This window comes from Streptomyces sp. NBC_01260 (assembly GCF_036226405.1).
Classification (GTDB): Bacteria; Actinomycetota; Actinomycetes; order Streptomycetales; family Streptomycetaceae; genus Streptomyces; species Streptomyces laculatispora.
Map to the genome: position 1 here is coordinate 6,687,716 of NZ_CP108464.1, position 457,479 is coordinate 7,145,194.

At 71.2% G+C, this 457,479-nt stretch carries 412 protein-coding genes, 7 tRNA genes, 3 rRNA genes, 9 pseudogenes and 1 riboswitch (2 of these 432 only partly in view); of the genes and pseudogenes, 269 read left to right on the top strand and 162 right to left on the bottom strand.

Translation table 11 applies throughout. The annotated features are described in order from the left end of the window. The 3 genes from OG322_RS29800 to OG322_RS29810 form a co-directional block, all read left to right on the top strand. On the top strand, window positions 1-1,024 hold the 3' portion of the coding sequence (locus OG322_RS29800) for a glycoside hydrolase family 43 protein (RefSeq protein WP_124283777.1). 530 nt of this gene lie to the left of the window's left edge; the window shows 1,024 of its 1,554 coding nt (coding positions 531-1,554); its start codon lies off the left edge, out of view; its stop codon occupies window positions 1,022-1,024. A gap of 74 nt (window positions 1,025-1,098) precedes the next feature. Continuing rightward, a complete protein-coding gene (locus tag OG322_RS29805) occupies window positions 1,099-2,433 on the top strand; it encodes an ABC transporter substrate-binding protein (RefSeq protein WP_329307233.1) in 1,335 nt (444 codons plus the stop codon). Between the two features lie 115 nt (window positions 2,434-2,548). Next, entirely contained in the window at window positions 2,549-3,910 is a 1,362-nt protein-coding gene (locus OG322_RS29810; RefSeq protein WP_329307234.1) for a pectate lyase family protein, read from the top strand. Between the two features lie 57 nt (window positions 3,911-3,967). On the opposite strand, the gene OG322_RS29815 is transcribed toward OG322_RS29810, so the two are convergent. The 11 genes from OG322_RS29815 to OG322_RS29865 form a co-directional block, all read right to left on the bottom strand. Beyond that, a complete protein-coding gene (locus tag OG322_RS29815; protein WP_266412300.1) occupies window positions 3,968-5,200 on the bottom strand; it encodes a cytochrome P450 in 1,233 nt (410 codons plus the stop codon). Next, a complete protein-coding gene (locus tag OG322_RS29820; RefSeq protein WP_123469845.1) occupies window positions 5,197-6,600 on the bottom strand; it encodes an NAD(P)/FAD-dependent oxidoreductase in 1,404 nt (467 codons plus the stop codon). The genes OG322_RS29815 and OG322_RS29820 overlap by 4 nt, the downstream gene beginning before the upstream one ends. Continuing rightward, a complete protein-coding gene (locus OG322_RS29825) occupies window positions 6,590-6,799 on the bottom strand; it encodes a ferredoxin (RefSeq protein ID WP_123469173.1) in 210 nt (69 codons plus the stop codon). Before OG322_RS29825 ends, OG322_RS29820 begins: the two co-directional genes overlap by 11 nt. 187 nt (window positions 6,800-6,986) lie before the next feature. Further along, complete coding sequence (locus OG322_RS29830) at window positions 6,987-7,709, bottom strand: hypothetical protein (RefSeq protein ID WP_164494305.1); 723 nt, start codon at window positions 7,707-7,709, stop codon at window positions 6,987-6,989. Further along, the gene (locus tag OG322_RS29835; RefSeq protein WP_329307235.1) at window positions 7,709-8,287 is read right to left on the bottom strand and encodes a SigE family RNA polymerase sigma factor; all 579 of its coding nucleotides are present in this window, start codon (window positions 8,285-8,287) and stop codon (window positions 7,709-7,711) included. The genes OG322_RS29830 and OG322_RS29835 overlap by 1 nt, the downstream gene beginning before the upstream one ends. Window positions 8,288-8,523: 236 nt before the next feature. Further along, window positions 8,524-9,975 (bottom strand): peptidoglycan D,D-transpeptidase FtsI family protein, encoded by a 1,452-nt coding sequence (locus tag OG322_RS29840; protein ID WP_124283773.1) that lies wholly within the window; start codon window positions 9,973-9,975, stop codon window positions 8,524-8,526. 88 nt (window positions 9,976-10,063) lie between these two features. Continuing rightward, window positions 10,064-10,723 (bottom strand): response regulator transcription factor, encoded by a 660-nt coding sequence (locus OG322_RS29845; RefSeq protein ID WP_123469169.1) that lies wholly within the window; start codon window positions 10,721-10,723, stop codon window positions 10,064-10,066. Then, window positions 10,720-11,970 (bottom strand): sensor histidine kinase, encoded by a 1,251-nt coding sequence (locus OG322_RS29850; RefSeq protein ID WP_329307236.1) that lies wholly within the window; start codon window positions 11,968-11,970, stop codon window positions 10,720-10,722. Before OG322_RS29850 ends, OG322_RS29845 begins: the two co-directional genes overlap by 4 nt. Beyond that, window positions 11,967-12,977, bottom strand: a complete 1,011-nt coding sequence (locus OG322_RS29855) for a hypothetical protein (protein WP_123469166.1) — start codon at window positions 12,975-12,977, stop codon at window positions 11,967-11,969. The genes OG322_RS29850 and OG322_RS29855 overlap by 4 nt, the downstream gene beginning before the upstream one ends. Window positions 12,978-13,070: 93 nt before the next feature. Beyond that, window positions 13,071-13,544 carry a GNAT family N-acetyltransferase gene (locus OG322_RS29860; protein WP_123469164.1) on the bottom strand — a complete coding sequence of 158 codons (474 nt, stop codon included), beginning with the start codon at window positions 13,542-13,544 and terminating at the stop codon, window positions 13,071-13,073. A gap of 2 nt (window positions 13,545-13,546) precedes the next feature. Further along, window positions 13,547-14,317, bottom strand: a complete 771-nt coding sequence (locus OG322_RS29865; RefSeq protein WP_123469162.1) for an IclR family transcriptional regulator — start codon at window positions 14,315-14,317, stop codon at window positions 13,547-13,549. A 154-nt stretch (window positions 14,318-14,471) separates the two neighbouring features. Here OG322_RS29865 and OG322_RS29870 point away from each other — a divergent pair, with 154 nt between their 5' ends. The 9 genes from OG322_RS29870 to OG322_RS29910 all read left to right on the top strand — a co-directional run bounded on the left by OG322_RS29870 (window position 14,472) and on the right by OG322_RS29910 (window position 25,123). After that, complete coding sequence (locus OG322_RS29870; protein ID WP_123469160.1) at window positions 14,472-15,992, top strand: aldehyde dehydrogenase (NADP(+)); 1,521 nt, start codon at window positions 14,472-14,474, stop codon at window positions 15,990-15,992. Then, on the top strand, window positions 15,989-16,600 hold the full coding sequence (locus OG322_RS29875) for a DUF1349 domain-containing protein (RefSeq protein ID WP_123469158.1): 612 nt from the start codon (window positions 15,989-15,991) through the stop codon (window positions 16,598-16,600). Before OG322_RS29870 ends, OG322_RS29875 begins: the two co-directional genes overlap by 4 nt. A gap of 192 nt (window positions 16,601-16,792) precedes the next feature. After that, entirely contained in the window at window positions 16,793-17,350 is a 558-nt protein-coding gene (locus OG322_RS29880; RefSeq protein WP_123469156.1) for a flavoprotein, read from the top strand. Window positions 17,351-17,937: 587 nt separating this feature from the next. Further along, a complete protein-coding gene (locus tag OG322_RS29885; RefSeq protein WP_123469154.1) occupies window positions 17,938-18,909 on the top strand; it encodes a pectate lyase family protein in 972 nt (323 codons plus the stop codon). A gap of 134 nt (window positions 18,910-19,043) precedes the next feature. Then, window positions 19,044-19,535, top strand: a complete 492-nt coding sequence (locus tag OG322_RS29890) for a GNAT family N-acetyltransferase (RefSeq protein WP_123469837.1) — start codon at window positions 19,044-19,046, stop codon at window positions 19,533-19,535. A gap of 143 nt (window positions 19,536-19,678) precedes the next feature. After that, complete coding sequence (locus tag OG322_RS29895) at window positions 19,679-22,237, top strand: Tox-REase-5 domain-containing protein (protein WP_329307237.1); 2,559 nt, start codon at window positions 19,679-19,681, stop codon at window positions 22,235-22,237. Between the two features lie 163 nt (window positions 22,238-22,400). Then, window positions 22,401-23,120 carry a hypothetical protein gene (locus tag OG322_RS29900; RefSeq protein ID WP_329307238.1) on the top strand — a complete coding sequence of 240 codons (720 nt, stop codon included), beginning with the start codon at window positions 22,401-22,403 and terminating at the stop codon, window positions 23,118-23,120. Between the two features lie 129 nt (window positions 23,121-23,249). Continuing rightward, on the top strand, window positions 23,250-23,969 hold the full coding sequence (locus OG322_RS29905; protein ID WP_123469146.1) for a DsbA family oxidoreductase: 720 nt from the start codon (window positions 23,250-23,252) through the stop codon (window positions 23,967-23,969). A gap of 92 nt (window positions 23,970-24,061) precedes the next feature. Continuing rightward, window positions 24,062-25,123 carry an aminotransferase class V-fold PLP-dependent enzyme gene (locus OG322_RS29910; RefSeq protein WP_266412307.1) on the top strand — a complete coding sequence of 354 codons (1,062 nt, stop codon included), beginning with the start codon at window positions 24,062-24,064 and terminating at the stop codon, window positions 25,121-25,123. Between the two features lie 48 nt (window positions 25,124-25,171). Here OG322_RS29910 and OG322_RS29915 read toward each other — a convergent pair whose 3' ends face one another. Continuing rightward, window positions 25,172-25,657, bottom strand: coding sequence for a MarR family winged helix-turn-helix transcriptional regulator (locus OG322_RS29915; RefSeq protein WP_124283768.1), 486 nt, complete (start codon window positions 25,655-25,657; stop codon window positions 25,172-25,174). 157 nt (window positions 25,658-25,814) lie between these two features. On the opposite strand from OG322_RS29915, the gene OG322_RS29920 reads away from it, so the two are divergent. Then, on the top strand, window positions 25,815-26,885 hold the full coding sequence (locus OG322_RS29920) for an alkene reductase (RefSeq protein ID WP_329307239.1): 1,071 nt from the start codon (window positions 25,815-25,817) through the stop codon (window positions 26,883-26,885). 183 nt (window positions 26,886-27,068) lie between these two features. On the opposite strand, the gene OG322_RS29925 is transcribed toward OG322_RS29920, so the two are convergent. The 3 genes from OG322_RS29925 to OG322_RS29935 all read right to left on the bottom strand — a co-directional run bounded on the left by OG322_RS29925 (window position 27,069) and on the right by OG322_RS29935 (window position 29,284). Beyond that, a complete protein-coding gene (locus OG322_RS29925; protein ID WP_123469138.1) occupies window positions 27,069-28,094 on the bottom strand; it encodes a VOC family protein in 1,026 nt (341 codons plus the stop codon). A 141-nt stretch (window positions 28,095-28,235) separates the two neighbouring features. Then, window positions 28,236-28,445 (bottom strand): DUF397 domain-containing protein, encoded by a 210-nt coding sequence (locus tag OG322_RS29930; RefSeq protein WP_123469136.1) that lies wholly within the window; start codon window positions 28,443-28,445, stop codon window positions 28,236-28,238. Further along, window positions 28,442-29,284: a DUF5753 domain-containing protein gene (locus OG322_RS29935; protein ID WP_123469134.1), complete on the bottom strand. Its 843-nt coding sequence runs from the start codon at window positions 29,282-29,284 to the stop codon at window positions 28,442-28,444. The genes OG322_RS29930 and OG322_RS29935 overlap by 4 nt, the downstream gene beginning before the upstream one ends. Window positions 29,285-29,439: 155 nt before the next feature. On the opposite strand from OG322_RS29935, the gene OG322_RS29940 reads away from it, so the two are divergent. Continuing rightward, window positions 29,440-29,634 carry a hypothetical protein gene (locus tag OG322_RS29940; protein WP_241199923.1) on the top strand — a complete coding sequence of 65 codons (195 nt, stop codon included), beginning with the start codon at window positions 29,440-29,442 and terminating at the stop codon, window positions 29,632-29,634. A 161-nt stretch (window positions 29,635-29,795) separates the two neighbouring features. On the opposite strand, the gene OG322_RS29945 is transcribed toward OG322_RS29940, so the two are convergent. After that, window positions 29,796-30,080, bottom strand: coding sequence for a hypothetical protein (locus OG322_RS29945; RefSeq protein WP_185095667.1), 285 nt, complete (start codon window positions 30,078-30,080; stop codon window positions 29,796-29,798). Between OG322_RS29945 and OG322_RS29950 the strand changes: the two genes are divergently transcribed. Further along, a complete protein-coding gene (locus tag OG322_RS29950) occupies window positions 30,079-30,411 on the top strand; it encodes a hypothetical protein (protein ID WP_164494304.1) in 333 nt (110 codons plus the stop codon). The two genes, OG322_RS29945 and OG322_RS29950, sit on opposite strands and share 2 nt — an antisense overlap. Before the next feature lie 101 nt (window positions 30,412-30,512). Here OG322_RS29950 and thpD read toward each other — a convergent pair whose 3' ends face one another. The 5 genes from thpD to OG322_RS29975 form a co-directional block, all read right to left on the bottom strand. Further along, complete coding sequence (thpD, locus tag OG322_RS29955; RefSeq protein WP_123469130.1) at window positions 30,513-31,406, bottom strand: ectoine hydroxylase; 894 nt, start codon at window positions 31,404-31,406, stop codon at window positions 30,513-30,515. 6 nt (window positions 31,407-31,412) lie between these two features. Further along, window positions 31,413-31,811 carry an ectoine synthase gene (locus OG322_RS29960; protein WP_123469128.1) on the bottom strand — a complete coding sequence of 133 codons (399 nt, stop codon included), beginning with the start codon at window positions 31,809-31,811 and terminating at the stop codon, window positions 31,413-31,415. A gap of 65 nt (window positions 31,812-31,876) precedes the next feature. Next, window positions 31,877-33,139: a diaminobutyrate--2-oxoglutarate transaminase gene (gene ectB / locus OG322_RS29965; RefSeq protein WP_123469126.1), complete on the bottom strand. Its 1,263-nt coding sequence runs from the start codon at window positions 33,137-33,139 to the stop codon at window positions 31,877-31,879. An 86-nt stretch (window positions 33,140-33,225) separates the two neighbouring features. Then, window positions 33,226-33,756, bottom strand: coding sequence for a diaminobutyrate acetyltransferase (ectA, locus tag OG322_RS29970; RefSeq protein ID WP_398913296.1), 531 nt, complete (start codon window positions 33,754-33,756; stop codon window positions 33,226-33,228). A 318-nt stretch (window positions 33,757-34,074) separates the two neighbouring features. Further along, a complete protein-coding gene (locus OG322_RS29975) occupies window positions 34,075-35,181 on the bottom strand; it encodes a pyridoxal-phosphate-dependent aminotransferase family protein (RefSeq protein WP_123469833.1) in 1,107 nt (368 codons plus the stop codon). Window positions 35,182-35,296: 115 nt separating this feature from the next. On the opposite strand from OG322_RS29975, the gene OG322_RS29980 reads away from it, so the two are divergent. Next, window positions 35,297-36,397 (top strand): amidohydrolase family protein, encoded by a 1,101-nt coding sequence (locus tag OG322_RS29980; RefSeq protein ID WP_123469122.1) that lies wholly within the window; start codon window positions 35,297-35,299, stop codon window positions 36,395-36,397. Between the two features lie 334 nt (window positions 36,398-36,731). After that, a complete protein-coding gene (locus tag OG322_RS29985; RefSeq protein ID WP_329307240.1) occupies window positions 36,732-37,823 on the top strand; it encodes an SCO1860 family LAETG-anchored protein in 1,092 nt (363 codons plus the stop codon). A 133-nt stretch (window positions 37,824-37,956) separates the two neighbouring features. Here OG322_RS29985 and cobC read toward each other — a convergent pair. Continuing rightward, window positions 37,957-39,856, bottom strand: a pseudogene (gene cobC / locus OG322_RS41675) (Rv2231c family pyridoxal phosphate-dependent protein CobC); the annotation flags it as partial. A 122-nt stretch (window positions 39,857-39,978) separates the two neighbouring features. Here cobC and OG322_RS30005 point away from each other — a divergent pair. Then, window positions 39,979-40,701 carry a ZIP family metal transporter gene (locus OG322_RS30005; RefSeq protein ID WP_123469118.1) on the top strand — a complete coding sequence of 241 codons (723 nt, stop codon included), beginning with the start codon at window positions 39,979-39,981 and terminating at the stop codon, window positions 40,699-40,701. A gap of 58 nt (window positions 40,702-40,759) precedes the next feature. Here OG322_RS30005 and OG322_RS30010 read toward each other — a convergent pair whose 3' ends face one another. The 7 genes from OG322_RS30010 to OG322_RS30040 form a co-directional block, all read right to left on the bottom strand. After that, a complete protein-coding gene (locus OG322_RS30010; RefSeq protein WP_123469116.1) occupies window positions 40,760-42,127 on the bottom strand; it encodes a cobyrinate a,c-diamide synthase in 1,368 nt (455 codons plus the stop codon). Next, entirely contained in the window at window positions 42,121-42,720 is a 600-nt protein-coding gene (gene cobO, locus OG322_RS30015; protein ID WP_123469114.1) for a cob(I)yrinic acid a,c-diamide adenosyltransferase, read from the bottom strand. The genes OG322_RS30010 and cobO overlap by 7 nt, the downstream gene beginning before the upstream one ends. Further along, window positions 42,720-44,744 carry a putative cobaltochelatase gene (locus OG322_RS30020; protein WP_124283764.1) on the bottom strand — a complete coding sequence of 675 codons (2,025 nt, stop codon included), beginning with the start codon at window positions 44,742-44,744 and terminating at the stop codon, window positions 42,720-42,722. Before OG322_RS30020 ends, cobO begins: the two co-directional genes overlap by 1 nt. 94 nt (window positions 44,745-44,838) lie before the next feature. Beyond that, on the bottom strand, window positions 44,839-46,398 hold the full coding sequence (locus OG322_RS30025; RefSeq protein ID WP_124283763.1) for a cobyric acid synthase: 1,560 nt from the start codon (window positions 46,396-46,398) through the stop codon (window positions 44,839-44,841). Beyond that, window positions 46,395-47,408 carry a cobalamin biosynthesis protein gene (locus OG322_RS30030; RefSeq protein ID WP_329307241.1) on the bottom strand — a complete coding sequence of 338 codons (1,014 nt, stop codon included), beginning with the start codon at window positions 47,406-47,408 and terminating at the stop codon, window positions 46,395-46,397. Before OG322_RS30030 ends, OG322_RS30025 begins: the two co-directional genes overlap by 4 nt. Window positions 47,409-47,552: 144 nt before the next feature. After that, window positions 47,553-47,685: riboswitch (cobalamin riboswitch) on the bottom strand. A 172-nt stretch (window positions 47,686-47,857) separates the two neighbouring features. Next, complete coding sequence (locus tag OG322_RS30035; RefSeq protein ID WP_123469106.1) at window positions 47,858-48,091, bottom strand: hypothetical protein; 234 nt, start codon at window positions 48,089-48,091, stop codon at window positions 47,858-47,860. A gap of 173 nt (window positions 48,092-48,264) precedes the next feature. Then, window positions 48,265-49,548, bottom strand: a complete 1,284-nt coding sequence (locus OG322_RS30040) for an inorganic phosphate transporter (protein ID WP_123469104.1) — start codon at window positions 49,546-49,548, stop codon at window positions 48,265-48,267. 235 nt (window positions 49,549-49,783) lie between these two features. On the opposite strand from OG322_RS30040, the gene OG322_RS30045 reads away from it, so the two are divergent. The 6 genes from OG322_RS30045 to OG322_RS30070 all read left to right on the top strand — a co-directional run bounded on the left by OG322_RS30045 (window position 49,784) and on the right by OG322_RS30070 (window position 56,720). Then, the gene (locus OG322_RS30045) at window positions 49,784-50,491 is read left to right on the top strand and encodes a class II aldolase/adducin family protein (RefSeq protein ID WP_123469101.1); all 708 of its coding nucleotides are present in this window, start codon (window positions 49,784-49,786) and stop codon (window positions 50,489-50,491) included. 114 nt (window positions 50,492-50,605) lie between these two features. After that, window positions 50,606-51,733, top strand: a complete 1,128-nt coding sequence (locus OG322_RS30050) for an alpha/beta hydrolase (protein WP_123469099.1) — start codon at window positions 50,606-50,608, stop codon at window positions 51,731-51,733. A 185-nt stretch (window positions 51,734-51,918) separates the two neighbouring features. Further along, window positions 51,919-53,229, top strand: coding sequence for a hypothetical protein (locus OG322_RS30055; protein WP_123469829.1), 1,311 nt, complete (start codon window positions 51,919-51,921; stop codon window positions 53,227-53,229). Window positions 53,230-53,615: 386 nt separating this feature from the next. Beyond that, window positions 53,616-55,214, top strand: coding sequence for an ABC-F family ATP-binding cassette domain-containing protein (locus OG322_RS30060; RefSeq protein ID WP_329307242.1), 1,599 nt, complete (start codon window positions 53,616-53,618; stop codon window positions 55,212-55,214). Window positions 55,215-55,554: 340 nt separating this feature from the next. Continuing rightward, complete coding sequence (locus OG322_RS30065; protein ID WP_007263382.1) at window positions 55,555-55,776, top strand: helix-turn-helix domain-containing protein; 222 nt, start codon at window positions 55,555-55,557, stop codon at window positions 55,774-55,776. Between the two features lie 152 nt (window positions 55,777-55,928). Next, window positions 55,929-56,720, top strand: coding sequence for an enoyl-CoA hydratase/isomerase family protein (locus tag OG322_RS30070; RefSeq protein WP_124283760.1), 792 nt, complete (start codon window positions 55,929-55,931; stop codon window positions 56,718-56,720). Between the two features lie 88 nt (window positions 56,721-56,808). Here OG322_RS30070 and OG322_RS30075 read toward each other — a convergent pair whose 3' ends face one another. Next, window positions 56,809-57,543, bottom strand: coding sequence for a hypothetical protein (locus OG322_RS30075; RefSeq protein WP_124283759.1), 735 nt, complete (start codon window positions 57,541-57,543; stop codon window positions 56,809-56,811). Window positions 57,544-57,636: 93 nt separating this feature from the next. On the opposite strand from OG322_RS30075, the gene OG322_RS30080 reads away from it, so the two are divergent. From OG322_RS30080 to amaP, 5 genes are read left to right on the top strand one after another with little or no spacing between them, the layout of a single operon-like run. After that, window positions 57,637-58,113, top strand: a complete 477-nt coding sequence (locus OG322_RS30080) for an Asp23/Gls24 family envelope stress response protein (RefSeq protein WP_123469089.1) — start codon at window positions 57,637-57,639, stop codon at window positions 58,111-58,113. 32 nt (window positions 58,114-58,145) lie between these two features. Next, window positions 58,146-58,337 (top strand): hypothetical protein, encoded by a 192-nt coding sequence (locus OG322_RS30085; RefSeq protein WP_123469087.1) that lies wholly within the window; start codon window positions 58,146-58,148, stop codon window positions 58,335-58,337. After that, window positions 58,334-58,696, top strand: a complete 363-nt coding sequence (locus OG322_RS30090) for an Asp23/Gls24 family envelope stress response protein (protein WP_123469085.1) — start codon at window positions 58,334-58,336, stop codon at window positions 58,694-58,696. The genes OG322_RS30085 and OG322_RS30090 overlap by 4 nt, the downstream gene beginning before the upstream one ends. Next, window positions 58,693-59,379 carry a DUF6286 domain-containing protein gene (locus tag OG322_RS30095; RefSeq protein ID WP_123469082.1) on the top strand — a complete coding sequence of 229 codons (687 nt, stop codon included), beginning with the start codon at window positions 58,693-58,695 and terminating at the stop codon, window positions 59,377-59,379. Before OG322_RS30090 ends, OG322_RS30095 begins: the two co-directional genes overlap by 4 nt. Then, window positions 59,376-59,963, top strand: a complete 588-nt coding sequence (amaP, locus tag OG322_RS30100) for an alkaline shock response membrane anchor protein AmaP (RefSeq protein WP_123469080.1) — start codon at window positions 59,376-59,378, stop codon at window positions 59,961-59,963. The genes OG322_RS30095 and amaP overlap by 4 nt, the downstream gene beginning before the upstream one ends. Window positions 59,964-60,066: 103 nt before the next feature. Here the strand turns inward: amaP and OG322_RS30105 are convergent, their stop codons facing one another. From OG322_RS30105 to OG322_RS30130, 6 genes are all read right to left on the bottom strand, one after another. After that, window positions 60,067-60,822 carry an SDR family oxidoreductase gene (locus OG322_RS30105; RefSeq protein ID WP_123469078.1) on the bottom strand — a complete coding sequence of 252 codons (756 nt, stop codon included), beginning with the start codon at window positions 60,820-60,822 and terminating at the stop codon, window positions 60,067-60,069. A gap of 4 nt (window positions 60,823-60,826) precedes the next feature. Beyond that, the gene (locus tag OG322_RS30110; RefSeq protein WP_123469076.1) at window positions 60,827-62,638 is read right to left on the bottom strand and encodes a glycoside hydrolase family 15 protein; all 1,812 of its coding nucleotides are present in this window, start codon (window positions 62,636-62,638) and stop codon (window positions 60,827-60,829) included. 94 nt (window positions 62,639-62,732) lie between these two features. Beyond that, window positions 62,733-63,548 carry an SURF1 family cytochrome oxidase biogenesis protein gene (locus OG322_RS30115; RefSeq protein WP_123469074.1) on the bottom strand — a complete coding sequence of 272 codons (816 nt, stop codon included), beginning with the start codon at window positions 63,546-63,548 and terminating at the stop codon, window positions 62,733-62,735. A gap of 71 nt (window positions 63,549-63,619) precedes the next feature. Next, window positions 63,620-63,853 (bottom strand): hypothetical protein, encoded by a 234-nt coding sequence (locus tag OG322_RS30120; protein ID WP_078852816.1) that lies wholly within the window; start codon window positions 63,851-63,853, stop codon window positions 63,620-63,622. A gap of 81 nt (window positions 63,854-63,934) precedes the next feature. Further along, window positions 63,935-64,915 (bottom strand): DEDDh family exonuclease, encoded by a 981-nt coding sequence (locus OG322_RS30125; RefSeq protein ID WP_123469072.1) that lies wholly within the window; start codon window positions 64,913-64,915, stop codon window positions 63,935-63,937. 29 nt (window positions 64,916-64,944) lie between these two features. Further along, window positions 64,945-65,613: a TetR/AcrR family transcriptional regulator gene (locus tag OG322_RS30130; RefSeq protein ID WP_123469070.1), complete on the bottom strand. Its 669-nt coding sequence runs from the start codon at window positions 65,611-65,613 to the stop codon at window positions 64,945-64,947. A 125-nt stretch (window positions 65,614-65,738) separates the two neighbouring features. Here OG322_RS30130 and OG322_RS30135 point away from each other — a divergent pair, with 125 nt between their 5' ends. From OG322_RS30135 to OG322_RS30155, 5 genes are all read left to right on the top strand, one after another. Further along, window positions 65,739-66,539, top strand: a complete 801-nt coding sequence (locus OG322_RS30135; protein ID WP_123469068.1) for an acetoacetate decarboxylase family protein — start codon at window positions 65,739-65,741, stop codon at window positions 66,537-66,539. Beyond that, entirely contained in the window at window positions 66,536-67,420 is an 885-nt protein-coding gene (locus tag OG322_RS30140) for an SDR family NAD(P)-dependent oxidoreductase (protein WP_123469066.1), read from the top strand. The genes OG322_RS30135 and OG322_RS30140 overlap by 4 nt, the downstream gene beginning before the upstream one ends. Window positions 67,421-67,430: 10 nt before the next feature. Continuing rightward, window positions 67,431-68,708, top strand: a complete 1,278-nt coding sequence (locus tag OG322_RS30145) for an amidohydrolase family protein (protein WP_266412322.1) — start codon at window positions 67,431-67,433, stop codon at window positions 68,706-68,708. Continuing rightward, the gene (locus tag OG322_RS30150; RefSeq protein ID WP_306091272.1) at window positions 68,705-69,973 is read left to right on the top strand and encodes an amidohydrolase family protein; all 1,269 of its coding nucleotides are present in this window, start codon (window positions 68,705-68,707) and stop codon (window positions 69,971-69,973) included. The genes OG322_RS30145 and OG322_RS30150 overlap by 4 nt, the downstream gene beginning before the upstream one ends. Before the next feature lie 80 nt (window positions 69,974-70,053). Further along, entirely contained in the window at window positions 70,054-70,767 is a 714-nt protein-coding gene (locus OG322_RS30155) for a VIT1/CCC1 transporter family protein (protein ID WP_123469062.1), read from the top strand. 312 nt (window positions 70,768-71,079) lie between these two features. Here the strand turns inward: OG322_RS30155 and OG322_RS41680 are convergent. Then, window positions 71,080-71,175 (bottom strand): annotated as a pseudogene (locus OG322_RS41680) (hypothetical protein); the annotation flags it as partial. Between the two features lie 227 nt (window positions 71,176-71,402). Here OG322_RS41680 and OG322_RS30160 point away from each other — a divergent pair. From OG322_RS30160 to OG322_RS30170, 3 genes are read left to right on the top strand one after another with little or no spacing between them, the layout of a single operon-like run. Then, entirely contained in the window at window positions 71,403-72,284 is an 882-nt protein-coding gene (locus OG322_RS30160; RefSeq protein ID WP_123469060.1) for a sterol desaturase family protein, read from the top strand. Then, window positions 72,281-72,970, top strand: coding sequence for a lysoplasmalogenase (locus OG322_RS30165; protein WP_329307243.1), 690 nt, complete (start codon window positions 72,281-72,283; stop codon window positions 72,968-72,970). The genes OG322_RS30160 and OG322_RS30165 overlap by 4 nt, the downstream gene beginning before the upstream one ends. Before the next feature lie 21 nt (window positions 72,971-72,991). Beyond that, a complete protein-coding gene (locus OG322_RS30170) occupies window positions 72,992-74,035 on the top strand; it encodes a zinc-dependent alcohol dehydrogenase family protein (RefSeq protein ID WP_123469052.1) in 1,044 nt (347 codons plus the stop codon). Window positions 74,036-74,123: 88 nt separating this feature from the next. On the opposite strand, the gene OG322_RS30175 is transcribed toward OG322_RS30170, so the two are convergent. Next, the gene (locus tag OG322_RS30175; protein ID WP_123469050.1) at window positions 74,124-75,659 is read right to left on the bottom strand and encodes a S8 family peptidase; all 1,536 of its coding nucleotides are present in this window, start codon (window positions 75,657-75,659) and stop codon (window positions 74,124-74,126) included. A 287-nt stretch (window positions 75,660-75,946) separates the two neighbouring features. Here OG322_RS30175 and OG322_RS30180 point away from each other — a divergent pair, with 287 nt between their 5' ends. The 3 genes from OG322_RS30180 to moaA all read left to right on the top strand — a co-directional run bounded on the left by OG322_RS30180 (window position 75,947) and on the right by moaA (window position 79,122). Beyond that, window positions 75,947-76,312: a DUF485 domain-containing protein gene (locus OG322_RS30180; protein WP_123469048.1), complete on the top strand. Its 366-nt coding sequence runs from the start codon at window positions 75,947-75,949 to the stop codon at window positions 76,310-76,312. Then, window positions 76,309-77,946, top strand: coding sequence for a solute symporter family protein (locus tag OG322_RS30185; RefSeq protein ID WP_123469046.1), 1,638 nt, complete (start codon window positions 76,309-76,311; stop codon window positions 77,944-77,946). The genes OG322_RS30180 and OG322_RS30185 overlap by 4 nt, the downstream gene beginning before the upstream one ends. A 186-nt stretch (window positions 77,947-78,132) precedes the next feature. Further along, on the top strand, window positions 78,133-79,122 hold the full coding sequence (moaA, locus tag OG322_RS30190; protein WP_329307244.1) for a GTP 3',8-cyclase MoaA: 990 nt from the start codon (window positions 78,133-78,135) through the stop codon (window positions 79,120-79,122). 3 nt (window positions 79,123-79,125) lie between these two features. Here moaA and OG322_RS30195 read toward each other — a convergent pair whose 3' ends face one another. After that, window positions 79,126-79,377, bottom strand: coding sequence for a hypothetical protein (locus OG322_RS30195; RefSeq protein ID WP_123469043.1), 252 nt, complete (start codon window positions 79,375-79,377; stop codon window positions 79,126-79,128). Window positions 79,378-79,643: 266 nt separating this feature from the next. Continuing rightward, entirely contained in the window at window positions 79,644-80,018 is a 375-nt protein-coding gene (locus tag OG322_RS30200) for a DUF3099 domain-containing protein (protein WP_123469041.1), read from the bottom strand. 238 nt (window positions 80,019-80,256) lie between these two features. On the opposite strand from OG322_RS30200, the gene OG322_RS30205 reads away from it, so the two are divergent. Next, entirely contained in the window at window positions 80,257-80,535 is a 279-nt protein-coding gene (locus OG322_RS30205) for a GlsB/YeaQ/YmgE family stress response membrane protein (RefSeq protein WP_123469039.1), read from the top strand. A 111-nt stretch (window positions 80,536-80,646) separates the two neighbouring features. Here the strand turns inward: OG322_RS30205 and tyrS are convergent, their stop codons facing one another. From tyrS to OG322_RS30220, 3 genes are all read right to left on the bottom strand, one after another. After that, window positions 80,647-81,915: a tyrosine--tRNA ligase gene (gene tyrS / locus OG322_RS30210; RefSeq protein WP_123469037.1), complete on the bottom strand. Its 1,269-nt coding sequence runs from the start codon at window positions 81,913-81,915 to the stop codon at window positions 80,647-80,649. Window positions 81,916-81,975: 60 nt separating this feature from the next. Continuing rightward, window positions 81,976-83,370 carry a metallopeptidase TldD-related protein gene (locus OG322_RS30215; protein ID WP_123469035.1) on the bottom strand — a complete coding sequence of 465 codons (1,395 nt, stop codon included), beginning with the start codon at window positions 83,368-83,370 and terminating at the stop codon, window positions 81,976-81,978. A gap of 82 nt (window positions 83,371-83,452) precedes the next feature. Beyond that, window positions 83,453-84,976, bottom strand: a complete 1,524-nt coding sequence (locus OG322_RS30220; protein ID WP_123469033.1) for a TldD/PmbA family protein — start codon at window positions 84,974-84,976, stop codon at window positions 83,453-83,455. 267 nt (window positions 84,977-85,243) lie between these two features. Between OG322_RS30220 and fabG the strand changes: the two genes are divergently transcribed. The 3 genes from fabG to OG322_RS30235 all read left to right on the top strand — a co-directional run bounded on the left by fabG (window position 85,244) and on the right by OG322_RS30235 (window position 87,356). Beyond that, window positions 85,244-85,963, top strand: a complete 720-nt coding sequence (fabG, locus tag OG322_RS30225) for a 3-oxoacyl-[acyl-carrier-protein] reductase (protein WP_123469031.1) — start codon at window positions 85,244-85,246, stop codon at window positions 85,961-85,963. Between the two features lie 5 nt (window positions 85,964-85,968). Further along, window positions 85,969-86,736 carry an enoyl-ACP reductase FabI gene (gene fabI, locus OG322_RS30230; RefSeq protein ID WP_123469029.1) on the top strand — a complete coding sequence of 256 codons (768 nt, stop codon included), beginning with the start codon at window positions 85,969-85,971 and terminating at the stop codon, window positions 86,734-86,736. 233 nt (window positions 86,737-86,969) lie between these two features. Further along, window positions 86,970-87,356 carry a hypothetical protein gene (locus OG322_RS30235; protein WP_123469027.1) on the top strand — a complete coding sequence of 129 codons (387 nt, stop codon included), beginning with the start codon at window positions 86,970-86,972 and terminating at the stop codon, window positions 87,354-87,356. A gap of 60 nt (window positions 87,357-87,416) precedes the next feature. Here the strand turns inward: OG322_RS30235 and OG322_RS30240 are convergent, their stop codons facing one another. Beyond that, window positions 87,417-88,091, bottom strand: a complete 675-nt coding sequence (locus OG322_RS30240) for a FadR/GntR family transcriptional regulator (RefSeq protein WP_123469025.1) — start codon at window positions 88,089-88,091, stop codon at window positions 87,417-87,419. A 114-nt stretch (window positions 88,092-88,205) separates the two neighbouring features. Here OG322_RS30240 and OG322_RS30245 point away from each other — a divergent pair, with 114 nt between their 5' ends. The 4 genes from OG322_RS30245 to OG322_RS30260 all read left to right on the top strand — a co-directional run bounded on the left by OG322_RS30245 (window position 88,206) and on the right by OG322_RS30260 (window position 90,581). Then, complete coding sequence (locus tag OG322_RS30245) at window positions 88,206-89,492, top strand: CynX/NimT family MFS transporter (RefSeq protein WP_124283755.1); 1,287 nt, start codon at window positions 88,206-88,208, stop codon at window positions 89,490-89,492. A 26-nt stretch (window positions 89,493-89,518) separates the two neighbouring features. Beyond that, a complete protein-coding gene (locus OG322_RS30250) occupies window positions 89,519-89,629 on the top strand; it encodes an SGM_5486 family transporter-associated protein (protein ID WP_260147507.1) in 111 nt (36 codons plus the stop codon). Between the two features lie 152 nt (window positions 89,630-89,781). After that, a complete protein-coding gene (locus OG322_RS30255) occupies window positions 89,782-89,988 on the top strand; it encodes a hypothetical protein (protein WP_266412328.1) in 207 nt (68 codons plus the stop codon). Window positions 89,989-90,062: 74 nt separating this feature from the next. Continuing rightward, window positions 90,063-90,581: a SixA phosphatase family protein gene (locus tag OG322_RS30260; RefSeq protein WP_123469019.1), complete on the top strand. Its 519-nt coding sequence runs from the start codon at window positions 90,063-90,065 to the stop codon at window positions 90,579-90,581. Between the two features lie 69 nt (window positions 90,582-90,650). On the opposite strand, the gene serB is transcribed toward OG322_RS30260, so the two are convergent. Next, window positions 90,651-91,907 (bottom strand): phosphoserine phosphatase SerB, encoded by a 1,257-nt coding sequence (gene serB, locus OG322_RS30265; protein WP_123469018.1) that lies wholly within the window; start codon window positions 91,905-91,907, stop codon window positions 90,651-90,653. A 286-nt stretch (window positions 91,908-92,193) separates the two neighbouring features. Here serB and OG322_RS30270 point away from each other — a divergent pair, with 286 nt between their 5' ends. Next, the gene (locus tag OG322_RS30270; RefSeq protein WP_123469016.1) at window positions 92,194-94,767 is read left to right on the top strand and encodes an ABC transporter ATP-binding protein/permease; all 2,574 of its coding nucleotides are present in this window, start codon (window positions 92,194-92,196) and stop codon (window positions 94,765-94,767) included. A gap of 95 nt (window positions 94,768-94,862) precedes the next feature. Here the strand turns inward: OG322_RS30270 and OG322_RS30275 are convergent, their stop codons facing one another. Further along, entirely contained in the window at window positions 94,863-95,579 is a 717-nt protein-coding gene (locus tag OG322_RS30275) for a transglycosylase SLT domain-containing protein (protein WP_329307245.1), read from the bottom strand. Window positions 95,580-96,083: 504 nt separating this feature from the next. Here OG322_RS30275 and OG322_RS30280 point away from each other — a divergent pair. From OG322_RS30280 to OG322_RS30290, 3 genes are all read left to right on the top strand, one after another. After that, window positions 96,084-97,232: a GAF domain-containing sensor histidine kinase gene (locus tag OG322_RS30280; protein ID WP_123469013.1), complete on the top strand. Its 1,149-nt coding sequence runs from the start codon at window positions 96,084-96,086 to the stop codon at window positions 97,230-97,232. Next, window positions 97,225-97,869, top strand: coding sequence for a response regulator (locus tag OG322_RS30285; protein ID WP_123469011.1), 645 nt, complete (start codon window positions 97,225-97,227; stop codon window positions 97,867-97,869). The genes OG322_RS30280 and OG322_RS30285 overlap by 8 nt, the downstream gene beginning before the upstream one ends. Before the next feature lie 149 nt (window positions 97,870-98,018). After that, window positions 98,019-98,270, top strand: a complete 252-nt coding sequence (locus tag OG322_RS30290) for a chaplin (protein WP_123469009.1) — start codon at window positions 98,019-98,021, stop codon at window positions 98,268-98,270. A gap of 86 nt (window positions 98,271-98,356) precedes the next feature. On the opposite strand, the gene OG322_RS30295 is transcribed toward OG322_RS30290, so the two are convergent. Continuing rightward, entirely contained in the window at window positions 98,357-99,136 is a 780-nt protein-coding gene (locus tag OG322_RS30295; RefSeq protein ID WP_123469007.1) for a hypothetical protein, read from the bottom strand. A 190-nt stretch (window positions 99,137-99,326) separates the two neighbouring features. Here OG322_RS30295 and OG322_RS30300 point away from each other — a divergent pair, with 190 nt between their 5' ends. From OG322_RS30300 to OG322_RS30315, 4 genes are all read left to right on the top strand, one after another. Next, a complete protein-coding gene (locus OG322_RS30300) occupies window positions 99,327-100,124 on the top strand; it encodes an ABC transporter ATP-binding protein (protein WP_123469004.1) in 798 nt (265 codons plus the stop codon). A gap of 91 nt (window positions 100,125-100,215) precedes the next feature. Continuing rightward, on the top strand, window positions 100,216-100,647 hold the full coding sequence (locus tag OG322_RS30305; protein ID WP_123469002.1) for an NfeD family protein: 432 nt from the start codon (window positions 100,216-100,218) through the stop codon (window positions 100,645-100,647). 157 nt (window positions 100,648-100,804) lie between these two features. Continuing rightward, window positions 100,805-101,737 (top strand): SPFH domain-containing protein, encoded by a 933-nt coding sequence (locus OG322_RS30310; protein WP_123469000.1) that lies wholly within the window; start codon window positions 100,805-100,807, stop codon window positions 101,735-101,737. Window positions 101,738-101,799: 62 nt separating this feature from the next. Further along, a complete protein-coding gene (locus OG322_RS30315; protein WP_123468998.1) occupies window positions 101,800-102,567 on the top strand; it encodes a sulfite exporter TauE/SafE family protein in 768 nt (255 codons plus the stop codon). 61 nt (window positions 102,568-102,628) lie between these two features. Here OG322_RS30315 and OG322_RS30320 read toward each other — a convergent pair whose 3' ends face one another. From OG322_RS30320 to OG322_RS30330, 3 genes are all read right to left on the bottom strand, one after another. Next, window positions 102,629-103,135 carry an HNH endonuclease gene (locus OG322_RS30320; RefSeq protein WP_123468996.1) on the bottom strand — a complete coding sequence of 169 codons (507 nt, stop codon included), beginning with the start codon at window positions 103,133-103,135 and terminating at the stop codon, window positions 102,629-102,631. A 137-nt stretch (window positions 103,136-103,272) separates the two neighbouring features. Next, window positions 103,273-103,821: a YbhB/YbcL family Raf kinase inhibitor-like protein gene (locus tag OG322_RS30325; RefSeq protein ID WP_329307246.1), complete on the bottom strand. Its 549-nt coding sequence runs from the start codon at window positions 103,819-103,821 to the stop codon at window positions 103,273-103,275. A gap of 52 nt (window positions 103,822-103,873) precedes the next feature. Further along, on the bottom strand, window positions 103,874-104,656 hold the full coding sequence (locus tag OG322_RS30330; RefSeq protein ID WP_123468992.1) for a sporulation protein: 783 nt from the start codon (window positions 104,654-104,656) through the stop codon (window positions 103,874-103,876). A gap of 73 nt (window positions 104,657-104,729) precedes the next feature. On the opposite strand from OG322_RS30330, the gene OG322_RS30335 reads away from it, so the two are divergent. From OG322_RS30335 to rrf, 4 genes are all read left to right on the top strand, one after another. Next, the gene (locus OG322_RS30335) at window positions 104,730-105,371 is read left to right on the top strand and encodes a DNA-3-methyladenine glycosylase (RefSeq protein WP_123468990.1); all 642 of its coding nucleotides are present in this window, start codon (window positions 104,730-104,732) and stop codon (window positions 105,369-105,371) included. 586 nt (window positions 105,372-105,957) lie between these two features. Then, a 16S ribosomal RNA gene (locus OG322_RS30340) occupies window positions 105,958-107,483 on the top strand. A gap of 307 nt (window positions 107,484-107,790) precedes the next feature. After that, window positions 107,791-110,915 (top strand): 23S ribosomal RNA (locus OG322_RS30345). A 110-nt stretch (window positions 110,916-111,025) separates the two neighbouring features. After that, a 5S ribosomal RNA gene (rrf, locus tag OG322_RS30350) occupies window positions 111,026-111,142 on the top strand. Together the 16S, 23S and 5S rRNA genes form the textbook arrangement of a ribosomal RNA operon. 226 nt (window positions 111,143-111,368) lie before the next feature. On the opposite strand, the gene OG322_RS30355 is transcribed toward rrf, so the two are convergent. Beyond that, the gene (locus tag OG322_RS30355; RefSeq protein WP_329307247.1) at window positions 111,369-112,793 is read right to left on the bottom strand and encodes a hypothetical protein; all 1,425 of its coding nucleotides are present in this window, start codon (window positions 112,791-112,793) and stop codon (window positions 111,369-111,371) included. Window positions 112,794-112,823: 30 nt separating this feature from the next. Here OG322_RS30355 and OG322_RS30360 point away from each other — a divergent pair, with 30 nt between their 5' ends. After that, window positions 112,824-113,576 (top strand): tetratricopeptide repeat protein, encoded by a 753-nt coding sequence (locus OG322_RS30360; protein ID WP_123469825.1) that lies wholly within the window; start codon window positions 112,824-112,826, stop codon window positions 113,574-113,576. A gap of 83 nt (window positions 113,577-113,659) precedes the next feature. Here OG322_RS30360 and OG322_RS30365 read toward each other — a convergent pair whose 3' ends face one another. Further along, entirely contained in the window at window positions 113,660-114,937 is a 1,278-nt protein-coding gene (locus OG322_RS30365) for a DUF1015 family protein (RefSeq protein WP_123468988.1), read from the bottom strand. Window positions 114,938-115,009: 72 nt separating this feature from the next. On the opposite strand from OG322_RS30365, the gene OG322_RS30370 reads away from it, so the two are divergent. After that, a complete protein-coding gene (locus OG322_RS30370; RefSeq protein ID WP_123468986.1) occupies window positions 115,010-116,038 on the top strand; it encodes an HAD-IIA family hydrolase in 1,029 nt (342 codons plus the stop codon). 161 nt (window positions 116,039-116,199) lie between these two features. Here the strand turns inward: OG322_RS30370 and OG322_RS30375 are convergent, their stop codons facing one another. Further along, window positions 116,200-117,081: a sigma-70 family RNA polymerase sigma factor gene (locus OG322_RS30375; protein ID WP_124286457.1), complete on the bottom strand. Its 882-nt coding sequence runs from the start codon at window positions 117,079-117,081 to the stop codon at window positions 116,200-116,202. 73 nt (window positions 117,082-117,154) lie between these two features. Here OG322_RS30375 and OG322_RS30380 point away from each other — a divergent pair, with 73 nt between their 5' ends. From OG322_RS30380 to OG322_RS30395, 4 genes are all read left to right on the top strand, one after another. Further along, window positions 117,155-117,895, top strand: coding sequence for an FMN-dependent NADH-azoreductase (locus tag OG322_RS30380; RefSeq protein ID WP_329307248.1), 741 nt, complete (start codon window positions 117,155-117,157; stop codon window positions 117,893-117,895). A gap of 117 nt (window positions 117,896-118,012) precedes the next feature. Continuing rightward, window positions 118,013-118,972: a FecCD family ABC transporter permease gene (locus OG322_RS30385; protein ID WP_123468982.1), complete on the top strand. Its 960-nt coding sequence runs from the start codon at window positions 118,013-118,015 to the stop codon at window positions 118,970-118,972. A 107-nt stretch (window positions 118,973-119,079) separates the two neighbouring features. Further along, a complete protein-coding gene (locus OG322_RS30390; RefSeq protein ID WP_260147506.1) occupies window positions 119,080-120,069 on the top strand; it encodes a FecCD family ABC transporter permease in 990 nt (329 codons plus the stop codon). 98 nt (window positions 120,070-120,167) lie between these two features. Beyond that, window positions 120,168-120,998, top strand: a complete 831-nt coding sequence (locus OG322_RS30395) for an ABC transporter ATP-binding protein (RefSeq protein ID WP_123469821.1) — start codon at window positions 120,168-120,170, stop codon at window positions 120,996-120,998. Window positions 120,999-121,091: 93 nt separating this feature from the next. Here the strand turns inward: OG322_RS30395 and OG322_RS30400 are convergent, their stop codons facing one another. Beyond that, window positions 121,092-121,439 (bottom strand): SCP2 sterol-binding domain-containing protein, encoded by a 348-nt coding sequence (locus OG322_RS30400; RefSeq protein WP_123469819.1) that lies wholly within the window; start codon window positions 121,437-121,439, stop codon window positions 121,092-121,094. Between the two features lie 43 nt (window positions 121,440-121,482). Here OG322_RS30400 and OG322_RS30405 point away from each other — a divergent pair, with 43 nt between their 5' ends. The 5 genes from OG322_RS30405 to OG322_RS30425 all read left to right on the top strand — a co-directional run bounded on the left by OG322_RS30405 (window position 121,483) and on the right by OG322_RS30425 (window position 126,757). Then, complete coding sequence (locus OG322_RS30405; protein WP_260147411.1) at window positions 121,483-121,848, top strand: hypothetical protein; 366 nt, start codon at window positions 121,483-121,485, stop codon at window positions 121,846-121,848. A gap of 7 nt (window positions 121,849-121,855) precedes the next feature. Then, a complete protein-coding gene (locus tag OG322_RS30410; protein ID WP_123468980.1) occupies window positions 121,856-122,671 on the top strand; it encodes a TlyA family RNA methyltransferase in 816 nt (271 codons plus the stop codon). Next, a complete protein-coding gene (locus OG322_RS30415) occupies window positions 122,668-123,573 on the top strand; it encodes an NAD kinase (RefSeq protein ID WP_123468978.1) in 906 nt (301 codons plus the stop codon). Before OG322_RS30410 ends, OG322_RS30415 begins: the two co-directional genes overlap by 4 nt. A gap of 96 nt (window positions 123,574-123,669) precedes the next feature. Continuing rightward, window positions 123,670-125,415, top strand: a complete 1,746-nt coding sequence (gene recN / locus OG322_RS30420) for a DNA repair protein RecN (protein ID WP_185095662.1) — start codon at window positions 123,670-123,672, stop codon at window positions 125,413-125,415. 244 nt (window positions 125,416-125,659) lie between these two features. After that, window positions 125,660-126,757, top strand: coding sequence for a glycosyltransferase family 4 protein (locus OG322_RS30425; protein ID WP_123468974.1), 1,098 nt, complete (start codon window positions 125,660-125,662; stop codon window positions 126,755-126,757). Window positions 126,758-126,777: 20 nt separating this feature from the next. Here OG322_RS30425 and OG322_RS30430 read toward each other — a convergent pair whose 3' ends face one another. Next, the gene (locus OG322_RS30430; RefSeq protein WP_123468972.1) at window positions 126,778-128,403 is read right to left on the bottom strand and encodes a PucR family transcriptional regulator; all 1,626 of its coding nucleotides are present in this window, start codon (window positions 128,401-128,403) and stop codon (window positions 126,778-126,780) included. A gap of 292 nt (window positions 128,404-128,695) precedes the next feature. Between OG322_RS30430 and OG322_RS30435 the strand changes: the two genes are divergently transcribed. Beyond that, window positions 128,696-129,547: a sulfurtransferase gene (locus tag OG322_RS30435; protein ID WP_241200505.1), complete on the top strand. Its 852-nt coding sequence runs from the start codon at window positions 128,696-128,698 to the stop codon at window positions 129,545-129,547. A gap of 91 nt (window positions 129,548-129,638) precedes the next feature. On the opposite strand, the gene OG322_RS30440 is transcribed toward OG322_RS30435, so the two are convergent. After that, the gene (locus OG322_RS30440; protein ID WP_123469813.1) at window positions 129,639-131,441 is read right to left on the bottom strand and encodes a glycoside hydrolase family 15 protein; all 1,803 of its coding nucleotides are present in this window, start codon (window positions 131,439-131,441) and stop codon (window positions 129,639-129,641) included. Between the two features lie 408 nt (window positions 131,442-131,849). On the opposite strand from OG322_RS30440, the gene OG322_RS30445 reads away from it, so the two are divergent. From OG322_RS30445 to OG322_RS30510, 14 genes are all read left to right on the top strand, one after another. After that, window positions 131,850-133,523 carry a CTP synthase gene (locus tag OG322_RS30445; RefSeq protein WP_123468970.1) on the top strand — a complete coding sequence of 558 codons (1,674 nt, stop codon included), beginning with the start codon at window positions 131,850-131,852 and terminating at the stop codon, window positions 133,521-133,523. 88 nt (window positions 133,524-133,611) lie between these two features. After that, window positions 133,612-134,238 (top strand): NUDIX domain-containing protein, encoded by a 627-nt coding sequence (locus OG322_RS30450; protein ID WP_124286460.1) that lies wholly within the window; start codon window positions 133,612-133,614, stop codon window positions 134,236-134,238. Between the two features lie 206 nt (window positions 134,239-134,444). Then, window positions 134,445-136,508, top strand: coding sequence for a tetratricopeptide repeat protein (locus tag OG322_RS30455; RefSeq protein ID WP_329307250.1), 2,064 nt, complete (start codon window positions 134,445-134,447; stop codon window positions 136,506-136,508). Window positions 136,509-136,651: 143 nt separating this feature from the next. Beyond that, a complete protein-coding gene (ald, locus tag OG322_RS30460) occupies window positions 136,652-137,767 on the top strand; it encodes an alanine dehydrogenase (protein WP_123469811.1) in 1,116 nt (371 codons plus the stop codon). 401 nt (window positions 137,768-138,168) lie between these two features. Continuing rightward, entirely contained in the window at window positions 138,169-139,287 is a 1,119-nt protein-coding gene (locus OG322_RS30465; RefSeq protein WP_123468964.1) for a ParA family protein, read from the top strand. Continuing rightward, window positions 139,284-139,880, top strand: coding sequence for a hypothetical protein (locus tag OG322_RS30470; RefSeq protein ID WP_123468962.1), 597 nt, complete (start codon window positions 139,284-139,286; stop codon window positions 139,878-139,880). The genes OG322_RS30465 and OG322_RS30470 overlap by 4 nt, the downstream gene beginning before the upstream one ends. A gap of 77 nt (window positions 139,881-139,957) precedes the next feature. Beyond that, window positions 139,958-141,004, top strand: coding sequence for a segregation and condensation protein A (locus OG322_RS30475; protein ID WP_329307251.1), 1,047 nt, complete (start codon window positions 139,958-139,960; stop codon window positions 141,002-141,004). After that, window positions 141,001-141,648: an SMC-Scp complex subunit ScpB gene (scpB, locus tag OG322_RS30480; RefSeq protein WP_123468958.1), complete on the top strand. Its 648-nt coding sequence runs from the start codon at window positions 141,001-141,003 to the stop codon at window positions 141,646-141,648. The genes OG322_RS30475 and scpB overlap by 4 nt, the downstream gene beginning before the upstream one ends. Further along, a complete protein-coding gene (locus OG322_RS30485) occupies window positions 141,648-142,874 on the top strand; it encodes a pseudouridine synthase (protein ID WP_123468956.1) in 1,227 nt (408 codons plus the stop codon). Before scpB ends, OG322_RS30485 begins: the two co-directional genes overlap by 1 nt. Before the next feature lie 131 nt (window positions 142,875-143,005). Beyond that, on the top strand, window positions 143,006-143,659 hold the full coding sequence (gene pnuC / locus OG322_RS30490; protein WP_329307252.1) for a nicotinamide riboside transporter PnuC: 654 nt from the start codon (window positions 143,006-143,008) through the stop codon (window positions 143,657-143,659). Then, on the top strand, window positions 143,656-144,735 hold the full coding sequence (locus tag OG322_RS30495; protein ID WP_329307253.1) for an AAA family ATPase: 1,080 nt from the start codon (window positions 143,656-143,658) through the stop codon (window positions 144,733-144,735). Before pnuC ends, OG322_RS30495 begins: the two co-directional genes overlap by 4 nt. Beyond that, on the top strand, window positions 144,732-145,466 hold the full coding sequence (locus OG322_RS30500) for an NUDIX hydrolase (RefSeq protein WP_123468950.1): 735 nt from the start codon (window positions 144,732-144,734) through the stop codon (window positions 145,464-145,466). The genes OG322_RS30495 and OG322_RS30500 overlap by 4 nt, the downstream gene beginning before the upstream one ends. Then, window positions 145,463-146,485, top strand: coding sequence for an ADP-ribosylglycohydrolase family protein (locus OG322_RS30505; protein ID WP_123468948.1), 1,023 nt, complete (start codon window positions 145,463-145,465; stop codon window positions 146,483-146,485). The genes OG322_RS30500 and OG322_RS30505 overlap by 4 nt, the downstream gene beginning before the upstream one ends. 3 nt (window positions 146,486-146,488) lie before the next feature. After that, entirely contained in the window at window positions 146,489-147,277 is a 789-nt protein-coding gene (locus tag OG322_RS30510; RefSeq protein WP_329307254.1) for a nucleotidyltransferase domain-containing protein, read from the top strand. Here the strand turns inward: OG322_RS30510 and OG322_RS30515 are convergent. Next, window positions 147,266-147,988, bottom strand: coding sequence for a nucleotidyltransferase domain-containing protein (locus OG322_RS30515; protein ID WP_329307255.1), 723 nt, complete (start codon window positions 147,986-147,988; stop codon window positions 147,266-147,268). The two genes, OG322_RS30510 and OG322_RS30515, sit on opposite strands and share 12 nt — an antisense overlap. Before the next feature lie 162 nt (window positions 147,989-148,150). Here OG322_RS30515 and aroH point away from each other — a divergent pair, with 162 nt between their 5' ends. From aroH to der, 5 genes are all read left to right on the top strand, one after another. Then, window positions 148,151-148,513, top strand: coding sequence for a chorismate mutase (gene aroH / locus OG322_RS30520; protein ID WP_329307256.1), 363 nt, complete (start codon window positions 148,151-148,153; stop codon window positions 148,511-148,513). Beyond that, window positions 148,510-149,595 (top strand): prephenate dehydrogenase, encoded by a 1,086-nt coding sequence (locus tag OG322_RS30525; RefSeq protein WP_123468940.1) that lies wholly within the window; start codon window positions 148,510-148,512, stop codon window positions 149,593-149,595. The genes aroH and OG322_RS30525 overlap by 4 nt, the downstream gene beginning before the upstream one ends. Before the next feature lie 137 nt (window positions 149,596-149,732). After that, the gene (cmk, locus tag OG322_RS30530) at window positions 149,733-150,449 is read left to right on the top strand and encodes a (d)CMP kinase (protein WP_123468938.1); all 717 of its coding nucleotides are present in this window, start codon (window positions 149,733-149,735) and stop codon (window positions 150,447-150,449) included. Further along, a complete protein-coding gene (locus OG322_RS30535) occupies window positions 150,446-151,132 on the top strand; it encodes a lysophospholipid acyltransferase family protein (RefSeq protein ID WP_124286464.1) in 687 nt (228 codons plus the stop codon). The genes cmk and OG322_RS30535 overlap by 4 nt, the downstream gene beginning before the upstream one ends. A gap of 64 nt (window positions 151,133-151,196) precedes the next feature. Beyond that, the gene (der, locus tag OG322_RS30540) at window positions 151,197-152,666 is read left to right on the top strand and encodes a ribosome biogenesis GTPase Der (protein ID WP_123468935.1); all 1,470 of its coding nucleotides are present in this window, start codon (window positions 151,197-151,199) and stop codon (window positions 152,664-152,666) included. Between the two features lie 123 nt (window positions 152,667-152,789). Here der and OG322_RS30545 read toward each other — a convergent pair whose 3' ends face one another. Then, the gene (locus tag OG322_RS30545; protein ID WP_123468933.1) at window positions 152,790-153,134 is read right to left on the bottom strand and encodes a hypothetical protein; all 345 of its coding nucleotides are present in this window, start codon (window positions 153,132-153,134) and stop codon (window positions 152,790-152,792) included. Between the two features lie 394 nt (window positions 153,135-153,528). Next, on the bottom strand, window positions 153,529-154,311 hold the full coding sequence (locus OG322_RS30550) for a hypothetical protein (protein ID WP_123469809.1): 783 nt from the start codon (window positions 154,309-154,311) through the stop codon (window positions 153,529-153,531). A 659-nt stretch (window positions 154,312-154,970) separates the two neighbouring features. On the opposite strand from OG322_RS30550, the gene OG322_RS30555 reads away from it, so the two are divergent. Continuing rightward, window positions 154,971-155,186: an I78 family peptidase inhibitor gene (locus OG322_RS30555; RefSeq protein ID WP_123468931.1), complete on the top strand. Its 216-nt coding sequence runs from the start codon at window positions 154,971-154,973 to the stop codon at window positions 155,184-155,186. Between the two features lie 177 nt (window positions 155,187-155,363). Here OG322_RS30555 and OG322_RS30560 read toward each other — a convergent pair whose 3' ends face one another. Further along, window positions 155,364-156,404, bottom strand: a complete 1,041-nt coding sequence (locus tag OG322_RS30560) for a phosphatase PAP2 family protein (RefSeq protein ID WP_123468929.1) — start codon at window positions 156,402-156,404, stop codon at window positions 155,364-155,366. Between the two features lie 555 nt (window positions 156,405-156,959). Here OG322_RS30560 and OG322_RS30565 point away from each other — a divergent pair. Next, on the top strand, window positions 156,960-158,687 hold the full coding sequence (locus OG322_RS30565) for an MFS transporter (RefSeq protein WP_124286465.1): 1,728 nt from the start codon (window positions 156,960-156,962) through the stop codon (window positions 158,685-158,687). 96 nt (window positions 158,688-158,783) lie between these two features. Beyond that, a complete protein-coding gene (locus OG322_RS30570) occupies window positions 158,784-159,995 on the top strand; it encodes an acyl-CoA dehydrogenase family protein (RefSeq protein WP_123468925.1) in 1,212 nt (403 codons plus the stop codon). A 36-nt stretch (window positions 159,996-160,031) separates the two neighbouring features. Here the strand turns inward: OG322_RS30570 and OG322_RS30575 are convergent, their stop codons facing one another. Continuing rightward, complete coding sequence (locus tag OG322_RS30575; RefSeq protein WP_123468923.1) at window positions 160,032-160,475, bottom strand: cell division protein SepF; 444 nt, start codon at window positions 160,473-160,475, stop codon at window positions 160,032-160,034. 246 nt (window positions 160,476-160,721) lie between these two features. Between OG322_RS30575 and OG322_RS30580 the strand changes: the two genes are divergently transcribed. After that, a complete protein-coding gene (locus OG322_RS30580; RefSeq protein WP_329307257.1) occupies window positions 160,722-162,044 on the top strand; it encodes a DUF5685 family protein in 1,323 nt (440 codons plus the stop codon). A 7-nt stretch (window positions 162,045-162,051) separates the two neighbouring features. Here the strand turns inward: OG322_RS30580 and OG322_RS30585 are convergent, their stop codons facing one another. Then, the gene (locus OG322_RS30585; RefSeq protein WP_329307258.1) at window positions 162,052-162,993 is read right to left on the bottom strand and encodes an ABC transporter substrate-binding protein; all 942 of its coding nucleotides are present in this window, start codon (window positions 162,991-162,993) and stop codon (window positions 162,052-162,054) included. A 515-nt stretch (window positions 162,994-163,508) separates the two neighbouring features. Between OG322_RS30585 and OG322_RS30590 the strand changes: the two genes are divergently transcribed. The 8 genes from OG322_RS30590 (at window position 163,509) to OG322_RS30625 (ending at window position 172,220) form a co-directional block, all read left to right on the top strand. Beyond that, window positions 163,509-164,375 (top strand): amino acid ABC transporter permease, encoded by an 867-nt coding sequence (locus OG322_RS30590; protein WP_124286468.1) that lies wholly within the window; start codon window positions 163,509-163,511, stop codon window positions 164,373-164,375. Beyond that, a complete protein-coding gene (locus tag OG322_RS30595) occupies window positions 164,372-166,213 on the top strand; it encodes an FAD/NAD(P)-binding protein (RefSeq protein ID WP_123468917.1) in 1,842 nt (613 codons plus the stop codon). Before OG322_RS30590 ends, OG322_RS30595 begins: the two co-directional genes overlap by 4 nt. Before the next feature lie 109 nt (window positions 166,214-166,322). Then, window positions 166,323-167,075 carry an amino acid ABC transporter ATP-binding protein gene (locus OG322_RS30600; RefSeq protein ID WP_123469805.1) on the top strand — a complete coding sequence of 251 codons (753 nt, stop codon included), beginning with the start codon at window positions 166,323-166,325 and terminating at the stop codon, window positions 167,073-167,075. 60 nt (window positions 167,076-167,135) lie between these two features. Further along, complete coding sequence (locus tag OG322_RS30605; RefSeq protein ID WP_123468915.1) at window positions 167,136-168,215, top strand: LLM class flavin-dependent oxidoreductase; 1,080 nt, start codon at window positions 167,136-167,138, stop codon at window positions 168,213-168,215. After that, the gene (locus OG322_RS30610) at window positions 168,212-169,552 is read left to right on the top strand and encodes an NtaA/DmoA family FMN-dependent monooxygenase (RefSeq protein ID WP_329307259.1); all 1,341 of its coding nucleotides are present in this window, start codon (window positions 168,212-168,214) and stop codon (window positions 169,550-169,552) included. The genes OG322_RS30605 and OG322_RS30610 overlap by 4 nt, the downstream gene beginning before the upstream one ends. A gap of 4 nt (window positions 169,553-169,556) precedes the next feature. Continuing rightward, window positions 169,557-170,357 carry a DUF1684 domain-containing protein gene (locus tag OG322_RS30615; RefSeq protein ID WP_123468911.1) on the top strand — a complete coding sequence of 267 codons (801 nt, stop codon included), beginning with the start codon at window positions 169,557-169,559 and terminating at the stop codon, window positions 170,355-170,357. A 254-nt stretch (window positions 170,358-170,611) separates the two neighbouring features. Continuing rightward, window positions 170,612-171,511, top strand: coding sequence for a S1 family peptidase (locus OG322_RS30620; RefSeq protein ID WP_123468909.1), 900 nt, complete (start codon window positions 170,612-170,614; stop codon window positions 171,509-171,511). Window positions 171,512-171,740: 229 nt separating this feature from the next. Next, entirely contained in the window at window positions 171,741-172,220 is a 480-nt protein-coding gene (locus OG322_RS30625) for a hypothetical protein (RefSeq protein ID WP_185095661.1), read from the top strand. Window positions 172,221-172,246: 26 nt separating this feature from the next. Here OG322_RS30625 and OG322_RS30630 read toward each other — a convergent pair whose 3' ends face one another. Further along, the gene (locus OG322_RS30630) at window positions 172,247-173,143 is read right to left on the bottom strand and encodes a DUF4231 domain-containing protein (RefSeq protein WP_123469802.1); all 897 of its coding nucleotides are present in this window, start codon (window positions 173,141-173,143) and stop codon (window positions 172,247-172,249) included. A 256-nt stretch (window positions 173,144-173,399) separates the two neighbouring features. Here OG322_RS30630 and fxsA point away from each other — a divergent pair, with 256 nt between their 5' ends. The 4 genes from fxsA to fxsT all read left to right on the top strand — a co-directional run bounded on the left by fxsA (window position 173,400) and on the right by fxsT (window position 181,368). After that, complete coding sequence (gene fxsA / locus OG322_RS30635; RefSeq protein WP_221198180.1) at window positions 173,400-173,567, top strand: FxSxx-COOH cyclophane-containing RiPP peptide; 168 nt, start codon at window positions 173,400-173,402, stop codon at window positions 173,565-173,567. A 74-nt stretch (window positions 173,568-173,641) separates the two neighbouring features. Then, window positions 173,642-175,879 (top strand): radical SAM/SPASM protein FxsBH, inactivated beta-hydroxylase extension form, encoded by a 2,238-nt coding sequence (gene fxsBH, locus OG322_RS30640; RefSeq protein ID WP_329307260.1) that lies wholly within the window; start codon window positions 173,642-173,644, stop codon window positions 175,877-175,879. Between the two features lie 211 nt (window positions 175,880-176,090). Beyond that, complete coding sequence (fsxC, locus tag OG322_RS30645; RefSeq protein ID WP_398913472.1) at window positions 176,091-177,449, top strand: FxsC protein; 1,359 nt, start codon at window positions 176,091-176,093, stop codon at window positions 177,447-177,449. Continuing rightward, window positions 177,433-181,368: an FxSxx-COOH system tetratricopeptide repeat protein gene (fxsT, locus tag OG322_RS30650; RefSeq protein ID WP_123468903.1), complete on the top strand. Its 3,936-nt coding sequence runs from the start codon at window positions 177,433-177,435 to the stop codon at window positions 181,366-181,368. Before fsxC ends, fxsT begins: the two co-directional genes overlap by 17 nt. 47 nt (window positions 181,369-181,415) lie before the next feature. Here fxsT and OG322_RS30655 read toward each other — a convergent pair whose 3' ends face one another. Continuing rightward, window positions 181,416-182,291, bottom strand: a complete 876-nt coding sequence (locus OG322_RS30655) for an alpha/beta fold hydrolase (RefSeq protein ID WP_123468899.1) — start codon at window positions 182,289-182,291, stop codon at window positions 181,416-181,418. A gap of 417 nt (window positions 182,292-182,708) precedes the next feature. Here OG322_RS30655 and OG322_RS30660 point away from each other — a divergent pair, with 417 nt between their 5' ends. The 4 genes from OG322_RS30660 (at window position 182,709) to OG322_RS30675 (ending at window position 187,306) form a co-directional block, all read left to right on the top strand. After that, window positions 182,709-183,794 carry a S1 family peptidase gene (locus OG322_RS30660; protein WP_329307261.1) on the top strand — a complete coding sequence of 362 codons (1,086 nt, stop codon included), beginning with the start codon at window positions 182,709-182,711 and terminating at the stop codon, window positions 183,792-183,794. Window positions 183,795-184,125: 331 nt separating this feature from the next. After that, window positions 184,126-185,592, top strand: coding sequence for a Gfo/Idh/MocA family protein (locus OG322_RS30665; RefSeq protein ID WP_123468895.1), 1,467 nt, complete (start codon window positions 184,126-184,128; stop codon window positions 185,590-185,592). A 26-nt stretch (window positions 185,593-185,618) separates the two neighbouring features. Further along, entirely contained in the window at window positions 185,619-186,638 is a 1,020-nt protein-coding gene (locus tag OG322_RS30670; protein ID WP_329307262.1) for an NEW3 domain-containing protein, read from the top strand. 257 nt (window positions 186,639-186,895) lie between these two features. Then, window positions 186,896-187,306, top strand: coding sequence for an Ig-like domain-containing protein (locus OG322_RS30675; RefSeq protein WP_329307785.1), 411 nt, complete (start codon window positions 186,896-186,898; stop codon window positions 187,304-187,306). Here the strand turns inward: OG322_RS30675 and OG322_RS30680 are convergent. Next, window positions 187,269-188,318, bottom strand: coding sequence for a DUF3533 domain-containing protein (locus OG322_RS30680; RefSeq protein WP_123468889.1), 1,050 nt, complete (start codon window positions 188,316-188,318; stop codon window positions 187,269-187,271). The genes OG322_RS30675 and OG322_RS30680 overlap by 38 nt on opposite strands. Window positions 188,319-188,447: 129 nt before the next feature. On the opposite strand from OG322_RS30680, the gene OG322_RS30685 reads away from it, so the two are divergent. The 3 genes from OG322_RS30685 to OG322_RS30695 all read left to right on the top strand — a co-directional run bounded on the left by OG322_RS30685 (window position 188,448) and on the right by OG322_RS30695 (window position 194,070). Further along, on the top strand, window positions 188,448-191,978 hold the full coding sequence (locus OG322_RS30685; protein WP_266412345.1) for a DNA polymerase III subunit alpha: 3,531 nt from the start codon (window positions 188,448-188,450) through the stop codon (window positions 191,976-191,978). Beyond that, a complete protein-coding gene (locus OG322_RS30690) occupies window positions 191,975-192,988 on the top strand; it encodes a DNA polymerase Y family protein (RefSeq protein ID WP_329307263.1) in 1,014 nt (337 codons plus the stop codon). The genes OG322_RS30685 and OG322_RS30690 overlap by 4 nt, the downstream gene beginning before the upstream one ends. A 188-nt stretch (window positions 192,989-193,176) precedes the next feature. Next, complete coding sequence (locus tag OG322_RS30695) at window positions 193,177-194,070, top strand: esterase/lipase family protein (protein ID WP_329307264.1); 894 nt, start codon at window positions 193,177-193,179, stop codon at window positions 194,068-194,070. Window positions 194,071-194,134: 64 nt separating this feature from the next. Here the strand turns inward: OG322_RS30695 and OG322_RS30700 are convergent, their stop codons facing one another. Further along, complete coding sequence (locus tag OG322_RS30700; RefSeq protein ID WP_124286472.1) at window positions 194,135-195,175, bottom strand: lytic polysaccharide monooxygenase auxiliary activity family 9 protein; 1,041 nt, start codon at window positions 195,173-195,175, stop codon at window positions 194,135-194,137. 213 nt (window positions 195,176-195,388) lie between these two features. Here OG322_RS30700 and OG322_RS30705 point away from each other — a divergent pair, with 213 nt between their 5' ends. Beyond that, window positions 195,389-196,867, top strand: a complete 1,479-nt coding sequence (locus OG322_RS30705; RefSeq protein WP_329307265.1) for a trifunctional class I SAM-dependent methyltransferase/NUDIX hydrolase/VOC family protein — start codon at window positions 195,389-195,391, stop codon at window positions 196,865-196,867. A 60-nt stretch (window positions 196,868-196,927) separates the two neighbouring features. On the opposite strand, the gene OG322_RS30710 is transcribed toward OG322_RS30705, so the two are convergent. Together OG322_RS30710 and OG322_RS30715 are read right to left on the bottom strand one after the other, a co-directional pair. Then, entirely contained in the window at window positions 196,928-197,425 is a 498-nt protein-coding gene (locus OG322_RS30710) for a DUF402 domain-containing protein (protein ID WP_266412346.1), read from the bottom strand. Then, entirely contained in the window at window positions 197,406-198,326 is a 921-nt protein-coding gene (locus tag OG322_RS30715; protein WP_266412347.1) for a GNAT family N-acetyltransferase, read from the bottom strand. The genes OG322_RS30710 and OG322_RS30715 overlap by 20 nt, the downstream gene beginning before the upstream one ends. A 253-nt stretch (window positions 198,327-198,579) precedes the next feature. Here OG322_RS30715 and OG322_RS30720 point away from each other — a divergent pair, with 253 nt between their 5' ends. Next, complete coding sequence (locus tag OG322_RS30720; protein ID WP_123468875.1) at window positions 198,580-198,954, top strand: GntR family transcriptional regulator; 375 nt, start codon at window positions 198,580-198,582, stop codon at window positions 198,952-198,954. Between the two features lie 74 nt (window positions 198,955-199,028). On the opposite strand, the gene OG322_RS30725 is transcribed toward OG322_RS30720, so the two are convergent. Next, window positions 199,029-200,135 (bottom strand): DUF5925 domain-containing protein, encoded by a 1,107-nt coding sequence (locus tag OG322_RS30725; RefSeq protein WP_405701732.1) that lies wholly within the window; start codon window positions 200,133-200,135, stop codon window positions 199,029-199,031. 208 nt (window positions 200,136-200,343) lie between these two features. On the opposite strand from OG322_RS30725, the gene OG322_RS30730 reads away from it, so the two are divergent. From OG322_RS30730 to OG322_RS30740, 3 genes are all read left to right on the top strand, one after another. Next, on the top strand, window positions 200,344-201,153 hold the full coding sequence (locus tag OG322_RS30730; protein ID WP_124286476.1) for an SGNH/GDSL hydrolase family protein: 810 nt from the start codon (window positions 200,344-200,346) through the stop codon (window positions 201,151-201,153). A 280-nt stretch (window positions 201,154-201,433) separates the two neighbouring features. Then, window positions 201,434-201,697, top strand: a complete 264-nt coding sequence (locus OG322_RS30735) for a hypothetical protein (RefSeq protein WP_123468871.1) — start codon at window positions 201,434-201,436, stop codon at window positions 201,695-201,697. Between the two features lie 176 nt (window positions 201,698-201,873). Continuing rightward, a complete protein-coding gene (locus OG322_RS30740; RefSeq protein ID WP_242644331.1) occupies window positions 201,874-202,482 on the top strand; it encodes a TetR/AcrR family transcriptional regulator in 609 nt (202 codons plus the stop codon). A gap of 43 nt (window positions 202,483-202,525) precedes the next feature. Here OG322_RS30740 and OG322_RS30745 read toward each other — a convergent pair whose 3' ends face one another. Beyond that, window positions 202,526-203,362 (bottom strand): ABC transporter permease, encoded by an 837-nt coding sequence (locus OG322_RS30745; RefSeq protein WP_123468867.1) that lies wholly within the window; start codon window positions 203,360-203,362, stop codon window positions 202,526-202,528. Next, window positions 203,359-204,336 carry an ATP-binding cassette domain-containing protein gene (locus OG322_RS30750; RefSeq protein WP_123469785.1) on the bottom strand — a complete coding sequence of 326 codons (978 nt, stop codon included), beginning with the start codon at window positions 204,334-204,336 and terminating at the stop codon, window positions 203,359-203,361. The genes OG322_RS30745 and OG322_RS30750 overlap by 4 nt, the downstream gene beginning before the upstream one ends. Window positions 204,337-204,399: 63 nt before the next feature. Here OG322_RS30750 and OG322_RS30755 point away from each other — a divergent pair, with 63 nt between their 5' ends. Then, window positions 204,400-205,107: a TetR/AcrR family transcriptional regulator gene (locus OG322_RS30755; protein ID WP_123468865.1), complete on the top strand. Its 708-nt coding sequence runs from the start codon at window positions 204,400-204,402 to the stop codon at window positions 205,105-205,107. A gap of 126 nt (window positions 205,108-205,233) precedes the next feature. On the opposite strand, the gene OG322_RS30760 is transcribed toward OG322_RS30755, so the two are convergent. From OG322_RS30760 to OG322_RS30795, 6 genes are all read right to left on the bottom strand, one after another. After that, window positions 205,234-206,448 carry a cytochrome P450 gene (locus OG322_RS30760; RefSeq protein WP_329307266.1) on the bottom strand — a complete coding sequence of 405 codons (1,215 nt, stop codon included), beginning with the start codon at window positions 206,446-206,448 and terminating at the stop codon, window positions 205,234-205,236. Next, the gene (locus tag OG322_RS30765; protein ID WP_329307267.1) at window positions 206,448-207,719 is read right to left on the bottom strand and encodes an NAD(P)-binding domain-containing protein; all 1,272 of its coding nucleotides are present in this window, start codon (window positions 207,717-207,719) and stop codon (window positions 206,448-206,450) included. Before OG322_RS30765 ends, OG322_RS30760 begins: the two co-directional genes overlap by 1 nt. After that, window positions 207,716-208,927, bottom strand: coding sequence for an NAD(P)/FAD-dependent oxidoreductase (locus tag OG322_RS30770; RefSeq protein WP_405701748.1), 1,212 nt, complete (start codon window positions 208,925-208,927; stop codon window positions 207,716-207,718). The genes OG322_RS30765 and OG322_RS30770 overlap by 4 nt, the downstream gene beginning before the upstream one ends. Beyond that, window positions 208,924-209,118 carry a ferredoxin gene (locus tag OG322_RS30775; protein WP_123469781.1) on the bottom strand — a complete coding sequence of 65 codons (195 nt, stop codon included), beginning with the start codon at window positions 209,116-209,118 and terminating at the stop codon, window positions 208,924-208,926. The genes OG322_RS30770 and OG322_RS30775 overlap by 4 nt, the downstream gene beginning before the upstream one ends. Window positions 209,119-209,337: 219 nt before the next feature. Continuing rightward, window positions 209,338-210,060 (bottom strand): TetR/AcrR family transcriptional regulator, encoded by a 723-nt coding sequence (locus OG322_RS30780; RefSeq protein WP_124286585.1) that lies wholly within the window; start codon window positions 210,058-210,060, stop codon window positions 209,338-209,340. A 787-nt stretch (window positions 210,061-210,847) separates the two neighbouring features. Then, window positions 210,848-211,255: a DUF6193 family natural product biosynthesis protein gene (locus OG322_RS30795; RefSeq protein WP_241200510.1), complete on the bottom strand. Its 408-nt coding sequence runs from the start codon at window positions 211,253-211,255 to the stop codon at window positions 210,848-210,850. 202 nt (window positions 211,256-211,457) lie between these two features. Between OG322_RS30795 and OG322_RS30800 the strand changes: the two genes are divergently transcribed. Then, window positions 211,458-212,033: a molybdopterin-dependent oxidoreductase gene (locus OG322_RS30800; protein ID WP_329307268.1), complete on the top strand. Its 576-nt coding sequence runs from the start codon at window positions 211,458-211,460 to the stop codon at window positions 212,031-212,033. A gap of 39 nt (window positions 212,034-212,072) precedes the next feature. Here the strand turns inward: OG322_RS30800 and OG322_RS30805 are convergent. The 3 genes and pseudogenes from OG322_RS30805 to hmgA form a co-directional block, all read right to left on the bottom strand. Then, window positions 212,073-213,233, bottom strand: a pseudogene (locus OG322_RS30805) (type ISP restriction/modification enzyme). Window positions 213,234-213,348: 115 nt separating this feature from the next. Beyond that, entirely contained in the window at window positions 213,349-214,158 is an 810-nt protein-coding gene (locus OG322_RS30810) for a GntR family transcriptional regulator (protein ID WP_123468853.1), read from the bottom strand. A gap of 40 nt (window positions 214,159-214,198) precedes the next feature. Then, window positions 214,199-215,527 (bottom strand): homogentisate 1,2-dioxygenase, encoded by a 1,329-nt coding sequence (gene hmgA, locus OG322_RS30815; protein ID WP_329307269.1) that lies wholly within the window; start codon window positions 215,525-215,527, stop codon window positions 214,199-214,201. A 121-nt stretch (window positions 215,528-215,648) separates the two neighbouring features. On the opposite strand from hmgA, the gene OG322_RS30820 reads away from it, so the two are divergent. From OG322_RS30820 to OG322_RS30860, 9 genes are all read left to right on the top strand, one after another. Beyond that, window positions 215,649-217,832: a right-handed parallel beta-helix repeat-containing protein gene (locus tag OG322_RS30820; protein WP_329307270.1), complete on the top strand. Its 2,184-nt coding sequence runs from the start codon at window positions 215,649-215,651 to the stop codon at window positions 217,830-217,832. Continuing rightward, window positions 217,829-218,680 (top strand): cupredoxin domain-containing protein, encoded by an 852-nt coding sequence (locus OG322_RS30825; protein ID WP_123468847.1) that lies wholly within the window; start codon window positions 217,829-217,831, stop codon window positions 218,678-218,680. Before OG322_RS30820 ends, OG322_RS30825 begins: the two co-directional genes overlap by 4 nt. Window positions 218,681-218,715: 35 nt before the next feature. Next, on the top strand, window positions 218,716-219,999 hold the full coding sequence (locus OG322_RS30830) for a hypothetical protein (RefSeq protein ID WP_123469777.1): 1,284 nt from the start codon (window positions 218,716-218,718) through the stop codon (window positions 219,997-219,999). A 144-nt stretch (window positions 220,000-220,143) separates the two neighbouring features. Next, entirely contained in the window at window positions 220,144-220,764 is a 621-nt protein-coding gene (locus tag OG322_RS30835; RefSeq protein WP_329307271.1) for a TetR/AcrR family transcriptional regulator, read from the top strand. Between the two features lie 148 nt (window positions 220,765-220,912). After that, a complete protein-coding gene (locus OG322_RS30840; RefSeq protein ID WP_329307272.1) occupies window positions 220,913-223,165 on the top strand; it encodes a molybdopterin oxidoreductase family protein in 2,253 nt (750 codons plus the stop codon). Window positions 223,166-223,285: 120 nt separating this feature from the next. Further along, a complete protein-coding gene (locus tag OG322_RS30845; RefSeq protein WP_123468843.1) occupies window positions 223,286-224,746 on the top strand; it encodes a CitMHS family transporter in 1,461 nt (486 codons plus the stop codon). Window positions 224,747-224,961: 215 nt separating this feature from the next. Next, window positions 224,962-226,320 carry an ABC transporter ATP-binding protein gene (locus OG322_RS30850; RefSeq protein ID WP_329307273.1) on the top strand — a complete coding sequence of 453 codons (1,359 nt, stop codon included), beginning with the start codon at window positions 224,962-224,964 and terminating at the stop codon, window positions 226,318-226,320. 162 nt (window positions 226,321-226,482) lie between these two features. Continuing rightward, window positions 226,483-227,877: an aldehyde dehydrogenase family protein gene (locus OG322_RS30855; protein ID WP_123468839.1), complete on the top strand. Its 1,395-nt coding sequence runs from the start codon at window positions 226,483-226,485 to the stop codon at window positions 227,875-227,877. 64 nt (window positions 227,878-227,941) lie between these two features. Continuing rightward, window positions 227,942-229,021: a Zn-dependent alcohol dehydrogenase gene (locus OG322_RS30860; RefSeq protein ID WP_124286482.1), complete on the top strand. Its 1,080-nt coding sequence runs from the start codon at window positions 227,942-227,944 to the stop codon at window positions 229,019-229,021. Here the strand turns inward: OG322_RS30860 and ppk2 are convergent. From ppk2 to OG322_RS30880, 4 genes are read right to left on the bottom strand one after another with little or no spacing between them, the layout of a single operon-like run. Beyond that, window positions 229,018-229,983, bottom strand: coding sequence for a polyphosphate kinase 2 (gene ppk2 / locus OG322_RS30865; RefSeq protein WP_123468835.1), 966 nt, complete (start codon window positions 229,981-229,983; stop codon window positions 229,018-229,020). The genes OG322_RS30860 and ppk2 overlap by 4 nt on opposite strands. Next, window positions 229,949-230,920 (bottom strand): DMT family transporter, encoded by a 972-nt coding sequence (locus OG322_RS30870; RefSeq protein WP_123468833.1) that lies wholly within the window; start codon window positions 230,918-230,920, stop codon window positions 229,949-229,951. Before OG322_RS30870 ends, ppk2 begins: the two co-directional genes overlap by 35 nt. Window positions 230,921-230,953: 33 nt before the next feature. Then, window positions 230,954-231,661, bottom strand: a complete 708-nt coding sequence (locus OG322_RS30875; protein WP_123468831.1) for an ArsR/SmtB family transcription factor — start codon at window positions 231,659-231,661, stop codon at window positions 230,954-230,956. 15 nt (window positions 231,662-231,676) lie between these two features. Continuing rightward, a complete protein-coding gene (locus OG322_RS30880) occupies window positions 231,677-232,351 on the bottom strand; it encodes a TetR/AcrR family transcriptional regulator (protein WP_123468829.1) in 675 nt (224 codons plus the stop codon). A 63-nt stretch (window positions 232,352-232,414) separates the two neighbouring features. Here OG322_RS30880 and OG322_RS30885 point away from each other — a divergent pair, with 63 nt between their 5' ends. The 3 genes from OG322_RS30885 (at window position 232,415) to OG322_RS30895 (ending at window position 234,661) form a co-directional block, all read left to right on the top strand. Continuing rightward, window positions 232,415-233,566, top strand: coding sequence for an acyl-CoA dehydrogenase family protein (locus OG322_RS30885; RefSeq protein ID WP_123468827.1), 1,152 nt, complete (start codon window positions 232,415-232,417; stop codon window positions 233,564-233,566). 97 nt (window positions 233,567-233,663) lie between these two features. Next, window positions 233,664-233,954 (top strand): YiaA/YiaB family inner membrane protein, encoded by a 291-nt coding sequence (locus OG322_RS30890; RefSeq protein ID WP_123469773.1) that lies wholly within the window; start codon window positions 233,664-233,666, stop codon window positions 233,952-233,954. Between the two features lie 83 nt (window positions 233,955-234,037). Further along, a complete protein-coding gene (locus tag OG322_RS30895) occupies window positions 234,038-234,661 on the top strand; it encodes a TetR/AcrR family transcriptional regulator (protein ID WP_123468825.1) in 624 nt (207 codons plus the stop codon). 22 nt (window positions 234,662-234,683) lie between these two features. On the opposite strand, the gene OG322_RS30900 is transcribed toward OG322_RS30895, so the two are convergent. Next, entirely contained in the window at window positions 234,684-235,145 is a 462-nt protein-coding gene (locus OG322_RS30900; RefSeq protein ID WP_123468823.1) for a MaoC family dehydratase, read from the bottom strand. Window positions 235,146-235,266: 121 nt separating this feature from the next. On the opposite strand from OG322_RS30900, the gene soxR reads away from it, so the two are divergent. Continuing rightward, window positions 235,267-235,749: a redox-sensitive transcriptional activator SoxR gene (soxR, locus tag OG322_RS30905; RefSeq protein WP_329307274.1), complete on the top strand. Its 483-nt coding sequence runs from the start codon at window positions 235,267-235,269 to the stop codon at window positions 235,747-235,749. Window positions 235,750-235,826: 77 nt separating this feature from the next. Here the strand turns inward: soxR and OG322_RS30910 are convergent, their stop codons facing one another. Further along, on the bottom strand, window positions 235,827-236,438 hold the full coding sequence (locus OG322_RS30910; RefSeq protein WP_123468819.1) for a hypothetical protein: 612 nt from the start codon (window positions 236,436-236,438) through the stop codon (window positions 235,827-235,829). 230 nt (window positions 236,439-236,668) lie between these two features. On the opposite strand from OG322_RS30910, the gene OG322_RS30915 reads away from it, so the two are divergent. Then, on the top strand, window positions 236,669-239,509 hold the full coding sequence (locus tag OG322_RS30915) for a penicillin acylase family protein (protein WP_329307275.1): 2,841 nt from the start codon (window positions 236,669-236,671) through the stop codon (window positions 239,507-239,509). A gap of 77 nt (window positions 239,510-239,586) precedes the next feature. Here OG322_RS30915 and OG322_RS30920 read toward each other — a convergent pair whose 3' ends face one another. Further along, on the bottom strand, window positions 239,587-240,876 hold the full coding sequence (locus tag OG322_RS30920) for an exo-beta-N-acetylmuramidase NamZ family protein (RefSeq protein ID WP_123468815.1): 1,290 nt from the start codon (window positions 240,874-240,876) through the stop codon (window positions 239,587-239,589). A 184-nt stretch (window positions 240,877-241,060) separates the two neighbouring features. Between OG322_RS30920 and OG322_RS30925 the strand changes: the two genes are divergently transcribed. The 5 genes from OG322_RS30925 (at window position 241,061) to OG322_RS30945 (ending at window position 245,267) form a co-directional block, all read left to right on the top strand. Further along, the gene (locus tag OG322_RS30925) at window positions 241,061-241,825 is read left to right on the top strand and encodes an SDR family oxidoreductase (protein ID WP_123468814.1); all 765 of its coding nucleotides are present in this window, start codon (window positions 241,061-241,063) and stop codon (window positions 241,823-241,825) included. Continuing rightward, window positions 241,822-243,480 carry a class I adenylate-forming enzyme family protein gene (locus OG322_RS30930; protein WP_123468811.1) on the top strand — a complete coding sequence of 553 codons (1,659 nt, stop codon included), beginning with the start codon at window positions 241,822-241,824 and terminating at the stop codon, window positions 243,478-243,480. The genes OG322_RS30925 and OG322_RS30930 overlap by 4 nt, the downstream gene beginning before the upstream one ends. Window positions 243,481-243,518: 38 nt before the next feature. Further along, window positions 243,519-244,112 (top strand): TetR/AcrR family transcriptional regulator, encoded by a 594-nt coding sequence (locus OG322_RS30935; protein ID WP_123468809.1) that lies wholly within the window; start codon window positions 243,519-243,521, stop codon window positions 244,110-244,112. A gap of 15 nt (window positions 244,113-244,127) precedes the next feature. After that, on the top strand, window positions 244,128-244,706 hold the full coding sequence (locus OG322_RS30940; protein WP_124286484.1) for a GNAT family N-acetyltransferase: 579 nt from the start codon (window positions 244,128-244,130) through the stop codon (window positions 244,704-244,706). Between the two features lie 396 nt (window positions 244,707-245,102). Further along, window positions 245,103-245,267: a hypothetical protein gene (locus OG322_RS30945; protein ID WP_164494590.1), complete on the top strand. Its 165-nt coding sequence runs from the start codon at window positions 245,103-245,105 to the stop codon at window positions 245,265-245,267. Between the two features lie 48 nt (window positions 245,268-245,315). Here OG322_RS30945 and OG322_RS30950 read toward each other — a convergent pair whose 3' ends face one another. Further along, window positions 245,316-246,530 (bottom strand): acyl-CoA dehydrogenase family protein, encoded by a 1,215-nt coding sequence (locus tag OG322_RS30950; protein WP_123468805.1) that lies wholly within the window; start codon window positions 246,528-246,530, stop codon window positions 245,316-245,318. Between the two features lie 8 nt (window positions 246,531-246,538). Beyond that, window positions 246,539-247,567: a phosphotransferase family protein gene (locus tag OG322_RS30955; RefSeq protein WP_329307276.1), complete on the bottom strand. Its 1,029-nt coding sequence runs from the start codon at window positions 247,565-247,567 to the stop codon at window positions 246,539-246,541. Window positions 247,568-247,720: 153 nt separating this feature from the next. Between OG322_RS30955 and OG322_RS30960 the strand changes: the two genes are divergently transcribed. Both OG322_RS30960 and OG322_RS30965 read left to right on the top strand, forming a co-directional pair. Continuing rightward, window positions 247,721-249,010 carry a glucarate dehydratase family protein gene (locus OG322_RS30960; protein ID WP_329307277.1) on the top strand — a complete coding sequence of 430 codons (1,290 nt, stop codon included), beginning with the start codon at window positions 247,721-247,723 and terminating at the stop codon, window positions 249,008-249,010. 74 nt (window positions 249,011-249,084) lie between these two features. Next, window positions 249,085-250,020, top strand: coding sequence for an NADP-dependent oxidoreductase (locus OG322_RS30965; protein WP_123468801.1), 936 nt, complete (start codon window positions 249,085-249,087; stop codon window positions 250,018-250,020). A gap of 29 nt (window positions 250,021-250,049) precedes the next feature. Here the strand turns inward: OG322_RS30965 and OG322_RS30970 are convergent, their stop codons facing one another. From OG322_RS30970 to OG322_RS30995, 6 genes are all read right to left on the bottom strand, one after another. Beyond that, window positions 250,050-250,361 carry a DUF202 domain-containing protein gene (locus OG322_RS30970; RefSeq protein ID WP_124286486.1) on the bottom strand — a complete coding sequence of 104 codons (312 nt, stop codon included), beginning with the start codon at window positions 250,359-250,361 and terminating at the stop codon, window positions 250,050-250,052. Further along, window positions 250,358-250,753: a YidH family protein gene (locus tag OG322_RS30975; RefSeq protein ID WP_123468796.1), complete on the bottom strand. Its 396-nt coding sequence runs from the start codon at window positions 250,751-250,753 to the stop codon at window positions 250,358-250,360. Before OG322_RS30975 ends, OG322_RS30970 begins: the two co-directional genes overlap by 4 nt. 43 nt (window positions 250,754-250,796) lie before the next feature. Continuing rightward, on the bottom strand, window positions 250,797-251,309 hold the full coding sequence (locus OG322_RS30980; protein ID WP_123468794.1) for an NUDIX hydrolase: 513 nt from the start codon (window positions 251,307-251,309) through the stop codon (window positions 250,797-250,799). 33 nt (window positions 251,310-251,342) lie between these two features. Next, window positions 251,343-252,116 (bottom strand): glucose 1-dehydrogenase, encoded by a 774-nt coding sequence (locus tag OG322_RS30985; protein ID WP_123468792.1) that lies wholly within the window; start codon window positions 252,114-252,116, stop codon window positions 251,343-251,345. A 28-nt stretch (window positions 252,117-252,144) separates the two neighbouring features. Beyond that, window positions 252,145-252,774, bottom strand: coding sequence for a TetR/AcrR family transcriptional regulator (locus OG322_RS30990; protein WP_123468789.1), 630 nt, complete (start codon window positions 252,772-252,774; stop codon window positions 252,145-252,147). 113 nt (window positions 252,775-252,887) lie between these two features. Next, on the bottom strand, window positions 252,888-253,781 hold the full coding sequence (locus OG322_RS30995) for a DMT family transporter (RefSeq protein ID WP_123468787.1): 894 nt from the start codon (window positions 253,779-253,781) through the stop codon (window positions 252,888-252,890). A 218-nt stretch (window positions 253,782-253,999) separates the two neighbouring features. On the opposite strand from OG322_RS30995, the gene OG322_RS31000 reads away from it, so the two are divergent. Then, window positions 254,000-255,655: an FAD-binding dehydrogenase gene (locus tag OG322_RS31000; protein ID WP_329307278.1), complete on the top strand. Its 1,656-nt coding sequence runs from the start codon at window positions 254,000-254,002 to the stop codon at window positions 255,653-255,655. A gap of 101 nt (window positions 255,656-255,756) precedes the next feature. Next, a complete protein-coding gene (locus OG322_RS31005; protein WP_123468783.1) occupies window positions 255,757-256,995 on the top strand; it encodes an FUSC family protein in 1,239 nt (412 codons plus the stop codon). 64 nt (window positions 256,996-257,059) lie between these two features. Here the strand turns inward: OG322_RS31005 and OG322_RS31010 are convergent, their stop codons facing one another. Continuing rightward, the gene (locus OG322_RS31010) at window positions 257,060-257,491 is read right to left on the bottom strand and encodes an ASCH domain-containing protein (protein ID WP_123468781.1); all 432 of its coding nucleotides are present in this window, start codon (window positions 257,489-257,491) and stop codon (window positions 257,060-257,062) included. A gap of 144 nt (window positions 257,492-257,635) precedes the next feature. Between OG322_RS31010 and OG322_RS31015 the strand changes: the two genes are divergently transcribed. Together OG322_RS31015 and OG322_RS31020 are read left to right on the top strand one after the other, a co-directional pair. Then, window positions 257,636-258,400, top strand: coding sequence for a molybdopterin-dependent oxidoreductase (locus tag OG322_RS31015; protein ID WP_123468779.1), 765 nt, complete (start codon window positions 257,636-257,638; stop codon window positions 258,398-258,400). Further along, window positions 258,342-259,031 carry a cytochrome b/b6 domain-containing protein gene (locus OG322_RS31020; RefSeq protein ID WP_124286487.1) on the top strand — a complete coding sequence of 230 codons (690 nt, stop codon included), beginning with the start codon at window positions 258,342-258,344 and terminating at the stop codon, window positions 259,029-259,031. The genes OG322_RS31015 and OG322_RS31020 overlap by 59 nt, the downstream gene beginning before the upstream one ends. A 20-nt stretch (window positions 259,032-259,051) precedes the next feature. Here the strand turns inward: OG322_RS31020 and OG322_RS31025 are convergent, their stop codons facing one another. Continuing rightward, on the bottom strand, window positions 259,052-260,449 hold the full coding sequence (locus tag OG322_RS31025) for a GntP family permease (protein ID WP_123468775.1): 1,398 nt from the start codon (window positions 260,447-260,449) through the stop codon (window positions 259,052-259,054). Window positions 260,450-260,460: 11 nt separating this feature from the next. Next, window positions 260,461-260,970, bottom strand: a complete 510-nt coding sequence (locus OG322_RS31030) for a gluconokinase (protein WP_123468773.1) — start codon at window positions 260,968-260,970, stop codon at window positions 260,461-260,463. A 143-nt stretch (window positions 260,971-261,113) separates the two neighbouring features. On the opposite strand from OG322_RS31030, the gene OG322_RS31035 reads away from it, so the two are divergent. Continuing rightward, window positions 261,114-261,815: a FadR/GntR family transcriptional regulator gene (locus tag OG322_RS31035; RefSeq protein WP_329307279.1), complete on the top strand. Its 702-nt coding sequence runs from the start codon at window positions 261,114-261,116 to the stop codon at window positions 261,813-261,815. A gap of 63 nt (window positions 261,816-261,878) precedes the next feature. Here the strand turns inward: OG322_RS31035 and phsA are convergent, their stop codons facing one another. After that, entirely contained in the window at window positions 261,879-263,768 is a 1,890-nt protein-coding gene (gene phsA / locus OG322_RS31040) for an O-aminophenol oxidase PhsA (RefSeq protein WP_398913176.1), read from the bottom strand. A 264-nt stretch (window positions 263,769-264,032) separates the two neighbouring features. Between phsA and OG322_RS31045 the strand changes: the two genes are divergently transcribed. After that, the gene (locus tag OG322_RS31045; protein WP_123468768.1) at window positions 264,033-265,118 is read left to right on the top strand and encodes an S-(hydroxymethyl)mycothiol dehydrogenase; all 1,086 of its coding nucleotides are present in this window, start codon (window positions 264,033-264,035) and stop codon (window positions 265,116-265,118) included. Continuing rightward, window positions 265,118-265,747: an MBL fold metallo-hydrolase gene (locus OG322_RS31050; protein ID WP_123468766.1), complete on the top strand. Its 630-nt coding sequence runs from the start codon at window positions 265,118-265,120 to the stop codon at window positions 265,745-265,747. Before OG322_RS31045 ends, OG322_RS31050 begins: the two co-directional genes overlap by 1 nt. Window positions 265,748-265,756: 9 nt before the next feature. Here OG322_RS31050 and OG322_RS31055 read toward each other — a convergent pair whose 3' ends face one another. The 3 genes from OG322_RS31055 to OG322_RS31065 all read right to left on the bottom strand — a co-directional run bounded on the left by OG322_RS31055 (window position 265,757) and on the right by OG322_RS31065 (window position 269,384). Next, window positions 265,757-266,692, bottom strand: coding sequence for a pseudouridine synthase (locus OG322_RS31055; RefSeq protein ID WP_124286488.1), 936 nt, complete (start codon window positions 266,690-266,692; stop codon window positions 265,757-265,759). Between the two features lie 257 nt (window positions 266,693-266,949). Continuing rightward, window positions 266,950-268,320 carry a hypothetical protein gene (locus tag OG322_RS31060; RefSeq protein WP_206432509.1) on the bottom strand — a complete coding sequence of 457 codons (1,371 nt, stop codon included), beginning with the start codon at window positions 268,318-268,320 and terminating at the stop codon, window positions 266,950-266,952. After that, window positions 268,317-269,384, bottom strand: a complete 1,068-nt coding sequence (locus OG322_RS31065; RefSeq protein WP_329307280.1) for a hypothetical protein — start codon at window positions 269,382-269,384, stop codon at window positions 268,317-268,319. The genes OG322_RS31060 and OG322_RS31065 overlap by 4 nt, the downstream gene beginning before the upstream one ends. A 398-nt stretch (window positions 269,385-269,782) precedes the next feature. Between OG322_RS31065 and OG322_RS31070 the strand changes: the two are divergent. Further along, a pseudogene (locus OG322_RS31070) lies at window positions 269,783-270,280 on the top strand (carbohydrate esterase); the annotation flags it as partial. 59 nt (window positions 270,281-270,339) lie between these two features. Here OG322_RS31070 and OG322_RS31075 read toward each other — a convergent pair. Together OG322_RS31075 and OG322_RS31080 are read right to left on the bottom strand one after the other, a co-directional pair. Next, window positions 270,340-273,225: a glycoside hydrolase family 2 TIM barrel-domain containing protein gene (locus OG322_RS31075; protein WP_329307281.1), complete on the bottom strand. Its 2,886-nt coding sequence runs from the start codon at window positions 273,223-273,225 to the stop codon at window positions 270,340-270,342. A gap of 234 nt (window positions 273,226-273,459) precedes the next feature. Then, window positions 273,460-273,933: a GNAT family N-acetyltransferase gene (locus tag OG322_RS31080; RefSeq protein ID WP_123468754.1), complete on the bottom strand. Its 474-nt coding sequence runs from the start codon at window positions 273,931-273,933 to the stop codon at window positions 273,460-273,462. A gap of 315 nt (window positions 273,934-274,248) precedes the next feature. Between OG322_RS31080 and OG322_RS31085 the strand changes: the two genes are divergently transcribed. Continuing rightward, window positions 274,249-274,809, top strand: a complete 561-nt coding sequence (locus OG322_RS31085) for a hypothetical protein (RefSeq protein WP_124286492.1) — start codon at window positions 274,249-274,251, stop codon at window positions 274,807-274,809. A 561-nt stretch (window positions 274,810-275,370) separates the two neighbouring features. Here the strand turns inward: OG322_RS31085 and OG322_RS31090 are convergent. Then, a tRNA-Leu gene (locus tag OG322_RS31090) sits at window positions 275,371-275,458 on the bottom strand. A gap of 183 nt (window positions 275,459-275,641) precedes the next feature. Between OG322_RS31090 and OG322_RS31095 the strand changes: the two genes are divergently transcribed. From OG322_RS31095 to OG322_RS31105, 3 genes are all read left to right on the top strand, one after another. Then, on the top strand, window positions 275,642-276,976 hold the full coding sequence (locus tag OG322_RS31095; protein ID WP_123468750.1) for a M20/M25/M40 family metallo-hydrolase: 1,335 nt from the start codon (window positions 275,642-275,644) through the stop codon (window positions 276,974-276,976). Window positions 276,977-277,118: 142 nt separating this feature from the next. Further along, entirely contained in the window at window positions 277,119-277,352 is a 234-nt protein-coding gene (gene chpH / locus OG322_RS31100) for a chaplin ChpH (RefSeq protein ID WP_123468748.1), read from the top strand. Between the two features lie 138 nt (window positions 277,353-277,490). Further along, window positions 277,491-278,294, top strand: coding sequence for a chaplin (locus OG322_RS31105; RefSeq protein ID WP_123468746.1), 804 nt, complete (start codon window positions 277,491-277,493; stop codon window positions 278,292-278,294). A gap of 67 nt (window positions 278,295-278,361) precedes the next feature. On the opposite strand, the gene OG322_RS31110 is transcribed toward OG322_RS31105, so the two are convergent. Beyond that, the gene (locus OG322_RS31110) at window positions 278,362-278,550 is read right to left on the bottom strand and encodes a DUF5703 family protein (protein WP_123468744.1); all 189 of its coding nucleotides are present in this window, start codon (window positions 278,548-278,550) and stop codon (window positions 278,362-278,364) included. 47 nt (window positions 278,551-278,597) lie between these two features. Here OG322_RS31110 and OG322_RS31115 point away from each other — a divergent pair, with 47 nt between their 5' ends. Further along, window positions 278,598-279,257, top strand: a complete 660-nt coding sequence (locus tag OG322_RS31115; RefSeq protein ID WP_123468741.1) for a hypothetical protein — start codon at window positions 278,598-278,600, stop codon at window positions 279,255-279,257. A gap of 87 nt (window positions 279,258-279,344) precedes the next feature. On the opposite strand, the gene OG322_RS31120 is transcribed toward OG322_RS31115, so the two are convergent. Both OG322_RS31120 and OG322_RS31125 read right to left on the bottom strand, forming a co-directional pair. Next, window positions 279,345-281,693 (bottom strand): ATP-dependent DNA helicase, encoded by a 2,349-nt coding sequence (locus tag OG322_RS31120; RefSeq protein ID WP_329307282.1) that lies wholly within the window; start codon window positions 281,691-281,693, stop codon window positions 279,345-279,347. After that, the gene (locus OG322_RS31125; RefSeq protein WP_123468737.1) at window positions 281,690-282,673 is read right to left on the bottom strand and encodes an aldo/keto reductase; all 984 of its coding nucleotides are present in this window, start codon (window positions 282,671-282,673) and stop codon (window positions 281,690-281,692) included. The genes OG322_RS31120 and OG322_RS31125 overlap by 4 nt, the downstream gene beginning before the upstream one ends. A 140-nt stretch (window positions 282,674-282,813) precedes the next feature. On the opposite strand from OG322_RS31125, the gene OG322_RS31130 reads away from it, so the two are divergent. Both OG322_RS31130 and OG322_RS31135 read left to right on the top strand, forming a co-directional pair. Beyond that, window positions 282,814-283,863 (top strand): LLM class F420-dependent oxidoreductase, encoded by a 1,050-nt coding sequence (locus OG322_RS31130; RefSeq protein ID WP_329307283.1) that lies wholly within the window; start codon window positions 282,814-282,816, stop codon window positions 283,861-283,863. A 259-nt stretch (window positions 283,864-284,122) separates the two neighbouring features. Further along, window positions 284,123-284,911 (top strand): ferritin-like domain-containing protein, encoded by a 789-nt coding sequence (locus OG322_RS31135; protein WP_123468733.1) that lies wholly within the window; start codon window positions 284,123-284,125, stop codon window positions 284,909-284,911. Window positions 284,912-284,934: 23 nt separating this feature from the next. Here OG322_RS31135 and corA read toward each other — a convergent pair whose 3' ends face one another. Beyond that, entirely contained in the window at window positions 284,935-285,930 is a 996-nt protein-coding gene (gene corA / locus OG322_RS31140) for a magnesium/cobalt transporter CorA (RefSeq protein WP_123468731.1), read from the bottom strand. 59 nt (window positions 285,931-285,989) lie between these two features. Here corA and OG322_RS31145 point away from each other — a divergent pair, with 59 nt between their 5' ends. The 5 genes from OG322_RS31145 to OG322_RS31165 all read left to right on the top strand — a co-directional run bounded on the left by OG322_RS31145 (window position 285,990) and on the right by OG322_RS31165 (window position 292,749). Beyond that, window positions 285,990-286,700: a histidine phosphatase family protein gene (locus tag OG322_RS31145; protein ID WP_123468729.1), complete on the top strand. Its 711-nt coding sequence runs from the start codon at window positions 285,990-285,992 to the stop codon at window positions 286,698-286,700. Between the two features lie 105 nt (window positions 286,701-286,805). Continuing rightward, on the top strand, window positions 286,806-287,396 hold the full coding sequence (locus OG322_RS31150; protein ID WP_123468727.1) for a DUF3090 domain-containing protein: 591 nt from the start codon (window positions 286,806-286,808) through the stop codon (window positions 287,394-287,396). Beyond that, on the top strand, window positions 287,360-288,199 hold the full coding sequence (locus OG322_RS31155) for an SCO1664 family protein (RefSeq protein ID WP_124286495.1): 840 nt from the start codon (window positions 287,360-287,362) through the stop codon (window positions 288,197-288,199). Before OG322_RS31150 ends, OG322_RS31155 begins: the two co-directional genes overlap by 37 nt. A 166-nt stretch (window positions 288,200-288,365) precedes the next feature. Then, complete coding sequence (gene mshC, locus OG322_RS31160) at window positions 288,366-289,595, top strand: cysteine--1-D-myo-inosityl 2-amino-2-deoxy-alpha-D-glucopyranoside ligase (RefSeq protein WP_329307284.1); 1,230 nt, start codon at window positions 288,366-288,368, stop codon at window positions 289,593-289,595. A gap of 109 nt (window positions 289,596-289,704) precedes the next feature. Further along, window positions 289,705-292,749, top strand: a complete 3,045-nt coding sequence (locus OG322_RS31165) for an NPCBM/NEW2 domain-containing protein (protein WP_329307285.1) — start codon at window positions 289,705-289,707, stop codon at window positions 292,747-292,749. Between the two features lie 63 nt (window positions 292,750-292,812). Here the strand turns inward: OG322_RS31165 and OG322_RS31170 are convergent, their stop codons facing one another. Beyond that, a complete protein-coding gene (locus OG322_RS31170) occupies window positions 292,813-293,976 on the bottom strand; it encodes a PAC2 family protein (protein ID WP_123468719.1) in 1,164 nt (387 codons plus the stop codon). A 257-nt stretch (window positions 293,977-294,233) separates the two neighbouring features. On the opposite strand from OG322_RS31170, the gene OG322_RS31175 reads away from it, so the two are divergent. The 5 genes from OG322_RS31175 to OG322_RS31195 all read left to right on the top strand — a co-directional run bounded on the left by OG322_RS31175 (window position 294,234) and on the right by OG322_RS31195 (window position 300,208). Continuing rightward, on the top strand, window positions 294,234-295,571 hold the full coding sequence (locus OG322_RS31175) for an L-fuconate dehydratase (RefSeq protein WP_123468717.1): 1,338 nt from the start codon (window positions 294,234-294,236) through the stop codon (window positions 295,569-295,571). Next, window positions 295,568-296,347: an SDR family NAD(P)-dependent oxidoreductase gene (locus tag OG322_RS31180; protein WP_123468715.1), complete on the top strand. Its 780-nt coding sequence runs from the start codon at window positions 295,568-295,570 to the stop codon at window positions 296,345-296,347. Before OG322_RS31175 ends, OG322_RS31180 begins: the two co-directional genes overlap by 4 nt. Window positions 296,348-296,467: 120 nt before the next feature. Then, on the top strand, window positions 296,468-297,508 hold the full coding sequence (locus tag OG322_RS31185; protein WP_123468713.1) for a sugar ABC transporter substrate-binding protein: 1,041 nt from the start codon (window positions 296,468-296,470) through the stop codon (window positions 297,506-297,508). 133 nt (window positions 297,509-297,641) lie between these two features. Continuing rightward, window positions 297,642-299,162: a sugar ABC transporter ATP-binding protein gene (locus OG322_RS31190; RefSeq protein ID WP_329307286.1), complete on the top strand. Its 1,521-nt coding sequence runs from the start codon at window positions 297,642-297,644 to the stop codon at window positions 299,160-299,162. Then, window positions 299,159-300,208, top strand: a complete 1,050-nt coding sequence (locus OG322_RS31195) for an ABC transporter permease (RefSeq protein WP_123468709.1) — start codon at window positions 299,159-299,161, stop codon at window positions 300,206-300,208. The genes OG322_RS31190 and OG322_RS31195 overlap by 4 nt, the downstream gene beginning before the upstream one ends. A gap of 109 nt (window positions 300,209-300,317) precedes the next feature. On the opposite strand, the gene OG322_RS31200 is transcribed toward OG322_RS31195, so the two are convergent. From OG322_RS31200 to OG322_RS31220, 5 genes are all read right to left on the bottom strand, one after another. Next, window positions 300,318-300,989, bottom strand: coding sequence for a FadR/GntR family transcriptional regulator (locus tag OG322_RS31200; RefSeq protein ID WP_123468707.1), 672 nt, complete (start codon window positions 300,987-300,989; stop codon window positions 300,318-300,320). Window positions 300,990-301,197: 208 nt separating this feature from the next. Next, window positions 301,198-302,811, bottom strand: coding sequence for a glycerol-3-phosphate dehydrogenase/oxidase (locus tag OG322_RS31205; protein ID WP_123468705.1), 1,614 nt, complete (start codon window positions 302,809-302,811; stop codon window positions 301,198-301,200). 5 nt (window positions 302,812-302,816) lie between these two features. Continuing rightward, window positions 302,817-304,358: a glycerol kinase GlpK gene (glpK, locus tag OG322_RS31210; protein WP_123468703.1), complete on the bottom strand. Its 1,542-nt coding sequence runs from the start codon at window positions 304,356-304,358 to the stop codon at window positions 302,817-302,819. A gap of 55 nt (window positions 304,359-304,413) precedes the next feature. Further along, window positions 304,414-305,205 carry an MIP/aquaporin family protein gene (locus OG322_RS31215; protein ID WP_123468701.1) on the bottom strand — a complete coding sequence of 264 codons (792 nt, stop codon included), beginning with the start codon at window positions 305,203-305,205 and terminating at the stop codon, window positions 304,414-304,416. 239 nt (window positions 305,206-305,444) lie between these two features. After that, window positions 305,445-306,209: an IclR family transcriptional regulator gene (locus OG322_RS31220; protein WP_123468700.1), complete on the bottom strand. Its 765-nt coding sequence runs from the start codon at window positions 306,207-306,209 to the stop codon at window positions 305,445-305,447. 238 nt (window positions 306,210-306,447) lie between these two features. Between OG322_RS31220 and metH the strand changes: the two genes are divergently transcribed. From metH to OG322_RS31235, 3 genes are all read left to right on the top strand, one after another. Continuing rightward, a complete protein-coding gene (metH, locus tag OG322_RS31225; RefSeq protein ID WP_123468698.1) occupies window positions 306,448-309,960 on the top strand; it encodes a methionine synthase in 3,513 nt (1,170 codons plus the stop codon). Window positions 309,961-310,080: 120 nt separating this feature from the next. Beyond that, window positions 310,081-310,782, top strand: a complete 702-nt coding sequence (locus OG322_RS31230; protein WP_123468696.1) for an HAD family hydrolase — start codon at window positions 310,081-310,083, stop codon at window positions 310,780-310,782. A gap of 374 nt (window positions 310,783-311,156) precedes the next feature. Further along, window positions 311,157-312,758: an ABC transporter substrate-binding protein gene (locus OG322_RS31235; RefSeq protein WP_124286498.1), complete on the top strand. Its 1,602-nt coding sequence runs from the start codon at window positions 311,157-311,159 to the stop codon at window positions 312,756-312,758. Between the two features lie 74 nt (window positions 312,759-312,832). On the opposite strand, the gene OG322_RS31240 is transcribed toward OG322_RS31235, so the two are convergent. Both OG322_RS31240 and OG322_RS31245 read right to left on the bottom strand, forming a co-directional pair. Next, entirely contained in the window at window positions 312,833-313,504 is a 672-nt protein-coding gene (locus tag OG322_RS31240) for a response regulator (RefSeq protein WP_123468692.1), read from the bottom strand. Window positions 313,505-313,512: 8 nt separating this feature from the next. Next, the gene (locus OG322_RS31245; RefSeq protein ID WP_241200529.1) at window positions 313,513-314,358 is read right to left on the bottom strand and encodes a RecB family exonuclease; all 846 of its coding nucleotides are present in this window, start codon (window positions 314,356-314,358) and stop codon (window positions 313,513-313,515) included. Between the two features lie 171 nt (window positions 314,359-314,529). On the opposite strand from OG322_RS31245, the gene OG322_RS31250 reads away from it, so the two are divergent. From OG322_RS31250 to OG322_RS31260, 3 genes are all read left to right on the top strand, one after another. After that, window positions 314,530-315,780: a site-2 protease family protein gene (locus OG322_RS31250; RefSeq protein ID WP_123469767.1), complete on the top strand. Its 1,251-nt coding sequence runs from the start codon at window positions 314,530-314,532 to the stop codon at window positions 315,778-315,780. Between the two features lie 61 nt (window positions 315,781-315,841). After that, window positions 315,842-316,747, top strand: a complete 906-nt coding sequence (locus tag OG322_RS31255) for a tRNA (adenine-N1)-methyltransferase (protein ID WP_123468690.1) — start codon at window positions 315,842-315,844, stop codon at window positions 316,745-316,747. A gap of 230 nt (window positions 316,748-316,977) precedes the next feature. Beyond that, window positions 316,978-317,568, top strand: coding sequence for a hypothetical protein (locus OG322_RS31260; protein ID WP_123468688.1), 591 nt, complete (start codon window positions 316,978-316,980; stop codon window positions 317,566-317,568). Window positions 317,569-317,608: 40 nt separating this feature from the next. Here the strand turns inward: OG322_RS31260 and OG322_RS31265 are convergent, their stop codons facing one another. After that, on the bottom strand, window positions 317,609-317,920 hold the full coding sequence (locus OG322_RS31265; RefSeq protein ID WP_123468686.1) for a ferredoxin: 312 nt from the start codon (window positions 317,918-317,920) through the stop codon (window positions 317,609-317,611). A 241-nt stretch (window positions 317,921-318,161) separates the two neighbouring features. On the opposite strand from OG322_RS31265, the gene arc reads away from it, so the two are divergent. From arc to prcA, 6 genes and pseudogenes are all read left to right on the top strand, one after another. Then, a complete protein-coding gene (gene arc / locus OG322_RS31270) occupies window positions 318,162-319,928 on the top strand; it encodes a proteasome ATPase (protein ID WP_123468684.1) in 1,767 nt (588 codons plus the stop codon). Window positions 319,929-320,166: 238 nt separating this feature from the next. After that, on the top strand, window positions 320,167-321,678 hold the full coding sequence (dop, locus tag OG322_RS31275; RefSeq protein WP_185095655.1) for a depupylase/deamidase Dop: 1,512 nt from the start codon (window positions 320,167-320,169) through the stop codon (window positions 321,676-321,678). 120 nt (window positions 321,679-321,798) lie between these two features. Then, on the top strand, window positions 321,799-322,017 hold the full coding sequence (locus tag OG322_RS31280; RefSeq protein WP_123468680.1) for a ubiquitin-like protein Pup: 219 nt from the start codon (window positions 321,799-321,801) through the stop codon (window positions 322,015-322,017). 85 nt (window positions 322,018-322,102) lie between these two features. Beyond that, window positions 322,103-322,294, top strand: a pseudogene (locus OG322_RS31285) (endonuclease domain-containing protein); the annotation flags it as partial. Beyond that, a complete protein-coding gene (prcB, locus tag OG322_RS31290) occupies window positions 322,246-323,091 on the top strand; it encodes a proteasome subunit beta (RefSeq protein WP_123468678.1) in 846 nt (281 codons plus the stop codon). The pseudogene OG322_RS31285 and the gene prcB, both read left to right, overlap by 49 nt. A 59-nt stretch (window positions 323,092-323,150) precedes the next feature. Then, on the top strand, window positions 323,151-324,056 hold the full coding sequence (prcA, locus tag OG322_RS31295) for a proteasome subunit alpha (RefSeq protein WP_124286499.1): 906 nt from the start codon (window positions 323,151-323,153) through the stop codon (window positions 324,054-324,056). A 56-nt stretch (window positions 324,057-324,112) separates the two neighbouring features. Here prcA and OG322_RS31300 read toward each other — a convergent pair whose 3' ends face one another. Further along, complete coding sequence (locus OG322_RS31300) at window positions 324,113-325,150, bottom strand: LacI family DNA-binding transcriptional regulator (protein WP_185095654.1); 1,038 nt, start codon at window positions 325,148-325,150, stop codon at window positions 324,113-324,115. Between the two features lie 133 nt (window positions 325,151-325,283). On the opposite strand from OG322_RS31300, the gene OG322_RS31305 reads away from it, so the two are divergent. The 13 genes and pseudogenes from OG322_RS31305 to OG322_RS31365 all read left to right on the top strand — a co-directional run. Next, complete coding sequence (locus OG322_RS31305; RefSeq protein WP_123468672.1) at window positions 325,284-326,543, top strand: MFS transporter; 1,260 nt, start codon at window positions 325,284-325,286, stop codon at window positions 326,541-326,543. 9 nt (window positions 326,544-326,552) lie between these two features. Beyond that, on the top strand, window positions 326,553-327,914 hold the full coding sequence (pafA, locus tag OG322_RS31310; protein WP_123468669.1) for a Pup--protein ligase: 1,362 nt from the start codon (window positions 326,553-326,555) through the stop codon (window positions 327,912-327,914). A gap of 327 nt (window positions 327,915-328,241) precedes the next feature. Continuing rightward, window positions 328,242-329,204 carry an FKBP-type peptidyl-prolyl cis-trans isomerase gene (locus OG322_RS31315; RefSeq protein WP_123468667.1) on the top strand — a complete coding sequence of 321 codons (963 nt, stop codon included), beginning with the start codon at window positions 328,242-328,244 and terminating at the stop codon, window positions 329,202-329,204. Between the two features lie 44 nt (window positions 329,205-329,248). Next, the gene (locus OG322_RS31320) at window positions 329,249-329,620 is read left to right on the top strand and encodes an FKBP-type peptidyl-prolyl cis-trans isomerase (protein WP_123468665.1); all 372 of its coding nucleotides are present in this window, start codon (window positions 329,249-329,251) and stop codon (window positions 329,618-329,620) included. A 116-nt stretch (window positions 329,621-329,736) separates the two neighbouring features. Beyond that, the gene (locus OG322_RS31325) at window positions 329,737-330,690 is read left to right on the top strand and encodes a helix-turn-helix transcriptional regulator (protein WP_123468663.1); all 954 of its coding nucleotides are present in this window, start codon (window positions 329,737-329,739) and stop codon (window positions 330,688-330,690) included. Between the two features lie 13 nt (window positions 330,691-330,703). Further along, window positions 330,704-331,660 (top strand): helix-turn-helix transcriptional regulator, encoded by a 957-nt coding sequence (locus tag OG322_RS31330; protein ID WP_123468662.1) that lies wholly within the window; start codon window positions 330,704-330,706, stop codon window positions 331,658-331,660. Window positions 331,661-331,678: 18 nt separating this feature from the next. After that, complete coding sequence (locus OG322_RS31335) at window positions 331,679-331,957, top strand: hypothetical protein (protein ID WP_123468660.1); 279 nt, start codon at window positions 331,679-331,681, stop codon at window positions 331,955-331,957. Window positions 331,958-332,045: 88 nt separating this feature from the next. Further along, the gene (locus OG322_RS31340; protein WP_123468657.1) at window positions 332,046-332,243 is read left to right on the top strand and encodes a hypothetical protein; all 198 of its coding nucleotides are present in this window, start codon (window positions 332,046-332,048) and stop codon (window positions 332,241-332,243) included. Window positions 332,244-332,471: 228 nt separating this feature from the next. Then, window positions 332,472-332,768 (top strand): Sec-independent protein translocase subunit TatA, encoded by a 297-nt coding sequence (gene tatA, locus OG322_RS31345; protein WP_123469763.1) that lies wholly within the window; start codon window positions 332,472-332,474, stop codon window positions 332,766-332,768. A 47-nt stretch (window positions 332,769-332,815) separates the two neighbouring features. Continuing rightward, entirely contained in the window at window positions 332,816-333,781 is a 966-nt protein-coding gene (gene tatC, locus OG322_RS31350) for a twin-arginine translocase subunit TatC (RefSeq protein WP_124286500.1), read from the top strand. A gap of 18 nt (window positions 333,782-333,799) precedes the next feature. Further along, complete coding sequence (locus tag OG322_RS31355) at window positions 333,800-334,708, top strand: diacylglycerol kinase (protein ID WP_124286501.1); 909 nt, start codon at window positions 333,800-333,802, stop codon at window positions 334,706-334,708. Window positions 334,709-334,752: 44 nt separating this feature from the next. Continuing rightward, window positions 334,753-337,587, top strand: coding sequence for a DEAD/DEAH box helicase (locus OG322_RS31360; protein WP_123469761.1), 2,835 nt, complete (start codon window positions 334,753-334,755; stop codon window positions 337,585-337,587). Between the two features lie 48 nt (window positions 337,588-337,635). After that, window positions 337,636-337,836, top strand: a pseudogene (locus OG322_RS31365) (helix-turn-helix domain-containing protein); the annotation flags it as partial. Between the two features lie 313 nt (window positions 337,837-338,149). Here the strand turns inward: OG322_RS31365 and OG322_RS31370 are convergent. The 4 genes from OG322_RS31370 to OG322_RS31385 form a co-directional block, all read right to left on the bottom strand. Further along, window positions 338,150-338,593, bottom strand: coding sequence for an SPW repeat protein (locus OG322_RS31370; protein ID WP_185095653.1), 444 nt, complete (start codon window positions 338,591-338,593; stop codon window positions 338,150-338,152). A 123-nt stretch (window positions 338,594-338,716) separates the two neighbouring features. Beyond that, window positions 338,717-339,679, bottom strand: coding sequence for an ADP-ribosylglycohydrolase family protein (locus tag OG322_RS31375; RefSeq protein ID WP_329307287.1), 963 nt, complete (start codon window positions 339,677-339,679; stop codon window positions 338,717-338,719). 226 nt (window positions 339,680-339,905) lie between these two features. Next, window positions 339,906-340,550, bottom strand: a complete 645-nt coding sequence (locus tag OG322_RS31380) for a fasciclin domain-containing protein (RefSeq protein ID WP_329307288.1) — start codon at window positions 340,548-340,550, stop codon at window positions 339,906-339,908. A 119-nt stretch (window positions 340,551-340,669) separates the two neighbouring features. After that, the gene (locus OG322_RS31385) at window positions 340,670-342,238 is read right to left on the bottom strand and encodes a molybdopterin-dependent oxidoreductase (RefSeq protein ID WP_123469757.1); all 1,569 of its coding nucleotides are present in this window, start codon (window positions 342,236-342,238) and stop codon (window positions 340,670-340,672) included. A gap of 232 nt (window positions 342,239-342,470) precedes the next feature. Between OG322_RS31385 and OG322_RS31390 the strand changes: the two genes are divergently transcribed. Genes OG322_RS31390 through OG322_RS31410 form a run of 5 tightly spaced genes read left to right on the top strand, consistent with a single transcriptional unit; the run spans window position 342,471 to window position 347,947 of the window. Beyond that, the gene (locus OG322_RS31390) at window positions 342,471-343,745 is read left to right on the top strand and encodes an NAD(P)/FAD-dependent oxidoreductase (RefSeq protein WP_266412388.1); all 1,275 of its coding nucleotides are present in this window, start codon (window positions 342,471-342,473) and stop codon (window positions 343,743-343,745) included. Beyond that, window positions 343,739-344,464 carry a DUF1365 domain-containing protein gene (locus tag OG322_RS31395; protein ID WP_123469755.1) on the top strand — a complete coding sequence of 242 codons (726 nt, stop codon included), beginning with the start codon at window positions 343,739-343,741 and terminating at the stop codon, window positions 344,462-344,464. The genes OG322_RS31390 and OG322_RS31395 overlap by 7 nt, the downstream gene beginning before the upstream one ends. Before the next feature lie 44 nt (window positions 344,465-344,508). Further along, window positions 344,509-345,777, top strand: coding sequence for a class I SAM-dependent methyltransferase (locus tag OG322_RS31400; RefSeq protein ID WP_443066602.1), 1,269 nt, complete (start codon window positions 344,509-344,511; stop codon window positions 345,775-345,777). After that, entirely contained in the window at window positions 345,777-347,144 is a 1,368-nt protein-coding gene (locus OG322_RS31405; protein WP_123468639.1) for an SAM-dependent methyltransferase, read from the top strand. The genes OG322_RS31400 and OG322_RS31405 overlap by 1 nt, the downstream gene beginning before the upstream one ends. Next, on the top strand, window positions 347,141-347,947 hold the full coding sequence (locus tag OG322_RS31410; protein ID WP_123468636.1) for a DUF1295 domain-containing protein: 807 nt from the start codon (window positions 347,141-347,143) through the stop codon (window positions 347,945-347,947). Before OG322_RS31405 ends, OG322_RS31410 begins: the two co-directional genes overlap by 4 nt. Before the next feature lie 270 nt (window positions 347,948-348,217). Here OG322_RS31410 and OG322_RS31415 read toward each other — a convergent pair whose 3' ends face one another. Both OG322_RS31415 and OG322_RS31420 read right to left on the bottom strand, forming a co-directional pair. Next, window positions 348,218-348,997, bottom strand: a complete 780-nt coding sequence (locus OG322_RS31415) for an anti-sigma factor (RefSeq protein WP_123468629.1) — start codon at window positions 348,995-348,997, stop codon at window positions 348,218-348,220. Then, window positions 348,994-349,578: a sigma-70 family RNA polymerase sigma factor gene (locus OG322_RS31420; RefSeq protein ID WP_124286506.1), complete on the bottom strand. Its 585-nt coding sequence runs from the start codon at window positions 349,576-349,578 to the stop codon at window positions 348,994-348,996. Before OG322_RS31420 ends, OG322_RS31415 begins: the two co-directional genes overlap by 4 nt. A gap of 190 nt (window positions 349,579-349,768) precedes the next feature. Between OG322_RS31420 and OG322_RS31425 the strand changes: the two genes are divergently transcribed. Next, window positions 349,769-350,428 carry a PadR family transcriptional regulator gene (locus OG322_RS31425; RefSeq protein ID WP_124286507.1) on the top strand — a complete coding sequence of 220 codons (660 nt, stop codon included), beginning with the start codon at window positions 349,769-349,771 and terminating at the stop codon, window positions 350,426-350,428. A 143-nt stretch (window positions 350,429-350,571) separates the two neighbouring features. Here the strand turns inward: OG322_RS31425 and OG322_RS31430 are convergent, their stop codons facing one another. Together OG322_RS31430 and OG322_RS31435 are read right to left on the bottom strand one after the other, a co-directional pair. Beyond that, window positions 350,572-351,414 carry a siderophore-interacting protein gene (locus OG322_RS31430; RefSeq protein WP_123468621.1) on the bottom strand — a complete coding sequence of 281 codons (843 nt, stop codon included), beginning with the start codon at window positions 351,412-351,414 and terminating at the stop codon, window positions 350,572-350,574. Window positions 351,415-351,491: 77 nt separating this feature from the next. Next, entirely contained in the window at window positions 351,492-352,400 is a 909-nt protein-coding gene (locus OG322_RS31435) for a 5'-3' exonuclease (protein ID WP_123468619.1), read from the bottom strand. Between the two features lie 319 nt (window positions 352,401-352,719). Here OG322_RS31435 and OG322_RS31440 point away from each other — a divergent pair, with 319 nt between their 5' ends. The 4 genes from OG322_RS31440 (at window position 352,720) to OG322_RS31455 (ending at window position 357,922) form a co-directional block, all read left to right on the top strand. Beyond that, window positions 352,720-353,784 carry a quaternary amine ABC transporter ATP-binding protein gene (locus OG322_RS31440; RefSeq protein ID WP_123469751.1) on the top strand — a complete coding sequence of 355 codons (1,065 nt, stop codon included), beginning with the start codon at window positions 352,720-352,722 and terminating at the stop codon, window positions 353,782-353,784. Continuing rightward, window positions 353,777-356,413 (top strand): ABC transporter permease/substrate binding protein, encoded by a 2,637-nt coding sequence (locus OG322_RS31445; protein ID WP_266412397.1) that lies wholly within the window; start codon window positions 353,777-353,779, stop codon window positions 356,411-356,413. Before OG322_RS31440 ends, OG322_RS31445 begins: the two co-directional genes overlap by 8 nt. A 170-nt stretch (window positions 356,414-356,583) precedes the next feature. Continuing rightward, window positions 356,584-357,129 carry a helix-turn-helix transcriptional regulator gene (locus OG322_RS31450; protein WP_123468615.1) on the top strand — a complete coding sequence of 182 codons (546 nt, stop codon included), beginning with the start codon at window positions 356,584-356,586 and terminating at the stop codon, window positions 357,127-357,129. Between the two features lie 85 nt (window positions 357,130-357,214). Continuing rightward, the gene (locus OG322_RS31455; RefSeq protein WP_123468613.1) at window positions 357,215-357,922 is read left to right on the top strand and encodes a helical backbone metal receptor; all 708 of its coding nucleotides are present in this window, start codon (window positions 357,215-357,217) and stop codon (window positions 357,920-357,922) included. Here OG322_RS31455 and OG322_RS31460 read toward each other — a convergent pair. Beyond that, window positions 357,861-359,009: a TDT family transporter gene (locus OG322_RS31460; protein WP_123468611.1), complete on the bottom strand. Its 1,149-nt coding sequence runs from the start codon at window positions 359,007-359,009 to the stop codon at window positions 357,861-357,863. The genes OG322_RS31455 and OG322_RS31460 overlap by 62 nt on opposite strands. 70 nt (window positions 359,010-359,079) lie before the next feature. Here OG322_RS31460 and OG322_RS31465 point away from each other — a divergent pair, with 70 nt between their 5' ends. Both OG322_RS31465 and OG322_RS31470 read left to right on the top strand, forming a co-directional pair. Beyond that, a complete protein-coding gene (locus OG322_RS31465) occupies window positions 359,080-360,012 on the top strand; it encodes a LysR family transcriptional regulator (protein WP_124286511.1) in 933 nt (310 codons plus the stop codon). A gap of 64 nt (window positions 360,013-360,076) precedes the next feature. After that, window positions 360,077-361,033 carry an aminoglycoside phosphotransferase family protein gene (locus OG322_RS31470; RefSeq protein WP_124286512.1) on the top strand — a complete coding sequence of 319 codons (957 nt, stop codon included), beginning with the start codon at window positions 360,077-360,079 and terminating at the stop codon, window positions 361,031-361,033. Here OG322_RS31470 and OG322_RS31475 read toward each other — a convergent pair. Beyond that, window positions 361,001-361,720, bottom strand: a complete 720-nt coding sequence (locus OG322_RS31475; protein WP_123468605.1) for a gamma-glutamyl-gamma-aminobutyrate hydrolase family protein — start codon at window positions 361,718-361,720, stop codon at window positions 361,001-361,003. The two genes, OG322_RS31470 and OG322_RS31475, sit on opposite strands and share 33 nt — an antisense overlap. Before the next feature lie 109 nt (window positions 361,721-361,829). On the opposite strand from OG322_RS31475, the gene OG322_RS31480 reads away from it, so the two are divergent. The 4 genes and pseudogenes from OG322_RS31480 to OG322_RS41685 form a co-directional block, all read left to right on the top strand. Further along, on the top strand, window positions 361,830-363,197 hold the full coding sequence (locus OG322_RS31480) for a glutamine synthetase family protein (RefSeq protein ID WP_123468603.1): 1,368 nt from the start codon (window positions 361,830-361,832) through the stop codon (window positions 363,195-363,197). Window positions 363,198-363,205: 8 nt separating this feature from the next. Then, window positions 363,206-364,570, top strand: coding sequence for an aldehyde dehydrogenase family protein (locus tag OG322_RS31485; RefSeq protein WP_329307289.1), 1,365 nt, complete (start codon window positions 363,206-363,208; stop codon window positions 364,568-364,570). 6 nt (window positions 364,571-364,576) lie between these two features. Beyond that, window positions 364,577-365,365 (top strand): 3-oxoacyl-ACP reductase, encoded by a 789-nt coding sequence (locus OG322_RS31490; protein ID WP_123468598.1) that lies wholly within the window; start codon window positions 364,577-364,579, stop codon window positions 365,363-365,365. 40 nt (window positions 365,366-365,405) lie between these two features. Next, a pseudogene (locus OG322_RS41685) lies at window positions 365,406-365,477 on the top strand (hypothetical protein); the annotation flags it as partial. A 26-nt stretch (window positions 365,478-365,503) separates the two neighbouring features. Here the strand turns inward: OG322_RS41685 and OG322_RS41690 are convergent. After that, window positions 365,504-365,914: a hypothetical protein gene (locus OG322_RS41690; protein WP_443066605.1), complete on the bottom strand. Its 411-nt coding sequence runs from the start codon at window positions 365,912-365,914 to the stop codon at window positions 365,504-365,506. A gap of 123 nt (window positions 365,915-366,037) precedes the next feature. Here OG322_RS41690 and OG322_RS41695 point away from each other — a divergent pair, with 123 nt between their 5' ends. Continuing rightward, window positions 366,038-366,259 (top strand): hypothetical protein, encoded by a 222-nt coding sequence (locus OG322_RS41695; protein WP_398913119.1) that lies wholly within the window; start codon window positions 366,038-366,040, stop codon window positions 366,257-366,259. Window positions 366,260-366,277: 18 nt separating this feature from the next. Here the strand turns inward: OG322_RS41695 and OG322_RS31500 are convergent, their stop codons facing one another. Further along, window positions 366,278-367,480 (bottom strand): amino acid deaminase/aldolase, encoded by a 1,203-nt coding sequence (locus OG322_RS31500; RefSeq protein ID WP_329307290.1) that lies wholly within the window; start codon window positions 367,478-367,480, stop codon window positions 366,278-366,280. A gap of 471 nt (window positions 367,481-367,951) precedes the next feature. On the opposite strand from OG322_RS31500, the gene OG322_RS31505 reads away from it, so the two are divergent. The 3 genes from OG322_RS31505 (at window position 367,952) to OG322_RS31515 (ending at window position 370,933) form a co-directional block, all read left to right on the top strand. After that, entirely contained in the window at window positions 367,952-368,845 is an 894-nt protein-coding gene (locus OG322_RS31505) for a hypothetical protein (protein ID WP_398913464.1), read from the top strand. A 5-nt stretch (window positions 368,846-368,850) separates the two neighbouring features. Continuing rightward, a complete protein-coding gene (gene mycP, locus OG322_RS31510; protein ID WP_123468594.1) occupies window positions 368,851-370,056 on the top strand; it encodes a type VII secretion-associated serine protease mycosin in 1,206 nt (401 codons plus the stop codon). Window positions 370,057-370,156: 100 nt separating this feature from the next. Beyond that, on the top strand, window positions 370,157-370,933 hold the full coding sequence (locus OG322_RS31515; RefSeq protein ID WP_124286517.1) for an SseB family protein: 777 nt from the start codon (window positions 370,157-370,159) through the stop codon (window positions 370,931-370,933). Window positions 370,934-371,051: 118 nt separating this feature from the next. On the opposite strand, the gene OG322_RS31520 is transcribed toward OG322_RS31515, so the two are convergent. Further along, on the bottom strand, window positions 371,052-371,414 hold the full coding sequence (locus tag OG322_RS31520; RefSeq protein ID WP_123468590.1) for a DUF1844 domain-containing protein: 363 nt from the start codon (window positions 371,412-371,414) through the stop codon (window positions 371,052-371,054). A gap of 365 nt (window positions 371,415-371,779) precedes the next feature. On the opposite strand from OG322_RS31520, the gene infC reads away from it, so the two are divergent. From infC to OG322_RS31565, 9 genes are all read left to right on the top strand, one after another. Then, the gene (infC, locus tag OG322_RS31525; RefSeq protein WP_221198178.1) at window positions 371,780-372,490 is read left to right on the top strand and encodes a translation initiation factor IF-3; all 711 of its coding nucleotides are present in this window, start codon (window positions 371,780-371,782) and stop codon (window positions 372,488-372,490) included. A 121-nt stretch (window positions 372,491-372,611) separates the two neighbouring features. After that, window positions 372,612-372,806 carry a 50S ribosomal protein L35 gene (rpmI, locus tag OG322_RS31530; RefSeq protein WP_003970213.1) on the top strand — a complete coding sequence of 65 codons (195 nt, stop codon included), beginning with the start codon at window positions 372,612-372,614 and terminating at the stop codon, window positions 372,804-372,806. Window positions 372,807-372,913: 107 nt separating this feature from the next. Further along, window positions 372,914-373,297, top strand: coding sequence for a 50S ribosomal protein L20 (rplT, locus tag OG322_RS31535; protein WP_024494113.1), 384 nt, complete (start codon window positions 372,914-372,916; stop codon window positions 373,295-373,297). 141 nt (window positions 373,298-373,438) lie between these two features. Then, window positions 373,439-374,281 carry a TrmH family RNA methyltransferase gene (locus OG322_RS31540; RefSeq protein ID WP_306091491.1) on the top strand — a complete coding sequence of 281 codons (843 nt, stop codon included), beginning with the start codon at window positions 373,439-373,441 and terminating at the stop codon, window positions 374,279-374,281. 122 nt (window positions 374,282-374,403) lie between these two features. After that, a complete protein-coding gene (locus tag OG322_RS31545) occupies window positions 374,404-375,555 on the top strand; it encodes a sensor histidine kinase (protein WP_329307291.1) in 1,152 nt (383 codons plus the stop codon). Between the two features lie 146 nt (window positions 375,556-375,701). Next, window positions 375,702-376,829 (top strand): phenylalanine--tRNA ligase subunit alpha, encoded by a 1,128-nt coding sequence (gene pheS, locus OG322_RS31550; protein ID WP_123468582.1) that lies wholly within the window; start codon window positions 375,702-375,704, stop codon window positions 376,827-376,829. After that, window positions 376,829-379,378, top strand: a complete 2,550-nt coding sequence (pheT, locus tag OG322_RS31555; RefSeq protein ID WP_329307292.1) for a phenylalanine--tRNA ligase subunit beta — start codon at window positions 376,829-376,831, stop codon at window positions 379,376-379,378. Before pheS ends, pheT begins: the two co-directional genes overlap by 1 nt. A 439-nt stretch (window positions 379,379-379,817) precedes the next feature. Further along, window positions 379,818-381,158, top strand: a complete 1,341-nt coding sequence (locus tag OG322_RS31560) for a transcriptional regulator (protein WP_123468579.1) — start codon at window positions 379,818-379,820, stop codon at window positions 381,156-381,158. Window positions 381,159-381,209: 51 nt separating this feature from the next. Continuing rightward, on the top strand, window positions 381,210-381,740 hold the full coding sequence (locus OG322_RS31565) for an NUDIX domain-containing protein (protein WP_123468577.1): 531 nt from the start codon (window positions 381,210-381,212) through the stop codon (window positions 381,738-381,740). A gap of 56 nt (window positions 381,741-381,796) precedes the next feature. Here the strand turns inward: OG322_RS31565 and OG322_RS31570 are convergent, their stop codons facing one another. Beyond that, window positions 381,797-382,657 (bottom strand): 3-hydroxybutyryl-CoA dehydrogenase, encoded by an 861-nt coding sequence (locus OG322_RS31570; protein ID WP_123468575.1) that lies wholly within the window; start codon window positions 382,655-382,657, stop codon window positions 381,797-381,799. A 188-nt stretch (window positions 382,658-382,845) separates the two neighbouring features. On the opposite strand from OG322_RS31570, the gene OG322_RS31575 reads away from it, so the two are divergent. Next, window positions 382,846-384,123 (top strand): glycoside hydrolase family 10 protein, encoded by a 1,278-nt coding sequence (locus OG322_RS31575; protein WP_443066567.1) that lies wholly within the window; start codon window positions 382,846-382,848, stop codon window positions 384,121-384,123. A gap of 39 nt (window positions 384,124-384,162) precedes the next feature. Here OG322_RS31575 and OG322_RS31580 read toward each other — a convergent pair whose 3' ends face one another. Together OG322_RS31580 and OG322_RS31585 are read right to left on the bottom strand one after the other, a co-directional pair. Continuing rightward, complete coding sequence (locus OG322_RS31580; protein ID WP_123468571.1) at window positions 384,163-384,372, bottom strand: DUF1918 domain-containing protein; 210 nt, start codon at window positions 384,370-384,372, stop codon at window positions 384,163-384,165. A 107-nt stretch (window positions 384,373-384,479) separates the two neighbouring features. After that, window positions 384,480-385,469, bottom strand: coding sequence for a DMT family transporter (locus OG322_RS31585; RefSeq protein ID WP_329307294.1), 990 nt, complete (start codon window positions 385,467-385,469; stop codon window positions 384,480-384,482). On the opposite strand from OG322_RS31585, the gene OG322_RS31590 reads away from it, so the two are divergent. From OG322_RS31590 to OG322_RS31600, 3 genes are all read left to right on the top strand, one after another. Further along, complete coding sequence (locus tag OG322_RS31590) at window positions 385,468-386,937, top strand: aminotransferase-like domain-containing protein (RefSeq protein ID WP_329307295.1); 1,470 nt, start codon at window positions 385,468-385,470, stop codon at window positions 386,935-386,937. The two genes, OG322_RS31585 and OG322_RS31590, sit on opposite strands and share 2 nt — an antisense overlap. Then, on the top strand, window positions 386,934-387,365 hold the full coding sequence (locus OG322_RS31595) for a GNAT family N-acetyltransferase (protein WP_123468567.1): 432 nt from the start codon (window positions 386,934-386,936) through the stop codon (window positions 387,363-387,365). The genes OG322_RS31590 and OG322_RS31595 overlap by 4 nt, the downstream gene beginning before the upstream one ends. 61 nt (window positions 387,366-387,426) lie before the next feature. Beyond that, the gene (locus OG322_RS31600) at window positions 387,427-388,002 is read left to right on the top strand and encodes a histidine phosphatase family protein (protein WP_329307296.1); all 576 of its coding nucleotides are present in this window, start codon (window positions 387,427-387,429) and stop codon (window positions 388,000-388,002) included. A 148-nt stretch (window positions 388,003-388,150) separates the two neighbouring features. Here the strand turns inward: OG322_RS31600 and OG322_RS31605 are convergent, their stop codons facing one another. From OG322_RS31605 to OG322_RS31625, 5 genes are all read right to left on the bottom strand, one after another. Then, window positions 388,151-390,391 (bottom strand): MMPL family transporter, encoded by a 2,241-nt coding sequence (locus OG322_RS31605; protein ID WP_123468566.1) that lies wholly within the window; start codon window positions 390,389-390,391, stop codon window positions 388,151-388,153. A 221-nt stretch (window positions 390,392-390,612) separates the two neighbouring features. Further along, entirely contained in the window at window positions 390,613-391,356 is a 744-nt protein-coding gene (locus OG322_RS31610) for a Clp protease N-terminal domain-containing protein (protein WP_329307297.1), read from the bottom strand. 174 nt (window positions 391,357-391,530) lie between these two features. Then, window positions 391,531-392,028 carry a peptidylprolyl isomerase gene (locus OG322_RS31615; RefSeq protein WP_123468564.1) on the bottom strand — a complete coding sequence of 166 codons (498 nt, stop codon included), beginning with the start codon at window positions 392,026-392,028 and terminating at the stop codon, window positions 391,531-391,533. Window positions 392,029-392,175: 147 nt separating this feature from the next. Then, window positions 392,176-392,688 carry a DinB family protein gene (locus tag OG322_RS31620; RefSeq protein ID WP_123468561.1) on the bottom strand — a complete coding sequence of 171 codons (513 nt, stop codon included), beginning with the start codon at window positions 392,686-392,688 and terminating at the stop codon, window positions 392,176-392,178. Window positions 392,689-392,727: 39 nt separating this feature from the next. Next, window positions 392,728-393,528, bottom strand: a complete 801-nt coding sequence (locus tag OG322_RS31625) for a LysR family substrate-binding domain-containing protein (RefSeq protein ID WP_123468559.1) — start codon at window positions 393,526-393,528, stop codon at window positions 392,728-392,730. A gap of 58 nt (window positions 393,529-393,586) precedes the next feature. On the opposite strand from OG322_RS31625, the gene OG322_RS31630 reads away from it, so the two are divergent. Continuing rightward, complete coding sequence (locus tag OG322_RS31630) at window positions 393,587-393,991, top strand: DUF5997 family protein (protein ID WP_329307298.1); 405 nt, start codon at window positions 393,587-393,589, stop codon at window positions 393,989-393,991. A gap of 226 nt (window positions 393,992-394,217) precedes the next feature. Here the strand turns inward: OG322_RS31630 and gap are convergent, their stop codons facing one another. Continuing rightward, a complete protein-coding gene (gap, locus tag OG322_RS31635) occupies window positions 394,218-395,216 on the bottom strand; it encodes a type I glyceraldehyde-3-phosphate dehydrogenase (RefSeq protein ID WP_123468553.1) in 999 nt (332 codons plus the stop codon). A gap of 102 nt (window positions 395,217-395,318) precedes the next feature. After that, window positions 395,319-396,275, bottom strand: a complete 957-nt coding sequence (locus tag OG322_RS31640) for a GlxA family transcriptional regulator (RefSeq protein ID WP_123468551.1) — start codon at window positions 396,273-396,275, stop codon at window positions 395,319-395,321. 215 nt (window positions 396,276-396,490) lie between these two features. Between OG322_RS31640 and OG322_RS31645 the strand changes: the two genes are divergently transcribed. The 3 genes from OG322_RS31645 to OG322_RS31655 all read left to right on the top strand — a co-directional run bounded on the left by OG322_RS31645 (window position 396,491) and on the right by OG322_RS31655 (window position 399,361). Next, window positions 396,491-396,916 carry a VOC family protein gene (locus OG322_RS31645; RefSeq protein ID WP_123468549.1) on the top strand — a complete coding sequence of 142 codons (426 nt, stop codon included), beginning with the start codon at window positions 396,491-396,493 and terminating at the stop codon, window positions 396,914-396,916. A 492-nt stretch (window positions 396,917-397,408) separates the two neighbouring features. Beyond that, window positions 397,409-398,320, top strand: a complete 912-nt coding sequence (locus OG322_RS31650) for a GNAT family N-acetyltransferase (RefSeq protein WP_123468547.1) — start codon at window positions 397,409-397,411, stop codon at window positions 398,318-398,320. 120 nt (window positions 398,321-398,440) lie between these two features. Continuing rightward, the gene (locus OG322_RS31655; RefSeq protein WP_329307299.1) at window positions 398,441-399,361 is read left to right on the top strand and encodes a hypothetical protein; all 921 of its coding nucleotides are present in this window, start codon (window positions 398,441-398,443) and stop codon (window positions 399,359-399,361) included. 7 nt (window positions 399,362-399,368) lie between these two features. On the opposite strand, the gene OG322_RS31660 is transcribed toward OG322_RS31655, so the two are convergent. From OG322_RS31660 to OG322_RS31680, 5 genes are all read right to left on the bottom strand, one after another. Next, window positions 399,369-399,704, bottom strand: a complete 336-nt coding sequence (locus OG322_RS31660) for a hypothetical protein (RefSeq protein ID WP_443066568.1) — start codon at window positions 399,702-399,704, stop codon at window positions 399,369-399,371. 130 nt (window positions 399,705-399,834) lie between these two features. Beyond that, entirely contained in the window at window positions 399,835-400,839 is a 1,005-nt protein-coding gene (locus OG322_RS31665; RefSeq protein WP_123468543.1) for a HEAT repeat domain-containing protein, read from the bottom strand. A 6-nt stretch (window positions 400,840-400,845) separates the two neighbouring features. Beyond that, the gene (locus OG322_RS31670; protein ID WP_123468541.1) at window positions 400,846-401,514 is read right to left on the bottom strand and encodes a HEAT repeat domain-containing protein; all 669 of its coding nucleotides are present in this window, start codon (window positions 401,512-401,514) and stop codon (window positions 400,846-400,848) included. A gap of 182 nt (window positions 401,515-401,696) precedes the next feature. Next, complete coding sequence (locus tag OG322_RS31675) at window positions 401,697-402,518, bottom strand: SDR family NAD(P)-dependent oxidoreductase (protein ID WP_329307300.1); 822 nt, start codon at window positions 402,516-402,518, stop codon at window positions 401,697-401,699. Window positions 402,519-402,546: 28 nt separating this feature from the next. Then, window positions 402,547-402,960 carry a PPOX class F420-dependent oxidoreductase gene (locus tag OG322_RS31680; RefSeq protein ID WP_123468536.1) on the bottom strand — a complete coding sequence of 138 codons (414 nt, stop codon included), beginning with the start codon at window positions 402,958-402,960 and terminating at the stop codon, window positions 402,547-402,549. 148 nt (window positions 402,961-403,108) lie between these two features. Here OG322_RS31680 and OG322_RS31685 point away from each other — a divergent pair, with 148 nt between their 5' ends. From OG322_RS31685 to OG322_RS31710, 6 genes are all read left to right on the top strand, one after another. Next, the gene (locus OG322_RS31685; RefSeq protein WP_124286524.1) at window positions 403,109-403,648 is read left to right on the top strand and encodes a TetR/AcrR family transcriptional regulator; all 540 of its coding nucleotides are present in this window, start codon (window positions 403,109-403,111) and stop codon (window positions 403,646-403,648) included. A 323-nt stretch (window positions 403,649-403,971) separates the two neighbouring features. Beyond that, window positions 403,972-405,000 carry an N-acetyl-gamma-glutamyl-phosphate reductase gene (gene argC, locus OG322_RS31690; RefSeq protein WP_266412507.1) on the top strand — a complete coding sequence of 343 codons (1,029 nt, stop codon included), beginning with the start codon at window positions 403,972-403,974 and terminating at the stop codon, window positions 404,998-405,000. Further along, entirely contained in the window at window positions 404,997-406,151 is a 1,155-nt protein-coding gene (gene argJ, locus OG322_RS31695) for a bifunctional glutamate N-acetyltransferase/amino-acid acetyltransferase ArgJ (protein WP_123468530.1), read from the top strand. Before argC ends, argJ begins: the two co-directional genes overlap by 4 nt. Continuing rightward, the gene (gene argB / locus OG322_RS31700; RefSeq protein WP_123468528.1) at window positions 406,148-407,050 is read left to right on the top strand and encodes an acetylglutamate kinase; all 903 of its coding nucleotides are present in this window, start codon (window positions 406,148-406,150) and stop codon (window positions 407,048-407,050) included. The genes argJ and argB overlap by 4 nt, the downstream gene beginning before the upstream one ends. Next, window positions 407,047-408,237, top strand: a complete 1,191-nt coding sequence (locus OG322_RS31705; RefSeq protein ID WP_123468526.1) for an acetylornithine transaminase — start codon at window positions 407,047-407,049, stop codon at window positions 408,235-408,237. Before argB ends, OG322_RS31705 begins: the two co-directional genes overlap by 4 nt. A gap of 25 nt (window positions 408,238-408,262) precedes the next feature. Beyond that, complete coding sequence (locus tag OG322_RS31710) at window positions 408,263-408,799, top strand: arginine repressor (RefSeq protein WP_123468525.1); 537 nt, start codon at window positions 408,263-408,265, stop codon at window positions 408,797-408,799. A gap of 3 nt (window positions 408,800-408,802) precedes the next feature. Here OG322_RS31710 and OG322_RS31715 read toward each other — a convergent pair whose 3' ends face one another. Together OG322_RS31715 and OG322_RS31720 are read right to left on the bottom strand one after the other, a co-directional pair. Continuing rightward, entirely contained in the window at window positions 408,803-409,504 is a 702-nt protein-coding gene (locus OG322_RS31715; protein WP_123468522.1) for a L,D-transpeptidase family protein, read from the bottom strand. 64 nt (window positions 409,505-409,568) lie between these two features. Continuing rightward, window positions 409,569-410,162, bottom strand: a complete 594-nt coding sequence (locus tag OG322_RS31720; protein WP_123468520.1) for a pyridoxamine 5'-phosphate oxidase family protein — start codon at window positions 410,160-410,162, stop codon at window positions 409,569-409,571. A gap of 370 nt (window positions 410,163-410,532) precedes the next feature. Between OG322_RS31720 and OG322_RS31725 the strand changes: the two genes are divergently transcribed. The 4 genes from OG322_RS31725 to OG322_RS31740 all read left to right on the top strand — a co-directional run bounded on the left by OG322_RS31725 (window position 410,533) and on the right by OG322_RS31740 (window position 415,199). Further along, window positions 410,533-411,177 (top strand): dihydrofolate reductase family protein, encoded by a 645-nt coding sequence (locus OG322_RS31725; protein WP_123468518.1) that lies wholly within the window; start codon window positions 410,533-410,535, stop codon window positions 411,175-411,177. 191 nt (window positions 411,178-411,368) lie between these two features. Beyond that, the gene (locus OG322_RS31730; protein WP_123468516.1) at window positions 411,369-412,562 is read left to right on the top strand and encodes an argininosuccinate synthase; all 1,194 of its coding nucleotides are present in this window, start codon (window positions 411,369-411,371) and stop codon (window positions 412,560-412,562) included. 88 nt (window positions 412,563-412,650) lie between these two features. Beyond that, window positions 412,651-414,090: an argininosuccinate lyase gene (gene argH / locus OG322_RS31735; protein WP_329307301.1), complete on the top strand. Its 1,440-nt coding sequence runs from the start codon at window positions 412,651-412,653 to the stop codon at window positions 414,088-414,090. Between the two features lie 137 nt (window positions 414,091-414,227). After that, window positions 414,228-415,199 carry an aldo/keto reductase gene (locus tag OG322_RS31740; protein WP_123468512.1) on the top strand — a complete coding sequence of 324 codons (972 nt, stop codon included), beginning with the start codon at window positions 414,228-414,230 and terminating at the stop codon, window positions 415,197-415,199. A gap of 136 nt (window positions 415,200-415,335) precedes the next feature. Here OG322_RS31740 and helR read toward each other — a convergent pair whose 3' ends face one another. Beyond that, entirely contained in the window at window positions 415,336-417,483 is a 2,148-nt protein-coding gene (gene helR, locus OG322_RS31745; RefSeq protein ID WP_329307302.1) for an RNA polymerase recycling motor ATPase HelR, read from the bottom strand. An 892-nt stretch (window positions 417,484-418,375) separates the two neighbouring features. Between helR and OG322_RS31750 the strand changes: the two genes are divergently transcribed. Next, window positions 418,376-418,927 carry a TetR/AcrR family transcriptional regulator gene (locus OG322_RS31750; protein ID WP_124286529.1) on the top strand — a complete coding sequence of 184 codons (552 nt, stop codon included), beginning with the start codon at window positions 418,376-418,378 and terminating at the stop codon, window positions 418,925-418,927. Further along, entirely contained in the window at window positions 418,924-420,468 is a 1,545-nt protein-coding gene (locus tag OG322_RS31755) for an MFS transporter (RefSeq protein WP_123468504.1), read from the top strand. The genes OG322_RS31750 and OG322_RS31755 overlap by 4 nt, the downstream gene beginning before the upstream one ends. A 134-nt stretch (window positions 420,469-420,602) precedes the next feature. Here the strand turns inward: OG322_RS31755 and OG322_RS31760 are convergent, their stop codons facing one another. Beyond that, window positions 420,603-421,274 carry a lysophospholipid acyltransferase family protein gene (locus OG322_RS31760; RefSeq protein ID WP_123468502.1) on the bottom strand — a complete coding sequence of 224 codons (672 nt, stop codon included), beginning with the start codon at window positions 421,272-421,274 and terminating at the stop codon, window positions 420,603-420,605. Between the two features lie 232 nt (window positions 421,275-421,506). Between OG322_RS31760 and OG322_RS31765 the strand changes: the two genes are divergently transcribed. The 3 genes from OG322_RS31765 (at window position 421,507) to OG322_RS31775 (ending at window position 423,914) form a co-directional block, all read left to right on the top strand. Then, window positions 421,507-422,679: a glycerophosphodiester phosphodiesterase gene (locus tag OG322_RS31765; RefSeq protein WP_329307303.1), complete on the top strand. Its 1,173-nt coding sequence runs from the start codon at window positions 421,507-421,509 to the stop codon at window positions 422,677-422,679. A gap of 127 nt (window positions 422,680-422,806) precedes the next feature. Beyond that, complete coding sequence (locus OG322_RS31770; protein WP_266412516.1) at window positions 422,807-423,373, top strand: sigma-70 family RNA polymerase sigma factor; 567 nt, start codon at window positions 422,807-422,809, stop codon at window positions 423,371-423,373. Between the two features lie 37 nt (window positions 423,374-423,410). After that, entirely contained in the window at window positions 423,411-423,914 is a 504-nt protein-coding gene (locus OG322_RS31775) for a GNAT family N-acetyltransferase (protein ID WP_266413222.1), read from the top strand. 13 nt (window positions 423,915-423,927) lie between these two features. Here OG322_RS31775 and OG322_RS31780 read toward each other — a convergent pair whose 3' ends face one another. Both OG322_RS31780 and OG322_RS31785 read right to left on the bottom strand, forming a co-directional pair. After that, window positions 423,928-424,365 (bottom strand): hypothetical protein, encoded by a 438-nt coding sequence (locus OG322_RS31780; RefSeq protein WP_123468494.1) that lies wholly within the window; start codon window positions 424,363-424,365, stop codon window positions 423,928-423,930. Between the two features lie 2 nt (window positions 424,366-424,367). Beyond that, a complete protein-coding gene (locus OG322_RS31785) occupies window positions 424,368-424,727 on the bottom strand; it encodes a hypothetical protein (RefSeq protein ID WP_123468492.1) in 360 nt (119 codons plus the stop codon). A 628-nt stretch (window positions 424,728-425,355) separates the two neighbouring features. Here OG322_RS31785 and OG322_RS31790 point away from each other — a divergent pair. The 8 genes from OG322_RS31790 to OG322_RS31825 all read left to right on the top strand — a co-directional run bounded on the left by OG322_RS31790 (window position 425,356) and on the right by OG322_RS31825 (window position 436,437). Then, window positions 425,356-426,429: a methionine ABC transporter ATP-binding protein gene (locus OG322_RS31790; protein ID WP_329307304.1), complete on the top strand. Its 1,074-nt coding sequence runs from the start codon at window positions 425,356-425,358 to the stop codon at window positions 426,427-426,429. Then, on the top strand, window positions 426,426-427,097 hold the full coding sequence (locus tag OG322_RS31795) for a methionine ABC transporter permease (protein ID WP_123468488.1): 672 nt from the start codon (window positions 426,426-426,428) through the stop codon (window positions 427,095-427,097). The genes OG322_RS31790 and OG322_RS31795 overlap by 4 nt, the downstream gene beginning before the upstream one ends. 72 nt (window positions 427,098-427,169) lie before the next feature. Then, window positions 427,170-428,036, top strand: a complete 867-nt coding sequence (locus OG322_RS31800; protein WP_123468486.1) for a MetQ/NlpA family ABC transporter substrate-binding protein — start codon at window positions 427,170-427,172, stop codon at window positions 428,034-428,036. Window positions 428,037-428,137: 101 nt separating this feature from the next. Continuing rightward, window positions 428,138-428,815, top strand: coding sequence for a GNAT family N-acetyltransferase (locus OG322_RS31805; RefSeq protein ID WP_024488847.1), 678 nt, complete (start codon window positions 428,138-428,140; stop codon window positions 428,813-428,815). Window positions 428,816-428,920: 105 nt separating this feature from the next. Beyond that, a complete protein-coding gene (gene cbiE / locus OG322_RS31810) occupies window positions 428,921-430,159 on the top strand; it encodes a precorrin-6y C5,15-methyltransferase (decarboxylating) subunit CbiE (protein WP_266412521.1) in 1,239 nt (412 codons plus the stop codon). A gap of 333 nt (window positions 430,160-430,492) precedes the next feature. After that, on the top strand, window positions 430,493-433,966 hold the full coding sequence (cobT, locus tag OG322_RS31815; RefSeq protein ID WP_329307305.1) for a nicotinate-nucleotide--dimethylbenzimidazole phosphoribosyltransferase: 3,474 nt from the start codon (window positions 430,493-430,495) through the stop codon (window positions 433,964-433,966). A gap of 334 nt (window positions 433,967-434,300) precedes the next feature. Further along, complete coding sequence (gene cobA, locus OG322_RS31820) at window positions 434,301-435,554, top strand: uroporphyrinogen-III C-methyltransferase (RefSeq protein ID WP_329307306.1); 1,254 nt, start codon at window positions 434,301-434,303, stop codon at window positions 435,552-435,554. 64 nt (window positions 435,555-435,618) lie between these two features. Continuing rightward, entirely contained in the window at window positions 435,619-436,437 is an 819-nt protein-coding gene (locus tag OG322_RS31825) for a TrmH family RNA methyltransferase (RefSeq protein ID WP_123468478.1), read from the top strand. An 85-nt stretch (window positions 436,438-436,522) separates the two neighbouring features. Here OG322_RS31825 and OG322_RS31830 read toward each other — a convergent pair whose 3' ends face one another. Continuing rightward, on the bottom strand, window positions 436,523-437,812 hold the full coding sequence (locus OG322_RS31830; protein ID WP_123468476.1) for a serine/threonine protein kinase: 1,290 nt from the start codon (window positions 437,810-437,812) through the stop codon (window positions 436,523-436,525). A gap of 205 nt (window positions 437,813-438,017) precedes the next feature. Between OG322_RS31830 and OG322_RS31835 the strand changes: the two genes are divergently transcribed. From OG322_RS31835 to OG322_RS31850, 4 genes are all read left to right on the top strand, one after another. After that, a complete protein-coding gene (locus OG322_RS31835; RefSeq protein WP_123468474.1) occupies window positions 438,018-438,311 on the top strand; it encodes a hypothetical protein in 294 nt (97 codons plus the stop codon). A 186-nt stretch (window positions 438,312-438,497) separates the two neighbouring features. Further along, window positions 438,498-438,707, top strand: coding sequence for a hypothetical protein (locus OG322_RS31840; RefSeq protein WP_123468472.1), 210 nt, complete (start codon window positions 438,498-438,500; stop codon window positions 438,705-438,707). Between the two features lie 237 nt (window positions 438,708-438,944). Beyond that, the gene (locus tag OG322_RS31845) at window positions 438,945-440,027 is read left to right on the top strand and encodes a phosphotransferase (protein ID WP_443066569.1); all 1,083 of its coding nucleotides are present in this window, start codon (window positions 438,945-438,947) and stop codon (window positions 440,025-440,027) included. Window positions 440,028-440,095: 68 nt separating this feature from the next. Next, the gene (locus OG322_RS31850) at window positions 440,096-440,380 is read left to right on the top strand and encodes a TFIIB-type zinc ribbon-containing protein (RefSeq protein ID WP_123468470.1); all 285 of its coding nucleotides are present in this window, start codon (window positions 440,096-440,098) and stop codon (window positions 440,378-440,380) included. A gap of 106 nt (window positions 440,381-440,486) precedes the next feature. Here the strand turns inward: OG322_RS31850 and OG322_RS31855 are convergent. The 5 genes from OG322_RS31855 to OG322_RS31875 all read right to left on the bottom strand — a co-directional run bounded on the left by OG322_RS31855 (window position 440,487) and on the right by OG322_RS31875 (window position 440,930). After that, a tRNA-Val gene (locus OG322_RS31855) sits at window positions 440,487-440,558 on the bottom strand. A 23-nt stretch (window positions 440,559-440,581) separates the two neighbouring features. Further along, a tRNA-Val gene (locus tag OG322_RS31860) sits at window positions 440,582-440,653 on the bottom strand. A 19-nt stretch (window positions 440,654-440,672) separates the two neighbouring features. Next, a tRNA-Val gene (locus tag OG322_RS31865) sits at window positions 440,673-440,744 on the bottom strand. Between the two features lies 1 nt (window position 440,745). Next, window positions 440,746-440,819 (bottom strand) — tRNA-Cys (locus OG322_RS31870). A 38-nt stretch (window positions 440,820-440,857) separates the two neighbouring features. Beyond that, window positions 440,858-440,930 (bottom strand) — tRNA-Gly (locus OG322_RS31875). A gap of 163 nt (window positions 440,931-441,093) precedes the next feature. On the opposite strand from OG322_RS31875, the gene OG322_RS31880 reads away from it, so the two are divergent. The 3 genes from OG322_RS31880 (at window position 441,094) to OG322_RS31890 (ending at window position 443,882) form a co-directional block, all read left to right on the top strand. Beyond that, entirely contained in the window at window positions 441,094-442,131 is a 1,038-nt protein-coding gene (locus OG322_RS31880; protein WP_123468468.1) for a chorismate-binding protein, read from the top strand. After that, entirely contained in the window at window positions 442,128-442,949 is an 822-nt protein-coding gene (locus OG322_RS31885; protein WP_123468466.1) for an aminotransferase class IV, read from the top strand. Before OG322_RS31880 ends, OG322_RS31885 begins: the two co-directional genes overlap by 4 nt. Window positions 442,950-443,045: 96 nt before the next feature. After that, entirely contained in the window at window positions 443,046-443,882 is an 837-nt protein-coding gene (locus OG322_RS31890) for a GNAT family N-acetyltransferase (protein WP_329307307.1), read from the top strand. 184 nt (window positions 443,883-444,066) lie between these two features. Here OG322_RS31890 and OG322_RS31895 read toward each other — a convergent pair whose 3' ends face one another. Beyond that, window positions 444,067-444,582 (bottom strand): DsbA family protein, encoded by a 516-nt coding sequence (locus tag OG322_RS31895; protein WP_123468463.1) that lies wholly within the window; start codon window positions 444,580-444,582, stop codon window positions 444,067-444,069. A gap of 196 nt (window positions 444,583-444,778) precedes the next feature. Between OG322_RS31895 and OG322_RS31900 the strand changes: the two genes are divergently transcribed. The 3 genes from OG322_RS31900 to OG322_RS31910 all read left to right on the top strand — a co-directional run bounded on the left by OG322_RS31900 (window position 444,779) and on the right by OG322_RS31910 (window position 447,521). Then, complete coding sequence (locus OG322_RS31900) at window positions 444,779-445,240, top strand: hypothetical protein (RefSeq protein ID WP_123469743.1); 462 nt, start codon at window positions 444,779-444,781, stop codon at window positions 445,238-445,240. 230 nt (window positions 445,241-445,470) lie between these two features. Further along, window positions 445,471-446,487 (top strand): LacI family DNA-binding transcriptional regulator, encoded by a 1,017-nt coding sequence (locus OG322_RS31905; protein ID WP_266412525.1) that lies wholly within the window; start codon window positions 445,471-445,473, stop codon window positions 446,485-446,487. A 62-nt stretch (window positions 446,488-446,549) separates the two neighbouring features. After that, the gene (locus OG322_RS31910) at window positions 446,550-447,521 is read left to right on the top strand and encodes an acetylxylan esterase (RefSeq protein ID WP_123468459.1); all 972 of its coding nucleotides are present in this window, start codon (window positions 446,550-446,552) and stop codon (window positions 447,519-447,521) included. Between the two features lie 320 nt (window positions 447,522-447,841). Here the strand turns inward: OG322_RS31910 and OG322_RS31915 are convergent. Both OG322_RS31915 and OG322_RS31920 read right to left on the bottom strand, forming a co-directional pair. Then, window positions 447,842-448,414, bottom strand: a pseudogene (locus OG322_RS31915) (CGNR zinc finger domain-containing protein); the annotation flags it as partial. Window positions 448,415-448,748: 334 nt separating this feature from the next. Further along, window positions 448,749-449,162 (bottom strand): SsgA family sporulation/cell division regulator, encoded by a 414-nt coding sequence (locus OG322_RS31920; RefSeq protein WP_003959770.1) that lies wholly within the window; start codon window positions 449,160-449,162, stop codon window positions 448,749-448,751. Between the two features lie 190 nt (window positions 449,163-449,352). On the opposite strand from OG322_RS31920, the gene OG322_RS31925 reads away from it, so the two are divergent. From OG322_RS31925 to OG322_RS31955, 7 genes and pseudogenes are all read left to right on the top strand, one after another. After that, window positions 449,353-449,844: a TIGR02611 family protein gene (locus tag OG322_RS31925; protein ID WP_123469741.1), complete on the top strand. Its 492-nt coding sequence runs from the start codon at window positions 449,353-449,355 to the stop codon at window positions 449,842-449,844. A 54-nt stretch (window positions 449,845-449,898) separates the two neighbouring features. After that, a tRNA-Val gene (locus tag OG322_RS31930) sits at window positions 449,899-449,970 on the top strand. Window positions 449,971-450,618: 648 nt separating this feature from the next. Continuing rightward, window positions 450,619-451,320: a YciI family protein gene (locus OG322_RS31935; protein WP_123469738.1), complete on the top strand. Its 702-nt coding sequence runs from the start codon at window positions 450,619-450,621 to the stop codon at window positions 451,318-451,320. Next, complete coding sequence (locus tag OG322_RS31940; protein ID WP_329307308.1) at window positions 451,317-452,360, top strand: RNA polymerase sigma factor; 1,044 nt, start codon at window positions 451,317-451,319, stop codon at window positions 452,358-452,360. Before OG322_RS31935 ends, OG322_RS31940 begins: the two co-directional genes overlap by 4 nt. Beyond that, window positions 452,357-452,961: pseudogene (locus tag OG322_RS31945) on the top strand (sugar O-acetyltransferase). The gene OG322_RS31940 and the pseudogene OG322_RS31945 overlap by 4 nt, the downstream one beginning before the upstream one ends. A gap of 188 nt (window positions 452,962-453,149) precedes the next feature. After that, window positions 453,150-454,010, top strand: a complete 861-nt coding sequence (locus OG322_RS31950) for a DUF4132 domain-containing protein (RefSeq protein WP_123468451.1) — start codon at window positions 453,150-453,152, stop codon at window positions 454,008-454,010. Next, a protein-coding gene (locus OG322_RS31955) for a hypothetical protein (RefSeq protein WP_329307310.1) crosses the window boundary here: on the top strand, window positions 454,007-457,479 show its 5' portion. Its footprint extends 1,696 nt past the window's final position; the window shows 3,473 of its 5,169 coding nt (coding positions 1-3,473); it begins with the start codon at window positions 454,007-454,009; the stop codon falls past the right edge of the window. Before OG322_RS31950 ends, OG322_RS31955 begins: the two co-directional genes overlap by 4 nt.

Below are 457,479 nucleotides of genomic sequence, written 5' to 3' on the forward strand. Positions count from 1 at the left end.
ACTGCTCGACGAGGGCAAGACCCTGATCGACGCCGACACGATCCCCGGCTGGTTCACCCTGGAGGGCCCCAAGCTCTACCGGCACGACGGCGAGTTCTGGATCCTCGCCCCGGCCGGCGGGGTGACGACGGGCTGGCAGGGCGCCTTCCGCTCCCGCGACTTCTTCGGACCGTATGAGGAGCGCGTCGTCCTCGCCCAGGGCCGTACCGGGGTCAACGGGCCGCACCAGGGCGGCTGGGTCCGCACCGCGGCGGGCGAGGACTGGTTCCTGCACTTCCAGGAGCGCGGGGCGTACGGGCGGGTCGTCCACCTCCAGCCAATGCGCTGGGACGCCGAGGACGGGGGCTGGCCGGTCATCGGCGACGCGGGCGAACCCGTATCCGTGCACCGCAAGCCGGCCGCGCCCGGCCAGCCCGCCGAGGCCCCGGCGAGCGACGACCGCTTCCCCGGCGGCCGCTACGGCAGGCAGTGGCAGTGGACCGCCAACCCCCGCCCCGGCTGGACCGTCGAGCACGGCGGGGACGGGCTGCGGCTCAGCTGCGTACGGACCGCGTACGCGCACGATCTGCGGGCCCTGCCCAACGTGCTGGTCCAGCGGCTGCCCGCCGAGACGTTCACCGCCGAGGTGGAGGTCTCCCTCGGCAGCGAGGAGCCGGGCGCCAAAGCGGGACTCGCCGTGCTCGGGGACGCGTTCAGCTGGATCGGCCTGGAGCGGTCGCGGGGCGAGGGCGTACGGCTCGTGCACCGGTACGCGGAGACGGTCGCCGAGCACGAACGGGACGCCGAACACAGCAGGCCGGCCCCCGAGGGGCGGGCCCGGCTGCGGATCGAGGCCGGTCCCGGGGCCCGCTGCCGCTTCCACGCCGACACCGGGGACGGGACCGGGTTCAGGCCCTCGGGCCAGGTCTTCGCCGCGACGCCGTGGCGCTGGGTCGGCGCCCTGCTCGGACTGTTCGCCACCGCACCCACCGGGACGGGGCCGGCCGGGACGGCCTGCTTCACCGGATTCCGCACCACCGCCTGACCGTACGAAGCCCCCCACGCAGCAACCCGTCACACCGACCCGTCACACGGACAACCGACAGAGAAGAGCCGACCATGAAGATCTCCAAGACGCAGCGGGGGCGTGCCGCGGCAGCGGTGTCCATCGCGGCGGTACTCGCCCTGACCGCCACCGCCTGCGGTGACGACGGCAGCGAGAGCGGCACCGAGGGCAGCGGCAAGGGCGAAATCACCTTCTGGGACAACAACGGCGGTCCACGCACCGCCGTCTGGACCGAGATCATCAAGGATTTCGAGAAGGCGAACCCGGACATCAAGGTCACGTACGTGCCGATCCCGATCGCCGACGTGCAGTCCAAGTACGACACGGCCATCGCGGGCGGCGGACTGCCGGACGTGGGCGGCGTGGGCACGGCCTACCTCGCCAACATGGTCTCGCAGGAGGCACTCGACCCGCTCACCGACCGGATCAAGGGCTCCGCCCTGAAGGGCAAGCTCGTCGAGGGCATGGTCGAGAGCGTCAAGGACGCGGGCGGCCGGGGCGACGACATGTACACGGTGCCGACCTCCGCGAACAACGGCGCGATCTGGTACCGCACCGACCTGTTCAAGTCCGCGGGCCTCGAAGCACCCACCACCTGGGCCGACTTCTACAAGGCGGCCGGCAAGCTCACCGACAGCAAGAGGAACAGGTTCGGCTACACCATCCGCGGCGGCGCCGGTTCCATCGCCCAGGCCATGGACGCGGCGTACGGCCAGTCCGGCATCACGGAGTTCTGGAACGGCGACAGGACGACCCTCAACGACCCGAAGAACGTCGCCGCGCTGGAGAAGTACGCCGCGCTCTACAAGAAGTCGACGCCCGCCGCCGACGTCAACAACGACTTCACCAAGATGGTCGCCCAGTGGGACACCGGCACCATCGGGATGCTCAGCCACAACCTCGGCTCCTACCAGGACCACCTGAAGGCGCTGGGCAAGGAGAAGTTCGCCGGCATCCCCAACCCGATCGGCGACGGCGGCACCCGGGTCCAGGTCTCCAACCCGGTCGACGGCCTCGGCCTGTTCCGGTCGAGCAAGAACAAGACGGCCGCCTGGAAGTTCATCGAGTTCGCCGCCTCGCACGCGTCGAACAGCAAGTGGAACGAGTCCGCGGGCGCCATCCCGGCCAACACCGAGGCCGCCAAGGACCCGTGGATCAGCGCGGCCGAGCCGACCGAGCTCGCCGCGAAGGCCCTCACCGACGGCTCCACCAAGATCGTGCAGCTGCCGTACTACCTGCCCGACTGGAACAACATCAGCAAGGCGGACAACGAGCCGGAGTTCCAGAAGCTGCTGCTCGGCAAGGTCACGGCCAAGGCCTTCCTGGACAAGATCGCCGAAGAGCTGAACAAGGCCCAGGCGGAGTGGAAGGAGATCGGCAACGGCTGATCCGGCCGGGCCGGCACCCCGGTGACCGAGTGGATCACCTGGCCGCCGGCCTGACCGCTCCACAGCGCCACAGCACGAATCCGTCACCCACCGACTCACCCTCGAAGGATCCGCCATGCCCGCACGCATGTGTCATGCTCGCGCCATTGCTCTGGTGATGGGCGGCGCCTCACTGGCCCTCGCCGTGTCCGTGCCCGCCCAGGCCACCGGACACCACCGGGGCCCCGGCCACGGCCACCCCGCTCCCCGGCACAGCGGCATCGAGCGTGCCGCACTCGCCGGGGGCGACGGCTGGGCCGCCGCCGAGGGCTCCACCACCGGTGGCGCCAAGGCGACCCGCGACCACATCTACACCGTCTCCGACCGGGCCGAACTCATCGCCGCCTTCGCGGACGCGGGCGACGCGCCCAAGATCGTCCGGATCGACGGCACCATTCACGGCAACGCCGACGCGGCCGGCGACCCGATCGACTGCGAGGCCTACCGGACCGACGGCTACACCCTGGACAAGTACCTCGCCGCCTACGACCCGGCGACCTGGGGCACCACGGAAGTACCCAGCGGACCCCTGGAGGAGGCCCGACTCGCCTCCGCCGCGCTCCAGAAGGCCGCCGTCGAGGTCGGCGTCCCCTCCAACACCACCATCGTCGGTGTCGGCGACGATGCCACCGTGATCGGCGCCAGCCTTCAGGTGCGGAACGTCTCGAACGTCATCGTCCGCAACATCTCCTTCGAGGACACCTACGACTGCTTCCCGCAGTGGGACCCCACCGACACCGAGAAGGGTGCCTGGAACTCCGAGTACGACAATCTCGTCGTCACCGGCTCCAGCCACGTCTGGGTCGACCACAACACCTTCAGCGACGGCGACCGCCGCGACTCCGACCAGCCGCGCTACTACGGCCAGTTGTTCCAGCAGCACGACGGGCTCTTCGACATCGTGCGCGGCGCCGACCTCGTCACCGTCTCCTGGAACACCCTCAAGAACCACGACAAGACCATGCTCATCGGCAACAGCGACAGTGCGGCCACCGCCGCCGTCGACCGCGGCAAGCTCCGCGTCACCCTGCACCACAACCTCTTCCAGGACCTCAACGAGCGCGCGCCCCGGGTTCGCTTCGGCGCCGTCGACTCGTACAACAACCACTTCGTCGCGACCGCGGGCAGCGTCTACGGCTACAGCTACGGCGTGGGCATGGAGTCCCGGATCGTCGCCGAGCACAACGCCTTCACACTGGCCGCGCAGGTCGACCCGGCCACCGTCATCAAGAAGTGGAAGGACTCCCCGATCACCGCCGAGGACAACTACGTGAACGGCCGCAGGACCGACCTCATCGCCGTCCACAACGCGGGCGTCCCCGAGGAGCAGCTCACCCGGGGCGCCGGCTGGACCCCGGTCCTGCGCACCCGGATCGACAACCCGCACGCCGTCCCGGGCATCGTCGACCGGGGAGCCGGGGCGGGCCGCCTGCGCTGATCCGTACCGTGCCCTCCGCGGGCGTCGCTCCCCTGTCCGAACAGGGGAGCGAGGGGGTCAAGGGGCGGACGAGGTCCCTGGTCCCTGCGCGACCAGCAGGTGGCGGGGGCCGCGGAGGACCGGGCTGCGGCGGTACGGAGGAGGGTCCGCGGCCAGCTGGAGAGGACCGAGGCTGCGCAGGAGTTCGGTCAACGCGATCTGGGTCTCGACGCGGGCCAGCGGTGCGCCGTAGCAGTTGTGGACTCCACTGCCGAAACCGAGATGCTGGTTGTCCCGGCGGGTCGGATCGAAACGGTCGGGGTCGCTGAATCGCAGCGGATCGCGGTTCCCGGAGGCGAGGACGAGGATCAGGGTCGCGCCCTTGGGGATGGTGGTGCCCGCGATCTCGATGTCGGTGAGCGGGGTACGCCGCGGCAGCAGCTGGACGGGGGGCTCGTAGCGCAGGAGTTCCTCCACCGTCGCCGGCATCAGTTCGGGCTCGCGGCGCAGCCGTGCGAGCTCTTCGGGGTGGCGCAGGAGAGTGAGCATGCCGTTGGTGATGAGGTTGACGGTGGTCTCGTGCCCGGCGATGAGGAGCAGTACCGCTGTGGTCATCACCTCCGTCTCGGTGAGGGGCCCATCGGAGCCGGAGTCGTTGACCAGTGCGGAGAGCATGTCGTCACTGGGGTGACCGCGTCGGTTCCGGGCGAGTTCTCCGAAGTAGCCGGCCATTTGCCTGCGGGCTTCGAGGGCGGTCTGCCGCTTTTGGTGCCGGTCCTGGCCGGGTGTGAGGTCGAGGCTGGTGATGATGGTGGTGGTCCAGGCGTGCATGCGGGGAATGTCGTCGTGGGGCACGCCGAGGAGGCGGCAGATGACGGTGACGGGGAGCGGGTAGGCGAAATCCTCGACGAGATCGATGCGGTCCCTGCCGAGGAGTCCGGTGATGAGCTCACGGGCGATGGCGGTGATGTCGTCGCGCAGGGCGTCGATGCGGCCGGGTGTGTGGGGCGGGCCGAAGGGGCGCATCGCGAGGCGACGGAGCCGGTCGTGTTCCGGATCGTCGACGCCGATGAAGGCCGGCGGCAGGCTGTCGTCGCGGAACACTGATTCATCCGGGTCCGTGAGGTTGCGGGGGTCGGAGCTGACCCGCGGGTCGTGGAGCAGGGCGGTGATCTCGTCGTACGTGCCCACGAGGTAGCTGCCGTCGTGCTGCCGTGCGACCTTGCTCTCGCGCAGTTCGGCGTAGAGGGGGTAGGGGTCGGCGCGATGCTCGTAGGCGGTGATCCGGTCGAAGAGGGTGTCCGAGGTCATGGGTGCTCCTGGTCATGAGGGTGCTGGTCCACCGGGCCGCCCCGGTGGACGACGGCCAGGCGCAGGTCGGGCAGATGGCCGGTGAGGGCAACGGTGGGACCGTGCGAGAGCGCTGCGGGGTCCGGGACGTCGGAGGGGACGGGCACGGGGGCCGGCGGGCCGTCGGCCGCTCCGGGACGGGGCGGGAAGGGCGCGCCCGACTCGATCAGGTGCCGGTAGTGCTCCAGCCATTTCGCGCGGTTCACACTGACCGCCGCCGTGACGCGTCCCCGGTAGCCGTAGACCGCGACCAGCCGGCCCTCCTGCGGCGAGCCCTGCGCGATCATCACCTGGTCGGAGAAGGTCGGCACACCCACGGACTTGATGTTCAGGCCGAACTGGCTCGACCAGAACGCCGGCACGGTCAGGTGCGGACGTCTGTCCGGCCCCGCGCTGACCATGTTGTGGGCGGCCACCTCGGCCTGGGCGACCGCGTTGCCCCAGTGTTCGAGGGAGATCATCTGGTACTCGAAAAGAGGATGCGGGAAGCGAGCCACGTCACCCGCGACGAAGATGTCGTCGGTCACGATCCCGTACATGTCGAAGGCACGGCATCCCGCGTCACAGGCCACGCCCCGGGGACCGGCCGCGAGCCCCGACCCGGTCAGCCATTCCGTGTTGCGGACGGCGCCCAGGGCGACAACGGCGACATCGGCGTCGATCCGGCTGCCGTCGGACAGCTCCGCGCCCGTGAGACGGCCGTCGGTGCCACGGAGCTCGCTCACGGTCACCCCGCAGCGCAGGTCGACCCCGTGTGCGCGCTGCGCGTCGGCGGCGAGTGCGCCCAGCCTTCCCCCGAGCGCGCCGACGAGCGGTGCGGGCCCCCGCTCGACGACCGTGACCTCAAGGCCACGCTCCCGGCAGGCCGAGGCGATCTCCGACCCGGTGAATCCGGCGCCGATCACCAGGACCCGTCGGGGTCCGGCGTCCAGCCGATCGGCCAGCCGGCCGGCGTCGTCGACGGTGCGCAGCGTGAGGACCCCGTCCAGTGCGGCCTGCTCCGGGTGCGGCCAGGGACGTGCCCGGGTCCCGGTGGCGATCAGCAACCGGTCGTAGCGCAGCCGGTCGCCATCGGCGAGCAGCACGCGTTTCACGGAAGGATCGAGGCCGGTGGCCGACACCCCGAGTCGCCACCGCGCGTCCACCGCCCTGCGGCGCGGCAGACCGACGTCCTGTGCGCGAACCCGGCCGAGAAGCACCTGTTTGGACAGTGGCGGCCTGTCGTACGGGGGCCGGGGTTCGTCCCCGACGATGGTCAGCTCACCGGCGAACCCTTTCGCCCGCAGGGTCTCGGCCGCCCGCAGCCCGGCCAGCGACGCCCCGACGACGACGATCCGCCCGCCGCGCGGCTCACCGGTCATCGGCACTCGCGAGCTCACCGGGGAGGATGGCCTGAACCGGGCAGGCCGCCACTGCCCGCCGCACACGTTCCTGCTGTTCCGGGGGGACAGCAGGCAGATACATCAGCGTCTCCTCGCCATGGAGTTCGAAGACCTCCGGTGCCATGAACACACACTGCGCATACGCCTGGCAGCGGTTGAGGTCGACAACGATCTGCATCCCGGTCCACATCCTTGTGTCGTCTCCGTCCTACCGTCCCCGGCACGCCTACGCCGCCCGGGATGGGCCAGGGGAGGACTGCGGGACCTCCGTCCGGGTAACGGGGAAGCCTCCGGCGGGCCGGAATCCTGACAGCGGCGTCCGGTCCGAGGCGTGCGGCCACAGGCGTCCGCTCAGTGGCGTACGGTCAGTGGTCCGGGCCGAACCGGTCGCCCACCGAGGCCCGTTGGCCGGAGGCCCGGACCGCGTGCGCGCTCAGGTAGTCGCCCGACGCGTCCCGCTCGCCCTCCGCGTGGTTGTACTGCCCGGCGAAGGTGTGCGTACCGGCCGGTACGGTGCGCCCCGGCCTCAGGGCCCACCGGTAGACGAGGAAGCCGCCGTCCTCGGTCGCCGACACGGTGAAGTCCCGCTCGGGCAGCGAACGCCAGGAACCGGTGCTGGTCACCCCGCCGGTCAGCGCGATCCGCAGTTCGACGGTGAGCGAGGAGAGCGGCTCGTCCGTCCGCAGCGTCACATTGCTCTGCGCCCAGTACGCGTTGCTGTGCGGGTCGACGGCGCCGTCCGTCCACAGCGGGCCGTCCTCGGTGCGCAGCCCACCGCGGGCCGTGCCCCTGGTGGCGCCGGCGGACGGTGTCGCGGTGGAGGCCGGCGGGGCCGCCACCCGCTCCCCGCGCGGCCCGTCCCCGCCGGCGGAGGTGACGGCGACGGCGCCGACCGCCAGCACCCCGCAGACCGCCGCCGTCGCCCCGGCGACCCGCAGCCACGGCGTCGCGGCACGCGGCGGGCGCACGACACGCGCCGAGGGGCGGCCCCGGGCCATCCCGCGCTCGACCCGGGCGCGCATCCGCTCCCGGTCCGGGCGGTGCGCCTCGGCGGCGCCCCGCAGCCGCCGGGGCAACTCCTCGTCCATCACTGGCTTCCTCCGGTGCGCTGCGCCGCGACGGCCACGTGTACGTGCGCGGCGGGCGTATCGGGACCGAGCAGCCGCTGCAGTTCCGCGACGGCGCGCGAGGTCTGGCTCTTCACCGTACCCACCGAGATCCCGAGCACCAGCGAGGTGTCCCGCTCCGAGAGGTCGAAGGCGTGCCGCAGCACCACGCAGGCGCGCTTGCGGAACGGCAGCCTGCGCAGCGCCCCCTGGACGTCGACCACCGCCGACACGTCCGGATCGTCGACCGCGTATCCGTCCCCGCCGCCGCGCGGCGCCCAGAACAGCGCGATCCGGCGGCGTTCGCGCACCGCGCTGCGGATCCGGGTCCTGGCCAGGTTGGCGACCACCCCGCGCGCGTACGCCACCGGATGGTCGGCGTTCCTGACCCGGTCCCAGCGGTGCCAGAGCGCCAGCAGGGCATCGGCGGCCAGATCGTCGGCGGCGTCGGCCTCACCGGTCAGCAGGTGTGCGAGCCGGGCGAGTTCGGCGTAATGGGCCTCGAAGAACTCATGGAACTCGGCGGCAGCGGCATCGTCGGTGTCGATGGATGTGCCCACAGCTACCTCGTCCCTGCGCTCGAATGCCGGTGCGGGTGCCGGTCCCGGCTGTGTACGTTCCCGGACGCCGCCCACGGTGTGCGGGCGGGGCGAGAGCGTACCAGCGCACCCCGGAAGCGCTTCGACGCGGGTGCGTAACCAAGTAAGACGTAACACGGCGAAAACCTGAAGGGCCCGGGACGCGGCGAACGCCCCGGTACCCCGAACCGGGGTACCGGGGCGTCATGTTCCTCCGGTCACCGCTGGAGCGCGGCCTTCATCATCTTCTGGGCGATCGGGGCCGCGAGGCCGTTGCCGCTGACCTCCGACGCCGCCGAACCCGAGTCCTCCACGATCACGGCGACCGCGACCTCCTGGCCGCTGGACCTGTCCTTCGCGTACGAGGTGAACCAGGCGTACGGGGTGTTGCTGTTGCCCACGCCGTTCTCCGCCGTGCCCGTCTTGCCGCCCACCTCGGCGCCGTCGATCCGGGCGTTGGTGCCGGTGCCCTGCTCCACGACGGTCACCATCGCGCTGCGCAGCTGCTTGGCGGTGGACTCGGAGACGACGCGCTTCATGTCGCCGTCCGCGAAGTCCTCCAGCGTGCCGCCCTCGGAGTCCGTCACCTTGGAGACCATGTGCGGTGCGGCCAGCTCACCGCCGTTGGCGAGGGTCGCGGAGACCATCGCCATCTGGAGCGGGGTCGCGGTGACCTCGAACTGGCCGATGCCCGTCAGTGCCGTCTGCGCGTCGTCCATCTTGGCCGGGTAGACGCTCTTGTAGGCCCTGACCGGCACATCGAGGTCCTCCCTGTTGAAGCCGAACTTCTCGGCCATCGCCCGCACCTTGTCCTGGCCGAGATCGGCGGCGACCTTGCCGAAGACGTTGTTGCACGAGTACTGGAGCGCCACGCGCAGCGTCGCGTTCTCGCAGGGGGCGGAGGCGCTCTCGTTCTTCAGGGGGGTGCTGGTGCCGGGCAGCGTGTAGGGCATCGGACTCTTCGTGGCCTCGTCGACCGAGCTGTACAGCCCGTTCTCCAGCGCGGCGGACGCCACCACCAGCTTGAACGTCGAACCGGGCGCCAGCGGCTGCCGCAGTGCGCGGTTGACCAGTGGCTTGTCCGGGTCCGCGAGCAGCTTCTTCCAGGTGTCGCCGTCCGTCGTCCCGCTGATGTCGGACGGGTCGTAGGAGGGCGAGGAGACCATCCCCAGGATCTGCCCGCTCTTCGGGTCGATCGCCACGGCCGCGCCCTTGTCGTCACCGAGGGCGTCGTGCGCCGCCTTCTGCACGTCCGGATCGATCGTGGTCAGCACACTGCCCGGATCGGCCTTCTCGCCTGTCACCACGTTCAGGGGGTTCTTCAGCCGGTCGTCGGTGCCGTCCAGCACATGGCTGTAGATCCCTTCGAGCTGGGTCGAGCCGTAGGCCTGTGAGCTGTATCCGGTGACGGCGGCGTAGAGGCCGTCCTGCTTGTAGGTGCGCTTGTACGCGAGATCGCTTCCCTCCGTCCTCCTCGATCCGGTGACCGGCGAGCCGGCCACGATGATGTCCCCGAGCGGCTGCGCGTACTGCGCGATGGTGTTCCGCCGGTTGTGGTCGTTGTCTGCGAGCGCCCGTGCCTGGTACGCCTGCACCCAGGTCGCCCGCCCCAGCAGGGCGAGGACCAGCAGCAGGCAGAAGACCGAGGCGCGCCTTATGGTCTTGTTCATCCCGTAGGGGGACGTGCGGGGTGCGGCGCGGCGTTCCCGGGTGTGCCGCTTCTCACCCATTCCTCATCGTCGCCGCCGTGTCCCCGGCTCAGCCCGGGGTGATGAACCCCGACTCGTAGGCCGCGATGACCGCCTGGGTGCGGTCCCGGGCACCGGTCTTCGCGAGGACGCCCGCCACATGGGTCTTCGCCGTCGCCGGGCCCACCCGCAGCCGCGCGGCGATCTCCGCGTTGGTGAGCCCGGCCGCCATCAGCCGCAGGACGTCCGACTCCCGGTCGGTGAGCCGGGCCACCCAGGCGGGTGCGGCGGACGGCTGCCGCCTCCCGTACTCGGCCGCCAGGCCCCGTACCGCCGCGGGGAAGAGCAGCGAGTCGCTGCGGGCCACCAGCCGCACCGCCTGCACCAGTTCCTCGGCCGCGGCCCGCTTGAGGAGGAAGCCGGCGGCCCCGGCGCGCAGCGCCTCGTACACGTAGGAGTCGTGTTCGAAGGTGGTGACGACGATGATGCGGGGGGCCGGGTCGAGCGTGGCCAGGATCAGCTCGGTGGCTCGGATGCCGTCGGTCTCCGGCATCCGCACATCCATCAGCACCACGTCGGGGCGCAGTTCGCGCACCACGGAGACGGCCTCGGCGCCGGTCGAGGCCTCGCCGACGACCTCCAGTCCGCTCTCGGCGTCCAGGATGACCCGCAGGGCGGTACGGACCATGCGCTCGTCGTCGGCGACGACGACCCGGACCGACGTGCTCATGGCCGCCCCCTTCCGGGAGTGCGCAGGGGGAGGCAGGCGGTCAGCCGCCACCCGCCGTCGTGCGGTCCGGCCCCGGTCCGGCCGCCGAGCAGTACGGCGCGCTCGGCGATGCCGTGCAGCCCGTGGCCGCCACCGGGGCGCAGCGGGGGAGGCCGTTCGGGCAGCGGACTGTCCATGACGATCTCCAGTTCCTCCGTGTGCACCGTGATCCGCAACCGGACCGGCGCACCGTGCCCGCCGTGCCGCAGCGCGTTGCTCAGCCCCTCCTGCACGATCCGGTACGCCTCGCGCGCCACGGCCTTGGCCACCGCGCCCTGGTCGCCCTCGGCGGAGTACGAGACGGGCACCCCGCAACGCGCCAGCAGCCCGTCCAGCGCGTCGAGCCCCGGGCCCGCCGGACCGGCGGCGTCCTCGGCGCCCTGCCGCAGCAGCCCGAGCACCGAGTCGAGCTCGCCGACCGTGCGCCGCGTCGTCTCCTCGATCGCGGTCAGCGCCTCGCGGACGAACTCCGGGTCGCTGTCCAGCACCCTGCGGGCCGCGCCCGCCTGGAGGGTGACGGCGCTGAGCGCGTGGCCGACCGAGTCGTGCAGTTCCCGGGCCAGTTGGTTGCGTACCGCGAGAGCGGCCGCCCGGCGTTCGGCGGCGGCCAGCCGGTCGTCGGGGGTCGGCCCCAGCAGCACCGGCGCCCGGTTCGCCAGCAGCGCCCCGGCCGCCGCCGCACAGCCGGCCATCGCCGCCAGCATCGCGATCCCGGCGAGCGGTGCCAGGGCCAGGAGCCACGGTCGGTCCAGCGCCTGCGGCACGTCCAGCGCCGGGGAGTCGCGCACGGTCGAGAGGAACGGCAGCACGCTCACGCCCACCGCGAAGGGGGTCAGCGCCAGCGTCATGCCGCTGATGATGCCGCCGAGCGCCACGTGCAGGGTGTACCAGAGCGCCGCGCGGGCCCGCGCCTGCCGGGTCCTGGCCGGCCCGTCGGCGAGCGGCCGGTCCGGCGGCAGACCGCACAGGGCGCGGGCGGCGGCCACCGACAGCGGCCGGGCGAGCGGGAAGAGCGCGGTCACCGCGGCCATCGGCAGGGCGAAGCCGAAGGCGGTCAGCTGGTTGACTGGTGAGCTGAAGACATTGGCGTCCGCACTGTACGAGCCGACGATCACCGTGCCGACCAGGAAGTACGGCATCAACAGGGCGCCGCCGATGATCAGGTGCAGCCACCGCAGCCGGGCCCGCCGCCCGAGCAGCGGCGTCACGCCCGGAGGCCGGACGGCGGCCGCGTACCGGCCGCGCGCTCGGTCAGGAAGTACGCGCCCAGGGTCACCACCAGCGTTCCGACCAGCATCTGCACAGCGTAGGTCAGCACCAGGGCGGGGGTGGGCCGATGGGCCATGTCGTCGATGTTGCTCAGCGCGGCGAGGCCCATCCAGCCGCCCCAGCAGCCCACCGCGCCGGAGCCGCCCCAGGCCAGCGCGAGCGGCACCCGCAGCGGCAGCGCGGAGTTCCGGCGGAAGGCGAGGAGCACGACCCCGGCGACGGCGGCGGCGGCGAAGAGGACGTCGACCGCGTCGACGACGCGGGAGCCGCTGTTGCTCTCCGCGATCAGGGCCTCGTTGAGCCCGGCGGTCGATCCGGCGGCCCAGAGCAGATGCATGGTGCCGGGGATCAGGGCGACCAGCGAGGCGGCGACGGCGGCGGCCCTCAGAGCGGGGGCCGTGGGGCTGGCGGGCAGCTCGCGCAGCGTGCCCTGCCAGAGGTGGCCCCAGCGGTCCTTCGCGTACAGCGCGAAGAGGGTTCCCAGGGTCAGGCCCTGGATGATGAAGCCGGTGTAGACGACGGCGAAGACCCATTCGTCCAGGAAGGGCCGGGCGGAGCCGCCGCTGCCGGTGATCTCACCGCCCAGGGCCTGGACCAGCAGCTGAAGCGGATAGCCGGTCATGATCGGCAGCAGCAGACCGGTCGCCACCCACATCGGCAGAACGAGCGGCCAGGCGGGCACCCGCCGGCCCCAGGACTGGGTGAGCAGCAGGGCGATGACCACCACCGCGCTGTCCATCAGGACCGAGATGCCGTTGGCGACGATCATCGTGGTGCGGTGGTCGAGGAGCGAGCTGCCCTCGGGCATCCCGATGCGACTGCCCGAGATCCAGGCGGCCTTGAGCACGATGTAGGGCAGGCAGGAGATGATCGCGAGGGTGCGGAGCCAGCTGCGGAGCCGGCCGGTAACCGGTGCCGGGGCAGGCGCGAGCGGTGTCTGTGTCATGCGGCCCACGCTTCCGCGCGGCCCGCACGCGCACGTCATGCCGGGCGACGATCCGCCTCCGCCGAGCGGCGGAGCCCGGCCGGCGGCGCGGGCTCACCCGGGCAGGGTGAACAGCAGCTCGTCCGTTTCCTCGCCGCGGGCGTGCGCGTAGCCGTGGTCCTTGCCCGTCACGGTGAACCCGCACTTCTCCAGTACCCGCCGCGATCCCGTGTTGTCGGCCGCGGCACGCGCGTACAGCGGGCGCTCGGGTACGGAGCCGAGCAGCGCCCGCAGCGCCGCGGTGGCCAGTCCGCGGCCCCAGTGCGCCCGGTCGATCCAGTAGGTGACCTGGCGGCTGTCCGGCGGTCCGTAGACTCCGGCGTTGCCGACCACCGCACCGTCGGCGAGCACGGTACGCATCACGACCGACGCGTCGGCCAGGACGCGGCCCCAGTGGGCGTCGAACGCGTGCCGGTCGGTGGGGTCCTCGGCGGTGAAGGCGGCCGTGCGGACCGACTCCGGGTCGGCCATCCAGGCGAAGAACAGCGGCAGATCGCCGTCCCGCACCGGGCGCAGCGAGACATCCACGGTCAGAGCCTCCGGGTCGCGAGCGTCAGCCGGTCGCGGGCGTCGAACAGCGCGTCCTTGACCATCTGCTCGTGCGCGGGCGTGAGCCGGGCGACCGGCACCGAGCAGCTGACGGCGTCACGGGCCGGGGTACGGTACGGGATCGCGACACCGAAGCAGCGCAGCCCCAGGGTGTTCTCCTCGCGGTCCACCGCGTATCCCTGCTCGCGGATCAGGTGCAGCTCCTCGATGAGCTTCTCCCGGTCGGTCAGGGTGTGCTCGGTCAGCGCGGGCAGCGTCTCGGGCAGCATCTTGCGCACCTGCTCGTCACTGTGGGTGGCCAGCAGCGCCTTGCCGAGCGAGGTGGAGTGCGCGGGCAGCCTGCGGCCGACACGGGTGAAGGGGCGCAGATAGTGCTGGGACTGGCGGGTGGCGAGGTACACCACGTTCGTCCCGTCGAGACGGGCCAGGTGGATGGTCTCCGTGGTGTCGTCCGAGAGCCGGTCCAGGGTGGGGCGGGAAGCCGCCACCACCTCGTCGCCGTCGATGTACGAGGTGCCGACCAGCAGCGCCCGTACCCCGATCCCGTACCGCGTCCCGGTCGCGTCCGTCTCCACCCAGCCCAGCTCGACCAGGGTGCGCAGCAGCATGTAGAGGCTGGACTTGGGGTAGCCGACGGCCTCCTGCACCGCGGCGAGCGAGTGCATGCCCGGCCGTCCGGCGAAGTACTCCAGCAGCTCCACCGTCCGTACCGCGGACTTGACCTGTGCCCCACCAGACTCGGCAACCGACATCGCCCTACGCCCCTTCCAGCCCACTTACGAAACCTGCGACTTCTTGCCAACACCGAACGCCCGGAAATAGAGTCGCTTCATATTCACGATCAGGAACTCTGTTCAGAATACCGAACATCTTCTGATGTGTGGCAGTGGAGCGGAAGGAAACACGGTGGCAGCAGCACCAGTCTGGAGCGTCGACCCCCGCACCGGGAACCCGCGTGAGCAGGTTGCGGTGGAGGCTACGGCGGAGGAGGTCGACCGGGCGGTCCGGGCCGCCCACGCCGTACGGGCCTCGCTCGCCGACCGCACCGTGCGCGCCGCGTTCCTGCGCACAGCGGCCGATCTGCTCGCCGAGGCGGGCGAGCACGTCATCGAGGCCGCCGACGCCGAGACGGCGCTCGGCCCGGCCCGGCTCACCGGCGAACTCGCGCGCACGGCAGCCCAGTTGAGGGCCTTCGCGGAGGTCGTGGACGAGGGCGCGTTCCTCGACATCCACATCGACCACGAGGATGCCACCCGCACCCCGCCGTGGCCCGATCTGCGCCGCTACAAGATCCCGCTCGGCGTCGTCGCCGTCTACGCGGCCAGCAACTTCCCGCTCGCCTTCTCCGTCCCCGGCGGCGACACCGCCAGCGCCCTCGCGGCCGGCTGCCCCGTCGTCGTCAAGGCGCACCCCGACCACCCGGCGACCTCCGAACTCTGCGCCTCCGTGCTGCGCAGGGCCGCCGCCCAGGTCGGACTCCCCGAGGACGTCCTGATCCTGCTGCACGGTTTCGAGGCGGGCGTCGAACTGGTCCGCCACCCGCTCGTCAGCGCCGCCGGCTTCACCGGCTCGGTGCGCGGCGGACGCGCCCTCTTCGACGCGGCGGCGGCCCGGCCCGCCCCCATCCCGTTCCACGGTGAGCTCGGCTCCCTCAACCCCGTCGTCGTCACCGAGGCGGCCGCCGCCGAGCGCGGCGAGCAGATCGGTGCCGGTCTCGCGGGCTCGATGACCATGGGCGCCGGCCAGTTCTGCACCAAGCCCGGATTCGTCCTGGCCCCCGCGGGCGAGACCGGCGACCGGCTGCTGAAGTCGCTCACCGAGGCGGTCAGCGACACCGAGGCGGGCGTCCTGCTCGACCACCGGATGCGCGACGCCTTCCTCGCCGGAGTGCGCGAGCGCGCCGGACTCCCGGACGTGGAAGCCCCGGTCACCCCCGGAGCGGGCGGCGAACACACCGTCGCGGCCGGCTTCCTGACCGTACCGGCGGCACTGCTCACCACCGAGGGCCCGCACGACGCCCTCCTGGAGGAGTGCTTCGGCCCGGTCACCGTTGTGGCCCGCTACGCCTCCCAGGACGAGATCACCGCGGTCCTCTCCCGGCTGCCCGGCAACCTCACCGCCACCCTCCAGATCGCCACCGAGGAGGCCGACGGCAGCGCCGCCGCACTCCTCGCCGCGCTCACCCCGCTGGCCGGACGCGTCCTGGTCAACGGCTGGCCGACCGGCGTCGCCGTCGCCCCCGCCCAGCAGCACGGCGGCCCCTACCCGGCCTCCACCTCCACCTCCACCTCGGTCGGCGCCACCGCGATCGAGCGCTGGCTGCGCCCGGTCAGCTACCAGAGCACCCCCGAGGCGCTGCTCCCGCCGGAGCTCCGCGAGGACAACCCGCAGGGCCTGCCGCGCCGGGTGGACGGACGCCGCGCATGACCCTGCGAATTCCCGAACTCCCCTTCGGCCTCGAACCGTTCGGCCCCGCGGCCGGGTGGAGCTACCAGGACGGCACCCTGTCCGCCCGCGCGGGCGCCCGGCAGGACCGCTTCGTCCCGCCGGGCGGCGCCGCCCTCGACCCCGACAGCGACGCACCCCGGCTGCTGGGCGCCGCCCCGGAGGGCGACTTCCAGCTGATCGCCCGGGTCCGGGTCGGCTTCGCCGCCGCCTTCGACGCGGGGGTCCTCTACCTCCACGTCGGCGACCGCGAGTGGGCCAAGGTCTGCCTGGAGCTCTCCCCGGACCGCCCCACCATCTGCACCGTCGTCACCCGGGGCCACTCCGACGACGTCAACTCCTTTGTCGTGGACGGCGACAGCCACTGGCTGCGGCTGAGCCGTACCGGCAACGCCTTCGCCTGCCACGCCTCCGCCGACGGCGAGAAGTGGACCTTCGTCCGCGTCTTCGCCCTGGGCACCCCGGAGCAGGCGGCCGCCGCGTCCGTCGGCTTCCTGGTCCAGTCACCCACGGGGGACGGCTGCGAGGCCTCCTTCGACCGGATCGCGTTCCGCCCGACGGGCCTCGCCGACCTCCGCGACGGCAGCTGACCCAAGTCCCGCCGTGCGGGCTCGTCCGTGCCGCGTGGTGCTGTCCTGACGGACCTGCACCACGCGGCACGACCACAGGCGGCGGCGCACCCCCGAACGGCCGCCGTGCAGAGGGCAGGTGGCTTCCCCGCGCGACCGCCGTCGTACCCTGCCGGGAACCGCTTCACCTCAGCCGTCGACCGGGAGCCCCGCGTGAGCGATCAGCCTGGCCCGCAGACCAAGAAGCCCTTCCTGTACGTCGTCGTGTGCGCGGCCGGAATCGCCGGCGACGTTCACGAGCTGATCACGGCCGCCCAGCGGGCGAACTGGGACGTGGGCGTCGTCGCCACCCCGCAGGGCCTCGGCTTCATCGACGCGGCGGCGGTGGAGGCCCGGACCGGCTACCCGATCCGCTCGGCCTGGCGCGCACCCGGTGACCCGCGACCGCTCCCGCCCCCCGACGCGATCGCGGTGGCCCCGGCCACGTTCAACACCATCAACAAGTGGGCGGCCGGAATCTCCGACACCCTGGCCGTGGGCATCCTGTGCGAGGCGTACGGCCTGGGCATCCCCACCGCCGTCCTCCCGCACCTGAACTCGGCCCAGGCCGCGCACCCCGCGTACCGGCTGAGTCTGGACCGGCTGCGCGGAATGGGCGTCATGATCGGCTCGTACGAACCCCACTCACCGAAGGCCGGCGGCGGGGGCGGCCGCTTCCGCTGGGAGGAAGCGCTGGAACTGCTCACTCCGAGGCTGTCCGCGCAGGCCTGATCAGCAGCGCCGTGATGACGTGCCACCTGGTGCTACCGCGGTCGCTATGAGTCCTGGCCGAGTGGACCGAGACCGGCGTGCGGCTTCGCCGGCACGAGGTCCTGCTGGCGAGGCTCCGCCGAGCAGACGCGCTGGACTTCTCCCGGAGATCCCGGTGGTCACGCCGAGCAGGTGCCCCCGCCCGCGCCGCCGGAGCCGGCGTGCGACGGCGGTGACGCTGCTTGGCCCTCCCGTTCCACCACCTCCGGCCGGCTGTGCTCGTTGTCGCGGAGGCGGGACATCTGCGCGCCTTGCCCCGCAGTGGGTGTGCGTCCACCCGGTCGGCGAGCCGGCCCTCAAGATGCCGATGAACAGAGTCCGTATCGTCCCGGCGGACGCGCGCTCCGCGTCCTGCGAGGAGTCGAGCCGCTACCACGGACCGAACCAACTCCCCTTCGCAGTGAAGAAATTACGCCCCCGACCCGGCAACCCCCAGCTCCCCGGCGACGACAACAGAGGGACAGCGGCCGCCAAACGGACGCACCGAGACGCGTTCGAGCCGCTCAGTACAGCACCCTCCCCGCACGTCGTCGTACCGAAGGGACATCATGCGCACCCACCTCCGCACCCGTAGCCGCCGCCTCACGGCCCTCGCCGCCGGGACAGTCGCCGTCGTCGCCGTCGCCATGCTTCCGGGCTCCGCCGGGGCCGCCGAATCCTCCCCGGTGGGCTACGGGGCCGGCACGACCGGCGGCGGCAGCTCCTCCGCCGTGACCGTCACCAGCCTCGCCGCGTTCAAGACGGCCGTCACCGGCACCGCCGCCAAGACGGTCAAGGTCAGCGGGATCATCTCGCTGAGCGGCCAGGTCGACGTCGGCTCCAACACCACGGTGCTCGGCGTCGGTTCGTCCTCCGGGTTCACCGGTGGCGGGCTGCGGCTGAAGAACTCGACGAACATCGTGATCCGCAACCTCAACATCAGCAAGCCGGTGGCCCCCGCCGACGGGATCACCGTGCAGAAGTCCACCAAGGTGTGGATCGACCACAACACCTTCTCCGCCGACCGCGACCACGACAAGGACTACTACGACGGTCTGCTCGACATCACCCACGCCTCCGACCAGGTCACCGTCTCCTGGAACACCTTCAAGGACCACTACAAGGGCAGCCTGGTCGGCCACAGCGACAGCAACGCGAGCGAGGACACCGGCCATCTCCGTGTGACCTACCACCACAACTACTTCAACAACGTCAACTCCCGTATTCCCAGCCTCCGTTTCGGCACCGGTCACTTCTACGACAACTACGTCGTGGGCGCCTCGACGGCGGTGCACTCCCGGATGGGCGCGCAGATGCTGGTGGAGAACAACGTCTTCCGCAGCACCGGGGTCGCCATCACCACCATCCGTGACAGTGACAAGGACGGATACGTCGTGGAGCGCGGCAACGACCTCGGCGGCGCGGCCACCGAGATCTCGCAGGTGGGTACGTTCACCCAGGCGCCGTACTCGTACACCGCCGAACCGGCCTCGTCCGTCGTCTCCTCGGTGACCGGCGGGGCGGGAGCCGGCAAGATCTAGCCGATCACCGGCGGACCGGGCCCCCGCCCCACCGGGGCCCGGTCCGCCACCTCGGGCCGGGCGAGGTCGAGTTGAGCACGGCCGAGGGTGGACCCGGCCGCAACCTCCGGATGGCCCGGCGCGTCCTCTTCACCATGATCCGAACTGCTACGCCCGCCGATCTCGACGCGATAGTCCACCTGCACACCGAGGCACGCGCCACCTACTACCGAGGCCACCTCCCGGAGGAGGAGTACGCGGGCTCCGAGGAGGTCGGCCGCAGCCGGGACGGCTGGGCGCGCGCCATGGGCCGGGACGACGCCACCGTGCTCTGCGCCGAACGGGACGGCGTCCTCGCGGGAATCGCGGCCCACTCCGTACGCGACGGCGTCACGCACCTCACCCAGCTCCATGTGGCACCGGCCCACTGGCGCGAGGGCATCGGGACCGAGTTGCACGCCGCGTGCGTGGCGGCCTGGCAGCGGGACGGGGTGCTGGAAGCCCGCCTGGAGGTGTTCGTCCACAACACCCGCGCCCAGTCGTTCTACGTGGCCCGCGGCTGGGCCCCCGATCCGGTACACCCCCGCGCGGGCACCCATCTGGTGCTGCGCCTGGCGGTTCCGGCCGCCCCGTACCCGCCGCGCTGACCGGCTCCCGGGCGTCACTGAGCGCGGGCCCGGCGCCATTGGGACCGGAGCCGGGCCCGGGGGCCCATGACGGTGGGCCCCCGGGGGTCGTAGCCTGAGGAATCGTCATCCCGGGCACGGGCTGCGTAGTTGGGGGACTGGGCATGTCTGCGATTGGTGGCATATCCGCGTACGGAGGCGTCGGACCGGCACCCGGGTCCGGGCGGCGGGCACTGCCGCGCGCCATGGGCGCGGCCCGGTTGCTGCTGCACGTCCTCTTCGGTGCGACGCTGCTGGGCGCCGTCGGCCTGTTCGGCTCCGCGCTCGCCGCCGACGCGGTGGACGGTGTCGTCCTCGGGTTGCTGCTGTACGGGGCCGTTCCGGGCGTCGTGGGGTGGCTGCTGTCGCGGCGCGTGTGGACCGGCGGCAGGGGTGTGTGGGGCGGACTGGTCGCCGTACAGGTGTGGTTGATCCTCGGCGGCGCCGCCAATGCCGTCGACGGATCGGTGCACGGCTTCACGCAGGTGTTCCTGCCGGTGCTCATCCTGGTGTTCCTGACCCGGGCGGAGAGCCGTGCCTGGTTCCGCCTGCCGGAGCGGGAGCGGGAGAACGAGCCGGAGTTCTCCTTCGCCCACATGATCACGTGGCGTCGCGACCGGGGACAGTCCTCCCTGGAGTACCTGGGACTGGTCATGGTCGTCGTGGCCATCGTCGGTGCCCTGCTGCTGAGCGGTGTGGGCGGCCAGATCACGGGCCGCATCCAGGCCGCGATCTGCTCGCTCACGGGCACGTCCTGCCCGGTGACGGGCACCGGCAGCGACTCGGTGAACGCGGGTGACTCGGCCGGCGGCGCGGGTGCGGGCGGTGCGGATGCCGGTGGTGCGGACACGGGTGGCGCCGACCCGGGCGCCACGGTCGTCGGCGGCGCGGACGCGGGCGGCGCGTCCAGCGGCACCGGCGGGGCGACCGGCACGGGCGGGGCGAGTGGAACCGGCGGCACGGACGGCAGCAGCGGCGGTGCGAACGGCAAGACCACCGACGGCAGCACCACGACCGGCGGGGCGGGCGGCTCCTCCGACTCCGGCTCCTCCGACTCCGGCTCCTCCGGCGGCAGCGACTCGGGCGGCAGCGACCCCGGCGGCAGTGACCCCGGTGGTGGCGACTCGGGTGGTGGCGACTCGGGTGGTGGTGACTCGGGTGGTACGGCCGGTCCCGATGGGCCCGGCACGGACACCTATCCCGAGACCGCCGCCGAGCCCGAGGCCGAATACGACGACGTTTCCGCACCCGGTGAGGACGACTCGGGGGACTCCGGCGACGGCGGCGGGGAGAAGAAGGAGGACTGCGGCGGCTGGGGCTTCTTCGGCTGCGCCTGGGACCGCGGAACGCAGGTCGTCAAGGGCGTCGCCGTGGACGGTGTCTGGGGCGATGTGACGGGGGTCGTCGACCTCTTCAAGCCCTCGACGTGGTCCGGCATCGCCGGCTACGGCAAGCAGCTCGGCAGCCAGTGGATGGACGACACCAAGGACGCCGGGAACAAGTGGAGCAAGGGCGACTACTTCGGCTCGGCGTGGGACTACGGCAAGGCGTCGTTCAACACCGTGGTGAAGGTCGGCGACGACATGTTCGTCGGCGACGACGTGCGCGAACGGTGGAACAACGGGCAGAAGACCCGGGCCGTCACGGACGTCGTGTGGAACGTCGGGTCCCTCTTCATCCCCGGGTACGACGTCGCGAAGGTCGTCGGCAAGACCAGCAGGCTCGGCAAGATCGGGAAGATCGCCGCCGATGTGGCGGAGGCCGCCGAGGACGCGGGCAAGGCGTCGCGCAGGGCCCGCAAGGCCGCCGAGGCCGGAGATGTCAACGGCGCCCGCAAGGCGGCGAAGGAGGCCGACGACGCGGCGGACAAGGCCGAGGACTCGGCCCGCAAGACCGGCTGCACCATCGCGTTCGGCCCCCTGACCCGCTACGCGGGCTCCGGTGTCGCCGGGGCCGGGACCGGTGTGCTCGCCGCGGGCCCGCCGGACCGTGTGGTCCTTGCCGACAGCGGTTGCGACAAGGAGGCCGAGGCCAAGGCCAAGGAGGCCCGCGACCAGGAACGCGCGGCCTGGACGGACAAGAAGCGCGCCGAGGAGAAGGACCGCGCCGCCAAGGCGCTGGAGAAGAAGAAGCCGTGGCCGGACGCCAAGCGCAACGACACCTCCGACCCGCGCAACTACAACTCCCCGGACTGGGCCAAGGACCTGAAGGACCGGGAGCTCGGCTCCGCCGACGCCGGCGACGGGTACTGGGGGAGCCGCGACCGCAACCCCAAGCCCAACTGGAAGAACGAGTCCTGGCTGCGGTACCAGGAACAGATCACCGGCACCAAGCGCGGCAACGAGTACATCGTCGCCAACCCCAAGGAGGGCAAGCCGCCGGTGGAGTACGACGGCTGGGACTCCGGCCGGCAGACCTTCCTGGAGGCGAAGAACGGCTACAAGAGCTACCTGAAGAAGGGGGACAGCGGAACGCTCACCGACTCCGGCCGGGAGAAGTTCATCAAGGAGGCGACGGAGCAGGTCAGCGCCTCCGGCGGGCGTACGGTCGAATGGCACTTCTCCGACCCGGACGTCGCCAAGGCGGCCAGGAAGGCGTTCCGTGACAAGGGACTTCCGATCAAGGTCGTCTACAGCAAGCAGAACCCGGCCAAGAGCACCAGGAAGCCCGGGGCCTTCGACTGAGGGCCGGCCAGCGGTCCCGCGCGTACTGGGTGGGCGCGGGCGTCGCGGCTGTGGTCGCGCGCCCGCCAGGGATCACGGGACATCCCTTAGCCTGGGCGCGCGCCGGTCCGCACGTGCGGTTGCGGGCGGGACCTACGACGGCTCACAACGGTGGAGGCAGGACATGCGACGTGTGGTGCGGGGCTTCTGGGGACCCCGGAAGGAGTCGATCCCGGAGCTCGCGGGTCGCTGGAAGACCATGCTGGACGCGCTTCCCGCACTGCTCCCGGCGGCGGGTTCCGCCCCGGCGGGGCAGCCGTGGACCTGGACCGAGCACCACGGGTCCGGCCGTCCCACGCGACTGCGGCCCGATGAGGCGGAACTGGGAGCCGCGCTGCAGGCCGATCACGACTCCCCGCAGACCTCGGACGGGGCCGGCCTGAGCCTCACGAGCAGGGGCGGGCCGGGCTGGGAGATCGAAATCTCCGGACGGGGCGGCGGCGAATCGGAGTACGTGACCCAGGCGGTCGTGCTGACGGTGCTCTCGCCGGACGGCGCCGAGGTCCCGGAAGCCGCGCTTCTCGCACTGATCGCGGACGTCTGGCAGCCGGACATCGGCGATGTGACCGACGACGACCTGCTCGACGCCCTGGAGGACGACGCGGGCTACGACTACACGCTTTCCCAGCTGTGCGTCGGCCGGCTCGGCTACCTCTCCCCGGGGCGTGCGGCCCTGGTCCCCGACGGGGTGGGCGTGGCCCGTGAGGAACCGGCCGGAGAGGGCGTGCTCCTCGACATCGCACCGCCCGGGGACATCGAGGCCGTCGTGGACGCCTATGTGCGCCTCCGTGACGCCGGTGCGCTGGAACCGCTGCCCCGTCCGATGAACCGGACCTTCCTGTAGTCGGGCCTTCCGGTGCGGGGAGGAGAGACCTGGGGAATGACCAGGGCCCGGACAAGCGTTCCCCAGGGAGCGGAGGGTCCCTCCGTGCTGCGCGAGCGGCCGCCCGAGAGCCTGGAGAGAAGAAGAGTCATGCGCGTCGAGATCTGGAGCGACATCGCCTGCCCGTGGTGCTACATCGGCAAGGCCCGTTTCGAGAAGGGCCTGGCGGGGTTCGCCCACCGCGACGAGGTCGAGGTGGTGCACCGCTCCTTCGAGCTCGACCCGGGGCGTGCCAAGGGCGATACCGTGCAGGTCATCGACATGCTGGCGCAGAAGTACGGGCGTGCCCCCGAGGAGGCGCGGTCCATGGAGGCGAACGTCGCGGCCAACGCGCACGCCGAAGGGCTCGGCTACCGCGCCGAGGGGCGCGACCACGGCAGCACCTTCGACATCCACCGGCTGCTGCACCTGGCCAAGGCCCGCGGCCGTCAGGACGAGCTGCTGGACCTCGCCTACCGGGCGAACTTCGCCGAGGAGCGGTCCGTCTTCGACGGTGACGTACTGGTCGAGCTGGCCGTCGAGGCCGGTCTGGACGCCGACGAGGCGCGCGCGGTGCTCGCCGACCCGCAGGCGTACGCGGCCGAGGTGCGGGCCGACGAGCGGGAGGCGTCCGAGCTGGGTGCCAACGGAGTGCCGTTCTTCGTGCTGGACCGGCGGTACGGGATCTCCGGCGGCCAGCCCGCCGAGGTCTTCGCCCAGGCCCTGGAACAGGCGTGGCAGGACCGCCCGCTGACCGCGATCGGCGGGGACGCCGCGGCGTGTGACACCGATGGCGCGTGCGAGGTTCCGACGGCGGGCGGCAACGGCTGACCTCCGGTCGCCCGTACGCATAAGCGTTGCTTGGGGCTACCCCTTAACTATGCGTGATTGACTATGAGTTAAGGGGGCTTCAGGCTGGGCGCATGATGATCTCTTCGCTCAGCCGTGCGGTCGACGCCGAGTTCGCGCCGGAGACCGCTTATCTCAACACCTCGAGCTGCGGGCTGCTGCCCCGCCGGACCGTCGACGCGGTGAAGGCCCTCGCCGAGGAGAACGCCACGGGCCGCCGGGACGGTGCCGGTGACTTCGAGGCGGCGGACAGCGCCAGGGAGGGCTTCGCGCGCCTCGCCGGTGTGGGGGCCGGCCGGGTCGCGGTCGGCAGCTCGGTCGCTGTCCATGTCGGGCTGATCGCCTGCTCGCTCCCGGCCGGGGCCGAAGTGCTGGCGCCCGAGGGGGAGTTCAGCTCGGTCGTCACCCCGTTCGCGGTCCGCGAGGATCTGCGGATGCGGTACGTCCCGCTGGCGGAGCTGGCCGACTCGGTGCGCCCCGGGACCGCGCTCGTCGCCTTCTCCGCCGTGCAGTCGGCCGACGGCCGGCTCGCGGACCTGGGCGCGGTGCGGGCCGCGGCCGCCGCCCACGGGGCCCGTACGCTGCTGGACGCCACTCAGTCCGCGGGCTGGCTGCCGCTCGATGCCGGGGCGTACGACTACACGGTCGCGGGCGGCTACAAGTTCCTGCTCTGCCCGCGCGGCGCGTCGTTCCTCACCGTCACCGAGGAGGCGCAGCAGTCCCTGCGGCCGGTCTTCGCCGGGTGGGTCAGTGCCGAGGACCGGTGGGGCAGCACCTACGGGCCGGTCGCCGAGCTCGCGCCCGACGCCCGCCGCTACGACGAGCCGCCCGCGTTCCTCTCGTACCACGGTGCCGAGCACTCCCTCGCGCTGCTGAACGAGATCGGCATCGATGCCGTTCACGACCACGCCACCGGGCTGGCGGCCCGCTTCCGGGCCGGTCTGGCCGGGCTGGGGCGTGCGGCGGTGCCGGGGGAGACGGCCGTGGTCGCGGTGCCCGGACTCGGGGACCGGGCGGCGGAACTGGCGCGGGCCGGGGTGATGGTCTCCAACCGGGCCGGCAATCTACGGGCCGCCTTCCACCTGTACAACACCGAGGCCGACGTGGACCGCGCACTGGACGTTCTGTCCGGCTGACTCCCTGACTCCCTGACTCTCGCGGCTCTCCGGCGCCCGCGAGTGCGGTCAGCCGTTCTCCGGGCAGTCCGCCGCCTCCCGGCAGAGGTTCCCCTCGACCTTGGCCAGCAGCCGGGCCAGCTCCTCGCGCTCGCCCCTGTCCAGGCCCGCGAGGGTGTGCTCCTCCAGATTCGTCCAGGCCCGCTCCACGTCGGAGAGCAGGGCGCAGCTGGCCTCGGTGGCCTCGACCAGGACGGCCCGGCGGTCGGCCGGGTCGGGGCTGCGGCGGACGTGTCCGGACTGCTCCAGGCGCTGGAGCATCTTGGTGACCGTGGACGGATCGAGGTCGACGGCCTTGATCACCTCCGACTGGCGCACCGCGCCCGCGTCCCAGAGGTACATCATCAGGAATTCCTGGCCGGGGTAGAGGCCCGCGCTCTTGAGCAGCCTGCCCGCCGCGATCCGGTGGAGCCGCGCGAGGCGCGACACGGCATGGCTGACCGGGCCGCCCCGGGCGGCGCTCGGCAGCTCGGTACAGGCGGGGTCGGACGTCATCGCGGCTCCTCGGGATGGTGTGCGGCGGGCCCCCGCGGCGGTCGCGCCGTGGGTACCGGGGCTTCCCCGCGACTTTACCTTGGTCGGCCAAGTAATGCGCTACAGTGGCACGCATCGCAAATACTTGGCCGACCATGTAAATCTTTGGAGGCTCTCCATGACCACCGCGTTCGACCCGCTGGACCTGGCCGGCACACAGCTCGCCAACCGCATCGCCCTGGCACCGATGACCCGCAGCCGGGCGGGCGAGGGCGGTATACCGACGGAGCTGGCCGCCGAGTACTACGCCCAGCGCGCCTCGGCCGGGCTCGTCATCACCGAGGGCGTCCAGCCCTCGGCCGTCGGGCAGGGCTACCCCAGCACACCCGGGCTGCACAGCGACGGACAGGTCGCCGGCTGGCGCAGGGTCACCGACGCCGTGCACGACAAGGGCGGCACGATCTTCGCGCAGCTCCTGCACGCCGGCCGCATCGGCCACCCGGTCCTGCTGCCCGACGGGCTCACCCCGGTCGGCGCCTCCCCGGTCGCGGCGTCGGGGCAGGTCTTCACCCACGAGGGCCCGAAGGACTTCGTCATCCCGCGCGAGCTGACCGGCACCGAGATCCGGGCCACCATCGCCGACTTCGTGACCGCCGCGCGCAACGCGGTGGACGCCGGGTTCGACGGCGTGGAGCTGCACGGTGCCAACGGCTACCTGATCCACCAGTTCCTCGCGCCCAACTCCAATCTGCGCACCGACGCATGGGGCGGCTCCGTGGAGGGCCGCATCCGGTTCGCGGCCGAGACCGTGCGCGCCGTCGCCGCCGAGATCGGAGCCGCGCGCACCGCGATCCGGATCTCGCCCGGAAACCCGTTCAACGACATCGACGAGCCCGCGCCGCAGGCCACGTACCGGGCGCTGGTGCAGGCCGTCGAACCGCTCGGGCTCGCCTATCTGCACATCGTCGAGGGCAAGGCCGACGACCGCGCGCTGACCGGGGCGCTGAGCAAGGAGTTCAACGGCACGCTCGTCCTCAACCCGGCGAGCGAGGGCCCGACCGGACCCGAGGCGCTGGCCCTGATCGAGGAGGGCGTGGCGTCGGTCATCTCGTACGGGGCACTGTTCCTGGCCAACCCGGACCTGCCGGAGCGGCTGCGGGCCGGCGGCCCCTACAACGCCGCGGACCGGGCGACCTTCTACGGGGGCGACCACCGCGGCTACACGGACTACCCGGCGCTGGGCGCGTGAGACCCGGCGGGCCGGCCGCGGCGCCGCACCGGCGCGCCGCGGCCCGGTTCACCGGACGTCAGGCCGAGTCGCGGCGGACCAGTTCGGTGGCGGGCGGCACGCCCTGGCTGCGACGGGCTTGATGTGGCCGGGTGCCGTTGAGTTGATGGCGGCGGCGGCCGGCTTCTCCCACCGGCGGTCCGGCTACTGCCGCGGAGCCTCGTCCAGGGGCGCACCGTGCCACTTCCATGAGGTGACCCGCTCCCGGCCCGGCAGTTCGGCGCGACCGGTGGACCACAGCAGTACGGTCCACCGGTCGCTGTCGTCCGGGGCGCCGGGGAAGAGCCGGGCCAGCACCCGGTCGCACAGGTCCGCGGGCGGCGTCCAGTCGACGCCGAGGCCCGCCGCGAGGTCATGGGTGTGCACCAGGGTCTCCACGATGCCCATCGCGGCGAATCCCTCCGCGTCGGAGATCCCGTAGCTGTGGTGCGAGCGGACGTCCGGGGAGGTCGTCCTGACCATCGCCGCGAGCAGTGCCCCGCCGGCCTCCAGGGTCTGCAAAAGACCCGCCGTACCGGCCGCCGGGTCCGCGAAGATCGCGTTGGCCGGTCCGCCCTCGCGGCGTGCGGCCCAGTGGAACGGCACATGGCTGTCCAACGGCGGTGACTGCGGACCCAGTTGGGCCGCGTACCCGAAGAGGTCGTCGCTCAGGTGCTCCACGGTCTCCCAGCAGCTCCAGGTGAGCGTCCCCGCCGGGGTGTGCCAGCCCTGCGCCGGGGCCTCCTTGAGCGCGGCGACCGCCAGCCGCACCGCCGACGTCACGTCGTCCGCCGTGACCGGCAGCCGCGTCCCGGTCAGCAGCGCCCGCTCACGCGCACTGCACTCCACACAGAACTCGTTGCCCTCCGGATCGGCCAGCGTCGCCCAGCCCCGCCCGTTCGGCTTGCGGTGGTCGCCGACCAGGGTGGCGCCGAGGGCGAGCAGCCGCTCGACCTCCTCGTCCCGGGTGCGGTCGTCCGGCTGGATGTCGAAGTGGATGCGGTTCTTGGTGCTCTTCGGTTCGGGCACGGTGATGAACAGCAGCGCGGTACCGGGGGTCTCGACTAGGGCCTCGGGGTCACCGGGGAAATCGTCGTCGGCCAGGGAGGCGCCCAGCACCTCGGCCCAGAACGTGGCGAGCTTGTAGGCGTCGCCGCAGTCGACGGTGACGTGGTGTACGTGTGAAGTCATGGGCCTCACTGTCGCCCGTGGGCGCCGTCGGGTCCACTGAGATACGGCGGAGGGGCGGAAGGGGCGGTGCCTCAGCCGTGTCCCCGGGCGCGGCGGAGCCCCACCACGCGATGCATGACGGGGCTCCGCTGAACCGGTCGGTCAGACGGTGTCGAACCCTCCGGCCTTCACGCCCGCCACGAACGAGGCGAACGCGTTGGCGGGAACGGTCAGCACCGGGCCGCTCAGGTCCTTGGAGTCACGGACGGGGACCATGCCGCGCGAGGCGGCGACGTTGGCGGCAACCTCGACGCAGGCGCCGCCATTGTTGCTGTAGGAGGACTTGAACCAGCGGGGGGAATCGGTTGTCACGGTGTGCCCTTTCGTAACTGCTCGATCATGGCCACGGATGCCGCTTGCGAGAGCGCTCCAGCCTGCAACTGATGGTAGGCGGTCAACAGGGGCACCACGGAAGTGTTTTCCCGGTCGAGGTGGCCTTGCTGAGCGGACTCCGCGTACGACATGAGCTGGCGGTCCGAGAGCGTCAGGATGTACAGCGGCAGATCGAACGGGCGGTGCTCCGCCATGCTGAACGGGGCGATCTGGAGCACGGTGTTCGGCAGCTCGGCGAATTCCACCAGTCGTGCCAACTGCGCGTCCATGACCGCTGATCCACCTACGGGCCGACGGATGCAGCTCTCGTCAAGCACCACCAGGACAAGCGGCGGAGCGGACTTCCGTACGAGCGCTGCTTGCCGCTCCGCGACGAGGCTGGCCCGCTCGTGCGCCTGCTCGGAGGTGATCGCTCTCCGCCTGACGGCGCTCTCGGCAAGGACGGTCGCGTACTCCGGGGTCTGGAGCAGACCGGGCAGAACGCCTACCTCGTACAGCCGGATCTCCGCTGCCCTGCCCTCGTATCCCACGTACTCCGGGAAGCCTTCCAGCAGACTGCCGTGCCGGATGTCCCGCCACTCGCGCTCAAAGGAATCGGTTGTTCCTTCGAGCCCCAGTGCGGCATCAACACCGATCGAAAACCTGCGGGTTGGCGGTTTACGACCATTCTCTACGCCGGAGACGTGCCGTCCGGTGTATCCGATCCGTCCACCGAGGTCGTCCTGCTTCCAGTCGCGCGCCTCTCGTGCCCTGCGTAAGCGGGCACCGTACGCCGCTTCCGGCGACGCGTCCGGGTTCAACTCCTTGATGTTTACCAATGTGTTCTCCGTACCTGCCACGTTGAGTACGGGCCGACCGTAGGCCACGCTGGGCCGCCTTGGTAGTGGAACGGCTACGGAGAGGCACGATCGTGTGCGCAGTAAACGGTTCTTCGAACGGACGACCTCATCACGTTCCCGCTCCCGGCACGCTCATGGTGGACACCGCCCGTCAAGGCCGGGTGGGCGAGTTCCGAGGGGTCGCCGGCCCGTACTGGTCGCTGCGGCCGGTCTGCGGCGGCACCGAGTGGGAGGCCGAGCCCGAGCACGTTCGCCCGGCGGACGCCATAGAGCGGCTGCGGGCCGAGAACGCGCGGTGCAACGCGCGGAGCCGGGGTGAGGTGCTGTGAGAACCCTGACCGGCGCGCCCTACAGGGTGGAGGTCACCGCGACGGCCGGCTGGAGGGCGGTTTCGCTCGGCGGGGCGACCGCGGCGAACCGCCGGCTCGCGCTGCGGTGGCTTCGACGACAGGCGCATCGGCTCGCGGACGGGCCCGGCGTCCGCGAGCTCTCACCCCGCGGCATACGGGACGTCCGGCCGATCTGCTTTCGGAGCCCCGCCGTCCCGGACGGGCTCCGGGCGTGGGCACACGATCCGGACCAGCAGGAGCAGGCGATAGCGCGTCTGGAAGCCGGCGGACCCGACGTGCTCACCGTGCTCGACCCCGCCGTCGGCCTGCTGGTGACGCTCGCCGGATGGCCGCTCCGCCCACGCCGCGCCGCGGGCGGCCGGCCGCGCCGCAAGCACCCCGTCACCGTCTCGGCCGGGATCGTCCACCTCAACCGGAGAGCTCATGGTGATCCACTGCAACTCACCCGTCCGCCCACCCTGGTTCCGGACCGCACAGGCACACCGGCAAGCGGGGATCGAGGAACTCCCCGACCGGCTCATCTGCGAACTCGGCAAGGGGCGTACCGGTGAGCACGCCGACTGCCTGGACACCATGGGACGCGGCACCTTTGACGTATGGCTGCGCTGGAACGGTGACGACTTCACCTACGTCTGCGCCGCACCGTGCGAACAGGTGGACCCCACCATCGCCCCCCTGCTGCGACAGGCGTGCTGGTTGTTCACCGACCACGAGCCCGGACACTCCTGGGAGTTCGAGGATCTCCCGCACGACTAACGTCTCTGCCCGGTCCGGTGTCGCCCGGCCCGGTGTCCGGATACGACGCGGGGGGTGGGACGGCACCCCGTCCCACCCCCCCCGCACACCGCGGACCGGCCCTACTTCACCGGTGTGAAGTCCCGCGCCCCGATGAACTCCGGGCGGCGGACCGGGGCCGCGAAGGGCTCCTCGGCCTTGTTCTCCACGCTGTTGAACACGATGAAGACATTGCTGCGCGGGAACGGGGTGATGTTGTCCCCCGAGCCGTGCATGCAGTTGCAGTCGAACCAGGTCGCCGAACCGGCCCGGCCCGTGAAGAGCTTGATGCCGTGCCGGTCGGCCATCTTGGTCAGCGCCTCGTCGGACGGGGTACCCGCGTCCTGCATCTGGAGCGACTTCTTGTAGTTGTCCTTCGGCGTCTCGCCCGCACACCCGAGGAACGACTTGTGCGAGCCGGGCATGATCATCAGCCCGCCGTTGGTGTCGTGGTTCTCGGTCAGCGCGATCGAGACGGACACCGCCCGCATGTTCGGCAGACCGTCCTCGGCGTGCCAGGTCTCGAAGTCCGAGTGCCAGTAGAACCCCGAGGCGCCGAAGCCCGGCTTGACGTTGATCCGGGACTGGTGGACGTACACGTCCGAACCGAGGATCTGACGGGCCCGGCCCACCACGCGCTCGTCGCTGACCAGCCGCCCGAACACCTCGCTGAGCCGGTGGACCTCGAAGACCGATCGCACGTCCTGCGACTTCGGCTCGATGATCGAGCGCTCGTCGGCCCGGACCGCCGGATCGGCGATCAGCCGCTCCAGCTCGGCGTGGTAGCCGGCCACCTCGTCCGGCTCGATCAGCTGGTCGACGGTGAGGAAACCGTCGCGCTCGAACCCCTGGAGGTCCTTCGCGGTGACCGGACCCGGTGCGCCGGGCGCGGACCAGATGACCGGGTCCTGGCGGGGAGTGGTCATCTCGGCGGCGCCGCGCGATGGGTACAGGTCGGCACGTGCATCAGCGGTCATGGTGGTTCAGCCCTCCTCGGTCAGCAGCGGGTAGACGCCGTTCTCGTCGTGGTCCTCCCGTCCGGTGACGGGAGGATTGAAGACGCACACGCACCGGAAGTCCGTCTTGGGACGCAGTGTGTGGTGCTCGTGCCCGTTCAACAGGTACATCGTGCCGGGGGCGATCCAGTGCTTCTCACCGGTCTCGTCGTTGGTGAGCTCTGCTTCGCCCTCCGTGCAGAGCACGGCCTCGATGTGGTTCGCGTACCACATCGACGTCTCCGTACCCGCGTACAGCACGGTTTCGTGGAGCGAGAAGCCCACCTTCTCCTTGGCGAGCACGATGCGCTTGCTCTCCCAGGTGCCGGAGGCGGCCTTCACATGCCGGTCGGTGTTCTCGATGTCACTGAACGATCGGACAATCACGGTGGGTCGGTGCCTTTCTCTCTGCAGCGGTGTATCTCATCGGGCCCGCCCGGGGCGGCCCCGGGTCAGGCGGTCTCGCGGACGCAGCGGGCCAGCGTGCGCAGGCCCTCGTCCAGCTCCTCGGGGGTGATGGTCAGCGGCGGCAGCAGCTTGACGACCTCGCTCTGCGGACCCGAGGTCTCCAGCAGCAGCCCCAGCTCGAACGCGCGGGCGCAGACGGCCGACGCACGCTTGGGGTCGTTGAACTCCAGACCCCACACCAGTCCGCGGCCGCGGAACTGCGCGCTGTCGTGCTCGCCGCAGATCGCCAGCAGCGCGTGCTCGACCTGCTCGCCGCGGGCCAGCGTCTGCTTCTCCATCTGGCCGTCCGCCCAGTAGGCGTCGAGCGCGGCGGCGGCGGTGACGAACGCGGGGTTGTTGCCGCGGAAGGTGCCGTTGTGCTCGCCCGGCTCCCAGATGTCCAGCTCGGGCTTGAACAGGCAGAGCGACATGGGCATGCCGTAGCCGCTGATGGACTTCGACAGCGTCACGATGTCCGGCGTGATGCCGGCCTCCTCGAAGGAGAAGAAGCCGCCGGTACGGCCGCAGCCCATCTGGATGTCGTCGACGATCAGCAGCATGTCCTGACGCTCGCACAGCTCCTGGAGCGCACGGAGCCACTCGGCCCGCGCGACGTTGATGCCGCCCTCGCCCTGGACCGTCTCCACGATCACGGCGGCGGGCTTGTTGAGCCCGGAACCCTGGTCCTCCAGGAGCCGCTCGAACCAGAGGAAGTCGGGGACCTGGCCGTCGAAGTAGTTGTCGAACGGCATCGGAGTGCCGTGCACCAGCGGAATACCGGCGCCGGCCCGCTTGAAGGCGTTGCCGGTGACGGCCAGCGAGCCGAGCGACATGCCGTGGAAGGCGTTGGTGAACGAGACCACGGACTCGCGGCCCTTGACCTTGCGGGCCAGCTTCAGCGCCGACTCGACGGCGTTGGTGCCCGTCGGGCCGGGGAACATCACCTTGTACGGCAGGTCGCGCGGCCGCAGGATGACGTTCTGGAAGGTCTCCAGGAAGGCTCGTTTGGCGGTGGTAGCCATGTCGAGGCCGTGGGTGATGCCGTCGCGCTCGATGTAGTCGATCAGCGCGCGTTTCAGCACCGGGTTGTTGTGGCCGTAGTTGAGGGAGCCGGCTCCGGCGAAGAAGTCGAGGTACGAGTGGCCGTCCTCGTCCGTCAGCCGGGCGCCCTGCGCGCGGTCGAACACGGCGGGCCAGCCGCGGCAGTAGCTACGTACCTCGGACTCCAGGGTCTCGAAGACACTGAGGGCGGGCGGGGTGATGGTCACAGCGGGTCTCCTGCGTGAGGGGGGTGTGACGTGCGGCGGTGAAGGGGACTGCGACGGGCGCGGAGCCGGTCGGCGGAAGTGCGCGCTCAGGCGTGGAACGGGCCGATGCGGTAGAGCACTTCCGGCAGATGAGAGCCCTCCGGGAACAGGCCGCCGTCGAAGAGCACCTCTTGTTCCACGGCCACGTCGTGGCGCTGGGCGTAGGAGGTGAACAGGCGGTCCGATGCGGTGTTGTCCGGCGTGATGGTCGTCTCGACCCAGGCGAGGCCCTGTTCCGCGGCGACCCGTGAGGTCAGGGCGTCCAGCAGCTTCGCTGCCAGGCCGGTGCCGCGGTGGCCGTGGTCGACGGCCACCTGCCAGACGACGAGCGTCTCGGGGCGGTCTGGCCTGATGTACCCCGTCACGAAGGCGACCGGGCTGCCGGTCTCGTCGCGGGCGACCACGGAGGTCGCCGCGAAGTCACGGCACCACAGCAGGTAGCTGTACGAGGAGTTGAGGTCCAGGACCTGGGAGTCGCGGGCAATGCGCCAGATCGCGGCTCCGTCCTCCACTCGTGGGGTGTCGATGGTGATGAATTCGCTTCGGGCACGGGCAAAATCTGCTGGTGCGGCGGTCATGGGAATTGAATTTACCCAGCAAAACTCGAAATTGCATCGAGGAGAGGGGTTGGGTGAAGCATCCTTCTGTGCTATCACGCGGGTGCGCGCCCCGGCGCGAATCGGCTGCGTTTTCTTCCGAATTGACCCACATTTATCCGGCATAACGGGCTCGGTGTGGAGTCGGTCACAACGTGATAACTCTGTGGAGACGCAACCGAATTGAGCGAGATGGCCTCGGGGGAACTGGGGTGTTTAGCCTTCGAGGGAGCGGGAATAAGAATGCGGGGAGCTGCTCTCGGTGAGGCGGCTCCCCGCATTATTGGATTGCAACGGGATCTATTCGCTGGGCCAGGTTTGTGAAACCGCCTTGCGGGCAGCTTCGAAATTGACCTGCCGGCCCGCATCGGCCAGCGCCGCCCCCAGGGCCGCGAGCGAGGAGAGCACCGCGCCCCGCGTCGCGTCCATCCCGTAGTGATTGACCCGGATCATCTCCTTGGACAGCGCCCCGCCGCCCGCGATCAGCGGCAGCGACGGGTCCGTGGCGAGCGACCGCGCGACCAGGCCCGCGGCGTCCACGCCCTTGGGAGCGCGCAGCGTGGTCGCCACCGGTGCCGCGTCCTTCGCCTCGTGCACATACGGGGTCAGGCCGCCGCCCAGCGCGAGTGCGCCGGCCCGGGTGGCCGCGGCCGCCGCGGCGTGCCGGGCCATGAGCGTGTCCAGGCCCTCCGCCTCGATCCGCTCCACGCAGGCCTCCAGCGCCAGCATCTCCAGCTGGGCCGGTGCGTGCGGCAGCGCCTTGCGGCCGCCGTCGATCCAGCGCTCCTTCCAGTCCAGCAGCGAGAGGTAGGAGCGGCGCGGGGCCCGCGGGTTGGCGGCGAGCCGCTCCCAGGCGCGGGCGCTCACCGACACCGCGGAGACCCCGGCCGGACCGCCCATCGCCTTCTGCGCGCCGATCACGCACAGGTCGACACCCCACGCGTCGGGCAGCAGCGGCTCGGCGCCCACCGAGGCGACGGCGTCCAGCATGAACAGCGCCCCGTGCGCGCGCACGGCCTCGCCGATCTCCGCGACCGGGTTGGTGTTGCCGGTCGCCGCCTCCGCGTGGACCAGTGAGACGAAGTCGATCTCCGGGTGCGCGGCCAGCGCCTGCTCGACCTGGCCGGCGGTGACGGCCGTGTGGAAGGGCACGGCCAGGTCGATGACCTCGGCGCCGCAGTCACGCAGCCAGTTACCGAAGGTCTGCCCGTACGGCCCCGTCACCACGTTCAGTGCGGTCGAGCCGGGCCGGGCGCCGCCCCGGATACAGCCTTCGAGGGGGAGCAGTGCCTCGCCCTGCATGATGACGACGTCCTGCTCGGTGGCGAGGAGACCGGCCACCCGCCGCTCGACGGCCGCGAAATGCGCGGGGGTGAGCGGGGTGAGGTCGAGGAAGGGGTGCGTCACGGTGGTGCTCTCTTCGGGATCGGATCGGTGTGCGGCCGGCCTGCGGACCGGGGCTGCACCGAGGGTACCCAGCACCTCGCGGACGGCCTTGCGGGTGCCTCGTACAGTGCTGTCCATGAGTGATCACGAGGCGCCGCGGGTGCTGCATGTGAAGGGGCGGGTGCTCGTCGGCCCCGAAGAGGTCAGGGACGAGCTCTGGGCGGTCGACGGACGCGTCTCGTACGAACGGCCCGCCGGTGCGGACGGGGCGACGGTCCTCAGCGGGTGGGCGCTGCCGGGCCTGGTGGACGCCCACTGCCACGTCGGGCTCGACCACCACGGGGCCGTCGACACGGCGACCACGGAGAAGCAGGCCGTCGAGGACCGGGAGGCCGGTGCGCTGCTCCTGCGGGACGCGGGTTCGCCCGCCGACACCCGGTGGATCGACGACCGCGAGGACCTGCCGAAGATCATCAGGGCCGGCCGCCACATCGCCAGGACCCGGCGGTACACCAGGAACTACGCGTACGAGATCGAGCCGGACGAACTGGTGGCGTACGTGGCGCAGGAGGCGCGCCGCGGGGACGGCTGGGTGAAGCTGGTCGGCGACTGGATCGACCGGGAGGTGGGCGACCTGACCGCCTGCTGGCCGCGCGAGGCGGTCGCGGCGGCCATCGCCGAGGCGCACCGGCTGGGGGCCCGGGTCACCGCGCACTGCTTTGCCGAGGACTCGCTGCGCGATCTCGTCGAGGCCGGGATCGACTGTGTCGAGCACGCGACGGGGCTGACCGAGGAGACGATCCCGCTCTTCGCGGAGCGCGGGGTCGCGATCGTCCCGACGCTGGTCAACATCGCCACCTTCCCCTCGCTGGCGCGGGGCGGTGACGCCAAGTACCCGCGCTGGTCGGCCCATATGCGTCGGCTGCACGAGCGGCGTTACGACACGGTGGGCGCTGCCCATGACGCCGGTGTCCCCGTCTTCGTCGGCACCGACGCGGGCGGTGTGCTGGCCCACGGGCTGGTGGCCGACGAGGTCGCCGAACTGGTGAAGGCGGGCATCCCGGCCCTGGAGGCGCTGTCCGCGGCGACCTGGGACGCCCGCGCGTGGCTCGGCAGGCCGGGACTGGAGGAGGGCGCCCCCGCCGACCTGGTGGTGTACGACGAGGACCCGCGGGCGGACGTGCGCGTGCTGGCCGCGCCCCGCAGGGTCGTGCTGAACGGGCGCGTGATCGGCTGACGGGCGGGCCCCGGGCCCGGACCGGCCCGGGGTGCACCGTGTTGACCGGCAGTTACCGGGAGTCGGCCCGCTCGTTGGATCACTTCTGAGTACGCTCCGGCGCGGTCACCTTCGAGCCGCCCGCGCTCAGTTGAACGGGTGAACCCGAGGAACGCACGTGCCGAGATAATCGAATACAAGCACGGAAACCCCCCTTTGGGGTGAACTCACCGCAGGTATCTGCCAGTTCACCCTCTGTGCGTAAAGATTCACGGAGTCGAGGCCACCGGTGCCCGCGATGTCCCCCATTGGACGGCGCCGGTGGCTCCAAGTCTCTTGTGGGGGTTCCACCATCTTGAACAGCAACACCTTCCGCCTCGCCGCCCTGGCGGTCGCCGCCGCTCCCGTCGCACTGCTGGTCGCCGTCCCCGCGCAGGCCGCCACCGCGACCACCGCCACGACCACCGGCGGCGGGAAGGCGAGCGCGGTAGTGCTCCGTACCGCACTCGACGTCTCACTCCTGAACAAGACGATCGATGTGCCGCTCAAGACCACGCTCAACGAGGTGCACGCCCCGGCCACCGCGAAGGAGACCGCGCTCAGCGTGCGGCTCGACGGCGTGGACCACGGGCAGCCGTTCAACGTGCTGCGTGCCGATGTCGCCACGGCGAACGCGACCGTCGACAAGCGCCGTGCCGAGGGCTACACCAACATCGCGAAGGCCCGGCTCCACCTGCCCGGTCTGCCGCTGCTCTCGCTGATCGAGGTCGAGCAGATCACGTCCAAGGCGGTCTGCGAGGTGGGCCACAAGCCGGTCGCCGAGTCGAATGTGCTGGGGCATGTGAAGATCCTCGGCCAGCGCGTCACCCTCACCGCCGGAGGCACCACACAGGTCAAGGTGCCGGGCGTCGGTGAGGTGACGCTCGACCTGTCGAAGACGCACACCACCTCGCACACCGCGGCGGCTTCGGCACTTCAGCTCAAGGTCTCGGTGAACCCGCTCAAGCTGAACGTCGCGGATGTGCAGGGCGAGGTCACGCTCGCCGAGGCCACCTGCGAGACGCCGAGGGCGCCCAGGCCGGGCGGCTCCACCGGCGGCTCCTCCACCGGCGGCTCCTCGGACGGCGGTTCGTCGGACGGCGGCTCCAGTGACGGCGGCGCGTCCGACGGCGGCTCCGGCAACGGCGGTTCGACCGACGGCGGCGGCTCCAGCACCGGCGGCTCGGGCAGCTCCGGCAGCTCCGGCAACGGGGGCTCCACGGCCGGGGACTCCGGCGGCGGTGTGAAGACGCAGACCGGCACCGGCAACGCCCCCGCGGCCACCGACGCCGACCTCGCCGAGACGGGCTCCAGCTCCACCTCGCCGTACATCGCGGGTGGTGCGGCGCTGCTGCTGGCCGTCGGCGCCGGCGCGATGGTCGTGACCCGGCGGCGTGCGCGGAGCTGACGCGCGGGGGAGCGCGTCAGGGCCCGAGGGGGCGGCCGGGGGGCTGTAGCGGAAAAAAGGGGGCGGGGAGTGGTGTTCCGTGAGTGGAACGCCGCTCCCCGCCCCCGACGCGGCACCGGAGGGGGCGGGACCGTCACCGGCTGACGGCGGTCAGCGCCTGGAGCGCCTGGTCGAGCACCTGCAGAAAGCGGTTGGTCGTCGTACGGTCGCGCACCGCCAGCCGCAGCCAGTCGGTGCCGAGCCCCGGAAACGTATCGCCGCGCCGGGCCGCGAACCCCAGCATCCGCAGCCGCTCCCGTATCTCCGCAGCCCGCTCCAGCCGGATCAGGACGAACGAACCCTCGGCCGGCTCCACCACCTGGATCTCGGTGAACTCGCGCAGCCCCGCGACCAGATGGCACCGGTCCACCGCGATGCGCTCCGCCGCGGCCGCCGCCTCGGCCAGCGCCCTCGGCTCCATGCACGCCTCTGCGGCCGTCAGAGCCGGCGACGAGACCGGCCACAACGGCTGCGCCTGCGCCAGCCTGCCCACGGTCTCCGGCGCGGCCGTGACATAACCGATCCGCAGCCCGGCGAGCCCCCAGGTCTTGGTGAGGCTGCGCAGGACCACGAGCCCGGGGACGTCCGTACGGCCGCACAGCGCCTCGCGCTCACCGGGCACCGCGTCCATGAACGCCTCGTCGACCACCAGCGTCCGGCCGGGGCGCGCCAGTTGCTCCAGTACGGCCGCGGGGTGCAGTACGGACGTCGGGTTGGTCGGATTGCCGACCACCACCAGATCCGCGTCCGCCGGAACGGCGGCCGGATCCAGCCGGAAGCCGTCCTCGGCCCGCAGCAGCACCCGTCCCACCTCGTGCCCGGCCGCGCGCAGGGCCGCCTCCGGCTCGGTGAACTGCGGATGGACCACGACCGGCCGCCGGGCCGGCAGCGCGCGTGCGATCAGCACGAACGCCTCCGCCGCGCCCGCGGTCAGCAGGACCCGCTCGGGCGGCAGTCCGTGCCGTGCGGCGACCGCCGCGAGCGCCGGACGCCCGTCCGGGTAGGCGGAGAGCGCGCCCAGCGACGCGGCTATCCGCTCCTTCAGCCAGGCAGGTGGGGTGCCGGCCCGTACGTTGACGGCGAGATCGGTCAGATCCCGGCCCCGTCCCCGTACCTCCGCGTCACCGTGATGCCGCAGATCGTGCGGCCCCGCGCCGGTTGCGTCGGGGCTCTCAGTGGGAGTGTGCATGACCGCCATGGTGGGGGGTGGTGGTGATGGCCGTCGTCGTCAGGGTGGAAGTGCGGCTGCTGCGGCAGTCCCACCTTGTCCGCTGACGTACCCGGTCCGGCAGGACGCCGGTGAAGTGGAAGTACGGCAGAACGACTATGCGCCCCGCACCCGGCTTCACGCAACGGTCCGGCCCCGACAGCCTCGGGGGCGCGGACGGCGGGACGAAGGCCGTCCCCACCCCCGCGTACCCGCCCGCGTCGCCACTGCCGAGCGGATCGCGGGCACCGGGGCGGAGAGCGACGGCGGCGACGTGCCCGCGCGGAGCCCGGCGGGCCACCGCGCAGGTGGCCATCGCCGCGCGCCCCTCGGGCCGCGACTTCCGCTTCGGCACGAGCAGTTCGCCACCCGCGGCGAGCGCCGCGGCCTCCGCCACCGAGGGCGTGCCGACGGCGGCGAGCGGCGCGCCGGACGGATGCGGCACCTCGATCCGGGCCAGCTCCTCGGCCGGGTACGTCCGCAGCGGCACACCGAGCCGCGCGGCGGCGGCCACGATCCCCGGCTCCTCGGCCTTGGCGTCGACGGTCACCAACTCCGCGACACTCAAGGGCGAGAGCCCCGCCCCGGCCAGGGTGTCCCGGATCAGCCCGAGCACCTCGTCCTCGGGCACGCCTCTGGACGCGCCGACCCCGACGGCGAGCGAGGCGGGCCGCAGCACCGCGGGACAGCCGTCGTCAGGGCCCGCGTCCGGCGGCAGCGGCCCCGCCGCGTCCGTCGCCGCCGTCACGACCGGCTCCGCGCCCGGTACCTCACCGACCGCGCCGGCCGCGTCGACTGCTTCGTCCATGGAGCGGTCCTTTCGGGACGGGAGAACAACGGGACATGACGGTGGGCGTCCTGAGGCGTCCTGAGATGCGCGCACCGGGGTCGATCGGCTAGCAAGAGCCCATGGCGGTGTTCGTCGCGCTCGGCGCGTTCCTGATGACCCTGGCCGGCGGCTGGGTCGCCCAGCGCGTCACCGACCGCCGCCACCTGGTCCTCGGCTTCGCGGGCGGACTGATGCTCGGCGTGGTCGGCCTGGACCTGCTGCCGGAGGCGATCGAGGCCGCGGGCGGTCTCGTCTTCGGCGTACCGGCGGCCCTGCTGCTGTTCGTCGGCGGCTTCCTGGTCGCCCACCTGGTGGAGCGGCTGCTCGCGGTACGCCAGGCCGCACACGGCGCGGGCGAGGAACGGGTGCCCCAGGTAGGGCTGACCGCGGCGGCGGCGATGGTCGGCCACAGCCTGATGGACGGGGTGGCGCTCGGCGCGGCCTTCCAGGTCGGCGGCGGCATGGGCGCGGCCGTCGCCCTCGCCGTCATCACCCACGACTTCGCGGACGGCTTCAACACGTACACGATCACCAGCCTGTACGGGAACGCCCGCCGCAAGGCCCTCGCGATGCTCTACGCGGACGCGGCGGCGCCCGTCGTCGGCGCGGCGACGACGCTTCTGTTCACCCTTCCGGCGGAACTCCTCGGCTGCTATCTCGGCTTCTTCGGCGGAGCGCTGCTCTACCTCGCCGCCGCCGAGATCCTGCCCGAGGCGCACCACGACCACCCGGCCCGCTCCACCCTGCTCTGCACGATCGCCGGAGTGGGCTTCATCTGGCTGGTCGTGGGCCTCGCGGGCTGACTGCCTCACGGCTCGCCGCCCCCTGTGCCGGGCGGCGGGGCCGTGCCGTGACCGCGGTTCATCCCGCGCACCGCTCGACGAACCGGCGGGCCGTGCCGGGCGCCGAAGCCCAGTGCGTATGCAGATAACTCGCGTGCACGCCCAACTGCACGAACCCCTCCACGCGCCGCTCCGGCCGGTGCATGCCCCAGGCCGGCGTGTCCCCGGCGCCCGGCTCCAGCACGGTGCGGTGGAACTCGTGCCCGCGCATCCGCGTACCGGCCGCCGCGAGCGCACTGTCGGAGAGCGCCACGGCGTCCCGGTATCCGAGCGTCAGCCGCTGGGACATCCGCCCCTCGGCATCCAGCACCCCGCACATCGGCAGCCCGTCGAGCGACCGCGCCAGATACAGCAGCCCCGCGCACTCGGCGGCCACCGGTGCCCCGGACGCCGCCAGCTCCGCGACGGCCTTGCGCAACGGCTCGTTGGCGGACAGACCGGGCCCGTACACCTCGGGAAACCCGCCCCCGATGACCAGCCCCGAAGTCCCCTCGGGCAGCGCCTCGTCCCGCAGCGGATCGAACGGCACCACCTCGGCCCCGGCGGCGGCGAGCAGCTCACTGTGCTCGGCGTAGGAGAAGGTGAACGCGGCCCCGGACGCGACAGCGACCCGTACCCCTCCCGCTCCCGGAACAGGCCCGCCGCAGGCGGCCACGGCCTCCACCGCGTCCCACGCCTCACCGGCCACGGACGGCGCGGACCGCGCCAGAGCCATCAGGCCCTCCAGATCGCACCCCGCCATCACCTGCTCCCGCATCGCCGCGACAGCGGCCACCGCATCGCCCCGCCGCTCGGCCACCGGCACCAGCCCCAGGTGCCGCGACGGCACCGCCACCTGCTCGGCCCGCCGCAACACCCCCAGCACCGGCACCCCGGACTCCTCCAGGGCCTCGCGCAACAGCGCCTCGTGCCGGTCCGAACCGACCTTGTTCAGGATCACCCCGCCGATCCGCACCTGCGGGTCCCACGAGGCGAAACCGTGGACCAGCGCCGCCACCGACCGCGACTGCGACGACGCGTCCACGACCAGCACCACCGGCGCCCGCAGCAGCTTCGCGACATGCGCGGTGGACGCGAGCTCACCGAGTCCCGAGGCCCCGTCGTACAGCCCCATCACACCCTCGACGACCGCCAGGTCACAGCCCCGCGCACCGTGCGCGAACAGCGGAGCGATCAGCTCCGGCCCGCACATGTACGCGTCGAGGTTGCGCCCCGGCCGTCCGGTCGCCAGCGTGTGGTAGCCCGGGTCGATGTAGTCGGGCCCGACCTTGTGCCCGGACACGGCGAGCCCGCGCCCGGCGAAGGCGGCCATCAGACCCGTCGCGACGGTGGTCTTGCCGCTGCCGGACGACGGCGCGGCGACGACCAGGCGTGGAACCGTCACCACTCGATGCCCCTCTGGCCCTTCTGCCCGGCGTCCATCGGGTGCTTGACCTTCGACATGTCGGTCACCAGATCCGCCGCGTCCAGCAGCGCGGCAGGCGCGTTGCGCCCGGTGATCACCACATGCTGCGAACCGGGCCGGTCACGCAGCACCTCGACCACCTCGTCGGTGTCGACCCAGCCCCAGTGCATCGGGTAGGCGAACTCGTCGAGCACGTACAGCCGGTGCGTCTCGGCGGCGAGGTCACGCTTGACCTGTTCCCAGCCCTCGCGGGCCGCGGCCTCGTTGTCCAGCTGCTGGTCGCGCTGGACCCAGGACCAGCCCTCGCCCATCTTGTGCCAGACGACGGAGCCGCCCTCGCCGCTCGCGCCGAGTACCTTCAGCGCGTTCTCCTCGCCGACCTTCCACTTCGCCGACTTCACGAACTGGAAGACCCCGACCGGCCACCCCTGATTCCAGGCGCGCAGCGCCAGCCCGAAGGCCGCCGTCGACTTGCCCTTGCCGATGCCGGTGTGCACCATCAGCAGCGGCCGGTTGCGGCGCTGGCGGGTGGTGAGTCCGTCGTCCGGCACACTGACCGGCTGTCCCTGCGGCATTAAGCGGCCCTCCTGTTGTCGCCCTGAACGTCCTTGACCAGCCCGGCGATCGAGTCGGCCCGCAGCTCGTCGAGCGTGACGGCGGTGCCGCCGAGCTCCTGCGCGAGACTCACCGCGAGGCCGAGCCGCACCGGACCCGACTCGCAGTCCACGACCACGGACGCCGTGCCCTCCACCTCGTGCAACCGGGCCGCGCGCGTGGCCAGTGCCACCGGCTCCGGCCCCCCGGTCGCCCGCCCGTCGGTCACCACGAGCAGCAGCGGCCGCCGCGACGGATCGCGCAGCCGCTCCACCCGCAGTACGTCATGGGCCTTCAGCAGCCCGGCGGCCAGCGGGGTACGCCCACCGGTCGGCAGCGTCTCCAGCCGTGCGGCCGCCGCGTCCACCGACGAGGTCGGCGGCAGCACCACGGCCGCCTCCTTGCCCCGGAAGGTGATCAGACCGACCTTGTCCCGCCGCTGATAGGCATCCATCAGCAGGGAGAGGACCGCACCCTTCACGGCGGCCATCCGCTGCCGGGCCGCCATCGACCCCGACGCGTCCACGACGAACAGCACGAGATTCCCCTCGCGCCCCTCCCTCGTGGCCTGCCGCAGATCGTCCCGCCGCACCACCAGGCCCCGCCCGGACCGGCCCCGCGCCCGCTGGTGCGGGGCGGCGGCCTGCACGGTGGCGGCCAGGTGCAGCTTGGTGAGCGCGCCCTGCGGACGCCGCGCACCGGTCGTCCGCCCGTGCTCGGTACGCGCCCGGGAGCGCCGCCCCGCCGCGCCCTCGCCCAGGCCGGGCACGCTCAGCATCTTCGTCCGGAACGGCTCGCCGGCCCGCACGGGCTGCTGTTCGCCGCCCCCGGACGGCTGCCGCTGCCCCGGTTCCTGCTCGCTGCCCTGCTCGGGCACGGACGGCGCGGGCGTGTCGTCGGCGCCGCCCTCGGGCCGCGGCGGTGTGTCGGGCCCGTCGCCCTGCGGGGGCGGGCCGCCGCCACCGGGGCCGTCCGGGTCCGGATCTTCGTCCTCGCCGCTGTTCTGCTCCAGCGTGTCGTCGAGCTTGTCCTCGTCGAGCCCCGGCGCGTCGAAGGGATTGCGCCGGCGCCGATGGGGGAGCGCGAGCAGTGCGGCCTGCCGTACGTCCTCGGCCTGTACGTCGGTACGCCCCGCCCAGGCGGCCAGCGCCGTCGCGGTCCGGGCCATCACGATGTCGGCCCGCATCCCGTCGACCTCGAAGGCCGCACAGGTGGCCGCGATCTGCCGCAACGCCCCGTCGCCGAGTCGCACTTCGGGCAGCAGTGCCCGCGCATCGACGATCCGGGCCCGCAACGCGCCCTCCTCGTCGGCCCACTTCGAGGCGAAACCGGCCGGATCGTCGTCGTACGCGAGACGCCGGCGCACCACCTCCACCCGCAGGTCGGTCTCCCGGGACGCGGCGACCTCGACGGTCAGCCCGAAGCGGTCGAGCAACTGCGGCCGCAGCTCGCCCTCTTCGGGGTTCATCGTCCCCACGAGCAGGAAGCGGGCGGCATGGCGCACGGAGACGCCCTCGCGCTCCACGTACGAGGCGCCCATGGCGGCCGCGTCCAGCAGCAGGTCCACCAGATGGTCGTGGAGGAGGTTGACCTCGTCCACGTACAGAATCCCGCGATGCGCGTCGGCGAGCAGGCCCGGCTCGAAGGCCTTCACGCCCTCGGCGAGCGCCCGCTCGATGTCGAGCGCCCCGACGAGCCGGTCCTCGGAAGCGCCGACGGGCAGCTCGACCGTCCGCGCCGCCCGCGACACGCCGGACGCGGACTCGTGGGGGCCGTCGGGACACGCCGGATCGGGCGACACGGGGTCGCAGGAGAACCGGCATCCGGGGACGACGGACACCTGCGGCATGAGCGCGGCCAGTGCGCGCACGGCGGTGGACTTGGCGGTGCCCTTCTCGCCGCGCACCAGCACCCCGCCGACGGCCGGCGAGATGGCGTTGAGCAGCAGGCCGAGGCGGAGATCGTCCTGCCCGACGATGGCGGTGAAGGGATACGGCGTACTCACGAGGCCTCCTTGGTGGCGGCGGATTCCAGCGGTTGCGGCGGGCGTTGGAGCCCCTGCGGCGATGGAGCGGCGGGGGCCAGGGGGCGCGGTCCCCTCACCTTCGGGTTCCAGGTGCTTCAGGTGCCGCGGGTGCTCCGGGGGCGATGAAGGGAAGTCCCGTCGGCGCGCCCGACTCGATGAGACGCCACAGCGCATCGGTGTCCGCGTGTTCTTCGATCAGGTCGCCGAGGCGGTCGAGCTGCTCCTCGCGCAGCTCGGCGAAGCAGGTGTCGGGGGCGGGCACGAACCGGCGGCCGGAGGCCCGCGCGATCTCGGTCAGGAAGCGGCGGCGGAACGCGTCGCTCTCCAGCGAGCCGTGCCAGTGGGTGCCCCATACGGCGCCGGACCGGCAGCCGTCGAGGCGCTGCCCCAGCCCGTCGGTGAGGAACGGCTCGCCGCCCCGCACCTCGGCGACGCCGTGGTGGATCTCGTACCCCTCGACGGGGGCACCGAGCGCCTCGCCGACCGGCCGGGCGAGGGTCTTCTCACGGTCGAAGCGGATGCGTACGGGCAGCAGCCCGAGCGCGTCGACCTGCCCGGCGCGCGACTCCACCTCGTCCTCGATGTGTTCGCCCAGGATCTGGTAGCCGCCGCAGATGCCGAGGACCGGGCGGCCCTCGGCGGCGCGCCGCAGCAGCGCGTCGGCGAGCCCGCGCTCGCGCAGCCAGGCCAGCGCCTTCACGGTGCCGCGGGTGCCGGGCACGATGACGAGGTCGGCGTCGGACAGTTCCTCGGCGCGGTCCACGAACCGCACGACGACTCCCGGTTCGGCGGCCAGCGCGTCGACGTCGGTGAAGTTCGACATCAGGGGCACCGCGCACACGGCGACGCGCAGGACGTCCTCGCCGTGCGGCGGGGCGACGACCGACTCCCGTACGGTGCCGCGCAGCGAGACCCGCAGCCCGTCCTCCTCGTCGATGCCGAGGCCGTGGGCGAACGGCAGCACCCCGTACGTCGGCCGTCCGGTGAGATCGCGCAGCATGTCCAGGCCGGGTTCGAGCAGCGACACGTCCCCGCGGAACTTGTTGACCAGGTAGCCGGCGATCAGCGCCTGGTCCTCGGCGGCGAGCAGCGCCGTCGTACCGAAGAACGACGCGAAGACCCCGCCGCGGTCGATGTCTCCGACGACCATCACCGGGAAGCGGGCCGCCCGCGCGATGCCCATGTTCACGATGTCCGTGCGCCGCAGATTGATCTCGGCCGGACTGCCCGCGCCCTCGCAGATCACCGCGTCATACGTGCCCCGGAGCTGCTCCAGGCAGTCCACGACGGTGGACAGCAACTGCTCCTGTCTGCCGCCGTGGTAGCCGCGGGCGCTCATCTCGCCGACCGCGCGCCCCATCAGGACGACCTGGCTGGAGCGGTCGCTGCCGGGCTTGAGCAGCACCGGGTTCATCAGCGCGGTCGGCTCCACCCGCGCGGCCTGGGCCTGCATGGCCTGGGCCCGGCCTATCTCGGCGCCCCCGCGGGTGACGAAGGAGTTCAGGGACATGTTCTGCGCCTTGAAGGGCGCCACCTTCACGCCCCGGCGCACCAGCCAGCGGCAGATGCCCGCCGTGACGACGCTCTTGCCCGCGTCCGAGGTGGTCCCGGCGACCAGCAGTCCGCCGCTCATGTCGGTCTCCGTCCTGAGGTGCGCGCACCCGGGGCGTCCGGCCCCGCGCCGCGCGTCGAGGTGATCCGTCGTGCGGCCGCGGCGGCGACCGGCCGGGCCGCCACGCTCACGCCGAGGGCCAGCGCACCGATCCGGCGCGACAGCCGTACGGCGCGTTCGATGTCCTCGGTCTCCACCGCCCGGCCCGTCTCCCCGTTGAGCACGGGGCGGTGCTCGACGCGGCCGCCGTAGGCGAGGGTGCCGCCGAGCCGTACGCCGAGGGCGCCCGCGAAGGAGGCCTCCACGGGGCCCGCGTTGGGGCTCGGGTGCTTGGCGGCATCCGCCCGCCAGGCCCGCAGCGCTCCCCGGGGCCGGCCCCCGGCTGCTACCGCGAGCAGCGCCGTCAGCCGGGCGCCCGGCCAGCCCGCGAGGTCGTCGAGGCGGGCCGAGGCCCAGCCGTAGCGCAGGTAGCGGGGCGACTTGTGGCCGACCATGGCGTCGAGGGTGTTGGCGGCCCGGAAGCCGACGAGTCCGGGGACCCCGCCCAGCGCACCCCACACCAGGGCGCCGACCACGGCGTCCGAGGTGTTCTCGGCGACGGACTCCACCACGGCGCGGGCGATCTGCGGTCCGTCCAGGGACTGCGGGTCGCGGCCGCACAGATGGGGCAGCCGCTCACGGGCCAGGCCGAGGTCCCCCGCGGCGAGGGCGTCACCGATGGACCGGGCCTCGCGCCCCAGCGACGTACCGCCGACGACGGACCAGGTGGCGGCGGCGGTCAGGGCCACGGACGCGGCGGGACGGCGGCGCAGCGCGCGGGCGGCCAGCGCGGCACCCCCGGCAGCGCCTCCGGCGCAGACCAGGGTGTGCAGTGCGCCCCACCCGCGGTGGTCGCGCCACAGACGGCGTTCGACGCCTGCCGCGGCCCGCCCGAAGGCGGCGACCGGATGTCCCCGGCGGGGATCACCGAGCAGCAGATCGCCGATCAGACCGGCCGTGGCGCCGTACGCGAAAATGCGATCGGCACGCACGGTTCAGCCGGCCGTTGCGCCTCGAAGGGCCCTCGTGCGGGCAGTTGGTGGCAGGGGCGGCACGGATACGGACGCACGGCGGCCGGGCATGGCGATATGTCCTCACTCAGGGTCCGCGCCCTGGTTCGACGTGACCGGCGACGAGAGTCTCCTGGCTCCCGGATCCGCAGTTCCCCCGGTCTTCCAGTCCGCTTGGCGTGGACCGTGACTTCCGGTGGTGGGGGACTGCTCCCCGGTGACAGTGGCGGGACCGCGCCGGATTCGCACCGGCTTCCTCTGCTGTCGCCGTAATGGCTCCGGCAGTCCACCACGCTCCGCGAACGTCAGTCAACCTACCGTTGACCTGCGACGGTGCAGTGTGCTGAGACCCACATCGGGCCGGACGCACCCGAGGTGCGTCCGGCCCGATGAGCAGGAGCGGGAAGGGGCCTGCGGGGGCCCGGAGGCCGTCAGGCGACGATCATGTAGATCCCGTAGGCCACCGCCGCCGCGCACAGCCCGAAGCAGACGTACGCGCCCGCGCGGGCCAGCATCAGGGACCCGCCGGCCTGCCCGCCCTGCGCGGCCGGTTCCGGCTGCTTGGAGAGGCCGACGATGCCCAGGGTGAAGAGGCCCACCAGGGCGACGGTGGCGACGAGAGAGACACCGAAGACGGTGCCGAGGGCTGCCCAGTCGATGTTCATGGGGATGTGTCCTTAGAGCGTCCGGGAATCGGGGGGCGGGAGAAGGAGCGGGACCGGGGTGCGTGCGGCCGCAAGGCGCGGGAGGGAGGTCTGGCGGAGCCATATCGACCGACGGCAACGCGGGAGATCCGCGTGCCCCGTCCCGCGACGCCGCCCCCGGTTCCCGGACGCTCTCACACCGTGGCGGGTCGCGCCGGGTCGGCCACGGGTCCGGCGGGGGCCGGGATGGTGGTCTTGAGGTCCTGCTGCGCCTGGGCCGCGGTGGGCGGCGGGCTGACGGCCGCGATGGCCGTGGTGACGACGCCCGCGGGTTCGGCGTCGCCCGCGAGGGGAGCGCCGTCCTGGCCGCCGGGCGCGACATCGCCGTGGCCGACCGGCCGGCGGCGCGACAGGATCCAGATCGCTCCGGAGCCCGCGACCAGCAGCACGGCGACGAGCACGACACCCCAGGTGCCCTGCTTGGTGAGGAACTCCGCCCCCGCCCCGACCAGACCGGCGGCCGGCAGGGTCAGACCCCAGGCGACGAACATCCGGGTGGCGGTGGACCAGCGGACCACACCGCCCCGGCGGCCGAGGCCCGCGCCCATCACGGCGCCGGAGCAGGACTGGGTGGTGGAGAGGGAGAAGCCGAGGTGCGAGGAGGCCAGGATGACCGTGGCCGCACTGGTCTGGGCGGCGAAGCCCTGCGGCGGCTTGAGGTCGGTGAGGCCGCTGCCCATGGTGCGGATGATGCGCCAGCCGCCCAGGTAGGTGCCGAGCGCGATGGCCAGACCGGCGCTGACGATGACCCAGACCGGCGGGTTCGAACCGGGGGAGAGCACCCCGCCGGTGACCAGGGCCAGCGTGATGATGCCCATGGTCTTCTGCGCGTCGTTGGTGCCGTGCGCGAGGGAGACCAGCCCGGCGGAGGCGATCTGCCCGGCGCGGTAGCCCTTGGCGGTGGCCTTCTCCTGGGCGCCGTTACGGACCTTCCCGCCGATCCGGTACGTCAGCTTGGTGGCCAGCAGCGCGGCCAGACCGGCGACGACCGGGGCGGCGACCGCGGGGAGCAGCACCTTGGTGACGACCGTGCCGCCGTCGACCGACGACCAGCCCGCGGACATCACCGCGGCGCCGATCAGACCGCCGAAGAGGGCGTGGGAGGAGCTGGACGGGAGTCCGACCAGCCAGGTCAGCAGATTCCACAGGATGGCGCCGACGAGCGCCGCGAAGATGACCTCGGTTCTGAGGCCGTTCTCGTTGATGATCCCGCCGGAGATCGTCTTGGCGACCTCCACCGACAGGAACGCGCCGACGAGGTTGAGAACGGCGGACATCGCCACCGCTGTCTTGGGTTTGAGTGCGCCGGTCGAGATGGTCGTGGCCATCGCGTTGGCGGTGTCGTGGAAACCGTTCGTGAAATCGAACACTAGAGCTGTCACGATCACAATCGCGAGCAGCAGCGTGATGTGTTCCATTTACCCAGGCAATCGTTCGACGTCAGTGGCACGAGGAACGTAGGCAACCTGGGTGAACGGAAGATGAACTGGACAGGGCGTTGTGGTGACTCCAATCGGAGTGCCGTCGCTCCATTTGGCCGTGGTCCGACAGCCGGGGACGGCTACGGGGCGGTGTGGGCCCCGAATCCGACCCCGGACGATCTTCCGGAGCGAGCGGAAACATGGACCGCTCATCAGTGGAAAGGATCTTCGTATGAGCGATCAGTGGCGGGGCCCGGTCGAACGGACCGGGGGCGTCGAACAGGCAGGGGACATCGAGGAGGCCTGGGGCGCCGTCGTCGCCACCGCCCGCAGGACGGCGGCCGACGGCCTGGTCGTCGGGACCTCGGGCAATGTGTCGGCGCGGGTCGGCTCCACCGTCCTGGTCACCCCGAGCGGTGTTCCCTACGACCGGCTCCGCCCCGAGGACGCGGTCGGCGTCGATCTGGAGGGCAACCAGATCCTCGGCGAGCTGACCCCGACCAGCGAGCTTCCGCTCCATCTCGCGGTCTACCGGAACACGGCGGCCGCCGCCGTCGTGCACACCCACGCGGTGCACGCCACGGCCGTCTCCACGCTGGTCGCCGAGGTTCCGCCGGTCCATTACGCGGCCGCGCTGCTGGGCGGCCCCGTCCGCGTCGCCGCCTATGCCCGGTACGGCACCGACGAACTGGCCGCGAACATGCTGGCGGCCCTGCGGGACCGCACCGGCTGTCTGCTCGGCAACCACGGAACCGTCACCTACGGAGCCACCCTCGACGAGGCGTACGACCGCACCGCCCAGCTCGAATGGCTGTGCCGCCTCTGGCTCGCCGCGAGCGCGGTCCCCGGCCGTTCCCCGGCCCTGCTCACCCCGGACCAGCTGAGCGATGTCCGGGAGGCGCTGAAGGAGTACGGACAGCCGGGCCGAGGCCGTCCGTAGTCCCTCCCGAACTCCTTCGGACGGCGGGGCGGTGCCGGTCGGGGCGGGGGCCGTCCGGCACCGGACGGCCCCCGCCCGCTGGCCGAGTGCGGGGGCGCCCATGAGACTGAAGCCGTGCGCCCGGCTACAGCGACGGCAGCAGTCGTCACCTCCATCCTCGGCGCCGGTGCGGCAGCGGTCGCGGCCGGCCGGTACGCCAGCGACGTCGCCCTCGGGGCGCCGTCCGGACGTCCCTTCCCCGCCGACCGCAGACTCACCGTGCATGCGACGGCGGCGGGACAGGTCACCCTGACCCGGTCCTTCGCCGCGCTGCGGCCCGGCACCTACGGGCTGGTCGGTGACGGCGTCCACGCCGTCGTCGGCCCGGTGATCGACCAGGCCCACCAGGCCGCCGACACCGTGGTGCGCCGGCTGGAGCGCGTCAACCGCGGCACCCTGCGCCCCGGGGCCAAGGTCCGCATGACGCCCGAACTGCACAGCGGTGACCCCACCACGGCTCTGGGCCTCGCACACCGCGAGATCGAGATCACCGGCGAACTCGGCGCCCTGCCCGCATGGTTCGTGCCCGGCCCCCGCGACACCTGGGTCATCACCGCGCACGGCATCGGCACCACCCGGGAACACCCGCTGAACCTGATCGGCTTCCTGAACGGACAGCAGCTGCCGGTGCTCGATCTCGCCTACCGCGGCGACGCCGGAGCCCCGCGCTCCCCGGACGGCCTCAGCCACCTCGGCGAGTCCGAATGGCGCGACCTGGACGCGGCCATCCGCTTCGCCGTGCGCTACGGCGCCGAGAAGGTCGTGCTGCACGGCTGGTCCACCGGCGCCGCCATGGCCCTGCACGCCTGCGCCAACTCCGCGCTCCGGGACCGGATCTGCGGCCTCGTCCTCGACTCCCCGGTCATGGACTGGGCCACCACCCTGCGCGCCCTGGCCGCCGCCCGCGGGGTCCCGTCCGCCCTGTTGCCCCTCGCCGTCCGCGCCGCCCAGGGGCAGACCGGACTGCGGGGCGCCCGGCTCCTGGACACCTCGCTGCCCATGACCCTGCACGTCCCCACCCTGATCTTCCACGGGCCCGACGACACCCTGGCGCCCTGGCAGCCGTCCCGGTCGCTCGCCGCCCGCCGCCCCGACCTGGTCGCCCTGCACCCCGTGCCGCAGGCTCCGCATGCGGCGATGTGGAATGCCGACCCGGTCCGCTACGAAGAGGCGCTGCGACGCTTCCTCACGCCCCTGATGTGAGCTGTTGTGCCGCTTCGGCCGGTTGGTCCAGGACGGCGCGGACGCCCCGGGACACCGGCAATTCGGGTTCCGTTTGGGCTTTCGGGCTGTCAGAGGCAAGACTGCTCCCCGTGACGTCCCGTACCCCGCGCGACTCCAGGCTGCGACTTGTCCGCCCGCGACCCCTCGCCACCGCTCGCAAGGCCGTGATCACCCGGCGCACCAGGCCGGCGCCCCGCCCGCCCGAGGGCACCCCGCCCCGGGCGGAACTGGCCCGCCAGGCCAGGACGGCCCTCGCCGACGCCGTGCGGATCGCCCGCTGGGCGGCCGGCGGCTCCCGCCCCGGCACACCACCCCTGGCCACCACGGCCCTCGAACGGGCCTCTTCGGAGCTGGAGTTGTCCCCGGCCCAGGTGCGCTCCGGCTGGGACCGGGCCCGGCTCGCCGGCCTCGTCGAACTGCACGGCGACACCGCACGGCCCGGCTGGCGGCTGCGCGCCTGGGACCGCGACGACTCCGCCGTGCTCCGCGGCTGGGTGGCGCTCTTCGACGCCTGGTCACTCGTCCACCCCGCACCGCAGGACATCGAGTCCACCGCGGTCGCCGAGGCCGTCGAAGCCGTGCCCCAGGTGCTCTCCCTCCTCCAGCTCTCGGCGGGCCCGGTCACCGTGCCCGCCCTCCTCGACCTCCTGGGCCAGCGCGTCGCCGAACTCCACGAGGAGCGCTGCGAGGTGCCGTACGGGCCGCAGCCGCTGCCCGCCCCCGCCGAGGCGGCGCCCACCACCCACCCCGAGGCGCTGGTCGCCCTCCTGCTGGACTGGGCCCTGGAGGGGCTGGCCGCCGTCGGGGCGCTCACCCTCGGCTCCGGGCACGCCACCCTCACCCCGCTCGGCAACTGGGCGGTCTGGGTCAAGCTGGAACAGATCTGCGTCGCCGCCCAGAGCCCGGCCGGGAACATCGAGCAGTCCGCCGCCGACATGCTGCTGGGCTGCGCCCGGCTCACCCCTGGACCGGCCCGTGCCGAATACCGCGCCTGGCTGGCGGCCCGCCCCGTCGGCAGCGCCGTCGCCGAACTCCTCGGGGTGGCCCGGGGCGAGGACGCGCTGCTGCGTGGGCTCGCCTTCGAGGCGCTCCGCGTCGTCGGCGCACCCGCCGAGCCCGAGGTGCGCTCCGTCGTCGCCGACCCGTCGCTGCGCCCCTACGCGCTGCTCTGGCTCGCCGAGTACGAAGGGGCCGACCCCGAGGACGCCCAGGAGGTCCTCAGCCGCGAGGAGGCCACCTGGCTCTGGGTCGACACCGCGGCGGCCGTGGCCGACCACGGCGAGACCGGACTGCTGGTCCGCCACCTCGACTCGGCCGTGCAGGGCAGCGTCCCGGCCCTGCTCGACGAGGTACGGGCGGTCGGTCATCCGCGCACCGTCCAGGTCCTGGTGGCGCTGGCCGCCGCACACCCCGACCCCGCGCTCGCCAAAGCCGTCCGCAAGGCGGCGTTCCAGGTGCACACCGGCGGAGCCTGAGAACGGTCCGGCCGACCGGGGGAGACCCGAGGCCGGCCGGACCCGCAGAGGCAGTCGGCTGCCCTGACGGCCGTGCGTTGTCCAGGGCTCCGGGGTGACCCGGCCCTGGATCCGGTCGCCCCCGACCGACGCGGCTGCGCGCAGCCCTGCGCCGAGTATCGAATAGCTCACACCGCAATGCACCTTATTGCTCACGGAGCGGAGTCGCCCAGGAGCGCTGGGCGGTTTTCGGCAACCGTGCCGGGAGCAGGCGGAAAAGTGATTGGACACCGCCAGTAGACTGGTGCTCATGGCAACTCTCCTTGTGCGTATGCGTGAGTAGCGGCGTTCGAGTCGTGAATCGCTAGCCGTTCCTCCGCCGTCCATTCCGCCCTGGAGTTTTTCCCGTGATCACCGCCTCCGGCATCGAGCTGCGCGCCGGCGCCCGCATGCTTATCGAATCCGCCTCCTTCCGCATCGCCAAGGGCGACCGCATCGGCCTCGTCGGCCGCAACGGAGCGGGCAAGACCACCCTCACCAAGTGCCTCGCCGGCGAGGGCACCCCCGCTGCCGGCACCATCACCCGCTCCGGCGAGGTCGGCTACCTCCCGCAGGACCCGCGCACCGGCGACCTCGACGTGCTCGCCCGGGACCGCATCCTCTCCGCCCGCGGCCTCGACGAGATCCTCCGCAAGATGCGCGAGAACGAGGAGCGGATGGCGAACGGCAAGGGCGCCACCCGCGAGAAGGCGATGAAGAAGTACGAGCGCCTGGAGACGGAGTTCCTCACCAAGGGCGGATACGCCGCCGAGGCCGAGGCCGCCACCATCGCCGCGGCCCTCAGCCTCCCCGACCGGGTGCTCGCCCAGCCGCTCCACACGCTCTCCGGCGGTCAGCGCCGACGTGTCGAACTGGCCAGGATCCTCTTCTCGGACGCCGACACCCTGCTCCTCGACGAGCCCACCAACCACCTCGACGCCGACTCGATCGTCTGGCTGCGCGACTACCTCAAGGGCTACCGCGGCGGCTTCGTCGTGATCTCCCACGATGAAGAGCTCGTCGAGACCGTCGTCAACAAGGTCTTCTACCTCGACGCCAACCGGTCGCAGATCGACGTCTACAACATGGGCTGGAAGCTCTACCAGCAGCAGCGCGAGGCCGACGAGAGGCGCCGCAAGCGCGAGCGGCAGAACGCCGAGAAGAAGGCCGCGACGCTCAACGCCCAGGCCGACAAGATGCGCGCCAAGGCCACCAAGACCGTGGCCGCGCAGAACATGGCCAAGCGCGCCGACCGGCTGCTCTCCGGCCTGGATGCCGTACGGGTCTCCGACAAGGTCGCCAAGCTGCGCTTCCCGGACCCCTCGCCGTGCGGCAAGACCCCGCTGATGGCGGAGGGCCTCTCCAAGTCCTACGGATCCCTGGAGATCTTCACCGGCGTCGACCTGGCCATCGACAAGGGCTCCCGGGTCGTCATCCTCGGCCTCAACGGCGCCGGCAAGACCACCCTGCTCCGGCTCCTCGGGGGCGCGGAGAAGGCCGACACGGGCGACATCATCGAGGGCCACGGACTCAAGCTCGGCTACTACGCCCAGGAGCACGAGACCCTCGACCCGAACCGCACCGTCCTGGAGAACATGCGCTCCGCGGCGCCCGACCTCGACCTCGTCGCGGTCCGCAAGACGCTCGGCTCGTTCCTCTTCTCCGGGGACGACGTGGACAAGCCCGCCGGGGTGCTCTCCGGCGGTGAGAAGACCCGGCTCGCCCTGGCGACGCTGGTGGTCTCCTCCGCCAACGTGCTGCTGCTCGACGAGCCCACCAACAACCTCGACCCGGCCAGCCGCGAGGAGATCCTCGGCGCGCTGCGCACGTACAAGGGCGCCGTCGTCCTCGTCACGCACGACGAGGGCGCGGTCGAGGCGCTCCAGCCCGAGCGCATCATCCTGCTGCCCGACGGCGTCGAGGACCTGTGGGGTGCGGACTACCGGGACCTGGTCTCGCTGGCCTGACCCGTCCCGCCGCCCGCTGATCCACTCCCACTGGATCATTCGGCCTACGCGTGATCCCTCATCTGTGTGAGTACGTCTCGTACCTCGGCGCGGCGCCCGGCAGATAGCTGCCGGGCGCACCCATATGCGGGCGCAATCCCCTCGCGGCCCTGACCTGGACGTTCCTCCCGGGGAGTTCCCCCCGGGCCCGTCACAGCCCTGCGGAATGCGAGATTCCGATCAGTCCGGCGCACTCCCGGGGCGTGAATCCGGTTGCACGGACCTTGCCGAATGGGTGGCCAGGAAGCTCCGGAGGGGTGATCATGAGAGTCCAGAGCGCACTTCCCACGAGGAGGCACGGGTGGCCGAGACTCTGAAGAAGGGCAGCCGGGTAACCGGCGCCGCGCGCGACAAGCTCGCGGCAGACCTGAAGAAGAAGTACGACTCCGGTGCGAGCATCCGGGCGTTGGCCGAGGAAACCGGCCGCTCCTACGGATTCGTCCACCGGATGCTCAGCGAGTCCGGAGTGACGCTGCGAGGACGCGGCGGCGCGACACGAGGCAAGAAGGCCGCAGCGGCCTGACAGCCGTCGGCGGATCGGGACAGGTCGTACGACCTGCCCCGGGGCTCACCGGTTTCGGCGGTGGCCACCCGGTCGACCGTGCGGTCGATCGGGTGGTTACTGTTCAGTCACTTAGCTCCATGTGCTGACTGCACCCGAACCGGAGGCGCTCCATGACCTCGCTCGACTCCGTGCTCGACAAGGACGGCGTACGACTCACCGTCGATGACGCGATTGCCACGGTGACCCTCACCAATCCGGCCAAGCGCAACGCTCAGTCCCCCGCTCTGTGGCGGGCGTTGACAGAGGCCGGACGGGCCCTGCCCGGCAGTGTGCGGGTCGTCGTGCTGCGCGGCGAAGGCGTGTCCTTCTCCGCCGGTCTCGACCGCCAGGCGTTCACCCCCGAGGGCTTCGACGGCGAGCCGTCCTTCCTCGACATGGGGCGTGGCCCCGAGGCCGAGCTCGACGGGGTCATCGCCGAGTACCAGGAGGCGTTCACCTGGTGGCGTCGCAACGACATCGTGTCGATCGCGGCCGTCCAGGGACATGCCATCGGTGCGGGCTTCCAGCTCGCTCTCGCCTGCGATCTGCGGATCGTCGCCGAGGACGTGCAGTTCGCCATGCGCGAGACCAGCCTCGGTCTGGTGCCCGACCTCACCGGCACGCACCCCTTGGTGCACCTGGTGGGGTACGCACGCGCGCTCGAAATCTGCGCCACCGGCCGCTTCGTGCACGCCCCGGAGGCCGAGCGCACCGGACTGGCCAACCTCGTGGTGCCCGCCGAGGAGCTCGACGGAGCCGCCCGCGACCTGGCCGGCGCCCTGCTGGCCGCCCCGCGCGACGCCCTCGTCGAGACCAAGGCCCTGCTGAGCGGGGCCGTCTCCCGTACGTACGAGGAGCAGCGCACCGCCGAACGGGCCGCGCAGGGCCGCCGGCTGCGCGACCTGGCGGGCATGTCCGACTGATACGTCACCCGGCCGGGGGCACACCGCCCCGGCCGGCCGAACGCGGCGCGCCCCGCCGGCCCGCGTCCGGCCGCCCGAGGCGCCCGGTTCAGCCTTCCGAGGCCTCCGGCGCCCCCGGTGGCGCCGATTGCCCCGTCACCGCCGTGACCAGCACCGCGACCGGCGGATGCCCGTCCACCGCTTCCGTCACCGCGGCCCGCACCGAGCGTGCCACGTCGAGCGCGCGGTGGCCGCCGTCCGTCGCCAGCTCGACCCGTACGTGGTCCGCGCCCGTGTGCACCGCCGCGCCCAGCACCCGGGTCAGCGTCGCGACACCGGCCACCCCGGCGGCCGCCCGGCCCGCCGCGTCCCCGGGTTTCGCCGCCCGCACCTCGGCCGGCTCCGGCTCCGCCCGCTCCGGCGCGGTCTCCAGCAACTCCGTCACCTGGAGGTCCACCTCGGCGACCACCAGGCCGAGCCGCCGCGAGGCAGCCGCCAGCAGCGCCGAGCGCAGCGCCGCCGCGGCGACGGGCAGCGGCTGCTCGGCGGTCGCCGCCATGGTCGCCTCGATCCGCAGCGGGCCCGGCGGCAGCGCACTCGGGGGCGAGGGCACCTGCGGTTCGCAGGCCGTCCCCGGATCGGCCACCGCGATCCTCAGCTCACCGAGCACCGGCCCCGCGCCGGGACGGCGTACCGCCCGGCGCAGCACCGCGACCGCGGCCCGTTCCGAGATCCAGACCCCGTCCGCCGGACCACCCAGAGGGAGCAGCCGGCCCAGGCCGAGCCGTTGCCGAACCGCAGCCGTCCATCCGTCGGCCCTGTTCGGGCTGTCAGCCGTCGTCATCGCCCCAGCCTGCCGTATCCACGGCGCGAGACGGGGCAAGCGCACTTAATGTGGGCAATGAAGTCCAACTCTGCCCCGAAGGGAAGAACGGCGATGACCGAGACCCCACAGCGGAACCGGCCCGAGAACCCCGACAAGGACGCGAGCACGCCACTGACCAAGCGCGGCGGGGGAGACCCCGCCACCCGCGGCCGCACGACGATCGCCGACGGCGTGGTCGAGAAGATCGCCGGAATGGCGGCTCGCGACGTGGTCGGCGTGCACGCGATGGGCAGTGGCCTCTCCCGAACCTTCGGCGCGGTGCGCGACCGGGTGCCCGGCGGCGGCAAGTCCGTCACCCGGGGCGTGAAGGCCGAGGTCGGCGAGTCGCAGACCGCCCTCGACCTGGAGGTCGTCGTGGACTACGGCGTGTCGATCGCCGATGTCGCGCGTGACGTACGGGAGAACGTTGTCGCCGCGGTCGAGCGGATGACGGGTCTCGAAGTCGTCGAGGTCAACATCGCGGTGAGCGATGTGAAGCTGCCCGACGAGGACGATGACGACGAACAGCCCGAGCCACGTCTCCAGTAGTCCTCCCGTCCGAGGTAGTTGAGGAGCGCACGATGAGCATGGCTGTGGTCGGCATGGTGGCGGGCATGGCGCTCGGATTCGCCGGATATTTCGGCGGTTTCGGTGCCTTCCTGCTGGTGGCCGCGTTGGGGGCGGTCGGCTTCGTCGCCGGTCGCTTCTTCGACGGTGACCTGGAGCCCGGCGACTTCTTCCGGAGTCGCGATCGCGGCGACCGACGACGGTGACGGCCGTGTCGGGGGCGAGCGGCCGGGTCGCCGCCGCGGAGCGCGGGGAGACCCGGATCGCCGACCGGGTGGTCGCGAAGATCGCCGCGCAGGCGGCGAAGGAGGCCGTCGAAGAGCCGGCGAAGGACGGTGCGTCGCCGCGCGCCACGGTCACGGTGCACCGTGACACGGCCCGGGTGCGGGTGAGTCTGGAGCTCGGGTATCCCAGCGACATCGGCCGCCAGTGCGGTGCCGTGCGTCACCGGGTCGCGATGCGGGTAAAAGCGTTGGCGGGGATGGAGGTGCCGGAAGTGGCCGTACAGGTCGAACGCCTGCACCCCTCAGGAGCGAGTCTCGCGGCGCAGGGGAGGATCCGATGACCGAGCCCCAGAACCCGGAACACAGCACGCAGCGGCTGCCCACGGTCCAGCCGGTGGAGCACGGGGACGTGCTCGAACTCGACCAGTCGGCGTCGTCCGCGGCCTACGACCCGGTGCCCGCCAAGGAGCGGGGCGAGGGCGGCGGCGGCCGCTTCTGGTCCGCGCGCCGCGTTCCGGCCGGCATCCTCGCCCTGGTGGTCCTCGGCGGCGCCGGACTCCTCCTGTACGACGTGGCGGCGGTGCGGGCCGGCCATCCGGCGATGCAGTGGCGCCGCTCGCTGGCCGACGAGCTGGCCCGGCGGCCGCTGAACGACGTCTGGGTACTGACCGGTGCGGCGGTCGCGGCGGCGATCGGCCTGTGGCTGACCGTCCTCGCGCTCACGCCCGGACTCCGTGACCTGCTGCCGATGCGCCGCGACCACCCCGGTGTACGGGCCGCGCTGGACCGGACCGCGGCCGCGACGGTCCTGCGCGACCGGGCCGTCGAGGTGTCCGGTGTGCAGTCGGTCCGGGTCCGGATGAGACGGAGCAAGGTGAGGGTGCGGGCCGTCTCGCACTTCCGTGAACTCGACGACGTACGGGCCGATCTGGACACCGCACTCTCCATGGGCATCGGGGAGCTCGGACTGTCCAGGCCGCCGCGCCTGTCCGTCCATGTCCGCCGTCCGGCGAAGAAGGGGTGAGCGGCGTGCTCAGGACCGTCAACCGGGTGCTGCTGGGCCTCGCCGGGCTGGTGCTGGTCTGCGTGGGCGGCGGAGTGCTGGCCGCCGCGACCGGGCTCTCCGTACCGTCCTGGTGGCCCTGGTCCGGCAAGAACGACGTACTGCTCAGCGAGGCCGACCGGGACCGCTGGCGCTCGGACGGCTGGTGGTGGCCGACGGTGATCGCGGTCCTCGCCGTCCTCGTCGTGCTCGCCCTGTGGTGGCTGCTGGCCCAACTGCGCCGGGCCCGCCTCTCCGAGGTGCTGGTGGACAGCGGGGACGGCGAGGGTGCGCTGCTGCGCGGCCGAGCCCTGGAGGGCGTGCTCGCCGCGGAGGCGGGGTCCCTGGACGGGGTGGCCCGCGCCCAGGTCGTACTCACCGGGAAGCGCAGTACCCCGCAGGCCAGGGTCCGGCTGCTGATGGAGCCGCACGCGGCGCCCGACAAGGCGCTGGGCCGGCTGACCGACGAGGCGCTGGCCCATGCCAGGGACTCCGCGGGGCTGGCGCGGCTGCCCGCGGAGGTGCGGCTGAGGGCGGTCAAGCACCGCGCGGAGCGGGTGAGCTGACGGACGGTACGGATACGCGGGCGGACGGTACGGATACGCGGGCGGGCCGGAGTCATCCGCCCCGCCCGCGCGTCGTTCGTCCGGCCGTGCGGCGGTGGACGGTTCAGAAGCCGTGCCGGGAGCCGCCGTCGACCGGGACCATGATGCCGGTCAGATACGAGGCGGCGGGCGAGAGCAGGAAGGCCGCCGTCCGGCCGAACTCCTGCGGGGTGCCGTAGCGGCGCAGCGGGATGCGCGCCTCGTTGGCCGTGCGCGAGGCCTCCGCGTCGCCGGAGAGCGCGTCCAGTTCACGCACCCGGTCCGTGTCGATCCGGGCCGGCAGCACGCCCACCACCCGGATGCCCCGAGGGCCGAGCTCGTTGGCCAGTGACTTGGCGAACCCGGCCAGGCCGGGCCGCAGACCGTTGGAAATGGTCAGACCGGCGATCGGCTCGTGGACGGAGCCGGAGAGCACGAAGCCGATGACACCGCCCTCGCCGAGCGCCGCGGCGGCCGCACGGGCCAGACGCACCGCGCCCAGGAAGACCGAATCGAAGGCCGACTGCCACTGCTCGTCGGTGTTGTCCGCGACGAAGCCGGGCGCCGGACCGCCGACGCTGATGAGGATGCCGTCGAGCCGGCCGAACCCCTCCTGCGCGGCGTCCACCAGCCGCTGCGCCACGGAGGGGTCGGCGTTGTCCGCGGCGAGCCCGACGGCGTCCGGGCCCAGTTCGTCGGCGGCCGCCCGGACGCTCTTCTCGTCCCGGCCGGTGATGATCACCCTCGCGCCGTCGTCCACCAGCGCCCGTGCCGCGGCGTTGCCCAGTCCCCGGGTCGCGCCGGTGACGATGTACACACGGTCCTTCAGTCCAAGATCCATGGCCCTATCCTGCCGCCTCGCCCGCCGCGGTGTCCGCAGGGGCCTGTGCCTCGGCCAGCGCGACGGCCGTCCCCACCAGCCCGACGTGGCTGAAGGCCTGCGGGAAGTTGCCGAGCTGGCGCATGGCGGCGGTGTCGTACTCCTCGGCGAGCAGCCCCACGTCGTTGCGGAGCGCCAGCAGCCGCTCGAACAGTTCGGTGGCCTCCTCGGTGCGTCCGGTCATCCGCAACGCGTCCGCCAGCCAGAACGAGCAGGCCAGGAACGCGCCCTCACCGCCGGGCAGCCCGTCGATCGAGGTGCCGTCGGTGCTGTAGCGGCGCACCAGCCCGTCGCTTCCCAGCTCGGCGCGGACGGCGTCCACCGTCCCGATGAGCCGCGGGTCGTCCGGCGGCAGGAAGCCGGTCCTGGCGATCAGGAGTGTCGCGGCGTCCAGGTTCCGTGACCCGTACGACTGGGTGAAGGTGTTGCGCACCGGGTCGTACCCCTTCTCGCACACCTCCCGGTGCACGGCGTCCCGCATCGCCCGCCAGCGGTCGGCGTCGCCGGTCAGTGACGGGTTCTCCTCCAGGCTGCGCACGGCGCGGTCGGCCGCCACCCAGGCCATCACCTTGGAGTGCACGAAGTGGCGGCGCTGGCCGCGGATTTCCCACAGCCCCTCGTCCGGCTCGCGCCAGGTGGACTCCAGGAAGCCGAGCAGGCTGAGCTGGATGTTCCAGGCGTGCGGTTTGTCGCCCAGGCCCGCCTCATGGGCCAGCCGGAGCGAGTCGATGACCTCCCCGTACACATCGAGCTGACGCTGGCGGACCGCGGCGTTGCCGATCCGGACCGGGGCGGAGCTCTCGTAACCGCGCAGCCATGTCAGCTCCGACTCGGGCAGTCTGCGCTCGCCCGCGAGCCCGTACATGATCTGCAGATCGGCCGGGTCCCCGGCGACGGCGCGCAGCAGCCAGTCCCGCCAGGCGCCGGCCTCCTCCAGATAGCCGGCCGAGATCAGCGCGCCGAGGGTGAGCGTGGAGTCCCGTAGCCAGCAGAAGCGGTAGTCCCAGTTCCGTACGCCGCCGATCTCCTCCGGCAGCGAGGTGGTGGGGGCCGCCACGATGCCGCCGGTCGGACCGAAGGTGAGCGCCTTCAGGGTGATCAGTGAACGGATCACGGCCTCCCGGTAGGGCCCCTGGTACTTGCAGCGGGCGGACCACTCGGCCCAGTCGGACAGGGTGTTGTCCAGCGCCTCGAACGGATCGACGAGGTCGGGCCGGGGCGAGTGCGAGGGGTGCCAGGTCAGGACGAACGCCACCTGTTCCCCCGCGGAGACGCTGAACGAGGAGCAGGTGGAGAACTGCTGGCCCCAGGTCTTGACCGGCGGCTCGCTGCGCAGCCAGGCGGAGTCCGGCCCCGCGACCGCCACCCGGTGGCCCTGCGAGCGGCGCACCCAGGGCACGACCGAGCCGAAGTCGAAGCGCAGCCGGAGCACGGAGCTCATGTCGACGGTGCCGCTGACACCCTCGATGATCCGCATCACATCGGGTTCCTGGTCGCGCTGCGGCATGAAGTCGATGACCTTGACCGTGCCGGTGCGGGTCTCCCAGAACGTCTCCAGGACGAGGGAGTCACCCGCGTAGGCGCGCCGGGTGCAGGTGTCCGCGCCCGTCGGCGCGATGCGCCAGTGGCCGTTGTCCTCCTCACCGAGCAGGGCGGCGAAGCAGGCGCCCGAGTCGAAGCGGGGCAGGCAGAGCCAGTCGACAGAACCGTTCTTTCCGACCAGGGCGGCTGTCTGGAGATCGCCGATGAGGGCGTAGTCCTCGATGAGTGGGGTCACGTTCTGGCGTGTTCCCGAACATGGCCCCCGCTAAGCAGCCGTTGTCCGACGTGAGGCGGGAGTCACCCCGGCGGGGGACGTTGCCGACACGCCGTCAGGCCTTCGCGGGCTCGGGCTTCCCGGGCTCCGCCGCGGCGCCCCCCGCTTCGGCGGCCGCGGCCGCTGCCGTCACCAGGTCGCGCTTCTCCCGGCGGGCCAGCACCACATAGCCGACCGGAACACCGGCGGCGAACAGCCACCACTGCACGGCGTACGCCATGTGCGGGCCGATGGAGCTGTCGTCGGGGGCCTCGATCAGCTCGGGGGTGTCGCCGGACGGCACGGGCCCGGTCTGTTCCAGGTAGCCGCCGAGCACCGGCCGGGAGAGCAGCTTGGCCTGCTCGGCGCTGTTGATCAGCATCACCTGGCGGTCCGGCAGGTCCGAGAGGTCCTTGATACCGCTGCTGCCCGTCGTCTCGTCGGCCTTGAGCCGCCCGGTGACGGTCACTTCGCCCTTCGGTACGGCCGGCACGTCGGGGAAGGCGCGCTGGTCGTCGGCGGTGGGGATCCAGCCACGGTTGATCATGACCGTGCCGCCGCCCTTGAGGTCGAACGGGACCAGCACATGGAAGCCGATGCTGCCGTCGGTGGCAGTCCTGCGCCGCACCACGACCTCGTGCTTCTCGTCGTACGTCCCGGTGGCCTTCACCGCGCGCCAGTAGTCCGAGCGCGGAACGGTGTGGCCGGGCGAGGTGAGCGCGGCGACCGGAACCGGCTTCGCCTTGAGGTTGTGAGAGATCAGGGCGTTCTGCGCGACCTTGTGCTCATGCCGGTGCAGCTGCCAGAAGCCCAGCTCGATCATCGTGGGAATCATGACGAGGGCGAGGAGGGCGAGGATCAGCCACTGCCGTGTCAACAGGAAGCGGTACACCCCATGACGGTACAACTGCGTCATGGGGTGCATCGCGCAGGGGGTGGGGGAAGGGGGCCGGCGCCCGGTGCTCAGACTTTGTCGATGATGCCCACCTTCCCCTCCGCGCGGGCGCAGTGACCGCCGCAGAACCAGTGCCCGTCGACCTCGACGCCCTGGCCGATGACCTGGACCCGGCAGTGCTCACAGATCGGCGCCATCCGGTGAATGGCGCAGGAGAAGCAGTCGAAGACGTGCACCGCGCCCTGCGCGTGCACTTCGAAGGACATCCCGTAGTCGTTTCCGCATACCTCGCAACGTGCCATGCGCCACAGGGTGGGACGCGAGGGCGGCGGCGGGCGAGCGGTGGGCGGGCGAGTCGCCCCCGGTTCACTCCGATGACCGCGCTACCCCTTCGACGCCGCGGCCACGTCCCGCAGGAGATGGGTGAACGCGCTCTCCTCCAGGATCGGGGTGCCGAACGACTTGGCCTTCACCGTCTTGGACGTCGCCGCGTCCGGGTCGTTGGTGACGAGCAGACTGGTCAGCCGGGAGACGCTGGTCGCCACATGCAGCCCGGCCTCCACCGCCCGGTCCTCCAGCAGCTCGCGGTCGATCGAGGTGTCCCCGGAGAACGCCACCCGCATGCCCTGCATGAGAGGTTTGTCCTTCTCGTACCGCCCCGGATTCGGATACGGGCAGGCCGGACGCTTGCGCGAGGGGCGCCAGCTGGTCTGGCCGCCGTACGAGGCCTGGTGGCCGACCCGCGGGGTGACGGGGGAGTCCGACCACTCGGTCAGCGGCCGGCATTCCAGCAGTGGCAGCCGCAGCCCGCCGTCCGCCGCCGCGTGCAGACTCGGGCGGAACGCCTCGGCCAGCACCCGGGCATCGTCCAGCGCGTGGTGCGCGCGCTGCTGCACGACCCCGAAGTGCGCGGCCAGCGACTCCAGCTTGTGGTTGGGCAGCGGCAGCCGCAGCTCCTTGGAGAGCGCGATGGTGCACAGCCGCTGCTGGACCGGGGCGATCACCGAGGCCCGCGCGTACTCCCGGGCGAGCATCGACCAGTCGAAGGCGGCGTTGTGCGCGACCAGCACGCGGTCGGCGAGCCGCTCGGAGAGCTGGGCGGCGACCTCCGGGAAGAGCGGGGCGCCTTCGAGGACATCACTGGTCAGCCCGTGAATCCACACGGGGCCGGGGTCCCGCTCCGGGTTGACCAGGGTGTACCAGTGGTCCTCGACGTTTCCCTGTGCGTCCAGGCGGTAGACGGCGGCGGAGATGATCCGGTCGTCCCGTGCGAGTCCGGTGGTCTCCACGTCGACGACCGCGTACCCCTGCGGGTAGGCGGTCGGCCACGGTGCTGCGGTCTGGCGGTCGTCGAGCATGGTCACAGAGAATACGGGCCGCGACCGACAGTCCCCTATTCGGCCGTCACCCCCGGGCCCTGTCCGGGGGATCGGCGCTCCTGCGAGGAGCCTGCCAGCAGCCCGTCCACCAGCGCCCGTACGGAGGTGGCGAACAGCCGGTCCGGGTCGGCGGGCCGGGTCAGTGCCCGGGCCAGTGCCGGATCGCCGCCGGCCGTCGACTCGCTCCACAGATCGCCCTCGGCCGGTGACTGGACGGGGGAGCGTTCCCGGTTGCGCTCCACGAGCAGGAAGCCGACGGTGTGGAACTGCACCGAGCGGACCGCGGCCGCCGCCCGTGCGCCGCGGAGCCCGGCGGCGTGCACCTCGTGGACCAGCGCCTGTTGCGCCGGCAGGAACATCCGTTCCGTCAGTCCCCGTTCGTGGACCATCGCGATCAGGTGCGGGCGGGCGCGCAGTTCGCGGCGCAGCCCGCGGGCCACGGAGACGATCCGGGCGGCCGGGGCCCGGCCGGTGGGGCGCAGGGTGCCCATCTCCTGGACGGTGCGCTCGACGAGGGCGTCCAGCAGGGACTCGCGGTTGCCCACGTGCCAGTAGATCGAGGTGACGGCGGTGCCCAGTCCGGCAGCCAGCTTGCGCATGGTGAGGGCCTGCGGACCGTGCTGCCGCACCAGTGCGGCGGCGGTCGCGAGGACCTCCTCGCGGGTCAGCGCCGATCGAGCCACAGCTCCTCCAGTTTCCATAACTCCGTTACACGCATGCCTATTTACCCTTCATCGTCTCCGGTGTAACTGTGTTACAGAGCCCGGCGGAGAGCCGGGACACGGACGACCGAGAAGGGTGGCACCGCATGGCACGGGTACGGTACGGCGCGCGCACCGAGGCCGAGATCGCGGCATCCCGCGAGGCCCGCTCCAGGCTCCCCGACATCTGGTCCACCGGCGTCACCGCCGTCTGGGAGAGCGACCCCGACGCGGTGGCGGCCGTCCTCCCGCCGCCCCTGAAACCCTCCGGACGCCCGCTCGTCCGGGCCAGCGTCAGCAAGGTCGATCTGCCCGGCTATCCGCTCGGCGCGGGCTCCGTCGCCGTCGCCGCCGTCCATGACGGGCAGGAGGGCTGGTATCCGCTGGTCATGCCGATGACCCACGAACGGGCGCTGACCGGCGGCCGCGAGGTGTTCGGCGAACCGAAGAAGCTCGGCGAGGTGAGCGTCGAACGCGAGGGTCTCGTCGTCCGGGCCCGCCTGGCCCGCCACGGCATCGCCTTCGTCGAGATCCGCGGCGCGGTCGACGGACCGCTGCCGCTGCCCGAGCCGGTCACGAAGCTCGACTTCTACTTCAAGTTCCTGCCCGCCGTGGACGGCGAGGGCTTCGACTCCGGCCCCGTACTGATCCACTGCACCCGCAACGAGAAGGTCCGCAGGCTGGAGCGGATCACCGGCGACGTGGTGCTGCGCGAGTCGATGTACGACCCGGTCGCCGACCTCCCCGTCCGCAGGCTGATCGACCTCACCATCGGCGAGAAGACCAGCGACCAGCAGGGACGGGCCGTGGAGCGGGTCAGCGCCGACGCGCTGCTGCCGTACGTCCACCAGCGCTACGACGATCCGCAGCAGATCCACGACGGCCCGCCCGAGGGGAGCGTCCGATGAGGCTGGAGGAGGGCCAGACCGCCGTCGTCACCGGCGCCGCGAGCGGTATCGGCCTCGCGATGGCCCGCCGGTTCGCGGCCGAGGGGATGAACGTCGTGCTCGCCGACGTGGAGGAGGGCGCGCTCGACAAGGCCGCCGGTGAACTGCGCGAGGACGGGGCACGGGTGCTGGCCCGGGCCGTCGACGTCAGCGAACGGGACTCCGTACAGGCGCTGGCCGAGGCCGCCTACGACGCCTTCGGCGCCGTGCACGTGCTGTGCAACAACGCCGGCGTCGGATCGGGCGCCGAGGGCCGGATGTGGGAGCACGAGCCGAACGACTGGAAGTGGGCCTTCGCGGTCAATGTGTGGGGTGTCTTCCACGGCATCCAGGCCTTCGTGCCGCGCATGCTCGCGGGCGGCGCCCCCGGCCATGTCGTCAACACCTCCTCCGGCGACGGCGGGATCGCCCCGCTGCCCACCGCCTCCGTGTACGCGGTCACCAAGTCCGCAGTCGTCACCATGACCGAATCGCTTTACGCGCACCTTCGGGCGGAGGACGCGGCGGTCGGCGCCTCGGTCCTTTTCCCCGGCCCGCACATGCTCCGCACCGGACTGTGGGAGTCGCACCGCAACCGCCCCGAGCGGTACGCCAAGGAGCGGCCGCGCAGGACCCCGTACCGCAGCCTCGGCCAGTGGGAGGCGGCCATGAGGTCGGCCGGCCACGACGTGGAGTTCACGCCGGTGGAGGAGGTCGCGCAGACCGTCGTGGACGGCATCCTCGCCGACCGCTTCTGGATGCTGCCGGACAGCGAGCACAGCGACCGGCAGATCCGCGCCAGGTCGCAGTCGATGCTCGACCGGGCCAACCCGTCGTACCTGGAAAGTTTCGTACTCGACTGAGGACCCAGCGATGACCGACGATCCGTACCTGATCATCTCCTCCGACTGCCACGCCGGACTGCCCACCGAGGAGTACCGGCCCTACCTCGACAGCCGCTTCCACCGGGAGTTCGACGACTTCCTCGCCGGCCGCGACCGCCGCCGCGAGGAGATGACCCGCCTCGGGGTCCGCAACGAGGCCTTCGCCGACAAGTGGTTCCAGGACAACGAGGAAGGCCTCAGGGGCGGCTGGGACAGTACGCAGCGGCTCAAGGAACTCGACGGCGACGGGGTGGCGGCCGAGGTCGTCTTCCCCGACGCGGACGCCGTGGACAGCCGCACCGCGGCCCCCTTCGGCGTCGGCCTCGGCCTCTCCGGCGACCAGGACCCGGAGCTGGGCATGGCCGGCGCGCAGGCCCACAACCGCTGGCTCGCCGACTTCGTCTCGCAGCACCCCGAACGTCACTGCGGGGTCGCCCTGCTGCCCGTCACGGGCGAGACCGACCGGGTCGTCGCCGAGATCCACCGGGCGAAGGAGTCGGGCCTCGGCGCCCTGATGATCCCCTCCATGTGGGTGGACAAGGCCCCGTACCACGACCGCCGCTACGACCCCGTCTGGGCGGCCGCCGCCGAGACCGGGATGCCGATCGTCACCCACTCGGGCGCGGCACCCCGCCACGAGTACGGCGACCACCTCGGCATCTACGTCTCCGAGGTCACCTGGTGGCCGTCCCGCCCGCTCTGGTTCCTCCTCTGGTCGGGCGCCTTCGAACGCCATCCCGGGCTGAAGTTCGGCGTCGCGGAGTCCGGCTGCTGGTGGCTGCCGAACCTCCTGTGGTTCATGGACCGCCTCTACCTCGGCGCCCACGGCGGCAAGAAGCTCTCCCCGTTCGCCGAGCTGAAGCGCCCGCCGCACGAGTACCTCGACCGCCAGGTGTTCATCTGCGCCACCAACACCAAACGCCGCGAGCTCGCCCAGCGGTACGAGATCGGCGTCGACAACATCCTGTGGGGCAGCGACTTCCCGCACCCCGAGGGCACCTGGCCGAACACCGCGAACTGGCTGCGCACCACCTTCCACGACATCCCCGTCACCGAGACCCGCCGGATGCTGGGCCTGGCCGCCGCCGAGGTCTTCGGCTTCGACACGGAAAAGCTGGCCCCGCTCGCCGCGCGCATCGGCCCCACCCCCGCCGACCTGGGCCAGAGCGCCGACCAGAGCGCGGTCGAGGCATCCTGGGCGCGCTCGCGCGAGGTCGGCAGGCACTGGCTGACCGACCACGACTTCCCGGTCCTGGGGGCGTCGTGACGGGCCCCGAGGGCGTCGTGACGCAGCCGGGGGGCGCCCCGGCGGACCGCTACACGGTCATCTCCGCCGACTGCCACGCCGGCGCCGACCTCCTCGACTACCGGCCGTACCTGGAGTCGGAGCACCACGACGACTTCGACGCCTGGGCGGCCGGCTACGTCAACCCGTACGAGGACCTGGTGGCCGACACCGCCGACCGCAACTGGAACTCGGCCCGCAGGCTCGCCGACCAGGAGGCGGACGGCATTGTCGCCGAGGTCGTCTTCCCCAACACCATCCCGCCCTTCTTCCCCTCCGCCTCCCTGATGGCCCCCGCCCCCTCCCGGGCGGAGTACGAACAGCGCTGGGCCGGGCTGCGCGCCCACAACCGCTGGCTCGCCGACTTCTGCGCGGCCGCGCCCGGCAGGCGTGCGGGCGTCGCGCAGATCCTCCTGAACGACCCGGCCGAGGCGGCCCGCGAGGTCCGCCGCACCAAGGAGGCCGGACTCACCGGCGGCATCCTGCTGCCCGGCGCCCCACCGGGCTCCGGCGTCCCGGAGCTGCACTCCCCGGTGTACGACCCGCTCTGGGCGGTCTGCGCGGAGCTGGACGTACCGGTCAACCACCACGGCGGCTCCGCCTCCCCGCCGCTGGGCGACGAACCGGCGGCCCGCGCCGTCTTCATGGTGGAGACCACCTGGTTCTCGCACCGGGCCCTGTGGCACCTGATCTTCGGCGGGGCGTTCCGCCGCCATCCCGGGCTGAGGCTCGTCCTCACCGAACAGGGTTCCGGCTGGATCCCGGGCATCATGGACATGCTCGACTACTACCACGGCCGACTCGTCGCGTCGGCCTCCCGGGCAGCCACGGCGGAGTCCAAGTTCGGTGCGGGACTGGCCGGTTCGATGGGCGCGAGCCCCAGCGAGGTATGGCGCGAGAACTGCTACGTGGGCGCCAGCTTCATGCGCCCGCACGAGGTGCCACTGCGCGACCGGATCGGCCTCGACAAGATCATGTGGGGCAGCGACTACCCGCACGACGAGGGCACCGCCCCGTACTCACGCGAAGGCCTGCGGATCGCGTACGCCGGGCTGCCGCCCGCCGAGATCGCGGCCATGGCGGGCGGTAACGCGGCCCGCGTCTACGGATTCGACCTGGCCGCCCTGGACCGGATCGCCGCCACCGTCGGCCCGACGGTCCAGGAGATCGCCGAACCCCTGAAGGAGGTCCCCGCGGGCGCGACCAGTCCCGCGTTCGCGCCGGGCGGGTCGGTACGCGTCTGGTGACACGGCGAGGGGCTTTCGTTTGGACCGGGCGCGAGCCCAGCCTGATCCAAACGAGAGGCACCAGGTGGGATTATCACCGGATGAGCGATCCCCAGGCGCACCACGAACCGCACGACACGGGTATGGGCGCACGGCTGAACTGGCTGCGCGCCGCCGTGCTCGGGGCCAATGACGGTGTGGTCTCCACCGCCGGCCTCGTCGTCGGTGTCGCCGGGGCCACCGACGACCGCGGCACCCTGCTGACCGCCGGCCTGGCCGGACTGCTGGCCGGGTCCATGTCGATGGCCGCGGGCGAGTACGTGTCGGTGTCCACCCAGCGCGACTCGGAGAAGGCCGCGCTCGCCACGGAGAAGCGCGAGCTCCGCGAGACGCCGGAGGCGGAACTCGTCGAACTCACCGGACTGCTGGAGGGCAAGGGGCTGAGCCATGAGGTCGCCCGCGAGGCCGCCGTCCAGCTCACCGAACGCGACGCGCTGCGCGCCCACGCGGAGGTCGAGCTGGGCATCGACCCGGACGATCTGACGAACCCCTGGCACGCGGCGGGCGCCAGCTTCCTCGCGTTCACGGTGGGCGCGCTGCTGCCGCTGCTGGCGATCGTGCTGCCCCCGATGTCGCTGCGGCTGTGGGTGACCGTGCTGTCGGTGCTCGCCGCGCTGGCCCTGACGGGCTGGTGGAGCGCCCGGCTGGGCGACGCGGCGGTGGGGCCGGCGCTGCTGCGGAACATGGGCGGGGGAGCGCTGGCGATGGCCGTGACGTACGTGGCGGGGGAGCTGCTGGGGGCGGCCGGGGTTTAGCGCCTCGGCCCGGTCGCACCCGTCGCACGATCCGTTCGGGCGGGAAGGGGCCGACGCCGGGGACCGGACGCTCCGGGATCCGCAGCCGTACGCCGGCCTCGGAACCGGCCGTCACCGTGCAGCCGAGTTCGCGGGCCTTGAGCTCGACAGACGAACGGCCGCCCATGTCCGAGACGAGGGTGCGCATTCGGTTGCCCACGACGGACGGGTCGATGTGCTGGTACAGATCGGGATCCACCCGCAGCGCCGAAGCGTGCAGTCCGGCCTCCCGCCCTCGATGAACCCGACGCCGAAGGCATCCAGGTGGCGCGCGACGGCCAGCTTGTCCTGCACCGTCAGCACCATCCCCTCCTGCTGGGTGCCGTCTCGCAGAGTGGTGTCGTAGAGCTGCACGCCTCGTACTGCCATCACCGTGACCCTCCTGGGTAGGTTACTGGCCGCCACGGTCCGGCAGAGTCCTCAAGGATCGCTTGACCGGCGCCCGGTGCCGCCGCCCTCCCCCGCCGGACCCCGGTGGACGGCTCCGGCGACGGCAGTGCTGTCAGAAGTCACCAAAGATTGCTGACGACGTGTCTCGCATACTTGTTGGTAACAACGTCTGGTCGCGGGCCGACCTGCGGCTCTACGGTGCTGATATGCCGACGAACCTGCCCGATCCAGTGCTCTGGTCCATACCGGCCTTCGTGCTGCTCACTGTCCTGGAAATGGCCCTGCACCACTTCCACCCCGACGAGGAGGCGGCCGGGTACGAGGCCAAGGACGCCGCCACCAGCATCACCATGGGGCTGGGCAGCCTGGTGTTCGACCTGCTGTGGAAGGTGCCCATCGTCGCGGTCTACACGGCGGTGTACGAGCTGACCCCGCTCCGGGTGCCCGTCCTGTGGTGGACCGTCCCGCTGATGCTGCTGGGGCAGGACTTCCTCTACTACTGGTCGCACCGGGGGCACCACGTCATCCGGATCCTCTGGGCCTGCCACGTGGTCCACCACTCCAGCCGGAAGTTCAACCTCTCCACCGCGCTGCGCCAGCCCTGGACCTCGCTGACCGTCTGGCCGTTCTACCTCCCGCTGATCGCCTGCGGCGTCCACCCGGCGGCGCTCGCCTTCTGCTCGTCGGCCAACCTCGTCTACCAGTTCTGGGTGCACACCGAACGCATCGACAAGCTGCCGCGGCCCTTCGAGTACGTACTGAACACGCCCTCCCACCACCGGGTGCACCATGCCTCCCAGGGCGGTTACCTCGACCGGAACTTCGGCGGCATCCTGATCGTGTGGGACCGGTGGTTCGGGTCCTTCACCGCGGAGGAGCAGCGGCCCGTGTTCGGGCTCACCAAGAACATCGACACCTTCAACCCGCTGCGGGTCGCCACCCACGAGTACGCGGCCATCGCCCGCGACGTGCGCGCGGCGGGCAGCTGGAGCGAGCGGGCCGGGCGGATCTTCCGCGGGCCGGGCTGGCAGCCGTCCGCCGCGGCGACCTCGCCGACCGTCGCCCCCGCGCGGGAGAGCGCCGTATGAGCGCCGGCCCGCTCCCGGACCGGAGGGAGCGCTGGGCGCGCCCCCTCCTCATCGCCTTCCTCGTCGCCTGCGCCGTCGATCTCGCCGGGGTCCTCACCGACAGCGGTATCGCGCACCTCGTCGCCAAGCCGCTGCTGATGCCGCTGCTGGCCGGGTACGCCGCCGCTCGGCGCGGGCCCCGGCTGCTGATCGCCGCACTGCTCCTGGGCTGGGTCGGCGATGTGTTTCTGCTGGCCGACGCCGACCTCGCCTTCCTTCTCGGGATGGGCGGCTTCGCCGCGGGACACGTCTGCTACCTGTGCCTCTTCGGCCGGGCCCGCAGCGCCCTGCTGCCCGCAGTCCTGTACGCAGCCGTCCTGGTCGTCTTCCTCGCCCTGATCCTGGACGGGCTGCCGGCCGATCTGCGGATCCCGCTGGCGGGCTACAGCCTGCTGCTCACCGCCATGGCGTACCGGGCCGGCGTCCTCGGCCGGTACGCAGCCGCCGGCGGTGCGCTCTTCCTGCTCTCCGACGGACTGATCGCCACCGGCGTCGCCGACTGGCCCCAGCTGCCCGCACCCGACTTCTGGGTCATGCTCACCTACGTGGCGGCGCAGTTCCTGCTGACCCTCGGAGTGCTCGCCCCGGATGCGCGCCGGTCCGGTGCGGACCCCGGGGCGTACCGTGGGCCCAGTATCAGCATCTGAGATCAGCAAGGACCCCCACGCATGCGCGCCACCGTCATCCACGCCCCCCACGACATCCGCGTGCAGGAGGTCCCGGACCCGGTTGTCCAGCAGCCCACCGACGTGGTGCTGCGGGTCCTGCGGGCCTGCATCTGCGGCAGCGACCTGTGGGCCTACCGCGGCGAGTCCGCCCGGCAGCCCGGCCAGCGCATCGGCCACGAGTTCCTCGGGATCGTCGAGGAGGCCGGCTCCGGGGTCAACGGCTTCGCCGTCGGCGACCTCGTCGTCGCCCCCTTCGTCTGGTCCGACGGCAGCTGCGCCTACTGCGCCGAGGGGCTGACCACCTCCTGTCCGCAGGGCGGGTTCTGGGGCTCGGTCGGCTCCGACGGCGGGCAGGGCGAGGCCGTCCGCGTCCCGTTCGCCGACGGCACCCTGGTCAAGCTGCCGGCCGCCGCGGCATCCGACGACCACCTGCTCACCGCGCTGCTGGCCCTCTCCGACGTCCTCGGCACCGGCCACCACGCGGCCGTCGGCGCCGGTGTGGAGCCCGGCAGCACCGTCGCCGTCGTCGGTGACGGCGCCGTCGGCCTGTGCGGCGTCATGGCCGCCAAGCGGCTCGGCGCCGAGCGGATCATCGCGCTCGGCCGCCATCAGGCGCGCACCGACATCGCCCGCACCTTCGGCGCCACCGACGTGGTCGCCGAGCGCGGCGACGCGGCCGTCGCCGCGGTACGGGAACTGCTCGGCGGCGAGGGCGCCCACGCCGTGATCGAGGCCGTCGGCACCGAGCAGTCGATGCGCACGGCCGTCGGCATCACCCGCGACGGCGGCTCGATCGGCTACGTCGGCGTACCGCACGGCAGCGGCACCGGACTGGACCTCGGCGTCATGTTCGACCGGAACATCGCCCTGCGCGGCGGGGTCGCCCCCGTACGCACGTACATACCGGAACTGCTCCCCGACGTCCTGTCCGGCACCATCGACCCGTCGCCCGTCTTCGACCTGGCCATCGGCCTCGACGAGGTCCCGGTCGGCTACAAGGCGATGGACGAGCGCACGGCACTGAAGGTCCTCATCAAGCCGTGAGCCGGGCGGCCGGGCCTTCCCGGCGCCGGCCTGCCCGGCCCGGCCGGTACGGGGGCCGGAGAGATCACCGGCCCCCGTACCGCACCCGCTACCTGCGGACCGCGTCCAGGGCGTCCACCACACCGGCTCCGTAGAAGCCGTTGCGGTGCTTGCCGCCCTCGCAGACCGCGTCGACGGTGCCGTCACCGTCGATGTCGTACGGGGCGCCGCACGCGGTGGCGTCGGCCTCCGCCACCAGCAGCGCCTTCACCGCGAGCGCCGACGCGTGCGGATGCGTCGACTTGATCAGCGCGGCCACTCCCGCGACATGCGGGGAGGCCATCGACGTACCGGCCATGTAGCCGTACCCGCCGCCCGGCAGCGTGGACAGGATCAGCCCGCTCGTCGCGGGCGGCGCGGGGCGCTGGTAGGCCGTCGAGTCGCCGCCCGGGGCGGCCACGTCGATGACGCCGTTCCCGTAGTTCGAGTACGAGGCCTTCAGCCCCTTCGCGCCCGTCGCCGAGACCGTCACGACACCCGGCAGCATCGTCGGGATGTCGAAGCACTTCTTCGGGTCGATCGTCCGGGTGACCGTGTCGCCGTCGTTCGGGCTGGTCGAGTCCACGATCGTGTCGGCCGCCAGGTCCTCGGCCGAGTTGCCCGACGCGGCGACATTGACCGTGCCCTTGCTCTCGGCGTAACGGGTGGCACGGGCGACCGCCTCGACCAGTGCGCCCTGGTCCGGGTCGTCCTTGCAGTTGAACAGCCACGGGTCGGTGTAGTAGCTGTTGTTGGTGACATCGACGCCGTGGTCGGCCGCCCACATGAAGCCGCAGACGACGGACTCGGTGTAGAAGTAACTGTCCGGGTTCGCCACCTTGATACCGGCGACCTTCACACCCGGTGCGACGCCCGTTACCCCGATGCCGTTCTTCGCGGCGGCTATGGTGCCCGCTACATGGGTGCCGTGCGGGCTCTCACCGGCCTTCGGACGCCAGGAGCCGGCCGTGGTGTCCGGTGCGCCGGTCACACAGTTCGCCGAGGCGGCCCGGTCGAAGTTCGGGGCGATGTCCGGGTGCGTGTCGTCGACACCCGTGTCGATGACCGCGACCGTGACCTTCCGGCTGCCCAGTGACTTCTGGTGCGCCTTGTCCGCCTTGATGGCGGGCAGGTCCCACTGCAGCGGCTCCATCGGGTCCTGGTCCGCCGTCGCCCGCGCCGCGGCGCTCCGCGCCTCCTGCGCGGTGAGCGGCTGCTGGACCCCGATGTCCTTGGTGGCCTGCGGGACGATCGGGTTGGTGCGGGTGGCCCCGGCCGAATCCACGCCCCTGACCCCGCGTACGGACTGCGCGAAGTCCGGGTTCTGCGAATGGACGACGAGAACACCGATCCGGTCGTAGGCGATCACCACCGTGCCGCCGGCCCGCTCCACCGCCTTGCGCACCTGCTTGACGGTGCCGTGACCGCCCCGCGTATTCACCACGTACGACAGCTTCGGTCCGTCCGTCGACACCGCCGCCGCGGGCCCGACGTCCACCGGCGAGGCGGACGCGGCGCCCGTCGGCAGGAAGCCGAGCGAGACGGTGAGGGCCAATCCGACGGGCAGCGCCAGTGCGCGTGTCCGTCTGGATCCCAGATGAGCCATGGGGTCTCCACTTCATCCGTGCCAGTCGACCGGACACGGGCGTGCCCAGTCGCGTACATGACGAGTGAAGCTATCGCCGATCATCCCGGCTCATCAATGAGTTGACGGGAACCCGTCTCCATCGCGGCGTCCGAAGGAGTGACCCGGAGAAGGACACAGGAGTGGTGAACCGCTTCGCCGCGCGCCGCGTGCCGTTGTCAGGGGAGGCGCACCATCACCCCCCGAAGACGAGGTCCCCAGTGAAATCCACCGTCCCCACCACCGCACCCGCGTCGCGAGGAGATTCCGTGGCTACCGATGCACCGCCGTCCGAGGGCAGTACGGAGAAAGGGCCGGCCCAGCCCACGACCGAGGCCTTCGTCGCGGAGCAGGAGAGCGCGGAATTCGGCGAACTGCGCCGCTCGTACCGCTCGTTCGCCTTCCCGCTGACCATCGCCTTCGTCCTCTGGTACCTGCTGTACGTGCTGCTGTCCAACTACGCCGGCGGCTTCATGGGCACCAAGGTGTACAGCAACTTCAACGTGGCCTTCGTCTTCGGCCTCGCCCAGTTCCTCACCACCTTCCTCATCGCCTGGTTCTACTCGCGGTACGCCGCGGCGAAGCTCGACCCGAAGGGCGAGGCCATCAAGTCCCGTATGGAGGCCGACGCATGAGCGCCGCGTACCACTCCCACACCGCCGTGCTCGCCGCCTCCTCCACCACCGAGCACCGGCCGCTGATCATCACGCTCTTCGCGGTCTTCGTCGCCGCGACCCTCGGCATCACCGTCTGGGCCGGCCGGCAGACCAAGAGCGCCTCCGACTTCTACGCCGGCGGCCGCCAGTTCACCGCCTTCCAGAACGGACTCGCAGTCTCCGGCGACTACATGTCCGCCGCCTCGTTCCTCGGTATCGCCGGAGCCATCGCCCTCTTCGGATACGACGGCTTCCTCTACTCGATCGGCTTCCTCGTCGCCTGGCTGGTGGCCCTGCTGCTGGTGGCCGAACCGCTCCGCAACTCGGGCCGGTACACCATGGGCGACGTCCTCGCCTACCGGATGCGACAGCGCCCCGTGCGCACCGCGGCGGGCGTCTCCACCATCGTCGTCTCGATCTTCTACCTGCTGGCACAGATGGCCGGCGCGGGTGTGCTGGTCTCCCTGCTCCTCGGCATCACCAGTGACGCCGGAAAGATCCTCATCGTTGCGCTGGTCGGCGTACTGATGATCGTGTACGTCACCATCGGTGGCATGAAGGGCACCACCTGGGTGCAGATGGTCAAGGCCGTGCTGCTCATCGCGGGCGCCGTCCTGATGACCTTCATGGTGCTCTGGAAGTTCAACTTCAACGTCTCCGACCTGCTGGGCACCGCCGCCGAGAAGAGCGGCCACGGCGCCGCGTTCCTGGAGCCCGGACTCAAGTACGGGGCCACCGGCACCTCGAAGCTGGACTTCCTCTCCCTCGGCATCGCCCTGGTGCTGGGTACCGCGGGCCTGCCGCACATCCTGATCCGCTTCTACACGGTGCCGACCGCCAAGGCCGCCCGTAAGTCCGTCAACTGGGCCATCGGCATCATCGGCGGCTTCTACCTGATGACGATCGCGCTCGGATTCGGCGCCGCGGCCCTCATCGGCCCGAAGGAGATCATCGCGAAGAACCCGGCGGGCAACGCGGCGGCCCCGCAGCTCGCCGAATACCTCGGCGGGGTCGGCACCACCGGCGGCGCCGTCATGCTCGCCGTCATCTCCGCCGTCGCCTTCGCCACCATCCTCGCCGTCGTCGCGGGCCTCACCCTCGCCTCCTCGTCCTCCTTCGCCCACGACATCTACGCCAATGTCATCCGCAAGGGGAAGGCCAGCGAGAAGGAGGAGATGCGGGCCGCCCGCTGGGCCACCGTCTTCATCGGGGCGGCCGCGATCGTGCTGGGCGCCTTCGCCCGCGACATGAACGTCGCCGGTCTGGTGGCGCTCGCCTTCGCCGTCGCCGCCTCGGCCAACCTGCCGACGCTCCTCTACAGCCTCTTCTGGAAGCGGTTCACCACCCAGGGCGCGCTGTGGTCGATCTACGGCGGTCTGGCCGGCTCGGTGATCCTGGTGCTGTTCTCGCCGGTCGTCTCCGGCAACGAGAAGACCTCGATGTTCAAGGGCGTCGACTTCGCCTGGTTCCCGCTGGAGAACCCCGGCCTGATCTCCATCCCGCTGGGCTTCCTGCTCGGCTGGATCGGCTCCCTCCTGTCGAAGGAGGAGCCGGACAAGGGTAAGTACGCCGAGCTGGAGGTCAAGTCCCTCACCGGTATCGGAGCCCACTGAGAGCGGGAGTCCACCCAGTAGTCCGCCCCTCGCACCGCTCCTTTCCCGCGGCCGCGTCGTAGAGTCCTACGACGCGGCCGCGCCGTACCTCGTGCCAAACGGGCCCCAGCGATGTCACACGTCTCGCGTAGTCTCGAAAGAGTCAGCAACCGCAACCGGGAAGTCAGCCGGAGGAGGGGGCCCACCATGCTCATCGACACCTACGACCGGGTCGCCACCGACCTGCGCGTATCGCTCACCGACCGGTGCAATCTGCGCTGTACGTACTGCATGCCCGAGGAAGGCCTGCAGTGGCTGGCCAAGCCGGACCTGCTGAGTGACGACGAGATCGTCCGGCTGGTCCGCATCGCCGTCACACAGCTCGGCATCACCGAAGTCCGCTTCACCGGCGGAGAGCCGCTGCTGCGCCCCGGACTCGTCTCCATCGTCGAGCAGTGCGCGGCCCTGGAGCCCCGCCCGAAAATGTCGCTCACGACCAACGGCATCGGACTGAAGCGGACCGCCGCCGCGCTCAAGGCCGCCGGCCTGGACCGGGTCAACGTCTCGCTGGACACCCTGCGCCCCGACGTGTTCAAGACCCTCACCCGCCGCGACCGGCACCACGACGTCCTGGCCGGCCTCGAAGCCGCCCGGGACGCCGGCCTCACCCCCGTCAAGGTCAACACCGTCCTGATGCCGGGGCTCAACGACGACGAGGCCCCCGACCTGCTCGCCTGGGCCGTGGACAACAGCTACGAGCTCCGCTTCATCGAGCAGATGCCGCTCGACGCACAGCACGGCTGGAAGCGCGACGGCATGATCACGGCGGGTGACATCCTCCAGTCGCTGCGCACCCGCTTCGATCTCACCCCGGAGGGCCAGGACGAGCGCGGCTCCGCCCCCGCCGAACGCTGGCTGGTCGGCGACGGACCCCACCGGGTCGGCGTCATCGCCTCCGTCACCCGGCCGTTCTGCCGGGCCTGCGACCGCACCCGGCTCACCGCCGACGGGCAGGTGCGCACCTGCCTGTTCGCCCGCGAGGAGACCGACCTGCGCGGCGCCCTGCGGTCGGACGCGCCGGACCAGGAGATCGCGCGGATCTGGCGGCTCGCGATGTGGGGCAAGAAGGCCGGATCCGGCCTGGACGACCCCTCCTTCCTCCAGCCCGACCGCCCGATGTCGGCGATCGGCGGGTAGCCCTCAGCCGGGGGGCGAGTCCGGTGACTCCCACTCCGCGAGCGTCACCACATCCTTCAGGAAGCCCCGCACACCGAGGAACGAGGAGAGATGCTCCCGGTGCTCGTCACAGGCCAGCCAGGTCTTGCGGCGGTCCGGGGTATGCAGCTTCGGGTTGTTCCAGGCAAGCACCCACACGGCGTCGGCACGGCAGCCCTTCGCGGAGCAGACGGGGGCTTCGGCAGCGTTCTCGGCCGCGGATTCAGGGGAGTTCACGGACTCAACCCTAGGGCCTCGCACGAGGCCGTTGGCCGGCCGCCGAAGCGGCCGGCCTGACGCATCCCCTGTCGGAGAAAAGGCGACGCCGAGCAGCCACGGGGGGAGCTGCCCGGCGTCGGTCTGTCGCTCCGACGGGGGATGCGGAGCGCCTACGAAGTATGTCACGCAGACCGGGGTGCAGTGCACTGGAACTTCATGATTGATCTGAGCTTTTCTTGAGCTTGAACCCGTCGCGAATCCGGCCGATATCCGGGCGTCCGGGCTCAGCCGTGCCCCTGCGGATCACCGGAGCGGAAGGCCTGGCCGGTCTCCGGGCCCGCTTCCGCCGGGCCCGCCACCGGTGCTGCGCCGAGCGCCGGCCGCGGCGGGGCCGGGACGAAGGTCGAGGGCAGCGAAGGGGTGTTCTCCCGGCCCGCGTTGGCGATGACGACGGCGACGTACGGGAGCAGAACGCCCAGCGCCAGCCCCACGATCGCCACATAGCGCTCCACGTTCCACAGGACCACCGCGGCGATCACCGAAAGCGTGCGCACGGACATCGAGATCACATAGCGCCGCTGCCGGCCGCGCACATCGTCCGCGAGACCCTGCCGGGCACCCGTGATCCGGAAGACCTCCGCATCGCTCTGCTTGCGCATCCCGTCTCCACCCATCTTCCCCGAGCCCGCGTGCGAACCGGGGGAGACCCCGTTCCTGCGCCGGACGCTCCCCGGACCGGACCGCTCCCACGGTACGCCCGGTATCCGGCACGTTCGAGACCGGGGCGCGCCGTGAATCCCCTCCCGCGGCACGTACGGACCTGTCCGACGTGCGGTGTACACGCCCGGGACCGAGACTGATCGGACATCGCGACACCGCGTCGCACGAGGAGGCGGCATGAGCTGGTTGTGGGCAATCATCGTGGGCCTGGTTCTCGGCCTGATCGCGAAGGCGATCCTGCCGGGGAAGCAGGAGATCCCACTCTGGCTGACGATCATTTTCGGCATCATCGGCAGCGTCCTCGGCAACACTGTCGCCACTTGGCTCGGTGTCAACGACACCAAGGGCATCGACTGGACGCGCCATCTGCTCCAGCTGATCGGTGCCGTGGTGGTGGTCGGCGTCGGCGACATGCTGTGGGCATCGATCCGCGGCTCCAAGCGAAAGAAGTCCTGAGCACCGGACGCCGGGCCGCCCGCGACGGCCCCGGGGTCCTGTTCGACGAGACGGCGACGGCCGGGTACGCGTGACGCGTACCCGGCCGCGGTGCTGTCACCCGGCAGCCTCTCAGCCGGCCGTGACCTCGATGGCCGCGAGGTTCTTCTTGCCCCGGCGCAGCACCAGCCAGCGCCCGTGCAGCAGCTCCTCGCGGGCCGGTGCCACCTCGCCGTCGGCGACCTTGACGTTGTTCACGTACGCGCCGCCCTCCTTGACCGTGCGGCGCGCGCCCGACTTGCTCGGCGCCAGACCGACCTCCACCAGCAGGTCCACCAGCGGACCCAGCTCGGTGACCCGGGCGTGCGGCACCTCGGAGAGCGCCGCGCCCAGCGTCGCCTCGTCCAGCTCACCCAGCTCACCCTGGCCGAACAGCGCCTTCGACGCGGCGATGACCGCGGCACACTGGTCCGCGCCGTGCACCAGCGTCGTCAGCTCCTCGGCCAGCGCGCGCTGCGCCGACCGCGCCTGCGGCCGCTCCTCGGTGGCCTTCTCCAGCTCCGCCAGCTCGGCGGGGCTCAGGAAGCTGAGGATGCGCATGTAGCGGGAGATGTCCCGGTCGTCGACGTTCAGCCAGAACTGGTAGAACGCGTACGGCGTCGTCATCTCCGGGTCGAGCCAGACGGCGCCGCTCTCGGACTTGCCGAACTTGGTCCCGTCCGCCTTCGTCATCAGCGGGGTCGCCAGCGCGTGCACCTCGGCGCCCGGCTCCAGGCGGTGGATCAGGTCCAGGCCCGCGGTGAGGTTGCCCCACTGGTCGCTGCCGCCCTGCTGGAGGGTGCAGCCGTGACGCCGGTACAGCTCCAGGAAGTCCATGCTCTGGAGCAGCTGGTAGCTGAACTCGGTGTAGCTGATGCCCTCGTCGGACTCCAGCCGCCGGGCGATGGAGTCCTTGGTGAGCATCTTGTTGACCCGGAAGTGCTTGCCGATGTCCCGCAGGAACTCGATCGCGGACATCCCCGCGGTCCAGTCCAGGTTGTTCACCATGACCGCGGCGTTCTCGCCCTCGAAGGACAGGAACGGCTCGATCTGGGACCGCAGCCGGGACACCCAGAGCGCGACCGTCTCCGGGTCGTTGAGCGTGCGCTCGGCGGTCGGGCGCGGGTCACCGATCTGACCGGTGGCCCCGCCCACCAGGGCGAGCGGCCGCAGCCCCGCCCGCTGGAGCCGGCGCATGGTGAGCACCTGCACCAGATGGCCGACGTGCAGACTGGCCGCGGTCGGGTCGAAGCCGCAATAGAACGTGACGGGACCGTCCGCGAGAGCCTTGCGCAGTGCGTCCTCGTCAGTGGACTGGGCGAACAGCCCGCGCCACTTCAGCTCGTCGACGATGTCCGTCACGGTTCCGTGTCTCCTCAGCTACGTGTATCGAATCGAAAGGCAACCGCCAGTCTAGGCGGGTCACACCCCCGGGCTGACCGAGCTCATATTGAAGTCCGGGATGCGCAGCGCGGGCATCGCGGCCCTGGTGAACCAGTCGCCCCACTCGCGCGGAAGCGTCTTCTCGGTACGTCCCGCCTCGGTGGCCCTCGACAGCAGGTCGACCGGGGACTCGTTGAAGCGGAAGTTGTTCACCTCGCCGACCACCTCACCGCCCTCCACGAGATACACCCCGTCGCGAGTCAGCCCGGTCAGCAGCAGCGTCGCCGGATCGACCTCGCGGATGTACCACATAGAGGTCAGCAGCAGCCCGCGGCCGGTCGTCGCGGCCACCATCTCCTCCAGCGACCGCTCACCGCCGCCCTCCAGGACCAGGTTGTCGATCGCCGGGGCGAGCGGCAGCCCGGTCAGACCCGCCGTGTGCCGGGTGGTCGTCAGCTGCTCCAGCCGGCCGTCCCTGATCCAGTCGGTGCGGGCCAGCGGCAGCCCGTTGTCGAAGACCGAACCGCCGTCCCCGGAGGAATGGGCGATGACGAACGGCGCCGACTCCAGACCCGGCGCGTGCGGGTCGCTGCACAGTGTCAGCGGCAGCGCGGACAGCGTCTCGCCGAGCCGGGTGCCGCCACCGGGCCTGGAGAACACCGTCCGGCCCTCCGTGGCGTCCCGGGCGGTCGCGGACCACAGCTGGTAGATCAGCAGATCGGCGACGGAGGTCGGCGGCAGCAGCGTCTCGTACCGTCCGGCCGGCAGCTCGATACGGCGCTCCGCCCAGCTCAGCCGCCGCGCCAGTTCGGCGTCCAGCTCGGCCGGGTCGACATCCTTGAAGTCGCGGGTCGCCCGGCCCGCCCAGGCCGAGCGCGACCGGTCGGGCGACTTGGCGTTCAGCTCCAGCGTCCCGTTCGGCTGGTCGTGGCGCAGCCGCAGTCCCGTCGACGTACCGAGATAGGTCGAGGTCATCTCGTGGTTGGCGAAGCCGTACAGCTCACGGCCGCCGGACCGGGCCCGCGCGAAGGCGTCGCCGAGCGCGGGGGCGAACGCCGCGAACACGTCGGAGTCCGTCTCCACGGGCGCGTCCGTGAAGTCGGGGGAGGCAGGTACCCCGGTGACCAGCGGCTGCGCGTCCTCGGCCGGACCTGCCCCGCGTGCGGCTGCCTCGGCGGCCCGCACCAGCGGCTCCAGGTCCGCCGCGGTGACGGCGGACCTGGACACCACGCCGGACGCGCTGCCCTCGGCGCCGTCGACCGTGGCGATGACGGTGAGCGTGCGGCCCCGGGTCACCCCGTTCGTGGTGAGCGCGTTGCCCGCCCAGCGCAGATTGGCCGACGACTGCTCGTCGGCGATGACCACACAGCCGTCGGCGGTGGACAGTTCGAGAGCGCGCTCGACGATCTCGTGCGGCTTGCTGACGCGGCTCATCGTCCGGCCTCCTGCGTCGTGTTGAGACTGTGCTGACCCGGGGGGCGCCCCCCGGAACCCCGGCCGGTTCCCTGCGCGCCGCTCATCGTCCGGCCTCCTGCGTCGTGTTGAGGATGTTCACGCCTCGGAAGAGGGCGGAGGGGCAGCCGTGCGAGACGGCCGCGATCTGGCCCGGCTGGGCCTTGCCGCAGTTGAAGGCGCCGCCCAGGACATACGTCTGCGGACCGCCGACCTTCTCCATCGAGCCCCAGAAGTCCGTCGTCGTCGCCTGGTAGGCGACATCGCGCAGCTGCCCGGCGAGCCTGCCGTTCTCGATCCGGAAGAACCGCTGCCCGGTGAACTGGAAGTTGTACCGCTGCATGTCGATCGACCAGGACCGGTCGCCGACCACGTAGATCCCGCGCTCCACCCCGCCGATCAGATCGTCGGTGGAGAGGCCGCCGGGATCCGGTGCCAGCGACACGTTCGCCATGCGCTGCACGGGGACGTGGCCCGGCGAGTCCGCGTACGCGCACCCGTTGGACCGGCCCAGATCCGTCAGCTTCGCGATCCGGCGGTCCAGCTGGTAGCCGACCAGTGTGCCGTCCTTCACCAGGTCCCACGACTGGGCCTCGACGCCCTCGTCGTCGTAACCGATCGTCGCGAGCCCGTGTTCGGCCGTGCGGTCGCCCGTCACGTTCATCACCGGGGAGCCGTACGCCAGCTTCCCCAGCTTGTCGAAGGTGGCGAACGAGGTCCCGGCGTACGCCGCCTCGTACCCCAGCGCCCGGTCCAGCTCGGTGGCATGGCCGATCGACTCATGGATGGTCAGCCACAGATTGGACGGGTCGACCACCAGGTCGTACGTCCCCGCCTCGACACCCGGGGCGCGCATCTTCTCGGCCAGCAGCCCGGGAATGCTCTCCAGCTCCGCGTCCCAGTCCCAGCCGGTCCCGGTCAGGTACTCCCAACCGCGCCCCACCGGCGGCGCGATCGTGCGCATCGAGTCGAACTCGCCGGTCGTCGCGTCCACCGCCACCGCGGTGAACTGCGGATGCAGCCGCACCCGCTGCTGTGTGGTGACCGTGCCCGCCGTGTCCGCGTAGAACTTGTTCTCATGGACGGTCATCAGCGAGGCGTCCACATGCGCGACGCCCTGCGCCCCCAGGAGCCGGCCGCTCCACTCGGCGAGCAGTCCCGCCTTCTCCTCGGCCGGTACGTCGAAGGGGTCGACCTCGTACGCCGACACCCAGCTCCGCTCCCCGTGCACCGGCTCGTCCGCCAGCTCCACCCGCTCGTCGGAACCCGCCGCCGCGATGACCTTCGCCGACAGCTTCGCCATGGCGACGGCCTGCGAGGCCACCTTCGCCGCGGCGTCCATCGTCAGATCCACCCCGGAGGCGAACCCCCACGCCCCGCCGTGCACCACCCGCACCGCGTACCCGAGATCGGTACTGTCCGACGCCCCGGCCGGCCGGGCGTCCCGCAGCCGCCAGGTGGCGCTGCGCACCCGCTCGAAGCGGAAGTCGGCATGCACGGCCCCGAGCGCCCGCGCACGGGCGAGCGCCGCGTCGGCCAACGGCCTCAGCGGAAGGGCCAGGAACGACTGATCTACCTCATGGGGCACGGGCGGCCTCTCCTCTGCGTCACATACCCTCGGATCTTTTACGAGGCAGTGAAGCACGGCCGAAGCGGCGGCACAGTCGAATTGCGGGCGGGGGCGACGGGCCGTCCGGCCGGGCCCGCGGGCGGACAGGGCCAGGTCGTGGCCGGGACGGGACTGTAGGAACCCGACAGCGCCCGGGGGAAGGCGCTGTCAGAGGCCGATTCCTCGGGAAGCGGGCGGTACCGATAGGTTTTCGAGGTACCAGACAGCTATGGAAAGGGTGATCCGTTGAGCCGCTCGGTTCTCGTCACCGGAGGAAACCGGGGCATCGGCCTCGCCATCGCCCGCGCTTTCGCCGACAACGGCGACAAGGTCGCGATCACCTACCGTTCCGGTGAGCCGCCGCAGGAGCTCACCGAGGCCGGTGTTCTCGCGGTCCGTTGCGACATCACCGACGCCGAGCAGGTGGAGCAGGCCTACAAGGAGATCGAGGAGAAGCACGGCAATGTGGAGGTACTGGTCGCCAACGCCGGTATCACCAAGGACCAGTTGCTGATCCGGATGTCCGAGGAGGACTTCACGTCCGTCCTCGACACCAACCTCACCGGCACCTTCCGGGTCGTCAAGCGTGCCAACCGCGGCATGCTGCGCGCCAAGAAGGGCCGGGTCGTCCTCATCTCCTCCGTCGTCGGCCTCCTCGGCTCGGCGGGACAGGCGAACTACGCCGCGTCCAAGGCCGGTCTGGTCGGCTTCGCCCGGTCGCTGGCCCGTGAGCTGGGTTCGCGGAACATCACCTTCAACGTCGTCTCGCCCGGCTTCGTCGACACCGACATGACGCAGGTGCTCACCGAGGAGCAGCGCAAGGGCATCGTCGCCCAGGTGCCGCTCGCGCGATACGCGCAGCCCGCGGAGATCGCCGCCGCGGTGCGCTTCCTCGCCTCCGACGACGCGTCGTACATCACTGGAGCCGTCATCCCTGTTGACGGCGGATTGGGCATGGGTCACTGATCACCATGAGCGGAATTCTCGACGGCAAGCGCATCCTCATCACCGGGGTGCTGATGGAGTCGTCCATCGCGTTCCACGCCGCCAAGGTGGCCCAGGAGCAGGGTGCCGAAATCATCCTGACCGCCTTCCCCCGGCCCACGCTGACCGAGCGCATCGCCCGGAAGCTGCCCAAGCCGGCCAAGGTCATCGAGCTGGACGTGACCAACGACGAGCACCTGGACCGGCTCGCCGGTCTGGTGCGCGACGAGCTCGGCACGCTCGACGGCGTCGTCCACTCCATCGGCTTCGCGCCGCAGGACGCGCTCGGCGGCAACTTCCTCAACACCCCGTTCGAGTCGGTCGCCACGGCGATGCACGTCTCGGCGTTCTCGCTGAAGTCGCTCGCCATGGCGTGCAAGCCGCTGATGAGCGAGGGCGGTTCGATCGTCGGCCTCACCTTCGACGCGCAGTTCGCCTGGCCGCAGTACGACTGGATGGGCCCGGCGAAGGCCGCGCTGGAGGCGACCTCCCGCTACCTCGCCCGCGACCTGGGCAAGGACGGCATCCGCTGCAACCTGATCTCGGCCGGGCCGCTCGGCTCCATGGCCGCCAAGTCCATCCCGGGCTTCAGCGACCTCGCCGAGGTGTGGAACACCCGCGCGCCGATGGCCTGGGACATGTCGGACGCGGAGCCGGCCGGCCGCGGCATCGTCGCGCTGCTCTCGGACTTCTTCCCGCGGACCACGGGCGAGATCATCCACGTCGACAGTGGCGTGCACATGATGGGTGCCTGACCCTCGCACGACGGCGTTCCGAAACGGCCGCGCACCACTTCCCCGGAGGTGGTGCGCGGCCGTTTCCCGTGTCCCGCCCCGCCTCTCGGCGCTCAGGTCGAAAACCTGGTCGATCCACCGCAGAATGTGGAGGAACCGGACTTCTGGTCCGGCCGAACGTCTTTCGTCCGGACCGGGCCTGCCCCGCGAGACCGGCCCGATACAGGCGAGAGGCCCCAGGGGAGGAGATCGCTGTGCACGGCACACGTCACCGAACCCGGTCCCTGCTGGCGGCCTCCGCGGTCGTCGCCGGACTGCTCGTCCCCGGCGCCCTGTACGCCGCGGGCCACGTCGGGGCCGCAGGTGCGGCAGCACCGCCCGCACCCGACCCCGAACCCTCCGGCGCCGAATGCCGTACGTCGGTCCAGGGTTCCCGGGTCGTCGCCTACTGCCACAACCCGTACCCGTCCACCGACCGGGTGCAGCTGCACACCGAGTGCGCCCGCTGGTGGGACATCGACGCGGACGCCAGGCCGGTCGACGTCGGGCCGGGGCGGACCGTACGGCTGGACGACCGCTGCTGGAAAGAGGTCGGCTCCGCCTGGGTCACCCACGGCGGCGAGACCCGCGCGGCGTCCTGACCCGCACCCCGTGCTCCCCAAGGGCTGTCCCGTAGTCCCCGGTGGAGCGCAGGGCAGCCCCTAGACCCGGTCCACCAGGCAGTCCAGCGCATGGCTCGCGGCCTCGGACGCCGCCGTCTCCGCGTCACCGGCGCGGATCGCCTCGACCAGCCGCCCGTGGTCCATATGGTTCTCCGGCCGCAGCTCATGACCGACGTCGACCCGGAGATAGTCCCGCAGGAGGTCGCCCAGGTCGGCGTAGAGACCGGTCAGCACATCGTTGTGGGAGGCGGCCACCACGGCCAGATGCAGCGTCGCGTCCACCGCCACGAAGGCCTCGGCGTCCCCCGCGGCCCAGGTCTCCTCCCGGCGCCGCATGAGCGCGTCCAGCTGCTTCAGGTCCCGGTCGGTACGACGGGCGGCGGCCAGGCGCGCCGCCGACGACTCCAGCGTCGAGCGCAGCTCGGCGACATGGCGCGGGTCGGCGGACGCGAACCGGCGGTGCATCACCCCGGCGAGCTCACTGGTGGCGGCCACATAGGTGCCCGAGCCCTGCCGGATGTCGAGCAGGCCGTTGTGCGCGAGCGCCCGCACCGCCTCGCGGACGGTGTTACGGGCCACCCCCAGCTGCTCGACCAGCTCGGGTTCGGTGGGGATGCGCGAGCCCACGGGCCACTCGCCCGACGTGATCTGGTTCCTCAGCTGGGCAATCACCTGGTCGGCGAGTGCCGAACGCCGCGGGGACGTCAGCGCCATGGTGCTCCTTGCTCGGGTGTCCGGGGGCGGGGGCCGTCCCGCCGTCGTTCTCGGGTGTCCGCATGTTCTCAGAGGATTGGACAAGTAATCATCCCATGATTCTATGATGACTCCATGCGTGACGACGAAACCCCTCCCCAGACCCCGACCGGGACGCTGAGTCCCGCCATCCCGGCGGCCCCCCGTACCGACGCACCCGCCTCGCCGGCCGGCCCCGCGCCGTGGCTGCTCCGCCTGGTCGTCGTCGGGCTCGTCCTCGCCGCACTCAACCTCCGCCCGGCCATCACCAGCCTCGGCGCCCTCCTCGAAGAGGTCCGCGACGGGCTGCACATGAGCGGGACCGTCGCGGGGGTCCTCACCTCCGTACCGCCCCTCTGCTTCGCGGTCTTCGGCATCATGGCGCCGCGCCTGGCCCGCCGCTTCGGCCCCGGCGCGGTGGTCTGCGCGGGCATGGTCGCCATCACCGCGGGGCTGGTGATCAGGCCCCTCATCGGCGGCACGGCCGGCTTCCTCGCCGCGAGCGCGCTCGCCCTGATGGGCATCGCCGTGAGCAATGTCCTGATGCCGGTGATCGTCAAGCGCTGGTTCCCGGACCGGGTCGGCTCCATGACCGGCCTCTACTCCATGGCCCTGGCCCTCGGCACCTCGTTGGCCGCCGCCGTGACCGTCCCCATGACCGAGGCGATGGGCGGCAGTTGGAAGGCCGGCCTCGGCATCTGGGCCGTGCTCGCCGCCGCCGCGATCCTGCCCTGGATCCCGCTGGTACGGGACCGGAGCGGCGCCCCCGGACAGCCCGCCGCCCACCAGGCGCAGGCCCCGGCGCTCAGGATCACCCGCAGCCGTACCGCCTGGGCCCTCGCGTGCTTCTTCGGCCTCCAGGCCACCGCCGCGTACATCACCATGGGATGGATGCCGCAGATCTTCCGCGACGCCGGGGTCTCGGCCGGTACCGCGGGCGTCCTGCTCGCCGTCACCATGGCGATGGGCGTCCCGCTCGCCTTCGTCATCCCCCGGGTCGCCGCCCGGATGCGGAACCAGGGGCCGATCGTCGTCCTCCTCGGCGCCTGCGGCCTCATCGGCTACGCGGGCCTCTACCTCGCCCCGTCCGGCGGGGCCTGGGCCTGGGCGGTGCTCCTGGGCATCTCGAACTGCGCCTTCCCGCTCGCCCTCACGATGATCGGCATGCGTTCGCACAGCGGCGCCGGAGTGGTCCGGCTGTCCGCGTTCGCCCAGTCCTGCGGCTATCTCATCTCGATCCCCGGGCCGCTCCTGGTCGGCGTGCTCTACCAGCACAGCGGCGGCTGGGGGCTGCCGATCGGTCTGATGGCGGCCCTGATGGTGCCGCAGATGGCGGCCGGCATCCTGGCCGGCCGGGACCGGACGATCGAGGACGAATGCTGAGATGCGAGACTGGGGCCATGTCTCCTGTGCTCGACCCGAATCCCCAGAACGGCCAGAAGAAGCTCCTGCTCGTCTTCGGGGCGATGGTGCTGATCTCGATCGTCATCGCCGTCATCGCCACCCTCGCCTCTCCGTAACCGCCCGGGCTCACCGGGGGCGATGGTGGGGCTGGCCCCACCATCCCCTAGGGGGCCAGGGTCAGGGTGAACTGGGTGGGTCACCGGATGGGCCGGACATCCCCGCATCCGTAGGTTTCAGGTATCAGACCTGATGACCCACGGAGGCGGACATGTCGGCCCGTACACATACCCGGTCCACCCGCCCCGATGCGCGCGGTGTCGAGATCCGGCTGCCGTGGTGGGCCGTGGCGCTGCCCGCCGTCGCCTTCGGCGCGCTTCTGCTGCTGATCGCCGGACCGGGGCAGGCGCACGCGGCCACGGACGATCCGGCGCTGGGCCAGTTGCTTGAGCGAATCGTGGACCTGCTCACCCGCTGACGGCCGTGGGCCGTGGCTGGGGAGCCCTCCAACACCCTGCGCCAGGTGGCACATTTCGTGCGAAGCTGAGGTGTATGAGCGTCGATACACCTCGCAGGATCGTCCTTCTCAGGCATGCAAAGGCGGAATGGTCGCAGGACTCCGACCACGAGCGGCCCCTCGCGGAGCGCGGCCGCATGGACGCCCCCATGGCAGGCCGCAAACTCGTCGATTCCGGGATCGTCTTCGATCTGGCCCTCTGCTCCACCGCCGCCAGGACGCGCGAGACATGGAAGCTGGCCGTGCACGAGATGCCGGAGCGCCCCAGGACCGTGTACGAGGAGCGGCTGTACGAGGCCTCGCTCGGCGAGCTGATCGCCCTGGTCAACGAGACCCCCGACGAGGTCCGCAACCTGCTGGTGATCGCCCACAACCCGGGTATGCACGCGCTCGCCGACGCCCTCTCGGGCGCGGCGGAGGGCGACGCCCTGGCCCGGATGACCCGCGGCGGCTTCCCGACCGCGGCGTTCGCCGTGGTGGAGTTCTCCGGTACCTGGAAGGGCGTGGAGCACGGCATCGGCAAGCTCACCGAGTACTGGACTCCGAACGACTGACGACGACCGGCCCCGCCGGTCCATGAGCCCGCCGGCTCACGAAGAGGGCCCCGGAGGCCGGCCCGGGTCCTATTCGACGAGACCGTCGGCGGCCTCGACCTCCTCGCGGGTGATGCCCAGCAGATAGAGCACGGTGTCCAGGAACGGCACGTTCACCGCCGTGTGCGCGGCCCTGCGGACCACGGGCTTGGCGTTGAAGGCGACGCCGAGTCCCGCGGTGTTCAGCATGTCCAGGTCGTTCGCCCCGTCACCGATCGCCACGGTCTGCGCCAGCGGCACCCCGGCCTCCGCGGCGAAGCTGCGCAGCAGCCGGGCCTTGCCGGCCCGGTCGACGATGTCCCCGGTCACCCGGCCGGTGAGCTTCCCGTCGATGACCTCCAGAGTGTTGGCAGAGGCGAAGTCGAGCCCCAGCCGCTCCTTGAGGTCGTCCGTCACCTGGGTGAACCCACCGGAGACGACGCCTACTTGGTAGCCCAGCCGCTTCAGCGTACGGATCAGGGTGCGGGCGCCCGGTGTCAGCCGCACCTCGGCGCGCACCTTCTCCACCACCGACACGTCGAGGCCCGCCAGCAGCGCCACCCGTGCGTGCAGCGACTGCTCGAAGTCGAGTTCGCCGCGCATCGCCTGCTCGGTGACCGCGGCGACCTCGGCCTCGCAGCCGGCATGGGCCGCGAAGAGCTCGATGACCTCGTCCTGGATGAGCGTCGAGTCGACGTCCATCACGACGAGCCGCTGCGCGCGGCGGCTCAGCCCGGCCGAGACCACGGCGACGTCGACGCCGATCCCGGCGGCCTCGGTGGCCAGCGCGGTCCGCAGTTCCTCGGTCCCGGTGCCGGACACCGCGAACTCGACGGCGGTGACCGGATACTTCGCCAGCCGGAAGATCCGGTCGATGTTCCCGCCGGTCGAGGTGATTCTGGCCGCTATGGCGGCGGTCGACTCCGCGGTCAGCGGGTGCCCGAGCACCGTCACATGGGAGCGGCCGTCGCCACGGGGCCGGTTGTCGCCCGTGCCGGAGATGATCTCGGCCTGCAGCTTCAGCGACTCGGCCCAGCTGTGCACGGTGGCCCGCAGGTCACCCTCGGTGGTCCCGCCCGCGACGGGGGCGGTGACCAGCGCGCACAGGACGATGCGGCCACGGGTGACGACCTGCTCGATGTCGACGACATCGACCGAGTAGGCGGCGAGGGTGTCGAACAGCCCGGCGGTGATACCGGGACGGTCCTTCCCGAAGATCTTCACGAGAAGGGTCGGTGCGTCGATGCCCTGACGTGACTCAGGGGACTCAGGAGACGGCGAGGACTGAGGGGGCTGAGATGCGCTCATGGTGTCCCCACCGTATCGGTCCACGACGCGCCCCCGACGGCCCGTCCCGAGGGCCGGACAGCCCGCCCCGGTACCCCCAACCACATGATTCGGCATGATCCGCAATCGTTCATGGCCAGTTGTGTCGGTAGATGACCGCCTCTTGGATTCAATGCCGTAACAGTGCAGGTCTCGGCAGGGTCAAACCCCCGCCCGGCTTTCGTATCGGGGACTGCTCCTGGAATAGTTCGCCACGATGTTCAGCATCCCTAGACTCCCTGCGACGGGGGTAATCGGGGGACAACTAGTGGGGCGCGGAGTGCCGGAACTCGTACTGGAATTGAATGGAAGGACCTGGACGCTCGATCCGTCCAGGTCGTACACCCTCGGACGCGATCCGCAGGGCGACATGACGATCGATGACGCCAGGGTGTCGTGGCGGCACGCCACGATCAGCTGGAGCGGCCGGGGTTGGTTCATCGAGGACCACGGCAGCACCAACGGCACGTATGTGCAGGGCCGGCGAATCCAGCAGATGGAGATCGGGCCCGGCTCCACGGTGAACCTGGGCAATGCCACCGACGGGCCGCGGCTGAGTCTCAGCGGTGCCGCGGCCGGCGCCGATGTGTACAGCGGGCAGGCCGCCGCGGGAGCCCAGGCCCCCGCCCAGCAGCCGCAACAGACCCCGCCGCAGCAGCCGCAGCAGGGCGGACCCGGCTGGCAGGGACAGCAGCAGAATCCCGGCCGGCAGCCGCAGGCCTGGCAGCAGGCCCCCCAGGTACAGCAGCCCCATGTCCCGCAGCAGGGCATGGCGAACACCCCCGGGAGCGGCGGGGCCGGCGGCGCGGCGGGGGCGCCACCGGTCTACGGCGACCGCAGCCCGACCACGTTCCACCAGGTGGCTCTCGGCCGGGTGATGCGCATCGGCCGTGCGCTGGAGAACGAGCTGGTCGTCGCCGACCTCCAGGTCTCGCGCAACCACGCCGAGTTCCACGCGGCGCCCGACGGCCGCTTCGAGATCCGTGACCTCGGATCGCACAACGGCACGTACGTCAACGGCCAGCCGCTCTCGAAGTCCGGCTCCGCGCTCATCGGCGCGAACGACATCGTCGGTGTCGGCCACTCGACGTTCCGCCTGGTCGGCGACCGGCTCGAGGAATTCGTCGACACGGGCGAGGTCTCCTTCGCCGCCCGCCACCTCACGGTCACGGTCGACGGCGGCAAGCAGATCCTCAAGGACGTCTCGTTCGGCGTCCCGGAGAAGTCGCTGATCGGCGTCATCGGCCCGTCCGGCTCCGGAAAGTCCACCCTGCTCAAGGCGCTCACCGGCTACCGGCCCGCCAACCAGGGCGAGGTCCTCTACGACAACCGGAACCTCTACAAGCAGTTCGCCGAGCTGCGCCAGCGCATCGGCCTGGTTCCGCAGGACGACATCCTGCACAAGGAACTCACGGTCACCAAGGCCCTGAAGTACGCGGCCAAGCTCCGCTTCCCCGCGGACACCACCGAGGCCGAGCGCCAGTCCCGGATCCTGGAAGTCCTCGCCGAGCTCAAGCTCGACATCCACAAGGACAAGAAGGTCACCTCGCTCTCCGGCGGCCAGCGCAAGCGCGTCTCGGTGGCCCTGGAGCTGCTCACCAAGCCCTCGCTGATCTTCCTGGACGAGCCGACCTCCGGCCTCGACCCGGGCATGGACCGCGATGTCATGCAGCTGCTGCGCGGTCTGGCCGACGACGGCCGTACGGTCCTCGTCGTCACGCACTCGGTCGCCGAGCTGGCCATCTGCGACAAGCTCCTGGTGATGGCGCCCGGCGGTGCCGTCGCCTACTTCGGCCCGCCGGAGGAAGCGCTCAACTTCTTCGGCTACACCACCTGGGCCGACGTCTTCTCCGCGTTCGAGAACTACCGCGACTACGACTGGGCGGGCCGCTGGCGCGGTTCGCAGCACTACCAGATGTACGCCGCGGACATCGACGCCGTCGCCGCGCAGTCCGTACACATGCCGCCGCCGCAGCAGATGCGTCCGCCGAAGCCGCAGGGCTGGGTGACGCAGCTGTGGACGCTGATGCGCCGCTATCTGTCGGTGATCGCGTCCGACAAGGGCTTCATGGGCCTGATGGTGATCCTGCCCGCGGTGCTCGGTGTCGTCAGCGTGGTCATTCCGGCCGACTTCGGCCTGGGCCCGCCCAAGCCGCCGTCCCGGTTCAACAGCGACGCCGGAACGATCATGCTGATCCTGGTGATCGGCATGACCTTCTCCGGTGCGGCCAACTCCGTACGAGAGCTGATCAAGGAACGGGTGATCTACGAGCGGGAACGGGCCACCGGCCTCTCCCGCTCCGCCTACCTGATGTCCAAGGTGATCGTTCTCGGCCTGATCACGGCCGTCCAGGGCGTCATCATCTGCGGTATCGGCTTCGCCACCCGTGATCTGCCGGCGGAGGGCCTGGTCATGCCGCCGGCCGTCGAGCTCTGCGTGACGATCATCGCGCTGGGCTTCACCTCGATGATGTTCGGCCTGGTGATCTCCTCGCTGGTGAAGACCTCCGAGAAGACCATGCCGCTGCTGGTCATGTTCGCGATCGTCCAGGTCGTCTTCACCGGCATCCTCTTCCAGATCTACGGATCGCCTGGCCTGGAGCAGTTCGCCTGGCTGATGCCGTCGCGCTGGGCCGTCGCTGCCGCGGGCTCGACACTCGACCTCGCCCACCTGATGCCGCCGTGGGACCGGAACAACCCCACGGACCTGGACCCGCTGTGGGAGCACACGGCCGGCCAGTGGGGGATCAACATCGCGGTGCTGCTGTTCCTCGGTGTCATCTGCGGGTTCGCGGTCGCGCGACTGCTGCGCCGCCACGAGCCCGAGGTGATGCGCAAGTAGCCGCCTCGCGGCTGCGCACCGTACGACGCCGAAGGGCGGCACCCCCGCACGGGGTGCCGCCCTTCGGCGTTGCGCCACGGCGTACCGGAGTGGACTCAGTACGCGCTGTTGACGTTGTCGATCGAGCCGTACTTGTCGGCGGCGTAGTTGGCCGACGCGGTGATGTTGGCGACCGGGTCGTACTGGCTGTGGGGGGTACCGCTGACGTGGTAGGCGTCGAAGGTCGGCTTGATGATCTGGAGCAGGCCGATCGACGGGACACCGTTGACCGCGTTGACATCCCAGTCGTTCAAGGCGTTCGGGTTGCCGCTGGACTCGCGGATGATGTTGCGGTGCAGGCCGTCGTAGGTGCCCGGGATGCCCTTGGCCTTCATGATGGACAGGGATTCCTTGATCCAGCCGTCCAGGTTGTTCGAGAAGACCGGGGTACGGGACTCGGAACGGCTGGCCGCCTGCGTGTCGCGCTTGGCCGCGGCCTTCTTGGCCTTCGCCCTGGAGACGGCCTCGGCCTTCTCCTTCACGGCTGCGGCCTTCTTGGCCTTCGCGGCGTCGGAGGCCTTGATCAGCTGCTCGGCGGTGGAGTGCTGCTCGATGACGCTGGCCTGGATGGTCTTGGCCTGCGGGGCGCCGGCGGCGGACGCGAAGACGACGGGTTCGGTGGAGATGGCCTGTGGCTCGGTCTCGGCCTCGGCGTTACCGGGCACCAACGACAACGAGAGCGCAGCGGCGGCGACGGCGGATATACCCGCGACGGAGAGCTTCTGGGTCTTGTTCAGGCGACGGAGACGGCCGGGAATGCTGGACACGGACATACAGGTACCTCTTCGAATCGCTGGGGTCCTCACGGAGGACGAAGACGGGAGGCGGCTTCGCATCTCCGTCGGGGACGAGTGCAATTCTTAGCGACCGCAAAATCGTGTGGCAAAGGTGTGACGTACGAAGCCGGGTAGTGGGCCGGTACCTCGGTCGCACGGGGCGGCCCGCACTCAGGAACGCCCTTATCGCCCTTATTTGTCCACTAGGTGACTTCGTAAGTGACGTGGGTCCTATGCGCGGCCTCACATCGGCCGGGTGTCAGTCTCACCAACCGTTGCGTCAGCAATGCGGAGCGTGATGTTTCGGTTCCTTTGGTGGCTCGGGGCGGCCCTGACTCGCCTCCCGGGGCCGGCCCGGTGACGCCGGGCCGGCACCCCATCCCGTTCCGCACCCGGCATGACGCGAACGAGAGGATCTGGAGAGGACCTAGTCCCTGCGCCCTAATCGGGGGCCGTCCACAGGCCGATACGGGTCCTGCGGCCCGCCGGTACGGTGAGGCCATGACCCATCGCCCACCGTCGGGCGGCCTCGCAGCAGTGAGCGCCGCGCTGCTCGCCATGAGCCGGCACCTGGAAATGCGGGACGTCCTCAAGACGATCGTCGCGTCGGCCCGCGAGCTGCTCGACGCCGAGTACGCGGCGCTCGGGGTCCCCGACGACCACGGCGGCTTCGCCCAGTTCGTCGTCGACGGCGTCAGCGACGAACAGTGGAAGGCCATCGGCCCGCTTCCCCGCCAGCACGGCATCCTCGCCGCGATGCTGCACGAGGCGAAGCCCGAGCGGCTGGCCGACGTCCGCAAGGATCCGCGCTTCGAGGGCTGGCCCGCCGCCCACCCCGACATGTCCGACTTCCTCGGCCTGCCCATCAGGGACGGCGACGAGACCATCGGCGCCCTCTTCCTCGCCAACAAGCGCTGCGCGAAGCCCGAGGGCAGCTGCGGATTCACCGCCGAGGACGAGGAACTGCTGGCGATCCTCGCCCAGCACGCGGCGATCGCCCTCACCAACGCCCGGCTGTACGAGCGCAGCCGCGAGCTCACCATCGCCGAGGAGCGCTCCCGCCTCGCCCACGAGCTGCACGACGCGGTCAGCCAGAAACTGTTCTCCCTGCGGCTCACCGCCCAGGCCGCCGCCACCCTGGTCGACCGCGATCCGGCCCGGGCCAAGGGCGAGCTCCAGCAGGTCGCCGCCCTGGCGGCGGAGGCGGTGGACGAGCTGCGGGCGGCCGTCGTCGAACTGCGCCCCGCCGCGCTCGACGAGGACGGCCTGATCGCCACCCTCCGTACCCAGATCCAGGTCCTGGACCGCGCCCACACAGCCCGGGTCACCTTCGAGAGCCTGGGTGTGCGGGCGCTGCCCGCCGCCCAGGAGGAGGCGCTGCTCCGGGTCTCGCAGGAGGCCCTGCACAACGCCCTGCGCCACTCGGGGGCCGCTCACGTGGACGTCACCCTCGTCCGCCGCGGCAGCGGCACGGTGCTGCGGATCACCGATGACGGCCAGGGCTTCGAGCCGGCGGCCACCCGTCAGGCGGGGCGGCACCTGGGCCTGGTCTCGATGCGGGACCGCGCGAGCGGTGTCGGCGGCAATCTCACCGTTGAATCGGCGCCCGGCAAGGGCACCACGATCGAGATGGAGGTACCCGGTGGCTGACAGGATCATCAGGGTGCTGCTGGTCGACGACCACCAGGTGGTCCGCCGCGGTCTGCGTACGTTCCTGGAGATCCAGGACGACATAGAGGTCGTCGGAGAGGCGTCCGACGGAGCCGAAGGGGTGGCCAGGACCGAGGAGCTGCGCCCCGACGTGGTGCTGATGGACATCAAGATGCCGGGCACCGACGGCATAGAGGCGCTGCGCAGGCTCCGGGAGCTGGAGAACCCGGCCAAGGTGCTGATCGTCACCAGCTTCACCGAGCAGCGCACCGTCGTCCCCGCCCTGCGGGCCGGCGCGTCGGGCTATGTGTACAAGGACGTCGACCCGGACGCGCTGGCGGGCGCCATCCGCTCGGTGTACGCGGGCCATGTCCTGCTCCAGCCGGAGGTGGCGGGAGCGCTGCTCGCCCAGGACGACCCCGGCAGCGGTACGGGCCGGGGGAGCACCCTCACGGAACGGGAGCGGGAAGTGCTGGGCCTGATCGCCGACGGCCGCTCCAACCGGGAGATCGCGCGGGCGCTGGTCCTCTCCGAGAAGACCGTCAAGACGCACGTCTCGAACATTCTGATGAAGCTGGACCTGTCCGACCGCACCCAGGCCGCGCTCTGGGCGGTCCGGCATGGGGCGGCGGGCTGACCGGGCGGCCGGACCGGAGCGTCTGCCTCCGGGCCGAGATTCATACTGTCGGGTGTATGTCACTCGAACGGCGCATCCTCTCCGGCGCCGGGGCGTTCTCCATGGCGTGCTGCGGCGGCTGGCCGCAGCGACGCTAGGAGGATCCTGAAGTGAAGAACCTGAAGAAGGCTGCCGCCGTCACCATGATCGCCGGTGGCCTCATCGCCGCCGGTGCCGGCGCGGCCTCCGCCACCGGGCACAGCGGTGCGGGCGCCCACGGTGTCGCGGCCCACTCCCCGGGTGTGGCCAGCGGCAACCTCGTCCAGGTCCCGGTCCACGTGCCGGTCAACGTGGTCGGCAACACCGTCAACGTGATCGGCCTGCTCAACCCGGCCTTCGGCAACTTCGGCCTGAACGGCTGACGCCACGCACACCTCTGCGACACCGCCGGGCGGACCTCATCGAGGCCCGCCCGGCGCGGTGCGGGCAACGCCACTCCGGGCACCGCCTACCGCGCCCGCTCCTCCACATACGCGTTGTACGCGGCAACCTGCGCCCGCCGGGCCACCCGCTCCACCGGCCGCAGCGCCTCTCCCCGCGCCGCCATCTCCGACGCGCTCACCGCCCCGCCGTGGCCGTTCTCGTACGCCACCGAGACCAGCAGCCCCACCCGCTGCGCCAGCTCCAGCACCCGGGCCGCCCGCGGCGGATACCCGGGAGCCAGCACCTCGCGCCCCCGCTCCGCCCGCGCCCGGTACGCGTCCATCGCCGCCTCGGCCACCGGCCCGGACCCGGCCACGTCGAGCCGCGACAGCACCGCCGTCGCATCCCGTAGTGCCTCGGCGAGCTCCCGCTCCGCCTCGCCCAGCGACGGCACATCGGCCGGCGGCGCCTCCCGCACGGCCAGGCAGTGCCACGCCACGGCGACGTGGAGATCACCGGCCGGCCCCGACTCGCGCACCTCGGGCACCAGCCCGAACGGTGCGCCGTAGGTCACCACGGCCTCCTCGGCCTCCAGCGCCCTGGAATTGAACTCCGCGGGGCCGCTGAGCCCCAGCGGATGCCCCGGCACCGGCAGTGCGACCCGGAAACCGGTCACCCCGAGCCCCCGCAGCCGCCCCAGCGCGAGAGTGAGACCGACCGGCCCCGCCTCGCCAGGCAGCCCCTCGACGCGATGCACCGCGTCCTCCCCGACAATGGCGAGCGCCGCGTCGTCCGGTGAGACGAGCCCGGCCAGCAGCGCGTTACCCCAAGCGGCCAGCAGCCCTGAGCGTGGTTCCGAAAGCATGGCAACAGCCTAAGGGCTGCCCCGCGATCCCTGGCGGGCGCGCGACGACAGCTGGGCGGGGGACCCCGCACCAACCGTGCGACGACGGGCCCAGCGCCGGGAGCGCTCGTGCAGTGGCGTAGGTTTTCCCTGGGAGCTGTGCCCACAGGCACGCGACGATCACGAAACTGCATGGGGAGACAACGCGCTCATGAGCGATGTACTGGAGCTGGTGGACGTATCCGTGGTCCGCGACGGACGCGCTCTGGTGGAAGACGTCTCCTGGTCGGTCAAGGAGGGGGAGCGCTGGGTCATCCTCGGCCCCAACGGCGCCGGCAAGACCACCCTCCTCAACGTCGCGTCCAGCTACCTCTTCCCGACCAAGGGCAGCGCCACGGTCCTCGGCGAGCTGCTCGGCGGCGTCGGCACCGATGTCTTCGACCTGCGCCCCCGCATCGGGATCGCGGGCGTCGCGATGGCGGAGAAGCTTCCCAAGCGGCAGACCGTCCTGCAGACGGTGCTCACCGCCGCCTACGGCATGACCGCCACCTGGAACGAGAACTACGACGCCGTCGACGAGGACCGGGCCCGCGCCTTCCTCGACCGGCTCGGTATGACCGACTACCTGAACCGGAAGTTCGGCACCCTCTCCGAGGGCGAGCGCAAGCGCACCCTGATCGCCCGCGCCATGATGACCGACCCCGAGCTGCTGCTCCTCGACGAGCCCGCCGCCGGTCTCGACCTCGGCGGACGCGAGGACCTGGTCCGCCGCCTCGGCCGGCTGGCCCGCGACCCGTACGCCCCCTCCATGATCATGGTCACCCACCATGTCGAGGAGATCGCCCCCGGCTTCACCCATGTCCTGATGATCCGTCAGGGCAAGGTGCTCGCCGCAGGCCCCATGGAGACCGAGCTCAGCTCCCGCAACCTCTCCCTCTGCTTCGGTCTGCCGCTCGTCGTCGAGCACACCGGCGACCGCTACACCGCCCACGGGCTGCCGCTCGCCTGAGGCCCTTCCCTGGGGCTGTCCGCCCCTCCGGGGCAACGTCCGCCTGCTTGCGCCCTGTTGGCAAAGGTGCTTGCGGTCATACGATGGCCGTGTGGACATCATCGACGCATGGGTGTGGTGGCTGATCGGCGCGGTGGGACTGGGCATCCCGCTCGTCCTGACCGCGATGCCGGAGTTCGGCATGTTCGCCGTCGGGGCGGTTGCCGCGGCGGTGGTCGCGGCTCTCGGCGGCGGAGTCGTGGCCCAGGTCCTGGTCTTCGTCTTCGTCTCGGTGGCGTTGATCGCCGTGGTCCGTCCGATCGCCAACCGCCACCGCTCGGACCGGCCCCGTCTGGCCACCGGCATCGACGCACTGAAAGGCCGTCAGGCCGTCGTCCTGGAACGGGTCACCGGCGACGGCGGGCGGATCAAACTGGCCGGAGAGATCTGGTCGGCGCGCGCGCTCGACGCGGAACTGAGCTACGAACCGGGCCAACAGGTCGATGTCGTCGACATCGACGGGGCCACGGCCGTTGTCATGTGACCGAACAGCCCCCACGGCAGAGCCTGTTCTGTCAGACTCGATGTCGATCATCATGAGAACCGGACCGGCAGGACAACCGACCTGACCCACGGACCCTCATACGATCTCGACCTCGATCATCGCGATCCGTCGGCAACCGAAGGGCACGAGGAACACGATGCAACCGATCATCATCGTCCTGATCATTCTGGTGGTGCTCGTCTTCATCGCTCTGATCAAGACGATCCAGGTCATCCCACAGGCCAGCGCCGCCATCGTGGAGCGTTTCGGCCGCTACACCCGCACCCTCAACGCAGGCCTGAACATCGTCGTTCCGTTCATCGACTCGATCCGGAACCGGATCGACCTCCGTGAACAGGTCGTGCCCTTCCCGCCGCAGCCGGTGATCACCCAGGACAACCTGGTCGTCAACATCGACACGGTCATCTACTACCAGGTAACCGACGCCAGGGCCGCGACGTACGAAGTGGCCAGCTACATCCAGGCCATCGAGCAGCTCACCGTCACCACGCTCCGCAACATCATCGGCGGCATGGACCTGGAACGGACCCTGACCTCCCGCGAGGAGATCAACGCCGCCCTGCGCGGAGTCCTCGACGAGGCCACCGGCAAGTGGGGCATCCGCGTCAACCGCGTCGAGCTGAAGGCGATCGAGCCGCCCACCTCCATCCAGGACTCGATGGAGAAGCAGATGCGCGCCGACCGTGACAAGCGCGCCGCGATCCTCCAGGCCGAAGGAACGCGCCAGTCCGCGATCCTCACCGCCGAGGGCGAGAAGCAGTCCGCGATCCTGCGCGCCGAGGGTGAGGCCAAGGCAGCCGCCCTGCGCGCGGAGGGTGAGGCCCAGGCGATCCGGACGGTCTTCGAGTCCATCCACGCCGGCGACCCGGACCAGAAGCTCCTCTCGTACCAGTACCTCCAGATGCTGCCGAAGATCGCCGAGGGCGACGCCAACAAGCTCTGGATCGTGCCCAGCGAGATCGGTGACGCACTCAAGGGCCTCAGCGGCGCCTTCGGGAACCTCGGCACCGGCATGCCCGGCTTCAACACCGGCAACAAGGAACGTCGCGAGGACCCCCCGATCGACTGACGTGTACACCCCCTCGTGCATGATCAGTGCACCAAGCACCGATCAGGCACGGGGGATTCGGGATGACCATGTGGGAGATGCTCGCCGTCTTCGTCGCGGGCATCAGCGCGGGCACGATCAACACGATCGTCGGCTCGGGAACGCTGATCACCTTCCCGGTGCTGCTCGCTACCGGTCTGCCACCGGTCACCGCCACCGTCTCCAACGCACTCGGCCTGATCCCCGGCTCCATCAGCGGCGCGATCGGCTACCGCAAGGAGCTCGAAGGCCAGCGCCCACGCGTTCTCAAACTCGCCGTCGGCGCCCTCATAGGCGGGCTGACCGGCGCCACCCTGCTGCTGGCACTGCCCTCCACGGCCTTCGAAACCATCGTGCCGATCCTGGTGGCCATGGCCCTCGTCCTGGTCATCCTGCAACCGCGCATCAGCAAAGCCGTCCAGCGCCGACGCGAACACACCGGCGTCCCGGCCCGCCCCGACGGCGGCCCGCTGCTCTTCATCGGCCTGATGCTCGCCAGCGTCTACGGCGGCTACTTCACCGCCGCCCAGGGGATCATCTACCTCTCCCTGATGGGCATGCTGCTCGACGACACCATGCAGCGCCTCAACGCCGTGAAGAACGTCCTGGCCGCTGTCGTCAACAGCATCGCCGCGCTCTTCTTCCTCTTCGTCGCGGACTTCAACTGGACCGCCGTCGTACTGATCGCGATCGGCTCCGCACTCGGCGGCCAGATCGGCGCCAAGGTCGGCCGCCGGCTGAGCCCCGCCATCCTGCGCGCCCTCATCGTCACGGTCGGCACCCTCGCCATCGTCCAACTGCTGCTCCGCTGACACACGGAAGCCCGCCTCCGCACGGAGACGGGCCTCGGCTACCGCACCAGGCGTACGGCTGCTACGCCGCGGACTGCGCCAGCCACTCCGGCAACGCCGACCGGTCACCGGCCCCCAGCGCGAGCAGCATCGCATCCGCCGGAGACGGTACGAACGGCTGCCGCAACAGCGGCATCCCCGCCTGCGCCGGCGTACGGGCCGCTTTGCGGTGGTTGTCCTCGGCGCAGGAGGCCACCGTGTTGAGCCAGGTGTCCTGACCCCCCTGGGCACGCGGCACCACGTGGTCGACGGTGCTCGCCCGCCGTCCGCAGTACGCGCACCGGTGCTGGTCCCGTATCAGCACACCCCTTCTGGACCACGGGGCCTGTCTTCGGAACGGCACCCGTACGTACCGGCAGAGCCTGATCACCCGGGGCACCGGGATGTCCACGGCGGCACCGCGCATACGGAGGCCGGGATGCGACTGCTCGACGACGGCCTTGTCCTGCAGGATCAGCACCACCGCACGATTCAGCGTCACCGTCGACAGCGGCTCGAAGCTCGCATTCAGCACCAGCGTGTCCCGCATCCCGCCCACCTCCCGTGTGCCGCCCGCCACCTGGCAGGCCCGGATCAACTCTGGCTGGGCGGGCCGTGATGGACAACGCAATAAAAAGTGCCCTGCCCTGATCTCTCCAGGACCAGGGCAGGGCAAACAGGGTGGAACTATCGACTTGTCGTGCTTTCGGCGGGCTCCGCGTACTCACCGATCAGCTGGGCCCGGCCCAGCGTGTGGAACCGCAGATTGAAACCGACCACCGCGGGCGACACGTCGCTGTCCGGCCCGAGCTTCTCGCTGTCCACCGCGTACACGGTGAACACGTACCGGTGGTTCTCGCCGGGCGGCGGCGCGGCCCCGCCGAAGTCCTTCGATCCGTAGTCGTTGCGGACGTGCACGGCGCCCGGGGGCAGCCCCTCGAACCTCCCGCTGCCCGCACCCGCCGGCAGCTCCGTGACCGACGCCGGGATGTCGAAGAGCACCCAGTGCCAGAACCCGCTGCCGGTGGGAGCATCCGGGTCGAAGCACGTCACGGCGAAACTCTTCGCCCCCGCCGGGAACCCCTCCCACCGCAGCTGCGGTGAGGTGTTCCCCGCCGCCTGCACCTGTGCATCCGCAAGCACGGCCCCCGGCGCGAGGTCCTCGCTCACCACGGTGAACGAGGGGACCTCGGGATGGAAGGCGTGCGGCAATGGTGCCCTCTTCGGCTCGGTCACGTCAGCACCTCTCCTGTTGGCGGCTGCGGTGTCAGCAGATCTCCCACCGACCCTAGAGCCAGTTGCGCTGACCGCCGACCTGGGCGAGCCACTGGTTCAGGTAGGCCGCCCAGTCGGTCCCCTGGAAGTCGTTCAGACCCACCTTGAACGCGCGGTACGAGTCGCTGCCCTCACTGAAGAGACCCGGCTTCTTGTCCATCTCCAGCACGACGTCCATCTCGCGGTCGTCCGCGACGAACGTCAGCTCGACCTGGTTCAGCCCGCGGTACTGCGACGGCGGGAAGAACTCGATCTCCTGGTAGAAGGGCAGCCGCTGACGCGTACCGCGGATGTGACCGCGCTCCATGTCGGCGCTGCGGAAGCCGAAGCCCAGCTGCCCGAAGGCGTCCAGGATCGCCTGCTGTGCCGGCAGCGGGTGCACGTTGATGGGGTCCAGGTCTCCGGAGTCCAGCGCCCGTGCGATCTCCAGCTCCGTGGTCACCCCGATGTTCATGCCGTGCAGGTGCTGGCCCGCGAACATGGTGATCGGCGTCTCCCAGGGGATTTCGAGCCCGAACGGCACGACGTGCACCGCCCCCGCCCGCACCTCGAACGCGCCGCCGAGCCGCAGCTTGGTGAACTCGATGTCCTGCTTGGTCTCCTGCTCCTGGCCCTCGACCTCGACCCGGGCCTGCAGTCCGACGGAGAGCCCCTCGATCTGCTGGTCCACCGATCCGCCCTGAACCCGTACCTCACCCTGGACGACCCCACCCGGTACGACGTTGAGCTCGGTCAGCTCCGTCTCCACCGATGCACCACCGGCACCCATACTCGCGAGCAGCCGCTTGAAGCCCATGTTTTCTCCTCCTAGGTCCTGACCCCTACATACGCGCCATGACCGTAGCCGGTTCCCGGTAACCTCGGAGTTCATGATCGAGGGCCAGGACCGTACGCCGCTGACGCGGGACTTCTTCGACCGCCCCGTGCTGGACGTGGCACCGGATCTACTGGGCCGGACGCTGGTCCGCAGCACACCGGAGGGCCCCATCGAGCTGCGCCTCACCGAGGTGGAGGCGTACGCGGGGGAGATCGACCCCGGGTCGCACGCCTTTCGCGGCCGCACCCCGCGCAACAGCGTGATGTACGGGCCGCCCGGCCACGCGTACGTCTACTTCACCTACGGCATGTGGCACTGCCTCAACCTGGTGTGCGGCCCGGAGGGCATGGCGAGCGGTGTACTGCTCAGGGCCGGCGACATCCGTACGGGCGCTGACCTCACCCGCAAACGTCGAGTCTCGGCCCGCAACGACCGAGAACTGGCCAAAGGGCCGGCCCGACTTGCGACGGCCCTCGACATCGACCGGGCGCTCGACGGCACCGATGCCATCGCCCACCCGGGCGCCGTCCTCTCCGTACTGCGCGGCACCCCGCCACCCCGCGACCAGGTACGCAATGGCCCGCGCACCGGAGTGGGCGGGGACGGAGCCACCCACCCGTGGCGTTTCTGGGTGGACGGCGACCCCACGGTGAGTCCGTACCGGGCGCACGCACCACGCCGCAGGTCAACTTGACTCGCCCATGCGGGGCACCTAATGTAGTCCGAGCCGCTTGACACGGGTACAGCCAACGGTTTGGTCCATCGGACCTGATGCCGGGCAACTCGAAGCGGCCAACCACTACCTACGACACACCCCAGAGGGTGCGAATTTCGGCATGCTGAAATTCGAGCCATTGACTCGATTATGAGTCACCGGGGAAATCGGCTAAAGTAGTGAACACGCCGAAAGGGAAAGCGCGAAAGCGAATTCCTCGAAAGCAATCCCGCTTCGACCGGGAATCGGACACGAAAGAGTCTGATAGAGTCGGAAACGCAAGACCGAAGGGAAGCGCCCGGAGGAAAGCCCCAGAAAATGTTCTGGTGGTGAGTACAAAGGAAGCGTCCGTTCCTTGAGAACTCAACAGCGTGCCAAAAGTCAACGCCAGATACGTTGATACCCCGACCTGCTTCGGCGGGTTCGAGGTTCCTTTGAAAGTCCTGGCAGACCACACTAGTGGTTCTACCAGGCAATGCACATAGCGAGGACATAGTGAACGATCGGTCTTATTCCGACTCGATTGTTCCGCTCTCGTGTGTGTGATCCCGATTACGGGAAAACATTCACGGAGAGTTTGATCCTGGCTCAGGACGAACGCTGGCGGCGTGCTTAACACATGCAAGTCGAACGATGAAGCCCTTCGGGGTGGATTAGTGGCGAACGGGTGAGTAACACGTGGGCAATCTGCCCTTCACTCTGGGACAAGCCCTGGAAACGGGGTCTAATACCGGATAATACTTTCCCTCTCATGGGGGAAGGTTAAAAGCTCCGGCGGTGAAGGATGAGCCCGCGGCCTATCAGCTAGTTGGTGGGGTAATGGCCTACCAAGGCGACGACGGGTAGCCGGCCTGAGAGGGCGACCGGCCACACTGGGACTGAGACACGGCCCAGACTCCTACGGGAGGCAGCAGTGGGGAATATTGCACAATGGGCGAAAGCCTGATGCAGCGACGCCGCGTGAGGGATGACGGCCTTCGGGTTGTAAACCTCTTTCAGCAGGGAAGAAGCGAAAGTGACGGTACCTGCAGAAGAAGCGCCGGCTAACTACGTGCCAGCAGCCGCGGTAATACGTAGGGCGCAAGCGTTGTCCGGAATTATTGGGCGTAAAGAGCTCGTAGGCGGCTTGTTGCGTCGGTTGTGAAAGCCCGGGGCTTAACCCCGGGTCTGCAGTCGATACGGGCAGGCTAGAGTGTGGTAGGGGAGATCGGAATTCCTGGTGTAGCGGTGAAATGCGCAGATATCAGGAGGAACACCGGTGGCGAAGGCGGATCTCTGGGCCATTACTGACGCTGAGGAGCGAAAGCGTGGGGAGCGAACAGGATTAGATACCCTGGTAGTCCACGCCGTAAACGTTGGGAACTAGGTGTTGGCGACATTCCACGTCGTCGGTGCCGCAGCTAACGCATTAAGTTCCCCGCCTGGGGAGTACGGCCGCAAGGCTAAAACTCAAAGGAATTGACGGGGGCCCGCACAAGCAGCGGAGCATGTGGCTTAATTCGACGCAACGCGAAGAACCTTACCAAGGCTTGACATACACCGGAAAGCATCAGAGATGGTGCCCCCCTTGTGGTCGGTGTACAGGTGGTGCATGGCTGTCGTCAGCTCGTGTCGTGAGATGTTGGGTTAAGTCCCGCAACGAGCGCAACCCTTGTTCTGTGTTGCCAGCATGCCCTTCGGGGTGATGGGGACTCACAGGAGACTGCCGGGGTCAACTCGGAGGAAGGTGGGGACGACGTCAAGTCATCATGCCCCTTATGTCTTGGGCTGCACACGTGCTACAATGGCCGGTACAATGAGCTGCGATGCCGCGAGGCGGAGCGAATCTCAAAAAGCCGGTCTCAGTTCGGATTGGGGTCTGCAACTCGACCCCATGAAGTCGGAGTTGCTAGTAATCGCAGATCAGCATTGCTGCGGTGAATACGTTCCCGGGCCTTGTACACACCGCCCGTCACGTCACGAAAGTCGGTAACACCCGAAGCCGGTGGCCCAACCCCTTGTGGGAGGGAGCTGTCGAAGGTGGGACTGGCGATTGGGACGAAGTCGTAACAAGGTAGCCGTACCGGAAGGTGCGGCTGGATCACCTCCTTTCTAAGGAGCATCTAGATTCCGCAAGGAATCCAGAGCCACTACGTCGGCAAACGATCGACGGTGGTTAGCTCATGGGTGGAACGTTGACTATTCAGTACCGGTGGTTCAACCGGGTCGTAAGTACTGCTCTTCGGAGCGTGGAAAACGGACCGGGTGAATTCCAGGTACTGGGCACGCTGTTGGGTGTCTGAAGGTATGGCCGCAAGGTCGCCTTCAAACACCGGCCCCAGTGAACTCACCCGGTAAGGGTGGGGTGGTGGGTGGCTGGTCGTTGCTTGAGAACTGCACAGTGGACGCGAGCATCTGTGGCCAAGTTTTTAAGGGCGCACGGTGGATGCCTTGGCACCAGGAACCGATGAAGGACGTGGGAGGCCACGATAGGCCCCGGGGAGCTGTCAACCAAGCTTTGATCCGGGGGTGTCCGAATGGGGAAACCCGGCAGTCGTCATGGGCTGTCACCCGCTGCTGAACACATAGGCAGTGTGGAGGGAACGAGGGGAAGTGAAACATCTCAGTACCCTCAGGAAGAGAAAACAACCGTGATTCCGGGAGTAGTGGCGAGCGAAACTGGATCAGGCCAAACCGTATGCGTGTGATACCCGGCAGGGGTTGCGCATGCGGGGTTGTGGGATCTCTTTTTCACGGTCTGCCGGCTGTGAGACGAGTCAGAAACCGTTGATGTAGGCGAAGGACATGCGAAAGGTCCGGCGTAGAGGGTAAGACCCCCGTAGCTGAAACATTAACGGCTCGTTTAAGAGACACCCAAGTAGCACGGGGCCCGAGAAATCCCGTGTGAATCTGGCGGGACCACCCGTTAAGCCTAAATATTCCCTGGTGACCGATAGCGGATAGTACCGTGAGGGAATGGTGAAAAGTACCGCGGGAGCGGAGTGAAATAGTACCTGAAACCGTGTGCCTACAAGCCGTGGGAGCGTCGCTGTGTGTGCTTGCACATGCAGTCGTGACTGCGTGCCTTTTGAAGAATGAGCCTGCGAGTTTGCGGTGTGTTGCGAGGTTAACCCGTGTGGGGAAGCCGTAGCGAAAGCGAGTCCGAATAGGGCGATTTAGTAGCGCGCTCAAGACCCGAAGCGGAGTGATCTAGCCATGGGCAGGTTGAAGCGGAGGTAAGACTTCGTGGAGGACCGAACCCACCAGGGTTGAAAACCTGGGGGATGACCTGTGGTTAGGGGTGAAAGGCCAATCAAACTCCGTGATAGCTGGTTCTCCCCGAAATGCATTTAGGTGCAGCGTCGTGTGTTTCTTGCCGGAGGTAGAGCACTGGATAGGCGATGGGCCCTACCGGGTTACTGACCTTAGCCAAACTCCGAATGCCGGTAAGTGAGAGCACGGCAGTGAGACTGTGGGGGATAAGCTCCATGGTCGAGAGGGAAACAGCCCAGAGCATCGACTAAGGCCCCTAAGCGTACGCTAAGTGGGAAAGGATGTGGAGTCGCAGAGACAACCAGGAGGTTGGCTTAGAAGCAGCCACCCTTGAAAGAGTGCGTAATAGCTCACTGGTCAAGTGATTCCGCGCCGACAATGTAGCGGGGCTCAAGCGTACCGCCGAAGTCGTGTCATTCACACATATAGGGCCAACGCCTGTGTGGATGGGTAGGGGAGCGTCGTGTGCCGGGTGAAGCAGCCGCGGAAGCGAGTTGTGGACGGTTCACGAGTGAGAATGCAGGCATGAGTAGCGATACACACGTGAGAAACGTGTGCGCCGATTGACTAAGGGTTCCTGGGTCAAGCTGATCTGCCCAGGGTAAGTCGGGACCTAAGGCGAGGCCGACAGGCGTAGTCGATGGACAACCGGTTGATATTCCGGTACCCGCTTTGAAACGCCCAATACTGAATCAGGCGATGCTAAGTCCGTGAAGCCGGCCCGATCTCTTCGGAGTTGAGGGTAGTGGTGGAGCCGACGAACCAGACTTGTACTAGGTAAGCGATGGGGTGACGCAGGAAGGTAGTCCAGCCCGGGCGGTGGTAGTCCCGGGGTAAGGGTGTAGGCCGTGTGGTAGGTAAATCCGTCACACATTAAGGCTGAGACCTGATGCCGAGCCGATTGTGGTGAAGTGGATGATCCTATGCTGTCGAGAAAAGCCTCTAGCGAGTTTCATGGCGGCCCGTACCCTAAACCGACTCAGGTAGTCAGGTAGAGAATACCGAGGCGTTCGGGTGAACTATGGTTAAGGAACTCGGCAAAATGCCCCCGTAACTTCGGGAGAAGGGGGGCCATCACTGGTGATTGGATTTACTCCATGAGCTGGGGGTGGCCGCAGAGACCAGCGAGAAGCGACTGTTTACTAAAAACACAGGTCCGTGCGAAGCCGTAAGGCGATGTATACGGACTGACGCCTGCCCGGTGCTGGAACGTTAAGGGGACCGGTTAGCTGACTTTCGGGTCGGCGAAGCTGAGAACTTAAGCGCCAGTAAACGGCGGTGGTAACTATAACCATCCTAAGGTAGCGAAATTCCTTGTCGGGTAAGTTCCGACCTGCACGAATGGCGTAACGACTTCTCGACTGTCTCAACCATAGGCCCGGTGAAATTGCACTACGAGTAAAGATGCTCGTTTCGCGCAGCAGGACGGAAAGACCCCGGGACCTTTACTATAGTTTGATATTGGTGTTCGGTTCGGCTTGTGTAGGATAGGTGGGAGACTTTGAAGCGGCCACGCCAGTGGTTGTGGAGTCGTCGTTGAAATACCACTCTGGTCGTGCTGGATGTCTAACCTGGGTCCGTGATCCGGATCAGGGACAGTGTCTGATGGGTAGTTTAACTGGGGCGGTTGCCTCCTAAAGAGTAACGGAGGCGCCCAAAGGTTCCCTCAGCCTGGTTGGCAATCAGGTGTTGAGTGTAAGTGCACAAGGGAGCTTGACTGTGAGACCGACGGGTCGAGCAGGGACGAAAGTCGGGACTAGTGATCCGGCAGTGGCTTGTGGAAGCGCTGTCGCTCAACGGATAAAAGGTACCCCGGGGATAACAGGCTGATCTTCCCCAAGAGTCCATATCGACGGGATGGTTTGGCACCTCGATGTCGGCTCGTCGCATCCTGGGGCTGGAGTCGGTCCCAAGGGTTGGGCTGTTCGCCCATTAAAGCGGTACGCGAGCTGGGTTTAGAACGTCGTGAGACAGTTCGGTCCCTATCCGCTGTGCGCGTAGGAATATTGAGAAGGGCTGTCCCTAGTACGAGAGGACCGGGACGGACGAACCTCTGGTGTGCCAGTTGTCCTGCCAAGGGCATGGCTGGTTGGCTACGTTCGGAAAGGATAACCGCTGAAAGCATCTAAGCGGGAAGCCTGCTTCGAGATGAGTATTCCCACCCTCTTGAAGGGTTAAGGCTCCCAGTAGACGACTGGGTTGATAGGCCAGATGTGGAAGCCCGGTAACGGGTGGAGCTGACTGGTACTAATAGGCCGAGGGCTTGTCCTCAGTTGCTCGCGTCCACTGTGTTGTTCCCGGGTTGCGAACAGTCGCACCGGTTGAACAGCTTCACTAACTTAATTGAAAAGTGTGCTTGTTCGCTAGAACCCAATTAGGGTTTCGGTGGTCATTGCGTTAGGGAAACGCCCGGTTACATTCCGAACCCGGAAGCTAAGCCTTTCAGCGCCGATGGTACTGCAGGGGGGACCCTGTGGGAGAGTAGGACGCCGCCGAACAATCTTTGAAGGACCCTTGGTCCCAGCGTTCAACGCTGGGACCAAGGGTCCTTTTTTTGTTTTGTCGAAGCGCGTCGGGTGTCCGGCTGCGCAAGAATGTCTGTAGTACCCGATGACAGGAGCACCACCGATGTCCACCAACTCTCCCGACGATCGTTCGGAGCGCGAGCCGCGTCGCCGTGACGGCGGTGACCGTGGCGGCGTCAGCGGTGGTCGTGACGACCGGTCAGGCGGCCAGCGCCGGGACAACGACCGCGGTGGAAGCCGGCGTGACGACAGCCGGCCCACCAACAGTGGCGGCGGCTTCCGCCGTGACGACAGCCGGCCCAGCAGCGGTGGCGGCGGCTTCCGCCGTGACGACAGCCGGCCCAGCAGCGGTGGCGGCGGCTTCCGCCGTGACGACAGCCGGCCCAGCAGCGGTGGCGGCGGCTTCCGCCGCGATGACAACCGTGGTGACCGGGATCGTGCGCCGCGGCGTGACGACAACCGCGGTGGTTCGTCCGGCGGTGGCTTCCGTCGTGATGACAACCGTGGCGGTTCCAGCGGTGGTGGCTTCCGCCGTGACGACCGGGGTGGTTCTGGTTCGTCCGGCGGTGGCTTCCGTCGCGACGACAGCCGGGGTGGTTCGTCCGGTGGCGGTTTCCGCCGTGATGACAGCCGTGGTGGTTCGTCCGGTGGTGGGTTCCGTCGTGATGACAGCCGGCCCAGCAGTGGTGGTGGCAGCTTCCGTCGTGATGACCGGGCTCCGCGTCGTGATGATGACCGTGGTGGGCGTTCCGGTGGTGGCTTCGAGCGGCGTGACGACCGGCCGCGTGGGCCCCGTCGCGACGACGACAACCGCGGCGGCAGCACCGGCGGCGGCTTCCGTCGCGACGACAGCCGTGGTGGTTCGTCCGGTGGTGGGTTCCGTCGTGATGACAGCCGGCCCAGCAGTGGTGGTGGCAGCTTCCGTCGTGATGACCGGGCTCCGCGTCGTGATGATGACCGTGGTGGGCGTTCCGGTGGTGGCTTCGAGCGGCGTGACGACCGGCCGCGTGGGCCCCGTCGCGACGACGACAACCGCGGCGGCAGCACCGGCGGCGGCTTCCGCCGTGACGACAGCCGGGGCGGCTCGTCCGGCGGTGGCTTCCGTCGCGACGACAGCCGTGGTGGCTCGTCCGGCGGTGGCTTCCGCCGCGACGACAGCCGGCCCAGCAGCGGTGGTGGCAACTTCCGTCGTGATGACCGGGCTCCGCGTCGTGATGATGACCGTGGTGGGCGTTCCGGTGGTGGCTTCGAGCGGCGTGACGACCGGCCGCGTGGGCCCCGTCGCGACGACGACAACCGCGGCGGCAGCACCGGCGGCGGCTTCCGCCGCGACGACAACCGGGGCGGCTCGTCCGGCGGTGGCTTCCGCCGTGACGACAGCCGTGGTGGCTCGTCCGGCGGTGGCTTCCGCCGCGACGACAACCGGGGCGGCTCGTCGGGCGGTGGCTTCCGTCGCGACGACAACCGAGGAGGCGCCTCCGGCGGCTTCCGCGGTCGGCGGGATGACGGCGACAGGGGTGGCTACCGCGGCCGCGACGACCGTGGTGACCGTGGTGGGTACGAGCGTCGCGACGAGCGCGAGCCGATCAAGCGGCTTCCCATCCCCGACGAGGTCACCGGCCACGAGATCGACAAGGATGTCCGGCAGGAGCTGATGAGCCTGCCCAAGACCCTGGCCGAGGATGTCGCCAGGAACCTGGTCATGGTGGCCCGGCTGCTCGACGAGGACCCCGAGCAGGCGTACGCGTACGCGCGCATCGCCCTGCGACTGGCCTCGCGGGTCGCCGCAGTGCGTGAGGCAGCGGGCTTCGCCGCCTACGCGACGCAGAAGTACGCGGAGGCGCTGGCGGAGTTCCGGGCGTCCCGTCGGATGACCGGTTCCGTGGAGCTGTGGCCGGTCATGGCCGACTGCGAGCGCGGACTCGGCCGGCCGGAGCGGGCGATGGCCATGGCCGGTGAGCCCGAGGTGCAGAAGCTGGACAAGGCCGGACAGGTCGAGATGCGTCTGGTCGCTGCCGGAGCCCGCCGGGACATGGGGCAGATCGATGCCGCCATCGTGACACTGCAGAGTTCCGAGCTGGCCTCCAGTGCCGTCCACCCGTGGACGCCGCGACTGCGTTATGCGTACGCGGACGCGCTGCTGGCGGCAGGGCGCGAGGACGAGGCGCGTGAGTGGTTCGGGAAGGCCCTGGAGGCCGACAAGGACGGTTCCACCGACGCGTCGGACCGGCTCGCCGAGCTGGACGGTGTCGAGTTCGTCGATGTTCTCGGCGACGACGACGAAGACGGCGCACCTGTTTCCGCCCCCGCCGACGCGGCCGATGACGTCGAGTCGCCGGCCGTAGCCGACGCGGACGACCTCGACGAGGACGACGCGGACGACGAGGACGGTCCGGTCAAGGCGTAACGCAGCAGAAGAGGGCGGCACCCCACTCGGGGTGCCGCCCTCTTCTGTGTCCGGGGTCGTGCGTCAGGGGCGTGCTGCCGGGGTCAGCCGAGAGTCAGGCTGCGCAGGACCAGGCCCGTGGCCGGCTTGGGGCCGAAGGAGGTCGACTTGCGCGGCATGGTGACGCCCTGCCGGGCCAGGTCCCGGACGACCTCCTCGCGTACCGGATGTATCAGCACCGCCGTGGAGTTGTGGCGCTCGGCCTGTTCGACGGCGGCCGCGGTGTCGTGGATGTACGCGATGTGCGCCGGGTCGTCCGGGATCTGCCACACATGGTCGAGCAGCGCCGAGTGCAGGACCGTCGCGTCGAGGGTGCGCCAGGCGGCCGGGCGGCCGGCCGGAACGGTGCGGGTCAGCAGCGCCTCGTCGGGGCGGTCGGCCAGATGGAAACCGCCGTCGCCCGCGAGCAGGAAGGCGTTGCCCTCGGCGGCTGCCCCGGCCAGGGCCTCCAGGGCCCGGGGGAGTGGCCCCTCGATGTCGCGGATGCGGAAGTGGCCGGTCAGCGCGGCGAGCGCGTCGGCGACGGGCAGTCCGTGCAACAGCCGGTGGATGGACCGGACCCGGAGCGGGTACCGGGCCGTGTCGACCAGGAGGACCAGACCGAAGTCCCAGGGGCCGGGGACGGTGTGTTCCCGCTGAAGCCTGAGATAGGTGGCCCAGCGGTGGTGCCCGTCGGCGATCAGGGCCTGGTGACGGGCCAGATCCGCCTCCACCACCGACCGTTCGGCGGCGTCGGTGACCGCCCAGAGCCGGTGGCTGAAGCCGTCCTCGGTGGTGGTCGCGAGCAGCGGCGGGCGGTTGATCGTCCGCTCGATGACGGCGGTCGCCCCGGTGGCGTTGCCGTCGCTGCGGTAGGTCAGCAGCAGCGGTTCGAGGTGGGCCTCGGTGGTCCGCATCAGGTCGGCGCGGTCCTCGACGACATCGGCCATCACGTCCTCGTGCGGGAGCACGATGCCGTCGGCGGGGCCGGAGAGGGCCAGCGCGCCGATGACGCCGCGCTGGAGGATCTCGCCGTTGCTCTGCTCGTACACGTAGAGCGCGGGCTCGGGATCGGGGGCGAGGATTCCCTCGGCGAGCCAGCGGTTCAGGGTCGCTGCGGCCTGTTCGTGGCGGGCGGACGCGGTGTCGGCCTGCGGGAGGATCAGGCGCACGATGTTGTACGGATCCGCCGATTCCAGGTGGAGCAGCCCGTCGGGCCGTACGACGACGTCGTACGGGGGTGAGGTCACTGCGGCGAGGCTGCCGACCAGTTCGGGGACGTAGCGCAGTCCACGGAACGGAATCAGGTGCAGTCCCTGGTCCGCGGGGCCTCGTGAGTTCATTTCTGCATCGTATGTGCGGTTCGGCGATGCGCGATGATCGGGGGGAGAAGCAGGCAATGAGGAGCGCAGGATATGAGTCAGGCGAGCAGGACCAGGCCGAGCGGGATCAGCACCGCGTTGAGCGAGGCGTACGACACGGCTCTGCTCGATCTCGACGGGGTGGTGTACGCGGGCGGGCAGGCGATCGACCATGCGGTCGAGGCGCTCGGCACGGCGCGGGACGGCGGGATGCACCTGGCGTACGTCACCAACAACGCGCTGCGGACGCCGGACGCGGTGGCGGAGCACCTGACCGAGCTCGGGGTGCCGGCCGAGGCCGCCGAGGTGATCACTTCGGCGCAGGCCGTGGCCCGGCTGATCGCCGATCAGCTGCCTTCCGGGGCCCGGGTGCTGGTGGTCGGGGGCGAGGGGTTGCGGGTCGCGCTGCGTGAACGCGGGCTGCGGCCGGTGGAGTCGGCGGATGACGATCCGGTGGCGGTCGCGCAGGGATACGGCGGGCCCGACATGGTGTGGGGCCGGTTCGCCGAGGCCGCCTATGCGGTCAATCGGGGGCTGCCGTGGTTCGCGTCCAACACGGATCTGACCATTCCGAGCGCCCGGGGGATCGCACCCGGCAACGGGGCGGCCGTGGAGGTCGTACGGATCGCGACCGGTGCAGAGCCGCAGGTGGCCGGGAAGCCGCTGCCGCCGATGCACAGGGAGACCGTGCTGCGGACCGGCGCGAAGCGGCCGTTGGTGGTCGGGGACCGGCTCGACACGGACATCGAGGGGGCGTTCAACGGTGGCGTGGACTCGCTGCTGGTGCTGACCGGGGTGACGGACGCGGCGCAACTGGTGGCCGCGAAGCCGGAACACCGGCCGACGTACGTGGACGCCGATCTGCGGGGACTGCTGACGGGGCAGCCCGAGGTGACGCAGGCGGGCGAAGACTTCGGCTGTGGCGGCTGGACGGCGTCCGTCCGGGGCGGACAGCTCGTGCTGGAGGGTGACGGGGAGGCGCTCGACGGTCTGCGGGCGCTGTGCGGGGCGGCGTGGTCGCAGGCCGGAGAGGGGTCGTGCGGGCTGGACGCGGGGAAGGCCGTGGCCAGGCTCGGGCTGTAGCGGCGGGGAGTGCACCGGAATCTGGTCGGTGATCTCGCCGCGGGGCCCGTGGGATCTCGTCGGGATCTGGTTGGGAACCTGCCGGGGTCCCGTCGGAGGGACGGGGGTGGCTGGGCGGCTCTCCGGTGGTGGTGGCGGCAGTCGACGGCTCCGTTCCCCCGTCAGCTGAGGACGGCGAGGTCGAGCCGCCGGAGGCGTGCGGGGTCGGCGATCACGTCGTACTCGGTGATCCTGTCGTCCTCGATGGTGAACGTGAGCGCGAACAGCAGGCGGCCGCGCGGGGCCACCACGACTCCCACGGTGCCGTTGACCAGCGCGAGTTCGGCGAGTTGCGACCGGTGGGCCAGGGCGGCCGTTCCCTCCGCGACGGCTCGTGCGCCGCGCGCCTCGGCCACGCCGCCCGGTGGCACCGCGACGCGGTCGGCACGTCGCACCACATCGGGAGCCAGTACCGCGAGGACCGCGGTGAGGTCACCGGCCCGCGCGGCGGCGAGGAACGCCGAGACGATCTGACGGTTCCGGGCGAGTTCGGCCGCCGGAACCACGGGAGTGCCCCGCACCTTGTGGCGTGCGCGGCTGGCGATCTTCTTCGTGGCGACCGGGGTGCGTTCCACGACGGGCGCGATCTCGCTGAACGGCACGGCGAACATGTCGTGCAGCACGAACGCGATCCGCTCGATGGGTTCCAGGGTGTCCAGCACCACGAGCAGCGCGCGGCTCACCGAGTCGGCCAGCAGCGCCTCATCCTCCGGCGGACTTCCCTGGACGGAGTGCGCGACCTGGTCGAGGACCTCCTGCTCGGCCAGGTCCTCCCGTCGCGATCTGCGGGAACGCAACATGTCGAGGCAGATGCGGGTCACCACGGTCCGCAGCCAGCCGGCCAGGTTGTCCACCTCGCCGGCATCGACCCGGCAGAGGCGGAGCCAGGCCTCCTGGACGGCGTCATCGGCCTCGTCCAGTGAGCCGAGCATCCGGTGGGCCACCGTGCGCAGCAGGGCGCGCTGCGCCTCGAAGCGTTCCGCCAGTGCCTCGCGCTCGTCCACCGGTCACCTTTCCCCGCGCTGTTCCGTCACCTCTCCTGACGAACGCAACGTAGCCGAAGTGACAGGAGAACCGATGACGTCCTTGCTGCATCTGGATTCCAGTGCCCATCGCTCCGAGGAGTCGGTCAGCAGACAACTGACCGCACTGTTCGCCCACACCTGGCGGACCGCGCACGGCCCGGCCGGATACCGGTACCGGGACCTGGCCGCCGACCCGGTGCCGCCGCTGGACACCGCCTACTGCTCGCTCGGCCGGCGGGCGGAGCGGAACGGCCTCGTCCCACCGGCCGGCGTGGACACGCTGGCCGAGAGCGCGGCCGAGCGACGGGAATGGTCGCTGACCCGCCCGCTGATCACCGAACTGCTGGCGGCCGACACCGTGCTGGTCGGTGCCCCGATGTACAACTACGCGGTGTCCGCCTCGCTGAAGGCGTGGATCGACCGGGTGGGTTTCCCCGGGGCGCTCACCGACCCGGACACGGGGGAGGGCCTGCTGCGGGGGACGAAGGTCGTGGTGATCAGCGCGCGGGGTGGTGCCTACGGCCCGGGAACCCCTCGGGAGGGCTGGGACTTCCAGACGCCCTACCTGCGGGCGTACTTCGGTGAGAAGGGGGTGGCGCCGCAGGACCTGTGCTTCATCAACGCCGAGATGACCATGGCCGAGCTGGTGCCCGGCCTGGCCCGATTCCGGTCGTTGGCGGCGAGCTCGCTGGCCGCGGCGCGGGCGGAGGTGATCGCGGCGGCGTCCGGCGGGGGGCCGGCGGGCGGCCGGAGCGCGGGGCTGGGACGCCGGATCGAGGTTACAGCAGGGTAGGCTAACCTAACCGGCGTGTTCGTTGAGAGTCCCCCGGAACCGAGTGCAGGCCCGACAGCCGCACCGGGCAAACCCGCGCCCCCCGGGCGCCACGCGGTACGAGCCGCAGGGCTCCTGGTGGCCTTGGCGCTCCTGGTGCTGGTGTGCCTGGCGAGTATCGGGATCGGCGCCAAGGCGCTGCCCCTGGCCGACGTCTGGCACGGGCTGTTCCACTACGCCGGGAGCAACGACGACGTACTCGTACGGCAGGTGCGGATTCCCCGGACCGTTCTCGGGCTGATCGTCGGCAGCGCGCTCGGCCTCGCCGGGGCGGTGATGCAGGCTCTGACCCGTAACCCGCTGGCCGAGCCCGGACTGCTGGGCGTCAACGCGGGAGCATCCGCCGCGGTCGTCTCCGCCATCAGCTTCTTCGGCGTCACCTCGCTGACCGGGTACGTCTGGTTCGCCTTCGCCGGTGCCGCGATCGTGTCGGTGGCCGTGTACCTGCTCGGGGGCAGCCGGTCGGCCACTCCGGTACGGCTCGCGCTCGCCGGGACGGCGGTCTCCGCGGCGCTGTACGGGTACGTCAACGCCGTACAGCTGCTGGATTCGGCGGCGCTGGACCGGCTGCGGTTCTGGACCGTCGGGTCGCTGGCCTCCGCGAACACGGAGACGGTCGGCAAGGTGTGGCCGTTCATCGCGATCGGCGTCGTGCTGACCCTGCTCATCGCCCGTCCGCTCAACGCCCTGGAGATGGGCGACGACACGGCGCGGGCGCTCGGCGCCCATCTGACCAGGACCCGGGTCATCGCCATGCTCGCCGTCACCCTGCTGTGCGGGGCGGCGACCGCGGCGTGCGGACCCATCGTCTTCATCGGGCTGATGATCCCGCACCTGGTGCGCGTGATCACGGGTCCCGACATGCGGTGGATCCTGCCGTACGCGGCCGTGCTCTCCCCGGTGCTGCTGCTCGGCGCGGACGTGGTGGGCCGGATCATCGCCCGCCCGTCCGAACTCCAGGTCGGTATCGTCACCGCGCTGATCGGCGGGCCGGTCTTCATCCATCTCGTACGACGCAAGAGGATGTCCCAGCTGTGAAGTCCACGAAGGAGACAGCGGGGGCGGCGGACGGGACGGGCACGACCGGCGGGACCGGGGCGGCCCGGTCGGTGAGGGCCGTACGGACGGGCGGGTACTCGTTCCGGATGAACGTCCGGTCGTCCCTGGTCATTCTGGTGCTTGCCGTCCTGGTGGCGGCGGCAGGCGTCGTCCTCATCGGCAGCGGCGACTTCTCCATGACCCCGGGCGAGGTCGTCACCACCCTCTTCGGACACGGCACCTTCCAGCAGGAGTTCATCGTCACGGACCTGCGGCTGCCGCGCGTGCTGGTCGGGCTCCTCGTGGGCGCGGCGCTCGGTGCCGGCGGCGCCGTCTTCCAGACCGTCTCGCGCAACCCGCTGGGCAGCCCCGATGTGCTGGGCTTCGGCCAGGGCGCCACGGTGGGTGCGCTGACCGTGATCGTCCTGTTCCAGGGCGGGGCGACGGCGGTCGCGGGCGGCGCTGTGGTCGGCGGTCTGCTGACCGGGGTCGCCGTCTACCTGCTGGCGTGGAAGCGCGGGGTGCACGGTTTCCGGCTCGTCCTGGTCGGGATCGGCGCCGCCGCCGTGCTGACCGCCGTGACCCAGTACCTGATCACCAAGGCCAACCTCGTGGACGCCACCCGGGCCGTCGTCTGGATGACCGGCTCGCTCGACGGGCGGGACTGGGCACAGGTCTGGCCGCTGCTCGTGGTCTGCGGTGTGCTGCTCCCGCTGGTGTTCGGGCACGGGCCGGCCCTGCGGGTGATGGAGATGGGCGACGACGCCGCGTACGCGCTCGGTGTACGGGTCGAACGCACCCGGCTCGTCCTGATGGGCTCCGCCGTGCTGCTCGTCGCCGTCGCCACGGCCGCCGCCGGGCCGATCGCGTTCGTCTCGCTGAGCGCCCCGCAACTGGCCCGCCGGCTGACCCGCTCGACCGGGCCCAATCTGGTGGCCGCGACCTTCATGGGCGCCGCCCTGCTGCTGGTCGCCGACTGGGTCGCGCTCGACGCGTTCGGCGACCGGCAGCTGCCCGTCGGCGTGGTGACCGGCGTGCTCGGCGGCTGCTATCTGCTGTGGCTGCTGGTGTCCGAGCGCAAGGCGGGTCGCATATGAAGAACGGCGTCGGCGACATCGGCGGCACCGGGCGCGGGAAGTCCTCGCCCGCCACTCAGTCCCTCACCAGTTCCCCGACCGACTCACGGAGTACGACCATGCAGCGCCTCACCGCGGACTCGGTGACCCTCGGCTACGACCAGCGGGTCATCGCGGAGAACCTCTCGGTCGAGATCCCCGACCACTCGTTCACCGTGATCGTCGGCCCCAACGCCTGCGGCAAGTCGACATTGCTGCGGGCGCTCTCCCGGATGCTCAAGCCGAGCCGGGGCCAGGTGCTGCTGGACGGGCAGGCGATCCACCGGATGCCCGCGAAGAAGGTCGCCAGGACGCTCGGACTGCTTCCCCAGTCCTCGATCGCGCCGGACGGCATCACCGTGGCGGATCTGGTGGCCAGGGGGCGCTACCCGCACCAGGGGCTGCTGCGGCAGTGGTCGCCCGAGGACGAACGCATTGTCGAGGAATCGATGGCGTCGACCGGTGTCGGCGAACTCGGTGATCGCTATGTCGACGAATTGTCCGGCGGTCAGCGTCAGCGGGTCTGGATCGCGATGGCGCTCGCGCAGCAGACGCCGCTGCTGCTGCTGGACGAGCCGACGACGTACCTGGACATCCAGCACCAGATCGATGTGCTCGACCTGTGCGCGGAGCTGCACGAGACGCAGGGGCGCACGCTGGTGGCCGTCCTGCACGATCTGAATCACGCCGCGCGGTACGCCACGCATCTCATCGCGATGCGGGAGGGCGAGATCGTCGCGGAGGGCGTGCCCGGGGAGATCGTCACCGCGGAGCTGGTGGAGCGGGTGTTCGGGCTGCGGTGCCAGGTGATCTCCGATCCGGAGACGGGGACGCCACTGGTGGTGCCGACCGCGCGGGTACGCGGGGCCCGGAGCGGTGGGGTGGCCGTGGGGCGCGGCGCGGGGGCGTAGGGGAGACGGTGCGCAGGGGACGGGGCGTTGCGTGGCCTCCGGCCACGCTTCGTCCTCGATCGCCGGACGGGCTCGATGCGGCCGGCCCTCGAGCTACAGGAGGGATCTGAGCTTCAGGAGGTCGCGGAAGCCGGCCTCCAGGCGCACCCGGCCCGAGCCCCACGCCTTGGCGAAGTTCAGCTCGCCGTTCACCAGGGCCACCAGATCGTCCCCGGTCATCGCGAGACGTATCTCCGCCTTCTCCGGAGGCGGTCCCTCGACCGTGTCCAGGACCTGGATCCGGCCCCCGGCCAGCCGGCCGGTGAACGTGATGTCGAGGTCCTTGATGTGGCAGCTCAGCGAACGGTCGAGGGACGCCGCGCTGCGCACGTCGCCGTCGGCCCCCGCGAGGTTGTCCGAAAGTCTGTCGAGTGCGCTGCGGCACTCCGCCATGGTCGCCATCATGATCGACGGTACCCCAGCCCCTCGGGGTAGCGTTTCCCGCATGAGCGACTCGATGCCGGAGCCGGGTACGGCCGCCGGAACCGCGCCCGGGGAGATCCCGCGGGACGCGCCGCAGGAGCCGCCCCGGGCGGTCCCGCACGACCCGGCGGTCCCCGCACCCCTCGGTGTCGTCCGCACCCCCACGGGCAACGCCGGGGTGGACGCGGAACTGGAGCGTCTGGCCGACGCCGATCACCTTCCGGCGGACGGACACATCGAGGTGTACGAGGATGTACACCGCGGACTGCGCGAGGCGCTGACCGCGCTGGACGCCAGGCCCGCACCCGCACCGGTGCCCGCCCCCGTGCCCGCGTACAAGAATGCGTACAACAACTCGTACAACGACTCGCACAACAACAGGAGCTGAACCGAACGTGGCAGGAGTGGCCCGTCGCCGCCTCGACGCCGAGCTGGTACGCCGAAAGCTCGCCCGCTCACGCGAGCATGCCAGCCAGCTGATCGCCGCAGGACGGGTGACCGTCGGCGGCAGCACCGCGACCAAACCGGCCACCCAGGTCGAGACGAGTGCCGCCGTCGTCGTCACCAAGGACGACAGCGACCCCGAGTACGTGTCGCGGGGCGGCCACAAGCTGGCGGGCGCCCTCGCCGCCTTCGTGCCCCTGGGACTGAAGGTGGAGGGGCGGCGGGCACTGGACGCCGGGGCGTCCACCGGTGGATTCACCGATGTCCTGCTGCGGGCCGGAGCGGCACATGTGGTCGCCGTGGACGTCGGCTACGGGCAGCTCGCCTGGTCGCTCCAGTCCGATGACCGCGTCACCGTCAAGGACCGCACCAACGTACGGGAACTGACCCTGGAGGCGATCGACGGCGAGGCGGTCGACCTGGTGGTGGGCGATCTGTCGTTCATCCCGCTGGGGCTCGTCATGCCCGCGCTGGCGCGCTGCGCCGCCTCCGACGCCGACCTGGTCCTCATGGTCAAGCCGCAGTTCGAGGTGGGCAAGGAGCGGCTCGGCAGCGGCGGGGTGGTGCGCAGTCCGGAGCTGCGGGCCGAAGCCGTACGTGAGGTGGCGCGCCGGGCCTGGGCGCTCGGCCTGGGGGTCCGCGGTGTGACGGCGAGCCCGTTGCCCGGACCCTCGGGAAATGTCGAGTACTTTCTGTGGCTGCGGGCCGGAGCACCGGAGCTGGATCCCGCGGATGTCGACCGTGCAGTGGCGGAGGGGCCTCGTTGACGACGAATACGGCACGAACTGTCTTTCTTCTGGCGCACACCGGCCGGCCGGCCGCGATCCGCAGCGCCGAACTCGTGGTCCAGGGCCTGCTGCGCAACGGTCTGGGCGTACGGGTGCTGGCGACCGAGGCGGCCGACCTGCCGCTGCCGCCGTCCGTCGAGACGGTCACCGATGCCACCCCCGAGGCGGTGAACGGCTGCGAGCTGCTGATCGTGCTCGGCGGGGACGGCACCCTGCTGCGCGGCGCGGAGCTCTCGCGCGCCTCCGGGGTGCCGATGCTCGGCGTCAACCTCGGCCGGGTCGGCTTCCTCGCCGAGGCGGAGCGCGACGACCTGGACAAGGTCGTCGACCGGGTCGTCACCCGGGCGTACACCGTTGAGGAACGCATGACGATCGACGTCGTCGTGCACAGCAACGGCACCGTCGTCCACACCGACTGGGCGCTCAACGAGGCGGCCGTGCAGAAGGTGTCGCCCGAGCGGATGCTGGAGGTCGTGCTGGAGATCGACGGCCGGCCGGTGACCGGGTTCGGCTGCGACGGCATCGTGTGCGCGACACCCACCGGCTCGACCGCGTACGCCTTCTCGGCCGGCGGACCGGTCGTCTGGCCCGAGGTCGAGGCTCTGCTGATGGTCCCCATCAGTGCCCACGCGCTGTTCGCCAAGCCGCTGGTGACCTCGCCCACGTCGGTGCTCGCCGTCGAGGTCCAGCCGCACACCCCGCACGGGGTGCTGTGGTGCGACGGGCGCAGGACCGTCGAGCTGCCCGCCGGAGCGCGCGTCGAGGTGCGTCGGGGCGCGGTGCCCGTAAGGCTGGCCCGGCTGCACCAGGCGTCCTTCACGGACCGGCTGGTGGCCAAGTTCGCGCTGCCGGTGTCGGGGTGGCGGGGCGCGCCGCACTGACCCCGCACCGGGCCCCCGGGGAGTCCGCCGCACCCACCCGATCCGGTGGCCCGGCCGCAGCCCGTGTGCGCGCGGGCCACGAAACCTCGTATGGTCATGTCCGTGTTGGAGGAGATGCGGATACGGTCGCTCGGAGTCATCGACGACGCGGTGGTGGAGCTGTCACCCGGTTTCACCGCGGTGACCGGTGAGACCGGCGCGGGCAAGACCATGGTCGTCACCAGCCTGGGGCTGCTGCTCGGCGGACGCGCCGACCCCGCCCTCGTGCGGATCGGCGCGAAGGCAGCGGTCGTCGAGGGCCGGATCACGGTGTCCGAGGGCGACGCGGCGGCGCTGCGGGCCGAGGAGGCCGGGGCGGAGATCGAGGACGGTGCGCTGCTGATCAGCCGTACCGTTTCCGCGGAGGGCCGCTCCCGCGCACATCTGGGCGGCAGATCCGTGCCGGTGGGCGTGCTGGCCGAACTCGCCGACGAACTCGTCGCCGTGCACGGCCAGACCGACCAGCAGGGGCTGCTCAAGCCGGCCCGGCAGCGGCAGGCCCTCGACCGGTACGCCGGCGACGGTGTCGCCGTACCGCACGCCACGTACGCGGCCGCCTACCGGCGGCTGCGCGAGGTCGCCGGTGAACTCGACGAGCTGACGACGCGCGCCCGCGAACGCGCCCAGGAAGCCGACCTGCTGCGCTTCGGGCTGAACGAGGTCGCCGCGGTCGAACCGCTGCCCGGTGAGGACACCGAGCTCGCCGCCGAGGCCCAGCGGCTCGGCCACGCCGACGCCCTCGCCTCCGCCGCCGCCCTCGCGCACACCGCGCTGGCCGGCAACCCCGAGGACCAGGAGGCGGTCGACGCGGCGACAGTGGTTGCGGCGGCCGGGCAGGCGCTGGAAGGAGTGCGGGCCCACGACCCGGCCCTCGCCGCGCTGGCGGACCGGGTCGGCGAGATCTCCATCCTGCTGTCCGACGTCGCGGGCGAACTCGCGGGGTACGCCGACCAGCTGGACTCCGACCCGCTGCGGCTCGCCGCGGTCGAGGAGCGGCGCGCCGCGCTCACCGGACTCACCCGCAAGTACGGCGACGACATCACCGCCGTGCTGGCCTGGGCCGAGGAGGGGGCCGCGCGCCTCACCGAGCTGGAGAGCGACGACGACCGGATCGGCGAACTGACCGCGGAACGGGACGGGCTGCGTGCCGAACTCTCCGGGCTCGGACAGGCGCTGACCGACGCCCGCACGGCGGCGGCGGCACTCTTCGCCGAAGCGGTCACCGCGGAACTCGCCTCCCTCGCCATGCCGCACGCCCGGGTCTCCTTCGACATCCGGCAGACCGAGGCGCCCGACGAGGCGTCCGGCATCGACGTCGGCGGGCGCAACGTGGCCTACGGGCCGTCCGGCGCCGACGAGGTCGAACTGCTGCTGGCCCCGCACCCCGGCGCCCAGCCCCGCCCGATCGCCAAGGGCGCCTCGGGCGGTGAGCTGTCCCGGGTGATGCTCGCCGTCGAGGTGGTCTTCGCCGGCTCCGACCCCGTACCCACCTACCTCTTCGACGAGGTCGACGCGGGCGTCGGCGGCAAGGCCGCCGTCGAGGTCGGGCGGCGGCTGGCGAAGCTCGCGAAGTCCGCCCAGGTCGTGGTCGTCACCCACCTGCCCCAGGTCGCCGCGTTCGCCGACCGTCAGCTGCTGGTCGAGAAGACCGTGGACGGCTCGGTGACCAGGAGCGGTGTCACCGTCCTGGAGGGCGAGGAGCGGGTCCGGGAGCTGTCCCGGATGCTCGCGGGCCAGGAGGACTCCGAGACGGCCCGCGCCCACGCGGAGGAACTGCTGGCCACGGCACGGGCGGGCGGGTAGGGCGGGTTCCGGGAGCCCCGGTTGCCCTGCGGCGTCCGGCCCGGCGGAGTGCTCCGGCGCGCTGGTCCCGCAGGGCGGGCGCCGCCGCGGCCCCGCGATCTTCACCCGTGCGAGTGGCGCGCCACGCCCGGTTTGTTGCGATGCGCACCGGAGTTACGGTCCGGTCGTGCCGGAACGTGCGTACGGACTGGCATCCTTGGCGGTGTACATACCGCCGACTCGGCAGCCCCGGGAGCCATTCAACGTGTCACAGCTGCGTACGGTCCAAGTGCTGGGCGGAGGCAGTGCGGGAAGCAGCGCTCATGTCGGCTCGCTGGCCGCCGGACTGGTCGCGAGAGGCGTGCAGGTCACGGTCTGCGCGCCCGCCGCACTGGACCGCACCTACGATTTCTCCGCGACGGGGGCGCACTTCGCGCCGGTACCCAGGCGCGGTGATCCCGCCGCCGTGGCTGCGCTGCGCGGTGCCTGCGCGGGCGCTGATGTGGTCCATGCGCACGGCCCGCACGCCGCCGTACGGGCCGCCCTGGCGCTCGGCGGACGCCGCGTCCCGCTGGTCGTCACCTGGCACACCCGGTCCCACGCCGAGGGCGCGCGCCGCCGGCTGCTGCATCTGCTGGAGCGAAGGGCCGCCCGCGCGGCGGCCGTTGTGCTCGCCGCCTCGTCGGAGCTGGTCGACCGGGCCCGGCGGCGCGGGGCGCGTGACGCCCGGCTCGCGCCCGTCGCCACTGCGGCACCGCGGGTTTCCGCCGTACTGCGCGACGGCAAGGTACGGGCCGAACTCGGAGCGGTGGAAAGGCCGTTGATCGTGGCGGTCGGCAGCCTGGTGCCGCAGCACGGGTTCGGCATCCTGCTCGACGCGGCGCGCGCCTGGCGACGGCTCGACACCGTCCCCCTGCTGGTCATCGCGGGGGAGGGGCGCGAACGGGCGGCTCTGCGGCGCCGGATCAAGGCCGAGGACCTGCCCGTCGCGCTGATCGGCAGCCGGGCCGATGTCACCGAGCTGCTGGCCGCCGCCGACCTGGTCGTGCTGCCCAGTCGCTGGGAGGCCCGCCCGCCGCTGGCCCAGGACGCGCTGCGGATCGGCGTGCCGCTGGTCGCCACCGCGGTCGGCGGGGTGCCCGAACTCGTGGGCGGGGCCGCGGAACTCGTGCCGTACGGGAACGCGGAGGCGCTCGCCCGCGCGGTGGCCCGGCTGCTCGGTGATCCGGTGGAACGGGACCGGCTGGCCGCCGCGGGCCTTGTTCAGGCGGCGAGTTGGCCGACCGAGGATGACACGATCGCCCAGGTGCTCAGTGTGTACGACGAGTTGGTGCAGCCGTTGGCGGTGGCCCGGAACCGCTGAGTCGGGGGCGGGCCCGGCCGCTACGACGCGTGGCGGCGGGCGCGCAGGGCCAGGCTCAGGGCCAGCACCGCCTGTGGGTCGTCCAGATCGGTGCCGAGAAGTTCACCGATACGGGCGAGCCGGTTGTACAGCGTCTGACGGTTCAGGTGCAGCTCGCGCGCCGTCTCCGCCTTGCGGCCCGCATGCGCGAGATAGGTCTCCAGTGTGGGCAGCAGCGGCGGACGCGAGGTGCGGTCGTGATCGCGCAGCGGACCGATCGCCCGCTCGACGAACGCCGCCAGATCCGGATGGTCCCGCAGCCGCCAGAGCAGCAGATCGATGTCGAGGCGCCGGGCGTCGTACCAGGGCCGGTCGCTGAGCCCCTGCGCCGCGGTGGCCGTCTCCGACGCGTGCCGGAGCCCCGCACCGGCCGTCGCCCAGCTGCCCGCCACCCCGACCACGACGACCGGGGGATGGGAGCCCGCCCGTTCCAGACCGGCCCGCTCCACCCCTGCCCGCAGCGCCGCGGCGACCCGGTCGGCCACCGCCGTACGCTCCGTCTCGGTCCGCAGCGCCAGCAGCAGCGGCACCCGGCCCTCCACCGGCCGCACCCCGAGCAGCACCGGCACACCCACCGAGGACAGCTCCTCCAGGACCGCGCGCGCCAGCAGCGCCCAGTTGCCGGACGGGGACAGTTCGGGGGCCAGTCGCATCACCACGGGCAGCAGGGGCATCTCGCCCGGCTTGAAGCCCAGCACCCGGGCCTGTGCCGGAGCGTCCTCGGGGGCGATCCGGCCCTCCGCCAGATCCGTCAGGAAGTCACCGCGGCCGCGCGCCGCGAGCTCCTCCTCCTGGCGGGCCTGCATCAGCACCACGGCGAGCAGGCCCGCCGCGCGCTCCGCCGCCATCCGGTGCACCGTCACCAGCGGCCCGTCCACGGCCAGCAGGACCAGCCGGGCCCGTACCGAACCGGTCCCCGGACCGCCGCCCGGCACATCCGCCAGCACCGCGCCGACGGGCGGCGACTCACGGGCCGCCCGGCCGCCGCGCATCCCGTCCCAGACCTGGAGCGGATCGGCGGAGACCGGCCCGGACTCGGGGCCCGCCGCGTACAGCAGCTGTCCGTCGGCCGTCTCCAGGAACACCGGATTGGCCGTGAAGTCCGCCAGGATGCCCAGCACCTGGGGTACCCCGCCGCCGCCGAGCAGCGCCTGAGTACAGCGCCGGTGGACCTCCTCGGCCTGCTGGAGTAGTGCGTAGTGACCGTTGACGATCTCGGTGTGGATCTCCTCGGTCACCGTCACGAACGGCACCTCGCGGTGCAGCTGGACCAGCGGCAGCCCGGCGGTGCGCGCGGCGTCCACTATCGAGGCGGGCAGCCTGCTGAAACGCGGACCGAGCTCCACCACCAGGGCGGCGATGCCGCGGTCGGCGAGCCTGCGGACGAACGCACGCTGCTCGGCGGGGCGGGCGCCGAGCCCCAGACCGGTGGTGAGGAGCAGCTCGCCGCCCTTGAGCAGCGAGGCGATGTTGGGGACCTCGCCCGCGTGCACCCAGCGCACCGTACGGCTGAGCCGGTCGGCGCCGGACACCACTTCCGGGAGTCCGCTGCGCAGCCCCGGCAGTTCGAGGGCCCGCTGAACGGTGATGCCGCCTTGGGTCTCCACTGGCTCTGGCCTCGCGCTTCGGTCGGGTCGGATCGGGCGGACGCCCTGATCAGGAAGGTACCGGCCCCGGGCGCTGTCGGCGGCGTCGGGGCGGCGCGGCCCCCCGCCGCCGTGCTGAGCGGACGGGCCGCTGTTGACAGTGGCCGGAGCCGCTGCGATCTTGAAAATCCTGTGCGGTGCGGGCACTCGGGCCCGCATCCCGGGGACTGGGGGAACAGTGGACGACGACGTACGGCCCCGCGCGGACCGGCCGGATCAGCACGATGCCGGAGCCGCCGGCCGGGAGACGCCCGTGGCCGGGCCCGTCCGGCTGCCCGGCCCGCTCGTCGGCACCGACTGGCTCGCCGAGCGGCTGGGCACGCCCGGACTGCTGGTGTTCGACGCCTCGGTCGGCGCGCACCGGGGCGCCGGGCAGCGGATTCCGGGGGCGCGGCCGTTCGACATCGACGGTGCGCTCTGCGACCACTCGGTCCCGCTGCCCCATGCGATGCCGGACCCGGCCCGGTTCACCGAGGAGCTGCGCTCGCTGGGCCTGCGCACCGCTGACACCGTCGTCGTCTACGACGGGGCGGGCATCTACTCCAGCCCCCGTGCCTGGTGGATGTTCCGGGCGATGGGCTTCGACCGGGTGGCCGTGCTCGACGGCGGTCTGCCCGGCTGGGCCGGGGCCGGCCTGCCGCTGGAGAGCGGTGCGCCCGCGGCCGCCGCGGAGCGGGGTGACTTCACGGCCGCGCCGCGTGCGGGGCTGGTCGTCGGCGTCGACGAGGTGGCGCAGGCGCTGGCCGACCCGGCGGCCGCCGTGTTCGACGCCAGGTCCCGGGAACGCTTTCTCGGTACGGCCCCCGAACCGCGTGCGGGGCTGCGCGGCGGCCATATGCCGGGGGCGGTCAACCTGCCGTTCGGCGAGGTCCAGCGCGCGGGCCGGATGCGCCCGGCGGCCGAACTGCGCGCCGAGTTCGCCGCCCTGGCGGGCGACCGGAGGCGGCTGTACTTCAGCTGCGGATCGGGTGTCACCGCCTGCGTCCTGGCGCTGGGGGCGGAGCTGGCCGGATACCGAGAGCCGGCCGTGTACGACGGCTCCTGGAGCGAGTGGGGACTGCCCTCGGAACGGCGCCCCGTCGTGACGGGACCGTGGAGCGCCTGACAGCCGGGACCGGCCGGGCCGGTCCGGTGCGCACCTCACCGGCGCCCCGGACCCGCTGCGGTGAGCCCTCCGGCACACCGCAGCGTCGCCGTCAGCCCACGTACGCCCCGCTCGCCGTCAGCCGCAGTGCCGTGTCGATCAGCGGCACATGGCTGAACGCCTGCGGGAAGTTCCCCACCTGGCGCTGCAGCCGCGAGTCCCACTCCTCGGCCAGCAGGCCCAGGTCGTTGCGCAGGGACAGCAGCCGTTCGAAGAGCTGGCGGGCCTCGTCGACCCGGCCGATCATCGCCAGGTCGTCCGCCAGCCAGAACGAGCACGCCAGGAACGCGCCCTCGTCGCCCTCCAGGCCGTCCACACCGGCGCTGTCGCCCGTGGTGGGGTAGCGGAGCACGAAGCCGTCCTCGGTGGACAGCTCCCGCTGGATCGCCTCGATCGTGCCGATGACCCGCTTGTCGTCGGGCGGCAGGAAACCCATCTGGGGGATCAGCAGGAGGGAGGCGTCCAGTTCCCTCGACCCGTAGGACTGGGTGAAGGTGTTGCGCTCCTTGTCGTAACCGCGTTCGCAGACGTCGCGGTGGATGTCGTCGCGCAGCCCGCGCCACTTCTCCAGCGGCCCCTCCGCGTCCCCGGCCTCTATCAGCTTGATCGTCCGGTCGACCGCCACCCAGGCCATCACCTTGGAGTGCACGAAGTGCCGGCGCGGCCCGCGCACCTCCCAGATGCCCTCGTCCGGCTCCTCCCAGTGCTTCTCCAGGTACTCGATCAGCTTGAGCTGGAGGCCGGTGGCGTAGTCGTTACGGGTCAGCCCCGTCATGTGCGCGAGGTGCAGTGCCTCGGTGACCTCGCCGTACACGTCCAGCTGGAGCTGGCCCGCGGCGCCGTTGCCGACCCGGACCGGGCCCGAGTTCTCGTAACCCGGCAGCCAGTCCAGCTCGGCCTCGCCCAGCTCCCGCTCGCCCGCGATCCCGTACATGATCTGCAGGTTCTCGGGGTCGCCCGCGACCGCCCGCAGCAGCCACTCGCGCCAGGCACGGGCCTCCTCGCGGTAGCCGGTGCGCAGCAGCGAGGAGAGGGTGATCGCGGCGTCACGCAGCCAGGTGTAGCGGTAGTCCCAGTTGCGGGAGCCGCCGATGTCCTCGGGCAGGGAGGTGGTGGGCGCGGCGACGATGCCGCCGGTCGGTGCGTACGTCAGGGCCTTCAGGGTGATCAGCGAGCGGACCACGGCCTCGCGGTAGGGCCCGTGGTACGTGCACTGCTCGACCCACTCGCGCCAGAAGTCCGCGGTCGCCTCCAGTGAGCCCTCCGGGTCCGGGAGCGCGGGCGGTTCGTGGTGCGAGGGCTGCCAGCTGATGGTGAACTCGATCCGGTCACCCGGGGCGACGGTGAAGTCCGAGTACGTCGTCAGGTTCTCGCCGAAGGTCTCGGCCGTGGTGTCCAGCCAGACCGAGTCGGGTCCCGCGACGGCGACCGTGCGGCCGTCCACCTTGTGCACCCACGGAGTGACCCGTCCGTAGCTGAACCGCATCCGCAGCTCCGAGCGCATCGGCACCCGGCCGCTGACACCCTCCACGATCCGGATCAGCTGGGGTGCGCCGTCACGCGGCGGCATGAAATCGGTCACCCTGACCGTGCCGCGCGGCGTGTCCCACTCCGATTCCAGGATCAGTGAGTCGCCGCGGTATCGGCGGCGGTCCGCGGACGGCGGTTGTGCTCCCTCGGCGCGGGCCGGTCCGAGGCGCCAGAAGCCATGCTCCTCGGTGCCCAGAAGTCCCGCGAAGACGGCGTGTGAATCGAAGCGGGGCAGGCACAGCCAGTCGGCTGTGCCGTCCCGGCAGACCAGGGCTGCGGTCTGCATGTCTCCGATGAGTGCGTAATCCTCGATGCGCCCGGCCACGTGCATCTCCAGTCGAACGGCCATGTCGCCCCGTAGGGCGCTTACTGCGGGTCAAGAGGTCGTTGCTAGGGGTTGATGTGGGGGAACCTGCGAGCTCATACCTCGCCCGGAGCGAGTGTCCGAGCAGGATACGACGCACCCGGGTGATCCGCGCGACGGTCTTGACAAGAGAGATGAGCCGAACGGGTGCGACGTGAGAGACATGCGGTGATGGTGTGTGGTGACTGTGTCGGGTGTGGCCGGAAGCAGGCTCCCCTCGTCGCTGTTACCCTGGTAGCCCGTGGACCGGTGGTCGTCTAGCGACAGCAGACGAGGCCCCCGAACCGCAGCGACGGCGCCTCCGGAAATCTCCGGACGGCAACGCCGGTACGCACCTCACGATCGCGACCACGGGAGCCCCCTTTGGCTATGCAGCCCACATCCACGACGACCAAGCACATCTTCGTCACCGGGGGTGTCGCCTCTTCCCTCGGCAAGGGTCTGACTGCCTCCAGCCTCGGTGCCCTGCTCAAGGCGCGCGGCCTTCGGGTCACCATGCAGAAGCTCGACCCCTATCTGAACGTCGACCCGGGCACGATGAACCCCTTCCAGCACGGAGAGGTGTTCGTCACCAACGACGGCGCCGAGACCGACCTGGACATCGGCCACTACGAGCGCTTCCTCGACGTGGACCTCGACGGTTCCGCCAACGTCACCACCGGCCAGGTGTACTCGCAGGTCATCGCCAAGGAGCGGCGCGGCGAGTACCTCGGCGACACCGTGCAGGTCATCCCGCACATCACCAACGAGATCAAGCACCGCATCCGCCGCATGGCCACCGACGACGTCGACGTCGTCATCACCGAGGTCGGCGGCACGGTCGGCGACATCGAGTCGCTGCCGTTCCTGGAGACCGTCCGCCAGGTCCGCCACGAGGTCGGCCGGGACAACGTCTTCGTCGTGCACATCTCACTGCTGCCCTACATCGGCCCGTCCGGTGAGCTCAAGACCAAGCCGACCCAGCACTCGGTGGCGGCGCTGCGCAACATCGGTATCCAGCCGGACGCGATCGTGCTGCGCGCCGACCGCGAGGTGCCGACCGCGATCAAGCGCAAGATCTCGCTGATGTGCGATGTCGACGAGGCCGCCGTGGTGGCCTGCCCCGACGCCAAGTCGATCTACGACATCCCGAAGGTGCTGCACTCCGAGGGCCTGGACGCCTACGTCGTGCGCAAGCTCGACCTGCCGTTCCGGGACGTGGACTGGACCACCTGGGGGGATCTGCTGGACCGCGTCCACAACCCCGACCACGAGGTCACCGTCGCCCTGGTCGGCAAGTACATCGACCTGCCCGACGCCTATCTCTCGGTCACCGAGGCCATCCGGGCCGGCGGCTTCGCCAACAAGGCCCGCGTCAAGGTCAAGTGGGTCGCCTCCGACGACTGCAAGACCCCGGCGGGCGCCAAGAAGCAGCTCGGTGACGTCGATGCCGTCTGCATCCCGGGCGGCTTCGGCGAGCGCGGCGTGATCGGCAAGGTCGGCGCCATCCAGTACGCCCGTGAGAACAAGGTGCCGCTGCTCGGCCTCTGCCTCGGTCTCCAGTGCATCGTGATCGAGGCGGCGCGCAACCTCGCCGAGATCCCCGACGCCAACTCCACCGAGTTCGACGCCGCCACCGCCCACCCCGTCATCTCGACGATGGAGGAGCAGCTGGCGTACGTCGAGGGCGCGGGCGACCTGGGCGGCACCATGCGGCTCGGCCTCTACCCGGCGAAGCTCGCCGAGGGCTCGCTGGTCCGCGAGGCGTACGACGGCCAGCCGTACGTGGAGGAGCGCCACCGCCACCGCTACGAGGTCAACAACACCTACCGCGCCGAGCTGGAGAAGAAGGCCGGTCTGGTCTTCTCCGGCACCTCCCCGGACAACAAGCTCGTCGAGTACGTCGAGTACCCGCGCGAGGTCCACCCCTACCTGGTCGCCACCCAGGCGCACCCGGAGCTGCGCTCCCGCCCGACCCGCCCGCACCCGCTGTTCGCGGGCCTGGTGAAGGCGGCCGTCGCGCGCAGGACGGGCGCCGCGGCCGAGGGCACGCCGGGCAAGTAACGGCACCCCCGCAGGCGTTACGGTTGACCGGGGTACGCGTCCTTCGAGGACGGGTACCCCGGTCACTGTTTTTTGTGGGAGGACGTAGATGGGTTTCCAGGACACGCCCGAGGAGTGGCCGGTCACCGCGACCGAGACTCCGTTCCGGGGCAACAAGACCAGCGTCCGCACCGATGACGTCGCGATGCCGGACGGCACGGTTGTGCGCCGCGACTACCAGGTCCACCCGGGCTCGGTCGCCGTGCTCGCACTCGACGACGAGGGTCGCGTCCTGGTGCTGCGCCAGTACCGCCACCCGGTGCGTCACAAGCTGTGGGAGATCCCGGCCGGACTGCTCGACATCCCCGGTGAGAACCCGCTGCACGCCGCGCAGCGCGAGCTCTACGAGGAGGCGTACGTCAAGGCCGAGGACTGGCGGGTGCTGACCGACGTCTACACCACGCCGGGCGGCTGCGACGAAGCCGTACGGATCTTCCTCGCCCGGAACATCTCCGAGGCGGACGGCGAGCGTTTCGAGGTCTCCGAGGAGGAGGCCGACATGGAGCTGGCCAGGGTGCCGCTCCAGGACCTCGTACGAGGCGTGCTCGCCGGGGACCTGCACAACAACTGCCTGGTGGTGGGTGTGCTGTCGCTCGCCGCGGTGCTCGCGGGCGACGGGGTCGAATCGCTGCGGCCCGCCGAGGCGCCTTGGCCCGCCCGGCCGTTCGAGGCCTGACGGACCGTCGGTGATCCCGGGGAGCCGCCGCCGCGCGGCCGCTCCCCGGGATCACCCGGAGTTCCCTCGGTCGGAAAAAATGCTGATCCGATCGAGGGATGTATCCGCCGCGCTCCACCGGATTCGCCCACCCGCCTGAACTACGCTCGGAACGCCCTGGCCGGAGTCCCGGCGGGCGACGCGTGCAGCGAAGTGGAGCGTGGCCCGTGACGGATCAGGCGGTGGACACCAGCGGACCGGCCGAGGCAGCGGGGACCGAGGAGCCGGCCGTCGTCGAACCAACCCAATTCTGCGGGCGCGAGCGCGAGTTGAAGGCGCTCCGGGCCGACATCGAACGGGCCGGACTGGACACCATGGCCGGCCGCAAGAGCGGCCGGGCCCGGGTCCTGCTGATCGCCGGACGCCCCGGTTCCGGCCGCACCGCGCTGGCCGGCGAACTCACCCGACGGCTGCTCGGCACCGGCGACTACCCCGACGGCCTGCTCCGTGTCCGGCTCACCGAACCCGGCGGCGCCCCGGTTCCCACCGAACGCGCCGCCCGGGACCTGCTGGGCCAGCTGGACGTGGTGGGACCGCCCGGCGCGGACGAGGACGAACTCTCCGAGATGGTGCGCGAGGCCCTCGCCGTACGCCGGGCCCTGCTCCTGATCGACGACGCGCCGGACGCCGGACAGGTCGACCCGCTGCTCCCGGACAACCCGGACTGCCTGGTCGTCGCCACCGCGCAGGGCCCGCTGACCGGTATCCCCGGCGTCCGCCCCTGCACCATCGGCGGACTGGAGGCCGGGCCGGCGGTCCAGTTGCTCTCCCGCACCATCGGACAGGTCCGCATCACCGTCGATCCGCGGACCGCCGAGACGCTGGCCGAGGAGTGCGGAGGTCAGCCCGCCGCACTCGTCATGGTCGGGGGCTGGCTGGCCGCGCACCCGACGGCCTCGGTGGCCGACGTCACCAAGCGGCTGCGGGAACTGCCGGACGACACCGAGCAGTCCACCGGCGCCCGTCCGCTGGCCCGCGCCTTCCGGCTGATCCACGACTCACTGCCGCCGACCGCCGCCCGGATACTGCGACTGCTCTCCCTCGCCCCCGCCGGACTCGCCGACGCCCATACCGCGTCCGCCCTGGCCGGCTGCTCCGTCTCGGCCGCCCAGACCACGCTCGACGACTTCGTGCGGCTCGGGGTGCTGCGCGGCGACGGGGCCGGCCTGCCGCAGTACGAGGTGCCCGGCTGCCTGGCCCCGCTGCTGCGGGCGCTGCTGGAGGACCGGGGCCGGCCGGGCGAGATCCAGCTCGCGCAGGCGAGGATGCTGGAGCGGACCGTGCGCCGGCTCCAGTCCTGCCGGGCGGTCACCGAACCCGAGGGCTCCCCGGCCCGGCGCAGACTCGCCGGGCTGCCGCGCTCGCTGCGCTTCCCCGGCCCCGAGGCCGCCGCCGAATGGCTGCGGATCCGCCGCCCCGCACTGCTCGCCTCCGCCCGGATCGCCGTGGAGGACGGTGAACTCGACACGCTGGCAAGGCGGTTGGTGGCCGCGCTGGTGCGGGCGCTGGCGGTGCACGAAGGCACCGAGGCGGCCGCGCCCGAGCTGTACGGACTGCACGGTCTGGTGCTGGCGGTCGCCGAGCGGCGCGAACTGCCGCGTGAACGGGCGGCGGCCCTGCTCAACCTCGCCGACCTGGACGCCGGGACCGGCCGGACCCGGGAGGCGCTGGCCCGCTACCGGGCCGCGCTGGATGCCGGACGGGCCGCGAAGGATCCGTACGCCACCGGACGCGCGATGGAATCCGTAGGCGGTGCCTACGCGGAGCTGGGGGACTTCCACCGGGCCTCCGACTGGTACGGCCGGGCGCTCGCCCAGCGGCTGACCCAGGGCGAGAAGGCCGACGAGGCGCGGCTGTACGGGCGCCTCGGCACCGTCCACACCTACTCCGGCCGGTACGGCGAGGCGCTGCGGAACTGGCGGGCCGCGGCGGCCGGCTACCGCAGGCTCGGCGATCTGCTCGCCCAGGCGCGGGCGCTCAGCGAGGTCGCCCGGGTCCAGGAGTACGCGGGCCGTCCGCAGGAGTCGTTGCAGACCTGCCGGGAGGCCGTGGAGTGGGCGCGGCAGGCCAAGGACGTACGGCTGCAGGCCGCCCTTGAGCTGCGGCTGGCCGACACGCTGGACCGGCTCGGTGACCCGGCAGCCGCGGCACTGCACCGGGGTACGGCCGACAGATTGCTGGGCGAGAAGAGCGCAACCTACGAAATCCGTAGTGCGGTGACGGAAAATTAATGCTTTGTAAGGCTAGACAGCGGGAAGCCCTTCATTAGACTGGCTCTGCCGCGGGTGTTCGCGGTGTCTCCATTTACGCTGCGTATATCCGGGTATGGCGTGCCATGTCCGGGTAACCCTCTGAGTCAAGGACCGTGATCGACGTGAAGGTCGGCATCCCCCGCGAAGTCAAGAACAACGAGTTCCGCGTGGCGATCACGCCTGCCGGTGTGCACGAGCTCGTCCGTCACGGCCACCAGGTCGTCGTCGAGGAGAGCGCCGGGGCAGGCTCCTCCATCACGGACGAGGAGTACGTCGCGGCCGGGGCGCGGATCCTGCCCACCGCCGACGAGGTCTGGGCCACCGCCGACCTGCTGCTGAAGGTCAAGGAGCCGGTCGCCGAGGAGTACCACCGCCTCCGCAAGGGCCAGACCCTCTTCACGTACCTGCACCTCGCCGCCTCCCGCGCGTGCACGGACGCGCTGCTGGAGTCCGGCACCACCGCCATCGCCTACGAGACCGTCGAGACCGCGAACCGCGCGCTGCCGCTGCTCGCCCCGATGTCCGAGGTCGCGGGCCGGCTGGCCCCGCAGGTCGGCGCGTACCACCTGATGCGTTCGGTCGGCGGCCGCGGCGTGCTGCCCGGCGGTGTCCCGGGTACGGCGGCCGGGCGGGCCGTCATCATCGGCGGCGGCGTCTCCGGCTGGAACGCCACGCAGATCGCCGTCGGTCTCGGCTTCCACGTCACGCTGCTCGACAAGGACATCAACAAGCTCCGCGAGGCCGACAGGATCTTCGGCACCAAGGTGCAGACGGTCGTCTCCAACGCCTTCGAACTCGAGAAGGCCGTTGTCGAGGCGGACCTGGTCGTCGGCGCCGTGCTGATCCCCGGCGCGAAGGCCCCGAAGCTGGTCACCAACGAGCTCGTCGCCAAGATGAAGCCCGGAAGTGTACTTGTCGACATTGCAATTGATCAGGGTGGTTGCTTCGAGGACTCCCACCCGACGACGCACGCCGAGCCGACCTTCATGGTTCACGACTCGGTCTTCTACTGCGTCGCCAACATGCCGGGCGCGGTGCCGAACACCTCCACGTACGCCCTCACCAACGCGACGCTGCCCTACATCGTGGAGCTGGCGAACCGCGGCTGGGCCGAGGCGCTGCGCCGTGACGCCGCACTCGCCAAGGGGCTCAACACCCATGACGGGCAGGTCGTTTACCGTGAGGTGGCGGAGGCGCACGGCCTCGCCCATGTCGAACTGAGCGCGCTCCTCGGCTGACGGCCCACCGCCTTCCGAAGGGAGTGGCGGGGGCGCTCTTCCGCTTCCCGTCAACCTCGTGCGTCCGGCCGGACCTTGCCGAGCAAGGTCCGGCCGGACGCGTGTCGGGGCTCCTGCGGGCCCCGCGCAACTCGCCTCGAACGTAACCCTTTAACCGATTCGTGCACCCGTGAAGAGTGCGCCCGGAGGGCTGTGCGCCCTTGACAGCGGGGTGTTCGATTGCCGACACATCGGGCCGGGTCCGGCGGATTGTGTTGCTGCGGACCGGTGACACGCCATAGAGTCGCCAATCGTCGGCATGGTGCCACGCTGACCTATCGATAAGTTTCCTGGTCACGTCCAAGGAGGTAAGACGACTTGTGAATGAGTCGACATTTACTCCCGGGGGTGTTCATCCAGGGATGCCTGCACGGGGCCAGAGCCCGAACGGGCTGGAGGCTGTCGGCTCCGTCGCTGTCCGCACCTTCGCCACCCACCAGCACATGACGACAGCCCCCCAGATGATGGACGGCCTACACGTGAACGCCATGGCCGGCAACGAGAGTGGCCGGGACACCGCCCACTTCGCCGACTTCGACGAGGCGCCCCAAGGGCGCTTCTACGACCCCGACGCCGAGTACGAGCCCGATCCGGAGTACGCGGCCACTCTCGCGCCCGACGCCGCCCGGCAGCGCCGCGAGCGAGTCGGCCCGACCGGCCGGCCCCTGCCCTACTTCCCGATCCCGGGCCCGCTGACCGATCACGGCCCCGCGAAGATCATTGCGATGTGCAACCAGAAGGGCGGCGTCGGCAAGACCACGTCGACCATCAATCTGGGTGCCGCGCTCGCGGAGTACGGACGGCGTGTCCTGCTCGTCGACTTCGACCCGCAGGGAGCCCTGTCGGTCGGTCTCGGCGTGAACCCGATGGAGCTCGACCTCACCGTCTACAACCTGCTCATGGAGCGGGGCATGGCGGCCGACGAGGTCCTCCTGAAGACCGCCGTGCCCAACATGGACCTGCTGCCGAGCAACATCGACCTGTCGGCCGCCGAGGTCCAGCTGGTCAGCGAGGTGGCCCGGGAGTCCACCCTGCAGCGCGCCCTGAAGCCGCTGATGGCCGACTACGACTACATCGTGATCGACTGCCAGCCCTCGCTGGGCCTGCTCACCGTGAACGCCCTGACGGCCGCGCACAAGGTCATAGTGCCGCTCGAGTGCGAGTTCTTCGCCCTGCGAGGTGTGGCGTTGCTCACCGAGACCATCGAGAAGGTCCAGGAGCGGCTCAACCCCGAGCTGGAACTCGACGGCATCCTCGCCACCATGTACGACTCCCGTACGGTCCACAGCCGCGAGGTCCTCGCGCGCGTCGTCGAGGCCTTCGACGATCACGTGTACCACACGGTGATCGGGCGCACGGTCCGCTTCCCGGAGACCACGGTCGCCGGCGAGCCCATCACCACGTACGCCTCCAATTCGGTCGGTGCCGCCGCCTATCGCCAGCTCGCCAGGGAGGTGCTCGCCCGGTGTCACGCCGAGTGAGTCTGCCGGGGGCCGACGAACTGTTCCGTACCACCGGGGGGATGGGGCTGCAGTCCTCGTCCCCCGCGGAGCGGCGGCGCAAGGCGAACGGCGAGGCCCGGGTGCCCGCACCGGCCGGCGAGAGCGATTCCGGGGCCGACGCCCCGGGGACGGGCTCCGAGGCCCCCGCGGGAACGGCTCCCTCCGCGCAGGAGGAGCACTCCGCGGCCAGGGCCGACGCGGGCGATTCGCGCAGCCGGGGCGCTGAGAACGACCGGGTCGCGGTGGCCGCACAGGCCGGGCGCCGCCCGCAGGTGCCGTCCTCGCAGGAGCCGGTTCCCGCGCCTGTCGTCCAGCAGCAGCGCAGACGGGGTGGCGGGCGCGGCGCGAACCGGCGGCCCAGCGGCCGGGAGCGCCACGACGAGAAGATCACGGTCTACGTCTCCGCCGAGGAGCTGATGGATCTCGAACACGCGCGGCTGGTGCTGCGCGGCGAGCACGGGCTGGCCATCGACCGCGGGCGGATCGTCCGTGAGGCGGTCGCCGTCGTCCTCGCCGACCTGGAGTCGCGGGGCGACGCGAGCATCCTCGTACGGCGGCTGCGCGGCCGCTGACGGGCACGGCGCCGGTAGCCTGCCCCGGAGGGCGGGCCGCCGTCCGTCGCCCGTGTCCCGCCGCACCCTGGATCCCCATGCCATCACCCGACGAGCCCGCCCGCACCTCCCGCCGCCCGCTGGGCCGCGGGCCGGGGGGCGGGCCCGCGCCCGGGTGGGCGGGGAACGACGACGGTGCGGGGGTCGAGCTCCTCGCCCCGCCCCTTCCTTCCGAGGCCGCGGAAGCACTCCCGGGAGTTCCCGGCATCCCGGAGGCCCCGGAGGCCCCGGACGACGTCCCCGAGCCCCCGGCCGCCCCCGCAGCCGACAACGGTCGCTTCACCGTCCGGCTGGCGAACTTCGAGGGGCCGTTCGATCTGCTGCTCCAGCTCATCTCCAAGCACAAGCTGGATGTGACCGAGGTCGCCCTGTCCAAGGTCACCGATGAGTTCATGGTCCACATCCGGGCCATGGGGCCGGACTGGGACCTGGACCAGACCACCGAGTTCCTCGTCGTCGCGGCGACCCTCCTGGACCTCAAGGCCGCCCGGCTGCTGCCCACCGCCGAGGTGGAGGACGAGGGGGACCTGGCGCTGCTCGAAGCCAGGGACCTGCTCTTCGCCCGGCTGCTGCAGTACCGCGCGTACAAGCGCATCGCCGAGATCTTCAGCGCGCGCCTCGAATCGGAGGGCCGCCGCTTCCCCCGTACCGTCGGGCTGGAACCGCACCATGCGGAGCTGCTGCCCGAGGTCGTGATCAGCATCGGGGCCGAGGGCTTCGCCAGGCTGGCCGTGAAGGCGATGCAGCCCAGGCCCCGGCCGCAGGTCTACATCGACCACATCCACGCCCCGCTGGTCAGCGTGCGCGAGCAGGCCGGGGTCGTGATGGCGCGGCTGCGGGAGGCGGGGGAGATCAGCTTCCGGGAGCTGACCGAGGACGCTGCGGACACCCTCACCGTCGTCGCCCGGTTCCTCGCGTTGTTGGAGCTCTACCGCGAGAAGGCCGTCGTCCTGGACCAGGACGAGGCGCTGGGGGAGCTGATGGTGCGCTGGGCCGGGGAGCAGGGGGCCGAGCCCATCGTGACGGACGAGTTCGACCAGGAGACACCGGACGTGCGGGACGAGCGGCAGGACGTGAAGGCATGAGCGAACAGGACGTCACCGGATCCACCGTCGCGGATCTCGGTCTCAAGCCCGCCCTGGAGGCCGTCCTCATGGTCGTCGACGAGCCCGCCACCGAGGAGCACCTGGCCAAGGTGCTGGAGCGGCCCAGGCGGGCCGTCGCCGACGCGCTGCGCGAGCTGGCCGACGAGTACACCGTGCAGCGCCGCGGCTTCGACCTCAGGCTGGTCGCGGGCGGCTGGCGGTTCTACACCCGCCCGGAGTACGCGGCGGCGGTCGAGGGCTTCGTCCTGGACGGCCAGCACGCCCGTCTCACCCAGGCGGCGCTGGAGACTCTCGCGGTGGTCGCCTACCGGCAGCCGGTGAGCCGTTCGCGGGTCTCCGCGGTGCGCGGCGTGAACTGTGACGGGGTCATGCGGACCCTGTTGCAGAGGGGCCTGGTCGAGGAAGCGGGCGCGGAACCCGAAACAGGTGCGATCCTGTACAGGACGACGAACTACTTTCTGGAGCGAATGGGCCTGCGTGGCCTGGACGAGCTCCCGGAGCTCGCGCCCTTCCTCCCAGAGGCGGACGCGATCGAGGCTGAGACGCTAGAGGGTGTGCCGTCGTTCGATCCGGACGCACCGGACACCCCGGATACTCACGCAGACGACAAGACGGAATTTTGATGCGAAGCAGTGGCAGGAACAGCGGAAGCGGCAGCGGCGGCGGCAGGAGCGGCGGCAGCGGCGGCGGCGGAGCCAGGAGCGGCGGCGGTACCGGCGGCAGGAGCGGCGGCAGCGGCGGCGGCGGAGCCAGGAGCGGCGGCAGGAACAACACCGGCACCGGCAGGAACAGCAACCCGAACCCTCGGGTCTCCGGCTCCGAGCGTGACGACAAGCAGGAGCAGCGCGCCCGCCGGCCCCGTCCCGAGGAGCGCCGCTACGACGTCGGCAACGACAAGCCGGGCGGCGACGGCGGCACCCGCAAGGGCCGCGGCGCGGCGGCCCGCGGCGGCGCCAAGGGCGGCCCGAAGGCGGCGACGGGCGGCGCCAGGAGCGCCGGCCGGCGTGCCCCGTACGGCGCCCCCGCCCGTCCGCGCGAGCTCGACGCCAAGATCGAGCAGCGCAACCGCGACAGGTACGCGGACAAGCCCGAGATCAAGACGCCCAGGACCAACCCGGGCGCCGAGGAGGAGGGCGAGCGCCTGCAGAAGGTGCTGGCCCGTGCCGGCATGGGCTCGCGCCGCTCGTGCGAGGAGCTGATCGACCAGTCCCGCGTCGAGGTGAACGGCGAGATCGTCGTCGAGCAGGGCATGCGCGTCGATGTGAACAGGGACGAGATCAAGGTCGACGGCCTGACCGTGGCCACCCAGTCGTACCTCTTCTTCGCGCTGAACAAGCCGGCCGGCGTCGTCTCCTCCATGGAGGACCCGGACGGCCGCCAGTGCCTCGGCGACTACGTCACCAACCGTGAGACGCGGCTCTTCCACGTCGGCCGGCTGGACACCGAGACCGAGGGCATCATCATGCTCACCAACCACGGCGAGCTGGCCCACCGTCTCACCCACCCCCGGTACGGCGTGAAGAAGACCTACCTGGCCGCCATCCAGGGACCGCTCCCGCGCGACCTGGGCAAGCGGCTCAAGGACGGCATCCAGCTGGAGGACGGGTACGCCCGCGCCGACCACTTCCGCGTCGTCGAGAACACCGGCAAGAACTACCTCGTCGAGGTGACCCTCCACGAGGGCCGCAAGCACATCGTCCGCCGGATGCTGGCCGAGGCCGGCTTCCCGGTCGAGCGGCTCGTGCGGACGTCGTTCGGACCGATCCCGCTGGGCGACCAGAAGTCGGGCTGGCTGCGCCGGCTCACCAACACCGAGGTGGGCATGCTGATGCGCGAGGTCGGTCTGTAGACCGCCCCGCACCCACAGCTCACGGCCCGCGGCCGGTTCCTGGATTTCGATTTTCGGACAGGAACCGGCCGCGGGCCTTTTGCTACCTGCGTTCGACCTTTATAGTCAGAATGACTATTAAGGAGGCGGGTGTGAGTCTCGCGAACGTCCTCGATCCCCTGCGGCAGCCCCTGGTGACGGTCCTGGACACCCCGGTCAGCTGGACCGAGGTGCTGGGATTCGGCAGCGGGGCGCTGTGTGTCCGGCTCGTGGCCCGACAGCACCTCGCCAACTGGCCGATCGGCATCGCCAACAACCTCTTCTTCATCCTGCTGTTCACCCAGTCCGGTCTGTACGCCGACGCCGGGCTCCAGATCGTCTTCATCGCCCTTGCCGCGTACGGCTGGTGGACCTGGACCCACGGGGGTGGACCAGGGACGGACGGCCTGCCGGTGCGGAGCACCACCCGCGCCGAGTGGGTCCTGCTGCTCGCGGCAGGGGTGGTGGGGACCCTCGCGCTGACCGTCCTGCTGGACCGGGCCACCGACTCCACGGTGCCCTTCTGGGACGCGCTGACGACCGCGCTGTCGCTGGCGGCGACGTACGGGCAGTGCCGGAAGCTCGTCGAGTCGTGGTGGCTGTGGATCGCCGCCGACGTGGTGTACATCCCGCTCTACGCGTACAAGGAGCTCTACCTCACCTCGCTGCTGTACGCCGGCTTCCTGACGCTGTGCCTGATCGGCCTGCGCAACTGGAGGCGTGATCTCACCAGTGACCGGCCGGTACCCGCGGAGGTCGTGGCATGAAGCGTTTCGCGCACGGACTGGTGCTCGGCAAGTTCTACCCGCCGCACGCCGGCCACCACCACCTCGTCCGCACCGCCCAGGACCGCTGCGAGCGGCTGACCGTGCTGGTCTGCGCCGCCTCGGTGGAATCGGTCCCGCTCGCCGACCGGGTCGCCTGGATGCGCGAGGTGCACCCGGACGTGACGGTGGTGGGCGCCGTCGACGACACCCGGATGGATCTCCACGACCCGGCGGTCTGGGACGCCCACATGGCGGTCTTCACCCAGGCCGTGCCCGAGCCAGTGGACGCCGTCTTCACCTCGGAGCCGTACGGGGACGAACTGGCCCGCCGCTTCGGCGCCGAGCCCGTCTGCGTCGACCCCGGCCGCACGGTCTTCCCGGTCTCCGGTACCGCTGTGCGCGAGGACCCGGCGAGCTGCTGGGACTTCCTCGAACCGCCGGTGCGGGCCGCGCTCACCCGCCGGGTCGTCGTCCTGGGCGCCGAGTCCACCGGCACCACCACCCTGGCCCGCGCCCTCGCCGCCCACTACCGCCGGCGCGGCGGCGTCTGGGCGCTCACCGGGTACGTCGCCGAGTACGGGCGCGAGTTCAGCGAACAGAAGCTGGCCGCGCTGCGCGCCCGGTGGCCCCGCGCCCAGTGGGAGGACGTCGCCTTCACCACCGACGACTTCCCGCTGATAGCCGAGGCCCAGAACGCCCGGGAGGAGGCGGCCGCCCGCACCGGGTCCCCGGTGCTCATCTGCGACACCGACTCCTTCGCCACCACGGTCTGGCACGAGCGGTACGTCGGCGGCCGCAACCCGCTCGTCGAGCGCACGGCCGACCGGGCCGGCCACCACCTGTGGCTGCTGACCGACCACGAGGGCGTCGCCTTCGAGGACGACGGGCTGCGCGACGGCGAGGAGCTGCGGCCCTGGATGACCGACCGCTTCCGCGCCGAACTCACTCGTACCGGAAGGGACTTCATCGAACTCACCGGAAGCCGCCAGGAGCGCCTGGCCACGGCCGTCGAGGCGGTCGACGCCCTGCTCGCCGAGGGCTGGGACTTCGCCGCGCCCCTCCCGGAGCGGCGATGAGCGGCGCCGCACCCGAGGGCTACGACCCGCACGCCTTCGAACCGTTCGCGGTCACCGTCGACCTGGCCGTCTTCACGGTCCGCGACACCCGGCTGCACGTCCTGCTCGTCGAGCGGGGCGAGGACCCGTACAAGGGCCACTGGGCGCTGCCCGGCGGCTTCGTCCTGCCCCGCGAGTCCGCCGGGAGCGCGGCCCGCCGGGAGCTGGCCGAGGAGACCGGGCTGAGCGAGGAAACCGTCTCGGCCCTCCACCTGGAACAGCTGCGGACCTACAGCGACCCGGACCGCGACCCGAGGATGCGCGTCGTCTCCGTCGCCTACGCCGCGCTCGTCCCGGATCTGCCCGAACCGCGCGGCGGCGGCGACGCGGCCAGCGCCCGCTGGTGGGACGCCGAAGAGCTCGGCGCGCTCGCCTTCGACCACGACCGCATCCTCGCCGACGCACGCATCAGGATCGGCGCCAAGCTCGAGTACACCTGTCTGGCCACCGCGTTCTGCCCGCCCGAATTCACCCTGGGGGAGCTCCAGCAGGTGTACGAGACGGTCTGGTGCGTCGAGCTGGACCGGCCCAACTTCCGGCGCAAGGTCCTCACCACACCCGGCTTCGTCCAGGCCGTGGAGGGATCACCGCGCCGCACCGGCGGACGGGGGAAACCGGCCGCCCTCCACCGGGCGGGTGCCGCGACCGCCCTGCACCCCCCACTGCTGCGACCGGAAGGAAGAAGCACGTGATCGTGACCAGGACCATCACCAAACAGGCCGCCACCGGCGCGCTGACCGGGCTCGCGCTCGGCGACGCGCTGGGCTTCCCGACCGAGTTCAACAACGTCCCCTCGATCCTCGCCAAGTGCGGGCCGTGGCGCCAGATGCGGCTGCCGAAGCCGGCCATCGTCAGCGACGACACCCAGATGACACTGGCCCTGGGGCGCGGCATCCGCACCGCCATGGACCGCGGACTGCTCACCCCGCTGCGGCTGGTGCGCCCGGTGCGCGACGAGTTCGTCGACTGGTACCACTCGCCCGACAACAACCGCGCTCCCGGACGCACTTGTATGACCGCCTGCCGGATGCTCGACAGCGACCGGATCTGGCAGGAGGCCAGCCAGACCGGCTCCAAGGGCTGCGGCGCCAACATGCGGGTCGCGCCCGTCGGGCTCGTGCCCGGACTGAGCGACGAACAGCGCGCCGGAGCAGCCCAGTTGCAGGCTGCCCTCACCCACGGACACCCGACCGCGCTCGCCGCGTCCGACCTGATGGCTCGCGCGGTGTACCTGCTGGCGCAGGGCGCCGAGCCGGTGGGACTGATCGGGCAGCTGCGCAGCTACGCGTACGAGAACAGCGGCCACTACCTCACGCGCTGGCTCGGCGACCTCTGGCGGTACGCGGGCGACTCCTCGCCGGAGCTCTACATCCAGCGGGGCTGGGAGGAGTGCCTCACCGCGCTGGCCCGCGTCCAGGACGCGCTGCGCAACCCGTCCCCGGAGACCGATCCCTGTGAGGCGACCGGCGACGGCTGGGTCGCCGAGGACGCCCTGGCCACGGCCCTGCACTGCTTCCTGCTCTTCCCGGACGAACCGGTCACCGCGCTGCGCCGTGCCGCCTGCACCCGGGGCGACTCGGACTCGCTCGGCTGCCTGACCGGCGCGCTCGCCGGGGCGCACCTGGGCTCGGGGGCCTGGCCCAAGGAGTGGTCGGAGCGGATCGAGTACCGCAGCGACCTGCTGTCGCTGGGGGCGCTCTGGGACTCTTGAGCCATGCGCACGGACATGACACCACTGCAGGAAGCCGGGCTGCCGGTCACCGACCTCGGCCCGGTCGTCGCCGGGGAGCGCCACCCGCTGCTGTTCACCACGGTCTCCGGGGCACATCTGTACGGGTTCCCCTCCCGCGACTCGGACGTGGACCTGCGGGGGGCCCACCTCCTGCCCGCCGCGGACCTCGTCGGGCTCCGCGAGCCGCAGGAGACGCGCTCACGGATGTGGGACCAGGACGGCGTGGAGATGGATCTCGTCACCCATGACCTGCGCAAGTTCGTCCGGCTGATGCTGAAGCCGAACGGATACGTGCTGGAGCAGCTGCTCTCCCCACTGGTCGTGCACACGACGCCGCTGCACGCGGAGCTGGTGGCCCTCGCCCCGGCCGTCCTCACCCGCAACCACGCCCACCACTACCGGGGCTTCGCGAACACCCAGTGGCGGCTCTTCGAGCGGACGGGGGAGCTGAAGCCGCTCCTCTACACCTTCCGGGCGCTGCTCACCGGCATCCATCTGATGCGCAGCGGTGAGGTGCTGGCCCACCTGCCGGCCCTCCTCGCCGACGTGCCGGCGCCCGCGTTCCTCCCCGGCCTGATCAAGGCCAAGGCCGAGGCCGAGCACGGGGCCGCGGAGGGAGTGGACCGTACGGAGATGGCCCGGGAGACCGCTTCGCTGCACCAGGTGCTCGACGAGGCGCAGGCGGCCTCGGGGCTCCCGGACAGCCCCGGCGGGTTCGACGCGCTGCACGAACTGGTGGTGCGGGCGCGGCTGGCGGCGTCAGCCGGCTGAACCGCCTCGGACCGGCGGCTCGGCCAGGGCCGAGGCCCGCCGGGCGCGGATCAGGAAGTCCTCGATCCGCGCCCGGTCCGGCTCGGCCGGCAGCGGGGACACGGCGGCCGCCGCGTCGTTCTCCTCGGCCAGCCCGGTCATGCGCCGCTCCACCTCCGGCCACGGCACCTCGCCCCGCCTGACCGCCAGCAGCTCGTCGCGGGCCGCGCCCACGTCGATCGTGAGCTCCCCCGTACGCAGCAGGTCCCGGCTGCTCGCCAGCAGCCGCAGCAGGTGCATGGCGTGCTTCCAGCGCGGCGCCCCGTGCTGCCGTACGTCCGCGTCCAGCTTCCTGCGCTGGCCCAGCGCGTAGCGGACGAAGGTTCCGTGGGCCTGCCGGGACAGGAACGCGCCGCGCAGCGAGAGGAGCTCGCGGCCGGTCGCGTCGGCCTGTTCCACCAGGGGCGAGTGCAGGCACTCCAGCACATTGGGATTGGCCCGCAGCGCCAGTTCGCAGAAGCGTTCCAGCTCCCAGGAGAACTGTTCGTCGGCCGGTCCCTCGACATGGGCCGGCGGCTTGTCGAACCGCCAGAACAACGGGGTCGGCGCGAGGAACACACCGCGCCGGTCGGTGTCGCTGTCGTCCGTGGCGAGCCCGAAGGCGCGCGAGCCCATCACACAGGAGTAGACGGTGTGGTCGCGCACCAGCGCCTCGTCGGACGGAGTGATCATGCGGGGAGGGTACGCGAGAGCCGTAACGTGCCACTCCGGGACCCGACGCCACCTACGCGTCTCACGGACAGGGCGGCCCGGCGCGGGACCGCACCACCCCTCTACGCTTGAAACAGCCGGAACACAGGCGCACGAAACGTACGGACAGACAAGGAGCACGACGTGGCGGTACGAGCGGTCCGCGGAGCCGTCCAGCTGGACCGGGACGAGGCCGGGCACATGGGCGAGCAGGTCAGTGCCCTCCTCACCGCCGTCCTGGAGCGCAACAGCCTCGTCGCGGACGACCTGATCAGCATCTGGTTCACGGCCACCCCCGATCTGCACAGCGACTTCCCGGCCGCCGCCGCGCGCGGGATCGGTATCGTCGACGTACCGCTGATCTGCGCCCAGGAGCTGGACATCGAGGGGGCGATGCCCCGGGTGGTCCGGATCCTCGCCCACATCGAGACCTATCTCCCCAAGTCCGAGATCGCCCACGTCTACCTCGGCGCCACCGCCGCCCTTCGCAAGGACATCGCCCAGTGAGAACCGCCGTTGTCATCGGAACGGGCCTCGTCGGCACCTCCGCGGCCCTCGCCCTCGCCGGGCGCGGCATCAAGGTCCACCTCGTCGACCAGGACCCGGAGTCCGCCCGGACGGCGGCCGCGCTCGGCGCGGGCACCGACGAGGCGCCCGGGGGACGGGTCGACCTGGCGATCGTCGCTGTACCGCCGGCCCACACCGCCACCGTGCTCGCCACCGCCATGCGCGGCGGCGTCGCCCGCGGCTACCTGGACGTGGCCAGCGTCAAGGGCGGCCCGCGCCGCGAACTGGAAGCGCTCGGCGCCGACCTCACCCCGTACATCGGTACCCACCCCATGGCCGGCAAGGAACGCTCCGGTCCGCTCGCGGCCACCGCGGACCTCTTCGAGGGCCGCCCCTGGGTCCTCACTCCGACCCGGGACACCGACACCGAGGTGCTCAACCTCGCCCTGGAACTCGTCGCGCTCTGCCGGGCCGTCCCGGTCGTCATGGACGCCGACGCCCACGACAGGGCCGTCGCCCTCGTCTCCCACACCCCGCAGCTGATCTCGTCGATGGTCGCCGCCCGGCTGGAGGAGGCCGACGAGACCGCGGTACGCCTCTGCGGGCAGGGCATCAGGGACGTCACCAGGATCGCCGCATCCGATCCCCGGATGTGGGTGGAGATCCTCTCCGCCAACCCCGGACCGGTCGCCGACGTCCTCGCCGGGGTCGCCGCCGACCTGGAGGAGACCGTACGGGCGCTGCGCGGGCTGCAGTCCGCCGACGAGGACGAGCGCCGCGAGGGCACCGAAGGCATCCACGACGTCCTGCGCCGCGGCAACGCCGGCCGGGTCAGGGTGCCGGGCAAGCACGGAGCGGCCCCCGCCTCGTACGAGATCGTGGCCGTCCTGATCAGCGACCGGCCGGGCGAGCTGGCCGGGATCTTCGCGGACGCGGGCCGGGCCGGGGTCAACGTCGAGGACGTACGGATCGAGCACGCCACCGGCCAGCAGGCGGGTCTCGTGCAGCTCATGGTCGAGCCGAGCGCCGCCCCGGGCCTCAGCGCCGCCCTGCGCGAGCGCGGCTGGTCGATCCGGCAGTAGCGGCCGGCTCCCGGCCCTTGCGGCAACCGGCCGGGAGGCACTTTTCCACAGGGGTGGTCGGGCCCGCGCCCGCACTCGGTAACCTTGTGCGGGGCGGGTTCGCGCGTCCCGTCCCGCCCACCCCGTGTACCAGGAAGGTGTCCACCACCGTGGAAACCGTAAGCGCCGCCGCCCGGACCGCCCCGGCCGCAGTGATCGTCGCCATCGACGGGCCCTCCGGCACCGGCAAGTCCAGCACGTCCAAGGCCGTCGCCACCCAGCTCGGCCTGAGCTATCTGGACACCGGTGCCCAGTACCGGGCGATCACCTGGTGGATGCTGAACAACGGCATCGACGTGCAGGACGCGATGGAGGTGGCCACCGCGGCCGCCAAGCCCGTCATCGTCTCCGGCACCGACCCCACCGGCCCGACGATCACCGTCGACGGTGAGGACGCCTCCGGCCCGATCCGTACGCAGGAGGTCACCTCCAAGGTCAGCGCCGTCAGCGCCGTCCCCGAAGTGCGCACCCGGATCACCGAGCTGCAGCGCACCATCGCCGAGAGCGCGGAGAAGGGCATCGTGGTCGAGGGGCGGGACATCGGCACGACCGTGCTGCCCGACGCCGACATCAAGATCTTCCTGACCGCTTCGCCGGAGGCGCGCGCCGCCCGCCGCAGCGGAGAGGTGAAGGGCTCCGATCTCGCCGCCACCAAGGAGGCGCTGATCAAGCGCGACGCCGCGGACTCCGGCCGCAAGACCTCTCCGCTCGCCAAGGCGGACGACGCCGTGGAGGTGGACACCACCGAGCTGACCCTCCAGCAGGTCATCGAGTGCGTCGTCACCCTCGTCGGGGAGAAGCAGGCCGCGAAGTGAGCCCAGCCACCGGCGCGCCCACCCTGCGCGGAGCAGCGGTCGGGCGCGGCATCGGGATCGGGCTGATGTACGGGCTGTTCAGGCCCCGGGTGCTCGGCGCGTGGCGGGTCCCCGCCTCGGGACCCGTCATACTCGCGGTGAACCACTCGCACAACGTCGACGGTCCGATGCTGATGGGCACCGCGCCCCGGCCCGTCCACTTCCTGATCAAGAAAGAGGCGTTCGTCGGCCCCCTCGACCCGTTCCTGCGCGGAATCGGACAGCTGAAGGTGGACCGGACGACCGCCGACCGCACCGCCATCACCCACGCCCTCGGCGTGCTGGGGGACGGTGGGGTGCTCGGGATCTTCCCCGAGGGCACCAGGGGCGAAGGAGACTTCGCCTCGCTGCGCGCCGGGCTCGCGTACTTCGCGGTACGCAGCGGGGCGCCGATCGTGCCCGTGGCCGTCCTGGGAAGCACCGAGCGGCGCGGACGGCTGATATCGGCTCTGCCGCCGCTGCGCAGCCGTGTCGATGTCGTCTTCGGGGAGGCGTTCGAAGCGCAAGAAGGTGCGCGGAGCTCGGACAAGGGCGGCAGCGTACGGCGCACGCGCAAGGCGCTGGACGAGGCGACGTTGCGTATCCAGGGACGGCTGACCGGCCACCTGGAGCAGGCCAGACGCCTCACCGGGCGTGCTGAGTAAGACTTGAGTAGTGGACCGCGTGCTGCGTGGTCCATCGATGATGATGCAAAGAGGAACGGACTTCATGAACGACCAGATTCACTCCGGCGGCTCGGACCACGAGCACGGAGCGCTTGGCGATGCCGAGTACGCGGAGTTCATGGAGCTCGCCGCGCAGGAGGGGTTCGACCCCGAGGACGTCGAGGGCGCCATCGGTGAGGCCGGTCACGGACCGCTTCCCGCTCTCGCCGTCGTCGGCCGCCCCAACGTCGGCAAGTCGACGCTGGTGAACCGGATCATCGGCCGTCGTGAGGCCGTCGTCCAGGACAAGCCCGGCGTCACCCGTGACCGCGTCAGCTACGAGGCCGAATGGGCGGGCCGCCGCTTCAAGGTCGTCGACACCGGCGGCTGGGAGCAGGACGTGCTGGGGCTGGACGCCTCCGTCGCCGCTCAGGCCGAGTACGCGATCGAGATGGCCGACGCGGTCGTCTTCGTCGTCGACTCCACCGTCGGCGCCACCGACACCGACGAGGCCGTAGTCAAGCTGCTGCGCCGGTCCGGCAAGCCCGTCGTGCTCTGCGCCAACAAGGTCGACGGACAGAGCGGCGAGGCGGACGCCACCGCGCTCTGGTCGCTCGGCCTCGGCCAGCCGCACCCGGTCTCCTCGCTGCACGGCCGCGGCACCGGCGACATGCTGGACGCCGTCCTGGAGGCGCTCCCCGAGGCGCCCGCGCAGTCGTTCGGCACCGCCGTCGGCGGCCCGCGCCGCATCGCGCTGATCGGCCGCCCCAACGTCGGCAAGTCCTCGCTGCTGAACAAGGTGGCCAACGAGGACCGGGTCGTCGTCAACGAGCAGGCCGGCACCACCCGTGACCCGGTCGATGAGCTGATCACGCTCGGCGGCATCACCTGGAAGTTCATCGACACTGCCGGTATCCGGCGCCGGGTCCACCTCCAGGAGGGCGCGGACTACTACGCCTCGCTGCGTACCGCGGCCGCCGTGGAGAAGGCCGAGGTCGCCGTGATCCTGATCGACTCCAGTGAGTCGATCAGCGTCCAGGACCAGCGCATCGTGACCATGGCCGTCGAGGCGGGCCGTGCGATCGTTGTCGCCTTCAACAAGTGGGACACCCTCGACGAAGAGCGCCGCTACTACCTGGAGCGCGAGATCGAGACGGAGCTTGCGCAGGTCGCGTGGGCCCCGCGGGTCAATGTCTCGGCCCTCACCGGCCGCCACATGGAGAAGCTGGTCCCGGCGATCGAGACCGCGCTGGACGGCTGGGAGACCCGTGTTCCGACGGGCCGGCTGAACGCGTTCCTCGGCGAGATCGTCGCCTCCCACCCGCACCCGATCCGTGGCGGCAAGCAGCCCCGTATCCTCTTCGGCACCCAGGCGGGCACCAAGCCGCCGCGGTTCGTGCTCTTCGCCTCGGGCTTCCTGGAGCACGGCTACCGGCGCTTCGTCGAGCGCCGGCTGCGCGAGGAGTTCGGCTTCGAGGGCACTCCGATCCACATCTCGGTGCGGGTCCGCGAGAAGCGCGGCCGCAACAAGTAGGCAGCAGATGACGCGGTCCCGGCGCGCGAGCGCCCGGGCCGGGCTCCGGGCTTCACGGAGCCCCGGACATGACGGAGCCCCGGACCACTCGTTCTCCGAGTGGTCCGGGGCTCCGTCGTGCGGTCAGGCTCCGCGGGAGCCCGGCGGCAGCGCGGCCTGGACCCGGCCCGCGTGCCGCCCCACCCGCTTCCAGGAGCCGAGGCTCCCGGTGTGCGTACCGGGGCTGCCGCTGCCGTGCCCGGCTGCCCCGCCCGTGCCACCGGACGCTCCCGCTCCGCCGTGAGCCGAGTGACCGCTCAGCGGGGCGCGGGAGCCGAAGAACCCGCTGCCGAAACTCGGAAGCCCCAGGCTCTCCTCCCCGCTCCGGTCACCCGGCAACGCCCTGAACGACCGGCGGTACTCGGAGTACAGCGCGTCGTAGATCGGGGTGCGGGACGGGCCACCCGATGGGTCCTGCGCGGGACGCATGGCAGGGATCGGGCTCGGACGCTGGTGGGAGGGGTCGTATGAGTGCACGTATGTGCCAACGACCCCACCGCCCGTCGGATGCGGGCCCACCGGAGAAATAGCTGTTCGCCTAAGGGCTGTCCCGCAATTCCTGGCGGATCAGCGCGCGGCGTCAGATGCGGTGCATCGCAAGGCGGAGGGGCGTCCGCATACTGGATGTATGTGGACGTTCCGACAACGCGGCGAGGTGCCGTAGCTGTCGTCGCGCGCCCGCCGGGAATTGCGGGACAGCCCTTAGGGCGTGCCGGTAAACAACTTGCTGTCGAACACCCTGCTTGAGCAGCGGTGTCAAGGGCTACAACACGCAAGTTAATGCTCTGCACGCCCTTAGGGAGCCCGGGGTGCGCGGACACGGTCAGGTACCGGCCAGCGGCATCGCCGCCGCGACCAGGATTCCGCTCGCCGAGGCCTTCTCCAGCGCATCGCGCAGCAGGTCCTCGCGGGGCTGCTGGCCGATCGAACCGGCCGGGGCGGCGTAGAGGAGCACGGTCTGCGACTTGTTGGCCGCGGTCCGCCAGCCCTCGGTCACCTGGAGGGGCGCGTGGGCCTGCCACCAGGCCACCGGGGCGCCACCGCCGGTGCCCGGCTGGAGCACCGCGTGCAGCTGTCCCATGGCGAGCAGGATCGACCAGCCGTGCAGCACCTCGGGGACCTGATCCATCCGCTGGACCGGGTGGAAGCCCTGCTCCAGCAGCAACTGCAGGAACTCGTCGCCTCCGCTGCCGTCCGTGCCGGGCCGGGCGATCGGCCCGGTCGGTTCGACGACCAGGGCCGGGTGAAGCTCGTCGTCGATCAGGACGAGACCGCTGGTGATCCCCAGCACGGCCTGCTCGGGGCCCAGCCGGTCCTCGGCCTCCTGTTCGTTTCCGGTGATGCTGCGCACGGCTCCCTGCAACTGCTCCTCGGCGACCTGGACGACCTGGGAGGGGATGCAGGTCGCGTGGGCGAAGGCGAGGACCGCGGTCTCGTCGCCGACGAACAGCACCGTGCTGGTGCGTTCCTGCTCGGAGTCGCCGGGGGTGCGGCAGGAGGTGCAGTCGTAGCTGCCGGGGGCGTTGTCGCCGACGAGCAGCCGGTCGGCTTCGGCGTCGCCGATCTCGGCGCGTACGTCCTCGCTGACGTCGAGCATGCGCGGCACGGGTGGCTCCTCGAACTCGGTACGTGCGCCGGGCGGTTCCCGGCTCATGAAGAAGACAACGGGTGAGCCGCTGCCGGGGTCACGCGAGAAGGCGAACGGAATCGAACCGGGGAGCCGGCCGGTTCGGCGATACACGGACAAGTCAGGAAATCGAGGAGCGTGGGATGCGGCCGCTGCCCGTGGATGAAGCGGTGCCCGCAGGGAGGCAACGGCGCCCGTGCCGTCCCCGGGCGGCGGTGCCCGCAGCGGCTGCTCCGATGCCGGAAAGCGGGTGATTCGGGTCGTCCGCTATACGGGCGGAACCGTACGGCCGAGTCGGTCCGATGGTGTGGATATTGTGAGCATGAGATAAGGGTGCGATAAGGAAGGATGAATTCCCGACGGTCCTCTTGCTTACGGGAGGATATTCCGGAGGGAAATCGATGCCGTCGGGCAGCGAATATCCGACCCGTTTTCCGGCCCTCCCTGTTGATCATTTTCGGACCGGTGCGATTACTGTGCGTCCGGTTGCGAATCGCCCGTTCGGGTGAGGGAGCGCAGCCGGAACCCGTGTGGTGATCCTGTGACACAAGCGTGACCGGTGTGGGACGTGAGGATGCCGTGCGACCGGTCGGCGCCCCGGCTACCACCGTCGCCCGGGGCCGCCTACGGTGAGAGGCATGGCACCCATACCGACTCCTTCCGCCCAGCCCGACGACTCACCCGGCACGTATGTCGGCCTCACCGCCGAGACCGCCGAACAGCGGGCCCGGAAGCGTGGCTGGACCACGGTCAGAGCCCTGCCGCCGGGCACCGTCATCACCATGGAGTTCCAGGGCGGCCGGATCAACTTCGAGGTCGACGGCGGCGCCGTGAAGCGCTGCTGGATCGGCTGAGGCCCCGGTAACGGCCCCGTACGGCCCGGGGCCGGCCCCGGGTGAGGCCCCGGCCCGCCCGGACCGGCGCGGACGCTTCCCGGCCGCATCGCATGGGTGAAGGCCCCGACCGGAGTCGGGGCCTTCACCCATGCGGGGGAGCGGCTGTGCGTACCGCCCCCCCGCCACTCGTAGGGGTCAGCCGCCCGCCACCGGCCGGGCCGGCGCCGTGCCGCCGCGCGGTGTGCGGTCCGCGTGCGGCGGGCGGCGGCTGCCGGCCGGGGTGACCGGGGTGCGTTCCGAGCGCACCGCGTGGACCTGGTGCACGGGAGGTGCGGTGTGGGCGCGCGGGCGGCTGCCCGCGGCCGTGGCCACCGCCGCCTGGCGGCTGCCCGCGCCGACCGGTTCGCGGACCGGGCTCTGGGCCGCGGTCCCGCCCATGGCCGGCTGCCCGGCCGGGACCGGCCGGGGACCGCCTGCTGCGACGGGCGGGGCCGGTACGAGCCTGCTGTGGGCGCTCAGCCGCTCGCGGGCGGCGAAGATCCAGTTCTCGGCCCGGGTGATCAGCGGCTCGACCCACGGCAGGCCGAGCAGGATCAGCAGACCCGCCGCCCAGCCGAGCACCACATCGCTGAGCCAGTGCGTACCGAGGTAGACGGTCGTCAGGCCGACGCCGAGCGACACGACAGCGGACATCGCCGACAGATAGCGCCTGGCTCGCGGGGTGGCGGCCAGGTAGGCAAGGATTCCCCAGGTCACAACCGCGTTGGCGGTGTGCCCGGACGGAAATATATCGCCGCCGGCGAAGAGTTCGGCCGAGCCGATCTGCGTCGCGTAGTGCGGGCCGAGCCGGCCGAGGCCGTACTTGACCGCCCCCACCGTCGCGTTGAGCAGCAGCAGTGAGGCGCCCAGCGTCAGCAGCGGGCGCAGGGTGTGCTGCCGCCAGGAGCGCCAGCCGAGCCAGCAGGCGACCATGACGGCCGTGGGCCCGCGCTGACCGAGTACGACGTAGTAGTCGAGGAAGGCATGGATCCCGGGCCACTGCTGGTACGGCCGGAAGAGCATGACCTTCCAGTCCAGGGTCACCAGCCAGGACGACATGAGCACGGCAATGACGATGGCGAGATAGAACGCCAACGTCCCGCCGAAGAGAGCGATGCGGTGACGGCTCATCCGCGGTGTCTCTATCTTCGGCGGTTCCGGCTCCCGGTCCAGGCGGGCAAAGATGTCGGTACGCACCCAATCGACGTTACAGCGAGTGAGTGGGTGACTTGGTCGATCCGGCCGCTTTGTGATGACGATGTGATGTGGACTATGTCTCAGCGCGGCCGGATTTCCTGAGCCTCCGAAGAATCCCGGATTCCTTCCGTTCTCTTTCTTTGGCGGTCGCGTCGGAAGGGTTTTTGGATATTGACGGAAAAGCGCACGGGATGCCGAAGCGTATTTAACGGGAGCTTCCGGGAAGTCGAACGGACGGTACCCGTCCGGTTACTCGATGACTTCACCCGCCGTCCGGCGAGCGGTCCGCGACGCCCCCGGAGCCCGGCGTGCGCGCCGCCGAACGGTCGGTCTCCGCAGGTCATCAGGGGTCTCCGGGCGGGCCCTGTCGACGGGAAGCAGTGGCGTACACCACAGTCGGAGGCTGTCGGCGGTATGAGATGGGCCACGTGTAGCCCTGCCGAACTCGCGTACGCTGACGCATCACTCGCCCGTCGATGCCGGGCCCGGAGGGACAGCGGACGCTGAATCCCCAGGGGCCTGCCGAGCGCGAGGGATCTTTTGGGAGGTAGATGCATGTCCGGGACGACCACAGCCCGAACCCGCCTGCGCGCAGCCGCCGACGGTGCCAATCGATGGGTCGTCCTGGTCGTCCTCTGTCTCAGTCTGCTGCTCGTGGCACTCGACGCGACCGTGCTGCACGTCGCCGTCCCCGCCGTCACCGAGGACCTGCGGCCCAGCGCCGTCGGCCTGCTGTGGATCGTGGACGCGTATCCGCTGGTCTGCGCCTCACTGCTGATCCTCTTCGGTACTCTCGGTGACCGGGTCGGGCGGCGGCGCATCCTGCTGCTCGGCTACGCGCTCTTCGGGGTCGCCTCCGCCGTCGCCGCCATGGCCGACAGCGCGGGCGTGCTCATCGCGGCCCGGGCCCTGCTCGGCGTCGGCGGCGCGATGATCATGCCGGCCACCCTGTCGATCCTGCGCCAGGTCTTCCCGGACCGGCGCGAGCGGGCCGTGGCGATCGGCGTGTGGTCCGCGGTCGCCGCGGTCGGCGCCGCCACCGGACCGGTCATCGGCGGCTTCCTCGTCGAGCACTTCTGGTGGGGCTCGGTCTTCCTGATCAACATCCCGCTGATGGCCCTGATCCTTCCGATCGGCCGGCTGCTGCTCCCGGAGTCCCGGGGCAGCGACGACGGCCCCTGGGACGTGCTCGGCGCGCTGATGGCCGCGGCCGGTGTGCTCGGTGTGGTCCTGGGCGTGAAGCGGGCGGGCACCGGCGAGGGACTCCTCGGACCGGCCACGCTCGCGCCCCTGCTGATCGGGACCGCACTCCTCGTCGCGTTCGTCCGCCGCCAGAAGCGGCGCACGCACCCGCTGATCGACATGGGGATGTTCGCCAGGCCGGCCTTCTCCACCGCGGTGGGCTGCATCGTCCTCGCCATGCTGGCCCTGGTCGGCCTGGAGCTGATCGCCGTCCAGTACCTCCAGCTCGTCCTGGGCCTCAGCCCGCTGGAGACCGGCCTGCGGCTGCTGCCGCTCACCTTCGCCGCGATGGCGGCGGGCGCCACCGGCTCGCACACCCTGCGCCGGATCGGGCCGCGCCGGATGGTCGGCTGGGGCTTCGTCCTGACGGCTGCCGCGGTGCTGATGCTGACCGCGATGGGGCAGCACGACCGGCCCGGCCTGCTGACGGTGTCCTTCGTCGCGCTCGGCTTCGGCCTCCAGTCCACCCTCTTCGGCGCGTACGAGTCGATGCTCAGCGAGGCCCCCGCGGACCGGGCCGGCGGGGCGGCCGCGATCGGCGAGACCTCGTACCAGCTGGGCGCCGGCATGGGGATCGCGCTGCTCGGCAGTGTCATGAACGCCGCGTACGCCCCGGGCCTCGCGCGGCTCCCCGAAGCGGGCGTCCCCGCCTCGGCCGGTGCCGCCGCCTCCCACTCGCTCGGCGAGGCCTATCAGGTGGCCGCGCAGCTGGGCGGCCCGCTCGGCCAGGTGCTGCGCTCCACGGCCCGGCACGCCTTCATCGACGGGCTGCACATCACGCTGCTGGTCAGCGCCGCTCTGCTGCTGCTCGGGGGGCTCGCCGCGCTGCGGCTGCCGCGGGTGATGGAGTGCCCGCCGGCGCTCTGCGAACCCCGCGAATCCATGGACGGCCGCCAGCCCGCCGAGGCCCGGGAGGGCGAGGATCCCCGCGGTCACCGGGGCCTCGAAGCGCCGGTGGCGGACCGGCCCAAGGTGCTGCTGCCGCTCCCCGCCGCGCGGCGGCCCGCCGAGGCGACCGGCTCTGGACGCGCGGCACACTGAGTCGTAACGTCAGCACGGCGCCGTAACTACCAGTGCTAGTTTTCGGCGTTCCCGTACCGACCTCAGTACCGTGCGAGCCGCCGGAGGCACATCCTCATGTCCACCGCTCCGTCCTCGAAACTCCCGCCCTTCGACCCCCGCGACCCGATCGGCATCGACGACCTCCTGGGCGCCGAGGATCTCGCGATCCGCGACACCGTCCGGGCCTGGGCCGCCGACCGGGTCCTGCCGCACATCGCCCAGTGGTACGAGAACGGCGAGCTGCCCGGCATCCGCGAACTGGCCCGCGAACTCGGTTCGCTCGGGGCCCTTGGCATGTCCCTGGAGGGCTACGGCTGTGCGGGCGCCACCGCCGTGCAGTACGGGCTGGCCTGCCTGGAGCTCGAAGCCGCCGACTCCGGAATCCGCTCGCTCGTCTCCGTGCAGGGCTCCCTCGCCATGTACGCCATCCACCGCTTCGGCTCCGAGGAGCAGAGGCGACAGTGGCTGCCCGGCATGGCGGCCGGCGAGATCATCGGCTGCTTCGGCCTCACCGAGCCGGACCACGGCTCCGACCCGGCCGGGATGCGGACCTACGCCAGGCGTGACGGCGAGGACTGGGTGCTCAGCGGCCGCAAGATGTGGATCACCAACGGCTCGGTCGCCGGGGTCGCCGTCGTCTGGGCGCAGACCGACGAGGGCACCGCGGGCGCCGGTATCCGCGGTTTCGTCGTGCCGGCCGGTGCCCCGGGATTCTCCGCACCCGAGATCAGGCACAAATGGTCCCTGCGTGCCTCGGTCACCAGTGAGCTGGTCCTCGACGAGGTGCGGCTGCCGGCCGATGCCGTGCTGCCCGGCGTCACCGGTCTGCGCGGGCCGCTCAGCTGTCTCAGCCATGCCCGCTACGGCATCGTCTGGGGAGCCATGGGTGCCGCACGGGCCAGCTTCGAGGCGGCCGTCGACTACGCGCGGACCCGTGAGCAGTTCGGGAAGCCGATCGGCGGCTTCCAGCTCACCCAGGCCAAGCTCGCCGACATGGCCGTCGAACTCCACAAGGGCATCCTGCTCGCCCACCACCTGGGCCGCCGGATGGACGCGGGCAGCCTCCGCCCGGAACAGGTCAGCTTCGGGAAGCTGAACAACGTGCGGGAGGCCATCGAGATCTGCCGCACCTCGCGCACGATCCTCGGCGCCAACGGGATCTCGCTGGAGTACCCGGTGATGCGGCACGCGACGAATCTGGAGTCGGTGCTCACCTACGAAGGAACCGTGGAGATGCACCAGCTGGTGCTGGGCAAGGCGCTCACCGGCCTGGACGCGTTCCGGTGAAGGACGGCGACCGGACCGATCCGGTGAGCGCCCCGCTCAGCTCTGGTTGAAGAAGCCGTCGGCCGGCCGGCCGGCGGCTTCGCCGCTGACCACCTGGGTGTCCGCGGGGGTCAGCAGGAAGACCCGGGTGGCCACGCGGTCGATCGACCCGCGCAGACCGAAGATCAGCCCTGCGGCGAAATCCACCACGCGCTTGGCGTCGGCGGAGTCCATGGAGGTGAGGTTCATGATCACCGGGACGCCGTCCCGGAAGAGCTCACCGATGCTCCGGGCGTCCCGGAAGCTGTCCGGGGTCACGGTGGCGATCCGGCGGCCCGTCTCCTGGGCCGCCTCGGACGCCACCTGCACGCGCGGATCGGTCACCCAGGCCTGTCCGGTCCCGGTCCGTGCACCCTCGGAGTACTCGTCGTCGTCGTAGTACCGCTCGTCGTTGTCCTCTACGAGGCCCAGCCAGGCACTCGCCTTGCGCACCGATCCCATGGACGCCTCCTCTCACCGCGGTTCCTTGGCGTTCCGCATCTCTTTCGTGCCCCTATGGTCGTCCATGATGCGGATCGTGCGCCAAGGGGATAGGCGGCGCGCAGGGCGTTCGTGACGGTACTGGTGCAGAAGATGTGGCGATTCGTCAAGGTTCCTCCCGCAAAAGGGCCCTGAAGAAAGAAAATATGATGCTCGGGCCGTACGGGTGACGTGGGGGGCGTACGGGTGAACGGGGCGCTCGATACGATGCACGGCGCGCACTCGCCCGAGCGTGGCGCACGGCTGAACGGCACCCGGGGGATCGTCGTGTTCGGAATAGTCAGGCCCTGCACCCATCGACTGTCGGAGGGGCTCAAGGCCGAGTGGATGGCCCATCTCTGCGGGCTCTGTCTGGCACTTCGATCCGACCATGGGCAATTCGCCCGGATCGTCACGAACTATGACGGCCTGATCGTCTCGGTCCTGACGGAGGCTCAGACCGACCGCACCCCCGCACAGCGCCGCACGGCGGGTCCCTGTCCGCTGCGCGCCATGCGGACCGCGCCGGTCGCGCGAGGTGAGGGTGCCAGGCTGGCGGCCGCCGTCTCGCTGGTGCTGGCGTCGGCGAAGGTGCGGGACCACGTCGCCGACCGGGACGGCCTGTTGAAGCGGCGCCCGGTGGCGGCGGCGGCCCGCAGGGTGGCGGCGGGCTGGGACCGCGCCGGGGCGCGTACCGGCGCACAGCTCGGTTTCGACACCGCGTTGCTCGTCGACGCCGTCGACCGGCAGACCGGCATCGAACTGCTCGCGGGTCCCGGCACCCCGCTGCTGACGGTCACCGAACCCACCGAGACGGCCACCGCCGCGGCCTTCGCGCACACCGCCGTACTCGCGGGCAAGCCGCGGAACGCCGAGCCGCTGGCCGAGGCGGGACGCCTCTTCGGGCGTCTCGCGCATCTGCTGGATGCCGTGGAGGACCAGGAAGCTGACGCCGTGTCGGGCGCCTGGAACCCGCTCACCGCGACCGGCACCTCGCGCACCGAGGCCCGGCGGCTGTGCGACGACGCGCTGCGCGGCGTAAGGCTGGCACTGCGCGAAGCGGAGTTCACCGACGGCAGACTGGCGCATGTGCTGCTGGCGCACGAACTGCGGCGCTCGGTGGACCGGGCCTTCGCCACGGACGTCTGTTCCCATCAGCCGGGGGGCCAGCTGACCCAGGGGCTCACGGGGCCGGGCGGAGCCGGTCATCCGTCAGGAGGGCGGCACACGGGGGCGTTCGGGCCGCCGCCGGGCAACCCGTACGCCCCCTCGGGGCCCGGCGCACCCTTCGGCCCGCCGCAGCCACCGCCGGAGCCCCCGCGCGACCGGCGCGGGCTCGTCGTGGGGTGCCTGGTGTGGGCGGGTCTCGCCTGTACCTGCCAGATGTGCTGCGGCACCTTCGACGACCCGTGGAGCCGTCAGCGCCGCGAGGGCCTGTGCAGCCGGTGCGACTGCGGTGACTGCTGCGATGGCTGCGACTGCTGCAGCAACTGCGGCGATTGCTGTGACGGGTGTGACTGCTGCGACTGTGGCTGCGACTGCGGCTGCTGAGTCGGCGTCATCTGATCTCGGGCGGCGAGATCTGCGAGGTCCCGATCGCCGACTCGCCGATGCCCCACTTCTTCAGGATCCGGTCATAGGTGCCGTCCGCCTTGAGACTGTTGACCGCGGCCCGGAAGGCGGGGGCCAGCACGGTGCCCTTCTTGAACGCGAAGCCGACATCGAGGCGCTTGAACTCGTTGAGGAAGCGCACACCCTCCTGCTGTTTCACGGCGTACCGCAGCCCGTTGATGGTCGACATCACGACGTCGGTCCGCCCCTGCTGGAGCGAGCTCCAGACCGCGGCCAGGTCGGAGTACGTCTTCACGTCGTACGGCTTCTCGCCGACCTCGGAGCAGCGGTGCCTGTTCTCCTCCAGCGTCACCTCGAACGTGGTGCCCGCGGCGGTGCCCACCGTCAGCCCGCAGAGCTGGGTCAGGTCGGTGACCTTGCTCAACGTGCTGTCGTCGCGGACCGCGAAGCCCTGCCCGTCGTTGAGGTAGGTGACGAAGTCGATCGTCTTGCGGCGCTCGTCGGTGACCCCGAAGTTTCCGGTGCCCACGTCGTACTTCCCGCTCCCGAGCGCGGGCAGGATCGCCTCGAACGCGGCGACCTCCCGTTTCGGCTTCAGGCCGAGCACCCTGGCCACGGCATCCGCGAAGTCGATGTCGGTACCGGCCAGGGTCCTGCCGTCCGCCAGATAAGTGGCACCGGGCGGGGTGCCGACGCTGGAGGCGATGTTCAGGGTTCCGGAGGAACGGACGGCGGCCGGCAGCAGGCCGGCCGCGGCCTTGTCCCGCTTCACCCCCGACACGACGTCGGTCGTGGGGATCGCGTTCTTGGCGGCGGGACCGGCCGCGCCGGCGGGGGCGGCCGCCGGATCGCCGGAACCGCACGCGGTGAGAGCCAGCGTGGCCGCGGTGATCAGCGCGAAGGCAGCGGTGTGCCGGGTACGGGGCATCAGGGAAGGTTCTCCAGTTTCGGCGGCCGTGGACGGGTGCCGGGCAGCGCGAGGCAGCCCACGGCCGGGGCGGAGGAAGACGTGCTGCGACGTCGGAGGGCTCAGTGCGAGGGGAGGGTGATGCGCTGTCGCGTACGCGAGGGCACGCAGGGAGAAACGCTCAGGCGCCGGTCACGGCGCGGGAAGAAGCGGGAGAAAAGCGGAAACGCAGGGGGTCAGCTCAACAGGAACAGGACCACACGCGACCGAAGTCGATGTGGGAGCGCTTGACCAGCCACTTCTGCGAATGCATGGCCCAAGTGGAACAGGCATCCGGTGGTCCGTCAACTGGCCCCATGGGTACGGCTCACAGTGTGGACAGGCTTGACATCCCGTTGTGAACAGCGCTTACCTCGGAGGCGGATCGCGCTGAGGGGCCCGGTCCGCCTCGTTCTCCGAGCTGTCGCGTTCCAAGCTGTCGTGTTCGTGCCGAGGGCACGCCCCGTGTCCGATCGCCGCATCCACGGAGCCCTCGTATGTCCGCCCAGACAGACACCCTCCCGCCGGCATTCCCGGCCCCGCCCCTCAAGGACGACGACGCCGGCCGGCTGCGCATCGTCCCGGTACGCCGGACCGGCCAGTGGACCGCGGCCGTCGCCGTACTGGCCCTGCTGGCCCTCGCGCTGAACTCCGTCATCCGCAACGACGCCTTCCAGTGGGACGTCGTCGGCGACTACTTCCTGACCACCGCGGTGCTGCGCGGCCTCTGGCTCACCCTCTGGCTCACCGCGCTCGTCATGGTGCTCGGCTTCGCGCTCGGCACGCTGCTCGCCGTCCTCAGACTCTCCGCCAACCGCGTTCTCCAGGCCGTCGGCTGGGGGTACGTCTGGCTCTTCAGATCCACCCCGATCCTGGTCCAGCTGCTGTTCTGGTTCAACATCGGCGCCCTCTACCCGGAGATACTCGGTGTCCGCACGGTGAACCTCCTCGGCCCCGTCACGGTCGCCGTCATCGGACTGACGCTCCACGAGGCCGCGTACGCGGCGGAGGTCGTGCGCGGCGGCATCCTCTCGGTGGAACGCGGACAGCTGGAGGCCGCCCAGTCCCTGGGCCTCGGCCCGTGGCGGCGGCTGCACCGGATCGTGCTGCCCCAGGCGATGCGCTCCATCGTGCCGCCCGCCGGGAACATGCTGATCGGCACCCTCAAGGGCACCTCGATCGTCAGCATCATCGCCGTGCAGGACCTGCTGTACTCGGTCCAGCTCGTGTACCACCGCACCTACCAGGTCATCCCGCTGCTGCTGGTCGCCACCCTCTGGTACGTCGTGGTGACCTCACTGCTCGGCATCGGCCAGCACTACGTCGAACGGCACTACGCCCGCGGCACCGCGGACGCCCGGTGAGCGGCCGGCCGTCGCTGGTCGTCATCGGCGCGGGCCCGCGCGGCACCGGCCTGGTCGAGCGCATCGCCGCCAACGCCCCCGGCCTGTACGGCCACCGGCCGCTGGACCTGCACCTCGTCGACCCGTACCCGCCCGGCGCCGGACGGATCTGGCGCCACGACCAGTCGCCGCTGCTGTGGATGAACTCCATGGCCGAGGACGTCACCATGTTCACCGACGACACCGTCCCCCAGGAGGGGCCCGTACGGCCGGGGCCCGCGCTCGACGCCTGGGCGGCGGACGTGCGCGAGGGGCGGACCGAGCCGTCCGGTGACGCGGCCGAGCCCGGACTCCGCGCCGAGATCGAGACGTTGAGGGGGCAGGACTTCCCGAGCCGGCGGCTGCAGGGCGCCTATCTGCGCTGGGTGTACGAGCAGTCCGTGGCCGCCCTCCCGCCCTCGGTCACCGTCCACGAACACCGCGGCCGGGCCCTGCGCGTCACCGGTCCGCCCGACGGCCGTCAGCGTGTCCGGCTGGAGGGCCGCGCCGAACCGCTCGTCGCCGACCTCGTGGTCCTCACCATCGGCCACCTGGACGCCGAACCGGACACCGAGCAGCAGAGGCTGTCCGCCTTCGCGGACCGGCACGGTCTCGTCCATCTGCCGCCCGACTTCACCGCCGACAGTGATCTGACCGCCCTGCGCGCGGGCGAACCCGTCATAGTCCGTGGCTTCGGACTCGCCTTCATCGATCTGATGGTGCTGCTCACCGAGGGCCGCGGCGGACGGTACGAGAACGGTGTCTACGTGCCCTCCGGCCAGGAGCCCGTCCTGCATGTCGGATCACGGCGCGGTGTCCCGTACCACTCCAAGATCGGATACGGCTGGCAGGGCGAGCGGCCGCCGCTGCCGCGGTTCCTCGGCCCCGACCGTACCGAGGAGCTGCTCAGCCGGGCGGGACCGCTCGACTTCCGCCGCGACATCTGGCCACATGTCGACAAAGAGCTCGGGTACGCCCACTACCACCGGCTCTTCACGGCCCACCCCGAGCGCACCTCCGCCGACCGGGCCGCCTTCGAGGAGAAGTACGCGGCCGCCGAGCCCGGAAGTGACGATCTGCGGGCCCTGATCGCCGCGGCCGTCCCCGACCCCGCCGACCGGCTCGACACCGAGGCGCTCGACCACCCGCTGGACGGGGTGCGCCACTCCTCGTACGACGCCCTCCAGGAGGCGACGCGCCACTACATCGCCGCCGACCTCGACCGACGGCACGATCCCGGGCACAGCGAGGACCTCGCCGTCTTCCTCGGACTGCTCAGCGCCTACGGCCAGTTGATCCGGTTCGGCGACATCGGGAGCTGGTGGCACGGCTTCTTCAGCTACCTCGCCTCCGGTCCGCCGGGCCCCCGGCTGCGGCAGTTGCTCGCGCTCTCCCGGGCCGGAGTCGTCCGCTTCCTCGGCGCCGGGACGACGGTCGAGGCCGATGAGCGCCACGGCGTCTTCCGGGCCGCCAGCGCCACCGTGCCCGGGGAACGGATCGAGGCCCGCGCCCTCGTCGAGGCCCGGCTGCCGGACCCCTCGCCGGAACGCACCCGCAGCACCCTGCTCCGGGCGCTGCACGCGGACGGCGCCGCCGCCACCGCCACCGGACTGCTCGCGGTCGACCCCGGCGACGGCCGGATCCTGGACCAGGAAGGACGCCCGCACCCGCGCCGCTTCGCGCTCGGCCCGAACACCGCGGCCCGCACGAGCGGCGCTTTCACCCGGCCGCGCACCGGCGGCCCGGCCTTCCGGCAGAACGACGCCACCGCGCGCGCCGCCCTCACCTTCCTGCGCGGCCTCACCGGCACCGATGGCTGACCGGTCCGCGCACCCCGATCCGAACCGCCCGAGGAACCCCATGACAACGACCAGCCGTCCACCGAAGAGCGCCCCGGCCGCCGACCCCGCCCCGGGTCCCGCCGACACCATGGTGGAGATCCGCGGCGTCCACAAGAGCTTCGGCTCCCTCCACGTGCTGCGGGGTATCGACCTGTCCGTGCGCCCCGGCGAAGTGACCGTGATCCTCGGCCCCTCCGGCTCCGGGAAGTCCACCCTGCTGCGCACCGTCAACCACCTGGAGAAGGCGGACCGCGGCTCGATCACCGTCGGCGGTGACTTCGTCGGCTACCGCAGGAAGGGCGACAAGCTCTACGAACTCCCCGAACGCGAGGTCCTGCGCCGCCGCACCCGGATCGGCTTCGTCTTCCAGAACTTCCACCTCTTCCCGCATCTCACCGTCCTGGAGAACATCACCGAGGCCCCGGTCGCCGCGCTCGGCCGCCCCAGGGCGCGGGCCGCCGCCACCGCGCACGAACTCCTCGACCGGGTCGGCCTCGCCGACAAGGCGCGGGCCTACCCCCGGCAGCTCTCCGGCGGCCAGCAGCAGCGCGTCGCCATCGCCCGGGCACTCGCCCTCGAACCGAAGCTGCTGCTCTTCGACGAACCCACCTCCGCGCTCGACCCCGAACTGGTCGGTGAGGTCCTCGACGTCATCAAGGACCTGGCGGACCGCGGCACCACGATGATCGTCGTCACCCACGAGATCGGGTTCGCCCGCGAGGCCGCCGACACCGTCGTCTTCATGGACGAGGGACGGATCGTCGAACAGGGCCCGCCCGCCGACGTGCTCGACCACCCCCGGCACGAGCGCACCCGCGCCTTCCTCTCCAAGGTCCTGTGACCCGGAATGCCAAGGTCCTGTGACCGGGACCGCCTTCGAACCGTGCCGAAAGGGCCCGCCATGCCTCCGATCCGCCCCCTCCACCTGGCCGCCGAGATCGGCGGCCCGCCCCGCTACGACCCCGGGCACTACACCGCCCTGGCCCGGCTCGCCGAGCGCGGCGCCCTCGACTTCGTCACCCTCGGCGACTCGTTCGCCCGGCCGGGACCCGACGCGCTCGCCGTGCTGTCCCGGGTGGCACCGGCCACCCGCCGGGTCGGGCTCGTTCCGACGGTCACCACCACGCACACCGAGCCGTTCCATGTGTCGTCCGCCGTGGCCACCCTGGACTGGGTGAGCCGGGGCCGCGCGGGCTGGCAGGTGGACGTGTCGACGACCGGGGCCGAGGCCCGGCTGTTCGGCCGCCGCCCGGCCGCACCCGCCGCCGAGCTGTGGCGCGAGGCCGGCGAGGTGGCGGACGCCGGTGCGCGGCTCTGGGACAGCTGGGAGGACGACGCCGAGATCCGGGACACAGCATCCGGTCGCTTCATCGACCGCGACAAGCTGCACCATGTCGACTTCGAGGGGGCCACGTTCAGCGTCCGCGGACCGGCCATCGTGCCCCGGCCCCCGCAGGGCCGCCCGGTCACCGTCGTCGACGGCACCGCGGACCCGGCCCGGGAGACCGCCGCCCGCCACGCCGACGTCGTACTCGTACGGGCCACCACACCCGAGCGGACCGCCGGTATCCGGGCCGATGTGCGCCGCCGCGCCGCCGCCCACGGGCGCGACCCCGACACCCTCCGGGTGCTCGCCGCGCTCACCGTCGACCTCGGCGACGCCGAATCCGCCCCGGAACCAGGACTGGAGAGCGGGCCACCGCTCGCCGCGCACGGCACGTACTACCGGGGCGGCCCGGTCGACCTCGCCGATCTGATCACCCAGTGGCACCGCGCCGGGGCCGTGGACGGCTTCCACCTCACACCGATCACCCCCGAACGCGATCTCGAACGGATCGTCAACGGCACGGTGGCCCTGCTCCAGCACCGCAGCCTCTTCCGCACCTTCCACCCCGGCGGAACCCTCCGTGAGCACCTGGGCCTGGCCCGCCCGGCCAGCCGGTACGCCCCGGGCCGTGTCCTCCAAGGAGAACGGACATGACGACCGCCCCGAAACAGCTGCATCTCGCCGCCCACTTCCCGGGTGTGGACAACACCACCGTCTGGGCGGACCCCCGGTCCCGCAGCCAGATCGACTTCTCCTCCTTCGAACATCTCGCGCGTACGGCCGAACGCGGCCTGTTCGACTTCTTCTTCCTCGCCGAGGGGCTGCGCCTGCGTGAGCACAACGGGCTGATCCACGACCTGGACGTGGCCGGCTGCCCCGAGCCCCTCACCGTGCTGGCCGCGCTGGCCGCCGTCACCGACCGGCTCGGCCTCGCCGCGACCGTCAACGCCACCTTCAACGAGCCCTACGAACTGGCCCGCAGGCTCGCCACCCTCGACCACCTCAGCGCCGGCCGGGCCGGGTGGAACGTCGTCACCTCGTCCGACGCCTTCACCGGTGAGAACTTCCGCCGCGGCGGCTGTCTGAACCGGGCCGGCCTCCCCCAAGCCCTCGGCTCCGCTCGAACAGAGGGGAACCCCCTCACCCGCGCCGCCGAACTCGTCGCCACCGCCCGCGGGCTGTGGGACTCCTGGACCCCCGACGGCACCCCGCGCCGCTTCGCCCACCGCGGCGAGCACTTCCGCGTCGAGGGAGAGTTCACCGTCCCGCGCCCCCCGCAGGGCCACCCCGTCGTCATCCAGGCCGGGGACTCCCCGGAGGGCCGGGAGTTCGCCGCGTCCGCCGCCGACATCATCTTCACCCGGCACGGCACCCTGGAAGCGGGCCGCACCTTCTACGCGGACGTCAAGGCACGACTGGCGAAGTACGGCCGGGAGCCCGACGAGCTGAAGATCATGCCCGGCGTCGGCTTCGTGCTCGGCGACAGCGACGCCGAGGCGCAGGAGAAGGCGTCCGAGATCCGCCGTCAGCAGATCTCGCCGCAGCACGCGATGCTGGCCCTGGAGCAGGTCTGGGGCCAGGACCTCTCCTCGTACGATCCGGACGGGCCGCTCCCCGAGAGCGACCCTGTTCCCGATGCGGCGCTGGTCCAGGGCCGGGTCAGGACCGGCGACGCCCTCGCGGTCGCGGCCCGCTGGCGCGCGCTGTCCCGGGAGAAGGGGCTCTCCATCCGGCAGACGGTCATCGAGGCGACGGGCCGGCGGTCGTTCATCGGCAGCCCGCGGACCGTCGCGGCGGAGCTGGCCGAATACGTCGCCGCCGAAGCCGCCGACGGCTTCGTCCTCGTACCGCACCTCACCCCGGGCGGGCTCGACGACTTCGTCGACGAGGTCGTCCCGCTCCTCCAGGAGCGCGGGGTCTTCCGCACCGCGTACACCGGTTCCACACTCCGGTCGCACCTCGGGCTCGCGGAGCCCGTATGGAAAGGTTGAGCCCATGAGCACGGACGCACAGCAGCAGGCAGCGCGGGACTGGGACCACTGGCACGAGGAGCGCACCGCCACGGTCTCGGCACCGTACGGACCGCTCTCACTCACCGGCACGCACTGGCTCTCCGACTACCCGGAAGGCCGAATTCCGGCCATTGAGGGGCAGTGGCGGGAGGACGGCGACGAGCTGGAGCTCACCGCCGGTCCCGAGGACGGGCTGACCGTCGACGGGAAGCCGTTCACCGGACAGGTCCGGCTCGGCGCCGACCGCGGTCCGATCGGCGGGTCCCGGGTCGCCCACGGCGAGCGGCGGCTGTTCGTGCTGAGCCGAGAAGGGCTCTGGGCGGTACGGGACTTCGACCCGGACTCCGCGGCGCGGCGGGCCTTCCGCGCGATCCAGGCCACGCATTACGACCCGCGCTGGGCGCTGCCCGGCACCTTCCGCCCGTACGACACCTCCCGCACCGTCCGGGTCGAGAACGCCGACGGCGTCGAGCGCGGACTCGGCCTCGGCGGGGAGATCGCCTTCGAGCTGGACGGCGTCGAGCGGACGCTCCAGGTCGCCGTGGAGCACGACGGCTCGCTCTGGGCGGTCTTCGCCGACGCCACCAGCGGGAACAGTAGCTACCGCTTCCGGTTCCTGCGGCCCGCCGCCCCGGCCGCCGACGGCACGGTGACGGTCGACCTCAACCGTGCGCTGCTGCCGCCCTGCGCCTTCGCGGACCACTTCATCTGCCCCTTCCCGCCGCCCGGCAACACCCTTCCCGTGGCCGTCGAGGCGGGGGAGCGGAACCGGGTCGACGGCTGAATCACCGCCTCCGTTCCGGCGATGTCCGGCCCCGGCCCGCGTGGTGTGCCGGGGCCGGACGCATGGGTGCGGGGCAAAGCTCAGGCCAAGAGGCCCTCTTGCGCGGGAAGTTGACGCCTTGAATACTCCCGAGCAGCGCTTGTCAGGAGCACGGCAGATCCGGAATCCGGTCAGCCTGCCGTGCGGCTGACTGCGCCTCACGGGTCCGGCCACCCCACGGGCGGACCCCCAACCCCCCTCGGGAGGAATGACAAGTGAGGATCAAGCGCACCACCCCCCTCAGCGGTACCGCGAGACGCAGCAGGGCTGTTGCCATTGCCGCAGGTCTCATAGCGGTCGCCGCGCTCGCCGTCCCCAGCGCACAGGCCAGCTCCCCCGGAACGTACAGCGCGAACCAGCTCTCCGCCGCAGCCGACGCCGTCCTCGGTGCCGACGTGGCCGGCACCGCCTGGACCGTCGACCCCGCGACCAAGAAGGTCGTGGTCACGGTCGACAGTACGGTCTCCGCGGCGGAGATCCAGCAGATCAAGGACTCCGCGGGCGCCAACGCGGGCGCCCTGAGTGTCGAACGCACGTCCGGCAAGATCCGCAAGCTGCTCTCGGGCGGTGACGCTGTCTACGGGCCCGGCTTCCGCTGCTCCCTGGGCTTCAACGTCCGCAGCGGCAGCACCTACTACTTCCTGACGGCCGGCCACTGCACCGAAGGCAGCCCGCCGTTCTACAGCAACTCGTCGAACTCGACGAGCATCGGTGCGACGGTCGGGTCCAGCTTCCCGACCAACGACTACGGCCTGGTGCGCTACGACAACGCCTCGGTCTCCCACGAGGGCACCGTGGGCAGCGTCGACATCACCAGCGCGGCCAATGCCACGGTCGGCATGTCCGTCACCCGCCGGGGCTCCACCACCGGCATCCACAGCGGTACGGTCTCCGCGCTCAACGCCACGGTCAACTACGGCGGCGGTGATGTCGTCTACGGCATGATCCAGACCAACGTGTGTGCGGAGCCCGGTGACTCCGGCGGTCCGCTCTACTCCGGCTCCAAGGCGATCGGCCTCACCTCGGGCGGCAGCGGCAACTGCTCCTCGGGCGGCACGACGTTCTTCCAGCCGGTCACCGAGGCGCTCAGCGCGTACGGCGTCAGCGTCTACTGACACCCGGGCGGCCGGTTCCGTCCCCCGGGACCGGCCCCTGCCTCGAAAGGGCAAGTCGAACACGCCGAGCCCCCGCCCGAATTCCGGGCGGGGGCTCCCGCTGACCCCGCGGCTTTTGAGAGGATGTGGCACAGGACGGTCGCGCAGGAACAACGGGGGCGGACACTGTGCCTCCCGGAGGGATGCCCTCCGGGAACCCCCGGCAGAGACCCCAGGGGGATCCAGGTCCGTGAATCGCATCGGAGTGACCGGCCACCGCAGCATTCCGCGAGAGGTGCACGCCCATGTGCTGGCCGCGATGCGTGCGGCGCTCAGCGCCTTCGACGGCTCGGTGGAGGCACTGTCCAGCCTGGCCGTGGGGGCGGACCAGCTCTTCGCCGACCTCGCGCTCGCCCACGGCGCCGAACTGACCGCGGTCATCCCCAGCGGCGACTACGAGGCCTGCTTCGCCGACGGCGCCGAACTGGCCCGCTACCGGAGCCTCAAGGCCCGCGCCGCGCGGGAGGTCCGGCTGGACTACCCGCACTCCACCGACGAGGCGTACTACGCGGCCGGCGCCTATATCGCCGACCACTGCGACCGGCTGCTCGCCGTCTGGGACGGACTGCCCGCCCGCGGCCTCGGCGGCACGGGCGACATCGTGACCTACGCCCGTGAGCTCGGCCGCCCGGTCACGGTGATCTGGCGCGACGGGGTCGTACGCGCCTGACCTGACCGGGGCGGCCGCTCGGTCCGTCACATCTGGTGCCGGGCCAGCCAGTCGGTGTGCTGGGGGGAGACGATGCGCTCGGTCTCGAACACCGCCCGCGGCCACTGGCGCTCGTTCAGCGTGGTCTCCATCGCGACCTGCATCGACTCGAGATCCTTCTCCACCAGGGAGTGGGCCGAGATGAGCGGGTGGTGGCGGCGCATCTCGGCCCAGGCCAGACAGGCCGCGGCGGCGGCGGACAGCACCCCGGTCAGCGCGAAGGACTGGCCCACGGAGAACGCCCTGAACAGGGCGAGGACCAGGGCGAGAGCCGTCAGGGCGGCGATGGTGGTCGACCAGACCACGGTGGCCCGGCGGGACACCTCCTGGCGCCTGCGGTACCAACTGCGCTGTTCGATCAGCCGGTCCCGTACATAGGTCTCCTTGCGCACGGTGAATGCCTTGTCCCGTAATGCGTGCATGGAATCGGTGATGAGACCTCCGGAATCGGCGGTCCGGTCCCGGGGATCGGACCAGCCCACCTTGCGGAGCTCCTGGAGGCCCTCTTCGAGGCGATTGGCGAACACCGCCTCAGGGTGCTGGGTGCCGGTGTCGAAAGGTGAGCCGTGCACGGAGTAACGCCAGCACATCGATTTGATGAACTCCGCCGCGGAGCGATTAAGTTGCCAATGCGACTTTGCTTTCCGCCGAGAGGTGAGGTAGGTCGCGATCAGGACGCCCAGGTAGGCCAACGCTGCCGCGCAGTCGCTGAGTTGGAGCCTGCCCGCGACCTCGGCGCGCCAGGGGAGCGCGGCCGGTACGGTGCCCGCGACCAGCAGTATCAGCTGCCAGCGGGTGGTATTCACGGCCTCCCGCTGGCGTGCGACCGCAATGGCATCCGTGTGGTGAAAGAGCTCGGGCAGATCAGCGTTCCTGAAGACCATGCTCTGCAGTGGTCCGGGAATCGCCGTCATGTTCACTCCCGTCTGCGGTTATGTGGTCACTCCGATGGCGGAACCTGTAGTTCCGCTTGATCGGGGCAGGTCCCGTGTGACGCTCTTGTTCCAAGTAGCCGTCCTCAGTTGCCAACCGAGGCCATGAGAGTAAAGTCGTGCCGCCGGACACTGCAATGGTGCAGGTACCAACGCTGGTTTCCTGTCCGGAACCATTCCATTGGAACGAACCCCCTCAAGGACGGCCGTGAAGACCTCTGAATCCTCCCTCTCCTTCGCCGTTGCGAAGAAGAGCCGTGTGCCGCTCACCGCGATCGACGCGCGTGGTGGCGAAGCTGCCAGGAAGCTCGGTCGGGTGCATGTCGCCTCCGCCGGTCGCTCCCTCCGGGCAGCCACCTTCAACTCCGCCCTCTGACCCCGTACGACGGATCACTCCTCCGGTGCGGCCGGTTGCCGGATCACCCCTTCCGGGCTGGCTAGACTGGGTGAATGACAGGACCCCTGGTCCCTTTCCGTGAAGTAGTTCTCAAGGTTCACAGCAGGTGCGACCTTGCCTGTGACCATTGCTATGTCTACGAACATGCCGATCAGAGCTGGCGAACCCGTCCGAAAACAATCTCTGATGGAGTCATTTTCCGGACTGCTCAGCGCCTGGCTGAGCATGCCAAGACACACGCACTGCCCTCCGTGTCAGTAATCCTGCACGGAGGGGAGCCTCTGCTCGCCGGCCCCGCCCGGCTGCGGCGCATCTGCGAAGAGCTGAGTTCCGCCTTCGACGGCGTCGCCGCGCTCGATCTCCGGATCCACACCAACGGTCTGCAGCTCAGCCCGCGCTATCTCGACCTCTTCAGCGAGTACGACGTCAAGGTCGGCATCTCCCTCGACGGCGACCGCGCGGCCAACGACCGCCACCGCCGCTTCGCCGACGGACGCAGCAGCCACCCCCTGGTGCTCAAGGCCGTCGAACTGCTCCGGCAGGAGCGCTACCGCCATCTCAACCTCGGTCTCCTGTGCACCATCGACATCGAGAACGACCCGCGCGCGGTCCTGGACGCCCTCACCGAACTCGAACCGCCGCACATCGACTTCCTGCTTCCCCACGCCACCTGGGACGACCCGCCGCCGCGTCCGGACGGATCGCCCACCGCCTACGCCGACTGGCTCCTCGCGGTCCATGACCGCTGGCAGGAGCTGGGGCGGCCGGTTCCGGTGCGGATCTTCTCCTCGGTCCTCTCCACGCTGAACGGCGGACCGAGCCTCACCGAGTCCCTGGGCCTGGCCCCCACGGACCTCGTCGTCGTCGAGACCGACGGGAGCCTGGAACAGGTCGACTCGCTCAAGAGCGCCTACGAGGGCGCGGCGGCCACCGGGTTCGACGTCTTCACGCATGCCTTCGACGAGGTCGCGGCGCATCCCGGGGTGCGGGCCAGACAGCTGGGGCTGGCGGGCGTCAGCGAGACGTGCCGCCGCTGCCCCGTCGTACGCTCGTGCGGCGGCGGCCTGTACACCCACCGCTACAGCTCCGCGGGTCCGGACGAGGGGTTCGACAACCCGTCCGTGTACTGCCACGATCTCGCCGCCCTGGTGCGCGGCATCGAGGCCCGTACGCCGGCGGACTCGGTCGCGCCCGCGGTGGCCGATCGCGGCGAACTGCTCGCGGCCCAGGAGGACCTCACCCGCACGCTGCTGGCGCGGCTCAACGGAGACCTGGACGGCCGGGGCGGCGAGCGGTGGGCGGCGGCATGGGAACTGGCGGCCGTTCTGGACGGCTCGGAGCAGGGTTCCGGCGGCCTGGACCACGTGCTCGCCCACCCGTACACCCGCACCTGGCTGCTCGACGCGCTGGACGCCTTGCACGAGGACCGGCCGGGGGCCGCCTCGGACGCCGCGGACGGCCTGCCGGCCCGTCTGGCGGCCGCCGTCGTGCGGGCGGGGCGCGACGTCTGGGTGCCGGTGCCCTACCGGGACGGTGGGCTGGTCCTGCCCACCCTGGGCCGGGTGGCCGTCGACGGTGCGGGGGAGCACGGCACGGCCCGGGTGCGCGCCGTCGAGGGCGGCTTCCTGATCGGGCGGGACGGGGGATCGGGCGAGCGGCGGATCGAGTGGCCCGGACCGGCGGTCCCCGGCTGGCTTCCGGTGCGCGGGTACGCCCTGCCCGGGAGCGGGCCCGGCTTCGTGATCGACGACCTCGATCCGTACCGCGACTGCTTCGCCGAGCCCGCCGCGGCCGCGCTCGACGCGTCAGCGGCCGGCCGGCTGGCCGCCGCGCTCACCGGGGCCTGGGCGCTGATCGAGGAGCGGGCTCCCGAGTACGGAGCGCGCTCCGCCGGCGGACCGCTGACGCTCACGCCGCTGACCGGCCTGAAGCCGGGCGAAGCCTCCGTGGGGCGGCACGGGCACGGCGCGCTGGGCATCGGAGCGGACGACGAGGCGGGAACGCTCGCTCTCGCGCTGGTGCGCGGAGTACGGCGGGCCGGATTCCGCGCACTTGTGGACGTCACGGATCTTTACGCGGCGGACGGCTCCTGGGAACATCGAATGCCCTGGGGGGAGGAATTGGTTCCGTTTTCCCGGTTGTTGGCGGGTGCATATGAACGGCTGGCGCTCGCGGCATTCGACCCCCGGTATCGGGACGGAGTGCCGCAGGCGCTCGACACGCTGGAGGGGGCGGCCGAACTCACCGTCGGCGGGAAACAGCTGCTGACCCTGATGCGGAAAGAATTCTGAATACCGGATTCCGGTTCGAGGAAGACCGCCCGCGGAGTCGGGACAACTGGGAGGAACGGGCGCAGACCGAATCCGATCACGAGTGTGATCGATAGGGGCTGGGCGCAGATGACTGAAAAGTGGCGTTGAATGACCGAACGCCATGGGGGTGGAGCAAGGTCCGCTCCGGAATGATGAATTCGCTCGCATTCTCTTCACTCATCGAGTGCGGGTGCTCACACAGGACGGGGGTCGTGTGCACGCGACGACGCAGCAGCGAGCGGCGGACCATCGGCCGTACTTCTTCTTGAGCTACGCCCACACACCGGGGTACGGCGGTGGAACGGACCCCGACATGTGGGTCGAACGGCTCTTCCAGGATCTCTGCGGCCATGTGATGGCCATGACCGATCTGCCCGCCGGCGCGCCGGCGGGGTTCATCGACCGCGAGATACGTTCCGGCGAGGGCTGGTCGGAACGGCTCGGTGAGGTGCTCGCCACCTGCCGGGTGTTCGTCCCACTGTTCTCGCCGCGCTACTTCGCCAGCGAGATGTGCGGCAAGGAGTGGTACGCCTTCGCCCAGCGCGCCATCCACTACCGGGCCCGCTCCAACCAGTCGGCCGAGGCGATCGTCCCGGCGCTCTGGGTGCCGGTACCGCCCAGCCAGCTCCCCGGACCGGCCGAGCGATTACAGTTCAACCACCGTGATTTCGGGGACCGTTACGTCAGCGACGGGCTGTACGGGCTGATCAAGCTCAGGCTCTTCGCCGAGGACTACGAGCGCGCGGTGTACGAACTCGCCAAGCGCATCGTCAGCGTCGCCGACACGGTACGGATCGGCACCGGCCGGCCCGTCGACTACCGGCTCGCCCCCAGTGCCTTCGGCTCGACGGGCAGCGGAGCCGGCGGACCCCGCCCGATGCAGGTCACCATCGCCGCCGCCACCCGCCACGACCTGCCCGAGGGGCGCAACGCCGACTACTACGGCGACAACCCGCAGGACTGGAACCCCTACCATCCGGATGCCGCACGCCCCCTGGCCTATGTCGCCGAGGACCTGGTGCGCTCCCTCAACTACCAGGCCACCGTCGCGTCCTTCGACGAGGAACCCGGCCACCAGGGAGGCAAACAGCCCCCGACCACGCCGGAGATCCTGCTCGTCGACCGCTGGGCGCTCCAGGACGAGGACCGGTGCCGCCGGCTCGCCGCCTTCGACGCGGAGAACCGCCCCTGGGTGACGATGGTCGTCCCGTGGAACCGCGACGACCACGAGAGCAGAGCCGCCGAGGCGGAGCTGACCGCGAAGCTCGAACGGACCATGCCGACCAAGATGCGCCAGGGGCGGGCCTACTGTCGCGCCGCGGCCAAGGGGGTACCGAGCATGGAGGCCTTCGGCCAGATCCTGCCGCAGGTGGTCGAGGTGGCCGCCCAGCAGTACCTGAGACATGCGGCCGTCTATCTGCCCGCCACCGGCGGCGGAGGTCACACCGAACGGACGCGGCTGATGGGACCCATGGCGCAGACCCAGTACATCCCTGGAACACATGACGCTGCGACGGATGCGGAGGACACGGATGACGGCCAGTCGTGACGGGCGCATCGTCACCTTCTACTCGTACAAGGGCGGCACCGGGCGCACCATGGCCCTTGCCAACACCGCCTGGATTCTCGCCGCCAACGGCAAACGGGTACTGGCTGTCGACTGGGATCTGGAGGCGCCCGGCCTCCACCGGTTCTTCCACCCGTTCCTCGACCCCTCGACCCTCGGTGCCACCACCGGCGTCATCGATCTGATCACCGAGTACGCCTGGGCCGCGACCAGCCCGGTGCAGCGGGCCGACGACTGGCACCGGGAGTACGCCCGGATCCAGCCGCACGCGGTCTCCCTCACTCCCGAGGCGCTCGGCTGGGAGTTCCCGCAGGGCGGAACGCTCGACTTCGTCTCCGCCGGACGGCAGAACCGCGAATACTCGGCGACCGTCTCCACCTTCGACTGGGACAACTTCTACGACCGCCTCGGCGGCGGCCACTTCTTCGACGCGCTGCGCGACGACATGAAGGCCAACTACGACTACGTCCTCATCGACAGCCGCACCGGTCTCAGCGACATCGCCGACATCTGCACGGTCCATCTGCCCGACGTGCTCGTCGACTGCTTCACCCTCAGCGACCAGTCCATCGACGGCGCCGCCTCGGTCGCCCGGCAGATCTCCGAGCGGTACACCGGCCGCCAGATCTCCATCTTCCCCGTCCCGATGCGCATCGACGAGGGCGAGAAGGAGAAGGCGGACGCCGGACGGGCCCTGGCCCGGCTGAAGTTCGACCGGCTGCCGCGCGATCTGTCCGGCGACGAACTCACCGCCTACTGGGGCGCGGTGGAGATTCCGTACCGCCCCTACTACGCGTACGAGGAGACACTCGCCACCTTCGGGGACGAGGCGGGGCTCACCAACTCGCTGCTCTCCGCCTTCGAACGGCTCACCTCCGTCATCACCGACCGGCAGATCACCTCGATGCCCCCGATCGGCGAGGAGGTACGGCTGCGCATCCGTGACGCGTTCACGCGGCGCCGGCCCGCCCTGCCCGCCGACCTCTTCCTCTGCTACGTGGCGGAGAACCGGATGTGGGCCGACTGGATCGAGTCCGCGCTCACCCGGGCCGGCTTCCGGGTCGTGCCGCGTGATGTGTCCGCCGAGCGGGGGCCGCAGGAACCCGCGGCCGTCACCGCCGAGAACGCGGCCCGGACCGTGGTGCTGCTCTCCAGCGCCTACCTCAAGTCGCAGCGTGCGGTGAGCCTGTGGGACCGGGCCGTCGCCGAGGACCCGGGCGGCGGGCGGCGCCATCTGGTGCCGCTCAGGGTCGGTGACGTACGGCTGTCCGCGCCCTACATCGACCGCAACCCCGTCGACCTCTTCCGGCTCGACGAGGTGCACGCCACAGCTGCCCTGTTACGGGCCCTGGACCGGCCCGTGCAGGTCACGGACGGGGTGTCGCCCGGACCGCGCTTCCCCGGAACCGTCCCGCGGATCTGGAACGCACCGCCGCGCAACCCCGGATTCACCGGCCGCTCCATGGTCCTGGAGCGGATGCGCGACCAGCTCGGCGGCGGCATGGCCGTCGTGCTGCCGCAGCCGCAGACGCTGTACGGGCTCGGCGGCGTCGGCAAGACCCAGGTCGCCCTGGAGTACGTGCACCGGTTCATGGCCGACTACGACCTGGTCTGGTGGATATCGTCCGAGCAGACCGACGACGTGGTCGCCGGTCTCGCCGAACTCGCCGTCCGGCTCGGTGCCCAGGGCGGTGACGACATGGCGGCCGCCTCCCAGGAGGCGGTCGACCTGCTGCGGCGCGGGGTGCCGTCGGACCGCTGGCTGCTGGTCTTCGACAACGCCGACGACCCGGAACGGCTCCGCCGCTACTTCCCGCAGGGCGGCTCCGGGCACATCCTGGTCACCTCCCGCAACCAGGCCTGGTCCCAGCACGGCGACGCACTGCCCGTCGACGTCTTCATGCGTGAGGAGTCCATCGAACACCTCCAGCGCCGGGCACCGGGGCTGAGCGACGAGGACGCCGCCCAGGTGGCCACCGCGGTGGGGGACCTGCCGCTCGCCGTCGAACAGGCCGCGGCCTGGATCGCGGAGACCGCCACCCCGATCGACACCTATCTGGAACAGCTGGCCCAGCAGGCGCCGGAGGTCCTGGCGCTCAACCAGCCGGCCGGCTACCCGGAGCCGGTCGCCGCGACCTGGAACATCTCCATCGAACGCCTCAAGGAGCGCTCGCCCGCCGCGGTGCGGCTGCTCCAGCTCTGCGCCTTCTTCGCCCCCGAGCCGATCTCGGGGAACCTGCTGTACAGCAAGGAGATGATCGAGGCGCTGAAGCCGTACGACGCCTCGCTCCAGGAGAAGCTGGTACTGGGCCGGGTCATCCGGGAGATCGGCCGGTTCGCCCTCGCCAAGGTCGACCAGGTCTCCAACTCCATCCAGGTGCACCGGCTTGTCCAGGCCGTCATCCGGGCGCAGCTCAGTCAGGAGGAGCAGCGGGACGCCCGGCACGCCGTCCACCGCATTCTGGCGGGTGCCCGGCCCGATGACGACGAGCCGATCGACAACCCGGCCAACTGGCCCCAGTTCGCCACCATATGGCCGCACCTCGGCCCGTCCGACGCGCGCAACTGCAAGGAGCCGGAAGCCCGCAGGCTGCTGATCGACCGGGTCCGCTACCTGTGGAAGCGCGGTGACTTCAGGACGGCCACCACGCTCTGCGAGGAGCTGCGCGAGATCTGGCGCGAGACGCTGGGGGAGCGGGACATCCAGTACCTCTACCTCTGCTTCCACCTGTCCAACATCTACCGCTCGCGCGGCCGTTACGTGGAGGCGAGGGAGCTCGACGAGATCACCCTGGCGACCCAGCGGGAGGTGCTGGGCCCGGAGCATCCGCACACGTACATGAGCACCAGCAGCCTGGCGACGGACCTCGGGACGCTCGGGGAGTACACCCGGGCGATCGAGCTGGCGACCGAGGCGACCGACGGGTTCAACCAGATCTTCCACGACTCGCACCCCAGGGCCCTGGCCGCGGCCAACAACCTGGCGTTCACCCTGCGGTCCATCGGCCAGTACGCCAAGGCACGCGAGATCGACCAGGACGTCTTCGACCGGCGCCGGGAGGTGCTCGGCGAGGAACACCCCTACAGCCTCTCCTCGGCCATGAGTCTGGCCCGCGACCTGCGTGACGTCGGCCGGTACGAGGACTCGGTGGGCCTGCTGAGCCGTACGTACGACAGCTACAAGGCCACCCTCGGCCGGTCCTTCCCCGGCACCCTCAGCGCGGCGAAGGCCCTGGCCGTGTCGCTGCGCCGGGCGGGGCGGCTGGAGGACGCCCGCCGGCTCACGGTGGCGACCCGGGCCCGGTACCGGGCCAAGTACACCTCCGCCAACCCGGAGTCGCTGGCCTGCGATCTCAATCTGGCGGCCGACCTGTTCGCGGCCGGAGAGGCGGGCGAGGCCAGGGATACCGCCCGGGAGGTCGTCGACCAGTACATGAAGGTGCCGGGAGAGAAGCATCCGTACACTCTGGCCGCGCTGAACAACCTGGGCGTCTACCTCCTGGGGGCCGGTGAGGCCGAGGAGTCGGAGCTGGTGCTGACCCGGGTGGTCGCCTCGATGCGGGAGGTGTACGGGCGGGAGCACCCCAACACGCTGTTCAGCGTGATGAACCTGGCCAACACCACCGCGGACCGGGGCGATCTGGACCTGGTGCTGGTGACCGAGCGGCAGCTGGCCGGACAGTTCCGGGTGGCCCTGGGGGCGCATCACCCGGAGACACTGGCCATGAAGTCGAACATGGCGGTCACGCTCGACGCCATGGGGCGCAAGGACGAGGCGCTCCAGATCAGGGCGGAGACGGTCGAGGAGCTGACCCGGCAGCTCGGCGACGAACATCCGCTCACCCGGATCGCCCGGGACGAGCGCCGGTTCCAGCGTGAACTGGAACCGCTCGCGGTATGAGGAAGCGGGAGCGTCCGGCCGTCGCCGGACGCTCCCGCCCCCGCTGCTCACCGCTCCGTCGTGTCCAGCAGCCAGGTGAGGATCCGGGGGAGCGCGTGCAGCGCGTCGAAATGCGCTGCCGCCGGCTCCACCACGACGGTGGCGCCCGGAATGCGGCTCGCCAGCCAGCGGGTGTGCCCGACCGGTGAGAAGACGTCCTTCTCGCCGTGCCACAACAGCACCGGACCGGTGATGTCGGCCGGGTCGAACCCCCAGGGACGGCTGAACGCGAGCGCGTCGTCGATCCAGCCGTACGCCGAAGTGCGCAATCCCTCACGGTAGTTCCGCAACAGCATGGTGCGGACGCCGGCGTCGTTGACCACCATCCGGTCGGAGTCGGTCAGCTCCCGGCGCAGATCGTCGATGAGCCGGACCGGATCCCTTCTGATCACGGCGGACCGTGAGATGAACGACTCCGCGAGCCCGTCCGGATCGTCGGCCGCAGTGGTGTACGCCTCCACATTGGAGGCGGCCATCCCGTCGAACCAGTCGAGGCCGACGGCGTCCCAGGGGGCCAGACCCACCAGGGCCGCGGTACGGGTGACCCGTTCGGGCATCAGCGCGGCGCAGGCCAGGGCGTGAGAGGCGCCGCCGGACCGGCCCACGACGGCGAACTGTTCGATCCCGATATGGTCCGCGATGGCCCGGACGTCCTCCACCGCGTCGGCGACACAGCGGCCCGGCTGCCGGTCGGAATCGCCGTATCCCGGCCGGTCGTAGGTGATCAGCTGCGTCTTGCGCTGGTAGAGCACCATGCCGCGCGGAGCCGGCCCGAGCCTGCTGCCGGGCATTCCGTGCAGCAGGAAGACCGGTCTGCCACGAGGATCCCCCAGACGTTCCACCACCAGTTGCCGTCCGTCGGTTGCGCGCACGCGACTGCGCACTCCGCGCCTCCTTGTGTCCGTGCGGGCACGACGTGCCCGGCTTTCCCCGCAATGATTCGATGATGGACCATCAAAGCGCTTATTGGGACTGCGCGTTGAACGAATACGGGGCGCGTCGAGGGGGCGCGCGGGCGCGATTTCGCCGGACGCATCGACAACCGGACCCGCAGGGGTGAATACCGGACAGGACTAGTCCTCACCCGCTGCTGAACGGACGATCGCACCGGGTGTTCGCAGAAGGGATCGGCAAGGCCTGACCTCCGGTAAGTGAACGCGAGGAGACCGAAGGGGTGTTGTCATGTGTGCGTCCTGAAGTCGGCCTTGTGTGCTATCTGCTCCGTCGGAATAGTGGGCGCCCCATCCTCCGTGTACGGGCGACCCCACATCACCCGTGCGCGGCCCCACAGGAGGTCGAAGTTGAAGCATCGACGCATATCCAGGAAGCGTGCAGTGCTGGCGGGTTCGGCGGTGGTCGCCCTGGTCGCAGCGGGAGCGACGTTCCAGAGTGCGAACGCCAGTGAAGGAACGCCTGAGGTCACCGCGCGGACACTGACGGCCGACGCGGCCGGAAAGCTCGCCACCGGTCTGGGGAAGGACCTGGGCGCCGACGCGGCGGGTTCGTACTACGACGCCAAGTCGAAGAACCTGGTGATGAACGTGGTCGACCAGGCCGCCGCCGAGCAGGTGCGGCAGGCGGGCGGCCGGGCCAGAGTCGTGCAGAACTCGCTCGCCGAGCTGAAGTCGGCCCGGCAGACCCTGGCCGGCAAGGCCGCGATCCCCGGCACCTCATGGGCCGTCGACCCGGTCAGCAACAGGGTCGTCGTCACCGCCGACCGTACGGTCAAGGGCGCCGAGCTGAGCCGGCTCAGCTCGGTGGTCGAGGGGCTGGGCGGCAAGGCCCGGCTCAAGAAGTCCGCCGGGGAGTTCAAGCCGCTCATCGCGGGCGGCGACGCGATCTGGGGCGACGGCGGGCGCTGCTCGCTCGGCTTCAACGTGGTCAAGGGCGGCGAACCGTACTTCCTGACCGCCGGGCACTGCACCGAGGCGATCTCCAACTGGTCGGACTCGCAGGGCGGCGGGGAGATCGGCACCAACGCGGGCTCGGATTTCCCGGACAACGACTTCGGGCTGGTGAAGTACACCTCGGGCACCGCGCACCCCAGCGAGGTCGACCTCTACAACGGCTCCACCCAGCCGATCACCAAGGCGGGCGAGGCGACCGTCGGGATGACGGTGACGCGCAGCGGTTCCACCACCCAGGTGCACGACGGCCAGGTGACGGGGCTGGACGCCACGGTCAACTACGGCAACGGCGACATCGTCAACGGGCTGATCCAGACGACGGTCTGCGCCGAGCCCGGCGACAGCGGCGGCTCACTCTTCGCCGGTGACACGGCGATCGGGCTGACCTCGGGCGGCAGCGGCGACTGCTCCTCGGGCGGCGAGACGTTCTTCCAGCCGGTGCCGGAGGCGCTGGCGGCCTTCGGGGCGGAGATCGGCTGACAGCTCTTCCCGCAGTGGTGAATGGCCCCCGGCGATGCCGGGGGCCATTCCTCTGTGTTCGCGCGGGTGCGAGGCGCGGTCAACGAGGGCCCCCGCGTCTGCGCCTGCTCGCCGAGCCCGCGGTGCTCGGCCGCCGCGCGGACGTGAAGACGGTTGTGAGGGGGAGAGGGGAGAGAGAAGGGTGCCGACGGGTCTTTTGCCCCCCCTGAAGGCACATGCTCGCTAATGCTCGAAACGTGATGGCGATGAACAACTCTTGACATGTCGCGGACATTCCCGCGAGAGTCGTCCACGCCAGTGATGCCGGTCGAGTATCGAGGAGCGTTGTCGCATGCCCGAAACCCCCGAAGTCTCACGCCGTTTGGTCCTGGGAGGAACACTGGCCGCAGGGGCCCTCGCCGCAGGGATCGGATCCGCCGGGAGCGCCTCAGCGGCTCCCGCGTCCGGATCCGTATCCGGAACGGCTTCCGCTTCCGCACTCGCCGGGGCCGCCGGCCCCCGTCGCCGGGCCGGTCAGAAGTCCATGGTCAACGTCCCCTTCGAGCCTCACAAGACGGTCCGCGTCGGTGTCATCGGGCTCGGCAACCGGGGCTCCGGGATGACCACGGGCTGGTCCGTCATCCCCGGCTGCGTCGTCGCGGCGGTCTGCGACATCCGCGCCGACCGTGCGAAGCGCACCGCGGACCAGCTCGTCGCCGCCGGGAAGGCGCGTCCGGCGGAGTTCGGCGGCTCCGCCGACTCCTACGCGCAGATGCTCAAGCGCGACGACATCGATCTCGTGTACATCGCGACGCCCTGGGAATTCCACTACGAGCAGGGCAGGGCCGCGCTCCTGTCCGGCAAGCACGTCGTCGTCGAGCTGCCCATCGCGACCCGGCTCGAGGAGCTGTGGGACCTCGTGGACACCTCGGAACGCACCCGCAGGAACCTGATGCTGTCCGAGAACTGCAGTTACGGCCGCAACGAGCTGGCCATGCTCAAGATGGCCCACGAGGGCCTGTTCGGCGATGTCACCAACGGGCACGGCGGCTACATGCACGACCTGCGTTCCCTGCTCTTCTCGGACACGTACTACACCGACTCCTGGCGTCGCCTCTGGCACACCCGCTCCACCGCGTCCTTCTACGCCATGCACGGTCTCGCCCCCATCGCGGCGGCCATGGACATCAACCGCGGCGACCGGATGACCACGCTGAAGGCCACCGCGACCGCTGCGAAGGGGCTCGCCGACTACCGCGAGCGCTTCATGCCCAAGTCCCACCCGTCCTGGAACGAGACGTACATCAACGGTGACCTCGTCACCTGCCAGATCGAGACGGCGAAGGGCCGGATGATCCGGGCCGAGCACGCGGTCAGCTCACCCCGCCCGTACAGCAGGATCAACTCACTCGTGGGCAGCCGGGGCATCTTCGAGGACTACGCGGGCACCTCGCCCACCGGTGGACGCATCTACGTCGAGCCGGATCACGGCGGCGACACGTGGCGCGACTTCGACGCGTACCGCAAGGAGTTCGACCACTGGCTGTGGAAGGAGCTCGGTGACGAGGCCGAGAACGGCGGCCACGGGGGCATGGACTACATCCTCCAGTGGCGCACGGTCCAGCTGATGCGGGCCGGACTGGTCCCCGACATCGACGTGTACGACTCCGCGTCGTGGTGCGCGCCGGTTCCGCTGAGCGTCAAGTCCCTCGCGGCCAAGGGCCGTCCCGTCGACATCCCGGACTTCACCCGCGGCTCCTGGGTCAACCTGCGCACCGGCCTCGACTCGCGCACCACCGAGATGCCCCCCGTCGTCTGAAGACCTCCCTCACCAAGGAGCACGTCATGAGACCGGCCCGACTGATCAACCCGCTCAGAGCCGTCGCCGTGACGGCGGCGATCATGCTCGTTCCCGTGCAGGCGGCCACGGCCGCGCCCGCCGAGCCGGCCGCGGCCACGCAGCAGGCGGCCGCTTCCGACGCGCGGACCGAAGTGACCGTCTCTCCCGTGGATCTCGACGGACCGGCCATCTCGGCGGTGGAGGTCACCGTCAAGAACACCGCCCCGCAGCGGCTGCGTTCCCTCAAGGTGTCGTTCGCCGGGCCTGTCGGGTGGGCGGTCCAGCCGTCCGTACGCGGCGTGGACGGCTCCCTCGCGACAGGCGCCTCCGCCTCCGCGACGTTCCGGATCCAGGTCCCGGAGAAGCGTTCCGGCTTTGTGCTCCGTACGTTCACGGCGACCGCGGTCTACCAGGGCGGGGACGGCCGCGGAACGGCCACCGGCACCCGGTCCGAGCGCTCCGGATCGCCGCAGGCGAACCTGGCGGCGGCGTACAACGGTGTGGCCGTCACCGACGAGTCCGCCACGACGGCCGGCGACTACGACGGCGAGGGCAACACCTTCTCGGCGCAGAAGCTCGCCGCGGTCGGCCTCACTCCCGGGGCGACCGTCGAGGCCCTGGGCGCGAGACTGACCTGGCCGGACGTGCCGGCCGGCTCGAAGGACAACGTGGCGAGTTCCGGGCAGGCCGTCGAGCTGACCGGCAAGGGCACCGAGCTGGTGTTCCTCGGCTCCGGCGTCGGCAGCGGGGCCACGGGCAGCGCCACCGTCTTCTACACCGACGGCACATCCGACACGGCGTCGTTCGGCTTCCCCAACTGGTCGTTCGACCCGGTCACGGCGCATGGTGCGACGCTGGTCAAGTCCACCGACGGCCGCAACCGGCCCGACGGGTACGGCAACGCCACGGTGAAGTACAGCGTGTTCGCCAACTCGATCCCGCTGGACGCGTCCAGAACGGTCGAGTTCGTGGTCCTGCCCGCGAACGCGAATGTCCACATCTTCGACATGGCGATCGCTTCCTGACGTCCGAGGGCGGAGGCGGCGCCCCTTCCGGGGCGTCGGCATGACAACGGGCCCGCCCGCATCACCTCAAGTGACGCGGGCGGGCCCGTTGTTCCGCGCGCCCCGCACGAGGCATGGCCGTCTCCGTGGCCGCACACCCTGTTTGTGTCGGATTTTGTTACTTCCCTTGTTCTCCTGGTGAGTTGGCCTCTGTCTTCCCGTGGAGTCGATTCACCGGATGTCGAGCTCGTTTCCCAGGAAGGGACGCCATGAGGTCCATGCAGCCGCGGGCTGCCCGCACTCCCCGCCGCCTCAAGGTGCTTGCCGCCACTGCCACGGTGTGTGGTGTTGTGGTCCTCTGTGCTGCGCCACCCGCTGTCGCCACCGAGAAGAATGCGGGCCAAGGGCAACAGGCTTCAGTCATCGGATCCGTGTCGAGCGGGGCGTCGGTCGACAACGCCAGGCGTACCGTCGAGGTCACGTACACCGGCTCGGACCCCTCCGTCGCCACGGTCGACAGCCGCGGTCTGGTCACGGTGGTCGGTACCGGGCGGACCGTCATCACGGCCCGGGCCACGATCGGCGGTCACCGGGTCGTCTCCAACCCGGTGACCGTGTCGGTGTCGCCCCCGCCGCAGGCCTCCCCGTCCGCTACCTCGCCGTCGAGCCGCCGCCCGCCGTCCCCGTGAGCGGGGCGTCGTCCGCCGCCTCCGGCTTTCTGCGCATGGCCATCAGCAGGGTGACGACCGTGCCCACCACCGCCCACGCGGACAGCACCAGCAGCGGACCGGTCACCGCGTTGCCCTTGAAGTACGCGATCGAGCGCGCCACCCAGGTTCCGGCCCCCGGCGGCAGCGCGGGGCCGATCGCCCGCCAGAAGTCCGGCAGCATCGGGAGCGGGAAGGCGCCGCCCGCGCTCGGGTTGCCCGCGATCACCACGAGCAGGACGGCCAGGCCGATGCCGACGATGCCGGTGAGCGCCTGCAGGGCGAGCGTGATCATGCCGACGGAGAAGACGGTCAGCGCGCCCAGGCCCGACAGTCCCCAGAAGCTTCCGGGGAGCGCGCCGAGGATCGGCCCGATGATCACCGCGCCGCCGATTCCGCCCGCGATCGAGTACAGGGCCATGACCCCGGTCCTGATCGTGGCGCGCTGACGGTTGGCGGGGCGGCTGCCGGCGCTGATCGCCAGGATCGAGGCGCAGAGGTATCCGCCGACGCACCAGCCCACCACCAGGTAGAAGGACGAGAGCCCGTCGAAGTCCTCGTCCGAGGCGGGGGCCACGTCCACGGAGCGGACCGTGCGCCGCTGGGAGAGGTCGACCTTCGTGATGATCTTCGTCAGCGATTCGGCCAGCACGGCGCCCCCGCCGGAGGCGACCAGCACGGTGTCGGTGGTGCTCCGAGGGCTGACGATCAGGGCGCCGTCGATGTCGCGGTTGAGGATCTGTTGGCGGGCGGTGGCCGCGTCGCTGACCGCGCGGGGGTCCAGCGGGCCGCCGGGGAGGTCCTTGAGTTCGGTGAGGAGCCGGGCGGAGATCCGCTGGGGTGCGACGACCCCGAAGGGGACGTCCGTCGGCTTCGGCTTGTGCAGCGCTCCGACGTAGGACGCGATGAACAGCAGTTGCAGCGCCAGTACGCCGATGACGAGCAGCGCGGCCCGCGGAGTGACGGCGTTCTTCACCTCATCAGCGAAAGTCATGACCCCACCGTCCGGGGTGCCCGTCGTTCGTGCAGTCGGGGCCGGGCCGAATGGCTTAGGGGGCGGCTGGGGGATGGGCCGAGGGGTGGCTCGCCTCTCGGGTATCGCACGAATGTTCGAACGTGGTCTATGGTGGAGAGCGAGGGGGTGGTGGGTAACGGATCGGTCCAGGAGGTGCGGGTGTCAGGGTTCACGCATCTGCATACCGTTTCCGGGTTCTCCCTGCGGTACGGGGCCTCGCACCCGGAGCGGCTGGCGGAGCGCGCCGCCGAGCGGGGGATGGACGCTCTCGCGCTGACCGACCGCGACACCCTCGCGGGCACGGTCCGGTTCGCCAAGGCCTGCGAGCGGGCAGGTGTGCGGCCGCTCTTCGGGGTGGAGCTCGCGGTCACCCCCGCCGGACGTGCACAGGGCGACGGGCGTACGCACCGGCTGCGGACCCCGGTCCGCGGTGGTGCCTTTGTCGATGAATCCGCCCCCCGGGTCACCTTCCTCGCCCGCGACGGAGCGCAGGGCTGGGCCGAACTGTGCCGCCTCGTCACCGCCTCCCACGCCGCCGTCCCCGACGGTGGCCGGCCCCTGCTCGACCGGTCCTCGCTGCCCGCCGAAGGACTCACCGTGCTGCTCGGCCCGGCCTCCGAGGTGGGCAGGGCGCTGGCCGCGGGCCGTCCCGACCGGGCCGCCGTCCTGCTCGCCCCCTGGCGGGAGCTGTACGGCGACGGTCTGCGGCTCGAAGCCGTCCACCACGGCCGGGACGGCACCGGACCCGGTTCACTGCGGCTCGCCGCCCGTACCGTGGGCTTCGCCGCCGAGCAGGGGATACGGGCCGTGCTGACCAACGCCGTCCGGTACGCCGACGCGGGGCAGGGCCCGGTCGCCGATGTGCTCGACTCGGCCCGCGGGCTCGTCCCCGTCGACCCGCGCCGCGCCCCGCTCGACAGCGGTGAGCGCTGGCTCAAGGGCGCCCGCGCGATGGCCGAGGCCGCCGAGCGGATCACCTCCGCCGCCGGACTCGGCCCCGGCGCGGGGGCCCGGCTGCTCGCGGAGACCCGGCACACCGCCGACGCCTGCGCCGTCGACCCCGAGGGCGACATCGGCCTCGGCTCCGTCCACTTCCCCGAACCGCATCTCGTCGGCGCCGGCCGCCGCACCGCCCAGCGGGTGCTGGCCTCCCGTGCCGCCGCCGGCATGGTGCTGCGCGGCTACGACCGCAGGCCCGGCTACTGGGACCGGATGCACCACGAGCTGGACATCATCGCCCACCACGGCTTCGCCTCGTACTTCCTGACCGTCGCCCGAGTGGTCGACGACGTGAGGGAGATGAAGGTACGGGTGGCCGCCCGCGGCTCCGGGGCGGGCTCCCTGGTCAACCACCTCCTCGGCATCGCCCACGCCGACCCGGTCGAGCACGGGCTGCTGATGGAGCGCTTCCTGTCCAAGCGCCGCTTCGTGCTGCCCGACATCGACATCGACGTCGAGTCGGCCCGCCGCCTCGACGTCTACCGCGCGATCATCGGCCGCTTCGGCGCCGAACGGGTCGCCACCGTCGCCATGCCCGAGACCTACCGGGTGCGTCACGCCATCCGGGACGTCGGCGCCGCGCTCTCGATGAACCCGGCCGAGACCGACCGGCTCGCCAAGGCCTTCCCGCACATCCGGGCCCGCGACGCCCGCGCGGCCATGGAGGAACTGCCCGAACTGCGCGAGGTGGCGAGGGCGCAGGAGAAGTACGGGCGGCTGTGGGAACTGGTGGAGGCGCTGGACGGGCTGCCGCGCGGTATCGCCATGCACCCGTGCGGGGTCCTCCTCTCCGACGCCTCGCTGCTGCGCCGCACCCCCGTCATGCCCACCAGCGGCGAGGGCTTCCCGATGGCGCAGTTCGACAAGGAGGACGTGGAGGACCTCGGGCTGCTCAAGCTCGATGTGCTGGGCGTACGGATGCAGTCGGCGATGGCGCACGCGGTCACGGAGGTGAAGCGGGCCTCGGGGCGGGAGGTGGACCTGGACGCCGTGCCGCCGGGTGACCCGGAGACGTACCGGCTGATCAGGACCGCTGAGACACTGGGCTGCTTCCAGATCGAGTCGCCCGGCCAGCGTGATCTGATCGGCAGGCTCCAGCCGGCCGGCTTCCACGACCTGGTCGTCGACATATCGCTCTTCCGGCCCGGTCCGGTCGCCGCCGACATGGTGCGGCCGTTCATCGAGGCCCGGCACGGCCGGGCGCCCGTCCGCTATCCGCACCCCGACCTGGAGGGGCCGCTGCGCGAGACCTACGGGGTGGTGGTCTTCCACGAGCAGATCATCGAGATGGTCGACATCATGACCGGCTGTGGCCGGGATGAGGCCGACCGGGTCCGGCGCGGACTCTCCGACCCCGAGTCGCAGGGCCGGATCAGGCTCTGGTTCGCACAGCACGCGGCGGCCCGGAAATACGGCGCCGAAGTGATCGCCCGCGCCTGGGAGATCATCGAGGCGTTCGGCAGCTACGGCTTCTGCAAGGCGCACGCGGTCGCCTTCGCGGTGCCGACGTACCAGTCGGCATGGCTGAAGGCGCACCACCCGGCGGCCTTCTACGCCGGGCTGCTCACCCACGACCCCGGGATGTACCCGAAGCGGCTGCTGCTCGCCGACGCGCGGCGGCGCGGGGTGCCGGTGCTGCCGCTGGACGTGAACCGGTCGGCGGCCGCCCATCGAATCGAACTGATGTCTGATCGTGAGGCGGAGAGGGAGGTCTGGGGTCTGCGGCTGGCGCTCTCGGACGTCCACGGCATCAGCGCGGCCGAGGTCGCCCGGATCGAGGCCGGACAGCCCTACACCTCGCTGCTGGACTTCTGGCAGCGGGCCCGTCCGGGCAAGCCGGCCGCCGAACGGCTGGCCCAGGTCGGCGCGTTGGACGCGTTCGGCGCCAACCGCCGTGATCTGCTGCTGCATCTGTCCGAGCTGCACCGCGCCCAGCGGGGCGCGGGTTCCGGCGGCGCGGGCGCGCAGCTCCCGCTCGGCGGTGGGCACCGGACCGGCTCCATCGGCCTGCCCGACCTCAACGAGGCGGAGCGGCTCAGTGCCGAGCTGGGCGTGCTGAGCATGGATGTCTCACGCCATCTGATGAGCGATCACCACGCCTTCCTGGAGGAGCTCGGAGCGGTCTCCGCCAAGCGGCTGCGCGAGGCACGGCACGGGGAGACCGTGCTGGTCGCGGGCGCCAAGGCGGCCACCCAGACCCCGCCGGTCCGCTCCGGGCGCCGGGTCGTCTTCACCACCCTGGACGACGGTACGGGCCTGGTCGACCTGGCGTTCTTCGACGACAGCCACGCCGCCTGCGCGTACACCGTCTTCCACTCCTGGCTGCTGCTGGTGCGCGGGGTGGTCCAGCGGCGCGGGCCGCGGAGCCTGAGCGTGGTCGGCGCCGCCGCCTGGAATCTGGCCGAGCTGGCCGAACTGCGGCGCACCGGCGGGCTCGACGCGGTCGCGGCCCGGCTGGCGCAGGAGCCCGCGCCGGAGGCGACCGGCCCGGAGGGGGAGGCGCCCGCCGACGGCGACGGCCGCCGCATCCGGATGCCCACCGGTTACGAGATGAACCCCTGGGCGGACCTCCAGCCGCCCGGTGAGGGGACGCCCACCGGACGGAAGCTGTGGCACCAGAGCCCGGGGAGCGCGGGATGAGCGAGCAGCCCGAAACCCTCCAGCCCGCAATCCTCTGTCTGCGGTTTCGCCGGGTCGGCGGCGGCGCTCCGGACGGGGCCGGCTACGCGGGGTTGCTGGCCCTGCTCGGTTCGTTCACCCCGGCCGTGGAGGCGGCGCCGCCCGACGGGGCGCTCGCCGATGTGCGGGGCGCGCTGCGCTACTTCGGGCGGGACGCGGCCGGCCTGGCCGCGGTGGTCCGGGTCCGCGCGCTGGCCCTGCACGGGGTGGACTGCGCGATCGGGGCCGCCGAGAACCCGATGCTGGCGCGGATGGCGGCGCGGCGGGCCGTGCCCGGGACGACCTTCGTGGTGCCCGTCGGCGGGGCCGCCGCCTTCCTCGCGGACCGGCCGGCCGCCGCACTGGACGGCGTCGGGGCCGCGACGGCCCGCACCCTGTGCGGATACGGGCTCGACTCCGTCGGCCGGATCGCGGCCGCCCCGCTCGGCACCCTCCAGCGGATCACCGGGGTGCGGACCGGGCGCGAGCTGTGGGAGCGGTCGCGGGGCATCGACCGTACGGCGGTGGTGCCGAACGCCGCCGCCCGGTCGGTCGCCGCCGAACGCACCTTCCCGCGCGACGAGCTGGGCCGGGAGCGGCAGCGGCGCGCGCTCATGTCGCTCACCGAGGAACTGGGGGCGAGGATGCGCGGCGAGGGGCAGGTGTGCCGCTCGCTCGCGGTCTCCGTGCGCTATGCCGACCGGACCGGTTACTCGACGCTGACCCGCAGCCGTACGCTCCGCGAGCCCACCGCCCACTCCGCGGAGCTCACCGCGCTCGCGTACCGGATCCATGACTCGTTCGCCCTGCAGCGGGCCCGGGTGCGGGGGATCGCCCTGCGCGCCGAGGGGCTCGGTGACGCCGGGCGGGCCGCGCACCAGCTGACGTTCGATCCGGTGGACGAACGGGCGCGGCGGATCGAGGCGGTGGCGGACCGGCTGCGGGCCAGATTCGGACCGCAGGCCGTGATGCCGGGGCGACTCGCGGCCTGAACCTCGGGCCGCGGAGTGTCCTGAAGCTACGGTTACCACCGCGTCAGTTTTTACCGACGCGTAACTTCCCAGGCAACCTTACTCGTGCGTAAGTTGGCATGAGCACGCAGAACATCGTCAGAACTTGTGGTCCGGGCCGCAGGGTGCACAGACATCGCAACTCCCTTGAGCCGCAAGGAGAACACACGATGCTGCCCTGGACCCGTGCGCCGCGCACCCCACGAGCGCGCAGAATCCTCGCCGCACTGCTCCTCGCAGTCGCCGCGGTCGCCACCCCCACGGCCACTGCCGCTGCGGCCACCCCCACCGCCGCCACGGCCACCTCGCGTGGCTGGAACGACTACTCCTGCAAACCCTCCGCAGCCCACCCCCGGCCGGTCGTCCTGGTCCACGGAACCTTCGGGAACTCGGTCGACAACTGGCTCGTCCTCGCCCCCTACCTGGTGAACCGGGGCTACTGCGTCTACTCGCTCGACTACGGGCAGCTCCCCGGTGTGCCGCTCTTCAACGGCCTGGGACCGATCGACAAGTCGGCCGGGCAGCTCGCGGTCTTCGTCGACAAGGTGCTCGCCTCCACCGGGGCGCCCAAGGCGGACATCGTCGGCCACTCCCAGGGCGGCATGATGCCGAACTACTACCTGAAGTTCCTCGGCGGGGGAGCCAAGGTGAACGCCATGATCGGGCTCGCGCCCGACAACCACGGCACCACCCTCCTGGGCCTGACCAAGCTGCTCCCGTACTTCCCCGGCGCCGAGGACCTGCTCAACGCCGGCACGCCCGGACTCGCCGACCAGGTGGCCGGATCCCCCTTCGTCACCAAGCTCAACGCGGGCGGCGACACCGTGCCCGGCGTGCACTACACCGTCATCTCGACCAGGTACGACGAGGTCGTGACCCCGTACCGGACGCAGTTCCTGGACGGGCCCGACGTGCACAACGTCCTGCTCCAGGACCTGTGCCCGGCCGACCTGTCCGAGCACGTCGCGATCGGGACCGTGGACCGGGTCGCCTACCACGAGGTGGCGAACGCCCTGGACCCGGCGCACGCCACCCGGACCACCTGCGCCTCGGTCGTCGGATAGGGCCTTTCGTCCGGATCGGGCCGGGACCGGACGGCCCCGGGAGCGCCCGGGGCCGTCCGCCCGCTCAGCGGCCGCGCCGTGCGCTGGGGACGGCCCGGCGCCTGACCGAGGCGAACAGTGCGGCCGCGCCCACGGCGAGCGCGGCCGCGCCGCCGATCGTCAGGTACGACGTGCCGCTGCCGCCACCCGTCTCGGCGAGGCCGGGGCCGCCCGTGGCGGGTGCGACGGAGGCGCTGTCCGGCTCGGGGGCGTTGGCCGCCGCACTGGGAGTGCCGGCCGCCTCCGTGACCGCCGCGCCCGTATCGGCGTCGTCGTCACCGTGGCCGCCGTGCTCCACCGACGACTTGGCCTCGGCCCCGGTGATCTCCTGCTCGGACGGGGCGGACGCGGACGGAGCCGGAACCGCGGCGACCGACCCGCTTCCGCCCGCGTCGCCGCTGCCCGCAGCGCCCTTGTCCGCACCGCCGAAGACCACGTCGGAGCAGGCGTAGAACGCTTCCGGTGAGTCGGAGCGCTGCCAGACGGTGTAGATCAGCTGCCGTCCCGCGCGCTTCGGCACGGTGCCGTCGAAGACGTACGACCCGTCCACCAGCTTCGGGTCGGTCGCTCCCGCGAACGGCCTCTCCTCCAGGTCCGACCACTTCAGCGGCTTCGCCGGGTCGTAGCCGGCCGTGGTGAGATACAGCGCGAAGGAGCCCCTGTGCGGGGCGGTGGCCCGGAAGCGGAAGGTGTGGCTGCCCGCCGCCAGCTTCGTCGCCGGCCAGTCCGCGCGCGGCAGATCGAGCCCCTTGAACTTGTCGTTGCCCGCGCTGCACAGCTTGCCGTCCGGGATCAACTGCCGGTGCTTGCCCGCCGCGTTGGCGATGTTGACGCCGTTCCAGTCGTACAGCGCCTGGGTGCCGGCCGCCGCGACCGCCGCCACGCAGGCCGCGGACCGCGGGTGTTCGGGCCCTTCGGCGAAACAGGCCGAGACCCGGCTGACCGGGTCCGACAGCGAGCCGTGCGCCGAGGCCGGGGCCGCGGCCAGAACGGTCAGCGCGAGCGGTGCCGCACCGAGCACGGCGATACCGGCGGCCCTGCGACGGGCGGTGGTGATGACGGCCATGGTGGCGGTACTCCTTCGGCGGTCCACGTCTGGTGTGTGCAAGCTAGCTGCCGCCAGGCCCCGGACCGGCCTCGGAACGGGCCTGGTGGCGATCGTTATGACGGTCTTAAGGAGCCCCTCAGAATCGATTAAGAACGACCGGCCCGGATCGCGGTCCCCGATTGCCCCGGACCGAATTCAGCCGCTGTCAGAGGCAGATGGCACGATCGGTGCATGACGACGATCGACTGGGACTCCGCCGCCGATTCCTTCGACGAGGAGCCCGACCACGGTCTGCTCGACCCCGTGGTCCGGCACGCCTGGGCGCAGCGGCTGGAGAGCTGGCTGCCCCGGGAGCGTGCCGAGGTTCTCGACCTGGGGTGCGGCACCGGAAGCCTGGCGCTGCTCGTCGCCGGGCAGGGGCACCGGGTCACCGCGGTGGACCGCTCGCCGCGCATGGTGGAGCAGGCGCGCGCCAAGCTGGCCGGGACGGGCACCGAGGTGCTGGCCGGGGACGCCGCCGCGCCGCCCGTCGGCAAGCAGCGGTTCGATGTGATCCTGGCCCGGCACGTGGTGTGGCTGCTGTCCGACCCGGCGGCGGTCCTGCGGCACTGGTTCGGTCTGCTGCGGCCCGGCGGCAGGCTGGTGCTGATCGAGGGCGTGTGGAACGGGGTCGGGCTGTCCGCCGGGCAGCTCACCGCGCTGCTCGCCCCGTTCACCGAGCGCATCCACCACGAGCGGCTCTCCGGCGACCGTGATCTCTGGGGCAAGGACGTCGACGACGAGCGCTACGCCCTGGTCGCCCGTGCCGAACCGCCGCGCCGGCACACCGAGGTCGTGGACGTGCATCTGATCCTGCGGCGCGGCTCCGACGTCCTGCTCGCCCGCCGAGCCGGTACGGGGTACGCGGACGGGCTGCTGCACGCCCCGTCCGGACATGTCGAGGACGGCGAGGACGTCCGCGAGGGCATGATCCGCGAGGCGGCCGAGGAGACCGGGATCGCCCTCGATCCGGAGGAGTTGCGGGTGGCCCTCGTCATGCAGCACCGGGGGCCCGGCGGCACTCCCCGGACCGGCTGGTTCTTCGAGGCGGAGTACGACCCGGCCCGGCCGCCGTACAACCGCGAACCGGACAAGTGCTCGGAGCTGGCGTGGTTTCCGCTGGCCGCCCTTCCGGACGACATGGTCGCGTACTGCCGGGCCGGACTCGACGGCTACCGGGCGGGGGAGCGCTTCCTGATCCACTGGCACGAGGACGGCGACACCGTCGCGTACGAACCGCGCGGACCGCGCCGTGCGGTCCCGCTGCCGGGCGGCGGGGTCCGCACCGGACGGGTCCACCACATCGAGCTGTGGGTGCCCGATCTGGCGGCGGCCGAGACGGGGTGGGGCTGGCTCCTCGGCGAGCTGGGCCATGTCCCGTACCAGCGGTGGGCGCACGGGCGCAGCTGGCGGCGGGGTGACAGCTACGTCGTGATCGAGCAGTCGCCCGACCTGGTCCCCGGAGCGCACGAGCGGTGCCGTCCCGGCCTCAACCACCTGGCGTTCCACGTGGCGGACCGGGCAGCCCTCGACGCACTGGTGGCCCGCGCTCCTGAGCACGGCTGGCGGCTGCTCTTCACGGACCGTCACCCTCACGCGGGCGGCGACGGACACGTGGCCGCCTACCTGGAGGACGCGGCGGGGTACGAGGTGGAGCTGGTGGCCGGCTGAGGGGCCCTCGGCCGGGCCGGCGGTGCGGGGGGCTCCGCCGGGCCCGGCGGTGCGGGGCGCTCAGCCCAGCAGGCCGGCGAAACCCTCCGGGGTACGGGCGAGGCGTTCCAGCTCGTCCAGCGCCTCGACGGCGGCACGTGCCGCCTCCGGGTCTCGATCGGCCAGTCCGCTCTCCTCGAACTCGTCCTCGTCCAGCCGCAGTACGCCGGAACGGTCCGCCGACACCCACAGATCGAGGTCCAGGTCCTCCACGACCAGCTCGCCGTCCCGCAGCACGGCCGGGCGGGTCACATCGCAGTACCAGCCCTTGAGTTCGCCCGCGCCGCTGCGGACCTCCTTCACCGCGAACCAGGCGTCGCGCCAGTAGTGCTCGGTGAGCACATCACCCGGCTCGAAGCGTACGAAGCCGAAGTCGCGGACCCGGGCGGAGGCCCAGGGCGCCCGTACCGTCACCCGGGTGCCGTTGTCGGCGAGCAGGGCGGCCGGGTAGCTGATCTTGGCCTTTCCGGCCTTGACCAGGACGACGGTCAGTCCGGCTTCAGCCGAGGTGGCGGACATAACGTACCTCCGTGGCACAGATCTCGTAGCCGAACCAGCGGTTGATCGCCAGCATCGGACCGTTGTCGGCGTCGTTGCCGGTGTACGCGTCGGTGTACCCGGCGGCGCGCGCCCGGTGCAGCGAGTCGTTCTTGGCGAGCTTCGCCAGCCCGCGGCCGCGGTACGCCCGCCGGGTGCCGGTCATTCCCGACCAGTAGCGGCCCGCGCCGTCGCACTCCGCCGCGCTGAACGCCGCGACCTCGCCGTCGACCACCGCCACCGAGGTCAGCCGGTGGTCGAGCGCGGGACCGCGCCAGGTCTCGGCGAGCCACCTCTCGTAGTCCGACGGCTGGGCCGGTGTGTCGCTGGGCTCGTCCGCGGTGGTCTCGGCGTCCGCCTCGAAGAGCGGTCGCGGGTCGTCGTCGAAATCGGCGCCGGTCCGCAGCTCGACACCGGCCGGGAGCTCCTGACGGGGCGGCAGCGTGCCGCCCGCCAGATCCAGATGCATGAAGTGCGCCGGCCGGCTCGGGGCGTAGCCGCGCCGCTCGGCGAACGCCCGGTCGCCGGGGGTGTCCAGCACCCAGCTGTAGACCTCGGTCGCACCGGACAGAGCCAGATGCTCCTCGGCCGTGCGCAGCAGCAGTGTGCCCGCGCCCCGGCCGGTCCGCTCCGGATGGACGTGCGGATTGCAGGACGACTGACCGGGCCTGGGGCTCTCATGGGCCAGACCCGCCTGGGCCGTTCCGATGATCTCGCCGTCCTCCTCCGCGACCAGCAGGCGGTAGCGCTTGTCGGGATGGGCGGTCGCCAGGCTGAAGACGACCGCTTCCGGTGTGGTCACCAAGAACGGGAGTGCCGCGCGGCGCACCCGTACCCAGTCCTCGGCGTCGGCGGGCCGGAAGTCGCGCACGATGACAGTCATGCGCCGGACCGTATCCGGAGCCACGGCCCGGCCGCCCGTGATTTTCCGGCGACGGGGGATGCCGCGCCTTGCCTGCTTGCTTGTCTGCCTGCGTGACGTGGGACATGTCCTGTCACCCCTTGGGTTCAAGTGGCATGGATCGGGGCGCTGTTGATCCGGGCGGCCTCGCACGGGAGGCGCTGCGGCCGAAGAGGGCGGGAGGCGTCGGCGGGGCAGGGGCGACGGCTCCGGGCGGTGGGGGGAGAATCGGGCCGTGACTCTGAAGATCTCCGTTGACCCGGATTCCGGCACCGCCCCGTACGAGCAGCTGCGCACGCAGATCTCCGAACTGGCCCGCTCCGGCGCGCTGCCGGTGGGCTACAGACTTCCGACCGTACGCGGCTTCGCCGAGGAGCTGGGCCTCGCCGCCAACACGGTCGCCAAGGCCTACCGGGCCCTGGAGGCGGACGGGGTGATCGAGACGCGGGGGCGCAACGGGACGTTCGTCGCCGCCGCGGGGGACGCGGCAGACCGCAACGCGGCTTCCGCCGCGCGGGAGTACGCGGAACAGGCCCGGCGGCTGGGGGTCTCCCGCGCGCGGGCGCTCGCGCTGGCGCAGGACGCGGTGCGGGCGGTGTACGCGGGCTGAGCGAGGGCGGCCCGGTGCGGTGCCCTCCATCGCCGGACGGACGTGGACCTGTGCCGCGCGGGCTCGGCCCGCTCTCAGAGGTACAGGCCCGCGTCCGCGCCCGAGTCCTGCCTGGGGACCGACGCGGGGCCCGTGCCGCGGCGCAGCGCGTACAGCTCCGCCAGGGTCGCGCCCTCGTGGGACACGTCGCGGCTCAGGCCCTCGTCCGTGCCCAGCCAGGCCACCGACTCCTTGCGGGTCAGCGGGCCCACCTCGATCCGGGCCAGGCAGCGGCCCGGCCTGACGACCGCCGGGTGCAGGCGCTCCAGGTCCTCGTTGGTGGTCACCCCGACGAGGACATTGCGGCCCTGGCCCAGCAGTCCGTCCGTGAGGTTCAGCAGCCGGGACAGCGCCTGACCGGCCGTGTGCTTGGCCTCGCCCCGGATCAGCTCGTCGCAGTCCTCCAGGAGCAGCAGCCGCCAGCGGCCCTTCGCCGTGCCGTCGTCCTCTCCGATCGCGATGTCCATCAGGTAGCCGACGTCGTTGAAGAGCCGTTCGGGATCGAGTACGCAGTCGACCTGGCACCAGTCCCGCCAGGACCGCGCCAAGGTGCGCAGCGCGGAGGTCTTGCCGGTGCCCGGCGGACCGTGCAGCAGGAGCAGCCGGCCCGCGATGTCGTCCGGGGTGACCTTCATCAGCCGGTCCATGGCATCGGCCACCGGTGCGGTGTAGTTGGTGCGGACCTCGTCCCAGGCGCCGGCCGTGATCTGCCGGGTGGTGCGGCACGGGCCGCGGCGCGGCGACACGTGCCAGAAGCCCATGGTCACGTTCTCGGGCTGCGGATCGGGTTCGTCCCGGGCGCCGTCCGTCGCTTCGCCGAGCACCTTCTGGGCCAGTTCGGGGGTGGTCGCGGTGACCGTGACGTCGGCGCCGCGGTTCCACCGTGAGACGAGCAGCGTCCAGCCCTCGCCCTCGGCGAGCATGGCGCTGCGGTCGTCGTCACGGGCGGCTCGCAGCACCGTGGCGGCCGGGGGCAGCAGCGTCGCCCCGCTCCTGACCCGGTCCAGGGAGGTGCTGTGCGAGTACGACTGCTCGCCCGTCGCGAAGCGGCCGAGGAACAGCGCGTCGACGACGTCGGACGGGGAGTCGCTGTCGTCGACGGTGAGCCGGATCGGCAGAGCGGACTCGGGGTTGGCAGGCATGGCGCCCATGATCCGGCACCGGCGCACCCGGCGCACCCGGGTTTCGCCACCTTTCGCCGCGCCACCCGCGCGCCGGAGTGACGCGCCCTCAGGGGACCGGCGCCCAAAGCTCATCCGATGGACTTGGCATGAACACTTCCGGAATGGCCGTCCCTGCTGCTACCACGTATGTGGCAGAGATCCTGCTGGTCGGTCCAACGGAGGTCCCATGAAAATGTCCAGACTCGTGGCGTTCTCGTCCTCACTGCTGTTCGGTGCCGTCATCGCCCTCACCGGGGCGGCCACCGCGAACGCCGCTCCGTCCGTTCAGGCCGTCGACTATGTCGCCCTCGGTGACTCGTACTCCTCGGGGGTCGGCTCCGGCAGCTACATCAGCTCCAGTGGGGACTGCAAGCGCAGCACCCTCGCCTATCCCTCGCTCTGGGCGGCCGCCCACTCGCCCGCCTCCTTCGCCTTCACCGCCTGCTCCGGGGCCCGTACCGGCGACGTGACAGCCGGTCAGCTCGGACCGCTCAGCCCCTCGACCGACCTCGTCTCCATCTCCATCGGCGGCAACGACGCCGGATTCTCCGATGTCATGACGACCTGCGTCCTCCAGTCGGAGGCCACCTGTCTCAACCGGATCGCCACCGCCCGCAGCTATGTGGACTCCACGCTGCCGGGCAAGCTCGACTCGGTGTACTCGGCGATCAGCGCCAAGGCTCCGTCCGCCCACGTCGTCGTCCTCGGCTACCCGCGCTTCTACAAGATCGGCGGCAGCTGCGTCGTCGGTCTGAGTGACAAGGTGCGCACCGCCATCAACGGTGCGTCCGACTATCTGAACGCCGCCACCGCCAAGCGTGCGGCCGACCACGGCTTCACCTTCGGTGACGTCGCGGGGAAGTTCACCGGGCACGAGATCTGCTCGGGAAGCGCCTGGCTGCACAGCCTCAACTGGCTCGACATCGGCGAGTCGTACCACCCCTTCGCCGCCGGGCAGTCCGGTGGCTATCTGCCGGTCCTCAACTCGGTCGCCTGACACCGGCGCCGACGCCCTTCCGCCATCCGCTTCGGCTGTCCGCCGGGGAGGAGGTCCCGCAGGCAGGGGCCTCCTTCCGGGTACCTTCCGCGGATCGGGCCCGGGGTGTCCGGTCGCTGACGCTCTGTCCAACTCGCCCTGGAATCGGGCATATTCGGAGAACGGTCGTCAACCTCCGTATGTGTGTGCTCAATCCTGTGCCCGGGATACACGGGTGTCGTCGCGGGGGGTTAGGGTTAACCTGCCCGGGCCGGGTGCCCTCGTACGGGTGGGGAGTGACATGGAACAGATAACGGTGCGCAGCAGGCCGCGAGTGCCTGCTATTACCTGCGGGAGCGGAGCGACGAGTTCGCGCCTCGACCGCCATCTCGCGGTGCTGGGCGGCCCTGTCGTCCCGCAGCGCGATTCCGCGGAGGCGACGATGCTGATGCGCGAGCTGACCTCGCGCGACGCCGCGCACACACGCCGGAGCAAGAGTGCGCGGGTCTCGCTCTTCGCGCCTCTGCGACGACTGCGACGCTCGCTCTTCGGCAGCCGCCGCTGATCCGACGGCCCCGGTCCAGGTATCGCGCTGCTGCCCGCTCTTCCGTCATCCCCGGAGCCGGCAGTGGCGCGTCGCCATGTCCGCGTGAGGCCCTTGGTGCGGCGTCGGCGCGTACCGGTTGACGGTGAAGTGGGTGTCGAGGTAATTCGGTGTCGAAGTACTTCTGGACTGACCGCATGCCCGAGAAGCGAGCCGCGCGTCTGAGTCCCGACGAGCGAAGGGCGCAACTGGTATCGATTGGCGTGGACATGCTCGCCGATTGCTCGCTGGACGAGCTCTCCACCGACGATGTGGCGCGCCGCGCCGGTATCTCCCGGGGGCTGCTCTTCCACTACTTCGATTCCAAGCGGGACTTCTACCGCTGCGTGGTCCGGCGGGAGTGCGACGACTTCGCCGCGGCCACGGAACCGGACCCCTTGCTGGAGCCCGTCCCCTGGCTGCGGTCGTTCATCGCCGGATTCGCGGCGTACGTCACGGAGCACCGCAAGGTCTATCTCGCTCTGGTCCGCGGCGCAGGCGGCAGCCATCCCGCGGTGGAGGACATCGTCGAGTCCACCCGCGCCACCCTGGCCCGGCGGGTGGAGGAGGGTCAACGGCGGCTCGGGATGCCGGATTCGCCGCGGCTGCTCGTCGCGGCCCGGGCCTGGATGGCCTTCGCGGAGGAGGCCGTCACCAACTGGCCGCCCGACGGACCGGATGCCCTCGCGGAGCTCGGCGCGTTCTTGGAGTCGAGCTTTGTCTCTCTGCTGGGTGCGCTCGACCGGCCGGCCGCGCTGACCGGCTGAGAGGCTGTCGGGTGACCGGTGGCCTCCGCGGCCGTCCGGCCCGTCACTCGCCGCCGCGCGCGTACCGGCGTACGGACAGCGGCACGGCGAGGGCGAGCAGCGCCGCCGACCAGAGCAGTGACCCGGCCACCGGGTGGACGACCGGCCAGGCGGCGTCGGCGGCCGGTGCGGCGTTGCCGAAGAGATCGCGGGTGGCCGCGGCGACGGCGCTGATCGGGTTCCACTCCGCGAGGGTGCGCAGCCAGCCCGGCAGATTCCCGGTCGGGATGTACGCGCTGGAGAGCAGCGGCAGGATGAACGTGGCGGAGCCCAGCTGGCCGGCCGCCTCCTCGCTGCGGATCAGCAGCCCGAGCCAGCAGCCCACCCACGCGGTGGCGAACCGGAACAGCAGGAGCAGTCCGAACGCCCCCAGCGCGGCGGCCGGGCCGCCCTCGATCCGCCAGCCCACCGCGAGCCCGGCCAGGGCCAGCGGGATCATGCCGACGGCCGTGGTCAGCAGGTCGGCCGCGGTCTGCCCGAACGGCACGGCGGACCGGCTCATCGGCAGGGTGCGGAACCGGTCCATCACGCCCCGATGGCAGTCCTGCGCGGACTGGAACATCCCGGTCATGATGCCGTTCGCCGCGGTCGCCGCCAGCAGACCCGGCACCAGGAAGGCCCGGTACTCCTGGCCCGGCACGGCCAGGGCGCTGCCGAAGACGTACCCGAAGAACAGCAGCATCGTGATCGGCATGGTCTGGGTCAGGATCAGTACGCCCGGGGCCGCCTTGATCCGTTGCAGGTGGCGGCCCAGTACGGCCAGTCCGTCCGCGACGGGTGTGCTCGCGTTCCCGGCGGTGCCCGCGACGGGCCGCTCCGCCACGAGTGTGTTGCCGCTCATGCCGCCATCTCCTTCGTCGGTGGGACGGTGCGGCCGGTGTCACGGCCGGTCAGGCGCAGGAAGACCTCGTCCAGGGTGGGCGGCCGCAGACTCGCGTCGATCACCGCCGCGCCCGCCGCGTCCAGTTCGCGGACGATCCGGGGGAGCGTGAGCGTGGGGTCGGAGGCGACGACACCCACCGTGCGGCGCTCGTGGTCCAGGACCGGTTCGGCGCCTGTCAGCCGGTCCAGGACGGCCGCGGCCGCGGCGAGTGCCGACGGATGGCCGACGACCACCTCGGCGTAGCTGCCGATCTGCGCCTTCAGCTCGGCCGGGGTGCCCCGGTGGGCCGTCCGGCCGCTGTCGACGAGCACGATGTCGTCGGCCAGCTGATCGGCCTCCTCCAGATACTGCGTGGTGAGCAGGACGGTGGTGCCGGCGCCCGCCAGCTCCCGTACCGCTGTCCAGATCTGGTTGCGGCTGTGCGGGTCGAGCCCGGTGGTCGGCTCGTCCAGGAACAGCACGTGCGGCCGGGCCAGCAGGCTGGCGGCGAGGTCCAGCCGGCGGCGCATCCCGCCGGAGTAGGTGCGGGCCGGGCGGTCGGCCGCGTCGGCGAGCCCGAAGCGTTCGAGGAGGTCCTCGGTCCGGCTCCGGACGGCCTCGCCGCGGAACCCCAGCAGCCTGGCGAAGAGCCGCAGGTTCTGACGGCCGGACAGCTCGCCGTCGACCGAGGCGCTCTGCCCCGTGACGCCGATCGCCGCCCGGACCGCACCGGCTTCGCGCACCACGTCGTGACCGGCGATCCGGGCGCTGCCCCCGTCGGGCGCGGTCAGCGTGGTGAGCACCCGGACAGCGGTGGTCTTGCCGGCGCCATTGGGCCCCAGCACCCCGCAGACGGTGCCTTCGGCCACGGCCAGATCGAGGCCGCGCAGTGCGTGCACCTCGCCGTAGCGCTTTTCCAGACCTTCACTAAGTACGGTGTACGTAGTTGTCATGGTGTAACCGTAGCGCACTACGTACGGTGTACGTAACTACCATGGTGGTCGAGGTGATGATCAATGGTGGAGCGACCCGCTGTACCCGAAGTGATCTGGGCGCGTCCGGAGCGGTCCGGCCGCGGGCCGAAGCCCGCGTACCACCGTGCGGACATCGCGGCGGCCGCCGTGCGCATCGCGGACGCGGAGGGCCTTGACGCGGTGTCGATGCGGAAGGTGGCGGCCGAGCTGGGCTGCGGCACGATGTCGCTGTACAACTACGTGCCCCGTAAGGAGGACCTGTACGAGCTGATGCTCGACGCGGTCAGCGCCGGCTACGACTACCCGGAGCCCTCCGGCGACTGGCGCGCCGACATCCTCGCCCTCGCCCGTCAGGCCCGGGAGATGATGCACCGCCACACCTGGGTGCCCCGGCTGATGTCACCCGTGTACGGATTCAGCCCGAACATCCTGCGCTATCTGGAATACACGCTGAGCTGCCTGGACGGCGTCGACGCACGGTTCGGCGCGAAGATGGAACTCGTCGCCATGGTCAGCGGCGTGGTCACCACTTACGCCGCCCATGAGATCGCCACGGCGGAGCGCGGCCGCTCGCTGCCCTGGACCGAGGAGCAGGAACAGGCCGCCCGCACCGGCTATCTGATGAGTCAGATGTCGACCGGGAAGTACCCGCGCCTGGCGGCGGGATTCGCCGAGGACGCCGGGCCGGTCGACGAGGAGAAGCTCTTCGACCGGGCGATCGGCCGGCTACTGGACTCGTTCGGCCGCTAGGCCGTGTTCGATCACGCGCTCGTGAGAGTGCGTGGAGTCGTGCCGCGGCCGGGACCGCTCCCCGGAGCGCGCTGCCCATCACGGGAGGTGAGGCGCTCGGGGAGCGGTGCCCGAACCGGGGCTGGGTCAGCGGGTGACCATGAGCTTGCGGACGCCGTAGTTGGTACCGGTGAAGTCCATGGGGACTTCCTCCAGCGGGGTGGCGAGCCGCAGGTTGGGGAAGCGCTGGAAGAGCTTGGGCAGGACGGTCCTGAGTTCGGCGCGGGCGACGTTCTGGCCGAGGCAGGCGTGGACGCCGTAGCCGAAGCCCATGTGGCGGACCATCTTGCGGTCGATGTCGAGGGTGTCGGGGTCCTGGAAGGTACGGGGGTCGCGGTTGGCGGCGTTCATCGCGACGACGACCAGGTCGCCCTTCTTGACGGGGGCACCGGCGAGTTCGAGGTCTTCCTTGGCGACGCGGCCCAGGCCGAACTGGACGATGGTGAGGTAGCGCATCAGCTCCTCGACCGTGGTGCCGATCTTCCCCGGGTGTGCCAGCATCTGCTCGCGCTGCTCGTGGTGGGTGAGCAGGGTGAGGGTGGACAGGCCCATCATGGCGGCCGTCGTGTCGTGTCCGGCGAACAGCAGCAGCACACCGAGGCCGATGAGCTGCTTCTCGGTCAGCGCCGCCTCGTCGCCGTCGGTCTTGTGGATCAGTTCGGCGAGGATGCCGTCCCTGGCTCCGGTGCGGCGCTTGTCGGCGACGAGCTCGGTGATGTAGCCGATGAGCCAGTGGGCGCCCTTGTCGCGTTCCTCACGGCTCTTGGCCATGTCCATGAGATCGACGGTGGCCTCGTGGAAGCCGTCGCGGTCCTCGTAGGGGACGCCGAGCAGTTCACAGATCACCAGGCAGGGAATGGGCAGGGCCATGGCCTGGACGAAGTCGAAGGTCTCGGGGCCGGCGGCGATGGCGTCCAGGTGCTCGTCAACGACTTTTTCGAGGTAGGGCTGGAGCTTGTTCTGCACGGCCTTGGGCGTGAAACGGGCGGTGAGCAGGCGGCGGTAGGCGCCGTGCTCGGGCTCATCCATCATCACGAAGCCGGCGTCGAAGGGGGCGTCCTCACCGGCCTCGGCAACCTCCCCCTCTGGGGTGTCGTGGCGCGGGCGCCTGGCGCTCAGGCGCGGGTCGGTGAAGACCTGGCTGCCTTCCTCGAAGCGGGTGACCAGCCAGCCGGTCGAGCCGTTGGGGAAGCGGACCTTGACGATGGGCTGCTCCTCCCGCAGCCCGGTGTACTCGGCCGGGGGGTCGAGGGGTGCGCCGGCCTCACGGGTGACGGGCTGGCTGACGAGGTTCTCGGTCATTACTGCTCCTGCGCGGTGGTGGGGGGTCGGCTGCTGGAGGGCTGGGCGCCGGTGTGTGCGTCGATCGCGGCGGTGACGCCGGTGTGGGTGGCGGTGGCCTTGCACCAGCCGGTGTAGACGGCCAGGTGCAGGACGGCCTCGCGGAGCTGCTCCGTGGTCAGTTCGCCGTTGACCAGCGCACCGTTGGCGATGATCTGGACGAGTTCGGGCCGGCCGACGGTGGCGGCGACGCCGAGGGTGAGCAGCCGGCGGTCACGGACGGACAGGCCCTCGCGGCCCCAGACCTGGGCGAAGAGGTAGTCGACGGTCTCGGCGCTGAAGGGGTCGCCGCTGTCCTGGACTGCGGCGCTGAAGCCGGGGCCGTACGCCTGGTCCATCATGTGCAGGCCGTAGGCGTGAACGTCGTCCTTGGAAGGCGCCGGGGACGGCTCCGGTCCGGCGTCGAGCTGGAGGGTGCGGCGGACCTGCGTACGTACCGTCTCGACGAGGGGGATCCGGACACCGAGGGCGACGGCGAGGTCCCGGGCCGCATCGAGGTCCTTGGTCATCAGGGGTTCGACCTGCCGGCCGACGGCCTCGGGCAGCACGCCGTCGGCGTCCTGCATGCGCAACAGTTGCAGCAGAGTGCGCCCCTCGGGGTCGGCTGCGTCGATGACCTCGGCGAGCCGGGCAGGGTCCACGCCCGCGGCGCGGGCCAGCGCCGCGGCCTCGGTGACCGTTCGCCAACTGCCGTAGGTGACAACGTTGCGGGCGATCTTGGTGGCCATGCCGGCGCCGGTCGGGCCGCAGTGCACCACCCGCTTCGCCCAGTCCTCGAGGACGGGCAGGGCCGCGTCCACGGTGCTCTGCTCTCCGCCGAGGATGGCGACCATGCCGTTCTCGGCGGCCTGGTCGCCCGGGGTCACCCCGCAGTCGAGGAAGCCCACGCCCCGTTCGGCGCAGAGCGCGGCCAGTTCGTGGACGACCGGCAGGGCGACGGTGGCGAGCAGGGCGACGGTCAGGCCCGGCCGGGCCGCGCGCAGCAGGCCGTCCTTGCCGTCGAAGACCTCGCGCGCCTGGTCGGCGTTGACCACCGCGACCATCACGACGTCGGAGATTCTGGCCACCTCGACGGGCGACCCGAGCGGATCGGGCACACCGGCCAGGTCCGCGGCGGCGTCCGGGCGGAGGTCGTACACGGCGGGAACACGTCCGCTGCGGGCCAGGCTGACGGCCACACCGCCGCCGATCATTCCCAGGCCGATCACACCGGCGCGGAGGGTGTCGCTCATGCTGCACTCCCGATGAGAAGGGGGGCCGCCGCGGCGACCTGTGCCCGGTAGCCGCGCAGGGCCCGGACCATGTTGATGCCGACCGCCGCGCAGGTCCGGCCGTTCCTGCCGTACAGGGCGACCAACTTGCGCTGGGCCACGCTGCCTTCGACAATGCGGAACTCGTCGGCGCCGTGGGTCCGGCCGTAGATCTGGATCTTCAGGTCGTACTGGTCGGACCACACGTAGGGCGCCGATTCGAAGGGGGTGGCGCGCCCGGGTCCGGCCAGGATGTTGCGGGCGACGGCCAGGCCCTGCTCGGCGGCGTTCGTACGGTGCTCGATCCGCCAGGGCTCACCGGTGCGGGCATGAGGCCAGCAGGCGACGTCACCCGCCGCCCACACCCCGGAGCCGGCATACAGCGTGGCGTCGCACTCCACCCCGTCACCGACCGGAACGCCACTGCCGGTGAGCCACTCGGTATTGGGCCGAGCGCCGATGCCGACCAGGACGGCCTCCGCGGCCACGGTGCGGCCATCGGCGAGACGCACCCCGCGCGCCCGCCCGCCGTCGGTGAGAACCCCATCGACGCGGATCCCGGTCTCGACCCGCACGCCGTGCTCGTGGTGGACGGTGCGCAGCAAGGCGCCCAGTTCGTCGCCGAGGGCGTCGCCCATGGGCTGGGCGGTGTCGGTGACGAGGGTGACCTCGCAGCCCAGGCGGCGGGCCACGGCGGCGGCCTCGGCCCCGACGAAGCCGCCGCCGACCACGACCAGATGCGGCCGCTTCGCGAGGTCCTCGCGCAGCCCGAGCGCGTCCTCCAGGGTGCGCAGGACGTGCACCCCGCGCACTGATTCGGTGCCCGGCAGCCGACGGGCCCGGGTGCCGGTGGCCACCACCAGGGCGTCGTAACCAACGAGGCTGCCGTCCGCCAGGGTGACCTGACGGGCGCTGGTGTCCAGGGCAACAGCCGGTCGGCCCAGGCGCAGTTGGAGGTCGAGGGCTGTGAGGTCGTCCTCGCCGCGCAGGCGGAGCCGGCCGGTGTCCCAGGCGCCGGACAGCAACTGCTTCGACAGCGGCGGCCGGTCGTAGGGAAGGTGCCGCTCCTCGCCGATCAGCGTGAGCGATCCGGTGTAGCCCTCGCGCCGCAGTCCTTCCACGACGCTCAGTCCGGCCGCGGAAGCGCCTACCACGGCGATCCGCGACGGAGCGGCGGCCGCGGCACTCACACCCGCACCTGGATCACGGCGGCCGGGCAGACCGCCGCGGCCTGGACCACGTGCTCGGCCTGCTCGGCCGGCGGGTTGTCGTCGAGCAGGACCACTACGCCGTCCTCGTCCCGCTGGTCGAAGACCTCCGGCGCCGCCAGCACGCACTGGCCGGCACCGCAGCACTTGTCGAAGTCGATGGAGATGTCCATGGGGGGATCCACTTCTGTCCAGCCCGCGGCAAACGGGCGACCCAGAGCCAGGCACCATGTGGTTGCCCTAAGCACCTAACTTAGTTCAGCGGCGACTGTACTCCTGCACATACGGGGCAGCAACCAGTCCCACGCCAAGGGGTGTTGGCGACGTGAAGGACGTGCGAACGCGCGACGCGCTGCCGGGAACCGTCCCCTCACCAGGGGCGACGGTTCCCGCTACGGCTGAGGGCCGTCCGGCCCCGGCGTGCTTCTGAGCGCTCTGATCCTGCGCGACGCCTCGGTCTCGGGTCCGCTTCCGGTGAGGAAGGAGACATCGCCGGCGACGGCGACAAGCGAGTCGACCAGTCCGTCGGCGAGCTGCAGGACCAGATCTTCCGAGGACTCGTCGCGGTAGAGGCTGTGGTGCAGCGAAACCATGCCGTGAAGCCCGGCCCACAGCGTCTGCGCGGCCTGCTCCACCGGAAGGGACAGGCCGAACCCGCCTTCCGCGCAGCTGCGCAGTCCGGCGCGCAGGCCGGCGGAAATGTGGCGCGCTGGGTGGGCGCCGATCCTGCTCGGGTCCGCCGCCGGCTGGTGCACCTCGAACATGAGCCGGTAGTGGCCCGGACTGCCCAGGGCGAACCGGCAGTACGCGTGCGCCTGCGCCCGGACCCGGTCCCGCGGATCCGCGTCGCCACCGGCCAGGGCCGCGGCAGACATCTGGGCGGCGAGTTCGCCGTAGCGGTCCTCGAGCGCCGCCCACACCAGCTCGGTCTTGTCCTGGAAATGCAGGTAGATGCTCGGAGCGGAGATGCCCACCTCCTTGGCGACCGCCCGCATCGTCAGCCGCTCGGAGCTGCCCCATTCGCCGAGCAGTCGCTGGACCGCGGCCACGATCTCCCGGCGCCGCCGCGAACCCTGCCCGTCCCGCTGACCGTCACCGGTCGGCCCTGCCTCCATCGCGTGCACTTCCCTTCCGCCCATCAGGTTACGACCTTGGGGACAATTCGTTCCGAGCGGCGGATCAAGGCCGCCGGCTTGCCCCGCGACAAGTCGCTGCGTGCCGTCGGCTTCGACGCGACCCCCCCACTGGACCCCGCCCGGACCGCGGCGAGCAGCCGGAGCCGCATCCTTCGACCAAGGCGCAGCGGATCGTCCGGACCGTCGTCGCTCGCCTGCGCGGCGGCCGGCACCGTCCGCAGAGCGTTCGGCTGCCCGGGAAGCACGGAAGGCTTGTCGAAACCCGGACCTGGGGTCCCAACTCGCCACGTCCATCCGATCGCAGGAGGACCACCTGATCGCGCTGTTCACGGGAAGGCCGCACAACGGGAGCGTCGTAACGCCGCACCAGGCGCAACGCCTGGCCACCGCACTCAGGGCGCTGTTCGTCGGCCTCAGCCAGGGCGTCACTCTCGGCCTCGCGCATGGTGCCGACGAGCAGTACTTCGCCGCTGTCGCCTGCGCCTTGGCGTCCGACGTATCCCTCATCGATCATGATGCGGATGCTTCATGATGGTCACTGCGGAAGAGTCGCACCTCGCGCAGTTGGTGTCGTCGATGATCGGCATTCCGTCGTCCGCGCCGAGGTGCTCGGCGACGTAGGTGTGCAGGTCGTCGTGGACCTCGGCGGCCTCCCGGCGGCTTCGGGAGAGCAGGTGCTGCAGAGCCCGTCGGGGGTTGCACGGCCTGCGTACTCGGCGAGCTGCCAGCCGTTCCTGCGGCCCACCGCCAAGCCGGTGACCTTGCCCTACCTGCTGTGTCGTGCCTTCTCGAAGGCGGCCAGTTCTCCCGCATTGCCGATGAAGGCAGGGCCGCAGCGTGGAGGCAGACGCTCGATGACCATCGCTACCGCGTCCTGCGCGCTGTACGTCTCGGCGATCCGAGGGCTGCTCCGATGTGGTCCTTCGACGTAGTACCGGCCGTCCTTCAGTGTGCCGACGTAAGAGATGTCCCAGGTGTAATCCATCTCCGTGCACCTGCTGAAGTGCAGCTCCCACATACCGGTCCACGGGGAGAGCTGACGAAGCAACGGTTCGGCGCACGCTACCCGCACGAGCTTGGCAAACGTTTCCAGAAGCGGTGATTCTTCCGGCCGGGACGGTGCGCCGTAAGTGGTCAGGATGTCGTGCCAGGCTGCGTCGACGATGTTGGTCATACCGCTATTGTGCGGGCCCCTACCGCCTTGTCTTCAAAGATCACCCGTCAGTGGATCATGGCCGGATGCAGAGACATCAACTCACCGATCAGGACAGGTACGAGCCCATATGGCTCAGACAGTTCATTTCCATGAGCCTGCCGTAGAGTTTTGCCCTGCATCTGCACATACGGAGATAGAGGGGTGCGTGATGGAGCAAGGCATGCTGCCGCCGGGTCAACGGCTGGCGAAGGGCTGGCCCGTCTCGCACTATGGGCCGGTACCCCGCTTCCGCCCGGAACGGTGGACGCTCCAGGTCTTCGGCGCCACCATGAGCGGGGAGAAGTACTCCTGGGCCTACGAAGATCTCGCTGCCCTGCCAAGAGTCACCGTGTTCGCGGACCTGCACTGTGCCTCGGGAACCAGTACCACCGGCCACGAGTTCTTCGGCGTGCCCGCCTCCATCCTGCTGGAACTCGCCCCGCCCGCAGCGGATGTGTCGCACGTCATGGCATGGGCCGAATACGGATACAGCGCGAATCTCCGCCTCAGCGTCTTCACCGCCGACTCGACCGTCATGGCCACCCACCACAACGGCGAGCCCCTCACCGTCGAACACGGCTTCCCTCTGCGTCTGGTCGTTCCGCACCTCTACGGCTACAAAGGGCCCAAGTGGCTACGGGCCATTGAGTACATGACCCAGGACCGGCGCGGCTTCTGGGAGGAGCGCGGCTTCCACAACATCGCCGATCCCAGCACCGGACGGCGGCATTCGTACCAGGAGGGCGAGAGCCGGTAAGCGGCCTCGGGGACCAACGGAAAGCTGGTAGCCGTGCTGTCACAGCAGCGCGAACTGCCCGTCCGGCCCTCCTCCTGGTGGTCGAGTACGGATGCGGGCCGCCGTGCCGCGGCCGCCACCGGCAGCACCCCCGCCGCCCGCAGCTCCTCCGCGCCGATCTGCGGGCCGTGTGCCAGTTCGTCCTGCCGGGGCCGCAGTTCGGCGAGCAGAGCGAGCAGTGTGATCAGTTCCAGCAGCTCGGACGTCCACTCCTGCGGCCAGGCTCGGGGCCGTACGGCCTCCAGGCCGTCCGTCCCGGCCACCGCCGTGCGCCGCTCGAACCACAGTTCCAGCATCCGTACGCCGCCGACCCGGAACTCCCACGCCCCGGCAGGCACCGGCGAGACGCGGCCCGTGCCGAGGAGCAGCGCCTCTTCCTCGGAGTCGTACGACAGGTCCGACGGGGTCCCCGCCGCGGGCCCCGCGCAACTGGAGCCGCAGCAGCTCCCGCCCCAGCTCCACCCCCGCCGACCAGCGCGCCGTGTCTGCGGGCAGGGGCACCACGCAGCCGGCCGGGGAGTGCCGGGCCGCTGCGAGGATCCAGGCGAGCACGGACTCCGGGGAGACCGCGTCCCCGTGGCGGCCGTGCAGCAGTGCGAGCAGACCGGGGGCCAGATTGGGTTCGAGGCCGCCGGGGCGCCGGTAGAGCGGACGGATCCGGCCGGGGCGGCCCGCGGGGGAGTGCCCGTCGGGGAGCAGCGCCGTCACGGACAGGGCGGGGCCGGTGTCCTGGGGCACCCGGCCGTGCTCGACGGCGAAGAGCTGGTGCCCGTCGGCGACCCGCCACAGTTCGGGGCGGGCGGCGTCTATCAGCCGGTGGTCGGGGAGCAGCCACTGCTCGTCGAACGGGCCGTGCAGAATCCGTACCGGCTCCGGGCACGGGCCCGGCTCGCGGGCGAACCGGCCGGTCCCGGCGGTCTGTCCGGGCAGGGCGGCCACCGGTGTGTGCGGGGTACGGGAGCGGGTGGGCGCGAACAGCCGCTCGCGCTCGGCGTCCCCGGCTCGCACCAGCCGCTCCCAGCGGGCCCTGAGCGAGGCCGCGTCCGGGGCCGTCACCCAGGGGCGTCCGGTCCGCAGCGGCCGCACGGACCAGGGCATGAGGTCATCGAGGAGCGGGCCGCACGGGCCCTCGCCGGAGCCGGCCGCTGCCGGTGCTGCCACCGTGTCGTCCTCCCCGTCGCCACGTCCGCCGCCTTCCCCGGCATCGTAACGGCGCCGCCGGGGCCGGGGGCAGGGTGCCCGCGCGGTGGGCCGGGAGGGGGAAGAGGCTGTGGCGTCAGTGCGCCTCCACCGTGACCGAGAACGAGAACCGGTCGCCCCGGTAACGGATCTGCGCCACATCGACCACCCGGCCGCTCTCGTCGTACGTCACGCCCGTGTAGTACAGGATCGGGCTGAGCAGCGGGACCCGGAGCAGATCGGCGGTGACCGGGTCGGCGAGCCGGGCCTCGACCGTGTCGGTGATCCTCGCGATCCGGACACCGACGCGGTCGCGCAGCACCTTGGTCATCGGCCAGCGGGCGAGATCGGTGGGGTCGAGCCCGGCCGCGACGTCCGGATGGATCCAGTTCCGGGCCCAGTTGGTGGGCTCGCCGCTCTCCTCGTCGCACCGCAGCCGCCGGTAGCCGACGACCTCCGCGCAGCCGGGGAAGTACTCCGCGACATCGCCCGGCACGGCGAGCGGGCCGTGGTCGAGCACCGTGGTCAGTTCGCCCGACTGCTGGGCGACGATCGCGTCGATCGAGCCGAGCAGCCGGACCGGTGACACCCGGCGGGCGCGCGGTTCGATGAACGTGCCGCGCCGCCGGTGCCGGCTGATCAGCCCCTCCGTCTCCAGCTCCTTGAGCGCCTGGCGCATGGTGAGGACACTGACGCCGTAGTGCGCGGCGAGCTGTTCCTCGGTCGGCAGCCGCAGTGTCGCGTCCGGGGTGCGGCCCAGTATCGAGGCCCGCAACGACTGCGACACCTGGTACCACAGCGGCAGTTTGCGGTTCAGGACCAGCGAGTCGGGCGCGAAGGCGGCCCCCTGGGGTGCGGGGGGCTTCAGAGGGCTCTGCGGGACCTGAGTCACCTGAGTCACCTGCATTCTTCGTCGCTGGGGAGGGGTGGGGGGCGGAGCGGGGCCGTTACGGCCTGAAGTTGCGGCTCAGACCCTGCCACACGTCGTCGTAGCCGTGCTGGAGATGGCCGGCGGTCACGGCCTGCCCGGTCGCCGTGACGGGCCAGCGGGTCTCGAACATGAAGGCCAGGCCGTCGTCGATCTTCTGCGGCTTCAGCTCCGCCGAGCTCGCCCGCTCGAAGGTCTCCCGGTCCGGGCCGTGCGCCGACATCATGTTGTGCAGTGAGCCGCCGCCGGGCACGAAGCCCCCCTTGCCCGCCGTCTTCGCGTCGTACGCGCCCTCGATCAGGCCCATGTACTCGCTCATCACGTTGCGATGGAAGTACGGCGGCCGGAAGGTGTCCTCGCCGACCAGCCAGCGCGGGGCGAACACCACGAAGTCGACCCCGGCCAGACCGGGGGTGTCCGACGGCGAGGTCAGCACCGTGAAGATCGACGGGTCCGGGTGGTCGTAGCTGATCGAGCCGATGACATTGAACCGGTGCAGGTCATAGACGTACGGGGTGTGGTTGCCGTGCCAGGCGACCACATCGAGCGGCGAGTGGTCGTACGTCGCCGACCAGAGGTTGCCGCAGAACTTGTTGACCACCTCGACCGGCCGCTCCACGTCCTCGTACGCGGCGACCGGGGCGAGGAAGTCCCGTGCGTTGGCGAGCCCGTTGGCACCGATCGGGCCCAGTTCGGGCAGGACGAAGGGCTGGCCGTAGTTCTCGCAGACGTAGCCGCGCGCGGTGGTGTCGAGCAGCTCGACCCGGAAGCGGACGCCGCGCGGGATCAGCGCGACATGGCCCGGTTCGGCGCGCAGCAGGCCGAGTTCGGTGCGCAGCAGGAGGCCGCCGTGCTCGGGGACGATCAGCAGCTCGCCGTCGCTGTCGCTGAACACCCGGTCGGTCATCGCGGCGTTGGCGTGGTAGAGGTGCACGGCCATGCCGCTGCGCTGTGCCGCGTCTCCGTTGCCTCCCAGCGTCCACAGGCCGGACAGGAAGTCGGTACCGGGCGCGGGCTCCGGGAGCGGGTCCCAGCGCAGCCGGTTGGGATCGGGGACGGATTCGGTGAACGGTGCGGTGCGGACGGCCCCGTTGTCGATCCGGAGGAACGGCGGGTGGGCCGCGGAGGGGTGGATCCGGTAGAGCCACGAGCGGCGGTTGTGGGCGCGCGGCTCGGTGAAGGCCGAGCCGCTCAGCTGCTCCGCGTAGAGCCCCAGGGGTGCGCGCTGCGGCGAGTTGCGGCCGTGCGGCAGCGCCCCCGGCACCGCCTCCGAGCTGTGCTGATTGCCGAAACCGGCGGAATACTCCAGCCCTTGTGCCGTCTTCCTCGCCTGCTCGATGCCGCTCATGTGTGCTCCCGGTGCCGAAGGAATCCTATGGGTAACCGTAGGAATCAAAAGGAGGTGAGTCAACGGCATTCGTGGTGCACGGGGGGTTCCAAAAGCTGAACAATGCTCTACTCTCCGGCACATGTCGTGGACACGAAAACTTCTGGTGATCCTGGCGGCGCTCGCCGCCGCCCTCCTCGCGGCCCCGGCCGCCCAGGCACACGAGGAACGGCCGGTCACCCTGCCCGACGGAACCGGCAGCGTTCCCGTGCACCGCGCCGGCGAGCCGGATCTCCTGGTCTGCAAGAGCGACCGGGCCGACTTCGAGCACCGGATATCGGGCTTCCCCGACGCCCTGCGGTCCAGGAACCTGACGCTCTTCGACCGGTGCCAGAAGTCCGGCTACCGCCACCTCCAGCAGGCCGTCGACGCGGTCACCGCGCCCGGTAAGAACATCGCGATCCTGCCGGGCCTCTACGAGGAGGAGCCCTCGCTGCCGGCCCCGACCGGGGAGTGCACCAGGCTGAAGGCCCCCAACTCCCAGCTCGGATACCAGATCCTGAGCTACGCCCAGCAGGCGAAGTGCCCGCACAACCAGAACCTGGTGGCGATCCTCGGCAAGAAGGACCTCCAGATCGAGGGCACCGGCGCCGAGCGCACGGACGTCGTCATCGACGCCAAGTACCGCAAGCTCAACGCGATCCGGGCGGACGGCTCCGACGGCGTCTACTTCAAGAACTTCACCGCCCAGCGCACCACCTTCAACTCGCTGTACATCCTGGCCCAGGACGGCTTCGTCATCGACGACGTGCTGACCCGCTGGAACGACGAGTACGGCTTCCTGACCTTCGCCAGCGACCACGGCCTCTACAAGAACTGCGAGTCGTACGGGAACGGCGACTCCGGCATCTACCCCGGCAGCGCGTCGAACATCAACGACGCCTACGGCTACAAGGTCCCGCGCTACTCGATCGAGATCACCGGCTGCCACAGCCACCACAACATGGTCGGCTACTCCGGCACCGCGGGTGACTCCGTCTACGTCCACGACAACGAGTTCGACCACAACATGGGTGGCGCCTCGATGGACAGCGCCTTCCCCGGCCACCCCGGGCTGCCGCAGAACCACGCCCGCTTCGAGCGCAATCTGATCCACGACAACAACGCCGACTACTACCGGTACGTCGCCGACGGCACCTGCGCCAAGCCGCCGGTCGAGCGAGGGTACGAGAACGGGGTGGTCTGCCCGCAGATCTCCCTGCCGCCGGGCAGCGGCATCATCACCGCGGGCGGCAACTGGAACATCTACGAGAACAACTGGGTCTACGGGCAGCAGCGCGCCGCCTTCTTCCTGAGCGCCGTACCCGCCTTCATCCGCGGCGAGGACGCCCTCGGCAAGCAGACCGACACCTCGCACCACAACCGGTACGCCAACAACCACCTCGGCACCGACAAGGCCGGCAACTCGCGGCCCAACCGCACCGACGTCTGGTGGGACGGCCAGGGCGACGGCAACTGCTGGCAGTCGGACACCAAGGCCTCCACGCCCCGCTCGCTGCCCGCCTGCGGCGACGAACGCGGCGCGGTCACCGGCAGCACCGACCGGCTGGTGGGCGAACCCGTCAAGCTCGCCCAACTGCTGGTCTGCGCCGACTACAGCGTGCAGGCGCGCCGGCTGCCGGCCGGCTGCGACTGGTACGGCGCACGCGGGATCGAGCGCATCGAGTTGCAGGCGGCCCTGGGCATCGCGGTGGTGCTCGTGCTGGTCGGCGGCGTGCTGTGGTGGCGCAGGATGCGATCGAGCAGGCTTGCCACGGCGGCCTCGGTCCTCGGTCTCATCGGCCTCGGGCTGGACGTGGCCGGGTCGACCATGGGGCTCGCCTCCTCGTACCTGCCCGCCGTCGCGCTGCTGCTGACCGGGCTCTGGTGGACGGGCATCGGGCTGGTGCTGCGGCGGGAGCGGCCGGCGCTGGGCTGGACCACGGTGGTGCTGGGCGCGCTCACGCTGCTCGACGCGCTGGACAAGGGTGTGTTCATGATCCCCTGGATCCCGCTGAGCCCCGCCTGGGTACGGGGGCTGCTCGGCGTGATCTGGGTGGTGTGGGCCGTGGTGGCCGCCGCCCGGCACGGAGAGCGGGAGCCCGGGAAGCCGGATCCGGACGACATCGCGGCTGCGGACGCCGGTGCGGACCGAGCCTCGGAGCAGAACCCGGACCACGTCCCGGACCGGGTTCCGGCTGCCGGCGGCGCCCCCGCCCCGGACGGTACCTCCACGCCGCCGGCGCCCCCTGCCGCCGCACCCACCCAGGACGGAGACGCCTCGTGACACGCCTTCAGGACCGGGCACCGGCCGCCCCGCGGCCGCGGACCGGCCGCAGGACCGCCCTCTGCGTGCTCACCGCAGCCGCCCTCGTGCTCGGCGCGGGCGCCTGCGGCGGGCGGGCCACCACGCATCACAAGCCGGGCACCAGCCACGAGCAGGCCACCGGCAGCATCGGCCGGCTGCTGTCCTCGGGCGACGGCTCCGGTCACCGGCTGCGCCAGGTCGACGCCAAGGGCGCGCCGGCGGTGACCGTCGCCGTGCGGCCGGACTCGGAGGACGGCTGGAACGTCCACCTCTCGGTACGGAACTTCCGGTTCACCCCGGACAGCGTGGGCGGCGGCGCCCTCCTCGGCCGGGGCCACGCCCGCCTCTTCCTCGACGGCCACCCGCTCGCCCGGGTCTACGGAGCCTGGTTCCACCTGCCGGAGTCACTGCTCCGCAGCGCCGGGGGCGGCACCGAACTCACCGCCCGCCTCTACGCCGACGACCACACCGCCTGGGCCGTCGGCTCCACCCCGGTCCAGGCCACCGCCGCCCTCACCGCCACCGCGACGACCGCCCCCGCATCCACCCCCGCCGAGCCCGCCCCCGACACCACGCTGGAGATCTCCGTCCGCGACGGCAAGGTCAGCCCGGCGCCGGGCCGCGTCAAGATCAAGAAGGGCCGGACCGTGCGGCTCCGGGTCCGCAGTGACCACGACGACACCCTTCACGTGCACGGCTACGACAAGGAGGCGCGGCTGCCCGCGGGCCGAACCGTCACGCTCACCTTCACCGCCGACCGCACCGGGCTCTTCGAGGTCGAGACGCATGAGTCCGATCTGCTCCTGACCCAACTCGTCGTACGGTGACCGCTGCTCCGGGCGGCGATGCCGGTGCCGGTGCCGTGAGCGTCCTCGCCCATGGCATCGGCGCCCAGCACGACCTGCCGCTCTCGCCCTTCTACGCGTTCGCGGGGGCTTTCGCGGCGCTGTTCGTCTCCTTTCTCGCACTCGGTCTGCTCTGGTCCGCCTCGCGGTTCCGGGGCGACCTGGCGGGCCGCCCGCTGCCGGCCGCCGTCCAGCGCGCGGCCGACGCGGGCGCCACCCGCGTCGCGGCCCGCGCGCTCGGTCTGGCCGCCGCACTCCTCGTCGTGCTGTGCCTGCTCCTCGGCCCGGCCGACCCGGACCGCAACCCGGCTCCCGGCGCCGTCTACGTACTCCTCTGGGTCGGGCTCGTCCCGGCCTCACTGCTCCTCGGCCCCGTCTGGCGGCTGCTCAACCCCCTGCGCACCCTCCACCTCCTGGCCTGTCGCGCACTGGGGCGCGACCCCGGCGCGGGCCGCCCCCTCCCCGTACGCCTCGGGATGTGGCCCGCGGCGGCCGGGCTCCTCGCCTTCACCTGGCTCGAACTCGTCGCCCCCGACCCGGCGTCACCCACCGCGCTGCTGCTCTTCCTCGCCCTGTACTGCGCCGTCCATCTCGCGGGCGCCGCCCGCCATGGCGCCCACTGGTTCGACCACGGCGACGCCTTCGAGGTCTATTCGGGACTCCTCGCCAGGCTCTCCCCGCTCGGCCGCCGGCCCGCCGACCGCCGACTCGTCCTGCGCTCCCCGTTCAACGGACTCGACGCCACACCACAGCTCCCCGGACTCGTCGCCACCGTCTGCGTCATGCTCGGCTCCACCGCCTACGACGGCTTCTCCGACGCACCCTCCTGGATCAACACCGTCCAGACCTCACCACTGGGCCGTACCACCGCGGCCACTCTCGGACTTCTGGGCGCCGTCGCCCTCGTCGCCACCCTCTACGCGCTCTGCGCCGGTGCCACCCGGCTGCTCTCCGGCCAACTGCCGCACCCCCTCACCGCCTTCGCGCACTCCCTCGTCCCGATCGCCCTCGGCTATCTCGTGGCCCACTACTTCACACTCTTCGTCACCGAAGGTCCACGTACGGTCATGGTGGCGCTCGGCACTGACAATCCGGCCCCGCCCGAGCCGCTCCTGGGGCCGGGCGGTGTCGCCACCCTCCAGGTCCTCGCGATCGTCCTCGGCCACGTCCTCGGCGTCGCCGCCGCCCATGACCGTTCCGTACGGCTCTTCCCGCCCGGACGCGCGATAGCCGGCCAACTCCCGCTGCTGGTCCTGATGATCGCGTACACCATCGGCGGGCTGAGCCTGCTCATCGCCTGAGACCCCGGTGCCCCCCCTGGACCGACCGGCACAGGGGGGGAGGGGGCGGGGCCGGCGCGCGCCTCCCCGGGCTTACGGCCCGGCCCGGGGAGGGGGCCCGTTCGCCGGTCGGCCTTATGCCCGGTGAAGGAGGCCCACGGCATCATGGAGTCCGTGCCCCATGCGAACACGAACCTCCGCCGCGCCCCCGTGCAGCAGCGCAGCGCCGAGCGCCTCGCCCGGATACTCGACGCCTGCGCCGAACTCCTCGACGAGACCGGCTACGAACAGCTCTCGACCCGGGCCGTGGCCGCACGCGCCGAAGTGCCCATCGGCTCCGTCTACCGGTTCTTCTCCAACAAGCGCGCCCTCGCCGACGCCCTCGCCCTCCGGAACCTGGACAGCTACGCCGAGCGCATCACGGCCCGGCTCGATGTCATCGCGTCCGCCGACTGGCGCAGCGCCATCGACGCCGTGCTCGACGAGTACCTGGCGATGAAGCGCTCCGTACCCGGTTTCGCGCTCGTCGACTTCGGCGCACCGGCGCCCGGCGAGGACCCGGGCGACGACGCCAACCACCGGGTCGCGAGCCGGCTCGCCGACCTCCTCTGCGGGCATCTGGGCCGCACCTCCGACGAGGATCTGCTGCGTACCGTCCTGGTCTGCGTGGAGGCCACCGACGCCCTGCTCAAACTCGCCTTCCGCATCGATCCGTCCGGCGACCGGGCGATCGTCACCGAGACCCGGTTGCTCCTCCAGGCGTATCTGGCGCGCGTGCTGGACTGAGACCGCCCGGCGCGGAGGGGCCCGCCCGCCCGCAGGGGCGGGCAACCGGCTCGCCGCAACACCTCCCCACCATGCGTACCGGTCGGTATGCTCGGCCCTGCTCGACCGCGTACGCGCGTCAACGCTGCCGCCGCCCCGGGGAGGGCCCATGTCGCACGACTCCAGCAGCACCCGCACCGCCCTTCGTATCTGCCCCCTCTGCGAGGCCACCTGCGGACTCACCCTCACCATCGAGGGGGCCAGGGTCACCGGCGCCCGCGGCGACCGCGACGATGTGTTCAGCCAGGGCTTCATCTGCCCCAAGGGCGCCTCCATCGGCGGACTCGACGAGGATCCCGACCGGCTGCGCACCCCGCTCGTCCGCAAGGACGGTGTCCTGACGGAGGCGAGCTGGAGCGAGGCGTTCGACGTGATCGCCCGCGCCCTGCCGGCCGTCACCGAGGAGCACGGCCCGCAGGCCGTCGGCGTCGTCCTCGGCAATCCCAATGTGCACACCATGGCCGGGGCCCTCTACCCGTCCGCCCTGCTCGGCGCCCTGCGGACCCGGGCCCTGTTCACCGCGAGCACCCTGGACCAGATGCCCAAGCACGTCTCCAGCGGGCTGCTCTTCGGCGACCCGAACACCATCCCCGTGCCCGACCTCGACCGCACCGGCCATCTGCTGCTGCTCGGCGCCAACCCGCTCGAATCCAACGGCAGCCTCTGCACCGCTCCCGACTTCCCCGGCAGGCTCAAGGCGCTGCGCCGCCGCGGCGGCAGCCTCACCGTCGTCGACCCGCGCCGCACCCGTACCGCGCGTCTCGCCGACCGGCATGTCGCCATCCGTCCCGGAACCGACGCCCTCCTGCTCGCCGCCCTCACCCACGTACTGTTCGAGGAGAAGCTGACCGACCCCGGCGTGCTCGTGGACCACCTCCAGGGGATCGAGGAAGTCGCCGAAGCGGTGCGGGACTTCTCGCCGGAGGCGGTGTCCGCGGCCTGTGACGTGGACGCCGCGACCATCCGGGCGATCGCGCGGGAGCTCGCGGCCGCCCCCGCCGCCGCGGTCTACGGCCGTATCGGCAGCTGCACCGTCGAACACGGCACCCTCGCCAGCTGGCTCGTCGACGTCCTCAACATCCTCACCGGAAACCTCGACCGCCCCGGCGGCGCCCTCTTCCCGCTCTCCGCCACCGCCCGCGCCCCACGACCCGCCGCCCCGGGCAAGGGCTTCGCCCTCGGGCGCTGGGCGAGCCGGGTCTCCGGGCATCCCGAGGCCAAGGGCGAACTGCCCATCTCCGCACTGGCCGAGGAGATCGCCGTGCCGGGGGAGGGGCGGATCCGCGCACTGATCGTCCTGGCCGCCAACCCCGTGCTCTCGGCGCCCGACGGCGACCGGCTCGACCGGGCGCTGGCCGACGGGCTCGACTTCATGGTGAGCGTCGACCCGTACCTCAACGAGACCTCGCGCCACGCCGACGTGGTGCTCCCCCCGCCGCCGCCCTCGCAGAGCGCCCACTTCGACTTCGCGTTCAACACCCTGTCCGTGCGCAACCAGGTCCGCTACACCCGGCCCGCCGTTCGGCTGGACGCGGACCGGATGGACGAGAGCGAGATCCTCGCCCGGCTCGTCCTGGCCGTCTCGGGGATGCACGGCGCGGAGCCGGACGCCGTGGACGCCATGGTCATCGACCGGACCCTCGGCAAGACCGTCGCCGACCCCCGCTCGCCCGTGCACGGCCGGATCCCCGCCGAACTCGCCGCCGCGCTCACCGGCCGCACCGGACCGGAGCGCCGCCTCGACCTGATGCTGCGCCTGGGCCCGTACGGCGACGGCTTCGGCGCCGACCCCGACGGCCTCACCCTGGAACGGCTGCTCGCCCACCCGCACGGCATCGACCTCGGCCCCCTCACCTCCCGGGTCCCCCAGGTCCTTGCCACCCGCAGCGGGCGCATCGAACTGCTCCCCGCGCCCATCGCCGCCGATCTGCCCAGGCTGCGCGACGCCCTCGCGGGCCGTACCGACCCCGACGCACTCGTCCTCATCGGCCGCCGCCACCTGCGCTCCAACAACAGCTGGATGCACAACGTGGCCGCGCTCACCGGCGGTTCCAACGTCTGCACCCTCCAGATGCACCCCGAGGACGCGGCGCGTCTCGGGCTGGTGGACGGCGCCGTCGCCACCGTCACGGCGGACGGCGGTGAGCTGAGCGCCCCGGTCGAGATCACCGACGGCGTACGGACGGGCGTGGTGAGCCTCCCGCACGGCTGGGGGCACAGCCGCCCCGGCACCCGGATGTCCGTCGCCGCCGCGCGGCCCGGCGTCAACGTCAATCAGCTGCTCGACGGCACCCGGCTCGACCCGCTCTCCGGCACCGCCGTGCTCAACGGCATCCCCGTCACGGTGGCACCTACGCGTTGACCTGGGGTTTTGCTCGTATTGCTCGCATGTCAACGTCTTGTTAACGCCGTATGGCGCGCCCTAACGTCATCCGAACCGCCGGCTCCGGTGGGAGTTCAAGGGTGAACGATAGGTATCCATATGCTGACCATCCTCGGCTTTGCCATGATCACTACCTTTCTGGTTCTGATCATGATGAAGAAGATGTCGCCGATCGCGGCTCTCGTCCTGATCCCCGCGCTGTTCTGCGTGGCCGTCGGGCAGGGTGCGAAGCTCGGGGACTACGTCATCGACGGCGTCGGCAACCTGGCCCCGACCGCCGCCATGCTGATGTTCGCGATTCTCTACTTCGGCGTGATGATCGACGTCGGGCTCTTCGACCCGATCGTGCGGGGCATCCTGCGCTTCTGCAGGGCGGACCCGATGCGGATCGTCGTCGGTACCGCGGTGCTCGCCGCGATCGTCTCGCTGGACGGCGACGGCTCCACCACGTTCATGATCACCGTCTCGGCGATGTATCCGCTCTACAAGCGCCTGAAGATGAGCCTGGTGGTGATGACCGGCGTCGCCGCCACGGCGAACGGCGTCATGAACACCCTGCCCTGGGGCGGTCCGACGGCCCGTGCCGCCACCGCGCTCAAGCTGGACGCGAGCGCCATCTTCGTCCCGATGATCCCGGCCCTCGGCGTCGGGCTGCTCGCCGTTCTCCTGCTGGCCGTCGTCCTGGGCCGGCGCGAGCGCAGGCGGCTCGGCACGCTCACCCTCGACGAGGCCCTGGCGACCGGCACGGACACCGGAACGGAGGCCGTTCTCGTCGGCGCGACCGGTGGCGGCGACCGCCTGCGCAAGAACTCCGGCGGGGCCGGTGCCGGCGGCACGGCGCCCGCCGACATCTCAGGCGGAGTCGCTGCGGGCGGCACGGCGCCCGGCGACCGGGACGAAGCGGCCGACGACGGCGGTTTCAAGGGCCTCGACCCGCACCGCGCCACCCTGCGGCCGAAGCTCTACTGGTTCAACGCCGCCCTCACCATCGCCCTGCTCACCGCGATGATCATGGAACTGATGCCGATCCCGGTGCTCTTCCTCCTCGGCGCGGCCCTCGCCCTCACCGTCAACTTCCCCCACATGCCCGACCAGCGTGCCCGGATCGCCGCCCACGCCGACAACGTCCTCAACGTCTCCGGCATGGTCTTCGCCGCCGCCGTCTTCACCGGCGTCCTGTCCGGCACCGGCATGGTCGACCACATGGCCGACTGGCTGGTCGGCGCGATCCCGGACGGCATGGGACCGCACATGGCCCTCGTCACCGGCGTACTGAGCATCCCGCTCACGTACTTCATGTCCAACGACGGCTTCTACTTCGGTGTCGTGCCCGTGCTCGCCGAGGCCGGTGCCGCGCACGGCGTCTCCCCGCTGGAGATCGCCCGCGCCTCCCTGGTCGGCCAGCCCCTGCACATGTCGTCCCCGCTGGTGCCCGCCGTCTACGTCCTGGTCGGCATGGCCAAGGTCGAGTTCGGCGACCACACCCGGTTCACCGTCAAATGGGCCGCGATCACCTCGCTGGTGGTGCTCGGCGCCGGGCTGCTGTTCGGGATCATCTGACCCACGACCGGCACCACCGGGCCCGGCCGGATCCGTACCGGACGGCCCGGTGGCGCCCTGCCCGAACCGGAACCCCACCTGGCACTTCGGACCCGGCAACCTCAGTACCCGGCAACCTTTGCGCGAGTCATTCCCTCACCCCGCCCGGTGGGTTAATTTCAGGCCACTGCTGCCGCTCCCCACCGCTCCACCACCATCCTTCCGGGCGGAACCACATGACTCGCGCCATCACTCTGAACAATGTCAGCAAGGCGTACGGGCGGTCCTCGCGCGCCGTCGACCGTCTCTCGCTCTCCATCGACCCGGGCGAGTTCGTGGTCCTGCTGGGTCCCTCGGGCTGCGGCAAATCGACCGTGCTCCGCATGATCGCCGGTCTTGAGGACGTCTCCGAGGGCGAGGTACTGCTCGACGGTGAACCGGCCAACCACCTCACGCCCCGCGAACGCTCCATGGCCATGGTCTTCCAGAACTTCGCGCTGTACCCGACCATGACGAACCGGGCCAACATCGGCTTCCCGCTGAAGCTGGAGAACCCGCGCCAGGACCACAGCGAGCGGATCGAGAACACGGCCAGGATGCTCGGTATCGAGAGCGTCCTGGACCGGCTCCCCGGCCAGCTCTCCGGCGGGGAGCGCCAGCGGGTCGCCATGGGCCGGGCCATTTCGCGCCAGCCCTCCGCCTTCCTGATGGACGAGCCGCTCTCCAACCTCGACGCGAAGCTCCGCAACCATCTGCGCGCCGAGATATCCCAGCTCACCAAGGAACTCGGTGTCACCACGGTCTACGTGACCCACGACCAGGCCGAGGCGATGTCGCTCGGCCACCGGGTCGCCGTGATGCGCGGGGGAGTGCTCCAGCAGGTCAGCCCGCCGCGCGAGGTGTACGCCCTGCCGGAGAACGTGTTCGTCGCCGCGTTCATCGGCACCCCGCGGATCAACCTGCTCCAGGCCGTCGTCCACGCGCCCCTGGAGGGGCGGATGTCGATCGACCTCGGCCGCCAGCGCCTTCCGCTGCCCGAACCGCTCAGCCCCGACCACCAGTTGCTCCGCATCCAGCAGGGCCGCCGGATCATCGTCGGACTGCGCTCCGAAGCGGTCCGGATCGCCCCGCCCAGCCAGGCCCGCCCCGGCGAGGTCGCGCTCAGCGGCATCGTCGAACACGTCGAGTACCAGGGCCACGAGGCGCTGGTCCACCTCAACACCGGCTCACAGCCCGCCGTGGTGCCGGATCTGGAATCCGCCCGCCCGGAGCACGGCGCCCCGCGCAGGCGCCGCGGCGCCGCAGGCGGGGCCGGCGTGCTGGAGCGGCTCAAGGAACGCGCCACCGGGCACATCGGCGGTCCCGCCGTCGCCCTGGACGAGCGTGGCCCCGAGGTGCTGCCGCCGGGGGCGCGCAGCCCCGACCGCCCCGCGGTCACGGCCAGCGACCTGGTGGTGCGCACCGGCCCCGACATGCGGCTGCGCACCGGAGGGCAGGTCCCGCTCCTGGTGGACCTGGCGCACCTGTACGTCTTCGACCACCAGGGGCGCCGGATCTGCCCGCTGCCGAAGGACGTCCCGGGACTGGACATGTAAAGCGGCCGGACGTGCGGGGCGGCCGGAAGGCCGCCCCGCGCACCCGGGATGAAGGCGAACCGCCGGCCCACGCGTGAGCAGTGTCTCTGGCGCCTGAAAACTAACAGCGCTAGTTTGGGGCCCGGACGACCATGTCCGTCATCGTGCCCGGGAGGAACAGCCATGAAGGCCCACGACGGTATGTACATCGGCGGCGAATGGCGGCGGGCCGCCGGAGCGGACACGATCGCGGTCGTGAACCCGGCGGACGAGCAGGTCATCGCCCACGTCCCGGCCGGAACGGCGGCCGATGTCGATGACGCGGTACGGGCCGCGCGCGCCGCGTTCCCCGGCTGGGCCGCGACCCCGCCGGCCGAGCGCGCCGCCCGGATCGGCGCACTGCGTGACGTGCTGGCCGCCCGCAGGGACGAGATCGCCGGGACGGTCACCGCCGAACTGGGCTCACCGCTGCCGATGTCGCAGACGGTGCACGCGGGGGTGCCGGTGCTGGTGGCCGGCTCGTACGCCGAACTGGCCGCGACGTACGCCTTCGAGGAGCGGCACGGCAACTCCACCGTGCTGCTGGAGCCCGTCGGTGTGGTCGGCGCGATCACCCCGTGGAACTACCCGCTGCACCAGATCGTCGCCAAGGTCGCCCCCGCGCTCGCCGCGGGCTGCACCGTCGTCCTCAAGCCCGCCGAGGACACCCCGCTCACCGCGCAGCTCTTCGCCGAGGCCACCGCGGAGGCCGGTCTGCCCGCCGGTGTCTTCAACCTGGTCACCGGCCTCGGCCCGGTCGCCGGACAGGCCCTCGCCGCGCACGAGGACGTCGATCTGGTCTCCTTCACCGGCTCCACCGCCGTCGGGAAGCGGATCGGCGCCACCGCGGGCGGCGCGGTCAAGCGCGTCGCCCTGGAGCTCGGCGGGAAGTCCGCCAACGTGATCCTGCCCGGCGCCGATCTCGCCAGGGCGGTCAACGTCGGCGTCGCCAACGTGATGTCCAACTCCGGCCAGACGTGCAGCGCCTGGACCCGGATGCTGGTGGACGCCGAGCGGTACGAGGAGGCCGTCGCCCTGGCCGCGGCGGCCGTCGCCAAGTACGTACCCGGCGAACGGGTCGGCCCGCTCGTCAACGCCAAGCAGCGGGACCGGGTGCGCGGCTACATCGAGAAGGGCATCGAGGAGGGCGCCCGCGTCGTCGCGGGCGGCCCCGAGGCGCCGCTCGGTACGGGCTACTACGTCAGCCCCACGGTCTTCGCCGACGTCACCCCGGAGATGACCATTGCCCAGGAGGAGATCTTCGGTCCGGTCATCTCGATCCTGAAGTACGAGGACGAGGACGACGCGCTGCGGATCGCCAACGGCACCGTGTACGGCCTCGCCGGAGCCGTCTGGGCCGCCGACGACGCGCAGGCCGTCGCCTTCGCCCGCCGGATGGACACCGGACAGGTCGACATCAACGGCGGCCGGTTCAACCCGCTCGCCCCCTTCGGCGGCTACAAGCAGTCCGGCGTCGGCCGCGAACTGGGTCTCCACGGCCTCGCGGAGTACCTGCAGACCAAGTCCCTCCAGTTCTGAGCCGGTTCCCCGAGCCCGCTTGCCGCGCATTTCTCAACTCTCCCCCTCAGCAAGGAGCCAGTCCGTGGTCCGCGCCGCCGTACTGTCCGCCGTCGGAGCTCCGCTGGAGATCGCCGACATCGCCCTTCCGGAGCCCGGTCCCGGCCAGGTGCGCGTCCGTCTCGCCGCCGCCGGGGTCTGCCACTCCGACCTCTCGCTGTCCAACGGCACGATGCGGGTGCCGGTGCCCGCGGTCCTCGGCCATGAGGGAGCGGGCACCGTCGTCTCCGTGGGCGACGGCGTCACCCGGGTCGCACCCGGCGACGGAGTGGTGCTCAACTGGGCGCCGTCCTGCGGAAGCTGTCACCACTGCGGGATCGGCGAGGTCTGGCTCTGCGTCAACGCCCTGACCGGGGCGGCGAACATCCACGCCCACACCGCCGACGGCACCGAGCTGCACCCGGGGCTGAACGTCGCCGCCTTCGCACAGGAGACCGTCGTCGCCGCGAACTGCGTGCTGCCCGCCCCGGACGGCATCCCGCTCACCGACGCCGCCCTGCTCGGCTGCGCGGTGCTGACCGGGTACGGCGCGGTGCACCACAGCGCGCGGGTCCGCACGGGTGAGTCCGTCGTCGTGTTCGGCATCGGCGGCGTGGGCCTCGCGGTGCTCCAGTCCGCCCGGATCGCGGGCGCCTCGCGGATCATCGCGGTGGACGTCTCCCCGGAGAAGGAGGAGCTGGCCCGGCAGGCGGGCGCCACCGACTACGTCATCGCCTCCGCCACCACACCCCGCGAGATCCGCGGGCTCACCGGCGGCCAGGGCGCGGACGTCGCGATCGAGTGCGTCGGCCGGGCCGCCACCATCCGCGCCGCCTGGGAGTCCACCCGCAGGGGCGGCCGCACCACGGTCGTCGGCATCGGCGGCAAGGACCAGGAGGTGACCTTCAACGCCCTGGAGATCTTCCACTGGGGCCGGTCCCTGACGGGCTGCGTGTACGGAAACAGCGACCCGGCCCGCGATCTGCCGGTGCTGGCCGACCACATCAGGGCGGGCCGTTTCGACCTCTCCATGATGGTCACCGAACGGATCGCGCTGGACGGCATCCCGGCCGCCTTCGACCACATGATCGCCGGCAAGGGCGGCCGGGCCCTGGTGGTCTTCTAGGGACTGTCCGGCGACCGGCCCGTGGTCAGCAGCCGGGACGCCATCTCGCCCTTCTCGAACAACCGGGAGGCCGGGCCCACGATCAGCGGGTCCGGCTCCCGGGCCACCGACCTGTCCTTGTCCGGGTAGTCGAAGCGGTGCAGCACGTGCCGGATCGCCTCCAGGCGGGCCCGTTTCTTGTCGTTGCTCTTCACCACGGTCCAGGGCGCGTCCGCCGTGTCCGTGTGGAAGAGCATCAGCTCCTTCGCCTCGGTGTAAGCGTCCCACTTGTCGAGCGAGGCGAGGTCGACCGGGCTGAGCTTCCACTGCCGCACCGGATCGGTCTGCCGGTTCATGAACCGGTTGCGCTGCTCGTTGCGCGAGACGGAGAACCAGAACTTCACCAGATGGATGCCGTCCCGCGCGAGCATCCGCTCGAACCCCGGTGTCTGGTGCATGAATTCGAGGTACTCGCGGGGTGAGCAGTACCCCATCACCCACTCCACACCGGCCCGGTTGTACCAGGACCGGTCGAAAAGCACGATCTCCCCGGCGGCCGGGAGATGAGCCACGTACCGCTGGAAGTACCACTGGGTGCGTTCGCGTTCGGTGGGCTTGTCCAGCGCCACCACCCGCGCGCCACGCGGATTGAGGTTCTCGGTGAACCGCTTGATCGTGCCGCCCTTGCCCGCGGCGTCGCGGCCCTCGAAGAGGACGACGAGGCGCTCGTCGTGCTCCTTGACCCAGTGCTGGAGCTTGAGCAGTTCGATCTGGAGGGACCGCTTGGACTTGTCGTACGCCTTGCGGCCGAGCTTCTCGGCGTACGGGTAGTCCTCCCGCCAGGCGTCGCGGGCGGGGCCCTCGGGCGTCACCAGGGCCTGTTCGCCACCGACGGCCACCGCCGGTTTCCTCTGCTTCTTCGCCTTCTTCGCCTTCTTCGTCCCCTGGCTACGGCCGGTCCGCTGCTCGGCGCTCCGTGTCATGCCGGGGTCCCTCCATCGGCCGGGCCGGATTCCTCCGCGTCGCACCAGTCTGCGGACGCATCCGGGACACCGCCACCCCGGCGAGGCAGAGCAGCCCGCCGCCGATGGTGAGCAGTGCGGGCACCTCGTTCAGCAGCAGCCACGCCATCAGCACGACGAGCGCGGGCACCGCGTAGGTGGTGGCTCCCATCCGTCCCGCGGTGGTACGGGCCAGCGCGTAGGCCCAGGTGGTGAAGGCCAGCGCGGTCGGGAAGAGGCCGAGATAGACCATGTTCAGTGTCGCGGACAGCGGTGCGTCGGCGGCGTCCGAGAGCAGCGCCCCGGAGAACGGCAGGCACGCCACCGTGCCGACCAGACAGCCGAACGTGGTGATCTGGAGCGCCGATCCGTGCCCCAGCGCGGGCTTCTGGCCGACCACCCCGGCCGCGTACGCCACCGCGGCCAGCAGACAGAGCAGCACGCCCAGGACCGAGGAACTCCCCTTCCCCGACATGGAGAGCCCGACCACCACGGCGCCCGCGAAGGACACGGCCATGCCCAGCACCAGCCGGCGCGGCAGTCCCTCCCCGAGCAGCCGGGCGCCGAGCAGCGCGATCAGGAGGGGGCCGATGTTCACGACCATGGCGGCCGTCCCCGCGTCCACCTGCTGCTCACCCCAGTTGAGCACCACCATGTACAGGCCGAACCACAGCAGTCCGGAGGCGATGATCCCCGGCCAGGCCGCCCGTGACGGGAGGCCCTCGCGCCGTATGAGCAGGAGCGCGCCCAGCGCCAGGGAGCCGGTCAGTAGCCGGCCGAGGGCCAGCGCGCCGGGGGAGTAGGCCTCGCCCGCACTGCGGATGGAGACGAAGGCGGAGGCCCACAGCACCACGGTGGTGCAGGCGGCGGCGGGGGCCCGCCAGTCGGAGCGTGGAGCGGGGGCGGGGGTAGTCGTCATGGGCCTGACCGTAAGGCCGCGACCCTTCGGCGCCTACCGAATAGTCGCCGGCTCGATGCCGAGGCGCGCGGCCAGCGCCCGTTCCCCCTCCGGGGTCGCCCGCACCGCCCGCCCGGACCCGATCCGTACGCACCACCCGGCCTCCAGCGTGTGGCGGCACAGGACGGCGCCCGCGAGCCCCGCCAGATGCGGCCTGCGCTCGGTCCAGTCCAGACAGCTCCGTACGAGCGGACGCCGCGACCGGTTCTCCAGACCGATGCCCAGCGCGCCGAACCAGTCGAGCCCCGCGTCGGTGAGCGCGAAGCCTGCGTCCTGCCTCAGCAGCCCCCGTACGGTCATGGCATCGGTGATCGCGAGGCCGATGCGGCCGGCGAGATGGTCGTAGCAGGTGCGGCCGCGGGCCAACGCGCTGTCGGCGCCCGCCGCGCCCAGCGTGCGCGGCGGGGCGGCGGCGGGGGCGACCTGGCCCGCCAGCTCCTCGACGAGGTGCGCGACCTGTTCGCCGGCGAGCCGCAGATAGCGGTGCCGGCCCTGCCGCTCCTCGGCCAGCAGCCCGCCCGCGACGAGCTTGCCCAGATGCTCGCTGGCGGTCGACGGGGCCACCGAGGCGTGCCGGGCCAGCTCGCCCGCGGTCCAGGCCCGGCCGTCGAGCAGGGCCAGGCAGAAGACGGCGCGGGTCTCGTCGGCGAGGAGGGCGGCCAGGGCGGCGAGCCGGGGCGCGGCCGGGTCGGGGTATGCCATGTGTTCCAGGATGCGTCAGGAACGCTTCGGCGCCGGCCGAACGGTCCCGGCCGCCACGGACGGCGTGTACTGCAGGCCGAGGCCGTCGATCAGTGCCCGCAGCCCCGTCTCGAACGCCCCCTCGTCGACCTTCTGGCGGCGCTCGGCCAGCAGGTGGGCCTGGCCCAGGTGCGGGTAGTCGGCGGGGTCGTAGGCCGTCTCGTCGTCCACGAAGCCCCGGGCGAAGGAGCCGAGTGCCGATCCGGTGATGAAGTAGCGCATCAGCGCGCCGATGTACGTGGCCTGGGCGGGCGGCCAGCCCGCGCGGACCATGGCGCCGAACACCGCGTCCGCGACCCGCAGACCGGCCGGGCGGCGGCCGGGGCCCTGGGCCAGCACCGGGACGATGTGCGGGTGCTCGGTGAGCGCCGCACGATAGGAGACCGCCCAGTCGTGCAGGGCGGCCCGCCAGTCACGGCTGTCGGACTCGTCGAACATCGACAGATCGACCTGCGCGGAGACTGCGTCGGCGACCGCGTCCAGAATCTCGTCCTTGTTGCGGAAGTGGTTGTAGAGCGAGGGCCCGCTGACCCCGAGCTCGGCCGCCAGCCGGCGGGTCGAGACGGCGTCGAGCCCCTCGGCGTCCACGAGCGCACCCGCCGTCGCGACGATGCGGTCTCTGCTGAGGAGGGGCTTGCGCGGACGGGCCATGCGGCACATAGTAGGGCCCAGTCATAAAACTAGCAGTGCTAATTAAAAGTGGAGGGCCGACCGATGAACCTGGAGCTCAGCGAGGAGCAGGAAGCCGTCCGGCAGCTCGCCAAGGACTTCGTCGCCCGGGACATCGCCCCGCACGTCGTCGAGTGGGACCGGTCCGAGAACGTCGACAAGTCGATCGTGAAAAAGCTGGGCTCCCTCGGCTTCCTCGGGCTGACCGTCCCCGAGGAGTACGGCGGCTCGGGCGGCGACCACCTCACGTACTGCCTGGTGACCGAGGAGCTCGGCCGCGGCGACTCCTCGGTCCGCGGCATCGTCTCCGTCTCGCTGGGGCTGGTCGCCAAGACCATCGCCGCCTGGGGCGACGAGGAGCAGAAGCGGCAGTGGTTGCCGCGGCTGACCTCGGGCGACGCGGTGGGCTGCTTCGGCCTCACCGAACCGGGTACCGGGTCGGACGCCGGGAATCTGACGACCAGGGCCGTGCGGGACGGCGGGGACTACGTCATCAACGGCTCGAAGATGTTCATCACCAACGGCACCTGGGCCGACGTGGTGCTCCTCTTCGCCCGCACCAACGACACCCCCGGCCACAAGGGCATATCCGCCTTCCTGGTCCCCGCCGGCACCCCGGGCCTGAGCCGCCGCACCATCCACGGCAAGCTCGGCCTGCGCGGACAGGCGACCGCCGAGCTGGTGCTGGAGGACGTCCGCGTCCCCGCCGCCACCCTCATGGGCCCCGAGGGCAAGGGCTTCTCGATCGCCATGTCCGCCCTGGCCAAGGGGCGGATGTCGGTGGCGGCCGGCTGCGTCGGCATCGCCCGGGCAGCCCTGGACGCGGCGGTTGGATACGCCGGTGAACGCGAGCAGTTCGGCAAGTCCATCGCGGGCTACCAGCTCGTCCAGGAGCTCATCAGCGACATCGCCGTGGACGTCGACGCGGCCCGGCTGCTCACCTGGCGGGTGGCCGACCTGATCGACCGCGGCGAGGACTTCGCGACCGCCGCCTCCAAGGCCAAGCTCTTCGCCTCCGAGGCCGCCGTCCGTGCCGCGAACAACGCCCTCCAGGTCTTCGGCGGCTACGGCTACATCGATGAGTACCCGGTCGGCAAACTGCTGCGCGACGCCCGCGTGATGACGCTCTACGAGGGCACCAGCCAGATCCAGAAGCTGATCATCGGCCGGGCGCTGACCGGGGTGTCCGCGTTCTGAGACCTCCCGCCGCCGGGCACCTCGAACGGGCGTCTGAGTACCGGGCTGAGTACGCGGACGGATGTGGCGTGCGCCGGGCCGCCGGATGCTGAGCGGTATGAGTGAGACGACATCGGTCAAGCAGCAGAGCACCGCGGCCTTCTACGGTCAGGCCGTCGCATCCTTCGGGGTGGCGATGGGTGCGGTGACCCTCGGGATCTACTTCCTCGACGCGGACGTCTGGGTGCGCGGCTTCCTCGCCATCGGCGTCCTCTATCTGGTCACGTCCTGCTTCACCCTGGCCAAGGTCATCAGGGACCGGCAGGAGGCGGGCCAGCTGGTCAGCCGGGTCGACCAGGCCAGGCTGGAGAAGATCCTCGCCGAGCACGACCCCTTCCAGAAGCTCTGACGATCTCATCCACCGGACCCCTAAGCGCTTGCTCAGGATCGGGGTATGGTGTGCGTCCTGCTGACTGAGAGGGGCCACAGACGATGAGCACGGCGGAGGAGACCGACGGCGAGAACACGCCGTGGGCCGAAGTGACGCCCGAGGCTGCCCGGCGGCTCCTCGTCGCCGCCGTCGAGGCCTTCGCCGAGCGCGGGTACCACGCGACCACCACCCGGGACATCGCGGGCCGCGCCGGAATGAGCCCCGCCGCTCTCTACATCCACTACAAGACGAAGGAAGAGCTGCTCCACCGGATCAGCAGGATCGGTCACGACCGCGCACTGTCCGTGCTGGAGGCGGCGGCCGACGGCGAGGGCACGGCCGCCGGGCGGCTCGCCGACGCCGTACGGTCCTTCGTCCAATGGCACGCCGAACGGCACACCACCGCACGCGTGGTCCAGTACGAGCTCGACGCCCTCAGCGAGGAGCACCGCACCGAGATCATCGAACTGCGCCGCAGGAGTGACGCGGTGGTGCGCCGGATCATCGGCGACGGCGTGGCGGCGGGGGAGTTCGACGTCCCGGACGTACCGGGCACCACGCTCGCCGTGCTCTCGCTCTGCATCGACGTGGCGCGGTGGTTCAACGCCCAGGGCAGCCGGACGCCGGACGAGGTCGGCGATCTGTACGCCGACCTCGTGCTGCGCATGGTCGCGGCCAAACGGTGACGCAGCCGCCCCCGGGCAGGGCTCAGAAGTAGTACCGCGACACCGACTCGGCCACACAGGCGGGCTTGTCGCCGCCCTCGCGCTCCACCGTGACGACCGCGGTGACCTGCACGCCGCCGCCCGCCTCCTCGACGCTCTTCAGGACGGCCGTCGCCCGCAGCCGTGATCCCACGGGCACCGTGGAGGGGAAGCGGACCTTGTTGGTCCCGTAGTTGATGCCCATCTTCATGCCCTCGACCCGCATGACCTGCGGTACGAGCGCCGGCAGCAGCGAGAGCGTGAGGTAGCCGTGCGCGATCGTCGTGCCGAACGGTCCGGCCGCGGCGCGCTCCGGGTCCACATGGATCCACTGGTGGTCGCCGGTGGCGTCGGCGAAGAGGTCGATCCTCTTCTGCTCGATCTCCAGCCAGTCGCTGTGGCCCAGCTGCTCGCCCACTCCGTCACGCAGCTCCTGCGCGGACGTGAAGATCCTTGGCTCTGTCATGTTCCTGGTCCCTGCCTTCCTGCTCTCGGCCCACCTGTCTAAGCGCTTGCTCAGCATGGTTCGCGGGTGCGTTCCTGTCAACGACGGACCGGCCGGGGACCGGCCACGTAGGGTTCGAGGAGTGCCCCAGATCCCACAGACACTCCATGAACTCACGGTCGGCCAGCTCTCCGCGCGCAGCGGCGCCGCGGTTTCGGCCCTGCACTTCTACGAGGCCAAGGGCCTGATCGGCAGCCGCCGCACCAGCGGCAACCAGCGCCGCTACAGCAGGGACGCGCTGCGCCGGGTCGCCTTCGTCCGCGCGGCGCAGCGGGTCGGTATCCCGCTCGCCACCATCCGGGACGCGCTGGCCGAACTCCCGGAGGAGCGCACCCCCAACCGTGACGACTGGGCGCGGCTCTCCGAGGCGTGGCGCTCCGAGCTGGACGGGCGGATCGAACAGCTGGCGCGGCTGCGCGACCACCTCACCGACTGCATCGGCTGCGGCTGTCTGTCGTTGGAGACCTGTGTGCTCTCCAACCCGGACGACATCTCCGGTGAGCGGATCAGCGGCTCGCGACTGATGCCGAGCAAGGTCGCGAAGGGGCCCTCGGAAGGGAGCTGAGGGGTCCGGCCGACGTGGTTGTGCCTGCCCGGCAGCCCCGCGTGTCGCGTCGGGCGCCGGGCGGGCCGCTCCGTTCCTCAGGCCACCGATGCCAGGTCGTCGAGCCGGGTCCGCCGGGCCTTCGCCAGCGCCGCCCGGGTGAGCACGGGCTGCGGCACCACGATCCCGCACCCGGTGCAGACCGGACCGGACCACGGCTCGCTGTCCAGGTCCTGCCGCCAGGCGATCCGGGCCTGTGCGCACACCGGGCAGCCGGTGCCCGGCTCCGTCTCCAGGGCGGAGATCAGCCGCGCCAGCACCTCCGCGAGCGGCGCCGCCGGGTGCACGGCCGGGTCGTCGCACCGCGCGACCCCGTTCCCGCCCCAGGTGCGCCGGTGCCAGTCGTCGAACGCGCCCGGCCGGCGCAGCCCGTCGTGCTTCTCCCGCCGGCGGCGCTCGGCGAACCCCGCCTCGTAGCCCAGCCAGACCGCGCGGGCCGTCTCCAGCTCCTCCAGCGCGCGCATGAGCCGCACCGGATCGGGGGCCCGGTCCTCGGGCCCGATTCCGTGCCGGGCACACAGATGATCCCAGGTCGCCCGGTGCCCGTAAGGGGCGAAGCGCTCCAGGCACTTGCGCAGCGAGTACCGCCGCAGTGCCAGGTCGCTCCGCGGATCGCGGACCTGTCTCGCAAGACTCCGGAAACCGGCCATTGCGCTGCCACCTCCGTCGCTCGTACTCCGTCGCCCGAACCTCGGCGTCACTGAATGGACGTACAACTGCCCGGATCGGCTCCATCCAAGGGTGTGGTCGTCCATTTGGTGAGATGACCGGTCGTCATGTGACTGCGTGTGGTGATTCGGAAAAGGTGACCGATGTTCACCTCACCGACGGGTCATACCGCCGGTAACGTCCGGCGCATCGGCCTCCCCGAGGAGCATGCATGCCCCCACGCACCGGCACTTCCGCCCGCACCGGCAAGTCCCGAGCCGCCATGATCGCGGCCGTTCTCGCACTCGGTGCCTCTCTGCTGGCCACCGCCCCCCACGCGGGCGCCGCCGAGCCTGATCCCGTCACCGACTACTGCCAGGGGCAGTGCGACGACATCCTGCCGCCCGGCGAGAACGGCAACGCCACCCTCGTCGACATTCTCGGCAACAAGGCGTTCGGCACCCATCCCGCGCACAGCGACGACCAGCTCGACCGCTACGACGGGCTGGTGGCCGGGCACACCGGCCTCACCGACCAGAAGCTGACCGACTTCTTCAACGACGCCTCCTTCGGCGTCGCGAAGGACCAGGTCGAGTCCGTCACCTCGCCCCGCAACGACGTCACCATCACCCGCGACAAGGTGTCCGGCGTCCCGCACATCAAGGGCACCACCCGCTACGGCACCGAGTTCGGCGCCGGATTCGCGGCCGGCCAGGACCGGCTCTGGCTGATGGACCTCTTCCGCCACATCGGGCGCGGGCAGCTGACCTCGTTCGCCGGAGGCGCGCTGGCCAACCAGGGCCTGGAGCAGCAGTTCTGGCCGCAGGCCCCGTACACCGAGGCCGATCTCCAGGCCCAGGTCGAGTACATCAGGACCCACGAGGGCGCCCGCGGCGAACAGGCCATGGCGGATGCCCAGGCCTATGTCGACGGCATCAACTCCTATCGTGACAAGTCGAAGAAGGGCCGCTACTTCCCCGGCGAGTACGTCCTCACCGGCAAGATCGACGCCATCACCAACGTCGGTGAGATCCAGCCGTTCGAGCTGACCGACCTGATCTCGATCGCCTCCGTGGTCGGCGGCCAGTTCGGCGGCGGCGGTGGCGGCGAGGTGCAGGCGGCACTCTCGCTGCTCTCCGCCCAGCAGAAGTACGGAGTCGCCGAAGGCACCAAGGTCTGGGAGTCGTTCCGGCAGCGCAACGACCCCGAGGCCGTGCTGACCGTTCACGACGGCACCTCGTTCCCGTACGCCGGAAAGCCCGGCAAGGCCGTCGGAACCGCCCTGCCCGATCCGGGCTCCGTCACCGCCGAGCCGCTGATCCACGACCGCACCGGCTCCGCGGGCACCGACGCCAAGGCCCCGGTCAAGGCCCCGGCCGCGCTCAAGAAGGCACAGGGCATGTACGACGACGGGGTCATCCCGGAGGGCTCGCTCCCCGGCTCCGGCTCCGGCGCCCAGAAGCGCGGCATGTCCAACGCCCTGCTGGTCTCCGGCCAACACACCGCGAGCGGAAACCCGGTCGCCGTGTTCGGCCCGCAGACCGGCTACTTCGCCCCGCAGCTGATGATGCTCCAGGAGATCCAGGGCCCCGGCATCAGCGCCCGCGGTGTCTCCTTCGCCGGCGTCGGCATGTACATCCAGATGGGCCGCGGCCAGGACTACGCCTGGAGCGCCACCTCGGCCGGACAGGACATCACCGACACCTACACCGTCGAACTGTGCGAGCCCGACGGCTCCGCGCCCACCAAGAACTCCACGCACTACCTCGACCACGGCGACTGCGCTGCCATGGAGAAGCTGGAGCGCACCAACTCCTGGAGCCCGACCGTCGCCGACTCCACGGCGAAGGGCTCCTACCGGATGCAGGTGTGGCGCACCGGCTACGGAGTCGTCACCCACCGCGCCACGGTGGACGGCAAGCCGGTCGCGTACACCTCGCTGCGCACCACCTACCGGCACGAGGCCGACTCGATCATCGGCTTCCAGATGCTGAACGACCCCTCGTACGTCACCGACGCCGCCTCCTTCCAGAAGGCGGCGAGCAACATCGACTACGCTTTCAACTGGTTCTACGCCGACTCGCGCACCGCCGCCTTCTACAACAGCGGCATGAACCCCGTGCGCGCACCGGGCGTCGACCCGGCGCTGCCCGTCAAGGCCGAGAAGGCGTACGAGTGGCAGGGCTACGACCCGGCGGCCAACACCGCCGACTACACCCCGTTCGCCGAGCACCCGCACTCCAGCGGCCAGGACTACTACGTGTCCTGGAACAACAAGCAGGCCCAGGGGTACGCCTCCGCGGGCTTCGGGCTCAGCGCGGTGCACCGGGCCGATCTGCTCGACGAGCGGGTGTCGAAGCTGGTGGAGGAGGGCGGCGTGACCCGCGCGTCCCTCACCCGGGCGATGGCCGACGCCGCACTCACCGATCTGCGCGGGGAGCAGCTGCTGCCCGAACTGCTGAAGGTGATCCGCTCCCAGCCGGTCACCGACCCGGAGCTGAACGCGGTGGTCCAGCAGCTGGACTCCTGGCGGGCGGCGGGCGCCCAGCGCAAGGAGAGCAGCCCGGGTTCGCACGCGTACACCTACGCCGACGCGGTACGGATCATGGACGCCTGGTGGCCGAAGCTGATCGACGCGGAGTTCAAGCCGGGGCTCGGCGACGACCTGTACGGGGCGCTGACCGCCAACCTCGCCACCGACGAGTCCCCGGCGGCCAGCCACGGGCCGAGCGGCGCGCACAGCGGTTCGGCCTTCCAGTACGGCTGGTGGGGCTTCGCCGACAAGGACCTGCGCCAGGTGCTGGGGCAGCCGGTCAAGGGGCCGCTGGCCAGGACCTACTGCGGCAACGGTGATCTGAGCAGCTGCCGCGCGGCGCTGCTGTCCACGCTGAAGCAGGCGGCGGCGGTACCGGCGGCCGAGGTCTACCCGGCTGACGACAACTGCAAGGCCGGTGAGGAGTGGTGCACCGACTCGATCATCCACCGGGCACTGGGCGGGATCGGGCAGAAGGCGATCCACTGGCAGAACCGCCCGACGTACCAGCAGGTGGTGGAGTTCCCGGCGCATCGCTGAATCCCAGCCCGTCCGGCGCTTGAGGACACAACAGGTCGCCGGGCGGGTCCGCACTCCCGGACCCGCCCGGCACCGTCTCACCGGTACTGGAGATACCGCTTGCGCACGGAGCGGAACGCGGCGAGATCCTTCGCCCACGCCCCCACGACCTCGTCCGTGTCCGCGCCCGCGTCGATCATCGTGCGGACCCGGGTGTTGCCGGTGAGCTTGTCGATCCAGTTGTCCGGCCGCCAGGCGAAGCCGCTCCACGTCTGTTTCGCCGTCACCAGCAGGGCGATCCCGGTGCGGACCGGGTCGAAGACCTCCCGGTCCCGCACGTGGACCTGAACCCCGCCCACCGTCCTGCCCGCGAACTTGGAGAACGTCGGAGCGAAGTACGCCTCGCGGAAGGCCACCCCGGGCAGGTCGAGGGCGTTCGCGGCGGCCGCCCACGTGTGGTCGATCCCCTCCGCGCCGAGCAGCTCGAAGGGCCGCGTCGTGCCGCGCCCCTCGGAGAGGTTCGTGCCCTCGAAGAGGCAGGTGCCCGAGTAGACCAGCGCGGTGTCGGGCGTCGGCATGTTGGGGCTCGGCGGCACCCACGGCAGCCCGGTCCCGTCGAAGAAGTCCGAGCGCGACCACCCCGACATCTTCACAATCTCCAGCTCGGCCGGACGGTCCGCCAGGAACTCCCCGTTGAACAGCAGGGCGAGTTCGGTGACCGTCATGCCGTGCGCCTGGGCGATCTCCCGGCGGCCCACGAACGTGCCGAAGGCCGGATCGAGGACCGGTCCGAGAGCCGCCCGCCCGGACACCGGGTTCGGCCGGTCCAGGACGACGAACTTCTTGCCCGCGAGGGCCGCCGCCTCCATGCAGTCGTACAGCGTCCAGATGTACGTGTAGAAGCGGGCGCCCGCGTCCTGGATGTCGAACACGATCGTGTCGACGCCGGACGCCGTGAAGACGTCGGCCAGTGGCTGCCCGCTCTTGAGGTAGGTGTCGTAGACCGGAAGGCCGGTCGCCGGGTCGTCGTACCGGCCCTCGGAGCCGCCCGCCTGCGCGGTGCCGCGGAAGCCGTGCTCCGGGCCGAAGACGGCCGTCAGGTTCACCCGTGCGTCCGGGTGCATCACATCGACGATGTGGCGGACGTCGGAGGTGACCCCGGTCGGATTGGTGACGATGCCGACCCGTTGGCCCTTCAGCAGCGCGTAGCCGTCCGCCGAGAGCCGGTCGAAGCCGGTACGGAGCCGGCCGTGCCCGCTCCCGTGTCCGCCCGGGTGCTGATTGCCGTGCGAGGGGCGGGCCGCTGCGGGGCCGGCCGACGCGGCCGTCGCCGCGAGGGCTCCGACGGCACTGCCGGCGGCCAGCAAACCACGTCTGGTCAGGCTCATTCGGCTACCTCCAAGATCGCGACGTCTGTCATGGTCACGCACGCTAGCGCGCACACGGGCCGCAGGGAACGAGCCGGACGGGACGGATGTGACGGGAGTGACGCACGAGTGGCGCCAGCCTCTTCCCCGACGACATACCGACTGGTTAGTCTGCTGGTGCAGTCGGCTGAGAGAGGCGGGAGCGATGAGTACGGTGCAGGGCGCGGGCGTAGTGGTCACGGGGGCCGGAGGCGGCATCGGAGCCGCGCTGGCCCGCAGATTCGCCGCCGCGGGCGCGCGGGTCGTGGTCAACGACCTCGACGAGGGCAGGATCACGGCGCTCGCCGAGGAGATCGGCGCCACCGCCGTCGCCGGTGACGCCTCACGGATCGTCGACGCAGCCCGGGACGCCCTGGACGGCACGGTGGACGTGTACTGCGCCAACGCGGGCCTCGCCTCGCCCGGCGACGTCTTCGCCGACGAGGAGGTCTGGGCCGCCGCCTGGGACGTCAATGTGATGGCCCACGTCCGCGCGGCCAGGGCGCTGCTCCCGGACTGGCTGGAGCGCGGCAGCGGCAGGTTCGTCTCCACCGCCTCGGCCGCCGGACTGCTCACGATGATCGGCGCAGCGCCCTACAGCGTCACCAAGCACGGCGTGGTCGCCTTCGCCGAATGGCTCGCCCTCACCTACGGCCACCGCGGCGTCAAGGTCCACGCGATCTGTCCGCAGGGCGTGCGCACCGACATGCTGACCGCGGCCGGATCGGCCGGGGAGCTCGTGCTCGCCACCGGCGCCATCGAGCCGGAGGAGGTCGCCGACGCGCTCTTCGCGGCCATGGCCGAGGACCGCTTCCTCGTCCTGCCGCACCCGGAGGTCGCCGGGTACTACCGGGCCCGGGCCAAGGACACCGACCACTGGCTCGGCAGCATGAACCACCTCCAGCAGAAGTGGGAGGAGACCGTCGCATGACCGAGTCCATCTACGCGGCCAAGCCCTGGATCCCGCTGCTCAGTGAGGCCCAGCGGACCCCCGTCCACCCGGCCGCGACCCTGGTGCACGCCTTCCGGGACTCCGTCGGCCGCGCCCCGGATCACCCCGCCCTCGCCTACTTCGACGGGCGCCTCACCTACCGCGAGACGGACGAGCTCTCCGACTCCGTGGCCGGCCACCTCGCCGCCCGGGGGCTGCGACGGGGCGACCGGGTCGCGATCATGCTGCAGAACTCGCCGCAGTTCGTCCTCGCCCTGCTCGGCGCCTGGAAGGCCGGGGCGACGGTCGTACCCCTCAACCCGATGTACAAGTCCGGTGAGGTCGGCCATGTGCTGAAGGACGCCGAGGTCACCGCGCTGATCTGCTCGGACCGGGCCTGGGAGGCCTATCTGCGGGACACCGCGGCGGCAGCCCCGGCCGTCCGGATCGCCGTCACCGCCTGCGAGCTGGACTTCCAGACGAAGAACGACGAGCGGGTGCTGAACTTCGAACGGCTGCCCGCGGCCGACGACGCCGACGATCTGGTGGCGGTCGCCCGGCAGGGCCTCGCGGCCCCTGCCGACCGGCAGCTCACCGCCGCCGATGTGGCGCTCATCAGCTACACCTCCGGGACCAGCGGTACCCCCAAGGGCGCCATGAACTCCCACGGCAACATCATGGTCAACGCCGAGCGCCAGCGCACCGGTCACCCCATCACCGAGGGCTCCGCCTACTTCGCCCTCGCCCCGCTCTTCCACATCACCGGCATGGTGTGCCAGCTGGCCGCCTGCCTCGCCAACGCCGGCACCCTCGTCCTCGCCTACCGCTTCCACCCCGGCGTGGTCCTCGACGCCTTCGCCGAGCACCGCCCCGCCTACACCGTCGGCCCCTCGACCGCCTTCATGGCGCTCGCCGCCACCCCGGGCGTCACGCCCGGGCACTTCGCCTCCTTCCAGGTGATCTCCTCGGGCGGCGCACCGCTGCCGCCCGCACTCGTGGAGAAGTTCCGGGCGGCCTTCGGCCCGTACATCCGCAACGGCTACGGCCTCACCGAGTGCACCGCGCCCTGTGCCTCCGTACCTCCCGAGCGCGAGGCCCCGGTGGACCCGGTGTCCGGCACCCTCTCGGTCGGCGTGCCCGGCCCGGACACGGTGGTGCGGATCATCGACGAGAACGGCGCGGACGTGCCCTTCGGCGAGCAGGGCGAGATCGCGGTGCGCGGACCGCAGGTCGTCTCCGGCTACTGGCGGCTGCCCGAGGCCACCGCCGCCGCCTTCCCGGACGGCGAACTGCGCACCGGCGACATCGGCTTCATGGACCGCGAGGGCTGGCTCTACGTCGTCGACCGCAAGAAGGACATGATCAACGCCTCCGGCTTCAAGGTCTGGCCGCGCGAGGTCGAGGACGTCCTCTACACCCATCCCGCCGTCCGCGAGGCGGCCGTCGTGGGCGTCCCCGACGCCTACCGGGGAGAAACGGTCCGGGCCTACGTCAGCCTGCGGCCCGGTTCCTCGGTGGAACCGGACGAATTGGGTGCGTACTGCAAGGAACGGCTCGCCGCGTACAAGTACCCGCGCGAAGTCGAGATCCTGGCCGAACTTCCCAAGACGGCAAGTGGGAAGATCCTGAGGCGGGAACTGCGTTCACCCCGCTAGAACCGGTTCACGCACCGCACGGAAGGAAGGTGGCGGCTATGGCCAAGGCGACGGACGGGAGCGGTACCCCCGTTCCCCAGCGGCTGCTCGCCGCCGCCACCCGGCTCTTCGCCGAGCAGGGGTACGACCGCACCTCGGTCCAGGAGATCGTCGAGGCGGCAGGCGTCACCAAGGGCGCGCTCTACCACTACTTCGGCTCCAAGGAGGATCTCCTCCAGGAGGTCTACGCCCGGGTGCTGCGGCTCCAGCAGGAGCGCCTCGACGCCTTCGCGGACGCCGACGCGCCCGTCGAGCAGCGGCTGCGCGACGCAGCGGCCGACGTGGTCGTCACCACCATCGAGAACCTCGACGACGCCTCGATCTTCTTCCGCTCGATGCACCATCTGAGCCCCGAGAAGAACAAGCAGGTACGGATGGAGCGCCGCCGCTACCACGAGCGCTTCCGCGCCCTGGTGGAAGAGGGACAGCGCAGCGGGGTGTTCTCCACGGCCACCCCGGCGGACCTGATCGTCGACTACCACTTCGGCTCGGTCCACCACCTGTCCACCTGGTACCGGCCGGACGGTCCGCTCACCCAGCAGGAGGTCGCCGACCACCTCGCGGACCTGCTGCTGCGCGCCCTGCGCCCGTAGGAAGGCGGCAGACGGATGAACGAGAAGCCGGCCTCCCGGACGAACGGTGCCGTCGTCGAGCTGCGACCCCACACGCCGGCGAGCCTGGATCCGCTGCTGCGGTGGAAGAACGACACCGAGATCCAGCGGCTCAGCGGCGACGAGACGCACGCGTTCACCCGTGAGGAGGTAGCCGCGACGCTGGAGCGGTGGATGCGTCCCAGCGACGCCATCGTCCACCTCGCGATCGGGCTCGCCGGCCGCGCGGAGCCCATCGGCTTCCTCCACCTGGCCCTCATCGAACGGGCCCACCGGCGGTGCCGGCTGGGCATCGTCATCGGTGAGAAGGACCTGTGGGGGCGCGGCTACGGGCAACTGGCGGCGGCACGGGCCGTCGACCACGCCTTCCACGTCCTCGGCCTCGACCGGATCACCGCGGAGGTCTTCGCCGACAACCCGCGCTCCGTGCGGATGTTCGAGAGCCTGGGCTTCGTGCGCGAGGGCGTCATGCGCGAGAGCATCCAGCGCGACGGGCAGCGCGTCGACGAGCTGATCTTCGGACTGCTGCGGCACGAATGGGCCGGGTCGGGAAGCGACCGGGACGCGCGCCGCTGAGGGGCCGTGTCCGGCCCGCGCCCCCCTTCAGGAGCCATCGCGGGCCAGCCGCTCCAGCAGCGCCACCGCCGCCGGGTTGCGCGGCCGGGGTGCCCGTCCCGCCAGCACCACAGACCGGTCCCGGCCCGGAAGTCCACGAATGGCTCGTCGGCGAGGTCCTTGATCAGGGTGCGCCCCGCCCTCGCCAGCCGGTGGCTCGGGGCCCCGTTCGAGATTGCGGACGGACGTGCTCAGCGCGGACGATCAGTTCGGCACGGGCGGCCGCGGTGAAGCTGCCGTGCGTGATCACCGCCAAGAAGTGGCGGAGCCGGCGTATCTCCATCCATCTACGTGATCGATCGCAGCCAGCCAATCCATCTGTTGGACCGGCCGCGAGGACGGGGTGAAGCTTGATACATGGCGCACATCCAGGGTTCGTCCCATGTCCCCGCCCTGTGGACCGTGGCCTACGGGCCGCACCGGCTCCGGGGCGTCCGTCTCCTCGCGCGGTGCCTGCTGCGGGTGCGGGCCTTCGCCCGCGAACTGGCGCTCGCCGACCACGTACCGTACGGCGGCTACTGAGCGATGCCGGGCGGGCCCGCACCGGGGCATGGGCCCGCCCGCACGGCCCTACAGGTACTTCTTGATCTCGCGCCGCGCCAGCGACCGCTGATGCACCTCGTCCGGGCCGTCCGCCAGGCGCAGCGTCCGCGCCGCGGCCCAGAGTTCGGCCAGCGGGAAGTCCTGGCTGACGCCGCCCGCACCGTACAGCTGGACCGCCTGGTCGAGGATGGAGACCACCGCACGCGGGGTGGCGATCTTGATGGACTGGATCTCGGTGTGCGCACCGCGGTTGCCCACCGTGTCCATCAGCCAGGCCGTCTTCAGCACCAGCAGCCGCAGCTGCTCCACCGTGACACGGGCGTCCGCGATCCAGTTCTGCACCACGCCCTGCTGGGCGAGCGGCTTGCCGAAGGCGTTGCGGGACACCGCGCGCCGGCACATCAGCTCGATGGCGCGCTCGGCCATGCCGATCAGCCGCATGCAGTGGTGGATACGCCCCGGTCCCAGCCGCGCCTGGGCGATGGCGAAACCGCCGCCCTCCTCGCCGACCAGGTTCGCCGCGGGCACCCGCACGTTGTCGAAGACCACCTCGGCGTGGCCGCCGTGGTAGTGGTCCTCGTAGCCGTACACCTTCATGGCGCGCTTCACGGTCAGACCCGGGGTGTCGCGCGGGACGAGGATCTGCGACTGCTGGCGGCGGATGTCGTCGCCGTCCGGGTCGGTCTTGCCCATCACGATGAAGATCGCGCAGTCCGGGTTCATCGCCCCGGAGATGTACCACTTGCGGCCGTTGATGACGTAGTTGCCGCCGTCGCGGGCGATCCGCGTCTCGATGTTGGTCGCGTCCGAGGACGCCACCTCCGGCTCCGTCATCGCGAACGCGGACCGGATCTCACCGGCGAGCAGCGGCTCCAGCCACTGCTTCTTCTGCTCGTCGGTGCCGAACTGGGCGAGCACCTCCATGTTCCCGGTGTCCGGCGCCGCGCAGTTCAGCGCGGTCGGCGCCAACTGCGGGGAGCGGCCCAGGATCTCGGCCAGCGGGGCGTACTGGAGATTGGTCAGCCCGGCCCCGTGCTCGGCGTCCGGCAGGAAGAGGTTCCACAGCCCCTGCCGGCGCGCCTCGGCCTTCAGGTCCGCCACGATCTGCGGGGTGTCCCACGGCGACGCGAGCTGCTCCCGCTGCTCCTGCGCGGTCTTCTCGGCCGGGTGGACGTGCTCGTCCATGAAGGTGAGCAGCTGGGCGCGCAGTTCTTCGGTACGGGCGTCGAATGCGAAGTCCATGAGGTTGATCAGCCTTCCTGGAGGGTGGTGAGGCCGTGCGCGATGAAGACGGGGACGAGATCGCCGATGCGGTCGAAGCCGCCACCGACGGTCTGGCCCAGCGTGTAGCGGTAGTGGATGCCCTCCAGGATCACGGCGAGCTTGAACCAGGCGAACGCCGTGTACCAGGAGATCGCGGAGGTGTCCCGGCCGGAGCGTGCGGCATAGCGCTCGATCAGTTCGGCGGGGGAGGGGTGGCCGGCCGCGCCGCTGGTCGTGGAGACCGGTGACTCGGGCAGATCGAGGTCGGAGCTGTACATCACGAGCAGGCCGAGGTCGGTCAGCGGGTCGCCGAGCGTCGACATCTCCCAGTCGAGCACGGCCTTGATCCGGTCGTCGGAGCCGATCAGGACGTTGTCCAGGCGGTAGTCGCCGTGCACCACCGTCGGGGCCGGGGAGACGGGCAGTCCGTGCCCGAGCGCCGCGTGCAGCTCGTCGATGCCGGGCAGTTCGCGGTTGCGGGAGGCGTCCAGCTGCTTGCCCCAGCGGCGCAGCTGCCGGTCCAGGAAGCCCTCGGGGCGTCCGAAGTCGCCGAGCCCGACGGCCGCCGGGTCCACGGCGTGCAGCTCGACCAGCGTGTCCACCAGGCCGAGCACGGCCGTGCGGGTGCGCTCGGCGCCGAGCGGGGCGAGCTGCTCGACGGTGCGGTACGGGGTGCCCTCGACGTACTCCATGACGTAGAACGGCGCGCCGATGACGGAGTCGTCCTCGCAGAGCAGCAGCGTCTCGGGGACCGGGACGGCCGTCGGGTGCAGTGCGCTGATCACCCGGTGCTCGCGCTTCATGTCGTGTGCGGTGGCCAGCACATGACCCAGCGGCGGACGGCGGACGACCCAGCGGCCGGTGCCGTCGGTGTCCGTGACGACGTAGGTCAGGTTCGAACGGCCGCCCTCGATGAGCCGGGCGTCGAGCGGTCCGTTCACCAGACCCGGCCGTTCGCGGTCGAGATGTCCGCGCAGCCGGTCGAGGTCGAGACCTGGCGGGTGGACTGGGCTCATCGTGCGCACCTCCGGGGTGAATGAACGGTCGGGGTTCATGATGCCGACCAGTCGGTATGTCGTCCAGTGAACTTCCCGACGGATGTGGCCGATCCGGCCCGAACGGCTGCCCAGCCTCTGGCGTTCAGTCGTATCTCTGAATAGAGTTCACGTATGGATACAGCATTGTTGATCGAAGAAGTCCGGCTGACCCCGATCCTCATTGCCGACCCGCCGCTCCTCAACACCCAGGGCGTCCACCAGCCGTACACCCCACGCCTCGTCGTGGAGGTCGTCACACGCGGCGGAGTGACCGGCATCGGGGAGACCTACGGCGACGGCAAGTACCTCGAACTGGCCGAGCCGCTCGCCGCCGCGCTGGCCGGCCGCCCGGTCAGCGATCTGAACGGGCTCTTCGCCCTCGCCGACGAGGTGTGCGCGGACTCACGCGCGGCCGACGAGCGGGTCGACGCGGGCGGGCTGCGCGGCGTCCAGACCGCGGACAAGCTGCGGCTCTCGGTGGTGTCCGGTTTCGAGGTGGCCTGCCTGGACGCGCTGGGCAAATCCCTCGGCCTGCCCGTGCACGCACTCCTCGGCGGCAAGGTGCGCGACACCGTCGAGTACAGCGCGTACCTCTTCTACCGCTGGGCCGTGCACCCCGACGGCGGCGAGCGGGACGACTGGGGAGCGGCCGTCGACCCGGCCGGGGTCGTCGCCCAGGCACGGCGCTTCGCCCGTGAGTACGGCTTCTCCTCCTTCAAGCTCAAGGGCGGCGTCTTCCCGCCCGACGAGGAGATCGCCGCGGTCCGCGCGCTGGCCGAGGCGTTCCCGGACCAGCCGCTGCGCCTCGACCCCAACGGAGCCTGGTCCGTCGAGACCTCGCTGTACGTCGCCGAGCAGCTCAAGGACGTACTCGAATACCTGGAGGACCCGGCGAGCGGTACGGAGCTGATGGCCGCTGTCGCGGCCGGCACCGACGTACCGCTGGCCACCAACATGTGCGTCACCACGCTCGCCGAGGTCCCGGAGGCCTTCGCCCGGGACGCCGTCCAGGTCATCCTCTCCGACCACCACTACTGGGGCGGGCTGCACCGCACCCGCGAACTGGCCGGGATCTGCCGCACCTTCGGCGTCGGGCTCTCCATGCACTCCAACACCCACCTCGGGATCAGCCTCGCCGCCATGACGCATGTCGCGGCCACCGTCCCCAACCTCGACTACGCCTGCGACAGCCACTACCCCTGGCAGACCGAGGACGTCATCACCACCCGCCACGTCTTCGAGGACGGCCGCCTCACCGTCTCCGACGCCCCGGGCCTCGGAGTCGAGCTCGACCGGGAACGCCTGGCCGTGCTGCACCGCCGCTGGCTCGACGACGACGGCACGATGCGCGAGCGCGACGACGCCGCCGCGATGCGCAAGGCCGAGCCGCGGTGGCGGACGCCGTCGATCCCGCGCTGGTGAGAGCCCCGCACCGGGTGGAGGGGACCGGGAGAGCCTGATTTGCGCAGTTTGCGACCTGCGCCGATGGTCGGAGGATGAAGGCGATCAGCTACAGCGGATACGGCGATGCCGATGTCCTGGAGTACGGCGAGCGGCCCGACCCCAAGGTCGGCCCCGACACCGTCCTGGTGAAGGTGCGTGCCGCCGCGGTCAACCCGGTCGACCGACAGGCGCGGCAGGGGAATCTCGACGCCGCGCTCGACGCGGTCTTCCCCGTGATCCCCGGCTGGGACGTGTCCGGGGTGGTCGTCCAGCCCGGCGTCGCCGTGGAAGAGTTCACCGTGGGCGACGAGGTCATCGGATACGTGCGGGAGGACTTCCTCAGCCGAGGCACCTTCGCCGAGTACGTCGCCGCGCCCGTGCGCACCCTCGCGCGCAAACCGCTGAGGCTGAGCTTCGAGGAGGCCGCGGGGCTGCCCCTGGCCGGTCTCACCGCCTACCAGGTGCTCCACCGGTCGCTGCGCATCCGCGACGGCGACACCGTCCTCGTCCACGCGGCGGCGGGCGGTGTCGGCTCGCTCGCCGTGCAGATCGCCCGGCACGCCGGCTGCCGGGTCATCGGGACCGCGAGCGCGCACAACCACGACCATCTGCGACAGCTCGGCGCGGAACCCGTGGAGTACGGGGACGGGCTCGCCGACCGGCTGCGGGCGCTGGCCCCGGACGGGATCGACGCCGCCTTCGACACCGTGGGCGGGGAGGCCCTGCGGGTGTCCGCCGAGACGCTCGCGCCGGACGGGCGGCTGACCTCCATCGTGGACAGCGAGGTGTTCTCCTACGGCGGCAAATACGCCTTCGTGCGGCCGGACGCCAAGGACCTCGCCCATCTGGCGGAACTGGCCGAGCGGGGCATCGTCTCGGTCCATGTGGACCGGGTCTTCCCGCTGGAACAGGCCGCACAGGCGCACCGGCTCAATGCTGAGGGGCGCACCCGCGGCAAGATCGTCGTCACGGTCGACTGGGAGAGCTGACCGCCGCGCCCGGCCCGCGATCGCCGCGATCAGAACAGCATGGCCACCGCGAACACCGCCAGCGCGACCGTGCACGCCGCGGTCATCAGGGCCTCCCTCGCCCCCAGCTGCTGCGGACGGGCGGTTCCCATGCCCTGCACCCGGCGGTTCGCCACCCGGAGAAACCCCAGCCAGGCGAGCACGCTCAGCGACAGGGCGACGATCCCGGCCGGGCTCGCCCCGCCGTGCAGCGCCTGCTTGCCCGCCAGCAGCGCCACCACCGTGCAGGAGAGCGTGGTGCGGCGCCAGGCCAGCCTGGTCCGCTCGGGCTGCAGGCCGGGATCGCGCTCCGCGGCGCTCACCGCCCCTCCCAGCCGAAGAGGACCACCACCACCATCGCGACGGCGACGACGGCGACCGCGAGACTCAGCAGCGTCGGGAACCGGGAGACCGGCAGATCCTCGCCCCGCCGCATGGCCAGCTCACAGCGCACCCAGTGGTTGACCGCCCGCAGCGCACACAGCACACCGGCCGCGAGCAGGGCCAGCGCGAGACCGGTCCGGATGCCCCAGGAGAGTCCCGGCAGGAACTGGTCGACCGCGAAACCGCCGCCGATCAGCGCGAGTGCCGTCCGGATCCAGGCGAGAAAGGTCCGCTCGTTGGCGAGCGAGAAACGGTAGTCGGGGGTGTCGCCCTCTTCGCGGATACGCTGCGGCGCGAACCACAGCCGCAGGCTCTGTACGAATTCGTTCACGTCCGGACCATATCTGCCGCTTCGGTATGCGGTGCGGGCCGGTTCAGGGCGCTTCGCGGAGCGCTTGCAGCCGCCGGTGGCACTCCAGTCCGTCCGGCACCCACAGCCAGTCGTCGAGCCGCTCCGCCAGCTCCGCGTCCGTGAGGAAGGTGTGCCAGGCGACCTCTTCCACCTGCGGCTTCACCGGCAGCTCGCACCGTACCCGGTAGACGTACGACCACCAGCTGTGCCGGTCGCCCTCGTAGAGGAACTTGAAGAGCGGCTCGGGGCGGGGGAGCCCCGTGACGCCCAGCTCCTCCTCGGCCTCCCGCAGCGCCGCCTCGTCGTACGTCTCGCCCGCGCCGACCACTCCGCCGACGAACATGTCGTAGTGGGACGGGAAGACCAGCTTGGTGGCGGTCCTGCGGTGCACGAAGATCCGGCCGTCGGCGTCCCTGACCTCGATGAACGCGCAGCGGTGGCGCAGGCCACGCGCGGTCGCCTCGCCGCGCGTGGCCTGCCCGACGACCTCGTCGTTCTCGTCGACGATGTCCAGGATCTCGTCAGAAGGTGTCATGCACCTCATCCAACAGCAGACCGCCGCGGAGGATCACTGGCCCATGACGTACTTGACGGTCGGGCCCGTGGTCCAGCCGCCGTCCACGGCGAGTTCGGCCCCGGTGATGTAGGAGGCGGCGTCCGAGAGCAGGAAGACGACGGCCTCGGCGATCTCACCGGCCTCGCCCACCCGGCCCATCGGGGTGTTGGGGTAGTTGCCGTCACCCTGCTGGATGCCCACGGAGGCGGTCATCGGCGTGTAGACCATGCCGGGGTGCACCGAGTTCACCCGCACCTTCGCCGTGCCGAGCTCCACCGCGCCGACCTTCGTCAGCCCGCGCACGCCCCACTTCGACGCGCCGTAGCTGGAGGTCAGGGCGAGGCCCATCAGCCCGGCGGCCGAGGAGATGTTGACGATCGAGCCGCCTCCGTTCCCCTTCATCAGCGGGATCACCGTCTTCATGCCGATGAAGACGGCCGTCAGATTGATGTCGATGACCTTGCGGAAGTGCTCGACCGTCTCGGTCTCCAGCGGCTGCCCGGTGGAGACCCCGGCGTTGTTGACCAGGCCGTCGATCCGTCCGAACTCGGCGAGGGCGAACTCGGCGACGCGCTGCCAGTCCTCCTCCGAGGTCACGTCGTGGTGAAGGAAGCGGGCCTTCGGGCCGAGCTCGGCCGCGGTCGCCGCGCCCTCCTCGTCAAGCACGTCGGTGATCACGACGTTCGCGCCGCCGGCCACGGCGAGGCGCGCGGCCTCGGCGCCGAGGCCGCGGGCGGCGCCGGTGATGACGACGGTCCGGTCACTGAGGCTGTTCTTGTCGGTCATGACATGTCCTTCATGTGGTGCGGGTGGTTCACGCGCCGTGCGGCGCGGGGGCGTGCAGGAACGCGGTGGTGGTGCCGACGAGATCGGCGAGGAAGAGCTCCTGGCCGGTCAGCGGCTCCGTGCCGTCGAGTCCCTGGCGGGCGCGGTCGGCAAGCGCCGCGCCGATCAGGGTGAGCGCCAGATCGAGGCGCTCCAGGCGTACGGGCTCCGGCAGCGCCTCCAGCCGGTCCCCGATCCGGCCGATCAGCCGGCCGTAGGCGGTGCCGTCCAGGGCGGGGTGGAGGCGGCCGGTCCGCAGACCGGTCTCATGGCTCAGCCCCGACGAGATCCGCAGACAGCGCCGGCCCCGGTCGTCGGCGAGCAGGCTCGCCTCCGCCGTCACCAGCGCGGTGAGGAGTTCCGGTACGCCGCAGTCCGCGGAGAGCGCTTCGAGCAGCGGCGCCACCACCTGTTCGGTACGGGCCTGGCGGCCGGCCATCACGGCGTCGAGCAGCCCGGCGCGGGAACCGAAGTGGTACTGGACCGCCGACGGATTGCTCTGGCCCGCCAGCCGGACGACGTCCCGCAGCTGGGCGCCGTCCGTACCCTGCGCGGCGAAGATCTCCTCGGCCGCGCGGATCAGTTTGTCCCTGGTGTCCTGTCCAGACGTTCTCGCCATGGGGCCCACTGTAATGCTGGCCATTATTAATTGCCAGGGCGGAGCGTCGGGCCGCCTGTGAGATGGGGGACATGCGGCGGTACGGGGTGCCTGCCGCCGCGGGCGGACCTGCTTCAGCGCGGCTGAAGCGTCTTGGTGCGGCGCCCGCCCACCGGCCCCTCCGGCATCGCCGGATGCAGCCCCAGCAGCACGATCCCGACCACGATCGCGGCGAGCCCGGCCGCCTGCCAGGCCAGCGCGCCCGTGTCGGTGCGCACCTCGTCGCCGAGGAACCCGATCCCGCAGGCGATCCCGGCCAGTGGCTGGGCCGCGGTCAGCGCGGGCAGCGACATCCGCAGCGGGCCGCTCTCGAACGCGCTCTGCACCAGGAGCAGCCCCGTCACCCCCAGCACCAGCACCCCGTACGGCTGCCAGCTCGTCACCAGCGCCGCCCAGCCGTCGTCCCCGATCCGCTGGCCGCTGACCCGGGTCAGGGCGTCCTGGAGCCCGTACAGCAGTCCGGCCGCCACCGCGAGGAGCGCCGGGGCCGCCGCCGACCGGGAGCGCGCGGCGAACATGGTGAGCGCCAGGGCGAGGCCCGTCACCACACCGATCACCAGCCAGTGCCGCAGCGGACTCGACACCGCCGTGCCGCCCTTGGGTTCGCCCGCCAGCAGGAACGTCGCGACCCCGCACGCCAGCAGCCAGAGCCCGGCCCAGCCCTGCCGGCCAAGGCGCTGGCCGGTGCGGTGCCGGGACAGGGTCATCGCGAAGAGCAGATTGGTGGCGAGGAGCGGCTCGACGACGGAGACCTCGCCCTTGCCCAGGGCCAGTGCGCCCAGCACCATGCCGCAGACCATCAGACCGATACCGGCCAGCCAGCTCCGTACCCGCATCAGGTCCAGCAGCAGCCGGGGCGACAGGTAGTCGCTCCTCGGGGCGTGCCTGGCGGCGGCCTGCTGCAGCACGAAGCCGAATCCCAGACAGCAGGCCGCGCTCACGGCGAGCACGAGAACCAGCACCGACACGCTTCTCTACCCCAAGTCAGGCCGGAAGAGAGTGATTTGTTTCGACGATAGCGCCTGGACGCCACCGGTGCGGCCGGAGTGCCGCCGACCGGGCGGTTGACGCCGGGGCGGTCGGTACCGAAGATCTGACGCACCAGTAACTTCGCGAGGAACCTCACGGGTGATGTGCGGTCCTTCCGCCGGACCGGGTCCGGATCGCCCCGACAAGGATGGAACCCATGGCGTACGACGCTGATGTGATCGTGATCGGGGCGGGCCTCGCGGGGCTGGTCGCCACGGCTGAGCTGGTCGACGCGGGCCGCTCGGTGATCCTGCTCGACCAGGAGCCCGAACAGTCGCTCGGCGGCCAGGCGCACTGGTCCTTCGGCGGTCTCTTCCTGGTCGACTCACCCGAACAGCGCCGGATGCGGATCAAGGACAGCCATGAGCTGGCCCTCCAGGACTGGCTCGGCACGGCGGGCTTCGACCGCAAGGAGGACCACTGGCCGGCGAAGTGGGCCGAGGCGTACGTCGACTTCGCCGCCGGTGAGAAGCGCTCCTGGCTGCACGCGCAGGGACTGCGGCTCTTCCCCGTCGTCGGCTGGGCGGAGCGCGGCGGGTACGACGCGAACGGCCACGGCAACTCCGTCCCCCGCTTCCACATCACCTGGGGCACCGGCCCGGGTATCGTCGCCCCGTTCGAGCGCCGGGTGCGCGAGGGCGTCGCCAAGGGCCTCGTCACCTTCCGCTTCCGCCACCGGGTCACCGGCCTCGGCCGCACCGGGGGCACCGTCGACACCGTGAGCGGCGAGATCCTGGAGCCGAGCGGTGCGGCCCGCGGGACCGCGAGCAGCCGGGAGACGGCGGGCGGCTTCGAGCTGAGGGCCCAGGCGGTGATCGTCACCTCCGGCGGCATCGGCGGCAACCACGACCTCGTGCGCGAGCAGTGGCCAAAGCGGCTCGGCACCCCGCCCGCCAAGATGCTCTCCGGCGTCCCCGCCCATGTGGACGGGCTGATGCTCGGCATCGCCGAGGAGGCGGGCGCCCACCACATCAACCGCGACCGGATGTGGCACTACACCGAGGGCATCGAGAACTGGAACCCGATCTGGGCCAAGCACGGCATCCGCATCCTGCCCGGCCCGTCCTCGCTCTGGCTGGACGCCCGCGGCAAGCGGCTGCCCGTCCCGCTCTTCCCCGGTTTCGACACGCTCGGCACCCTCGAACACATCATGCGCAGCGGCCACGGCTACACCTGGTTCGTGCTGGACCAGAAGATCATCGGCAAGGAGTTCGCGCTCTCCGGCTCCGAGCAGAACCCCGACCTGACCGGCAAGTCCGTCCGCGGTGTGATCGGCCGGGCGCGCGCCGACGTACCGGGTCCGGTGAAGGCGTTCATGGACAACGGGGCGGACTTCGTCGTCGAGAACGACCTCGGCGCGCTGGTCCGCGGCATGAACGCGATCACGGGTGACTCGCTCATCGACGAGGCCGAACTGCGCCGCGAGATCACCGCCCGCGACCGCGAGATCGCCAACCCCTTCACCAAGGACCTCCAGATCACCGCGATCCGGGGCGCCCGCGCCTACCTGGGCGACAAACTGATCCGTACGGCCGCACCGCACCGCATCCTCGACCCCAAGGCCGGACCGCTGATCGCCGTACGGCTGAACATCCTGACCCGCAAGTCGCTCGGCGGGCTGGAGACGGACCTGTCCTCCCGGGTCCTCACCGCGGACGGCACCCCGCTGGCCGGGGTGTACGCGGCCGGCGAGGCGGCCGGTTTCGGCGGCGGCGGGGTGCACGGCTACCGCTCGCTGGAGGGCACGTTCCTCGGCGGCTGCATCTTCTCCGGCCGGGCTGCGGGCCGGGCCGCCGCGGCGGCGGTCGGCTGAGGAGCGGGTCGCGGAACCCGGTCAGCGCATCCGCGCGTCCGTCCGGTGGGGTTCGGCGCGCGGAGCCGTGCACAGGCGCCGGATGCGGGCATGGGAAGGGGATGCCAGGAGTAGCCGAGCCCGTGATCAAACTCGTCCGGCGCACCACCGAACCGGTGGGGGCCCAGACCCTGCGTTCCACCGGAGCGGCGGTCATCGCCTACGTCGTGGCGACGTCGACGCTGTCCCAGCCCGCGCCCCTGACCGCTCCGCTCACCGCGTTGCTCGTCGTCCAGGTCACCCTTTACGCCACCCTGACCACGGGGATCCGGCGCGTGAACTCCGTGATCGTCGGTGTGCTCATCGCGAGCGGATTCAGCTCTCTGGTCGGGCTCTCCTGGTGGAGTCTCGGACTGACGATCTTCACCTCACTGATCATCGGCCGGCTGGTCCGGGTGAACGAGTTCGTCCCCGAGGTGGCGATCAGCGCCATGCTGGTGCTCGGCGTGGCGCAGGTCGCCAACACCGCGTGGGAGCGCGTGTTCGAGACGCTGATCGGTGCGGGAGTGGGGCTGCTGTTCAACCTGCTGTTCGCCCCGCCCGTGTGGGTGCAGTCGGCGGGCACGTCGATCGACGGCCTGGCCCGCGAGATGGGGCAGATGTTCCGCGACCTGGGCGGCGACCTGGGCGGCCGGGTCACCATCGGGCAGGCGGCCGAGCGGCTGCACCGGGCCCGCCGCATCGACCACGACATCGTGGCCGTGGACGCCTCGCTGCGGCAGGCCGAGGAGAGCCTCATGCTCAACCCGCGGGTCCGTCAGGGGCTGCTCTACCGCGTGGTGCTGCGCACTGGTCTGGACACGCTGGAGATCTGCGCCGTGGTGCTGAGGGTGCTGGCCAGAACGCTGACCGACCTGGCCAAGGAACGGGTCGACGAACCCCTCTTCCCCGCCGATGTGGCCCCCGGGCTCACAGAACTGTTCGGGCAGATGGCGGACGCCGTCGAGAGCTTCTCGGTGCTGATCACCACCCCGGTCGCCGCCGGAGCGGAAGCGGCCGAGGACCGGCTCGCCGACGCCCTGGCGGTCAGCCGCGCGACCCGTGACCAGGTGGCGGACATGCTGCTGGCGGCGGTCCAGGAACATCCCAGGAAATGGCAGCTGCACGGAGCCCTGCTCGCCGAGGTCGACCGCATCCTGGACGAGCTCGACATCGAGAAACGCACGGAGCGCCTGGGCAAGGAGCTCGACCGCCGCTCAGAGGAACTGCACGAGCGCCATCCCCGTCTGCTGGCCGTCCGGCGCCGCCTGGGCCTCGCCAAAGACGCGCACCCGGCGGGGGGCGACGCGGACGTGAGGTGAGAATCCGCCCGCCCCGACCGCCCGGCCCGCCCGCCGGGCCCGCCCGCCCGGCCCGCCCGCCGGGTCAGGCGGGATCGATCAGTTCGACGACCCGGAAGCGTTCGGCGACGACCAGTGTGTCGTCGTCGACCGTGAACTCCGGGTCGCCCAGACCCTCCCGCATCTCGTCGCTGTGCCAGAACCGCTCGTGGCCGGCCCGCCACCCCGCCACCGACGTGTCGCCCTCGCCCTCGTCGAGCACATGCTGGAGATCGACGTCCCCGAGGCGCAGAATCCGGACCTCCGTCACCTCCAGCACCGCGATCTCCCGGCCGTCCGAGTCGATCAGGGCGGACCGCTCGCCCACCGGGGGCGGCTCCTCCTGCTCCGCCTCGTACTCCACGAGCAGTCCGGTCGTCGACACCTTCCGCCCGTCGAGCACCGCGGCGACCAGCTGATCGCGCAGCGGTCCCGGGAAGACGAGGAGGAAGGGCTTGAGCGCTTCACGGTTCGGCATGGCGCAAGTCTGACATCAGCGCTCAGCCGGCGACGAAGGGATTTCCGGCACGACGGGGGGATTCCGGCGGGGAGAATCTGACGGGCCGGTGACGGACCGCCGCCGCCCCTGGCGTCCGGCGGTCCGGAGTGCTCGAATCGAGGAGTGAACAGTCCCCCTCCCGGCGCCGGCCCCGAACCGGCGGAGCCGGGCCCCGATCCGGACGCCGTCGGTGCCCCCGTCGGCCGCCGCCTGGTCCTGACGATGCTCGGCCTCGGTGCCGCCGGGCTCGTCGCCGCCCCGGTCCTGCAACGGACCATGGAATCAGGCCTCGGCGCGCTCGCCGACAAGGACCCCACCGGGCTGACCGGGCTGCTGCCCAACGGCGGCGGCTTCCGGTACTACTCCGTGGCCTCGTCCGTACCGTCGAAGGGCGCGGCCGACTACCGGCTGACCGTCGACGGGCTGGTCGACCGCCCGGCCACCTACACCCTGGACGCCCTGAAGGCGCTGCCGCAGACCCGGATGGTCCGCGACGTGCAGTGCGTGACCGGATGGCGGGTGCCCGAGACCCCGTTCGAGGGCGTACGGCTCTCGGCGCTGCTGGACGCGGCGGGTGTCCGGCCGGGGGCGAAGGCGGTCCGCTTCACCTGCTTCGACGGCACCTACAGCGAGAGCCTCACCCTCGATCAGGCCCGCCGCGGCGATGTGCTGGTCGCGCTGCGCATGCAGGACGGGCCGGTGTCCCACTCCCACGGCGGCCCGGTCCGGCTCTACGTGGCCCCGATGTACTTCTACAAGTCGGCGAAATGGCTCTCCGGGATCACCGTCACGGACTCCGTACGCCCCGGATACTGGGAGGAGCTCGGATATGACGTCGACGCCTGGGTCGGCCGGTCCAACGGCCGTGACGACGCCCCCACGACCTGAGGCGGACGGCCTGGTCCGGCGGTTCGGCCGGCCGGTGCGGTGGGTGCACCGCACCACCGCGGCGCTGATGCTGCTCTGCGTGGCCACGGCCGGCTGCCTGTACGTGCCGCAGCTCGCCGAACTCGTCGGCCGCCGCCATCTGGTGGTCACCGTGCACGAGTGGTCCGGGCTGTTGATACCCGTACCGCTGCTGGCGGGGCTGTTCTCGCGGGCCGTGCGGGGCGACGTCTCGCGGCTCAACCGTTTCGGACCGCACGACCGGAAGTGGCTGCGGGCCGTGCGCCACCGCGACCACCGGCCCGGCTCCCGGCCGGCCGGGAAGTTCAACGCCGGGCAGAAGCTCTACGCGGCCTGGATCGCGGGTGCGGTGCTGGTGATGGCCGGTACCGGGCTGCTGATGTGGTTCACCGGGCTGGCCCCGCTGATGTGGCGGACCAGCGCCACGTTCGTGCACGACTGGCTGGCGCTGGCGATCGGCATCGTGCTGGGCGGCCACATCGCGATGGCGTACGCCGACCCGGAGGCACGCCGTGGCATGCGCACCGGGTCGGTCGGGCGACGGTGGGCCCGTCGCGAGCACGCGCTGTGGCGGATCCCCGCGGACCCGGCCGGGCCGCCGGAAGACCGGTGACCGGCACATGCGGCCAGGGCTCAGAGGAGCAGTGACAGCAGCATGATGAAGGCCAGTGAGACCACCGAGATGATGGTCTCCATCACCGACCAGGTCTTCACCGTCTGGCCCACGTCCATTCCGAAGTACTCCTTCACCAGCCAGAACCCGGCGTCGTTGACATGGCTGAAGAAGAGCGAGCCCGCGCCGACGGCGAGGACCAGCAGGGCGGCGTGCGAGGTCGACATGTCGGCCGCCAGCGGGGCGACCAGACCGGCGGCCGAGATGGTGGCCACGGTCGCCGAACCGGTCGCGAGCCGGATCGCCACGGCGATCAGCCAGCCGAGCAGCAGGGCGGGTATCGACCAGTTCTCGGAGAACTCCAGGATCATCCGGCCGACACCGGCGTCGATGAGGGTCTGCTTGAAACCGCCGCCCGCGCCCACGATCAGCAGCACGCCCGCGATCGGGGCAAGGGACTTCTCGACGGTGGTGGAGAGCCGGCCCTTGGTGAATCCGGCCGCCCGGCCCAGCGTGAACATGCCGACGATGACGGCGGCGAGGAGGGCGATCAGCGGGGAGCCGATCACATCGGTGACCCGCTGGACACCCTGCTCGGGGTCGTCCACCACGATGTCGACAAGTGCCTTGATCAGCATGAGCACGACGGGCAGCAGAATCGTGGCGAGAGTGGCGCCGAAGCTGGGACGGCGGTCCAGGTCCTCGGACGGGCGCTGCGGGATCATCTTCTCCGGCGCCTTGATGTCCACCCAGCGGGCGGCGTAGCGGGAGAAGACCGGACCGGCGATGATCACCGTCGGGATCGCGACGACCACACCGAGAGCCAGTGTGACGCCCAGGTTGGCGTTGAGCGCGTCGATCGCGACCAGCGGGCCGGGGTGCGGGGGAATGAGCCCGTGCATCACGGAGAGGCCGGCCAGTGCCGGGATGCCGATCCGCATCAGGGAGTAGTTGCCGCGCTTGGCGACCAGCAGCACCACCGGGATCATCAGTACGATCCCGACCTCGAAGAACAGCGGCAGGCCGATGATCGACGCGATCAGGACCATCGCCCAGGGCATGGCCCGTCCGCTCGCCCTCGCGAGGATGGTGTCGACGATCTGGTCCGCGCCGCCGGAGTCCGCGAGGAGCTTGCCCAGGATCGCGCCGAGCGCGATCAGGACACCGACGCCCGCGACGGTCGAGCCGAGGCCCGCGGTGAAGCTCGCGATCGTCTTGGCCGGCGGCGCGCCGGCGAACGAACCGAGCGCCAGCGAGCCGATGGTCAGCGCGAGGAACGCGTGCATCTTGAACTTGGTGATGAGCAGAACGATGACGGCGATGCCCGCCAGTACGGCGATGCCCAACTGCGCGTTGCCGGCCGAGGTGATCGGTTCGACGGCGTCCGCTGCCAGCGTCTCGACGCTGAGACTGGTCACGGTGATGATCCTTAGTTGTCCAGCCGGCGCAGTGCCGCGACGGCTCGCTGGGTGATTTCTTCGGGGGTGCCGGACACATCCACGGCGACGCCGGCCTCGTCGTCCTCAAGGGGCTGAAGGGTGGCGAACTGCGAGTCGAGGAGCGCGGTCGGCATGAAGTGGCCCTTGCGGTCCGCCATCCGTTCCTCGATCAGGGACCGCTCGCCGGTCAGATGGAGGAACACGGCACCGGGGGCCTCGCCGCGCAGCCGGTCACGGTAGACCCGCTTCAGCGCGGAGCTGCTGACCACCCCGCCGAGCCCGGCCCGGCCGTGTGCCCACTGCCCGATCGCGTCGAGCCAGGGCCACCGGTCGGCATCCTCCAGCGGGGTGCCGGCCGACATCTTGGCGATGTTCGCGGGGGGATGGAAGTCGTCGCCCTCGGCGTACGGAACGCCCAGTGCGGCGGCGAGCAGGGGGCCGATCGTGGTCTTGCCGGTCCCTGCCACGCCCATCACCACGACGACGTGGGGGGTGCTCATTGCGCTGCCTCGCTGTTCTCTTCGATGTCTTCCTCGACATCGGTCCGTCGCGCTACTGAAACCTATACGTACGACTTATTCAAGAGGCTGTGATGTAAACGTCGTACTTAATGTTCCAGTGGGGGTCCCCGTACTCTTGGTTCATGACCACACAGAGCCAGGGGCTGCATACACATGTGCTGGACACCCTGGGTCTGGAGATCGCAGCGGGTGAGCACCCGCCCGGTCAGGTGCTGCGTACGGATGAGCTGGCCCAGAGGTTCGACGTCTCGCGCACGGTCGTACGGGAAGTGATCCGCGTCCTGGAGTCCATGCACCTGGTCGAGTCCCGGCGCCGCGTCGGCGTGACCGTGCGGTCGGCCGAGGAGTGGAACGTCTACGATCCGCAGGTCATCCGGTGGCGGCTGGCCGGCGCCGACCGCCCGCGCCAACTGCGCTCACTGACGGTCCTGCGCTCGGCGATCGAGCCCGTCGCCGCCTCTCTCGCGGCCCGCCACGCCACCCCGGCCCAGTGCGCGCAGCTCACCGAACGGGCCCTCGGCATGGTCGCCACCTCGCGCGGCCAGCAGCTGGAGGGGTATCTCGAACACGACATCGCGTTCCACCGGATCGTGCTCAACGCCTCCGGCAACGAGATGTTCGCGCGCCTCGGAGACGTGGTCGCCGAGGTCCTGGCGGGGCGCACCCATCACCAGGTGATGTTCGAGGACCCCGACCCGGCGGCCGTCACCCTCCATGTCCGGCTCGCCGAAGCGGTGCGCGAGGGCGACGCGGCGGAGGCGGAGCGGCTGACGAAGGAGATCGCGGTGGGCGCCCTGCACGAACTCGACGTGCTCGCCCCCTGATCCGGCCGGAACGCGACATCCCCCGCGGGGCAGCCCCGCGGGGGATGTCGCGTTCCGGCCGGATCAGCCGGTGTGCCCCTCATGGCCGCCGTGGCCCCCGCCGTGCCCGGCGCCGTGGTCGAACTTCATGGCCTGCGGCGGCATCACGACGAACGGCCGCATCATGCCCATGTCCTCGTGCTCCAGCAGATGGCAGTGGTACATGAACCGTCCGTACGCCCCGTCGAACAGGCCGAGCACCTTCACCAGTTGCCCCTGAGGGACCAGGAAGACGTCCTTCCACCCCCGCTCGTTCGGCGGCGTCGCAATCGTGGTGCCGGGGTCGAACGCCACCGGGGAGCGGGTCCCGCCGACCGCCGGGTCGAAACCGTCCAGGGTGTACGCCTCCCGGCCCATCACCTGGAAGTCCGCCAGATGGATGTGCATCGGATGCGTCGGCACCCCCAGGTTGAGGAACGACCACTGCTCGTACGTGCTCTCGCCGACCGTGAACCCGAGACCGTCGTTGAAGGTCCGCGCGGTCCTGCGGTACGTGCGCACGGTGCCGTCCTCGCCCCGCACCTGGATCACGCCGTCCGACGGCACCGTCACCCCGGCGGCGTCCTCGACCTCCGTCATCTCCCAGATCTCCGGGTGGCCGCCGCCCCCGAGCGTGCCGGGCGCGGTCAGTACGACGAGCCGGTGCCCGTGCTCCACCTGGCCGTGCTCGTACCGCCGGAAGGAACCGGACAGCACCTCGGGCAGTTCGAAACCGTCCCGGCGCCGCGTCTCCCGTACCCGGAACTCCATCACCTGCGGGAACGGGACGTTTGCCGCCGGGTCCGGCACTCCGGGTGCGAGCTTGCCCTTGTTCACCAGGCGGACCCGGCGGCCCGCCAGCGACGAGAAGTCGATCAGCAGGTCCATCCGCTCGGCCGGGCCGGTCCTCAGTGCCGGCAGCACCTCGTCGAAATCGACCGGCACCGGACGCGGCAGCAGACCGCCGTCGCTGCCGATCTGCCGGATGACGCCCGGGACCGGGTTGTTCTCGTCGTCGACCAGCACCAGATCGTAGATCCGGGCGTTGGAGGCGTTGACGAGCCGGAAGCGGTACCAGGCGTCATCCACGTCCAGATACGGCCAGATACGGCCGTTGACCGTGGTGTACGGACCCAGGAACGGCAGCGAGACCGGCTTTCCCGTCTCCGGGTCGGCCTCGACGACCGTGGTCGTCTTGTGCAGCAGCCGGCCGTTGAGCCGGCCGTCCTCGTCGGTGTCCAGATTGCGGTCCGTGAGGATCAGCGGCAGCTCCCGGTCGCCCGACGGCAGCCCGAGCGCGTCCTCCTCGTCGTCCCGGATCAGATAGGTGCCGACGAGACCGGCGTACACGTTCCACCGGGTGATGTTCATGGCGTGGTCGTGGTACCACCACTGGGCCGCCTGATGGTCGTTCGGATACTCCGACAGCTGCGCGTCGCCGAAGCCGACCGCGTTGTCCGCCCAGCCGTCGTTCCCGCCGCCCGTCTGCGCGCCGTGCAGATGGGTCACCGTCCAGGCGGGCAGCGCCGCGACATCCGCGTTCGGCTCGACGCCGTCCCGTCCGGGCCGGTTGTGCGGCGCCGGCTCACCCGGCTTCACCGGGCCCACCTCCACGGCGGTGACCGGGTACGCGCTCCCCTCGGGGATGCGGTTGGTCCAGGCGATCCTGATCCGCTGCCCGCGCCGCACCTCGATCGTGGGACCGGGCACCGTGCCGTTGTAGCCCCACATCAGGGTCGGCGGCAGCTGTGCGTGCAGCCGCACCCAGGCCGGGGTGAGCGCGATCTCCGTCTCCGTGAGCACGTCCCCGCTGTGCGGGCGCAGCACCGGCGGTACGGTCAGCGCGTCCGTGTAGGGGACGAGTCCGCCGACCCGCGCCCCGATGTCCTCGTGTTCCCCGCTGATCTTCTCCGTGTGTACGGCAGTCTCGGTCAAGGTACTTCCCCCGTGTTCCGTCAGCTCTCGGAACCCGGGCCCCTGCCCCCGCAGGTATCGGCTCCGGGTTCCCTCTGCACCTGAAGGACGTCCCGGAAGCGGGGCGCGTTCAGCGGTTCGTACCATCTGTCCGAAACCGGTGCGTTCGCGCCGGGGAGGGGTGACCGGTTCGCGCCAACGCGGCGCGCCGCCGTGACACGCTCGCACCGCGTACGGTTGTTCGTGATCGATCTCAGTAAAAGTCAGGAAAGGGAGACCACGGGAATGGCGCAGCAGGTACGAGGGGTCATCGCACCGGGAAAGAACGAGCCGGTACGGGTCGAGACGATTGTGATCCCGGACCCCGGCCCCGGTGAGGCCGTGGTGAAGATCCAGGCGTGCGGCGTGTGCCACACCGATCTGCACTACAAGCAGGGCGCCATCAACGACGAGTTCCCCTTCCTCCTCGGCCACGAGGCCGCGGGCGTCGTGGAGTCCGTCGGCGAAGGCGTCACAGACGTCGAACCGGGCGACTTCGTCGTCCTCAACTGGCGTGCGGTGTGCGGACAGTGCCGCGCCTGTCTGCGCGGCCGCCCCTGGTACTGCTTCGACACCCACAACGCCAAGCAGCGGATGACCCTGCTGGACGGCACGGAGCTGTCGCCCGCGCTCGGCATCGGCGCCTTCGCCGAGAAGACCCTGGTCGCCTCGGGCCAGTGCACCAAGGTCGACCCCGAGGTCGCCCCGGCCGTCGCCGGACTCCTCGGCTGCGGAGTGATGGCGGGCATCGGCGCCGCCATCAACACCGGCCAGGTCGGCCGCGGCGACTCGGTCGCCGTCATCGGCTGCGGCGGTGTCGGTGACGCGGCGGTCGCCGGCGCCCGCCTCGCCGGAGCGGCGAAGATCATCGCCGTGGACATCGACGACCGCAAGCTGGAGACGGCGAAGAAGATGGGTGCCACGCACACCGTCAACTCCCGCACCCAGGACCCGGTCGAGGCCATCCGCTCGCTCACCGGCGGCAACGGCGCCGACGTCGTCATCGATGCGGTCGGCCGCCCGGAGACGTACAAGCAGGCGTTCTACGCCCGCGACCTCGCGGGCACCGTCGTCCTGGTCGGCGTCCCCACCCCGGAGATGCAGCTCGAACTCCCGCTCCTGGACGTCTTCGGCCGCGGCGGCTCCCTCAAGTCCTCCTGGTACGGCGACTGCCTGCCCTCGCGCGACTTCCCGATGCTCATCGACCTGCACCAGCAGGGCCGGATCGACCTCGGCGCGTTCGTCACCGAGACCATCGGACTCGGCGACATCGAGCAGGCCTTCGCCCGGATGCACGACGGCGACGTCCTGCGCTCGGTGGTGGTCTTCTGATGACCGCCCGCATCGACCACCTCGTCACCTCCGGCACCTTCGCCCTCGACGGCGGCGAATGGGAGGTCGACAACAACGTCTGGATCGTCGGCGACGACACCGAGGCGGTCGTCATCGACGCCGCCCACGACGACGCCGCCATCGAGGCCGCACTCGGCGGCCGTACGCTGCGCGCGATCATCTGCACCCACGCGCACAACGACCACATCGACGCGGCACCCGCCCTCGCCGACGCCACCGGCGCACCGATCCTGCTGCACCCCGACGACCTGCCGCTGTGGAAGCAGACCCACCCGGACCGGGCACCCGACGGCGAACTGGCCGACGGCCAGGAGCTGAGCATCGCCGGGACGACCCTCACCGTCCTGCACACCCCCGGCCACGCCCCGGGCGCCGTCTGCCTGTACGCCCCCGAGCTGTCCACCGTCTTCACCGGTGACACGCTCTTCCAGGGCGGGCCCGGCGCCACCGGCCGGTCGTTCTCCCACTTCCCGACGATCGTCGCGTCGATCAGGGACCGGCTGCTCGCCCTGGACCCGGCCACTGTCGTCCGCACCGGACACGGCGACTCCACGACCATCGGCGCGGAGGCCCCGCACTTGGACGAATGGATCGCCCGCGGCCACTGATTCCGGGACTCACCCCCGCGGCCACGCGGAGAGCCGCAGCCCGCTCTCGAAGCGGCGCGGCCCTCCCGTGACCGGATCGGTGAACTCCAGCACCCGTGCCAGCAGTTGGAGCGGGCGCGACCAGTCGTCGGGCGCGCCCTGCGCCTCGAGAACCGGATAGACCGGGTCATGGACGAGCGGCAGCCCCAGGCTGTTCATATGGACCCGCAGCTGATGCGTCCGCCCGGTGGCGGGCAGCAGCCGGTAGCGCCCGAGCCCCTCCCGGTGCTCCAGCAGCTCGATCCGGCTCTCGCTGTTCGGCTCACCCGGCTCCTGACGGGCGGCGATCACCCCGCGCTCCTTCACGATGCGGCTGCGTACGGTGCGCGGCAGGACCAGACCGGGGTCGTACGGCGCCACCGCCTCGTACTCCTTGCGCACCAGGCGGTCCCGGAACAGCGTCTGGTACGCGCCCCGCTCCTCGGGCCGGACGACGAACAGCACCAGTCCCGCCGTCAGCCGGTCCAGCCGGTGCGCCGGCTGCAGCAGCGGCAGACCCAGCTCGCGGCGGAGCCGGGCCACCGCCGTCTCCGTGATGTGCCGGCCGCGCGGTGTCGTCGCCAGGAAGTGCGGCTTGTCCGCGACGACCAGGTGCTCGTCGCGGTACACGACACCGACCGGGAACGGCACCGGCTCCTCCGGCGCGAAGTCCCGGTGGAACCAGAGGTACCGGCCCGCCCCGTACGGCTCCCGGCCCGTCACCGCGCCCCGGACCGAGACGAACCGGCCGTCCGCGAGCATGGCGTCGACCCGGTCCGCCCCGATCGCGTCGCCGAACCGCGCCAGCAGATGATCGCGGACCGTGGGCCACTGCCCGTCAGGATCCTCCGGGAGCCGCACCCGGACCGGATCGATCCCGTCACGCTGCGGCAACGGCGGCGGGGGAGGCTTCGCGCGGCCCCTCATCGGGGCCCGCCCGCCGGTCCGCCCGGCCCCGGGATGCTGGGGCCTTTCGTTCGGATCATTCCGGGCTCGCGGGTTCCGGCACGCCCATCTGCGGCGTTGTCGTCAATCACCAACGCTCCGCGTTGCCTCAATCCTCCGCCTTGCACCTGCACGCACCGGAACCCGCTCCCCGATCCGGCCTGATCCAAACGAAAGGCCCTGGTTCTCATGGTGCGGGGAATCCTTCCACAGGAACGGCGCCCCGCGCGCCGGGGGCGTCAGGCGCGTGGGAGCGTCACCTTCTGGGGGCCGCAGCCGATGCGCTCGGCCTCCGCCGCGACATAGCCGGGCAGCAGATCGGCGGTGAGCGAGAAGCCGCCCCTGTCCGTCTGCCTCAGCTGCTCCACCACGAACACCACGGGACCGGTCTGACAGGACGCCCGGTACACCGACCGGTTCCCGGCCAGCTTTCCGTATCCCGTGGTGCCCTTGACGGGAGCGCCGGACCGCAGCGCGTCCCAGGAGAAGATCTCGGCCAGCGCCGGGTCCACCACCGTCGTCATCCGCACCACCGGTTCGGGGTCGCTGCCACCGACCTCGCAGACCCGGGCCGGTCCGTCGCCGCCACCGCCGGCCCGGGTGCTCGACAGCTCTTTGCGGTACGCCGCGGGCAGGGCGAACCCCTTGGTGCCGCAGAGAGCGGCCGCATCGGTGTCCTGCCAGGTCACGACGGGCGGCAGGGTTCGCGGTGACCGGTAGCTGCCCGAGCAGCCGAAGGACCGGATGACCCCGTTGGCCGTCTCCACCAGGGCGCCGGTGAGTGCAACGCGGTCCTCCCTCGCGAGCTCCGAGGAGATGTCGAGGCCCGCCCGGCCCATGCCGATGTCCACCACGGTGGGTCCGGAGAAGTCGCCCCGCCCCGTGCAGCTCTGCGGCAGCGCGAGCCAGCCGCGCGTCGCGGACGCCATACCGGGCAGTCCCTCGCCCAGCGACACCATGCCGGCCGCGAGGAACTCCTGGGGCCACTGTCGCGCGTCGGTTCCCCTCAGGCCGTCCAGCTGGTGCACGTTGACGGTCACCTGACGCAGGGCCCGGTCGTCCTTGAAGCTGGTGATGCGGCACTGCCCGTACGTCAGCCCGTCACCCTGGCGACCGCTCTGCAGCGACTGTTCGTCGACCTCGATCCTGCGGTCACCGAAGAGCTGCGACACGGTGGAGTCGCCGAGCGAGTCCCAGCAGGGAGCGGGACCGAGCAGCGGGAGGGTGTCGGTGCGCCAGGCGATGGCACCGGCGCCGAGCAGTGCGCCGGCCAGACCGGCGGCGGTGACGGCACGGGCCGTACGGCTCCGCAGCAGGCGGCGTACGAAGGAGGGGCGGTCGCTCGCCGGGACGGCGGGTTCCTCCCCGTCCGGACCGGCGCCACCGGGAACGGCGGGTCCGGCCCCGTCCGGGCTGCGGCCACCGGTGACGGCGAGTTCAGCCCCGTCCGGGCTGCCGCCGTCGCCGCTGTCCCCGCCTCCGGAGCCGTCCGCGTCGGGCCGGCCGGGTATCCGGGCCCCCACGGCGCCCTCGTCGTCCATGGCCCTCTCCCCGTTGTGCCCGTTGTCCCCGGCGTTCGCCGCGTTCTCCATGGACTTGTCCTCGCTCACGTGTCCTCACCGTCCCCGCACTCGATGCGCCGGCCCACGGACTCGGCGAAGCGGTCGAAGACCCGCCGGTCGTCGGGGCGGCCCCGGCCCTTCAGGCCGGTCTCCACGTTTCCGTAGAACACCGTCGGACGGCCCCCGCAGGTGGTGCGCAGCAGGCCGTGGGCGGCACCGGCGGGAAGGCCGTCGAACACGGCGACCAGGCGCGGTCGGCGCGCCATCACATACTGTGCCGACGGCTCGTCGGGCTCTCGCGCGGTCTGCCACACCACCGAACACGTCTGGAGCCGGTCGGTGACCGTGCCCACCTGCTGCTGGTAGCGCGAACCCTCGCCCAAGTCGAAGGTCATCCCGGGTATCCGGCACAGCGGACTGCCCGCACGCTCATCGTCCTCGGCCACCGTCACCATGGGCGACGTCGTGTGCAGAGGCTTGTCCGGGGCGCAACCGGCCTTCTCCATCGTCGTGTTGGCGGCATCGAGCAGCATCCGGCCGACCTCGGCGGTATTGCCGATCGCGAACGGTATGGCCACCTTGCCGAGATGGCCGTCGCCCGAGCTCTCGCTCCGGATCGTCACGGCCGACGGCCTGCCGTCCGCGTCGCACTCCTTGGGCAGCACCAGCATGGCCCGGTCACCGGCGACCAGTCCGTCGAGCCCGTCCGGGAGCGGCGAGGCCGAACCGTGGAAGTACTGGGCTATCCAGGACCGGCGCTCCTTGGCGCCGGCGGGGACAGGCCCGTACTCCAGAGTGATCTGCTCCTTGAAGGTGAGCGGCTGGTCCGAGTCGTCGTCCTCGGTCTCGGAGGTCACCGCCAGGGTGCACGTGCCGTGCGGCCGGCCGGCCGAGGGCGGTGCGGACTCGGTGGCCCGCCGTTGCGAGCCCGATTTGCCGAGCGCCTCGTCGCCAAGGAAGGACGCGCCGCTGTTCTGCTCCCACGCACCCCAGCAGTAGGTGTCGCGGAACGGCCAACTATCGGTTGCCCAAAGGCCGATACCGGACACGAGCACCGCCCCGGCGACCACGCCGACGAGGACCGTGGTCCGCCGTTTGCCACTGCTGACCATGACATTTCCCCCTTGCGAACCGCGACGTCCATCGCGGAACGCCGATGCTACGTCGTCACCGGCCGTGGCGGGAAAGAGGATTGGAGCGGGTGGCGTTGAAAGGATTTCAATGCCTAATTCCCGAGGGTAGAAAGCGCTTGAGGCGCGGGGTGGTGAACGGCCCCGCACCGCCATACGCCGCACCCGCGCCCATGAAGGAGCCCCTCATGACCGCCGCACGCCGAACCGGTCCAGCCCTGCTGGCCGCATTCGCGGCCGCAACCACCCTTGCCGCCCCCGCCGTTGCCTCCCCGGCCGCTACGCCGCCCCCTGCCGCCGCGCCGGGAACCGGGGCCGGGGCAGCGGCCGCCTGTACCGGAACGGCCCCCGTCGTCTGCCACTTCGACGTGGCCCCCGGTACCTATCTCGACCAGCCCCAGCTGTTCCCCACGGTCCGCCCGCTGATCCGCCGGGGCGACACCGTGCTCATCCAGCTCGCCCGCAATGCCAAGCAGACGACCGAGGCCGACTACCGCGCCAACCTCACCACCATGATCGACGCGATCCGCGGCCAGGGCGGACGCCCGGTGCTGGTCACCCCGATCGTCCGCCGCTGGTTCAACGCGGACGGCACCCTGGACAACGGCACCGCCCTGCTGGGCAACGGCCTCGGCGTCGACCTGCCGACGCAGATACGGCTCCTGGCCACGGAGCGGCACGTACCGCTCATCGATCTCACGGCGCTCACCCGGCAACGGGTCGAGGAGCTGGGCCCCGACGGTTCCAAGGTGCTCTACCTCACCGACGAGCAGCGCGACAACACGCACACCTCCGAGCGCGGCGCCACGGAGTACGCGGCCACGGTGCGCGACGCGCTGCGCGCCCAGCACCTGCTGCCCGCCGGCCTGTTCCGCTGACCGGCCCGCCTCCCTGCCCCGTCCCGGACGTACCCGGACGCGGCAGGCAGGGCGCGCAGTCAGCCCGGCGCCGAGAACACGAACGAGAACTCCGCCGGGGCCGCGTCGAGCCGGTGCTCCGGCAGTACGCCCGGTCCGCACGACTGCGAGCCGATGCCCTGCACCGCATGGTCCAGATTGACCCAGACGTGCTCCCCGGCCACCTGGTCCGGCAGATGCTCCGCGGCGTCCAGCTGCTCACTCGTCCAGCGCCGCGCGGTGAACCAGAACGGCGCGCTGCCCTCGGCCCGCAGCCCCGCACCGCTGCCGTCCGTCAGCTCCGCCCACCGGACGTCGGCCCGTGCGCCGTTCTCCTGCGGCCTGACGTACGGGGTCTGCAACGCGTCCACGTCCCGCTCCCAGAGCCCGAGCATCGCGGCGGCCCGGGTGTCCGGGTATGCCTCACCGGGACCGCCGCCGAACCACCGCGCCCCGCCGAACGCGGCGGGCAGCCCGAACCGGATGCCCAGCCGGGGCAGCGGCACCCGCCAGTCGCCCTCCGGCACCACGGACACCGTGAGGCCGAGCCGGTCCCCGGCCGCCGTCCACCGGTACGTGGTCCGAAGGCCCAGGTCCCACCCGGCCGGAGCCACCCGGGTCCGTACGGTCAGCGCGTCCTCCGCGGCCTCGACCGCATCGAGGCGGTGCCGCATCCGGTGCAGCCCCAGCTCCCGCCACCGCAGCCCGTACCGCTCGTCCGGCTGCCACGGCGCACCGTTGTCGTTGTCGGTGGGCGCCCGCCACACATCGAGCCGCAGCCCTTCCACCGCGACGTCCCCGAGCCGCACCGGGGCTCCGGTCGCCGCGTCGAAGACGCCCGGCCCGAGTGCGATCACGCCCTCGCCCCGCACCGGACGCGCACCGGTTGCCGGAGCGGGAGTGACCGGCGCGCCCACCTCGGCCTGGCCCCACGCCACCACATGCCCGCGCCCGGCCCAGGCGGTGTCCTCGGCGAGCACCGCCCGTACGGTCCACAGGCCGTCGCCCGCGGCATCCGGAACCACCTCGGCCGATGCCCCGGGCGCCAGCTCCGGCACCGTCAGCGCGCCCGAGGCGACGAGTACCCCCTCCACCTCGTGCGACCACACGAAGTCCAGGTGCCCGAGCCCGGTGAAGTCGTACCCGTTGGTCACGGTGAACGCGCCCGCCGAGGAACCCGGGCCGATCCGCACCGGCTCGATGACCTTCTTGTACTCGACGAGCCCGGGGGAGGGGGTGCGGTCGGGGAAGAGCAGACCGTCACAGACGAAGTTGCCGTCGTGCAGCTCCTCGCCGAAGTCCCCGCCGTAGGCGAAACCGTGCTCCGGGTGGGCGAAGCCGTGGTCGATCCACTCCCAGACGAAACCGCCCTGGCAGCGTTCGTACCGCTCGAAGAGCCTCTGGTACTCGCTGAGCCCGCCCGGCCCGTTCCCCATGGCGTGGGCGTACTCGCACATGATGAAGGGCATCGCGCGCCGCCGGGCGTCCAGCTCCGCGTCGGCCCACGGCTCCTCGGCCCGCCTGCCGATGAGTTCGACCTCGGCGTGCGTCGGATACATCCGCGAGTACAGATCGACGTCCTCGCACGACAGATCGCCCTCGTAGTGCAGCAGCCGCTCCGGGTCCCGCCCCCGTATCCACGCGGCCATCGCGGTCAGGCCGCGTCCCGAACCGCACTCGTTGCCCAGCGACCAGATGATCACCGAGGCATGGTTCTTGTCGCGCTCGACCATCCTTTCGGCCCGGTCGAGCAGCGCGGGGGTCCACCGCTCGTCGTCCACCGGGTTGTTGCGCCACTCCAGGTCGACAAAGCCATGTGTCTCCAGATCGCACTCGTCGATCACCCAGAGCCCCAGCTCGTCGCACAGGTCCAGGAAGGCGGGGTGCGGCGGATAGTGGCTGGTCCGTACGGCGTTGATGTTGTGCTGCTTCATCAGCACCAGGTCGCGCCGCATGGTCCGGGCATCGACGGCCCGGCCGGTCTCCGGATGGAACTCGTGCCGGTTCACCCCGCGAAAGAGCAGCCGCCGCCCGTTGACCTTGATGACGCCGTCCTCGACGACGACCGTACGGAAGCCGATGCGCAGCGGTATCCGCTCGCCGGGCGTCACCAGCTCCGCGTCGTACAGCCGGGGTGTCTCGGCGGTCCAGGGTTCCACCGGCAGGGTCACCGGTTCGCCCGCGGGGGCGTCGATGCCCAGTTCCGGCAGGAGAACCCGCCCCTCGGCGCCGTCGCACTCCACGCGCAGCGTCCCGCAACCGTCGCGATGGTCGTACCCGGCGTGCACGAAGAAGTCCCGGGGCGCGCCCTGCGGCCGGTGCAGCAGCGTCACGTCACGGAAGATCCCGGGCAGCCACCACTGGTCCTGGTCCTCCAGATAGCTCCCCGAGGACCACGCGTGCACCCGCAGGGCCAGTACGTTCTCACCGGCCCGCAGCAGATCGCCCACGGCGAACTCGTGCGGCAACCGGGACCCCTTGAAATCGCCCAGCTCCTGCCCGTTGAGCCAGACTTTGGCGCACGACTCCACCCCGTCGAACCGGAGCACGCTCTCGCCGTCCTCCGGCAGGCCGGCGGGCAGCGTGAACGTCCGCAGATGGTCGCCGGTCGGATTCTCGGACGGCACCCTCGGCGGATCGACGGGGAAGGGATAGACGACGTTCGTGTACGCGGGAGCGCCACCGGCTCCCTGGAGCACCCAGTGCCCCGGCACCTCGACCGCCCGCCAGGCGGAGGCGTCGAACCCCGGCTGCGCGAACGACGCGTCCTCGGCATCCGCGTCCGGCGAGAGCCGGAAGGCCCAATCACCGTTCAGGGACACCCGCAGGGCGTCGGACGCCGCGTACCAGGACCGCGGTGCGAGTCCACTCGATCCCGGACTCATGTCCTCGTACCAGGGAGTTGCGTCGGTGACTGTGCGGCTCATGGGTCTCCTCGTTCGAAAACGCCCGTCTCACGGGTGGACGTTAGCCAGGAGTGAACCGTTTCAACAAGGGGTAGCCGCACGGACGGTGAAAGCTCCCGCGATGCCGGTCCGCCAGGCCGAGGGGCGCTGCCCCGGCCGCCTGCCACTCCTACGATGGTCCTTCCCGCACCGATCAAGATCAGTTCCCATGTCGCAGGTCAGCGGGGGTGATGTCTGCCAGTGACGGCCGGTCGGTCAGGAACGCGGGACGTTGAGCGGCAGATCTCGGTGGAAGACGGCCATGGTCCGGCCGGCGCCGTCGTAGTCGTCGACGGTCTTCGTGTCGAAGCCGAGGCTGCGGTGGAAGGCGATGGAGCCGGTGTTCCCGATCGATGTGATCGCCTTCAACCGCCGTGCACCGTGGCGTTCCGCTGCTTCGGCGAACGCCGTGTACAGGCGACGCCCGAGACCGGTGCCGCGGGCGTCGTCCCGCGTGGCGATCAGGTGCACGTACCCGGTGCCGTCCGGGGTGACGAACCCGAAGACGTACCCACGGATTCCGTCCTCGGATCGGGCGACCAGGCAGGTCGAACCGAACTCCTGCACCAGTGCCAGAAGGTGCAGTGACCGGAGGTCGCGTTCGCCCCAGTACCGGGGGTGGTCAGCCAGGACCTGGTGGAAGTCGCCCACCTGGGCCGGTGAGATGTGTATGCCCATGGCAATGATCATTGCAGTGTCTTGGCCGTCACAGGCGAAGCTCCCCACGGGTTGGGTAAGTCGTGACGCGAGCCCGGGCCCTTGCGGCCTGTTCCATCCTGCCCCGTCCGGGTCTCCTGCGCGCATTTCGGCGAGTTGCTCGAAGAGCTCGCGCCTGAAGGCAGGCTGCCCGTGAGCCGGGCTTGCGTGTGAGCGGCGCGGCGAGGACCGCAGACGGTCTGTTGGTGCCGCTCCGCCCCACGGGGCCGAGCAGATGAATCCTCGATCCGTTCTTGCCGCGGCCGGTGTACTCAGGCGTTGTCCGAGGGGGCGGTTACGATCCCGGCCATGCGTCTTGAAGACCAGTTGGACAGGCTGGCGGAACTGGGGCTGCCGTTCGCGGCCGGCCGGACCGTGGACGAGCTGCTGTACTCGGGGCCGCGGGAGGCGTACGAGCGCAAGCCATTCGACCTCGTGCTGTTCGCGCTGGGCTGTGCGGTCGAGGACGAGCCGTGGGAGCGGTGGTTCTGCGACCGGGCGTGGCACTTCGACACCGAGTGCGTCCGCGGACAGGGTTCGTACACGGCGATCGCCCGGCAGCTGTGCCGGATCGCCGGCCGGCCGGGCGCCCTGTCCGGCCTGCGGGACCACGTCGACCTCGGCGAGGAGGAGGCGTGGATCGAGTACACGGCCGACGGCCGGCGGGTCAACTGGCCCATCGAGGTCAGGGACGACTGGGCAGACCTGTTGGTGGTCAGCTATCTCATCGACGAGCTGGAACACGGGGACTGGCGCTTCCATGTCCGGCACAACGGCCAGGCCATGACGCTCTTCTTCCTCGACGACGCGGCGGCCGGACAGCTCAACGAGCTGACCGGCGAGCAGACGATTGCCCCGTTCCCGGGTTAGCGGCCCCGCTCGCCCGGTACCTCCGCCAGATGTTTCCGTATCGGCCGGCGGGCCGGGAGCTCTCCCGTGACGGCACGCCGTTTCGCCCGCCATCGCGTGTTGTTGGAGAGGGCCGGAGAGGAGTTCCAGTGGATGCCGTCCGCCTGAAGGGTGGCGGATAGGGGCGTCAACTCGGCAGCGTTGCAGGTAAGTCGCTCCATTGGGACGGGAGTTCAAGAACGAGACCACGGCCGAGAGGGTGCTTCGGCAGTGGACGAGCGACTACGAAGCGGGCAGGGTTGCGGCCCGCTCGGACATGAAGCTGGGTGACTGGCCGGACAAGCGGCTTTCGAATCAAGGGAAGGAGGGGGTGGCCGTGGCCGGGTACGAGACGAAGATCCGTCTGCACGTCAAGCCGCATATCGGCGGAGTGAAGCTGTGCGATGTCACGGACGACACCCTTGGCGACCCGTACCGACTGCTGGAGTCGGCCCCCGTGCCCGACGGACAAGGGGTGGGCCTCGGGGGTGAAGAGCGTCCGGTGCGAAATGCAAAAGACCCCAGATCAACTGGGGTCTTCGCTGGTGTCCGAGGGGGGACTTGAACCCCCACGCCCGATAAAGGGCACTAGCACCTCAAGCTAGCGCGTCTGCCATTCCGCCACCCGGACAAGGTGTCTGTCTCGCGGGCCCTGCCCGTTCCGACGTGGAAAACCATAGCAAACATTGAGGGGTGCTCGATCACGCCCGGGTCAGTGTGAAGGGCACATGACGAGGGGTGGGGGGCCTTGGGTGTGCGGGCCGGGCGCGGGAGGATGAGGGGGAGCACCGCAGCGACAGTGGAAGGAACCAGCGTGAGCGAGACCAGAGCGGCCCGGACCGGCTCGGGCGAGAGCGCCGAGAACGAGGTCGTGGACCTCTGTCGTGATCTGATCCGGATCGACACCAGTAACTACGGGGACCATTCGGGGCCGGGCGAACGGCTGGCCGCCGAGTACGTGGCGGAGAAGCTCGCGGAGGTCGGGCTGGAGCCGCAGATCTTCGAGTCCCACAAGGGCCGCGCCTCCACAGTCGCGCGGATCGAGGGCGAGGACTCCTCCAGGCCGGCCCTGCTGATCCACGGCCACACCGATGTCGTCCCGGCGAACGCCCACGACTGGACGCACCACCCCTTCTCGGGGGAGATCGCGGACGGCTGTGTGTGGGGCCGGGGCGCGGTCGACATGAAGGACATGGACGCGATGACCCTCGCGGTCGTGCGCGAGCGGATGCGCAGCGGCCGCAAGCCCCCGCGGGACATCGTGCTCGCCTTCCTCGCGGACGAGGAGGCGGGCGGCACCTACGGGGCCCGGTATCTCGTCGACAAGCACCCCGACCTGTTCGAGGGCGTCACCGAGGCGATCGGTGAGGTCGGCGGCTTCTCCTTCACCGTCAACGAGAACCTGCGGCTCTACCTCGTGGAGACCGCCCAGAAGGGCATGCACTGGATGCGGCTGACCGTGGACGGCACGGCCGGTCACGGGTCCATGACCAACGACGACAACGCGATCACCGAGTTGTGCGAGGCGGTCGGGCGGCTCGGCCGGCACAACTGGCCGGTGCGGGTGACCAAGACCGTGCGGTCCTTCCTGGACGAGCTGTCCGACGCGCTCGGCACTCCGCTGGACCCCGAGGACATGGACGCCACGCTGGCGAAGCTGGGCGGCATCGCCAAGATGGTCGGCGCCACCCTGCGCAACTCCGCCGCCCCCACGATGCTGGGTGCCGGCTACAAGGTGAACGTGATCCCGGGGCAGGCCATCGCCCATGTCGACGGCCGCTTCCTTCCGGGGTACGAGCAGGAGTTCCTGGCCGACCTCGACCGGATCCTCGGTCCGCGCGTCAAGCGCGAGGACGTGCACGGCGACAAGGCGCTGGAGACCGATTTCGACGGCTCGCTGGTGGACGCGATGCAGGTCGCGCTCAAGGCGGAGGACCCGATCGCCCGTGCGGTCCCGTACATGCTCTCGGGCGGTACGGATGCCAAGTCCTTCGACGACCTGGGTATCCGCTGCTTCGGATTCGCACCCCTGAAGCTCCCCCCGGAGCTGGATTTCGCGGGCATGTTCCACGGCGTGGACGAGCGGGTGCCGGTCGACGGCCTGAAGTTCGGCGTCCGGGTTCTCGACCGTTTCATCGACAACAGCTGACCTGGTGCCGAGTTAATCGCCAGCGTGTACGTACGCACCGGAACGAGTGAAAGGGGCTTCCTGCTCGTAGCCCGATCGAATTCTCCTCGTTACAGGTGATGCGGTCCGCGGCTGGGACCGCATTTGCCAACTAGGAGGAACAATGATCAAGAAGATTGTCGCCGCTGCGGCTGTCACCGGCGGTCTGGTGCTCGCGGGTGCCGGCATGGCCGTCGCCGACTCCGGCGCCCAGGGTGCCGCTTTCGGCAGCCCCGGCGTGCTCTCGGGCAACGTCGTTCAGGTTCCCGTCCACGTTCCCGTGAACGTGTGCGGCAACACGATCTCCGTGATCGGGCTGCTGAACCCCACCTTCGGCAACACCTGCGTCAACGTCTGACGTTGTGCGTCAACCCGCAAGGGTTTGAGCCCGGTCGGCCTCGGAGTACGCGCCATGTGTTCCGGGGCCGCCGGGTCCTTTGCCTCCGCACGGTCAAGTCCGGGGGTACTCCGGAAGGTAGAAGGCAGGAAACAACCTATGCGACAGGTCACGCGTAAAGGCCTGATCACCATGGCGGCTGCGGGCGGCGTGCTCGCGCTCAGTGGCGGTTACGCGCACGCCGACGCGGGAGCGGCCGGCGGCGCATCGAATTCCCCTGGGGTGCTTTCCGGGAACTCGGTACAGATCCCGGTCGACGTGCCGGTGAACGTCTGCGGTAACTCCGTGAGCGTCGTGGGACTGCTCAACCCGACTGCGGGAAACTCCTGCGGAAACGGTTCTGGAGGTGCGGTCGCGGGCCGGACCGGATCGACCGCGGGGGCGTCGGGCAGTCATGCGGCGGACAGCCGGACCTCCGGCAGCCGCGCGTCGGACGACCGCGGCCAGGGGGTGCGGGCTGGCACCGGCAAGCACCGGGCCGCCCGCAGTGACGACGGGGGCGGGGCGACGGCGGAGGGGTACGCGCAGGGCTCACCCGGTCTGCTCTCGGGCAACCAGGTCCAGGTCCCCATCGACATCCCCGTGAACGCCTGCGGGAACAGCGTCACCATCGGTGGCCTGCTGAACCCCAGCCTCGGCAACTCGTGCGAGAACGAGAGCACGCCGCAGGTCGACGTTCCGGTCACCCCGGTCACTCCGGTCACCCCGGTCACCCACGAGGTGCCGCCGGTTCCCGGACCGCGCACCATCCCGAACGTGCCGGGGCCGCAGAGTGTGCCTCAGGGCACCCCGCAGCTCGCACACACCGGATCGGGCGGGCTCGACCTGCTGATCCCGGCGAGCGCGGGTCTGCTGCTGGCAGGCGCGGGCACAGTGCTGTACCGCCGCGGCAGGGCCGCCTAGGAGAAACGGCACTACGCGCAAGCACGGCGAAGGGAGCGGGCCCCGCGGCAGCGGGGCCCGCTCCGTTTCACCAGGTGGCCCGCAGCTGACGGATGATCCGCCGACGCAGCCGTACCCGGCGGCTGCCGTCACGGCGCAGCGACAGCCGGTCCAACTCCCAGTGCCCGTACTCGGCATGCTCGGTCAGCAGGCGGGTCGTCTCCTTCCGGGACACCCCGCGCGGCACGTACACGTCGACAAATTCGTATTCCGGCATCGCATCTATTGTGCGGGCAGAGCCTCAGTACGGATAGCGTCTGCCCTATGTCTGATGCTGCGCAGCCATCCGCTGCCGAGGTACGCGCCGCCGCCGATGCGGTCAAGGTCGCGCTCGACCGTCACCTCGAGGCGGTCGAACGCCGGTCCGGGGACGACGACCCCGCTGTTTACGACGCGTTCAACGCACTGGCCGCTGCGGCGGAGGTCTATGACGAACTCCTCTACGACCGCCATGACGAGGTCACCCCGTTCGAGATTCCGGGCGCGCAGGACTCCCTGCCGCCCTACAGCGGTCCCGAGGAGCCGCACGCACTCAGTGTGCTGATCCGCCGCGACTACGCGGTGGCGGAGCCGCAGCGGCTGCTCGCCCAGGCGCAGCGACTCGCGGACCTGGATCCGGACGGCCGCGACAGCGACGGGGCGGCCGTGGTCGGGAGCAGCGTCCATGCGGCGCTGGGGGTGCTCTTCGGGGAGTACGAGGCGGACGAGATCGCGTCCCGGCACACGGAATTCGGTCTGGAGGAGGGCGACTCCACCCTCTGGGTCGCGGCGGCGGACGAACTGCCGGAGCCGGGGGAGTGGCTGGGCGCGCCCTTCGACGACGCGGACCCCCAGCTGGTGGTCTGCCGGTTCGATGTCAGTGCCGTCTTCGACGAGGACGAGCTGGACGGGGAACTGGGCGGTCTGGCGAGGGACGGCTCCTGACCGGTCCGTCTGCGACCGTCACGCCGTGACCGGTGCCGTGCCGCAGGGCCGGGCGGATGCGCGACGCATCCGCCCGGCCCTGCGGTCTCACCCGCCGGACGCCTCCAGCAGGGTGCGCAGCCGGGTGGTGCGGTCCTGCGCGGGGGACTGGGCGACCGCGCGCGGCAGAGCCTGGTCCACCCCGTGCACCACCGACAGGTGCCGCTCACCCCGGCCGAAAGCGGTGTAGACCCAGGGACGGCTGAGCCCCTGCGCCGCGTCACCGGGCAGTACGACGACCACCGCGGGCCACCGCATACCGGCCGCCTGATGGGCGCTGAGCGCCCAGGCGTGCCGTACGGACGCCTCCACCCGCTCCTGCGGTACGACGACCGGGGTCCCCGCACAGTCCAGGTGCAGGCCCTCGGCGTCGGCCGAGACGACCACGCCGGGCATGGTCCTGCCCGGTGCCGGGACATGGGCGATCCGGTCGCCGGGGTCGAATCCGCCGAACCGTCCGGGGCCGGGGTTGAGCCGCTGCTTGAGCGCCTCGTTCAGCGCCCGGGTGCCCGCCGAGCCGCCGTGGCCGACGGTGATCACCTGGGTGTCGGACGACGGCACGCCGATGGCGCGCGGCACCGAGTCGGCGACCAGCTGCACCGTGCGGTGCACCGCCTCGCCCGCGTCACGCACGGGCACGATCACCACTTCTTTGCCCGGCGCCGCCACCTGGTTCAGCTCCCCGATGCCGATGCCGGAGACCAGCTCACCGATCGGACCGGGATCCGGCGTACGGGAGACGATCTGCGGGCACGCACGGGCGGCCAGCACATCGGCGAACACCCGCCCCGCGCCCGCCGACCCCAGCACGCCCGGATCGCCGCTGAGCACCAGACGGGTGCCGTCGGCGAGGGCCTCCACCAGCATCGCACCGGTCTCGACGTCGACCTGCGGGGCGTCCAGCACGACGAGCAGGTCGACGGCGACGGCCCCCTCCTCGTCCCGTCCGGGGCCCTCCGCGCCCGAGAGCAGCCCGGCCAGCGTGACGGCCGCCGACGGGTCGCCGACCGCCTCGGCCAGCCGCTGCCTGCCGTCCACGCTGTGGGTGGCGCCCAGCGCCCGCAGACCGAGGCCGCTCGCCGCCGCGATCAGCGCGGCGGGCTCGGCCCTGGCCGCCTCACCGCCGGTGTGCGCGACGAGTCCGTGGGCCGCGGCCGTACGGATCAGCTCGGCGGCCGAGGGGGAGGGCGCCGACGCGGCGGCCTGCGACCAGTCGGCGTCCTTCTCGCAGGCGTTCACCAGCCGGGCCAGCCCGTCGGCGAGGCTCTCCTCGGCCAGCGCGTACCGGTCGAGGCCGAGGAACACCTGCACCGGCTCCCGCCCGTCCCCGGTCTCCTCGCCCTCACCGGCGTCGGCGCCCGCATCCGGGGCCTCTGCCGGTTCCTCGGTCTCCTCGTCCTCCGGGCCGTCCTGGAAGACCAGGACGACGCCCTCGGCGACGGCGTGCTGCACGGCCGCGTCGGGGTCGGTCACCGACCGCCCGGCGAGCGCGGCCCGCACCTCGGCCGCGTCCAGCGCGGTGTGGCCCTGCAGCGCCGCGCGCTCCAGCAGCCAGCCGACCAGGGCCGCGGTGCGCCGCTCGTCGTCGGGTCCGCATCCGTCGCCCAGCAGCGCGCGTGCGAAGCCGTCCGCCTGGTCCGGCCCGACGCCGGGGAGGGAGAGCAGCTGCCAGGGGTCCTCGCGCAGGGTGTCGGCCGCCTGTGCGCCGAGCGTCCCGGCGGCCGGGGCGGCCAGGCTCTCGGGAGCCCCGCCGGCGGCCAGCACGGCGGCGACGGCGGCGACCGCCTCGGGAGCGGCGCCCTGAGGGGCGCGGACGGACTCAGGGGCCCGTTCCCGGACCGGGGGCGGCGCGGGGACGGTCCGGCGGGGAACGGCGGGAGCGGGGGAGTCGAAGAACGCGGCTCCCGGCTTCTCGCCGCTCTCCACAGCGCGTACGGCCGCCAGCAGATCGGCGGCCGGTCCGCTCAGTTTCGTACCGGCGGGGATGGGGCCGTCCTTCTCGGCCTTGCGCTTCTCGATCCGCTCCAGCAGCTCGCGCTGGGCGGCCAGCTCCACCTCGGCCTCGGAGAGGACGGGGGCGGCGGGGGTGTCGCCTTCGGCGCTTCCTGCGCTACCCGCGGCGGCGTCGCCGTCCGGTCCTTCGCCGGTCGCGTCGGCGGGGTCCGGCCCGGCCGATGCCTCGTCCGTCCCCTCGGTGTCCGTCGCGCCGGTCGCGGCAGCCGTCTCCCCGTCGTCGGCCGCCTCGTCGTCGGTACCGTCGTCAGTCGCCCCGCCGGTCGCTTCGGCGGTCCCGGCGGCGGCCTCCTCGGCCGGGGAGGGCGCGGTGGCGTCCGCGACGACGCTGTCGTCGTCGGTGGCCGAGGGGCCGGGGGATTCCCCCCGGGGAAGCGCAGTCACAGCGTGCTCCAGTCCTGGTCGGGATAGCGGTGCACGGGCGCCGACACATCGTCGAGCGCGCGGCAGATCTCGTCAGGAAGACTAAGCGCCTCCACTGACAATGCCTCCGCGAGCTGGCGCGCGTTGCGCGCGCCGACGATCGGGGCCACCACTCCCGGCCGGTCCCGCACCCAGGCGAGCGCCACCTGGAGCGGCGTCGTGGCCAGCCCGTCGGCGGCGGTCGCCACGGCGTCCACGATGCGGCTCGCCGGGTCGTCGAGATACGGCTCGACGAACGGGGCCAGCAGCTCGGAGGCGCCGCGCGAGCCCGCCGGGGTGCCGGTGCGGTACTTGGCGGTCAGCACGCCCCGGCCCAGGGGCGACGACGGCAGCAGCCCCACGCCGAGGTCGAGCGCCGCCGGCAGCACCTCGCGCTCCACGCCCCGTTGCAGCAGGGAGTACTCCATCTGCGTACTGGCCAGCCGGGTCCGCACGCCGGGGGAGGCCAGCTGCCAGGTCGCGGCCTTGGCCAGCTGCCAGCCGCAGAAGTTCGACACCCCCGCGTAGCGGGCGCGCCCGCTGGTCACCGCCAGGTCCAGGGCCTGGAGCGTCTCGTCCAGCGGCGTCACCGGGTCGAAGGCGTGCACCTGCCACAGGTCCACATAGTCGGTGTTGAGCCGGGACAGCGAGGCGTCGAGGGCGGCCAGCAGATGTCCGCGCGAACCGTTGAACCTGCGGTAGGGATCGGGCACGCTGCCGGCCTTGGTGGCGATGACCAGATCGCGACGCGGCACCAGGCCCTCGACGAGGCGCCCGAGCAGGTACTCGGACTCGCCGCCGCCGTACACGTCCGCGGTGTCGACGAGGGTGCCGCCCACCTCCCAGAAGACCTTCAGCTGCTCCGCAGCGTCGTGCTCGTCGGTGTCCCGGCCCCAGGTGAGGGTGCCGAGCCCGATCCGGGACACGCGAAGGCCGGTGCGGCCGAGATGCCTCTGCTCCATGGGCGCTGAGATTACTGGCCATGGCTCCACTCGTCGCAGGGCTGTGGACAACCGGGGCCCGGGTCACCCCTGCCGGATCGTGTTCCCGCGCGCTAGAGTCCGGAGCACAGGGACGTTACTGATCAGTAAGGGGAGCGGCTATGCGGCTCGGCATCAATCTCGGTTACTGGGGCGCGGGTATGGACGGGGACAACCTCGCCGTCGCGCAGGAGGCGGACCGGCTCGGCTACGACGTCTGCTGGGCGGCCGAGGCCTACGGCTCCGACGCCCCGACCGTGCTGACCTGGGTGGCCGCGCAGACCGAGTCCATCGACGTCGGCTCCGCGATCATGCAGATCCCGGCCCGCCAGCCCGCCATGACGGCGATGACCGCGGCCACCCTCGACTCGCTCTCCGGCGGCCGGTTCCGGCTCGGCCTCGGGGTGTCGGGACCGCAGGTCTCCGAGGGCTGGTACGGCGTCAAGTTCGACAAGCCGCTGGCCCGCACCCGGGAGTACGTCGAGATCGTCCGCAAGGCGATGACCCGCGAGCGGCTGTCGTACGAGGGGCAGCACTGGACACTCCCGCTGCCGGACGGACCGGGCAAGCCGATCAAGCTGACCGTCCACCCGCAGCGCGAGCACATCCCGCTGTACATCGCCGCGATCGGTCCGAAGAACCTGGAGCAGACCGGCGAGATCGCCGACGGGGCGCTGCTGATCTTCCCCTCCGCGGACCATCTGGAGGACACCGCGGTGAAGCACCTGCGGGCGGGCCGGGAGAAGGCCGGCAAGACCATGGAGGGCTTCGACGTCTGCCCGACCCTGCCGCTCGCCATCGGCGACGACGTCAACGGCCTCGCCGACATGTTCCGGCCGTACACCGCGCTGTACGTCGGCGGCATGGGCAGCCGCAGGCAGAACTTCTACAACCAGCTCGCCCAGCGCATGGGGTACGAGAAGGAAGCCGCCGAGATCCAGGACAAGTACCTGTCCGGCGACAAGAGCGGTGCGGCCGCCGCCGTACCGCACCAGCTGATCGACCAGACCACGCTGCTGGGGTCGGTGGAGCGGATCGCCGACCGGATGCAGGCCTACGCGGCCGCGGGCGTCACGACCCTGACCCTGGCCCCGGCCGGCTTCACGCTCGACGAGCGGATCGCCGCGCTGCGCGCCGGTACGGACGCGCTGGAGCGGTCCGGGCTCGCCTGAGGCGTATCCGGGGGCGGCGCCGCCCGTTCCCGCGCAGCACTACGGCCGTGGTGGGGGCTCGGGGGCCTCCCCGCCACGGCCGTCACGCGGAACAACGCGGCCGGGGCGGTTGGGTTACGGGGCCCGCGCGGAAACGGTTCGCCAAAGGGGTGTCCGCACCGGGTGCACGTTCGGCCCAGTCCCCGGGCGTTCCTGTTGCCCGCCGGGGCCAGGAGCATTTGACTGTCGCTCGGCGGATGCCGGCACGGAGGTGGCAGTGATGCTCTCGGCAAAGAACCTGTTCCAGGAGATTCTCGACGACGACGAGTCGTTCCGGCTGTTCTGCTCCATCGCCGCGGGCGGGGAGTCCCAGGGAGGCTGGGAGAACGGCCGCATCGCCGCCCTCGTGCCCGCGAGCCAGCGCGCGCTGGCCCCCAAGATCGCCCGGCACGGCGCCGACGAGGACAAGCACGGCCGGATCTTCAACGCCCTGCTGAGGAAGCGCGGTCTGGAGCCTGTCGAGGTCCCGCACGAGACCGACTACACGATGCTGCTGGAGAAGTACGGCATCGGCCTCGCCCATGAGCGGCTGGGGCGGGAGGAGCGGCTCGCCGAGCGCGACATCATCACCTACCTCGCGCACAGCCGGGTGACCGAACAGCGCGCCTCCGAGCAGATGCGGCTGCTGCGGAAGTACTTCGCCGACCACCCCGACCTGGGCCGCGCGGTGAGGATGATCTCGAACGACGAGGACAACCACCTGGCGTACTGCCACGAGGAGCTGCTGCGCCTCGCCCGGTCGGGACACGGCCGTACGATCCAGAGCGTCCTGCGCGAGTGCGCGCTCGGCGAGATCCGGGTCTACCGCGACGTCAGCCTCGCCGTGATGGGCCACATGGGCCGCATCCTCGGCTGGCCGAGGGCCAAGGCCGCGGCACTGGCGGCGGGAATCCACGCCGTCTACGCGTACGAGCGCCTCGTGGGCTGGCGGCGCATGGTCAGCCTGGTGCCGCCCGAGCGGCGCGACGCGCTGGGCGGTCCGGCCGTCCCGGCACCCGAGTACGCCTGAGAGGCTGTCGTCCGGCGCACCCGTCAGAGCCAGCCGCGCCGCTTGAACTGGCGGTACAGGCCGAAGACCACGCCCGCCATCAGCAGGATCACCGCCGGATAGGCCCACGCCCAGCGCAGCTCCGGCATGTGCTTGAAGTTCATGCCGTAGATCCCCGCGACCATCGTCGGCACCGCCGCCATCGCCGCCCAGGCCGAGATCTTGCGCATGTCGTCGTTCTGCCGCACCCCCATCTGGGCCAGATGCGCGGACAGGATGTCGGAGAGCAGTCGGTCGAGACCCTCCACCTGCTCGTTGGCGCGCGTCAGATGGTCCTGGACGTCCCGGAAGAACGGCTGCGACTGTTCGCGGACGAAGGGCACCCCCGCGCTCGCCAGCCGGGCCATCGGGGCGGCCAGCGGGACGGTCGCCCTGCGGAACTCCAGCACCTGGCGCTTGAACGTGTAGATGCGGGCGGCGGTGTTCTTGGAGTCGCCGGTGGCGGCCGGGGCGAAGACCTCCGTCTCCAGTTCCTCCAGGTCGACCTGGAGCTCGCCCGCGACATCGATGTAGTGGTCCACGACCGCGTCGCTGATCGCGTACAGCACCGCGGTGGGCCCGTGCTTGAGCACCTCGGCGTCGGCCTCCAGGCGGCGGCGCACGGCGGCCAGCGGCGCACCGTCACCGTGCCGGACCGTCACCACGAACGAGTCGCCTATGAACACCATCAGTTCGTCCGTGCTGACCGTGTCGCTCCCGTGGTCGTACACGACCGGCTTCACCACCGCGAACAGCGAGTCGTCGTACACCTCCAGCTTCGGGCGCTGGTGCGCGGACAGGGCGTCCTCCACCGCCAGCGGGTGCAGCCCGAACTCGCTGCTGACCAGCTCGAACTCCTTCTCCGTCGGCTCGTGCAGGCCGATCCACAAGAAGGCGTCACCGGTGGCCCGGGCCTCTTCGAGGGCATCGGAGAAATCGGCCGGGCCGTCGGTGCGGCGTCCGTCCCGGTAGATGGCGCAGTCCACAATCACGGCGCGCATTCTGCCCTGCTCCGGTCCCGGGCGCACCTTTGCCGGAGCGTCGGCCTACGCTGGCCCGTATGCCCACCCTGATCCTCGTACGCCACGGACGCTCCACCGCCAACACTGCCGGGGTGCTCGCGGGCCGGACGCCCGGGGTCGCGCTCGACGAGCGCGGCGCCGAGCAGGCCGCAGCGCTTCCCGGACGGCTGGCCGCACTGCCCCTCGCCGCGGCCGTCAGCAGCCCCCTGCAGCGCTGCCGCGAGACGCTGCGCCCGCTGCTCGACGCCCGGCCGGACCTGCCGCTGCACACCGAGGAGCGGATCAGCGAGTGCGACTACGGCGACTGGGCGGGCCGCAAGCTCGCGGAGCTCGCCGACGAGCCGCTGATGACGGTCGTGCAGCAGCACCCGTCGGCCGCGGCGTTCCCCGGCGGCGAGTCCATGAGAGCGATGCAGGCACGCGCCGTCGACGCGGTCCGGGAGTGGAACGCGAGGATCGAGGCGGAGCACGGCGAGAACGCCGCCTACGTGATGTGCTCGCACGGGGACATCATCAAGTCCCTTGTCGCCGACGCGCTCGGCATGCATCTGGACCTCTTCCAGCGGGTCCACGCCGACCCGTGCTCGGTCACCGCGATCCGTTACACCAGGCTCCGGCCCTTCCTGCTGAGGCTCGGTGACACGGGAGATCTCGCCCCGCTGGCGCCGCGCGAACCGGCCCCCGGCGAGGGCAGGGCGGCCGGCTCGGAGGCGGACGCCGCGGTCGGGGGCGGCGCTGGGGCACCGTGATCGCTCCGCGCAGTAGGGTGGACGCGCCGTAGGCGCCTTTCCGGGAGGACTCTCCCGGGCCCCGGCCGACCCCTCATCCGCGTCAAATCACAAGGGAGACAGGACGTGTCCCGTCAGGTGTTCCTCTACGACCCCCCGGACCGTTTCGTGGCCGGTACGGTCGGGCTGCCTGGACGTCGTACGTTCTTCCTGCAGGCATCCTCAGGCGGACGTGTCACCAGCGTGGCCCTGGAGAAGACCCAAGTCGCCGCGCTCGCCGAGCGGGTGGACGAACTGCTCGACGAAGTGGTCCGGCGCACCGGGGGGAATTCCCCGGTACCCGCGGTGGCCCCGATGGACGTGACCGACACCGCCCCGCTCGACGTCCCCGTCGAGGAGGAGTTCCGGGTCGGCACGATGGCACTCGCCTGGGACGGCGAGGAACAGCGCATGATCGTCGAGGCACAGGCCCTGGTCGAGCTGGAGGCGGAATCCGTCGAGGATCTCGCCGAGGCCGAGGAGCGGCTGCTCCAGGACGAGGAGAACGGCCCGCCGATGCTCCGGGTCCGGCTCAGCGGAGCGCAGGCCCGCGCCTTCGCCAAACGGGCCCTGGACGTCGTGAACGCCGGCCGCCCGCCGTGCCCGCTGTGCAGCCTCCCGCTCGATCCGGAAGGACACGTATGCCCCCGCCAGAACGGATACCGCCGCGGGGCCTGACCGGCGCCGGGCGGCTGACCCTGCTCGGCAAGGGCGAGCTCACCGTCCTCGGACAGGTCCGGGGGGCCTCCAACGCCGTGCTGTACTGCTCGGTCGCGTACGAGGGCGAGCAGGCGCACTGCGTCTACAAGCCGGTGGCCGGCGAGCAGCCCCTGTGGGACTTCCCCGACGGCACGCTCGCCCAGCGCGAGGTGGCCGCCTACGAGATCTCCGAGGTGACGGGCTGGGGCCTGGTGCCGCCGACCGTGCTGCGGGACGGTCCGTACGGCCAGGGCATGTGCCAGCTGTGGATCGAGGCGGCGGCGCAGGACGAGGACGGCCCCGGGCTGCTCGCACTCGTCGAGGACGAGGAGCCGGGCGAGGGCTGGAAGGCCGTGGCCCTCGCCGAGGTCGGTGAGGGCAGGACGGCGCTGCTGGTCCACGCGGACGACCCCAGGCTGCGGCGGCTCGCGGTCCTCGACGCGGTGATCAACAACGGCGACCGGAAGGGCGGACACCTGCTGCCCGCGCCCGACGGCCGGCTGTACGGCATCGACCACGGCGTCACCTTCAACGCCGAGGACAAGCTGCGCACCCTGCTGTGGGGCTGGGCGGGCGAGCCGTTGCCGACGGAGGCGGTGGAGGTCCTGGACCGGCTCGCCGGGGAGCTGGAGCCGGGGGCCGCGCTGGTCACCCGGCTGGGGGAACTGATCACCGGGGCCGAGATCGAGGCACTGCGGGCCCGTGTGGCGGGGCTGCGGTCCACGGGACTCCACCGGGAGCCGAGCGGTGGGTGGCCGGCCATTCCGTGGCCGCCGGTCTAGGTACGGCCCGGCGGGAGGCCCCTGGTGCGGGCACCTCTCCCGGACCGGTCCGGGTACGCGACCGGGGGAGCGAGGCACTTTTCGGGGCCGTGCGCAAGGGTGCCTCTTCGGACAGGTTCCCCCCTCCGGTTCGTATCCGGAAGCCGCGTCCGGTTAGGCTCGTCGCATGCATGCCTGGCCCGCTTCTGAGGTCCCCGCCCTGCCTGGCAAGGGCCGCGACCTTCGGATCCACGACACCGCGACCGGCGGACGGATCACCCTTGACCCCGGTCCCGTCGCCCGCATCTATGTCTGCGGCATCACGCCGTACGACGCGACCCATATGGGTCATGCGGCGACCTACAACGCGTTCGACCTCGTTCAGCGCGTGTGGCTCGACACCAAGCGGCAGATTCACTATGTCCAGAACGTGACCGACGTGGACGATCCGCTGCTGGAGCGGGCCGTGCGCGACGGTCAGGACTGGACCGAGCTCGCCGAGCGCGAGACGGCCCTGTTCCGCGAGGACATGACTGCCCTGCGCATGCTCCCGCCGCAGCACTACATCGGAGCCGTCGAGGCGATACCCGGCATCGTGCCGCTCGTCGAACGACTCCGGGACGCGGGCGCCGCCTACGACCTCGACGGCGATGTGTACTTCTCCGTCGACACCGACCCGCGCTTCGGCCAGGTCTCCAACCTGGACACCGAGGCGATGCGACTGCTCTCCGCCGAGCGCGGCGGCGACCCGGAGCGCCCGGGGAAGAAGAACCCCCTCGACCCGATGCTCTGGATGGCCGCCCGCGAGGGCGAGCCGAGCTGGGACGGCGCCTCGCTCGGCGCCGGCCGGCCCGGCTGGCACATCGAGTGCGTCGCCATCGCCCTGGACCATCTCGGCATGGGCTTCGACGTCCAGGGAGGCGGCTCCGACCTCGCCTTCCCGCACCACGAGATGGGCGCCTCGCACGCCCAGGTGCTGACCGGCGAGCACCCGTTCGCCCAGGCGTACGTGCACGCCGGAATGGTCGGCCTGGACGGCGAGAAGATGTCGAAGTCCAAGGGGAACCTGGTCTTCGTCTCGGTGCTCCGCCGCGACGGCGTGGACCCGGCGGCGATCCGCCTCGCCCTGCTCTCGCACCACTACCGGTCCGACTGGGAGTGGACCGACCAGGTGCTCGCCGACGCGGTGGAGCGTCTCGCGCGCTGGCGCGCCGCCGTCTCGCGGCCCGACGGGCTCTGTGCCGACGCCCTGGTCGAGGAGGTCCGCGAGGCCCTCGCCGACGATCTGGACGCCCCGGCGGCCCTGGCCGCCGTGGACCGCTGGGCCGAGCGGCAGACCGCCGGGGGCGGCACGGACGAGGGGGCGCCGGGACTGGTCTCGCGCACCGTCGACGCGCTGCTCGGTGTCGCGCTGTAACTGCCCGCAGGATCAGCTCCGTTCACCGGCCCCGAACTTCTTGATGAAGTTCGGGGCCGGTTCCGTTTTGTCCATGGTCAAATGCTCGGTGTTGCGCTAAAAGCGCTCTATGCAATCATCAACGCGCATCAGAACGGCAGTAGTTGCAGCGCTGCTGGGACTGTTCGCCGTCCTCTCGGGACCGGGCAGTGCACAGGCGGATCAGGCCGCCCCCGCTGAGTCGACGGTCGGCGGTCTCACCGGCTTCTCGGCCGACGGATCCGTCTACCACCTGCGTGCGGGGGCCGCCGAGGCCCGCGTCAGCTTCGTTTCGGCCGAGACCTTCCGGATCGAGCTCGCCCCGGACGGCACGTTCTCCGACCCGGCCGGCGACGCCATGGTCCTGCCCCAGGGATCCCCGCCCCGCACCCGGTGGAAGGAGCGGAGCGACCGCTACGACCTCTCCACCGGTGACATCACGCTGCGTGCCTACAAGTCCCCGCTGCGATTCGCCCTGTACCGGGCCGACGGCAGCCGGGTCTGGTCCGAGGCGAAGGGGCTGAGCTGGGACGGCGAGAAGACCACCCAGACCCTCGCGCGCGGCGGCGACGAGCAGTTCTACGGCGCCGGTATGCAGAACGGCCGCGGCAACACCTCGCACCGGGGCCAGACCGTCGAGGTCGGAGTCGACTACAACTGGGACGACGGCGGCCACCCCAACTCGGTGCCGTTCTACCTCTCGTCGGCCGGCTACGGCGTGTTCCGCAACACCTTCGCGCCGGGCACCTACGCCTTCAACGACCCGGTCACCACCAGCGCCCAGGAACAGCGCTTCGACGCCTACTACTTCGCGGGTGACGCCAAGGACGTCATAGGCCAGTACACGAAGCTCACCGGCAAGCCGTTCCTGCCGCCGGTGTACGGCATGGAGATCGGCGACGCCGACTGCTACCTGCACAACGCCAACCGCGGCGAGCGTCACACCCTGGACGCCCTCAAGGTCGCCGACGGCTATGTCGAGAACGACATGCCGAACGGCTGGATGCTCGTCAACGACGGCTACGGCTGCGGCCACGAGGACCTCGCCGAGACCTCCAAGGGCCTCCAGGACCGCGACATGCAGCTCGGCCTGTGGACCCAGGACGGCATCGACAAGATCGCCGAACAGGTCAAGGCCGGCCAGCGCGTCGCCAAGCTCGACGTCGCCTGGATCGGGGACGGCTACAAGTTCGCCCTGGACGGCTGCAAGGACGCGTACAAGGGCATCGAGGACAACAGCGACGCCCGCGGCTTCACCTACGCCCCCGAGAGCTGGGCGGGCGCGCAGCGCTGCGGTGTCCAGTGGTCCGGCGACCAGTACGGCACCTGGGACTACATCCGCTGGCAGATCCCGACCTACGCGGGCGCCACGATGTCCGGCCTCGCCTACACCACCGGCGACGTCGACGGCATCTTCGGCGGCAGCGCCAAGACGTACACCCGTGACCTCCAGTGGAAGATGTTCCTGGGGACCACGATGACCATGGACGGCTGGGCGGCCAGCGACAAGCAGCCCTTCCGGTACGGCGAGCCGTACACCTCCATCAACCGCGACTACCTGAAGCTCAAGGAGTCGCTGCTGCCCTACCAGTACTCCTACGCGCACGAGGCCACGAAGACCGGCGTCGGCATGGTCCGTCCGCTGGTGCTGGAGTACCCGGACGACCCGAAGGCCGCGACGGACGCGGCGAAGTACGAGTTCATGTCCGGCGAGGACTTCCTCGTCGCCCCGGTCTACCAGGACACCACCGAGCGCGACGGCATCTACCTGCCGAAGGGCACCTGGACCGACTACTGGACCGGGCGGACCTACCAGGGCCCGACCACCGTCAACGACTACAGCGCCCCGCTCGACACCCTGCCGCTGTTCGTCAAGGGCGGCGCCGCCGTGCCGATGTGGCCCGGCATCCGCTCGTACCAGGACCGCACCGCCGGCTCCCCGCTGGCCTGGGACATCTACCCGCAGGGCACGTCCTCGTTCACCCTGTACGAGGACGACGGCGTGACCCGCGAGCACCGCGACGGCGCGTACGCGACCCAGACGGCCGAGGTCCGCGCACCGGCCGGGGGCGGGGGCGACATCACCGTGAACATCGGTGAGAGCAAGGGGAAGTTCACCGGGAAGCAGAGCAGCCGCCCGTACGAGTTCAGCGTGCACACCGGCTCGGAGCCGAGCGCGGTGAAGCTCACCGGCAAGCTGCCCCGGCTCGGCTCGGCCGCCGCGTACGCCTCGGCGAAGCAGGGCTGGTGGTACGACCGGGACGACCGCGGTGGCGTCGTGAAGATCAAGACCGCCCCGCTGTCCACGGGCAAGAAGTTCTCGGTGAAGCTGGAGAGGACCAGCGCGGTCGGCGGACGGAACGCGGCCGCGACGGCCACCGTCTCCGCGCCGCAGGGCCAGGAGGTCGGCGCGGGCGCCCCGGCCACCGTCGCCGTCGACGTCACCGCCGGCAAGGCCGATGTCACGGACGCCGTGGTCTCCCTGGACGTCCCCAAGGGCTGGCAGGCCACTTTGGCCAAGGCCGTGCAGCGGATCCCGGCGGGCACCACCCGGCGGGTCGAGGTGTCGGTCACCCCGGCGAAGGACGCCGCGGCGGGGGAGGCGCGGATCACCGCGCTCGCCCGCTACCGGTCCGCGGGCGAATCCCGTACGGCGGTCCAGCGGATCGCCGCCGCGGTGATGCCGCCGCCGCCCACCGGTGAGGTGTGGGCGAGCGATCTGGAGTGGCTGAGTTCGGTCAACGGCTACGGTCCGGCGGAGCGCGACCGCAGCAACGGCGAATCGGGCGCGGCCGACGGCGGCCCGCTCACACTGGCCGGGAAGGTGTACGAGAAGGGGATCGGCACCCATGCCGACTCCGACATCGAGGTCTATCTCGGCGGACAGTGCTCGAAGTTCACCGCGGACGCGGGGATCGACGACGAGATCAACGGATACGGCGAGGTGGCGTTCTCCGTCGAGGCCGACGGCAAGGTGCTCTGGACCTCGCCGAAGGTGACCGGGGCGTCGGCGGCCGTACCGGTCGACGTGCCGCTCGACGGCGCACGCCATGTGCGTCTGAAGGTCACGGACACCAATGGGTCCAAGACCGGCGACCACGGCGACTGGGGCGCCGCGCGCTTCACCTGCTCCTGAATGTCCGCAGTGAAGCGAGGGAGCCGGGCGGGTGTCCACCCGCCCGGCTCCCGGCTGTCCGGATCAGTCCTCCGACGAATTGTCCGGCGAGTCCTCCGGCGGATCCTGTGGGGCGTCTCCCGGGGCACTTCCCGAGGAGGCGTCCTTCGGCCGTTCGCCCGGCGGCTGCTGCGGGCCGCCGGCGTCGCTGCGGTCCTCCCCGCCGTCGGCCGGCGCCGGGCCCGTCGCGGGACCGGTCGGGGACCCGCTTCCGGACCCGCTCACCGGCCCTGGTCCGGTCTCCGGCCGGGCCGGCTTCGGCGGCCTGGTCCGGCCGTTCGACGTGTCCCGCAGATACGAGCCGTCGCCGCTCTCCGTCGCATGTCCGCCCGGCCCGGAACCCGGACCGGGGTCCCGGCGCCGCAGATAGCGCTCGAACTCCCGGGCGATGGCCTCGCCGCTCGCCTCGGGAAGCTCCGCGGTGTCCCGGGCCTCCTCCAGCGTCTGAACGTACTCCGCCACCTCGCTGTCCTCGGCGGCCAGTTGGTCGACCCCGAGCTGCCAGGCGCGCGCGTCCTCGGCCAGTTCACCCAGCGGGATGCGCAGCCCGATGAGATCCTCCAGGCGGTTCAGCAGCGCCAGGGTGGCCTTCGGGTTGGGCGGCTGCGACACGTAGTGCGGCACCGCCGCCCACAGGCTCACGGCGGGCACACCCGCGTGGGTGCACGCCTCCTGGAGGATGCCGACGATGCCGGTCGGCCCCTCGTACCTGGTCTCCTCCAGGTCCATGGTGCGCGCCAGGTCCGGATCGGACGTGACGCCGCTGACCGGTACCGGACGGGTGTGCGGGGTGTCGCCGAGCAGCGCACCGAGCACCACCACCATCTCGACGCCCAGCTCATGGGCGAAGCCCAGGATCTCGTTGCAGAACGAGCGCCAGCGCATCGACGGCTCGATGCCCCGGACCAGGACGAGATCACGGGGCTTGTCCCCGCCGATGCGGACCACGGAGAGCCGGGTCGTCGGCCAGGTGATCTTGCGCACCCCGCCGTCCAGCCACACCGTCGGGCGGTTGACCTGGAAGTCGTAGTAGTCCTCGGCGTCCAGCGCCGCGAACACCTCGCCCTTCCACTCCCGGTCCAGGTGCGCGACCGCTGTGGAAGCGGCGTCACCTGCGTCGTTCCACCCCTCGAACGCGGCCACCATGACCGGGTCGATCAGCTCGGGAACCCCCTCGAGCTCGATCACCCAGGCCTCCTTCCGAAGTTCCCTTGCGTACGGAACAACCTTACGGCTTCCGGCCACCCGCGCCGCAGCCCCTGCGCGCGGCCGGGTGAACCCGGGCCACTGGGGTGCATCACCGGCCGAATCAGGGCATCAAGCCCGCCATACATCCGAGCTGTGTGGGGGCAATTTCGCCTCAACCCTGGACGTTGGAGCCTTGGGGGCGCTATACATCGGATGACCAGAGCAGAGGTCCGATGTTATTTCCCCTGGGGGCGCACATGAGTCAGACCGTCACGGATTTCGAGGTTCACGACATCCGTTTTCCGACCTCGGAACAACTGGACGGCTCGGACGCCATGAACCCCGATCCCGACTACTCGGCTGCCTATGTCGTACTGCGTACCGACGCCGCGGACAGTGCTGGTGACGGTGTCGAGGGACATGGCTTCTGTTTCACCATCGGGCGCGGCAACGAGGTGATGGCAGCCGCCATCCAGGCGTTGGCCCCCTATGTGGTCGGGCGTCCCGTGCCCCGCACCGCGGCCGACCTCGGCGCGCTGTACCGGGACCTCACCCACGACTCCCAACTGCGCTGGCTGGGGCCCGAGAAGGGCGTGATGCACATGGCGGCCGGCGCGGTCGTCAACGCCGCCTGGGACCTGGCGGCGAAACGGGCCGGCAGACCCGTCTGGCAGTTCCTGGCCGAGATGACGCCCGAGGAGCTCGTCTCCCTCGTCGATTTCCGCTACCTCAGCGACGCCCTCACCCCCGAGGAGGCGCTCGCGATCCTGCGCGCCGCCGAACCGGGCCGGGCCGAGCGGGCCGAGCGGCTGCGTGCCGAGGGATACCCCGCCTACACCACCTCGCCCGGCTGGCTCGGCTACTCCGACGACAAGCTGGTCAGGCTGGCGAAGGAGGCCGTCGCCGACGGCTTCACCCAGATCAAGCTGAAGGTCGGCGGCGACCTCGACGACGACGTCCGCAGGCTCGGGCTCGCCCGTGAGGCCGTCGGCGCCGACGTACGGATCGCGGTCGACGCCAACCAGCGCTGGGACGTCGCCGACGCGGTGGAGTGGATGACCGCGCTCGCGCCGTACGACCCGCACTGGATCGAGGAGCCGACCAGCCCCGACGACATCCTCGGCCACGCCGCCGTGCGCGCCGGACAGCCGGTCAAGGTCGCCACCGGCGAACACGTCGCCAACCGGGTCGTGTTCAAGCAGCTGCTCCAGGCCGGCGCGGTCGACTTCGTCCAGATCGACGCCGCGCGGGTCGCGGGCGTCAACGAGAACCTGGCGATCCTGCTGCTCGCCGCCAAGTACGGCGTTCCGGTCTGCCCGCACGCGGGCGGCGTCGGCCTGTGCGAGCTGGTGCAGCACCTCTCGATGTTCGACTATGTGGCGGTCTCCGGCACCTGGGAGGACCGAGTGATCGAATACGTCGATCATCTGCACGAGCACTTCGCCGACCCCACCGTGATCGACTCGGGCCGCTACCGGGCGCCCGCGTCCCCGGGCTTCTCCGCCCGGATGCTCCCCGGATCGATCGCCGCACACCGCTATCCGGAGGGCCCCGTATGGCAGGCCCGCCGCACCACTGAGGAGGACAGCCGATGACCGGCACACGCGACTTCGAGGGGATGAACGCTCTGGTGACGGGCGGTGCCTCCGGTATCGGGGCCGCCGTCGCGACCATGCTCCTGGAGCGCGGGGCCCGCGTAGCGGTCCTGGACCGGGAGACCGCGGGCGCCCCCGAGGGCACCCTCGCCGTCAAGGCGGACGTCACCGACGACGCGGCCGTGCGCGAGGCGGTCGACCGGGCGGCGGCCGAACTGGGCTCCCTGCACACGCTCGTGTCGAACGCGGGCATCGGATCCATCGGCTCCGTCGAGGACAACGACGACGACGAGTGGACCCGGGTCCTGGACATCAACGTCCTCGGCATGGTCCGCACCGCCCGGCACGCCCTGCCGCATCTACGGCGCGCGGCCGCCGAGCGCCCCGGCGCCGTCTCGATCACCCAGACCTGTTCGATCGCCGCGACCGCCGGGCTGCCGCAGCGCGCCCTGTACAGCGCGAGCAAGGGCGCGGTCCTCTCGCTGACCCTCGCGATGGCCGCCGACCACGTCCGCGAGGGCGTCCGGGTCAACTGCGTCAACCCCGGCACCGCGGACACCCCGTGGATCGGCCGGCTGCTCGGCCAGGCCGGCGACCCGGCCGCCGAACGCGCGGCGCTCAACGCCCGGCAGCCGCTGGGCCGGCTGGTCTCCGCCGACGAGGTCGCCGCCGCGATCCTCTACCTCGCCAGCCCCGCCGCGGCCTCCGTGACGGGTACCGCACTGGCCGTCGACGGTGGAATGCAGGGCCTGCGCCTGCGCCCCGCCGACAGCTGACCGGAGGGTGGGCGGCCCGAGCCGGATCACGGGGCCGTACACCTCGCGCCACCTGCACCACGCACCCCAGCAATGCCATCAGATCTCCGAGCCGGTACTCCACAAAGGAACGGGACACCAATGAGAGTGCGTACGACGAGTGCGGCGGCCTGCGCCGTACTGCTGGCCGTCACTGCCCTCGCGGGCTGCAACCGCGAATCATCGGACGACGGTGCGGGTGGCGGGAAGGTCGGTATCGACCTGCCGCGCAGCGACAGCGACTTCTGGAACTCGTACCAGAACTACATCCAGAAGGGGGTCAAGGGCGGCGAGGTCAAGGCGCTGCCGCTGACCAACTCGCAGAACGACATCGGCAAGCTGGTCGCAAACGTCCAGACCTTCACCGACCAGGGCGCGAAGGCCGTGGTGATGGCTCCGCAGGACACCGGCGCCATCGCCGAGTCGCTCAGCACCCTGAACGAGAAGAAGATCCCGGTCATCAGCGTCGACACCCGCCCCGACAAGGGCGACATCTACATGGTGGTGCGGGCTGACAACAAGGCGTACGGGACCAACGCCTGCAAGTACCTCGGCCAGCAGCTGAAGGGCAAGGGCAAGGTCGTCGAGTTCCAGGGCGACCTGTCCTCGATCAACGGCCGCGACCGCTCCGAGGCCTTCAAGACCTGCATGGACAAGGACTTCCCGGACATCAAGGTGTTCGAGCTCGCCACCGACTGGAAGGGCGACGTCGCCTCCGCGAAGCTCCAGTCGACGCTGGCCGCCCACCCCGACATCAACGGCATCTACATGCAGGCCGGCGGTGTCTTCCTGCAGCCGACCCTCGCGCTCCTGGAGCAGAAGAAGCTGCTGAAGCCGGCCGGTTCGCCGGGCCACATCACCATCATCTCCAACGACGGCATCCCGGAGGAGTTCGACGCCATCAAGGCCGGGAAGATCGACGCGACGATCTCCCAGCCGGCCGACCTGTACGCGAAGTACGCGCTGTACTACGCGAAGGCGGCCTTGGACGGTAAGACCTTCAAGGAAGGCCCCACCGACCATGACTCGAACATCATCAAGATCCCGAACGGGTTCGAGGATCAACTCCCCGCACCCCTTGTGACCAAGGACAACGTGGATGACCCGAAACTGTGGGCCAATCAGCTAGAGAAGAAGAGCTAGCCGTGACTCCTCCCTCTCGTTGCCGAGAGGGCTTCCCTCTCGGGTCCGAGGAACCGAGCAGCGGCCAAGCCCTGACCGCTGCCCGAGGACAGATCACCGACACTACGACAGCGCTTCGCTGAGAAGGGGTCTTATGGACCAGGCACTCCCCCCTGCCGTACAGGCGGAAGGCGTTGTCAAACGCTTCGGACCGACCGTCGCGCTCGACGGGGTGAAGCTCACCGTGCAGCCCGGTGAGTCGCACGCCCTCGTCGGCCGCAACGGCGCGGGCAAGTCGACCCTGGTCAGCGTGTTGACCGGACTCCACAAGGCGGACGCGGGCACGGTCACCTTCGGCGGGGAGCCCGCGCCCGCCTTCGGGGACACCGCGGCCTGGCAGTCGAAGGTCGCCTGCGTCTACCAGAAGTCCATGGTCGTCCCCGACCTGACCGTCGCGGAGAACCTCTTCCTCAACCGGTTCGACGACAACGCCCGCTGGATCAGCTGGGGGCGGCTGCGCAAGCGCGCGGAGCAGCTCCTCGCCGACTACGGAGTCCAGGTCGACCCGAACACCCGGGCGCGCGATCTCGCCGTCGAGCAGCGGCAGTTCGTCGAGATCGCCCGCGCGCTGTCCTTCGGCGCGCGGCTGATCATCCTCGACGAGCCGACCGCCCAGCTCGACGCCCGGGGCATCGGGAGGCTCTTCGACAAGCTCCGGGAACTGCAGAGCCAGGGAGTGGCGTTCCTCTTCATCTCCCACCATCTGCAGGAGGTGTACGAGCTCTGCACGGCGGTCACCGTCTACCGCGACGCCCGCCACGTCCTGACCGCCCCCGTGGCGGACGTGGCGAAGACGGATCTGGTGGCGGCGATGACGGGCGAGAAGTCCGGCGGCGCCGTCGCCTGGCACGCGGCCGGCACCACCACACCGCCCGATGCGTCGGCGGAGCCCGTCCTGCGCACCGAGGGGCTCGCCGTGGAGGGTCGGTTCGAACCGCTGGACCTCCAGGTGCGCCCCGGCGAGGTGCTCGGCCTGGCCGGCTCGGCGGCCAGCGGCAATACCGCGCTGGGCGAGGTCCTGGCGGGTATGCGCAAGGCGGGCGGCGGCACGGTCCGGGTGCACGGCGAGGCCGTGCGCTCGGGCAGCGTGCCGCACGCGCTGGCCGCCGGGATCGGCTACATCCCCGAGGACCGGCACGACCAGGGCCTCGTCCTGCAGCGCAGCGTCGCGGAGAACGCCACCCTCACGGTCACCGACCAGCTCGGTCCGTGGGGGACCGTACTGCCCTCCCGTACGCGGGAGTTCGCCCGGGGCATGATCGACTCGCTGGACATCAAGACCCAGGGCCCCGAGCAGCCCGTCTCCGGGCTCTCCGGCGGCAACCAGCAGAAGGTGGTGGTCGCCCGCGCGCTGGCCCGCAAGCCCAGTGTTCTGGTGGCGGTCCGGCCCACCGCGGGTGTGGACGTCAAGTCCAAGGACTCGCTCCTCGGAGTCGTCCGGCGGGTCGCCGACGAGGGCAATGCCGCGGTCGTCGTCTCGGACGAGCTGGACGATCTGCGGGTCTGCGACCGGGTGCTCGCCCTGTTCCACGGGCGAGTGGTCGCCACGTTCGCAAGCGGGTGGACCGACGGGGAACTCGTCGCCGCCATGGAAGGTGTGGGGGAAAGGGAATGACCGGCACGATACGGCCGTCCACGGCCGACGACGTCAACGGGGGACCGAAGGGCGGTCTCGGCGACAGCCCGCTGAGCCGGCTCAAGCTGATCCGGTGGAGCGACTTCTCGCTGGTGCCGGTGATCCTGGTGCTGATGGTGATCGGCTTCATCGTCTCGCCGGTCTTCCTCACCTCGGACAACCTGATCAGCGTCGTCCAGCAGTCCTCCGAGCTCAGCCTGCTGGTCCTGGGCCAGGCGCTGATCCTGATCTGCGGGCGGATGGACCTGTCGCTGGAGTCGACGATCGGCATCGCGCCCGTCGTCGCCATGTGGCTGGTGCTGCCCGGCGACGACGGCCGCTTCGCCGGCCTGGGCGTGCTCCCCACCTGGATGGCGATTCCGCTCTGCCTGCTGGTCGGCCTCGTCATCGGCGCGATCAACGGCTTCCTGATGCTGAAGCTGCGGGTCAACGGCTTCATCGCCACGCTCGGCATGCTGACCATGCTGCGCGGACTCCACATCGGCATCACCGAGGGCAAGTCCATCACCGACGTCCCGGAGTCCTTCCGCTACCTGGGCAAGAGCCAGTGGTTCGGTGTTCCGGCCGCGGTCTGGATCTGCCTGGTGCTCTTCGCGGTCGGCGGCGCGGCGCTGGCCTGGCTGCGGCACGGGCGCTCGCTGTACGCGATCGGCGGCAACCCGGAAGCGGCGCGCGCCGCGGGTATCCGGGTCGACCGGGTCACCTGGATCGTGCTCGCCATCGGCGGTCTGCTGGCTGCCTTCGCGGGCATCCTCTACACCGGCCACTACGGCGCGGTCGCCGCGACGCAGGGCAACGGCTGGATCTTCCAGGTGTTCGCCGCGGCGGTGATCGGCGGTATCAGCCTCAAGGGCGGGCGCGGCACCCTGTTCGGTGCGCTGACCGGCGTCCTGACGCTTCAGCTGGTGGTCAACGTGATGACCCTCGGCGGCGTCCCGGCCCTCTGGAACCAGTTCCTCAACGGCGCGATCATCATCGTCGCGCTGGTCATCTCGCGCTTCGCGAGCGGCGAGAAGCAGGACTGAGCGGCCGAGCGGTACACCCTCAGGAAACGCCGGCGGGGCTGAAAGGATCAGCCCCGCCGGCGTTTCGGGCGCGGGGCCCGGGGCGAAGCCCCGAACCCCGCGGCCGGTGCTACAGCGTCGAGCGCAGCCACTGCTCCACGCTCGCCACGTGCACCGTCGCCCAGGACCGAGCGGCCTCCGCGTCCCGGTCCCGCAGCGCCGACACGATCGCCCGGTGCTCGTGCAGTGTGCGGCTCACCGCGTCCTCCTGGGTCAGACCGCGCCAGACCCGGGCCCGCGTCGTCGGCCCCGAAAGACCGTCGAGCAGCGAGCAGAGCACCGAGTTGCCCGACGACTGCACGATGCCGCGGTGGAACTCCAGATCGCAGGCCACCAGCTCCTCGACCGAGGGGCGGCTGCCCAGGGCGTCCAGCTGGGAGCTCAGCAGATCCAGCTGCTCCTCGGTGATCCGGCTCGCCGCCATGGCGGTCGCGGCCGGCTCCAGGATCCGGCGGACCGCCAGGAACTCCAGCACCGTGTCGTCGCGGTGGAAGTCCACCACGAAGCTCAGCGCCTCCAGCAGCAACTGCGGATCCAGGCTGGTGACATACGTGCCGTCGCCCTGGCGCACGTCGAGAATGCGGATCAGCGACAGGGCGCGCACCGCCTCCCGCAGCGAGTTGCGGGACAGACCCAGCTCCGCGGCGAGTTCGCTCTCCTTGGGGAGACGATCGCCGGGCCGTAGCGCACCCGAGACGATCATTCCCTTGATCTTCTCGATGGCCTCGTCAGTGACAGCCATGGGCGACCTCCAGACATCCGATGTATCGCCCTATTATGCGTCCCCGGAGGCGGCCGGTGCGCCCTTCGGGGCAACCTGTGCGACAGCGCTCCCGCGGTGCGGGGCGTTTCGACCGGTTCCGTACGGCGGAGTCCGAAAGCGTCCGCCGCGGCCGGCACGTACGGGAGGGGGCGGCGTCCGTGGATGGACACCGCCCCCTCCCGGCGCGTCAGCTCCTGCGGTCGCCGAGCACGGACTCGACACCGGCCCGGATCTCGTCCGTGGCCAGACCCCGGATCGTCAGCGTCGTCCGGCGCCGCAGCACGTCGTCCGCCGTCTCGGCCCACTCGTGGTCGCGCGCGTAGGCGACCTGCGCCCAGATCTCCGGCGCGTCCGGGTGGATGCGCTCGGCGAGCACCGGGTTCTCGTTGGCCAGCCGGGCGATGTCGAAGGACAGCGAACCGTAGTGCGTGGCCAGGTGCCGTGCCGTGTCGGCGGACATCCGCGGTCCCGGGGTGCCGCCGTCGACCAGCAGCCGGTGCGCGACCGCGTTCGGGTTGGCGATACCGGGCAGCGGGAGCTTCTTCGGCAGCCGGGCCATCGGCTCCATGTCCTCGGCCAGCGGGTGCCCGGGGAGCGCGGCCAGCTTGTTCATCACCGTACGGCCGATGTGGCGGAACGTCGTCCACTTGCCGCCCGCCACCGACAGCATCCCGCCGCGGCCCTCCGTCACGACGGTCTCGCGCTTGGCCTTGGCGGTGCCGCCGGGACCTCCGGGCAGCACCCGCAGACCCGCGAAGGAGTACGTGATCAGATCGCGTGACAGCTGCTGGTCCCGGACCGAGAACGCCGCCTCGTCCAGGATCTGCGCGGTGTCCTTCTCGGTGACCGCGACATCCGCCGGATCGCCCTCGTACTCCTCGTCCGTCGTGCCGAGCAGCAGCATGTCCTCCCACGGCAGGGCGAACGTGATCCGGTACTTGTCGATCGGAGTGGCGAGCGCGGCCTTCCACGGGCGGGTGCGCCTGAGCACGAGGTGCGCGCCCTTGGAGAGACGTATGGAGGGCGCCGCGTCCGGGTTCTCCATCTTCCGCAGGTGGTCGACCCACGGCCCGGTGGCGTTGAGCACCAGACGGGCGTTGATCCCGAACTCCGTGCCGTCCACGGAATCGCGCAGTTCGGCACCGGTCACCCGGCCCCTGGTGAAGCGGAGCCCGGTCACGGCGGCATGGTTGAGTACGGCGGCGCCCGCCTCGACGGCCGCGCGGACCGTCATCAGCGCCATCCGTGCGTCGTTCATCTGGTCGTCGCCGTAGACCGCGACGGCCTTCAGGTTGTCGGTGCGCAGCTCCGGCACATCGCGCTGCGCCTTCGCCGGGCTGATCACATGGCCGACGCCGTCACCGAACGCGGAGAGCGCCGAGTACGCGAACACGCCCGCGCCGAGCTTGGCGGCGCCGTGCGGCCCGCCCTTGTAGACCGGCAGGTAGAAGGTGAGCGGGTTGGCGAGGTGCGGTGCGACCTGACGGGACACCGCACGCCGCTCGAAGTGGTTCTCCGCCACCAGCTTCACCGCGCCGGTCTGCAGGTAGCGCAGACCGCCGTGGAGCAGCTTGGAGGAGGCGGAGGAGGTGGCGCCGGCGAAGTCACCGGCGTCCACCAGAGCCACCCGCAGTCCGGACTGCGCGGCGTGCCAGGCGGTGGAGATGCCCAGGATGCCGCCGCCGATCACCAGGAGGTCGTACGTTGCCTTGGAAAGCTGCTCCCGGGTCTCGGCGCGGCTCGGAAGGGAGCCGGAGGCCGGATGCGTCCCGAGGGCGGGGACGCTCTGCAGGGTGGTCATGTTCTCTACTCCTCGTCTTCGAGCCAGCCCATGGTCCGTTGCACGGCCTTGAGCCAGCTCTTGTACTCGCGGTCGCGGGTGTCCGCGTCCATGCGGGGGGTCCACTCGGCGGCCCGGCGCCAGTTGGCGCGCAGCGCGTCGGTGTCCGGCCAGAAGCCGACGGCCAGGCCGGCGGCGTAGGCGGCGCCGAGGCAGGTGGTCTCGGCGACCATGGGCCGCACCACGGGTGCGTCCAGGAAGTCGGCGAGCGTCTGCATCAGCAGGTTGTTGGAGGTCATGCCGCCGTCGACCTTGAGCGCGGTCAGCTCGACGCCGGAGTCCTTGGTCATGGCGTCGCTGATCTCACGGGTCTGCCAGGCGGTGGCCTCCAGCACGGCACGGGCGATGTGCGCCTTGGTGACGTAGCGGGTGAGACCGGCGATGACGCCGCGGGCGTCGGGGCGCCAGTACGGGGCGAACAGGCCGGAGAAGGCGGGCACGAAGTACGCGCCGCCGTTGTCCTCGACCGACGAGGCCAGGGTCTCGATCTCGGCGGCGGACTGGATCAGGCCCATCTGGTCGCGCATCCACTGCACCAGCGAACCGGTGACGGCGATCGACCCCTCCAGGGCGTACACCGGCTTCTGGTCGCCGATCTGGTAGCCGACCGTGGTCAGCAGCCCGTTGTAGGAGTTGACGGGCGTCTCGCCGGTGTTCAGCAGCATGAAGGTGCCGGTGCCGTACGTGGACTTGGCCTCGCCCTCGGCGAAACACGTCTGGCCGAACAGCGCGGCCTGCTGGTCACCGAGCGCGGAGGCGACCGGCACCCCGTCGAGCACGCCGCCCTTGGCATGGCCGTACACCTCGGCCGAGGACCGGATCTCGGGCAGCACCGCGGCCGGAATGCCGATGGACGCGAGGATCTTGTCGTCCCAGGCCATCTTGTGCAGGTTCATCAGGAGCGTGCGCGAGGCGTTGGTGACGTCGGTGACGTGTACGCCGCCCTCGGTGCCGCCGGTCAGGTTCCAGATGACCCAGGAGTCCATGGTGCCGAAGAGGATGTCGCCGCGCTCGGCGCGCTCGCGCAGACCCTCGACGTTGTCGAGCAGCCAGCGGACCTTGGGCCCGGCGAAGTACGAGGCGAGCGGCAGTCCGGTCTCGCGGCGGAAGCGGTCCTGGCCCACATTGCGGCCGAGCTCCTTGCAGAGCGCGTCGGTGCGGGTGTCCTGCCAGACGAGGGCGTTGTGGACGGGCTCACCGGTGTTCTTGTCCCACATCAGAGTGGTCTCACGCTGGTTGGTGATGCCGATCGCCTTCACGTCGGCGGCGGTGATGCCCGCCTTGACGATGGCGCCCGCCACGACCTCCTGGACGTTCTCCCAGATCTCGGTCGCGTTGTGCTCGACCCAGCCCGGCTTCGGGAAGATCTGCTCGTGCTCCTTCTGGTCGACGGAGACGATCCGGCCGTCCTTGTCGAAGACGATGCAGCGGCTGGAGGTGGTGCCCTGGTCGATGGCCGCGATGAACGGCCCGGTTCCGTGGGTGCCGGTGGTAGGTGCGTCGGTCACGGTGTGCTCCCGGAGGTCTGTGAGGTCTTGGGGTTACGGCTCTGGGCTCTGTGGTTCAGGCGAAGGCGAGGTTGTAGAGCCCGCCCGCGAGCGCGCCGCCGATGAGGGGGCCGACGACCGGGATCCAGGCGTAGCCCCAGTCGGAACCGCCCTTGTTCGGCAGCGGAAGCAGCGCGTGCACGATACGCGGACCGAGGTCGCGGACCGGGTTGATCGCGTAGCCCGTCGGGCCGCCGAGCGAGAGGCCGATGGCGACGACGACCAGGGAGGTGATCAGCGCGCCGAGCGTGCCGAGGCCGTTGCCGTTGTCGTTGAGGCCCTGGGTGAGGATCGCCAGGACCAGCACGACCGTGGCGATGACCTCGGTGACGACGTTCTGCACGGCGTTGCGGATCTCGGGGCCCGTCGAGAAGACGCCGAGCACCGGTCCGGCCTTGGGGGCCGCCGCCGGGTCGACCATGCCCTCTTCACCCGTATGGGCCTTGAGGACCTCCGGATCCGTCAGATGCGCCCGGAACTGTCCGTAGTAGGTCAGCCAGACCAGGACCGCGCCGATCATCGCGCCGAGGAGCTCGGAGGCGAGGTAGAGCGGTACGTCGCTCCACTTGGTGCCGCCCTCGATCGCGAGACCGATGGTGACGGCCGGGTTGAGATGCGCGCCGGAGACGCCGCCGGCCAGATATGCGCCGGTCAGAACCGCGAAACCCCAACCGAAAGTGATCGCGAGCCAGCCGGCGTTGTGCGCCTTCGAATGCTTCAGCGTGACGGCGGCACAGACACCGGCGCCGAGCAGGATGAGTACGGCGGTACCGATGGTCTCGCCGATGAAGATGTCGGAGCTGGACACCCGCGACTCCTTTGTCCTTCGTCCAGGAAGCCGAACCCCGGGTCCCTCCGGTGGTCCGCGCCCTCAGGTGAGGGCGATACCGGCCCTTGGCACTGTCACACCCTAACTCTTGTTTCCGTTAAGTGTTCGGCAATGCCGACCGATGAACGGCAGTGTTTCTCCCAGGTGAATGAGGCGTCAAGGGGTCTGTGGCCTACAACTCGATTGAGCCGCTCGGCACCGGTGATTTTGCGGGAGGCTCAGAAGCGCCTGGCGCCCAGGTCCCGGGAGACCGCACGGGCGCAGTCCCGTACCGCCGCTATCAGATCGGGCCGCAGCTCGCCGCCCGCGCGGACCCGCTCCACCGCGCCGGTCACGGCCACGGCGCCGACCGGCATCCGGCGCCGGTCGTGGATCGGGGCGGCCACCGCGGCCACCCCCTCCCAGGTCTCCTCCATGTCGGCCGCCCAGCCGCGCGCGCGGATCAGGTCGAGCATCGACTCGAACTCCTCCGGATCGGTGACGGTGCGGGGCGTGAAGGACTGCCGCTCGGCCTCCATGGCTTCCGTGTGCGCCACCGGGTCGTAGGCCGCCAGTACCTTGCCCAGGGCCGTTGAGTGCAGTGGCTGCATGGCCCCGACCTCCAGGACCTGTCGGCTGTCGTCGGGCCGGAAGACGTGATGGACGATGAGGACGCCCCGCTGGTGCAGGACGCCCAGATGGACGCTCTCGCCGCTGGAGCGGGCCAGGTCGTCCGTCCAGACCAGCGCGCGGGCCCGCAGCTCGTGGACGTCCAGATAGCTGTTGCCCAGCCGCAGCAGCTCGGCGCCGAGCTGATAGCGGCCGGAGGCGGCGTCCTGCTCGACGAAACCCTCGTGCTGGAGCGTGCGCAGGATGCCGTGTGCGGTGCCCTTGGCCAGGCCCAGCGAGGAGGCGATGTCGGAGAGCCCCAGTCGCCGCTCGCCGCCCGCCAGCAGTCGCAGCATCGCGGCCGCCCGCTCCAGCGACTGGATGTTCTTGGCCATCGCGCCGTACTCCTCCACTGTGGTTCGACAATGCTGAACAGTATCGGTCCATGCCGACCCGTGCTCGATCGCAGGGGATTCCGCAGCACCCCGCCGGTCCCGCCGGCCCCCTGAACAGCATGCAGTCCGATTCGTGGGACAGAGTGACGGCCCGGGACGCAGCCCGGCTACCCTGGCCAGGTGCGCCTTCCGCCGAAGCCGCAAAGCCGACAGCCGTCGCATCCCAGGGAGTACATCCATGGCCTCGTCGCCGACCCCTTCCGCCGACAGCCGGACCCGATCCGCAGCCCTCCGTGAGGCGCTCGCCACCCGAGTGGTGGTGGCCGACGGTGCCATGGGCACCATGCTCCAGGCGCAGGACCCCACGCTCGATGACTTCGAGAACCTCGAAGGCTGCAACGAGATCCTGAACCTCACCCGCCCCGACATCGTGCGCTCCGTGCACGAGGAGTACTTCGCGGTCGGTGTGGACTGCGTGGAGACGAACACCTTCGGCGCCAACACCGCGGCGCTCGGCGAGTACGACATTCCCGAGCGGGTCCACGAGCTGTCCGAGTCCGGCGCGCGCATCGCCCGCGAGGTCGCCGACGAGTTCACCGCCTCCACCGGACAGCAGCGCTGGGTACTCGGCTCCATGGGCCCCGGGACGAAGCTGCCGACACTCGGCCACGCCCCGTACGTGAAGCTCCGCGACGGATTCCAGCAGAACGCCGAGGGGCTGATCGCGGGCGGCGCGGACGCGCTCATCGTCGAGACGACCCAGGACCTCCTGCAGACCAAGGCCGGCATCCTGGGCGCGCGGCGCGCGCTGGAGGCCCTGGGCAGCGACCTGCCGCTGCTGGTCTCGCTGGCCTTCGAGACGACCGGGACGATGCTGCTCGGCTCGGAGATCGGCGCTGCCCTGACGGCCCTGGAGCCGCTCGGCGTCGACATGATCGGCCTGAACTGCTCGACCGGACCGGCCGAGATGAGCGAGCACCTGCGCTACCTCACGCGCCACTCCCGTATCCCACTGCTCTGTATGCCCAACGCCGGACTGCCGGTCCTGACCAAGGACGGCGCGCACTTCCCGCTCGGCCCCGAGGGACTCGCCGACGCCCAGGAGACGTTCGTCCAGGAGTACGGGCTCTCGCTGGTCGGAGGCTGCTGCGGTACGACCCCGGAGCATCTGCGCCAGGTCGTCGACCGCGTCCGCGGCTCCGCCCTCACCACCCGCGACCCGCGCCCGGAGCCCGGCGCCGCGTCCCTCTACCAGACCGTCCCGTTCCGCCAGGACACCTCGTACCTCGCGATCGGTGAGCGTACGAACGCCAACGGCTCGAAGAAGTTCCGCGAGGCCATGCTGGAAGCCCGCTGGGACGACTGCGTGGAGATGGCCCGCGACCAGATCCGCGAGGGCGCGCACATGCTCGACCTCTGCGTCGACTACGTGGGCCGCGACGGCGTCGCCGACATGGAGGAGCTGGCCGGACGGTTCGCCACCGCCTCCACGCTCCCGATCGTGCTCGACTCCACCGAGCTGCCCGTGCTGCGGGCCGGCCTGGAGAAGCTCGGCGGCCGCGCGGTCCTCAACTCGGTCAACTACGAGGACGGCGACGGACCCGAGTCGCGCTTCGGCCAGGTCACCCGGCTCGCCGCCGAGCACGGCGCGGCCCTGATCGCGCTGACCATCGACGAGGAGGGCCAGGCCCGCACCGTCGAGCACAAGGTCGCCATCGCGGAGCGCCTCATCGAGGACCTGACCGGCAACTGGGGCATCCAGGAGTCGGACATCCTCATCGACTGCCTCACCTTCACCATCTGCACCGGCCAGGAGGAGTCGCGGGGCGATGGCATCGCGACGATCGGGGCGATCCGCGAGCTGAAGAAGCGCCACCCCGATGTCCAGACCACACTCGGACTGTCGAACATCTCCTTCGGCCTCAATCCGGCCGCCCGCGTCGTGCTCAACTCCGTCTTCCTCGACGAGTGCGTCAAGGCCGGACTCGACTCCGCGATCGTGCACGCGTCGAAGATCCTGCCGATCGCCCGGCTGGAGGAGGAGCAGGCGAAGGTAGCCCTCGACCTGATCTACGACCGCCGCTCCGAGGGCTACGACCCCCTGCAGAAGCTCATGGCGCTCTTCGAGGGCGTCAACATGAAGTCGATGAAGGCGGGCAGGGCCGAGGAACTCCTCGCGCTGCCGCTCGACGAGCGCCTCCAGCGCCGCATCATCGACGGCGAGAAGAACGGCCTGGAGGCCGACCTCGACGAGGCGCTCCGGAGCCGCCCGGCCCTCGACATCGTCAACGACACCCTGCTGGAGGGCATGAAGGTCGTCGGTGAACTCTTCGGCTCGGGCCAGATGCAGCTGCCGTTCGTGCTCCAGTCCGCCGAGGTCATGAAGACCGCGGTGGCCCACCTGGAACCGCACATGGAGAAGTCGGACGCCGAGGGCAAGGGCACCATCGTCCTGGCCACCGTCCGCGGCGACGTCCACGACATCGGCAAGAACCTCGTCGACATCATCCTGTCGAACAACGGGTTCAACGTCGTCAACATCGGCATCAAGCAGCCGGTCTCCGCGATCCTGGACGCCGCCGAGGAACACCGGGCCGACGTCATCGGCATGTCCGGCCTCCTGGTCAAGTCCACCGTGATCATGAAGGAGAACCTCCAGGAGCTGAACCAGCGCAAGCTGGCCGCCGACTACCCGGTGATCCTCGGCGGCGCCGCCCTCACCCGCGCCTACGTGGAGCAGGACCTGCACGAGATCTACGAGGGCGAGGTCCGCTACGCCCGCGACGCCTTCGAGGGGCTGCGCCTGATGGACGCGCTCATCGCGGTCAAGCGCGGTGTCCCGGGCGCCACCCTGCCCGAGCTCAAGCAGCGCCGGGTGCCCAAGCACGACACGCCCGCACCTGAGGCCGAGGAGACCCAGGAGGGCGTCCGCTCCGACGTGGCCGTCGACAACCCGGTCCCCACCCCGCCGTTCTGGGGCACCCGGGTCGTCAAGGGCATCCAGCTCAAGGAGTACGCCTCCTGGCTCGACGAAGGAGCCCTCTTCAAGGGCCAATGGGGCCTCAAGCAGGCCCGCGCCGGTGACGGACCGACGTACGAGGAACTGGCCGAGACCGAGGGCCGCCCGCACCTGCGCGGCTGGCTGGACAAGCTGCACACGGAGAACCTGCTGGAGGCCGCCGTCGTCTACGGCTACTTCCCCTGCGTCTCCAAGGGCGACGACCTGATCCTGCTGCACGAGGACGGCTCGGAGCGCACCCGCTTCACCTTCCCGCGCCAGCGCCGCGGCCGCCGCCTGTGCCTCGCGGACTTCTTCCGTCCGGAGGAGTCCGGCGAGACGGACGTGATCGGCCTCCAGGTCGTCACCGTCGGCTCGAAGATCGGCGGCGAGACCGCCAAGCTCTTCGAGGCCAACGCCTACCGGGACTACCTGGAGCTGCACGGGCTCTCCGTCCAGCTGGCCGAGGCGCTCGCCGAGTACTGGCACGCCCGGGTCCGCTCGGAGCTGGGCTTCGCCGGCGAGGACCCGGCCGAGGTCGAGGACATGTTCGCCCTGAAGTACCGGGGCGCGCGCTTCTCCCTGGGCTACGGCGCCTGCCCGGATCTGGAGGACCGGGCGAAGATCGCCGACCTGCTCCAGCCCGAGCGGATCGGCGTGCACCTCTCCGAGGAGTTCCAGCTCCACCCCGAGCAGTCCACCGACGCGATCGTCATCCACCACCCCGAAGCGAAGTACTTCAACGCGCGGTAAGACGCCGTTCAACGCGCGGTAGCGGGACGAGTCGTACACTGGTCGGTCCAGTGCAGGCCGGTCGCCCTCCCTCCGGGGAGCGGTGGCCGGCCTTCTCGCCCCTCATGAAAGGTGTGCCGGATGACCAGTACGATTTCCGCGTCCCTGACCCGTACGGCCGAGGGTGCGGCCCTGCAGGCCGTGTTTCTCGACATGGACGGCACCCTGGTGGACACCGAGGGGTTCTGGTGGGACGTCGAGGTGGAGGTCTTCGCGGACCTCGGGCACCCGCTGGACGAGGCGTGGCGGGACGTGGTGGTCGGCGGCCCGATGACCCGCAGCGCCGGGTACCTGATCGACTCCACCGGTGCCGACATCACGCTTGCCGAGCTGACCGTGCTGCTCAACGACCGCTTCGAGAAGCGCATCGGCCTCGGTGTGCCACTGATGCCGGGCGCGGCCCGGCTGCTCGCCGAACTGGGCAGGCACGAGATCCCCACCGCTCTGGTCTCGGCCTCGCACCGGCGGATCATCGACCGGGTGCTTGACTCCGTGGGCCACCACCATTTCGCGCTGACCGTCGCGGGCGACGAGGTCACCCGGACGAAGCCGCACCCGGAGCCGTATCTCACCGCGGCGAGCGGCTTCGGGGCCGACCCGCGGCTCTGTGCGGTCATCGAGGACACCGCGACCGGGGTGGCCGCGGCGGAGGCGGCCGGATGCCGGGTGGTCGCCGTGCCGTCGGTGTCACCGATCGCGCCCGCCGCCGGCCGGGTCGTCGTGAGTTCCCTCGAGGAAGTCGATCTCGCATTTCTCAGGGGTCTGGTCACGGGAATGCGTTGAGCCGCACACCGAGAGTGCTGCTGTGAATGAACAGAAAAACTCTCGGCGTCGGACCGTGCTTTTTCTGTCGCGCTTATGTAAGCGAGGCGGGTGCATGTCAATACCTGAAAGTGTTCACCGAGGCGTTCATTGAGTGACCTTCATCACCCTTTTGGTCGCCGATATGTTCGCGGGATTCGCTTGACTGTCCGTTTTGACGTACCCAAGTGTCCCGGTTCATGAATCCCTGTACGAATCATTCCGGTATCTCGGAATGGGCTCGCCATGCATTCCCGTCGCCATCCGATTACGCACCGGGCTTCACCGGCCCGGCCATGCCGATGGGGCCTACTAATGTCGTTTTCTCCATGACCGGATGAGGGAGAACGTCCAGGATGAACCGCAAGACACTGGTGCTGCCGGCCGTCGTCGGCCTGCTCGCGCCCGTACTCGCCGCCTGCGGTGCGTCGGACGGTGGGAGCGACGGCGGCGGCGCCGTCGTTGTCGGCACCACGGACCAGTTCGTCGTCTCGAAGGACGCTCCCGCACCGCTCGACCCCGCCATCGGCTACGAGGCGGGCGTCTGGAACGTACTGCGGCAGACCGTGCAGACGCTGATGCACGTCCCGCGCGGCGGCGGCGAGCCGGTGCCCGAGGCCGCCGAGAGCTGCGCCTTCACGGACACGGCGAACGAGAGCTACCGCTGCAAGCTGCGCAGCGGCCTGGAATTCGCCGACGGCAGCGCGGTCACCGCCGAGGACGTCAAGTACTCCATCGACCGCGTCATCCGGATCAAGTCCACCAATGGGCCCGTCGCCCTGCTCGACAACATCGACACCGTCGAGACCAAGGGTGACCGCGAGGTCGTATTCCACCTCCGGACCTCGGACGCGACCTTCCCCTACAAGCTCGCCACCCCGCCCGCCGGAATAGTCCAGCCGGGCACATACCCGGCGACCTCCCCGCGCAACGGATTCCAGGTGGACGGCTCCGGTCCGTACACGATGAAGCCGGAAGTGAAGAACGATCAGGTCGTGAAAGTCGTCTTCACGAAGAACCCCCATTACAAGGGGGATCTCAAGGTGCTGAACGACAAGGTCGAGCTGGAACTCTTCCCGGACGCCACCGCCATGGGCAAGGCGCTCGACGAGAAGAAGATCGACATGATGACCCGCACCATGTCGCCGAAGCAGTCGCAGGAGATGCTGGAGCACCCCCGGGACGGCATCAAGCTGACCGAGATGCCCGGCCTCGCCATCAGCTACCTCGGATTCGACACCAACGACCCCGCCGTGAAGAACAAGGCGGTCCGCCAGGCCATGGCCCAGGTCATCGACCGGGGCCAGATCGCGAGCGAGGTGTACGGCACCACGGCCGAACCGCTGTACTCGCTGATCCCGTCCAGCATCGCCGGGCACACCAACTCGTTCTTCAACAAGTACGGCGAGCCCAGTACGGCCAAGGCCGCCGCGATCCTGAAGGATGCCGGGATCCGCACCCCGGTGAAGTTCACGCTGCACTACACGAGCGACCACTACGGCGACGCGACCGCGACCGAGTTCAGGACACTGCGCAAGCAGCTCAACGACACGGGTCTGTTCGACGTGACCGTCCAGGGCACCCCCTGGGCGAAGTACCGCCCGGCCGAACTGCGCGGCGAGTACGCCGTCTACGGCATGGGCTGGTTCCCCGACTTCCCGGACCCGGACAACTACACGGCGCCGTTCCTCGGCAAGAACAACTTCCTCGACTCGCCCTACAAGTCGGCCGCCGCCCAGGAGACGCTCATCCCGCAGTCCCGCCGCGAGGCCGACCGCAGCGTCGCGGCCAAGACCTTCAAGCAGCTCCAGGACATCGTCGCGCAGGACGTGCCGGTGCTCCCGGTCTGGCAGGGCAAGCAGTACGTCGCCTCCCGCGACAGCCTCACCGGCGTGGAGTGGGCGGTCAACTCCTCCGCCGACCTCCAGCTCTGGGAGCTCGGCCACGGCGCAAGCTGAGCGCCGGACGCGGCAACGGCTCGGTCAGCGGCGCCGGCCGGCCACCAGTGACCCGGCCCCGGAACCCGGCCGGGTCACTGGGCGCCGGGGCGCACCAGCCCGCTCTCGTAGGCGTAGACGGCCGCCTGCACCCGGTCGCGCAGCCCGAGCTTCGTCAGGACATGGCCCACATGCGTTTTGACCGTCGTCTCGCTGACGAAGAGATCGGCGGCGATCTCCGCATTCGACAGCCCGCGCGCCACCAGCTTCAGGACCTCCACCTCGCGGTCCGTCAGCGTGTTCAGCGCGTCCGGTACCGGCTCCTCGCCGGACGGCAGATGGTCCGCGTACTTGTCCAGCAGCCGGCGCGTGATACTCGGAGCCAGCATCGCCTCGCCGCCCGCGACCACCCGGATCGCCTGCACCAGCTCATTGGCCGGGGCATCCTTCAGCAGGAAGCCGCTGGCACCGGCACGCAGCGCCTCCACCACGTACTCGTCGAGATCGAACGTGGTGAGCACCAGCACCTTCGCCGGACCGTCCCGGCCGGGACCGGTGATCTGACGCGTCGCCTCGACACCGTCCATCCGCGGCATCCGGATGTCCATCAGCACCACATCGGGCTGCAGCGCCCGCACCTGGTCGAGGGCCTGGAGACCGTCACCGGCCTCGCCCACCACCGCGAGATCACCCTCCGCCTCCAGAATCATCCGGAAGCCGGTGCGCAGCAGCGGTTGGTCATCGACCAGTAGGACGCGGATTGCCACGGTTCTCCTTAAGGTCCTTCGAGAGCCACAGGCCGGCCGGCCTCAGCACGGACCGGGTCCATTCTGCCCTGGGCGTCCTGCCCCGGTCCCGCCGGGCGTACCGACAGCGGATAGACCGGGGGAGTGCCACCGAATTCGGGACAGAGCGCCTGATGGTCGCACCAGCCGCACAGCTTCGTCGGCCGCGGCCGCCACTCGCCGGTCTCCGTGGCCAGCGAGATCGCCTCCCAGAGAGCCAGCAGCTTGCGCTCCACCCGCTCCAGGTCCGCCACCACCGGGTCGTACGTCATCACGTCCCCGCTGCCGAGATAGACCAGCTGGAGCCGGCGCGGCACCACACCCTTCAGCCGCCAGATGACCAGCGCGTAGAACTTCATCTGGAAGAGGGCACCCTCCGCGTACTCCGGACGCGGCGCCTTCCCCGTCTTGTAGTCGACGATCCGGACATCGCCCGTCGGCGTCACGTCGATCCGGTCGATCACCCCGCGCAGCCGCAGCCCCGAATCCAGCTCCGTCTCGACGAACAGCTCCCGCTCGGCGGGCTCCAGCCGCGTCGGATCCTCCAGCGAGAACCATCGCTCCACGAGCCGCTCCGCTTCCGACAGCCAGCGCGAGAGCCGCTCGCCCTGCGGATCCTCGGCGAACAGCTCCGACAGCTCCGGCCTGGACTCCAGCAGCCGGTCCCACTGGGCCGGGATCAGCGCCGTGGCCCGGCCGGGCGTCCGCTCCGTCGCCGGGTTGTCGAAGAGCCGCTCCAGCACCGCATGGACCAGCGTCCCCCGGGTAGCCGCCTCACTGGGCTTCTGCGGCAGTTTGTCGATGACCCGGAAGCGGTACAGCAGGGGACACTGCATGAAGTCGCTCGCCCGCGACGGGGAAAGGGACGAGGGCGGCTGAGGCGGCCGCGGCACTGAGGTCATGACGAAGACCCTACGACCCGCTACTGACAACAACCGGCATACCATCGACCACAGACCCCCGAACACTGCATGATCGTGCCGGACGGCACCGACCGAAGGGACCTCGTGGACGAGAGCGGCAACAGCGGGCGGCCGCAGCCCGGCGCCGGGGGAACGGACCCCGGCGCCGGCCCCGACAAGGGCAAACCGGGGCGCCGCGACGAGCCCGGCGGCGGCATCCTCATGGGCCGCCCCTTCGGGGTGCCGGTCTACGTCGCCCCGAGCTGGTTCCTCGTCGCGGCCCTGATCACCTGGGTCTTCGGCGGCCAGCTCGACCGGGTCCTGCCCGGCCTCGGCGCGGCACGCTACCTCGTCGCACTCTTCTTCGCCATCGCCTTCTACGCCTCCGTACTCGTCCATGAACTCGCGCACACGGTGGTCGCGCTGCACTACAAGCTCCCGGTGCGCCGCATCCAGCTCCAGTTCTTCGGCGGCGTCTCCGAGATCGAGAAGGAATCCGAGACCCCCGGCCGCGAATTCTTCCTCGCCTTCGTCGGCCCGCTGCTCTCCCTCGTCCTGGCCGGCGTCTTCTACATCCCGCTGAACTTCGTCGAGCGCGGCACCGTCCCCGGTGTGCTGCTCGGCGGGCTGATGATCTCCAACCTCATCGTCGCCGTCTTCAACCTGCTGCCCGGCCTCCCGCTCGACGGCGGCCGGATGCTCCGCGCCGTCGTCTGGAAGATCACTGGTCGTCCGATGAGCGGCACCGTCGCCGCCGCCTGGGTCGGCCGCGCCCTCGCCGTCACCACCCTCATCGGCCTTCCCCTCCTGACCCGGACCGGGTCGTTCGGGAACAACCCCGACGACCTCGGCGGCATGGACACGGTCATCGACGCCCTGCTCGCCGCGGTCCTCGCCGCCATCATCTGGACCGGAGCGGGCAACAGCCTGCGCATGGCCCGGCTGCGCGAGCACCTCCCCGACCTGCGCGCCCGCGCCCTCACCCGGCGCGCGGTACCGGTCGAGGCGGCCACCCCGCTCTCCGAGGCGCTGCGCCGGGCCAACGAGGCGGGCGCCCGCGCCCTCGTCGTCGTCGACGGAAACGGCGAACCCAAGGCCGTCGTCCGCGAGGCCGCCATCGTCTCCGTCCCCGAACACCGCCGCCCCTGGGTCGCCGTCGGCGGCCTCGCCCAGGACCTCACCGACGGCATGAAGGTCTCCGCCGAGCTGGCCGGCGAAGCCCTCCTGGACCGGCTCAAGGCCAGCCCCGCCACCGAGTACCTCGTCGTCGAGGACACCGGCGAGATCTACGGGGTGCTGTCAACGGCCGACGTGGAACGGGCCTTCGTCGCCGCCATGGCCCGGCCCGCCGCCTGAGCCCCTGGGCCGTGGGCGTACAGGCGGTCGGAGCGCACGGAAACACCGGTACGCTGGTCACATGTCTGAACCGACCGGTGCCGCCCGCCGACGTGGGCCCTTCAAGGTCGGGGACCAGGTCCAGCTCACCGATCCCAAGGGACGCCACTACACCTTTACGCTCGAAGCCGGAAAGAACTTCCACACCCACAAGGGTTCTTTCTCGCACGACGAGCTGATCGGTGCTCCCGAGGGCAGTGTTGTCCGTACCACGGGGAACGTCGTCTATCTCGCGCTGCGCCCCCTGCTCCCCGACTACGTCCTGTCCATGCCCCGCGGCGCCGCCGTGGTCTACCCCAAGGACGCGGGGCAGATCCTGGCCTTCGGCGACATCTTCCCCGGCGCCCGTGTCGTGGAGGCCGGCGTGGGATCCGGCGCCCTCTCCACCTTCCTGCTCCGCGCCATCGGCGAGCAGGGGATGCTGCACTCCTACGAGCGCCGCGAGGACTTCGCCGAGATCGCCACACAGAACGTCGAGCGCTACTTCGGCAGTCCGCACCCCGCCTGGGAGCTCACCGTCGGCGACCTCCAGGACAACCTGACGGACACCGACGTCGACCGCGTCGTCCTGGACATGCTCGCGCCCTGGGAGTGCCTGGACGCCGTCTCCAAGGCGCTCGTCCCGGGCGGCATCCTCTGCGCGTACGTGGCGACCACCACCCAGCTCTCCCGGACGGTCGAGTCCATCCGTGAGATCGGCTGCTTCGCGGAACCGCAGCCCTGGGAGTCGATGATCCGCAACTGGCACGTCGAGGGTCTCGCCGTCCGCCCGGACCACCGGATGATCGGACACACCGGCTTCCTCGTCACCGCCCGCCGGCTGGCCGACGGGGTCCAGGCCCCGCCGCGCCGCCGCCGCCCCTCCAAGGGGGCCTACGGCGACGACTACGACGGCCCGGGCAGCAAGAGCGGCCCCGCCCGCGACTGACCCGCGCAACGCACCGGCGCCGCGGCCGAGTTCCCGGACCGACCCGGGAACTCGGCCGCGGCGCCTTTTCGTTGTGCCCGGTGCCGGCGCACCGGGCACACAATCCGCAAGGACCCCACCGTTCCGCTGATGTGTGAGGTGTGGCACGATGCTGGCCACCCCCACCCGGCCGCCGACGGCACTGCCCTCTCAGGCATTCCGCACCGAAGGAACCACAGGAGACATCCCGCGTGCAGACCTCCGCGCTCCCGGACCTCGCGCACACCGACACGACGACGATGCACTGGCTCGCCACCGCGGCGGCCATGGCCGCCGTTGTCGCGGCAGCCGCCCTGCTCCAGCCCGACACGGCCGCCTCGGCCTCCACCACGCCCCGCCGCACCGCGGTGCAGCACGGCGCGGCGGCCGTCCCCCCGCCCGATCCGGCCCGCGCGGTGTTCCCACTGGAATGCGGCGGCGTCGGCAACACGGTCGCCAAACAGGTTCCCGGCGACCTCGACGGCGACGGCCGTCCGGAAACCGTCGCGGTGGTCCACTGCGCGGCCGGATCCGGTACCCCGCCCAGTGGCGTCTACGTCCTCACACAGGGAAGCGGGGCCGCACCCAGGATCGTCGCGACCCTGGTGGACCCCGCCCAGAAGATGAGCGTCGGCGACTTCACGGTGCGTGACGGCGTCGTCTCCGCCACGCTCCTCGGCTATTCCTCGCCCGCGATCCCGTCCTGCTGCCCCGACCAGCAGGAGAAGGTCACCTGGCACTGGCAGAACGGGGCCTTCGTGCGGAGCAGCCTGTCCGACGACTCCGCCGACGGCAGCGCCTGACCGGTCACTCCGCGCAGCCGCCGGCCCGGGGGCCGACGGATCAGGCGGCCTCGGGACCGAAGACCTCGACCCTGTCCGAAACGCGTCGTACGTGAATGCAGTCGCCCGGGCACTCCTTGGCCGAGTCGACCACGTCCTGGAGGAGCGGCAGCGGCACCGGGGTGGTCGCCCCCTTGTCCTGCAGCAGCTCGTCCCCGTCGCTCTTCACATAGGCGAGTCCGTCGATGTCCAGCTCGAAGACCTCGGGCGCGTACTGCACGCAGATGCCGTCCCCCGTGCAGAGGTCCTGGTCGATCCAGACCTCCAGGTCCTGCGTCTCGCTGCCGGTGGGAGCGTCCTGCTGCACGGTCATTTCGCCTGCCGTTTCCTGCGTATCCGAACCAAAAAAAGCCAGCCCTGACGGGTGTTGAACACTTCGACGATACAACCGGCCGCTTTCCGATGTTGAAGGGTGGGTATTCCCCTGACACGAGGGAGAGCGCAAGGGTGAAGATCGGACACACCCCACAGTCTTTGTGATCTAGGGGTTTCAATCATCACCCACCCAGGTAGGGTCAGGAAGCGTCCAGCTCCCCTTGGAGGAGGTGAGGACCGTGGCAGCCCACGACGACGACATCAACCGCGGCATCCGGCCCGGGCGGGGGTCCGATGACCCAGCCGGCCAGGTCGCCTATCTCGAGCAGGAAATCGCCGTCCTGCGACGTAAGCTCGCCGACTCTCCGCGCCATACGAGGATTCTCGAAGAGCGGATCGTCGAGTTCCAGACCAACCTCGCAGGCGTGTCCGCTCAGAACGAGCGGCTCGCCAGCACACTCCGCGAGGCCCGCGACCAGATCGTGGCCCTCAAGGAAGAGGTCGACCGGCTGGCACAGCCACCGGCCGGTTTCGGTGTGTTCCTGCAAGGCAACGAGGACGGTACCTGCGACATCTTCACCGGGGGCCGCAAGCTCCGGGTGAACATCAGTCCCAGCGTTGAGCTCGATGACCTCCGGCGCGGCCAGGAAGTCATGCTCAACGAAGCGCTCAACGTGGTCGACGCCATGGAATTCGAGCGCGCCGGGGACATCGTCACCCTCAAGGAGATCCTTGAGGACGGCGAACGAGCCCTGGTGCTCGGGCACACCGACGAGGAACGGGTGGTGCGGCTCGCCGAGCCGTTGCTGGACATCACCATCCGGCCCGGCGACGCCCTGCTGCTCGAACCCAGGTCCGGCTACGTCTACGAAGTCGTTCCCAAGAGCGAGGTCGAAGAGCTCGTCCTCGAAGAAGTCCCGGACATCGACTACGACAAGATCGGCGGACTGGGCGACCAGATCGAGCTGATCCGCGACGCGGTCGAGCTCCCCTATCTGCACCCAGACCTCTTCAGGGAGCACGAACTGCGGCCGCCGAAGGGCATCCTGCTCTACGGCCCGCCCGGCTGCGGCAAGACACTCATTGCCAAGGCCGTCGCCAACTCCCTGGCGAAGAAGGTCGCGGAAGTCACCGGTCAGCCCACCGGCAAGAGCTACTTCCTCAACATCAAGGGTCCCGAGCTCCTCAACAAGTACGTCGGTGAGACCGAGCGCCACATCCGCCTGGTCTTCCAGCGTGCCCGCGAGAAGGCGAGTGAGGGCACCCCCGTCATCGTCTTCTTCGACGAGATGGAGTCCCTCTTCCGTACCCGGGGATCCGGCGTCAGCTCGGACGTGGAGAACACCATCGTCCCCCAGCTGCTCGCCGAGATCGACGGTGTCGAGGGCCTGGAGAACGTCATCGTCATCGGCGCCTCCAACCGCGAGGACATGATCGACCCCGCGATCCTGCGACCGGGCCGTCTCGATGTGAAGATCAAGATCGAGCGTCCGGACGCGGAGGCCGCGAAGGACATCTTCGCGAAGTACCTCACGCCTTCGCTGCCCCTGCACGCGGACGATCTCGCCGAGCACACCGGCTCCAAGGAAGCCGCCGCGCACGCCATGATCCAGTCGGTCGTCGAGCGGATGTACACCGAGTCCGAGGAGAACCGCTTCCTCGAGGTCACGTACGCCAACGGCGACAAGGAGGTCCTGTACTTCAAGGACTTCAACTCCGGCGCGATGATCCAGAACATCGTCGACCGGGCCAAGAAGATGGCCATCAAGGCCTTCCTCGACCAGGGCCAGAAGGGCCTTCGCGTCTCCCATCTCCTCCAGGCCTGTGTGGACGAGTTCAAGGAGAACGAGGACCTGCCGAACACCACCAACCCGGACGACTGGGCCAGGATCTCCGGCAAGAAGGGTGAGCGGATCGTCTTCATCCGCACACTCGTCACCGGAAAGCAGGGCGCGGACACCGGGCGGTCCATCGACACGGTGGCAAACACCGGGCAGTACCTGTAGAACGCAGACCGGCTGCGGATGCCCGGCCGGGCATCCGCAGCCGGTTGCTTTCCGGACAGCTCCGACGACACCGCAGCAATGACGTAATTGATCTCCCCACCAGCACAGAGGCGCTCTAGGCTCTTGCGTACCGCCCGGTCGCGCAGTGCGGGTACGGGCAAACCGCGCACGCACCGGACAAGCAGCGGTACTTGAGCGCCGCTCCCGGAAGGGAGCGACGCCGGGCAAGGAGGGCCGCATGACCGTACGGCGAGTAATGGGCATCGAGACCGAGTACGGGATCTCCGTGCCCGGCCACCCCAACGCCAATGCCATGCTCACCTCGTCCCAGATCGTCAACGCCTACGCGGCGGCGATGCACCGGGCGCGCCGCGCCCGCTGGGACTTCGAGGAGGAGAACCCGCTGCGTGACGCGCGAGGCTTCGACCTCGCCCGCGAGACCGCCGACTCCAGCCAGCTCACGGACGAGGACATCGGCCTGGCCAATGTCATCCTCACCAACGGGGCACGGCTCTACGTCGACCACGCGCACCCCGAGTACAGCTCCCCGGAGATCACCAACCCCAGGGACGCCGTCCTCTGGGACAAGGCCGGCGAGCGCATCATGGCCGAGGCCGCCGAACGCGCGGCCCAGCTGCCCGGCGCCCAGCCGATCCACCTCTACAAGAACAACACCGACAACAAGGGCGCCTCGTACGGGACGCACGAGAACTATCTGATGAAGCGGGAGACCCCGTTCTCGGACATCGTGCGCCATCTGACCCCGTTCTTCGTCTCGCGCCAGGTCGTCACCGGAGCGGGACGGGTCGGAATCGGCCAGGACGGCCACGAGCACGGCTTCCAGATCAGCCAGCGCGCCGACTACTTCGAGGTCGAGGTCGGCCTGGAGACCACGCTCAAGCGCCCGATCATCAACACCCGCGACGAGCCCCACTCGGACGCCGAGAAGTACCGCCGGCTGCATGTGATCATCGGCGACGCGAATCTCTCGGAGATCTCCACCTATCTCAAGCTGGGCACCACCTCGCTGGTCCTCTCCATGATCGAGGACGGCTTCATCAACGTCGACCTGGCCGTCGACCAGCCGGTGCGCACGCTGCACCAGGTCTCCCACGACCCGGATCTCCAGCAGCTGATCACTCTGCGCAGCGGGCGGACACTCACCGCTGTGCAGCTCCAGATGGAGTACTTCGAGCTCGGCCGCAAGTACGTCGAGGAGCGGTACGGGGCGGACGCCGACGAGCAGACAAGGGACATCCTGATCCGCTGGGAGGACACGCTCAACCGGCTGGAGAACGATCCGATGAGCCTGTCGGGCGAGCTGGACTGGGTCGCCAAGCGGAAGCTCATGGAGGGCTACCGCCAGCGCGACAACCTCGACTGGGACGCGGCCCGCCTGCATCTGGTGGACCTCCAGTACGCCGACGTACGGGCCGAGAAGGGCCTCTACAACCGTCTGGCGGCCCGCGGCAGGATGAAGCGCCTGCTGGACGAGAACGAGGTCGAGCAGGCCCGTACAGCGCCTCCGGAGGACACCAGGGCGTATTTCCGCGGCCGCTGCCTGGACCAGTACGCGGACGACGTCGCGGCGGCCTCCTGGGATTCGGTCATCTTCGATCTTCCGGGTCACGACTCGTTGCAGCGGGTGCCCACCATGGAACCGCTCCGGGGCACCCGTGAGCACGTCAAGGACCTCCTGGACCGCTGTCGTACCGCGGAAGAGCTGGTCCGGGTGCTGTCGGGCGGCTGAAAGGGCCGTCGGCTGGGAATCATTCCGATGACCTCCGGACGTTGAGACAAGTACCGGGCCAATGTCGGACCCCGTAGGTAGGGTCTGATCAAGTGCTTCGAACCGAGCGGGGTGAGCTATATGGCGACCAAGGACACCGGCGGCGGACAGCAGAAGGCGACGCGTTCCACCGAGGGGGCCGAGGAGCAGGCGCAGGAAGCGCAGGCCTCCGAGGACCTCAAGGAGCGACAGGAGAAGCTGAGCGACGACGTCGACGACGTTCTCGACGAGATCGACGACGTCCTCGAGGAGAACGCAGAGGATTTCGTTCGCTCATTCGTGCAAAAGGGTGGCGAGTAACCGGCTCGGCGCCGGGACCGGCGTGCGGTGCGGGCGGGTGCCCGCACCGCACGCCCCGGGCAGGGGCCGCGCGATCGGTCCGAATGCCTCCGCCATACATGTGGATCACTGCCGTCGGACGGGTAGGGTCCGTGGCATACGGTGCTTCAACTGCAATTCGGCCGTAGGCAAGTTGGGAGATGATCCTGACACCTTGCGCAGGGCCATCGCTTACCTGGAGGGAAACGCGTGGAAGCCAACACTCGTAGCACCGGGCGTCTACCAGCTGCCTTCCTGACGCCCGGGTCCTCTTCCTTCATGGACTTCCTGACCGACCAGTCGCCCGGGATGCTGCCGGGCAATCGGCAGCTGCCGCCCATGAAGGGGGCCATCGAGGCTCCGCACGGGACCACCATCGTCGCGGCGTCGTTCCCCGGCGGCGTGGTCCTGGCGGGTGACCGGCGGGCGACCATGGGCAGCATGATCGCGCAGCGCAACATCGAGAAGGTGTTCCCGGCCGACGAGTACTCGGCGGTCGGTATCGCCGGTACCGCCGGTCTGGCCGTGGAGATGGTCAAGCTCTTCCAGCTGGAGCTGGAGCACTTCGAGAAGGTCGAGGGCGCCCAGCTCTCCCTGGAGGGCAAGGCGAACCGGCTCTCCACGATGATCCGGAGCAATCTGGCGATGGCCATGCAGGGTCTTGCCGTGGTGCCGCTCTTCGCCGGCTACGACGTCGACCGTGAGCGGGGCCGGATCTTCTCGTACGACGTCACCGGAGGCCGTTCCGAGGAGCAGGGGTACGCGTCCACCGGCTCCGGGTCGATCTTCGCCCGCACCTCCATGAAGAAGCTCTACCGCGAGGACCTGACGGAGGAGCAGACACTCACTCTGGTCGTACAGGCCTTGTACGACGCGGCGGACGACGATTCGGCGACCGGCGGTCCCGACGTGGCCCGGCGTATCTATCCGATCATCACCGTCATCACGGACGAGGGTTTCCGGAAGCTGACCGAGACGGAATCCTCCGAGATCGCCCGCTCGATTCTGGAACGACGGCTCGTCGAGCCCGACGGCCCGCGCGCCGAGCTGCTCTGACCGCTCGTTCCGAGGCTTCTTCGATGCTCTTGCCACTGACAGAAAGGGACGGATAGCCGGTGTCGACGCCGTTCTATGTCTCACCTCAGCAGGCCATGGCCGACCGGGCGGAATACGCCCGGAAGGGCATCGCCCGTGGTCGCAGCCTGGTTGTGCTGCAGTACACCGACGGCATTGTGTTCGTCGGCGAGAACCCGTCCCGTGCGCTGCACAAGTTCAGCGAGATCTATGACCGGATCGGTTTCGCCGCCGCCGGTAAGTACAACGAGTACGAGAATCTCCGCATCGGCGGTGTGCGTTATGCCGATCTGCGCGGATACACCTATGACCGTGACGACGTGACGGCCCGTGGACTGGCGAATGTCTACGCGCAGACGCTCGGCACCATCTTCTCCAGTGCGGCCGAGAAGCCGTACGAGGTGGAGCTGGTGGTCGCCGAGGTGGGCGCGGCGGCGGACGGCGACCAGATCTACCGGCTGCCGCACGACGGTTCGATCGTGGACGAGCACGGCTCGGTCGCCGTCGGTGGGAACGCGGAGCAGATCAGCACCTTCCTGGACCAGCGGCACCGTGACGGGATGTCGCTCGCCGAGGCGCTGAAGCTGGCGGTGCAGGCGCTGTCCCGCGATCCCAACGGCAGTGAGCGGGAGATCCCCGCGGAGCGGCTGGAGGTCGCGGTCCTGGATCGCACGAGGCCGCAGCAGCGCAAGTTCAAGCGGATCGTCGGCCGGCAGCTGGCCCGGCTGCTGGAGGCGGACGGCGCCGGCTCGACGCCGACGGACGCCCCCTCGGACACGGAGGACGGCGACGACACCGCCGCGGCGACGACGGACGCCGGTAAGCCGAGCGGCAAGTCGGGCGAGAAGAAGGCCGCCACCGACTCCAACGGTTCCACCGACTCCACCGACTCCACCGACTCCACCGACTCCACCGACTCCAAGGATTCCGGTGGGGACGTGGAATAGCACGTTCCGCTGTGTGTCCGAGCCCCGGTCCGCCGCTCCGGCGGGCCGGGGCTCTGTCATGAGCGCCGGCCCGTGGGCGGGGGAGCGGACGAGCCTCGGACGACCAGGCGCACCGGGAGGCTGCCGGTTTCGGCCGTGCGTCCCTCCAGAACGGCCAGCAGGGCGCTCATGCCGCGCTCGCCGACCTGCTCGGCCGGCAGCCGCACGGTGGTGAGTTCCGGCTCCACGGCCGTGGCCAGGGCCAGATCGTCGAAGCCCGTCACCGAGAGGTCGTCCGGCACCCGCAGCCCGAGCCGGCGGGCGGCCTTGCAGGCGCCCGCGGCCAGGATGTCGTCGTCGCAGACGATGGCGGTGGGGCGGGGCCCGGGAAGGGCCAGCGCGCGTTCCGCGGCCTCGCGGCCGGCCCGTACGTCCAGCGCCGCCGGCACGGTGCGCACATCGGTGCCGGGCACGCCGCGCAGGGCGTCGTGGACGGCTCCGGCACGGACCGCGAACGTCCAGGTGTCGATGGCCGAGGCGAGGTGGATGAAGCGGCGGTGGCCGAGAGCGAGCAGGTGCTCCGTCACCTGGCGCATCCCGTCGGCGACATCGAGGTTGACCCGGGCCGCCGGACCCGGGGCCGAGGGATCGCTGTCGAGCATGACCAGGGGCAGATCGGCCCCGTGCAGGGCGCCCAGCGCGTCGGCGGCCATGGACGAGGCGATCACCCCGTCGAGTGCCGTGCGGGCCGAGGCGAAGGGGTCCCGGGCGGGGCCGGTGCCGTCGGGCGAGGGGTAGAGGACGACACCGAAGCCGTGTTCCGCGGCTACCGCGGCGGCCCCGGTGTATACCCGGGCGAAGAACTCGTTGGTGAGGGCCGGGACGACCAGCAGGGCGGTCCTGGTGCGGCCCAGGCGCAGATTGCGGGCGGCGAGATTCGGCCGGTAGCCGAGGCCGTGGGCGGCCTCCCGCACGCGGTCCGCGGTGGCCTCGGAGACCCGGCCGCGCCACTTGTCACCGAGGACCAGCGAGACGGTGGCCTGGGAGACGCCGGCGGCCCGCGCCACGTCACGGCTGGTGGGCCGGGGCGGGGCGGGCTGTGCTGGGCTGGTCACTCGGGCCTCCGGGCCGGTCGGGGCAGGCGCCGTGAGGTGGACCTGCGGACTGGCCACATGGTACGTATGAACCCGGAAGTTATACGTAAAACCTCGGGCGGCCGGAAAGGCTTCCCAGGGAGAGGGGCGGGACATGGCCGCGGGATATCTGGACATCCTCCGGGCGCGGCACGCCGCCCGGCTGCTGACGGGCACCCTCGTGGGGCGGCTGCCGAACGGCACCGCACCCATCGCGATCGTGCTGTTCACCCGTGCGGAGGGCGGCAGCTACGCCCTCGCGGGCGCGCTCGCCGCGGTGTACGGGCTGGGCACGGCGGTCGGACAGCCCCTGCTGGGCCGCGCCGTGGACCTGTACGGCCAGCCGCGCGTCCAGCTGCCCGCCGCCGTCCTGTCCGCACTCGGCATGGCCCTGCTCGCCGTGGCGGGCTTCGGGTCGCTGCCGCTCGCCTATGGGGCCGTGGCCCTCGCGGGGGTGGCCACGCCGCCCCTGGAGGGCGGGCTGCGGGCCCTGTGGCCGACCGTCCTCGGCAGTGAGGACCGGGTGCACCGGGCGTACGCCATGGACGCGGTCGCCCAGGAGGTCATGTTCACGGTGGGGCCGCTGCTGGTGACCCTGCTGGTCTCCCTCTGGTCGCCCGCCGCCGCGCTGCTCGTCATCAACGCGATAGGGGTCCTGGGGGCGCTCTCGGTCGTCCTGTCCGAACCGTCCAGGACCTGGCGTTCCGCGCCGCGCGAGGCGCACTGGCTGGGTGCACTCCGCTCGCCGGGGCTGCTGGCCCTGCTCGGTTCCTTCTTCTTCGTCGGGCTGGCGCTGGGTTCCATCACGGTGGCGGGCGTGGCGTACGCCGACGACCAGGGCCGGGAGTCCGTCTACGGCTGGCTGATGGCCGCCCTGGGGCTCGGCGCGCTGATCGGCGGCGCGGTGTACGGGGCGCGGCAGTGGTCGGGGCCGCCCGAGCGCCGGCTGCGGGTGATCGTGGCGCTGCTCGCGCTCGGCTACCTGCCGCTGACGCTGACCCCCGGTGTGGTGGCGATGACCGTGCTGGCCGGCGTCGCCGGGGTGTTCCTGGCACCCGCGATCGCCTGCTCGTTCATCGTCGTCGACCGGCACGCCCCGAGGGGCACGGTGACGGAGGCGTTCTCCTGGCTCGTGACGACGTTCGGGGTGGGCGCGGCGGCCGGGACGGCCGTGGCGGGCCCGGCCGTGGAACTGGGCGGGACGGCATGGAGCTTCGCCGTCGCGGGGGCCGGTGGAGTGGCGGCGCTGCTGGTTCTGCTGGCCACCGGAAGGGTCCTCGCAGCTCCCGGGCATAGCGCTGTTGCGGTGCGAGGATCGGAAAATGATCGAAACGGTGCCGTCGAACCCGGTTTCAGCTCGGGCCATCAGGCGTAATGTTCAGTCATGGACCGCCGCATTTTCGGGCTGGAGAACGAGTACGGCGTCACGTGCACGTTCAGGGGACAGCGCCGACTGTCTCCTGATGAAGTGGCGCGCTACCTCTTCCGCCGTGTTGTGTCATGGGGCCGCAGCAGCAATGTCTTTCTGCGGAACGGCGCCCGCCTCTACCTCGACGTGGGATCGCATCCGGAATATGCAACCCCCGAATGCGACAATCTGACCGAGCTGGTCACTCACGACAAGGCCGGCGAGCGCATTCTCGAAGGCCTGCTTGTCGACGCCGAACGCCGTCTGCACGAGGAGGGAATCGCGGGCGACGTCTATCTCTTCAAGAACAACACCGACTCGGCTGGAAACTCCTACGGATGTCATGAGAACTACCTCGTGGCCCGGCACGGAGAATTCTCCCGGCTCGCGGACATCCTCATTCCCTTCCTCGTCACGAGGCAGCTGATCTGCGGTGCCGGCAAGGTGCTGCAGACCCCGCGGGGCGCCGTCTACTGCGTCAGCCAGCGTGCCGAGCACATCTGGGAGGGCGTCAGTTCCGCGACGACACGCTCGCGTCCGATCATCAACACCAGGGACGAACCGCACGCGGACGCCGAGCGGTACCGCCGCCTCCACGTCATCGTCGGCGACTCCAACATGTCCGAGACGACCATGCTGCTCAAGGTCGGCGCGACCGACCTGGTGCTCCGCATGATCGAGGCGGGCACGGTGATGCGGGATCTGACCCTGGAGAACCCCATCCGGGCGATCCGGGAGGTCAGTCACGACATCACGGGGCAGCGCAAGGTGCGCCTCGCCAGTGGCCGCGAGGCATCCGCCATCGAGGTGCAGCGCGAGTACTACGAGAAGGCCGTGGACTTCGTCGACCGCCGCGGCATCCGTACGGGCAACGTCGAGAAGGTCCTCGAACTGTGGGGCCGTACGCTCGACGCGATCGAGGCCGAGGACCTCGACCGGATCGGTACCGAGATCGACTGGGTCATGAAGTACAAGCTCATCGAGCGCTACCGGGCCAAGCACAACATGACCATGTCGAATCCGCGGGTCGCTCAGATAGACCTCGCCTACCACGACATCCATCGCCGCCGCGGTCTGTACTACCTCCTTGAGCGCAAGGGTCAGGCGGCCCGCATCTGCAACGACCTGAAGATCTTCGAGGGCAAGTCGGTGCCCCCGCAGACCACCAGGGCGCGGCTGCGCGGCGACTTCATCCGGCGGGCCCAGGAGCAGCGGCGGGACTTCACCGTCGACTGGGTCCACCTCAAGCTCAACGACCAGGCGCAGCGGACGGTGCTGTGCAAGGACCCGTTCCGTTCCGTGGACGACCGAGTGGAGAAGCTGATCGCGGGTATGTGAGCCGGCGCAGGAAGTGCCCCGGCTCCCAGGGCCTGTCGACAGACCCCGGCGCGACTCGGGCCCCGTACGTTCCTCGTACGGGGCCCTGCGCACGCCCTAGAGTGTCGGGGACCCCCCAGGGTCGTGCCCGCACAAGTCACGTCAGGCCCGCGACCTCCGGCACGCACTCCCGCGGCGTCGCCGAAGTGCCCGAGTAGCTCCGCTGCGAGGGCGCTCCGGCGCCTTGCGGGAGCACGCACCGAACGCCGCGGGCCCCGCTCTTCGGGCGGACGACGATACTTTCCGGACACGAACCAACACATGTGCCGTCTGAGATCTGAGGAACCAGTGCGCCGACTTGCCGGCCTTCTAGTCGTCCCCCTGCTGCTGTTGTCAGCGGCCTGCGGCAGCGACGACAAGGGCTCCGACTCCGCTTCCGCCTCCGCTTCCGCGTCCGCCCCCTCCAAGGACGGATTCCCCGCAATCACCGCGGGCGCGAAGTTCGGCGAGAAGCCCACCCTGGCCAAGGGCACGGGAACGCCGCCCAAGGAGCTGAAGACCAACGTTGTCAGTGAGGGTGACGGCGCGAAGCTCAAGAACGGCGACGCGATCCAGGTCAACTACCTCGGGCAGGCCTGGGACTCCACCAAGCCGTTCGACAACAGCTTCGACCGCAAGCAGCCGTTCGACCTGACGCTCGGCGCCGGCATGGTCATCCAGGGCTGGGACAAGGGCCTGGTCGGCCAGAAGGTCGGCAGCAGGGTCCAGCTGGTCATCCCGCCGGACCTCGGTTACGGCGCGCAGGGCCAGGGCGACATCAAGCCGAACGCCACCCTCGTCTTCGTCGTCGACATCCTGAAGGCGAAGCAGATCCCGGCGTCCGCCAAGGGCACCGAGGTCGCCCAGGACAACGTCGACCTGCCGAAGGTGGGCACGAACACGGACGGCAAGGCGCCGACCGTCAAGATCCCCAGCAAGTCCGCTCCGCCCAAGAAGCTGGTCTCCAACTACGTCCTGGAGTCCAAGGGCGAGGTCGTCAAGGGGAGCGACAGTGTCGTCGTGAACTACGTGGGTCTGCTGTGGAAGGACGGCAAGACGTTCGACAGCACCTACGCGACGGGCAAGACGCAGACCTTCCCGCTGGCCCAGGTCACCCTCAAGGGACTCAAGAACGGCCTGATCGGGAAGAAGATCGGCAGCCGTGTACTGCTCGTCGTCCCGCCGGACCAGGCCTTCGGCAGCAAGGCGCAGCAGTCCATCCCGGCGAACTCGACGCTCGTCTTCGCCGTGGACATCCTGGCGAAGATGTAAGACTGTCCCGGTTGCCCAGTTCATCATTTAGAGGAGCAAAGTCAGTGAGCATCGAGAAGCCCGAGATCGACTTCCCGGGTGGCGAGCCGCCGGCCGACCTGGAGATCAAGGAAATCTGGGAAGGCGACGGCGCGGTCGCCCAGGCCGGCCAGACCGTCTCCGTCCACTACGTGGGCGTGGCCTTCTCCACCGGTGAGGAGTTCGACGCCTCCTGGAACCGCGGTACTCCGCTCAAGTTCCAGCTCGGTGCCGGACAGGTCATCGCGGGCTGGGACAAGGGCGTGCAGGGCATGAAGGTCGGCGGCCGCCGCCAGCTGACCATCCCCTCGCACCTCGCGTACGGTGACCGCGGCGCCGGCGGCGCCATCGCCCCGGGCGAGACGCTGATCTTCGTCTGCGACCTGGTCGCCGTCTGATCCCGCACCTGTGTGCGATACGAGGGCCCGTGCCGCAAGGCACGGGCCCTCGCTTTCGTCCGGACCCCCCGGAGCGGTACGGTCGACGGTCGTAGAGCAAAACAGAAAGGGCGTCGATGGCGATTGCCAAGGCCGAGCGGCTGATGAACCTGGCGCTGTGTCTGCTGGGGACCCGGCGCCCGCTCAGCAAGCGCGAACTGCGCGGTTCCATCGAGGCCTACCTGGAGGCGGGTTCCGACGACGCCTTCAACCGGATGTTCGAGCGCGACAAGGACGATCTGCGCGAGCTCGGCCTGGTCATCGAGACCGTGGAGAACCTGGACGGCGACACCGGCTATCTCGCCCGTCGCGACAGCAACCGGCTGCCCCCGATCACGCTGGACGCCGAGGAGGCCGCCGCGCTCGGGCTGGCCGCCAAGGTCTGGCAGCAGGCCCGGCTGGCCGGCGCGGCCAGCGGCGCCCTGCAGAAGCTGCGGGCGGCGGGGATGCCGGAGGCCGAGGACGCGTACGAGGTGCACAGCGCCCTCGAACCCCGTATCCCCGTCCACGAGGCCGCGTTCGAACCGCTGATGCTGGCCTGCCGGGACCGCAGGCCGGTGACCTTCGACTACCGCAAGGCCAATGCCGCCCGCCCCGAGCAGCGCCAGGTCGAGCCGTGGACGCTGGAGTGCTGGCGCGGTCACTGGTATCTGGCCGGCTGGGACCGGGGCCGGGGCGCGGAGCGGGTCTTCCGGCTGTCCCGGATCGCCGGCAAGGTGCGCTCCAGGGCCGGCGCGTTCACCGCCGAGGTGCCCGACGTCGTCACCGTCCGCGAGACCGTCGAGAGCTGGGCGGGGGAGACGGCGACCCGCACCGCACTGATCAGGCTGCGGGCCGATTCCGGCTATCCGCTCCGGGCCCGGGCGATATCGGTCCGGGAACTCGGGAACGGGTGGGAGGAGTTGGAGATTCCGTACGGACACGGTCTGGACGCCTGGCTCGTCGAGTTCGGCCCGGACGTGGTCGTACAGGAACCTGCGGATCTGCGGGCCGATGTGGTGGACCGGCTGCGCGCCGTGGCCAAGGACTGAGGGGACCGTATTCATGGCCACGAACGCCATCGACCAGACCCGCCGGATGCTCTCCCTGGTGACCTATCTGCGCGAGCGCCCCGGCGCCCACGTCCAGGACGTCGCGCGGGCCTTCGGGATCACCGAGGACGAGCTCATCTCGGACCTCGACGTGCTGCCCATGTGCGGGACCAGCTTCCGCGGCGGCGATCTCCTGGACATCGACACCGACGGGGACCGGATCTGGTGGCACAACCCGGACGATGTCGCGGAGCCGCTCCGGCTCGCCGCCGACGAGGCGACGGCCCTGCTGGTCGCCGCCCGAGCCGTCGCGACGCTGCCCGGACTGCGCGAGAGCGACCGGCAGGCGCTGCTGCGTGCCACCGCCAAGCTGGAGGCCGCGGCCGGTGAGGTGGGGGCGGCGAGCTCCCGGCTCTCGGTCACCTTCGAGTCCGAGGGCGGCGTCTTCGCCGATGTGGACCGGGCGATCTCCGAGCGGCGCCGGCTCTGGCTGCGCTACTACTCGCCCGCGCGCGACGAGCTCACCGAGCGCGAGGTGGACCCGATCCGGCTCTTCGCGGTGGGGCACACCTATATGGAGGCCTGGTGCCGGTCCTCCGAGGACCGGCGTACGTTCCGCCTCGACCGGGTCGCCGAGATCCGGCTGCTCGACGAGCCGGCCGCGCCGCCCGAGCTGGAGCTGCGGGATCTGTCGGAGGGCCTGGTCCAGCCCGCCGCCGAGGACCCGGAGGTCGTGGTCGAGGTCGGTCCCGGCGGGCGCTGGGTCGCCGAGTACTACCCGCACGACAGCGCCCACGAGCTGCCCGACGGCGGTCTGCGGATCACCCTGCGCACGCCCGACCCCGCCTCGCTGCGCCGCCTCGGGCTCCGGCTCGGCCGGGAGGGGCGCATCGTCTCGCCGCCAGAGCTGGCACAGAGCGCGCAGCGGGCCGCCCGAGCGGCACTCACCGCGTACGACGGCCCGGCCTGAGGGGACGGCGGAGGAGAAATGAGCAACCTGTCTGCGGTGTCGGATGTCTCTTCCGTGGCGACCGTCGTCGTTCCCGAGTCCGTACGGTTCAGGGCCGCCTGCCCGGACTGCCGCGCACGGTTCGAGCTGGCGGCGGGCGCCATCCGGCTCGCGATCGGTGCCACCAGCCGGACGACGTTCTACTCCTTCACCTGCCCCGAGTGCGACGCCGCCGTCCGCAGACCCGCGGGGGAGCGGATAGTCGAGCTCCTCACCGACGGCGGTGTGCGGACGCTGCGCCTGCACACCCGCCCTTAGACAGACCACACCAGCCTTCACAGGACACCGGCCGTCAGAACGTCGGACCACCGGACACCCGGACACTAGAAACATCGAGGCTCTGCGCATGTTCTGGCCCATGCTCGCCATCGCCCTGGGGTTCCTCGGAATCGCCGTCCTGGGCGTGCTGGCCATCAAGGTCTTCATCGAGGCACAGCGCCTCGGTCACCAGGTGACGCGTACCACCGAGCGCATCAACCGGGCCGCCGAGGATCTGGAGCGCGCGGCCACTGATCTCGCGGCCACGGGTGAAACCCTGAGGTAGAGGGCCTGCTCGATCGGGGAGGGCGCGGCCTCCTGTTTCTCAGTCTCGGGGGGTACGCTGCTGGTGGCGGCCCAGGCAGGGAGGTGCTGGCCGCTATCCAAAGTATGCACGGGCATTGCCTCGCGTTTACTCCTGCGGGTTACGATCGCTCCCAGCGAATTGGTCGGATGCGTGTCCGACCCAAGGGCAGCGAGCCCACCTCCAGCCGCCTCAGCGAGAAGGAAGCACATCATGGGCAATCTGAAGCCTCTCGAGATCGTTCTGATCATCGCTGTCGTTCTCCTGTTGTTCGGTGCCAAGAAGCTTCCTGACATGGCCCGTTCGCTGGGCAAGTCGGCCCGCATCCTCAAGAGCGAGGCCAAGGCGATGCGGAAGGACGACGAGCCGGCGGCGGCGGCCACGACGGAAGCGGCCGCCGACCAGACGGCCCAGCAGCCCGCGGCTGCGCGCACCATTCAGGCCGCTCCCGGTGATGTCACGAGCTCCCGCCCCGTGAGTGACGCGAAGCCCACCACCCAGAGCTGACAGCTGACGGATCCTCCGGCACTGCCGCACGAGACGAGGGAAGTGGGTTGCTCAAGTCTGCCCGCAAGCAGGAGAAGGACGGCGAGGGGCGGATGCCTCTCGCTGATCACCTGCGTGAGTTGCGTAACCGACTGCTGATCGCGGTCCTGGCGGTCATCGTCATCACATCGGTCACGGCCTTTTTCTACAAGGACCTGATCGACTTCCTGATCCGCCCCATCCTGGAGTCGGTCGGCTGCACCAACGGCAGGAAGGTCCAGGAGAACGGCCACCCGTGCGCCGAGATGACGGTGAACGGTCTGGTCGCTCCGTTCTCCATCGCCCTCAAGGTCTCCCTCATGGCGGGCGTGGTGCTCTCCACTCCCGTCTGGCTCTACCAGCTCTGGGCGTTCCTCGCCCCGGGTCTGCACAAGCACGAGAAGAAGTACGCACTGAGCTTCGTCGGCGCGGGTGTGCCGCTGTTCCTCGTGGGTGGCGCGCTCGCCTACAAGCTGATGCCGCAGACGGCCGCGGTCCTGCTCGAATTCACCCCCGACAACGCGAAGAACCTGCTGCCCGTCGACGACTACCTCAACATCGTCACGCGCATGGTGATCGTCTTCGGTCTCGCCTTCGAGCTGCCGCTCCTGCTCGTCCTGCTGAACTTCACCGGAGTGCTCACGGCCAAGCGGCTCGCGGGCTGGTGGCGCGGCATGGTCATGGGCATCACGATCTTCTCCGCGGTCGCCACGCCCACCGGGGACCCGCTGACGATGATCACGCTGGCAGCGCCGATCGTGCTGCTCTACTTCCTCGCGCTCGGCATCTGCATCGTCAACGACCGGCGCAGGCGTCGCAACAACCCCGACGCCGAGCTGGACGACGACGAGGCATCGGAGCTGGATCTCACCCCCGATGACATCGGCGACATGGAGAACGTGTCGGCGTCGCGGCCCTCCCTGCCCGAACAGGCGGACGGGGAACGGGACGGCGGACGATCGCCGCGGTCGAACGGTTACGACGACATCACCTGACCTTGTAAGGTCCCCCGGGTGACCAGCGAGATCACTCTCTTCGTCAATCCCACCGCAGGACGCGGCCGGGGCGCGCACGCCGCGCAGCCGGCCGCTTCCGCGTTGCGGGACGCCGGATTCTCCGTTCGTACGGTCCTCGGCGAGGATGCCGACGACGCGTTGCGGCGGGCGCGCGAGGCCGTGGCCGGGGGCACCGGAGCGCTGATAGCCGTCGGCGGCGACGGGATGATGTCCCTCGCCCTGCAGGCCGTCGCCGGGACCCGGACGCCGCTCGGCGTCGTGGCCGTCGGCACCGGGAACGACTTCGCCCGCGCCCTCGGACTGCCGATACGGGATCCGGCCGCGGCCGGCCGGCTGGCCGCCGAGGCGCTCAAGGGGAGCGCCGTCCGCGAGATCGACCTCGGCCTGGTCGGCGACCGGTGGTTCGGGTCCGTGCTCGCCTCCGGTTTCGACTCCCGGGTCAACGACCGCGGCAACCGGATGCGCTGGGTCGGCGGCCGGTTCAAGTACGACCTGGCGATCCTCGCCGAGCTCGCCGCGTTCAGGCCCATCGCCTACCGCATGAGTCTCGACGGCGGTCCGGTCCGGGAGGTCGCGGCGACGCTCATCGCCGTCGGCAACGGATCGACGTACGGCGGCGGGATGCGGATCTGCGCGGACGCCGTCATGGACGACGGCCTGTTCGACGTCACCGTCGTCGGCGACTGCAGCCGCACCACCCTGCTCAAGGTGTTCCCCAGGGTCTACAAGGGCACCCATCTCGGCCACCCCGTCGTCACCGTGCACCGGGTCTCCTCGATCGAGCTCGAAGCCGTCGGTGTCACCGCGTACGCGGACGGTGAACCGCTCGGCGCGCTGCCGCTGACCGCCACCTGCGTCCGGGGCGCCGTCAGGGTGCTCGGGGCGGGTTCTGCCACGGTGAATTAAAGATCGCGTCACTGTCAGAGGCGGCGGGTAGGCTCGTGGACAAGATGACAGAGGACCTCTCACCAGCTGAGCGATACCAGGCTTCCCGGATCCGAGCCGCCGAGCAGGCGACCGCGTTCGGGCCGTTCCGCGAGATGTACGAGTTCGATCTGGACCCCTATCAGATCGAGGCCTGCGGGGCGCTGGAGGCCGGCAAGGGGGTGCTCGTCGCGGCCCCGACCGGCTCGGGCAAGACGATCGTCGGCGAATTCGCCGTGCACCTCGCCCTCGAACAGGGCCGCAAGTGCTTCTACACCACGCCGATCAAGGCCCTTTCCAACCAGAAGTTCGCCGATCTGGTCAAGCGCTACGGCGCGGACAAGGTGGGCCTGCTCACCGGCGACAACAGTGTCAACGCCGATGCCCCGGTGGTCGTCATGACCACCGAGGTGCTGCGGAACATGCTGTACGCGGGCTCCCAGGCACTGGTCGGCCTCGGCTATGTGGTGATGGACGAGGTGCACTACCTCTCCGACCGCTTCCGGGGCGCGGTGTGGGAGGAAGTGATCATCCACCTGCCCGAATCCGTGACGCTGGTGTCACTTTCGGCGACCGTGTCCAACGCCGAGGAGTTCGGCGACTGGCTGGACACCGTCCGCGGCGACACCGCCGTGATCGTCTCCGAGCACCGGCCGGTGCCGCTCTGGCAGCACGTGCTGGCCGGCCGCCGGATGTACGACCTCTTCGAGGAGGAGAGCGACCACGGCGGCCGCGGCGTCGGACGCCGTGAGGTCAACCCCGACCTGGTCCGGCTCGCCCGCATGGAGAACCAGCGCGGATACAACCCGCGCGAGCGCCGGCGCGGCAAGATGGTGCGCGAGGCGGACCGCGAGCGCGAGCGGCGCCAGCGGAGCAGGATCTGGACGCCGTCGAGGCCCGAGGTCATCGACCGGCTGGACGCCGAGGGGCTGCTGCCCGCCATCACGTTCATCTTCAGCAGGGCCGGCTGCGAGGCCTCCGTGCAGCAGTGCCTGCACGCCGGACTCCGGCTCAACGACGAGGACAAGCGCCGGCTGGTACGGGAGATCGTCGAGGCGCGCACGGCGTCCATCCCCACCGAGGACCTCCATGTCCTCGGTTACTACGAGTGGCTCGAAGGCCTGGAGCGGGGCATCGCCGCGCACCACGCCGGGATGCTGCCGACCTTCAAGGAGGTCGTCGAGGAGCTCTTCGTGCGCGGGCTCGTGAAGGCGGTCTTCGCGACGGAGACGCTGGCTCTCGGCATCAACATGCCCGCCCGCTCCGTGGTCCTGGAGAAGCTCGTCAAGTGGAACGGCGAGCAGCACGCGGACATCACCCCCGGCGAGTACACCCAGCTGACCGGCCGGGCCGGGCGGCGCGGGATCGACGTCGAGGGTCACGCGGTGGTGCTCTGGCAGCGCGGCATGGACCCGGGCGCACTGGCCGGACTCGCGGGTACGCGTACGTATCCGCTGCGCTCCAGCTTCCGGCCCTCCTACAACATGGCCGTGAACCTGGTGCAGCAGTTCGGACGGCACCGTTCGCGGGAGTTGCTGGAGACCTCGTTCGCCCAGTTCCAGGCGGACCGGTCGGTGGTCGGGATCTCCCGCCAGGTCCAGAAGAACGAGGAGGGCCTGGAGGGCTACCGGGAGGGCATGACCTGCCACCTCGGTGACTTCGAGGAGTACGCGCGGCTGCGCCGCGACCTCAAGGACCGGGAGACGGAGCTCGCCAAGCACGGCGCATCGCAGCGGCGGGCCGCGGCGGCGGCGTCCCTGGAGAAGCTCAAGCCCGGCGATGTCATCCATGTGCCGACCGGAAAGTTCGCCGGACTGGCGCTCGTCCTGGACCCCGGGCTGCCCGCCGGGCGGACCAACGGACACGGGCACCGCGGGCTCGAATACCACGACGGGCCGCGGCCGTTGGTGCTGACGGCCGAACGGCAGGTCAAGCGGCTGGCCTCGATCGACTTCCCGGTGCCGGTGGAGGCGCTGGAGCGGATGCGCGTCCCGAAGTCGTTCAACCCCCGTTCGCCGCAGTCGCGCCGCGATCTGGCGTCCGCGCTGCGCACCAAGGCCGGGCACATCGTGCCCGACCGGCATCGCAAGGAGCGGTCCGTCGCCGCCGACGACCGCGAGATCGCCCGCTACCGGGCCGAGTTGCGCGCCCACCCCTGCCACGGGTGCGACGAGCGCGAGGACCACGCGCGGTGGGCCGAGCGGTACCACAGGCTCCAGCGGGACACCCAGCAGCTGGAGCGCCGCATCGAGGGGCGCACCAACACGATCGCCCGGACCTTCGACCGGATCGTGGCCCTGCTGACCGAGCTCGACTACCTGCGGGGCAGCGAGGTCACCGAGCACGGGCGGCGGCTGGCCCGGCTGTACGGCGAGCTGGACCTGCTGGCGAGCGAGTGCCTGCGGGCGGGTGTGTGGGAGGGGCTGAACCCCGCCGAACTCGCCGCGTGCGTCTCGGCGCTGGTGTACGAGGCGCGGCAGTCCGATGACGCGGTGGCGCCCAAGCTGCCGTCAGGGCCGGCCAAGACCGCGATGGGCGAGATGGTCCGGATCTGGGGGCGGCTCGATGCCCTGGAGGAGGACTTCAAGATCAACCAGGCTGAGGGGGTCGGACAGCGCGAACCCGATCTCGGCTTCGCCTGGGCGGTGTACATGTGGGCGTCCGGCCGGACGCTGGACGAGGTGCTGCGCGAGGCGGAGATGCCGGCGGGGGACTTCGTGCGGTGGTGCAAGCAGGTGATCGATGTGCTGGGGCAGGTGGCGGCCGCGGCGCCGCGTGAGGGCAGTTCGGTGGGGCGGAGCGCCCGAAAGGCGGTTGATGAGGTGCTGCGGGGAGTGGTGGCTTACAGCTCTGTGGGGTGAGGCGGGGACGGGGCCCGGGGCTCAGCCCCGGGCCCCGCTCCTCACATGCTGTTCACCACGCGGGGATATGCCGCGACCACCACGCGGTCCGTCGCCGAACGGGCGGGTGTGCGCCAAGCGACGATGTACCACTACGCGGCGGGCAAGGAGGATCTCCTGGCAGCGCTGCTGGAGTCGACCGTCGCCCCGTCGCCCGCACTGGTGGGGGAACTCCTCGCGGAGGGCGGCCGGCCCGCCGAGGAAGGGTTGCGGGGGCGTTCGCGGCGGCCACGGCGGATGCGGCGATACGGACCGTGGGGGTGCGGGGGTTGCGGAGGCGCCGCTCCGCAACCCCGTTCCCCGGACGCCGGAGGGGCTTGAACCGGCCGTCGGGCGGACGGGTCGCGACTCGCCCCCGTACGCGCCCTCGTCAGCGAGTTCTCGCCGCGGGGGATGAATAGTTGCGGTCGTCCTGCCGGCCTGCCGAGAGGCCGGGTGCTTCGCGCGTGAACTTCCCGGGCACGCGAACGGCCGCACCGTGAACCATCCACGGTGCAGGCCGTCACAGCCCGTCGGGCGCGTTCTACGACCGGTCCCGGCTGCTCTTCAACGACGCTCCTGCGCAGACCAGCCCCAGGAGGACCGTCAGGCCGCCGATGATGACGTTGTTGAGTACGACGCCCATGTCCGGGCTGCTGCCCACCACCCAGGGCGAGACGATCATCCAGGCGCCCATGACGCACATGGCCCAGCTCAGGCCGTACATCCGTTGCGGCATCACGGTGAACCCGAGACCCAGCACGGCGATCGCGATACCCATGATCAGGTTGTGGTTCACCAGGGTGGTCTGGCTCGTCGTGAAGTGCAGCACCCAGGGCGAGAGTGCGCAGTACAGGCCGACCAGGAACACCGGTGCGTCCACGAGCGCCACATCGCGGCCACCCATCACCCGGGCGTAACGATCGCGCATTTCGGAGGCGTCGGGGTGTCCGGCCAGATCGTGGCCGGCGTGCGAGAGGTTTGACATGAGGTTCGTCTCCTTCGCTCCCGCAGGCCAGGATGCGCCTTGTGCGATAAGCGGCCTGCTATGCCATTCTGCTCTTATTTGTGCCTTATGTGTAGCTTCAAGGCGGCTGAATTTCGGCAGGAATCACATCGGTCCGGGGCTGTCCAGCCGCTCGGCCAGGGCCACCAGATCCGGTGTGCGCAGCACCCGGTCGCCGTACCCCGGCAGCGGGACGTGCAGCGGTCCGGTCCACCGCGGAGGGATCGCGCCGAACCCGTACACCGCGCCCGCCAGCGCCCCGGTCACGGCCGCCACGGTGTCGGTGTCCCCGCCCACGTCGATCGCCGCCGCGAGGGCGCTCTCGTACGAACGCCTCGTGCGCAGCGCCCACAGCGCGGTGCCCAGGCAGGGCCACACGGCGCCGTTGAACTCCGTCGCCGCCTCAGGGCGCCAGTCCGGCGCGAGGGCGGTGGCCCAGCGTTCGCGGTGGTCCGGGTGCACGGCGGCCAGAGCGTCCGGGACCGCGGTGAGCGGATCGGTGCCGTCCAGGGCCGTCCGGATCAGTTCGTGCAGCACGGCGGTGCCCTCCCACGCCGCGCGGTCGCCGTGCGTCAGGGCGGCGATCCGGCGCGCCGCGTCCATGGTCACCGTCCGCGCGGCGTCAGCCTTCCGGCCGGGCCGGGCGAAGTACACGGCGGAGGTGGCGGCGCGCATCAGTGAACCGTTGCCCGCCGCCCGTCCGTTGGTCTGGAAGTGCAGCGCCGCCGCGGTGTCCCACGGGTCACCGCTGGTCAGTACGTCCTCCGTCTGGAGGCCGATGTCCTTCGGCTCGCCCGCCGCCCACCGGCGGAACCTGTCGAACAGGTCGGGCGGATCGAGGCCGCCGCGCTCCAGCAGGGACTCCGCGACCAGAACGGCCATCTGCGTGTCGTCCGTGGCCTCGCCCGGGTCCCAGCCACCGCCGCCGCACATCGTCCCGGCGCCGTCCGGGAAGCGGGCCGTGTACACGCCCGCCGGGCCGAACTCGAACGGCGCCCCCAGCGCGTCACCGACCGCCGAACCGACCACGGCGCCCGCCACCCGGTCCCGCGTGCTCAGGGAGTTCATCCCGTCAGCGTACGGAGGCCGACCGCTTCGCGTACGCGCGGACCGCCCCATGCTCCGGTGCGGTTCCCGGCGACAGCCGAAACCGGCCAGGGAGGCGTGGTCGCCCTGGCCGGTCCGGGTGGGATCCGGTCGCGGATCCGTACGCGGCCGTGTCCGCGTGGGGCCGAAGTCCTCATGTCCCCCTGCGGGTTGCCGGGGGGAGCGGGCATCGTCCGGCCGCGGCCCGCTACTTCGGGGGCATCAGGACCGTGTCGACGATGTAGACCGTCGCGTTGGCGGTCGGCACATTGCCGCAGACGACCTTCGAGGAGTCGTTCACGGTGTACGACATGTCCGAACCGGACGTCGTCAGCTTGCCCTTCTCCAGTGTCTCGAAGGAGCCCTTCTCCAGCTGCTTCGGCGTCAGTTCCTTGCCCACCACGTGGTAGGTGAGCACCTTGGTCAGTTCGGCCTTGTCGGCCAGCAGCTTGTCCAGGTCGGCCTTCGGGACCTTGGCGAAGGCGTCGTTGGTCGGGGCGAACACCGTGATGTTCTGTGCGTTGTTCAGGGTGTCGACCAGTCCGGCCTTCTTCACCGCGGTGACGAGGGTGGAGAGCGCGGGGTTGTTCGAGGCGGCCGTGGCGACCGGGTCCTTCGACATGCCGTCGAAGGAGCCCGAACCGCTCTTCGGTACCGACGCACAGCCCGGGCCGAAGGGCTTGTCCATGCTCATCGAGTCGCCGGCGGAAGCGGAGGCCGATGCCTTGTCAGAGGTGGCGGTGGAGCCGGACGCACTGTCCTTGGAATCGCTGGAGCAGGCCGCGAGGGTGAGCGGGAGTACCACTGCCGCGGACATGGCGACGGCGGCGCGGCGGGCGTAGAGGGCGTTCATGATGTTCTCCTGGGTCGATCTGGGTGACGAAGTGATGACGCTTGGTGAGCGATGGTGGGCGTGAGAGCCGACGGGCTGTGCTCCGTACGGAACGCGGGAGGGGAGGCGGCGGTGTCGGCTCAGGACACGTTGACCACCACCGAGTGCCAGCCGGTCGCCCCGTTGGGCACGGTGCCGACCCGTTGGTCGGTCTGGGTGGCGCCGGTACGGTCCGTCGCGCGGACCTCAAGGGTGTGGTTGCCGGAGGTGGCCGGCCACTCCCACACCCACTGGCGCCAGGTGTCCCGGCTGTCCTCGGCCGCCAGCCGCGCGGGGTGCCACGGACCGCCGTCCACCCGGACCTCGACCCGCGAGATCCCGCGGTGCTGGGCCCAGGCGACCCCGGCGACCGGGATCGTGCCGGGCTTCGGGGAGGCGAACGGGCGGGGGGTGTCGATCCGGGACTCGGTCTTGATGGGAGCCTGCTGGGACCAGGACCGCTTGACCCAGTAGGCGTCGTAGTCGTCGAACGTGGTGAGCTCGATGTCCTTCATCCATTTGCAGGCCGACACGTATCCGTACAGGCCGGGAACGACCATCCGGACCGGGAAGCCGTGGTCGAAGGGCAGCGGTTCACCGTTCATGCCGAGGGCGAGCATCGCGTCGCGACCGTCCATGACGGTCTCGACCGGGGTGCCGATGGTCATGCCGTCCACCGAGCGCGTGATGATCTGGTTGGCGGGGCCGCCGCGGGACGGCGGCTTCACCCCCGCCTCGCGCAGCAGATCGGCCAGCCGCACGCCGATCCACCGGGCGTTGCCGACATACGGTCCGCCCACCTCGTTGGACACACAGGTCAGGGTGATGTCGCGCTCGATGATCTCGCGGCGCAACAGGTCCTTGAAGCTGAGCGTCACCGGGCGTTCCACGCCCTTGCCGTGGATCCTCAGCCTCCAGTCGTTCGCGTCGATGCGCGGGACGACCAGGGCCGTGTCCACCCGGTAGAAGCTCTTGTTCGGTGTGATGAAGGAGCCCAGCCCCCGGATCTTCAGATCGGCTCCCGCCGGTACGGCCGGCGCCGCCGATGCGGGCACGGGCAGCACCAGGTCGTGCCGTGAGGCGGTGGCCCCGGCCTGAACGGCGGAGGTGAGCCGCCGCCCCAGCAGACCGGCGCCGGCCGAGGCCGCCGCCGCGGCGCTCGCCGCGATGACGAAGCCCCGCCGGTCGAAGGTGCCGGATGAGGGCTCCCCGCCCCTCCCGCCAGCCGCGGGGGAGGGACCGGGAGCCGGTGCGAGCCGTCCGACCAGGAGGTACAGCACTCCCGCGGCCAGTACGGCACCCACCACCGAGGGCAGTGCGTCGGCGAGCCGGCCTTCCGGCCGGCCGACCGCGGCGACTGCCCCGACCACGCCGAAGACCAGTACGGCAGCCGAGCCGGTCACCCGGTGCCGCAGCGCCAGCACTCCGACCACCACGGCGAAGCCCGCCAGGAGAACCAGGATGCCCAGCTCCAGGACCAGCTTGTCGTTCGTGCCGAAATTCCGGACGGCGAAGTCCTTCAGCGCCGGGGGAGTGCGGTCGATGACCGCCCCTCCCACCGCCGTGATCGGACCCGCCTCGGGACGGATGACCGCCGCCACCAGCTCGGCGACGGCCAGCGCGCTGAACCCGGCGATCAGACCGCTGAGCGCGGCGAAAGCAGCACGCACCCAGCGGGACCGCCGGGACCCGGGGGCCCCGTCCTGCGCATCGTTCTGATCTTCGCTCACACCGGGGATTCGTCGCCGGACGCCCGACGGATTGGTTCATCACCCGAATGGGTGAGAGTTGATCACGGCCAATCCAGGGCGCGACCTGCAACGAATCACATCCGAGAGGCATCCGCCGCTCCTCCGGAAACAGAAGGAGGGGCGAACGGGGCGGGTGCTCGGAGGGAGCGGTATGACAGGGATGCGGCGACGGACAGCCGTGGTGGGGAGCGGGGTGGCGGGGCTGACCGCCGCCCACGTGCTGCGGACGGCCCGCGACGTGACGCTGTTCGAGGCGGACGACCGGGTGGGCGGACACGCGCACACCCACGAGCTCCCCGCGTCGGACGGCCGCGTCCACCACGTGGACTCCGGGTTCATCGTGCACAACCAGCGCACCTACCCGCATCTGCTGCGGCTCTTCGCGGAACTCGGCGTCGCCACGCAGGAGTCGGAGATGAGCATGTCCGTGCGGTGCGAGGGCTGCGCACTGGAGTACGCGGGCGCCCGCGGCCCGGCGGGCCTCCTGGCCCGGCCGCAGGCCGCCCGCGATCCGGCCTATCTGCGGATGCTGGCGGCGGTGCCCCGCTTCCACCGGTCCGCCCGGCGCCTCCTGGCGGACGGCGGACCCGGCGCGGACACCATGACGCTCGGCGAGTTCGCCGCCCGCGGCCGCTTCTCCCCGTACTTCACCGCCCACTTCCTGACCCCCCTCGTCTCCGCCGTCTGGTCCTGCGACCCGGTGACCGCGATGCGCTACCCGGCCCGCCACCTCTTCCGCTTCCTCGACCACCACGGGCTGCTCTCGGTCGGCGGCTCCCCGGTGTGGCGGACCGTCACCGGCGGATCGGGCGCCTACGTCGAACGGGTCACCAAACAGCTCGGCGCCGTCCGCACCGCGACCCCGGTGCGGGCCGTGCGCCGCCACCCGGACGGCGTGGAGATCACTACCGCGGACGACACCACCGAGCAGTTCGACTCCGTCGTCATCGCCACCCACCCCGACCAGGCGCTGCGGCTGCTCGCCGACCCCACGGACGAGGAACGCGACACCCTCGGCGCGTTCCGCTACTCCCGCAACCCCACGCTCCTGCACACCGACACCCGGCTGCTGCCGCGGGCCCGCGGTGCCCGCGCCTCCTGGAACTACCTGATGCCGTCCTGCACCGCGAGCCCCGACCACGTCACCGTCAGCTACGACATGAACCGGCTCCAGCGGCTCGACGCCCCCGAGACCTTCGTCGTCACGCTGAACGGCGCCGACCGTGTCGCCCCCGGCCTGGTCCGCGCCCGCATGGTGTACGAACACCCCGTCTACACCCCGGAGTCGGTGGCCGCGCAGGCCCGGCTGCCCGCCCTGTCCGGCCCGCTCACCGCCTACGCGGGGGCGTACCACGGCTGGGGATTCCACGAGGACGGCTGCCGCTCGGGGGCGGCCGCCGCCAGAGCCCTGGGGGTGGACTGGTGAACGCCCTCTACCCCTGCACCATCGCCCATGTGCGGTCGGCCCCCGTCAAGTACGCCTTCCGGCACCGCACCTACCTGTGGCTGATCGACCCGGACAGGCCGCCGCCGCTGCCCGCCGCCCTGCGTCTCCTGGCCGGTTTCGACCCGCGCGACCACTTCGGCGGCACGGCCCCGACCATCCGGGCCGGCCTGAGCCGGTTCCTGGCAGCGAACGGCATCGACCTCGCCGACGCGACCGTGCAGATGCTCACCCAGGCCCGGGTGTTCGGCCACGTCTTCAACCCGCTGACCGTCTACTGGTGCCGCCGCGCCGACGGCACCCCGCTCTGCACGGTCGCCGAGGTGCACAACACCTACGGCGAACGCCACTGCTACCTGCTGCATCCGGATGCCGGCGGGCGGGCCTCCACCGGCAAGGAGTTCTACGTGTCGCCGTTCTTCGGCGTCGACGGCGCCTACCGGATGCGGCTCCCCGAACCCGGACCCCGGCTCGAACTGGCGGTGCACCTGGAACGGGCCGGTATGCGGCCCCTCACCGCCACCGTGCGCGGCGTGCGACGCCCGGTGACCCCGCGCGTACTGCTCCGGCTGGCGCTGCGCCACCCCTGGTCCACAGCCGTCGTCTCGGTCGCCATCCGGCTGCACGGAATCCGCCTCCTGCTGCGCGGACTGCCCGTGCGGCCCCGTCCCCGCCACACCGCTCAGGAAGGAATGCAGTGAGCGTGTCCACGTCCCACTCCCCGTCCCCCGCCGCCTTGTCCCCGGTGGCCGCCCCGTCCCCCGCCGCCTTGCTCCCGGTGCCCGCCCCGGCCACCGACCCCGAGCGCTGGCCCGATGTCGCCCGGCCGCCACGCGCGTCCCGGCTGCGGACCGCCGTCGCCGAACGGCTCGTCCGCCACGCGCTGGCCCGGCTCCCGCTCCGCGCCCGCCTCGCCGGACAGCAGGACATCGGCCTCGGCGGCCCCCTGATGGACGTCCGCGACCCCGCCGCCTTCTTCCGCAGAATCGGGGTGAACGGCCTGATCGGTTTCGGCGAGTCGTACATGGCGGGCGAATGGGACTCACCCGACCCGGTGGGCGTCCTGACGGTCCTCGCCGACCAGGTGGCGACGCTGATCCCGCAGCCCCTCCAGCGGCTGCGCGGACTGTGGGCAGGGCGCCGGCCCGCGGAGCAACGGGGCACACCCGAAGGCGCCCGGGACAACATCAGCCACCACTACGACCTGTCCAACGAGCTCTTCGCACTCTTCCTCGACGAGACCCTCAGCTACTCGTCCGCCGTCTTCCGCAGCTTTCCCGCGGACCCCGAGGCACTGCCCGCCGCCCAGCACCGCAAGATCGACCGGCTGCTCGACCTGGCCGGCGTCGGACCCGGCACCGAGCTCCTGGAGATCGGCACCGGCTGGGGAGAGCTGGCGATCCGGGCCGCCGCCCGCGGGGCCCGCGTCGTCTCCGTCACGCTCTCCGCCGAACAGCGGGACCTGGCCCGCCGCAGGATCAGCGAGGCCGGGTACCAGGACCGGGTCGACGTCCGGCTCTGCGACTACCGCAGCATTCACGGGCAGTACGACGCGGTGGTCAGCGTCGAGATGATCGAGGCGGTCGGCGCGGAGTACTGGCCGGTCTACTTCCGCACCCTGGAGGAGCGGCTGGCCCCCGGCGGCCGCATCGCCCTCCAGGCCATCACCATGCCGGACGACCGGATGCGCGCCTCCCGCACCACCTTCACCTGGATCCACAAGTACATCTTCCCCGGCGGACTCCTGCCGTCCGTCGAGGCCATGGCAGAGGTCGCGGCCGAGCACACCGGCCTGCGCATCGACCGCTGCGACGACTTCGGCACGCACTACGCCGAGACGCTGCGGCTGTGGCGGGAACGGTTCGCCGAGCGGACCGCGGAAGTCGACGCACTCGGCTTCGACGCGACCTTCCGCCGCATGTGGACCTTCTATCTGGCCTACTCCGAGGCGGGATTCCGCTCCGGCTACCTCCATGTGCGGCAACTGCTGCTGACCCGTCAGGAAACGGCGTGATGACACTTACCGGCAAGCAGGCCACGACCGGCGCGGCCCAGCGACTGGAACCCCTCGTCGAGCAACTGCTCGGCGGCACGCTCCCGGTCAGGGTACGGATGTGGGACGGCAGCGAGACCGGGGCCGCAGACGGCCCTCTGGTCCACGTCCGGTCCCGGCGGGCGCTGCGCCGGCTGCTCTGGGCGCCGGGCGAACTCGGCCTCGCCGAGGCGTACATCACCGGTGACGTGGAGGTCGAGGGAGACCTGGCCGAAGGGCTGCGGGCGATGCGTCACGCCGTACGCGAGCGCGGGCTGCGCCCGCCGCGTCCCGGCATCGGCGACCGGCTGCGGGCCGCCGGCACCGCACTGCGCCTGGGCGCGGTGGGGCCCCGGCCGCCGGTTCCCGCCGCCCGCGCGGGACTCCACGGCGTCCTGCACAGCAAGTCCCGCGACCGGGCCGCCATCAGCCACCACTACGACCTCTCCAACGCCTTCTACGCCCTGCTCCTCGACGAGACGATGGCCTACTCCTGCGGCTACTGGACCAGCGACGCCCCCGGTTACGGACCCGCCGACGCCCAGCGCGACAAGCTCGAACTGATCTGCCGCAAGCTGGACCTGCGCCCCGGAGCCCGCCTGCTCGACATCGGCTGCGGCTGGGGATCGCTGACCCTGTACGCCGCACAGCGGCACGGAGTCCGGGTCACCGCCGTCACCCTCGCCCGGGAACAGGCCGCCCACGTCCGCGCACAGGTGGCCGAACGGAACCTGGGCGACCTGGTCGAGGTCCGCTGCTGCGACTACCGGGACATCGACCGGGCACCGGGGCACGAGGGCGGTTACGACGCGGTGTCCACCGTCGAGATGGGCGAGCACGTGGGGGACGCGGAGTACCCCGCCTTCACCGCGACCCTGCACGCCATGGTCCGACCGCGCGGGCGGGTGCTGGTCCAGCAGATGTCCCGGGGCCGCGACGCACCGGGCGGCGGCGCGTTCGTCGAGTCGTACATCGCGCCCGACATGCACATGCGCCCGCTCGGGGAGACGGTCGCACTGCTGGAGAGCGCCGGACTCGAAGTACGTGACGTCGAGGCGCTGCGCGAGCACTACGTCCGGACCGTCGAGGCGTGGCGGCGCACTCTGGAGCGGAACCAGCGGGAGTTCGTGGACCTGGTCGGGGAGGAGACCGTACGGGTGTGGCGGCTCTACCTGGCCGGTGGCGCCCTCGCCTTCGAGGAGCGGCGGATGGGCGTGGACCAGATCCTCTCCGTACGGCCGGAGGAGACCGGTGCGGCCGCGATGCCCGCCACCCGGCGCGGCTGGTACGCGCAACCGGCGGCGGAACCGGTCGTCCGCGACGGCGCGACGGCCGGGGGCACCGGGTGAACGGCTTCGGATGGGCGGCGTTCGCCGAGGGCCTCGCGCCCAGTGCGGGCGCCGCCCTCGCCGTCCTGCTCGGCACGTTCGTCGTCGCTCTGTACAGGGGCGTGCACCGGGTCGTGGACACCGCCTGGGGCCTGGGGTTCACGGCCGTCGCACTCGTCTCCTACGCGATGTCGGCCGGCGGCGGGGGAGACGGCACCCGACGGCTTCTGGTCACCGTGCTGACGGCGGTGTGGGGGCTGCGCCTGGCCTGGCACATCGCCCGGCGGGGAAGGGGCCACGGCGAGGACCCACGCTACGAGGCGATGCTGGCCAAGGCGCCGGGGAGCCCCGCGCTGTACGCCCTGCGGAAGGTGTACCTGCTCCAGGGGGCCCTGGTCTGGCTGATCTCACTGCCGGTGCAGGCGGCCGGGTACGTCATGGGGCCGGCCGGAGCCTGGGCCTGGGCCGGTGCCGCGCTCTGGGCGGTCGGACTCGGCTTCGAGGCGGTGGGGGACCACCAGCTGGCCCGGTTCAAGGCGGATCCGGCCAACCGCGGGCGGATCATGGACCGGGGGCTGTGGTCCTGGACCCGGCATCCGAACTACTTCGGCGATTTCTGCGTGTGGTGGGGCCTGTTCCTGATCGTCTGCGAGGCTCCGGCGGCTGCCGCGGCCACGGTCGTGGCGCCCGCGCTGATGAGCTTTCTGCTCATCGGCGGCAGCGGAAAGGCCCTGCTGGAACGGCATATGGCCCAGCGCCCCGGCTTCGCCGCGTACACCGCCAGGACCAGCGGCTTCTTCCCCCGGCCGCCGCGCCGGGGCTGAAGCCCACGGCCCTGGGGTGCAGTGGGCCCCGTACCTCCATCGCCTCCCAACGGCGGAGGTACGGGGCGAGCACCGCGCAGTGGTCTCGGCCCGCCGGGACGACCCGACCCGGGGCGAGCGCCGTGACCACCACGTCCGGGGGCGGGACCTTCGCCGCGAGGCGGCCGGCGGTCCCGCTCGCGACATGTGCCCGTCGTGGCGCGGCTCATGCTGCCCGCGGCAGGTTGTCCGGAACGCGCCGTTGCGGACAACCTGCCGCAGGCCACCACCTCATGCCGACGGCAGCTTCATCAGCGCCAGGGGAGTGGAGGTCGGCTGCTTCGACCCGCCCGCCGGCTCGACCGTGATGCCCATGCCCGTGGCGCCGTCCACCGGCCCGTCGAGCAGGGTCGCGTACGTCGTCGACGAGGGGCCGGTCGCCTGCATCAGCCCTGCGGAACGCATCGTGCCGCCGTCGTCGAACCACAGCTGGTAGACCTTGCCGCCGGGTGCCTGCGCCAGCCCCGAGGCGAGGAACACGGCCCGGTCCTGGCTCCTGGAGACCACCACGGTGCCCTTCACCCCGTCGCTCAGCGTGGCCGAATCGGACCGGGCGTCGGGGGCCGAGATGACCTCGGCCACCTGCCGGCTCCGCTGCTGGGCGGCGCGGGCGTCGGACCGGGCGTCCTGCGCCTCCTGGTGCTGCCAGACGGCGATGCCGCCGAAGCCGGCCGCCGCGGCGAGGCAGGCGGCCAGCGCGAACCTCGACAACCGCCCGGCCCGGCCCGTGCCGTCCCGGCCGGTGCCCCCGCCGGAACGGGCCCGCCGGCCGGTGGACGGCGACTCCTGGCGTACGGTCGCGATCTCCCGCAGCACCCGCTCACGCAGGTCCCGCGAGGGCGTGGCCGCCACCGCGAGGCCGAGCCGGGTCGCCGTCTCCGACAGCTCCCGTACCTCCACGGAGCAGGCCTCGCAGTCGCCCAGGTGGCGTTCGAACTCCCGGCGTTCGGTCTCCGGCAGCGCGTGCAGGGCGTAGGCCCCGGTCAGTGTGTGAAGTCCGGCGTCGCTCATGAGCTCACCCCGAGGCAGTCGCGCAGCCGGATCAGTCCGTCGCGCAGTCGAGTCTTGATCGTTCCGAGCGGCACCGCCAGCAGTTCCCCTACCTCGCGATAGGTCAGTCCGCGGTAGTACGCCAGCGTGACGGACTCCCGTTGCAGCTCCGAGAGGGTCCGCATGCAGCGGCGGACCTGCTCCCGCTCCAGCCGGCTCTCGACCTGTTCGGTGACTTCGTCGAAGGCGGGGGTGCGGTCGAGCAGCGCGGCCTTGTGCTCACGGGCCGTCGTCGCCTCCACCGAGCGCACCCGGTCCACGGCCCGGTGGTGGGCCAGGGTCAGCACCCAGTTCATGGCACTGCCGCGGGCCGCCTGGAAGCGCGGCGCGGTGCGCCACACCTCCACCAGCACCTCCTGTGCGACCTCCTCCGACTGGGCGGGGTCGCGCAGGACGCTTCTCACCAGCCCGAGCACCGGACCGCAGACCGCTTCGTACACCTGAGCGAAAGCGTCCTGATCACCCCGGGCGACCATTCCCAGGAGCTCCTGGAGGTCGGGCCCGGCCGAGGCCAGTCCGCTGATGTGCACGGCTTCTTTCACGCGGGCTTCCTCCCGGGGCGGTCAACGGTCTCCAGGGGTGATTCGGAGCCGGTTGCGGTGCGGATTGGTCGGCGGGGGAAATCCTTCCACGTCTTCCGGATTTCGCGATATATCGTGATTAATGTGTTCCGGAGAGTCGCGATATGTTCGGCTACGAGTATTCGACGGCGAGGGAAGGGTGGCGGGGGCGGTGGCCAAGCGGCGCAAGCTCAGCAATCCTCTGGCCCTCACGGTGATGCTGCTCGCCGAGCGGTCCATGCACCCGTACGAGATCGCCCAGACCCTGCGCCGTCGCGGCAAGCAGCACAGCGTCAAGATCAATTTCGGTTCGCTCTACACCGTGGTCCAGAACCTGGAGAAGCACGGCTACGTGGAGGTCACGGGCGTACAGCGGCAGGGCAACCGCCCCGAGCGCACGCTCTACGGCATCACGGAGGCCGGGCGGGCCGAGATGCTGGACTGGCTGTCCGACCTGATCGCGGTCCCGGCCGCCGAGTTCCCCGTCTTCGACACGGCTCTGTCGCTGCTTCCCGTCCTGCCGCCGGACGAGGTGGCCGAGCTCCTCTCGGACCGGGAGCAGGCGCTGGCCGTGCAGTCGGCGGCGCTCCGGGGGGTGCTCGGCCGGCTGGGCGACGCCCTTCCCCGGGTCTTCGTCGTGGAGACCGAGTACCAGGTCCACATGATCGAGGCGCAGCTCGCATGGATCAGGGGTTTCCGCAAGGAGCTCGGTGACGCCACCATCAGCGGCATCGAGGAGTGGAAGTCCTTCCATGAGACCGGCGAGGTCCCGCAGGGCTGGCAGGACCTGGACGAGCAGGAGATCGTCCTCGACCCCGAACGCACGAGGTGACGGGGAGGGGGAGAAGAAGAAAAGACCCTGACAGATGCTGTTGGAGCAGCGCCTGCCAGGGTCTCGAACCCCGGACCGGACATGCCGAGACGGCGGGCCAGGCGATCGAGGTGCGGCGTTGAGCCGGACTTCGCGGGCGCGGTCTACGCGGCGTTCTCCTGCTCGCGCTCCACCTGTGCGTTCCATTCGCGCTTGACCGAGCGCCAGGCGTCGTCGTTCTGGCCCAGGCGCCAGTAGCCGGAGATCGACAGCTGGGGCAGCGGGATGCCGCGGTCCAGCCGCAGATGGCGGCGGATGTCCTTGACGAAGCCGGCCTCGCCGTGGACGAACGCCTGCACCTCGCCCGCCGGGAACGCCAGTTCCTTCACGGCGGCGGTGAGTGCCTCACCGACCGGGCGGTCGCCCCGGTGCAGCCAGTTCACCTCGGCGCCCTCCGGCGTCGCGATCTTCTGCTCCTCCGTGCCGTCCGCGACCTCGATGAAGGCATGCACCACGGCGTTGGCGGGCATCTGCTCCATCGCCGCGGCGATGGCCGGCAGTGCGCTCTCGTCGCCCACCAGGAGATGCCAGTCGGCCGAGGCGTCCGGGCCGTAACCGCCGCCGGGTCCCAGGAAGGTCACCGGGTCACCGGCCGCGGCGCGCGCCGCCCACGGGCCCGCGAGGCCCTCGTCGCCGTGCACCACGAAGTCGATGGCCATCTCCCGGGTGGCCGGGTCCCAGGAGCGCACCGTGTACGTGCGGGTGGTGGGCCACAGCTCGCGCGGGAACTCCTCGCGGATGCGGGCCATGTCGAAGGGGTGCGCGTACTCGGCGCCCTCGGGGGCGAAGCAGAGCTTGACGTAGTGATCGCTGTAACCGGACAGCGCGAAATCCGCGAGACCGTCACCGCCGAGCACCACCCGGATCATGTGCGGGGTGATCTGCTCGGTGCGCAGGACCTGCGCACCCTGTGCCTTGGGGGCCTGCCGCGCCGGTCGTTCTGCCACGAGGTTGTCTCCCTGTTTCGGATGGCCCGGACCACTGACCCCGGAGGGTCGGTATTAGGGTTACCTAACTTAACACCTCAGTTCCGAAGTGTGGAGAGCAGGCGCTGCAGGGCGCCGCCCAGCCCCCACTGGTCCGCAAGGGCTTCGAGCGCCGCCGGGTCGCGCGGCTCGGCGGGAAGCGCGGGGTCGAACTCCGGGAGCGGTACGTCACCGGCGACCCGGACCACCGTCGGTGCGACGGCCACGTAGTCACGGGCCTCGTCGAGGCGTTTGCGTTGCGACGGCGTCAGCTTCGCGGCCGGGTCGTCCACCGCCGCCATGATTCCGGCCAGATCGCCGAAGGCGTCCAGCAGCTTCGCCGCCGTCTTCTCGCCGATGCCGGGCACGCCGGGCAGCCCGTCGCTCGGGTCGCCGCGCAGCAGTGCCAGATCGACGTAGCCCGGGCCGTCCACCCCGTACTTCTCGCGCAGCCAGGCCTCGTCCGTCACCTGGAGCGAACCGACGCCCTTCAGCGGGTAGAGCACCCGTACCCCGCGGGCGTCGTCCACCAGCTGGTAGAGGTCCCGGTCGCCCGTGACGATGTCCACCGGGCCGGTCGCCAGGCCGGCCAGCGTGCCGATCACGTCGTCCGCCTCGTACTCCGCGACACCGACCCGTGCGATCCCCAGGGCATCGAGCACGTCCTCGATGATCGGCACCTGCGGGGCCAGCGTGTCGGGCGTCTCCTCCTCGTCGGGCAGCCCGCCGGCGGTCTCCACCGCGACCCGGTGCGCCTTGTACGAGGGGATCAGTTCGACCCGCCAGTGCGGCCGCCAGTCCGCGTCCATGCACGCGACCAGATCGTCCGGCCGGTGGTCCTGCACGAGCCGGCCGATGAAATCGAGCAGTCCGCGCACGGCGTTGACCGGGGTGCCGTCCGGTGCGCGCACCGAGTCGGGGACTCCGAAGTAGGCGCGGTAGTAGAGGGAAGCGGTGTCGAGGAGCATCAGGCGTCGCGTCACACCCCTGATGATGCCGCACCCTGCTGACAGCGGCCGCCGAGGACGCGGTTCCCGATCCCGGACCGCTTTTGTGTGAGCTGGATCACTCTCGTGTTTGGCCTGTGTAAGCGGGGGCAGGCGCGGCATCGGAGCGGACCACGTCGCATTTTCAACTAGTGCACGTGCCATGCGGACCGAATCCGCGCGCTCCACGGTCTGCCGGAGGGGGTGGCAGACCGTTTTCGGTTCAACGCGTGAGGTGTATGTGTCAAGGCTGCAAGCCGAACACTTGTACAAGGTCTTCGGCAGACGACCCGATCAAGCCGTGCGGAAACTCGAGAGCGGTTCCGACCGTGACGAGCTGCGCGCCGAGGGAACGACCGCAGCGGTGATCGACGCATCGTTCACCGTGGAACCGGGACAGATCTTCGTCGTGATGGGGCTGTCCGGGTCCGGCAAGTCCACTTTGCTGCGGATGCTCAACGGGCTGCTGGAGCCCACCGCCGGGAAGGTGCTGTTCGACGGCCAGGACCTGACCGCCCTGACCCCCGCCGAGCTCCGCCATGTCCGGTCCACCAAGATCAGCATGGTGTTCCAGCACTTCGCGCTCTTCCCTCACCGCAGCGTGCTGGAGAACGCCGGCTACGGCCTGGAGGTGCAGGGTGTGCCGCGCGACGAGCGCAACCGGCGCGCCACGGAGGCCCTGGAGATGACCGGCCTGGCGGGCTGGGAGAACTCCTGGCCCGACGAGCTGTCCGGCGGTATGCAGCAGCGTGTCGGCCTGGCCCGCGCACTGGCCACCGACGCCGACCTGCTCCTGATGGACGAGTCCTTCAGCGCACTCGACCCGCTGATCCGCCGCGACATGCAGGACCAGCTCCTGGAACTGCAGAAGCGGCTGAAGAAGACCATCGTCTTCATCACCCACGACCTCAACGAGGCCATGCGCCTCGGTGACCGTATCGCCGTGATGCGCGACGGGGAGATAGTCCAGCTCGGCACCGCCGAGGACATCCTCGTCACCCCGGCCAACGACTACGTCGCCTCCTTCACCCAGGACGTGGACCGCTCCCGGGTGCTGACCGCAGGCGCGATCATGGCCGAGCCGCACACCGTCATGGGCACCAGGACCGACGACGGCAAGGAACTCCGCACCCCGCAGGACGTCCTGCGGGAGGCCCCCGCCACCGTCACCGAGGGCACCCCGATCATCGAGCTGTTCACACCCTGCTCGCAGAGCGGTGTCGCGGTCGCCGTGACCGACGACAAGGGCAAGCTCGTCGGCGTCGTGCCCCGGGCCCGGCTGCTCGCCGTACTCGGTGAGCCGATGCCCCCCACCGAGGCTCCCCAGGACGCCGCGGCCTCGCTGAAGAAGGTGGCCAGTGTTTAGGCTTCACCTCGGCGACTGGGTCGACTCCGCCGTCGACTGGCTCCAGACCCACCTCGCCTGGCTCTTCGACGCCATCAGCTCCGTGGTCAGCGGCATGTTCGACGGTATCGCCGCCGTGCTCTCCGCGCCCGCCCCCCTGCTCTTCGCGGGCATCGTCGCCGTTATCGCCTGGTGGCTGCGCGGACTGCTCGCCGGTGTACTCGCGTTTGTCGGCTTCGCCCTCATCGACTCGGTCGAGTTGTGGGACGAAGCGATGGACACACTCACGCTGGTGCTCGTCGCGACGATCGTGACGCTGGTGCTGGCCGTTCCGCTCGGTATCTGGGCGTCCCGCTCCAAGACCGTCAGCGCGGTGACCCGTCCGGTCCTCGACTTCATGCAGACCATGCCCGCCATGGTCTACCTGATCCCCGGCGTCATCTTCTTCGGCGTCGGCGTGGTCCCCGGCATCATCGCCACCATCATCTTCGCGCTGCCCCCGGGCGTCCGGATGACCGAGCTCGGCATCCGCCAGGTCGACGGTGAACTCGTCGAGGCGGCAGAGGCCTTCGGCACCACCTCGCGCAACACCCTGCTGCGGGTGCAGCTGCCGCTCGCGCTGCCCACGATCATGGCGGGCATCAACCAGGTCATCATGCTGGGCCTGTCCATGGTGGTCATCGCCGGCATGGTCGGCGGCGGGGGCCTCGGTGGATCCGTCTACCGCGCCATCGGCAACGTGGATGTCGGTCTCGGCTTCGAGGCCGGTATCTCCATCGTCATCCTGGCCATGTACCTGGACCGGATGACCAGCGCCCTGGGCCGCGAGGTCTCCCCGCTGGCCCGCCGCGCGCTCGCCAAGGCGCAGGCCGTGACCGGCGGACTGAAGGTGTGGAACTACCGCCCGCAGCCCGTCGTCGCCGTGGCCGGCATCGTCGCCCTCGCTCTCGTGGCCGGCGGCATGGGCCTGTTCGGCTCCTCGAAGTCGGACGACACCGCGAGCAGCGACCCGAAGAACATCGGCGCCGGCAAGACGATCAGCATGGGTTACATCCCGTGGGACGAGGGCATCGCCTCCACGTACCTCTGGAAGGAACTGCTGGAGCAGCGCGGCTTCAAGGTCGACGTCAAGCAGTACGAGGCCGGCGCGCTGTACACCGGTATGGCCAACGGCCAGATCGACTTCGAGACCGACTCCTGGCTGCCGGTCACCCACGCCGCGTACTGGAAGAAGTACAAGGACCGCCTGGAGGACATGGGCTCCTGGTACGGACCCACCTCCCTGGAGCTGGCCGTCCCCTCGTACGTGAAGGGCGTCGACTCGCTCGACGACCTCAAGGGCAAGGCGTCCGACTTCAAGGGCCGCATCGTCGGCATCGAGCCGAGCGCCGGTGAGACGGGCCTGCTCAAGGACAAGATCCTGCCGGGCTACGGCCTGGACAAGGAGTACAAGGTCGTCGACGGCTCCACGCCGTCGATGCTGGCCGAGCTGAAGCGCTCGTACGCCAAGAAGGAACCGATCGTCGTTCCGCTCTGGTCGCCGCACTGGGCGTACAACCAGTACAAGCTGACCAAGCTCAAGGACCCCAAGAACCTCTGGGGCAAGGGCGACGGCATCCACACGCTGACCCGCAAGGGCTTCTCCGACGAGAACCCCGAGGTCGGCAAGTGGCTGAAGAACTTCAAGATGACCGAGGACCAGCTCACCAGTCTTGAGGCGCAGATCCAGAAGAGCGGATCCGGCAAGGAGCAGGAAGCCGTCCGCACCTGGCTCAAGGCCAACCCGGGCGTCGCCGACAAGGCGGCCCCGGTCGCCGAGGCCGCCACCTCCAAGGATGCCAACGGCAAGGACGAGCGCGAGCGCGCCGTCGAGATGGCCTGGTTCCCGTGGGAGGAGGACATCGCCGCCACGTACCTGTGGAAGGCCGTCCTGGAGGACCGCGGTTACAAGATCAACCTGAAGCAGTTCGAGGTCGGTCCGATGTACACCGCGATGTCCCGCGGCCAGATCGACGTGCAGTTCGACGGCTGGCTGCCGTACACCCAGAAGAACTACTGGGACAAGTACGGCTCGAAGCTGACGGACATCGGCTCCTGGTACGGCCCCACCTCGATCGAGGTCGCGGTGCCGGGCTACGTCAAGGACGTGAAGACCCTGGCGGATCTCAAGGGCAAGAGTTCCCAGTTCAAGGGCCGGATCGTCGGCATCGAGCCGGGCACGGCCACGATGGAGAACCTCAAGAAGAACGTGCTGCCGAAGTACGGCCTCGACAAGGAGTACAAGGTCGTCGACTCCTCGACGCCCGGCATGCTCGCCGAGCTGAAGCGCGCGTACGCCAAGAAGGAGCCCGTCGCCGTGCTCCTGTGGACCCCGCACTGGGCCTACAGCGAGTACAAGATGACGAAGCTCCAGGACCCCCGGAAGGCCTTCGGTGAGGGCGACCGCCTGCACACCATCGGCTCCAAGGACTTCCCGAAGAACTACCCGCAGCTGACCAAGTGGTTCAAGGACTTCAAGCTGAGCGAGGACCAGCTCGCCGGCCTGGAGAACGAGATCCAGAAGCTCGGTACGGGACACGAGGAAGAAGCCGTGAAGTCCTGGATGGCCAAGAACCCGGGCATCGCGGACAAGATGGCTCCGCAGCAGTAACCCCGTCGCGGCCCCGCCAGGGGGCGCGGCACCGGAAGGGGTGGGCACCGCCGGTGGCGGTGCCCACCCCTTCCGGGCTGTCCGGACGTCTCATTACCGGCCGTCCTCGCGTAACCGTGTGCGTAAGGTGCTGGCAGCCGGAAGGATGGGGAGTCGGGAGGGAGCCGGACATGGACGACAAGGAAACACTCCGGGTGGGCGCGGCGGTCCGCCGACAGCGCAGGTCCCTGGGGCTCACGCTGGCCGCGGTCGCGACGCGCAGTGGCCTGTCCGTACCGTTCCTCAGCCAGATCGAGAACGAGCGGGCCAGACCCAGCGCCCGGTCCCTGGACCGGGTCGCGGACGCCCTGGAGACCACCACCGCGCGTCTGCGGGCCGCCGCCGACTCGGCGCGCTCGGTCGACGTCGTGCGCGGCGGGCCGCAGGACGGTGTACGCAGGGTGGTGCGCGGACGTCATCAGCTCAGCGCCCTCGAATTCACCGGTGAGCTCGATCTGGGGCGCGAGTTCCAGCACCGCAACGACGAGGTGATGTACGTGGCGGAGGGTGCCGCCGAGGTGGAGGCCGAGGGCCAGGCGTACCGGCTGGAGCGCGGGGACACGCTGTTCCTGTCGGGCGGGGTGCGTCACCGCTGGCGGGCCACGGTCCCCGGTACCCGGCTGCTGTTCGTCGCGGTCGCCGAGCACATCGACGCGACGTTCGACCCGCGTCGCTGAGCATCCGGCCGGGGCATCCACGCCGCGGCCGGGAACCCGGCCCGGTCCCCGCCCGTGCCGCGTCGCCGATCAGGAGGTGTTTCCCGTGCGCGTCGTCTCCCTCGTCCCCTCGCTCACCGAGGCCGTCGCCGAGACCGCGCCCGGCCTGCTCGTCGGTGCCACCGACTGGTGCACCCACCCCGCCGGGCTGCGCGCCGCCCGGGTCGGGGGCACCAAGAACCCCGACGTGCCCGCGATCCTCGCCCTGCGCCCGGACCTCGTCGTGGCCAACGAGGAGGAGAACCGGGAACCCGACCTCGCCGCACTGCGGGAGGCCGGGACCGAGGTTCTCGTCACCACCGTCCGCACCCTCGACGACGCCGTTGCCGAGCTGGACCGGCTCCTGACCGGCGCCTGCGGCCTCCCGAGGCCCCGCTGGCTGGACGAGGCCGAGGCCGCCTGGGCGGCCCTGCCACCGCCGTCCGCCCCGCGCCGCGCGGTCGTCCCCATCTGGCGCAAGCCCTGGATGGTCCTGGGCCGCGACACCTTCGCCGGCGACCTGCTGGCCCGGCTCGGCGTGACCAACGCCTACGCGGACCACGCCGAGCGCTACCCCCGTATCCCGCTCGACGAACTGAACGGGGCCGGCGCCGACCTGGTCGTGCTGCCGGACGAGCCGTACCGGTTCACCGCCGCCGACGGGCCCGAGGCCTTTCCGGCGCTGCCCGCCGCACTCGTCGACGGGCGTTTCCTCACGTGGTACGGGCCGTCACTGGTGCGGGCCCCTGCGGCGCTGCGAGCAGCGCTCCGCTGAGCAGCCCGCGCACCGTGCGGACGCCGGCCACCGCCCAGGCCGTCACCAGCAGCACGTAGAGCGCGACGGCCAGCCAGGTGTACGCAGTCAGACCGGTGTGCCGGGCCAGGCCCGCGGCGCCGGTGACACAGGTACCGACGGGGAAGGTGAAGCCCCACCACGTCATGCCGAACGTCATTCCGGCCCGCATCGCCCGCACCACCATGGCGCCGGCCAGCGCCAGCCACATCAGTGCGAAGCCCATGACCGGCACCCCGTACAGCACGGCGAACGCGCCGAACGCCGAGGCGTACGGGGCCTGGATCGCACCCGGTGCCACATCGGCGAGCGCGTTGACCGCGGTCGTCGACTGGCCCAGCGGGCCGAGCACCAGGAACAGCGTGGGCGTCAGCATGAGCGGCAGCGGACCCTGGTGGACCAGCCGGGAGAAGATCAGCGGCAGCATCACCAGCGTCGCCAGCAGGCTCAGCCCGAACATCGCGTAGCAGGCCAGCAGCAGCGCCTCCCGCCACTGTCCCGCCGGCAGCTCCGGCACCAGCAGCGGACCGAGAGCCGCGGAGACCATGGGCGCCACCACGGGCAGCAGCCACACCGGGGACGCGGTCCCGGGCTCCGGGCGGTGGCGCACCATCATCAGGTACGGGATCGCCACCGCGACGAACAGCCCGGTCAGGGTGCCCGCGGTGAACAGCACCACGTCCAGTACGAGGGCCGCCTGATGCCCGATGACATCCTTGCCCACCACCATCCCGGCGCCGCCGACGGCCAGCAGCGCCATCGAGAGACAGCCGTAGAACGGGGCGACACCCGGGTCGAGGAGATGGGCGCGGGCCTGGTCGCGGTGCGAGGCCCAGTGCCCGGCGCGAGCCGTGAGCACTGCGGCGAGCATGAGCGCGGCGAGCACCCAGACCGCTGCGCAGACCGCCCGCAGCCCGGGGATGTGCACCGGCAGGGCAGCGCCCGCGCTCGCGACGATCGAGGTGCCCATGACGGCCGCGTACCAGTTGGGGCCCAAGTACCGCAGCGCGGGGCGCCGCGCGGTGCGGGAAGGTGGGAACGCGGTGTGGGTCTGCGGAAAGATGGCCATGCCACGATTCTTCGTTCCGGGGCCGTCCCCCACCAGGGAGTCCTTTCCTATGAGGTCATAAGGTGGGTTTATGGCCGACGACGTACCCGCACTCCTGTCCCACCGGGTCCCCGATCTGGGCGCGCTGGAGCTGCTCCTCGCCGTCGCCCGGCACGGCAGCCTCGGGCGGGCCGCACGCGACGTCGGCATCTCCCAGCCCGCCGCCAGCAGCCGCATCCGGTCGATGGAACGGCAGCTCGGCCTCGCCCTGCTCGACCGCTCGCCCCGCGGCTCCCGCCTCACCGACGCGGGCGCGCTCGTCACCGACTGGGCACGCCGGGTCGTCGAGGCCGCCGAGGCGTTCGACGCGGGCGCCCAGGCGCTGCGGGACCGCCGCGACTCCCGGCTGCGGGTCGCCGCCTCCATGACCATCGCCGAGTACCTGCTCCCGGGCTGGCTGATCGCCCTGCGTGCCGAACGGCCGGACACCGCGGTCTCGCTGCTCGCCGGCAACTCGTCGGCGGTCGCCCGGCGGCTGCTGAGCGGCGAGGCGGACCTGGGATTCGTCGAGGGACTGTCGGTGCCCGAGGGCCTCGACGGGACCGTCATCGCCCACGACCGCCTGGTCGTCGTGGTCGCCCCGTCCCACGCCTGGGCCCGCCGCCGCACCCCGCTGACCCCACAGGAACTCGCCGGTACCCCGCTGATCCTGCGCGAGCACGGCTCCGGCACCCGCCAGGTCCTGGACGCCGCCCTCGCCGTCCACGGCGGACTGGCCCAGCCGCTCCTGGAACTCTCCTCGACCACCGCGGTGAAGGGGGCCGCCGAGAGCGGTGCGGGACCGTGTGTGCTGAGCGAACTGGCCCTCGGCGAGGAGCTGTCGTCCCGGCGCCTGGTCAAGATCCCGATCGCCGGGGTCCGGCTGCGGCGCCAGCTGCGCGCGGTCTGGCCATCGGGCCACCGCCCCACGGGCCCGGCCCGCGACCTGCTCTCCCTGACGCGCTCCGGCCGGCCGGGCGACTGAGGGGGGCGAGGCTCCTCGCGAAACGAACTGGCCCGCACACCGGGCGAGCGGGAAGGATGTGCGGATGACCACGACCGCACCGCCCGCCTCCGGTGTCCGCCACGCGTGGGCGGACCTGCCCGCCGCCGTGCGCCGCGCCGTCGAGTCCGTCCTCGGCTCACCCGTGGTCGAGGCCCGCAGCCAGAGCGGCGGCTTCTCGCCCGGCGTCGCCGCACGGGTCCGGCTCGCGAACGGCGGCCGCGCCTTCGTCAAGGCGGTGAGCGCCGAGGTGAACCCCGGCGCCCCGGACCTGCACCGCGCCGAGGCCCGCCACACCGCCGCCCTCCCGCCGCACGCCCCCGTGCCCCGGCTGCTCGGCTCGTACGACGACGGCACCTGCGTCGCACTCGTACTGGAGGACATCGAGGGCCGTCAGCCCGCCGTCCCCTGGGACCCGGCCGAACTGGACCGCGTCCTGGCCGCCGTCGACGCGCTCACCCGGCTCCTCACCCCCGCCCCGATCGACGCGCCCCCCGTCGCCCGGCGCGAGGCCTCGATGTTCACCGGCTGGCGGACCCTGCACGCGGCAGGGGGCAGCCCCCGCCTCGCCCCCTGGGCGGCACGTCATCTCGGCGCACTCGCGGAACTGGAGTCCGGCTGGGCGGAGCCCGCCACGGGCGACAGCCTCGTCCACGCCGATCTGCGCGCCGACAACATCCTGCTGGCCGAGGACCGGGTCGTCTTCGTCGACTGGCCCCACGCGATGCGGGCCGCGCCCTGGTTCGACCTGCTCGCGATGCTGCCGTGCGTCGCGGCCCAGGGCGGCCCCGACCCGGAGGCCGTCTTCACGGCCCACCCGCTCGGCCGCGGCGCCGACCCCGAGGGAGTCACGGCCGTACTCGCCGCCCTGACCGGCTACTTCGTGGCGCACTCACTGCGCCCCGCCCCGCCGGGCCTGCCCACGCTGCGGGCCTTCCAGGCGGCCCAGGGCGCGGCCGCCCTGGACTGGCTACGGGGCAGGCTCGATCACCGGCTCAGGTAGCCGCGCGGCCGCCACCAGCGCCGCCATCACCCGTACGTCGTCGCCCATCTCCGGATGCCACTGCACCCCGAGCACCCACCCGGGACCGGGCAGCTCGACCGCCTCCACCGTGCCGTCCGCCGCGTGCGCCGACGCCACCAGACCCGCGCCGAGCCGGTCCACGGCCTGGTGGTGGTAGGTGGGTACGGCGCAGTCGCCGGGGACCACGCGGGCGTACCGCGTCCCCGGCACCGGCGTCACCGTGTGCGTGCCGAGCACCCCCGTCACCCCGCCGGGGCCCGCGTGCCCGTCCAGATGCTGCGTCAGCGTGCCGCCGAGGGCCACGTTCAGCAGCTGCATCCCCCGGCAGATCCCGAGCAACGGGGTGCCGGACTCCAGCGCGGCCCCGATCAGGGCGCTCTCCCAGGCGTCGCGCTCCGGCGCGGGCGGCCCGGTCCGCGGATCGCGCAGGGCCCCGTACCGCGCCGGGTCCACATCCGGCCCGCCCGCGACCACCACCGCGTCGAGCCGCGCCACCACCGACGCCGCCAGATCCGGGGAGTCCGGCGGAAGCAGCGCGGCCAGCCCGCCCGCCTCACGGACCAGACGGCTGTAACCGGCGGGCAGCAGTGTCGCGGGCAGATCCCAGACACCCCAGCGCGCCGAGGCCTCCAGATAAGTACTGATCCCGATCAGCGGGCGGTTCATCGGATCTCCCTCTCGCACGGCACGCGGAACGCATCGGCACCGTATCCAAATCCCTTGCGCTGCCCATAGATTTGGATCATCTGTCGGCCCGCGAGGAGAGGATCCATCCGTGTCCGACCGAACAGCCCCGCTCGCCGTCGAGGAACTCCGCCTCCTCGTCGGCAGCGGTGAGATCGACACCGTGGTCCTGGCCTTCCCCGACATGCAGGGGCGGCTCCAGGGCAAACGCTTCGCCGCCGCCTTCTTCCTCGACGAGGTAGTGCCGCACGGCACCGAGGGCTGCAACTACCTCCTCGCCGTCGACACCGACATGAACACCGTCGACGGTTACGCCATGTCCTCCTGGGACCGGGGCTACGGCGACTTCGCCATGCACCCCGACCTCGCCACCCTGCGCAGAGTGCCCTGGAACGAGAGCACCGCGATGGTCACCGCCGACCTCGCGTGGAGCGACGGCTCACCCGTCGCCGCCGCGCCCCGCCAGATACTGCGCCGCCAGCTGGAACGCCTCGCCGAGCACGGCTGCACCGCCCATGCCGGCACCGAGCTCGAATTCATCGTCTTCAAGGACACCTACGAACAGGCCTGGGACCGCGGCTACCGGGGCCTCACCCCGGTCAACCAGTACAACGTCGACTACTCCGTCCTCGGCACCGGCCGCATCGAACCCCTGCTGCGCCGCATCCGCAACGAGATGGCGGGCGCGGGCCTCACCGTCGAGTCGGCCAAGGGCGAGTGCAACCCCGGCCAGCACGAGATCGTCTTCCGCTACGACGAGGCCCTGGTCACCTGCGACCAGCACGCCGTCTACAAGACGGGCGCCAAGGAGATCGCCGCGCAGGAAGGCGTCGCGCTCACCTTCATGGCCAAGTTCAACGAGCGCGAGGGCAACTCCTGCCACATCCACCTCTCGCTCCGGTCCACCGACGACCCCGGACGCAGCGTGATGGCGGACGAGGACGGTGCCATGTCCCCGGTGATGCGGCACTTCCTGGCCGGCCAGCTCGCGGCCCTGCGCGACTTCTCGCTCCTCTACGCGCCGAACATCAACTCCTACAAGCGCTTCCAGCCCGGTTCCTTCGCCCCGACCGCCGTCGCCTGGGGCGCCGACAACCGCACCTGTGCGCTCCGGGTCGTCGGCCACGGCCAGTCCCTGCGCTTCGAGAACCGGCTCCCCGGCGGTGACGTCAACCCGTACCTCGCCGTCGCCGGACTCGTCGCCGCCGGCCTGTACGGCATCGAGCACGGCCTCGAACTGCCCGAGCCCTGCGAGGGCAACGCCTACACGGGCGCGTACGACCACGTCCCCACCACCCTGCGCGAGGCCGCCGGGCTCTGGGAGCGCAGTGAGATCGCGGCGGCGGCCTTCGGCGACGAAGTCGTCGCGCACTACGCCAACATGGCACGCGTCGAACTCGACGCCTTCGACGCAGCGGTGACCGACTGGGAAATCAAACGCTCTTTCGAACGCTTGTGAGGACTTCCTTGACCCGTGAGCACCAGGTACTGAACCCGGCGACGGAGGAACTCCTCGCCACCGTGCCCGCCACCACTGCGGCCGAGGTGGACGCCGCAGTCACCCGGGGAGCGGCCGCCCAGCGGGCCTGGGCGGCGCTCGCCCCCGCCGACCGGGCCCGGCTGCTGCGCCGGTTCGCCGTCGCCGTGGACGGCCGAACCGAGGAGCTGGCCCGGCTGGAGGTCCGCGAGGCGGGCCACACGATCGGCAACGCCCGCTGGGAGGCGGGCAACGTCCGGGATCTGCTCGACTTCGCCGCCGGGGGAGTGGAACGGCTGAGCGGCCGGCAGATCCCCGTCCCCGGCGGCATCGACATCACCCTGCTCGAACCCCTCGGCGTCATCGGCGTGATCGCACCGTGGAACTTCCCCATGCCGATCGCCGCCTGGGCGCTGGCCCCGGCCCTCGCGGCGGGCAACGCCGTCATCCTCAAACCCGCCGAGACCACCCCGCTGACCGCGCTCCGGCTCGCCGGACTGGCCCTGGAGGCCGGACTGCCCGAACACCTCTTCCAGGTGCTGCCGGGCGCGGGCGACGAGGCGGGCAACGCCCTGGTCGAGCACCCGGACATCGCCAAGATCGTCTTCACCGGCTCCACCCGGGTCGGCAAGCAGATCATGGCCAAGTGCGCCGAGCGCGTGAAGCGGATCACCCTCGAACTCGGCGGCAAGAGCCCCAACATCGTCTTCGCCGACGCCGACATCGAAGCCGCGGCGGCCGCCGCCCCCATGTCCTTCCTGGACAACGCCGGCCAGGACTGCTGCGCCCGCACCCGGATCCTCGTCCAGCGATCCGTGTACGACCGCTTCCTGGAACTGCTCGCCCCGGCCGTCGCCGCCGTCGTCGTGGGCGATCCGTCCGACGAGAAGACGCAGATGGGCCCGCTCATCTCACGCACTCAGCTGGACCGGGTGCGCGGTCACGTCCCCGGGGGCGCCGCCGCGATCCGGGGCAGCGCGCCCCAGGGCCCCGGATTCTGGTTCCCGCCGACCGTCCTCACCGATGCCCGGCCGGATGCGCCCGTCGCCACCGAGGAGGTGTTCGGGCCGGTCGCGGTCGTGCTGCCCTTCGAGGACGAGGCGGACGCCGTCCAGCTCGCCAACGCGACGCGCTACGGCCTCGCGGGCTCCCTCTGGACCCGTGACGTGGGGCGTGCGCTGCGGGTCTCGCAAGCCGTCCGGGCGGGGAACCTCTCCGTCAACTCCCACTCCGCGGTCCGCTACTGGACCCCGTTCGGCGGGTACAAGCAGTCCGGCCTCGGCCGGGAACTCGGACCCGACGCCCTCACCGCCTTCACCGAAACCAAGAACGTCTTCCTCAGTACGGAGGCCTGAACCGGTATGACCACGGACACCGAGAACATCTGCCGCCGCCTCGTCGGCCGCACCGCCGTCATCACCGGCGCCGCCAGCGGCATCGGCCTCGCCACCGCCCACCGGCTCGCCTCCGAGGGCGCGCGTGTGGTCTGCGGCGACATCGACGAGACCGCGGGCAAGGCGGCCGCCGAAGCGGTCGGCGGCACCTTCGTACGCGTCGACGTGACCGATCCCGGACAGGTCGAGGCCCTGTTCAAGGCGGCGCACGACACCTACGGCTCCGTCGACATCGCCTTCAACAACGCCGGCATCTCGCCGCCCGACGACGACTCCATCCTCACCACGGGCCTGGAGGCCTGGAAACGCGTCCAGGACGTCAACCTCACCTCCGTCTACCTGTGCTGCAAGGCGGCCCTGCCCTACATGCGGCGCCAGGGACGGGGCTCGATCATCAACACCGCCTCGTTCGTGGCCAGGATGGGCGCGGCGACCTCGCAGATCTCGTACACCGCCTCCAAGGGCGGGGTGCTCGCGATGTCCCGGGAACTGGGCGTCCAGTTCGCCCGCGAGGGGATCCGGGTCAACGCGCTGTGCCCGGGGCCGGTCAACACCCCGCTGCTCCGGGAGCTGTTCGCCAAGGACCCTGAGCGCGCGGCCCGCAGGCTGGTGCACATCCCGCTCGGCCGGTTCGCCGAGGCGACCGAGATCGCGGCCGCCGTCGCCTTCCTGGCGAGCGACGACTCCTCCTTCGTCAACGCCACCGACTTCCTCGTCGACGGCGGCATCTCCGGCGCCTACGTCACCCCCCTGTAGGGGCGGGCGGCCCTTCCAGGGCACGGCCTGGAATGGGGCGATGAGCAACGCGACACCGCCCGGCCGGTATCCGGACACGGCCGCACCGGGCAACGAGCGGTGGTGGGACGGCACGGCGTGGACCGCCCACACCGGCCCTTACGCTCCCGCGACACAGCAGTCGGGCCCCGTGCAGCCCGCTGCCCCCGCCGGGCCCGGCGGGGGCGGAAGCGGAAGCGGAAGCGGCCGGATCATCGCACTGGTGGTGGCCGGTGCGGTGGTCGTCGGTGCGGCGGTGACCGGAGCCGTACTGCTCGGCAGGGACGACGGCGGAAAGCGGCCGCAGGCCCGGTCGAGCAGCGCCGCGCCGCCGCCCGCGGCCACCGGTACCGACGGCACGCCCGACGACAGCCCCTCGCCGGACGACGGCGACCCCACGGTGCTCGTCGACCAGCTCAACGGCATCACCCTGCCGATCCCCGACGGCTGGGAGAAGCCCGACAGCACCGTGGAGCAGATGCTCACGATGCGCACCACCGGCTCCGCCGAGAAGCTCGCCAAGGACGACATAGCAGGAGTCGCGAAGGGCGCGTACGGGGAGAACGCCGTCGGTACCCGTATCCACGGCGGCGTCACGTCCCACAAGCAGATCGCCGCCGCCTCGGTGAGCGTGGCCGGGGCACCGGATACCAAGTGCGCTGGCGGGTCGTCACCGGCAAGGGCCCCGGCGGCTACGTGCAGTCGCTCGTCTTCCCCTCGACCGTCGGCAGCGAGTCGCTCGTCGTCGTGTGCCACGCCTTCGACGCCGGCCCCGACGGGCCCCCGCTCTCCCTCATGGACACCCTCGCCAAGGGCATCCGGCCGATCGGCGACAGCGAGACGAGCGGCGGCGTCGGCAGCTCGGTCGCCCCCTGACGCCGGCCGCCGGTCCGCTCAGAGGAAGGTGCGGCCCTCGCCCCGGTACGTCGGTACCGTCGCCGTCACCCGGTCCCCCTCGATGAGCTGCAACTCGTCGAACCGCTCGCACAGCTCGCCGGCCTTCGCGTGCCGGAACCACACCTTGTCGCCGATCAGCAGATCGTCCGCCGGGGCGCCGAGCAGCGGGGTCTGCACCTCACCGGGTCCCTCCTGCGGGTCGTAACGCAGCCCCTCCGGCAGGTACGGGACCGGCAGCCGGTCCGGACCGGCCGCACCGGACGCCGGGTAGCCGCCACCGAGCACCGTCACCACGCCCACCCCGGGGCGGCGCACCACCGGCTGAGCGAACAGGGCCGCCGGACGGGCCGTGAACGAGGTGTAGTTGTCGAACAGCCGCGGTACGTAGAGCCCCGAACCGGCCGCGATCTCCGTCACCGCGTGCTCCGCGGCGGTGTGCTGCACGCTGCCGGTGCCGCCGCCGTTCACGAACTCCAGGTCCGGCGCCACCGCCCGTACCGCCCGCACCACCTCGGCCCGCCGGGCCGCCAGTTCCCGGCGCCCCGCGGCCTGCATCAGCCGGATCGCCCGGGAGCGCAGCGGCCGCCCCGCGACCGAGTCGCCGACCCCGGCGATATGGCCCTCGTACGCCATCAGCCCCACCAGCCGGAAGCCGGGCCTGCGGGCCACGGACCGTGCCAGCTCGGCCAGCTGGGCGGGGGAGCGCAGCGGCGAACGCAGCGCCCCGATCCTGACCCTGCCGCCGAGCATCCGCAGCGAGGTGTCCAGCTCCAGACAGACCCGGATCTCCTCGGTGCCCCCGGCGCGCGCCGCGTCGATCAGCTCCAGCTGCGCGTGGTCGTCCACCATCACCGTCACGGCGGCGGCCAGTTTCGGGTCTGCGGCGAGTTCCGCGAAGGCCGACCGGTCGGCCGACGGGTAGGCCAGCAGCACGTCCTCGAATCCGGCCCGCGCCAGCCAGAGCGACTCCGCCAGCGTGAACGACATGATCCCGGCGAAACCGGGCCGTGCGAGCACCCGCTCCAAAAGGGCGCGGCAGCGCACCGATTTGCTCGCGACCCGGATCGGCTTCCCCGCCGCACGGCGGACCAGGTCGTCGGCGTTGGCGTCGAACGCCTCCAGATCGACGACGGCGATCGGGGCATCGAGATGGGCGGTGGCCCGGTTGTAGCGGGTCCGGTCAGCGGCGCGGGCAGTCATGGCCGCAGCTTGCCAGACACCTGTACCGCTGGGTAGGGGGATGATCTGCGCAGATCGGTCCGGGGCTCGGCGGCCCGCTCCCATCCGGGGCGCCCCAGCCCGTAGAGTGACGGTCACGCGGCGAGCAACGAGCCTGCCTGTGGCTGCGATCCGCGTGCGGTACAAAACGGACCAGGGGGGCGGATGGGTACCGAGGCGCAGCGCGCTCCTGTTCCGCCACGCCCGACCAACCCGCCGGACTGCCGGGTATCCACGCCTCCCGGACCTGCCGCACACGCGTCCGAGCCGCCCGCCGCGGAGCCGGCCGCGACAAAGGCGCCCCCGGTGGAGCCGCCCGCCGCGGAGGCCACCGCCCGGCTCCGCCCCGTGCCACCCGTGCCACCCGCCCCGCCGCACCCGTCAGGGACCCCCGCCGCTCCGGCCTTCCCGCCGCGCCCCGGAACGCCGCCCGCGGCGACCCGGCGCCGCCCGGTGGGCGCCGTGGACCTCGGCGCACCGCCCTCGTGGCCCGGCGGCCCCGCCGCTCCGCCCGCCTACCGGCCACCGCACAGCCACCCCCCGGCCGAGACACCGGCCGAGACCACCACCAGGCTCCGACCCGTGCGGACCCGGCACCCCTTCAGGACCGCGGCCGCCGCCGTCTGCGTCGTGCTCGGGCTCGGGCTGATCGGCGGGGCCGCCACCGGCAGCTGGCTGATCAGCGACTCCTCGGCCGATCCGGCGGCCCACAGCACCTACACGGTGGGCCGAGCCGCCTGGCACAGCGTGCCCGTGGACACCCTCTTCCCGCGCACCCTCATGGGGGACGGCGCGGGACCGGGCGGCTCCGACCGGGTCTGGACCAGGCTCGCCGTCGCCCCGGACAGCGGCTGCACGACCGCGCTCGACCCGCTGCTGCTCAAGACGCTGCGCCCGGCCGGCTGCGCCCGGCTGCTGCGCGCCACCTACGCGGACGCGACGTCCAGCAGCGTCACCACGGTCGGACTGCTCTTCACCGAGGGGGACACCGATGCCATGCGGGCGCTGAGCACCCGGTTCACCGATGAGCACCTCGACGGGCGCTCCGACCTGATGCCCCGCGCGTATCCCGTCAAGAACAGCCCCGCCGCGGGATTCGGCGACAGGCAGCGCGCCAGCTGGACCGTGCACGTACTGGCCGAGGTGCCCGTCGTGGTGTTCGCGGTCTCCGGCTTCGCCGACGGGCGGACGGTCACCGCACCGCAGCCCGCCGCCAAGGCCATGGCCCCGAACGCCACGACCGCCGCCGCCCAGGCCGGGCTCGGCCACGAGGCCAAGGGGCTGGCCGACCGGGTCGAGCGCGGTCTGCGCAGGACCGTCACCGACCTCACGCAGAAGCCGGAGTGACCCGAGTGACCGGAGCGACCCGCCGGGCCCGCCACCGCCGCGTCATCGGCGCGGTCTGCGCCGTCACCGCGTTCGCGCTGCTGCCCGCGTCACCGGCGCGGGCGGACACCATCCGGGCCCAGCAGTGGGGCCTGGACGCGCTCCACACCGACCGGGCCTGGCAGACCACCCGGGGCAAGGGGATCACCGTCGCCGTCGTCGACACCGGGGTGGACGGCAGCCTGCCCGATCTGGCGGGCCAGGTCCTGCCCGGCAAGGACATGATCGGCTTCGGCGCCGGACGCGGCGACCGGTCGTGGGCACGGCACGGCACCGCGATGGCCGGGATCATCGCGGGCCGGGGCCACGGGGCCGACAACGCAGACGGGGTGCTCGGCATCGCACCGCAGGCGAAGATCCTCCCGGTCCGGGTCATCCTGGAGGCGACCGACCCGTCCCGCGCCAAGGCCCGCAAGTCTCGCGGCACGGCCCTCGCCGACGGCATCCGCTGGGCCGCCGACCACGGCGCCGACGTCATCAACCTCTCCCTGGGCGACGACAGCGAATCCGCCCACCCGGAGCCCGGTGAGGACGCCGCCGTCCAGTACGCGCTGAAGAAGGGCGCGGTCGTCGTCGCTTCGTCCGGTAACGGGGGCGAGAAGGGCGACCACATCTCGTACCCGGCCGCCTACCCCGGAGTGATCGCGGTCGCCGCCGTCGACCGGTACGGCACACACGCTTCGTTCTCCACCCGCCGCTGGTACGCCGCCGTGAGCGCCCCCGGGGTCGACATCGTCGTCCCCGCCCCCGACCGGCAGTACTACGTGGAGTGGGGCACCTCGGCAGCCTCCGCGTTCGTCTCCGGCGCGGTCGCGCTGGTCCGAGCCGCCCACCCCGGTCTCCCGCCCGCTCAGATCAAGAAGCTCCTCACGGACACCGCGCGCAGCTCCCCGTCGGGCGGCAGGGACGACGCCCGGGGCTACGGCATCGTCGACCCGGCGGCGGCCATCAAGGCGGGCGGCAGGCTCCGCCCCGCCGGCCTGCGCTCGGACTCCACCGCGGCCGGCTACCGCAAGCAGTACTTCGGCCCCGGCCCCACCCCGCCCCGCGAGGACGACGGCCCCGCGGGCTGGCTCGCCCCGACGGCGGGCGGCCTCGGCGCACTCCTGCTCGCGCTGGCCGTGGTGCTGTGGCGCGGCCGCAACGGCCGGGCGCTGTTCCCGCGCCGCTGACGCGGACCCCTGCAAACGAAAGAGCCTGGGAACCGCAGCCGGAACCGGCCGGGTCCGACCTGTCGGCCGCACGAGAACGACCAGGTACTACGCTCGCCCTGTGGCGCAGAAGAACATTCCGGACCCCGGATACTCCGACGACGACGGCACGGCCGACCCCGCCCTGACCGCGGCCCTGGCCGCCTGGGCCGAGAACCGCAAGGCCGTCGGCCCGGTTCTCGAAGCGCTCAGGGGGGCCCGTCTGCTGGTCCCCGTGGTGGCCGTCCTCGGTGAACTGGAGAAGGACGACGAGGCGAGCCGCGCAGCGTCCGGCACGGGTGGTGACGGGAGACGGGGGGGCGGGCTGCGCCGGGAGAAGACGAGCGATATGGCCGTCCCCACCCTCCAGGCAGGCGACCGTCGTGCGCTGCCCGCCTTCACCTCCACCGCCTCGCTGGCCCGCTGGGACCCGCAGGCCCGCCCCGTCGCCGTACCCCTGCACCAGGCACTTCAGGCCGCCGTGCACGAGAAGGCGGACACGGTGGTGCTCGACCTCGCCGGTCCGGTGGCCTTCGAGGTGACCGGCTCCGCGCTGCTGGCCCTCGCCGAGGGCCGTACCAGCGCCGACCCGCTGGACGACCCCGCCGTCACCTCGGCGGTACGGGACGCCGTCGCCGCCGAACCCGCGGTGCTCCGCGCCCACCTCGGTCCGGGCCGTGCCGACGGCACCCTGGCCCTGGTGCTGGCGGCGGACGCCGACGCCGCCGAGGCGGCGGGCCGGGTCGCGCAGTCGCTGGCGGCCAGTGAGGTGCTGCGGGCCCGGCTGGTCCGCGGCCTGGACCTGGCGCTGCTCCCGGCCGACGCGAACGCACCGGGTGACGCCCTTTTCACGCGCTGATCACCCCACTGGCCCGACGCGCACCAAGGCCTCGGAGAACCTGAACGCCCTCACGCCGTGAGCCCCCGCCCGAACGGGCGGGGGCTCACGGCGTCAAGAGGGAGAGGGGAGGGGCGGCTCAGCCGAAGACCGGTCCGGTGTACTTCTCACCGGGGCCCTGGCCCGGCTCGTCCGGTACGAGCGAGGCCTCGCGGAACGCCAGCTGCAGCGACTTCAGGCCGTCGCGCAGCGGTGCCGCGTGGAAGGAGCTGATCTCGGTGGTGCTCGCGTCCAGCAGGCCTGCCAGTGCGTGGACCAGCTTGCGGGCCTCGTCGAGGTCCTTGTGCTCGTCGCCGTCCTCGGTCAGCCCGAGCTTCACGGCGGCGGCGCTCATCAGGTTGACCGCGACCGTCACGATCACCTCGACCGCCGGCACCTCCGCGATGTCGCGGGCCATTTCGTCGAAGCCGGGGGAATCAGTGGTGGGGGTCGCGTCGCTCATGCCCCATACGATAGGCCCAGGGCCCGGTGCCCTTTTCCCCGGGAGCCGCACCGCTGACCTCAGGAGTCACGGGCCCGTGCGCGAGGTTCGCACCACCCCGGGCGAGCTGCTAACCTTGTGTAACGACCGGCTGGGTACCTATGTGCTCGGCCCACAAGTGGAGGCTCCGATCTCCCACCTGACCGTCCCCAGGACGGCGGGTCACCGGTCAGGTGGCGCCCATCGTTCCGTACGGACGATGGAGCCACTCGATGCGCCCCGCGGTTGACCGCGGCGGTGTTCCGGTTTTCCAGGAGCCCCGCCTGTGTCCCGTCCGGGGCATTTTTCTTGCCTCTGCACGGTTGGTCTGTCGAAACAGACGTTACGTGGCTGTCCGCCAGGCGGCCGCGTGGTGCTACCGAGGAGGATCCATCAGCGCCGAGCCCCGCATCAACGACCGGATTCGCGTACCCGAGGTGCGACTTGTCGGTCCCAGCGGCGAGCAGGTCGGGATTGTCCCGCTTGCCAAGGCCCTGGAACTTGCACAGGAGTACGACCTCGACCTGGTCGAGGTGGCGGCTACCGCCCGTCCGCCCGTGTGCAAGCTCATGGACTACGGGAAGTTCAAGTACGAGTCGGCCATGAAGGCCCGTGAGGCGCGCAAGAACCAGGCGCACACGGTCATCAAGGAGATGAAGCTCCGGCCGAAGATCGACCCGCACGACTATGACACCAAGAAGGGTCACGTCGTCCGGTTCCTCAAGCAGGGCGACAAGGTCAAGATCACGATCATGTTCCGTGGTCGTGAGCAGTCCCGCCCCGAGCTGGGCTTCCGACTGCTCCAGCGTCTCGCTTCGGACGTGGAGGAACTCGGCTTCATCGAGTCCAACCCGAAGCAGGACGGCCGGAACATGATCATGGTTCTTGGCCCGCACAAGAAGAAGACCGAAGCCATGGCCGAGGCCCGCGAGGCCCAGGCCGCCCGCAAGGCGGAGCGTCAGGGTTACACCCCGGACGCCGAGGCTGCGGACGAGGCTGCCGAGGCTCCGGCCGAAGCGTCCTCCGAGGCTCCGGCCGAGACACCCTCCGAGGCGTGACCTCCGGGGGCTGCCATCCAGGCGCCCCCGGGTCCTCCCGGAATCCCACCAAAGATCTGACGTCCCTGCAGCCCGGTGCCCGCACCGGGAGGGGCGCCACTGACGAGGAGAGAACGGCGCGATGCCGAAGAACAAGACGCACAGCGGTGCCAGCAAGCGCTTCAAGATCACCGGCTCCGGCAAGGTGCTCCGAGAGAGGGCCGGCAAGCGCCACCTGCTCGAGCACAAGTCGTCCAAGAAGACCCGCTCGCTGACCGGCACGGTCGTCGTGGCTCCGGCCGACGCCAAGAAGATCAAGAAGCTTCTCGGCAAGTGAGGCCGTCGTCGCCGGTGAACCCGGGGACGCGCCCTCGATCAGACCGGGACCAATTCGTTTCCGGGCCGTGTGAGTACGACCACGGCCCCGCTACAAGGAGTTAACAAGTGGCACGCGTCAAGCGGGCAGTCAACGCCCACAAGAAGCGCCGGGCAATTCTCGAGGCCGCCAGCGGTTACCGCGGCCAGCGCTCGCGCCTGTACCGCAAGGCCAAGGAGCAGGTCACCCACTCCCTGGTCTACAACTACAACGACCGCAAGAAGCGCAAGGGCGACTTCCGTCGGCTGTGGATCCAGCGCATCAACGCCGCTGCCCGCCAGAACGGCATGACGTACAACCGTCTCATCCAGGGTCTGAACGCCGCCAACATCGAGGTGGACCGCAAGATCCTGGCCGAGCTCGCGGTCAACGACGCCAACGCGTTCGCCGCCCTCGTCGAGGTGGCCCAGAAGGCCCTCCCGAGCGACGTCAACGCCCCGAAGGCCGCCTGATTCAGGGCCGCACTTCCTGGTTTTGAGCCGGACCCGCAGGCGCTCGCCGTCTGCGGGTCCGGTGCGTTGCACCCCGCGCACCCCCGTCCGGTGCGCCGCACGACCCGGACCTTCGTAACGCAGAGAGGCTCGCCGCCGACCATGGGCACCCCCGAACTGATCTCCCCGCGATCGCCACGGGTCGCCGCCGCCCGGCGGCTGGCCAGGCGCAACTTCCGCGGCAAGGAGCGCAGGTTCATCGCCGAGGGGCCACAGGCCGTGCGCGAGGCCGCGGAGCACCGCGGCAGCGACGGCGAGGCGACCCTCGTCGAGCTCTTCGCCACCGTCGAGGCCGCCGAGCGCTACGAGTCCATCATCGACGCCGCCCTCGCGGCCGGCGCCCGGGTGCATCTCGCCGACAGCGAGGTGCTCGCCGATGTGTCGCAGACCGTGACCCCGCAGGGACTGATCGGCGTCTGCCGCTTCCTCGACTCGCCCTTCGAGTCGATCCTCGCCGCGCGCCCCGCCCTCGTCGCCGTCCTGGCGAACGTCCGGGACCCCGGGAACGCCGGTACCGTGCTGCGCTGCGCCGACGCCGCGGGCGCCGACGCGGTCGTCCTCACCGACGCCTCCGTGGACCTCTACAACCCCAAGTCCGTGCGCGCGTCGGTCGGTTCGCTCTTCCACCTGCCGGTCGCCGTCGGCGTGCCGGTGGAGCAGGCCGTGCGGGGGCTGCGGGACGCGGGGTCACGGATCCTCGCAGCCGACGGCGCGGGCGAGGACGACCTCGACGACGAACTCGACGCCGGCACCATGGGCGGCCCCACCGCCTGGGTCTTCGGCAACGAGGCATGGGGCCTGCCGGAGGAGACCCGGGCCCTGGCAGACGCCGTCGTGCGGGTGCCGATCCACGGCAAGGCGGAGAGCCTCAACCTCGCGACCGCCGCCGCTGTCTGCCTGTACGCCTCCGCGCGCGCCCAGCGCCCGCGCCGCAGCGCCGGCTGACACCCGCCGAACACGCGCGCCCCGGCGGAGGGACCCGCAGGGTGTCGCTCCGTCACCGACGACTAGTAGGGTGACGAACTCGGGGGCCCACTGCACCGGTTCGAGAGGTGGGGTACGGGAATATGGCTGTCGGCATGAGCGGACCGCAGACGACACACGCGGCCGTCGTGCGCGCCGCCGCGGACCCGGAGGGCGTGTCCGTCCCGGACATCGGGCCCGGTGGCCAGTGTCTGGATCCCGACGACCTTCCCGACGGTCTCGTCGTCGCGGACGGGACCGGCCGGATCATCTGCTTCAACGCCGCCGCCGCACGGATCACCGCCATGCCCCGGGCCGCCGCCCTCGGCCGCCCGCTGGAGCACGCGCTGCCGCTGGAGGACCTCAAGGGCCGCCGCTGGTGGGAGCTGACCGACCCCTACGGCGGCCTCACCACCCGGGTCGGCCAGCCCGAACGGAATCTGCTGCTGCCCGGCGGCCGCGAAGTCCTCGTCTCCGCACGCTACGTACGCGAGAGCCCGACCGGGCCCGTCCGCCGGCTGGTGATCAGCCTGCGCGGCACCGAGGCCCGCCGCCGTACCGAGCGCAGCCATGCCGAACTGATCGCCACCGTCGCCCACGAGCTGCGCTCGCCGCTGACCTCCGTCAAGGGCTTCACGGCCACGCTGCTGGCCAAGTGGGAGCGGTTCACGGACGACCAGAAACGGCTGATGCTGGAGACCGTCTACGCCGACGCCAACCGTGTCACCCGGCTGATCACGGAGCTGCTCGACATCTCCCGGATCGACTCGGGGCGCCTTGAGCTGCGCCGCCAGCCCGTCGACCTCTCGGCCGCGGTGGAGCGCCACATCCAGGCGCTCACCGCCAACGGCCAGGCGCCGGACCGTTTCCTCGTCCGCACCTGCCAGCCGCTGCCCGCCGTCTGGGCCGACCCGGACAAGGTCGACCAGGTACTCGGCAATCTGCTGGAAAACGCGGTGCGCCACGGCGAGGGAACCGTCACCATCGAGGTGGCACCCGCACCGGCCAAGAGCGACGAGAAGGGAACGGCCGTCACCGTGAGCGACGAAGGCAGCGGCATCCCCGAGGAGTCGATGGGCCGTGTCTTCACCCGCTTCTGGCGGGGGAGCAAGCGCGGCGGCACGGGCCTGGGCCTTTATATCGTCAAGGGCATCGTCGAGGCGCACGGCGGCACGATCACGGTCGGCCGCGGCCCCGGCGGCGGCGCCGAGTTCCGATTTATCCTGCCCGTGAGCACGCCTGCCTACCTGGCGTGAGCGGCCCACGGGCGCCCCATACATCCTGTGACCCTTAGACTCGACCATTGGCACCTTTGTGTCCTCCAGGCGTCGAGCGGGGCCGCGGGGGTCCGGGGGTATCCCCCGGTAAGCGCAGTACCAGCCAATCGGAAGTACGGGAAGAGATGTCGGCACCGAACAAGTCGTACGACCCAGTCGAGGTCGAGGCACTGAAACCGGAAGAGATCGAGCGCATCCGGGACGAGGCGTTCGCCGCCTTCGCCGCCGCGGGCGACCTCGACGCGCTCGCCCAGGCGAAGACCGCGCACACCGGAGGTACCTCGCCCCTGTCGCTCGCCAACCGCGAGATCGGCGCGCTGCCGCCGCAGGCCAAGGCCGAGGCGGGCAAGCGTGTGGGCCAGGCCCGCGCCGCCGTGGGCAGGGCGCTCGCCGCCCGCCAGGCGGAGCTGGAGGCCGAGCGGGACGCCCGGGTCCTGGTCGAGGAGGCGGTGGACGTCACGCTGCCGTACGACCGCACCCCGGCCGGCGCCCGCCACCCGCTGACGACGATCATGGAGCGCGTCGCCGACGTCTTCGTGGCCATGGGCTACGAGGTGGCCGAGGGCCCCGAGGCCGAGGCCGAGTGGTTCAACTTCGACGCCCTGAACTTCGTGCCCGACCATCCGGCCCGGCAGATGCAGGACACCTTCTTCGTCGAGGGCGCCGACGGCGCGAAGAACGACGAGTCCGGTGTCGTCCTGCGCACCCACACCTCGCCGGTCCAGGCCCGCACGCTGCTCGACCGCGAGCCCCCCGTCTACGTGGTCTGCCCCGGCCGGGTCTACCGGACCGACGAGCTGGACGCGACGCACACCCCGGTCTTCCACCAGATCGAGCTGCTCGCCGTCGACGAGGGCCTCACCATGGCCGACCTGAAGGGCACCCTCGACCACATGGTCCAGGCGCTCTTCGGCCCGGACATGAAGACCCGGCTGCGGCCGAACTTCTTCCCGTTCACCGAGCCGTCCGCCGAGATGGACATGGTCTGCTACGTCTGCCGCGGCGAGTCCGTCGGCAACCCGGACCGCCCCTGCCGCACCTGCGGCAGCGAGGGCTGGATCGAGCTCGGCGGCTGCGGCATGGTCAACCCCAAGGTGCTCATCGCCTGCGGCGTCGACCCCGAGAAGTACAGCGGATTCGCCTTCGGGTTCGGCATCGAGCGGATGCTGATGTTCCGCCACAACGTAGAAGACATGCGAGACATGGTCGAGGGTGACGTCCGGTTCACCCGGCCCTTCGGGATGGAGATCTGATGCGCGTCCCGCTTTCCTGGCTGCGGGAGTACGTCGACCTGCCGCCCACCGAGACCGGCCGTGACGTACAGGCCAAGCTCGTCGCCGTCGGCCTGGAGGTCGAGACGGTCGAGCAGATCGGCGCCGGCCTCAAGGGCCCGCTGGTCGTCGGACAGGTGCTGACCATCGAGGAGCTGGAGGGCTTCAAGAAGCCCATCCGCTTCTGCACGGTGGACGTCGGCACGGCCAACGGCACCGGCGAGCCGCAGGAGATCGTCTGCGGAGCCCGTAACTTCGCCGTCGGCGACAAGGTCGTCGTGGTCCTGCCCGGCGCCGTGCTGCCCGGTGACTTCGCGATCGCCGCGCGCAAGACGTACGGCAAGACCTCGCACGGCATGATCTGCTCCACCGACGAGCTCGGCATGGGCGACGACGGCACCCACGGCATCATCGTGCTGCCGCCGGAGCACGAGGTCGCCACCGACGCGATCGAGCTGCTCCAGCTCGTCGACGAGGTCCTCGACATCGCCGTCACGCCCGACCGCGGCTACTGCCTCTCGATGCGCGGTGTCGCCCGTGAGACCGCCATCGCCTACGGCCTGCCGCTGCGCGACCCGGCCCTGCTGGACGTGCCCGCGCCGAACGCGTACGGCTACCCGGTACAGGTCGCCGACCCGGTCGGCTGCTCCCGCTTCACCGCGCGCACCGTGGTCGGCCTGCAGCCCGAGGCCCGCTCCCCGATCTGGATGCAGCGCCGGCTCCAGAAGGCCGGGATGCGGCCGATCTCGCTCGCGGTCGACGTCACCAACTACGTGATGCTCGAACTCGGCCAGCCGCTGCACGCCTACGACCGGACCCGTATCGACGGTCCGATCGGGGTGCGCCGCGCCGAGCAGGGCGAGAAGCTCACCACCCTCGACGGCACCGTCCGCGTCCTGGACGCGGCCGACCTCGTCATCACCGACAACCGCGGGCCGATCGGTCTGGCGGGTGTCATGGGCGGGGCCAACACGGAGATCGCGGACGCCGCCGAAGGCGCCCACAGCACCGAGGTGGTCATCGAGGCCGCGCACTTCGACGCGATCTCGATCGCCCGCACCGCGCGCCGCCACAAGCTGTCCTCCGAGGCGTCCAAGCGCTTCGAGCGCGGCGTCGACCCGCAGGCCGCGGCCGCGGCGGCGCAGCGCACCGTCGATCTGCTGGTGCTGCTCGCCGGTGGCACGGCCGAGGCGGGCGTCACCGAGGTGACCGCCCCGTCCGGACCGCGCACCATCTCGATGGCGGCAGACCACCCCGACAAGGTGGCCGGTGTCAGCTACGGCCGCGAGACCGTCGTGCGCCGCCTCCAGGAGGTCGGCTGCGACGTCTACGGACAGGACGAGCTGCTCGTCACGGCGCCGTCCTGGCGGCCCGACCTCAACGAGCCGAACGACCTTGCCGAAGAGGTCATCCGGCTGGAGGGCTACGAGAACCTCCCGTCCACGCTCCCGACGCCGCCGTCCGGCCGCGGGCTCACCGACCGCCAGCGGCTGCACCGCAGGATCGGCCGGGCGCTCGCCGGCGCCGGCTACGTCGAGGCGCTGAACTACCCGTTCACCGGCGAGGCGGTCCTGGACCAGCTGGGCCTGGACGCGGACGACGACCGCCGCCGTACGGTCAGGCTCGTCAACCCGCTCTCCGACGAGGAGCCGTCGCTGCGCACCACGCTGCTGCCGGGCCTCCTCGGCGCGCTGCGGCGCAACGACGGCCGCGGCAGCCACGACCTCGCGCTCTTCGAGACCGGTCTCGTCTTCATTCCCCAAGCTCTCAGCTCCGTTCGAGCAGGGGAGACCCCACTCACCGGCCAGGGGACCAAGCCGGTCCGGCTGCCCGTCGACCGGCGTCCCTCCGACGAGGAGATCGCCTCGCTCGACGCCACGCTGCCGCGTCAGCCGCGCCGCGCCGCCGTCGTCCTCGCGGGCGCCCGCGAGCAGGCCGGCTGGTGGGGCAAGGGCCGCCCGGCCGGCTGGGCGGACTCCGTCGAGGCCGCCCGCGCCATCGCCCGTGAGGCGGGTGTCGAGCTCACCGTCCGCGCCGAGCAGCACGCCCCGTGGCACCCGGGCCGCTGCGCCGCGCTGTACGTCACGGTCGACGGCGAGGAGACCCTGTTCGGGCACGCCGGTGAACTGCACCCGCGCGTCATCAAGGAGCTCCACCTGCCCGAGCGCACCTGCGCGGCGGAGGTCGAGCTCGACGTCCTGGAGCAGGCCGTCGACGGCGCCCTCCAGGCACCCCGGATCTCCACCTTCCCGGTGGCGACCCAGGACGTCGCGCTGGTCGTCGCCGAGGACGTCCCCGCCGCCGAGGTGGAGCAGGCGCTCCGCGAGGGCGCGGGCGAACTCCTCGAATCGCTGCGGCTGTTCGATGTCTTCACGGGTGAGCAGATCGGCGGGGGCCACAAGTCCCTGGCGTACGCGCTGCGGTTCCGTGCCGCGGACCGCACGCTGACCGTCGACGAGGCCACCGCCGCCCGGGACGCCGCGGTGGCGCTGGCCGCCGAGCGCACGGGCGCGGTGCTGCGCGGCGCGTAACGCCGCACGCGGGTCCACGCACAGAGAGGAGGGGCGTATCCGGCCATCGGATACGCCCCTCCTGTGTGCTCGCCCGGAGGCGGAGGACCGCACGCGGACCCTGACCGGGTCCGGGGGAACCCGGTGCCCGGCCGACCCCGCAGCCACCCTCCGATCAGTGGGCAGTGGGTCGTGCGATCCGGCGCCGTCCGCGCTGCCGCGGAGTGTGTCGGGCAGGTCGGCAGAGCGGACGGCGCGGGTGCGGGTCGTCGTGCTGTACGAGGGGGAGCAGACGACCCGGCCGCCTCTTGCGAGGGACTCAGTCAAGCCAGTGACCGACCGGCGCAACAGAGTGCGCAGCGGGACGGTTCGGGCATTCCGTTCACACCCCGTGTGAATCGTGCTCCACTGGGGCGACACGTTCAGGCGTGGCGACCCACCGGAGGGGGCAATGGGGGCAATGGAGCCCAACACTCTGCTAGAGGCTCTGATCGACGAGGCGGGTGTCTCCCGGGCAGGGCTCGCCGCGCACGTCAATCAGGCCGGCCGCGGCCGGGGGCTGTGCCTGCGGTACGAACACACCGCCGTCGCCCGCTGGCTGAAGGGCCAGCGGCCGCGCGGCCAGGTGCCCGACCTGATCTGCGAGGTGCTCGGCGACCGCCTGCGCAGGGCCGTCTCGCTCGATGACATCGGCCTGGCGGGCCAAGGCGGCCATCCGCCCGCGCAGGGCTGCTCGCTCACCGGTTTCGTCGAACGGGCCACCGCGTTGTGGCGCTCCGACGAACAGCAGCGCCCGCACGTCGTCGCCGCCCCGGCCGTCACCGGGACCACCGCGGTGATGCCCGTGTGGGAGTGGGAGAACCCGCCGGAGGACGCGGATGTGTCCCGCACCGGGCCGACCCGGGTCAGCATGGCCGACATAGCGACACTGCGCGCCGCCCGCGCTCACTACGAACTGATGTACCGCAGGGCGGGCGGTATCGCGACGCGTTCGCGCATCGTCGGCTTCCTCAACGCCGAGACCGCGCCGCTGCTGCGCGGCGGCTACAGCGATGCGATGGGGCGTCAACTGCACCGTGCGACGGGCGGGCTGGTGGCCGTCGCCGGCATCTGCGCCTACGACTCCGACGCGCACGGGCTCGCCCAGCGCTACTTCCACCAGGCGCTGCGGCTGGCCAAGGCGAGCGGGGACCGCGGGCTCGGCGGCTATGTGATCGCGCTGCTGGTCAACCAGTCGCTGTTCCTGGCCGACTACCGGCAGTCCGTCGCCTTCGCCGAGGCGGCGCTGCGGGCCGCCGGAAGCGACATCACGCCCGCGCTCGCGGCCGATCTGCACGCGATGCAGGCCAAGGCGTACGCCCATCTCGGCGACGGGGGCAGCGCCCTGAAGTCCATCCGCCGCGCCGAGTCCGAGGCCGAGCGCATCCGGCCGGGCCAGGAGCCGGACGAGACGGGGTACGTCCAGCCGGGCCTGGTCAACGTCCAGGCGGCGGAGGCGCTGCTCAGCCTCGGGGATCTGTCCGCCGCCAGGGAGCACGCGACGGCCGCGGTGCGGACGCCCGCGCACGACCGGGGCCGGGTCCACCGGCTCGCCATGCTGACCACCATCGAGCTGCGGCAGGGCGAGGCCGACCGGGCGGCGGTCACGGCCGCCGAGATGGCCGAACGGGCCAGGGGCATGGAGTCGCAGCGGCTGCGCGACCGGCTGCGCTCGGTGCGCGAGCACCTGGTCGCGAGCGGCAGCACCGACGCGGAACGGGCCGCGGAGCTCATCGACGGATCGCTGCGCGTACCGCTGTGAGCGCCGGTCTGCTGCGATATGGCCACCTACTAGTCAGAAGGTGGCAGAACTGTGCAGTGGACGAATCTGAACGAACAGACTGTGTACGAGAATCGCTGGTTCCGGGTCAATCTGGCCGATGTCGTGCTTCCCGACGGCGACCACCTCGACCACTACGTCATCCGGCTCCGCCCCGTCGCCGCGGCCACCGTCGTCAACGAGGCGAACGAGGTCCTGCTGCTCTGGCGGCACCGGTTCATCACCGACAGCTGGGGCTGGGAACTCGCCGCGGGCGTGGTCGAGGACGGTGAGGGCCTGGCCGCGGCGGCCGCCCGGGAGATGGAGGAGGAGACCGGGTGGCGCCCCGGAGTGCTGCGCCCGCTGCTGACCGTGGAACCGTCGAACGGGCTCACCGACGCCCGGCACCACTTCTACTGGGGCGAGCAGGCCGACTGGACCGGCGACCCCAGCGACGCCTTCGAGTCCTCGCGCCGCGAGTGGATACCGCTCAAGCTGGTGCCCGACATGATCACCCGCGGTGAGGTGCCGGCCGCGGGCATGGCGGCCGGGCTCATGATGCTGCACCACTTACGGCTGGGCTGAACAGGTCCGCGGGGGCGAGGGGCCGGCCGGCCCCTCGCCCCCGCGGGTGAGCGATGTCAGGCGTACGGGTAGAAGCCCGAGCCGGTCTTCCGGCCGAGCCGGCCCGCGTCCACCATGCGCTGGAGCAGCGGGGGAGCGGCGTACAGCGGCTCCTTGTACTCGGCGTACATCGAGTCGGCGACCGAGGCCACGGTGTCCAGCCCGATCAGATCGGCGAGCTTGAGCGGGCCCATCGGGTGGGCGCAGCCCATCTCCATGCCGTTGTCGATGTCCTCGCGGCTGGCGATTCCCGACTCGAACATCCGGATCGCGGAGAGCAGGTACGGAATCAGCAGCGCGTTGACGACGAAGCCGGACCGGTCCTGGGCGCGGATCGGGTGCTTGCCGAGTATGTCCTGCACCACGGCCTCGGCACGCTTGACCGTCTCGTCCGACGTGGTCAGCGCGGGGATGAGCTCGACGAGCTTCTGCACCGGAGCCGGGTTGAAGAAGTGGATGCCGATGACCTGGTCGGGGCGCGAGGTCGCGACGGCCAGCTTCACCAGCGGGATCGAGGAGGTGTTGGAGGCGAGGATCGCGTCCTGCCGGGTCACCACCTGGTCCAGCACCTGGAAGATCTCGGTCTTGACCTGCTCGTTCTCCACGACGGCCTCGATGACGAGATCGCGGTCGGCGAACTCACCGAGGTCGGTGGTGAAGGTGAGGCGGCCGAGGGTCTCGTCGCGTTCCTCCTCGGTGATCTTGCCGCGTTCGGCGGCCTTCGAGAGGGAGTTGTAGAGCCGGGTGCGGCCGATCTCCAGCGCCTCGCCGGTGGTCTCGGCCACTCTGACATCGAGGCCGCTGCGGGCACACACCTCCGCGATGCCTGCGCCCATCTGGCCGCAGCCGACCACTCCGACGCGTGCGATGTCCGCCATAGAGTCCGTCACCTCGTGCCTTTCACTGTTCTCCGTGCGGCGGCTTCCGTTCGGTTCCGGGCTCCGCCTCGACCCCACGACGTTACTCCGCGCCCTCCACGGGATCGCGGGCCGGGGCGTGCATGCTCAGCCCTGGCCCCTGATTCCGGGGATCCGGACGAGGACAGAGAGACGGCAGGTGCGAAGAAATGCGGCAAATCGCCAGAAGGAGCTTTGTGGCCGGTTCGGCCGGGACGGTGGCGGCGGTGGTGGCCTCGGCAACCGTGACCGATGAGGCCGCCGCGGTCCCGCCGGGCGAGGGGCGCGCGGACCGGGTGGGGAGATCCCGCGACGCGCTGCGGCGGGAGCTGCGGGGCATGTGGGTGGGAACGGTCGACAACCTCGACTGGCCCTCGAAACCGGGACTGTCCGCCTCCGCGCAGCGGGCCGAGCTGATCGCCTACCTCGACGAGGCCGTCGACCGGCGGCTGAACGCCGTGATCCTCCAGGTCCGCCCGTCCGCCGACGCGCTGTGGCCCTCGCAGTACGAGCCGTGGGCCAAGTGCCTCACCGGCGTCCAGGGCAAGGACCCCGGCTGGGACCCGCTGGGCACCGCGGTGCGGGAGGCGCACAGCCGCGGCCTGGAACTGCACGCATGGTTCAACCCGTACCGGGTCGCGAACCACACCGACCGCTCCCGGCTGGCCGCCACCCATCCCGCGAGAGTGCACCCCGACTGGGCTCTGTCGTACGGCGGGAAGCTCTACTACAACCCGGGCCTGCCCGAGGTCCGGAGCTTCGTCCAGGACGCGATGCTCGACGCGGTCCGCCGCTACGACATCGACGCGGTCCACTGGGACGACTACTTCTACCCGTACCCGGTGGCCGGGCAGTCCTTCGCGGACGGGGCCGCGTACAAGAAGTACGGTGCGGGCTTCGCGAACAAGGCGGCCTGGCGGCGTGCCAACATCGACAAACTGGTGCAGGAGACCGCCGAGCGGATCAAGGCGGTCAAGCCCGCCGTCCGGTTCGGCATCAGCCCGTTCGGAGTGTGGCGCAACGCCTCGACCGACCCGCTCGGCTCGAAGACCGCGGCGGGCGTACAGACCTACGACGACCTGTACGCGGACACCCGCGGCTGGATCAAGAAGGGCTGGATCGACTACATCTGCCCGCAGCTCTACTGGAACATCGGGTTCGCCGCCGCCGACTACGCCGTGCTGCTGCCCTGGTGGAACGACGTGGTACGGGGCACGGGCGTCGATCTCTTCATCGGCGAGGCGCTCTACAAGGCCGGCGACCCGGCCCAGCCCGCGGCCTGGCAGGACCCGGCGGAACTCTCCCGGCACATCGACCTCGCCGCCGGGTACGACCAAGCCCGCGGCCACGTCTACTTCTCCGGCAAGGTCGTGGTCGCGGACCGGATCGGCGCGATGGCGCGGGTGGTGGCCGACCACTACCGGTCGCGGGTGCGCCCGCCGGGCTGACCGGCCGGGTGCCGTACGACGCCGCCCGGCGCCGGGGCTCTACGGTCCCGGGGCCCGGCTGTCGGCGGCGTCGTGCCGGACGACGCTGTCGGGGCCGGGAGCCAGGATGTGTTCATGTCCGTCGTCGAAGCGGACGCGGTACGGGGGAGCGCCCCCGTCCCCGAGCACCTCGACGATCTCTGCGACCCGGTCCTGCTGCCCCACGGTCCTGCCGTGCGTCACCAGCCGGTCGCCCGCGTGTGCCTCCATTGGGAGTGACCTCCTCACGGGTGGCGGTCCATGTCGACAAGTCTATGTCCGCACGACGGTTCCGTCCGATGCGGGAGGTCCTGGCCCGGCGGTACGCCAGGGGGCGGTCACCGGCCGCGCCCGGCGCCGCCCGTGCGCTGGGTGGCCACGATGCAGAGGAGAACCGCGACCGCCGCCACCGGTGCCGCCGCCGAGACCCCCTCGCCGAGCAGGAAGTACGACCAGACCAGCGTCAGCAGCGGCTGCGCGAGCTGGAGCTGGCTGGCCCGCGCCACCCCGATCTCCGCCATGCCCCGGTACCAGACGTAGAGCCCGAAGAAGGTCGAGCACGCCGCGACCCAGACCAGGCCGGTCACCCCGTGCGCGGTCAGCCGCACCGGCTCGTACGGCAGCGCGAGTGCGGTGCCCGCCACGGCCAGCGGCAGGGTGAGGATCAGCGCCCAGCCGATCACCTGCCAGCCCGGCATGACCTTCGCCAGCCTGCCGCCCTCGGTGTACCCCGCCGCGCACACCAGCAGGGCGCCGAACAGGCAGAGATCCCCGGCGGAGAGCGCGCCGCCGCTCTGCAGCACGGTGAAGACGATCACCACACCCGCCCCGGCGACCGCCGCGATCCAGAACGTACGGGACTGACGCGCTCCGGTCCGCACGGAGGCGAAGACCGCCGTGGTCAGCGGCAGCAGCCCCACCACCACAGCCGCGTGCGAGGTCGTCGAGGTCTGCAGCGCCAGCGTGGTCAGCAGCGGGAACCCCACCACCACACCGCCCGCCACGACGGCCAGCCCGGCCCAGTGCCGGCGCTCGGGCACCCGTACCCGGGTCACCAGGAGCACGCTGCCCGCGATCACCGCGGCCAGCAGGCTGCGCAACGCCACCAGGGACCAGGGGCCGAAGCTCTCCAGGCCCCACGCGGTGGAGGGAAAGGTCAGGGAGAAGGCGACCACTCCGAGTCCGGCGAGCAGCGTTCCGCTCCGGCCCGCCGACCGGGACCCGGGGGCACCGCCTGCCGCGTCCGGCACCGGGGCGCGGGCCGGGCCGTCCGCGGCGGGGCCGACCGCTATCGTGCCGCTGGGGGTAGCGCTATCCTCTGCTTTCATGCGTGAGCGTAGCAGTGTGGCCGATCTGGCCGGTCTTCTCCGGGGCGAGCTGAACCGCTACTCGGCTGGAGAGAAGCTGCCGTCCAGTCGTGCCCTGGTGGAGCGCTTCCGGGCGAGTCCCGTGACCGTCTCGCGGGCCATCGCGCAGCTCGCCGCGGAAGGGCTCGTTGTCACCCGCCCCGGCGCCGGCGCGTTCCGGGCGCAGCCGCGCGCCGACGCGCCGCCGCCCGGTGACACCTCATGGCAGGAGGTGTCACTCAGCGGTGACGGCGGTCCCGAGGTCGTACCCCGTACCGTCGACGCGTCCGGCGTCCTGGCGACTCTGGCGGCTCCTGCCACGGGCGTCGTCGAGTTCAACGGCGGCTACCTGCACAGCTCGCTCCAGCCCGAACGCGCCCTCGCCGCCGCACTCGCGCGGGCCGGCCGGCGCCCCGGCGCCTGGGGCCGCCCGCCCACCGAGGGGCTGACCGAACTGCGCGCCTGGTTCGCCCGCGAGATCGGGCCCGCGCTCACCGCCGCCGACGTGCTGATCACCGCCGGTGGCCAGAGCGCCCTGGCCACCGCGCTGCGGGCGCTCGGCCGGCCCGGCGCCCCGGTGCTCGTCGAATCGCCCACCTACCCCGGGATGCTGGCGGTGGCGCGGGCCATCGGGCTGCGGCCCGTGCCGGTCCCGGCCGACACCGACGGCGTACGGCCGGAACTGCTCGCCGCCGCCTTCCGGGCCACCGGCGCCCGTGTCTTCGTCTGCCAGCCGCTGTTCCAGAACCCGACCGGCGCGGTCCTGGCCCCGGCCCGGCGCTCCGAGGTCGTCCGGATCGCGAGGGAGGCGGGGGCGTTCGTCATCGAGGACGACTTCGCCCGCCGGCTCGTCCACGACGACGCCGGACCGCTGCCGCGACCGCTGGCCGCCGATGACCCCGACGGGGTCGTCGTCCATGTCTGCTCCCTCACCAAGGTGACCTCGCCCAGCCTCAGGGTGGGCGCCCTCGCCGCGCGCGGCCCGGTGCTCGAACGGCTGCGTGCCCTCCAGGTCGTCGACAGCTTCTTCGTCCCCCGGCCGCTCCAGGAGGCCGCGCTCGAACTCGTCGGGGCACCGGCCTGGAGCCGTCATCTGCGGTCCTTGTCAGCCGAGTTGCGGGCCCGGCGCACCGCGATGACCGCGGCGCTCCGCCGCGGCCTGCCCGCTCTCGCGCTCCCGCACATCCCCGCGGGCGGGGGCAGCCTCTGGGTGGGCCTGCCCGGCACCGGAGCCGGCGGCGACGAGAGCGCCATGGTTTCCTCGGCCCTGCGCGCCGGTGTCGCCATCGCGCCGGGACGGCCGTACTTCTGCGCCGAACCCCCGGCGTCCCATGTCCGGTTGAGTTACGCGGCAGCCGCCGGAACGGCCGAGATCGCCGAGGGCGTACGGCGCCTGCGCACGGCCTGGGGAGGCGCCCTCGACGCGCCGGAGGCTAGTCTCCAGCCATGACGGAAACTCCCCAGCAGCGTTACGAGATCTCGTCCGACCCGTCCCGGCTGGATGCGGCCAGGATTCACAACTGGCTCTCCACCGACGCGTATTGGGCGCTCGGACGGACCCGGGAGCGCCAGGATCTGGCCATCGCCGGATCGCTCAACCTCGGCGCCTACGACCTCGCTTCGGGCGAACAGGTCGCGTATGCCCGGGTGGTGACCGACGGCGCCACCTTCGGCTGGCTGTGCGACGTGTACGTCGACCGCGCAGCCCGCGGCCACGGACTCGGCGCAAGGATCGTCGCCGCGGCGCGCGACCACCTCGCCGAGGCCGGCGTCCGGCGGGTCGTGCTGGCCACGGAGGACGCCCACGGCGTTTATGAGAAGGTCGGTTTCAAGCCGCTCGACAGCCCGGACAAGTGGATGTCCCTCAAGCTCGGCTGACCCGGAAGCGCTTCCGGCCGCGCTCTTGACCCGCGAGGCGATCGGCTCCACGATCGCGGCCATGAGTGTTCGAGTCTCACTCGTCGCCGCGGCGCGCAACTCTTCCCTGCTCGGTGAGCGCTTCGACGACGACCGGCCGCTCGACGAGGCCGGCTGGCACGAGGTGCAGTTCGCCGCCGCGGCCCTGATCCCCCTGGGGGCGGCCGAGCTGCGCTACTGCTCACCGACCGCCCGCAGCCGCGCCACCGGCCAGGCACTCGGCTTCGCCCCGATGGTCCAGCCCGCCCTGCGCGACTGCGACATGGGGCGGTGGCGCGGCTGCACCCTCGCCGACGTCACCGCGCGCGAGCCGGCGGCCGTGGACGCCTGGCTCACCGACCCGCGGTCCGCGCCGCACGGCGGCGAACCGCTGCTCGCCTTCATCTCCCGGATAGGGGGCTGGCTCGACACGCGTCCGGCCTGCGACGGGTCGATCGTCGCCGTCGCCGAACCGGCCGTCGTCCGGGCCGCCCTCGTCTACGCGCTGCGGGCCCCGCCGTCGACGTACTGGAACGTCGACGTCTGCCCGCTCTCCACCGTCACGCTGACCGGTCTGTCCCGCCGCTGGAGCCTCCGCCTCGAAACCGGGGCCCGCTGAGGGGGCGGCGTCCGGGAGATCGGCCCCGGCGGCCGGGATCGCCCTGGGCCACGTCATGAACCGGATGGGCCCGCACATCGCCGACGACCCGCGCGAGGCGGCGCTGGTCGAGGCGGCGAACTCCTCGCTCTGGCCGGTGCGGTGCCGGTCACGGCGCGGCCACCGGCGGGACCGGCTCGCCCTCGGTGTCGATGCGGGGGAGCATCCGGTCCAGCCAGCCGGGCATCCACCACGCGCTGCGGCCCAGCAGCGTCATCACGGCGGGTACCAGCAGCAGCCGGACGATCGTGGCGTCGATGAGCACACTGACCGCCAGCCCCAGGCCCACCATCTTGATCACGATGGTGTGGCTGAGGATGAAGGCGGCGAACACGCTGACCATGATCAGTGCGGCACAGGTGATCACCCGGGCGGTGATCTCCAGCCCGTGCGCCACGGCGCCCCTGCTGTCCCGGGTGCGCAGCCACGCCTCGTGCACGCGTGCGATCAGGAACACCTCGTAGTCCATGCTCAGGCCGAAGACGATCGCGAACATCATCATCGGCACATAGCTCTCGATGGGCACCGTCCCGGAGACGCCCAGCGCTGGCCCGCCCCAGCCCCACTGGAAGACCGCCACCACCACCCCGTACGAGGCCGCGATCGACAGCAGGTTGAGGACGGCGGCCTTCGCCGCGACCAGGACGCCGCGGAACACGATCAGGATGATGATGAAGGCCAGGCCGACCACGACGGCGATGATGAGCGGGAGGCGGCTGACGATGATGCCGAGAAAGTCCTCCTGGGCCGCGGTCGTTCCGGTCAGATAGGCGGACGCTTCGGTGCCGGACACCCCTTTCGGCAGAACGTCGTCCTTGAGGTGGTTGAACAGTGTGGTCGTGCCCGCGTCCTGCGGGGCCTCGGCGGAGACGGCGTTGCCGATGAGGAGGGCTCCGTCGTCCGTCGCCCGGAGCGGGCTCACGCCGGCCGCGCCGGGGACGTCGGCGAGCGTCTTCTGGAGACTGCTCGCCAGCGCCGAGCGGTCCGCGCCGGGCACCGCGCTCTGATCGACGACGAGGGTGAAGGGGCCGTTGGCGCCCGGCCCGAAGCCGGTGGAGATCAGATCGAACGCGCGCCGGTCGGTGAAGCTCGTCGGATCCGCTCCGTCGTCGATGTGTCCGAGGCGGATGGAGAACAGCGGGATCGCGAGGACCCCCACCACGACGAGCCCGGCGAGCAGGAACCACCAGGGCCGCCGCTCGACCCGCTGGGCGTACCGGTGCCAGCCGCCCTGCGACGCGGTGCCCGGCACGGCCCCGCCCTCGGCGACCGGCGGCCGTACCCGGTAGCGGTCGATGCGCCTGCCGATGAGCCCCAGCAGGGCGGGGACCAGGGTGACCGCGCCGATGACCGCGGTGATGACGGTGACCGCGGCGGCGGCCCCCAGCTTGCCGATGAAGCTCACCCGGGAGACGTACAGCCCGGCCAGCGCGACGATGACGGTGCAGCCGGAGACCAGCACGGCACGCCCGCTGGTGGCCGCGGCCCGGCCGGCGGCCCGGACCGGATCGCCGCCGTCCATGACGGTCTGACGGTGGCGGGTGATCAGGAACAGGGCGTAGTCGATCCCGACGCCCAGCCCGATCATGGTGGCGAGCGTGGGGGATACGCTCGCGAACGCGGTGGCCGCGGCCACCAGCGACAGGATGCTCAGCCCGACGACCACGCTGATGAGCGCGGTCAGCAGCGGGACACCGGCGGCGATGATGCTGCCGAATCCGATGAGCAGTACGACCACCGCGACGACGAATCCGATGGCCTCGCTGGTCAGGTCCTTGGTCTCGGGCCTGGCGAGCTCGCCCAGCGGTCCGCCGTACTCGACGTCCACCCCGGCGGTGCGCAGCGGTTTCACCGCCGTGTCGACCTGGTGGAGATAGGCGCGGTCCAGCGCGGTCGGGTTCACGTCGAACCGCACGGTGATGTACCCGATCGTGCCGTCCTTGGACAGTGCCGTGGACGTCGGCGCGGACGAGGAGGGCAACGGGTTCTGGGCGGACAGCACATGCGGCAGCTTCTGCAGGCTGCCCACTGCCTGGTCGACCTGGCTCCGCACATCGGTCAGGGGCTTGTGCGCGTCGTGCAGGACCACCTGCGCGCCGATGCCGCCCGCGGCGGGGTCGTGCGCCTTCAGCAGTTCGGCGCCGGTGTTCGACTGGGTGCCGGGCAGGCTGAAGTCGTCGGAGTACGTCCCCCCGAACGCACTCTGGAGGGCGTGCAGCCCACCGAGGGCGATCACCCAGGCAATGATGACCACGACGAAGTGGCGGGCACACCACTCGCCCAGCCGCAGCAGCCACCCCCCGCGCGGCTTCCCCGGTGCTGCGTAGGTGCTGCCGCTGGGCGGGGCCATGCGTTCTCCCGTAGCAAGGGACGGGCCGTTCAGCCGGGGCGCACCGCGTCCCTCATGTCCAATTGGAGAACGTAGATGTTGCTATGGGAGCCGGGGTCGCGACACGTGCGGCGGACCGGCCCGTTCCGTCGCACGGCCGGAACGAGGTGCCCGCCCGTACCGGCGGTCCGGGCATCGGGCCCCGGCACCGCGTCGTCGGGCCGCAGGACGTGCGGGGCCGGTCAGTCCTTCTCGTGTGCCGCGGCGATGAGCGTGAGCGCCTCGGTGATGGCCGTCTCCGCGGTCGCCTTGTCGAGGCCGAGGCCGGTCAGCAGCCCCGTACCGTCCTCGTGCTCCAGCAGGGCGAGCAGGATGTGCTCCGTACCGACGTAGTTGTGCCCCATCCGCAGCGCCTCGCGGAAGGTGAGCTCCAGCGCCTTGCGGGCATCGGCGTTGTAGGGGATGAGCTCGGGCAGCTCCTCCTCGGAGGCGGCCGGCAGTGCCTCGGTGGCGGCCTGGCGGACGGTGTCCAGAGGCACCCCCTGGGCCTTGATGAACGCCGCTGCGAGCCCTTCCGGCTCACTGAGCAGCCCGAGCACGAGGTGCTCGGTGCCGATCTCGCTGTTGCCCGCGGCGCAGGCCTCGTTCTGCGCGGCCATCACGACGTTCTTCGCGCGCGGGGTGAAGCGGCCGAAGCCCTGACTGGGGTCGAGGCCGGTCGGCTCGCCGGGGCCCTTGGCGACGAACCGCTTCTGTGCCGCCTGCCGGGTCACCCCCATGCTCTTGCCGATCTCCGTCCAGGAGGCGCCGGAGCGCCGCGCCTGGTCCACGAAGTGGCCGATCAGGTGGTCGGCCACTTCGCCGAGGTGGTCGGCGGCGATGACGGCGTCCTGGAGCTGGTCGAGGGCGTCGGGGTGGACCTTCTTGATGGCTGCGATGAGGTCGTCGAGACGGATCGGATGCGGGGGACCCGCTGGCTTCGTCATGTGTCAACTTTAGGTTGACAGTACTCCCGCTGTCAACCTTCCGTTGACAGCGGGGTGGGAGTGAGGGCGGCAGTGCCCCGGCCGGCCGCGGAAGCCCCCGATACGACGAACGCGCCGGCCGACGGTGTTCGTCGGCCGGCGCGTCCGGTCAGCTGTTCAGCCAGCGGGTCGGGATCAGAGCACCCCGGAGTCGGCGATGGTGACCTTCGCCTTGGTCCGGCCGCTCTGCGAGCCGAGACCCTCGATCTTGGTGACCAGGTCCAGGCTCTCCTGGTCGGCGACCTCGCCGAACACCACGTGCTTGCCGTCCAGCCACGACGTCACGATGGTCGTGATGAAGAACTGCGAACCGTTGGAGTTCGGTCCGCTGTTCGCCATGGAGAGCAGTCCGGGCTTGGTGTGGGCCAGCTTGAAGTTCTCGTCGTCGAACTTCGCGCCGTAGATGCTCTTGCCGCCGGTGCCGTCACCGCGGGTGAAGTCGCCGCCCTGGAGCATGAACTCGGGGATCACCCGGTGGAAGGACGAACCCTTGTAGCCGAAGCCGTGCTCGCCGGTCGCCAGCTGGCGGAAGTTCTCCGCGGTCTTGGGAACGACGTCGTCGTACAGATTGAAGACGATCCGCCCGGCGGGCTCGTCGTTGATGGTGATGTCGAAGTAAACCTTGCTCGTCATGGAACCATCCTGACATCCGGCCGTGCGGCCCCGACGGGCGGGCGCGGCGAAACGCCGCTCACGGGTGACGGGCCGGGCGCAGGTGGTCGAAGCGGGTGGTGCACGCGACAGCGGCCCCGCACCCGATCCCGCACCCGCCCCTTGCCGTCAGGCTCCGGTGCTGCCGTCGATCCGCTCGCGGAGCAGGTCGGCGTGGCCGCTGTGACGGGCGTACTCACCGATCATGTGCGTGTAGATCCACCGCAGGCTCACCTCGCCGCCCATGAAGGGAGCGGTGTCCTCCAGTGCCCGCGCGGCACAGTTGGCACGGGACAGGACGATCTCGCCCTGCCACGCCGTGAGGGCCTGTGCGAAGGAGGCGTCGGCGGAGATCTCGAAACCCCCGTCCTGGCCGTTGGAACCGGCCGGCGCGGCGTGGGTGGGCGGGGCGTCCTCGGCGGCGAGCACCCGGCGGAACCAGTTCCGCTCGACCTCTGTCAGGTGCTGGACCAGTCCCAGCAGCGTCAGCGACGACGGCGGCACGGAGGCGTCACGGACCTGCTCGTCGGCCAGCCCTTCGCACTTCACGCCCACGGTGGCCCGGTAGAAGTCGAGCCAGCTCTCCAGATTGGTGCGTTCGTCGGCGTTCAGGGGCGGCATCGGGCGTTCGGTGTGCGTCATGATCACCGATCGTGTCACCCGGGTCTGACATTGATGCCGTTACGGCCGTCGGCGGGGCTTTCCGCGCTTGGCGCCCGCGGCGCCCTTGGCCCCCCGGGAGCCCTTCGTCCCCTTCGCGCCTCCGGAGCCGCTCCGGGCACCCTTCCCCGCGGCCGCGCCGGCTGCGGGCTTGCGCCGGGCACCGCCGGTCTCCGGGGCCTTGCGCTTGGGCTGCGCCGTGGGTGCCGTACTGCGGCCCCGGGTGCTGTTCACCGTCCGCCCGCGGACGATCCCGATGAAGTCCTCCACCAGATCAGTGGTCCGGTCCTCCGGCCACGACAACGCGATGCGTGACTCGGGTGCGCCCGAGAGCGGCCGGTACGTGAGGTCCTTGCGGTGGTGCAGGCGGGCGAGCGACTGCGGGACGGCGAGGACGCCCACCCCGGCCGCCACCAACTCGATGGCGTCCGCCGTCGTGGCCGGGCGCTCGATCGCGGGCAGGCCGGGCAGGTCGTCCCAGCCGAGGGTGTCGTCCAGCGGATGCAGCACGATCTCGTCGGCCAGGTCCTCGACGGAGATCTCGTCGACCGCCGCCACCACGTGGTCCTTGGGGATCACGACCACGGTCGCCTCGGTGTAGAGGGGGATCGCGCTGAGGTCCGTCCGGCCGACCGGCAGCCGGACGAAACCCGCGTCGGCGCCGCCACCGAACAGCAGGTCCGACGCCTCGGCGGCGGGCACCGCGACGAGGGTGAGGGGGACGCCGGGCAGGCGCTCGTTCCAGATCCGCACCCACTTGGTGGGCGTCACCCCCGGGACGTACGCGAGCCGGAACGAAGGGGTTGCTTCCGAGCCTGTCACCCCGCCAGGTTACCGGTCGTGGTCAGCGGCGGCGCACACGCTCGATACTCTTGACCCCATGACGTCGCACCAGACCACCCAGACAATGAAGCCCGCGACCGCGGCGAAGAAACTGGGTGTGTACCTCGAGGCCACCCCCACCGAGTTCCAGGAGGGTGTCGTCTCGCGCACCGAGCTGGCGGCACTCCAGTCCGATCCGCCCGAGTGGCTGCAGGAGCTGCGAAACAACGGCCCGCACCCCCGACCGGTGGTCGCCGCCAAGCTCGGCATCTCCATCTCCGGCCTCGCGCGCGGCGGTGTCACGGACGCCCTCACCACGGAGCAGATCGACGCGCTGAAGCAGGACGACCCCGAGTGGCTGCGCAAGGAGCGCGCCATCCAGGCCGAGGTCCGCAAGGAGACGGTGCGCATCAAGGAGCGGAACGCGGAGCGCAGCAGCAAGGCGCAGGAGCCCCGTTCCTGACCCCGGCCGCTGAAACCGCGATGTGGGTGGCCCTCGTTCCGTTCGACCGGAACGAGGGCCACTCACATGTCGTTGCGGCGGCCGGGAATCACGGCGGGGGCTGGGCCCGGGAAGGCGCCCGTCGTGGTCAGGCCGGAGGCGGCGCCGCGCAGGGACCGCACCGCACCGCCGTCCACGGCCGCGTCGAGGCCCTCGTCGGGGCGGTGGAGACCGCCCCCGCGAGCGTTCAGCGAGCGGCGAGGAGCGTCAGCGTGTCGATCACGCGGTTCGAGAAGCCCCACTCGTTGTCGTACCAGGCGGACACCTTGATGTGGCGCCCGTCGACCCGGGTGAGCGCCGAGTCGAAGATCGACGAGGCGGGGTTGCCCGTGATGTCCGACGACACGAGGGGGTCGTCCGAGTATTCGAGCACGCCTGCCAGCGGCCCCTGCGCCGCGGCCCGGTACGCCGCCAGCACCTCGTCGCGCGTCACATCACGGGCCACGGTGGTGTTGAGCTCGACGATCGAGCCCACCGGAACCGGCACGCGGATGGAGTCGCCCGACAGCTTGCCGTCGAGATTCGGCAGCACGAGGCCGATCGCCTTGGCGGCGCCCGTCGTCGTCGGCACGATGTTGACCCCGGCGGCGCGGGCGCGGCGGGCGTCGCGGTGCGGGCCGTCCTGGAGGTTCTGCTCCTGCGTGTAGGCGTGCACCGTCGTCATGAAGGCGTGCTCGATGCCGGCGAGCTCGTCGAGCACCGCGGCCAGCGGCGCGAGCGCGTTGGTCGTGCACGAGGCGTTCGATACGACCGTGTGCAGAGCGGGGTCGTACGCGTCGGTGTTGACGCCGTACGCGAGCGTGACGTCCGCGCCGTCCGACGGCGCCGCGACAAGCACCCTTCTCGCGCCCGCGTCGAGGTGGGCACGGGCCGCCTTGGCCGACGTGAAGCGGCCGGTCGCCTCCAGCGCGATGTCGACGCCCAGCTCGGCCCACGGCAGCCGTGCCGGTTCCCGCTCGGCGAGCACCTTGATGCGGCGTCCGTCGACGACGAGGGTGTCCCCGTCCACGGTCACCGGGCGTCCGAGCCGGCCGGCCGTGGTGTCGAACGCCAGCAGACGCGCCAGAGTGGCGGGCTCCGAGAGGTCGTTGACGGCGACGACTTCGAGGTCGCTGTCGCGTTCGAGCAGCGCGCGCAGCACGTTGCGTCCGATGCGGCCGAATCCGTTGATGGCGATGCGAGTCATGTGAGAGTCCCTTCTCCTCGTCCTCAGCATCGCGCTCGCCGGACCGCCTTGACAGCGGCCTGAACGCCATGGTCCGTAAGGATCTCGCCACCCGGCCGCGGGCTATTCACCCCGGGCGAAGGTGCGCCGGTACTCGCTCGGTGTGGTGCCGAGTATGCGCTGGAAGTGCAGCCGCAGATTCGCACCGGTGCCGAGGCCGACATCGGCGGCGATCTGCTCGACGCCCCGCTCCGACCGCTCGAGCAGCTCACGGGCCACGTCGATCCGGGCCCGCATGACCCACTGCATCGGGGTGTAGCCCGTGTCCTCGGCGAACCGTCGCGAGAACGTGCGGGGCGACACCGCCGCGTGCCGGGCCAGCGCCTCAAGGGTGAGGGGTTCGCCGAGCCGGTGCAGCGCCCACTCGCGGGTGGCGGCGAACCGTTCGCCGAGCGGCTCGGGCACGCTGCGCGGCACGTACTGGGCCTGACCGCCGCTGCGGTAGGGCGCCGCGACCAGGCGCCGGGCCGCGTAGTTCGACGCGGCCACCCCGAGGTCGCCGCGCAGCACGTGCAGGCACAGGTCGATGCCCGACGCGGCGCCCGCCGATGTCAGCACGCCGCCCTCGTCGACGAACAGGACGTTCTCATCGACCCGGACGAGCGGGTACTTGGCCGCGAGGGCCCTCGTGTAGTGCCAGTGGGTCGTGGCGCGGCGGCCGTCGAGGAGGCCCGTGGCGGCGAGGGCGAAGGCGCCGGTCGAGATCGCGGCGAGGCGCGCGCCCCGGTCGTGGGCGGCGATCAGCGCGTCGATGACGGGCTGTGGCGGGTCGTCACGGTCGGGGAACCGGTAGCCGGGCACGAAGACGATGTCGGCCCATTCGAGCGCGTCGAGCCCATGGGTGACGTAGTACGACAGGCCGTCGCCGCCGGCCACGAGGCCGGGTGCCGCACCGCACACCCGTACCTCGTACGGCATGCTCGCGCGGGTCGTGAAGACCTGGGCGGGAATGCCGACATCGAGTGGCTTCGCGCCCTCGAGCACGAGGACGGCGACGTGATGCAGGCGGGCGGCTGGCATGGAAAGGGAGCGTACGCGGCAGTCGGCGTCCCCTGCGGACGGCAAAGGCTGAGGAGGGGATATCCACTCCTCGCCGCCAAGGCCAGGGCCAGGACCTGCGGGCTCCTCGGGCCGGTGCGGCGGCGAACACGGCCGAGGCCGGCCACGACAACCGCAACAGCGAGGAGAGCGCGGTCTCCCCCGGAATCGGCGACCGCTCGCGGCAGAGTGGAGACATGAACGCAGACGACAGGAACATCCTGACCCGATCACGCGTGGCGACCAGACTGCCGGCTCAGGACCTGGACCGGGCGCGGCGCTTCTACTCCGAAACGCTCGGACTGGATCCCGTCGACGAACGGCCGGGTGGGCTGCTGTACCGGTGCGGGGGCGTGGACTTCGTGGTGTTCCGTTCGACGGGAGCCTCGTCCGGAGCCTTCACCCAGATGGCGTGGGAGGTCGACGACATCGAGACGGTCGTGGCGGAGCTGAGGCGTCGAGGCGTGGAGTTCGAGGACGTCGACGCGCCCGGACTCCGTACGCGGGGCGGGATCGCCGAGGTCGAGGGGAACTACCCGAGCAAGGGCGCGAGGGGCGAACGTGGCGCCTGGTTCCGTGACAGCGAGGGAAACCTGCTGGGCATCGGCGAACTGGTCATGTGACAAGGAGCGGTCGTGGGCCCGTCCGCCGCACGTCATGGGCGTGGCGGCCGCGCCCCGGGCTGAGGCCTGAGCGCGTCGCTACGTGACTTCGGCGCAACAGCACCTTCAGCAGCCCCGGACCACGCGGAACGCGGGTCGGACGGCCCTGCGCGCGGACACGTGGGTCAGAGGGACGAAGTCCGTGCCGTGCAGCCCTGGACCCCCGTCGTCGAACCAGCCCTTGGGGGACGAGGTGACGTTGTGGTCGTTGACCGCAGCGAGTGCGGCTGCGGAGAGTGTGGCTTCGGCCAGACACGTTGGTTCCCTCGTTGAGCAGGGGCAACGGCAGGGGCAGGGGGTGGTTGCGCCCCGGTGGAACCGCTCCGGCACCTACGCCGGGCCAGGCCCTGACCGCGACAGAGCATGTGCGTTCTGACGCAAAACCCCTGCGGCACAGGCGCGTTGCTGCTCAGTACGGGCTCAGGTCCATGACAAGGTGGCTAATGTGATCAAGTGACAGAATTCAACGTCCTTGGTGACAGCACACAATGGCAGAAGGACTTCGAGCAGCGGCTGCGCGCCTCGTACACGGCGGCCGGGCTCGGTGCGGCCGCGACGGAGCGCATGGTGGGCGACATCCGCGCAGGCACCGGCGACTGGACGGTCGCCGGGATCACGGACGCCGGGACCCGGGTGGGATACGTCGCCGTGGTCGTGGCCGGCGACGACCCGTTCGCGGGCCGCATCGCTGACCTCCACGTCGAGGCACGCCACGTCGGCCGGGGACACGAGGAGGCCGCCCGGGACTGGGCGGAGCGATGGTGCGCGGAGCGCGGCGCGCGCAGGCTGGACATACGGCTCATCGAGCCCGCAGGCGAGCTGTTCGACGACTACGGCGTCCGGGGCCAGCTCAGGGCGCGACACATCGGCTCCCCGCCGGAACCGGTCGAAGGCGTCACCGTGCGGCCGATGACGCAGGCCGAGTACCCCGAGTGGCTCGCCTCCGAGAAGCTCGCCTACGTCGGCGACATCGTCCGGGCGGGAGCCACGAGCCCCGAGGACGCCGCACGCAAGTCCGACGACGACTTCGCCAAGCTGATTCCCGAGGGCCTGGCGACGCCCGAGACCACGCTGCTGGTGCTTGAGGCGGCGGGCGAGCGGATCGGTACCGGCTGGTTGAAGCACGGCCACCTCCCGGGGGCCACGTATGGCTACTCGCTGCACATCGACGAGCGGTACCGCGGCAAGGGGTACGGCCGGGCCGCGATGGCGTCCGGCGAACAGGCGACGCTCGCAGCCGGTGACTCGGTGCTGATGTTCACCGTGTGGGGCGGCAACGAGGTGGCGATGAGCCTGTACACGAGCGTCGGCTACCGGATCGTGGAGGAGTACCGCTCCCTCGGCCTTCCCCGCTCCGTGGCCTGAGGCCCGGCCGTCCCGTTGGGCGACGATGTCCGAAGCCGACGGCGTCGCCCCTCGCGATCACGTGTGTGCTGAGTACGCGAACTCATGTGCGACAGGGGGTCGCCTGCCAGGCTCCGCGGTATGACGAGTGGCAGAAGCGCGCTGACGGCCCTGCATCTCTTCCTGGTCTGGGCGACGATGGCGGTCACGGTGCCGACGCTCGGGTTCGGGTTGCTGCTGACCGCGTGGGGCGGTGGGGCCGGTGCGGCGGTGCCGGTGCTCGCGCTGGGATTGCCGCTGGCGGTGGGCCTGCTGGCCACGGCGGGTATCCCGGTGCGGGCCGTGGTGCCGCAGTGCGACTCCGTGCCGCAGCGGCTCGGCTGGGCGGTCATGGTCTTCGTCCTGGGCACGCTCGGCGTCCTGGCGGGGCTGGCTGCCTACGGTGGGGACGTCGATCTGGGGAGCGCCGGTACCCGCTTCGCGCTGACGGGCGTGCCGTACGTCGTGGCCGCGGCGCTCTTCGTACCGAGCCGGTGGGTGCGGCTGGGGGCTGTGGCCGTCCTGGCGGCCGCGGTGGCCTACGGGGGCTTCGTCGGCCCGGCGCAGTCTCAGCAGCGCCGGCACGACGCGGAGGTCGCGCGCTACCGGGAACACGCGGAACTGCTGTACCTGGGTGCCGCACCGGCCGGAATGCAGGTGTCCCGTGCCGAGGCCGGGCCCGCCCGCTTCAGTGTCGAATACCGCCCCGTCCGGCAGGACGAGGCGGCGTACGCGGACCTCAACGTGCGCTCGACGCTCTCTCCGGCACCGCGATGCCCCGAGCTGGTGGAGAAGGACGTTTCCTGCACGGTGGACGCGCACGGCACCATGCGTATGGTCCGCACCTTCCCCGGCGGCCGTGCCGTCACCCTCACCCGCCACCTCCAAGGCGCCGAGGCCGAGGTCACCAGCCAGACCCTCGGCGAACCGGCGCTACGCCGTCTCCTGGACACGCTGCACCCGCTGTCGGGCACCGAACTGGCGCAACTGATGCGGGAGAAGAAGATCGACCGCAGGCTCTGAGGCCCGCTCACGGCCAGCCGTGCGGCCCCGGCCCCCGGACGGTGCCCGGGGCCGCGCCACCCGGCACAGCGGTCACGGCGTCGGCGATGTGGTCGGCGTCGAAGGCGTGCCGCATACCCAGGGCGTGGGCGGCGACCCCGATGCCGATCCCGAACGTCTTCTCCCCGAGGGTGTAGTGCTCGGGCGTGACGATCCAGACCAGGGTGAACCAGCCGATCACATGCAGGGCCGCGATGAAGGCGGCCATCCCCGCCATCCGCCGCCACTCGGCCCGGGCCATCGAACCGGCCAGCCGCCGCAGGCGGGAGCGGGTGGCGACCGTCGGGCGGGAGGGGCTGCCCATACGCGCTTTCTTTCGCTTCGCCCCCGATACCTATCGCGTAATACTCGCTATTGCAATTTATGTGCAATAAATCCGTGACGATGTTGGTGCTCCTGGCGGAGCGCGTACGCGGCATCCCGGGCCAGGTCCGTCACCGTGTGTCGCGCTGCCGGAGAAGGTACGCCGCGGTCAGTGCGACGGCGCGGTCCCCGTCATGCGACAGCTCCTCCAGGGCGCGTGACGCCCGCGCCCCCGGGATGCCCGCCAGTGCCTGGGTCAGCCGCCCGCGCGCGGGCGCTTGTGCGGTGTCGTGGGCGAGGCGGTCGACGAGCCCGGCCGCGAGCCGGTCCGCCGTCGCGGTGTCGCTCGCCAGCACGCTCAGCGCGTCGGCCGCGTCGGTGTCGTTCCGTCCCTCCACGATCATGTCGATGAGCGTCGGGACCGCATCGGCCGCACCGCGTGTCCCCAGTGCCAGAGCCGCATGCCCGCGGACCACGGCGTCGGGGCTCGCGAGAGCATCCCGCAGTCGTGCGGTGGCCTCATCGCCGGGCAGCTCGGCCAGGGACTGAACGGCGCGTTCCCGCACCGCGGGCACCGGCGAGCCGAGGCCCTCCGCCAGCAGGGCCGGGCCGCTGTCGCCCGACCGCGCCAGCGCCCATCGGATGGCCCCGGCAACGTTCGGCTCCGTCTCGCTCAGTGCCGCCTCGACCAGGGCGTCCACCGGCACCGGAGCCCCGTCGGCCGACGCGAGGGCCGCACGCTGGCGGGCGTCGGGGCTCTTGGACCCCAGTGCCTGGAGGAGCGCGACGACCTGGAGGACGTCCCCCCACCCGGCGGGTTCCGCGGCATCGATCCGGCGCAGCCGGGTGAGCAGCTCGGTCTCCGCGGCGATGCGTTCGCGCGTCTGGCGGACGAGGCCGTCGACGAGCGCCGATGGCGTGAAGCCGGGATCGTCGAGCGCACGCCCGACCTCACGCAGCGACAGCCCCAGCGACCGCAGGCTCTCGATGTGGAAGACCCGCCGGATGTCCTCCCCGGAGTACTCCCGGTAGCCGGAGCCGGTACGGCCCAAAGGGCGCACCAGGCCGAGTGACTCGTAATGCCGGAGCATGCGGGCACTGACCCCGGACCGCCGCGCCACCTCACCGATCAACACGTCCTGTCATCCCTCCTGTCCGGATCCGCCGAGGGCCACGACGCGCTTCGCCTCCTCGATCGCGAAATCGAATCCGGTGTCAGGGTCACCCAGCAGCCGTTGGGTGGCGAGCGCGTGCGCGCGCACGCGCGGGTCGGGGGCCGTTGCCGCGGCACACAGAGCCGGCGCGACCGCTTCCCCCAGCGCGACCAGCGCCCGGCTGAGACTCAGCTGCGTCTCCCGCCCGCCACGCCCGAGCTGCGTCGCCAGCGCCGCGGCCAGTACGGACTCCTCGCCCTCCGGTACGAGCAGGACCGCGGCCCGCCACGCGCTCCGCGCCACCTCGTCGTCGGCGTCGCTCAGAAGCGTCCGCGTGATCACCGGCCACGCCTGCCGGTCCCCGATCTTGGACAGCGTGTGCAGCGCCTGGCTCCGTGCCTGAGTGCGCTCCGAGCGCACTTCGCCGAGCAGCCCGGGAAGTGTCATGGACACCGGGTGGCGGGTGAGTGCCCAGGTCAGCATGTCGCGGACGAAGAACTCGGGCTCGATCGCACATCGCTCGATGAGCTTGTCGACGAAGCGCGGGTCGGGCGTCGTGCCGACCTCCAGAGCAGCCCGCAGGCGCACGGACGAACGGCCGTCCGCCAACCCCTGGAGCGCTCGTGCCGCATGAGCGTCCTGATTCGTGATCGTCATCGAGACCACCTCCTTGGCCGGCAGTGAAGACCCTGCCACCGTGTCAAGGTCAAATGATCGGGTCTCCCGGGGCTGTTGCCGCCTTCGTCGGCTTCTCGGTCCGGTTGACGCCAACGACGACGATCGACGGTGTGGTCGACACCGGTCACGCCGCTCCCTCGGCCTCTCGTCGCCCCTGTCGTTCAGCCGGCCAACAGCCTCTGGGTGTGCAGGTGGAGCCGCCGAGCTTCCTCGATCGTGAACCCGGGGCCGTGCGGGTCGAGTGGCACGCCCCGCACGAAGGCGCTGAGCGGCGCGGCGGGTGGGTCGTCCAGCACCTTCAGGATCGGGGCCATGGCCTCCTGGACCGACTGGGCGGACCGGCGGATGGTGTCGATCTGCGCCATGACATCCGGCGTGTACTGCCCCGAGAAACTGGTGTTGACTGTTCCCGGGTTGAGCAGTACGTACCGGACCTTCGTCCTCGGTCGGGTTTGCGTGAAGGCGACGCCGAGCAGGTCGTTGAGCCGCCCGCCCTGCATCAGCGCCCGGTGCCCGTCGTACTCCCGTGCAAGCTGCAGGTCCTCCCAGTGGATCTCTCCTTCGCCGCCGGGCCCGGCGATGTTGAGGATGACCGGGTTGTCGGCGGATTCGAGCAGGTGGGCCAGCCCGTGGCTCAGTACGAAGCGGCTGAGGTAGAAGTGGGCGAAGGTGTTCTCGAAGCCTTCGGCGGTGACCAGGCGGGTGGTCCGGAAGTGCCGGGCGCACAGCACCAGGGCGTCGACCTTCGCAAAGGACGACCTGATGCTGTCGACCACCGCTCCGGTCCGGGACAGCCGGCTCAGGTCGGCGTGTATGAAGTGTGCCCGCGCGACCGCGCCACGTTGTGCCGCGGCGTCGAGCCATGCCTTGCCTTTGTCCGCGCTGCGCCCGACGATCACCACCTCCTGCCCTTCTTCCAGGTACCTCTGGGCGACGGCCCTGCCGATGCCGTCTGTGCCGCCGGTGATGACGTAGGTCTTCATCAGGGTGCTCCTTTGCCGCGCCTCCGGCTCACAGGAAGCGGGACGCGATCTTTTCGGCGGTGACGTGAACGGTGACCAGTTCCGGGAGGGGGGCGTACGACTCCGGGTGGGGTTCGGTGTAGGTCTTGTCGGTGTACTTGACCGCCAGTTCGTCCATGCGTTCGCGACTGCCCGCGCTCTCGAGCCGGGCGGTGCCGCTGATCACCGCGTATCCGTACGGTTCGTCCGGCGGGTTGACCGACAGGCTCAGCCGCGGGTCGCGCCGCAGATTGCGCACTTTGAGCTTGTCGACGCCGGTCACGAAGAAGAGGCCGTCGCCGTCCCTCCCCACCCAGACCACTGACTGGTGCGGACTCCCGTCGGGCCGAAGGGTCGCCACGGTGACGAAGATCCTGGAATCGAGGGTTTCCTTCAGTTTCTCGGACATGCGGACCGGGCTCACGCGGGGCTCCTGGAACGAGGGATGACGCGACGCGGTCGCGCCGGGACAACTAAACACCACAACACTGTGGCAGTTGGCCTGCGAATTGCAATAGGGGAGCCGCAGTTGATGGCTCACCGGCCCCAGAGCTGCGTATGCTCCAGTCGCGATGAGAGCTGACGCGGCACGTAACCTGGAGGCGGTCCTGCAGACCGGTGCGCGCCTGCTCGCGCGTGACCCCGGCACGAGCATCGCGGCGATCGCAGCGGCGGCGGGCGTCGACCGACGTACCGTCTACCGTCGCTTCGAGACCCGTGAGGCACTCATGGCCGCTGTCTACGCGGCCAAGCTCGATGCCTGTGAGAAGGTCGTCGCCGAGGCGCGGCTGACCGAGGCTCCCGTGATGGTTGCGCTGCACAGGTATGCGGAGGGCATCATCACCGTCAGCAGGCGTTGGCCGGTGGACGTGCGGCAGATGCGGGACGAGGCCGCCGCCGCCCGCCTCTGCCGACTGATCGGGCAACTCGACGCCTTCATGGACCGCGCGGTGCGCGAGAGCGTCATCCGCCCCGGCCTTCCACTCCGCTGGGCCCGCTCCCAGCTCATTCACCTCACCAGCATCGCCTCACACGAGATGCCGGAGCTGACCACCGCTCAGGGAGCTGACATGGTGGTTCATTCGCTGATCACCGGACTCGGCCCCGCCTGACGGCGCGGCCTCGCAACGCGGACCGACAGGCTTGCCACCGTGGTGTTCCGGCGTCGCGCCCAGCCCGGCTCGGACGGAGTCGTTGTACTCGTCCTGTGCCGTCGTCGCGCTGACCCAGCGGTGACGGACGGCCCCGGTGTGATCCTCGGATGCACTGTGACTCGGCAGGTGAACGACATGGTCGCTGCCCCACGGTCCAATACTCACGCTCGGGCGGGCCGACTCAAGCGCTCGGTCACATCGGGATCCGGCCACACTGATCCATTTCTTTGCATAAAAGTGCAACGCTGCGTATAGTCATGCCATCAACGAGGAGGATTTCGATGGTGGTACGTGCAGCGGTGGCAGGGGCGAGCGGATACGCCGGCGGGGAGCTGCTCCGTCTTCTGCTGGTCCACCCGGAGGTCGAGATCGGGGCCCTCACCGCGAACTCCAACGCGGGACAGCCGCTCGGGGCGTTGCAGCCGCATCTGCGGCCGCTCGCCGGGCGGGTGCTTCAGCCGACCACGCCCGAGGTGCTCGCCGGGCACGACGTGGTGTTTCTCGCGCTGCCGCACGGACAGTCCGCCGCCGTGGCGGAGCAGCTCGGTGACGAAGTGCTCGTGGTGGACATGGGGGCCGACTTCCGGCTCAGGGACGCCGCGGACTGGGAGAAGTTCTATGCCTCGCCGCACGCGGGAACCTGGCCGTACGGCCTGCCCGAGCTGCCCGGTGGGCGGGCCGGGCTGGCGGGGAGCAAGCGTATCGCGGTGCCCGGCTGCTACCCCACCGCCGTGTCGCTCGCCCTCTTCCCGGCGTACGCGGCCCAGCTCGCCGAGCCCGAGGCCGTGATCGTCGCCGCCTCCGGGACCTCCGGCGCGGGCAAGGCGGCCAAGCCGCATCTGCTCGGGTCCGAGGTGATGGGCAACATGTCGCCGTACGGCGTCGGCGGTGTCCACCGGCACACGCCCGAGATGATCCAGAACCTCAGCGCCGCGGCCGGTGAGCCGGTGACGGTCTCCTTCACGCCGACCCTCGCGCCGATGCCCCGCGGCATCCTCGCCACGTGCAGCGCGAAGGCCAGGCCGGGTGTGCGTGCCGAGGCGCTCCGCACCGCGTACGAGAAGGCCTTCGCGGACGAGCCGTTCGTCGATCTGCTGCCCGAGGGGCAGTGGCCCGCGACCGCCGCCGTGTACGGCTCCAACGCCGTCCAGATCCAGGTCGCGTACGACGAGGCCGCCGGGCGGATCATCGTCATCAGCGCCATCGACAACCTCGCCAAGGGCACCGCGGGCGGCGCCCTGCAGAGCATGAACATCGCCCTCGGACTTCCCGAGGACACAGGTCTTTCCACGATCGGAGTCGCACCGTGAGTGTCACGGCAGCACAGGGGTTCTCGGCGGCGGGCATCGCCGCCGGAATCAAGGAGAGCGGCAACCCGGACCTGGCCCTCGTGGTCAACAACGGTCCGCGTCGCGCCGCCGCGGGCGTCTTCACCTCCAACCGTGTCAAGGCCGCTCCCGTCCTCTGGTCGGAGCAGGTACTCAAGGGCGGCGAGGTGACCGCCGTCGTCCTCAACTCCGGCGGCGCCAACGCCTGTACGGGACCGCAGGGCTTCCAGGACACCCACACCACCGCCGAGAAGGCCGCCGAGGTCCTCAAGGGCCACAGCGCCGGTGAGATCGCCGTCGCCTCGACCGGACTCATCGGTCTGCTGCTGCCCATGGACAAGCTCCTGCCGGGCATCGAGAAGGCCGCGGCGGTACTGAGCGAGCACGGCGGCGAGAAGGCCGCCATCGCCATCAAGACCACCGACACCGTGCACAAGACGGCCGTCGCCGGCGGTGCCGGCTGGACCGTCGGCGGGATGGCCAAGGGCGCGGGCATGCTCGCGCCCGGCCTCGCCACCATGCTCGTCGTGCTCACCACCGACGCCGACGTGGACGCCGCCGGGCTCGACACCGCGCTGCGCGACGCGACCCGCACCACCTTCGACCGGATCGACTCCGACGGCTGCATGTCCACCAACGACACCGTGCTGCTGCTGGCCTCCGGGGCCAGTGGAATCACCCCGGATCAGGGGGAGTTCGCCGAGGCCGTACGGGCCGTCTGCGACGACCTGGCCCGGCAGCTGATCGGCGACGCGGAAGGCGCGTCCAAGGACATCCGGATCGAGGTCGTCAACGCCGCGACCGAGGACGACGCCGTCGAGGTGGGCCGCTCCATCGCCCGTAACAACCTCCTCAAGTGCGCCATCCACGGCGAGGACCCCAACTGGGGTCGGGTGCTGTCCGCCATCGGTACGACGAAGGCGGCCTTCGAGCCGGACGAGCTGAACGTCGCCATCAACGACGTCTGGGTCTGCAGGAAGGGCGGCGTCGGCGAGGACCGCGACCTCGTCGACATGCGCTACCGGGAGGTCAGGATCACCGCCGACCTCGCCGCGGGCACCGAGTCGGCCGTCATCTGGGCCAACGACCTCACCGCGGACTACGTCCACGAGAACAGCGCGTACAGCTCATGACCGCCGCGCGGAAGCACACCGCACTCCCGAAGGCGCAGATCCTCATCGAGGCGCTGCCCTGGCTGACCCGGCACAACGGCAAGACCGTCGTCATCAAGTTCGGCGGCAACGCCATGATCGACGAGGAGCTGAAGGCGGCCTTCGCGCAGGACGTCGTCTTCCTGCGGCACGCGGGCCTCAAGCCCGTCGTCGTGCACGGCGGCGGCCCGCAGATCAGCGCCCAGCTCGACAAGCAGGGCCTGGTCAGTGAGTTCAAGGCCGGTCTGCGTGTCACCACGCCCGAGGCGATGGACGTCGTACGGATGGTGCTCGCCGGACAGGTCCAGCGCGAGCTCGTCGGCCTGCTCAACCAGCACGGACCGCTCGCCGTCGGCATGACCGGCGAGGACGCCCACACCATCACCGCCACCCAGCACCGGCCCGTCATCGAAGGCGAGGCCGTCGACATCGGCCGGGTCGGCGAGATCACCGCCATCGACACCGGGGCCATCCAGGCGCTGCTGGACGACGGCCGTATCCCGGTCATCTCCTCGATCGCCCGCTCCGCCGACGACAACCACGTCTACAACGTCAACGCGGACACCGCGGCCGCCGCGCTCGCCGCCGCGCTGAACGCCGAGACGCTGATGGTCCTCACCGATGTCGAGGGCCTCTACGAGGACTGGCCCAACAGCGACGACGTGATCAGCCGCCTCACCGCCACCGAACTGGAGAAGCTCCTGCCGGAGCTCTCCAGCGGAATGGTGCCCAAGATGCAGGGCTGTCTGCACGCCGTGCGCAACGGCGTCGAGACCGCCCGGGTCATCGACGGGCGGGTCCAGCACTCGATCCTGCTGGAGATCTTCACCGACGAGGGAATCGGCACGATGGTCGTGCCCGACGCACAGGGGGAAGCATGACCAACGCGGAGCTCTCGCACCGCTGGAAGACCGCGCTGATGGATAACTACGGCACCCCGAAGCTGTCCCTCGTCAGCGGATCCGGCGCCTACGTCCAGGACGCCGACGGCACCCGGTACCTCGACTTCGTCGGCGGCATCGCGGTGAACGCGCTGGGCCACGCCCACCCCGCGGTCGTCGAGGCGGTCTCCACCCAGATCGCCTCGCTCGGCCACGTCTCCAACCTCTTCATCGCCGAACCGCCCGTCGCGCTCGCCGAGCGGCTGCTCCAGCTCTTCGGCCGCACCGGCAAGGTCTTCTTCTGCAACTCGGGCGCCGAGGCGGTCGAGGCCGCGTTCAAGATCGGCCGGCTGACCGGGCGCGGCCACATGGTCGCCACCGACGGCGGCTTCCACGGCCGCACCATGGGCGCCCTCGCGCTCACCGGCCAGCCCACGAAGCGGGATCCGTTCCTCCCGCTGCCCGGTGACGTCACCCATGTCCCGTACGGGGACGTCGAGGCGCTGCGGGCCGCGGTGACCACCGACACCGCGCTGCTGATCATCGAGCCGATCCAGGGCGAGAACGGTGTGGTCGTCCCGCCCAAGGGTTATCTGGAGGCGGCCCGGGAGATCACCCGGGCCACCGGCACCCTGCTCGTGCTCGACGAGGTGCAGACCGGGATCGGCCGGTGCGGCACCTGGTTCGAGCACCAGGCCCACCAGGGCGTCGAGCCCGATCTGGTCACCCTCGCCAAGGGGCTCGGCGGCGGACTGCCGATCGGCGCCACGGTGGCGTTCGGCGCGGCTGCCGACCTGCTGGAGCCCGGCCAGCACGGCACGACGTTCGGCGGCAACCCGATCGCCTGCGCAGCCGGACTCGCGGTCCTGGACACCCTGGCCGCCGACGGCGCGCTGGACAACGTGAAGCGGCTCGGTGAGCGGATCCGGGAGGGCGTGGAGGGTCTGGGGCACCCCTTGGTCTCCCATGTCCGGGGCTCCGGCCTGCTGCTGGGTATCGTGCTCACCGAGCCCCTCGCCCCCCAGGTGCAGCAGGCGGCTCAGGGAGCCCGACTCCTGGTGAACGCACCCGCACCCGATGTCGTACGGCTGATGCCGCCGCTGATCATCGGTGACGCGGAGGTGGACACGTTCCTTCAGGCACTTCCCGGCGTACTCGACGCGGCACAAGGACGATCCGGAAAATGACGTTCCGGAGAATGAGGCGACGACGATGACCGAGGCGCAGGAATCCGAGCACGGCGGGCCGTCCGTGCCGCAGACCCGCACGGCACGCCACCGCCGGATCGTGGACATCCTGAACCGGCTGCCGGTGCGCTCGCAGAGCCAGCTGGCCAAGCTCCTCGCGGACGACGGACTGAGCGTCACCCAGGCGACGCTCTCCCGGGATCTGGACGAACTGGGTGCGGTGAAGATCCGCAACACCGGCGGCGAGCTGATCTACGCGGTGCCGAGCGAGGGCGGTTTCCGCACCCCGCACGCACCGCTCGGCGGCTCCGCGAAGGAGGAGCGGATGCGGCGCCTCTCCGCCGAACTGCTCATCTCGGCGGAGGCCTCGGCCAACCTCGTGGTGCTGCGCACGCCTCCGGGCGCCGCCCAGTTCCTCGCCTCGTCCATCGACCAGGCCGAACTGCACGACATCCTCGGCACCATCGCCGGTGACGACACACTGATGCTGATCAGCCGCGACCCGGCGGGCGGACAGGCGCTCGCCGACCATCTGCTGCGGCTCGCACAGAACGACCGCTGACGGTCAGTAACGCGTGATCGCGGTCGGGCCCGAGCGGGTTCCGATCGCGAGGTGCGGATGACGGGCCGGATCGGCCCAGGCCAGGATCCGGTCCATCGCGACCGCCGGTACGGAGACGCAACCGGCGGTCGCGCCCCGCCCGTTGACATGCAGAAAGATCCCGGCCCCCCGCCCGCGCACCGGACGGTGGTAGTTGAACCCCACGACCAGCGCACGGACGTACTGCGCCGGATACGTGATCAGTCGCTCGGCCTCGGAGGGCCGGCAGTCGGCGGGCCGCGGCTCCACCCACCGGTTGTACGCCCGCGCCGCGTTGTCCTGACACCACCAGGACCCCTTGTGGACCCGGCGGTAGGAGTAGCGGGTGCCGGGCCGGGCCGCCGCCACCCCGAAGGCGTACGGCAGGTCGTACAGCCCGGTGGGCGTGGTGTCGGTGCCCTGCTTGCGCGACGCCCCCTCGGTCAGCCCGTTCGCCCCGAACCGGGCGGGCGCCGAGCCGGCCGCCACCCAGCGTCCGGAGCGCCTGCTCCACCAGGTGACCGTGCCCGTGGTGGCCCCCGTGGCGGAGGCCTCGGCCGTGATCAGCTGGGAGCCGCCACCCGTGTCGGCCAGCCGCTGCGGCAGCGGCTGGGCCGCAGGGGGCCGGGCCCCGGTCAGGCCGACGAGGGCGAGCAGTACCGAACCGGTCACCAGACATCTGCGCATGTCCCGGACCGTAGTCCGGCCCGTACGGCACCACCTGCGCACCTGCTCCGTACGGCCCAACCGCTCACCGCGCGGGCGGCATGGCGGGCAGCGGGAGCGGCAGCCCCGGCAGCCCGTCGATGCTGGTGGCGACGTGCTCCTTCTTCTCGAAGTAGGCGCTGAGCGAGGCGTCGTCCTCACGCGCGAAGCGCTGGGCGTGCAGCGACCGGTCCTCGTCGTACGACATGTTGGGGACCGCGTATCCGCAGGTGTCCCGGATCAGTTCCGCCGTCACCACGATGATCGCGCGCAGCCCGTGCCGGGTGTGGTCCACCTCGCCGAACCGTCCGAGCAGAGCGGGGAAGCGGGGGTCGTCACGGAGGACCGGCTCGCCGCGGCCGTGCACCCGCACGATGTTCGGCGGACCCTGGAAGGCGCACCACATCAGGGTGATGCGGCCGTTCTCGCGGAGATGCGCCACGGTCTCCGCATTGCTCCCGGCGAAGTCCAGGTACGCCACCCGCAGCTCGTCGAGAACCACGAAGGAACCGCTGACGCCCTTGGGGGAGAGGTTGACCGTGCCGTCGCCGTCCAGCGGCGCGGTCGCCGTGAAGAAGATGTGCTGTTCCTCGATGAAGGTCCGCAGCCGTCCGTCGATGCGTGCGTATGTCTTTCCCATGTGTTCGAGTATCTCCTCCGGTTGCCGGGGGAGCGGGGGGATTTCAGCCGGTGGGACAGGTACGGCCGGCCCCGGGCCAGTCGTACCGCCGCCGCGTGGTCCGTGGCCATGGCTGCCCCTCCCGTGTGTGCCGTAGGTCGATGCCGGCCCCGTACGTCGATGGCCTTTGCCCGCCCGATTCCCGGGTGGAGCTGACGCACCGCCAGGCGATCGAGGTGCCGGTGGCCAACCGCGAGCCGGCACGCCGGGCCGCGGCCGTACGCGGCTGCGGGAGCTCGATGAGAACTGCACGATGCGGCGATGAGTTTTCCCGGCCCGGCCGGTCTACCGTTCGTCAAGTGATCAGAAAGCGCGAAGCAGGAGGAGCGACATGAGCCAGTTGCTGCGGGTCCAGAACTTCACCGTCTCGAGTGACGGGTTCGGCGCCGGTGAGGGCCAGAGCCTCGAGAAGCCGTTCGGCCATGCCGATCCGGGGAACTTGCTCGCCTGGGCCTTTGCCACCGACCACCCACCCATCAAGCGCTCCGAACCCGGTGGCCGAGGTCTGGACGACTACTTCACGCGGGACTACGCCCGCAACATCGGCGCCGAGATCATGGGCCGCAACAAGTTCGGGCCGCAGCGCGGGCCCTGGCAGGACCACGAGTGGCAGGGGTGGTGGGGTGACGAGCCCCCGTTCCACACGCCGGTGTTCGTCATGACGCACCACAGGCGCCCGTCGTTCACGCTCTCCGACACCACGTTCCACTTCGTCGACGGCGACCCGGCCGCGGTGCTCGCCCAGGCGAAGGAGGCGGCGCAGGGCCAGGACGTCCGGCTTGGCGGTGGGGCCACAATCATCCGGGAGTTCCTCGAGGCCGACCTCGTCGACACCCTGCATGTCGCGGTCTCGCCGACAGAGCTCGGCTCCGGGGCCCGGCTGTGGGAGTCCCCCGATGAGCTGCTCGACCGGTTCCACCAGGACGTCGTGCCCAGTCCGAGCGGCGTGACGCACCACCTGTTCTGGCGGAAGTGAGGCCGGACCAGCCGGCCGGCGCGCGGGTTCCGTCACCGGCGCCCACGGCATGGCCGCCGCCCAGCGGCGTCCAGCCAGGGAGTATCGGCGCCACGGGAGCCTTCCACGCGCCCCTCACCTGCAATTTTGACAAACCATACGGAGGAGCGCATAGTTATACCTACGAGTGATCGCACCGTGAGGAGAATCCCGTGACTGAGCGTGTTGTACTCGCCTACTCGGGTGGCCTGGACACCTCCGTCGCCATCGGCTGGATCGCCGAGGAGACGGGCGCCGAGGTCATCGCCGTCGCGGTGGACGTCGGCCAGGGCGGCGAGGACCTGGACATCATCCGCAAGCGCGCACTCGCCTGCGGTGCGGTCGAGGCCGAGGTCGCTGATGCCAGGGACGAGTTCGCCGAGGAGTACTGCCTCCCGGCGATCAAGGCCAACGCCCTCTACATGGACCGCTACCCACTGGTCTCGGCGCTCTCCCGGCCGGCCATCGTCAAGCACCTGGTGGCCGCCGCGAACAAGCACGGCGCGAGCGTCGTCGCCCACGGCTGCACCGGCAAGGGCAACGACCAGGTCCGCTTCGAGGCCGGTATCTCCACGCTCGGCCCCGATCTGAAGTGCATCGCCCCGGTCCGCGACTACGCGATGACCCGGGACAAGGCGATCGCCTTCTGCGAGGAGAAGGACCTCCCGATCGCGACCACCAAGAAGTCCCCGTACTCCATTGACCAGAACGTCTTCGGGCGCGCGGTCGAGACGGGCTTCCTGGAGGACATCTGGAACGCGCCGATCGAGGACATCTACGAGTACACCGCGAACCCGGCCACCCCGCGCGAGGCCGACGAGGTCGTCATCTCCTTCGAGGAGGGGGTGCCGGTCGCCCTCGACGGCAAGCCCGTCACCGTGCTCCAGGCCATCCAGCAGCTCAACGAGCGGGCCGGCGGCCAGGGCATCGGCCGGATCGACATGGTCGAGGACCGGCTCGTGGGCATCAAGTCCCGCGAGGTGTACGAGGCGCCGGGCGCGATCGCGCTGATCACCGCCCACCAGGAGCTGGAGAACGTCACCGTCGAGCGCGAACTGGCCCGCTACAAGCGGCAGGTCGAGCAGCGCTGGGGCGAGATGGTCTACGACGGCCTGTGGTTCTCCCCGCTCAAGCGCGCTCTGGACGGCTTCATCAACGAGGCCAACCAGCACGTCACCGGCGACGTCCGGATGACCCTGCACGCCGGCCGCGCCGTCGTCACCGGCCGGAAGTCCAGCGAGTCGCTGTACGACTTCAACCTCGCCACGTACGACTCCGGCGACACCTTCGACCAGTCCAAGGCGCAGGGCTTCATCGAGATCTTCGGCCTCTCGTCGAAGATCGCCGCCAAGCGTGACCTGGCCTGACCCCTCCCCGTTACGTCACCGCCTCCCCGGCCGCCCGAGCGGGGAGGCGGTCGCACATCCACCCCCTTGTTCTTCCGAGGAGCACGCAGTGAGCAACGGCAACGGCAACGGCAACAGCGACGTACGCCTCTGGGGCGCCCGTTTCGCCGACGGTCCGGCCGAGGCGCTGGCCAAGCTGTCCGCGTCCGTCCACTTCGACTGGCGCCTCGCGCCGTACGACATCGCCGGCTCCCGTGCCCACGCGCGTGTCCTCAACAAGGCGGGCCTTCTCACCGAGGACGAGCTGAAGCGGATGACCGCCGGCCTCGACCAGCTGGAGGCGGACGTCGCCGACGGTTCGTTCACCGGCACCATCGCCGACGAGGACGTCCACACCGCCCTCGAGCGCGGTCTGCTGGAGCGGCTCGGCCCCGACCTCGGCGGCAAGCTGCGGGCCGGACGCTCCCGCAACGACCAGATCGCCACGCTCTTCCGGATGTACCTGCGCGACCACGCCCGGATCATCGGCGGCCTCGTCGCCGAGTTGCAGGACGCCCTGGTCGGCATCGCCGAGGCCCACCCGGACGTGGCCATGCCCGGCCGTACACACCTCCAGCACGCCCAGCCGGTGCTCTTCGCCCACCACATCCTGGCCCATGCGCAGCCCCTGTCCCGGGACGCCGAGCGGCTGCGCCAGTGGGACGAGCGGACCGCCGTCTCGCCGTACGGCTCGGGCGCGCTCGCCGGTTCGTCGCTCGGCCTCGACCCGGAGGCGGTCGCCGCCGACCTCGGCTTCGAGCGCGGGTCGGTGGCCAACTCCATCGACGGCACGGCCTCGCGGGACTTCGTCGCCGAGTTCGCGTTCATCACCGCGATGATCGGCATCAACCTCTCCCGGATCGCCGAGGAGATCATCATCTGGAACACGAAGGAGTTCTCCTTCGTCACCCTCCACGACGCGTTCTCCACCGGCTCCTCGATCATGCCGCAGAAGAAGAACCCCGACATCGCCGAACTGGCGCGGGGCAAGTCGGGACGGCTCATCGGCAACCTCACCGGACTGATGGCCACGCTGAAGGCCCTGCCGCTCGCGTACAACCGCGACCTCCAGGAGGACAAGGAGCCGGTCTTCGACTCCTGCGACCAGCTCGAAGTCCTGCTGCCCGCCTTCACCGGCATGATGGCCACGCTCACCGTCAACCGCGAGCGCATGGAGGAGCTGGCCCCGGCCGGTTTCTCGCTCGCCACCGACATCGCCGAGTGGCTGGTCAAGCAGGGTGTGCCGTTCCGCGTCGCCCACGAGGTCGCCGGCGAGTGCGTGAAGGAGTGCGAGCGGCACGGCATCGAGCTCGACGAGCTGACCGACGAGCAGTTCGCGAAGATCTCCGAGCACCTCACCCCCGAGGTCCGCTCGGTCCTCGACGTGGCCGGCGCGCTGGCCTCCCGCAACGGCCGCGGCGGCACGGCGCCCTCCGCGGTCGCCGTCCAGCTGGCCGAGGTCAAGGCGGACCTCGCCACGCAGCACGCCTGGGCGACTGCCACCAGGTAGCCGACCGGCATCGCGGGCTACGTTGGGTCGTAGGGCCTGTCCGGCGGACCGGTTCCGGGCAGGCGCTGCGGCCTGTCCGGCGGATCGCGGCCGGACCGACCCAGGCTGCGTTCCCCACCGACCACGAGGAGCCCGCGATGCCCTTCGCCCGACTGGCCAGCACCACCACTGCGACCGCCCACATCGGGCTCGGCCTGGCAGCGGTCGGCAGGCCCGGCTACATCAATCTCCACCGCGACCGCGACCTGCCCGACGAGCGCACCGCCGACGCCCTGCGCTCCCGCACGCACGAACTGCTCGACGCCGCCTACGCACAGGGCGTCCGCTACTTCGACGCGGCCCGCTCCTACGGCCGCTCGGAGGAGTTCCTCGCCGACTGGCTGACGGCCCGGCCCGAGGTGCGTGACGTTGTCATCGGGAGCAAGTGGGGCTACACCTACACCGCCGACTGGAGCGTCGACGCCGAGGCGCACGAGGTCAAGGACCACAGCCTCGCCGCCTACGAGCGCCAGCGCGCAGAGACCGCCGCGCTGCTCGGCGACCGGCTCGACCTCTACCAGATCCACTCCGTCACCGCGGACAGCCCGGCCCTGACGGACAAGGAACTGCACGCCCGCCTCGCCGCGCTCGCCGCCGAAGGAGTGAGCGTCGGCCTCTCCACGAGCGGGCCCGCACAGGCAGACGCCATCCGGGCCGCCCTCGCCGTCACGGTCGACGGCGAGCCCCTCTTCCGTACGGTCCAGGCCACCTACAACGCACTGGAGACCTCGGCCGGACCGGCACTGGCCGACGCCCACGCCGCCGGACTCACCGTGATCGTCAAGGAGGCCATGGCCAACGGCCGGCTCGCGGGAACGGAGGCCCCCGCCGTGGTGCGGGAGATCGCCACCGAGGAGGGGCTGGGCAGCGACGCGGTGGCCCTGGCGCTGGTGCTGCACCAGCCGTGGGCCGGGGTCGTGCTCTCCGGCGCCGCGACCGTCACCCAGCTCGCCGGCAACCTCCACGCGGCCGTCCTCGACCTCGACGAGGAGCGACGCGGCCGGCTGGACGCATTGGTGGAGGAGCCGGAGGCGTACTGGCGGCACCGCGCGTCGCTGCCGTGGAGCTGAGCCGCCCGGCGGAGCGGGTCCGGGCACGGCGGTCGCATCCGACGGGTTCGCCGCGTCCAGGCCGCGCCCTTCGACGGCATGGCCCGCACCGTGGACCACGCCCCGGCCGGGAGCGGACGAACACGCGCTCCCGGCGTCAGGGGCTGGTGAGGATGACGAGTTGCTGGGTCGCCCGGGTCATCGCGACATACCGGTCGACCGCTCCTTCGATGCCCTCGCCGAACGTCTCCGGGTCGATGAGGACGACCAGGTCGAACTCGAGCCCCTTGGTCAGCTCCGGAGGCAGCGACCGGACCCGGGGCGTCGACCGGAACGTCGGGTCGCCGACGACGCAGGCGATCCCGTCGGCGTGCGCGGCGAGCCAGGTGTCCAGCACCTGGCCCAGGTCCGCGGCGGAACCGTGCGCGACGGGGAGCCCGCTGCTGCGGACGGAGGCCGGCACATTGGCGTCCGGGAGCACGGCCCGGATGACCGGCTCGGCCTCCGCCATGATTTCCTCCGGCGTCCGGTAGTTGATGCTCAGGGAGGCCAGGTTGATCCGGTCGAGCCCGATCTGCCTCAGCCGTTCCTGCCAGGACTCGGTGAACCCGTGCCGGGCCTGGGCACGGTCCCCGACGATGGTGAAGCTCCCGGACGGGCAACGGATCAGCAGCATCTGCCACTCCGCGTCGGTCAGCTCCTGGGCCTCGTCCACGACGATGTGCGCGAACGGGCCGGCGAGCAGGTCCGGTTCGGTGCCGGGCGCCCCGCTGTCGTCGACCAGGGCCTCCTGGAGGTCCTTTCCGTGCAGCATCGTCACCGCACCCTCACCGTCGTCGTCCGCCTGCAACAGGGTGTCGATGACCTTGTCCATGTGCTCGCGGTCGGCGGCGAGGGCGGCCTGGTGCCGACGGCTGCGCCGTGACGCCTCAGGGTCGCCCAGCCGCTGCCGTGCCGCGTCCAGGAACGGCAGGTCGGACACCGTCCACGCCTGGGCTTTCTCCCGCTGGAGCTGCGACACCTCGTCGCGGCTGAGCCAGGGAGCGCACTTGCGCAGGTAGGCGGGGACCGACCAGAGGTCCCCCACGACGTCGGCCGCTTCGAGCAGCGGCCACGCGCGGTCGAAGGTCGTGAGCAGCTCCCGGTTCCTCAGCAGCGACTTGCGGAGCACCTCGTCCGAGACGTCGCCCTCGTGCTTGTCGACCAGGATCGTGAGCAGCTCGTCGCGGACCTGGTCGCGCGCCTCGTTGTGCGGAGTACCGGGTTCCGCCGCTTCGAACGCCACGGCCCAGTCGCCGGCGCTGAGCTGGATGTCGGACCAGTGGGTCGTGACCGTCATCCCCTTGGTGGGCGGCTCCTCGTAGAACCGGGCGGCCGCGTCGATCGCCGCCACCAGATTCCTGGAGGACTTCAGCCGGGCCACCTCGGGGTCGGCCTCGGCCCCTGCCGCGGCTCCCTCGGTCACGAGGTCCCGCAGGGTGCACGTCTGCACGCCCTCCTCCCCGAGGCTGGGCAGGACGTCGGCGACGTAGCCCAGGTAGGGCTGGTGCGGACCGACGAAGAGCACGCCGCCCCGGCGGTGACCGAGACGGGGGTCGGAGTAGAGCAGGTAGGCGGAGCGGTGCAGGGCGACGACCGTCTTGCCCGTGCCCGGACCCCCGTCGACGACGAGAGCGCCGCGGGACCCCGCGCGGATGATGGCGTCCTGGTCGGCCTGGATGGTGCCGAGTACGTCCCGCATCCGGGCCGACCGGTTGCTGCCCAGGCTGGCGATGAAGGCGGACTGGTCGTCGAGCGCGGCGTGCCCGGCGAACCCCTCCGAGGTGAACACCTCGTCCCAGTAGTCGCTGATCCGGCCGCGGGTCCAGCGGTATCTGCGGCGGCTGGCCAGCCCCATCGGGTTGGCGTGGGTGGCTCCGAAGAACGGCTCGGCCGCGGGGGAGCGCCAGTCGATGAGCAGCCGACGGCCCGAGCTGTCCGTAAGGCCGAGCCGTCCGATGTACAGGGGCTCGGGGTCGTCCTCCGCGACCATGTGCCCGAGGCACAGGTCGAGACCGAAGCGGCGCAGTGCACGCAGGCGGGCGGTCAGCCGGTGGATCTCCACGTCCCGGTCCATCGCCTGCCGGCCCGCACCGCCGGGTGTCCTGCGCTCGGCGGCGAGGCGCTCGGTCAGCTCGGCGATCGATTCGTCGAGGCACTCCGCGACGGCCGCGAAGTGCTCTTCGTCGCCGGCGATCAGCGCCGGGTCGGCCTTGGGGGAGAGGCGGTCGGGAAGGTCGAACGCGCTGGTGGTCAGGGGATTCACGTCATCAGCTCCGATCTGGGGCCGCTTGCAGTCGATGCGCGCAGCAGGGCGCCTGGACCGGCGCGACGTACCTGGTGGCCACGACGGGCAGAGTTCCGTCTGCGGTGGACGCCGTGGCTGGTTGCCGGTTCGGGTCGCCAGGGTTTACGGGTTCTCGGGTACCTGGTCCTGGCTCGGTGGTTCCGGGCGGTTCACCCGGACCCGGGCAGGGGGCGCGGCGGCCTCCGGGAGCGCCGTCCGAGCGGGCCGGCGATCGACGCGGCCGCGTACCGGGGCAGCGGGGACGGCGGCTGCGCGCACACCCGCACCTGCGCGCCGAGTGCCCGCAACCGCACCGTGAGCCCAGGCAGCGGTTCGGCGTCCCCGCGGGATCCGCAGGCCGACAACAGCACACGCACTTCTTGACTCACCCATCTCCGCGAAAATCTGGTCTCGGCCGATGATTCTGCGCCATGACCCGGGTCTTGCCGCAAGCCCCCCCATGCGCTATAAGTTAAAAGTGGCAAGGAGTGGGTTCGTGCTCACGACCCTCCGGCCGGAGCCCGGCACACCCGGGGCTGACCGCCACGATACGGGGCCTTCGCCGGCTCTCCGCCCGCCCGTCGCCATGGCCGGATGACCGCCAGCCGGATCCCTCACCGCGCGAGCCGAATCCCCGTTCCTGCTGGGCGGTCGCCGACCTCCGGGAATGCGCCTGGGCACCGGCCCGCGGTCCGGCCTCATGGATGTGCCGGCCCTCTGAGCCCCTGTTCGCCGAAGTGCGGGACACCAGCGACCAGTTGAACGGCCGCCTCGTTTCCACCCGTCGGCGCATGGCGGCATCCCGGCCTGCGAGGGTCCTGTCGGCGACCCGAGTGAGACATCAACGTCTCATGTGGGTTATTCTCGTCTCATGACTCTCGATCGTGAGCAGGTGCTGCGCAGCGCCGCCGCCCTGCTGACCCGTAAATCGACCGCCACCATGGACGAGGTCGCCAAGGCCGCGGGTATCGGCCGCGCCACCCTGCACCGGCACTTCGCCGGTCGGGACGCCCTGGTCAGGGCGCTGGAGAACCTGGGCATCCAGGAGTTCGAAGCGGCGATCGATGCCGCCGAGCTCGACCGGGGCACCTCGCAGGAGGCGCTGCGCCGCTTCGTCGCGGCCGTCGAACCGAGCGCCGGGCTTCTCTCCTTCCTCGTGTCCGAGAACCAGCTCTTCGAGGGCGACGCGCTGAACGAAGGCTGGGACCGGCTGGACGCCCGGGTCTCCGCCTTCTTCCGGCGCGGCCAGGAGCGCGGCGAAATCCGGATCGATCTGACCCCCGCCTGGCTGACCGAGGCCCTCTACGGGCTCATCGGCACCGGCGCCTGGGCCGTCCAGGTGGGCCGGGTGGCCGCACAGGACTTCCAGTACATGATCGTCGAGTTGCTGCTCGGCGGCGCACGCCGGAGCGTGGAGCAATGAGCAGCATGGAACAGCACCCGGAGCCCCCGACCGAGCTGCGCCGCCCCGGGCGGTGGGTCGCGCTGTCCGTGCTCGTGCTCGCAGTGCTGCTGGTGGCCATCGACGCGACCGTGCTCGGCCTGGCGACCCCGTTCCTCAGTGAGGACCTGGAGCCCACCGGCACCCAGCTGCTCTGGATCGGTGACGTCTACTCCTTCGTCATCGCCGGACTCCTGGTCTCCATGGGCAGCCTCGGTGACCGCATCGGCCGCAAGAAGCTGCTGCTCTGCGGAGCCACCGCCTTCGGCCTGGTCTCGGTGCTCTGCGCCTATGCGCAGAGCGCCGAGATGATGATCCTGGCGCGGGCCCTGCTGGGCGTCGCCGGCGCCACTCTGATGCCGTCCACCCTCGCCCTGATCCGCAACATCTTCCACGACGCGCGCGAACGGAGCCTCGCCATCGGCATCTGGGGGGCGATGGCCTCGGCGGGTGCGGCGGTCGGCCCCGTCGTCGGCGGCTTCCTTCTGGAGCACTTCTGGTGGGGCTCGGTCTTCCTGATCAACCTGCCGGTCATGGCGGTGCTCGTCGTCGTCGGGATCAAGCTGATCCCCGAGTCGAAGAACCCCGCGCCCGGCCCGTGGGACGTGGTCAGCGTCGGCCTCTCGCTCGTCGGCATGATCGGAGTCGTGTACGCCATCAAGGAGCTGGCGGCGCACGGAGGGAGCTGGCCGGTCGCGCTCGCGGGCATCGGGGGAGCGGCCGCGCTCGTCTGGTTCGTACGCCGTCAGTTTCGGCTCCCCGCGCCGCTGCTGGACATGCGGCTCTTCCACCACCGGGGCTTCTCCGGCGCGGTGCTCGCCGATCTGCTGACCATCCTCGGGCTGTCCGGCCTGGTCTTCTTCCTCTCCCAGTTCCTGCAACTGGTCCAGGGGCGCGGACCGCTGGAGGCGGGACTCGCCGAACTGCCCGCGGCCGTCGGCGCGGTCACCGCGGGCCTGCTGGCCGGAGTCGTCGCCCGCCGCTTCTCGGTACGGTCCGTGGTGGCCGGGGGCCTCGCGGCGATCGGCCTGTCGCTGGCCGCGGTCGCCGCGATCCACAAGGACACCGCCTATCCGCTGATCGGCGCTCTCCTGCTGGTCGTGGGCGTGGGCGCGGGCTTCGCCTTCACGGTGACCTCCGACGTGATCCTCTCCAGCGTCCCGAAGGAGCACGCGGGCTCCGCGTCCGCGGTCTCCGAGACGGCGTACGAGCTCGGAGCCGCTCTCGGCATCGCCCTGCTCGGCTCCATCGTCACCGGGGTCTACCAGGACTTCGCCACTCCGGCGGGGGTACCGGCTCCCACCTCGTCGGCCGCCCACGAATCACTGGGCGGCGCCGTCGAAGCGGCCAAGACGCTCACGGAGCAGCAGGGGACCGCCCTGGTCTCCGCCGCCCAGGACGCGTTCGTCGAGGGGCTGCGGCTCGCCTCGGCCGTCGGCGCGGCCGTCCTGCTGGCGACGGCGGTCGCGGCCTGGTTCCTGCTGCGCGGCCAGGAGCTCGAGGAAGGCATCGTGCACGACTAGGGCGGGTCCGCATACGTCCCGCCCGGCCCGGCCGCCCCTGGGCCGGACGGGTGGAACCGACATGTGGAAGGGCCCGTACCCCCAACCGGGGTACGGGCCCTTCCACATGTCCTCGACGCGTTGCCCGCGTCGGCTCAGGCGGCCTTGGCCTTCGTCGCATACATGTCGACATACTCCTGGCCGGACAGCCGCATCACCTCGGCCATCACGGAGTCCGTCACCGCCCGCAGCACATAGCGGTCGCGGTCCATGCCCTCGTAGCGGGAGAACTCCATCGGCTCACCGAAACGGACCGTGACCTTGCCCGGCCGGGGCACACCGGAGCCGCCCGGCTGGAGCTTGTCCGTACCGATCATCGCGAACGGCACGACCGGCGCACCCGTCATCAGCGTCAGCCGCGCGATGCCCGTACGGCCCCGGTAGAGACGGCCGTCGGGAGAGCGGGTCCCCTCCGGGTAGATCGCGAAGGCCTTGCCCTCCTCCAGCACCCGACGGCCCGTCATCAGCGCCGCGACACCACCGCGGCCGCCGTCCCGGTCCACCGGGATCATGCCGACGCCGGTGAAGAACCAGGCCATCAGGCGGCCCTTGAGGCCCTTGCCCGTGACGTACGCGTCCTTGCCGATGAAGAACACCGGACGGTCGCAGCAGATCGGCATGATCATCGAGTCGATGAACGTGAGGTGGTTTCCCGCGAGGATCACCGGCCCGGATCCCGGAATGTTCTCGATGCCTTCCATCCGCGGCCGGAACATCAGGCGCAGGATCGGTCCGAGCACTGCCTTGATGAGTGCGAGTCGGGACAACGGTTCCTCCGGTGTAGTGGCCGGGCCGGCCGAGCGACGGATTGAGCGGTCCATGCAGGTGAGGACGATACTCGCGGGTACTCGCTGATCGCACATCGGGTACACGCGGTGGATACACAGTGTTGACGTGTGTTTGCGCCATGTTGGTCCAGCTGCCGCCGTCCGGACCGCCACGCTGCCTACGCTCGGGCCTCGCTCGACAGGTGCGGGACATCATATGCGAGGAGCATTCATGACAGAGCGTGTGCAGGCCATTCCCGGACGACGGGCCGTCATGGGCGTGGGAGCCGCGGTACTCGGTACCGCGGCCATCGGCCTGACCGGCACGGCGCGGGCCGCCGGGACCACCGTGGAACGGTCCGGCGGCCACGGCGGTTCCGGACACCGCCTCGACCTGCCGGTGCCGACCGTCATCGGGCACCGGGGCACCAGCGGATACCGCCCCGAGCACACGCTCGGCTCGTACCAGCTGGCCCTCGACATGGGCGCGCACATCATCGAGCAGGACCTGGTGCCGACCAGGGACGGCCACCTCGTCTGCCGTCACGAGAACGACATCACCGCCACCACCGACGTCTCCGCCCACCCCGAGTTCGCCAGCCGCAGGACCACGAAGACGGTCGACGGCGTCCCGCTCACCGGCTGGTTCACCGAGGACTTCACCCTCGCCGAACTGAAGACGCTGCGCGCCAAGGAGCGCATCCCGGGCAACCGCCAGAAGAACACCCTGTACGACGGCCGCTGGGAGATCCCCACCTTCGAGGAGGTCCTGCGCTGGGCCGACCGCGAGGGCCGCAGGCGCGGAAAGCCGGTCTGGCTGTACGTCGAGACCAAGCACCCCACCTACTTCCGCGGCCTCGGCCTCGGGCTGGAGGAACCGCTCGTCAAGCTGCTGCGCCGCTACAACCGCCACCGCGCGCAGTCGCCGCTCATCCTCCAGTCCTTCGAGCCCAGCAGCATCCAGCGGCTGTCGAAGCTCGTCGCCACTCCGCGCGTCGTCCTGCTCTCGGGCGCCGGGACCCAGCCCTGGGACCTCAAGGCGAGCGGAGACCCGCGCACCACCGACGACCTGGTGAAGCCCGCGGGCCTGAAGTGGATGGCGTCCTTCGCCCAGGGCATCGGCCCCACCCTGGACCTGATCATCCCCAAGGACGGCTCCGGCAGGCTCGCCGAGCCCACCACCCTGGTACGCGACGCGCACGCCCAGGGGCTGATCCTGCACCCGTACACGATGCGCAACGAGAACACCTTCCTGCCCGCCGACTTCCGGCGCGGTACGGACCCCAACGCGTACGGCGACGCGTTCGGCGCCTTCGCCGCGTACTTCGCGACGGGCATCGACGGGATCTTCTCCGACAACCCGGACACGGCGCTGCTCGCGGCGGCGGACTTCGCGGGCAAGTAGCGCGCCCGCCCCGGGCGATGGCCGTCGGGGGCACGGTCCCGTCAGCAACCGGCCGGGGCGTGCCCCGGTCGGGTGGTGCTCCACCGGTTCGGCAACCGGTCGGCGCGGAAGCGCGTCGGGTGGGTGCATGACGCTTCTCGATCTTCCCGCGGCGCTGCCCACGCAGGCCCCGGCGGCCGTCGTCCGGACCCTGTATCCGCTGGTCAGCGCCGAGGCCGGCGCCGAAGCGGCGGCCTCGGCCACCGGCGCCGCCGTCGACCCCGCCGACCTCGAACAGGCCGTCTGGCTACGTCTGCTGGAGCGGCTGCCGGAGCAGGGGCCGCCGGCCGACGCCGCCCGCTGGGTGCGGGACACCGTGCGGGGGGAGGCCCGCCGGGCCCGCCGCACCGCCCGGCACGAACGGCCCTACCGTGACGAGACCGCCCCCGATCCGGCCGGCTGCCCCGAGCGGGCGTTCGCCGGCGCCGACGAACGCCGGGTGCTGCGCGCGGCGGTGGACCGGCTCCCCGCCCGCTGCGCACGCCTGCTGAGCGCGATGCTCGCCCCGAGCGATCCCACCTACCGCGAGATCGCAGGGGAGTTGGGTATGTCACAGGGGAGTTTGGGCCCGATCCGTTCCCGATGCCTTGGATGTCTGCGCAGAATGCTGGCGGCGGAGGTTGTAGCTCCTGAACTGCGGGGAAAGGAGCGGTAGACAACCGGCGGATCAGATGAGCGGGAGGCGTGCGCGGATGGGCATGAGCGTGATCATCTCGGCGGCAGACACACAGGACGCCGAGCAGATCTTGAAACTCCAGTACCTCTGTTTTCAGAGTGAGGCGGAGCTGTACGGGAACTACCGGATCGACCCGCTCGTCGAGACCCTCGACTCGCTGCGCGCCGAAATCGCCACGGCCCTGGTGTTCGTGGCCCGGCTCGGTGAGGAAGTCGTCGGTTCGGTACGGGGATCAGCGGATCAGGACGGCATCGGGCAGATCGGGCGGCTCTGCGTCCACCCCAGGCTCCAGGGGCACGGTCTGGGCGCCCGGCTGCTGCGGGCGGCGGAGTCCGGCCTCGCCGGCCAGCGGTCGGCCACCCGCTTCCGGCTGCACACCGGACACCTCAGCGAGAGCAATCTGCGGCTCTACCGCCGGGCCGGCTACGCCCCCGTGGGCAACGCCACCGGCCAGGACGGTGTGCGGATGATCCTGCTGGAGAAGGAGGCCTCGGCCGCCGAGTACGTGACCAGCGCCTGACTCCGTCCGGCGGCTACGCGGTCCTCGCGCGGCGCAGCCAGATCATCCCGGTGACCGGCAGGATCACCGGGATGAGCAGGTAGCCCGCGCCGAAGTCCGACCAGACGGTGGCGTCCGCGAACGCGGAAGGGTCGGCCAGCGTCCACGTCCCCACGATCAGTACCCCGGCGAGTTCGGCGGCGCAGCACACCAGCGCCGTCCTGCGCGCCTTCTCCCCGCCGCGCACCAGTGAATACGTGATGAAGCCGTAGACGAGCGCGGCGACGGCCGACAGCACATAGGCGAGCGGCGCCTTCCCGAAGTCCAGGATCATCTGGACGATCGAACGGGACGCCGCCGCCACGGTGAACACGCCGTAGAACCAGACCAGTACCCGGCCCGGACCGGTGCCGAGGTCGAAGGGCTGCTTCTCGCCGGTGGCTGCCGCGGGGGTGCGATCGGTGTCGGTCACGGTCAGTTTCCCCAGATGTCGTAGAGCCGTACTTCGAGAACGGCCAGTACGACCGCGCCCGCCGCCACCGTCACCGAACCCCACCGGGTCCGCTCGCTCAGCGACAGGAACCCCGCCGCCGGTACGGCGAGGAAGGCCCCGATCAGATACGCGATGAAGATGGTCATGCCCTGCTCCGGCCGCTGGCCGCGGGCCATCTGCACGATCCCCACCACCAGCTGGGCCAGCGCGAGCAGCGAGACCACGGCCATCCCGATGAAGTGCCAGTCCTTGGTCGGCTGGTCCCGGTAGGCGGCGAATCCGCACCAGGCGGCGAGGGCGAGGGCGGCCACGCCGACCGCGATCGTCAGGGCGTCAAGCATGAGCCGAGGGTATTACGGGCCGGGCCGCCCGCCGCGTGCGCCCCCGTACCTGGACGACGGCGACCGGTGAACACGAAGCTCCACGCCGCCGCCCTGCCGCGCGAGCACCGTGGCCTTGGCCACAGACCACGAGCGGCCCGGACCGGTGGCCGACGGGGTCACCGAGGGCCCACCCCTTGTATCGGTGCAGGTCACAGCGTTGGGTCTGGAAATCACGGTGGCCACGAAGGACGGGCTGGAACGTCATCCACGGTCGTCCGCTATTCGGACAACCGGTTCAGGCGGAACGTTACGTCTGTTTTACTTGGGACATGACCACGACGAGCAGCCGCATCCTTGCGACCGAGGCGATCACCACGCCCGGTGCTCGTTGTATGTGTCGAATGCGCGCCTTCTGAGGGCCCCCGCCTGAGCCTCGCGCCCCGAAGCGAGACCGAGCCCGAGCCGTCCGCACCCAGCGGAACGAGCCTGCCCCGGCACGCCGCCCCGCGGTCACGATCGCGCCGGGCCGGGCCGTGCCGAGATCCCCGCTCGAAACGTCCGATCGAACGTCCGAACAGTCTCACCGGACGAATGCCCCGTGCCCGGCGGACACCGCGCCGCGCACTCGACAGTGACGGAAACCCCTGTGATCACCACTACGGGCCTCACGAAGGTCTACCAGTCGCGCGACCGTGAGACCACCGCTCTGGACGGCGTCGACCTGCATGTCCGCGAGGGCGAGGTGTACGGCGTCATCGGACAGAGCGGCGCCGGGAAATCATCCCTGATCCGCTGCGTCAACCTGCTGGAGCGCCCCACCTCGGGCACCGTGACCGTGGCCGGCCAGGACCTCACGGCCCTCGCGGGCCGGGGCCGCCGGGCAGGCAGGGAGCTGCGCGAGGCGCGCAGCCGCATCGGCATGGTCTTCCAGCACTTCAACCTGCTGGCCTCCCGCACCGTGCAGGGCAACGTCGAACTCCCGCTGGAGATCCTCGGCGTCGCCGGCCGCGAACGGTCCCGCAAGGCCCTCGAACTCCTCGACCTGGTCGGCCTCGCCGACAAGGCCAAGGCGTACCCCGGCCAGCTCTCCGGCGGCCAGAAGCAGCGCGTCGGCATCGCCCGCGCACTCGCCGGCGACCCCAAGGTGCTGCTCTCCGACGAGGCGACCTCGGCGCTGGACCCCGAGACCACCCGCTCCATCCTCCAGCTGCTGCGCGACCTCAACCAGCAGCTCGGCCTCACCGTCCTGCTCATCACGCACGAGATGGATGTCGTCAAGACGGTCTGCGACTCCGCCGCGCTGATGCGCAGGGGCCGCATCGTCGAGTCCGGCACCGTGGGCGAACTGCTCGCCACCCCCGGCTCCGAACTCGCCCATGAACTGTTCCCGGTCGGCGGCAGCGCCTCCGGTCCCGACCACACGGTCCTCGACGTCACCTTCCACGGCGAGGCCGCCGCCCGGCCGGTGATCTCGCAGCTCTCCCGCACGTACAACATCGACATCTCGATCCTGGGTGCCGCGATGGACACCGTCGGCGGCAAGCAGATCGGCCGGATGCGCATCGAGCTGCCCGGCCGGTTCGAGGAGAACGTCGTGCCCATCGGCTTCCTGCGCGAGCAGGGCCTGCAGGCCGAGCTCGTCGAGGACTCGGACAACACCGACTCCGCTCCCGCCCCCGCCCTGATTCCCGCACCGCTCACCAAGGAGGTGGCGAAGTGACCTGGTCCGAAATGCAGCCGCTGCTGACGCAGGGCACCGTCGACACCCTTTACATGGTGCTGTGGTCCGCGGTCGTCACCGTCCTGGTCGGACTGCCGCTCGGCGTCCTGCTCGTCCTCACCGACAAGGGCGGCCTGCTGCGGAACACCCCGGTGAACAAGGTCATCGGCGCGATCGTGAACATCGGCCGCTCGCTGCCGTTCATCATCCTGCTGATCGCCCTGATCCCCTTCACCACCTGGGTCGTCGGCACCTTCATCGGCCCGACCGCGATGATCGTGCCACTCGCCGTCGGGGCCATCCCGTTCTTCGCCCGGCTCGTCGAGACGGCGGTCCGCGAGGTCGACCACGGGCTCGTCGAGGCCGTCCAGTCCATGGGCGGATCCATCCCGACGATCGTCCGCAAGGTCCTGCTGCCGCAGGCGCTGCCGTCCCTCGTCTCCGGCGTCACCACCACCGTCATCGTGCTCATCGGCTACTCCGCGATGGCCGGCGCGGTCGGCGGCGAGGGGCTCGGCTCCAAGGCCGTCACCTACGGATTCCAGCGCTTCGACAACCAGTTCATGCTCATCACCGTCGCGCTGCTGATCGTCATCGTGACCGTGATCCAGCTGATCGGCGACGGAGCCGTACGCCTGCTGGCCCGCCGCGGCCGCACCACCTCCTGAGACTTCTCCTCCCCACAGCCCGCACTCCTTGTCCGGGCGTACCACCATCACCATCCGAAAGAGGCACTCTTCGTGCGCAAGAACATCAAGATCACCGCAGCTGCCGCCGCCACCGCCGCCCTCGCCTTCGGCCTCACCGCCTGCGGTACGGACTCCGACCCGGCGTCCAAGGGCGAGACCGGCGCCAAGGCCGACACCTCCAAGGCCCTCGTCGTCGCCGCGTCCCCGACGCCGCACGCCGACATCCTGAACTTCGTCAAGAAGAACCTGGCGGACAAGGCCGGTCTCAAGCTGGAGGTCAAGGAGTTCACGGACTACGTCCTGCCGAACACCGCCACCGAAACCGGCCAGGTCGACGCCAACTTCTTCCAGCACCAGCCCTACCTCGACGACTTCAACAAGAAGAACAACACCCATCTGGTCTCCGTCGGCACCGTGCACCTGGAGCCCCTTGGTCTCTACTCCAAGAAGGTCAAGGACCTGGGCGACATCAAGTCCGGCCAGACCATCGCCGTACCGAACGACACCACCAACGAGGGCCGCGCACTCCAGCTGCTCGCGGGCAACGGCCTGATCACCCTCAAGGACGGCGTCGGCACCAGCGCCAAGCTGAGCGACATCACCGACAAGAAGGGTCTCAAGTTCAAGGAGCTGGAGGCCGCAACCGTCCCCCGCGCCCTGAACGACGTCGACGCCGCCGTCATCAACGGCAACTACGCCATCGAGGCCAAGCTCAAGCCGGCCAAGGACGCCCTGGCGCTCGAAAAGGCCGACGGCAACCCGTACGCCAACATCGTCGCCGTGAAGAAGGGCAACGAGCAGGACGCCCGCGTCCAGAAGCTCGTGAAGCTCCTCCACTCCGACGAGGTCAAGAAGTTCCTCGAGGACAGCTACCAGGGGTCGGTCATCCCGGCCTTCGGTTCCGCAGCCAAGTCCTGACCCCCGCACGGCACTTGCCCGACGAGCCCCGCACACCCCGCCCGGGTGCGCGGGGCTCCGTCGTGCGGACCCGCCCATGCACAAGCCCCGCCCGATGCTGCATGCTGTGCCTTTACACGGTCTTCGGCATGGAGCTGCGCATGACTTCCACCTTTCCGGACATCTCCATCAGCACGGATCGGTTGGTGCTGCGCCCCTTCGACATGGCGGACGTCCCCGCGTACATCGAGATGATGAACGACGAACTCGTCACCGCCTGGACCGAGGCACCCCACCCCTACACCCAGGTCGACGCCGAACGCTGGGTCCGCAGGATCGCTCCCGCACAGCGCACCAAGGGTGACGGCATCGTCTTCGCCGTCACCGAGTTCCTCACCCAGCGCCTCGTCGGCTCGGTCCGGCTGCACAACACCGACTGGCGGACCCTGGCCACCGAGGCCGCCTACATCACCGCCCCCTGGGCGCGCGGTGAGGGATACGCCACCGAGTCCGTGCTGGCCCTCGCCCAGTGGCTCTTCCGCGACCAGGGCTTCGAGCGGATCGAGCTGCGCACCGCCGCCGACAACACCGCCTCCCAGCAGGTCGCCCAGAAGCTCGGCTGCATCAGCGAGGGAATCCTGCGCAACGCCCGCATAGCCCGCTCACAGACCGAGGACGGAGGATGGGCCGACATCAGAACCGATCTGATCGTCTGGGGCCTGCTCCCCGAGGACCTCGAGGGAGTCGCCGAGCAGCTCGCCGACGCCGGTGGATACGGTACGTACAACGACTGGAACTGACCTTTCCCCGGCTCGGCGCCCTACCGGCACGGACCAGGTGATCCCGCCGTGACCGCCCCGGGGCGACCGGCCCCGCCTGCACCAACTCCAGGAGACTGACAACAGATGGCCGACCGGGTCACAGTGATCGGCTGGGACGGCTCACCACTGACCAGAGCGGCCACCGCCGCGCTCTCGGCCGCCACGCTCGTCGCCGGAGCCGCCCACCACCTCGCACTGCCCGAAGTACCGCAGGGCGCGGAACGGATCCGGCTCGGCTCGATCGACCTGGCCGCCCGGCGGATCGCCGGCCACCGCGGCAGCGCCGTGGTCCTCGCCGACGGCGACCCGGGATTCTTCGGAGTCGTGCGCAGTCTGCGCGCCCGCGAGCACGGCCTCGAAGTCGAAGTGGTGCCCGCCGTCTCCGCCGTCGCCACCGCCTTCGCCCGCGCCGGCATGCCGTGGGAGGACGCCCAGACCGTCGTCGCCCACCCCCGCACCCTGCGCCGCGCGGTGAACGTCTGCCGCGCCCACCACAAGGTCGCCGTCCTCACCTCGCCCGGCGCCGGACCCGCCGAACTCGCTCTGCTGCTCGAAGGTGTCCACCGCACGTTCGTCATCTGCGAGGAACTCGGCACCGCCCGCGAACAGGTCACCGTCGTCACCTCGGAGAAGGCCGCCGACCACGTCTGGCGCGACCCCAACGTCGTCATCGTCATCGGCGGCGGCCCCGAACAGCGGGCCGAGGGAACGTGGATCGCGGGCCGCCACCCCGCCTACCCCCAGGGCGTACGGGGCTGGGCGCTGCCCGCCGGTGCCTACCGGGGCGACGGCCAGAACCTCGCGGGGGAGAGCGGTGAGGGCGAGTCCCCGGGGCTGCGCGCCGCGCAACTCGCCCACCTCGGGCCCCGGACCGGCGACCTGGTCTGGGACATCGGCTCCGGCAGCGGCGCCCTGGCCGTGGAGGCGGCCCGGTTCGGCGCGGCGGTCCTGGCCGTGGACATCGACCCGGACGCCTGCGCCCGCACCGCGACGGCGGCACGGGCCTTCGGGGTCCAGCTCCAGGTGGTCCAGGGCCGCGCCCCGCACGTGCTGGAACGACTTCCCGAGCCCGATGTCGTACGGATCGGCGGCGGCGGGGTTCCCGTCGTCACCGCCGTCGCCGACCGCAGGCCCGAGCGGATCGTGACCCATGCCTCGACCCGGGACGAGGCCGAGGCGCTGGGCGCCGCCCTCGCCGAGAACGGATACACGGCCGCCTGCTCGCTCCTGCAGTCCGTCGAACTCGACACGTCCGCATGGTCGGAGCGCGAACGCTCGGTCGTCTTCCTGCTGTCCGCACTGCGGTCGGACCTCGCCCCCTGACCCTGTCGGCACACGGCGGGAGGTAGGCTGGCCGATCGTTGCACCGCGCCCGGATCATCGTCGCTTCGTTCGTCAATGTCCGGAAAAGGGGACCGTTTTGGCCCTCGTTGTGGTACGGCAGAACCGGGGGACGCGCAACGTGGCGCAGTCCACAGCGAGCCGTGGCGAAATGAGCTGCCGCGGCGGCGAACGACCGCGAGAATGCAGTATGTCCGCGACCGTTTCGTGCCGCGCGGCGCGCCCGCTCGTTCCATTGGACGAGCGCCTGTGTGCCGTGTTCGGGCGTTCCGGGCGAAGGGCCGAAGGAGCACTGACGATGGGCGAGGGGTACGCATGAGTGACACCGGCCAGATCCCGGGCGAGGGACTGCCGGAGAACGCAGGCATGGTGGAGCAGCCGGGCGTCCCCGCCCCGGATGCCTACACCTTCCTCGATCCCTCCGAGCACGCGTCCGAGGACGACGACCTTCTGCTGATGCCGAGCCCCCAGGGCGCCTGGAGCGAGCCTCAGGCCGTCCCGGTGCCCGGCCAGTTCCCGGACGGCGTGGCCGCGCAGGCCCCCCTGCCCGAGCAGGGCGCGTATCAGCCCCCGCCCGTCGCGCAGCACCAGTCCCGGCTGCCGGGCGACAACCCGGCGCAGCCCCAGGGCCCGGTACAGCCCCAGGGCCCGGTACAGCTCCAGGAGCAGCAGTTCCAGGCCCCGGTCCAGGTTCCGGCGTACGCCATGCAGGCGCCCGCCGAGCCGCTGCCGCAGACCGGCCAGGGGACCCATGAGTCCGGCGGCCGCGACTCGGGTGCCGTGGACCTCCGCGGCGTGCGCATCCCGTCGCCCGTCCCCGTGGCGGCGCAGGCCCAGGTGCCGGTGGCGCAGACCCAGGCGCCCGTGCGCCGGCCGCTGCACCGCGGCCCGGCCTCGCCCGAGCCGGGCGCGGCCTACGGCGGTACGTCGGGCGGCGTGGTCCGCTCGCTCGCCGACCGGGGCCCGGCGGGCGCGCCGCAGGCCCAGTCGCCCGCACCGGCACCCTCGCCCGCACGGCACGCGGGACCGGCCACCGCCGAACCCGAGTACTTCGAGATGACGGCCGAGGAATCGGCCGCGCTGCCGGGCCCGCAGCTCGGCGAGATCCCGCCGCAGGGCGGGAACCAGTGGGCGGCCCAGGCGCCGCAGCAGGCCGCCGCGCCGGCCGTGGCGGAAGCGGAACCGGCGACGGCGGGGGCGCCGTCGGCAGAAACGGTCGTTCCGGAGACGGCTGCCGCCGAACCCGTGCCGACGGTGCAGCCCGCAGAGCCTGCGGAGCCCGCAGCGGTCGTGCAGCCCGTCGAGCCCGCAGCGGTCGTGGCCGAGGAACCCGCCCCGGTACCGGTGGCGGCCGAGATCGTGGCGGAGCCTGTGGTGGACGCCCCGTCGGAGACGGCAGCGGCAGCGGTCGAGGTTGTTGTCGAGGCGGCGCCTGCTGAAGCGGCGCCGGTCGAGGCAGCACCCGTCGATGCGGCTCCGGCCGACGTGGCACCGGCCGAGGCGCCGCCGGTGGAGCCTGTGGCGGACGGCGCCTCCCTGGGCCGGTTCGTGCCGGTGCAGGGTTCGCTGCCGACCGCCCCGCACCTGGCCCCGACGCCCGTCGTCGAGCAGCCGGTGGAGCCCGAGACGGTCGTGGAGGCCGCGCCCGAGCCCCAGGCGATCGCCATGGAGCCCGTGGCGGTCGAGGCGGCAGAGGTCGCCGAGACGGCAGAGATCACTGAGGCGGTCGTCCCGGAACCCGCAGCCGAGCTGGAAACAGAGCCGGAGGCCGAGACGGGCCCCGAGGTCATCGAGACCCCGGACCTGACGGGCAGCACCGAAACCGCCACGGCACAGGTGCCGGAGGCCGAACAGGCCGACGGACCGGCTGAACCGGCCGTGCCGCAGAACGCCCCGGAGCCCGTGCAGCCGGAGCCCGTCCGGTCGCGGACCGTGGCGGAGCCCGTGAACGGCACCCCGGCCGTGGACGCCCCCGAAGCGCCTGAAGCACCCGAAGCGGCCGAAGTTCCGGAGGCCGAGGCCGAGGCCGAGGAGGCCGAGGAGGTGCTCGTCACCTCGCCGCCGGCCCCCGGCTACGACGACGCCGAGCGCGAGGCCGTACTGCGGGTCATGCGGGAACGCCGCGACATCCGCAACGGCTTCCGCGGCGACCCGATCCCGCACGAGGTCCTGCTGCGCGTCCTGGAAGCGGCGCACACCGCGCCCAGCGTCGGGCACTCGCAGCCCTGGGACTTCGTCGTCATCCGTTCCGCGGAGACCCGCCGTTCCATGCACGAACTGGCGCAGCGCCAGCGCGACGCCTACGCCAAGTCGCTTCCCAAGGCGCGGGCCAAGCAGTTCAAGGAACTGAAGATCGAGGCGATCCTCGACACCCCGGTCAACATCGTCGTCACCGCCGACCCGACCCGCGGCGGCCGCCACACCCTGGGCCGGCACACCCAGCCGCAGATGGCCCCGTACTCCTCGGCGCTCGCCGTCGAGAACCTGTGGCTCGCCGCCCGCGCCGAGGGGCTCGGCGTCGGCTGGGTCAGCTTCTTCGACGAGCGCGAGATGGTCCGTTCCCTCGGCCTGCCCGAGCACCTCGAAGTCGTCGCGTACCTCTGTGTCGGTTACGTGGACGAGTTCCCGGAGGAGCCCGAGCTGATGCAGGCGGGCTGGTCCAAGCGCCGCCCGCTGTCGTGGGTCGTGCACGAGGAGACGTACGGCCGCCGCGCCCTGCCCGGCGAGGAGCCGCACGACCTGCTCCAGGAGACCATCTCCAACATCCGGCCACTGGACGCCAAGGCGCTCGGCGAGGCGTGGGAGCGCCAGAAGCGGATGACCAAGCCGGCCGGTGCGCTCGGCATGCTGGAGATCATCTCGGCGCAGCTGTCCGGGCTCTCCCGGATGTGTCCGCCGCCGATCCCGGAGCCCGCGGCCGTCGCGATCTTCGCGGGCGACCACGGGGTGCACGCCCAGGGCGTCACGGCCTGGCCCCAGGAGGTGACCGGCCAGATGGTGGCCAACTTCCTCGGCGGCGGCGCGGTCTGCAACGCCTTCGCGGCCCAGGTCGGCGCCGAGGTGTGTGTGGTCGACGTCGGGGTGGCCTCGGAGCTGCCCGCGACGCCCGGTCTGCTGCCCCGCAAGGTGCGCGCCGGGACTGCCGACTTCACGACCGGCCCCGCACTCACCCGTGACGAGGTCCTCGCGGCGATCGAGGTCGGTATCGAGACCGCCCGCGATCTGGTCGCGGCGGGCAACAAGGGCCTGCTCACCGGTGAGATGGGCATCGCCAACACGACGGCGTCGGCCGCCCTGATCTGCGTGTACACCGGGATGGACGCGGCAGAGGTGACCGGTCGCGGTACCGGCATCAACGACGAGATGCACGCCCGCAAGGTCGACGTGGTCCGCCGTGCGCTCGACCTGCACCAGCCGGACCCGGCCGATCCGATCGGCGTGCTCGCGGCCGTCGGCGGCCTGGAGCACGCCGCGATGGCCGGGTTCCTCCTCGGCGGGGCCTCGCTCCGTACGCCGGTCATCCTCGACGGCGTCAGCGCGGGCGCCGCGGCCCTGGTGGCACGCGCCATCGCGCCGGAAGCCCTGGCGGCCTGCATCGCCGGCCACCGCAGCGCCGAGCCCGGCCATGTCGCCGCGCTCAACAAGCTGGGCCTGCGACCGCTGGTCGACCTGGACCTCCGCCTGGGCGAGGGCACGGGCGCGCTGCTGGCGCTGCCGATCGTGCAGAGCGCGGCCCGCGCGATGCACGAGGTGGCGACGTTCGACTCGGCGGGCGTCACGGAGAAGTAGCACCGGGACGCGGGGGCACGGGGGCGCTGCCCCCGTGCCCAGCCCCCTCGGCCTGGCACCTTGGCACTCCAGCCCCTCGGGCATCCCAGCCCCTCCGGCGTTTGAGGAGCGGGGTCCGGGGCGGAGCCCCGGTTACGGGAGGGGGCGGCAGGGGACCAGGCCCGCCGCAGGCGCCCCACCCCGAGCCGCCCCGCCCCACCGCACAGCGCCCCACGCACCGCACCCGCCCACGGCCACCCCGTATCGTGGACCCCGCCCCACAAAGCCGCACCTCACAGCCGCTCCACTGCCGTAGCGGCCCGCACTCCGCACCGCACGAGGAGCCCGCACCGCCATGGCCGAGCACGCCGTTCACCCCGCGTACCCCGTCGGACTGCGCCTGAACGGGCGCCGTGTAGTCGTCGTCGGCGGCGGCCAGGTCGCGCAGCGCCGCCTCCCCGCCCTCATAGCGGCCGGCGGGGACATCGTCCTCGTGTCGCCGTCCGCCACCCCCTCCGTCGAGGCGATGGCGGATGCGGGCGAGATCCGCTGGGAGCGCCGGGTGTACGCCGACGGCGACCTGGCGGACACCTGGTACGCGCTCATCGCGTCCGACGACACCGCGGCCAACGACGCCGCCTCCGCCGAGGCCGAGCGCACCCGCACCTGGTGCGTCCGCAGCGACAACGCGGACGCCGCCACCGCCTGGACCCCCGCCACCGGCCGCAGCGAGGGTGTCACCGTCGCCGTGCTCACCACCGACGGGCAGGGCCGCGACCCGCGCCACTCCGCCGCCGTGCGCGACGCCATCGTCGAGGGCCTGCGCGACGGCACCCTCGCCGCACCCCACCACCGCACCCGGACCCCCGGCGTCGCCCTGGTCGGCGGCGGCCCCGGCGACCCCGACCTGATCACTGTCCGCGGCCGCCGCCTCCTCGCCGAGGCCGACGTCGTCATCGCGGACCGGCTCGGCCCGCGCGACCTGCTGGACGAACTCCCTCCGCACGTCGAGGTGATCGACGCCGCCAAGATCCCGTACGGCCGCTACATGGCGCAGGAGGCGATCAACAACGCGCTGATCGAGCACGCCAAGGCGGGCAAGGCCGTCGTCCGGCTCAAGGGCGGCGACCCGTTCGTCTTCGGGCGCGGTATGGAAGAGGCACAGGCGCTCGCCGCCGAGGGCATCTCCTGCACCGTCGTCCCCGGCATCTCCAGCTCGATCTCGGTGCCGGGCGCGGCCGGTATCCCGGTGACCCACCGCGGGGTCGCCCACGAGTTCACCGTGGTCAGCGGCCATGTCGCCCCCGACGACGAGCGTTCGCTGGTCGACTGGGCGGCCGTCGCCCGGCTTCGCGGCACCCTGGTCCTCCTGATGGCCGTCGACAAGATCGGCGCCATCGCCCGTGCGCTCATGGCCCACGGCAAGTCCCCCGAGACCCCGGTCGCGCTGGTCCAGGAAGGGACCACGGCCGCCCAGCGCCGCGTCGACGCGACACTCGCGACCGTCGCCGAGCGGGCCGTGGCGGAGCAAGTGCGCCCGCCGGCCGTCATCATCATCGGTGACGTCGTCGCGGTCGGCCCTGCCGCCGCGGCACCCTCCCCTGAGTAACCATCGGTAACGGAACTTCCTCCAGACCGTTGGCACCACACACCGGACAAGGCAGTATCAACCTGTGGCTGATCTCATCACCGTCGATGACCCCGACGACCCCCGACTGCGCGACTACACAGGCCTGACCGACGTCGAGCTGCGGCGCAGGCGCGAGCCCGCCGAGGGCCTCTTCATCGCCGAGGGCGAGAAGGTGATCAGACGCGCCAGGCAGGCCGGGTACGAGATGCGGTCCATGCTGCTGTCGGCGAAGTGGATCGATCTGATGCGCGACGTCATCGACGAGGTCCCGGCCCCCGTGTACGCGGTCACCCCGGAGCTCGCCGAGCGTGTCACCGGCTACCACGTGCACCGCGGCGCCCTCGCCTCCATGCAGCGCAAACCGCTGCCGGCCGCCGACGAACTGCTGCGCACCACCCGCCGCGTGGTCGTCATGGAGGCCGTCAACGACCACACGAACATCGGGGCGATCTTCCGCAGCGCCGCCGCCCTCGGCATGGACGCCGTCCTGCTCTCCCCGGACTGCGCCGACCCGCTGTACCGGCGCTCCGTCAAGGTCTCGATGGGCGCGGTCTTCTCCGTCCCTTACGCCCGGCTCGACACCTGGCCCAAGGCTCTGGAGACCGTCCGGGAGGCGGGCTTCAAGCTGCTCGCCCTGACGCCCGACGAGAAGGCCAGCAGCATCGAGGAGGCGGCGCCGCACCGGATGGATCAGGTGGCGCTGATGCTCGGGGCCGAGGGAGACGGGCTGTCCACCCAGGCCCTCGTCGCCGCCGACGAATGGGTGCGTATCCCGATGGCCCACGGCGTCGACTCGCTGAACGTGGGCGCGGCGGCCGCGGTCGCCTTCTACGCGGTCGCCACAGGCCGCCCGGAGAGCTGAGCCGTATCCGCGAAGTCCCGCCCGGCGTACGAAGGGCGGGCCGCGCGGGACCCTGCCGGCAGCCCTCGAAGGCGCTCCGGCGGGGCTACTGCCCGCTCTGGCTCTGGCCCGGGCTCTGACTCTGGCCCGCGCCGAGGCCGCGCGCCGGTCCCTGGCAGCCCTGGGCCGCCGCGATGCCCAGCGCCACCAGCAGCGTCACCACGACGAAGACGACGAGCCGCTGCCGCAGCAGCCGGGGGTTGGCGGGACGCCGTCCGGTCGAGGTCGTACGGGCGCCGGGCCGGGTGCCCGGCCTGCCGTTCGTCCCGTTCGCACCCTGCTGCCGCCTACCGGAACCCGTCGTGCTGCGCGGCTGCCGGTCCGGGCGTGAACCCCCGGTGCGGGGCGACGCCGGGCGTGGTCGCGCCGTCTGTCGGCTCTGCGGGCGCGACATCGGGGCGGGACCGGGCGCACGGCGGGTGTGCTGCTCGGTGTACGGGCCGTTGAGGCGGCCCGTCGGCCGGTCCGCCTCCTGCGCGGAGCGCTGGGCCGGTGGCCGGCTCTCGTGCAGCCCCTGCGCCTCCCGCGCGGCGATCTCCTTGAGCCGCATGGAGAGTTGGAGCGTGCTCGGCCGTTCCTCCGGGTCCTTCGCCAGACAGGCGCTCACCAGCGGAGCGAGTGCGTCGTGCACGTCGTACAACTGCGGCTCCTCGTGCACCACGCGGTAGAGCATTACCTCGGAACTGCCGTGCCCGAAGGGTGAATCGGCCATCGCCGCGTACGCCAGCGTGGCACCGAGCGAGAAGACGTCCGTCGCGGGTGTCACCGCCGCACCCCGCACCTGCTCGGGCGCGAGGAACCCCGGCGAACCCACCGCCGTACCGACGTGCGTGAGGGTGGACGCCCCGGTCGCCCAGGCGATCCCGAAGTCGATGATCCGCGGGCCCTTGGGGGAGAGGAGGATGTTCGACGGCTTCAGGTCGCGATGGACCACGCCCGCCTCGTGCACCGCCACCAGACCCTCGGAGAGCGCCGCCCCGATCGAGGCCACCTCGGCGGCCGACAGCGGACCCTCCTCGGCCACCTTGTCGTGCAGCGAGGGCCCCGGGACGTACTGCGTGGCGAACCACGGGCGCTCCGCCTCCAGATCGGCGGCCACCAGCCGGGCCGTGCAGCCGCCGCGGATCCGCCGGGCGGCGGACACCTCGCGGGCGAACCGCGAACGGAACTCCTGGTCCTCCGCCAGATCGGGGCGGATCACCTTCAGCGCCACCCGCTGGCCGCGCCGGTCCGAACCGAGGTAGACGACACCCATGCCGCCCGCTCCGAGCCGCCGGTGCAGCCTGAACGAACCGACGACACGCGGGTCCTCGCGCCGGAGCCGCATCATCGCCATGTCTGCCCATCCCCGCTGCCTGGTCCGCCTGACGAGGCACAGCTTACGTACCCGCCGCCCGGGGCGCTCAGAGGCCGCGCCCTCGCCGGCGAATCGATTGTCAGTGCCGGGGCGGAATCGTGAGGAGTGGTCAGGGAGCCGCGGAGCCAGGCTCCCCGGCCCGTGCGAGATCTCAAAGATCCGTCACAGACGGGGGATTGGATCAGTGAAGGGCGATCGATCCGAGACGGTCCTGGATGCCGGGAACACGACCCGTACGTATGAAGTGGTGGCCTCCGGAGCAGGCCGCCGGGTGGCGCCACCGGCCCGCCGAGGAGTGGTCGGAGTGAGTGAAGTCACGCTCCCCCGTGGCCTTGAAGGCATGGAGGTGCCCCTCTTCGGATCGGTGGTGCGCACAGCCCGCTTCATGGCGGCCGGGGTCCTCGCCCTCGTCGGGCAACCGATACCCAGGGAGGGTGCCTCCGGGGGTTCCCTCGGGGATGACCCCAAGATCCAGTAGGCCCGTCTCCACCCAGGGGAGTACGCCGGCTACCCACGGCTCATCCTCCGGGAGGCCCGGCATTCGGTACGCGGGCATGACGCCGCCCGTCCGCCGCATCCCTAATGTTGAAGTCATGCGGCGGGCGTCGCACTCGTCCCCCGAGGCCACACGCCCGCCGCTCCACATCAGGTCAGGAGAGGAACCATGGCGGACACGGCAGCGCGGACCATGATCCGCACGCAGGGACGCAGGGCTTACGCCTCGTTCGGCAGCCGCCCGTCGGCCGGCAAGCGCCACCCGCTGGTGGCGACAGCCATGGTTCTTCCTCTGGCGGCCCTGCTCACCGTCGTCTTCGGCGGCTGGGAAGCGGTGGTCACACAGGCGTCGTCCGTGGGCGTGATGCTGGGGCGCTGAGCGGCGCCCCGGGTCCGGAAGAGCGGTTCGGACCGGGACATCCGGCCAACAACCCCGTGGGGACGGGGGTGCGGCGGACGGCAGCGTTTGTCCGGTCAGCTGGGGAGCTGACCGGACATCGCGCTGTCCGGGGCCCTTTCCGCGGCCGGGGAGCGACCGGCCCTCGTGACCCGCGTACGCTCCTCGGCGGACCCGGTGCCGGCCGGGCCCGCCGATCCTGCGCCACCGGAGGAGACCGTGACCACCGCAGTCATGCGTGCGCTGGGCGCCCTCGCCCACGAAGCGGCCCATGCGCCTGCCCCGGCCGGCTGCGACTGCCCGCCGCCGGCCGTGCTCGCGGACCGGGCGGACGGCACCGTGGTCCGCAGCGGCCCCGTCGTCGCCAAGGCCCACGCTCCCGGTACGGACACCGCCGCCCTGGCCGTACGCCTCTGGCTGGCGGCCCGCCCCGGCCTGGCGGACGTCCTGCTCGCACCCTTGCCCGTGGAGCCCCCGACGGCCCCGGTGAAGGCCGCCACGCCCTTCGTCCCCTCGTCGCCGTACCTCACCGAGCTCCACGGCCGCCCGGTCAGCCTGTGGCCCCACGGGAGGCCGGTGGATCCGGGTGACCCGGACGCGGCGCCGTGGGAGGAGGCCGCCGCGCTCCTGGCGCGCCTCCACAGCACCGCGCTCCCGCCTCCCGCGCCCCCGGCCGCGCAGCCTCCCGTGCCCCCGGCGGCGCGGTCTTCCGCTACCCCGGCCGCGCGGCCGCTCGTGCTCCCGGTGATGCGGGGGCCGGCGAAGGCCGCTCTCGCCGTGGACCGGATGTGTGCGGCACGCCCCGGACATCCGTCCGTCGCGCCCGTGCTCGCGGCCTGGCGGCGACTGCCCGCCTGGGCCCGTGACGAGACCCCCGCCCCCGCGCACCGCGCGCGCTTCCTCTGCCACGGCGATCTGCACCTGGGCCAGCTCGTCCGGCACCCCGCCCCGGACGGCCGCTGGCTGCTGATCGACGTCGATGACGCGGGCACCGGCGACGCCACCTGGGATCTGGCCCGGCCCGCGGCCTGGTACGCGGCCGGACTGCTTCCGCCCGACGTCTGGTTCCGGTTCGTGGACGCCTACCGGGCCGCCGGGGGCCCAGCGCTGTCCGCCGAGGGCGATCCCTGGCCCGAGTTGGACGTCGCCGCCCGCGCCCTGACCGTGCAGACCGCTGCGCTGGCCCTCGCGAAGTCCGCGGCGGAGGCCAGGGATCCGGATGAGGTGGAACAGATGATGATCGCGGCCTGTGCCCGAATTGCGGCTCTCCCGCCCGAGTTGGCCGCCGGGCACGCGTCGTAGGGTGAACCGACCGTCGGCGGGCACGCATTCCGGCGACGGCTAACCGACGGCGAGGAGTGAGCCCGAACATGCAGTGTCCCAAGTGCCATGCACAGATGCACACGTACAACCGCAACGGCATTCAGATCGAGCAGTGCAGCGGCTGCCGGGGGATATTCCTGGACTACGGCGAGCTGGAGTCCCTGACCCGCATGGAAGCGCAGTGGACGCAGCAGGCTCCGCCTCCGCCGCAGGCCCCGCAGGCCTACCCGGCCGCCCCCGCACCCGCCTGGGGTGCCCCGCAGCAGCACCACGGCGGTCACCACGGCCACTACCGGCAGAAGAGCTTCGGCCGGATGCTCTTCTCGTCCTGACCCGGTTCGCGCGCTGCGGTCCGGACGGTACGCGTCCGGACCGCAGCGCGGCTGCGCGCGGCAACGACGAAGCCCCGGTCGTCGAGACGACCGGGGCTTCGGACTGTGCGCGATACTGGGATTGAACCAGTGACCTCTTCCGTGTCAGGGAAGCGCTCTCCCGCTGAGCTAATCGCGCAGGGTGACCCTGCGTGTACTGCGTGCGCGATACTGGGATTGAACCAGTGACCTCTTCCGTGTCAGGGAAGCGCTCTCCCGCTGAGCTAATCGCGCGGGGGTCCTTGCGGACCGGTGGACGATACTGGGATTGAACCAGTGACCCCTTCCGTGTCAGGGAAGTGCTCTCCCGCTGAGCTAATCGTCCTTGGAGGTGGAGACGGGATTTGAACCCGTGTAGACGGCTTTGCAGGCCGTTGCCTCGCCTCTCGGCCACTCCACCAGGGATGGGGGTTCGGGAAGGATCCCCCACCTTCTGCGAGCGGACGACCAGGTTCGAACTGGCGACCTCAACCTTGGCAAGGTTGCGCTCTACCAACTGAGCTACGTCCGCTTGTCGGTTCCGGTTCACTTGCGCGTCCCGGCGACGTGATGAACTCTAGCGGATTCCGGGGCCAGTACAAAAACGCGTTTGTGCAGCGTGCTGAGGTGCGCTCGCCCCGGCGCAGGTCACCGTGGGCCGTCCTAGACTCATGGACGTGTTCGACCTTGCCCCAATGGCCCGCTTCGGCGGCCTCGTCGCCTCCGGCCTGCAGGACGTGACCAGCGATCCCGCAGCCCTCGACTCGTCTGGCTTCTGGGCCGTATCTGCCGATTTCGATGGCCGGCTGGTCTGTGCCCGCTTCGCCACCGTACGCACCGCCGCGGTGCCCGCCCCGGTGCGGGGTGCCTGGCGCGGGCCCGCCGCCGGTGACTGGAACTCGTCCCTGGACCGTGCCGCCTACCTCGCCGGCGTGCGTCGCATCCGGGAGTACATCGCGGCGGGCGAGGTCTACCAGGCCAACCTCTGCCGGGTGATGACGGCCCGGCTGCCCGACCCGGCCGCCGCGGACGTGGACGCCCTCACCTCGCTGCTGGCCCGCGGCAACCCGGCCCCGTACGCAGGAACGATTCGGCTGCCCGCGCACGGCGTGGAGATCGCGACCGCGTCCCCCGAGCTGTTCCTCCGCAGGGACGGCCGCACGGTCGAGTCCGGGCCGATCAAGGGCACCGGCCGCACCGAGGACGATCTGCTGGAGAAGGACTACGCCGAGAACGTGATGATCGTCGACCTGGTCCGCAACGACCTCGGACGGGTCTGCGCCACCGGATCGGTCCGCGTTCCGGATCTCTGCGCGGTCGAGAAGCACCCGGGCCTCGTCCACCTCGTCTCCACGGTGCGCGGCCTGCTGGCGGAGGGCACCGGCTGGCCGGAACTCCTCGCCGCCGCCTTCCCGCCCGGTTCGGTCACCGGCGCCCCGAAATCCAGTGCGCTGAGGATCATCGCGGAACTGGAGACCGCCCCGCGCGGCCCGTACTGCGGCGGCATCGGCTGGGTGGACGCCGACCGCGCCACCGCCTCGCTCGCCGTGGGCATCCGGACCTTCTGGACCGACCGCACCGGGGCGGCCCCCGTCCTGCGCTTCGGCACCGGCGCCGGCATCACCTGGGGCTCGGATCCGGAACGCGAATGGGACGAGACCGAACTCAAGGCGTCCAGGCTGCTCGCGGTAGCGTCGGGCGCATACGAAGCAAACGGAAGGACCGCACCATGAGGATCTGGGTCAACGGCGAACTGCGGGCCGCCGATGACGCCCGGGTGTCCGTGCTCGACCACGGGCTCACCGTGGGCGACGGCATCTTCGAGACGGTCAGGACCACCGACGGCAGGCCCTTCGCGCTCACCCGGCACCTCGACCGGCTGGCCCGCTCCGCCCGGGGCCTCGGTCTGCCGGCGCCGGACCTGGACGAGGTGCGCCGGGCCTGCGCCGCCGTCATCGAGGCCAACCCGGCCGCCCTCGGCCGGCTGCGGATCACGTACACCGGAGGCATCTCGCCGCTCGGGTCCGACCGCGGCACAGCAGGCCCCGGACTGGTCGTCGCCCTCGGGGAGGTGAAGCGCCGCCCGGACACCACGGCGGTCATCACCGTCCCCTGGACGCGCAACGAACGCGGCGCGCTCGCCGGGCTCAAGACCACCTCGTACGCGGAGAACGTCGTCGCGCTCGCCCGCGCCCACGAGCGGGGTGCCACCGAGGCGCTCTTCGCCAACACCGTCGGACAGCTCTGCGAGGGCACCGGGTCCAATGTCTTCGTCGTCCTGGACGGCCAGCTGCACACCCCGCCGGTCGCCTCCGGCTGCCTGGCCGGGATCACCCGCGCGCTGGCGGTGGAATGGACCGGGGCGCAGGAGACCGAGCTGCCGTTCGACGTGCTGGAACGGGCCGAGGAGATCTTTCTGACCTCCACGCTCCGTGACATCCAGTCCGTCCACCGGGTCGACGGCAGGGAGCTGCCCGGCGGCCCCGGCCCGGTGACCACCAAGGCCATGAGCGTCTTCGGCGAGCGGGCCGGCAACGACCTGGACCCGTAGGCCGGGTCCGCGAAGTAACGGCCGCCCGCCCGCGCGATGCGGGGGCGGCCGAAAATGCGGATGACGGCTCCGCGTTCGGGGGATAGAAATCCCCTGATGACCACCACACTCCGGCCTTCCGGGCCGATCCAGTCAGGCGCCGACGGCGCACAGGAGCGCGCGTACGACGTGTGCGACAACGGGCGGCCCGTCGGCGCCGTCGAGATCGGCACCGAGCCGGGGCCGGCCGGCGGAGTGGGCCTGCTGCGGTCCCTGCGGATCGACGAGCCAGTCCGCAGGCGCGGCCGGGGGACCATCGCCGCCCTGGCTGCCGAAGAGGTGCTGCGCGGCTGGGGCTGCACCCAGGTGCGTACGGAAGTCGCCGCCGCCGAAACCGCTGCGCAGCGGCTCGCCTCCGCGCTCGGCTACACCGAGCGCAGCAGGAACATGATCAAGTCGCTGCCGTCGGTCCCCCCGGCCCTGCCCGGCCGGCTGACCGCACGCCCGATGACGCCCGGGGAGTTCGCGCGGTGGCAGGACGGGGCCATCGCCGCGTACGCGGAGAGCCTGGTCACCCGGGGCACCTCGCGGGAGACCGCTCTGCGGGCCGCCCGCACCTCCCACGCCGGGCACCTGCCGGACGGCCTGGCCACCGAGGGCGCCCATCTGCACTTCCTGCTCCACGACGGCGAGCCCGTGGGGTACGTCTGGGTGGCCCGGTTCGAGATGCACCCCGGTCTGCTCGTCGGCTACGTGTTCGACGTGGAGGTGAACGAGGAGTTCCGGGGCCGGGGGTACGGGCGGGCGCTGATGCTCCAGGCGGAGCGCATCGCTCTCGCGGCGGGCGACGAGCGGCTGGGCCTGCACGTGGTCACGGCCAACACACCCGCGGTCCGGCTGTACGAGTCGCTGGGCTACGAACCGACCCAGTACAACCTGACCAAGCAGCTCTAGGGCCTCTCGTTTGGATCAGGCCGGGCTCACGGGGTCCGGCACGCACATCTGCGGCGTTGTCGTCGGTCGCCAATGCTCCGCATTGACTCCCTCCTCCGCCCTGCAGCTGCACGCACCGGACCCCGCTCCCTGATCCGGTCTGATCCAAACGAAAGGCCCTAGGCCCTGCGCCGCGCCCGGGGCCTCAGCCCTGTCCGGCGAGCAGCCGGTCGGCGATCTCCTCGATCCGCTCTCGCAGGCCTTCCTGGCTCTTGCCGCCGTCCAGCCGCTCTCCGCCGATCACATAGGTCGGGGTGCCGGTGACCCCGATGGCCTTGCCCTCGGCCTGGTCGGCGTCGACGATCAGCAGGTGCCGACCGTCGATCAGGGCGGTGTCGAACTCCTCGGCGTCCAGGCCGAGTTCCTCCGCAACCTCGATCAGCAGCGGCTCGCCGCCGCGGCCGAGGTCGGCGGTGCGGGCGAGCACGGCCTCGATGTACGGCCAGTCCTTGCCCTGCGCCGCGGCCTCCTCGGCGGCCTGCGCGGCGGCGTAGGCGTGCTTGTGCTTCTCCAGCGGGAAGTGCCGCAGCCGCACCTCGATCCGGTCGCCGTACCGTGCCCGCAGAGCGTGCACATCGGTGAGGGCGTGGTGGCAGTCGGGGCACTGGAGCTCGCACCAGAGGTCGAGGACGACCGGCGCTGCGGGGGTGGGATCACTCATGGGGCCAGTCTCCCAGGGCGTACGGGAGAGCCTCGACCGGCACCGGCCCGGCGCGGGCCGTCCCGCCGCCCGCCCGCACGGCACCTGGGGAGGATCCCGGCCCTGATATGTCCCTGATGTGGGCTCCGGGCGTGGCCCCGAGCACATGGACAGGTGCAGGATGGAAGGGACGTTTCCCCTGCGCCTGGAGGCACTGATGCTTGCCGAGACCATTTGTTCCGCGGCGTCCGCGGCGGGCCTGGGCATCGCCGCCGTCACCGCGTACCGGAAGCGATTCCTCGCGGCGACCAGGATCGCGGCCTACTCCCTGATTCCGATCGGCCTGGTGCTGACCGGTGTCGTCCAGTGGGTCACGGACATCGCGTTCAAGCCGAGCGTCTGGCTGGGCTTCGGCCTGCTCGGGGTGGCCTGGCTGCTGTTCATCACGACCCGCGCGGTCGAACGGCGCGGGGGCGGCACCCGCAAGGAACGCAAGGCGGCCGCCCGTGCCGCGCGCGGCGACGCGGTGGCACCGGCCGCCTCGGCCCCCTCGCTGGGGGCAGGTGTCCCGGCGGTCCGGCCCCAGCAGCGGGAGAAGTCGAAGCAGCAGGCCGCCGCGAGCGGATCGGGCGAGGACTTCAGCGACATCGAGGCCATCCTGAAGAAGCACGGCATCTGAAACACGGCATCCGGTCCGCGCCCGCACCGCCGGTCCCCGCACCTGACTGCGGGGGAGTGGGAGAGTGGGGGAACCGCGCTGATATGAATCGATTCACGCATGATCCTTGACGGTGTTCGGGGATGGGGCTAGCGTCCCGAACGGATTGAATCAATTCACTCACGCCCGTCCGTACGATGGGGTGACGCCGCTGGACCAGTGCGGCCAAGGGCACCAGTGGGGCAGGACAAGTGGCGCGTGTGGCAGGGATCAAGGATGTGGCCCGGCAGGCCGGGGTCTCCGTGGGCACGGTCTCCAATGTGATCAACCGTCCGGAGGCCGTACTTCCCGAGACGCGTGCGCGGGTGCTGGCCGCCATCGAGGACCTCGGCTACGTCCGCAGCGAATCCGCTCGCCAGCTCAGGGCGGGACGCAGCCGGATCATGGCCCTGCTCGTCCTGGACATGGGCAACCCCTTCTTCGTCGACGTGGCCCGCGGGGCCGAGCGCGCCGCCCGGCAGGCGGGCCTCGGTGTCATGGTCTGCAACAGCGGCCAGAGCCCCGCGGAAGAGGCCGAGTACCTCGGACTCTTCGCGGAGCAGCGGGTGTGCGGCGTGCTGGTCACTCCGGCCGACGCGACCGGCCGCAACCTCGAATCCTTCAGCCGCCACCGGATTCCCTACGTCCTGGTGGACCGCGTCGCATCCGGCACCGGGACCTGCGCGGTCTCCGTCGACGACGTGCGGGGCGGCGCCCTGGCCGTCGGGCACCTGGTCTCGGCCGGGCACCGCTCGGTGGCCTACGTCAGCGGACCGGGTGACCTGCACCAGATCAGGGACCGCCGCACGGGCGCGCTGTCGGCCCTGGCCGAGGCGGGGCTGGAGCCCGAGGCGCTCGTCGAGATCCCCTCCGACCGGCTGGACGTGGCGGCGGGACGCGACGCCGGGGCCCGGCTGCTCGGCCTGGTGCCCCGCCCCACCGCGGTGTTCTGCGCGAACGACCTGCTCGCCCTCGGCGTGCTGCAGGCCCTGTACGCGGCCGGGGTGCGGGTGCCGCAGGACATCGCCATCGTCGGATACGACGACATCGAATTCGCCGCCGCCGCTGCCGTACCGCTCACCTCGGTCCGCCAGCCGGCGGTCGTGATGGGCCGGATGGCCGCCGAACTCCTGCTGGAGGAGGCCGAGGACGACGGCCACCACGAGCACCGCAGTGTGGTGCTCCAGCCGGAACTCGTCGTGCGCGCGTCGAGCTCAACCCCCCGCTGAGGCCGCCGCCCGCCCTGCCTTCTCTCTGTCGTTCCCTTCCGCCTGCCCGAAACGGAGACGCCGTGCCCCTTTTCGACCTGCCCCTGGACCAACTCCGCTCCTACCGGCCGGAGTCCGGTGAGCCGGACGACTTCGACGCCTTCTGGCGGCGCACCCTCGAAGAGGCTTCCGCGCACCCGCTGGATGCCGAGTTCACCGCGTACGACGCGGCGTTGAGCAAGGTCGACGCCCATGACGTGTCGTTCGCCGGCTGGGGCGGGCACCGGATACGTGCCTGGCTGAACGTGCCCGCCGGCGCCGAGGGCCCCCTGCCCACCGTCGTCCACTACCTGGGATACGGCGGCGGGCGCGGGCTGCCGCACGACCACCTGGTGTGGCCCGCCGCCGGATGGGCCACCCTGCTCGTGGACACCCGGGGCCAGGGCGCCGTCAACAACAACTCGCCGGGCTCCACCCCGGACCCGCACGGCGGCGGCAATCCGCAGTCGCCCGGCTTCATGACCCGCGGCATCCTCGACCCCGACGAGTACTACTACCGGCGGGTGTTCACCGACGCGGTCCGCGCCGTCGAGGTGGCCCGTACCCACCCGGCCGTCGACCCCGACCGGATCGTCGTGCACGGCGGCAGCCAGGGCGGTGGCATCGCGCAGGCGGTGGCCGGGCTCAGCCCCCACGTCAAGGCCGCGCTCATCGACGTACCGTTCCTGACGCACTACCGGCGCGCCGTCGAGATCACCGACCGGGACCCCTACCAGGAGATCGTCCGCTTCCTGTCCGCCCAGCACGGCGTCTGCGAGCAGGTGTTCCGGACCCTCTCGTACTTCGACGGCATCAGCTTCGCCGCCCGGGCGACGGTACCCGCGCTCTACTCGGTGGCGCTGATGGACACCGTCTGCCCGCCGTCCACCGTCTTCGCCGCCTACAACCACTGGGCGGGTCCCAAGGAGATCGAGGTCTATCCCTGGAACAACCACGAGGGCGGCGGTTCGGCCCACCGAGGGGCGCAGCTGCGTATGCTGCGGGACCTGGGCTGACCGGCGACGCGGCGCGGGGAGCGCCGGGCCTATCCGAATACGTGACGGGCGGTCGGACGCCGGAGCGATTGTGGTCACCACGTGCGGGGTGAACTCCCCTGACAAAAAGGCGTATTGATCGCCAACGGGGGCCGGCCTGCGTCATGATCGTCCGGAGATGGTGGACACCTCCCGGGGCGACGCCCCCGCACCCCCCGCCGAAGAGCCGCGTGGCTGCCTCTTCGCGCTTTCCCAGCCCCCTCTGATGATCTTCCTCACGGTGATCGGCGGCCTGCTGCTGATGGCCGCGTTGCACGATCTTTTAGTGCTGTGAGCGGCTCGCCGGCCGCTTCCCTGCGGCGCGCCCGGTACGCGGCGACGTGCAAGCGGTTACCGCAGGTGCGGCTGGAGCAGTAGCGGCGGGAGCGGTTGCGGGAGAGGTCGACGAAGGCGCGCCGGCAGTCCGGCGCCTCGCAGCGCCGCAGCCGGTCCGTCTCGCCCGCCACGATGATGAACGCGAGGGCCATCCCGCAGTCGGCCGCCAGGTGGTCGGCGATCGACGCGTCCGGCGCGAAGTAGTGCACGTGCCAGTCGTAGCCGTCGTGGTTGCTGAGCTGCGGCGTGGTGCCCGCGGCTGCCACCAGGGAGTTGACGAGCGAGGCGGCGACCTGTGCGTCGGACGCGGCGAAGACCGCCGCGAACCGGGCCCGTACGTCGTGCACGGCCCGCAGGTCCTTCTCGTCGAGCTCGTTCACCCCGCTCAGGCGGTGGCGCCCGGCGAACGCGTAGAGCGCGGGGATGCCGGCGAGCCCGTCGGCCGGTGTCCCGTCCTCCGGCTGCGCGCTCTCGGGCGCGGTGTTCACCAGATCGACCACCGTTTCGAGGGCGATCCGGGTGTCGTGTGGGATCAGCACGCTTTCGCTCCCTGGCCTCCGGCGGGCGGGGCGCCCACCGATGCCGGATGACTCTACTGGCACGGCCGTGGCGTCCAGGGGCCCGAGAGGGCCTTCGGAGCCCGTGGGGCGCGCCTTACCGGCCATCGGGCCGCGGGGGCGGGGGTACGGGCGGCGGCGGGGCCGTGGAGACCCGGCCGGGGGCGTCTGGGCGGGGCGGGGAAGCGGGCGAACGCGGACCGGCGCCGTCACCACGGTGGATTCCGTGAGGACGGCGCCGGTTTCTGCCGTATGAGGTTGTCCGCGCGACGCCGTCTCCCCGAGTCGGACGGCGTCGTGCAGTTCTCGGCCTGGCTCAGCTTTCCGCCAGGATGTGTGAGAGCTCCGTATCGAGATCGAAGTGACGATGCTCGGTGCCCGGCGGAACCGCGGCGTCGGTCCTCTTCAGGAACGACTCCAGGGCCCGTGCCGGGGCCTCGAGCAGGGCTTCGCCCTCTGGGGAGCTCAGCGCGATACAGACGACGCCCTGGCCGTGGCTACGGGATGGCCAGACGCGGACGTCTCCGGTGCCGGTGGGCCTGTGCAGCCCCTCGGCAAGGAGGTCGCGGGCGAAAACCCACTCGACCGTCTCCTCCGCTCCGGTGTGGAAGGTGGCGTGCACGGCATACGGATCGGCCGTGTCATACCGCAGGCCCGCGGGTACAGGCAGTGAGGACTCGCTCGACACAACGAGGCGCAGGTGCAGCTCGCAGCTGACCGTGGTGTTCATAAGCGCCAGGGCCTTTCGCTCAGTGTGCGCTCGGGGATTCGCACGTCGGCGAAATCGACATGCCACCTACGGTGGCGTTGTAAACCCCTCTGACCGTTTTGTGATCCTTCAGGTAGCTCGTACAGCGGTGTGTAACTTTGGGTTATGCGGCCATTCCAGTGACGAGGGTGGTTCCGGTAGGTTGGCCTTCATGAATGCGGAGAGTGACGAGCGGGACGGAGCCGCCGCACCGGCGGATCCGGCGCCCGCGACGGGGGACGTGGCGAGAGGCGTGACGGGGGACGTCACGCAGGATGTGGCGAAGGAGGACCCGGAGCTCGGCTCCAGGGCGCCCGGATTCATCCAGGCATCCAGGGCGCTGCACCTGAGCTGGCAGGTCGGCGTGTTCATGGTCGGCCTCGCCGTGGTGGTGGCGGGCATCATCATGCTGCCGCTGCCCGGCCCCGGCTGGCTGGTGATCTTCGGCGGCATGGCGATCTGGGCGACCGAGTTCGTCTGGGCGCAGCTGGTGCTGCGCTGGACGCGGCGGAAGGTCACCGAGGCCGCCAGGCGGGCCCTCGATCCCAAGGTCCGGCGGCGCAACATCGCGCTCACCGTGATCGGGCTGGTGATCATCGCGGTGCTGGTGGGGATCTATGTGTGGAAGTTCGGAATCGTCATGCCGTGGAAGATCCACGAGTGACCCGGAGCTGGTCGGGGGGCGCCGCTGACATGGGGTAATGTTTGGCGTGCGCCCGGGCGATTAGCTCAGTGGGAGAGCGCTTCGTTCACACCGAAGAGGTCACTGGTTCGAACCCAGTATCGCCCACCCCGGACCGACGGCCCGGAAGCTTCTTGAAGCTTCCGGGCCGTCGGCGTTCCCGCGTGCGCCGTTCAAGCGCTTCGACTGATTTTCGTTCCAACTGTTGACGCCGTCGATGACGCTCCTTGCTTTGATCCAGCAAGCGCTTTCTGAAACGCTTCAATCAAGGCGGTAAATGCCTGCTCGGAGAGCGGCGGCTGTCCCGCATGAAGTTGGCGACGTCCTGAATGCCAGCGGGACCGCCTCGCGGTCGGTCCGGTCGGGCATCGGGCGCGCGAACAGCCAAATCGGTGGCCACTCCTCGCCAGTCCCGCGCCGACCGCCGCCGGTCCACCGAGGCGTGCATCCTCGCCAGTGCCCGTGAGCTGTTCGCCGGGATAAGGATTCGAGCGCACCACCATTCGCGCCGTGGCGGCCGTGGCGGGCGTCGACCCGGCTCTGGTCATGCAGTACCTCGGCTCGAAGCGCGGCCTGTTCACCCAAGCCGTGCAAGCAACCCCCGTATCGTCGGGCACCGTTGACGCCGACGTGCTCGTCGATCAGCTGCTGGCCAGATATCAGCTCCGCAGCGCCGGCGGAATAATCTGCGCCGTGTTGTCGGATTCCGCGAAGGCCGTTCGTCGTCCTCATGAAGCGTCCGGAAGGAGAACGGTCATGAAGTACGTGTTGTTCATCGCCACGGACCCCGCAGGGGAGCCGACCGACGAGAACCCGCAGGCATGGGTCGAGAAATGGAACGACCGAGGCGTCCGTGTGGAGGGAATGCCGCTCAAGCCGGCCGGCGAGACCAGGACGGTCCGAGTGCGCGGGGACCGGGTTCTGGTCACCGACGGCCCCTTCGCCGAGACGGCCGAGTGGATCGCCGGGTACGACCTCGTGGAGGCCGCCGACCTCGACGAGGCGATCGAGGTCGCCGCCTCGCACCCGATGGCAACCGCCGGACGCATCGAGGTCCGGCCGGTCGAACCGCTCGATCTCGGGCCCGGCACCGGAAACGTCCCGCACGAGGGCGACGCGCCCGCCTCCCGCTTCCTCGCGATCCTGCGGACGGACCCGGGCGCGCCGGCCTTCACCCCCGATCCCGCCGTGGTGGCCGAGTGGGTTCGCGACGGCCTCGCCTCCGGCCGCTACCTCGGCGGTGAGCACCTGCGTCCCGTCCGGGACGCCACCCTCGTACGCCGCCGCGAAGGGGAGTTGCTGATCACCGACGGCGCGTACACGGATGTGCCGGAACGGGTGTCCGGGATCGTGTTCGTGGACGGCGAATGGGAGGAGGCGATCGGCTACCTCGCCCGCTGTCCCATGGCGCGGTCCGGAAGCGTCGAACTGCGCGAGTTCTGGACGGACTTCTCGTGAGCACCGGGCCGGCAGAGGCGCGGGCAGCGCTGGCGGAGGCCTACCGGGGCGAGTGGGGCGCCGTGTTCGGCACGATCGTGCGCCTGACCGGCGACTGGGAACTGGCCGAGGACTGCGCACAGGAGGCGTTCGCCCGCGCCCTGCCGGCCTGGGAGCGGGAAGGGGTGCCGCAGAAGCCGGGGGCATGGCTGGTGACCGCCGCGCGGCACCGCGCCTTCGACACGCTGCGTCGCGGGACGGCCGAGCGCAGCAAGATGGCCGAAGTCGCCGCGCTCAAGGCGGCAGGCATCCCGTACCGAGTGCCACCGCCCGGCGCACGCGCCGAACGGCTGGACGGCGTACTCGCCGTCATCTACCTCATGTTCACCGAGGGGTACGCACCGAGTGACGGCAACACACAGCGCGACAGCCTCGCGGAGGAGGCCGTCCGGCTGGCCCGGCTCGTCGCCGCCGAGGCACCGGACGAGCCGGAGGCGCGGGGGCTGCTCGCACTGCTGCTGCTCCAGCATTCGAGGCGCGCCGCCCGGCTCGACGCCGACGGCGGGCTGGTCACGCTGGACCGGCAGGACCGCACGCGGTGGGACCACGCACTCATCGCAGAGGGCGCGGCCCTCGCGCGCGAGGCCGTCGAGGCGGGCGGCTCCTACGCCCTCCAGGCGGCCATCGCCGCGCAGCACGCCCTCGCTCCGACCGCGGCCGCGACCGACTGGGCGGCGATCGTGATGTGGTACGACCGTCTCCTCGCCCTGCGTGCGAACCCGGTGGTCGAGCTCAACCGTGCTGTCGCGGTCGGGATGCACGAGGGCCCTCAGGCACAGTTGGACGCCGTGGACGCTCTCGGCACGTCCAGGAAGCTGGCCGGGAACCACGCCGTGCCCGCGGTCCGCGCAGACGGGCTGCGCCGACTCGGCCGCGCGCGCGAGGCGGCCGAGGCATACCGGACGGCGGAGGCGACCGCCCCGAACAGGGCGATCGCCCGGGAGTACGCCAAGCAGGCCGCGGAACTGGATCAGATGAATGAAGGGAGCGTCCCGCTGTGACGCCTGCGCAAGAGGACGAAGTGCTCGCCCGGATCGCCGAAGGGCTCGTCTACACCGAGTCGGAAGCCGCTTCTCAGAACTCTGAGCGCCGGACGGAGCAGATCTTCGACTACAACCACACACACCCCCGCGCGAGGAGGGCAGACGCCGGTCGTTGCTCGTCGACATTCTCGGCTCGGTCGGGGAACGTACGGTGCTGCTGCCGCCGTTCCACGCCGCGTTCGGCAGCAACGTCCACATCGGAGACGACTTCTTCGGGAACGTGAATCTGACGTTCGTCGACGACGTGGACATCCGCATGGGCCACGGCGTCATGATCGCGCCCAGCGTGACGCCGACCACGACGGGACACCCGGTGCATCCCGCACGCCGGGCCGACTTCGCGCGGTTCTCCGAACCGATCGTCATCGAGGACAAGGTGTGGATCGGCAGCAACGTGGTGGTCCTGCCGGGTGTGCGCATCGGATACGGGTCGGTCATCGGCGCCGGCAGCGTCGTCAGCCGCGACATCCCCTCGATGACGGTCGCTCTCGGGACACCCTGCCGGGTGGTCCGCGAGATCACGGACGAGGACCTCACCACCCGCCTCGCCGGCCGGTAGCGCGAAACCCCGCGTCCGGCCAAGGCCCTTGGCCGCCACGGACCCGGCTGATCAGGCGCAGGGGCCGAGCTCGTTGTCACAGGGGGCGCTTAGAGTCTCTCCCACTCGTCACGGTGCGTTGCCCCTGACGGGTTTCATCAGCGTGCCGCCGGTTCGGCGGCCGTCCGGGCCAATGGGGAGAACAGTGCATGGGGTGGGTTCCGGCGGGCGACTACGAAGTCGCCCTGGAGGCGGGCACGGTGGTCTGCCGCAATGGAAAGGGCCGGCGGCTGAAGTCCGTCCCGGCCAGATTGAAGGACGACCCGGCGGTCGTCGGACTCCGGCAGTTGACCGAGTGGCTGGAGCAGCACGCACACCAGTGCCTGACCGAGCTCGAGCAGTGGATGGTGCGTTCGCTGCCCGTCCCCACTGCCGTGCTCGCCCGGGTCTGGCCCGACCCTGCGTGGCAGACGGCCCTGCGGGACGTGGTGGTCACCGGCGTGGACGGTGGAGTCGCCGGGTTCCTGCGTGATGTCGACCCCCACCGCGGCCTCGGCCTCGTCGACCTGGACGGCGACACGGTCCGCATCACCCCGGACGTCGTCAGCGTGCCCCACCCCGTCCTCCTCGACGATCTCGACGAGCTGCGGGAGTTCGCGGTCGAACTGGGGGTGCGCCAGAACGTGGACCAGTTGTTCCGCGAGGTGTGGCGCCGCCCGCCCGGCCTCGCCCCGGACACCACGTCCGTGGACACCTACGCCGGCGGCGTGTTCAAGGAACTGCGCTTCCTGCACGGCCGCGTCACCCAACTCGGTTACCGGTCGCGCGGCGGATACGCGGTCTGCCCGGTCGTCGAGGACGGCGCCACCACCGAGGCGCGCATCTGGATCGGTGAGCACGACGGATACGACGAGTACGGCACCGAGACGGGCCCCCTGGGCTGGACCGACCCCGCGGGGCGCGCGCTGACGGCCGCCGAGGTCGGCCCCGTCGCGTGGTCCGAGGGCATGCGCATGGCGGCGGCGCTCTACGCCGGCCGCGACGTGGCGGACGAGGAGCGGGCGGCATGAGCACCACGACGACGGACACCCACACGAACACGACGGCAGCGGGCACGGCATCCCTCCCCGCCCGGGCCCGCAGCGGGAGTACCTCCACCCCCGTGGCCGAGGCCCGCGCGGCGGCCCTGCTGGACGCGGGCGCGATCCTCCCGGCCGGCACCACAGAGCGGGACGACGCCGACGCGCTGACCGCCCGCACCTACACGCATACCGCCCTCGGCGACCGCCCCGTGGTCCGGCTCGTGCCCGGCACCCTCGGTGAAGCCGAGGACCTGGCCCTGGAGTTCCTCGGGCTGGCCCGGTCCGCAGAGGCCCCCGTCGTGGGCCAGGTGCGCCGCGAGGCGCTGGGCTTCCCCGCCTGGGCGCTGGTCAACGACCCGGCCAACGGGCACCATGCCCTGGCCCTGGTCAAGGACATCGAGCGGTTGGGCCGGCAGGCCAGGACCCGCGCCGGAGCGGCCAAGGAGGGCTTCGACGCACTCGGCAGCCGGCTCGGCCGGGCCGTACCCCACTTCCTCCCCACCTACTACGAGCAGGTTGCGCGCCTCTTCCTCCAGGCCGAGAACACCACCTACGCCGCCTCCTTCTTCGGCAAGGCCCGCGAGGCCGAGCGGGTGCACGGGCTGGTCGTGGACGAGGACCGGCAGCGGGCCGTCTTCCTGGAGTTCGCCTTCGCCGGCGCGCTGACCGTCAAGGCACTGCGGCAGTACGTGCGGGACCTGGTGGCCCGGCTCGCACCTGCGGACGCCTGGGCGCAGTTCCGCCGTCTGCTGGTCGAGCGCTGCGCGGCCGGCATGCCCCCGTACGCGGCGCTGCCGCAGGACGTGCGCGCGCTGGTCAAGGCCGCCGGGCTGGACCGGGAGGCCGCCGAACGCGATCTGGTGGCCGATCTGATCGGCTCCCCGGGAGTCGTCCGCGCCCCCGCCTCGTTCTGGGCTGCCTACCGCTCCGCGATCGTCGCCCTCACCCGACGGGATGAGTCCGTGCGGGCCCGGCTCCTCGGCTTCTTCCCGGAGTCCTTCAGCGAGAGCGGCCGGGAGAAGGCCGGCGAATCCGACTGGCTCGCGTTGCTGGCCGAGTCCGGCGCCGAGGACCTGCTGACCGGCCTCCCGGACACGGCAGGGAACGCTCCCTCCGTCTCCCCGGCGGACTGGCTCGCCCGCTGGGAGGCACACCGCCGGCGCAACCGGGCCTCCGCAGGCCGCAGCCCCCAGACCCTCGACCTGGCCGTCCGGATGGCGGATCGGCTGCGCGCCGACGGGCGCCCCGTCGAGCTGTTCCAGGGCCGTTGGCAGCGCAACGCCGACCTGGACCTCCTTGACCTCTGCCTGGCCTCCGGCATCCCCGTCGCCGAACCGGACGAGCAGGACACGGGCACCGTGCAGGGCCCCGCCCTCCCGCTCGGCTCCTGGCTCACCGACACCGCGCTCGGCGCTCGGGACCTCACCGCTGTCTCCGAACAGCCGGCTTTCCGCGTCCTTCTGCGCCGGACCGTCGGCGCCCTCGGCGACGGGCACGGTCAACGGCTGAGCGACGCCGGCCTGGCGAAGCTGGCGGCGCACCCCGTGCTCTCCGGCATCCTGCGGGAGTGGCTGACCGCCTGTGCCGAGGAGTACACGGCCGCGCGAGGGCTCCCCGGGCTGCAAGCCGCCCTCAACAGGCTCTCGTTGTTCCGCACCGTGGTCGCGGACGTCGCCCCGGAGGCCGTGCGGCTCCTCAAGGGCCACGATGTCGTGCCGCTGCTCGCCGCCACCCTGCGCACCGGCGTCCTCGACGAACTGGGCTGGCCCGCGCTCGACACGACCTATGCCGAACTGGCCGCCGAGTCCGCCGCCGTGCACCAGCGGCGCCGCCGGTCGGAGAGCGTTGGTGTCACCGGCGCCTGGCCCGCGCTGATCCTGAACACGCTCGAACGGGCCGTCGTCGTCGGCCCGGAAGGCGTTCTGCTGCGGCACACCCTGCGGCTGCCCGCCACCGTCGACCACTGGCGGTCGCTCGCCTTCCGTTACGTCGACGGCGAGTTGCTGGTTATCTGGTGGGAGGACGGCAAGCAGCGCGGCTACTGGTCGCACCGCCCCGCCGAGCTGTTCACCGTCGGCGGCGAGCAGATACCCCGCTGGGGTGGCTCCGGCCCCTCGGACGAGGTCTGCCTGCCGCTGTCCGGCGGCGGCCGCGCCACCGGCGGCAAGGCTCTGCACGCGGGCGACACCTCCCTCCCGCCCCAGCGCGCCGTCATCTCCGACGGCACCGGTCACTGGCGGGAAGGTCATCAGGGCACGCAGCGGGTGTGGCTGGAATACGACCCGGCCGCCGGCACGCACGGCCGCGCGTCCCTGCCCGCCTTCCTCCGCTCCGGGGTGCGGGACGGCACCCGGCTGCTCACCGAGCACTGCCAGGTGCTGCCCCTCCAACCAGGTCTGGAGAACACCCCGTTCGGCACGGACGGCACGGTCCTCGGCCGCTGGGTCCGCAGCACGGCCACCGAGCCCGGCACGGCCGCGCCCGCCGACGGGCACCGGATCGTCGCAGGCACCCCCGACGGCCACACGGTCACCCTGCCGCACCCGCTGCCCGGCGGCGGGTTCCCGGTGCCGCTCGGCGCACTCACCCTGCCCGGCGGGTCACGGCCTCTCGTGGCCCTGTACCACCGCTCCGTCGCGGCGCACCCGGCGGACACGGACGGCGTCGGTGGCAGCCTGTGGTCCGTCACCACCGACTCCTCCGGTGGGAACGACGCGGCTGGCACCCCTTACGTGCCTCCCGTCGCCTACTGGCACGCGCTGCGCCCGAGGGACGAGCGGGGCTCCGCCGCCCTGCGAAGCCTGACGGACTCCCGGGCGGGGGAGCTGTTCAAGGAGGTCGCCGCCGCGGTCGCCCGGCACCTGGAGGCGTTCCGGGCCGTCAAGGAGTACGCCGGGCCCTCGTCGCGGGAGCTGAGCGAGGAGGCCGTCGCCAGGGTGCTGCCCGAGGTGTCCGACGCACGGCTCCTGGCGGGCGTCACCGCCGCTGTCCGGGACGCGGTGGACCGCGCTGCCGCAGCCGCCCGGTACCTGGAACCACCCAAGCCCGCGCAGCCGGCCACGCCCCGCAACACCGCGCGCATCCAGGGCATGTTCTTCGAACACGAGCCCGAGCACGGCGACGACACGACCCTGCAGACCGCCTCCGCCTGGACCTCCGAGCGGATGCGCGGCGGCTGGTGGGGAGCCGGGAAGCGGTGGACCGTGATCCGGCAGATCCTCGCCGTCAACCACGTCCTCGGCGGCGAGCCGGCGTTCGGCCCGCCCATCACGTCCAAGGTCCCGTTCACCCCTGCCGACGGCTGGCAGCGGGACGAGTACACCGTGCCCAGCGACTCCCTGAACTGGACCTCGCTCCTCGACAACCTCCCCGAACTGGCCTACCGGGCCGCCTCCGCGACCACCTCCCCCGAGCACCGCAGCGGGCTCCTCGTGTTCCTGGAGACCCTCGCCGCAGG

Coding starts and splice junctions, on each gene's coding strand:
- OG322_RS29805 (WP_329307233.1), top strand. CDS start 1,099: ATGAAGATCTCCAAGACGCAGCGGGGGCGTGCCGCGGCAGCGGTGTCC.
- OG322_RS29810 (WP_329307234.1), top strand. CDS start 2,549: ATGCCCGCACGCATGTGTCATGCTCGCGCCATTGCTCTGGTGATGGGC.
- OG322_RS29815 (WP_266412300.1), bottom strand. CDS start 5,200: ATGACCTCGGACACCCTCTTCGACCGGATCACCGCCTACGAGCATCGC.
- OG322_RS29820 (WP_123469845.1), bottom strand. CDS start 6,600: ATGACCGGTGAGCCGCGCGGCGGGCGGATCGTCGTCGTCGGGGCGTCG.
- OG322_RS29825 (WP_123469173.1), bottom strand. CDS start 6,799: ATGCAGATCGTTGTCGACCTCAACCGCTGCCAGGCGTATGCGCAGTGT.
- OG322_RS29830 (WP_164494305.1), bottom strand. CDS start 7,709: ATGGACGAGGAGTTGCCCCGGCGGCTGCGGGGCGCCGCCGAGGCGCAC.
- OG322_RS29840 (WP_124283773.1), bottom strand. CDS start 9,975: ATGAACAAGACCATAAGGCGCGCCTCGGTCTTCTGCCTGCTGCTGGTC.
- OG322_RS29845 (WP_123469169.1), bottom strand. CDS start 10,723: ATGAGCACGTCGGTCCGGGTCGTCGTCGCCGACGACGAGCGCATGGTC.
- OG322_RS29855 (WP_123469166.1), bottom strand. CDS start 12,977: ATGACACAGACACCGCTCGCGCCTGCCCCGGCACCGGTTACCGGCCGG.
- OG322_RS29865 (WP_123469162.1), bottom strand. CDS start 14,317: ATGTCGGTTGCCGAGTCTGGTGGGGCACAGGTCAAGTCCGCGGTACGG.
- OG322_RS29875 (WP_123469158.1), top strand. CDS start 15,989: ATGACCCTGCGAATTCCCGAACTCCCCTTCGGCCTCGAACCGTTCGGC.
- OG322_RS29885 (WP_123469154.1), top strand. CDS start 17,938: ATGCGCACCCACCTCCGCACCCGTAGCCGCCGCCTCACGGCCCTCGCC.
- OG322_RS29890 (WP_123469837.1), top strand. CDS start 19,044: ATGATCCGAACTGCTACGCCCGCCGATCTCGACGCGATAGTCCACCTG.
- OG322_RS29895 (WP_329307237.1), top strand. CDS start 19,679: ATGTCTGCGATTGGTGGCATATCCGCGTACGGAGGCGTCGGACCGGCA.
- OG322_RS29900 (WP_329307238.1), top strand. CDS start 22,401: ATGCGACGTGTGGTGCGGGGCTTCTGGGGACCCCGGAAGGAGTCGATC.
- OG322_RS29905 (WP_123469146.1), top strand. CDS start 23,250: ATGCGCGTCGAGATCTGGAGCGACATCGCCTGCCCGTGGTGCTACATC.
- OG322_RS29910 (WP_266412307.1), top strand. CDS start 24,062: ATGATGATCTCTTCGCTCAGCCGTGCGGTCGACGCCGAGTTCGCGCCG.
- OG322_RS29915 (WP_124283768.1), bottom strand. CDS start 25,657: ATGACGTCCGACCCCGCCTGTACCGAGCTGCCGAGCGCCGCCCGGGGC.
- OG322_RS29920 (WP_329307239.1), top strand. CDS start 25,815: ATGACCACCGCGTTCGACCCGCTGGACCTGGCCGGCACACAGCTCGCC.
- OG322_RS29925 (WP_123469138.1), bottom strand. CDS start 28,094: ATGACTTCACACGTACACCACGTCACCGTCGACTGCGGCGACGCCTAC.
- OG322_RS29940 (WP_241199923.1), top strand. CDS start 29,440: ATGGTGGACACCGCCCGTCAAGGCCGGGTGGGCGAGTTCCGAGGGGTC.
- OG322_RS29950 (WP_164494304.1), top strand. CDS start 30,079: ATGGTGATCCACTGCAACTCACCCGTCCGCCCACCCTGGTTCCGGACC.
- OG322_RS29945 (WP_185095667.1), bottom strand. CDS start 30,080: ATGAGCTCTCCGGTTGAGGTGGACGATCCCGGCCGAGACGGTGACGGG.
- thpD (WP_123469130.1), bottom strand. CDS start 31,406: ATGACCGCTGATGCACGTGCCGACCTGTACCCATCGCGCGGCGCCGCC.
- ectA (WP_398913296.1), bottom strand. CDS start 33,756: ATGACCGCCGCACCAGCAGATTTTGCCCGTGCCCGAAGCGAATTCATC.
- OG322_RS29980 (WP_123469122.1), top strand. CDS start 35,297: ATGAGTGATCACGAGGCGCCGCGGGTGCTGCATGTGAAGGGGCGGGTG.
- OG322_RS30005 (WP_123469118.1), top strand. CDS start 39,979: ATGGCGGTGTTCGTCGCGCTCGGCGCGTTCCTGATGACCCTGGCCGGC.
- cobO (WP_123469114.1), bottom strand. CDS start 42,720: ATGCCGCAGGGACAGCCGGTCAGTGTGCCGGACGACGGACTCACCACC.
- OG322_RS30025 (WP_124283763.1), bottom strand. CDS start 46,398: ATGAGCGGCGGACTGCTGGTCGCCGGGACCACCTCGGACGCGGGCAAG.
- OG322_RS30035 (WP_123469106.1), bottom strand. CDS start 48,091: ATGAACATCGACTGGGCAGCCCTCGGCACCGTCTTCGGTGTCTCTCTC.
- OG322_RS30040 (WP_123469104.1), bottom strand. CDS start 49,548: ATGGAACACATCACGCTGCTGCTCGCGATTGTGATCGTGACAGCTCTA.
- OG322_RS30045 (WP_123469101.1), top strand. CDS start 49,784: ATGAGCGATCAGTGGCGGGGCCCGGTCGAACGGACCGGGGGCGTCGAA.
- OG322_RS30070 (WP_124283760.1), top strand. CDS start 55,929: ATGACCTCGCTCGACTCCGTGCTCGACAAGGACGGCGTACGACTCACC.
- OG322_RS30075 (WP_124283759.1), bottom strand. CDS start 57,543: ATGACGACGGCTGACAGCCCGAACAGGGCCGACGGATGGACGGCTGCG.
- OG322_RS30080 (WP_123469089.1), top strand. CDS start 57,637: ATGACCGAGACCCCACAGCGGAACCGGCCCGAGAACCCCGACAAGGAC.
- OG322_RS30085 (WP_123469087.1), top strand. CDS start 58,146: ATGAGCATGGCTGTGGTCGGCATGGTGGCGGGCATGGCGCTCGGATTC.
- OG322_RS30095 (WP_123469082.1), top strand. CDS start 58,693: ATGACCGAGCCCCAGAACCCGGAACACAGCACGCAGCGGCTGCCCACG.
- OG322_RS30105 (WP_123469078.1), bottom strand. CDS start 60,822: ATGGATCTTGGACTGAAGGACCGTGTGTACATCGTCACCGGCGCGACC.
- OG322_RS30120 (WP_078852816.1), bottom strand. CDS start 63,853: ATGGCACGTTGCGAGGTATGCGGAAACGACTACGGGATGTCCTTCGAA.
- OG322_RS30135 (WP_123469068.1), top strand. CDS start 65,739: ATGGCACGGGTACGGTACGGCGCGCGCACCGAGGCCGAGATCGCGGCA.
- OG322_RS30140 (WP_123469066.1), top strand. CDS start 66,536: ATGAGGCTGGAGGAGGGCCAGACCGCCGTCGTCACCGGCGCCGCGAGC.
- OG322_RS30145 (WP_266412322.1), top strand. CDS start 67,431: ATGACCGACGATCCGTACCTGATCATCTCCTCCGACTGCCACGCCGGA.
- OG322_RS30155 (WP_123469062.1), top strand. CDS start 70,054: ATGAGCGATCCCCAGGCGCACCACGAACCGCACGACACGGGTATGGGC.
- OG322_RS30160 (WP_123469060.1), top strand. CDS start 71,403: ATGCCGACGAACCTGCCCGATCCAGTGCTCTGGTCCATACCGGCCTTC.
- OG322_RS30165 (WP_329307243.1), top strand. CDS start 72,281: ATGAGCGCCGGCCCGCTCCCGGACCGGAGGGAGCGCTGGGCGCGCCCC.
- OG322_RS30170 (WP_123469052.1), top strand. CDS start 72,992: ATGCGCGCCACCGTCATCCACGCCCCCCACGACATCCGCGTGCAGGAG.
- OG322_RS30175 (WP_123469050.1), bottom strand. CDS start 75,659: ATGGCTCATCTGGGATCCAGACGGACACGCGCACTGGCGCTGCCCGTC.
- OG322_RS30185 (WP_123469046.1), top strand. CDS start 76,309: ATGAGCGCCGCGTACCACTCCCACACCGCCGTGCTCGCCGCCTCCTCC.
- moaA (WP_329307244.1), top strand. CDS start 78,133: ATGCTCATCGACACCTACGACCGGGTCGCCACCGACCTGCGCGTATCG.
- OG322_RS30200 (WP_123469041.1), bottom strand. CDS start 80,018: ATGCGCAAGCAGAGCGATGCGGAGGTCTTCCGGATCACGGGTGCCCGG.
- OG322_RS30205 (WP_123469039.1), top strand. CDS start 80,257: ATGAGCTGGTTGTGGGCAATCATCGTGGGCCTGGTTCTCGGCCTGATC.
- OG322_RS30215 (WP_123469035.1), bottom strand. CDS start 83,370: ATGAGCCGCGTCAGCAAGCCGCACGAGATCGTCGAGCGCGCTCTCGAA.
- fabI (WP_123469029.1), top strand. CDS start 85,969: ATGAGCGGAATTCTCGACGGCAAGCGCATCCTCATCACCGGGGTGCTG.
- OG322_RS30240 (WP_123469025.1), bottom strand. CDS start 88,091: ATGGCGCTGACGTCCCCGCGGCGTTCGGCACTCGCCGACCAGGTGATT.
- OG322_RS30245 (WP_124283755.1), top strand. CDS start 88,206: ATGCGTGACGACGAAACCCCTCCCCAGACCCCGACCGGGACGCTGAGT.
- OG322_RS30255 (WP_266412328.1), top strand. CDS start 89,782: ATGTCGGCCCGTACACATACCCGGTCCACCCGCCCCGATGCGCGCGGT.
- OG322_RS30260 (WP_123469019.1), top strand. CDS start 90,063: ATGAGCGTCGATACACCTCGCAGGATCGTCCTTCTCAGGCATGCAAAG.
- serB (WP_123469018.1), bottom strand. CDS start 91,907: ATGAGCGCATCTCAGCCCCCTCAGTCCTCGCCGTCTCCTGAGTCCCCT.
- OG322_RS30275 (WP_329307245.1), bottom strand. CDS start 95,579: ATGTCCGTGTCCAGCATTCCCGGCCGTCTCCGTCGCCTGAACAAGACC.
- OG322_RS30280 (WP_123469013.1), top strand. CDS start 96,084: ATGACCCATCGCCCACCGTCGGGCGGCCTCGCAGCAGTGAGCGCCGCG.
- OG322_RS30295 (WP_123469007.1), bottom strand. CDS start 99,136: ATGCTTTCGGAACCACGCTCAGGGCTGCTGGCCGCTTGGGGTAACGCG.
- OG322_RS30300 (WP_123469004.1), top strand. CDS start 99,327: ATGAGCGATGTACTGGAGCTGGTGGACGTATCCGTGGTCCGCGACGGA.
- OG322_RS30310 (WP_123469000.1), top strand. CDS start 100,805: ATGCAACCGATCATCATCGTCCTGATCATTCTGGTGGTGCTCGTCTTC.
- OG322_RS30315 (WP_123468998.1), top strand. CDS start 101,800: ATGACCATGTGGGAGATGCTCGCCGTCTTCGTCGCGGGCATCAGCGCG.
- OG322_RS30320 (WP_123468996.1), bottom strand. CDS start 103,135: ATGCGGGACACGCTGGTGCTGAATGCGAGCTTCGAGCCGCTGTCGACG.
- OG322_RS30330 (WP_123468992.1), bottom strand. CDS start 104,656: ATGGGCTTCAAGCGGCTGCTCGCGAGTATGGGTGCCGGTGGTGCATCG.
- OG322_RS30335 (WP_123468990.1), top strand. CDS start 104,730: ATGATCGAGGGCCAGGACCGTACGCCGCTGACGCGGGACTTCTTCGAC.
- OG322_RS30360 (WP_123469825.1), top strand. CDS start 112,824: ATGAGCCTGCCCAAGACCCTGGCCGAGGATGTCGCCAGGAACCTGGTC.
- OG322_RS30365 (WP_123468988.1), bottom strand. CDS start 114,937: ATGAACTCACGAGGCCCCGCGGACCAGGGACTGCACCTGATTCCGTTC.
- OG322_RS30370 (WP_123468986.1), top strand. CDS start 115,010: ATGAGTCAGGCGAGCAGGACCAGGCCGAGCGGGATCAGCACCGCGTTG.
- OG322_RS30380 (WP_329307248.1), top strand. CDS start 117,155: ATGACGTCCTTGCTGCATCTGGATTCCAGTGCCCATCGCTCCGAGGAG.
- OG322_RS30390 (WP_260147506.1), top strand. CDS start 119,080: ATGAACGTCCGGTCGTCCCTGGTCATTCTGGTGCTTGCCGTCCTGGTG.
- OG322_RS30395 (WP_123469821.1), top strand. CDS start 120,168: ATGCAGCGCCTCACCGCGGACTCGGTGACCCTCGGCTACGACCAGCGG.
- OG322_RS30400 (WP_123469819.1), bottom strand. CDS start 121,439: ATGGCGACCATGGCGGAGTGCCGCAGCGCACTCGACAGACTTTCGGAC.
- OG322_RS30405 (WP_260147411.1), top strand. CDS start 121,483: ATGAGCGACTCGATGCCGGAGCCGGGTACGGCCGCCGGAACCGCGCCC.
- recN (WP_185095662.1), top strand. CDS start 123,670: ATGTCCGTGTTGGAGGAGATGCGGATACGGTCGCTCGGAGTCATCGAC.
- OG322_RS30445 (WP_123468970.1), top strand. CDS start 131,850: ATGCAGCCCACATCCACGACGACCAAGCACATCTTCGTCACCGGGGGT.
- OG322_RS30450 (WP_124286460.1), top strand. CDS start 133,612: ATGGGTTTCCAGGACACGCCCGAGGAGTGGCCGGTCACCGCGACCGAG.
- OG322_RS30465 (WP_123468964.1), top strand. CDS start 138,169: ATGCCTGCACGGGGCCAGAGCCCGAACGGGCTGGAGGCTGTCGGCTCC.
- OG322_RS30475 (WP_329307251.1), top strand. CDS start 139,958: ATGCCATCACCCGACGAGCCCGCCCGCACCTCCCGCCGCCCGCTGGGC.
- scpB (WP_123468958.1), top strand. CDS start 141,001: ATGAGCGAACAGGACGTCACCGGATCCACCGTCGCGGATCTCGGTCTC.
- OG322_RS30485 (WP_123468956.1), top strand. CDS start 141,648: ATGCGAAGCAGTGGCAGGAACAGCGGAAGCGGCAGCGGCGGCGGCAGG.
- OG322_RS30495 (WP_329307253.1), top strand. CDS start 143,656: ATGAAGCGTTTCGCGCACGGACTGGTGCTCGGCAAGTTCTACCCGCCG.
- OG322_RS30500 (WP_123468950.1), top strand. CDS start 144,732: ATGAGCGGCGCCGCACCCGAGGGCTACGACCCGCACGCCTTCGAACCG.
- OG322_RS30510 (WP_329307254.1), top strand. CDS start 146,489: ATGCGCACGGACATGACACCACTGCAGGAAGCCGGGCTGCCGGTCACC.
- OG322_RS30515 (WP_329307255.1), bottom strand. CDS start 147,988: ATGATCACTCCGTCCGACGAGGCGCTGGTGCGCGACCACACCGTCTAC.
- der (WP_123468935.1), top strand. CDS start 151,197: ATGAACGACCAGATTCACTCCGGCGGCTCGGACCACGAGCACGGAGCG.
- OG322_RS30545 (WP_123468933.1), bottom strand. CDS start 153,134: ATGCGTCCCGCGCAGGACCCATCGGGTGGCCCGTCCCGCACCCCGATC.
- OG322_RS30555 (WP_123468931.1), top strand. CDS start 154,971: ATGGCACCCATACCGACTCCTTCCGCCCAGCCCGACGACTCACCCGGC.
- OG322_RS30565 (WP_124286465.1), top strand. CDS start 156,960: ATGTCCGGGACGACCACAGCCCGAACCCGCCTGCGCGCAGCCGCCGAC.
- OG322_RS30570 (WP_123468925.1), top strand. CDS start 158,784: ATGTCCACCGCTCCGTCCTCGAAACTCCCGCCCTTCGACCCCCGCGAC.
- OG322_RS30575 (WP_123468923.1), bottom strand. CDS start 160,475: ATGGGATCGGTGCGCAAGGCGAGTGCCTGGCTGGGCCTCGTAGAGGAC.
- OG322_RS30580 (WP_329307257.1), top strand. CDS start 160,722: ATGCACGGCGCGCACTCGCCCGAGCGTGGCGCACGGCTGAACGGCACC.
- OG322_RS30585 (WP_329307258.1), bottom strand. CDS start 162,993: ATGCCCCGTACCCGGCACACCGCTGCCTTCGCGCTGATCACCGCGGCC.
- OG322_RS30590 (WP_124286468.1), top strand. CDS start 163,509: ATGTCCGCCCAGACAGACACCCTCCCGCCGGCATTCCCGGCCCCGCCC.
- OG322_RS30600 (WP_123469805.1), top strand. CDS start 166,323: ATGGTGGAGATCCGCGGCGTCCACAAGAGCTTCGGCTCCCTCCACGTG.
- OG322_RS30605 (WP_123468915.1), top strand. CDS start 167,136: ATGCCTCCGATCCGCCCCCTCCACCTGGCCGCCGAGATCGGCGGCCCG.
- OG322_RS30610 (WP_329307259.1), top strand. CDS start 168,212: ATGACGACCGCCCCGAAACAGCTGCATCTCGCCGCCCACTTCCCGGGT.
- OG322_RS30615 (WP_123468911.1), top strand. CDS start 169,557: ATGAGCACGGACGCACAGCAGCAGGCAGCGCGGGACTGGGACCACTGG.
- OG322_RS30630 (WP_123469802.1), bottom strand. CDS start 173,143: ATGGTCTTCAGGAACGCTGATCTGCCCGAGCTCTTTCACCACACGGAT.
- fxsBH (WP_329307260.1), top strand. CDS start 173,642: ATGACAGGACCCCTGGTCCCTTTCCGTGAAGTAGTTCTCAAGGTTCAC.
- fxsT (WP_123468903.1), top strand. CDS start 177,433: ATGACGGCCAGTCGTGACGGGCGCATCGTCACCTTCTACTCGTACAAG.
- OG322_RS30665 (WP_123468895.1), top strand. CDS start 184,126: ATGCCCGAAACCCCCGAAGTCTCACGCCGTTTGGTCCTGGGAGGAACA.
- OG322_RS30670 (WP_329307262.1), top strand. CDS start 185,619: ATGAGACCGGCCCGACTGATCAACCCGCTCAGAGCCGTCGCCGTGACG.
- OG322_RS30675 (WP_329307785.1), top strand. CDS start 186,896: ATGCAGCCGCGGGCTGCCCGCACTCCCCGCCGCCTCAAGGTGCTTGCC.
- OG322_RS30680 (WP_123468889.1), bottom strand. CDS start 188,318: ATGACTTTCGCTGATGAGGTGAAGAACGCCGTCACTCCGCGGGCCGCG.
- OG322_RS30685 (WP_266412345.1), top strand. CDS start 188,448: ATGGTGGAGAGCGAGGGGGTGGTGGGTAACGGATCGGTCCAGGAGGTG.
- OG322_RS30690 (WP_329307263.1), top strand. CDS start 191,975: ATGAGCGAGCAGCCCGAAACCCTCCAGCCCGCAATCCTCTGTCTGCGG.
- OG322_RS30695 (WP_329307264.1), top strand. CDS start 193,177: ATGCTGCCCTGGACCCGTGCGCCGCGCACCCCACGAGCGCGCAGAATC.
- OG322_RS30700 (WP_124286472.1), bottom strand. CDS start 195,175: ATGGCCGTCATCACCACCGCCCGTCGCAGGGCCGCCGGTATCGCCGTG.
- OG322_RS30705 (WP_329307265.1), top strand. CDS start 195,389: ATGACGACGATCGACTGGGACTCCGCCGCCGATTCCTTCGACGAGGAG.
- OG322_RS30710 (WP_266412346.1), bottom strand. CDS start 197,425: ATGTCCGCCACCTCGGCTGAAGCCGGACTGACCGTCGTCCTGGTCAAG.
- OG322_RS30715 (WP_266412347.1), bottom strand. CDS start 198,326: ATGACTGTCATCGTGCGCGACTTCCGGCCCGCCGACGCCGAGGACTGG.
- OG322_RS30725 (WP_405701732.1), bottom strand. CDS start 200,135: ATGCCTGCCAACCCCGAGTCCGCTCTGCCGATCCGGCTCACCGTCGAC.
- OG322_RS30730 (WP_124286476.1), top strand. CDS start 200,344: ATGAAAATGTCCAGACTCGTGGCGTTCTCGTCCTCACTGCTGTTCGGT.
- OG322_RS30735 (WP_123468871.1), top strand. CDS start 201,434: ATGGAACAGATAACGGTGCGCAGCAGGCCGCGAGTGCCTGCTATTACC.
- OG322_RS30740 (WP_242644331.1), top strand. CDS start 201,874: ATGCCCGAGAAGCGAGCCGCGCGTCTGAGTCCCGACGAGCGAAGGGCG.
- OG322_RS30745 (WP_123468867.1), bottom strand. CDS start 203,362: ATGAGCGGCAACACACTCGTGGCGGAGCGGCCCGTCGCGGGCACCGCC.
- OG322_RS30750 (WP_123469785.1), bottom strand. CDS start 204,336: ATGACAACTACGTACACCGTACTTAGTGAAGGTCTGGAAAAGCGCTAC.
- OG322_RS30755 (WP_123468865.1), top strand. CDS start 204,400: ATGGTGGAGCGACCCGCTGTACCCGAAGTGATCTGGGCGCGTCCGGAG.
- OG322_RS30760 (WP_329307266.1), bottom strand. CDS start 206,448: ATGACCGAGAACCTCGTCAGCCAGCCCGTCACCCGTGAGGCCGGCGCA.
- OG322_RS30765 (WP_329307267.1), bottom strand. CDS start 207,719: ATGAGCGACACCCTCCGCGCCGGTGTGATCGGCCTGGGAATGATCGGC.
- OG322_RS30775 (WP_123469781.1), bottom strand. CDS start 209,118: ATGGACATCTCCATCGACTTCGACAAGTGCTGCGGTGCCGGCCAGTGC.
- OG322_RS30780 (WP_124286585.1), bottom strand. CDS start 210,060: ATGGAGGCAGGGCCGACCGGTGACGGTCAGCGGGACGGGCAGGGTTCG.
- OG322_RS30795 (WP_241200510.1), bottom strand. CDS start 211,255: ATGACCAACATCGTCGACGCAGCCTGGCACGACATCCTGACCACTTAC.
- OG322_RS30800 (WP_329307268.1), top strand. CDS start 211,458: ATGCTGCCGCCGGGTCAACGGCTGGCGAAGGGCTGGCCCGTCTCGCAC.
- OG322_RS30810 (WP_123468853.1), bottom strand. CDS start 214,158: ATGCAGGTGACTCAGGTGACTCAGGTCCCGCAGAGCCCTCTGAAGCCC.
- hmgA (WP_329307269.1), bottom strand. CDS start 215,527: ATGAGCGGCATCGAGCAGGCGAGGAAGACGGCACAAGGGCTGGAGTAT.
- OG322_RS30820 (WP_329307270.1), top strand. CDS start 215,649: ATGTCGTGGACACGAAAACTTCTGGTGATCCTGGCGGCGCTCGCCGCC.
- OG322_RS30835 (WP_329307271.1), top strand. CDS start 220,144: ATGGAGTCCGTGCCCCATGCGAACACGAACCTCCGCCGCGCCCCCGTG.
- OG322_RS30840 (WP_329307272.1), top strand. CDS start 220,913: ATGTCGCACGACTCCAGCAGCACCCGCACCGCCCTTCGTATCTGCCCC.
- OG322_RS30845 (WP_123468843.1), top strand. CDS start 223,286: ATGCTGACCATCCTCGGCTTTGCCATGATCACTACCTTTCTGGTTCTG.
- OG322_RS30850 (WP_329307273.1), top strand. CDS start 224,962: ATGACTCGCGCCATCACTCTGAACAATGTCAGCAAGGCGTACGGGCGG.
- OG322_RS30855 (WP_123468839.1), top strand. CDS start 226,483: ATGAAGGCCCACGACGGTATGTACATCGGCGGCGAATGGCGGCGGGCC.
- ppk2 (WP_123468835.1), bottom strand. CDS start 229,983: ATGACACGGAGCGCCGAGCAGCGGACCGGCCGTAGCCAGGGGACGAAG.
- OG322_RS30870 (WP_123468833.1), bottom strand. CDS start 230,920: ATGACGACTACCCCCGCCCCCGCTCCACGCTCCGACTGGCGGGCCCCC.
- OG322_RS30875 (WP_123468831.1), bottom strand. CDS start 231,661: ATGGCATACCCCGACCCGGCCGCGCCCCGGCTCGCCGCCCTGGCCGCC.
- OG322_RS30880 (WP_123468829.1), bottom strand. CDS start 232,351: ATGGCCCGTCCGCGCAAGCCCCTCCTCAGCAGAGACCGCATCGTCGCG.
- OG322_RS30885 (WP_123468827.1), top strand. CDS start 232,415: ATGAACCTGGAGCTCAGCGAGGAGCAGGAAGCCGTCCGGCAGCTCGCC.
- OG322_RS30890 (WP_123469773.1), top strand. CDS start 233,664: ATGAGTGAGACGACATCGGTCAAGCAGCAGAGCACCGCGGCCTTCTAC.
- OG322_RS30895 (WP_123468825.1), top strand. CDS start 234,038: ATGAGCACGGCGGAGGAGACCGACGGCGAGAACACGCCGTGGGCCGAA.
- OG322_RS30900 (WP_123468823.1), bottom strand. CDS start 235,145: ATGACAGAGCCAAGGATCTTCACGTCCGCGCAGGAGCTGCGTGACGGA.
- OG322_RS30910 (WP_123468819.1), bottom strand. CDS start 236,438: ATGGCCGGTTTCCGGAGTCTTGCGAGACAGGTCCGCGATCCGCGGAGC.
- OG322_RS30915 (WP_329307275.1), top strand. CDS start 236,669: ATGCCCCCACGCACCGGCACTTCCGCCCGCACCGGCAAGTCCCGAGCC.
- OG322_RS30920 (WP_123468815.1), bottom strand. CDS start 240,876: ATGAGCCTGACCAGACGTGGTTTGCTGGCCGCCGGCAGTGCCGTCGGA.
- OG322_RS30925 (WP_123468814.1), top strand. CDS start 241,061: ATGAGTACGGTGCAGGGCGCGGGCGTAGTGGTCACGGGGGCCGGAGGC.
- OG322_RS30930 (WP_123468811.1), top strand. CDS start 241,822: ATGACCGAGTCCATCTACGCGGCCAAGCCCTGGATCCCGCTGCTCAGT.
- OG322_RS30935 (WP_123468809.1), top strand. CDS start 243,519: ATGGCCAAGGCGACGGACGGGAGCGGTACCCCCGTTCCCCAGCGGCTG.
- OG322_RS30940 (WP_124286484.1), top strand. CDS start 244,128: ATGAACGAGAAGCCGGCCTCCCGGACGAACGGTGCCGTCGTCGAGCTG.
- OG322_RS30945 (WP_164494590.1), top strand. CDS start 245,103: ATGGCGCACATCCAGGGTTCGTCCCATGTCCCCGCCCTGTGGACCGTG.
- OG322_RS30950 (WP_123468805.1), bottom strand. CDS start 246,530: ATGGACTTCGCATTCGACGCCCGTACCGAAGAACTGCGCGCCCAGCTG.
- OG322_RS30955 (WP_329307276.1), bottom strand. CDS start 247,567: ATGAGCCCAGTCCACCCGCCAGGTCTCGACCTCGACCGGCTGCGCGGA.
- OG322_RS30960 (WP_329307277.1), top strand. CDS start 247,721: ATGGATACAGCATTGTTGATCGAAGAAGTCCGGCTGACCCCGATCCTC.
- OG322_RS30965 (WP_123468801.1), top strand. CDS start 249,085: ATGAAGGCGATCAGCTACAGCGGATACGGCGATGCCGATGTCCTGGAG.
- OG322_RS30980 (WP_123468794.1), bottom strand. CDS start 251,309: ATGACACCTTCTGACGAGATCCTGGACATCGTCGACGAGAACGACGAG.
- OG322_RS30985 (WP_123468792.1), bottom strand. CDS start 252,116: ATGACCGACAAGAACAGCCTCAGTGACCGGACCGTCGTCATCACCGGC.
- OG322_RS30990 (WP_123468789.1), bottom strand. CDS start 252,774: ATGGCGAGAACGTCTGGACAGGACACCAGGGACAAACTGATCCGCGCG.
- OG322_RS31000 (WP_329307278.1), top strand. CDS start 254,000: ATGGCGTACGACGCTGATGTGATCGTGATCGGGGCGGGCCTCGCGGGG.
- OG322_RS31005 (WP_123468783.1), top strand. CDS start 255,757: ATGCCAGGAGTAGCCGAGCCCGTGATCAAACTCGTCCGGCGCACCACC.
- OG322_RS31010 (WP_123468781.1), bottom strand. CDS start 257,491: ATGCCGAACCGTGAAGCGCTCAAGCCCTTCCTCCTCGTCTTCCCGGGA.
- OG322_RS31020 (WP_124286487.1), top strand. CDS start 258,342: ATGACGTCGACGCCTGGGTCGGCCGGTCCAACGGCCGTGACGACGCCC.
- OG322_RS31030 (WP_123468773.1), bottom strand. CDS start 260,970: ATGAGCACCCCCCACGTCGTCGTGGTGATGGGCGTGGCAGGGACCGGC.
- OG322_RS31035 (WP_329307279.1), top strand. CDS start 261,114: ATGACCACACAGAGCCAGGGGCTGCATACACATGTGCTGGACACCCTG.
- OG322_RS31045 (WP_123468768.1), top strand. CDS start 264,033: ATGGCGCAGCAGGTACGAGGGGTCATCGCACCGGGAAAGAACGAGCCG.
- OG322_RS31050 (WP_123468766.1), top strand. CDS start 265,118: ATGACCGCCCGCATCGACCACCTCGTCACCTCCGGCACCTTCGCCCTC.
- OG322_RS31055 (WP_124286488.1), bottom strand. CDS start 266,692: ATGAGGGGCCGCGCGAAGCCTCCCCCGCCGCCGTTGCCGCAGCGTGAC.
- OG322_RS31065 (WP_329307280.1), bottom strand. CDS start 269,384: ATGGTCAGCAGTGGCAAACGGCGGACCACGGTCCTCGTCGGCGTGGTC.
- OG322_RS31075 (WP_329307281.1), bottom strand. CDS start 273,225: ATGAGCCGCACAGTCACCGACGCAACTCCCTGGTACGAGGACATGAGT.
- OG322_RS31080 (WP_123468754.1), bottom strand. CDS start 273,933: ATGATCATTGCCATGGGCATACACATCTCACCGGCCCAGGTGGGCGAC.
- OG322_RS31085 (WP_124286492.1), top strand. CDS start 274,249: ATGCGTCTTGAAGACCAGTTGGACAGGCTGGCGGAACTGGGGCTGCCG.
- chpH (WP_123468748.1), top strand. CDS start 277,119: ATGATCAAGAAGATTGTCGCCGCTGCGGCTGTCACCGGCGGTCTGGTG.
- OG322_RS31105 (WP_123468746.1), top strand. CDS start 277,491: ATGCGACAGGTCACGCGTAAAGGCCTGATCACCATGGCGGCTGCGGGC.
- OG322_RS31110 (WP_123468744.1), bottom strand. CDS start 278,550: ATGCCGGAATACGAATTTGTCGACGTGTACGTGCCGCGCGGGGTGTCC.
- OG322_RS31115 (WP_123468741.1), top strand. CDS start 278,598: ATGTCTGATGCTGCGCAGCCATCCGCTGCCGAGGTACGCGCCGCCGCC.
- OG322_RS31125 (WP_123468737.1), bottom strand. CDS start 282,673: ATGGAGCAGAGGCATCTCGGCCGCACCGGCCTTCGCGTGTCCCGGATC.
- OG322_RS31130 (WP_329307283.1), top strand. CDS start 282,814: ATGCGGCTCGGCATCAATCTCGGTTACTGGGGCGCGGGTATGGACGGG.
- OG322_RS31135 (WP_123468733.1), top strand. CDS start 284,123: ATGCTCTCGGCAAAGAACCTGTTCCAGGAGATTCTCGACGACGACGAG.
- corA (WP_123468731.1), bottom strand. CDS start 285,930: ATGCGCGCCGTGATTGTGGACTGCGCCATCTACCGGGACGGACGCCGC.
- OG322_RS31145 (WP_123468729.1), top strand. CDS start 285,990: ATGCCCACCCTGATCCTCGTACGCCACGGACGCTCCACCGCCAACACT.
- OG322_RS31155 (WP_124286495.1), top strand. CDS start 287,360: ATGCCCCCGCCAGAACGGATACCGCCGCGGGGCCTGACCGGCGCCGGG.
- mshC (WP_329307284.1), top strand. CDS start 288,366: ATGCATGCCTGGCCCGCTTCTGAGGTCCCCGCCCTGCCTGGCAAGGGC.
- OG322_RS31165 (WP_329307285.1), top strand. CDS start 289,705: ATGCAATCATCAACGCGCATCAGAACGGCAGTAGTTGCAGCGCTGCTG.
- OG322_RS31175 (WP_123468717.1), top strand. CDS start 294,234: ATGAGTCAGACCGTCACGGATTTCGAGGTTCACGACATCCGTTTTCCG.
- OG322_RS31180 (WP_123468715.1), top strand. CDS start 295,568: ATGACCGGCACACGCGACTTCGAGGGGATGAACGCTCTGGTGACGGGC.
- OG322_RS31185 (WP_123468713.1), top strand. CDS start 296,468: ATGAGAGTGCGTACGACGAGTGCGGCGGCCTGCGCCGTACTGCTGGCC.
- OG322_RS31190 (WP_329307286.1), top strand. CDS start 297,642: ATGGACCAGGCACTCCCCCCTGCCGTACAGGCGGAAGGCGTTGTCAAA.
- OG322_RS31195 (WP_123468709.1), top strand. CDS start 299,159: ATGACCGGCACGATACGGCCGTCCACGGCCGACGACGTCAACGGGGGA.
- OG322_RS31200 (WP_123468707.1), bottom strand. CDS start 300,989: ATGGCTGTCACTGACGAGGCCATCGAGAAGATCAAGGGAATGATCGTC.
- OG322_RS31205 (WP_123468705.1), bottom strand. CDS start 302,811: ATGACCACCCTGCAGAGCGTCCCCGCCCTCGGGACGCATCCGGCCTCC.
- OG322_RS31220 (WP_123468700.1), bottom strand. CDS start 306,209: ATGGCCAAGAACATCCAGTCGCTGGAGCGGGCGGCCGCGATGCTGCGA.
- metH (WP_123468698.1), top strand. CDS start 306,448: ATGGCCTCGTCGCCGACCCCTTCCGCCGACAGCCGGACCCGATCCGCA.
- OG322_RS31230 (WP_123468696.1), top strand. CDS start 310,081: ATGACCAGTACGATTTCCGCGTCCCTGACCCGTACGGCCGAGGGTGCG.
- OG322_RS31235 (WP_124286498.1), top strand. CDS start 311,157: ATGAACCGCAAGACACTGGTGCTGCCGGCCGTCGTCGGCCTGCTCGCG.
- OG322_RS31245 (WP_241200529.1), bottom strand. CDS start 314,358: ATGCAGTGTCCCCTGCTGTACCGCTTCCGGGTCATCGACAAACTGCCG.
- OG322_RS31255 (WP_123468690.1), top strand. CDS start 315,842: ATGTCTGAACCGACCGGTGCCGCCCGCCGACGTGGGCCCTTCAAGGTC.
- OG322_RS31265 (WP_123468686.1), bottom strand. CDS start 317,920: ATGACCGTGCAGCAGGACGCTCCCACCGGCAGCGAGACGCAGGACCTG.
- dop (WP_185095655.1), top strand. CDS start 320,167: ATGACCGTACGGCGAGTAATGGGCATCGAGACCGAGTACGGGATCTCC.
- OG322_RS31280 (WP_123468680.1), top strand. CDS start 321,799: ATGGCGACCAAGGACACCGGCGGCGGACAGCAGAAGGCGACGCGTTCC.
- OG322_RS31305 (WP_123468672.1), top strand. CDS start 325,284: ATGGCCGCGGGATATCTGGACATCCTCCGGGCGCGGCACGCCGCCCGG.
- pafA (WP_123468669.1), top strand. CDS start 326,553: ATGGACCGCCGCATTTTCGGGCTGGAGAACGAGTACGGCGTCACGTGC.
- OG322_RS31325 (WP_123468663.1), top strand. CDS start 329,737: ATGGCGATTGCCAAGGCCGAGCGGCTGATGAACCTGGCGCTGTGTCTG.
- OG322_RS31330 (WP_123468662.1), top strand. CDS start 330,704: ATGGCCACGAACGCCATCGACCAGACCCGCCGGATGCTCTCCCTGGTG.
- OG322_RS31335 (WP_123468660.1), top strand. CDS start 331,679: ATGAGCAACCTGTCTGCGGTGTCGGATGTCTCTTCCGTGGCGACCGTC.
- OG322_RS31340 (WP_123468657.1), top strand. CDS start 332,046: ATGTTCTGGCCCATGCTCGCCATCGCCCTGGGGTTCCTCGGAATCGCC.
- OG322_RS31360 (WP_123469761.1), top strand. CDS start 334,753: ATGACAGAGGACCTCTCACCAGCTGAGCGATACCAGGCTTCCCGGATC.
- OG322_RS31370 (WP_185095653.1), bottom strand. CDS start 338,593: ATGTCAAACCTCTCGCACGCCGGCCACGATCTGGCCGGACACCCCGAC.
- OG322_RS31375 (WP_329307287.1), bottom strand. CDS start 339,679: ATGAACTCCCTGAGCACGCGGGACCGGGTGGCGGGCGCCGTGGTCGGT.
- OG322_RS31380 (WP_329307288.1), bottom strand. CDS start 340,550: ATGAACGCCCTCTACGCCCGCCGCGCCGCCGTCGCCATGTCCGCGGCA.
- OG322_RS31390 (WP_266412388.1), top strand. CDS start 342,471: ATGACAGGGATGCGGCGACGGACAGCCGTGGTGGGGAGCGGGGTGGCG.
- OG322_RS31405 (WP_123468639.1), top strand. CDS start 345,777: ATGACACTTACCGGCAAGCAGGCCACGACCGGCGCGGCCCAGCGACTG.
- OG322_RS31415 (WP_123468629.1), bottom strand. CDS start 348,997: ATGAGCGACGCCGGACTTCACACACTGACCGGGGCCTACGCCCTGCAC.
- OG322_RS31435 (WP_123468619.1), bottom strand. CDS start 352,400: ATGCTCCTCGACACCGCTTCCCTCTACTACCGCGCCTACTTCGGAGTC.
- OG322_RS31450 (WP_123468615.1), top strand. CDS start 356,584: ATGGACGACAAGGAAACACTCCGGGTGGGCGCGGCGGTCCGCCGACAG.
- OG322_RS31460 (WP_123468611.1), bottom strand. CDS start 359,009: ATGGCCATCTTTCCGCAGACCCACACCGCGTTCCCACCTTCCCGCACC.
- OG322_RS31465 (WP_124286511.1), top strand. CDS start 359,080: ATGGCCGACGACGTACCCGCACTCCTGTCCCACCGGGTCCCCGATCTG.
- OG322_RS31470 (WP_124286512.1), top strand. CDS start 360,077: ATGACCACGACCGCACCGCCCGCCTCCGGTGTCCGCCACGCGTGGGCG.
- OG322_RS31475 (WP_123468605.1), bottom strand. CDS start 361,720: ATGAACCGCCCGCTGATCGGGATCAGTACTTATCTGGAGGCCTCGGCG.
- OG322_RS31490 (WP_123468598.1), top strand. CDS start 364,577: ATGACCACGGACACCGAGAACATCTGCCGCCGCCTCGTCGGCCGCACC.
- OG322_RS41690 (WP_443066605.1), bottom strand. CDS start 365,914: ATGTCGTCCTTGGCGAGCTTCTCGGCGGAGCCGGTGGTGCGCATCGTG.
- OG322_RS31500 (WP_329307290.1), bottom strand. CDS start 367,480: ATGACTGCCCGCGCCGCTGACCGGACCCGCTACAACCGGGCCACCGCC.
- OG322_RS31520 (WP_123468590.1), bottom strand. CDS start 371,414: ATGAGCGACGCGACCCCCACCACTGATTCCCCCGGCTTCGACGAAATG.
- rpmI (WP_003970213.1), top strand. CDS start 372,612: ATGCCGAAGAACAAGACGCACAGCGGTGCCAGCAAGCGCTTCAAGATC.
- OG322_RS31540 (WP_306091491.1), top strand. CDS start 373,439: ATGGGCACCCCCGAACTGATCTCCCCGCGATCGCCACGGGTCGCCGCC.
- OG322_RS31545 (WP_329307291.1), top strand. CDS start 374,404: ATGGCTGTCGGCATGAGCGGACCGCAGACGACACACGCGGCCGTCGTG.
- pheS (WP_123468582.1), top strand. CDS start 375,702: ATGTCGGCACCGAACAAGTCGTACGACCCAGTCGAGGTCGAGGCACTG.
- pheT (WP_329307292.1), top strand. CDS start 376,829: ATGCGCGTCCCGCTTTCCTGGCTGCGGGAGTACGTCGACCTGCCGCCC.
- OG322_RS31560 (WP_123468579.1), top strand. CDS start 379,818: ATGGAGCCCAACACTCTGCTAGAGGCTCTGATCGACGAGGCGGGTGTC.
- OG322_RS31570 (WP_123468575.1), bottom strand. CDS start 382,657: ATGGCGGACATCGCACGCGTCGGAGTGGTCGGCTGCGGCCAGATGGGC.
- OG322_RS31575 (WP_443066567.1), top strand. CDS start 382,846: ATGCGGCAAATCGCCAGAAGGAGCTTTGTGGCCGGTTCGGCCGGGACG.
- OG322_RS31580 (WP_123468571.1), bottom strand. CDS start 384,372: ATGGAGGCACACGCGGGCGACCGGCTGGTGACGCACGGCAGGACCGTG.
- OG322_RS31590 (WP_329307295.1), top strand. CDS start 385,468: ATGCGTGAGCGTAGCAGTGTGGCCGATCTGGCCGGTCTTCTCCGGGGC.
- OG322_RS31585 (WP_329307294.1), bottom strand. CDS start 385,469: ATGAAAGCAGAGGATAGCGCTACCCCCAGCGGCACGATAGCGGTCGGC.
- OG322_RS31595 (WP_123468567.1), top strand. CDS start 386,934: ATGACGGAAACTCCCCAGCAGCGTTACGAGATCTCGTCCGACCCGTCC.
- OG322_RS31600 (WP_329307296.1), top strand. CDS start 387,427: ATGAGTGTTCGAGTCTCACTCGTCGCCGCGGCGCGCAACTCTTCCCTG.
- OG322_RS31605 (WP_123468566.1), bottom strand. CDS start 390,391: ATGGCCCCGCCCAGCGGCAGCACCTACGCAGCACCGGGGAAGCCGCGC.
- OG322_RS31610 (WP_329307297.1), bottom strand. CDS start 391,356: ATGACGAAGCCAGCGGGTCCCCCGCATCCGATCCGTCTCGACGACCTC.
- OG322_RS31615 (WP_123468564.1), bottom strand. CDS start 392,028: ATGACGAGCAAGGTTTACTTCGACATCACCATCAACGACGAGCCCGCC.
- OG322_RS31620 (WP_123468561.1), bottom strand. CDS start 392,688: ATGACGCACACCGAACGCCCGATGCCGCCCCTGAACGCCGACGAACGC.
- OG322_RS31630 (WP_329307298.1), top strand. CDS start 393,587: ATGACGTCGCACCAGACCACCCAGACAATGAAGCCCGCGACCGCGGCG.
- gap (WP_123468553.1), bottom strand. CDS start 395,216: ATGACTCGCATCGCCATCAACGGATTCGGCCGCATCGGACGCAACGTG.
- OG322_RS31640 (WP_123468551.1), bottom strand. CDS start 396,275: ATGCCAGCCGCCCGCCTGCATCACGTCGCCGTCCTCGTGCTCGAGGGC.
- OG322_RS31645 (WP_123468549.1), top strand. CDS start 396,491: ATGAACGCAGACGACAGGAACATCCTGACCCGATCACGCGTGGCGACC.
- OG322_RS31655 (WP_329307299.1), top strand. CDS start 398,441: ATGACGAGTGGCAGAAGCGCGCTGACGGCCCTGCATCTCTTCCTGGTC.
- OG322_RS31660 (WP_443066568.1), bottom strand. CDS start 399,704: ATGGGCAGCCCCTCCCGCCCGACGGTCGCCACCCGCTCCCGCCTGCGG.
- OG322_RS31670 (WP_123468541.1), bottom strand. CDS start 401,514: ATGACGATCACGAATCAGGACGCTCATGCGGCACGAGCGCTCCAGGGG.
- OG322_RS31675 (WP_329307300.1), bottom strand. CDS start 402,518: ATGAAGACCTACGTCATCACCGGCGGCACAGACGGCATCGGCAGGGCC.
- OG322_RS31685 (WP_124286524.1), top strand. CDS start 403,109: ATGAGAGCTGACGCGGCACGTAACCTGGAGGCGGTCCTGCAGACCGGT.
- argC (WP_266412507.1), top strand. CDS start 403,972: ATGGTGGTACGTGCAGCGGTGGCAGGGGCGAGCGGATACGCCGGCGGG.
- argB (WP_123468528.1), top strand. CDS start 406,148: ATGACCGCCGCGCGGAAGCACACCGCACTCCCGAAGGCGCAGATCCTC.
- OG322_RS31705 (WP_123468526.1), top strand. CDS start 407,047: ATGACCAACGCGGAGCTCTCGCACCGCTGGAAGACCGCGCTGATGGAT.
- OG322_RS31710 (WP_123468525.1), top strand. CDS start 408,263: ATGACCGAGGCGCAGGAATCCGAGCACGGCGGGCCGTCCGTGCCGCAG.
- OG322_RS31715 (WP_123468522.1), bottom strand. CDS start 409,504: ATGCGCAGATGTCTGGTGACCGGTTCGGTACTGCTCGCCCTCGTCGGC.
- OG322_RS31720 (WP_123468520.1), bottom strand. CDS start 410,162: ATGGGAAAGACATACGCACGCATCGACGGACGGCTGCGGACCTTCATC.
- OG322_RS31725 (WP_123468518.1), top strand. CDS start 410,533: ATGAGCCAGTTGCTGCGGGTCCAGAACTTCACCGTCTCGAGTGACGGG.
- OG322_RS31740 (WP_123468512.1), top strand. CDS start 414,228: ATGCCCTTCGCCCGACTGGCCAGCACCACCACTGCGACCGCCCACATC.
- OG322_RS31750 (WP_124286529.1), top strand. CDS start 418,376: ATGACTCTCGATCGTGAGCAGGTGCTGCGCAGCGCCGCCGCCCTGCTG.
- OG322_RS31755 (WP_123468504.1), top strand. CDS start 418,924: ATGAGCAGCATGGAACAGCACCCGGAGCCCCCGACCGAGCTGCGCCGC.
- OG322_RS31765 (WP_329307303.1), top strand. CDS start 421,507: ATGACAGAGCGTGTGCAGGCCATTCCCGGACGACGGGCCGTCATGGGC.
- OG322_RS31770 (WP_266412516.1), top strand. CDS start 422,807: ATGACGCTTCTCGATCTTCCCGCGGCGCTGCCCACGCAGGCCCCGGCG.
- OG322_RS31775 (WP_266413222.1), top strand. CDS start 423,411: ATGGGCATGAGCGTGATCATCTCGGCGGCAGACACACAGGACGCCGAG.
- OG322_RS31785 (WP_123468492.1), bottom strand. CDS start 424,727: ATGCTTGACGCCCTGACGATCGCGGTCGGCGTGGCCGCCCTCGCCCTC.
- OG322_RS31805 (WP_024488847.1), top strand. CDS start 428,138: ATGCTGTGCCTTTACACGGTCTTCGGCATGGAGCTGCGCATGACTTCC.
- cbiE (WP_266412521.1), top strand. CDS start 428,921: ATGGCCGACCGGGTCACAGTGATCGGCTGGGACGGCTCACCACTGACC.
- cobT (WP_329307305.1), top strand. CDS start 430,493: ATGAGTGACACCGGCCAGATCCCGGGCGAGGGACTGCCGGAGAACGCA.
- cobA (WP_329307306.1), top strand. CDS start 434,301: ATGGCCGAGCACGCCGTTCACCCCGCGTACCCCGTCGGACTGCGCCTG.
- OG322_RS31830 (WP_123468476.1), bottom strand. CDS start 437,812: ATGGCGATGATGCGGCTCCGGCGCGAGGACCCGCGTGTCGTCGGTTCG.
- OG322_RS31840 (WP_123468472.1), top strand. CDS start 438,498: ATGGCGGACACGGCAGCGCGGACCATGATCCGCACGCAGGGACGCAGG.
- OG322_RS31850 (WP_123468470.1), top strand. CDS start 440,096: ATGCAGTGTCCCAAGTGCCATGCACAGATGCACACGTACAACCGCAAC.
- OG322_RS31880 (WP_123468468.1), top strand. CDS start 441,094: ATGGCCCGCTTCGGCGGCCTCGTCGCCTCCGGCCTGCAGGACGTGACC.
- OG322_RS31885 (WP_123468466.1), top strand. CDS start 442,128: ATGAGGATCTGGGTCAACGGCGAACTGCGGGCCGCCGATGACGCCCGG.
- OG322_RS31890 (WP_329307307.1), top strand. CDS start 443,046: ATGACCACCACACTCCGGCCTTCCGGGCCGATCCAGTCAGGCGCCGAC.
- OG322_RS31895 (WP_123468463.1), bottom strand. CDS start 444,582: ATGAGTGATCCCACCCCCGCAGCGCCGGTCGTCCTCGACCTCTGGTGC.
- OG322_RS31900 (WP_123469743.1), top strand. CDS start 444,779: ATGCTTGCCGAGACCATTTGTTCCGCGGCGTCCGCGGCGGGCCTGGGC.
- OG322_RS31920 (WP_003959770.1), bottom strand. CDS start 449,162: ATGAACACCACGGTCAGCTGCGAGCTGCACCTGCGCCTCGTTGTGTCG.
- OG322_RS31925 (WP_123469741.1), top strand. CDS start 449,353: ATGAATGCGGAGAGTGACGAGCGGGACGGAGCCGCCGCACCGGCGGAT.
- OG322_RS31935 (WP_123469738.1), top strand. CDS start 450,619: ATGAAGTACGTGTTGTTCATCGCCACGGACCCCGCAGGGGAGCCGACC.
- OG322_RS31950 (WP_123468451.1), top strand. CDS start 453,150: ATGGGGTGGGTTCCGGCGGGCGACTACGAAGTCGCCCTGGAGGCGGGC.